Annotated in this window: 423 protein-coding genes, 6 tRNA genes, 6 pseudogenes and 1 riboswitch (1 of these 436 cut by a window edge); of the genes and pseudogenes, 238 read left to right on the forward strand and 197 right to left on the reverse strand. The window is 65.3% G+C overall.

The window, feature by feature from the left end:
* Positions 1-117: the 5' portion of a hypothetical protein gene (locus ACLB0R_RS10845; RefSeq protein ID WP_416643678.1), read on the reverse strand. 879 nt of this gene lie to the left of the window's left edge; only the first 117 of its 996 coding nucleotides appear in the window; the start codon lies at positions 115-117; the stop codon falls past the left edge of the window.
* Positions 118-454: 337 nt separating this feature from the next.
* Here ACLB0R_RS10845 and rpoB point away from each other — a divergent pair, with 337 nt between their 5' ends.
* The 4 genes from rpoB (at position 455) to ACLB0R_RS10865 (ending at position 12,082) form a co-directional block, all read left to right on the forward strand.
* The gene (gene rpoB / locus ACLB0R_RS10850; RefSeq protein WP_416643677.1) at positions 455-4,666 is read left to right on the forward strand and encodes a DNA-directed RNA polymerase subunit beta; all 4,212 of its coding nucleotides are present in this window, start codon (positions 455-457) and stop codon (positions 4,664-4,666) included.
* Positions 4,667-4,796: 130 nt separating this feature from the next.
* Positions 4,797-9,068 carry a DNA-directed RNA polymerase subunit beta' gene (gene rpoC / locus ACLB0R_RS10855; protein ID WP_416643676.1) on the forward strand — a complete coding sequence of 1,424 codons (4,272 nt, stop codon included), beginning with the start codon at positions 4,797-4,799 and terminating at the stop codon, positions 9,066-9,068.
* A 143-nt stretch (positions 9,069-9,211) separates the two neighbouring features.
* Complete coding sequence (locus ACLB0R_RS10860) at positions 9,212-9,460, forward strand: endonuclease domain-containing protein (protein WP_416643675.1); 249 nt, start codon at positions 9,212-9,214, stop codon at positions 9,458-9,460.
* 345 nt (positions 9,461-9,805) lie between these two features.
* On the forward strand, positions 9,806-12,082 hold the full coding sequence (locus tag ACLB0R_RS10865; RefSeq protein WP_416643920.1) for a TonB-dependent receptor: 2,277 nt from the start codon (positions 9,806-9,808) through the stop codon (positions 12,080-12,082).
* A 193-nt stretch (positions 12,083-12,275) separates the two neighbouring features.
* On the opposite strand, the gene ACLB0R_RS10870 is transcribed toward ACLB0R_RS10865, so the two are convergent.
* Positions 12,276-13,049, reverse strand: coding sequence for a class I SAM-dependent methyltransferase (locus ACLB0R_RS10870; protein WP_416643674.1), 774 nt, complete (start codon positions 13,047-13,049; stop codon positions 12,276-12,278).
* Between the two features lie 133 nt (positions 13,050-13,182).
* On the opposite strand from ACLB0R_RS10870, the gene ACLB0R_RS10875 reads away from it, so the two are divergent.
* Complete coding sequence (locus tag ACLB0R_RS10875) at positions 13,183-13,605, forward strand: hypothetical protein (RefSeq protein WP_416643673.1); 423 nt, start codon at positions 13,183-13,185, stop codon at positions 13,603-13,605.
* Between the two features lie 18 nt (positions 13,606-13,623).
* On the opposite strand, the gene ACLB0R_RS10880 is transcribed toward ACLB0R_RS10875, so the two are convergent.
* From ACLB0R_RS10880 to uvrB, 3 genes are read right to left on the reverse strand one after another with little or no spacing between them, the layout of a single operon-like run.
* Complete coding sequence (locus ACLB0R_RS10880) at positions 13,624-14,103, reverse strand: pentapeptide repeat-containing protein (RefSeq protein ID WP_416643672.1); 480 nt, start codon at positions 14,101-14,103, stop codon at positions 13,624-13,626.
* Entirely contained in the window at positions 14,088-15,023 is a 936-nt protein-coding gene (locus ACLB0R_RS10885; protein WP_416643671.1) for a hypothetical protein, read from the reverse strand. The genes ACLB0R_RS10880 and ACLB0R_RS10885 overlap by 16 nt, the downstream gene beginning before the upstream one ends.
* A 49-nt stretch (positions 15,024-15,072) precedes the next feature.
* Entirely contained in the window at positions 15,073-17,283 is a 2,211-nt protein-coding gene (uvrB, locus tag ACLB0R_RS10890; RefSeq protein ID WP_416643670.1) for an excinuclease ABC subunit UvrB, read from the reverse strand.
* Between the two features lie 133 nt (positions 17,284-17,416).
* Here uvrB and ACLB0R_RS10895 point away from each other — a divergent pair, with 133 nt between their 5' ends.
* Positions 17,417-18,016, forward strand: coding sequence for a DUF3617 domain-containing protein (locus ACLB0R_RS10895; protein WP_416643669.1), 600 nt, complete (start codon positions 17,417-17,419; stop codon positions 18,014-18,016).
* A gap of 7 nt (positions 18,017-18,023) precedes the next feature.
* On the opposite strand, the gene ACLB0R_RS10900 is transcribed toward ACLB0R_RS10895, so the two are convergent.
* Together ACLB0R_RS10900 and ACLB0R_RS10905 are read right to left on the reverse strand one after the other, a co-directional pair.
* Entirely contained in the window at positions 18,024-18,479 is a 456-nt protein-coding gene (locus ACLB0R_RS10900; RefSeq protein ID WP_416643668.1) for a hypothetical protein, read from the reverse strand.
* A 147-nt stretch (positions 18,480-18,626) separates the two neighbouring features.
* Entirely contained in the window at positions 18,627-19,802 is a 1,176-nt protein-coding gene (locus ACLB0R_RS10905; RefSeq protein ID WP_416643919.1) for an MBL fold metallo-hydrolase, read from the reverse strand.
* 113 nt (positions 19,803-19,915) lie between these two features.
* On the opposite strand from ACLB0R_RS10905, the gene ACLB0R_RS10910 reads away from it, so the two are divergent.
* From ACLB0R_RS10910 to ACLB0R_RS10920, 3 genes are read left to right on the forward strand one after another with little or no spacing between them, the layout of a single operon-like run.
* Positions 19,916-20,200 (forward strand): helix-turn-helix transcriptional regulator, encoded by a 285-nt coding sequence (locus ACLB0R_RS10910; protein ID WP_434953842.1) that lies wholly within the window; start codon positions 19,916-19,918, stop codon positions 20,198-20,200.
* Positions 20,197-20,679 carry a hypothetical protein gene (locus ACLB0R_RS10915; protein WP_416643666.1) on the forward strand — a complete coding sequence of 161 codons (483 nt, stop codon included), beginning with the start codon at positions 20,197-20,199 and terminating at the stop codon, positions 20,677-20,679. The genes ACLB0R_RS10910 and ACLB0R_RS10915 overlap by 4 nt, the downstream gene beginning before the upstream one ends.
* Positions 20,680-20,718: 39 nt before the next feature.
* Positions 20,719-21,873, forward strand: coding sequence for a serine hydrolase domain-containing protein (locus ACLB0R_RS10920; RefSeq protein ID WP_416643665.1), 1,155 nt, complete (start codon positions 20,719-20,721; stop codon positions 21,871-21,873).
* A 12-nt stretch (positions 21,874-21,885) separates the two neighbouring features.
* Here the strand turns inward: ACLB0R_RS10920 and ACLB0R_RS10925 are convergent, their stop codons facing one another.
* Positions 21,886-23,406: a fumarate hydratase gene (locus tag ACLB0R_RS10925; RefSeq protein ID WP_416643664.1), complete on the reverse strand. Its 1,521-nt coding sequence runs from the start codon at positions 23,404-23,406 to the stop codon at positions 21,886-21,888.
* 176 nt (positions 23,407-23,582) lie between these two features.
* Here ACLB0R_RS10925 and ACLB0R_RS10930 point away from each other — a divergent pair, with 176 nt between their 5' ends.
* The 7 genes from ACLB0R_RS10930 (at position 23,583) to ACLB0R_RS10960 (ending at position 31,286) form a co-directional block, all read left to right on the forward strand.
* The gene (locus ACLB0R_RS10930) at positions 23,583-26,198 is read left to right on the forward strand and encodes a putative bifunctional diguanylate cyclase/phosphodiesterase (protein ID WP_416643663.1); all 2,616 of its coding nucleotides are present in this window, start codon (positions 23,583-23,585) and stop codon (positions 26,196-26,198) included.
* A 453-nt stretch (positions 26,199-26,651) separates the two neighbouring features.
* A complete protein-coding gene (locus ACLB0R_RS10935) occupies positions 26,652-28,586 on the forward strand; it encodes a ribonucleoside-diphosphate reductase subunit alpha (protein ID WP_416643662.1) in 1,935 nt (644 codons plus the stop codon).
* A 186-nt stretch (positions 28,587-28,772) separates the two neighbouring features.
* Positions 28,773-29,396, forward strand: coding sequence for a class I SAM-dependent methyltransferase (locus ACLB0R_RS10940; protein WP_416643661.1), 624 nt, complete (start codon positions 28,773-28,775; stop codon positions 29,394-29,396).
* A 3-nt stretch (positions 29,397-29,399) separates the two neighbouring features.
* Positions 29,400-29,735, forward strand: coding sequence for a hypothetical protein (locus ACLB0R_RS10945; protein WP_434953843.1), 336 nt, complete (start codon positions 29,400-29,402; stop codon positions 29,733-29,735).
* Entirely contained in the window at positions 29,732-29,944 is a 213-nt protein-coding gene (locus tag ACLB0R_RS10950; RefSeq protein WP_416643659.1) for a hypothetical protein, read from the forward strand. Before ACLB0R_RS10945 ends, ACLB0R_RS10950 begins: the two co-directional genes overlap by 4 nt.
* Positions 29,941-30,213 carry a hypothetical protein gene (locus ACLB0R_RS10955; RefSeq protein WP_416643658.1) on the forward strand — a complete coding sequence of 91 codons (273 nt, stop codon included), beginning with the start codon at positions 29,941-29,943 and terminating at the stop codon, positions 30,211-30,213. The genes ACLB0R_RS10950 and ACLB0R_RS10955 overlap by 4 nt, the downstream gene beginning before the upstream one ends.
* 17 nt (positions 30,214-30,230) lie before the next feature.
* The gene (locus ACLB0R_RS10960; protein WP_416643657.1) at positions 30,231-31,286 is read left to right on the forward strand and encodes a ribonucleotide-diphosphate reductase subunit beta; all 1,056 of its coding nucleotides are present in this window, start codon (positions 30,231-30,233) and stop codon (positions 31,284-31,286) included.
* A 116-nt stretch (positions 31,287-31,402) separates the two neighbouring features.
* Here the strand turns inward: ACLB0R_RS10960 and ACLB0R_RS10965 are convergent, their stop codons facing one another.
* Positions 31,403-32,794: a hypothetical protein gene (locus ACLB0R_RS10965; protein ID WP_416643656.1), complete on the reverse strand. Its 1,392-nt coding sequence runs from the start codon at positions 32,792-32,794 to the stop codon at positions 31,403-31,405.
* A 249-nt stretch (positions 32,795-33,043) separates the two neighbouring features.
* Between ACLB0R_RS10965 and ACLB0R_RS10970 the strand changes: the two genes are divergently transcribed.
* Positions 33,044-33,727 (forward strand): hypothetical protein, encoded by a 684-nt coding sequence (locus ACLB0R_RS10970; RefSeq protein ID WP_416643655.1) that lies wholly within the window; start codon positions 33,044-33,046, stop codon positions 33,725-33,727.
* Positions 33,728-33,791: 64 nt separating this feature from the next.
* On the opposite strand, the gene ACLB0R_RS10975 is transcribed toward ACLB0R_RS10970, so the two are convergent.
* From ACLB0R_RS10975 to ACLB0R_RS11000, 6 genes are all read right to left on the reverse strand, one after another.
* Positions 33,792-34,163, reverse strand: a complete 372-nt coding sequence (locus ACLB0R_RS10975) for a hypothetical protein (protein WP_416643654.1) — start codon at positions 34,161-34,163, stop codon at positions 33,792-33,794.
* On the reverse strand, positions 34,156-34,830 hold the full coding sequence (gene nth / locus ACLB0R_RS10980) for an endonuclease III (RefSeq protein WP_416643653.1): 675 nt from the start codon (positions 34,828-34,830) through the stop codon (positions 34,156-34,158). The genes ACLB0R_RS10975 and nth overlap by 8 nt, the downstream gene beginning before the upstream one ends.
* A gap of 22 nt (positions 34,831-34,852) precedes the next feature.
* The gene (dapB, locus tag ACLB0R_RS10985) at positions 34,853-35,581 is read right to left on the reverse strand and encodes a 4-hydroxy-tetrahydrodipicolinate reductase (RefSeq protein WP_416643652.1); all 729 of its coding nucleotides are present in this window, start codon (positions 35,579-35,581) and stop codon (positions 34,853-34,855) included.
* A 67-nt stretch (positions 35,582-35,648) separates the two neighbouring features.
* Positions 35,649-36,437: a TIGR00266 family protein gene (locus ACLB0R_RS10990; protein WP_416643651.1), complete on the reverse strand. Its 789-nt coding sequence runs from the start codon at positions 36,435-36,437 to the stop codon at positions 35,649-35,651.
* 182 nt (positions 36,438-36,619) lie between these two features.
* On the reverse strand, positions 36,620-37,567 hold the full coding sequence (locus tag ACLB0R_RS10995; protein ID WP_416643650.1) for a right-handed parallel beta-helix repeat-containing protein: 948 nt from the start codon (positions 37,565-37,567) through the stop codon (positions 36,620-36,622).
* Positions 37,568-37,622: 55 nt separating this feature from the next.
* Positions 37,623-38,684 (reverse strand): phytanoyl-CoA dioxygenase family protein, encoded by a 1,062-nt coding sequence (locus ACLB0R_RS11000; protein WP_434953844.1) that lies wholly within the window; start codon positions 38,682-38,684, stop codon positions 37,623-37,625.
* On the opposite strand from ACLB0R_RS11000, the gene ACLB0R_RS11005 reads away from it, so the two are divergent.
* On the forward strand, positions 38,683-38,991 hold the full coding sequence (locus ACLB0R_RS11005; protein WP_416643648.1) for a hypothetical protein: 309 nt from the start codon (positions 38,683-38,685) through the stop codon (positions 38,989-38,991). The genes ACLB0R_RS11000 and ACLB0R_RS11005 overlap by 2 nt on opposite strands.
* A gap of 19 nt (positions 38,992-39,010) precedes the next feature.
* Here ACLB0R_RS11005 and metH read toward each other — a convergent pair whose 3' ends face one another.
* The 4 genes from metH to ACLB0R_RS11025 all read right to left on the reverse strand — a co-directional run bounded on the left by metH (position 39,011) and on the right by ACLB0R_RS11025 (position 44,685).
* Positions 39,011-41,614 (reverse strand): methionine synthase, encoded by a 2,604-nt coding sequence (gene metH, locus ACLB0R_RS11010; protein ID WP_416643647.1) that lies wholly within the window; start codon positions 41,612-41,614, stop codon positions 39,011-39,013.
* 98 nt (positions 41,615-41,712) lie between these two features.
* On the reverse strand, positions 41,713-42,759 hold the full coding sequence (locus ACLB0R_RS11015; RefSeq protein WP_416643646.1) for a homocysteine S-methyltransferase family protein: 1,047 nt from the start codon (positions 42,757-42,759) through the stop codon (positions 41,713-41,715).
* Positions 42,760-42,772: 13 nt separating this feature from the next.
* Positions 42,773-43,714, reverse strand: coding sequence for a methylenetetrahydrofolate reductase [NAD(P)H] (metF, locus tag ACLB0R_RS11020; RefSeq protein WP_416643645.1), 942 nt, complete (start codon positions 43,712-43,714; stop codon positions 42,773-42,775).
* Positions 43,711-44,685, reverse strand: a complete 975-nt coding sequence (locus ACLB0R_RS11025; protein ID WP_416643644.1) for an ArsR/SmtB family transcription factor — start codon at positions 44,683-44,685, stop codon at positions 43,711-43,713. Before ACLB0R_RS11025 ends, metF begins: the two co-directional genes overlap by 4 nt.
* A gap of 124 nt (positions 44,686-44,809) precedes the next feature.
* On the opposite strand from ACLB0R_RS11025, the gene ACLB0R_RS11030 reads away from it, so the two are divergent.
* The 4 genes from ACLB0R_RS11030 to ACLB0R_RS11045 all read left to right on the forward strand — a co-directional run bounded on the left by ACLB0R_RS11030 (position 44,810) and on the right by ACLB0R_RS11045 (position 46,700).
* Entirely contained in the window at positions 44,810-45,058 is a 249-nt protein-coding gene (locus ACLB0R_RS11030) for a hypothetical protein (RefSeq protein ID WP_416643643.1), read from the forward strand.
* A complete protein-coding gene (locus tag ACLB0R_RS11035; protein WP_416643642.1) occupies positions 45,055-45,279 on the forward strand; it encodes a hypothetical protein in 225 nt (74 codons plus the stop codon). The genes ACLB0R_RS11030 and ACLB0R_RS11035 overlap by 4 nt, the downstream gene beginning before the upstream one ends.
* Complete coding sequence (locus ACLB0R_RS11040) at positions 45,276-46,226, forward strand: aldo/keto reductase (protein WP_416643641.1); 951 nt, start codon at positions 45,276-45,278, stop codon at positions 46,224-46,226. The genes ACLB0R_RS11035 and ACLB0R_RS11040 overlap by 4 nt, the downstream gene beginning before the upstream one ends.
* Before the next feature lie 231 nt (positions 46,227-46,457).
* On the forward strand, positions 46,458-46,700 hold the full coding sequence (locus tag ACLB0R_RS11045; protein ID WP_416643640.1) for a hypothetical protein: 243 nt from the start codon (positions 46,458-46,460) through the stop codon (positions 46,698-46,700).
* Positions 46,701-47,151: 451 nt separating this feature from the next.
* Here the strand turns inward: ACLB0R_RS11045 and ACLB0R_RS11050 are convergent, their stop codons facing one another.
* Positions 47,152-48,747, reverse strand: a complete 1,596-nt coding sequence (locus ACLB0R_RS11050) for an isocitrate lyase (RefSeq protein ID WP_416643639.1) — start codon at positions 48,745-48,747, stop codon at positions 47,152-47,154.
* A gap of 235 nt (positions 48,748-48,982) precedes the next feature.
* On the opposite strand from ACLB0R_RS11050, the gene ACLB0R_RS11055 reads away from it, so the two are divergent.
* Positions 48,983-50,287, forward strand: a complete 1,305-nt coding sequence (locus tag ACLB0R_RS11055) for a methyl-accepting chemotaxis protein (protein ID WP_416643638.1) — start codon at positions 48,983-48,985, stop codon at positions 50,285-50,287.
* A gap of 6 nt (positions 50,288-50,293) precedes the next feature.
* On the opposite strand, the gene ACLB0R_RS11060 is transcribed toward ACLB0R_RS11055, so the two are convergent.
* The 4 genes from ACLB0R_RS11060 to ACLB0R_RS11075 all read right to left on the reverse strand — a co-directional run bounded on the left by ACLB0R_RS11060 (position 50,294) and on the right by ACLB0R_RS11075 (position 54,658).
* Positions 50,294-51,679 (reverse strand): helix-turn-helix domain-containing protein, encoded by a 1,386-nt coding sequence (locus ACLB0R_RS11060; RefSeq protein ID WP_416643637.1) that lies wholly within the window; start codon positions 51,677-51,679, stop codon positions 50,294-50,296.
* Between the two features lie 259 nt (positions 51,680-51,938).
* Positions 51,939-52,604, reverse strand: a complete 666-nt coding sequence (locus ACLB0R_RS11065; RefSeq protein WP_416643636.1) for a DUF4893 domain-containing protein — start codon at positions 52,602-52,604, stop codon at positions 51,939-51,941.
* 37 nt (positions 52,605-52,641) lie between these two features.
* Positions 52,642-53,427: a 3-hydroxybutyrate dehydrogenase gene (locus ACLB0R_RS11070; protein ID WP_416643635.1), complete on the reverse strand. Its 786-nt coding sequence runs from the start codon at positions 53,425-53,427 to the stop codon at positions 52,642-52,644.
* 31 nt (positions 53,428-53,458) lie between these two features.
* A complete protein-coding gene (locus ACLB0R_RS11075) occupies positions 53,459-54,658 on the reverse strand; it encodes a patatin-like phospholipase family protein (RefSeq protein ID WP_416643634.1) in 1,200 nt (399 codons plus the stop codon).
* Positions 54,659-54,790: 132 nt separating this feature from the next.
* On the opposite strand from ACLB0R_RS11075, the gene ypfJ reads away from it, so the two are divergent.
* Together ypfJ and ACLB0R_RS11085 are read left to right on the forward strand one after the other, a co-directional pair.
* The gene (gene ypfJ / locus ACLB0R_RS11080) at positions 54,791-55,711 is read left to right on the forward strand and encodes a KPN_02809 family neutral zinc metallopeptidase (protein ID WP_416643633.1); all 921 of its coding nucleotides are present in this window, start codon (positions 54,791-54,793) and stop codon (positions 55,709-55,711) included.
* Positions 55,708-56,349 carry a GNAT family N-acetyltransferase gene (locus ACLB0R_RS11085; protein WP_416643632.1) on the forward strand — a complete coding sequence of 214 codons (642 nt, stop codon included), beginning with the start codon at positions 55,708-55,710 and terminating at the stop codon, positions 56,347-56,349. The genes ypfJ and ACLB0R_RS11085 overlap by 4 nt, the downstream gene beginning before the upstream one ends.
* 92 nt (positions 56,350-56,441) lie before the next feature.
* On the opposite strand, the gene ACLB0R_RS11090 is transcribed toward ACLB0R_RS11085, so the two are convergent.
* The 4 genes from ACLB0R_RS11090 to ACLB0R_RS11105 all read right to left on the reverse strand — a co-directional run bounded on the left by ACLB0R_RS11090 (position 56,442) and on the right by ACLB0R_RS11105 (position 59,059).
* Positions 56,442-56,744, reverse strand: a complete 303-nt coding sequence (locus ACLB0R_RS11090) for a type II toxin-antitoxin system RelE/ParE family toxin (RefSeq protein ID WP_416643631.1) — start codon at positions 56,742-56,744, stop codon at positions 56,442-56,444.
* A complete protein-coding gene (locus ACLB0R_RS11095; RefSeq protein ID WP_416643630.1) occupies positions 56,741-56,989 on the reverse strand; it encodes a type II toxin-antitoxin system ParD family antitoxin in 249 nt (82 codons plus the stop codon). Before ACLB0R_RS11095 ends, ACLB0R_RS11090 begins: the two co-directional genes overlap by 4 nt.
* 63 nt (positions 56,990-57,052) lie before the next feature.
* Complete coding sequence (locus ACLB0R_RS11100; RefSeq protein WP_416643629.1) at positions 57,053-58,039, reverse strand: NADP-dependent oxidoreductase; 987 nt, start codon at positions 58,037-58,039, stop codon at positions 57,053-57,055.
* Positions 58,040-58,174: 135 nt separating this feature from the next.
* Positions 58,175-59,059: a DUF2171 domain-containing protein gene (locus ACLB0R_RS11105; protein ID WP_416643628.1), complete on the reverse strand. Its 885-nt coding sequence runs from the start codon at positions 59,057-59,059 to the stop codon at positions 58,175-58,177.
* Between the two features lie 233 nt (positions 59,060-59,292).
* Between ACLB0R_RS11105 and ACLB0R_RS11110 the strand changes: the two genes are divergently transcribed.
* Positions 59,293-59,368: transfer RNA gene (locus ACLB0R_RS11110), tRNA-Ala, on the forward strand.
* Positions 59,369-59,470: 102 nt separating this feature from the next.
* Here the strand turns inward: ACLB0R_RS11110 and ACLB0R_RS11115 are convergent.
* Positions 59,471-59,854 (reverse strand): histidine kinase, encoded by a 384-nt coding sequence (locus ACLB0R_RS11115; protein ID WP_416643627.1) that lies wholly within the window; start codon positions 59,852-59,854, stop codon positions 59,471-59,473.
* 196 nt (positions 59,855-60,050) lie between these two features.
* On the opposite strand from ACLB0R_RS11115, the gene ACLB0R_RS11120 reads away from it, so the two are divergent.
* Positions 60,051-61,826, forward strand: a complete 1,776-nt coding sequence (locus ACLB0R_RS11120) for a sensor domain-containing diguanylate cyclase (protein WP_416643626.1) — start codon at positions 60,051-60,053, stop codon at positions 61,824-61,826.
* A 45-nt stretch (positions 61,827-61,871) separates the two neighbouring features.
* Positions 61,872-62,639, forward strand: a complete 768-nt coding sequence (locus tag ACLB0R_RS11125; protein WP_416643625.1) for an NUDIX hydrolase — start codon at positions 61,872-61,874, stop codon at positions 62,637-62,639.
* A gap of 154 nt (positions 62,640-62,793) precedes the next feature.
* Here ACLB0R_RS11125 and ACLB0R_RS11130 read toward each other — a convergent pair whose 3' ends face one another.
* Positions 62,794-63,345: a hypothetical protein gene (locus tag ACLB0R_RS11130; protein ID WP_416643624.1), complete on the reverse strand. Its 552-nt coding sequence runs from the start codon at positions 63,343-63,345 to the stop codon at positions 62,794-62,796.
* Positions 63,346-63,759: 414 nt separating this feature from the next.
* Entirely contained in the window at positions 63,760-64,497 is a 738-nt protein-coding gene (locus ACLB0R_RS11135; protein ID WP_416643623.1) for a Bax inhibitor-1/YccA family protein, read from the reverse strand.
* A gap of 119 nt (positions 64,498-64,616) precedes the next feature.
* Here ACLB0R_RS11135 and thpR point away from each other — a divergent pair, with 119 nt between their 5' ends.
* Together thpR and ACLB0R_RS11145 are read left to right on the forward strand one after the other, a co-directional pair.
* Entirely contained in the window at positions 64,617-65,159 is a 543-nt protein-coding gene (gene thpR, locus ACLB0R_RS11140; RefSeq protein WP_416643622.1) for an RNA 2',3'-cyclic phosphodiesterase, read from the forward strand.
* An 84-nt stretch (positions 65,160-65,243) separates the two neighbouring features.
* Positions 65,244-66,803, forward strand: coding sequence for a spinster family MFS transporter (locus tag ACLB0R_RS11145; RefSeq protein WP_416643621.1), 1,560 nt, complete (start codon positions 65,244-65,246; stop codon positions 66,801-66,803).
* 122 nt (positions 66,804-66,925) lie between these two features.
* On the opposite strand, the gene ACLB0R_RS11150 is transcribed toward ACLB0R_RS11145, so the two are convergent.
* Entirely contained in the window at positions 66,926-67,480 is a 555-nt protein-coding gene (locus ACLB0R_RS11150; protein ID WP_416643620.1) for a superoxide dismutase family protein, read from the reverse strand.
* Between the two features lie 236 nt (positions 67,481-67,716).
* Here ACLB0R_RS11150 and acnA point away from each other — a divergent pair, with 236 nt between their 5' ends.
* The 4 genes from acnA to ACLB0R_RS11170 are packed head-to-tail and all read left to right on the forward strand — an operon-like array spanning position 67,717 to position 71,265.
* Positions 67,717-70,401 (forward strand): aconitate hydratase AcnA, encoded by a 2,685-nt coding sequence (acnA, locus tag ACLB0R_RS11155; protein WP_416643619.1) that lies wholly within the window; start codon positions 67,717-67,719, stop codon positions 70,399-70,401.
* Positions 70,398-70,754, forward strand: a complete 357-nt coding sequence (locus ACLB0R_RS11160) for a GFA family protein (RefSeq protein ID WP_416643618.1) — start codon at positions 70,398-70,400, stop codon at positions 70,752-70,754. The genes acnA and ACLB0R_RS11160 overlap by 4 nt, the downstream gene beginning before the upstream one ends.
* Positions 70,755-71,006: a CBU_0592 family membrane protein gene (locus ACLB0R_RS11165; RefSeq protein WP_416643617.1), complete on the forward strand. Its 252-nt coding sequence runs from the start codon at positions 70,755-70,757 to the stop codon at positions 71,004-71,006.
* A gap of 4 nt (positions 71,007-71,010) precedes the next feature.
* Positions 71,011-71,265 (forward strand): CBU_0592 family membrane protein, encoded by a 255-nt coding sequence (locus ACLB0R_RS11170; RefSeq protein WP_416643616.1) that lies wholly within the window; start codon positions 71,011-71,013, stop codon positions 71,263-71,265.
* A gap of 106 nt (positions 71,266-71,371) precedes the next feature.
* Here the strand turns inward: ACLB0R_RS11170 and ACLB0R_RS11175 are convergent, their stop codons facing one another.
* A complete protein-coding gene (locus tag ACLB0R_RS11175; RefSeq protein WP_416643615.1) occupies positions 71,372-72,772 on the reverse strand; it encodes an amino acid permease in 1,401 nt (466 codons plus the stop codon).
* A 157-nt stretch (positions 72,773-72,929) separates the two neighbouring features.
* Here ACLB0R_RS11175 and ACLB0R_RS11180 point away from each other — a divergent pair, with 157 nt between their 5' ends.
* Together ACLB0R_RS11180 and ACLB0R_RS11185 are read left to right on the forward strand one after the other, a co-directional pair.
* Positions 72,930-74,084, forward strand: a complete 1,155-nt coding sequence (locus ACLB0R_RS11180) for an isovaleryl-CoA dehydrogenase (protein WP_416643614.1) — start codon at positions 72,930-72,932, stop codon at positions 74,082-74,084.
* A gap of 22 nt (positions 74,085-74,106) precedes the next feature.
* A complete protein-coding gene (locus tag ACLB0R_RS11185) occupies positions 74,107-74,523 on the forward strand; it encodes an ester cyclase (protein ID WP_416643613.1) in 417 nt (138 codons plus the stop codon).
* Positions 74,524-74,622: 99 nt separating this feature from the next.
* Here ACLB0R_RS11185 and ACLB0R_RS11190 read toward each other — a convergent pair whose 3' ends face one another.
* Positions 74,623-75,033, reverse strand: coding sequence for a hypothetical protein (locus ACLB0R_RS11190; protein WP_416643612.1), 411 nt, complete (start codon positions 75,031-75,033; stop codon positions 74,623-74,625).
* A gap of 133 nt (positions 75,034-75,166) precedes the next feature.
* On the opposite strand from ACLB0R_RS11190, the gene ACLB0R_RS11195 reads away from it, so the two are divergent.
* The gene (locus tag ACLB0R_RS11195) at positions 75,167-76,057 is read left to right on the forward strand and encodes an alpha/beta fold hydrolase (protein ID WP_416643611.1); all 891 of its coding nucleotides are present in this window, start codon (positions 75,167-75,169) and stop codon (positions 76,055-76,057) included.
* 14 nt (positions 76,058-76,071) lie between these two features.
* Here ACLB0R_RS11195 and ACLB0R_RS11200 read toward each other — a convergent pair whose 3' ends face one another.
* Positions 76,072-78,120 (reverse strand): M13 family metallopeptidase, encoded by a 2,049-nt coding sequence (locus ACLB0R_RS11200; protein WP_416643610.1) that lies wholly within the window; start codon positions 78,118-78,120, stop codon positions 76,072-76,074.
* 121 nt (positions 78,121-78,241) lie between these two features.
* Between ACLB0R_RS11200 and ACLB0R_RS11205 the strand changes: the two genes are divergently transcribed.
* From ACLB0R_RS11205 to ACLB0R_RS11220, 4 genes are all read left to right on the forward strand, one after another.
* Entirely contained in the window at positions 78,242-79,846 is a 1,605-nt protein-coding gene (locus ACLB0R_RS11205; protein WP_416643609.1) for a carboxyl transferase domain-containing protein, read from the forward strand.
* A 19-nt stretch (positions 79,847-79,865) separates the two neighbouring features.
* Complete coding sequence (locus tag ACLB0R_RS11210) at positions 79,866-80,339, forward strand: nuclear transport factor 2 family protein (RefSeq protein ID WP_416643608.1); 474 nt, start codon at positions 79,866-79,868, stop codon at positions 80,337-80,339.
* Positions 80,340-80,439: 100 nt separating this feature from the next.
* Complete coding sequence (locus ACLB0R_RS11215) at positions 80,440-82,377, forward strand: acetyl/propionyl/methylcrotonyl-CoA carboxylase subunit alpha (protein WP_416643607.1); 1,938 nt, start codon at positions 80,440-80,442, stop codon at positions 82,375-82,377.
* Between the two features lie 138 nt (positions 82,378-82,515).
* Positions 82,516-82,965 (forward strand): MaoC family dehydratase, encoded by a 450-nt coding sequence (locus ACLB0R_RS11220; RefSeq protein ID WP_416643606.1) that lies wholly within the window; start codon positions 82,516-82,518, stop codon positions 82,963-82,965.
* A gap of 14 nt (positions 82,966-82,979) precedes the next feature.
* Here ACLB0R_RS11220 and ACLB0R_RS11225 read toward each other — a convergent pair whose 3' ends face one another.
* From ACLB0R_RS11225 to ACLB0R_RS11265, 9 genes are all read right to left on the reverse strand, one after another.
* Positions 82,980-83,126: a lmo0937 family membrane protein gene (locus tag ACLB0R_RS11225; protein WP_416643605.1), complete on the reverse strand. Its 147-nt coding sequence runs from the start codon at positions 83,124-83,126 to the stop codon at positions 82,980-82,982.
* Positions 83,127-83,238: 112 nt separating this feature from the next.
* A complete protein-coding gene (locus tag ACLB0R_RS11230) occupies positions 83,239-83,601 on the reverse strand; it encodes a HesB/IscA family protein (RefSeq protein WP_416643604.1) in 363 nt (120 codons plus the stop codon).
* On the reverse strand, positions 83,601-84,077 hold the full coding sequence (locus ACLB0R_RS11235; protein WP_416643603.1) for an SUF system Fe-S cluster assembly protein: 477 nt from the start codon (positions 84,075-84,077) through the stop codon (positions 83,601-83,603). Before ACLB0R_RS11235 ends, ACLB0R_RS11230 begins: the two co-directional genes overlap by 1 nt.
* Positions 84,078-84,082: 5 nt before the next feature.
* Positions 84,083-85,288: a cysteine desulfurase gene (locus ACLB0R_RS11240; protein ID WP_416643602.1), complete on the reverse strand. Its 1,206-nt coding sequence runs from the start codon at positions 85,286-85,288 to the stop codon at positions 84,083-84,085.
* Positions 85,289-85,416: 128 nt separating this feature from the next.
* Positions 85,417-86,166, reverse strand: coding sequence for a SufD family Fe-S cluster assembly protein (locus ACLB0R_RS11245; RefSeq protein ID WP_416643601.1), 750 nt, complete (start codon positions 86,164-86,166; stop codon positions 85,417-85,419).
* A 142-nt stretch (positions 86,167-86,308) separates the two neighbouring features.
* Positions 86,309-87,163, reverse strand: a complete 855-nt coding sequence (sufC, locus tag ACLB0R_RS11250; RefSeq protein WP_416643600.1) for a Fe-S cluster assembly ATPase SufC — start codon at positions 87,161-87,163, stop codon at positions 86,309-86,311.
* Positions 87,164-87,355: 192 nt separating this feature from the next.
* On the reverse strand, positions 87,356-88,852 hold the full coding sequence (sufB, locus tag ACLB0R_RS11255; protein WP_416643599.1) for a Fe-S cluster assembly protein SufB: 1,497 nt from the start codon (positions 88,850-88,852) through the stop codon (positions 87,356-87,358).
* Positions 88,853-88,855: 3 nt separating this feature from the next.
* Positions 88,856-89,353, reverse strand: coding sequence for an SUF system Fe-S cluster assembly regulator (locus ACLB0R_RS11260; protein WP_416643598.1), 498 nt, complete (start codon positions 89,351-89,353; stop codon positions 88,856-88,858).
* A 58-nt stretch (positions 89,354-89,411) separates the two neighbouring features.
* Complete coding sequence (locus tag ACLB0R_RS11265) at positions 89,412-89,933, reverse strand: glycine cleavage system protein R (RefSeq protein ID WP_416643597.1); 522 nt, start codon at positions 89,931-89,933, stop codon at positions 89,412-89,414.
* A gap of 56 nt (positions 89,934-89,989) precedes the next feature.
* Between ACLB0R_RS11265 and hemW the strand changes: the two genes are divergently transcribed.
* Entirely contained in the window at positions 89,990-91,141 is a 1,152-nt protein-coding gene (gene hemW, locus ACLB0R_RS11270) for a radical SAM family heme chaperone HemW (protein WP_416643596.1), read from the forward strand.
* A gap of 129 nt (positions 91,142-91,270) precedes the next feature.
* On the opposite strand, the gene ACLB0R_RS11275 is transcribed toward hemW, so the two are convergent.
* Positions 91,271-92,482 (reverse strand): penicillin-binding protein activator, encoded by a 1,212-nt coding sequence (locus tag ACLB0R_RS11275; protein WP_416643595.1) that lies wholly within the window; start codon positions 92,480-92,482, stop codon positions 91,271-91,273.
* An 11-nt stretch (positions 92,483-92,493) separates the two neighbouring features.
* On the opposite strand from ACLB0R_RS11275, the gene rsmI reads away from it, so the two are divergent.
* From rsmI to gshB, 3 genes are all read left to right on the forward strand, one after another.
* Complete coding sequence (gene rsmI / locus ACLB0R_RS11280; RefSeq protein WP_416643594.1) at positions 92,494-93,327, forward strand: 16S rRNA (cytidine(1402)-2'-O)-methyltransferase; 834 nt, start codon at positions 92,494-92,496, stop codon at positions 93,325-93,327.
* Positions 93,324-93,680 carry a YraN family protein gene (locus tag ACLB0R_RS11285; protein ID WP_416643593.1) on the forward strand — a complete coding sequence of 119 codons (357 nt, stop codon included), beginning with the start codon at positions 93,324-93,326 and terminating at the stop codon, positions 93,678-93,680. The genes rsmI and ACLB0R_RS11285 overlap by 4 nt, the downstream gene beginning before the upstream one ends.
* A gap of 145 nt (positions 93,681-93,825) precedes the next feature.
* Positions 93,826-94,773, forward strand: a complete 948-nt coding sequence (gene gshB / locus ACLB0R_RS11290; RefSeq protein WP_416643592.1) for a glutathione synthase — start codon at positions 93,826-93,828, stop codon at positions 94,771-94,773.
* Between the two features lie 52 nt (positions 94,774-94,825).
* Here gshB and ACLB0R_RS11295 read toward each other — a convergent pair whose 3' ends face one another.
* From ACLB0R_RS11295 to ACLB0R_RS11330, 8 genes are all read right to left on the reverse strand, one after another.
* A complete protein-coding gene (locus ACLB0R_RS11295; RefSeq protein WP_416643591.1) occupies positions 94,826-95,149 on the reverse strand; it encodes a hypothetical protein in 324 nt (107 codons plus the stop codon).
* A 53-nt stretch (positions 95,150-95,202) separates the two neighbouring features.
* The gene (locus tag ACLB0R_RS11300; protein WP_416643590.1) at positions 95,203-96,141 is read right to left on the reverse strand and encodes an MBL fold metallo-hydrolase; all 939 of its coding nucleotides are present in this window, start codon (positions 96,139-96,141) and stop codon (positions 95,203-95,205) included.
* Positions 96,142-96,323: 182 nt separating this feature from the next.
* The gene (locus tag ACLB0R_RS11305; protein WP_416643589.1) at positions 96,324-96,614 is read right to left on the reverse strand and encodes a hypothetical protein; all 291 of its coding nucleotides are present in this window, start codon (positions 96,612-96,614) and stop codon (positions 96,324-96,326) included.
* 188 nt (positions 96,615-96,802) lie between these two features.
* On the reverse strand, positions 96,803-97,690 hold the full coding sequence (locus ACLB0R_RS11310; RefSeq protein WP_416643588.1) for a tyrosine recombinase XerC: 888 nt from the start codon (positions 97,688-97,690) through the stop codon (positions 96,803-96,805).
* Positions 97,691-97,768: 78 nt separating this feature from the next.
* Positions 97,769-98,545: a hypothetical protein gene (locus ACLB0R_RS11315; RefSeq protein ID WP_416643587.1), complete on the reverse strand. Its 777-nt coding sequence runs from the start codon at positions 98,543-98,545 to the stop codon at positions 97,769-97,771.
* Between the two features lie 21 nt (positions 98,546-98,566).
* Complete coding sequence (locus ACLB0R_RS11320; RefSeq protein WP_416643586.1) at positions 98,567-99,301, reverse strand: hypothetical protein; 735 nt, start codon at positions 99,299-99,301, stop codon at positions 98,567-98,569.
* Between the two features lie 115 nt (positions 99,302-99,416).
* Positions 99,417-100,070 carry a fructose-6-phosphate aldolase gene (gene fsa, locus ACLB0R_RS11325; RefSeq protein WP_416643585.1) on the reverse strand — a complete coding sequence of 218 codons (654 nt, stop codon included), beginning with the start codon at positions 100,068-100,070 and terminating at the stop codon, positions 99,417-99,419.
* Positions 100,071-100,191: 121 nt separating this feature from the next.
* Positions 100,192-100,626 (reverse strand): hypothetical protein, encoded by a 435-nt coding sequence (locus ACLB0R_RS11330; RefSeq protein WP_416643584.1) that lies wholly within the window; start codon positions 100,624-100,626, stop codon positions 100,192-100,194.
* Positions 100,627-100,729: 103 nt separating this feature from the next.
* Between ACLB0R_RS11330 and ACLB0R_RS11335 the strand changes: the two genes are divergently transcribed.
* The 3 genes from ACLB0R_RS11335 to ACLB0R_RS11345 all read left to right on the forward strand — a co-directional run bounded on the left by ACLB0R_RS11335 (position 100,730) and on the right by ACLB0R_RS11345 (position 106,067).
* On the forward strand, positions 100,730-102,901 hold the full coding sequence (locus ACLB0R_RS11335) for a primosomal protein N' (RefSeq protein WP_416643583.1): 2,172 nt from the start codon (positions 100,730-100,732) through the stop codon (positions 102,899-102,901).
* Between the two features lie 31 nt (positions 102,902-102,932).
* Positions 102,933-104,438: a S1C family serine protease gene (locus ACLB0R_RS11340; protein ID WP_416643582.1), complete on the forward strand. Its 1,506-nt coding sequence runs from the start codon at positions 102,933-102,935 to the stop codon at positions 104,436-104,438.
* Positions 104,439-104,513: 75 nt separating this feature from the next.
* A complete protein-coding gene (locus ACLB0R_RS11345) occupies positions 104,514-106,067 on the forward strand; it encodes a hypothetical protein (protein WP_416643581.1) in 1,554 nt (517 codons plus the stop codon).
* Here the strand turns inward: ACLB0R_RS11345 and ACLB0R_RS11350 are convergent.
* The 3 genes from ACLB0R_RS11350 to ACLB0R_RS11360 all read right to left on the reverse strand — a co-directional run bounded on the left by ACLB0R_RS11350 (position 106,064) and on the right by ACLB0R_RS11360 (position 108,226).
* Positions 106,064-106,540 carry a DUF1203 domain-containing protein gene (locus ACLB0R_RS11350; RefSeq protein WP_416643580.1) on the reverse strand — a complete coding sequence of 159 codons (477 nt, stop codon included), beginning with the start codon at positions 106,538-106,540 and terminating at the stop codon, positions 106,064-106,066. The genes ACLB0R_RS11345 and ACLB0R_RS11350 overlap by 4 nt on opposite strands.
* Positions 106,537-107,577: a bifunctional DNA-binding transcriptional regulator/O6-methylguanine-DNA methyltransferase Ada gene (gene ada / locus ACLB0R_RS11355; RefSeq protein ID WP_416643579.1), complete on the reverse strand. Its 1,041-nt coding sequence runs from the start codon at positions 107,575-107,577 to the stop codon at positions 106,537-106,539. The genes ACLB0R_RS11350 and ada overlap by 4 nt, the downstream gene beginning before the upstream one ends.
* Before the next feature lie 64 nt (positions 107,578-107,641).
* Positions 107,642-108,226 carry a TetR/AcrR family transcriptional regulator gene (locus tag ACLB0R_RS11360; protein ID WP_416643578.1) on the reverse strand — a complete coding sequence of 195 codons (585 nt, stop codon included), beginning with the start codon at positions 108,224-108,226 and terminating at the stop codon, positions 107,642-107,644.
* A gap of 179 nt (positions 108,227-108,405) precedes the next feature.
* On the opposite strand from ACLB0R_RS11360, the gene ACLB0R_RS11365 reads away from it, so the two are divergent.
* The gene (locus ACLB0R_RS11365; protein ID WP_416643577.1) at positions 108,406-109,080 is read left to right on the forward strand and encodes a cupin domain-containing protein; all 675 of its coding nucleotides are present in this window, start codon (positions 108,406-108,408) and stop codon (positions 109,078-109,080) included.
* 64 nt (positions 109,081-109,144) lie between these two features.
* Here the strand turns inward: ACLB0R_RS11365 and ACLB0R_RS11370 are convergent, their stop codons facing one another.
* Positions 109,145-110,641, reverse strand: a complete 1,497-nt coding sequence (locus tag ACLB0R_RS11370) for a hypothetical protein (RefSeq protein WP_416643576.1) — start codon at positions 110,639-110,641, stop codon at positions 109,145-109,147.
* A 286-nt stretch (positions 110,642-110,927) separates the two neighbouring features.
* On the opposite strand from ACLB0R_RS11370, the gene ACLB0R_RS11375 reads away from it, so the two are divergent.
* The 7 genes from ACLB0R_RS11375 (at position 110,928) to ACLB0R_RS11405 (ending at position 119,522) form a co-directional block, all read left to right on the forward strand.
* Positions 110,928-111,482: a F0F1 ATP synthase subunit delta gene (locus ACLB0R_RS11375; RefSeq protein ID WP_416643575.1), complete on the forward strand. Its 555-nt coding sequence runs from the start codon at positions 110,928-110,930 to the stop codon at positions 111,480-111,482.
* 11 nt (positions 111,483-111,493) lie between these two features.
* Positions 111,494-113,023, forward strand: coding sequence for a F0F1 ATP synthase subunit alpha (gene atpA, locus ACLB0R_RS11380; protein ID WP_416643574.1), 1,530 nt, complete (start codon positions 111,494-111,496; stop codon positions 113,021-113,023).
* A 98-nt stretch (positions 113,024-113,121) separates the two neighbouring features.
* Positions 113,122-114,000 carry a F0F1 ATP synthase subunit gamma gene (locus ACLB0R_RS11385; protein WP_416643573.1) on the forward strand — a complete coding sequence of 293 codons (879 nt, stop codon included), beginning with the start codon at positions 113,122-113,124 and terminating at the stop codon, positions 113,998-114,000.
* A 292-nt stretch (positions 114,001-114,292) separates the two neighbouring features.
* On the forward strand, positions 114,293-115,828 hold the full coding sequence (atpD, locus tag ACLB0R_RS11390) for a F0F1 ATP synthase subunit beta (RefSeq protein ID WP_416643572.1): 1,536 nt from the start codon (positions 114,293-114,295) through the stop codon (positions 115,826-115,828).
* A 127-nt stretch (positions 115,829-115,955) separates the two neighbouring features.
* Complete coding sequence (locus ACLB0R_RS11395; protein ID WP_416643571.1) at positions 115,956-116,207, forward strand: ATP synthase F1 subunit epsilon; 252 nt, start codon at positions 115,956-115,958, stop codon at positions 116,205-116,207.
* Between the two features lie 125 nt (positions 116,208-116,332).
* Positions 116,333-117,910, forward strand: coding sequence for a CpaF family protein (locus ACLB0R_RS11400; RefSeq protein ID WP_416643570.1), 1,578 nt, complete (start codon positions 116,333-116,335; stop codon positions 117,908-117,910).
* The gene (locus tag ACLB0R_RS11405; protein WP_416643569.1) at positions 117,894-119,522 is read left to right on the forward strand and encodes a DUF6311 domain-containing protein; all 1,629 of its coding nucleotides are present in this window, start codon (positions 117,894-117,896) and stop codon (positions 119,520-119,522) included. Before ACLB0R_RS11400 ends, ACLB0R_RS11405 begins: the two co-directional genes overlap by 17 nt.
* A gap of 3 nt (positions 119,523-119,525) precedes the next feature.
* On the opposite strand, the gene phaR is transcribed toward ACLB0R_RS11405, so the two are convergent.
* On the reverse strand, positions 119,526-120,065 hold the full coding sequence (gene phaR, locus ACLB0R_RS11410) for a polyhydroxyalkanoate synthesis repressor PhaR (RefSeq protein ID WP_416643568.1): 540 nt from the start codon (positions 120,063-120,065) through the stop codon (positions 119,526-119,528).
* A 14-nt stretch (positions 120,066-120,079) separates the two neighbouring features.
* On the opposite strand from phaR, the gene ACLB0R_RS11415 reads away from it, so the two are divergent.
* From ACLB0R_RS11415 to ACLB0R_RS11425, 3 genes are all read left to right on the forward strand, one after another.
* The gene (locus ACLB0R_RS11415; RefSeq protein ID WP_416643567.1) at positions 120,080-121,156 is read left to right on the forward strand and encodes an alpha/beta fold hydrolase; all 1,077 of its coding nucleotides are present in this window, start codon (positions 120,080-120,082) and stop codon (positions 121,154-121,156) included.
* A gap of 53 nt (positions 121,157-121,209) precedes the next feature.
* Complete coding sequence (locus ACLB0R_RS11420; RefSeq protein WP_416643566.1) at positions 121,210-122,382, forward strand: acetyl-CoA C-acetyltransferase; 1,173 nt, start codon at positions 121,210-121,212, stop codon at positions 122,380-122,382.
* 194 nt (positions 122,383-122,576) lie between these two features.
* The gene (locus ACLB0R_RS11425; RefSeq protein WP_416643565.1) at positions 122,577-125,720 is read left to right on the forward strand and encodes a TonB-dependent receptor domain-containing protein; all 3,144 of its coding nucleotides are present in this window, start codon (positions 122,577-122,579) and stop codon (positions 125,718-125,720) included.
* Between the two features lie 73 nt (positions 125,721-125,793).
* On the opposite strand, the gene alr is transcribed toward ACLB0R_RS11425, so the two are convergent.
* From alr to ACLB0R_RS11480, 11 genes are all read right to left on the reverse strand, one after another.
* The gene (gene alr / locus ACLB0R_RS11430) at positions 125,794-126,837 is read right to left on the reverse strand and encodes an alanine racemase (protein WP_416643564.1); all 1,044 of its coding nucleotides are present in this window, start codon (positions 126,835-126,837) and stop codon (positions 125,794-125,796) included.
* 57 nt (positions 126,838-126,894) lie between these two features.
* On the reverse strand, positions 126,895-128,487 hold the full coding sequence (locus ACLB0R_RS11435) for an MFS transporter (RefSeq protein WP_416643563.1): 1,593 nt from the start codon (positions 128,485-128,487) through the stop codon (positions 126,895-126,897).
* 59 nt (positions 128,488-128,546) lie between these two features.
* Positions 128,547-129,431 (reverse strand): 3-hydroxyisobutyrate dehydrogenase, encoded by an 885-nt coding sequence (gene mmsB, locus ACLB0R_RS11440; protein ID WP_416643562.1) that lies wholly within the window; start codon positions 129,429-129,431, stop codon positions 128,547-128,549.
* 111 nt (positions 129,432-129,542) lie between these two features.
* Positions 129,543-130,319, reverse strand: coding sequence for an enoyl-CoA hydratase (locus ACLB0R_RS11445; RefSeq protein ID WP_416643561.1), 777 nt, complete (start codon positions 130,317-130,319; stop codon positions 129,543-129,545).
* 129 nt (positions 130,320-130,448) lie between these two features.
* Entirely contained in the window at positions 130,449-131,492 is a 1,044-nt protein-coding gene (locus ACLB0R_RS11450) for an enoyl-CoA hydratase/isomerase family protein (RefSeq protein WP_416643560.1), read from the reverse strand.
* Positions 131,489-132,631, reverse strand: a complete 1,143-nt coding sequence (locus ACLB0R_RS11455; protein WP_416643559.1) for an acyl-CoA dehydrogenase family protein — start codon at positions 132,629-132,631, stop codon at positions 131,489-131,491. The genes ACLB0R_RS11450 and ACLB0R_RS11455 overlap by 4 nt, the downstream gene beginning before the upstream one ends.
* Positions 132,632-132,684: 53 nt before the next feature.
* A complete protein-coding gene (locus ACLB0R_RS11460) occupies positions 132,685-133,701 on the reverse strand; it encodes a polysaccharide deacetylase family protein (RefSeq protein WP_416643558.1) in 1,017 nt (338 codons plus the stop codon).
* Between the two features lie 71 nt (positions 133,702-133,772).
* Positions 133,773-134,546, reverse strand: a complete 774-nt coding sequence (locus ACLB0R_RS11465) for an ABC transporter ATP-binding protein (RefSeq protein WP_416643557.1) — start codon at positions 134,544-134,546, stop codon at positions 133,773-133,775.
* On the reverse strand, positions 134,537-135,505 hold the full coding sequence (locus ACLB0R_RS11470) for a FecCD family ABC transporter permease (RefSeq protein WP_416643556.1): 969 nt from the start codon (positions 135,503-135,505) through the stop codon (positions 134,537-134,539). Before ACLB0R_RS11470 ends, ACLB0R_RS11465 begins: the two co-directional genes overlap by 10 nt.
* The gene (locus ACLB0R_RS11475) at positions 135,502-136,299 is read right to left on the reverse strand and encodes an ABC transporter substrate-binding protein (protein ID WP_416643555.1); all 798 of its coding nucleotides are present in this window, start codon (positions 136,297-136,299) and stop codon (positions 135,502-135,504) included. Before ACLB0R_RS11475 ends, ACLB0R_RS11470 begins: the two co-directional genes overlap by 4 nt.
* 4 nt (positions 136,300-136,303) lie before the next feature.
* A complete protein-coding gene (locus tag ACLB0R_RS11480; RefSeq protein WP_416643554.1) occupies positions 136,304-138,124 on the reverse strand; it encodes a TonB-dependent receptor plug domain-containing protein in 1,821 nt (606 codons plus the stop codon).
* Between the two features lie 150 nt (positions 138,125-138,274).
* Positions 138,275-138,483: riboswitch (cobalamin riboswitch) on the reverse strand.
* A gap of 204 nt (positions 138,484-138,687) precedes the next feature.
* Between ACLB0R_RS11480 and ACLB0R_RS11485 the strand changes: the two genes are divergently transcribed.
* From ACLB0R_RS11485 to ACLB0R_RS11495, 3 genes are read left to right on the forward strand one after another with little or no spacing between them, the layout of a single operon-like run.
* Positions 138,688-139,839, forward strand: coding sequence for an efflux RND transporter periplasmic adaptor subunit (locus ACLB0R_RS11485; protein WP_416643553.1), 1,152 nt, complete (start codon positions 138,688-138,690; stop codon positions 139,837-139,839).
* Between the two features lie 13 nt (positions 139,840-139,852).
* Positions 139,853-143,038 carry an efflux RND transporter permease subunit gene (locus ACLB0R_RS11490; protein ID WP_416643552.1) on the forward strand — a complete coding sequence of 1,062 codons (3,186 nt, stop codon included), beginning with the start codon at positions 139,853-139,855 and terminating at the stop codon, positions 143,036-143,038.
* Positions 143,035-144,471 (forward strand): efflux transporter outer membrane subunit, encoded by a 1,437-nt coding sequence (locus tag ACLB0R_RS11495; RefSeq protein WP_416643551.1) that lies wholly within the window; start codon positions 143,035-143,037, stop codon positions 144,469-144,471. Before ACLB0R_RS11490 ends, ACLB0R_RS11495 begins: the two co-directional genes overlap by 4 nt.
* Positions 144,472-144,487: 16 nt before the next feature.
* On the opposite strand, the gene ACLB0R_RS11500 is transcribed toward ACLB0R_RS11495, so the two are convergent.
* Together ACLB0R_RS11500 and ACLB0R_RS11505 are read right to left on the reverse strand one after the other, a co-directional pair.
* A tRNA-Gln gene (locus ACLB0R_RS11500) sits at positions 144,488-144,562 on the reverse strand.
* Between the two features lie 73 nt (positions 144,563-144,635).
* Complete coding sequence (locus ACLB0R_RS11505; RefSeq protein WP_434953845.1) at positions 144,636-145,757, reverse strand: branched-chain amino acid aminotransferase; 1,122 nt, start codon at positions 145,755-145,757, stop codon at positions 144,636-144,638.
* 73 nt (positions 145,758-145,830) lie between these two features.
* Between ACLB0R_RS11505 and ACLB0R_RS11510 the strand changes: the two genes are divergently transcribed.
* Positions 145,831-146,319 carry a MarR family winged helix-turn-helix transcriptional regulator gene (locus tag ACLB0R_RS11510; protein WP_416643550.1) on the forward strand — a complete coding sequence of 163 codons (489 nt, stop codon included), beginning with the start codon at positions 145,831-145,833 and terminating at the stop codon, positions 146,317-146,319.
* Between the two features lie 218 nt (positions 146,320-146,537).
* Here the strand turns inward: ACLB0R_RS11510 and proC are convergent, their stop codons facing one another.
* The 5 genes from proC to ACLB0R_RS11535 form a co-directional block, all read right to left on the reverse strand.
* A complete protein-coding gene (gene proC / locus ACLB0R_RS11515; RefSeq protein ID WP_416643549.1) occupies positions 146,538-147,338 on the reverse strand; it encodes a pyrroline-5-carboxylate reductase in 801 nt (266 codons plus the stop codon).
* A gap of 13 nt (positions 147,339-147,351) precedes the next feature.
* Positions 147,352-147,858 carry a YbjN domain-containing protein gene (locus ACLB0R_RS11520; RefSeq protein WP_416643548.1) on the reverse strand — a complete coding sequence of 169 codons (507 nt, stop codon included), beginning with the start codon at positions 147,856-147,858 and terminating at the stop codon, positions 147,352-147,354.
* A 138-nt stretch (positions 147,859-147,996) separates the two neighbouring features.
* Positions 147,997-148,284 (reverse strand): accessory factor UbiK family protein, encoded by a 288-nt coding sequence (locus ACLB0R_RS11525; RefSeq protein WP_416643547.1) that lies wholly within the window; start codon positions 148,282-148,284, stop codon positions 147,997-147,999.
* Between the two features lie 18 nt (positions 148,285-148,302).
* Positions 148,303-148,830, reverse strand: a complete 528-nt coding sequence (locus ACLB0R_RS11530) for a TspO/MBR family protein (RefSeq protein WP_416643546.1) — start codon at positions 148,828-148,830, stop codon at positions 148,303-148,305.
* Positions 148,831-148,948: 118 nt separating this feature from the next.
* Positions 148,949-149,704, reverse strand: coding sequence for a TlyA family RNA methyltransferase (locus ACLB0R_RS11535; protein ID WP_416643545.1), 756 nt, complete (start codon positions 149,702-149,704; stop codon positions 148,949-148,951).
* A gap of 154 nt (positions 149,705-149,858) precedes the next feature.
* Between ACLB0R_RS11535 and ACLB0R_RS11540 the strand changes: the two genes are divergently transcribed.
* A complete protein-coding gene (locus tag ACLB0R_RS11540) occupies positions 149,859-150,530 on the forward strand; it encodes an RBBP9/YdeN family alpha/beta hydrolase (RefSeq protein ID WP_416643544.1) in 672 nt (223 codons plus the stop codon).
* 22 nt (positions 150,531-150,552) lie between these two features.
* Here the strand turns inward: ACLB0R_RS11540 and ACLB0R_RS11545 are convergent, their stop codons facing one another.
* On the reverse strand, positions 150,553-151,014 hold the full coding sequence (locus ACLB0R_RS11545) for a Fur family transcriptional regulator (protein WP_416643543.1): 462 nt from the start codon (positions 151,012-151,014) through the stop codon (positions 150,553-150,555).
* Between the two features lie 52 nt (positions 151,015-151,066).
* Positions 151,067-151,471 carry a MerC domain-containing protein gene (locus ACLB0R_RS11550; RefSeq protein ID WP_416643542.1) on the reverse strand — a complete coding sequence of 135 codons (405 nt, stop codon included), beginning with the start codon at positions 151,469-151,471 and terminating at the stop codon, positions 151,067-151,069.
* A gap of 108 nt (positions 151,472-151,579) precedes the next feature.
* Between ACLB0R_RS11550 and ACLB0R_RS11555 the strand changes: the two genes are divergently transcribed.
* The 5 genes from ACLB0R_RS11555 to ACLB0R_RS11575 all read left to right on the forward strand — a co-directional run bounded on the left by ACLB0R_RS11555 (position 151,580) and on the right by ACLB0R_RS11575 (position 155,479).
* On the forward strand, positions 151,580-152,641 hold the full coding sequence (locus tag ACLB0R_RS11555) for a COX15/CtaA family protein (RefSeq protein ID WP_416643541.1): 1,062 nt from the start codon (positions 151,580-151,582) through the stop codon (positions 152,639-152,641).
* The gene (locus ACLB0R_RS11560; protein WP_416643540.1) at positions 152,593-153,441 is read left to right on the forward strand and encodes a hypothetical protein; all 849 of its coding nucleotides are present in this window, start codon (positions 152,593-152,595) and stop codon (positions 153,439-153,441) included. Before ACLB0R_RS11555 ends, ACLB0R_RS11560 begins: the two co-directional genes overlap by 49 nt.
* Before the next feature lie 147 nt (positions 153,442-153,588).
* The gene (rplM, locus tag ACLB0R_RS11565) at positions 153,589-154,068 is read left to right on the forward strand and encodes a 50S ribosomal protein L13 (RefSeq protein WP_416643539.1); all 480 of its coding nucleotides are present in this window, start codon (positions 153,589-153,591) and stop codon (positions 154,066-154,068) included.
* On the forward strand, positions 154,069-154,602 hold the full coding sequence (gene rpsI / locus ACLB0R_RS11570; RefSeq protein WP_416643538.1) for a 30S ribosomal protein S9: 534 nt from the start codon (positions 154,069-154,071) through the stop codon (positions 154,600-154,602). It abuts the gene before it with no gap.
* Positions 154,603-154,921: 319 nt separating this feature from the next.
* Positions 154,922-155,479, forward strand: coding sequence for a c-type cytochrome (locus tag ACLB0R_RS11575; RefSeq protein WP_416643537.1), 558 nt, complete (start codon positions 154,922-154,924; stop codon positions 155,477-155,479).
* A 188-nt stretch (positions 155,480-155,667) separates the two neighbouring features.
* Here ACLB0R_RS11575 and ACLB0R_RS11580 read toward each other — a convergent pair whose 3' ends face one another.
* The 7 genes from ACLB0R_RS11580 to ACLB0R_RS11610 form a co-directional block, all read right to left on the reverse strand.
* Complete coding sequence (locus tag ACLB0R_RS11580; protein WP_416643536.1) at positions 155,668-155,910, reverse strand: hypothetical protein; 243 nt, start codon at positions 155,908-155,910, stop codon at positions 155,668-155,670.
* A gap of 8 nt (positions 155,911-155,918) precedes the next feature.
* Positions 155,919-156,401 carry a TspO/MBR family protein gene (locus ACLB0R_RS11585; RefSeq protein WP_416643535.1) on the reverse strand — a complete coding sequence of 161 codons (483 nt, stop codon included), beginning with the start codon at positions 156,399-156,401 and terminating at the stop codon, positions 155,919-155,921.
* 40 nt (positions 156,402-156,441) lie between these two features.
* Positions 156,442-157,650, reverse strand: coding sequence for a geranylgeranyl diphosphate reductase (locus ACLB0R_RS11590; RefSeq protein WP_416643534.1), 1,209 nt, complete (start codon positions 157,648-157,650; stop codon positions 156,442-156,444).
* Complete coding sequence (locus ACLB0R_RS11595) at positions 157,647-158,996, reverse strand: BCD family MFS transporter (protein ID WP_416643533.1); 1,350 nt, start codon at positions 158,994-158,996, stop codon at positions 157,647-157,649. Before ACLB0R_RS11595 ends, ACLB0R_RS11590 begins: the two co-directional genes overlap by 4 nt.
* Positions 158,993-159,901, reverse strand: coding sequence for a chlorophyll synthase ChlG (chlG, locus tag ACLB0R_RS11600; protein WP_416643532.1), 909 nt, complete (start codon positions 159,899-159,901; stop codon positions 158,993-158,995). Before chlG ends, ACLB0R_RS11595 begins: the two co-directional genes overlap by 4 nt.
* An 89-nt stretch (positions 159,902-159,990) precedes the next feature.
* Entirely contained in the window at positions 159,991-161,418 is a 1,428-nt protein-coding gene (gene ppsR, locus ACLB0R_RS11605) for a transcriptional regulator PpsR (RefSeq protein WP_416643531.1), read from the reverse strand.
* A gap of 43 nt (positions 161,419-161,461) precedes the next feature.
* Positions 161,462-162,334, reverse strand: coding sequence for a cobalamin B12-binding domain-containing protein (locus ACLB0R_RS11610; RefSeq protein ID WP_416643530.1), 873 nt, complete (start codon positions 162,332-162,334; stop codon positions 161,462-161,464).
* Between the two features lie 235 nt (positions 162,335-162,569).
* Between ACLB0R_RS11610 and bchF the strand changes: the two genes are divergently transcribed.
* The 14 genes from bchF to hemA are packed head-to-tail and all read left to right on the forward strand — an operon-like array spanning position 162,570 to position 177,926.
* The gene (gene bchF / locus ACLB0R_RS11615) at positions 162,570-163,097 is read left to right on the forward strand and encodes a 2-vinyl bacteriochlorophyllide hydratase (RefSeq protein WP_416643529.1); all 528 of its coding nucleotides are present in this window, start codon (positions 162,570-162,572) and stop codon (positions 163,095-163,097) included.
* Positions 163,094-164,374 (forward strand): ferredoxin:protochlorophyllide reductase (ATP-dependent) subunit N, encoded by a 1,281-nt coding sequence (locus ACLB0R_RS11620; RefSeq protein ID WP_416643528.1) that lies wholly within the window; start codon positions 163,094-163,096, stop codon positions 164,372-164,374. Before bchF ends, ACLB0R_RS11620 begins: the two co-directional genes overlap by 4 nt.
* Before the next feature lie 4 nt (positions 164,375-164,378).
* Entirely contained in the window at positions 164,379-165,992 is a 1,614-nt protein-coding gene (gene bchB / locus ACLB0R_RS11625; protein ID WP_416643527.1) for a ferredoxin:protochlorophyllide reductase (ATP-dependent) subunit B, read from the forward strand.
* Positions 165,982-169,659 (forward strand): magnesium chelatase subunit H, encoded by a 3,678-nt coding sequence (locus ACLB0R_RS11630; protein WP_416643526.1) that lies wholly within the window; start codon positions 165,982-165,984, stop codon positions 169,657-169,659. Before bchB ends, ACLB0R_RS11630 begins: the two co-directional genes overlap by 11 nt.
* Positions 169,660-169,671: 12 nt before the next feature.
* A complete protein-coding gene (gene bchL / locus ACLB0R_RS11635; RefSeq protein ID WP_416643525.1) occupies positions 169,672-170,559 on the forward strand; it encodes a ferredoxin:protochlorophyllide reductase (ATP-dependent) iron-sulfur ATP-binding protein in 888 nt (295 codons plus the stop codon).
* Positions 170,559-171,245 carry a magnesium protoporphyrin IX methyltransferase gene (gene bchM / locus ACLB0R_RS11640; protein ID WP_416643524.1) on the forward strand — a complete coding sequence of 229 codons (687 nt, stop codon included), beginning with the start codon at positions 170,559-170,561 and terminating at the stop codon, positions 171,243-171,245. Before bchL ends, bchM begins: the two co-directional genes overlap by 1 nt.
* A complete protein-coding gene (locus ACLB0R_RS11645; RefSeq protein WP_416643523.1) occupies positions 171,242-172,657 on the forward strand; it encodes a BCD family MFS transporter in 1,416 nt (471 codons plus the stop codon). Before bchM ends, ACLB0R_RS11645 begins: the two co-directional genes overlap by 4 nt.
* A 12-nt stretch (positions 172,658-172,669) precedes the next feature.
* Complete coding sequence (gene puhA, locus ACLB0R_RS11650; RefSeq protein WP_416643522.1) at positions 172,670-173,443, forward strand: photosynthetic reaction center subunit H; 774 nt, start codon at positions 172,670-172,672, stop codon at positions 173,441-173,443.
* Positions 173,440-174,078, forward strand: a complete 639-nt coding sequence (puhB, locus tag ACLB0R_RS11655; protein WP_416643521.1) for a photosynthetic complex putative assembly protein PuhB — start codon at positions 173,440-173,442, stop codon at positions 174,076-174,078. Before puhA ends, puhB begins: the two co-directional genes overlap by 4 nt.
* Positions 174,075-174,563, forward strand: coding sequence for a photosynthetic complex assembly protein PuhC (gene puhC / locus ACLB0R_RS11660; protein ID WP_416643520.1), 489 nt, complete (start codon positions 174,075-174,077; stop codon positions 174,561-174,563). Before puhB ends, puhC begins: the two co-directional genes overlap by 4 nt.
* Positions 174,560-174,856 carry a hypothetical protein gene (locus ACLB0R_RS11665; RefSeq protein ID WP_416643519.1) on the forward strand — a complete coding sequence of 99 codons (297 nt, stop codon included), beginning with the start codon at positions 174,560-174,562 and terminating at the stop codon, positions 174,854-174,856. Before puhC ends, ACLB0R_RS11665 begins: the two co-directional genes overlap by 4 nt.
* Positions 174,853-175,929, forward strand: coding sequence for a magnesium-protoporphyrin IX monomethyl ester (oxidative) cyclase (gene acsF, locus ACLB0R_RS11670; RefSeq protein ID WP_416643518.1), 1,077 nt, complete (start codon positions 174,853-174,855; stop codon positions 175,927-175,929). The genes ACLB0R_RS11665 and acsF overlap by 4 nt, the downstream gene beginning before the upstream one ends.
* Entirely contained in the window at positions 175,926-176,702 is a 777-nt protein-coding gene (gene puhE / locus ACLB0R_RS11675) for a putative photosynthetic complex assembly protein PuhE (protein WP_416643517.1), read from the forward strand. Before acsF ends, puhE begins: the two co-directional genes overlap by 4 nt.
* Positions 176,703-176,705: 3 nt before the next feature.
* On the forward strand, positions 176,706-177,926 hold the full coding sequence (gene hemA / locus ACLB0R_RS11680) for a 5-aminolevulinate synthase (RefSeq protein WP_416643516.1): 1,221 nt from the start codon (positions 176,706-176,708) through the stop codon (positions 177,924-177,926).
* Between the two features lie 56 nt (positions 177,927-177,982).
* Here hemA and ACLB0R_RS11685 read toward each other — a convergent pair whose 3' ends face one another.
* The 11 genes from ACLB0R_RS11685 to ACLB0R_RS11735 all read right to left on the reverse strand — a co-directional run bounded on the left by ACLB0R_RS11685 (position 177,983) and on the right by ACLB0R_RS11735 (position 188,755).
* Positions 177,983-178,777 (reverse strand): hypothetical protein, encoded by a 795-nt coding sequence (locus tag ACLB0R_RS11685; protein WP_416643515.1) that lies wholly within the window; start codon positions 178,775-178,777, stop codon positions 177,983-177,985.
* 139 nt (positions 178,778-178,916) lie between these two features.
* A complete protein-coding gene (pufC, locus tag ACLB0R_RS11690) occupies positions 178,917-180,023 on the reverse strand; it encodes a photosynthetic reaction center cytochrome PufC (RefSeq protein WP_416643514.1) in 1,107 nt (368 codons plus the stop codon).
* The gene (gene pufM, locus ACLB0R_RS11695) at positions 180,020-180,994 is read right to left on the reverse strand and encodes a photosynthetic reaction center subunit M (RefSeq protein ID WP_416643513.1); all 975 of its coding nucleotides are present in this window, start codon (positions 180,992-180,994) and stop codon (positions 180,020-180,022) included. Before pufM ends, pufC begins: the two co-directional genes overlap by 4 nt.
* Before the next feature lie 14 nt (positions 180,995-181,008).
* Positions 181,009-181,836: a photosynthetic reaction center subunit L gene (gene pufL / locus ACLB0R_RS11700; RefSeq protein ID WP_416643512.1), complete on the reverse strand. Its 828-nt coding sequence runs from the start codon at positions 181,834-181,836 to the stop codon at positions 181,009-181,011.
* 158 nt (positions 181,837-181,994) lie between these two features.
* The gene (gene pufA, locus ACLB0R_RS11705) at positions 181,995-182,180 is read right to left on the reverse strand and encodes a light-harvesting antenna LH1, alpha subunit (protein WP_416643511.1); all 186 of its coding nucleotides are present in this window, start codon (positions 182,178-182,180) and stop codon (positions 181,995-181,997) included.
* 39 nt (positions 182,181-182,219) lie between these two features.
* Complete coding sequence (gene pufB, locus ACLB0R_RS11710) at positions 182,220-182,375, reverse strand: light-harvesting antenna LH1, beta subunit (RefSeq protein WP_416643510.1); 156 nt, start codon at positions 182,373-182,375, stop codon at positions 182,220-182,222.
* Between the two features lie 144 nt (positions 182,376-182,519).
* The gene (bchZ, locus tag ACLB0R_RS11715) at positions 182,520-183,965 is read right to left on the reverse strand and encodes a chlorophyllide a reductase subunit Z (protein WP_416643509.1); all 1,446 of its coding nucleotides are present in this window, start codon (positions 183,963-183,965) and stop codon (positions 182,520-182,522) included.
* Positions 183,966-184,092: 127 nt separating this feature from the next.
* Positions 184,093-185,631, reverse strand: coding sequence for a chlorophyllide a reductase subunit Y (gene bchY / locus ACLB0R_RS11720; RefSeq protein WP_416643508.1), 1,539 nt, complete (start codon positions 185,629-185,631; stop codon positions 184,093-184,095).
* 3 nt (positions 185,632-185,634) lie between these two features.
* A complete protein-coding gene (locus ACLB0R_RS11725) occupies positions 185,635-186,618 on the reverse strand; it encodes a chlorophyllide a reductase iron protein subunit X (RefSeq protein ID WP_416643507.1) in 984 nt (327 codons plus the stop codon).
* Positions 186,615-187,541 (reverse strand): chlorophyll synthesis pathway protein BchC, encoded by a 927-nt coding sequence (gene bchC, locus ACLB0R_RS11730; RefSeq protein ID WP_416643506.1) that lies wholly within the window; start codon positions 187,539-187,541, stop codon positions 186,615-186,617. The genes ACLB0R_RS11725 and bchC overlap by 4 nt, the downstream gene beginning before the upstream one ends.
* A gap of 110 nt (positions 187,542-187,651) precedes the next feature.
* Entirely contained in the window at positions 187,652-188,755 is a 1,104-nt protein-coding gene (locus ACLB0R_RS11735) for a methyltransferase (protein ID WP_416643505.1), read from the reverse strand.
* Between the two features lie 52 nt (positions 188,756-188,807).
* On the opposite strand from ACLB0R_RS11735, the gene crtD reads away from it, so the two are divergent.
* Positions 188,808-190,418, forward strand: a complete 1,611-nt coding sequence (gene crtD / locus ACLB0R_RS11740) for a 1-hydroxycarotenoid 3,4-desaturase CrtD (RefSeq protein WP_416643504.1) — start codon at positions 188,808-188,810, stop codon at positions 190,416-190,418.
* A 23-nt stretch (positions 190,419-190,441) separates the two neighbouring features.
* Positions 190,442-191,251, forward strand: coding sequence for a hydratase (locus ACLB0R_RS11745; RefSeq protein ID WP_416643503.1), 810 nt, complete (start codon positions 190,442-190,444; stop codon positions 191,249-191,251).
* Here the strand turns inward: ACLB0R_RS11745 and ACLB0R_RS11750 are convergent.
* The 4 genes from ACLB0R_RS11750 to bchI all read right to left on the reverse strand — a co-directional run bounded on the left by ACLB0R_RS11750 (position 191,198) and on the right by bchI (position 195,038).
* On the reverse strand, positions 191,198-191,377 hold the full coding sequence (locus ACLB0R_RS11750; RefSeq protein WP_416643502.1) for a hypothetical protein: 180 nt from the start codon (positions 191,375-191,377) through the stop codon (positions 191,198-191,200). The genes ACLB0R_RS11745 and ACLB0R_RS11750 overlap by 54 nt on opposite strands.
* Positions 191,378-191,461: 84 nt before the next feature.
* Positions 191,462-192,373: an alpha/beta fold hydrolase BchO gene (gene bchO / locus ACLB0R_RS11755; RefSeq protein WP_416643501.1), complete on the reverse strand. Its 912-nt coding sequence runs from the start codon at positions 192,371-192,373 to the stop codon at positions 191,462-191,464.
* Complete coding sequence (locus tag ACLB0R_RS11760; protein ID WP_416643500.1) at positions 192,367-194,034, reverse strand: magnesium chelatase subunit D; 1,668 nt, start codon at positions 194,032-194,034, stop codon at positions 192,367-192,369. Before ACLB0R_RS11760 ends, bchO begins: the two co-directional genes overlap by 7 nt.
* Complete coding sequence (gene bchI / locus ACLB0R_RS11765; protein WP_416643499.1) at positions 194,031-195,038, reverse strand: magnesium chelatase ATPase subunit I; 1,008 nt, start codon at positions 195,036-195,038, stop codon at positions 194,031-194,033. Before bchI ends, ACLB0R_RS11760 begins: the two co-directional genes overlap by 4 nt.
* Before the next feature lie 69 nt (positions 195,039-195,107).
* Here bchI and ACLB0R_RS11770 point away from each other — a divergent pair, with 69 nt between their 5' ends.
* Both ACLB0R_RS11770 and ACLB0R_RS11775 read left to right on the forward strand, forming a co-directional pair.
* Positions 195,108-195,572: a TspO/MBR family protein gene (locus ACLB0R_RS11770; RefSeq protein WP_434953846.1), complete on the forward strand. Its 465-nt coding sequence runs from the start codon at positions 195,108-195,110 to the stop codon at positions 195,570-195,572.
* Positions 195,573-195,658: 86 nt separating this feature from the next.
* Complete coding sequence (locus ACLB0R_RS11775; RefSeq protein ID WP_416643498.1) at positions 195,659-196,450, forward strand: DUF2189 domain-containing protein; 792 nt, start codon at positions 195,659-195,661, stop codon at positions 196,448-196,450.
* A gap of 4 nt (positions 196,451-196,454) precedes the next feature.
* Here the strand turns inward: ACLB0R_RS11775 and ACLB0R_RS11780 are convergent, their stop codons facing one another.
* From ACLB0R_RS11780 to ccmC, 6 genes are all read right to left on the reverse strand, one after another.
* Positions 196,455-197,084 carry a tetratricopeptide repeat protein gene (locus ACLB0R_RS11780; RefSeq protein ID WP_416643497.1) on the reverse strand — a complete coding sequence of 210 codons (630 nt, stop codon included), beginning with the start codon at positions 197,082-197,084 and terminating at the stop codon, positions 196,455-196,457.
* Positions 197,084-197,494 carry a cytochrome c-type biogenesis protein gene (locus tag ACLB0R_RS11785; protein WP_416643496.1) on the reverse strand — a complete coding sequence of 137 codons (411 nt, stop codon included), beginning with the start codon at positions 197,492-197,494 and terminating at the stop codon, positions 197,084-197,086. Before ACLB0R_RS11785 ends, ACLB0R_RS11780 begins: the two co-directional genes overlap by 1 nt.
* Complete coding sequence (locus ACLB0R_RS11790) at positions 197,491-198,018, reverse strand: redoxin family protein (protein WP_416643495.1); 528 nt, start codon at positions 198,016-198,018, stop codon at positions 197,491-197,493. The genes ACLB0R_RS11785 and ACLB0R_RS11790 overlap by 4 nt, the downstream gene beginning before the upstream one ends.
* On the reverse strand, positions 198,015-199,970 hold the full coding sequence (locus tag ACLB0R_RS11795) for a heme lyase CcmF/NrfE family subunit (protein ID WP_416643494.1): 1,956 nt from the start codon (positions 199,968-199,970) through the stop codon (positions 198,015-198,017). The genes ACLB0R_RS11790 and ACLB0R_RS11795 overlap by 4 nt, the downstream gene beginning before the upstream one ends.
* Positions 199,967-200,401, reverse strand: coding sequence for a cytochrome c maturation protein CcmE (gene ccmE, locus ACLB0R_RS11800; RefSeq protein WP_416643493.1), 435 nt, complete (start codon positions 200,399-200,401; stop codon positions 199,967-199,969). Before ccmE ends, ACLB0R_RS11795 begins: the two co-directional genes overlap by 4 nt.
* 106 nt (positions 200,402-200,507) lie before the next feature.
* The gene (gene ccmC / locus ACLB0R_RS11805; RefSeq protein WP_416643492.1) at positions 200,508-201,254 is read right to left on the reverse strand and encodes a heme ABC transporter permease CcmC; all 747 of its coding nucleotides are present in this window, start codon (positions 201,252-201,254) and stop codon (positions 200,508-200,510) included.
* A gap of 251 nt (positions 201,255-201,505) precedes the next feature.
* Here ccmC and ACLB0R_RS11810 point away from each other — a divergent pair, with 251 nt between their 5' ends.
* From ACLB0R_RS11810 to ACLB0R_RS11830, 5 genes are all read left to right on the forward strand, one after another.
* Positions 201,506-202,483, forward strand: coding sequence for a KpsF/GutQ family sugar-phosphate isomerase (locus ACLB0R_RS11810; RefSeq protein WP_416643491.1), 978 nt, complete (start codon positions 201,506-201,508; stop codon positions 202,481-202,483).
* Positions 202,480-203,301 carry a 3-deoxy-manno-octulosonate cytidylyltransferase gene (locus ACLB0R_RS11815; RefSeq protein ID WP_416643490.1) on the forward strand — a complete coding sequence of 274 codons (822 nt, stop codon included), beginning with the start codon at positions 202,480-202,482 and terminating at the stop codon, positions 203,299-203,301. Before ACLB0R_RS11810 ends, ACLB0R_RS11815 begins: the two co-directional genes overlap by 4 nt.
* Before the next feature lie 5 nt (positions 203,302-203,306).
* The gene (gene kdsA, locus ACLB0R_RS11820; protein WP_416643489.1) at positions 203,307-204,137 is read left to right on the forward strand and encodes a 3-deoxy-8-phosphooctulonate synthase; all 831 of its coding nucleotides are present in this window, start codon (positions 203,307-203,309) and stop codon (positions 204,135-204,137) included.
* 263 nt (positions 204,138-204,400) lie between these two features.
* Positions 204,401-205,618, forward strand: a complete 1,218-nt coding sequence (locus ACLB0R_RS11825; protein ID WP_416643488.1) for a capsular polysaccharide export protein, LipB/KpsS family — start codon at positions 204,401-204,403, stop codon at positions 205,616-205,618.
* A gap of 19 nt (positions 205,619-205,637) precedes the next feature.
* A complete protein-coding gene (locus tag ACLB0R_RS11830) occupies positions 205,638-206,873 on the forward strand; it encodes a capsule biosynthesis protein (protein ID WP_416643487.1) in 1,236 nt (411 codons plus the stop codon).
* A gap of 26 nt (positions 206,874-206,899) precedes the next feature.
* Here ACLB0R_RS11830 and ACLB0R_RS11835 read toward each other — a convergent pair whose 3' ends face one another.
* Positions 206,900-208,177 carry a metal-dependent hydrolase family protein gene (locus ACLB0R_RS11835; protein WP_416643486.1) on the reverse strand — a complete coding sequence of 426 codons (1,278 nt, stop codon included), beginning with the start codon at positions 208,175-208,177 and terminating at the stop codon, positions 206,900-206,902.
* A gap of 29 nt (positions 208,178-208,206) precedes the next feature.
* On the opposite strand from ACLB0R_RS11835, the gene ACLB0R_RS11840 reads away from it, so the two are divergent.
* Complete coding sequence (locus ACLB0R_RS11840; protein ID WP_416643485.1) at positions 208,207-210,432, forward strand: penicillin acylase family protein; 2,226 nt, start codon at positions 208,207-208,209, stop codon at positions 210,430-210,432.
* On the opposite strand, the gene ACLB0R_RS11845 is transcribed toward ACLB0R_RS11840, so the two are convergent.
* On the reverse strand, positions 210,396-211,553 hold the full coding sequence (locus ACLB0R_RS11845; protein WP_416643954.1) for a glycosyltransferase family 4 protein: 1,158 nt from the start codon (positions 211,551-211,553) through the stop codon (positions 210,396-210,398). The two genes, ACLB0R_RS11840 and ACLB0R_RS11845, sit on opposite strands and share 37 nt — an antisense overlap.
* A 29-nt stretch (positions 211,554-211,582) precedes the next feature.
* On the reverse strand, positions 211,583-212,203 hold the full coding sequence (locus ACLB0R_RS11850; RefSeq protein WP_416643484.1) for a fatty acid desaturase CarF family protein: 621 nt from the start codon (positions 212,201-212,203) through the stop codon (positions 211,583-211,585).
* A gap of 265 nt (positions 212,204-212,468) precedes the next feature.
* Here ACLB0R_RS11850 and ACLB0R_RS11855 point away from each other — a divergent pair, with 265 nt between their 5' ends.
* Both ACLB0R_RS11855 and ACLB0R_RS11860 read left to right on the forward strand, forming a co-directional pair.
* Positions 212,469-213,500 (forward strand): mannose-1-phosphate guanylyltransferase/mannose-6-phosphate isomerase, encoded by a 1,032-nt coding sequence (locus ACLB0R_RS11855; RefSeq protein WP_434953847.1) that lies wholly within the window; start codon positions 212,469-212,471, stop codon positions 213,498-213,500.
* Positions 213,501-213,874: 374 nt separating this feature from the next.
* On the forward strand, positions 213,875-214,615 hold the full coding sequence (locus tag ACLB0R_RS11860; RefSeq protein WP_416643482.1) for a class I SAM-dependent methyltransferase: 741 nt from the start codon (positions 213,875-213,877) through the stop codon (positions 214,613-214,615).
* A 47-nt stretch (positions 214,616-214,662) separates the two neighbouring features.
* On the opposite strand, the gene rfbA is transcribed toward ACLB0R_RS11860, so the two are convergent.
* Genes rfbA through ACLB0R_RS11885 form a run of 5 tightly spaced genes read right to left on the reverse strand, consistent with a single transcriptional unit; the run spans position 214,663 to position 219,268 of the window.
* Positions 214,663-215,541, reverse strand: coding sequence for a glucose-1-phosphate thymidylyltransferase RfbA (rfbA, locus tag ACLB0R_RS11865; protein ID WP_416643481.1), 879 nt, complete (start codon positions 215,539-215,541; stop codon positions 214,663-214,665).
* A gap of 20 nt (positions 215,542-215,561) precedes the next feature.
* Positions 215,562-216,449, reverse strand: coding sequence for a dTDP-4-dehydrorhamnose reductase (gene rfbD, locus ACLB0R_RS11870; RefSeq protein ID WP_416643480.1), 888 nt, complete (start codon positions 216,447-216,449; stop codon positions 215,562-215,564).
* Positions 216,446-217,522, reverse strand: a complete 1,077-nt coding sequence (gene rfbB / locus ACLB0R_RS11875; RefSeq protein WP_416643479.1) for a dTDP-glucose 4,6-dehydratase — start codon at positions 217,520-217,522, stop codon at positions 216,446-216,448. The genes rfbD and rfbB overlap by 4 nt, the downstream gene beginning before the upstream one ends.
* A 3-nt stretch (positions 217,523-217,525) precedes the next feature.
* A complete protein-coding gene (rfbC, locus tag ACLB0R_RS11880; protein ID WP_416643478.1) occupies positions 217,526-218,092 on the reverse strand; it encodes a dTDP-4-dehydrorhamnose 3,5-epimerase in 567 nt (188 codons plus the stop codon).
* Positions 218,093-218,137: 45 nt separating this feature from the next.
* The gene (locus ACLB0R_RS11885; protein WP_416643477.1) at positions 218,138-219,268 is read right to left on the reverse strand and encodes a polysaccharide biosynthesis/export family protein; all 1,131 of its coding nucleotides are present in this window, start codon (positions 219,266-219,268) and stop codon (positions 218,138-218,140) included.
* A gap of 175 nt (positions 219,269-219,443) precedes the next feature.
* Between ACLB0R_RS11885 and ACLB0R_RS11890 the strand changes: the two genes are divergently transcribed.
* The 4 genes and pseudogenes from ACLB0R_RS11890 to ACLB0R_RS11905 all read left to right on the forward strand — a co-directional run.
* Complete coding sequence (locus ACLB0R_RS11890) at positions 219,444-220,613, forward strand: capsule biosynthesis protein (protein ID WP_416643476.1); 1,170 nt, start codon at positions 219,444-219,446, stop codon at positions 220,611-220,613.
* Positions 220,610-221,407, forward strand: a complete 798-nt coding sequence (locus ACLB0R_RS11895; RefSeq protein WP_416643475.1) for an ABC transporter permease — start codon at positions 220,610-220,612, stop codon at positions 221,405-221,407. Before ACLB0R_RS11890 ends, ACLB0R_RS11895 begins: the two co-directional genes overlap by 4 nt.
* Positions 221,404-222,051 (forward strand): ABC transporter ATP-binding protein, encoded by a 648-nt coding sequence (locus ACLB0R_RS11900; RefSeq protein ID WP_416643474.1) that lies wholly within the window; start codon positions 221,404-221,406, stop codon positions 222,049-222,051. Before ACLB0R_RS11895 ends, ACLB0R_RS11900 begins: the two co-directional genes overlap by 4 nt.
* 232 nt (positions 222,052-222,283) lie before the next feature.
* Positions 222,284-222,920, forward strand: a pseudogene (locus ACLB0R_RS11905) (transposase); the annotation flags it as partial.
* Positions 222,921-222,966: 46 nt separating this feature from the next.
* On the opposite strand, the gene ACLB0R_RS11910 reads toward ACLB0R_RS11905, so the two are convergent.
* On the reverse strand, positions 222,967-223,728 hold the full coding sequence (locus ACLB0R_RS11910) for a sulfotransferase family protein (RefSeq protein WP_416643953.1): 762 nt from the start codon (positions 223,726-223,728) through the stop codon (positions 222,967-222,969).
* A gap of 235 nt (positions 223,729-223,963) precedes the next feature.
* Positions 223,964-224,131, reverse strand: a pseudogene (locus tag ACLB0R_RS11915) (IS3 family transposase); the annotation flags it as partial.
* Positions 224,132-224,436: 305 nt separating this feature from the next.
* Here ACLB0R_RS11915 and ACLB0R_RS11920 point away from each other — a divergent pair.
* The 8 genes from ACLB0R_RS11920 (at position 224,437) to ACLB0R_RS11955 (ending at position 235,940) form a co-directional block, all read left to right on the forward strand.
* Positions 224,437-226,116: a glycosyltransferase family 2 protein gene (locus ACLB0R_RS11920; RefSeq protein WP_416643473.1), complete on the forward strand. Its 1,680-nt coding sequence runs from the start codon at positions 224,437-224,439 to the stop codon at positions 226,114-226,116.
* 152 nt (positions 226,117-226,268) lie between these two features.
* Positions 226,269-227,912 (forward strand): AMP-binding protein, encoded by a 1,644-nt coding sequence (locus ACLB0R_RS11925; protein ID WP_416643472.1) that lies wholly within the window; start codon positions 226,269-226,271, stop codon positions 227,910-227,912.
* Positions 227,905-228,159 (forward strand): phosphopantetheine-binding protein, encoded by a 255-nt coding sequence (locus tag ACLB0R_RS11930; RefSeq protein ID WP_416643471.1) that lies wholly within the window; start codon positions 227,905-227,907, stop codon positions 228,157-228,159. The genes ACLB0R_RS11925 and ACLB0R_RS11930 overlap by 8 nt, the downstream gene beginning before the upstream one ends.
* Complete coding sequence (locus ACLB0R_RS11935) at positions 228,140-228,844, forward strand: hypothetical protein (protein ID WP_416643470.1); 705 nt, start codon at positions 228,140-228,142, stop codon at positions 228,842-228,844. The genes ACLB0R_RS11930 and ACLB0R_RS11935 overlap by 20 nt, the downstream gene beginning before the upstream one ends.
* Before the next feature lie 280 nt (positions 228,845-229,124).
* Positions 229,125-230,045, forward strand: coding sequence for an NAD-dependent epimerase/dehydratase family protein (locus ACLB0R_RS11940; protein WP_416643469.1), 921 nt, complete (start codon positions 229,125-229,127; stop codon positions 230,043-230,045).
* Between the two features lie 69 nt (positions 230,046-230,114).
* The gene (locus ACLB0R_RS11945) at positions 230,115-233,684 is read left to right on the forward strand and encodes a glycosyltransferase family 4 protein (protein ID WP_416643468.1); all 3,570 of its coding nucleotides are present in this window, start codon (positions 230,115-230,117) and stop codon (positions 233,682-233,684) included.
* A gap of 1 nt (position 233,685) precedes the next feature.
* A complete protein-coding gene (locus ACLB0R_RS11950; RefSeq protein WP_416643467.1) occupies positions 233,686-234,429 on the forward strand; it encodes a glycosyltransferase family 2 protein in 744 nt (247 codons plus the stop codon).
* A gap of 23 nt (positions 234,430-234,452) precedes the next feature.
* Positions 234,453-235,940: a TylF/MycF/NovP-related O-methyltransferase gene (locus ACLB0R_RS11955; RefSeq protein WP_416643466.1), complete on the forward strand. Its 1,488-nt coding sequence runs from the start codon at positions 234,453-234,455 to the stop codon at positions 235,938-235,940.
* A gap of 198 nt (positions 235,941-236,138) precedes the next feature.
* Here ACLB0R_RS11955 and ACLB0R_RS11960 read toward each other — a convergent pair.
* Positions 236,139-236,572 (reverse strand): annotated as a pseudogene (locus ACLB0R_RS11960) (integrase core domain-containing protein); the annotation flags it as partial.
* A gap of 108 nt (positions 236,573-236,680) precedes the next feature.
* Between ACLB0R_RS11960 and ACLB0R_RS11965 the strand changes: the two are divergent.
* The 4 genes and pseudogenes from ACLB0R_RS11965 (at position 236,681) to ACLB0R_RS11980 (ending at position 241,694) form a co-directional block, all read left to right on the forward strand.
* Complete coding sequence (locus tag ACLB0R_RS11965) at positions 236,681-238,243, forward strand: ISL3 family transposase (RefSeq protein WP_416642936.1); 1,563 nt, start codon at positions 236,681-236,683, stop codon at positions 238,241-238,243.
* 157 nt (positions 238,244-238,400) lie between these two features.
* The gene (locus ACLB0R_RS11970) at positions 238,401-239,963 is read left to right on the forward strand and encodes an ISL3 family transposase (protein ID WP_416642936.1); all 1,563 of its coding nucleotides are present in this window, start codon (positions 238,401-238,403) and stop codon (positions 239,961-239,963) included.
* Positions 239,964-240,061: 98 nt separating this feature from the next.
* Positions 240,062-240,244 (forward strand): annotated as a pseudogene (locus ACLB0R_RS11975) (IS21 family transposase); the annotation flags it as partial.
* A gap of 86 nt (positions 240,245-240,330) precedes the next feature.
* Positions 240,331-241,694, forward strand: a pseudogene (locus tag ACLB0R_RS11980) (IS3 family transposase).
* Here the strand turns inward: ACLB0R_RS11980 and ACLB0R_RS11985 are convergent.
* From ACLB0R_RS11985 to ACLB0R_RS12000, 4 genes are read right to left on the reverse strand one after another with little or no spacing between them, the layout of a single operon-like run.
* Positions 241,639-242,460, reverse strand: a complete 822-nt coding sequence (locus ACLB0R_RS11985) for a hypothetical protein (protein WP_416643465.1) — start codon at positions 242,458-242,460, stop codon at positions 241,639-241,641. The pseudogene ACLB0R_RS11980 and the gene ACLB0R_RS11985 overlap by 56 nt on opposite strands.
* Positions 242,461-242,486: 26 nt before the next feature.
* Positions 242,487-243,437 (reverse strand): phytanoyl-CoA dioxygenase family protein, encoded by a 951-nt coding sequence (locus ACLB0R_RS11990; RefSeq protein ID WP_416643464.1) that lies wholly within the window; start codon positions 243,435-243,437, stop codon positions 242,487-242,489.
* Positions 243,438-243,479: 42 nt separating this feature from the next.
* On the reverse strand, positions 243,480-244,277 hold the full coding sequence (locus tag ACLB0R_RS11995) for a DUF5672 family protein (protein ID WP_416643463.1): 798 nt from the start codon (positions 244,275-244,277) through the stop codon (positions 243,480-243,482).
* Positions 244,267-245,619, reverse strand: a complete 1,353-nt coding sequence (locus tag ACLB0R_RS12000; RefSeq protein WP_434953848.1) for a glycosyltransferase family 2 protein — start codon at positions 245,617-245,619, stop codon at positions 244,267-244,269. Before ACLB0R_RS12000 ends, ACLB0R_RS11995 begins: the two co-directional genes overlap by 11 nt.
* A 496-nt stretch (positions 245,620-246,115) precedes the next feature.
* Between ACLB0R_RS12000 and ACLB0R_RS12005 the strand changes: the two genes are divergently transcribed.
* Positions 246,116-246,189, forward strand: a tRNA-Gly gene (locus ACLB0R_RS12005).
* Positions 246,190-246,194: 5 nt separating this feature from the next.
* Positions 246,195-246,344: a helix-turn-helix domain-containing protein gene (locus tag ACLB0R_RS12010; protein WP_416643461.1), complete on the forward strand. Its 150-nt coding sequence runs from the start codon at positions 246,195-246,197 to the stop codon at positions 246,342-246,344.
* Between the two features lie 185 nt (positions 246,345-246,529).
* Here the strand turns inward: ACLB0R_RS12010 and ACLB0R_RS12015 are convergent, their stop codons facing one another.
* The gene (locus tag ACLB0R_RS12015) at positions 246,530-249,346 is read right to left on the reverse strand and encodes a bifunctional YncE family protein/alkaline phosphatase family protein (RefSeq protein ID WP_416643460.1); all 2,817 of its coding nucleotides are present in this window, start codon (positions 249,344-249,346) and stop codon (positions 246,530-246,532) included.
* 139 nt (positions 249,347-249,485) lie between these two features.
* On the opposite strand from ACLB0R_RS12015, the gene ACLB0R_RS12020 reads away from it, so the two are divergent.
* The 19 genes from ACLB0R_RS12020 (at position 249,486) to ACLB0R_RS12110 (ending at position 268,115) form a co-directional block, all read left to right on the forward strand.
* Positions 249,486-250,163, forward strand: coding sequence for a 3-oxoacyl-ACP synthase (locus ACLB0R_RS12020; protein WP_416643459.1), 678 nt, complete (start codon positions 249,486-249,488; stop codon positions 250,161-250,163).
* A complete protein-coding gene (locus ACLB0R_RS12025; RefSeq protein ID WP_416643458.1) occupies positions 250,160-251,203 on the forward strand; it encodes a 3-oxoacyl-ACP synthase III family protein in 1,044 nt (347 codons plus the stop codon). Before ACLB0R_RS12020 ends, ACLB0R_RS12025 begins: the two co-directional genes overlap by 4 nt.
* Positions 251,196-251,924: an ABC transporter ATP-binding protein gene (locus tag ACLB0R_RS12030; protein WP_434953849.1), complete on the forward strand. Its 729-nt coding sequence runs from the start codon at positions 251,196-251,198 to the stop codon at positions 251,922-251,924. Before ACLB0R_RS12025 ends, ACLB0R_RS12030 begins: the two co-directional genes overlap by 8 nt.
* Positions 251,924-253,027, forward strand: coding sequence for an ABC transporter permease (locus ACLB0R_RS12035; protein ID WP_416643456.1), 1,104 nt, complete (start codon positions 251,924-251,926; stop codon positions 253,025-253,027). Before ACLB0R_RS12030 ends, ACLB0R_RS12035 begins: the two co-directional genes overlap by 1 nt.
* A gap of 225 nt (positions 253,028-253,252) precedes the next feature.
* The gene (locus ACLB0R_RS12040; protein ID WP_416643455.1) at positions 253,253-253,651 is read left to right on the forward strand and encodes a thioredoxin family protein; all 399 of its coding nucleotides are present in this window, start codon (positions 253,253-253,255) and stop codon (positions 253,649-253,651) included.
* Position 253,652: 1 nt separating this feature from the next.
* Complete coding sequence (locus ACLB0R_RS12045; RefSeq protein ID WP_416643454.1) at positions 253,653-254,381, forward strand: cytochrome c biogenesis CcdA family protein; 729 nt, start codon at positions 253,653-253,655, stop codon at positions 254,379-254,381.
* A 64-nt stretch (positions 254,382-254,445) separates the two neighbouring features.
* Entirely contained in the window at positions 254,446-254,763 is a 318-nt protein-coding gene (locus ACLB0R_RS12050) for a TrbC/VirB2 family protein (protein WP_416643453.1), read from the forward strand.
* 31 nt (positions 254,764-254,794) lie between these two features.
* Positions 254,795-255,082, forward strand: a complete 288-nt coding sequence (locus tag ACLB0R_RS12055; RefSeq protein WP_416643452.1) for a type IV secretion system protein VirB3 — start codon at positions 254,795-254,797, stop codon at positions 255,080-255,082.
* Positions 255,061-257,454 carry a VirB4 family type IV secretion/conjugal transfer ATPase gene (locus ACLB0R_RS12060; RefSeq protein ID WP_416643451.1) on the forward strand — a complete coding sequence of 798 codons (2,394 nt, stop codon included), beginning with the start codon at positions 255,061-255,063 and terminating at the stop codon, positions 257,452-257,454. The genes ACLB0R_RS12055 and ACLB0R_RS12060 overlap by 22 nt, the downstream gene beginning before the upstream one ends.
* The gene (locus ACLB0R_RS12065) at positions 257,424-258,710 is read left to right on the forward strand and encodes a type IV secretion system protein (protein WP_416643450.1); all 1,287 of its coding nucleotides are present in this window, start codon (positions 257,424-257,426) and stop codon (positions 258,708-258,710) included. Before ACLB0R_RS12060 ends, ACLB0R_RS12065 begins: the two co-directional genes overlap by 31 nt.
* Entirely contained in the window at positions 258,707-259,561 is an 855-nt protein-coding gene (locus ACLB0R_RS12070; RefSeq protein ID WP_416643449.1) for a virB8 family protein, read from the forward strand. The genes ACLB0R_RS12065 and ACLB0R_RS12070 overlap by 4 nt, the downstream gene beginning before the upstream one ends.
* Positions 259,558-260,244 (forward strand): TrbG/VirB9 family P-type conjugative transfer protein, encoded by a 687-nt coding sequence (locus ACLB0R_RS12075; protein WP_416643448.1) that lies wholly within the window; start codon positions 259,558-259,560, stop codon positions 260,242-260,244. Before ACLB0R_RS12070 ends, ACLB0R_RS12075 begins: the two co-directional genes overlap by 4 nt.
* Positions 260,241-261,353 (forward strand): TrbI/VirB10 family protein, encoded by a 1,113-nt coding sequence (locus tag ACLB0R_RS12080; RefSeq protein ID WP_416643447.1) that lies wholly within the window; start codon positions 260,241-260,243, stop codon positions 261,351-261,353. The genes ACLB0R_RS12075 and ACLB0R_RS12080 overlap by 4 nt, the downstream gene beginning before the upstream one ends.
* A complete protein-coding gene (gene virB11, locus ACLB0R_RS12085; protein ID WP_416643446.1) occupies positions 261,353-262,366 on the forward strand; it encodes a P-type DNA transfer ATPase VirB11 in 1,014 nt (337 codons plus the stop codon). Before ACLB0R_RS12080 ends, virB11 begins: the two co-directional genes overlap by 1 nt.
* A 163-nt stretch (positions 262,367-262,529) precedes the next feature.
* The gene (locus tag ACLB0R_RS12090; protein ID WP_416643445.1) at positions 262,530-264,260 is read left to right on the forward strand and encodes a DUF1800 domain-containing protein; all 1,731 of its coding nucleotides are present in this window, start codon (positions 262,530-262,532) and stop codon (positions 264,258-264,260) included.
* Positions 264,261-264,274: 14 nt separating this feature from the next.
* A complete protein-coding gene (locus ACLB0R_RS12095; protein ID WP_416643444.1) occupies positions 264,275-265,672 on the forward strand; it encodes a DUF1501 domain-containing protein in 1,398 nt (465 codons plus the stop codon).
* A 44-nt stretch (positions 265,673-265,716) separates the two neighbouring features.
* Positions 265,717-266,199 (forward strand): phosphate-starvation-inducible protein PsiE, encoded by a 483-nt coding sequence (locus ACLB0R_RS12100; RefSeq protein ID WP_416643443.1) that lies wholly within the window; start codon positions 265,717-265,719, stop codon positions 266,197-266,199.
* Positions 266,200-266,528: 329 nt separating this feature from the next.
* Positions 266,529-267,740, forward strand: coding sequence for an MFS transporter (locus tag ACLB0R_RS12105; protein WP_416643442.1), 1,212 nt, complete (start codon positions 266,529-266,531; stop codon positions 267,738-267,740).
* Between the two features lie 63 nt (positions 267,741-267,803).
* Complete coding sequence (locus ACLB0R_RS12110; RefSeq protein WP_416643441.1) at positions 267,804-268,115, forward strand: hypothetical protein; 312 nt, start codon at positions 267,804-267,806, stop codon at positions 268,113-268,115.
* A gap of 38 nt (positions 268,116-268,153) precedes the next feature.
* Here ACLB0R_RS12110 and ACLB0R_RS12115 read toward each other — a convergent pair whose 3' ends face one another.
* Positions 268,154-268,909 (reverse strand): competence/damage-inducible protein A, encoded by a 756-nt coding sequence (locus ACLB0R_RS12115; RefSeq protein ID WP_416643440.1) that lies wholly within the window; start codon positions 268,907-268,909, stop codon positions 268,154-268,156.
* Between the two features lie 64 nt (positions 268,910-268,973).
* Between ACLB0R_RS12115 and map the strand changes: the two genes are divergently transcribed.
* From map to ACLB0R_RS12140, 5 genes are all read left to right on the forward strand, one after another.
* Positions 268,974-269,801: a type I methionyl aminopeptidase gene (map, locus tag ACLB0R_RS12120; RefSeq protein ID WP_416643439.1), complete on the forward strand. Its 828-nt coding sequence runs from the start codon at positions 268,974-268,976 to the stop codon at positions 269,799-269,801.
* 191 nt (positions 269,802-269,992) lie between these two features.
* Positions 269,993-270,331 carry a P-II family nitrogen regulator gene (locus ACLB0R_RS12125; RefSeq protein WP_416643438.1) on the forward strand — a complete coding sequence of 113 codons (339 nt, stop codon included), beginning with the start codon at positions 269,993-269,995 and terminating at the stop codon, positions 270,329-270,331.
* A gap of 96 nt (positions 270,332-270,427) precedes the next feature.
* Entirely contained in the window at positions 270,428-271,840 is a 1,413-nt protein-coding gene (gene glnA, locus ACLB0R_RS12130; RefSeq protein WP_416643437.1) for a type I glutamate--ammonia ligase, read from the forward strand.
* 192 nt (positions 271,841-272,032) lie between these two features.
* Entirely contained in the window at positions 272,033-272,806 is a 774-nt protein-coding gene (locus ACLB0R_RS12135) for an SPFH domain-containing protein (protein WP_416643436.1), read from the forward strand.
* Between the two features lie 30 nt (positions 272,807-272,836).
* The gene (locus ACLB0R_RS12140; RefSeq protein ID WP_416643435.1) at positions 272,837-273,400 is read left to right on the forward strand and encodes a DUF3429 domain-containing protein; all 564 of its coding nucleotides are present in this window, start codon (positions 272,837-272,839) and stop codon (positions 273,398-273,400) included.
* On the opposite strand, the gene ACLB0R_RS12145 is transcribed toward ACLB0R_RS12140, so the two are convergent.
* The 3 genes from ACLB0R_RS12145 to ACLB0R_RS12155 form a co-directional block, all read right to left on the reverse strand.
* Positions 273,397-277,491, reverse strand: coding sequence for a translocation/assembly module TamB domain-containing protein (locus ACLB0R_RS12145; protein ID WP_434953862.1), 4,095 nt, complete (start codon positions 277,489-277,491; stop codon positions 273,397-273,399). The two genes, ACLB0R_RS12140 and ACLB0R_RS12145, sit on opposite strands and share 4 nt — an antisense overlap.
* 59 nt (positions 277,492-277,550) lie before the next feature.
* Entirely contained in the window at positions 277,551-279,530 is a 1,980-nt protein-coding gene (locus ACLB0R_RS12150) for an autotransporter assembly complex protein TamA (protein ID WP_416643433.1), read from the reverse strand.
* Between the two features lie 95 nt (positions 279,531-279,625).
* On the reverse strand, positions 279,626-279,838 hold the full coding sequence (locus tag ACLB0R_RS12155) for a hypothetical protein (protein WP_416643432.1): 213 nt from the start codon (positions 279,836-279,838) through the stop codon (positions 279,626-279,628).
* 166 nt (positions 279,839-280,004) lie between these two features.
* On the opposite strand from ACLB0R_RS12155, the gene ACLB0R_RS12160 reads away from it, so the two are divergent.
* Positions 280,005-280,172, forward strand: coding sequence for a hypothetical protein (locus tag ACLB0R_RS12160; RefSeq protein WP_416643431.1), 168 nt, complete (start codon positions 280,005-280,007; stop codon positions 280,170-280,172).
* Here the strand turns inward: ACLB0R_RS12160 and ACLB0R_RS12165 are convergent.
* The 5 genes from ACLB0R_RS12165 to ACLB0R_RS12185 all read right to left on the reverse strand — a co-directional run bounded on the left by ACLB0R_RS12165 (position 280,169) and on the right by ACLB0R_RS12185 (position 283,928).
* Entirely contained in the window at positions 280,169-281,734 is a 1,566-nt protein-coding gene (locus ACLB0R_RS12165) for an FAD-dependent oxidoreductase (RefSeq protein WP_416643430.1), read from the reverse strand. The genes ACLB0R_RS12160 and ACLB0R_RS12165 overlap by 4 nt on opposite strands.
* A 19-nt stretch (positions 281,735-281,753) precedes the next feature.
* The gene (locus ACLB0R_RS12170; protein WP_416643429.1) at positions 281,754-282,527 is read right to left on the reverse strand and encodes an SDR family NAD(P)-dependent oxidoreductase; all 774 of its coding nucleotides are present in this window, start codon (positions 282,525-282,527) and stop codon (positions 281,754-281,756) included.
* 60 nt (positions 282,528-282,587) lie between these two features.
* Positions 282,588-283,370: a hypothetical protein gene (locus tag ACLB0R_RS12175; protein WP_416643428.1), complete on the reverse strand. Its 783-nt coding sequence runs from the start codon at positions 283,368-283,370 to the stop codon at positions 282,588-282,590.
* A gap of 54 nt (positions 283,371-283,424) precedes the next feature.
* Positions 283,425-283,500 (reverse strand) — tRNA-Ala (locus ACLB0R_RS12180).
* 98 nt (positions 283,501-283,598) lie between these two features.
* The gene (locus ACLB0R_RS12185; protein ID WP_416643427.1) at positions 283,599-283,928 is read right to left on the reverse strand and encodes a TIGR02300 family protein; all 330 of its coding nucleotides are present in this window, start codon (positions 283,926-283,928) and stop codon (positions 283,599-283,601) included.
* Positions 283,929-284,042: 114 nt separating this feature from the next.
* Between ACLB0R_RS12185 and aroA the strand changes: the two genes are divergently transcribed.
* The 8 genes from aroA (at position 284,043) to ACLB0R_RS12225 (ending at position 291,748) form a co-directional block, all read left to right on the forward strand.
* Positions 284,043-285,395 (forward strand): 3-phosphoshikimate 1-carboxyvinyltransferase, encoded by a 1,353-nt coding sequence (gene aroA / locus ACLB0R_RS12190; RefSeq protein ID WP_416643426.1) that lies wholly within the window; start codon positions 284,043-284,045, stop codon positions 285,393-285,395.
* A gap of 16 nt (positions 285,396-285,411) precedes the next feature.
* Positions 285,412-286,050, forward strand: a complete 639-nt coding sequence (gene cmk / locus ACLB0R_RS12195) for a (d)CMP kinase (protein ID WP_416643425.1) — start codon at positions 285,412-285,414, stop codon at positions 286,048-286,050.
* A 251-nt stretch (positions 286,051-286,301) separates the two neighbouring features.
* On the forward strand, positions 286,302-288,020 hold the full coding sequence (gene rpsA / locus ACLB0R_RS12200; RefSeq protein ID WP_416643424.1) for a 30S ribosomal protein S1: 1,719 nt from the start codon (positions 286,302-286,304) through the stop codon (positions 288,018-288,020).
* A 172-nt stretch (positions 288,021-288,192) separates the two neighbouring features.
* Complete coding sequence (gene ihfB / locus ACLB0R_RS12205) at positions 288,193-288,471, forward strand: integration host factor subunit beta (RefSeq protein WP_416643423.1); 279 nt, start codon at positions 288,193-288,195, stop codon at positions 288,469-288,471.
* 67 nt (positions 288,472-288,538) lie between these two features.
* A tRNA-Leu gene (locus ACLB0R_RS12210) sits at positions 288,539-288,625 on the forward strand.
* An 89-nt stretch (positions 288,626-288,714) separates the two neighbouring features.
* Positions 288,715-290,199: an ABC transporter substrate-binding protein gene (locus ACLB0R_RS12215; RefSeq protein ID WP_434953850.1), complete on the forward strand. Its 1,485-nt coding sequence runs from the start codon at positions 288,715-288,717 to the stop codon at positions 290,197-290,199.
* A 6-nt stretch (positions 290,200-290,205) separates the two neighbouring features.
* Positions 290,206-290,655, forward strand: a complete 450-nt coding sequence (locus tag ACLB0R_RS12220; RefSeq protein WP_416643421.1) for a DUF4112 domain-containing protein — start codon at positions 290,206-290,208, stop codon at positions 290,653-290,655.
* A gap of 91 nt (positions 290,656-290,746) precedes the next feature.
* Positions 290,747-291,748: a hypothetical protein gene (locus tag ACLB0R_RS12225; protein ID WP_416643420.1), complete on the forward strand. Its 1,002-nt coding sequence runs from the start codon at positions 290,747-290,749 to the stop codon at positions 291,746-291,748.
* A gap of 3 nt (positions 291,749-291,751) precedes the next feature.
* On the opposite strand, the gene ACLB0R_RS12230 is transcribed toward ACLB0R_RS12225, so the two are convergent.
* Positions 291,752-293,260, reverse strand: coding sequence for a YifB family Mg chelatase-like AAA ATPase (locus ACLB0R_RS12230; RefSeq protein WP_416643952.1), 1,509 nt, complete (start codon positions 293,258-293,260; stop codon positions 291,752-291,754).
* 385 nt (positions 293,261-293,645) lie between these two features.
* On the opposite strand from ACLB0R_RS12230, the gene rpmH reads away from it, so the two are divergent.
* Genes rpmH through ACLB0R_RS12260 form a run of 6 tightly spaced genes read left to right on the forward strand, consistent with a single transcriptional unit; the run spans position 293,646 to position 297,429 of the window.
* Positions 293,646-293,780, forward strand: coding sequence for a 50S ribosomal protein L34 (rpmH, locus tag ACLB0R_RS12235; protein ID WP_416643419.1), 135 nt, complete (start codon positions 293,646-293,648; stop codon positions 293,778-293,780).
* A gap of 5 nt (positions 293,781-293,785) precedes the next feature.
* Complete coding sequence (gene rnpA, locus ACLB0R_RS12240; RefSeq protein ID WP_434953863.1) at positions 293,786-294,103, forward strand: ribonuclease P protein component; 318 nt, start codon at positions 293,786-293,788, stop codon at positions 294,101-294,103.
* A complete protein-coding gene (gene yidD / locus ACLB0R_RS12245) occupies positions 294,100-294,312 on the forward strand; it encodes a membrane protein insertion efficiency factor YidD (protein ID WP_416643417.1) in 213 nt (70 codons plus the stop codon). The genes rnpA and yidD overlap by 4 nt, the downstream gene beginning before the upstream one ends.
* Before the next feature lie 24 nt (positions 294,313-294,336).
* The gene (yidC, locus tag ACLB0R_RS12250; protein WP_416643416.1) at positions 294,337-296,085 is read left to right on the forward strand and encodes a membrane protein insertase YidC; all 1,749 of its coding nucleotides are present in this window, start codon (positions 294,337-294,339) and stop codon (positions 296,083-296,085) included.
* Positions 296,082-296,720 carry a ribosome biogenesis GTP-binding protein YihA/YsxC gene (yihA, locus tag ACLB0R_RS12255; protein ID WP_416643415.1) on the forward strand — a complete coding sequence of 213 codons (639 nt, stop codon included), beginning with the start codon at positions 296,082-296,084 and terminating at the stop codon, positions 296,718-296,720. The genes yidC and yihA overlap by 4 nt, the downstream gene beginning before the upstream one ends.
* A gap of 43 nt (positions 296,721-296,763) precedes the next feature.
* Complete coding sequence (locus tag ACLB0R_RS12260; protein WP_416643414.1) at positions 296,764-297,429, forward strand: glutathione S-transferase family protein; 666 nt, start codon at positions 296,764-296,766, stop codon at positions 297,427-297,429.
* 20 nt (positions 297,430-297,449) lie between these two features.
* Here the strand turns inward: ACLB0R_RS12260 and ACLB0R_RS12265 are convergent, their stop codons facing one another.
* Positions 297,450-297,959, reverse strand: coding sequence for a hypothetical protein (locus ACLB0R_RS12265; RefSeq protein ID WP_416643413.1), 510 nt, complete (start codon positions 297,957-297,959; stop codon positions 297,450-297,452).
* 64 nt (positions 297,960-298,023) lie between these two features.
* Entirely contained in the window at positions 298,024-298,488 is a 465-nt protein-coding gene (locus ACLB0R_RS12270) for a cupin domain-containing protein (protein WP_416643412.1), read from the reverse strand.
* Positions 298,489-298,499: 11 nt separating this feature from the next.
* Here ACLB0R_RS12270 and dapE point away from each other — a divergent pair, with 11 nt between their 5' ends.
* Positions 298,500-299,651 (forward strand): succinyl-diaminopimelate desuccinylase, encoded by a 1,152-nt coding sequence (dapE, locus tag ACLB0R_RS12275; protein ID WP_416643411.1) that lies wholly within the window; start codon positions 298,500-298,502, stop codon positions 299,649-299,651.
* A gap of 131 nt (positions 299,652-299,782) precedes the next feature.
* On the opposite strand, the gene ACLB0R_RS12280 is transcribed toward dapE, so the two are convergent.
* The 4 genes from ACLB0R_RS12280 to ACLB0R_RS12295 all read right to left on the reverse strand — a co-directional run bounded on the left by ACLB0R_RS12280 (position 299,783) and on the right by ACLB0R_RS12295 (position 304,021).
* The gene (locus tag ACLB0R_RS12280; RefSeq protein WP_416643410.1) at positions 299,783-301,459 is read right to left on the reverse strand and encodes a putative bifunctional diguanylate cyclase/phosphodiesterase; all 1,677 of its coding nucleotides are present in this window, start codon (positions 301,457-301,459) and stop codon (positions 299,783-299,785) included.
* Between the two features lie 70 nt (positions 301,460-301,529).
* Positions 301,530-302,090, reverse strand: a complete 561-nt coding sequence (locus ACLB0R_RS12285) for a Smr/MutS family protein (RefSeq protein ID WP_416643409.1) — start codon at positions 302,088-302,090, stop codon at positions 301,530-301,532.
* On the reverse strand, positions 302,065-303,366 hold the full coding sequence (mltA, locus tag ACLB0R_RS12290) for a murein transglycosylase A (RefSeq protein WP_416643951.1): 1,302 nt from the start codon (positions 303,364-303,366) through the stop codon (positions 302,065-302,067). Before mltA ends, ACLB0R_RS12285 begins: the two co-directional genes overlap by 26 nt.
* Before the next feature lie 10 nt (positions 303,367-303,376).
* Positions 303,377-304,021 carry a Tim44/TimA family putative adaptor protein gene (locus tag ACLB0R_RS12295; protein WP_416643408.1) on the reverse strand — a complete coding sequence of 215 codons (645 nt, stop codon included), beginning with the start codon at positions 304,019-304,021 and terminating at the stop codon, positions 303,377-303,379.
* 177 nt (positions 304,022-304,198) lie between these two features.
* Between ACLB0R_RS12295 and secB the strand changes: the two genes are divergently transcribed.
* From secB to ACLB0R_RS12315, 4 genes are all read left to right on the forward strand, one after another.
* A complete protein-coding gene (secB, locus tag ACLB0R_RS12300; RefSeq protein WP_416643407.1) occupies positions 304,199-304,702 on the forward strand; it encodes a protein-export chaperone SecB in 504 nt (167 codons plus the stop codon).
* A gap of 42 nt (positions 304,703-304,744) precedes the next feature.
* Positions 304,745-306,322 carry a murein biosynthesis integral membrane protein MurJ gene (gene murJ, locus ACLB0R_RS12305; protein WP_416643406.1) on the forward strand — a complete coding sequence of 526 codons (1,578 nt, stop codon included), beginning with the start codon at positions 304,745-304,747 and terminating at the stop codon, positions 306,320-306,322.
* Positions 306,323-306,334: 12 nt separating this feature from the next.
* Positions 306,335-307,342, forward strand: coding sequence for a tryptophan--tRNA ligase (gene trpS / locus ACLB0R_RS12310; RefSeq protein WP_416643405.1), 1,008 nt, complete (start codon positions 306,335-306,337; stop codon positions 307,340-307,342).
* A gap of 103 nt (positions 307,343-307,445) precedes the next feature.
* Positions 307,446-308,069 carry a DUF4136 domain-containing protein gene (locus tag ACLB0R_RS12315; RefSeq protein WP_416643404.1) on the forward strand — a complete coding sequence of 208 codons (624 nt, stop codon included), beginning with the start codon at positions 307,446-307,448 and terminating at the stop codon, positions 308,067-308,069.
* A gap of 166 nt (positions 308,070-308,235) precedes the next feature.
* Here the strand turns inward: ACLB0R_RS12315 and dnaA are convergent, their stop codons facing one another.
* The 3 genes from dnaA to mutM all read right to left on the reverse strand — a co-directional run bounded on the left by dnaA (position 308,236) and on the right by mutM (position 311,252).
* Positions 308,236-309,627, reverse strand: a complete 1,392-nt coding sequence (gene dnaA / locus ACLB0R_RS12320; protein WP_416643403.1) for a chromosomal replication initiator protein DnaA — start codon at positions 309,625-309,627, stop codon at positions 308,236-308,238.
* A gap of 426 nt (positions 309,628-310,053) precedes the next feature.
* Complete coding sequence (rpsT, locus tag ACLB0R_RS12325; protein ID WP_416643402.1) at positions 310,054-310,317, reverse strand: 30S ribosomal protein S20; 264 nt, start codon at positions 310,315-310,317, stop codon at positions 310,054-310,056.
* A 122-nt stretch (positions 310,318-310,439) separates the two neighbouring features.
* Complete coding sequence (mutM, locus tag ACLB0R_RS12330) at positions 310,440-311,252, reverse strand: bifunctional DNA-formamidopyrimidine glycosylase/DNA-(apurinic or apyrimidinic site) lyase (protein WP_416643401.1); 813 nt, start codon at positions 311,250-311,252, stop codon at positions 310,440-310,442.
* A gap of 61 nt (positions 311,253-311,313) precedes the next feature.
* Here mutM and ACLB0R_RS12335 point away from each other — a divergent pair, with 61 nt between their 5' ends.
* From ACLB0R_RS12335 to ACLB0R_RS12375, 9 genes and pseudogenes are all read left to right on the forward strand, one after another.
* The gene (locus ACLB0R_RS12335) at positions 311,314-312,045 is read left to right on the forward strand and encodes a class I SAM-dependent methyltransferase (protein ID WP_416643400.1); all 732 of its coding nucleotides are present in this window, start codon (positions 311,314-311,316) and stop codon (positions 312,043-312,045) included.
* A 202-nt stretch (positions 312,046-312,247) separates the two neighbouring features.
* Positions 312,248-313,792: a 2-polyprenylphenol 6-hydroxylase gene (ubiB, locus tag ACLB0R_RS12340; RefSeq protein ID WP_416643399.1), complete on the forward strand. Its 1,545-nt coding sequence runs from the start codon at positions 312,248-312,250 to the stop codon at positions 313,790-313,792.
* Positions 313,789-314,925, forward strand: a complete 1,137-nt coding sequence (locus ACLB0R_RS12345; protein WP_416643398.1) for a hypothetical protein — start codon at positions 313,789-313,791, stop codon at positions 314,923-314,925. The genes ubiB and ACLB0R_RS12345 overlap by 4 nt, the downstream gene beginning before the upstream one ends.
* Positions 314,922-316,214 (forward strand): annotated as a pseudogene (locus ACLB0R_RS12350) (bifunctional phosphopantothenoylcysteine decarboxylase/phosphopantothenate synthase). Before ACLB0R_RS12345 ends, ACLB0R_RS12350 begins: the two are co-directional and overlap by 4 nt.
* A gap of 502 nt (positions 316,215-316,716) precedes the next feature.
* Complete coding sequence (locus ACLB0R_RS12355) at positions 316,717-319,065, forward strand: TonB-dependent receptor (protein ID WP_416643397.1); 2,349 nt, start codon at positions 316,717-316,719, stop codon at positions 319,063-319,065.
* A 180-nt stretch (positions 319,066-319,245) separates the two neighbouring features.
* Positions 319,246-319,722: a dUTP diphosphatase gene (gene dut, locus ACLB0R_RS12360; protein ID WP_416643396.1), complete on the forward strand. Its 477-nt coding sequence runs from the start codon at positions 319,246-319,248 to the stop codon at positions 319,720-319,722.
* Positions 319,719-320,126 (forward strand): hypothetical protein, encoded by a 408-nt coding sequence (locus ACLB0R_RS12365; RefSeq protein ID WP_416643395.1) that lies wholly within the window; start codon positions 319,719-319,721, stop codon positions 320,124-320,126. Before dut ends, ACLB0R_RS12365 begins: the two co-directional genes overlap by 4 nt.
* A 5-nt stretch (positions 320,127-320,131) precedes the next feature.
* Positions 320,132-320,887 carry a HesA/MoeB/ThiF family protein gene (locus ACLB0R_RS12370; protein ID WP_416643950.1) on the forward strand — a complete coding sequence of 252 codons (756 nt, stop codon included), beginning with the start codon at positions 320,132-320,134 and terminating at the stop codon, positions 320,885-320,887.
* The gene (locus ACLB0R_RS12375) at positions 320,884-321,240 is read left to right on the forward strand and encodes a DsrE family protein (protein ID WP_416643394.1); all 357 of its coding nucleotides are present in this window, start codon (positions 320,884-320,886) and stop codon (positions 321,238-321,240) included. Before ACLB0R_RS12370 ends, ACLB0R_RS12375 begins: the two co-directional genes overlap by 4 nt.
* On the opposite strand, the gene ACLB0R_RS12380 is transcribed toward ACLB0R_RS12375, so the two are convergent.
* Both ACLB0R_RS12380 and ACLB0R_RS12385 read right to left on the reverse strand, forming a co-directional pair.
* Positions 321,237-321,647, reverse strand: a complete 411-nt coding sequence (locus ACLB0R_RS12380) for a hypothetical protein (RefSeq protein ID WP_416643393.1) — start codon at positions 321,645-321,647, stop codon at positions 321,237-321,239. The two genes, ACLB0R_RS12375 and ACLB0R_RS12380, sit on opposite strands and share 4 nt — an antisense overlap.
* Positions 321,648-321,740: 93 nt before the next feature.
* Positions 321,741-322,892 (reverse strand): acyl-CoA dehydrogenase family protein, encoded by a 1,152-nt coding sequence (locus ACLB0R_RS12385; RefSeq protein ID WP_416643392.1) that lies wholly within the window; start codon positions 322,890-322,892, stop codon positions 321,741-321,743.
* A 138-nt stretch (positions 322,893-323,030) separates the two neighbouring features.
* On the opposite strand from ACLB0R_RS12385, the gene ACLB0R_RS12390 reads away from it, so the two are divergent.
* Positions 323,031-324,032, forward strand: a complete 1,002-nt coding sequence (locus tag ACLB0R_RS12390; protein WP_416643391.1) for a fumarylacetoacetate hydrolase family protein — start codon at positions 323,031-323,033, stop codon at positions 324,030-324,032.
* Between the two features lie 132 nt (positions 324,033-324,164).
* Here the strand turns inward: ACLB0R_RS12390 and ACLB0R_RS12395 are convergent, their stop codons facing one another.
* Positions 324,165-324,344 carry a hypothetical protein gene (locus tag ACLB0R_RS12395; protein WP_416643390.1) on the reverse strand — a complete coding sequence of 60 codons (180 nt, stop codon included), beginning with the start codon at positions 324,342-324,344 and terminating at the stop codon, positions 324,165-324,167.
* A gap of 141 nt (positions 324,345-324,485) precedes the next feature.
* Here ACLB0R_RS12395 and ACLB0R_RS12400 point away from each other — a divergent pair, with 141 nt between their 5' ends.
* The 5 genes from ACLB0R_RS12400 to ACLB0R_RS12420 all read left to right on the forward strand — a co-directional run bounded on the left by ACLB0R_RS12400 (position 324,486) and on the right by ACLB0R_RS12420 (position 329,664).
* A complete protein-coding gene (locus ACLB0R_RS12400; protein WP_416643389.1) occupies positions 324,486-325,391 on the forward strand; it encodes a haloalkane dehalogenase in 906 nt (301 codons plus the stop codon).
* A 105-nt stretch (positions 325,392-325,496) separates the two neighbouring features.
* Positions 325,497-326,786: a 3-methyl-2-oxobutanoate dehydrogenase (2-methylpropanoyl-transferring) subunit alpha gene (locus ACLB0R_RS12405; RefSeq protein WP_416643388.1), complete on the forward strand. Its 1,290-nt coding sequence runs from the start codon at positions 325,497-325,499 to the stop codon at positions 326,784-326,786.
* A 91-nt stretch (positions 326,787-326,877) separates the two neighbouring features.
* Entirely contained in the window at positions 326,878-327,939 is a 1,062-nt protein-coding gene (locus tag ACLB0R_RS12410; RefSeq protein WP_416643387.1) for an alpha-ketoacid dehydrogenase subunit beta, read from the forward strand.
* A 4-nt stretch (positions 327,940-327,943) separates the two neighbouring features.
* On the forward strand, positions 327,944-329,278 hold the full coding sequence (locus tag ACLB0R_RS12415) for a dihydrolipoamide acetyltransferase family protein (protein ID WP_416643386.1): 1,335 nt from the start codon (positions 327,944-327,946) through the stop codon (positions 329,276-329,278).
* Positions 329,279-329,283: 5 nt separating this feature from the next.
* On the forward strand, positions 329,284-329,664 hold the full coding sequence (locus ACLB0R_RS12420) for a hypothetical protein (RefSeq protein ID WP_416643385.1): 381 nt from the start codon (positions 329,284-329,286) through the stop codon (positions 329,662-329,664).
* A gap of 8 nt (positions 329,665-329,672) precedes the next feature.
* Here ACLB0R_RS12420 and ACLB0R_RS12425 read toward each other — a convergent pair whose 3' ends face one another.
* Complete coding sequence (locus tag ACLB0R_RS12425) at positions 329,673-331,319, reverse strand: amidohydrolase (RefSeq protein WP_416643384.1); 1,647 nt, start codon at positions 331,317-331,319, stop codon at positions 329,673-329,675.
* Between the two features lie 96 nt (positions 331,320-331,415).
* Between ACLB0R_RS12425 and ACLB0R_RS12430 the strand changes: the two genes are divergently transcribed.
* A complete protein-coding gene (locus ACLB0R_RS12430; protein WP_416643383.1) occupies positions 331,416-332,675 on the forward strand; it encodes a threonine ammonia-lyase in 1,260 nt (419 codons plus the stop codon).
* Between the two features lie 186 nt (positions 332,676-332,861).
* Complete coding sequence (locus ACLB0R_RS12435) at positions 332,862-333,644, forward strand: arginyltransferase (protein ID WP_416643382.1); 783 nt, start codon at positions 332,862-332,864, stop codon at positions 333,642-333,644.
* An 8-nt stretch (positions 333,645-333,652) separates the two neighbouring features.
* Here the strand turns inward: ACLB0R_RS12435 and ACLB0R_RS12440 are convergent, their stop codons facing one another.
* From ACLB0R_RS12440 to ACLB0R_RS12455, 4 genes are all read right to left on the reverse strand, one after another.
* Complete coding sequence (locus ACLB0R_RS12440) at positions 333,653-334,465, reverse strand: transglutaminase family protein (protein ID WP_416643381.1); 813 nt, start codon at positions 334,463-334,465, stop codon at positions 333,653-333,655.
* Positions 334,465-335,400, reverse strand: coding sequence for an alpha-E domain-containing protein (locus ACLB0R_RS12445; protein ID WP_416643380.1), 936 nt, complete (start codon positions 335,398-335,400; stop codon positions 334,465-334,467). Before ACLB0R_RS12445 ends, ACLB0R_RS12440 begins: the two co-directional genes overlap by 1 nt.
* Positions 335,401-335,557: 157 nt before the next feature.
* Positions 335,558-336,997 carry a circularly permuted type 2 ATP-grasp protein gene (locus ACLB0R_RS12450; protein ID WP_416643379.1) on the reverse strand — a complete coding sequence of 480 codons (1,440 nt, stop codon included), beginning with the start codon at positions 336,995-336,997 and terminating at the stop codon, positions 335,558-335,560.
* A 70-nt stretch (positions 336,998-337,067) separates the two neighbouring features.
* Positions 337,068-339,116 (reverse strand): protein-disulfide reductase DsbD family protein, encoded by a 2,049-nt coding sequence (locus tag ACLB0R_RS12455; protein WP_416643378.1) that lies wholly within the window; start codon positions 339,114-339,116, stop codon positions 337,068-337,070.
* Positions 339,117-339,187: 71 nt separating this feature from the next.
* Here ACLB0R_RS12455 and ACLB0R_RS12460 point away from each other — a divergent pair, with 71 nt between their 5' ends.
* Positions 339,188-340,861 (forward strand): alkaline phosphatase family protein, encoded by a 1,674-nt coding sequence (locus tag ACLB0R_RS12460; protein WP_416643377.1) that lies wholly within the window; start codon positions 339,188-339,190, stop codon positions 340,859-340,861.
* Between the two features lie 144 nt (positions 340,862-341,005).
* Here the strand turns inward: ACLB0R_RS12460 and ACLB0R_RS12465 are convergent, their stop codons facing one another.
* Positions 341,006-342,505: a CoA-acylating methylmalonate-semialdehyde dehydrogenase gene (locus ACLB0R_RS12465; RefSeq protein ID WP_416643376.1), complete on the reverse strand. Its 1,500-nt coding sequence runs from the start codon at positions 342,503-342,505 to the stop codon at positions 341,006-341,008.
* A gap of 273 nt (positions 342,506-342,778) precedes the next feature.
* Here ACLB0R_RS12465 and ACLB0R_RS12470 point away from each other — a divergent pair, with 273 nt between their 5' ends.
* From ACLB0R_RS12470 to ACLB0R_RS12490, 5 genes are read left to right on the forward strand one after another with little or no spacing between them, the layout of a single operon-like run.
* Complete coding sequence (locus tag ACLB0R_RS12470; protein ID WP_416643375.1) at positions 342,779-343,660, forward strand: glycosyltransferase; 882 nt, start codon at positions 342,779-342,781, stop codon at positions 343,658-343,660.
* Positions 343,632-344,438 (forward strand): ChbG/HpnK family deacetylase, encoded by an 807-nt coding sequence (locus tag ACLB0R_RS12475; protein WP_416643374.1) that lies wholly within the window; start codon positions 343,632-343,634, stop codon positions 344,436-344,438. The genes ACLB0R_RS12470 and ACLB0R_RS12475 overlap by 29 nt, the downstream gene beginning before the upstream one ends.
* 24 nt (positions 344,439-344,462) lie before the next feature.
* Complete coding sequence (locus ACLB0R_RS12480; RefSeq protein ID WP_416643373.1) at positions 344,463-344,984, forward strand: RNA polymerase sigma factor; 522 nt, start codon at positions 344,463-344,465, stop codon at positions 344,982-344,984.
* On the forward strand, positions 344,971-345,909 hold the full coding sequence (locus tag ACLB0R_RS12485; protein WP_416643372.1) for a FecR family protein: 939 nt from the start codon (positions 344,971-344,973) through the stop codon (positions 345,907-345,909). Before ACLB0R_RS12480 ends, ACLB0R_RS12485 begins: the two co-directional genes overlap by 14 nt.
* A gap of 16 nt (positions 345,910-345,925) precedes the next feature.
* Positions 345,926-348,205: a TonB-dependent receptor gene (locus ACLB0R_RS12490; RefSeq protein WP_434953851.1), complete on the forward strand. Its 2,280-nt coding sequence runs from the start codon at positions 345,926-345,928 to the stop codon at positions 348,203-348,205.
* On the opposite strand, the gene ACLB0R_RS12495 is transcribed toward ACLB0R_RS12490, so the two are convergent.
* From ACLB0R_RS12495 to coxB, 10 genes are all read right to left on the reverse strand, one after another.
* Positions 348,195-349,067, reverse strand: coding sequence for a class I SAM-dependent methyltransferase (locus ACLB0R_RS12495; protein WP_416643370.1), 873 nt, complete (start codon positions 349,065-349,067; stop codon positions 348,195-348,197). The two genes, ACLB0R_RS12490 and ACLB0R_RS12495, sit on opposite strands and share 11 nt — an antisense overlap.
* The gene (gene thrC, locus ACLB0R_RS12500; RefSeq protein WP_416643369.1) at positions 349,064-350,464 is read right to left on the reverse strand and encodes a threonine synthase; all 1,401 of its coding nucleotides are present in this window, start codon (positions 350,462-350,464) and stop codon (positions 349,064-349,066) included. Before thrC ends, ACLB0R_RS12495 begins: the two co-directional genes overlap by 4 nt.
* Positions 350,465-350,509: 45 nt before the next feature.
* Positions 350,510-351,118, reverse strand: coding sequence for an SURF1 family protein (locus ACLB0R_RS12505; RefSeq protein ID WP_416643368.1), 609 nt, complete (start codon positions 351,116-351,118; stop codon positions 350,510-350,512).
* The gene (locus ACLB0R_RS12510; RefSeq protein WP_416643367.1) at positions 351,115-351,522 is read right to left on the reverse strand and encodes a DUF983 domain-containing protein; all 408 of its coding nucleotides are present in this window, start codon (positions 351,520-351,522) and stop codon (positions 351,115-351,117) included. Before ACLB0R_RS12510 ends, ACLB0R_RS12505 begins: the two co-directional genes overlap by 4 nt.
* A complete protein-coding gene (locus ACLB0R_RS12515; RefSeq protein WP_416643366.1) occupies positions 351,512-352,375 on the reverse strand; it encodes a cytochrome c oxidase subunit 3 in 864 nt (287 codons plus the stop codon). The genes ACLB0R_RS12510 and ACLB0R_RS12515 overlap by 11 nt, the downstream gene beginning before the upstream one ends.
* A 34-nt stretch (positions 352,376-352,409) precedes the next feature.
* Positions 352,410-352,943, reverse strand: coding sequence for a cytochrome c oxidase assembly protein (locus ACLB0R_RS12520; RefSeq protein ID WP_416643365.1), 534 nt, complete (start codon positions 352,941-352,943; stop codon positions 352,410-352,412).
* A complete protein-coding gene (locus ACLB0R_RS12525; RefSeq protein ID WP_416643364.1) occupies positions 352,940-353,077 on the reverse strand; it encodes a hypothetical protein in 138 nt (45 codons plus the stop codon). Before ACLB0R_RS12525 ends, ACLB0R_RS12520 begins: the two co-directional genes overlap by 4 nt.
* Entirely contained in the window at positions 353,077-353,982 is a 906-nt protein-coding gene (locus tag ACLB0R_RS12530; protein WP_416643363.1) for a heme o synthase, read from the reverse strand. The genes ACLB0R_RS12525 and ACLB0R_RS12530 overlap by 1 nt, the downstream gene beginning before the upstream one ends.
* 127 nt (positions 353,983-354,109) lie before the next feature.
* Positions 354,110-355,774, reverse strand: coding sequence for a cytochrome c oxidase subunit I (gene ctaD / locus ACLB0R_RS12535; RefSeq protein ID WP_416643362.1), 1,665 nt, complete (start codon positions 355,772-355,774; stop codon positions 354,110-354,112).
* A 5-nt stretch (positions 355,775-355,779) separates the two neighbouring features.
* Positions 355,780-356,916, reverse strand: a complete 1,137-nt coding sequence (gene coxB, locus ACLB0R_RS12540) for a cytochrome c oxidase subunit II (protein WP_416643361.1) — start codon at positions 356,914-356,916, stop codon at positions 355,780-355,782.
* Between the two features lie 243 nt (positions 356,917-357,159).
* Between coxB and pyrE the strand changes: the two genes are divergently transcribed.
* The 9 genes from pyrE (at position 357,160) to ACLB0R_RS12585 (ending at position 364,532) form a co-directional block, all read left to right on the forward strand.
* Complete coding sequence (gene pyrE, locus ACLB0R_RS12545) at positions 357,160-357,744, forward strand: orotate phosphoribosyltransferase (RefSeq protein ID WP_416643949.1); 585 nt, start codon at positions 357,160-357,162, stop codon at positions 357,742-357,744.
* Positions 357,741-358,469, forward strand: a complete 729-nt coding sequence (locus ACLB0R_RS12550) for a pyridoxine 5'-phosphate synthase (protein ID WP_416643360.1) — start codon at positions 357,741-357,743, stop codon at positions 358,467-358,469. Before pyrE ends, ACLB0R_RS12550 begins: the two co-directional genes overlap by 4 nt.
* A gap of 205 nt (positions 358,470-358,674) precedes the next feature.
* Positions 358,675-359,109: a holo-ACP synthase gene (gene acpS / locus ACLB0R_RS12555; protein WP_416643359.1), complete on the forward strand. Its 435-nt coding sequence runs from the start codon at positions 358,675-358,677 to the stop codon at positions 359,107-359,109.
* Complete coding sequence (gene lepB / locus ACLB0R_RS12560) at positions 359,099-359,992, forward strand: signal peptidase I (protein WP_416643358.1); 894 nt, start codon at positions 359,099-359,101, stop codon at positions 359,990-359,992. The genes acpS and lepB overlap by 11 nt, the downstream gene beginning before the upstream one ends.
* Complete coding sequence (locus ACLB0R_RS12565; RefSeq protein WP_416643357.1) at positions 359,989-361,083, forward strand: AI-2E family transporter; 1,095 nt, start codon at positions 359,989-359,991, stop codon at positions 361,081-361,083. The genes lepB and ACLB0R_RS12565 overlap by 4 nt, the downstream gene beginning before the upstream one ends.
* The gene (gene maiA / locus ACLB0R_RS12570) at positions 361,070-361,690 is read left to right on the forward strand and encodes a maleylacetoacetate isomerase (RefSeq protein ID WP_416643948.1); all 621 of its coding nucleotides are present in this window, start codon (positions 361,070-361,072) and stop codon (positions 361,688-361,690) included. The genes ACLB0R_RS12565 and maiA overlap by 14 nt, the downstream gene beginning before the upstream one ends.
* 178 nt (positions 361,691-361,868) lie before the next feature.
* Positions 361,869-362,804, forward strand: a complete 936-nt coding sequence (locus ACLB0R_RS12575) for a hypothetical protein (RefSeq protein WP_416643356.1) — start codon at positions 361,869-361,871, stop codon at positions 362,802-362,804.
* Positions 362,801-363,322: a DUF2141 domain-containing protein gene (locus ACLB0R_RS12580; protein ID WP_416643355.1), complete on the forward strand. Its 522-nt coding sequence runs from the start codon at positions 362,801-362,803 to the stop codon at positions 363,320-363,322. Before ACLB0R_RS12575 ends, ACLB0R_RS12580 begins: the two co-directional genes overlap by 4 nt.
* A 28-nt stretch (positions 363,323-363,350) precedes the next feature.
* Positions 363,351-364,532 carry a glycosyltransferase gene (locus tag ACLB0R_RS12585; RefSeq protein ID WP_416643354.1) on the forward strand — a complete coding sequence of 394 codons (1,182 nt, stop codon included), beginning with the start codon at positions 363,351-363,353 and terminating at the stop codon, positions 364,530-364,532.
* A gap of 1 nt (position 364,533) precedes the next feature.
* On the opposite strand, the gene ACLB0R_RS12590 is transcribed toward ACLB0R_RS12585, so the two are convergent.
* Positions 364,534-365,952, reverse strand: coding sequence for a hypothetical protein (locus ACLB0R_RS12590; RefSeq protein WP_416643353.1), 1,419 nt, complete (start codon positions 365,950-365,952; stop codon positions 364,534-364,536).
* 8 nt (positions 365,953-365,960) lie between these two features.
* Positions 365,961-366,698, reverse strand: a complete 738-nt coding sequence (gene ubiG, locus ACLB0R_RS12595; protein WP_416643352.1) for a bifunctional 2-polyprenyl-6-hydroxyphenol methylase/3-demethylubiquinol 3-O-methyltransferase UbiG — start codon at positions 366,696-366,698, stop codon at positions 365,961-365,963.
* Positions 366,699-366,753: 55 nt separating this feature from the next.
* On the opposite strand from ubiG, the gene ACLB0R_RS12600 reads away from it, so the two are divergent.
* From ACLB0R_RS12600 to ftsH, 9 genes are all read left to right on the forward strand, one after another.
* Positions 366,754-368,013 carry an aspartate kinase gene (locus ACLB0R_RS12600; protein ID WP_416643351.1) on the forward strand — a complete coding sequence of 420 codons (1,260 nt, stop codon included), beginning with the start codon at positions 366,754-366,756 and terminating at the stop codon, positions 368,011-368,013.
* Positions 368,014-368,042: 29 nt separating this feature from the next.
* Positions 368,043-369,041 (forward strand): NAD(P)H-dependent flavin oxidoreductase, encoded by a 999-nt coding sequence (locus tag ACLB0R_RS12605; RefSeq protein ID WP_416643947.1) that lies wholly within the window; start codon positions 368,043-368,045, stop codon positions 369,039-369,041.
* Between the two features lie 90 nt (positions 369,042-369,131).
* The gene (locus ACLB0R_RS12610; RefSeq protein ID WP_416643350.1) at positions 369,132-369,785 is read left to right on the forward strand and encodes a hypothetical protein; all 654 of its coding nucleotides are present in this window, start codon (positions 369,132-369,134) and stop codon (positions 369,783-369,785) included.
* Between the two features lie 135 nt (positions 369,786-369,920).
* Complete coding sequence (locus tag ACLB0R_RS12615) at positions 369,921-370,457, forward strand: hypothetical protein (RefSeq protein WP_416643349.1); 537 nt, start codon at positions 369,921-369,923, stop codon at positions 370,455-370,457.
* Between the two features lie 52 nt (positions 370,458-370,509).
* On the forward strand, positions 370,510-372,783 hold the full coding sequence (gene ptsP, locus ACLB0R_RS12620) for a phosphoenolpyruvate--protein phosphotransferase (protein ID WP_416643348.1): 2,274 nt from the start codon (positions 370,510-370,512) through the stop codon (positions 372,781-372,783).
* An 83-nt stretch (positions 372,784-372,866) separates the two neighbouring features.
* Entirely contained in the window at positions 372,867-373,847 is a 981-nt protein-coding gene (locus tag ACLB0R_RS12625; protein WP_434953852.1) for a helix-turn-helix domain-containing protein, read from the forward strand.
* Between the two features lie 59 nt (positions 373,848-373,906).
* The gene (locus ACLB0R_RS12630) at positions 373,907-374,869 is read left to right on the forward strand and encodes a tetratricopeptide repeat protein (RefSeq protein WP_416643346.1); all 963 of its coding nucleotides are present in this window, start codon (positions 373,907-373,909) and stop codon (positions 374,867-374,869) included.
* 10 nt (positions 374,870-374,879) lie between these two features.
* Positions 374,880-375,875, forward strand: coding sequence for a tRNA lysidine(34) synthetase TilS (gene tilS, locus ACLB0R_RS12635; RefSeq protein ID WP_416643345.1), 996 nt, complete (start codon positions 374,880-374,882; stop codon positions 375,873-375,875).
* 79 nt (positions 375,876-375,954) lie between these two features.
* A complete protein-coding gene (ftsH, locus tag ACLB0R_RS12640; RefSeq protein ID WP_416643344.1) occupies positions 375,955-377,916 on the forward strand; it encodes an ATP-dependent zinc metalloprotease FtsH in 1,962 nt (653 codons plus the stop codon).
* An 11-nt stretch (positions 377,917-377,927) separates the two neighbouring features.
* Here ftsH and ACLB0R_RS12645 read toward each other — a convergent pair whose 3' ends face one another.
* The gene (locus ACLB0R_RS12645; protein WP_416643343.1) at positions 377,928-379,016 is read right to left on the reverse strand and encodes a DUF3667 domain-containing protein; all 1,089 of its coding nucleotides are present in this window, start codon (positions 379,014-379,016) and stop codon (positions 377,928-377,930) included.
* Between the two features lie 116 nt (positions 379,017-379,132).
* Here ACLB0R_RS12645 and ACLB0R_RS12650 point away from each other — a divergent pair, with 116 nt between their 5' ends.
* From ACLB0R_RS12650 to ACLB0R_RS12720, 15 genes are all read left to right on the forward strand, one after another.
* Positions 379,133-380,365: a glutamate-5-semialdehyde dehydrogenase gene (locus ACLB0R_RS12650; protein ID WP_416643946.1), complete on the forward strand. Its 1,233-nt coding sequence runs from the start codon at positions 379,133-379,135 to the stop codon at positions 380,363-380,365.
* A gap of 31 nt (positions 380,366-380,396) precedes the next feature.
* Entirely contained in the window at positions 380,397-380,651 is a 255-nt protein-coding gene (locus tag ACLB0R_RS12655) for a CopG family ribbon-helix-helix protein (protein ID WP_416643342.1), read from the forward strand.
* Complete coding sequence (locus ACLB0R_RS12660) at positions 380,648-380,935, forward strand: type II toxin-antitoxin system RelE/ParE family toxin (RefSeq protein ID WP_416643341.1); 288 nt, start codon at positions 380,648-380,650, stop codon at positions 380,933-380,935. The genes ACLB0R_RS12655 and ACLB0R_RS12660 overlap by 4 nt, the downstream gene beginning before the upstream one ends.
* Complete coding sequence (locus ACLB0R_RS12665) at positions 380,932-381,561, forward strand: nicotinate-nucleotide adenylyltransferase (protein ID WP_416643340.1); 630 nt, start codon at positions 380,932-380,934, stop codon at positions 381,559-381,561. The genes ACLB0R_RS12660 and ACLB0R_RS12665 overlap by 4 nt, the downstream gene beginning before the upstream one ends.
* Positions 381,530-381,967 (forward strand): ribosome silencing factor, encoded by a 438-nt coding sequence (gene rsfS / locus ACLB0R_RS12670; RefSeq protein WP_416643339.1) that lies wholly within the window; start codon positions 381,530-381,532, stop codon positions 381,965-381,967. Before ACLB0R_RS12665 ends, rsfS begins: the two co-directional genes overlap by 32 nt.
* A 14-nt stretch (positions 381,968-381,981) precedes the next feature.
* Complete coding sequence (locus ACLB0R_RS12675; protein WP_416643338.1) at positions 381,982-382,404, forward strand: 23S rRNA (pseudouridine(1915)-N(3))-methyltransferase RlmH; 423 nt, start codon at positions 381,982-381,984, stop codon at positions 382,402-382,404.
* Between the two features lie 5 nt (positions 382,405-382,409).
* Entirely contained in the window at positions 382,410-383,615 is a 1,206-nt protein-coding gene (locus ACLB0R_RS12680; protein ID WP_416643337.1) for a murein hydrolase activator EnvC family protein, read from the forward strand.
* 71 nt (positions 383,616-383,686) lie between these two features.
* The gene (locus ACLB0R_RS12685) at positions 383,687-385,084 is read left to right on the forward strand and encodes a S41 family peptidase (protein ID WP_416643336.1); all 1,398 of its coding nucleotides are present in this window, start codon (positions 383,687-383,689) and stop codon (positions 385,082-385,084) included.
* A gap of 151 nt (positions 385,085-385,235) precedes the next feature.
* The gene (locus ACLB0R_RS12690) at positions 385,236-385,727 is read left to right on the forward strand and encodes a disulfide bond formation protein B (protein ID WP_416643335.1); all 492 of its coding nucleotides are present in this window, start codon (positions 385,236-385,238) and stop codon (positions 385,725-385,727) included.
* Entirely contained in the window at positions 385,724-386,260 is a 537-nt protein-coding gene (locus ACLB0R_RS12695) for a demethoxyubiquinone hydroxylase family protein (protein ID WP_416643334.1), read from the forward strand. Before ACLB0R_RS12690 ends, ACLB0R_RS12695 begins: the two co-directional genes overlap by 4 nt.
* 108 nt (positions 386,261-386,368) lie before the next feature.
* The gene (locus ACLB0R_RS12700) at positions 386,369-386,863 is read left to right on the forward strand and encodes a hypothetical protein (RefSeq protein WP_416643333.1); all 495 of its coding nucleotides are present in this window, start codon (positions 386,369-386,371) and stop codon (positions 386,861-386,863) included.
* Between the two features lie 20 nt (positions 386,864-386,883).
* The gene (locus ACLB0R_RS12705; RefSeq protein ID WP_416643332.1) at positions 386,884-387,393 is read left to right on the forward strand and encodes a DUF2306 domain-containing protein; all 510 of its coding nucleotides are present in this window, start codon (positions 386,884-386,886) and stop codon (positions 387,391-387,393) included.
* 30 nt (positions 387,394-387,423) lie between these two features.
* The gene (locus ACLB0R_RS12710; protein ID WP_416643331.1) at positions 387,424-388,671 is read left to right on the forward strand and encodes a putative DNA modification/repair radical SAM protein; all 1,248 of its coding nucleotides are present in this window, start codon (positions 387,424-387,426) and stop codon (positions 388,669-388,671) included.
* A gap of 43 nt (positions 388,672-388,714) precedes the next feature.
* Positions 388,715-390,109: a UdgX family uracil-DNA binding protein gene (locus ACLB0R_RS12715; RefSeq protein WP_416643330.1), complete on the forward strand. Its 1,395-nt coding sequence runs from the start codon at positions 388,715-388,717 to the stop codon at positions 390,107-390,109.
* Between the two features lie 43 nt (positions 390,110-390,152).
* A complete protein-coding gene (locus tag ACLB0R_RS12720; protein ID WP_416643329.1) occupies positions 390,153-390,785 on the forward strand; it encodes a DedA family protein in 633 nt (210 codons plus the stop codon).
* Here ACLB0R_RS12720 and ACLB0R_RS12725 read toward each other — a convergent pair.
* The 5 genes from ACLB0R_RS12725 to ACLB0R_RS12745 form a co-directional block, all read right to left on the reverse strand.
* The gene (locus ACLB0R_RS12725) at positions 390,760-391,470 is read right to left on the reverse strand and encodes a DJ-1/PfpI family protein (protein WP_416643328.1); all 711 of its coding nucleotides are present in this window, start codon (positions 391,468-391,470) and stop codon (positions 390,760-390,762) included. The genes ACLB0R_RS12720 and ACLB0R_RS12725 overlap by 26 nt on opposite strands.
* Before the next feature lie 100 nt (positions 391,471-391,570).
* Positions 391,571-394,978 carry a chromosome segregation protein SMC gene (gene smc, locus ACLB0R_RS12730; protein WP_416643327.1) on the reverse strand — a complete coding sequence of 1,136 codons (3,408 nt, stop codon included), beginning with the start codon at positions 394,976-394,978 and terminating at the stop codon, positions 391,571-391,573.
* Positions 394,979-395,004: 26 nt separating this feature from the next.
* Positions 395,005-395,769 carry a thioredoxin domain-containing protein gene (locus ACLB0R_RS12735; protein ID WP_416643326.1) on the reverse strand — a complete coding sequence of 255 codons (765 nt, stop codon included), beginning with the start codon at positions 395,767-395,769 and terminating at the stop codon, positions 395,005-395,007.
* Positions 395,770-395,800: 31 nt separating this feature from the next.
* Positions 395,801-396,508: a thioredoxin domain-containing protein gene (locus ACLB0R_RS12740; protein ID WP_416643325.1), complete on the reverse strand. Its 708-nt coding sequence runs from the start codon at positions 396,506-396,508 to the stop codon at positions 395,801-395,803.
* Positions 396,505-397,068 carry a DUF721 domain-containing protein gene (locus ACLB0R_RS12745; protein WP_416643324.1) on the reverse strand — a complete coding sequence of 188 codons (564 nt, stop codon included), beginning with the start codon at positions 397,066-397,068 and terminating at the stop codon, positions 396,505-396,507. Before ACLB0R_RS12745 ends, ACLB0R_RS12740 begins: the two co-directional genes overlap by 4 nt.
* A 74-nt stretch (positions 397,069-397,142) precedes the next feature.
* Here ACLB0R_RS12745 and mutY point away from each other — a divergent pair, with 74 nt between their 5' ends.
* Genes mutY through nudC form a run of 3 tightly spaced genes read left to right on the forward strand, consistent with a single transcriptional unit; the run spans position 397,143 to position 400,416 of the window.
* Positions 397,143-398,186, forward strand: a complete 1,044-nt coding sequence (gene mutY, locus ACLB0R_RS12750) for an A/G-specific adenine glycosylase (RefSeq protein WP_416643945.1) — start codon at positions 397,143-397,145, stop codon at positions 398,184-398,186.
* Between the two features lie 2 nt (positions 398,187-398,188).
* Positions 398,189-399,538 carry a serine hydrolase domain-containing protein gene (locus ACLB0R_RS12755; RefSeq protein WP_416643944.1) on the forward strand — a complete coding sequence of 450 codons (1,350 nt, stop codon included), beginning with the start codon at positions 398,189-398,191 and terminating at the stop codon, positions 399,536-399,538.
* 8 nt (positions 399,539-399,546) lie between these two features.
* Complete coding sequence (gene nudC, locus ACLB0R_RS12760) at positions 399,547-400,416, forward strand: NAD(+) diphosphatase (RefSeq protein ID WP_416643323.1); 870 nt, start codon at positions 399,547-399,549, stop codon at positions 400,414-400,416.
* A gap of 1 nt (position 400,417) precedes the next feature.
* Here nudC and ACLB0R_RS12765 read toward each other — a convergent pair whose 3' ends face one another.
* On the reverse strand, positions 400,418-401,308 hold the full coding sequence (locus ACLB0R_RS12765; RefSeq protein ID WP_416643322.1) for a prephenate dehydratase: 891 nt from the start codon (positions 401,306-401,308) through the stop codon (positions 400,418-400,420).
* A gap of 112 nt (positions 401,309-401,420) precedes the next feature.
* On the opposite strand from ACLB0R_RS12765, the gene ACLB0R_RS12770 reads away from it, so the two are divergent.
* Positions 401,421-402,059 carry a c-type cytochrome gene (locus ACLB0R_RS12770; protein ID WP_416643321.1) on the forward strand — a complete coding sequence of 213 codons (639 nt, stop codon included), beginning with the start codon at positions 401,421-401,423 and terminating at the stop codon, positions 402,057-402,059.
* Positions 402,060-402,071: 12 nt separating this feature from the next.
* Here ACLB0R_RS12770 and ACLB0R_RS12775 read toward each other — a convergent pair whose 3' ends face one another.
* Both ACLB0R_RS12775 and ACLB0R_RS12780 read right to left on the reverse strand, forming a co-directional pair.
* A complete protein-coding gene (locus ACLB0R_RS12775; protein WP_416643320.1) occupies positions 402,072-402,968 on the reverse strand; it encodes an LOG family protein in 897 nt (298 codons plus the stop codon).
* A 9-nt stretch (positions 402,969-402,977) separates the two neighbouring features.
* On the reverse strand, positions 402,978-403,652 hold the full coding sequence (locus ACLB0R_RS12780) for an extensin family protein (RefSeq protein WP_416643319.1): 675 nt from the start codon (positions 403,650-403,652) through the stop codon (positions 402,978-402,980).
* Positions 403,653-403,817: 165 nt separating this feature from the next.
* On the opposite strand from ACLB0R_RS12780, the gene ACLB0R_RS12785 reads away from it, so the two are divergent.
* The 4 genes from ACLB0R_RS12785 (at position 403,818) to ACLB0R_RS12800 (ending at position 409,288) form a co-directional block, all read left to right on the forward strand.
* Positions 403,818-404,978 carry a phosphoserine transaminase gene (locus ACLB0R_RS12785; RefSeq protein WP_416643318.1) on the forward strand — a complete coding sequence of 387 codons (1,161 nt, stop codon included), beginning with the start codon at positions 403,818-403,820 and terminating at the stop codon, positions 404,976-404,978.
* A 107-nt stretch (positions 404,979-405,085) separates the two neighbouring features.
* A complete protein-coding gene (serA, locus tag ACLB0R_RS12790) occupies positions 405,086-406,663 on the forward strand; it encodes a phosphoglycerate dehydrogenase (RefSeq protein WP_416643317.1) in 1,578 nt (525 codons plus the stop codon).
* Positions 406,664-406,681: 18 nt separating this feature from the next.
* Complete coding sequence (locus ACLB0R_RS12795; protein ID WP_416643316.1) at positions 406,682-407,788, forward strand: ATP phosphoribosyltransferase regulatory subunit; 1,107 nt, start codon at positions 406,682-406,684, stop codon at positions 407,786-407,788.
* 210 nt (positions 407,789-407,998) lie between these two features.
* Positions 407,999-409,288, forward strand: coding sequence for an adenylosuccinate synthase (locus ACLB0R_RS12800; protein WP_416643315.1), 1,290 nt, complete (start codon positions 407,999-408,001; stop codon positions 409,286-409,288).
* 769 nt (positions 409,289-410,057) lie between these two features.
* Here the strand turns inward: ACLB0R_RS12800 and aroC are convergent.
* The 7 genes from aroC to ACLB0R_RS12835 form a co-directional block, all read right to left on the reverse strand.
* Positions 410,058-411,125: a chorismate synthase gene (gene aroC, locus ACLB0R_RS12805; protein ID WP_416643314.1), complete on the reverse strand. Its 1,068-nt coding sequence runs from the start codon at positions 411,123-411,125 to the stop codon at positions 410,058-410,060.
* Positions 411,122-411,652 carry a GNAT family N-acetyltransferase gene (locus ACLB0R_RS12810; RefSeq protein WP_416643313.1) on the reverse strand — a complete coding sequence of 177 codons (531 nt, stop codon included), beginning with the start codon at positions 411,650-411,652 and terminating at the stop codon, positions 411,122-411,124. Before ACLB0R_RS12810 ends, aroC begins: the two co-directional genes overlap by 4 nt.
* Entirely contained in the window at positions 411,649-412,452 is an 804-nt protein-coding gene (gene fabI / locus ACLB0R_RS12815; RefSeq protein ID WP_416643312.1) for an enoyl-ACP reductase FabI, read from the reverse strand. Before fabI ends, ACLB0R_RS12810 begins: the two co-directional genes overlap by 4 nt.
* A 14-nt stretch (positions 412,453-412,466) precedes the next feature.
* Positions 412,467-413,411, reverse strand: coding sequence for a YihY/virulence factor BrkB family protein (locus ACLB0R_RS12820; protein WP_416643311.1), 945 nt, complete (start codon positions 413,409-413,411; stop codon positions 412,467-412,469).
* A 10-nt stretch (positions 413,412-413,421) separates the two neighbouring features.
* Positions 413,422-414,357 carry a DnaJ C-terminal domain-containing protein gene (locus ACLB0R_RS12825; protein ID WP_416643310.1) on the reverse strand — a complete coding sequence of 312 codons (936 nt, stop codon included), beginning with the start codon at positions 414,355-414,357 and terminating at the stop codon, positions 413,422-413,424.
* A gap of 193 nt (positions 414,358-414,550) precedes the next feature.
* Positions 414,551-415,444, reverse strand: a complete 894-nt coding sequence (locus tag ACLB0R_RS12830; protein ID WP_416643309.1) for a transglutaminase family protein — start codon at positions 415,442-415,444, stop codon at positions 414,551-414,553.
* 1 nt (position 415,445) lies between these two features.
* Complete coding sequence (locus ACLB0R_RS12835; protein WP_416643308.1) at positions 415,446-417,929, reverse strand: circularly permuted type 2 ATP-grasp protein; 2,484 nt, start codon at positions 417,927-417,929, stop codon at positions 415,446-415,448.
* Positions 417,930-418,088: 159 nt separating this feature from the next.
* Here ACLB0R_RS12835 and pdxH point away from each other — a divergent pair, with 159 nt between their 5' ends.
* The 6 genes from pdxH (at position 418,089) to ACLB0R_RS12865 (ending at position 422,867) form a co-directional block, all read left to right on the forward strand.
* Positions 418,089-418,700 carry a pyridoxamine 5'-phosphate oxidase gene (gene pdxH, locus ACLB0R_RS12840; protein ID WP_416643307.1) on the forward strand — a complete coding sequence of 204 codons (612 nt, stop codon included), beginning with the start codon at positions 418,089-418,091 and terminating at the stop codon, positions 418,698-418,700.
* A complete protein-coding gene (locus ACLB0R_RS12845) occupies positions 418,697-419,677 on the forward strand; it encodes a cation diffusion facilitator family transporter (RefSeq protein ID WP_416643306.1) in 981 nt (326 codons plus the stop codon). The genes pdxH and ACLB0R_RS12845 overlap by 4 nt, the downstream gene beginning before the upstream one ends.
* Positions 419,674-420,480 carry a PhzF family phenazine biosynthesis protein gene (locus tag ACLB0R_RS12850; protein ID WP_416643305.1) on the forward strand — a complete coding sequence of 269 codons (807 nt, stop codon included), beginning with the start codon at positions 419,674-419,676 and terminating at the stop codon, positions 420,478-420,480. Before ACLB0R_RS12845 ends, ACLB0R_RS12850 begins: the two co-directional genes overlap by 4 nt.
* A 223-nt stretch (positions 420,481-420,703) precedes the next feature.
* Positions 420,704-421,237, forward strand: a complete 534-nt coding sequence (locus ACLB0R_RS12855; RefSeq protein ID WP_416643304.1) for a CarD family transcriptional regulator — start codon at positions 420,704-420,706, stop codon at positions 421,235-421,237.
* Positions 421,238-421,378: 141 nt separating this feature from the next.
* Complete coding sequence (locus tag ACLB0R_RS12860; RefSeq protein WP_416643303.1) at positions 421,379-422,095, forward strand: head GIN domain-containing protein; 717 nt, start codon at positions 421,379-421,381, stop codon at positions 422,093-422,095.
* A gap of 46 nt (positions 422,096-422,141) precedes the next feature.
* Entirely contained in the window at positions 422,142-422,867 is a 726-nt protein-coding gene (locus tag ACLB0R_RS12865) for a head GIN domain-containing protein (RefSeq protein ID WP_416643302.1), read from the forward strand.
* On the opposite strand, the gene ACLB0R_RS12870 is transcribed toward ACLB0R_RS12865, so the two are convergent.
* Positions 422,864-423,271, reverse strand: coding sequence for a DUF1489 family protein (locus ACLB0R_RS12870; protein ID WP_416643301.1), 408 nt, complete (start codon positions 423,269-423,271; stop codon positions 422,864-422,866). The two genes, ACLB0R_RS12865 and ACLB0R_RS12870, sit on opposite strands and share 4 nt — an antisense overlap.
* A gap of 4 nt (positions 423,272-423,275) precedes the next feature.
* The gene (mgtE, locus tag ACLB0R_RS12875) at positions 423,276-424,703 is read right to left on the reverse strand and encodes a magnesium transporter (protein ID WP_416643300.1); all 1,428 of its coding nucleotides are present in this window, start codon (positions 424,701-424,703) and stop codon (positions 423,276-423,278) included.
* 181 nt (positions 424,704-424,884) lie between these two features.
* On the opposite strand from mgtE, the gene ACLB0R_RS12880 reads away from it, so the two are divergent.
* Positions 424,885-425,340, forward strand: a complete 456-nt coding sequence (locus ACLB0R_RS12880; protein WP_416643299.1) for a peptidylprolyl isomerase — start codon at positions 424,885-424,887, stop codon at positions 425,338-425,340.
* Positions 425,341-425,540: 200 nt separating this feature from the next.
* Here the strand turns inward: ACLB0R_RS12880 and ACLB0R_RS12885 are convergent, their stop codons facing one another.
* Complete coding sequence (locus tag ACLB0R_RS12885; protein WP_416643298.1) at positions 425,541-426,434, reverse strand: LysR family transcriptional regulator; 894 nt, start codon at positions 426,432-426,434, stop codon at positions 425,541-425,543.
* Positions 426,435-426,781: 347 nt separating this feature from the next.
* On the opposite strand from ACLB0R_RS12885, the gene ACLB0R_RS12890 reads away from it, so the two are divergent.
* Positions 426,782-429,064, forward strand: coding sequence for a CDC48 family AAA ATPase (locus ACLB0R_RS12890; protein WP_416643297.1), 2,283 nt, complete (start codon positions 426,782-426,784; stop codon positions 429,062-429,064).
* Here ACLB0R_RS12890 and ACLB0R_RS12895 read toward each other — a convergent pair.
* The 3 genes from ACLB0R_RS12895 to ACLB0R_RS12905 all read right to left on the reverse strand — a co-directional run bounded on the left by ACLB0R_RS12895 (position 429,021) and on the right by ACLB0R_RS12905 (position 431,877).
* Entirely contained in the window at positions 429,021-430,280 is a 1,260-nt protein-coding gene (locus tag ACLB0R_RS12895; protein WP_416643943.1) for an MFS transporter, read from the reverse strand. The genes ACLB0R_RS12890 and ACLB0R_RS12895 overlap by 44 nt on opposite strands.
* Before the next feature lie 62 nt (positions 430,281-430,342).
* Entirely contained in the window at positions 430,343-430,666 is a 324-nt protein-coding gene (locus ACLB0R_RS12900; RefSeq protein WP_416643296.1) for an antibiotic biosynthesis monooxygenase family protein, read from the reverse strand.
* Positions 430,667-430,695: 29 nt separating this feature from the next.
* The gene (locus ACLB0R_RS12905; RefSeq protein WP_416643295.1) at positions 430,696-431,877 is read right to left on the reverse strand and encodes a phospholipase D-like domain-containing protein; all 1,182 of its coding nucleotides are present in this window, start codon (positions 431,875-431,877) and stop codon (positions 430,696-430,698) included.
* Between the two features lie 119 nt (positions 431,878-431,996).
* Here ACLB0R_RS12905 and rpoZ point away from each other — a divergent pair, with 119 nt between their 5' ends.
* Positions 431,997-432,341: a DNA-directed RNA polymerase subunit omega gene (gene rpoZ, locus ACLB0R_RS12910; RefSeq protein WP_416643294.1), complete on the forward strand. Its 345-nt coding sequence runs from the start codon at positions 431,997-431,999 to the stop codon at positions 432,339-432,341.
* 210 nt (positions 432,342-432,551) lie between these two features.
* Here rpoZ and ACLB0R_RS12915 read toward each other — a convergent pair whose 3' ends face one another.
* Both ACLB0R_RS12915 and ACLB0R_RS12920 read right to left on the reverse strand, forming a co-directional pair.
* The gene (locus ACLB0R_RS12915; protein ID WP_416643293.1) at positions 432,552-433,208 is read right to left on the reverse strand and encodes an RlmE family RNA methyltransferase; all 657 of its coding nucleotides are present in this window, start codon (positions 433,206-433,208) and stop codon (positions 432,552-432,554) included.
* Positions 433,205-434,248 carry a Ppx/GppA phosphatase family protein gene (locus tag ACLB0R_RS12920; protein ID WP_416643292.1) on the reverse strand — a complete coding sequence of 348 codons (1,044 nt, stop codon included), beginning with the start codon at positions 434,246-434,248 and terminating at the stop codon, positions 433,205-433,207. Before ACLB0R_RS12920 ends, ACLB0R_RS12915 begins: the two co-directional genes overlap by 4 nt.
* Positions 434,249-434,429: 181 nt before the next feature.
* On the opposite strand from ACLB0R_RS12920, the gene ACLB0R_RS12925 reads away from it, so the two are divergent.
* Both ACLB0R_RS12925 and ACLB0R_RS12930 read left to right on the forward strand, forming a co-directional pair.
* Positions 434,430-434,503: transfer RNA gene (locus ACLB0R_RS12925), tRNA-Gln, on the forward strand.
* A 196-nt stretch (positions 434,504-434,699) separates the two neighbouring features.
* Positions 434,700-436,415: an arylsulfatase gene (locus tag ACLB0R_RS12930; protein WP_434953853.1), complete on the forward strand. Its 1,716-nt coding sequence runs from the start codon at positions 434,700-434,702 to the stop codon at positions 436,413-436,415.
* Here ACLB0R_RS12930 and ACLB0R_RS12935 read toward each other — a convergent pair.
* From ACLB0R_RS12935 to ACLB0R_RS12960, 6 genes are all read right to left on the reverse strand, one after another.
* The gene (locus ACLB0R_RS12935; protein ID WP_416643289.1) at positions 436,366-437,199 is read right to left on the reverse strand and encodes a sterol desaturase family protein; all 834 of its coding nucleotides are present in this window, start codon (positions 437,197-437,199) and stop codon (positions 436,366-436,368) included. The genes ACLB0R_RS12930 and ACLB0R_RS12935 overlap by 50 nt on opposite strands.
* Positions 437,196-437,846 carry a 2-hydroxychromene-2-carboxylate isomerase gene (locus tag ACLB0R_RS12940; RefSeq protein ID WP_416643288.1) on the reverse strand — a complete coding sequence of 217 codons (651 nt, stop codon included), beginning with the start codon at positions 437,844-437,846 and terminating at the stop codon, positions 437,196-437,198. The genes ACLB0R_RS12935 and ACLB0R_RS12940 overlap by 4 nt, the downstream gene beginning before the upstream one ends.
* On the reverse strand, positions 437,843-438,274 hold the full coding sequence (locus ACLB0R_RS12945) for a DUF1330 domain-containing protein (protein ID WP_416643287.1): 432 nt from the start codon (positions 438,272-438,274) through the stop codon (positions 437,843-437,845). Before ACLB0R_RS12945 ends, ACLB0R_RS12940 begins: the two co-directional genes overlap by 4 nt.
* 58 nt (positions 438,275-438,332) lie before the next feature.
* The gene (locus tag ACLB0R_RS12950; protein ID WP_416643286.1) at positions 438,333-439,133 is read right to left on the reverse strand and encodes a formylglycine-generating enzyme family protein; all 801 of its coding nucleotides are present in this window, start codon (positions 439,131-439,133) and stop codon (positions 438,333-438,335) included.
* A 98-nt stretch (positions 439,134-439,231) separates the two neighbouring features.
* Positions 439,232-439,864: a glutathione S-transferase family protein gene (locus ACLB0R_RS12955; protein WP_416643285.1), complete on the reverse strand. Its 633-nt coding sequence runs from the start codon at positions 439,862-439,864 to the stop codon at positions 439,232-439,234.
* Positions 439,865-439,887: 23 nt separating this feature from the next.
* Positions 439,888-440,520, reverse strand: a complete 633-nt coding sequence (locus ACLB0R_RS12960) for a TetR/AcrR family transcriptional regulator (RefSeq protein ID WP_416643284.1) — start codon at positions 440,518-440,520, stop codon at positions 439,888-439,890.
* A gap of 137 nt (positions 440,521-440,657) precedes the next feature.
* Here ACLB0R_RS12960 and ACLB0R_RS12965 point away from each other — a divergent pair, with 137 nt between their 5' ends.
* Positions 440,658-442,286 (forward strand): sulfatase-like hydrolase/transferase, encoded by a 1,629-nt coding sequence (locus ACLB0R_RS12965; protein WP_416643283.1) that lies wholly within the window; start codon positions 440,658-440,660, stop codon positions 442,284-442,286.
* Positions 442,287-442,512: 226 nt separating this feature from the next.
* Here ACLB0R_RS12965 and ACLB0R_RS12970 read toward each other — a convergent pair whose 3' ends face one another.
* Genes ACLB0R_RS12970 through ACLB0R_RS12980 form a run of 3 tightly spaced genes read right to left on the reverse strand, consistent with a single transcriptional unit; the run spans position 442,513 to position 446,744 of the window.
* Positions 442,513-442,758: a hypothetical protein gene (locus tag ACLB0R_RS12970; RefSeq protein WP_434953854.1), complete on the reverse strand. Its 246-nt coding sequence runs from the start codon at positions 442,756-442,758 to the stop codon at positions 442,513-442,515.
* A complete protein-coding gene (locus tag ACLB0R_RS12975) occupies positions 442,758-445,172 on the reverse strand; it encodes a YbcC family protein (protein WP_416643281.1) in 2,415 nt (804 codons plus the stop codon). The genes ACLB0R_RS12970 and ACLB0R_RS12975 overlap by 1 nt, the downstream gene beginning before the upstream one ends.
* A gap of 3 nt (positions 445,173-445,175) precedes the next feature.
* Entirely contained in the window at positions 445,176-446,744 is a 1,569-nt protein-coding gene (locus ACLB0R_RS12980) for a proton-conducting transporter transmembrane domain-containing protein (RefSeq protein WP_434953855.1), read from the reverse strand.
* Between the two features lie 103 nt (positions 446,745-446,847).
* Here ACLB0R_RS12980 and ACLB0R_RS12985 point away from each other — a divergent pair, with 103 nt between their 5' ends.
* Complete coding sequence (locus tag ACLB0R_RS12985) at positions 446,848-447,798, forward strand: LysR family transcriptional regulator (protein WP_434953856.1); 951 nt, start codon at positions 446,848-446,850, stop codon at positions 447,796-447,798.
* Between the two features lie 342 nt (positions 447,799-448,140).
* On the opposite strand, the gene ACLB0R_RS12990 is transcribed toward ACLB0R_RS12985, so the two are convergent.
* Positions 448,141-449,202 (reverse strand): DUF4238 domain-containing protein, encoded by a 1,062-nt coding sequence (locus tag ACLB0R_RS12990; protein ID WP_416643279.1) that lies wholly within the window; start codon positions 449,200-449,202, stop codon positions 448,141-448,143.
* A 31-nt stretch (positions 449,203-449,233) separates the two neighbouring features.
* Positions 449,234-449,740, reverse strand: a complete 507-nt coding sequence (locus ACLB0R_RS12995) for a TlpA family protein disulfide reductase (RefSeq protein WP_434953857.1) — start codon at positions 449,738-449,740, stop codon at positions 449,234-449,236.
* Positions 449,741-449,873: 133 nt separating this feature from the next.
* Here ACLB0R_RS12995 and argH point away from each other — a divergent pair, with 133 nt between their 5' ends.
* Genes argH through ACLB0R_RS13015 form a run of 4 tightly spaced genes read left to right on the forward strand, consistent with a single transcriptional unit; the run spans position 449,874 to position 453,533 of the window.
* Positions 449,874-451,253 (forward strand): argininosuccinate lyase, encoded by a 1,380-nt coding sequence (gene argH / locus ACLB0R_RS13000; RefSeq protein ID WP_416643942.1) that lies wholly within the window; start codon positions 449,874-449,876, stop codon positions 451,251-451,253.
* Positions 451,250-451,489: a hypothetical protein gene (locus tag ACLB0R_RS13005; protein WP_416643277.1), complete on the forward strand. Its 240-nt coding sequence runs from the start codon at positions 451,250-451,252 to the stop codon at positions 451,487-451,489. Before argH ends, ACLB0R_RS13005 begins: the two co-directional genes overlap by 4 nt.
* A 17-nt stretch (positions 451,490-451,506) precedes the next feature.
* Positions 451,507-452,769 carry a diaminopimelate decarboxylase gene (gene lysA, locus ACLB0R_RS13010; RefSeq protein ID WP_416643276.1) on the forward strand — a complete coding sequence of 421 codons (1,263 nt, stop codon included), beginning with the start codon at positions 451,507-451,509 and terminating at the stop codon, positions 452,767-452,769.
* Positions 452,754-453,533, forward strand: coding sequence for a precorrin-2 dehydrogenase/sirohydrochlorin ferrochelatase family protein (locus tag ACLB0R_RS13015; protein ID WP_416643275.1), 780 nt, complete (start codon positions 452,754-452,756; stop codon positions 453,531-453,533). The genes lysA and ACLB0R_RS13015 overlap by 16 nt, the downstream gene beginning before the upstream one ends.
* Positions 453,534-453,796 lie beyond the last annotated feature (263 nt).

Raw genomic sequence — 453,796 nt, forward strand, 5'->3', positions numbered from 1 at the left:
GGTAGCTGCCGGCGTAGATTGTTGACTATCCTGCGCAATTGCAGGGGCGGCGGCGCTCGCCAGCAACGCGGCAATCGCGCTGACAGCGAACGGGCGGAGAGGGTTGCTCTGGGTCATGGTGTCTCATCAAGACCGGGACTCGGGCGCCGGTTCCGCAAATCCCGACGAACCGAGCCGGCGCGACGATGAAGCGACAAATCGGCCTCCATCACGTTTGACAGCATCCAACACGCTTCCTATATGGCGCATTCCACCACAGCTTCCGGGCAAGGGCGTGCCGCAGCACAGCGCGTCGAGACGTATGGGAAGATGCTGGTTCAGCGACGCTGCGAGCTGCGATTCACCGGCACAACCGGCGAATGCGCGGCTTTTCACGTCGGTGATGCGTGCGCAGGCGCGGTTCCGCCGGGCCTGAGATGGCAACGCTGATTTCTTGACGAGGCAAGCACACTCCATGGCAACCAAAGCGATCGACGACGGCGCTGGCAAGCAGCGCCTGGGCGACAAAGGCGCTACCAAGCAGCGCCTGAGCGAAGGCGGCACCGCCAAGCGGCGCATCCGCAAGGTGTTCGGCAACATCCACGAAGTGGTGCAGATGCCGAACCTGATCGAGGTTCAGCGCGAAAGCTACGAACAGTTCCTCCGCTCCGATCCGTCGATCGGCTATGTCTCCGGCCTGGAGAAGACGCTGCGCAGCGTGTTCCCGATCCGCGATTTCGCCGGCACTGCCGAGCTCGACTTCGTCAATTACGAGCTGGAACCGCCGAAGTTCGACGTCGATGAGTGCCGTCAGCGCGGCATCACTTATGCAGCGCCGATGCGCGTCACGTTGCGCCTGATCGTGTTCGAGGTGGATCCGGATACGGAAACCCGCTCGGTGCTCGATATCAAGGAGCAGGACGTTTACATGGGCGACATGCCGCTGATGACGGAGAACGGCACGTTCTTCATCAACGGCACCGAGCGCGTGATCGTCAGCCAAATGCACCGCTCGCCGGGCGTGCTGTTCGATCATGACCGCGGCAAGACGCACGCGAGCGGCAAGTATCTCTTCGCCGCGCGCGTAATCCCGTATCGCGGCTCGTGGCTCGATTTCGAGTTCGACGCTAAGGACATTGTCAACGTCCGCATCGACCGCAAGCGCAAGCTGCCGGTCACCAGCCTGCTCTATGCGCTGGGGCTTAACAGCGAGGATATCCTCAATTATTTCTACAACCGCGTCACTTATGTGCGCGGCCAGGGCGGTTGGCAGATTCCCTTCGCGGCGGAAAGCTGGCGCGGCGTGAAGCCGGCGTTCGACATTGTCGACGCCAAGTCGGGCGAAGTGATTTTCCCCGCCGGCCAGAAGATTTCCCCGCGCGCCGCCAACAAGGCAGCGAAGGACGGTCTCGAAACCCTGCTGATCCCGACCGAGGAGATCTTCGGCCGCTATTCGGCCTATGACCTCATCAACGAGGCGACGGGCGAAATCTATATCGAGGCGGGCGACGAAGTGTCGGCCGAGAATCTCGAAAAGCTCGACAAGGCGGGTATCGACCGTATCGAGTTGCTCGATATCGATCACGTCACTACCGGCCCCTGGATCCGCAACACGCTCAAGGTCGACAAGGCCGAGGAGCGCGAGCAGGCGCTGTCCGACATCTACCGGGTCATGCGCCCCGGCGAACCGCCGACGCTGGAAACGGCGGAATCGCTGTTCGGCGGGCTGTTCTTCGATCCTGACCGTTACGATCTGTCGGCGGTGGGTCGCGTCAAGCTCAACATGCGCCTCGACCTCGATGCCGAGGACACCGTCACGACGCTGCGCACCGAGGACATCCTCGCCGTCGTCAAGACGCTGGTCAATCTGAAGGACGGCAAGGGCGAGATCGACGATATCGACAATCTCGGCAATCGCCGCGTGCGTTCGGTCGGCGAGCTGCTCGAAAACCAGTATCGCGTCGGGCTGTTGCGCATGGAGCGCGCGGTCAAAGAGCGCATGAGCTCGGTCGATGTCTCGACCGTCATGCCCAACGACCTGATCAACGCCAAGCCGGCAGTGGCGGCGGTGCGTGAATTCTTCGGCTCGTCGCAGCTGTCGCAATTCATGGACCAGACCAACCCGCTGTCGGAAGTGACCAACAAGCGCCGCATCACCGCGCTCGGGCCGGGCGGTCTGACGCGCGAACGCGCGGGCTTTGAGGTGCGCGACGTTCACCCGACGCATTATGGCCGCATCTGCCCGATCGAGACGCCGGAAGGTCCGAACATCGGTCTGATCAACAGTCTCGCCTCGTTCAGCCGCGTGAATAAGTACGGCTTCATCGAGACGCCGTACCGCAAGGTCGTCGACGGCAAGGTGACCGACGAGGTCGTCTACCTTTCGGCGATGGAAGAGCAGAAGCACACGATCGCGCAGGCGAACGCCGAGCTGAACCCCGACCGCAGCTTTGCCGAAGAACTGATCTCGGCGCGCGAAGCGGGCGAATTCCTGATGGCGCCGCGCGACCACATCACGCTGATGGACGTGAGCCCCAAGCAGCTCGTGTCGGTCGCGGCCTCGCTCATTCCGTTCCTCGAGAATGACGACGCCAACCGCGCGCTCATGGGATCGAACATGCAGCGCCAGGCGGTGCCGCTGATCCGTGCCGAGGCGCCGTTCGTCGGCACCGGCATGGAAGAGACAGTGGCGCGCGATTCGGGCGCGGCGATCGGGGCAAAGCGCACCGGTATCGTCGACCAGGTCGATGCGACGCGTATCGTCATCCGCGCGACCGATGAGGTCGAGCCGGGCAAGTCGGGCGTCGACATCTACACGCTGATGAAGTTCCAGCGCTCCAACCAGTCGACCTGCATCAACCAGCGTCCGCTGGTAAAGGTCGGCGATATCGTCCACAAGGGCGACATCATCGCCGATGGTCCGTCGACCGAGATGGGCGAGCTGGCGCTGGGCCGCAACGCGCTCGTCGCGTTCATGCCGTGGAACGGCTATAACTATGAGGACTCGATCCTCATCAGCGAGCGCATCGTCAAGGACGACGTCTTCACCTCGATCCATATCGAGGAATTCGAAGTCATGGCCCGCGACACCAAGCTCGGGCCGGAAGACATTACGCGTGACATCCCCAATGTCGGCGAGGAAGCGCTGCGCAACCTCGACGAGGCGGGCATCGTCTATATCGGCGCCGAAGTGGAGCCGGGCGACATTCTGGCCGGCAAGATCACCCCCAAGGGTGAATCGCCGATGACGCCGGAAGAAAAGCTGCTCCGCGCGATCTTCGGTGAAAAGGCCAGCGACGTGCGCGACACCTCGCTCCGCCTGCCGCCGGGCGTGTCGGGGACCGTTGTCGACGTCCGCGTCTTCAATCGCCACGGCATCGACAAGGACGAGCGCGCGATGGCGATCGAGCGCGAGGAAATCGAGCGGCTGAAGAAGGACTCGGACGACGAGCGCTCGATCCTCAACCGTGCGACGTGGAGCCGCTTGCGCGAAATGCTGCTCGGCCAGACCGCGACCGGTGCGCCCAAGGGCATCAAGAAGGGCAGCGTTATCGACGCCGACCTGCTTGACTCGGTCGACCGGCATGAATGGTGGAAGTTCGCCGTCGCCGACGACAAGGTCCAGAGCGATCTGGAAGCGGTCAAGGCGCAATATGACGACGCCGCCAAGCTCATCACCGACAAGTTCCACGATCGCCGCGCGAAGCTGGAACAGGGTGACGAGCTGCCGCCGGGCGTGCTCAAGATGGTCAAGGTGTTCGTCGCGGTGAAGCGCAAGCTGCAGCCGGGCGACAAGATGGCCGGCCGCCACGGCAACAAGGGCGTCATCAGCCGCATTTTGCCGGCCGAAGACATGCCTTTCCTGGAAGACGGCACGCCCGTGGACCTGGTGCTCAACCCGCTCGGCGTGCCGAGCCGCATGAATGTCGGCCAGATTTTCGAGACGCATTTGGGCTGGGCGGCGCGTGGGCTGGGCCAGCAGATCGGCGAAGCGCTCGAAGCATGGCGCGAAGCCAATCCTGACGCCAAGCCGGGCGCGATGCCCGATGCGGTCAAGGAGCGGCTCAAGTCGGTCTATGGCGAGCAATATGTCGCCGAAATCGACGCGCGCAGCGCCGAAGAGGTGGTCGAGCTCGCGCAGAATCTGAAGGCAGGCGTGCCGATGGCGACGCCGGTGTTCGACGGCGCGCGTGAGGCCGACGTTTCGGCGATGCTCAGCCTGGCGGGCTATGACACGTCGGGCCAGTCGACGCTCTATGACGGCCGCACCGGCGAGGCGTTCGACCGCAAGGTGACCGTGGGCATCATCTATATGCTCAAGCTTCACCACTTGGTCGACGACAAGATCCACGCACGATCGATCGGGCCGTACAGCCTCGTCACCCAGCAGCCGCTGGGCGGCAAGGCGCAGTTCGGCGGGCAACGCTTCGGCGAAATGGAAGTGTGGGCGCTCCAGGCTTATGGCGCCGCCTACACGCTCCAGGAAATGCTGACGGTGAAGTCCGACGACGTGGTCGGCCGCACCAAGGTCTATGAAGCGATCGTCAAGGGTGACGACACCTTCGAGGCCGGCATCCCTGAGAGCTTCAACGTGCTCGTCAAGGAAATGCGCTCGCTGGGCCTCAACGTCGAACTCAAGAACGAGCTCGACGAGAATGGCGAGCCGCTGGCCGAGGCGGCGGAGTAACAACCTGAAACCCCTCCCCTTCAGGGGAGGGGATAGGGGTGGGGCAGTGCCCCAGGGCAATTCCGGTGGGGCTTGTGGACAGGCCCCACCCCAACCCCTCCCCTGAAGGGGAGGGGCTAAGGAGTTCAGAATGAACGAACTGACCAATTTCGCGAACCCGGTGGCCAAGCCGGAGACTTTCGACACCATCCAGATCGGCATCGCCTCGCCCGACCGCATCCGCAGCTGGTCGTTCGGCGAGATCAAGAAGCCCGAGACGATCAATTATCGCACGTTCAAGCCCGAGCGTGACGGCCTGTTCTGCGCGCGCATCTTCGGTCCGATCAAGGATTACGAGTGCTTGTGCGGCAAGTATAAGCGCATGAAATACAAGGGCATCGTCTGCGAAAAGTGCGGCGTCGAGGTCACCGTCTCGAAGGTCCGCCGCGAGCGGATGGGCCATATCGAGCTCGCCGCCCCGGTCGCGCACATCTGGTTCCTGAAGTCGCTGCCGTCGCGCATCGGCCTGCTGCTCGACATGCAGCTGAAGCAGCTCGAGCGCGTGCTCTATTTCGAGAGCTATGTCGTGATCGAGCCGGGCCTGACCACGCTCGACCGCTATCAGCTGTTGACCGAAGACGAGCTGCTCGACGCGCAGGACCAGTTTGGCGAGGACGCCTTCTCCGCTGGCATCGGCGCGGAAGCAGTCCGCATTATGCTCGAAAGCCTCGATCTTGAGGGCGAGAAGCAGGCGCTGCTCGATGAGCTCGCCGTCACCAAGTCCGAACTCAAGCCCAAGAAAATCATCAAGCGGCTCAAGGTCGTCGAGAGCTTCCTGGAATCGGGTAATCGGCCCGAATGGATGATCCTGGAAGTCGTGCCGGTCATCCCGCCCGAGCTGCGCCCGCTGGTGCCGCTCGACGGCGGCCGCTTCGCGACCTCGGACCTGAACGACCTCTACCGCCGCGTCATCAATCGCAACAACCGCTTGAAGCGGCTGATGGAGCTGCGCGCGCCGGACATCATCGTCCGCAACGAAAAGCGCATGCTGCAGGAAGCGGTCGACGCGCTGTTCGATAACGGCCGTCGTGGCCGCACCATCACCGGCGCCAACAAGCGGCCGCTCAAGTCGCTGTCCGACATGCTCAAGGGCAAGCAGGGCCGCTTCCGCCAGAATCTGCTCGGCAAGCGCGTCGACTATTCGGGCCGTTCGGTGATCGTGACCGGGCCGGAACTCAAGCTGCACCAGTGCGGCCTGCCCAAGAAGATGGCGCTCGAGCTGTTCAAGCCGTTCATCTACGCTCGCCTCGACGCCAAGGGTCTCTCGATGACCCTCAAGCAGGCGAAGAAGTGGGTCGAAAAGGAGCGCAAGGAAGTCTGGGACATCCTCGACGAGGTGATCCGCGAGCACCCCGTGCTGCTCAACCGCGCGCCGACGCTGCACCGCTTGGGCATCCAGGCGTTCGAGCCGGTGCTGATCGAGGGCAAGGCGATCCAGCTCCACCCGCTCGTCTGCTCGGCGTTCAACGCCGATTTCGACGGCGACCAGATGGCCGTCCACGTGCCGCTTTCGCTGGAAGCCCAGCTCGAAGCGCGCGTGCTGATGATGTCGACCAACAACATCCTGTCCCCCGCCAACGGCAAGCCGATCATCGTGCCCTCGCAAGACATGGTGCTGGGCCTTTACTATTTGACGATGGAAAAGACCGGCGAGCCGGGCGAAGGCATGCTGCTGGCCGACCTGCAGGAAGTGCACCAGGCGCTCAACGCCGGCGCGGTTACGCTGCACAGCAAGGTCATCAGCCGCGTGCCGCAGACCGACGAGGCGGGCAAGACCTACCTCAAGCGCTATGAGACCACCCCCGGTCGCATGCTGCTCGGCGAGTGCCTGCCCAAGAGCCACAAGGTGCCGTTCGACATCGTCAATCGCCTGCTGACCAAGAAGGACGTCGGCGACGTGATCGACGAGGTCTATCGCCACACCGGCCAGAAGGAGACGGTGCTGTTCGCCGACGCGATCATGAGCCTCGGCTTCCGCCACGCCTTCAAGGCAGGCATCTCGTTCGGCAAAGACGACATGATCATCCCGGACGCCAAGGTGCGGCTGGTCGACGAGACTCGCGCGCTGGTGAAGGATTATGAGCAGCAGTACCAGGACGGCCTGATCACCCAGCAGGAAAAGTACAACAAGGTGATCGACGCCTGGTCGCGTTGCGGTGACCAGGTCGCCGCGGCCATGATGGACGAGATCAAGGCGGTGAAGCGCGGCCCCGATGGCCGTGAGCTGCCGGCGAACTCGATCTACATGATGGCGCACTCGGGCGCCCGCGGGTCGCAGGCGCAGATCAAGCAGCTCGCCGGCATGCGCGGCCTGATGGCCAAGCCGTCGGGCGAAATCATCGAGACGCCGATCATCTCGAACTTCAAGGAAGGCCTGACCGTTCTCGAGTATTTCAACTCGACGCACGGCGCCCGCAAGGGCTTGGCCGACACCGCGCTCAAGACGGCGAACTCGGGGTATCTCACCCGCCGTCTGGTCGATGTCAGCCAGGATTGCGTGGTTGTGGAAGAGGATTGCGGCACCGAACGCGCGCTGGAAATGCGGGCGATCGTGCAGGGCGGCTCGACCATCGCGTCGCTTGCCGAGCGTATTCTGGGCCGCACCACGGCCGAGGATATCGTCGATCCCAAGACCAACGCGGTCGCCATCCCGACGGGCACGCTGCTCGACGAGCCGATGGTCGCGCAGATCGAGGCGATCGGCGTGCAGGCGGTGAAAATCCGTTCGCCGCTGGTCTGCGAAACCAAGATCGGCGTCTGCGCGAAATGCTATGGTCGTGATCTGGCGCGCGGCACGCCGGTCAATATCGGTGAAGCGGTGGGTGTTATCGCCGCTCAGTCGATCGGTGAGCCGGGCACCCAGCTGACGATGCGGACCTTCCACATCGGCGGCGCGGCGCAGCTCAACGAGCAGTCGAACCTCGAAGCCTCGGTCGACGGCACGGTCGAATATCGCGACCTGCGCGTCATCGCCGATCAGCGCGGCCGCCGCGTCGTGCTGAGCCGGTCGAGCGAACTCGCGATCATCGACGCCGATGGCCGCGAGCGCGCGGTCCATCGCCTGCCCTATGGTGCGTACGTCATGTTCGATGACGGCGCCAACGTAGCCAAGGGCGACCGGATTGCCGAGTGGGATCCGTTCACCATGCCGGTGATCACCGAGAACCCGGGTGTCGTGAAGTATCAGGACTTGCTCGACGGCAAGACGCTGACCGAGCAGGTCGACGAAGCGACGGGCATCACCCAGCGCGTCGTGACCGAATATCGCGCGGCATCCAAGTCGAAGGAGGATCTGCGTCCGCGCCTGACCCTGCTCGACGCGGCGTCGGGCGAAGCCGGCCGCTACATGCTCGCGCCGGGCGCGACGCTGTCGGTGGAAGACGGCGCGCAGGTTCATGCCGGCGACGTGCTGGCGCGTGTCAGCCGCGAGGCGGCCAAGACTCGCGACATCACCGGCGGTCTGCCGCGCGTTGCCGAGCTGTTCGAAGCGCGCAAGCCCAAGGAAAACGCGATCATCGCCAAGGTCTCGGGCCGGGTCGTCTTCGGCAAGGACTATAAGGCCAAGCGCAAGATCGGCATCCAGCCCGAGGATGGCGGCGAGGTCGTCGAGTATCTGGTGCCCAAGTCGAAGGTCATCGACGTGCAGGAAGGCGATTACGTCAAGCGCGGCGACAATCTGATCGGCGGCTCACCCGACCCGCACGATATTCTCGAAGTGCTCGGCATCGAGCCCTTGGCGGAATATCTCGTCTCGGAAATCCAGGAAGTCTATCGACTCCAGGGCGTGAAGATCAACGACAAGCACATCGAGGTGATCGTTCGCCAGATGCTGCAAAAGGTCGAGATCACCGATGGCGGCGACACCACGCTGCTGGCGGGCGAGCAGATCGATCGCGAGGAGATGGACGACGTGAACGCCAAGCTCGCTCCCGGCCAGGCGCCCGCCCAGGGCAAGCCGGTGCTGCTCGGCATCACCAAGGCGTCGCTCCAGACGCGCTCGTTTATCTCGGCGGCATCGTTCCAGGAAACGACGCGCGTGCTGACCGAGGCGGCGGTCCAGGGCAAGAGCGATACGCTCATCGGCCTCAAGGAAAACGTCATCGTCGGCCGGCTGATCCCGGCGGGCACGGGCGCGGGCATGAACCGCATCCGCGTCGCCGCCACCAGCCGCGATGCCGCGCTCCGCGTCCAGCAGCGCCGCCTGCAGGAAGCGCTGATCGCGCCCAACTCGGCCGCCGAAGAGCATGCCGCCGAGCTGGCGCGTGACGTGCGCGACGACACCGGCAACGACGCGCTCGCCGAAGTGGTCCAGTCCGGCCACGGCACCGACGCCGATGCGGGTGATTACCTGATCAAGGAGTGATCGCAGCGTCGCTTGCGGCGCCGAAATGGGAAAACTGAAACCGCCGTCCGGCATGCCGGGCGGCGGTTTTTTTGTCCAAATATCCTCCCCCGGAGGGGGAGGGGGACCATTGCGCCGCAATGGTGGAGGGGTAGCCTGCCGCCATGCTCCACGGCCCGAAACGAACCCAAGCCCGCGCCGCCGGCCTGCGCGGGTCGATGACGTTGCCGGAAGTCCTGTTGTGGCGCGAATTGCGCAAGCGACCGTTGGGGATGAAGTTCCGGCGTCAACACCCGGCCGGACCTTACATTCTCGATTTCTTCTGCGCCGCCCGTAAATTGGCCGTCGAAATTGATGGAGAAGCGCATAGTCGCGGCAATCAGCCAGAACACGATCAACAACGCGATGCTTAGCTGGCTGGTCAAGGCATAACCGTCTGCCGCGTTCCTGCCGTTGCGGTTCTAAACGAGCTTGGCACGGTGGTCGATCATATCATCTCGATCGCTCGTGGCGCGCTACCCCTCCACCAGCCTGCGGCTGGTCCCCCTCCCCCTCCGGGGGAGGATTGACGTAGGTCTTCAGTGGCGGTCCCGTTGCAGCAAAGCCACACCCCCAGCTCCTCTCGCACGTGCACCCCGAGCGCCGTCTTTCAGAACTGTGACAATCCGGTTACTGATCCGCCTCGCGAACTACCGGGTTACACGGAGTCGCGCGCAGGAGGGGTGCCTGACCATTTTCCCTCGGGGGGTTTTTTGACCATGCGATCGATCGGTTCCCGCGCGGCTTTGCTGCATCTGCTTGTCGGCACATCCGTCGCCACTTTGGCGCTCACTTCAACCGCCGCGCGCGCCGAAGACGCGCCCGCCGCACCGGCCGAGGCTACTCAGGCAGCGCCGGCTCCGGCCGATACCGGCCTGCAGGACATCACCGTCACCGCGACGCGCCGCAGCGAATTGTCCAAGGACGTGCCGCTCGCCGTCACCACCATCGGCGGCGAGAAGCTCGATGTGCTCAACTCGTCGGGCCTCGACATCCGCTTCCTGTCATCGCGCACGCCGTCGCTGCAGATCGAATCGTCGTTCGGCCGCACTTTCCCGCGCTTCTACATCCGCGGCCTCGGCAATACCGATTTTGACATCAACGCCGCGCAGCCGGTGTCGGTCGTTTATGACGATGTCGCGCTGGAGAACTCGCTGCTCAAGTCGTTCCCGGTCTTCGATCTGCAGAATGTCGAAGTGCTGCGCGGGCCGCAGGGCACGCTGTTCGGCCGCAACACGCCCGCCGGCGTCATCAAGATCGATAGCGCCAAGCCCAGCGACACGTTCGGCGGCTATGGCAGCGTCTCGTGGGCGACGTACAACACCGTCAATGCCGAGGCCGCCGTGGGAGGTCCGATCGGCGGCGGCTTCACCTTCCGCGCCTCGGGCCTGCTCCAGCATCGCGACAATTGGGTGACCAACACCTCGACCACCGGCGTCGCCAACAAGAAGCTGGAAGGCTATACAGATTATGCCGGCCGCTTGCAGATCGGCTACACCTCGGGCGATTTCGACGCCCTGCTGAATGTGCATGGCCGTGGCCTGGAAGGCACCCCGCGCGTGTTCCGCGCCGGCCTGTTCCAGCAAGGCAGCAACAATTTCTCGCCCGGCTTCGATCCCAAGAAGGTCGCGATAGATGGCTATACCAGCCAGTCGCTGTCGCAATGGGGCGCGGACCTCAAGCTCAGCTATCATATTGCCGGCGCTGGCACGCTCTATTCGATTACCGGCTATGAGAAGGCAGCGGTTGAATCGACCGGCGATATCGATGGCGGCAATCGTTACGTCTTCCCCGCGCTCGGCCTGAACAACGCGCTGTTCCCCTCGAACACCGGCGGCCGCAGCCGCCCGACCGAGTTCAGCCAGGAAATCCGCTTCCAGAGCGACGAATTCGGCGCGTTCCGCGTGCAGGGCGGCGGCTATTATTTCCTGCAGAAGCTGCATTACGACGAATTCGACTATAAATTCCCGGCGACGGGCAATCGCGCCGCCGATCTCGATGCCGACATCAACCATGCCGACACCAACGAGAATTACGGCATTTACGCCTCGGTCGAATACAAGCCGGTCAAGGACCTGACACTGCGCGCTGGCGGCCGCTATTCGCACGATCGCCGCGATGATCTCGTCTCCGGCTTCTCGCCCTTCCTGTTCGGCAATGCCCTGCCGATCCGCACCAAGGCGAGCGACGGCTATGCGACCTGGGATGTGAGCGCGACTTATGCAGTCAGCCCGCTGGTCAATCTCTATGCCCGCGCCGCGACGGGCTATCAGGGCCCGGCGATCCAGGACCGCGTGACCTTCGGCTCCAAGCCGACCGCCGCCAGGAAGCAGACGACGATCTCGGCTGAGGGCGGCATCAAGGGCAGCAACGCCGACAAGACGCTGCGCTTCGCGATCGACGGCTATTATTACGACACCAAGGATCTGCAGATCACTGCGGTCGGCGGGGCCTCCAACTCGGCGCGTCTGCTCAACGCGGCGCATGCCGTCGGCTATGGCATCGAGATCGAGGCGGAAGCGCGGCCGGTGCCACCGCTCACGCTGACCGCGTCGGGGAGCTGGAACCACACCGAAATCCGCGACCCCAATATCGGCGTCTCCCCGTGCGGCGCGGCGTGCACCGTTACCAACCCCGTCGTCGGCGGCCTGGCGGTGATCAACGGCAACCCGCTGCCGCAAGCGCCCGAGTTTGTCGGCAACGTGACGGCGCGCTACGGCGTGCCGGTCGGCAATGGCGAGGCCTATATCTTCACCGACTGGGCTTATCGCAGCGAGATCAACTACTTCCTCTACGCCGCGAAGGAGTTCCGCGGTCGCTCGGAGCTGCAGGGCGGCCTCAAGATCGGCTATACGATCGGCAAGGTCGATGTCGCGGCATTCGCGCGCAACATCACCAACCAGATCCGCTCGATCAGCGCGATCGACTTCAACAACCTGACCGGCATGATCAACGAGCCGCGGATTATTGGCGGTGAGATCAAGGTTAAGTTTTGAGACCCCAATTCCTCTCCCGTTTACGGGAGAGGATAGCGCAGCTTGCCAGCTTGCTGGCTAGCGGAGCTTGGTGAGGGCGGCCACTGCGGCCAACATCGGATTTAACCCCTCACCCAGCTTCGACTAAACCTTTATTATGCAAAAACTAAGTCTGCGCAACCCTCTCCCTCAAGGGGAGATGGGTTATCAAGACTTACCCCCTCGGCTTCCGGAACCGGAACACGAACCGATCCGTCTTCCCGCGCACCGTCGGATCGAACACCAGCTTGGTGTGATCGTCGGTCGTGTTGCGCAGCAGGTCGCTCGATCCGTCGAGCACGAAGCCTGCCGCCTTGAAATCGGCCTTCACCGTCTCGGGGTCGATGCGGTGATATTTCTCCACCGTCGCGCGGGTATCGCCCGGTGCCGCGACATGGTCGATGACCGCCACCGTGCCGCCCGGCTTCACCGCGGCATAAAGCGTCTTCAAAAAGCTCGCGGGCTCGATCCGCTTAATGCCGTATTTGGTACTTTCCCAATAAAGGTCGTGATAATCGAGGTGGATCATCACGAAATCATACGCGCCTGCCGGCGCCTTGAACGCCTCGAACGGGTGGATGGTGTAGCTGACATTGTGCTCCTGCTTCATCAGCGCCGCCCAATCGGCGGTTGCCTTGGCATCGCCTTTGACGAATTGCTCGGGGTTATACGCCGTCACATGCCCGCGCGGGCCGACCGCGCGCGCGATGATCTGGGTATAATAGCCATTGCCGGCCATGATATCGGCGGCCTTGTCGCCGGTCTTGAGGCCCTCGAACGCCAGCACTTGCTCTGGCTTGCGCCCCTCATCGAGCTTGGTCGCCTCGTCGGACCGGCCCGGCGCGCTGACAGCGGCGTGGAAATCGGGGGCCGGCGCGGGCTTCGCGGTGAGCACCATCGGCGCCGCCAACGCCAGCGCGGCACTGCCCAGAAAAACTGCTCGCCTCATCATCGCTCTCCCTACCCAAGTGTCTATAGTGACTAATACAGCGACCCGGCCGCGCGGGCAATCACAATGTCGCGGGGCCTAGGCGCAGGGGTGGCAGAGGGTGTATCGTTGCGGCGATAAACAGGAGGGGAGAATGACCATGGTTCGTTCGATGCTGTTGCTCGCCATCGCCGTGCCGGTTGCCGCGCTGGCGCAGACTCAACCGGTTACGCCGCCCGCCCCGGCAGCGCCGCCGGCCCCGGCCGCAACGCCCGCGCCGAGCACCCCGCTCGACTCGCTGCTGCTCAGCGCCAAGCCGCTCGCCGCCGACGACAAGGCCGCGCCCGAACGCCTGCAGAGCGCCACCACCGCCAATTGCGCGACCCAGATCGCGGTCGAGCACGGCGCCAAATACACGATCGACCTGAAGAAAATGCAGGCCATGGCGGTCAACACCAACCTGATGATCTCCGGCGGCGGCAAATCGGTGCAGATGGTGTTCGACGGCAAGGACGGCGCGAAACAGGCCGCGAGCGCCGAGAAGTTGATTAGTGACTTGAATGATAAATGTGGGTGAGGGGGGGCTCGGCGGGCGTTAACGCTCGGGCGGATCATTGACATGCCGCGCGCCCAGATCGCGCAGCCGCTGTTGCGCAGCGGCAAGTTCGTGGGGCGGGGCGTAATCCTGATGGTCAAGCAGCACGGTGCGGTCGTCAAACATCGCCCCCTTCAGATTAGCGCCATCGAGATGCGCCCCGGTCAGGTCAGCGCCCTCGAGATGCGCCCCGGTTAGGTCAGCGCGCTCGAGATGCGCCCTTGTTAGGTCAGCGCGCTCGAGATGCGCCCCGGTTAGGTCAGCGCCCTCAAGATGCCCCCAATACAGGTTGGCGCCTTCGAGATGCGCCCGAAACAGGTTGGCGCCTTCGAGATGCGCCCGAAACAGGTTGGCGTCCTCAAGATGCGCCCAATACAGTTCGGCGCCCTCGAGATGCGCCTCGTTCAGGAAGGCTCCCTCGAGATGAGCCCGGAACAGGTTGGCTCTCTCAAGGTGCGACTCAATCAGGTAAGCGCGCACCAAGAGGCAACCCGAAAGATCAACATCGGCAAGCAGCGCCTTGCCGAAGTCACGCCATCAAAACAGGTCGCTACGCACCAGCCCTTCCGGACCGCCCGGCGCGGCTGAAAAATCGCACGCGCCTCCTCCCTCACCACCGCGCGGACCGTCCGCGTCACCGGGCCCGGCTGACACGCACCAATCGCCTCTCGAATTTGCTGGATGTTCCGCTCCGCGCGCTCGCCTCGCGATTCCCCCTCCTGCTCAGGAAAGCCACCACGCTCGACCCATTCAACGATCGCCGCCTCGCCGGTCGCCTCGGAACTCGCTTGCAACCGCGCGCGCATGAATTCCCAAGCAGGGCGGCGGAAGCTGTCGCCATATTCGCCTTTCAGGAACGGCCGCAATTGGTGGATCGCGGCGATCTGCAGCGTTTCGCGTGCCTTGGCGGGCAGCTTCTCATCGAGCGCGCCGGCGGCGCGCATCTGAATTTCCTGAAATTCTTTTAGGTTGATGTCCTTGCGCTGGTTGGCGAGCGTTTGGTTGGCGTGGATGTCGCGAAAAAGCCAGAAGACGAACGCGACCGGCGCCCCGACCAGCACCAGCGCGCCCTGCCAGGAAAGATCATCGCCGTCGCCCTTCGCCAACGTCGACAAGGCGTCGCGCAGATGACCGACCGGCACGCCAAGGTCGACCAGCACCCATACGGTAAGCGCAAAGACGAGGAGGACGATGATCGGGCGCGGCAGATGCGCCGCGAGCTCAAGCGGCTGCAGCGACTTCACCCATTGCCGCAGCCGCAGCCAGCGGACGCGCACCGCGATCCGCGCCTTGAACCGCCACTTGTTGCGCGGGCCCAGGAAATCATCGCGCCACCACTCGTGAACGCGCGAACCAATATGCCGTAGCCAAAACCAGTTATCCTCTAAGCGCCATCTCACCCGCTCTAAAAACTCCATCGCTCCCGCCCTCTTGCCCCCTTAGCCGCCGCTACCGCCCCCGCCGCGAGCTCCCTGCCATCCCCGCGCGCATCTTCTGGCTCTTCCCATAGCGCGTCTTGCGCGTGCCCGGTTTGCCCTCGTTGCTCCGCCCCATCACCGGCGCGCGGCGGTCGTCCTCGGGCAGGCCCAATTCCTGCGCTTCCAGCGACCGTATCTCATCGCGCAACCGCCCGGCTTCCTCGAATTCCAGGTCGGCGGCCGCCGCGCGCATCTTCTTCTCCAGGTCCTCGATGTACGCGCGCAGATTATGGCCGACCATGTGCTGCGGCTTGTCGTCGCCGATTTCGACCGTCACTTGATCCTTGGACGCAACATGCGCGATGATGTCGCCGATCTGGCGCTTGATCGTGGTCGGCGTGATGCCGTGCGCGGCGTTATAGGCTTCCTGCTTCTCGCGCCGCCGGTTGGTCTCGTTGATCGCGCGTTCCATGCTGCCCGTCATGCGGTCGGCATAGAGGATCACCCGGCCCTCCACGTTGCGCGCGGCGCGGCCGATGGTCTGGATCAGCGAAGTTTCCGAGCGCAGAAAGCCTTCCTTGTCGGCGTCCAAAATCGCCACCAGCCCGCATTCGGGAATATCGAGCCCCTCGCGCAGCAGGTTGATGCCGACGAGCACGTCATACACGCCCAGCCGCAAGTCGCGGATCAGTTCGATGCGCTCCAGCGTCTCGACGTCGGAGTGCATGTAGCGGACCTTGATCCCCGCCTCGTGCATATACTCGGTCAGATCCTCGGCCATCCGCTTGGTCAGCGTCGTTACCAGCGTGCGATAGCCCTTGGCGGCGACCGCCTTGCACTCCTGGATCAGGTCCTGCACCTGCTCCTCGACCGGGCGGATTTCGACCGGCGGGTCGATCAGGCCCGTCGGGCGGATCACCTGCTCGACGAACACGCCGGCCGCCTGCTCCATTTCCCACGGGCCCGGCGTCGCGGACACGCTGACCGTCTGCGGCCGCATGACATCCCATTCGTTGAAGCGCAGCGGCCGGTTGTCGATGCAGCTCGGCAAGCGGAAGCCGAACTCGGCGAGCGTGATCTTGCGCCGGTGGTCGCCGCGCGCCATGCCGCCGATCTGCGGCACCGTCTGGTGGCTTTCGTCGACGAACAGCAGCGCGTTTTCGGGGAGATACTCGAACAGCGTCGGCGGCGGCTCGCCGGGCAAGCGGCCAGTGAGGAAGCGGCTGTAATTCTCGATGCCCGCGCAACTGCCCGTCGCCGCGATCATCTCCAGGTCGAAATTGGTGCGCTGCTCCAGCCGCTGCGCTTCGAGCAATTTGCCTTCCGCCTGCAATTCCTTCAGCCGTTCGGCGAGCTCGAACTTGATCGCCTCCATCGCCTGCTTCAACGTCGGGCCGGGCGTCACATAGTGCGAATTGGCATAGACGCGGACATAATCGAGGCTGGCGACTTTCTTGCCGGTGAGCGGATCGAACTCGACAATCTCCTCGATCTCGTCGCCGAAGAACGACACGCGCCAGGCGGTATCCTCATAATGCGAGGGGAAGATTTCGAGATTGTCGCCCTTCACGCGGAAATTGCCGCGCGCAAACGCCGCGTCGTTGCGCTTGTACTGGAGCGCGACCAGCTTGCGCACGATCTCGCGCTGATCGACCACCTGGCGCTTCTTCAGGTCGAAGATCATGGCGCTGTAGGTTTCGACCGAGCCGATGCCGTAGAGGCAGCTGACCGACGCGACGATGATCACGTCGTCACGCTCGAGCAGCGCGCGCGTGGCGGAGTGGCGCATCCGATCGATCGCCTCGTTCACGCTCGACTCCTTCTCAATATAGGTGTCGGTGCGCGGCACATAGGCTTCGGGCTGGTAATAATCGTAATAGCTGACGAAATATTCGACCGCATTCTCCGGGAAGAAGCTCTTGAACTCGCCATACAATTGCGCGGCGAGGATCTTGTTGGGCGCGAGCACCAGGGCGGGGCGCTGCAGTGCCTCGATCACCTTGGCCATGGTGAAGGTCTTGCCCGATCCGGTGACGCCAAGCAGCACCTGGTCGCGCTCGCCGGCAAGCGCGGCCTGCGTCAGCTCGGCAATCGCGGTCGGCTGGTCGCCCGAGGGCTGATAGTCGGACACGAGCTTGAACGCGCGGCCCCCTTCGGCCTTGGGCGGGCGCTCAGGCCGATGCGGAACAAAGGTGTCGCCCGTCTCCGGCTCGTCGAGCGTGGTGCGAATCTGGATGGCCATGTTGGAACATATGGGGGACGAGTGGGGTGGGGGCAATGCTGACCACCCGACCAAAGTCGCATCCATCCAAGACGCCATTCCCTTCCCCATCCAAACATGGGATTATCGAATTGAAGGAAATAGGAGGGTTAGGATGCAAAAGGCCATCTGGGCACTCGCCGCCACCGCAATCACACTCACCGCGTGCGGCAATTCCACCAAGGAAAGCGCGGCTGTCACCGGCACCGTCTCGCTGCACAATGCCAGCCAGGCGCAAGTCGCCGAGCAGGTGAGCGCCGCCAACGGCGCCGGCGCGCTGATGGATCCGGGTCGCTGGGAAGGCAGCGTCAAGTTCCTCGACATGCAGGTGGCGGGTATGGACAAGCTGCCGCCCGCCATTGCCGCGCATATCAAGGCGCAGATGGGCCAGGGCACCGCCTTCGCCAGCTGCTTAACGCCCGAAGACGCCGCCGACGCCAAGCGCGCCTTTGCCGAGCATCAGCAGGGCGATTGCACTTATGACCATTTCACCATGGCGGACGGCACGATCGACGCGGCGATGACTTGCCATGTCGGCACCGCGCTCCAGAAGATGACGCTGACCGGCAGCTATTCGCGCACCGATTATCGCATCGTCAGCCAGGCATCGGGTGGCGCCGACGGTCCGGCGGGCCCGATGTCGATGAAGATGGAAATGGCCGCGCACCGCGTTGGCGCGTGCACCGGGACAGAGGATAAGCCTGGCGGCAAATGAGGCGCGCCTAACGCGCCCGGTAATAGGCCACGCGCCACATCACCACGCCGATCAGCGCGGCGGCGAGGGCGAGGATCAGGCTGGTCGCCGCCGCACTTGCCCAGCGGACGAGCGTGGTGGCGGCATCGCTGACCGGCGCGTCGACAAGATCGAAGCCATGCGTCTGCGCGGCGAGGAACACGACGAAGCCGATCACGCCGCCAGTGAGCGCGGCATGGCGCGCGCCGCGCCGGCCCGCCAGGTGCAGCACCAGCCACACCGGCGCCGCCACCGCGGTGATCGCCATCGCCGAGAGCAGCCAGCCGACGAGCAACGTCGCCACGATCGTCACCGGATCGGGCAGGCCGCCCGCTGAAACCAGCGCGACCGCCAGCAGCCCGCACAGAAACCCGCCGACGACGATCGACGCGCCGGCGCGATCGACCGATGTCTGGTAGCGGTGCAACAACAGCCTTTCGGGCATGCCACTCTTTCTTACGCCTGGGGCCGATCGAGCGGCTTGCGCGTCGCGGCCGCCTGAGATCAGTCCATTTCGGCCAAGTCTAGCGCGGCGGCGGGCCGCGCCAAGGGGTCATTGCCACGGTTCATCGCACCGTGGCGGGACAATCTGCTACTGGAGCGCCCGCACCGCCGGCGTGTCGAGGCAGCGGAGCAGCGCGTCGCGCGGCATCACAGGCTTCGGCGCGGGCGGCGCATAAGGCGCAATCTCGCGCGGCACGCCGATCGGCACGGTGTCGAACGTGCCGCCCTGGCCGGTGCACGCCATCGCCGCGGCGAGCAGCTTGGGCGGCGTGTCATACGCCTCGCGGCTCAAGTGGAACGTCCCCCAATGCACGCCGATGCCGCGCGCCGCGCCGAGCCGGCGGAACACCTCGACCGCGTCGACCGGGCCGATATGCGCCCCGCTTTCCATCTGGCCGGGCTCGAAGCGGAACGCACCGATCGGGATCAGCGCCAGGCGCACCGGGCCATAAGCCGCTGCTTCGACCGGCCAGTGCAGATCGCCCGCGCCGGTATCACCCGCAAAGAAAAGATTGCCGCCGGGGAGCGTGACAACGAAGCTCGACCACAGCGCCCGGTCGCGATCGGTGAACCAGCGGCTGCCCCAATGGTGGCTGCGCGACACGATCACGTCGATGCCCGGCCGCACATTCACCCGCCCGCCCCAGTCGCGCGCCGCCGCCTTCACGCCCGCCGCGCCGATCACCCGATCATTGCCCAGGCTGGTGACGATGACCGGATGGTCGCGCGCCCACAGCTTCTTCAGCGTGCCCAGGTCCATGTGATCATAATGGTCGTGGCTGACGAGGACGATGTCGATCTTGGGCAATTTGTCGAACGCAATGCCCGGCGCCGCCACCCGCGCCGGGCCGATGTCGAACGGCCCGCTGCGCTGCGCCCAGACGGGATCGGTCAGGATGTTGAGGCCCTGCGTCTGCACCAGCACCGTCGCATGCCCCACCCAGGTCGCGACCATGCGGCTTCCGTCGACGCGCGCCGGCGGATCGATTGGGTGGATCGCGACATGGTCGGGCCACGGCCCGCCGAGCTGACGGCCGGTCAGGTAATGGGTGATGAACTGCGCGCGCGACTGGCGGCCGGCGGGTGGCAGGACCAGCGGATCGCCATCAGGGTTGTAGAAGCGGTGCCCGTCGAAATGGCTGGTGACGGGGCCGCGATAATAGATCGCGTCCAGGAAATGCGGGACGATCGCCAACGCCAGCGCGGCGATGATCACCAGCCAGAGGAGCCCGGCGCCGAGCCGGGCCAGGATCGTCCTTGCCATGTCGGGCAAGTGGCATTGCCGGCGAATGCCTGCAAGCCCGAAGCTGCTCCCACGAACCCTCTCCCCTTGCGGGGCCGGAGCAACAACCCACTTGACATTTCCGTCGAATCGTCGTGTATACACAACAGATCGAAAAGACGGATGACGCTTCAACGATGATCTACAACCGCATTGCCCTGTTTCGCGCCGATCGTGGCTTGTCGCGCCGCGATCTCGCCGATGCGGTCGGCGTCAACCCGCAGACGATCGGCTATCTCGAGCGCGGCGATTATTCGCCCAGCCTTGAGCTCGCCATGAAGATCGCCGCGCATTTCGGCGTCGCGATCGAGGTGCTGTTTTCCTTTGACCCCTTTGAATCGGTGGCGGCTGCGCTCAGCCGCCAGGGAGACCAACGATGATCCAGTATGAAATGCCCGGCGTGAAGACGCCGCTCTATCGCGTCCGCGTGCGGCGGCTGGCGGGTTTCGCGCTCGCCGCTTACCCGATCGGTTTCGCGCTGTTCCTGGCCGGCGGCGAAGCCAGGCCCCCTGCCCCGCTCACCATCGCCGGCGCGATCACGATGTTCGTCGCGTTCTTCGCAGCGCTGCTCGTCATCCCGACCGGCGTCCAGCGCATCGCTGCCGGCGTCGAGCAGGGTCTCGACGAATTCCAGCTGGCGGCGCGGCTGAAAGCGCAATCGAGCGCCTATCGCTGGTTCTCCGGCTGGGTGTTCGTGATGGCCGCCTATGCCAATGTCGCCGCCGCGTTCGGCTGGACGATGTCGACGCAAAGCGCCGCCTTCTCCGCCATCCTGTTCTGGATCCTCACTTACTCGACCGTGCTCCCCGCTTGGTTCCTCGCCCGCGCGCTGCCGGACGCCGCGGAAGACGACGATTAAGCGCTTGCGCCCGAACGCTTAACGCAGAACAACCCGGTGATGTTCGCTTTGCTGATGGCGCTTGCGGCGCCGCTCGCCTCGCCCCCGGAGCCTGCTGCCGCGCGCGTTGCGTTCGACCGGCACCATATCGTCAGTCGGCAAGCGCGCGGGCTGGCGGACCGCGCCACGACGCGGCGAGTGACGGTTGCCGATCCGGTGCGCGTCGCGTCGGTTTCCAAGCTGGCGGTGGCGCTGGGTGTGATGCGGCTGGTCGATCAGCACCGGCTCGATCTTGATCGCGACGTTTCCGCTTATCTCGGCTGGAGGCTTGCCAACCCGGCCTTCCCCGATCGGCCGATCACCTTGCGCACTCTGTTGTCGCATACCGCCGGCGTGCGCGACGGCGTCGATTATGCGCTCGCGCTCGACGATGATCTGCCCACGGTGATGGCCCGCCACGCCGCCTGGGACACCGGACACGCGCCGGGCGCCTATTTCACTTATGCCAATCTCAATTTCCCCGTCATCGCGGCCGTGATGGAAGGCGCTACCGGCGAGCGGTTCGACCGGCTGATGGCCCGGCTGGTGTTCGCGCCGCTCCACCTCAACGCCTGTTTCAACTGGACGACCTGCCGCGACAGCACCCTCCGCCACGCCGTCGTGCTGTATCGCGCCGATGGATCAGTGGCGCGCGACGATCTCCACGGCCAGCGCCCGCCTTGCCCCGGCACCCCGGCGCATGGCGGCAGCTGCGACCTCAGCCGCTATCGCCTGGCGCGCAATGGCGCGTTCTTCTCGCCGCAAGGGGGTGTGCGGATCGGCATGACCGATCTCGCCAGGCTCGGCGCGGTGCTCGACGGGCAGCGGCCCGATTTCCTGTCGCGCGACGCGCTCAGCGCGATGACGACGCCGGTCTGGCGCTTCGACGGCAGCAATGGCGATAGCGAGCACGGCTTTTACTGCGCCTACGGGTTAGGGGTCACGATCCTCGCGCTGCCCGGCCGCCCCGCGCCATGCCGCGACGATCCGTTCGGCGACGGCCGCGTGCGCATCGGCCATGCCGGCGAGGCTTATGGCCTGCGCTCGGGCTTGTGGGTCGATCCGGCGACCGGCAAGGGCCTCGCTTATTTCGTCTCCGCCGTGCCCGACAACGCCGCGAAGGGCACCCGCTCTGCCTTCACCGCCGCCGAGGAAGCCGCGATCGACGGGCGCTGAGCCCAGCGCGGATCACGCCCCAACGAGCAGCCCTTCCTTGGCGATCTTCTCGCGCCACACCAACGGCGCCAATTGGTGGACATTGTTGCCTTCCGCATCCACCGCGACCGTGACCGGGAAGTCCTTCACCTCGAATTCGTAGATCGCTTCCATGCCCAGGTCCTCGAAGCCGACGACCTTGCTCCCCTTGATCGCGCGCGCCACCAGATACGCCGCCCCGCCGACCGCCATCAGATAGGCGCTCTTCGCTTCCTTGATCGCCTCGGTCGCCGCCGGGCCGCGCTCGGCCTTGCCGACACAGGCGAGCAGGCCCTGGTCGAGCATCATCCGCATGAACTTGTCCATCCGCGTCGCAGTCGTGGGGCCGGCGGGGCCGACGACTTCCTCACCGACCGGATCGACCGGGCCGACATAATAGATCACGCGGCCCTTGAAGCTGACCGGCAGCTCCTCGCCGCGGTCGAGCATGTCCTTGATCCGCTTGTGCGCGGCGTCGCGGCCGGTCAGCATCTTGCCGTTCAACAGCAGCCGATCGCCTTGCTGCCAGCTCTGCACGATCTCCGGCGTCAGCGTGTCGAGGTCGACGCGCTTCGCCGCTGCGTCGGGCTGCCAGTCGACCTTGGGCCACTCGTCGAGCTTGGGCGCTTCGAGATAGGCCGGGCCGGAACCGTCGAGCACGAAATGCGCGTGGCGGGTGGCGGCGCAATTGGGGATCATCGCGACGGGCTTGGACGCGGCATGCGTCGGCCAATCGAGGATTTTCACGTCGAGGATCGTCGAGAGACCCCCCAACCCCTGCGCGCCAATGCCAAGCGCGTTGACCTTGTCGTACAGCTCGATGCGCAGCGCCTCGATGTCGTTTTTCGGACCCCTCGCGCGCAACTGGCTCATGTCGATCGCGCCCATCAGGCTCTGCTTGGCGAGCAGCATCGCCTTTTCCGCGGTGCCGCCAATGCCGATGCCCAGCATCCCCGGCGGGCACCAGCCCGCGCCCATTTGCGGGACCATATCGAGCACCCAGTCGACGATCGAATCGCTGGGGTTCATCATCTTGAACTTGCTCTTGTTTTCGCTGCCCCCGCCTTTGGCCGCGACATCGATCGACACCGTCGTGCCTGGCACCATCTCGACATGGAGCACGCTCGGCGTGTTGTCCCGGGTATTGCGGCGGGTGAAGGCGGGATCGGCGAGGATCGAGGCGCGCAGCTTGTTCTCGGGGTTGAGATAGGCGCGCCGCACGCCTTCATCGACGACTTCCTGCAGCGAGCGCGCCGACTCCAGCCGGCACTCCTGCCCCCATTTGACGATCACCGTGACGATGCCGGTATCCTGGCAGATCGGCCGATGCCCCTCCGCGCACATTCGGCTGTTGGTCAGGATCTGCGCGATCGCATCCTTGGCGGCCGGGCTTTGCTCGGCCTCATAAGCCGCGCCGAGCGCGCGGATATAATCCATCGGATGGTAATAGCTGATGAATTGCAAAGCGTCGGCAATGCTTTCGATCAGATCGGCTTCGCGGATGGTCGTCGTCATCATGGGGTCCGTGGCTTCAGGGGAGCAGGCCCCATCCCTTAGCGCGGCGGCGATGCCGCGCAATCCCGGCGACCACCGTGTCGAAAAACTTGCCCAAGCTAACCAATCAGCAACCCCAGGCGCGATATTCCGCCACCATGTCGTCCCCCGAGCCCGTTCCACTGTCACTCCCGGATATGAAACTGGGTTTCTGGGAAGCGCTGGGGCTGACCGCGCCGGACGTCCGGCACGACTGGGTCGATCGCCGCGGCCAGGTGCGCCAGGTCGCCGCCACCGTCATCGCGACATTGCTCGTCCAGATCGCCGCATCGGTCGTGCTGTCCTGCGCTGCGATCCTGTCCGAATCGCTGCCGACGATCCTGTGGGTCGCTTCCGCCGCCGCCGCGGCGCTGGTCGGTGCAGGTCTGTTGGCGATCGTGCTGCTGGTGCCGCCGATGCGGCGCTGGCCGCCGCACCAGCATGTGCGGCTGATCACGGTGCTCGGCGCGCTGCAGGCCGCGGGGCTGAGCGGCATGCTGTGGGCCGCGACGCAGCTCGCGCCCGGCACACAGCAGCTCGCCGGTTTCATTGCCGCGCTCGCCGCCATGGCCGCGACCGGCATGTCGATCCACCCGATCCGCGCCGCGCTGATCGCTTTTGCTGCGGTAGTCGTCGCGTCGGTCTTCATGTTCGCCGGCATCAATGTCGCGTCGCTGATCGCGTTCGGCTGCTGGGTCTGCCTCGTCATCTCGGCCCGCCGGCTGGTGATGCTCGATTGCGAGGCGGCGCTGCGCCAGGCCCGCATCGCTGATGACGGCCGCCTCGCCGCGCAGCTCGTCCGCGAGTTCGAAAGCCACGGCACCGGCTGGTTCTGGCAGACCGATAAGGACGGCAATATCAGCTATTTGTCCTCCAAGGTCGCCGAGGTGCTGACGGTCGACGGCCAGAGCCCGATGGGTCAATCGCTCACCAGCCTGTTCCGCATGGACAATGCGACCGCCGGCACCGAGCGAACGCTCAGCTTTCACTTGTCCTCGCGCACCGCGTTCAGCGACTATTCGGTGCGCGCCGCCGCGCCGCGCCTGCACGATCGCTGGTGGTCGATTTCCGGCCGGCCAGTCACCGACGCGCTGGGCCGGTTTCAGGGCTTTGTCGGCAGCGGCAGCGACTTGACCGAAAAGCGCCGGGCGGACGCGGAAATCACGCGCCTCGCGCTGTTCGACTCGCTCACCGGCCTGGCCAATCGCCAGCGCATGCGGCTGTCGCTCGACCAGAGCCTCAACCAGCCGGGGGGCATGCGTCGCCCGACCGCGCTGTTCCTGCTCGATCTCGATCGCTTCAAGGTCGTCAACGACACGATGGGCCACCAGATGGGCGACGCGCTGCTCAAGCAAGTCGCGCAGCGGCTGCTGCGCAGCGTCGGCGACAATGGTCTGGTCGGGCGCCTGGGCGGCGACGAGTTCGAGATCATCCTGCCCGGCGAGAACAGCGCGGATCGCTTGTCGGAGCTGGCGCGCACGATCATCGCCGCCTTGTCGCAAGCCTATCTGCTCGACGGCACCTCGGTAACGATCGGCTGTTCGATCGGCATCGCGATTGCGCCCAATGATGGCGACGATTCGGAAACGCTCGTCCGCAATGCCGACCTGGCGCTTTATGCCGCCAAGGCCGATGGGCGCGGCGTCCACCGCTTCTATCGGGCCGAGCTGCTCCATGGCGCGCAGTCGCGCAAACAGCTCGAGGACGATCTGCGCGAGGCTTTGGTCGGCCAGCAATTCCACCTCGTCTATCAGCCGGTGGTGTGCACCCGCGACGAGACGATCGTCGGCTATGAAGCGCTGCTGCGCTGGGAGCATCCGGTGCGCGGCGCGATCAGCCCCGCCGAGTTCGTCCCCATCGCCGAGGATTGCGGGCTGATCGAAGCGATCGGCGAATGGGTGCTGCGCACTGCCTGCCTCGATGCGGCAAGCTGGCCGGGCAATGTGCGCGTCGGCGTCAACGTGTCGCCCATTCAGTTCGCCAATCCCGGCCTGCCGGCGCTGGTGACGAGCGCGCTCGCCAAGGCCGGCATCGCCGCCAATCGGCTCGAGCTCGAGATTACCGAGGGCGTTTTCCTCGAAGGCGGCAACCAGACCGACCAGATGTTCCGCGCGCTGAAAGGGCTGGGCATCCGGCTCGCGCTCGACGATTTCGGCACCGGCTATTCGTCGCTCGGCTATCTCAAGTCGGCGCCGTTCGACAAGATCAAGATCGACCAGAGCTTCGTGCGCGGCGCGGCGATCGGCGGCAATCGCAACGCGCCCATCATCCGCGCGATCGTGACGCTTGCCGACACGCTCGGCATGGAGACAACCGCCGAGGGCGCCGAAGCGCAGGACGAGATCGAGCTGATCCGCGAGCTTGGCTGCAGCCACATCCAGGGCTTCGTCTATGGCCGGCCGATTCGCTCGGTCGATGTCGTTCGCCAGCTTGTCGAGCAGCAGGGCCGCGCTACCGCCTCGGGCTTCCGCGTCAGCCGGGGCCCGCGCGCCGCGACGATCCGCTGGGCGATGATCGATGTCGGCGGCGTCCAGGGCGAAGTGCGCATCCGCAACCTGTCGAGCCAGGGCGCGATGATCGACGGCATCGAATTTGGCGGCCCAGCCGAAGGCACGCCGATCAGCATCGAGCTGATCGAGGGCGAAATGGTCCCCGCGCGCGTCCGCTGGGCCAGCGACGGCCGAGCCGGCATCGAATTCTTCGAAGCCTTCAACATCGAGCGCCTCGCCCAGCCCGGGGCGAGCATGCAGCCGCATTTGCGCAAGGCGGGGTGAGGTCGAGACACCCTCTATTCCTCCCCCAAACCATCCCCACGCTTTCCCCGACGAAAAATTTTCGTTTCCGCTCCGTTCTCTTGCGTTTCGCGAACGCGGGCTCAAACCATGCGTCGCGTTCGATGAGCCGTTCTTGCGGTGCCACGAAGCGAGTCAAATGAGCGACGAATTGAGTCGCCGATTTGTCATTTACGGGCTTGCGCGGCGCCGCGATTAAGCACAATCTGTGGTGGTTGAGTTCGGGGGCGAGCCCAAGAAGTGGTAGGGTGCACGGCGCGGCGGTGTTGCGGCGATCCCTTGTCCGCGCCTGGAAAACGGCGGATGGACACTTTTTGTTCTCCCCTTCGGACTCCAAAGATTGTAGGATGGGAGTTCGCTCCCGAATCGGATTGGGCAGGACCGCGGCGGCAACATCGCTCGCTCAAGCGGACCCGGTGGCAGGGGTAAGAGTAGATGGATTTTAGAGAGGGTCAGGAAGCCGGCATGAACGATCTGACGACCGCCGAGGCGGTGATCGAAGCCGCGACGACGCGCGTTGCCGCGACGGTGAAGAAAGCGAAAGCCAAGGCCAGCGAAGCCGCGCCCGCGCCGCGCGCGCCCTATCCGGTCGAGGTCGATCATTCGCGCGACGCGCGGCTCACCGATTTCGGCAAGGAAACGCTCAACGATCGCTATCTGCTGCCGGGCGAAACCTATCAGGATTTGTTCGTCCGCGTGGCCTCGGCTTATGCCGATGATGCCGCGCACGCCCAGCGGCTCTACGACTATATCTCCAAGCTGTGGTTCATGCCCGCCACCCCCGTGCTGTCGAACGGCGGCACCGGGCGCGGCCTGCCGATCAGCTGCTATTTGAATTCCGTCCCCGACAGCCTGGAAGGCATTGTCGACACCTGGAACGAGAATGTGTGGCTGGCGGCGCGCGGCGGCGGCATCGGCACTTATTGGGGCGGGGTGCGCGGCATCGGCGAGCCGGTGGGCCTGAATGGCAAGACCAGCGGCATCATTCCGTTCGTGCGCGTGATGGACTCGCTCACGCTGGCGATCAGCCAGGGCTCGCTGCGGCGCGGCTCGGCGGCCTGCTATCTCGACATCAGCCACCCGGAAATCGAGGAATTCCTCGAAATCCGCAAACCCTCGGGCGACTTCAACCGCAAGGCGCTCAATCTCCACCACGGCGTGCTCATCCCCGACGCGTTCATGGAAGCGGTGCGCGACGGCGCCGAGTGGGAGCTAAAATCGCCCAAGGACGGCAGCGTGCGCGGCAAGGTCGATGCGCGCAGCCTGTTCCAGAAGCTCGTCGAAACGCGCCTCGCGACCGGCGAGCCGTACATTGTGTTCTCGGATCATGTGAACAACGCGATGCCGCGCCACCATCGCGAGCTGGGGCTGAAGGTCTCGACTTCCAACCTGTGCTCGGAAATCACGCTGCCGACTGGCAAGGACCATCTCGGCAATGATCGCACCGCGGTGTGCTGCCTCTCCTCGCTCAACCTCGAAACCTGGGACGAGTGGAAGGACGACAAGCTCTTCATCGAGGATGTGATGCGCTTCCTCGACAATGTGCTGCAGGATTATATCGATCGCGCCGAGCCCGGCATGGCGCGCGCGGCCTATTCCGCCGCGCGCGAGCGCTCGGTGGGCCTGGGCGTGATGGGCTATCACAGCTTCCTGCAAGCGCGCGGCCTGCCGTTTGAAGGGGCGATGGCCAAGCAGTGGAATCTGCGCATCTTCAAGCACATCAAGGCACAAGTTGACGAAGCGTCGATGCATCTCGCCACCGAGCGCGGCCCCTGCCCCGACGCCGCCGATCAGGGCGTGATGGAGCGTTTCAGCTGCAAGATGGCGATCGCGCCGACCGCGTCGATCAGCATCATCTGTGGCGGCACCAGCGCGTGCATCGAGCCGATCCCGGCGAATATCTATACGCACAAGACGCTGTCGGGCAGCTTCGTCGTCAAGAACCCCTATCTCGAAAAGCTGCTCAACGAGAAAGCCAAGAACACCGACGCGGTGTGGAACTCGATCCTCGAGAAAGGCGGCTCGGTCCAGCACTTGGACTTCCTCAGCCAGGAAGAAAAGGACTGCTACAAGACCAGCTTCGAGATCGATCAGCGCTGGCTGCTCGAACTCGCCGCCGATCGCACGCCGTACATCGACCAGTCGCAGTCGCTGAACCTGTTCATCCCGGCCGATGTCGAGAAATGGGACTTGCTGATGCTCCACTTCCGCGCATGGGAGCTGGGCATCAAGTCGCTCTATTATCTCCGCTCGATGTCAGTGCAGCGCGCCGGCTTTGCGGGCGGGGTAGAAGCGGACAACACGATCGAAAAGCCCAAATTCGAGCTGGGCGCGAGCACGGATTATGACGAGTGCTTGGCCTGTCAGTAAGCGGACGGCCTGGATTTGCGCGAGCAAATCCAGGACTCGTCACGGCGACGGGTTCCCACGAAAGTATTACTTTCGTGGGGTGCCCGAGCAGCGGATCGGCATCGCCGATCCGTCTGACGGCGTGGCGGACCCTGACGCTCGCCACCTTATTCCCCCTCGCCGCCTGCGCCGCGCAAGGGAAGCCGCATGTCGAAGACTGACGACTATGGCTGGACAGACCTGGCCCCGCACTCGTCGTCCTATCTCAACCCGGCCATCGCCCGGCTGGTGGGCACGGCGCGGCGCGAGATCCTCGATGCCGGCTGCGGCAATGGCGAGCTGGCGGGGTATCTCGCCAACGCCGGTCATGCCGTGACCGGCGTCGATGGCGATGCCAACGCGATTGCGCTCGCCCGGGGCAAATTCCCCGGCGTCCGGTTCGAGGTCGACTTGTTCGACAACGATCCCCGGAACCTCAAGGCAACTGCCGACGGGCAGTTCGATATCGTCGTCAGCACCGAAGTGGTCGAGCATCTCTACGATCCGCGCGAGCTGGCGCGCTATGCCTTCGCGGCGTTGCGGCCGGGCGGGGTGCTGCTGATGAGCACGCCGTACCACGGCTATGTGAAGAACCTGATGCTCTCGGTGTTCAACCGCTGGGATCGGCACCTTGATCCGCACTGGCATGGCGGCCACATCAAATTCTGGAGCCGCGCCACGCTGGCGCGGCTGCTGCGCGAGGCCGGCTTTTCGGTGGAAGCTTTTGCCGGCGTTGGCCGCGTGCCCTATCTTTGGAAAAGCATGATCCTGACGGCAAGGCGGCCCGGCTGACCCATGGCGCGATATCCCATGCCATCGACATTCTCGGGCGCGCGGCCCTGGCGCGGGGCGGCGATGCTGGCCGGCGCCTTGGCGCTCGCCGCCTGCGCCGCGCACCAATCGGCGGCGGCCGTCGCCCCCGGCGCGCCGGGCTTCTGGCTGGGCGTGTGGCATGGCTTCATCTTCCCGGTCGCCTGGGTGATCTCGCTGTTCGTGCCCGATGTGTCGATCTACGCGGTGCCCAATAATGGCGGCTGGTATGATTTCGGCTATTTCGTGGGCGTGATGTTCCTGGGCGTCGGCTCGCACCGCACGCGCAAGGTCTATGTCGAGCGGCGGGTGCGCGGATGACCGAGCTCGTCGCCTTCTTCACCCCGCCCGCCATCATGGCGACCGTCGCCGCCGTGCTGGCGATCGCGGCGATCTGGGTGCTCACCCGCCGCGTGACGAGCGAGGCCGGTGCCTATGGCCGCCGCATCGCCGGCACGATGCTCGGCGCCGGCGCGGTGATCCTGGGCGGCTTCGCCTGGGCGATGCAGAGCTGGGGGGCGGGGCGGTGACGGACGGACGGCTGTTTCTCGCGATCGCCGCAGTGATCTGTATCGGCGTATTTTTGAACGGGCTTCGGTTTTATCGGATGAACCGCAATCCATGGAGCGGGAAATCGATCATGGGCATCCCTGTAGAGGGGGGTGATTTGTCTCGAGCCCGCGTGCGCAGGCTTGGGCTCGGGCAAATGATCGCTGCACCGCTCATGCTAATCTTATTTATTGCGCTTTGCTTCGGCCTGTTGGGACCGGTGCAGGGCATCCAAACAATCAAGTTGTAACGCGAAAGGCTGCACCCATGTCCCTTCTCTCCGCCCGCAAGACCTACAAGCCCTTCGAATATCCCTGGGCCTATGATTTCTGGAAGCGCCAGCAGCAGATCCACTGGATGCCCGAGGAAGTGCCGCTGGGCGAGGATTGCCGCGATTGGGCGCAGAAGCTCTCCGATCATGAGCGCAACCTGCTCACCCAGATTTTCCGCTTCTTCACCCAAGCCGATGTCGAGGTGCAGGATTGCTACCACGACAAGTACGGCCGCGTGTTCAAGCCCACCGAAATCAAGATGATGCTCGCCGCGTTCAGCAACATGGAGACGGTGCACATCGCCGCCTATAGCCACTTGCTCGACACCATCGGCATGCCCGAGAGCGAATACGGCATGTTCCTGGAATATCAGGAAATGCGTGACAAGCATGATTATCTGCAGCGCTTCGGAGTCGATAGTGACGAGGATATCGCCAAGACGCTCGCCATGTTCGGCGGCTTTACCGAGGGGCTGCAGCTCTTCGCCAGCTTCGCGATGCTGATGAACTTCCCGCGCTTCAACAAGATGAAGGGCATGGGCCAGATCGTGTCGTGGAGCGTGCGCGACGAAAGCCTGCACTGCGAAGGCATTGTCCGCCTGTTCCACGAATTCGTGAAGGAGCGCGATTGCCTGACCAAGGCGGTGCGCGACGACATCATGGATATGTGCCAGACGACGGTGCGGCTGGAAGACGCGTTCATCGATCTCGCGTTCGAGGCCGGCCCGGTCACGGGCATGACGCCCAAGGAAATCAAGAAATACATCCGCTACATCGCCGACTGGCGGCTGGGGCAATTAGGCATGAAGCCCATCTACCTCATCGACGAACACCCCCTGCCCTGGCTCGCCCCGCTGCTGAACGGCGTGGAGCACGCCAATTTCTTCGAACAGCGCGCGACGGAATATTCCAAGGGCGCGACGCGGGGCAATTGGAACGACGTATGGGACTCGTTCGACAAGCGGCAAAAGGCGAAGGTCGCCAAGCCGGCGAACGAGGATCTGGGCGACGGCGAGGATATGTTTGCCAAGGCAGGGATTGCGGCGGAGTAGGCGCGCCGCGCAGCGGATTAGCGGGAGCTAATCCGCGCGCCCCAGCGGCGCGCCCGGCCGGCGGCGCTACAGCGCCGACCGACGACGCGGGATTTACTCCCGCGTCGCTTTTCCATTCAATTGATGAGTTCCCGCGCTTGTTCTTTGAACAGCGCTTTTTCAAATTCGCCCACTGCGAATTCGTGGGAGGCTTGGTTTTTGGCTAGCTTCTGTGGATCAAAACGAGCCATATCCAAAACTAAGCGATATGCGCTCGCAATATCCTTCAAATTACGATCGAGAAATTCTGTCGGATCTTCGGCCCAAGCCACGCGCCCGTCAACGATTTTCATGATCCCCTTCAAACCGTACACCAATGGCATAATCAGCCCATCTGGATACCGGTGTTTGACCGGAATACCCGTGAAATGCGTGTAAGGCTGAGTGGCCACGTAATCGTTTTTGTTGTTCGCTGTCTTTCTCTTCAACGGATCAAACATCTTTACGATGCTGTTTCCACCGAACCGTCCTCCGACTGCGTTATAAGCCGCTGGAAATTCGGCATAGATTTTGTCATAGAGAGCGGGAATACCTGCCAAAACGTCAAAAGCACTAATCACTGCAACATTATGGAGTTCACGACGAGCCCCATCGGTGGGGTTGGTTACATCGTCGCGTTCCATAAGACGTTCGAATTGCTTCGAACACTCTCCTTTGTTCCTGTAGATATTCTGCGGTGCGACAGATATAGAACCGGGCAACAAGCCGGCTTCTTGGAGACGATTTAGCGGGATCCAAGCGAGCGCTATGACGTCACGGGCCTTAATCGGGCGCGTATCGTCACTCTCCCATTCGTTCGTCTTCCATTCGATCCGATCCGCAACTTTCTTTGGGAGACGATTTTTTATTTCAAGATAAAGACCCTTTTGATGACTCTTGGTTTCTTGAGTGAGCTGTGCATTATTGTTTCTTGCAGCACATATTTCAAGCAAACTGGCCTCGAATGTTATTAGAGAATCATAGTCTTCAGGGTCCGTGGGAACGAGAAGTTCAACAGGAACCAGAAAATCAAGATCGTTCTTTATTTCTTCAACTGCGGACCGATTCCTCTCCCAAGCGTCACGAAGATCTTCCCAGAGTTTGATTTGTTTAATCTCGGATTCTGTAGCCACATAACTTAGAATGTGAATGCCGATGGCCAGCATGTTATGGCCACCATCAAGAATCCCTTCTGCCGAGGGATCACCAAATTCCAACTCGTAACGATTACGCTCTAGGGACGAATACGCTGACGCTCCAAGCAAGACACCCTTGGACTTAAAGTGAAACAGCTTAGGCGTCTCGGTCAGCGTCTCTAAGATGTCGGCAGTTACCGACCCAACCTTCGCAGATCGGGGATTGGCCTCAAGATCGAGGCCGTCGAAAAGTGGGAACAAGTTTCGTGCTGGAACGAAGCCGATGATCCGCTTGATTGGGCCATCCGTCTGCTCGTTCACGATCGCAAAGCGAATAATAATTTTAGGTGTCATGGCCAGTTCCTCAAAAGAGGGACTGGTCCCGGCCAGTGTCGACCACATTTCGCGCCGACAAACGCCATCCGGCGTCGATTTCTAACCAGAACCAAATCCGCGGTTCTTTGCGCTTCCGTCCGGAAGCACAATTATGGTTCCAGAGATTGCAACCCAAGTCAAGGTTCCTGCTAACTGCCCGAACCCTGTCCTACACCGCCCACCAAGCATACCCTCCCCGCTCCTGCACTCAGCCGAAGGAGCACTGCCATGGCCCGTCGTCGCCGCGAAGCGCCCGAGATGTCGAACGAGGAGTTCGACGCGTGGACCGCCGCCACCAACAACATCGATGCCAGCCGCACCGCTGCCGATGAGGAAGGCGGGCCGCGCTTGTCGCTCGTCCGCATCGTCGATCGCGCCGCGCCCGAGCCGACCGACTTGCTGCCGACCGATATGCTGCCCTCCGTACCCACCCCCGCAGCCGAACCGCTCGACGGCGTTGCGCTGCCCGATAGTCGCAAGCGGCTGAAGGGGTGGAGCGTGCAGCGCCAGCGGCTGTTCCTCGATGTGCTGGCGGAAACCGGCTCGGTCCATCTCGCCGCGACCGAAGCGCGGCTGTCCGCGCGCAGTGCCTATCGGCTGCGCGCGCGATCGCCCGCCTTCGCTGCCGCGTGGGACACCGCCGAGCAGCTCGCGGTTGGTCGCCTCTCCGCGCTGGCGTTCGATCGCGCGATCAACGGCCGCACCGAGCAGATTTGGGAAAGCGGCGAGCTCGTCGTCGAAAAGCGCTTGCCGAGCGACAAGCTGCTGATGTGGCTGCTTGCCCGGCTCGATCCCCGCCGCTTCGCCGCCCCCTGGGAAATGCGCAACGATCTGGCGGCCGATCCGCAGACCACCGCCCGCACCGCGTTCAGCACACAGCTCGAAAAGCTGACCGATGTCACCGCGGATTAGGGGGCCCCATGGTCAGTGCGAACATTAGGGAACATTCGCGTGATTATTAGGGTTCATCAGTTGCTTAGCGATGCGCCTTCACCAGCGTCACCGGCTGGAATTCGCCCAGGCCGCAGCTCGCGCCGCCGACATCGGGCGGCGAGTGGATGACGGTGATGATGTCGGTCGAGCACAGCTCGCTCTGGCTGGTCGCGTAGCCGAAGCGCTCCTCAAACCCCAGCTCGGGGCAGGAATTGGGCAGCGTGTTGCGATAGACTTTGCCGCCGCTCATCACGAAATCGATCACCTGGTCGCTGCGCACGCGCGACTCGCGGATCTGGTAGAGCGGCACGCAGCTGACCGGCTTGCCGGCGGGCGTGGCTTCGGGGATTTGCGGCGCATCCGCCGCGGCAAGCGTGAGCGGGGCGAGCGGCAGCAGGGCAAGCATCTTACGCATGGGCGGTTGCTCCTTTCGCTTTGGGCGCGCGCGGCGCCGGCGTCTTGGGCTTATAGGCGCACAAATCGGCGACCGGGCAACGCCAGCATTCCGGCGTGCGCGCCTTGCAGATGTATCGGCCGAGCAAGATTAACCAGTGATGAGCGTGGACGCGGAACGGCGCGGGCGTTGCCTTGTCGAGCTTCTTTTCCACCGCGAGCGGCGTCTTGCCGCGCGCGAGGCCGGTGCGGTTGCCGACGCGGAAGATGTGCGTGTCGACCGCAAAGGTCTCCGCGCCAAACGCGACATTCAAAACGACATTGGCCGTTTTTCGGCCCACGCCGGGTAATTTTTCAAGGGGGTCGCGCTCGGCCGGCACCGCGCCGCCATGCTGCTCGACCAGGATCTGCGACAGCGCGATCACGTTCTTGGCCTTGGCATTGAAAAGCCCGATTGTCTTGATGTGCTGCTTCAGCCCATCCTCGCCGAGCGCGAGCATCTCGGCGGGCGTTTTGACCGTCTCGAACAGCCGCCGCGTCGCCTTGTTGACGCCGGCATCGGTCGCCTGCGCGGAGAGCACGACCGCGACGAGCAGCTGATAGACATTGCCATAAGCGAGCTCGGTCTCGGGATGCGGATTGTCCGCCGCCAGCCGCGCGTAGAAGTCGATGACCTGTGCCTTGTTCATCGTCTGGCGTTTATCGCGCGGGTCAGATGCCGAGCACCTGGTTCATCTGGTAGCGACCAGCGGGCTTGCCGGCGAGCCACAATGCGGCGGTGATGGCACCGTGCGCAAATATGGCGCGGTCCTCGGCGCGGTGGGTGAATTCCAGCCGCTCGCCATTGCCCGCGAAGATCACGCTGTGGTCGCCCGCGACCGTGCCGCCGCGCAGTGAGGCGATGCCGATCGTCCCGCTCGCCCGATCCCCCGACAAGCCGGCGCGGCCGATGACGCCCAGCTCGCCCAGGCTCGCGCCGCGCCCCGCCGCCGCGGCCTCGCCGAGCATCAACCCCGTGCCCGACGGCGCATCGACCTTGGCGCGGTGATGCATCTCGACGATCTCGATGTCCCAATCGGCGGGCAGCCGCTCGGCCGCCTCGCGGACCAGCTGGAGCAGCAATGTCACGCCGAGCGAGGTGTTGCCGGTCTGCAGCACCGCGATGTCGCGCGCCGCCGCGTCGACCAGCGCCAGATCAGCAGCGCCGAGCCCGGTCGTGCCGATCAGGATCGGCGTGCCCGCCGCTTGCGCTGCCACCAGATTGCCGGCGAGCGCGCCGGGCACGGTGAAGTCGACCAGCACATCGGCTGCCTTGGCGAGCGGCGCCGGATCGCCGCCGGCATCGATCCCGCCCGCGAGCGTCGCGCCATAATCCTCGATCAGCGCGGCGATCGCGCGACCCATCCGCCCCGCGCTGCCCAATATGCCGATTGCGGTCATCTCGCTGGATTCGCCTCTGCTTCACCCCGCGCGTTCCATGGCAGAGCGCGGGCGAAGCGAACAGGGCTTAACTGTCGCTGGCGCCCAAAATGCTGCCCAGAATGCCGCCGATCGCCGCGCCCGCCGCACCGCCACCGGCAAGCCCGCCGATGCTGCCGCCAAGCCCCGCGCCGCGCACCTCACGATCGCCCGGCAGATGCCGCGCAATCTCTTCGGCGAGGTTGAGGATCGGCATCGATTGCAGCCAGATCTTGCCCGGCCCGGTCAGCGTCGCGAGGAACAATCCCTCGCCACCGAACAGCACGTTGCGGAAGCCGCGCAGCATCTGGATGCTGGTCTGCACGGTCGGTTCCTGAATGCCGATATGGCCAGCATGGACGAGCAGCCGCTCGCCGGGGAGCAACGTCTTCTCGACCACCTCGCCCGACAGATCGAGGAACACCGTGCCCGGCCCGGTCACCTTCTGCAGGATGAAACCCTCGCCCGCGAACAGCCCGGCGCCGAAGCGCTGCTGGAACGCGATCTCCAGCTGCACCGACATCTCCGCGCACAGGAAGGTCTCCTTGCGGCAGATCAGCGATTGCTGCGGCAACAGCTTGACCGCGATGATCTGGCCCGGGAAACGCGGTGCGAAGGCGACATGCCCGGCTTGCTCGGCAGTGAATTCGGTGACGAACAGGCTGCCGCCTGAAAGCGCCCGCGCCAGCCCGGCCAGGATGCCGCCGCCAGTGTGGGTGTCCATGCGGATGCTGTCGGTCATCCACGCCATCTGGTGCGTCTGGCTGTAGAGCCGCTCGCCCGGATCAAGGTCGATCGAGACGGTCTGCATCGTCGTGCCGGAAATTTCGTAGCGCATGGCAGGCATTCCCTAATTGGTTCGCTGGTGCCTTATACCGCTAATACGCAGTGCTGTCGCGGGAAAGTTATGCGCGGCAATGCAATCGTCACCCCGGGCTTGACCCGGGGTCCCGCTTCTCCAACCGGCTGGTAATAGCGGGACCCCGGCTCAAGGCCGGGGTGACGAAGATATATGGCCTCTCAGCGCTGCTCGAACGCCCGAACGCCCGGGCCCAGCTGATTGGCGCCGATTAGCAACCGCTCGCGGCTTACATCGGCGACCAAAGCCGGGTTCTTGCTCTGGCCTGGCGCGAGGCTGGCAGCGTTGCCTTCAACTCGCAATCCGGCCGAGCGGTATTTGCGCTGCTCGGCGGCGACCGCGATGAATGCGGTCCAGTTTTCCTTGTCCGGCCCTTGCACGAACGTGTTGGCCGCGATCACCCCCGTGGCACCCTCGGGCAAGTCGATCGCGTAATTGGTCTTGTGGCCGGCCGAATCGTCGAAGCTGTTGTCGGTGATCACCACCTGCGGCACGCGCAGCTTGACATAATGGCCGCCGCGCCCTCGCTCGAACCGCGACTTGGTGACGCGCACGATGCCGGTCGAGGCGAGGTAGATCGAATGCGCGCAATCGACCGACTCGTCGCACTGGCCAAGGCCCGAAAAGGTCGAGTGATCGATGGTGATCGTGGTCGGCTGGTCGGTCGCGCCGAGAATACCTTCCTGGCTGTCGAGGAACATCGAGTTGGTAACGGTCAAGTCGCCGATCTCGATGCGAATGCCCGCGCCATTGCCGTCATGCACGCGCATGTTGCGGAAGACGATGCCGTCGACCGTCGACCCCGCACCGCGCAACACCAGCGCTGCCTTGTCTTCGCACGTCGCCCCGTCGAAGATCACCGAGCCCGGCTGCACCGCACGGAAGGTGATGTGCCCCGCCTGCTGGATACCGCACTGGTGATAAGTCCCCGGCGCGATCAGGATCGTCGCGTCATGGCCGCGGATCGACATCAGCGCATCCTGCAGCCGGGCAAAGCTCTGCCCGGTTTCGCGCACGGTGAACGGCGCGCCCGTCGCCTGAGCCGCCGCCGGCGCGGCCATCGCCAGCAGCAACAGCGCGAACAGATTTCGCTTGGGGCCTATGTCCATAACCGGTGACATGCGCCGAAGCGTGCGGGTTGTGAAGGCAAATAGGTGGTAAACGCTACCGCCAGATCGGTTGAACCTCCTGATCGGGCGAATACATCGTCAGATATTGCACGAGCCGCGGCCGCGCCGATCGATTGGGGCTGGCGCCGTGCGGCAAATCCTGCCGCCAGATGATCAAGTCACCGGCTTTGCCGGGCACCCGTACCGCCTGCGCCGACAAGTCGATTGCGCGCGGATCGGCATCGCCCAGATCATGCAGCCATTGCTCGATGCGGTGGTGGAAACCCGGCACGAGCTGGAACGCGCCCTGATCGGCGGTGGTGTCGGTCAGATAGAGCACGCCTTGCGTCGAAAACGGGATCGGCGTCGCCAGGCTGACATCCCAATGCAGTGGCGATCCCCGAAACGGCCGGCCTGTGGCGAGCGGCGGATTGAAGCCCAGCCGGTCGATCGTCGTCCACAGATCCGCCGTGCCCCATAGCTGCGCAAATGCCTCGTGGACGCGCGGCGATCGGCGCGCCACCTCGAGCAGCGGATGCTGGAAGCGCGGGATCATGATGCCCTCCAGCGCGTCATCGCCCCAGCTGGCCGGGTCATCGGGCGAGCCACCCACGGCATCCCACACCAGCCCCGCCACAGCTGCGGCGGCATCGGCGTCGATCGCGGCCCTGAGGATGACGAAGCCCTGTTCGTCCCACTGCGCCAGATTCTCCGCCGAAAGGACCGGCAGCGCGGCATCGATCGCCGCCAGCATCGCCGCTGCTTCGGGCGGCAGCGGATCGCCGCGATACCAATGATGGTAGCGCGCCAGCCTCACCGGGTCGGGGGCGCCCGCCGTCGCTACGATCCAGGCGCGGAAATCGGCGAAGCTCGGCCGCTCGTCGAGCAGCTGCCGAATCGTCTGGACATTGCCGAGGCCGAGCATGTCGAGCAGCACGCGCTCCGCCATGGGCCGCGCATCGGGCGCGGCGTCGCCATGGACATAGCGGCGCCACAGCGCTTCAAGCCCCGCCACCTCCGGTAGCAGCGTATCGCCCTTGCCAGCACATGCGATTTCACCGACCGTTACGCTTGCCGCACGACTCGACGCGGTTGATAAGGTGGAGGAATTCTGCATGACTTCCGGTAATCCAAACTTCCCGATCAGCACCGCAGTGGTCAACTGGTTTGATAAATCGGGTGGCCTGCACATCCGCGTCTATTCGTCGGACGGCTACACCGTAACCGAAAGGTGCAGCGACGCGGGCGGCCCCGGCTGGCAGACCGGCCAGTTCAACCAGCCCGGCGTCAACGTGTCGGCCACAGTCTGGACCGCATCCGACGGCGCGCATATCCGGGTCTATTGCACCATCAACGATGTAACGACCGAGTGGTGCAGCGACCCCGGCACCGGCTGGACCAAGGGCAGCTACACGACTCGCTGATGCGGCGGCGCGGCGCGGGTCAGTCGAGATTGGGCCGCAGCCACCGCCGCGCCGTCTCAAGATCGACGCCGCGCCGCGCCGCATAGTCAGCCACCTGATCCTCGCCGATCCGCGCGACGCCGAAATAGCTCGCTTGCGGGTGGCCGAAGTAAAAGCCGCTGACCGCGGCCGTCGGCAGCATCGCGAAGCTTTCGGTCAGCGAAATGCCGGTCGCCTTGTGCGCGTCGAGCAGCTTGAACAGGATCGGCTTCAGGCTGTGATCGGGGCAAGCGGGATAGCCCGGCGCGGGGCGGATGCCGCGATATTGTTCCTTGATCAGTGCTTCATGATCGAGCTGCTCGCCCTCGGCATAACCCCAGAGCGAGGTGCGGACATAACGGTGCAGCCGCTCGGCAAAGGCCTCGGCCAGGCGGTCCGCAAGCGCCTTCAGCAGGATATCTGAATAGTCGTCGATCGCTGCCTTGAAGCGCGCGAGATGCGGCTCGATGCCGTGGATGCTGACCGCGAAGCCGCCGATCCAGTCGCCATCGGGGCTGATGAAATCAGCGAGGCACATGCTCGCCCGCCCTTCTCGCTTGGCGATTTGCTGGCGGAGGAACGGCAGGCGGACATTCTCCTCGCTATCGAGGTGGAGGATCACGTCGTCGCCTTCCCGCGCGCACGGCCACAGCCCGCAGACGCCGCGCGCGGTGAGCCATTTTTCCTCGATGACGCGGTCGAGCATCTTTTGCGCGTCGGCGTACAGGCTGGTCGCGCTTTCGCCGACCACCGGATCGGTCAGGATCGCGGGATAATTGCCGTGGAGTTCCCAGGCGCGGAAGAACGGCGTCCAGTCGATATAGTCGCGCAGATCGCGCAAGTCCCAATCGGGAAAGCGGTGGACACCGGGCAGGATCGGGCGCGGCGGCTTCAGCGCGAAGTCGGTGTCGAAGGCATTGGCGCGCGCGTCTTCGAGGGAGAGCAGTTCATTCTGTCCCTTGCCCTCGCGCGCCAGCCGCACGGCTTCGTAATCGGCGGCGGTCTTCTGGACGAAATCGTCGCGAATGGTATCGCTGACCAGCGTTGACGCGACGCCAACCGCCCGGCTGGCGTCGAGGACATGGACGACCGGACCCTTATAAGCCGGCGCGATCTTGAGCGCGGTGTGGACCTTGCTCGTCGTCGCCCCGCCGATCAGCAGCGGCATCGTCATCCCGGCGCGCTGCATTTCCTCCGCGACCGTTACCATCTCGTCGAGGCTCGGGGTGATGAGGCCCGACAAGCCGATCATGTCGGCATCATTGTCGTTGGCGGATTTGAGGATGTCGGACCACGGCACCATCACGCCGAGATCGACGACCTCGAAGCCGTTGCACTGGAGGACGACACCGACGATGTTCTTGCCGATATCATGCACGTCGCCCTTGACCGTCGCCATGATAATTTTGCCCTTGCCGCGCGCGCCGGGCTCCTTGGCGGCTTCGATATACGGCAGCAGATGCGCGACCGCCTTTTTCATCACCCGCGCCGATTTCACCACCTGTGGCAGGAACATCTTGCCAGATCCGAACAGGTCGCCGACCACGTTCATGCCGTCCATTAGCGGGCCTTCGATCACTTCGATCGGGCGGGCGTGGTGCTGCCGGGCTTCTTCAGTATCCTCGACGACATATTGGTCGATGCCTTTGACCAGCGCGTGCTCGAGCCGCTTGTTGACGCTCCACCCGCGCCACTCCGCCGCCTGCTTCTCGGCTACCGCATCGGTGCCGCGATAGCGCTCGGCGAGCGCGACCAGCCGCTCGCCGGCATCTGGATCGCGGTTGAGGATGACATCTTCGCAGGCGGTGCGCAGTTCAGGATCGATCGTGTCGTACACGTCGAGCTGGCCGGCATTGACGATTGCCATGTCGAGCCCGGCAGGGATGGCGTGGTAGAGGAACACCGAGTGCATCGCCCGGCGCACCGGCTCGTTGCCGCGAAAGCTGAATGACAGGTTGGAGAGCCCTCCCGAGATATGGACGTGCGGGCAGCGGGCCTTGATCTCGCGGCACGCCTCGATGAAGTCGACCGCGTAATTATTATGCTCCTCGATCCCCGTCGCGACGGCGAAAATGTTGGGATCGAAGATGATGTCTTCGGGCGGAAAGCCGATGCCGGTGAGCAGCTTGTAGGCGCGCTCGCAGATTTCGACTTTACGCGCCTGGGTATCGGCCTGCCCCACCTCGTCAAACGCCATGACGACCACAGCGGCGCCATAAGCCAAGCATTTGCGGGCCTGCGCGAGGAACGGCGCTTCGCCTTCCTTCATGCTGATCGAATTGACGATCGGCTTGCCGCTCACGCACTTCAGCCCCGCCTCGATCACCGACCATTTCGACGAGTCGATCATGAAAGGCACGCGGGCAATGTCAGGCTCGGCGGCGATCAGTTTGAGGAACGTGACCATCGCCGCCTCGGCGTCGAGCAGCCCCTCATCCATGTTGATGTCGATCACCTGCGCGCCGTTCTCGACCTGCTGGCGTGCGACTTCGACCGCCTTGGCATAGTCGCCGGCCATGATCAGCTTCTTGAACGCCGCCGAGCCGGTGACGTTGGTGCGCTCGCCGATGTTGACGAATTGGGCGGTTGAGATGGGCGTGGTCATTCAATCCTCGTCATCCCAGCGAAGGCTGGGATCGCAAGCCGCGAGGGCTCGCCAGTAAACAAAACGACCCCAGCTTCCGCTGGGGTGACGGTCCTATTTCATGCCGCCATCGTCATCGGCTCCAGCCCCGCAAGCCGCGTCCGCACCTCCGGTGTCGGCAGCGCGCGCGGCGGCAGGCCGGCGACCGCTTCGGCAATCGCGCGGATATGATCCGGCGTCGAGCCGCAGCAGCCGCCAAGCACATTGACCTGGCCGTGGTCGGCCCAATCATTGACCAGCGCGGCCGTCGTCGCGGGAAGCTCGTCATAAGCGCCCAGTTCGTTGGGCAGGCCGGCATTGGGATAGACCATGATCAGCGCGTCGGCGATGGCGGCGAGGGATTTGACATGCGGGCGCAGCTGTTCCGCCCCGAACGAGCAATTGAGCCCGATCGTCAGCGGCCTGGCATGCCGCACCGCGTGCCAGAAAGCCTCGACGGTATGGCCCGACAGATTGCGGCCGGAGAGGTCGGTCAGCGTCATCGACAGCATGATCGGCAAGTCGCGGCCCAGCGCCTCACCCGCCTCGATCGCGGCCATCACGCCGGCTTTGGCATTGAGCGTGTCGAACACCGTTTCGATCAGGATGAAATCCGCCCCACCCTCGACCAGCGCGTCGATCTGCTCGCGATACACGTGCTTCAGCTCGTCGAAATCGATCTCGCGAAAGCCGGGATCGTTGACGTCGGGCGAGAGCGACAGCGTCTTGTTGGTCGGCCCCAGCGCGCCGGCGACAAAGCGCGGGCGTCCATCCCTGGCCTCGAACTCGTCCGCCACCCGCCGCGCCAGCTTCGCGCTTTCGACATTGATGTCGCGCACCAGATGCTCGGCGCCATAATCGGCCTGGCTGATGCGATTGGCAGAGAAAGTGTTGGTCTCGGCGATGTCGGCGCCCGCTTCGAAATAGGCGCGGTGAATCGCTTCGGGCACGTCGGGCCGAGTGAGCGCCAGGATGTCGTTATTGCCCTTCTGGTCGCGCGCCAGGCCGAGGTCACCGGCATAGTCCGCCGCCGCCAGCTTGCACCGCTGGATTTCGGTGCCGAAGGCGCCATCGGTGATCAGGATGCGCTTGGCGGCTTCGGCCAGGAATTGCTCGCGTTTGGTCATATCAGGTCCTTCGTCACGCTGCCGCCTGCTCGACCGACGCTACCGCGCGGTGGCCGAGCAAATGGCAGATCGCAAACGCCAGCTCGGCGCGGTTGAGCGTGTAAAAATGGAAATGCCGCACGCCGCCCGCATAAAGGCGGCGGCACAGCTCGGCCGCGATCGTCGCCGCGACGAGCTGGCGCGCGGCGGGGTGATCGTCGAGGCCCTCGAACAGCGTGCCCATCCATGCCGGCACCGCCGTGCCGCACATCGACGACATGCGCTGCACGCTCGCAAAATTCATGACGGGCATGATGCCGGGCACGATTTCAGCATCGATTCCCGCTGCCGCCGCCGCATCGCGGAAGCGGAAGAAGGTCTCCGCCTCGTGGAAAAACTGCGTGATCGCGCGCGTCGCGCCATTGTCGAGCTTGCGCTTCAGATTGTCGAGATCGGCAGCGGTACTCGGCGAATCGGGGTGACTTTCGGGATAGGCGGCGACCGATATCTCGAACGCGTGGCGCCGCTTGAGCCCCGCCACCAGATCGGCAGCGTTCTCATAACCGCCCGGATGGGTCTGATATTTCTCCCCCGCGCGCGGCGGGTCACCGCGCAGCGCGACGATATGGCGCACGCCGGCCTCCCAATAGGCATCGGCAATCGCATCGATCTCGTCGCGCGTCGCTTCGACGCAGGTCAAATGCGCGGCCGCGGGGATGCCGGTCTCGCGCTGAATACGCGCGACGGTCGCGTGGGTGCGCTCGCGCGTCGAGCCACCGGCGCCATAAGTCACCGAGACGAAACGCGGCTGCATTGGGGCGAGCGTGGTGATCGCCTCCCATAATTGCTCGTCCATCTTCGCGCTCTTGGGCGGGAAGAACTCGAAGCTCACCGCTGCGTCACCCGCCAGATCGGCGAACAACGGCGCATCGAGCGCGCGGCGCGCTTCCTCAAGCTCGGCGACCGACTTTATCATGCTGCCTTTACCTCTTTCAGCGGCGCGCCGAGCTTGCGCCCCAGCCATAATTTCACGGTGAGTTCCCCACCCTCCAGCGTTTCGATCCGCGCCATGGCGAGCCCCGCCGCATCGAACCAGCCGGCAATCTGTTCGTCGGAAAAGCCGAGCCGGGCGTGCGCGTCTCGCGTACGCAATTCCTCGCGGTCATGCGACGCGAAGTCGGCGATCAGCAATCGCCCGCCGGCGCTCAGCACGCGCGCCGCCTCCAGGATCGCCGCACCTGGTTGCTGCGCAAAGTGAAGCACATGGTGGATGATCGCGAGGTCCGCCGTGCCGTCGCCGAGCGGCAGTGCGTAAAGATCGGCCTGGCGCAACTCGGCATGGTTCAAGCCGCGCTCGGCGAGCTTGGCGCGCGCCAGCCGCAACATTTCCGAACTGCGATCGATGCCCAGCGCCTGCTCCGCCGCGCCGCCGAACAGCTCGAGCATCCGTCCGGTGCCGGTGCCGATATCGATCAGCTGATGGACACGCGGGCCCTGCGCATTGTCCAGCGCGAGCACCGCGCCGATCGCCGCTTCGACATCGGAATCGGCGACGTGGAGCGAACGGATCGCGTCCCATTGCGCGGCGTTGGTCTCGAACCACGCGTTGGCGGCCGCCGCACGGTCGGCGCGGACGGCGGCAAGCCGCGCGGCGTCCGCAACGGCCCAATGGTCTGCCTCGTCCCCCCGCCAGGCATCGAGCGCGGCGAGCACCGGCGCAACGCGATCGGGCTTGCCGAGCGCCACGAACACCCAGCTGCCTTCCTTGCGGCGCTCGGCAAGCCCGGCGTCAGACAGGATCTTGACGTGGCGCGAGACGCGCGGCTGGCTCTGCCCCAGCACTTGCGCCAGCTCGCCGATCGACAACTCCATCGACTGGAGCAGCGCCATGATGCGCAGCCGCGTCGCGTCGGCAAGCGCACGGAAGATGTCGAGAGCAGGCGTCATCGTGAATCAAGATATAAAGATATCTTTATATCAGTCAACGCGCGTCATCGCTTGCCGCTCGTTCGCTGGGTTTCTAGACTGAGCCTAAGCCTCCCGCCCAACCGGTTAGTCGAAGGAGCCCCCTATGTCCGCCGCCCGCCCTGCCCTTGCGCTCATCGCTTTGCTCGCACTTGGGGCCTGTGGGTCGACGGCACGCAACGAGGCTGGCGAAGCGGGCTCGACCGTCGCGGCCGATCCCAACGCGACGATGGCAGAGGCGGTGCGCGACGTCGACGCCGCCGGCGACAAGGCGCTGGGCGGCAACGAAGCCGATGTCGGCAATGCCTCCGCCGCGATCGGCAATGCCGATAGCGCCAGCGAAGATCAGGAATGATCGCGCGTTCGGCCGCCTTGGTCGCGATGGTCGCGGCGGCGGGTGTGCTGGACGGCTGCGGCCGGGGAACCGATGCGACCGGCGCGTCGTATAGCGAAGCACGTCAACTCGACGACTCCGCCAAATCGCTCGATGCCGCACAGGGTAATGCCGTGGCCGCCAACGCTAGCTCCGACGAAGCAGCCGATGCCAACGCCGACCAGGGAGATACCGCGCAATGACCACGCTTCGCCGGCTCGGCAGCACCGATCTGATGACGCCGCCGCTGGTGCTCGGCGGCAATGTGTTCGGCTGGACCGCCGACGCGGGCGAAAGCCACCGCATTCTGGACGCGTTCGTCGCCGGCGGCGGCACGATGATCGACACGGCCGACGTCTATTCGGCGTGGGTGCCTGGCCACAAAGGTGGCGAATCGGAAACCGCGATCGGTGACTGGCTGCGCGCCTCGGGCAAGCGCGGCCAGGTGCTGATCGCGACCAAAGTCGGCATGCTGCCCGGTGAAGGCGGCGAGAAGCTGGCACCCGCGCGGATCGCAGCAGCATGCGAAGCGTCGCTCAAGCGGCTCGGCGTCGAGACGATCGACCTCTATTTCGCGCATCAGGATGATGAGGCGACGCCGCAGGAAGCGGTGCTCGAAGCGTTCGGCAAGCTGATCGCCGGGGGCAAGGTGCGGGTGATCGGCGCGTCCAATTTCCATGCGGGGCGGCTGAAATCGGCGCTCGATCTCGCGCGGTCGCACGGCCTGCCGCATTATCACGCGCTCCAGCCCGAATATAATCTGGTGAGCCGTCACAAATTTGAGGGCGAGCTGCAGGATTTGTGCGTCGAGCATAATATCGGCGTCGTGCCTTATTATGGCCTCGCCTCGGGGTTTCTCACCGGCAAATATCGCAGTGAGGCGGATCTTGGCAAAAGCGTGCGCGGTGGCCGCATGCCGGCGTTGCTGACGGGCAAGGGAGCGGCGATGCTCGCCGCGATGGACGCGATTGCCGAGGAAACGGGCGCGACACTGGCACAGATCGCACTTGCCTGGCTTGCCGCGCAAGCCGGAGTCACCGCGCCCATCGCTAGCGCGACATCGGTCGCGCAGCTGGAGGAATTGCTTGGCGCAATCACGTTGACGCTGAGCAAAGATCAACTCGACCGACTGACCGTTGCCGGCGTCTGACCCACGCCAACCCCGCTGAAATGAATCGATTTTGCCGCGCCGCCCAACCCCGCCACGCCTTTCTGCAGGCTGAATCGAGCCCCTTTATGGGCCGAATTGCGACGATACGTGCATTTTTTCCTATTCAATGCGTGGGGATTGCTATTAAAGGGGCCTCGGACTCCACGTCGGGCGAAGCCGACGACGGCAGGGGTCGCCGTGATTAATGCTTAAAGCCACTGGGAGAATACCATGAAGAAGATCATCACCGCTTCGCTCGTCGCCGCCGCCGTTGTCGGCCTGTCGGCTTGCAAGCCGACCACGACCACCAACGACTCGACGAACACGACCGACACGATGACCACCACCAACACGACCGACGCGATGGCGACTGGCAACGACGCGATGATGTCGACCAACACCACCACGACGACGACGAACACGACCGACGCGATGGCGACGGGCAACGACGCGATGGCGTCGAACGCTCACTAAGAGCTTGGGCGAGCCCGCCGACGCTTGGCGCGGCGGGCCTTCGCTATCGGTAAAGAGCCGCGCGGCGCACTATGCACCGCGCGGTTTTTTATTGGCAGGTGCCCCGGTCGTTGCACCGCCGGTCGATAGTCCGGCTCGCCACGCCCCAAGCAACGCTTGTTATCCCAGTGATTGGCTAGGGATTATGGTCGAGGGAATCGCCGCTTACCTCCCAGGAGCGCGATGTTACCCCTAAAGGCCCGGCCAGCCCGCCGGGCCTTTCTTTAAGCGGCATCAGGGGAGACGGTCGTAACCCCGGCCTTGAGCTGGGGTCTCGTTTTTTCGGCCGGTGGATGGTGGCGGGACCCCAGGGGTAACTGCAAGAGGTGTTGATCGCGGCCGCCGCGGCAAAGCCGCGTCGGTCGGATGGGCGTGATCGCGGTCGCGGATTAGCCTGCGCTAATCCGCTGCATCACGCCGCGAACTGGTTCATCGTGTTGTGGGCGCCGCCAGCCTTCAGCGCTGCCTCGCCCGCGAAATATTCCTTGTGGTCGTCGCCAATGTCGCTCCCCGACATATTCTGGTGCTTCACGCACGCGATGCCCTGGCGGATTTCCTGGCGCTGGACGTTCTTGACATAGCCCAGCATCCCCGCCGCTCCAAAATATTCGCGCGCCAGATTGTCGGTCGAGAGCGCCGCGGTGTGATAAGTCGGCAGCGTGATCAGGTGGTGGAAAATCCCCGCCCGCGCCGAGGCGTCTTTCTGGAAGGTGCGGATGCGCTCATCGGCCTCCGCCGCCAGCTCGGTCTCGTCATAATCGGCGCTCATCAGCTTGGCGCGATCATAAGCCGAAACGTCCTTGCCGGCTGCCGCCCAGGCATCGAATACCTGCTGGCGGAAATTGAGCGTCCAGTTGAAGCTCGGGCTATTATTGTAGACGAGCTTGGCGTTGGGGATCACTTCGCGGATGCGATCGACCATGCCGGCGATCTGGCCGATATGCGGCTTTTCGGTTTCGATCCACAGCAAGTCCGCACCGTTCTGCAGGCTGGTGATGCAATCAAGCACGCAGCGATCCTCGCCGGTGCCCGGGCGGAACTGAAACAGGTTGGAAGGCAGCCGCTTGGGTCGCATTAGCTGGCCGTCGCGGGTGATGACGACATCGCCCGCCGCCAGATCGCGCGCTTCAACCGGCTCGCAATCGAGGAAGCTGTTATACTGGTCGCCCAGATCGCCCGGCGTCTTGGAGAAAGCGATCTGCTTGGTCAGCCCCGCGCCGAGCGAATCGGTGCGTGCCACGATGATGCCCTCATCAACGCCCAGCTCGAGGAACGCGTACCGCACCGCGCGGATTTTCTGGAGGAAGTCCTCGTGCGGCACCGTCACCTTGCCGTCCTGGTGGCCGCACTGCTTTTCGTCCGACACCTGGTTCTCGATCTGGATCGCGCAGGCCCCCGCCTCGATCATCTTCTTGGCGAGCAGATAGGTCGCCTCGGCATTGCCGAAGCCCGCATCGATATCGGCGATGATCGGCACGACATGCGTCTCGAAATTGTCGATCGCGTTGGTGAGGCGCTGCTCCTCGACCTGATTGCCCGCCTCGCGCGCCTTGTCGAGCTCGCGGAACAAGCCGCCCAGTTCACGCGCATCGGCCTGGCGGAGGAACGTGTACAGCTCCTCGATCAGCGCCGGCACGCTGGTCTTTTCGTGCATCGACTGGTCGGGCAGCGGGCCGAATTCGCTGCGCAGCGCCGCGATCATCCAGCCCGAGAGGTATAGGTAGCGCCCCTTGGTCGTGCCGAAATGCTTCTTGATCGCGATCAGCTTCTGCTGCCCGATAAAGCCGTGCCAGCAGCCGAGCGACTGGGTGTAATTGGCGGGATCAGCATCATAAGCAGCGATGTCACGGCGCATGATCGCGGCAGTGTAGCGGGCAATATCGAGCCCGGTCTGGAAGCGGTTCTGCAGCCGCATCCGCGCCACCGCCTCGGCGTCGATCGCCTTCCAGCTTGCGCCCTGCGCGCCGATCAGTTGCGCCGCATTAGCGATGGTAGTCTGGTACGACATGGCAATGCTCCGTGTGTCAAGTGTTGCGGCCATGTACACAAATTGACACGTGCCAAGGCCACCTTTCCTGGTGCGACAAGGTTGCACTGTAAAATCTGGGCCGCTTATCGTGTCTTCTTGTCGCTTTTTGACACGTCTGCCTTGGCGGTCAACTCATAGAAAGAAAAGCTCAAATTCACGGCTTTGTCACAATGGGTTAGAGGTGCGTTTACCATTGTCGCGCTAGCGAAACGTCATGCCAGCCGCGCTCGCGCCCCCCGCTGAACATCCCGCCGCGATCGATGCGCGAGCAAGCTTGATGGCAGCGGTCGAGAGCATCGCCCCGCTCGCCGACACCGCCTCGCTGCTGGATGCAATCCGGCGCTTTGGCGATCAACGCCAGCTCCGTGTGCTGCCGGTCACCGATCCCCTGCTGCGGCCAGTCGGTGCGCTGTTCGAACCCGAACTGCGCCCGATTCTCACCAATCCCTATGGTCTCGCGCTGATCCAAAACCCCTATAGCGGCTATGACCTGAAGCGCTTCATGAAGCCCTGCGCGGCGGTTGCGGTGGAAGATGGTTGGGGCGCGGTGCTCGATCGCTTCCGCCACGCCGACGCCGCCGAAGGCCTGATCGTTACGCGCGACGGGCGCTATTGCGGCTTCCTCTCCAGCCAGCGCGTGGTCGAGCGCCTCGCCGAGCATGAGCGCACGCGGGCCGATCAGCTGAAATCGACCGTCTTCCGCTTCGAGCAGGATGTCGAAAAACTTGCCGACGATTTTCGCCGTTTGTCAGCTGATATGCGCGATTCATCGAGTGCGACGCGGCGGCGCGCCGGCACGATGAAGGACAATGCCGTCCATGTCGCGGGCGCCGCGAGCCAAGTGAAGGGCAGCGTCGGCGATATCGCCGATCGCAGCGCCGGCCTTGCGAGCGCGATCGACGCGCTTCACGACGAAACGATGGCGACGCGCCGCGCGGCGGGTGACATCGTTGTCATGGTCCGCACTGCCGCCGACCAGACGCAGCAATTGCGCGACGCGACTGCCTCGATCGATGCGATGGTCAACAGCATCAATGCGATCGTGAAGCAGGTCGGCACGCTCGCGATGAACGCCGCGATCGAAGCCGCTCGCGCCGGCGAGGCAGGCAATGGCTTTTCGGTCGTCGCGCGCGAAGTGCGCGGGCTGGCCGGCAAGGCACGCGCCGCCGCTGACCTGATCGCCTCGAACAGTCACCTCATCCAGCGCGCGGTCGCCGACACGACCAGCAGCTTTGCCGGCATCGACGATGCCATGGCGAGCATCGATCAGGTCATCGCGGCGGTCGATTCGACCGTTGCCGCGCAGACCGCGCTGACGCGCGCCGTTGCCACCTCGGCCGGTGAAGCGGTCGTCGTCGTGCAGGACATCCACCAGCGCATGGCCGAGATGAGCGAAGGCAGCCAGGCAGCGACGCGCGGCTCGGCCGAACTCGAAGCGCGCGCGCAAAGCCTGCTCGATCAGGCAGGCAAGCTCGAATCGCGCGTCCACGCTTTCACCCGCGAGCTGCAGGCGGCCTGATCGGCGTCAGTCGCCGCCGAAAGTGAACGCGCTCAACCCGCGCTGTCGATCATCGAGCACCAGCGCGCGTCCATTGGGTGGCAGCGAGCGCTGCGGGCAGGTCGCGCGGAAACAAGCACGGCAGCCGAGCCCAATCGGCGTCGCCTCCCCCGCCAGATCGACACCTCGCGCCACCACCAGCGACCCCGCCAAGCCCGCTGCGACACCCAGCCCGACGGCGAACTCCGCCGGCACCGCGCCATAGCGCCGCCCCTGGGGATGCACCGTTCGCGACACAGTCAGCCAGCGCGTCCCGTCTTCCAGCTCGACCAGCTCGACTACCAGCTCGCCGGGGCGATCGAAGGCATGATGGACGCGCCAAAGCGGACAGCGCGCGTCGGTCTCGGCCAATGGCGCGCCGCTCGCGCCCGAAAAGCGCTTCGACGTATTACCCGCCCGGTCGATCCGCACCAGGAAGAATGGCAGCCCGCGCGCACCGACGCGCTGCAGCGTCGTCAGCCGATGCGCGACTTGCTCGAACCCCGCGCCGAAGCGGCGTTGGAGCAGCTCGATATCATAGCCGGTCGCCTCGCAAGCGCGCAGGAAGCGAGCATAGGGCATCATCACCGCAGCGGCGAAATAGCTGGCGAGGTGGCGGCGGAACAAGCGCTCGGCAGCGCGATCGGCAAAGCCGGCGCCGCGTGCCAACGCTTCGATCTCGGCGCGCGCCTCGATCTGCGCAAGCTGGAACGCGACGGCAAAGGTGCGCGACGCCGGATCGAGCGTCTCCGAAAGCTGCAATTGCCGCGCATGGAGATCGAGCCGGCGGAGCAGATCGGGCATGACATCGACCGGAATGATGCGGATCGTCAGCTGGTGCTTGACTCGCAGCCGCTCGGCGATTGCCCCATAAAGGTCGCCCGCGCCCAGCCGCAATTCGTCGGCCAGCGCCTCGGCCTGCGCATCAAGGTCGGCATAATGGCCACGCCAGCGCTCGGTCTCGCGCCGAACCTCGCTGATCGGATCGCTTGGCGGCGCTGCGGAGTCTCCGCCCGCCCCCATCCGGTCATAAGCGCGCGCGAATGCCTCGGCGCCGCCCGGCGCGCCCGCCAGCCACTCGGCGATCTCGTTGCGATCGATTTCGAGGTCGGCGAAAATCGGATCGGCCAGCCGCCGGCGCAGCGCGACTTCGCCGCCGCCCGGTTCGCTCGCCGCCAGCGCGCGCGGATCGAAATCATAGCTTTCGGCCAGCCGCACCAGCAACGCCGCCGATAGAGGCCGCTGGTTCTTCTCGATCAGATTGAGGTAGCTCGGCGAGATGGCCAGCGTCTCGGCCATTGCCGATTGCGTCAGCCCGGCCTGGCGACGCAACCGCCGCACCGCATGGCCCGCAAAGAGTTTGCGCTCCGCCATTCCCGCCTCTCAATCTCCCTGTGTCAATAATTGACTATCTCACAAGACTTCGCGCTGGTCGACTGACAAAATCACCACGGGGTGCCAATCGCGGGACTCTCGTTACCGGGCAATCGGGCCTAGCGGTCGCGCTACACAGCATCCCGACGCAACCACGTCGGGCGGGTCACCGGGCAACACCGGGTCCTGAAGATTTCCTGGGGAGGAAAGGATGCCCGTCGGCCACCGCATGCCGGCGGGCATTTCCTTTATCGCGTAGTTAGGGCGTGCGCGGCACCAGCTCGATGACGTCGATCTTGGACTCGAACACCGGGCTCGGCAGCACCAGCCGCCAGCGTTGCGGCGCGATCCGCTGGACGAAGCCGATCATGTCGCGCTTCGCGTCGCGGCCATAATCGATCATCCGCGTTTCGTCGCCGACCATCAACGTGCCAAGGAAGATCGCGCGGCTGACGCTGTCATGGAAAATCACGCCGGCCGGCCGTTCCTCGCCGACCATCTTGTAAAAGCTCGACACCGCGCCATTGGCCTCGACGCGGCATTCGACTGGCGGATAAGCCGTGAAATCGGCCATCGCGGTGCCATTGGCGCCGAGCTTGAAAACGCGGCAGCGATAGGAGCCGGCGGGCGGCACCGCGCCCTCGATGGCTTGGTCGGGATCGAACAGCACGCCTTCCGCGTCGATCGCCGCGCCATTGCCGGCCTTGCGCGCGGCGTCGATCCCGTCGACCCAGGCGGTGCGCCATTCACGCAAGCGCTCGCGGTCCGAATCGGTCGCCATCTGCCGCCAATTGGCGACGGCAACGGTCTGGCCCGGCACCGGGCGGGGATTGCGGGCGTGACACCCGCCAAGCGCCACCGCCAGCAGCAGCGCCGCGATGGCGCCGCCCCTCCCCGCAACCCGATGCAATCCGATCGTCGTCATCCGCCGATGCTAGCGAGGCTTTGGCGCCAAGGCAAAATCACGCCGCCGTCCAGCCGCCATCGATCGACAGATTGGCGCCGGTGATCGACTTGGCCTCGTCGCGGCACAAATAGAGCGCCAGCGCGGCGACTTGTTCGGGGGTCACGAATTCCTTGGTCGGCTGCGCGTCCAAGAGCACGTCGTTGATCACCTGCTCGCGCGTCAGCCCGCGCGCCTTCATCGTATCGGGAATCTGGTTTTCGACGAGCGGCGTCCAGACATAGCCGGGACTGATGGCGTTGACCGTAATGCCCGACGTCGCGACTTCGAGCGCGACCGTCTTGGTCAAACCGACCAACCCGTGCTTGGCCATGACGTAAGCCGATTTGCCGGGGCTCGCGACCAGCGAATGGGCCGAGGCGGTCGAGATGATCCGCCCCCATTTCTTCTCCTTCATGTACGGCACGGCCGCGCGCATCATGTACCAGGCCGAGGTAAGGTTGATCTTGATGATCGCCTCAAACTTGTCGGCAGGGAAATCCTGGATCATGTCGACATGCTGGATGCCGGCATTGTTGACGATGATGTCGGGCCCGCCCAGCTCGTCATGGCAGCGCTTGACCAGCGCGGCGATGGCGTCGGGGTTGGTCATGTCGGCGGCGTCGTAGAGCGCCTTGGCGCCGCTCGTCGCTTCCAGCTTGGCGCGCTCTTCCTCGATCGCGGCGGCGTCGCCAAAGCCGTTGATGATGACGCTCGCTCCCTCGGCGGCGAAGGCCTTGGCATATTCCAAGCCGATGCCCGAGGTCGAACCGGTGACGATCGCGCTTTTGCCTTTGAGGAACATGGGCGGCACTCCTTATTGGGGAAAAGGTAACTTAGCAGGGCTGGTGCGGCGCAGAACGCTTCAGCCCGGCTTGTGGGCACAGATCGAACGCGGCGGTCGCGCCGGTCAGGATATTTTCGGTGACGAGCTGCGCATTCGACATCGCCTGATCGATCGCGGCGAGGCCGGCCTGCCAATGCTCGTGCATCGTCCGCGCCGAAAACTCGAAATCGCGCGAGCCGCCTTCCCAGGCATTGGCGCGATAGATCAGCTGGACGAGATTGATCGGCAGCTCGCGCGCGATCTCGGCGAGCGCTTTCACGTCGGGATCATCGGCCATTTCCGGCGGCAGCTTGGCGAGCACCTTGGCGATTGCTTCGCGTTCCATCCGCTGCTTGATGACTTCGTCGGAAATCGCGCGCGTGCGGCTCGAGAAGCGGATTTCCTTCTCGCGTGCCATCACGTCCATGATCGTGCGCGGGAGCTCGGCAGCGGCGGAGAAGAGATCGACCTGGAACACCAGGATCTGCCCGGTCTGGTTGTCGATGACATGGCCGAGCGGGGTATTGGAAACGAGCCCGCCGTCCCACCACAGCTTGCCGTCAATCTCGACGGGCGGCAGCCCCGGCGGCAGCGCGCCCGAGGCCATGATGTGGCGGACGTCGATCGTGTCGGTGGTGGTGTCGAAGAACCGGAAATTGCCGCTCTCGATATCGACCGCGCCGACCGAGAGGCGCATCGGGCCGTGGTTTACGCGATCCCAATCGATCAGCTCGTTGAGCGTTTCGACCAGCGGCGTCGAATCGTAAAAGCTCAGCGCCGCGGGCGTCGACGCCTGAGCGAAGGTCGGCGGCACCGGGCGCGGCGTGAAGAAGCCGGGCACGCCCGTCGTCAGCACCATCCCCGCCGACCATTCGTGGAGGAATTCGCGGATGTAATCGTTGGGGAAGATCGGAAAGCTCGGCAGCGCGCTCGTCACCTTGTCCCAGAACGCTTTCAGCCGCTCCATCCAGCGTTCGGGCGGGTTGCCGGCGATGATCGCGGCGTTGACCGCGCCGATCGAAATGCCCGCGACCCAGTCGATCTCGATGCCGGCATCGGCCAGCCCCTGGATCACGCCCGCCTGATAGCTGCCAAGCGCGCCGCCGCCCTGGAGGACCAGCGCGACCTGATCGGGCAGCGGCATGCGCTTGGACTGCCGGCGCGGCGCGCGGCGGGGTTTTGCTGCACTGCGGGACTCGTCATCGGCCATGCGCGCGCCATGCTCTTTCCGTGGCTTAGGATCAACGACGGTTTGATGACACGCCGCCCCGCAAGCTCCCTCTTGCAACCCACGGCATCGGCGCCCATTCAATCAACCATCGGTCTAGATATGGAAGCCGCGATGCGCCTCGACGATTTCGACCCCAATATCGATGTCGAAGACCAGCGCGGCGAGAATTTCGGCGGTGGCTTCGGCGGGGGCGGTGGCGGCGGGTTGATCCTCGGCCTGCTGCCCTTCGTGTTCAGCCGCTTCGGCTGCGGTGGGGTCGCGGTGCTGCTGATCGTGCTCGCGGTGTTCGGTGGCAGCCTGCCGATGCTCGGCGGCGGCCAGCGCCTCTCGCCGCAAGTCGCTGGTGAAGGCTCCAGCGCGCTCGGCCAGCCGGGCGAAACCGTCCAGCAGAAATGCCTCGCCAATGCCGCCAGCCATGCCGCGTGCAACGCTTTCAGCTCGACCGACAAGACGTGGAAAGCCTATTTCGCGCAGAATGGCCAGCGCTTCACCGCGCCCAAGCTCGTCTTCTACAGCCGCGAAGGGCGCTCGGGCTGCGGCACCGCACAATCGGCGATGGGCCCTTTCTATTGCCCGGTCGATCGCGGCGTCTACCTCGACACCAGCTTCTTCGACGAACTTGCCAACCGCTTCGGCGCCAAGGGCGATTTCGCGCAGGATTATGTGATCGCCCATGAATTCGGTCACCACATCCAGAATCTGCTCGGCATCTCGGACCAAGTGACGCGCCAGCAGCAACGCGCGGGAGAGGTGCAGGGCAATGCGCTCTCGGTACGGCTCGAGCTGCAGGCCGATTGCTTCGCGGGGGTGTGGGCCGGCCTCAACCGCGACCGGATGCAGCCGGGTGACCTCGAATCGGGCATGACCGCTGCGCATGCCATCGGCGACGACACGCTCCAGCAGGAAACGCAGGGCCGCATCGTGCCCGACAGCTTCACTCACGGCACCTCGGCGCAGCGGATGAAGTGGCTGAAACGCGGCATCGACACCGCCGATCCCAATCAATGCGATACGTTTTCGGGGGAGATTTGAGCGCGCTGCTTGTCCCGTCCGAACTCGTCGAAACCTTTGCGCGCGGGTGGGCACAGAGCCGAGGGCTGGCACCACCTGTCATCGCCGGCGACGCCTATCGCATCGAGACCGGCAAACCGACCGAGCTGCGCCGCTTCATCTTTCCGCGTCCGCCGCTCGGGATTACCGCAATCGCGCGCGAGATTACTCAACCTTTCGTCGTGCTCAAGGCCGCAATCGAGCCGGCCGATATGGCCGCCAAGCTACCCGATGGCTGGCATGTCGAACGCACCGGGACGACAATGACCTGCGCTCAACTGGCGGAGTTCGACCCCGTCCTTCCATCCGCTTTCACCGTCGATATTTGCTGGACCAGCGAGGTTTGCCTCGCGCGGGTGCTCGATCCCGAGGGCGCAGAAGCAGCGCGGGGACGGATGACGCCGGTCGATGGCTGGGCGCTCCATGACACGATCGAAGTCGCACCGACACGCCGCCGCCAGGGGCTCGGCACCGCGATTATGCTGCTGCTGGCGTCCCAGGCGCGCCAGCGCGGCGTCGCGCGCGGCCTGCTCAACGCCACCGATGTCGGGCGCGCGCTCTATCAGCGCCTGGGCTGGGCAGCGCGCGCGCCGTGGACAACAGCGCAGATCAAACCCTGACGAGCATCTCGGGGTTATTATGGCTTAGGAAGCGGGTCGATACTACCAATCCCAATCAATGCGATACGTTTTCGGGGGATATTTGAGCGGATTTAGTCGGTGAAATAGCCCTCCACGTCGCGGCTCGCGTGGAGGATGTTGACGATCTCTACCGCATCATCCTCGCGGTAACGGAAGAAAATGACGTAGCCATCGCATGGTGTGCTGCGCAGACCGTCAGCAAGATCGGGGCGTGCCGTTCCCAACGTGCCGGGGAGCTCGGCGAGACGCAGACAGCGGTGACGGAGCCGCGATACGAAGGCCAATGCCATTGATCGTCCGCTGGCGCGGGCGATGTATCCCTGGATATCGGCTAAATCCCTTCGGGCTCTCGGGCGGTATGTGAGCCGCCTCATTTAATAGCTTCTAGAGGCAGACTTTCAGCTTCCGCCTGCAGAAAAGCGGCGACTTCTTCGTCGGAATATTCGCCCCCCTCGGCCAGCGACGCCTGGATCGTTTCGCGCAATGATGCGAGTTTTGCCTCGCGCTCCTCGACCAGACGCAGCCCCTCGCGCACTACTTCGCTTGCGGAGCCATAGCGACCGGCCTTGACGGCCTGCTCGATAAAGCCTTCCCAGCGTTCGCCGATCGATACGTTCATGACAGCCTCCGTTTCAGAAGGCTGTCATGTACTCCAATAGCAATTTATGCGCAATTTATGTTATTATACGCGGACGAGCATCTTGCCCGTATTGCCGCCGCTGAACAGGCCGAGGAACGCATCAGGCGTGCGCGCCAGGCCTTCCAGCACCGTTTCCTCGCGCTTCAATTTGCCCGCTTGCGCCCAGCCGGCCATGTCGCGATAGAATTCGGGCGCGCGGGCCATGTAATCGCTGACGATGAAGCCCTGAATGCGCAGCCGCGCGCCGATGATGCGCGCGGCATAGCGCAACTGGGTCGGCGCGCCGGTGTTGTACATCTCGATCATCCCGCAGATCGCGAAGCGCGCGCGTTCCTTGGCGGTCGCCAACGCCGCGTCGAGATGGTCGCCGCCGACATTGTCGAAATAAACGTCGATGCCGCCGGGTGCCACGTCCATCAGCTGCTTGATCACCGGGCCGGCCTTGTAATCGATCACAGCATCGGCGCCCAAGCCTTTGACCCAGGCGCATTTGTCCGCGCCACCCGCCGCGCCGATCACCTTCATGCCCTTGGCCTTGGCGATCTGGACAACGGTCGAGCCGACCGCGCCGGCTGCCGCCGAGACGAAGACGACATCGCCTTCCTTGGCGCTCGCGACCTCGAGCAGGCCGAAATAGGCGGTCATGCCGGGCATGCCCATCTGGCCGAGATACGCCTCGGGCGGCACGCCGAGCTCGGGCAGCTTCTGGACGGCGCTCGCGGGTAGCACGGCCTCGTCGCGCCAGCCCGCCATGTGCAGCACCAGATCGCCGGCTTTCAGGCCATCGGCGCTGCTCTCGACCACTTCCCCGATCGCGCCGCCCTGCAGCGGCTCGCCGATCGCAAAGGGCGGCACATAGCTTTTTACGTCATTCATGCGACCGCGCATGTACGGATCGACCGACAGCCAGCGATTGGCGAGCCGCACCATGCCGGGCTCGAGCGCGGGCAGCTCGATGCCGACCAGCTCGAAATTGTCGAGCGTCGGCGTGCCTTGCGGGCGCGATTTCAGAGTCCAGGCCTGGGCCATGCGGGCGATCCTTTCCATGATTGTTTCACGATCGGCCTATGGCGCGGCACGGCGCTTGGCAATCACGAAAAAGGGGCACGAAAAGGGCCGGCACCCGGTGCGGATGCCGGCCCGATCGGACGTCGTCAGGATCGATCAGTAGCCGCCGAAGCGATTACCTGTCGTCGCCACGCTGCGGTCCTGGTGGCCCGAAGAGCCACCGCCGAACAGCGCGCCGCGCTCCTCGTCGCGCCACAGGCGCTGTGCTTCCTCCGCCGTCTTGGTGAGCGTCACCTTGTCATCGACCGACCCAATCCAGCCGACCGGGATCGAGTGATGATGGCCGCCGGCATCGGGATCGCTCTTGGTCAGGATGATGCGATCACCGCGCACTTTGTCGACCGTGCCGACATGCTCGCCATCCGAGCCGACGACATCCATATGCTCGCGCACCTGGGTGAGCGATTGCCGCTGCCGGCCACGCTCGCCACGCCAGCTGTCGAACTGCTGATTGAAGCTCTGCTGCCGCTCGTGGCGATAGTCGTGATAATCGCGGTCGAGCGCCTCGATCTGGCGCTGGCGCCAGCCATGATATTCGGGGTCGTGCTGCTCGTCATAGCGCTGGTCGAGCCGGCGGCGGCGTTCGGCTTCCTCGTCGCCGAACCACGAGCGGACCTCGTCGCCGGCGCGATTGAAAAAACCGCGATCCTGATAATCATAATCGCCGTGGTCGTTACGGCCGCCATTGCCATATTGGCTGCGGCCGCTACCGCTGGAGCCATATCCCGATCGGCCATAGCCGTAACCCGACTGGTCGGCGCCACGATACCCACCGCCATAACCGCGCTCGCCATAGGGACCGAACCGATCGCCGCGATAGCCACGATGGCTGCGCCCATCATCATCGCGGTCTTCGTCGCCGCTCATGCCGGCGGCGCGATACTCGCGCGCGCTTGACCGGTCCTGATAACGGCCACGATCGCCATCATGGCTGCCGTCGTCGCGCCAATCATTGCCTGTGTAATAGCGTTGGTAACTCATCGCTGATCTCCTTGCCGACCGCGGGCATGATCGCTCGCCATGCCCTGCAGAATGACTCAAGAAATGAGCGCTTTGACGGTTCCAACGGATGCGATGAACCGCCCCTCGCCCGGTCGCGAAGCCGGCCCGGACGGTCGGTGGCGTATCGATTTATTGTGGCCGAGCGCGGTTGCATCGACGGGCAACTGCCGCTAAGGGCCATCGCTCCCCGGCGGTGCCGGGGCATGGCGTGTGGGGCCGTAGCTCAGATGGGAGAGCGCTGCAATCGCACTGCAGAGGTCGGGGGTTCGATTCCCCCTGGCTCCACCACCCCGCCTCCTCCGATCGAAAATCTACCGATGGCGTCGAGATGCCGATGGCCGCGCCGCCATGCGGCCGAGGCGAGCAACTCGCCCCGGCCTGCCCAACCCATTACCAGCGCCACCCGTATGAGCCGTGCGCTTCACGGTCGATCCACTGGCCGATCCCGTTGTAGCGCTGCGCGATCTGGTAGACCGAGCGGCGATCGCCCTCGGCGCATTCATGGCGCTGCTGGTCTTCCAGCCGATCGATCGCGCTGTGAATGCGATACGCGTCGTTCCGATTGATCTCGCCCTCGCTGACTTCGTGCTGCAGCCGGGCTTCCAGCGCGTGCGCGCGCTGGCCCGAGCACACCGCCCGGAAGGCGCCGCCATAATCATCGGCGTCGCGATAATTCTGGTACTGATACTGCCCATAGCCCCAGCTCTGGGCACTCGCTGACGTGGCGATCAACCCGCTTGCCGCCAGCAGCAACATGCTCGTCATCTTACGCATAGCTTTACTCCTCAACTCGCAGGACCAGCCTGCGATGACGAGATTTACGCGAATCACATGCCTGGGCCCTGAACGGGCGGTTGTGGCGGGTTCATCGACAACGCCGGCCTCGCGCCTCGCGTCATTGGTTGGCGCGCTTGAACAATGATTTAACCCCTGCGCGCTAGACCCGCTCCATGCCGAGGACCTTCCGCGCGTGAGCACAGCTGCGACTTCTCCAGCCCGCCTGATCGGCTTTGCGCTCGTCTATTTCGTGCTGGCGGCGGTGCCGATCGCCACCACGCGCTTCGATGGCGGCATTGCGCATATCTGGATCGCAAGCGCGCTGCTCACCGCGCAGCTGATGCGCAGCGACACGCGCGATTGGGGGCGAATCGCGATTGCCTGCGCGCTGAGCGGCATGGTCGCCACCTCGCTCTTCGGCCTGGGACCAGCGGCCTCGCTGCCGCTCGCGATGGCGAATATCGCCGACACGCTGATCGGCGCCGCTATCCTGCGGCGCCTCGGCAAGCGCGAGGACTATCTCGCGTCGCTGGGCAATGTCGCGCTGTTCGTGGGGGCGGCGGCCATTATGGGCCCGCTGATTTCGGCGTTGATCGCGGCAGCCGTGGCCGCCTGGGTCACCGGCATGCCGTATTGGGCGCTGTGCCGCGACTGGTTCGCCGCGCATATGCTGGGCATGCTGGTGTTCGCGCCGCCCTTCTCAATGTTCCTGCGCCAGGAATTCGGCAGCTGGGCAAGAGCGCTCACTGGCTGGCGACGGGTGGAAGCCGCAGGGCTGTTCGCCGCGATGGCCGGCGTGACGGCGCTTGCCTTTGCACAGGACCACATTCCGCTGCTTTTTCTGCCGATGCTGCCTTTGCTGATCATCACCTTCCGGCTGGAGCGGGTCGGCGCGGCGATCGGCGTGATGATTCTTGTTACTATTGGCGGCGCGCTGAGTGCGCTCGGCCATGGCCCCGTGCATTATTTCGCCGCGACGCCCAGCCAGCGCAGCGTTTTCCTCGAATTCTATTTCGCGATCTCGGTGCTGACCGTCCTCCCCGCGGCCGCCGAACTCCGCCAGCGCAAGGAAATCTTCCGCCGGCTGCTCGAGAGCGAGCGCCGCTTCAAGCTGATCACCGAAAGCGCGAGCGACATCGTGCTCGAGCTCGATCCCCAGGGCGTGGTCAGCTACGTCTCGCCATCGGTTACCGAGATTACCGGCTTCACGCCCGAGCAGCTGATCGGCCGCCGCCCGCAGGAATTGCTGAGCGGGCCCGATGCGCGCACATTCCTTGGCGCGCACCGCTCGGTGCACAAGCAACCCGGCGTCACCGCGACGATCGAATATCGCTCGCGCATCGCCGACGGCTCGATCCGCTGGTTCGAGGCGAAGACACGCGGCATTGTCGACGAGCAGGGCGTGGTGATCGGCTCGGTGAGTGCGATCCGCGATATCTCCGATCGCAAGACAATGGAAATGCACCTGGCGCACGCGGCGACGACCGACGGGCTGACCGGCCTCGGCAATCGCCGCGCCTTCGATGCGCTGCTCGACCGGCGCTTGACCGATTGTGCCGCCGGGCTCGGCGGTGGCTGTATCGCCATCTTCGACATCGATTTCTTCAAGCGCGTCAACGATCAGCATGGCCACGCTGCGGGCGACCGCGTGCTCGAGAGCTTCGCCGCCATCGCGCTCGGCGCGGTCCGCCCCGACGATTTCGTCGCGCGGCTGGGCGGCGAGGAATTCGGCCTTATCCTGCCCGGCGTCACCATGGCGCAGGCCGAGCAGATCTGCGACCGGTTGCGCCATACCGTCGCCCGATCGCCGATGCGCGCCGCGCCCGGCGCGACGATCTCGATCACTGTCAGCGCCGGCCTTGCCGCGCTCGGGCCCCATCTGACGCGCGACGCGGTGATGCGCGCGGCGGACAAGGCGCTCTACGCCGCCAAGACCGGCGGCCGCGACCGCCTCGCCATCGCCGCCTGAACCGCGCCGTTGCGCCCGCCGCGCGCGCGCCTAAGCTGGCGGGCGATGGACGATTACTATCCCGATCCGATTCCCGCCGCGACGTTGGTAGTTTTCCGCGAGGCGACGCCTGCGCCCGAGTTGCTGATCGTCGAGCGCGCGCGGGCGATGGCCTTTGCCGGCGGCGCGCTGGTGTTCCCCGGCGGGCGGATCGATCCGGGCGACCGCGCGCTGGCGCTGGAACTGGCGGATGACGGTAGCGACATCGACGACCTCGCCGCGCGCATCGCCGCGATCCGCGAGACGATCGAGGAAGCGGGACTGCCGGTTGGGCTCTCCGCGATGCCCGATGCCGAGACGCTGACGGCAGTGCGTTCCGGGCTGCATGAGGGCGCGGCGCTCGGCGCGCTACTCGACGCGCATGGCCTCGCGCTCGACCTCGCCGCGCTGGTCCCCTTCGCGCGCTGGTGCCCGCGCCACCGCGACATGCGGATTTTCGACACGCGCTTCTACCTCGCCCGCCTGCCCGATGGTGCGCCCGAGCCGCAAGTCGACGCGACCGAGAATACCCGCGTCTTCTGGCAAAGCGCGCAAGCGGTGCTCGACGACGCTGACCGTGGTGCGGCGCGGATCATCTTCCCGACGCGCCGCAATCTGGAACGGCTCGCGCAATTCGACAACTTCGCCGATGCCGCCGCGCATGCCGCGCGCTACCCGGTAACGACGATCACCCCCTGGACCGAAAGGCGCGATGGCGCGGATCACCTGTGTATTCCGGATGGTCTGGGCTATCCGGTGACGTCCGAGCCCCTCGGTGGGGCAGATCGGGCGTAGGATCAGATGAGAGTGGTGGGTATATCCTCCCCCGCCAGGGGGAGGTGTCACGCGGCAAGCGTGACGAAGGGGGAGGAATTAACAGCCTATGTTGGGCGTCCTCCCCCTCCGCCGCCTTCGGCGCCACCTCCCCCTGGCGGGGGAGGATTTGACTTCAATTCGGCAGCGCCGCCGTATCCACTTTCTCCACCCAATCCGGATAGAAGCTCGGCGCGCGCGTCGACCAGCCTGAGGCCGTTGCCGCCGCTTCACTGATCGTTTGCAGCAGGGTCCGCCGCAGCTCCGGGTGGAGGTGTGGCAGTGCTGCCGCCGCGCAGAACGCACCGGGCAGCCATGGCCGTACCTGCGCGCCCAGCAAGCGCTCGTATAGGAACCGATAGGCGGAGAAACTCGTCAATCTCCCCTGCCCCAGGTCGAACGCGCTGACCGCGACGAGCGAGCCCATGAACGGCTCGACCGAATCAAGGCCGCTGTCTTCCGGCACCATCGCGCGAATATCGGGCAGGCGATCATAGACGCGCGATTGCGCGCGGATGCTGGCGGCTTCAACCACGTCGCGCGACCAGCGCTTCATTGCATCGTCGCGGTCCAGCCCGATATCGAGCGAGCGCCGCACATAACGCTGCGTCCCCGCGGCGAAGCCCGCAAATTCCTTCATCTCGGCCAGTGCCATTGCACCTGCCGCCGGTCTCATCTGTGCACCCATCGCGTCACCATGCCTTCAACACTCTAGTTGCTGGGCGGCAGCATGCGCCAAGATGGTTAACAGCCCCCTTAACGATCCGTCGTCCCGCGTTCAGCATGACGCCACAGAAAATGCGGCGATGCAACAAAGCTTGCGACGAATTGATGACGAAGACTTTTTCGAGCGGAACGATGCGGTGTTTGGGTAACAATGCTGCAGTCCTACCAATCCTCCCCCGTCGGGGGAGGTGGCATGCGCAGCATGACGGAGGGGGAATAAGCCGAGCGCCAAATTGCGGAGCCCGCTTGCGTCGCTGCGCGACACCTCCCCCGATGGGGGAGGATTTAGGAGCGCACCCGCCTTCTCCCAAAAACAAAAGGCCCGGCGAGTCTCCCCGCCGGGCCTTGCATCAAGCGGGCTGCTCGCCCGACCCGACTAGTTGCGGTTGCCGCCGAACAGCCGGAGGATGAACAGGAACATATTGATGAAGTCGAGATAGAGGTTGAGCGCCGCCATGACCGCGACACGGCCTTCATAAGGCGTGCCGGCAACCGCTGCGTACAGGCTCTTCGTCTTCTGCGTGTCGTATGCGGTCAGGCCGGCGAAGATGCCGAGCCCGGCCAAGCTGATCACCAGCGCCAGCGGCCCCGAATGCAGGAACACGTTGAGCAACGACGCGACGATCAGGCCAATCAGCCCCATCAGCAGGAAGGTACCCATCGCCGACAAATCGCGCTTGGTGGTGTAGCCCCACAGGCTAAGCCCGGCAAAACCCGCCGCCGCGGTGAAGAACGCCTGCGCGATCGCGACTTCGCTATAAACGAGGAAGATCGTCGACAGCGACAAGCCCATCGCCACCGCGAAGCCCCAGAACATCAGCTGGAGCGTGCCCTGCGACATCCGCGCCTGGCCAAAGCTCATCGCGAACACAAAGCCCAACGGTGCGAAGGTGATGATCCACTTGAGCAGCCCGCCGCCGAGAAACACCTGCGCCGCCGCACCCGACAGCGCGAAGCCCAGCGCAACGATGCCGCTCAGCAGCACTGCCGAGGTCATGTAGTTATAGACCGAAAGCATGTAGGACCGCAGCCCCGCATCATACGCAGCACCGCGTACGCCGGCCGAAGCCGCGAAGGCCGCGCCGTTCGGCTGGGGGTCAGACCAGTTAGCCATCTTGAAAAATCTCCATATTACCGGCCACACGCCGGTTGGGCCGAATATCGGCTTTTCCGGTGCCCAATTCAAGTAAAACAGCTTGTCTGAACATAAGCTGGCACGCATGGGTTAATGCCATGCACCGGCTGTTCATCGGCTTGCGTCCGCCGCCCGAGATCCGCGCGCTGCTGCTGGCCGCAATGGGCGGCATTGGCGGGGCGCGCTGGCAGGATGACGAGCAGCTGCATTTGACGGTGCGCTTCATCGGCGAAGTGGATGGGCGTGCCGCGGATGATGTCGTCGCCGCGCTCGGCCAGGTTCGTTCGTTGCCGATCGCGGTTGCGCTCAACGGCGTCGGCCGGTTCGAGCGGCAGGGGCGTACCGATACGATCTGGGCGGGGGTTGCCCCGCACGATGCGCTGGCCGCGCTCCACCGCAAGGTCGACCACGCGCTCGTCCATATCGGCCTGGCACCGGAAGGCCGCGCTTACCTGCCCCACATCACGCTCGCTCGTCTGCCTCGCGCGCTCGGCGCCGAGGTTGAAGTCGACGCCTTCATGGCGCGCCACGCCGGGCTTTCCAGCCCGCGCTTCACGTTCGACCACCTCGTCCTGTTCGAAAGCGAATTGACGCGCGACGGTGCGCGCTACCACGCGGTCGATCGCTGGCGGCTCGGCTAGCGGCTTGCGCGCGCCGCCAACCTTGCGCGCTTGCGCGCGCCGCCAACCTTGCCATAACCGCCCGAAAACCGTGCAGGAGAGCGCATGACCGTCGAGACCCACAGCGCCCCTGCGCGCGCGCCTGCTTATGCCTGGTACGTGCTGGCGATCCTGTTCGTCGTCTACATGCTGAATTTCATCGACCGGCAGATCATCTCGATCCTGGCCGAGGACATCAAGCGCGACCTGCACCTGCGCGATGAGGATCTGGGCTTTCTCTACGGCACCGCGTTCGGCGTCTTCTACTCGCTGTTCGGCATTCCTTTGGGCCGGCTGGCGGACAACTGGCACCGCGTCCGGCTGATGACGATCGGGCTCGCGCTCTGGTCGGCAATGACCGCGCTGTCGGGGCTGGCGCGCAACGGCGGGATGCTGGCGGGCGCGCGGATCGGCGTCGGCGTCGGCGAGGCGACCGCGAGCCCCGGGGCCTATTCGCTGATCTCGGACTGGTTCCCGCGCCGCCTGCGCGCGACCGCGCTCGCCATTTATTCGGCCGGGCTTTACGTCGGCGGCGGGCTGTCGCTCGGCATTGGCGGGGTAATCGTCAAGCGCTGGAACGCCGCCTATCCCCATGGCGGGCCTTGGGGGCTGGCGGGGTGGCAAGCCGCGTTCCTCGCGGTCGGCCTGCCGGGCCTGCTGATGGCGCTGGTCGTCGCGACCTTGCGCGAGCCGGCGCGTGGCCGATCCGAGGGGTTGCCGCCGCCGCCTGCGCATCCGGCGCCGTTTCGCGCGTTTCTGAGCGAACTCACGACGATCGTGCCGCCGTTCACGCTGATCGGCGCGGCGCAGGGCGGGGTGCGGGCGTTGCTCAACAATATCGTCGGCCTCGCCATCATCACCGCGATCGTTATCGGGCTGCACGCGCTCGGCGAGCCGCTGCCGCAATGGATCGCGATCGGCTTCGGTTGTTATGCCGTGTTTTCCTGGGCCAGCGCGCTCAAGCGCCGCGATCGGCCGACCTTTGCGCTGATCATCGCCAATCCGGCATTCATCGCGACGGTGATCGCTTATGGTCTCAACACGCTGGTCGCTTATGCCATCGCTTTCTGGGCATCGCCTTATGCGATCCGCGTCCTACATGAGACACCAGCAAATGCGGGCGTCGCGCTGGGCGGCTTTGGCGCGCTGTCGGGCTTTATCGGCGTGACCGCTGGCGGCATCATTGCCGATCGGCTGCGCCAGCGCTTTGCGGCGGGGCGACTCATGGTGGTGTTGTTCGGCGGGCTGGTGCCGCCGGTCGCGGTCGCCATCGCCTTTACTGCCACCAATTTCACCGTGTTCGTGGGAGCAATCTTCGCCGCGCAAGTGCTGGCGAGCGGTGCCCTCGGCGCCGCGGCGGCGACGACACAGGACCTGGTGCTACCCCGGATGCGCGGCACCGCGACCGCGACCTTCTTCATCGGCACGACGCTGCTCGGCCTGGCGATGGGCCCCTATATCGCCGGCCGCGTTTCGACGCTGTCAGGCAGCCTGTCGATCGGCGTGCTGTCAACGCTGGCGGTGATGCCGATCGGCCTGGCCGCCGCGATCATCGCGTATCGGCTGGTGCCCGCAGCTGAGGCCAACCGCATCGCTCGCGCAAAAGCGGCGGGAGAGCAGGGCTAGCGTCTTAAACTGTCACCCCGGGCTCGACCCGGGGTCCCGCTTCTTCAATCCTTTGGGTTAAGCGGGACCCCGGCTCAAGGCCGGGGTGACGAAAGAGATAATGAGCGCAGGAATACCCCCACTCACATCCTCGCCTTCGCCATCACAACGCCGCACGCGATCCGCGCGCCGCTGTTGCCCGAGGGATCGGTCTTCAGATCGTCGGCCTTGTCGTGGACCACGACCGCGCTGCCATCGGCATCCATCAACCCGTCGAGCGTTGCGCCCTCGATAATCGTCGAGAGCGTCCCCGACCCGTCCTCACCGATGACGAGATTGGGCAGATCGCCCTGGTGCGGCCCCATCGGGTTGAGCTTGCCATGCTGGTGCATGCTCGGGTTCCAGTGGCCGCCGGCGGTGGTGAAGCCGGGCGCCTCGCATTTGCCGACGGCGTGGATGTGGATGCCGTGCTCGCCCGGCGCGAGACCATAGGCCTTGATCGTCAAGCGCAGGCCGGCATGCGTCGGATGGATCAGCACCGCGCCGACCTGCTTGCCGTCGGCGGTCGCGAGCACCGCTTGCGCGTCATGCCCAACGGCATGGGTCGGCGTCATCATGTCCTGGGCGAGCGCGGCGCCGACCGGCAGCGCGCCGGCGATCAAGGCAGCCGTCATCATTCTGGTCGCGAACCTCGTCATGCCGAATCCTTCCTCGATCGCCTGATTTGCAGGCTCTTTTACCCGGCCCTGCCGCGCGCCGCTAGCGATTGCGGTGCCCCGGCCCGCCGCTTGGGTATCGCTGCATCCGCCAAGCCCTTTCCCTGCCCACCACTGCTTGCTAAGGCGCCCCGCGACGCTCGCACTCGCGGGCACCGGCGCGCGGACCAACTGGCGTCCGTCCTCCCCCACGCCGGCCAGATAGGGAAGGACCGCACATGACCGCCATCGGACAGGACACGCTCGGCACGCGCGACACGCTGGATGTCGCCGGCAAGAGCTACAGCTATTTCAGCCTGGCCAAGGCGGCGGCGAAACTCGGCGACGTTTCCCGCCTGCCCTTCTCGATGAAAGTGCTGCTCGAAAACCTGCTGCGCTTCGAAGACGGCAAGACCGTGCATGTCGAGGACATTCAGGCGCTGGTCGACTGGCAGCAGAACCCGACCGCGCCGGAACGCGAGATCCAGTATCGCCCGGCGCGCGTGCTGATGCAGGATTTCACCGGCGTGCCCTGCGTCGTCGACCTCGCCGCGATGCGCGATGCGATCGCCAAGCTTGGCGGCGATACCGGCAAGATCAATCCGCTCGTCCCCGTCCACCTCGTCATCGATCACTCGGTGATGGTCGACGAATTCGGCACGCCCAAGGCATTCGAGGACAATGTCGAGCTGGAATATCAGCGCAACAACGAGCGCTATGAATTCCTGAAATGGGGATCGAAGGCGCTCAACAATTTCAAGGTCGTGCCGCCCGGCACCGGCATCTGTCACCAAGTCAATCTCGAGCATATCGCGCAAGCCGTGTGGACATCGACCGCGCCCGACGGCAGCAGCGTCGCTTATCCCGACACATGCGTCGGCACCGACAGCCACACGACGATGGTCAACGGCCTGGGCGTGCTCGGCTGGGGCGTCGGCGGCATCGAGGCGGAAGCAGCGATGCTCGGCCAGCCGGTCTCAATGCTGATCCCCGAAGTCGTCGGCTTCAAGCTGACCGGCCATCTCGCCGAAGGCATCACCGCCACCGACCTGGTGCTGACCGTGACGCAAATGCTGCGCGCCAAGGGCGTGGTCGGCCGCTTCGTCGAATTTTACGGCCCCGGCCTCGATGCGCTTAGCCTCGCCGACCGCGCAACCATCGCCAACATGGCGCCCGAATATGGCGCGACCTGCGGCTTTTTCGGCATCGACGGCAAGACGCTCGATTATATGCGGTTGACCGGCCGCCCCGACGATCAGGTTGCTTTGGTCGAGGCTTATGCCAAGGCGCAGGGCCTGTGGCGGCATGCCGACATGATCGACCCCGTCTTCACCGACACGCTGGAGCTCGACATGGCCAGTGTCGTGCCTTCGCTTGCCGGCCCCAAGCGCCCGCAGGACAAGGTGGTGCTGACCAATGTCGACGACGTGTTCAACGCCGACCTTGAAACGGTTTATAAGCATGCGAGCGCCAAGCGCGTCGCGGTCGCGGGCAAGGACCATGATATCGGCGACGGCGACGTCGTCATCGCCGCGATCACCAGCTGCACCAATACCTCCAACCCCTCGGTCCTGGTCGCCGCCGGCCTCGTCGCGCGCAAGGCGGCCGCGCTCGGCCTCAAGCCGAAGCCCTGGGTCAAGACCAGCCTGGCGCCGGGATCGCAGGTCGTCACCGATTATCTCAATAAGTCGGGCCTGCAGGCCGATCTCGACGCGGTTGGCTTCAACCTGGTCGGTTATGGCTGCACGACGTGCATCGGCAATTCGGGGCCGCTCGCCGCGCCGATTTCGGCCGCGATCAACGATAACGATATCGTCGCTGCCTCGGTGCTTTCGGGCAACCGCAACTTCGAAGGCCGCGTCTCGCCCGACGTGCGCGCCAATTTCCTCGCCAGCCCGCCGCTCGTCGTCGCTTATGCGCTGAAGGGCACGGTCACCACCGATTTCGTCGCCACCCCGATCGGCCAGGGCAAGGACGGGCAGGACGTGTACCTGAAGGACATCTGGCCCTCGAACGACGAAATCCGCGCGGTGATCGACGCCAATATCGACAGCGAGATGTTCCGCAGCCGTTACGCCCATGTCTTCTCGGGCGACGCGCGCTGGCAGGCGATCGATGTGACGGGCTCGGATACCTATACCTGGCGTGCCGGCAGCACCTACATCGCCAACCCGCCTTACTTTGAAGGCATGTCGATGACGCCGGCGCCGGTGACCGACATTATCGACGCGCGGCCGCTGGCGCTGTTCGCCGACTCGATCACCACCGATCACATCTCGCCTGCCGGCTCCATCAAGGCTGATAGCCCGGCGGGCAAATATCTGATGGAGCATCAGGTTAGCAAAGCCGACTTCAACAGCTATGGCGCGCGGCGCGGGCACCATGAAGTGATGATGCGCGGCACCTTCGCCAATATCCGTATCAAGAACGAGATGACGCCGGGCATCGAGGGCGGCGTCACCAAATATGTGCCGACCGGCGAGGTGATGCCGATCTATGACGCGGCGATGCACTATAAGATGGATGGCACCCCGCTCGTCGTCATCGGCGGCAAGGAATATGGCACGGGCTCGTCGCGCGACTGGGCGGCCAAGGGCACCAATCTGCTCGGCGTCCGCGCGGTGATCGTCGAGAGCTTTGAGCGCATTCACCGCTCCAACCTGGTCGGCATGGGCGTGCTGCCGCTGCAATTCGCGGAAGGCACCAACCGCAAGACGCTGGGGCTGGACGGCACCGAGACCTTCACGATCCGCAACGTGGCCGAGTTGAAGCCGCGCCAGACGGTGGAGGTCGAGCTGACCCGCGCCGACGGCACGACCAGCATTTTCCAGACGCTTTGCCGCATCGATACGATCAATGAGCTGGAGTATTTCCTCAACGGCGGCATCCTGCACTATGTGCTGAGGAACCTGGCGTCGGCGTGAGTGGATCGATCGAGGGGCACTGCCATTGCGGCACGGTGCGGGTGACGATCCCCGCCGCGCCGGATTATATCAACGATTGCAATTGCTCGCTGTGCCTGACGCGGGGCGCGATCTGGGGCTATTTTCCGCCGGCCAAGGTCAGCATCACCGGCGAGACGGATCGCTACATCCGCGCCGACCTGCGCGACGCCACGCTTGCCACCCATTGGTGCGCGCAGTGCGGCACGACAACGCACTGGGCGGCGTTCGATCCCGATTATGACCGGATGGGCGTCAACATGCGCCTGTTCGATCCCACCGATTATGCCGGCGTCGAAATCCGCGCGATCGACGGCAAAAGCTGGGACGGCTGAATGGACAACCTGATCGAAGGCATCGGCTGGGCGGCGGCGATTACTATTCTCGCCTCATATCTGCTCGTCTCGACCGGGCGGCTCGATGGGCAATCGGCGGCCTTTCAGTGGATGAACGTCGGCGGCGCGGCGGGGTTTATCATCAACAGCGGATGGCATGACGCGCTGCCGTCAGCGGTGCTCAACATCGCCTGGGCGGCGATCGGGCTGTGGACCTTGTGGCGGTTGCGTCGCAAAGCCAGGGCCGCTTAGCGACATGGCGCTGACCGAGATCAGCGGCTGGATTGGCACGCTGCTGCTGCTTACCGCTTATGGCTTGACCTCGTCGGGCCGGGTGAGTGCGCAATCGGCGACCTATCACCTGATCAATGTCGCCGGGGCGGTGGCCGTGGCCGTCAACGTGATCGCTCACAAAGCCTGGTCGATTTCCGCGCTTGAATTGTGCTGGGCGGTGATCGGCTTGGTAAGCCTCGCGCGGATCGCCGCATCAAGGAGCCGTGCCGGGCCCTGACGGCCGCCGCACTCCCCGCTTCCCCGGCGAAGGCCGGGGCCCAGGATCAGCGCGTTGGCAACTGGGCCCCGGCCTTCGCCGGGGAAGCGGGGTGCTGAGGTACAGCCTAAATGACCGCCCGCGCGCGCCCATAGAGGAAATACACGACCAGCCCGACCCCGTTCCAGACGAAGAACGACACCTGCGTCACGCTCTGCAGACTGGTGAACAGATAGATGCAGCCGATGATCGCGAGCGGCGCCACCAGCCCGGCGGCCGGCGTGCGGAACGGTCGCCGCGCGCCGGGATCGCGCCGCCGCAGCACCAGCACGCACGCCGCCACCGCGACGAACGCGCACAGCGTGCCCGCATTCGCCAGGCTTGCGATGACATCGAGCGGGACCAGCCCGGCGATGACGCTGACGAACACCGCCGTCACCGCCGTAATCCGCGCCGGCGTACCCCGCGCGCTGATCCGCGCCAGCGCGGGCGGCAAAAAGCCGTCGCGCGCCATCACCAGGAAGATGCGGCTCTGGCCGTAGAGAAAGCCCAAAATCACCGTCGGCAGCGCGATCGCGGCGGCCGCTGCAACCATCGTCGCCACGCCCGGCTGGCCCAGCGAGCGCAGAATGAGTGCCAGCGGCTCGGCGCTTTTGCCGAACACGTCGAAATGCACCGCACCGACCGCAGCCGCCGCGACGATCATGTAGATGGCGGTGCACGCGACCATCGAGCCGACGATGCCGATCGCCAGATCGCGGTCCGGGTTCTTGGCTTCCTCCGCCGCAGTCGAAATCGCGTCGAAGCCGTAAAAGGCGAAGAAGATGATCGCGGCGGCGCCCATCACCCCCAACTTCACGCCGCCCTCGCCCGCCGTCGAGCCATAGCCGTAAGGCGCGAAAGGGTGGAGGTTGGCGGCATCGAAGTGCGGCAGCGCGACCGCGACGAACAGCGCCAGCGTCGCGATCTTCAACAGGACGAGCGCCGAGTTGATCCGCGCGCTTTCCTTCGTCCCCAACGATAGCAACGCCGCCACCACCGCGATGATGAACACCGCCGGCAGATTGACGACGCCACCCAAAGCCGGGCCATTGGCAAGCGCCGCCGGCACTTCGACTCCCAACCCCTTCAAAAACCCAACCGCATAGCCCGACCAACCGACCGCAACCGTCGACACCACCAGCGAATATTCGAGGATCAGGCTCCACCCGACTACCCAGGCGATGACCTCGCCGAGCGCGGCATAGCTATAGGTATAGGCGCTGCCTGAGGCCGGGATCATCGTCGCCATTTCGGCATAGCAGAGCGCCGCGGCCGCGCAGATGACGCCCGCCACCGCGAAGCTGAGCAGCACCGCCGGCCCCGCCCGATCCGCACCGACGCCGATCAGCGTCAGGATGCCGGTGCCGACGATCGCGCCTACCCCCATCGCGACGAGATGCGGCCAACTGAGCGTCCGCGCCAGCCGCTGGTCGGCGGGGCGGTCGTCACCGGTAGCGATGGTTTTGGTTCTGAACAGGCTGGACATTGGCACTCCCAATTGCCTCGGCTAGGGGCTTCTTATTGTCGTCACCCCGGACTTGTTCCGGGGTCCACCGAGCCGCACGAGAATGCGTTGCCTAGGGCGCGGTGGACCCCGGAACAAGTCCGGGATGACGGTGGGATGATTTGGAGAGGTTGCACCGATGGACCTGACCCTCGATTTCGCGCTCGGCGAGACCGCCGACATGATCCGCGAGACGACGCAGCGCTTCGCGACCGCCGAAATCGCGCCGCTCGCCGCGAAGATCGATGCCGAGGACTGGTTCCCGCGCGATCTGTGGCCGGCGATGGGCGAGCTCGGCCTGCACGGCATCACCGTGCCGGAGGAAGATGGCGGACTCGGCCTCGGCTATCTCGAGCATGTCATCGCCTGCGAGGAAATCGGCCGCGCCTCGGCCTCGGTGGGCTTGAGCTATGGCGCGCATTCCAACCTGTGCATCAACCAGATCGCGCGCTGGGGCTCGCCGGAGCAGAAGGCGAAATACCTGCCAAAGCTCATTTCGGGCGAGCATGTCGGCAGCCTGGCGATGTCGGAAAGCGGTGCGGGATCGGACGTCGTCTCGATGAAGCTGCGCGCCGAGCGGGTGCAGGGCGGCTACGTCCTCAACGGCACCAAATTCTGGATCACCAACGCGGCGTATGCCGACACGCTGGTCGTCTATGCCAAGACCGGGGAGGGATCGGGCGGGATCACCACGTTCTTCATCGAAAAAGGCATGCCCGGTTTCTCGATCGGCCAGAAGATCGACAAGATGGGCATGCGCGGCTCGCCGACCGCCGAGCTGGTGTTCAACGATTGCGAAGTGCCCGATGAGAATGTGATGGGCCCGCTGAACGGCGGCGTCGGGGTGTTGATGAGCGGCCTTGATTATGAACGCGTCGTGCTCTCGGGCATTCAGCTCGGCATCATGCAGGCCTGCCTCGATGTGGTGTTGCCCTATGTCCGCGAGCGCAAGCAGTTCGGCAAGGCGATCGGCACGTTCCAGCTGATGCAGGCCAAGATCGCCGACATGTACGTCGCGCTCAATAGCGCGCGGGCGTACGTCTATGCCGTCGCGCGCGCCTGCGATGCGGGCAAGACGACGCGGTTCGATGCGGCAGGCGCCATCCTGCTCGCCAGCGAAAGCGCGTTCAAGGTCGCGGGCGAAGCGGTCCAGGCGCTGGGCGGCGCGGGCTATACCAAGGACTGGCCGGTCGAGCGCTTCCTGCGCGATGCCAAGCTGCTCGACATTGGTGCTGGCACCAACGAAATCCGGCGCATGCTGATCGGCCGCGAGTTGATTGGCGCGGCGAGCTAAAGCGGACACGGGGAGGCAAGCGATGAACGATCCCACCGTTGAGGAAACGCCGGAAGCCAGAATGGCAGTGTTCCGGCGACTGGTAGAGCTCTACGCGCGTGCCGATGTGGACGCGCTCGAAGAGCTTATCGCCCCGGACTATGTCGGCCACACATCAGCGGGACCGCGCGACTGGCCGGCGTTCCGCCAGAGCATCCTGAACTTCCACCAGATCTTCGATTACGCGCCGGACTCATTCGTTGTCGAAGACCAGTTCGCCAGCGGCGATAAGGTGGCGACGCGGATGACGGCCCATGTCCGCAACCGCGAGACCGGCGAGGCGATGACGATGATCGGTATCAACCTTGCGGTGATCCAAAGCGGCAAAATCCGCGAGGAATGGAACACCTGGGAAATGGTGCAATCGCCTGAGTCGCTGTCGATGCAAGGGGCTTCGTGATCGCCCAATTGCGGATAGTGATCAGCGGTGAGCCGGTGGTCGCGGCGTAAGCCAACCCCAAATCCTCCCCCGCCAGGGGGAGGATAGGCTAGCGTCCGCTCACCGCTGGCTGCTGAAGCCGACGTCGGTGGTGGAACGTTCGATGGCTGCGTCGAACTCGGCCAACAGCTTCTTGGCGCTGCCCGGGCCACCGGCGAGCCGGTCGACTTCGGCGAGCCACGCGATCTGGTCCTTGGTCGCCTTGTAATCGAGGTCGGCCATTCCGCCGGTCATCGGGAAGATATATTCGCGGTCCCACGGCCCCGTCTGGAAGCGGATGACCACCGGCGAAAAGCCGATCTTGCGCGCGGCGGGATCGAAATATTTCGACTCGATCTCGTCGACACGGTCGATGGTGCCCGCCTTGAACTTGATCAGTTCGACCTGAACCGCCTTGCCGTCCTGCTTCTCCTGCGCCGCCGCCGGCGCGGCGATCAGCAGACAGCCCAGTGCGATAAAGCCAAGTTTCATCATTCCCTCCCGTTGTTGCGAGGCCGAAACCATAACAGCGGGTCACAAGCGAGTCATGCCCCGATCCGGCACGCGCGGCGCCATTGCCACGGCCGCATCAGCAATTAGGCTGGCGGCTTGAACGGAGGGACGAATGCCGATCGCAAAGGCCAATGGCGTCGAGCTTTACTATGAATCGCACGGCCCGAATGACGCACCGGTCATCCTGCTCATCATGGGGCTGGCGACCCAGATGATCGCGTGGCCGGATGAGATGATCACAGGCCTGGTCGCGCGCGGCTTTCGTGTCATTGCCTTCGACAATCGCGATATCGGCTTGTCGCAGCGGATCGACACCGCGCCCGCACCGAATCCGCTGATCGTGATGGCGGCGATGCGCCTCGGGCTAAAGCCGCCGGTCGGCTATGGGCTGCGCGACATGGCGGCTGACGCGACCGGCCTGCTCGATGCGCTGGGCATCGATGCGGCACATATCGTCGGTGTCTCCATGGGCGGGATGATCGCGCAGAACATGGCGGCGCTGCATCCGGGGCGGGTGCGCAGCCTCACCTCGATCATGTCCTCCAGCGGCGCCCCCGGCTTGCCCGGCCCGTCGCCGGAACTGCGCGCCAAGCTGCTGCGCCGCCGCCCGGCCAATCCGCCGCGCGACCGTGCCATCGCCGAAGGGGCCGAGCTCCTCAAGATGATTGCCTATCCCGATCCGGCGCGACCGGCAGACGCCTATCACGACCTCGCCGCGCGCTCGTTCGATCGCGCCTGGCATCCGCGCGGCGCGCGTCGGCAGCTGCTCGCGATCATCGCCGACGGCAATCGCGCCGCCCGCCTTGCCAAGATCAAGGCGCCCACGCTCGTCATCCACGGCGCCGCCGACCCGCTGGTGCCGATGGCCAACAGCGAGGATATTGCCGGTCGCATCACCGGCGCGCGGCTGGAAATCATCGAGGCGATGGCGCACGATCTGCCGCCCTCGCAAGTGCCGCGGCTTGTCGAGCTGATCGCCAAACACGCCGCAGCGGCGCGCTAGCAGCGCTCAGTCGATCACCACACTTTCACGCGCTTGTCGGGCGCGAGATAGAGCTTCTGGCCGGGCGCGACCTTGAACGCCGGATACCAGGCATCCAGGTTGCGCACCGTCTGCGCGCGCCAGCGGCCGGGCGAATGGCCGTCGACCGCGAGCTGCTGGCGGATCGCCTTGTCGCGGGTCTTCTCGCGCCAGCTTTGCGCGAAAGCGAGGAAGAAGCGCTGGTCGCCGGTCAGGCCTTTGATCACCGGTGCCGGCTTGCCGTGCAGCGAGGCGTGATAGGCTTCGTACGCCGCCGTCAGCCCGGCAACGTCGGCGATATTCTCGCCGAGCGTCTGCGCGCCGTTGATGTGGACGCCCGGCAGCGGCTCATAAGCGTCATATTGCTTGACGAGCGCCTGGCCCTGCGCGGTGAAGTGGGCAAAATCCTCCGGCGTCCACCAGTTGCGCAGCCGCCCCTCGGCGTCGAACTCGGCCCCGGTATTGTCGAAGCTGTGGCTGATCTCGTGCCCGATCACCGCGCCGATTGAGCCATAATTCGCCGCCGCATCGGCCTTGGGGTCGTAGAACGGCGCTTCGAGGATCGCAGCGGGGAAGTTGAGCGCGTTCTGCAGCGGCAGGTTGACTGCATTCACCGTCTGCGGCGTCATCCACCATTCGCCTTTGTCGGGCGCCTGATGAAGCTTGGCGAGCTGCCAGTGATATTCGTGGAGCTTGGCCCGCTCGATATTGCCGACCGGATCGTCGGCCTTGATTTCGAGGTCCTTATAGTCGCGCCAGACATCGGGATAGCCGACGCTGACTCGCATCGTGGTGATCTTGCGGCGCGCTTCGGCCTTGGTCGCCGGTGCCATCCAGGTTAGCGCGGCGACGCGGTGGTCGAAGGCGGCGAGGATGTTCTTGACCATCACCTGGATGTCGGCGCGCGACGAGGCCGGGAAATAGCGCTGGGTGTAGATGCGGCCGACCGCATCGCCGAGCGCGTTGTTGACCGAGGCGATGGCGCGCTTGTCACGCGGGCGGGGCTGGCTGACGCCGCTCAGCGTCTTGCTGTAGAAATCGAACTCGGCATCGTCGAACGCCTTGGGCAGCACCGAGGCGACATCGTTGATGTGGTGAAAAGCGAGCCAGTCCTGCCACGTCTCCAGCGGCTCGCTGGCGACGAGCGCGGCAAGCTTGGTGGTCGCGTCAGGCATCCACACGATGATCGTCGACTGATCGGTCAGCCCTGCCGCACCAAAATAGGCATCCCAGTCGAGGCCCGGCGCCTTGGCGGCGAAATCGGCGCGGCCCCAGGGGTTGTTCGCCTTGTGCACATCCTCGGCGGCAACACGATCGGCGTGCGCGGCGGCGATCTTGGTTTCGAGCGCGATCACCCGGTCGGCGCGCGCAGCCGGATCGCTCATCCCGGCAAGCGTGAACATCTTGGTCACGAACGCGCGATAGGCAGCGCGCGTCTGCACCATGTCGGCGGCGTTGGATAGATAATAGTCCCGATCGGGCATGCCGAGCCCGCCTTGCAGCAGATAAGGCACGGCCTTGCCCGGCGAATCGAGGCCCTGGGTCACGAACAGGCCGAACAGATGCTCGGTGAAGAAATTGGTCGAGTTGAGCGGATCGACATCGGCGCGCAGATCGGCGCCGAGCTGGCAGGACAGCTCGCGCTTGTCCTTGATAGCGGCAATCGCGGCGAGCTCGGGCTGGAGCGGCGTGAGGCCGCGCGCCTCGATGCCGGCGGTATCCAGATAGGCCTTGTAATAATCCGCGATCCGGCGCGCATCGGGTGACGTTGCCGGCGCCTTCACCGCATCGGCAATGATCGCGGCGTTGCGTGCTTCCGCCTTGTTGAACACGCTGAGAAATACACCCGTGGAGGCGCGATCGGCGGGAATCTCGGTCTTCGCGCGCCACGCGCCATTGGCATATTGGTCGAAATCGTCGCCCGGCGCCGTCGCATGGTCGATGCCCGTCGTGTCGACGCCACCATTGCGCGGCGCGGCCGGTGCGGCACCCGCAACCAGCGCGCTGGCGGCCAGCAGCAGCGAAAGGGATGCGCGCTTCGACATTCGGGTCTCTCCTCAACCGGTGTGTTGCGCGGTGACTACACCGCGGCACGGCCGAACGCCACCTCCCTTTCCAACGGCTTCGCGCGCCGCTAGTCACGAATGAAACCACAAGGATGCCTGCATGAGCGCGCCCGTGCTCGACACCAAGATCATACCCGACAGCGAGACGTTCCAGGCCAATGCCGCGCACAACCGCGCGCTGGCGGAAGGGTTGCGCGCTGGCGTCGCCAAGGCGGCGCTTGGCGGCAACGAAAAGGCCCGCGAACGCCACACCGCGCGCGGCAAGTTGCTCCCCCGCGAGCGCGTGGAGCGGCTGCTCGACCCGGGTTCGCCTTTCCTCGAAATCGGCCAGCTCGCCGCCAACGGCGTGTATGAGGACGATATACCCGGCGCCGGCATCATCGCGGGCATCGGCCGCGTCTCGGGGCGGCAAGTGATGATCGCGTGCAACGATGCGACGGTGAAGGGCGGCACCTACTACCCGCTGACTGTGAAGAAGCACGTGCGCGCCCAGGAAATTGCCGAGGCCAACCGGCTGCCGTGCATCTATCTGGTCGACTCAGGCGGAGCCAACCTGCCGCACCAGGCCGAGGTCTTCCCCGACCGCGACCATTTCGGCCGCATCTTCTTCAACCAGGCGAATATGAGCGCCAAGGGCATTCCGCAGATCGCCTGCGTGATGGGCAGTTGCACGGCGGGCGGCGCCTACGTCCCCGCAATGAGCGACGAGACAGTGATCGTCCGCAATCAGGGCACCATCTTCCTCGCCGGGCCGCCGCTGGTGAAAGCCGCAACCGGCGAGGAAATCAGCGCCGAGGATTTGGGCGGCGGCGACCTCCACGCGCGCAAATCGGGCGTGGTCGATCACCTCGCCGAAAATGACGAGCATGCGCTGACGATCGTGCGCGATATCGTCAGTCACCTCGGCAATCCCGTAGCAGCCGGGGCCTTCGCGACGCGGGACCCGCGCCCGCCCAAATACGACGCCGCCGAGCTCTACGGCATCATCCCGACCGACGTCCGCGCGCCCTATGACGTCCACGAGATCATCGCTCGCCTCGTCGACGGCAGCGAGTTCCACGAATTCAAGGCGCTGTACGGGTCGTCGCTGGTCTGCGGCTTCGCGCATATCTGGGGCATGCCGGTCGCGATCCTGGCGAATAACGGCGTGTTGTTCAGCGAAAGCGCGGTCAAGGGCGCCCATTTCATCGAGCTTGCCTGCCAGCGCCGCGTGCCTTTGCTGTTCCTCCAGAACATCTCGGGCTTCATGGTCGGCGGCAAGTACGAGGCGGAAGGCATTGCCAAGCACGGTGCCAAGCTCGTCACCGCCGTCGCCACCGCCAGCGTCCCCAAGATCACCGTCTTGATCGGCGGCAGCTTCGGCGCCGGCAATTACGGCATGTGCGGCAGAGCCTATGCCCCGCGCTTCCTTTGGAGCTGGCCCAATGCGCGCATCAGCGTGATGGGCGGCGAACAGGCGGCGAGCGTGCTCGCGACGGTACATCGTGACGCCAACAAGTGGAGCCCGCAAGAAGCCGAAGCCTTCAAGGCGCCGATCCGCCAGAAATACGAAGACGAAGGCAACCCCTGGTACGCGACGGCGCGGCTGTGGGACGACGGCATCATCGATCCGGTGCAAACGCGCGACGTGCTGGGGCTGAGCCTCGCCGCCTGCCTCAACGCCCCAATCCCGGAGAGCCCCCGCTTCGGGGTGTTCCGGATGTAGCTTGCTTCAGGAGAATCCTATGCCCATCCTCCTCCCTCTCCTTCTCCAGATCACCCCCGTCCAGCCGCTCCCCAAGGGCACTGGCCTCCCCCCGCCCGTGACCGAGGAGGAAGGCGTGCTCACCGCTGTCAATCGCGTCTTCGCGGGGATTGCCGCGCGCGATGCCAAGGCGATCGGGGATGCGCTGCGGCCCGATGCGACCGCCACCATCGCCGCAGAAAAGCCCGATGGCACGCGCGCGATCACGCACCTCTCCCGCGATGCCCTGCTCAGCCGCTTCACCCCTGGCCCCGAGCGCTTCGAAGAACGCCTCACCGACCCTGCCATCGAGATCGATGGCGACATCGCTTATGTCTGGGGCCGTTACGACTTTTTCATCGACGGCAAGCGCCACCATTGCGGCTATGACCATTTCGACATGGTCCGCGAGAACGGCAGCTGGAAAGTCCAGAACATCACCTGGTCGAGCCGGACGACGGGGTGTGAGGGATGACGCAGGTCCGTCGCCCCAGTGCAAGCTGGGGCCGCTCTCCGTTACCGGCTCGGCCTACCGCCAGCGACCCCAGCTTGCGCTGGGGTGACGGAGATTGGCGATGATCGAGTCCCTCCTCATCGCCAATCGCGGCGAGATTGCGTGCCGGATCATCCGCACCTGCCGCAAGCTCGGCATCCGCACGGTCGCGGTCTATTCGGATGCCGACGCGAACGCGCTGCACGTCCGCCAGGCGGATGAGGCGGTGCATATCGGCCCCTCGCCAGCGCGCGAGAGCTATCTGCGCGGGGACCGGATCATCGAGGCGGCCAAGGCGACAGGCGCGCAAGCCATCCACCCCGGCTATGGCTTCCTGTCGGAGAACGCCGAATTTGCGCAGGCCGTAATGGACGCCGGGCTCATCTGGGTCGGCGCCACGCCGCACTCGATCCGCGCGATGGGGCTGAAAGACGCAGCCAAGAAGCTGATGCAGGAAGCGGGCGTCGCGACCACGCCGGGCTATCTGGGGGAGGATCAGTCGCCCGAACGCCTCCATGCCGAGGCCGATGCGATCGGCTATCCCGTCCTCATCAAGGCGGTCGCGGGCGGCGGTGGCAAAGGCATGCGGCGGGTGGAGGCCTCGGCCGAGTTCATCGACGCCCTCGCTAGCTGCAAGCGCGAGGCGGCGTCGAGCTTCGGCGACGACCGCGTGCTTATCGAGAAATACATCCTCTCGCCTCGCCACATCGAAGTGCAAGTGTTCGGCGACGCGCATGGCAACGTCGTCCACCTGTTCGAGCGCGACTGCTCGCTCCAGCGCCGCCACCAGAAAGTGATCGAGGAAGCCCCCGCGCCAGGCATGTCCGAGGAAACCCGCGAGGAATTATGCGCCGCGGCGGTCCGCGCGGCCAAGGCGGTCGATTATGTCGGCGCGGGCACGATCGAGTTCATCGCCGACGCTAGCGAGGGCCTGCGCGCCGACCGCATCTGGTTCATGGAAATGAACACGCGGCTTCAGGTCGAGCACCCGGTGACCGAGGAAATCACCGGCGTCGATCTGGTCGAATGGCAGCTGCGCGTGGCGAGCGGGGAGGCACTGCCCAAGCGGCAGAACGAGCTCAGCATCAATGGCTGGGCAATCGAGGCGCGGTTGTATGCGGAAGATGTGGCCGCGGGCTTCCTGCCCTCGACGGGGCCGCTCAAATATTTCAACCTGTACAATCTGACACGAGAACGGCGAACCCGCATCGAAACCGGGGTTCAACAGGGCGACAACATCTCTCCTTTTTACGATCCGATGATCGCCAAGTTGATCACGCATGCCGCCACCCGTGCCGAGGCAATTCAGAATCTGTCCGACATGTGCGAACACGTTAAGTGTTGGCCGGTCCGATGCAATGCCCAGTTCCTGGCAAATCTGCTCGGAGAACCGGCATTCGTCGACGGCGTCGGTGATACCGGCTTGATCGCTCGCGAACTGGACGATCTGATCCCGGAGACTCAGCCGTCCGAACTTGCGCTGCAGTCAGTTGCGTCGGTCGTGGTCGATCGGGCTATGGGCGGAAGTTCGACGACAACCCGGGAAACTTACATTCAGCGGCCGCCGTCTGCATGGAGTTGGCTGCTCGGCTTCCGCCTTAATGCGCCCGGCCGACCAACCGTCGTCAGGCTCAATGACGGCCGCCATGACTATAATGTGGATTTCGACGAAATCGCGCCGGACGACAGCCTTTACGTGACGGTGGAAGACGAGGGTTATCTGGTCTCCGAGGCCGGCGTTACTTTCGTGCTCACCGAGGCGCGTTACTCGGGCAGTTCAGCAACCGGACTTGGCGACGGCGCCCTCCTCGCCCCCATGCCCGGCCGCGTCACCGCGGTCGAAGTCGCTGCCGGCGACACTGTCACCAAGGGCCAGCGGCTCGTGACACTCGAGGCGATGAAGATGGAGCATGCGCTGACCGCGCCGTTTGACGGGGTGGTGGCAGAGCTCAACGCGGAGCCCGGCGCGCAGGTGCAGGTCGATGTGCTGCTGGTGCGGGTGGAGGCGAAGGAGGCGTAAATCCTCCCCTGCAAGGGGAGGTGGCGCGCCGAAGGCGTGACAAAAGGGTATCGCCCCCTCGGTAACGCCATACCCCTCCACCATCGGTACGCGGTGGTCCCCCTCCTCTTGCAGGGGAGGAACTAGAAGGAAAAAATAATGCCCGGAAAATTCTACGACCAATGGCAGATCGGGGAAACCATCGAGCACCCCATCCGCCGCACGGTGACCGAGACCGACAATCTCCTCTGGTCGACGATGACGCACAACCCGCAGCCGCTCCACCTCGATGCCGAGGCCGCGCGCGCATCGGAGTTCGGCCAGATCCTCGTCAACGGCACCTTCACCTTCAGCCTGATGGTCGGGCTGACGGTCGCCGAGACGACGATGGGTACGCTGGTCGCGAACCTCGGCTATGACAAGCTCGTCATGCCCAAACCCGTCTTCATCGGCGACACGCTGCGGGCGACGAGCGAAGTGACCGAATTGCGCGCGAGCAAATCGCGGCCCGACGCGGGTCTCGTCACGTGGCGCCACCGGATGTGGAACCAGCGTGACGAGATCGTGTGCGAATGCCTGCGCACCGCGCTGTTGCAGCGGGCAGGCTAAATCAAAGACTTAAGTTAAACCGGGCGACGGCCCTGAATAATGCGGATGAGCACGACGATCACCGCAATCACCAGCAAGATGTGGATCAAGCCGCCGGCGATGTGGAACGAAAATCCCAGCAGCCAGAGCAGAATAAGGACGACGATGATTGTCTCAAGCATGGTGATGCGCTCCTGTTCAGGGCCGTTACCGGCATCCAGTATCGTCAGAACGCGCGCGATATGATCCCGGTTCCCACCGGATCGCCAATTTTGGTTTAGGTCTTTTGCCGCCTTAGACGGTGAAGCTTTCCCCGCAGCCACAGCTCCCCTTGGCATTGGGATTGTTGAACAGGAAGCCGGCGGCAAAATCGTCTTCCACCCAGTCCATCGTGCTGCCGACGAGGTAGAGGATTGAGCCGCCATCCACGTAAAGCGTGCCGCCCGGGGTCTCGATCTTCTCGTCAAAGGCGTTGGCAGCCGTCACATAATCGACCGAATAAGCCAGCCCCGAGCAGCCGCGACGCGGTGTCGACAGCTTGACGCCGACCGCACCCTCGGGCGCCTGCGCCATTAGCGCGGCAATCCGCGCCTGGGCAGACGGTGTCAGGTTGAGCGCGGCGGGGCGCTGGCGGGTTTTCGTCGCAATATCAGCCATCACAGCATCCCCAGTTCCAGCCGGGCCTCGTCGGACATCTTGCCGGGATCCCAAGGCGGGTCCCAGACGAGATTGACATCGACCGAACCCACGCCCGGAACCGCGCCGACGCGGAGTTCGACCTCGGCCGGCATGGTTTCGGCGACCGGGCAGTGCGGCGTCGTCAGCGTCATCGTGATCGCGGCATGGCCGTCATCCGTCACCTCGACGCCGTAGATCAGCCCCAGCTCGTAGATATTCACCGGGATTTCGGGATCGAAGATCTCCTTCAGCGCGGCGACAATCGCCTCATAAGTCTCACCGCCCGGCTCGCCCGATGCGACACCAGCGGGCTTTTGCGCCAGAAAACCTTCGAGATAATCCCGCTTGCGCGCCAGCGTTTCGGCGGGCGTCTCCACCGCATCCTCGACCCGCGCCCGGGGCGGGCTGTCGACCGAGCTCACTTCCTCGACCACGATCTTGCGTTCCTCATCCATGCCCGTCACCCGAAAATCCGCGTTACCCTTTCGATGCCCTTCACCAGCGCGGCGATGTCGTCGGCATGGCTGTAGACCCCGAAGCTTGCCCGCGCCGTTGCCGGCACGCCCAGCGCGTCCATCAGTGGTTGCGCGCAATGGTGGCCGGCGCGGATCGCCACGCCGTCCTCGTCCAATATGGTGCCGATGTCGTGGGGATGCACCCCCTCGATCGCAAAGCTGACGATGCCGGCGGAATCCTCGGGCCCGAACAATGTCACCGAATTGATCCGTGCCAGCGCCTCGCGCGCCTCGCGCACCAGCGCCGCTTCGTGGCGCTCGATGCGCCCCACCCCGATCGCCGACACATAATCGATTGCCGCCGCCAGCCCGACGACGCCGACGATATGCGGCGTCCCCGCTTCGAACCGGCCGGGCGGCGGCGCATAGGTCGTCCTGGCGAACGTCACGCGATCGATCATCGATCCGCCGCCCTGATAAGGCGGCATCGCCTCGAGCAATTCGCCCCGCGCCCACAGCACGCCAATGCCGGTCGGGCCATAAAGCTTGTGGCCTGAGAAGACATAGAAATCGCAGCCCAGTGCCTGCACGTCGACGCTCATGCGCGGCACCGCCTGACAGCCATCGAGCAGGAGCTTGGCGCCGACCGAATGCGCGATATCCGCCGCGCGGCGCGCGTCGAGCACCGAGCCGAGGACGTTCGAGACATGGGCAAGCGCGACCAGCTTGTGCGCCGGGGTGATCATCGCGGCCATCGCGTCGAGATCGATGCGGTGATCGGCAGTCAGCGGGATCACGTCGATACGGGCGCCGACTTTCTCCGCGGCCAGCTGCCAGGGCACGATGTTGCTGTGGTGCTCAAGGGTCGAGAGCAGGATGCGATCGCCCGGCTTCAGTTGCTCACGCGCCCAGCATTGCGCGACCAGGTTGATCCCCTCGGTCGCGCCGCGCACAAAGACGATCTCGTTGTCGCTCGCCGCATTGATGAAGCGCGCGACCGTCCGCCGCGCCGCTTCATAGGCGAGCGTCATGTCGGCCGAGCGCTTGTATACGCCGCGATGCACGGTCGCATAATCGGGGCCGTACGCGCGCGCGATCGCCTCAATCACCGCCTGGGGTTTTTGCGAGGTCGCGGCAGTATCAAGATAATGCCAGCGCGAGCCGTCGGGGTTGAGGAGGCCGGGGAAATCGGCCCTAAAATCCTCCTCCATCGGGGGAGGGGGACCATCCGCAGGATGATGGAGGGGGCTGGCCGCAAGCGCATTGGCCGCCAACGCGCCCCCTCCACCGGCTCCGCCGGTCCCCCTCCCCCCTTGGGGGAGGATTTCCAGTCCCTCGCTCACAACATCCGCTCCAATGCCGCCATTGCTGCCGCATCCACCTGCTCGCGCACCGCCTCATCGGCGATCCCATCGAACACGCCCGAGATGAACGCGCGCAGCAGCATCCCCTTGGCGTCTGCAGGCGCGATGCCGCGGCTCTCCAAGTAAAACAGCGCATTGGTATCCAGCTCGCCGATCGCCGCGCCGTGGGCGCATTTCACGTCATCGGCGTAGATTTCGAGCTCGGGCTTGGCATTAGCGGTCGCGGTGCGGGCAAGCAGCATCGCCTTGACCGACTGCGCCGCATCCGTCTTCTGCGCATGCCGCGCCACCGCGACCTTGCCGAGATAGGAACCGGTCGCCCGCCCGCCGAGCACCGAGCGCACGACCTGATTGCTGGAGGCACCCGGCGCGACATGGCGCATCGTGGTAACGATCTCCAGCGTCTGCTCGCCCCCACCGAGCATTGCCCCGCCCAGCTCGAAATGCGCGCCCTCGGCCAGCGTCACGTCGATCGACACCCGCCCCAGCGCACCGCCGACATTGAGCACATGGAAATCGGCCCGCGCGCCCTGGCCCAGCTCGACCTCGATCTCGTGGATGGCAACTGCATCGGGCGCTGCATCCTGCACGATTACCCGGGCGACGCTCTCCCCCGCCGGCACCACGATTCGCTCGGGCGCCGGCAGCGGCCAGACGCGCGCGACTGCCGCCAGATCCGAATAGCGCCACGCCTCGTCTTGGCGGGTGGGGAAAGCACGGGTCATTAAATCCTCCCCTGCAAGGGGAGGGGGACCATTTGCGCCAGCAAATGGTGGAGGGGTATGGCGCCATTGAGAGGGGGATACCCCTCCGTCAGGCCTTCGGCCTGCCACCTCTCCTGCAAGGGGAGGATCTGAGCATTACGGCTCACACCGCCACCCCCGCGCCAATGCCGGCATAGCCCTCGCGCTCCAGCTCTAGCGCCAGTTCCGGCCCGCCGCTCTTCACGATCCGCCCGTCGGCCAGCACATGCACGACGTCGGGCTGCACATAATCGAGCAGCCGCTGGTAGTGCGTGATCAGCAGCACGGCCTTGTCGGGCGCGCGCATGATGCGGTTGATGCCCTCGCCCACGGCCTTCAGCGCGTCGATGTCGAGGCCGCTGTCGGTCTCGTCGAGGATCGCGAGGCGGGGGCTCACGATTCCCATCTGCACCATCTCGTTGCGCTTCTTCTCGCCGCCCGAGAAGCCGACATTGACCGCACGCTTCAGCATCTCGGCATCCATGCCGAGTGCTGCGGCCTCCGCGCGGGCGAGCTTCAGGAATTCCGCGCCCGACAGCGGCGCCTCGCCCCGCCCCCGCCGCTGCGCGTTGAGCGCCTCGCGCAGGAACTGGACGTTGGAGACGCCGGGGATTTCGACGGGGTACTGGAAGCCGAGGAACAGGCCAGCGGCGGCACGCTCGTGGGGGGCGAGGGCAAGGAGGTCGATCCATTCCTCGTCGCCCCGCACTTGATGCGGGGCCTGGCTAACTTCCTCCAACGTCGGCGAGGAAGAAGAGCCTTGGCCCGTGTCAAGCACGGGCCGACGAGGGGCAAAGCTGACGGAACCTTCTGTCACCTCATAGCCCGGCCGCCCGCCGAGCACATAGCCCAGTGTCGACTTGCCCGCCCCGTTCGGCCCCATGATCGCATGCACCTCGCCAGCGTTCACGGTGAGCGAGAGGCCCTTGAGGATCGGCTTGCCGTCGATTTCGGCGTGGAGGTTTTCAATATTTAACAAGGACATTCTCTTCATCAAAACATAGGCGGAGCAAAAAATTGAGCTTCGGGTCGTCGCACTTGAAGAACCTCATAAACGGACCGCCCGGTTTCAGTGGACCGCGGTCAGACCAAATTGGCGTAGCAAAGCCCCACCGTGTAATTTGGCTCTCTACGCCAACAACTTGCTCCCTTGGGAAAGCCCAAAAAACGGTCACCCCACGCTCCCCTCAAGCGAAATCCCCAGCAGCTTCTGCGCTTCCACCGCGAATTCCATCGGCAGCTGTTGCAGCACTTCCTTCGCGAAACCATTCACGATCAGCGCTACCGCTTCCTCCTGCCCCAGCCCGCGCTGCATCGCGTAGAACAGCTGGTCGTCGGAAATCTTCGACGTCGTCGCCTCGTGCTCGATCTGCGCGCTGGGGTTCTTCACCTCGATATAGGGCACGGTGTGCGCGCCGCATTCGTCGCCCAAGAGCAGGCTGTCGCACTGGGTGAAGTTGCGCACGCCCTCCGCGCTCGCCGCGACGCGGACCAGCCCGCGATAGGTGTTGTCCGAGTGCCCAGCGCTGATCCCCTTCGACACGATCGTCGAGCGCGAGCCCTTCCCCAGATGGATCATCTTGGTACCGGTATCGGCCTGCTGGCGATTGTTGGTCACCGCGACCGAATAGAATTCGCCGACCGAATTCTCCCCTGCCAGCACGCAGCTCGGGTATTTCCAGGTGATCGCGCTGCCGGTTTCGACCTGCGTCCAGCTGACCTTGCTGCGCGCGCCCTGGCATAGCGCCCGCTTGGTCACGAAATTATAGATGCCGCCCAGACCGTTCTCATCGCCGGGATACCAGTTCTGCACGGTCGAATATTTGATCTCGGCATCGTCGAGCGCGATCAGCTCCACCACGGCGGCGTGCAGCTGGTTCTCGTCGCGCATCGGCGCCGTGCAGCCTTCGAGGTAGCTGACGTACGCGCCCTTGTCGGCGACGATCAGCGTGCGTTCGAACTGGCCGGTATTTTCGGCATTGATGCGGAAATAGGTGGAGAGCTCCATCGGGCAGCGCACGCCTTCCGGGATGTACACAAACGTCCCATCGCTGAAGACCGCGCAGTTGAGCGCCGCGAAGTAATTGTCGTGCAACGGCACGACCTTGCCCAGCCATTTGCGGACGAGATCGGGATATTCCTTGATCGCCTCGCTGATGCTGCGGAAGATGACGCCGGCGGCTTCCAACTCCTTGCGGAAGGTGGTCGCGACCGACACGCTATCGAACACCGCATCCACCGCGACGCGGCGCTGCGGCAGGCCGCCCTCGGCGCTTTCGCCGGGCTCGCTCGCCACGCCCGCGAGCAATTTCTGCTCGGCGATCGGAATGCCGAGCTTTTCATAGACGCGCAGGATTTCGGGATCGACCTCGTCAAGGCTACCCAGTTTGGGCTTAGCCTTGGGTTCGGCGTAATAATAGGCGTCCTGATAATCGATCGGCGGGATGTTGAGCTTGGCCCAATCGGGCGTCGGCATCGTCAGCCAGTGGCGATACGCCTTCAGCCGCCAGTCGAGCATCCATTCGGGCTCGCCCTTCTTGGCGCTGATGAAGCGCACCGTGTCTTCGGACAGGCCCTTGGGCGCGAATTCCTGCTCGATGTCCGAGCTGAAACCCCATTCATATTTCTTGTTGGCGGCGGCGATCGCTTCGGCGTTGCGGGTGGCCATGATTTACGCTTCCATACCTACCGCCGTGTTCCCGCGAACGCGGGAACCCAGGGTTCCGGCCGACACCGCTTGTGGCTCTGGGCTCCCGCCTTCGCGGGAGCACAGGCTAGCCAAACTCACCCCCCGCAACGCGCCCTTCACGGCGCCGTTGACGACATTCCAGTGCGGCTTCACCCGGCAGCTCTCCTCGATGCAGCAATCATGGCGGCCGCCATCGTCGACGCACGCCGTCATCGCGATCGGGCCTTCGATCGCTTCGATGATATCGGCCAGGCTGATCGCGGCGGCGGGCCGCGCGAGGCGTAAGCCGCCGCCAGTGCCGCGCGTGCTCTCGATCAGCCCCGCGCCCGACAAGCGGCTCACCAGCTTCTGCACCGTCGGCAGCGGAATGCCCGTCTCATCGGCGAGCAATGTCGCGTTCAGCCGGCCCGAAACGCCACAATGGCGCGCGGCGGCGGTCATCATCACGACCGCATAATCGGCTTGGGCAGTCAGGCGCATCGCATCCAATCGGATTGATTCGTTCCGATTGGGCATGTGGGCGCTTATCCGGGCGGCGTCAACCGCCGGGCGACAAGGTGATGTCGGCCATGATCTCGCCTGAGATTGCTTCGAGCGCGGTCGACACGGCGTCCGGATCGACGCCATCGGGCACCAGCAGTTCGGCGCGGGCGCGAAACAGCAATTCGCCCGACCATGAGCCCGGTTCCGCCGCCGTTTCGAGCGACTCGATATTGACGCCGAGCCCGGCGAGCACGCTCGTCACTTCACGGACGATGCCCGGCCGGTCGGCACCGACCAGCTCGAGCGACAGATGATGGCCCGCCGGCGGATGATGCGGCGCGGTGGGGGCCAGCGTAACCGCCAAGGTCGCCGGGTCGATCGCCGCCAGCGCCGCCTCCAGCCGCGCGACATCGCCCTCGCCGATTTCGACCAGCACCGCGCCGACATATTTGCCGCCCAACCGCCCGAGCTGGCTTTCCAGCCAATTGCCGCCCGCCTCCGTCACCGCATCGGCGAGCGCCGCGGTAAGCCCCGGGCGATCGGTGCCCAGCGCGGTCAGGATCATCGTCGTCGGCATCGCTCTCTCCCCGTTTCTGGCGGCTGACAGTTGCACAGTCGCGCGCGCCGCGCCAAGTGGCGCGGGTGCCCGATCCGATTGCCCTGTATGTCCATTGGCCGTTCTGCGTCTCCAAATGCCCCTATTGCGACTTCAACAGCCATGTCCGCGCGAGCGTCGATCAGGCGGTGTGGCGCACAGCGCTGCTGGCCGACATGGCGCATGAGGCAGCGCTAACCCCAGGGCGCCCGATCGGTTCGATCTTCTTCGGCGGCGGCACGCCCTCGCTGATGCCGCCCAAAACGGTGGCGGCGGTGATCGACGCGGCAGCCCGGCTGTGGGGCTTGCCCAGCGGCACCGAAATCACACTGGAGGCGAACCCGTCCTCGGTCGAGGCAGCGCGTTTCGCCGATCTGGCGGCCGCCGGGGTCAATCGTGTCTCGCTTGGGCTGCAGGCGCTCGATGATGAGGCGCTCAAGTTTCTCGGCCGCGCGCATGACGTGGTGGAGGGATTGGCGGCGCTGGAGGTGGCACAGCGGCATTTCGGGCGGGTCAGTTTCGACCTGATCTATGCGCGGCCCGGCCAGTCACTCGGGGCGTGGGAAGCCGAGCTCGCCCGCGCGCTCAGCCTCGGCACCGAGCATCTGTCGCTCTATCAGCTCACCATCGAGCCCGGCACCCGCTTTGCCACCGAAGCAGCGGCAGGCCGGCTGTCCCTGCCCGACGAGGACCTCGCCGCCGACCTGTTCCACGCGACCCGGACGACAACGGCGGCGGCGGGGCTCCCGGCTTACGAGATTTCCAACCACGCCCGCCCCGGCGCCGAGAGCCGCCACAATCTCACTTATTGGCGGATGGGCGATTATGTCGGCATCGGCCCAGGCGCGCATGGCCGGCGAGGTGGGGTGGCAACGGTACGGCATAGGAAGCCCGAGAACTGGCTGGCGGCGGTGGCTTCGAAGCAGCACGGCATCGCCGAGCAGGAAGCACTGCTCCTTGCCCAACGGCTGACCGAGGCGCTGGTGATGGGGCTAAGGACGCGCGAGGGCGTGTCCCTCACTCGCCTCGCCGCGCTCGGCGACGTGCCGGTCGATCAAGCGATCGACGTTGGCGCAGCGCAGCGCCTTGCCGCGCAGGGAATGGTGACACTGTCAGGCGACCGGCTGGCGGTGACCGATGCCGGCATGCTCGTGCTCAACGCGATTTTGGCCGAGGTGGCAGTAGGTTAAATCGTCCCCCGCCCGGGGAGGTGGCAGGCGTAGCCTGACGGTGGGGGAGGCAACCCAGCGTTCGATCGGCAGGCCACCCCCTCCGTCGCCTTCGGCGCCACCTCCCCCGATGGGGGAGGATTGGCAGCACTACCGCCCAAACCCGCTCGGCGCCGGCGACACCACCGTCGCCCCGCCGGCATGCACTTCCTGCACTTCCAGCGCGCGCTCGGCGACGCCGTCCCGGTTGAAGCGGAACGCGCCGTCGATGCCGGCAAAGCCGCCCGGATCGCGCAACCGGCTTTCGGGGAACGGCTCGCCCACCGGCCAGTCGCGCATGATCCGCACGGTCAGCAACACCGCGTCATAACCCAGGCTCGACAGCCGGTAGGGCGGCTTGCCGAAGCGCGCCCGGTATTTGACCGCATATTGCCGGTAGAGCCCGTTCGACACGCTCGCGAACCACGCGCCGTCAAGCGCGGCGACGCCGGTCACGCCATTATCGGCGTTCCATAGCTCGGTGCCGAGAATCTCCGCCTTGGCCGATCCGCCCTTGCGCAGCAGCGGCACGCTCGCCGCTGCCGCCGCGCTCGACCCCGCGATCAGGATCGCCTGATAGGGCCCGTTCTTGTTGAGCCGAGCGACGGCCGCGCCGAGCCCGCCCGGCGCGCGATCGTACGTCTGCAGCGACAGCACTTTGCCCCCCGCCTGCTCCACCGCGCGCAGGAACGCGGTCGAGGCACGCTCGCCATAAAGCTCGTTGGGCACCAGACCGGCGAAATCGGTCATGCCCTTGGAGCGCGCGAAATCGACGACGCGGGTGATCGACTGAGTCGGCGAATAACCGAGCAGATACGTTCCGCTGCCGCCAACGCTGGCGTCGTTGGAGAAAGTGATCAGCGGCACGCCCGCCTCGCGCGCAATTGGCGCCACCGCGCGCACATCCTCGGCAAGCAGCGGCCCCAGGATGAGCTTGTTGCCATCGGCCAGCGCTCGGCGCGCGGCGACGGCAGCGCCCTGCGCCGTATCATAACTCGTAATGCGCAAGCGATCGCTGCGGCTGTCGAGCACCGCCATCTGCGTCGCATTGGCGATGCTCTGGCCGACGCCGGCATTGGCGCCCGACAAGGGCACGAGCAACGCGACACGCTGGCGCGCAACATCCTGCGGAATGCCCGGGGTGACCACCGGCTGGCTCGGCTGCGTCGGCCTTGTCGGCTGCGGTCGCTCGACCGGGCCTTGCGGGCCACGCGGCACCACCGTCGAGCATGCCGACAGCGCCATCGCCAGCAGGCCGGCCACCAGCCGCTTCCCCCATCCGCCGCGCACATTTCGTTGCGACGATGCCGTTCCCTCTGCCATGACACTCCCCAATGAACGCGGACCTTTTGCCCGGCCTCTACATCGTCGCCACCCCGATCGGCAATCTCGGTGATCTCTCGCCGCGCGCCGCCATGGTGCTTTCACGCGCCGATGTGATCGCAGCAGAAGACACGCGTGTGACGGCGACGCTGCTTCGCCACATCGATTGCAAGCGGCCGATGGTGCCCTATCACGACCATAATGCCGACCAGATGCGCCCGAAGCTGATCGCGCGGCTGGCGCGCGAGGTGGTGGCGCTGGTCAGCGATGCCGGCACGCCGCTGATTTCCGACCCCGGCTATAAATTGGTGCGCGAGGCACGCGCGGCGGGGCACAATGTCGTCACCATCCCCGGCCCCTGCGCCGCCATCGCCGCGCTGACGCTCGCCGGCCTGCCGACCGATCGCTTCCTGTTCATGGGCTTTCTCCCCGCCAAGGCCGGCGCGAAGGCGAGCGCGATTGCCGAGATGGCGGGGGTGCGTGCGACATTGGTGTTCTACGAATCGGGGCCACGCCTGGGCGCGACGCTGGCGGCACTGGCGGTGGGGTTGGGCGACCGTGAGGCGGCGGTGACGCGCGAGATCACCAAGCGGTTCGAAGAGGCCGTGACGGGCACGTTGTCGTCGCTCGCCGCGCGCTATGCGGAGGCGCCGCCCAAGGGCGAGATCGTCATCGTCGTCGCGCCGCCGGGCGATCCCGAACGCGCCAGCGAAGACGATGCCGACGCCGCGCTCGCCGACGCGCTGACGCGCTTGTCGACCGGGCAAGCGGCGAGCGAAGTCGCCAAGAAGCTCGGCCTCGACCGCAAAGCGCTCTACGCGCGGGCGCTGGAGATGAAGGGATGACCGAGGCGCGCCAGGCCGCCGAGGCACGCGGTCGGCGCGGCGAGCGGGTGGCGGCATGGTGGCTGCGGCTGAAGGGCTGGCGCATCCTCGACAAGCGCGTGCGGACGCCTGCGGGCGAAGTCGATCTCGTCGCACGGCGCGGCAATCTGATCGCGTTCGTCGAGGTGAAAACCCGCGCCACCGCCGCCGAGCTCGATCTCGCCATCGACGAGCGCCGCCTGGCCCGCGTCGCCGCCGCCGCCGAAATCCTGATGCCGCGCTACGCGACGGCCGGCGAGGACATCCGCATCGACGTCATCCTCATCGCCCCCGGCGCGCGGCCCCGGCACATCGAGAATGCGTGGGTCGGGTGACAGCCGCTGCGGCTGGCCCTACATCAACCCTCTCGTCGCCCCAGCGAAAGCTGGGGCCGCTTGGTGGATGAGCGACCCGAGCTGCCAGCGACCCCAGCTCTCGCTGGGGTGACGGAAAATAGGCCGAGATGAAGAAAGCAGCCGCATGACCCTGACCGTCGCCGTCCAAATGGACCCGCTCCACTCGATCAACATCGCCGGCGATTCGACCTTCGCGCTGATGCTTTCCGCCCAGGCGCGCGGCCACCGGCTGTTCCATTATCTGGCCGAAGACCTGAATTATTCGGACGGCCGCGTCTGGGCCAAGGCGCATCCGGTGACGGTCCAGCGCGTGACGGGCGACCATTACCGCTTCGGCGACCCGGTCAGCCTCGATCTTGGCAGCCAAGCCGATGTGGTGCTAATGCGGCAGGATCCGCCGTTCGACCTCGGCTATATCACAGCCACCCACCTGCTCGAACGCATCATGGACCAGACGCTGATCGTCAACGATCCGGTCAGCGTCCGCAACGCGCCCGAGAAAGTCTTCGTGCTCGATTATGCGCGCTTCATGCCGCCGACGCTGGTAACGCGCTCGCTCGACGAAGCCCGCGCGTTCCTGGCCCAGCATGGCGAGATCGTCATCAAACCGCTCCACGGCAATGGCGGCAAGGCGATCTTCAAGGTCGGAAGCGACGGCACGAACCTGTCCGCACTGATCGAGGTGTTCAACACCGCGTACCGCGAGCCGCACATGGTGCAGGCGTTCCTGCCCGACGTGGCCAAGGGCGACAAGCGCATCGTGCTCGTCGATGGCGAGGTGGCGGGCGCGATCAACCGCTTGCCGGGCGCCGGCGAAATCCGCAGCAACCTGGCGGTCGGCGGATCGGCGGTGGCGACAACGCTGACGGCGGAAGAACAGGAAATCTGCGCGGTGCTCGGCCCGGAACTCAAGGCCCGCGGCCTGATCTTCGTCGGCATCGACGTGATCGGCGGCAAATGGCTGACCGAAATCAACGTGACCAGCCCGACGGGGATCGTCGCGATCGACAAGTTCGATGGGACGGATGTAGCGGGGATGATCTGGGAAGCGATTGAAGATAGGCTAACTTAGATAAATATAGCCTCAAGTGTTTCTCTTATCGATTATAAATTAGTAAAATACATTATGGATCGATATTAATATCGATCGATGAATCATTTTCGATTAATCTCCACAATTCTCCGTTTTTTGTGGAACCTCGAGCACCTATCTGGATCAAATATTCTTTAATGTCATTATCTCTTAGCCCTGTTACTCGCGAAAGTGTTTGAATGTTTTGCCATGTATCGTTTGGCTTACTCAAAATCTTGCGAAGAAGATCACAAACGGCTTTATCGTAATCTGGAAATTCGGAACGTCTTTCTAGCAAAGCCGTTAACCAAGTAGTCGCAACTGAGCCAGCAGTACCGATAGCTGCTCCCAGCACAACCCATCCTCCATCCGACATAAAACCCCTCCTCTTTCTCAGTTCAACGGATGTATGGACTGGTCAGGGCATCCCTACTCCCCCACCGGCACCGGCCGGCGTTTCTTCCCCGCTAGCTCATCATCCATGAACCCCAGCTCCTTGGGCGCAAAATAGCCGAACGCTTCCCAATCCCCGTGCTTCTGCTTGAACTCAGGGAGCGCCGCCGTCACCAGCGCTGCGCCTGACAAGCCCGCCTTGCGCTCCTTCGCCACCAGCGCTCGCAAGTCGCGGAGATAGCCGGCGAAATCCTTCACATCCGCCGCGGTCGCGACATCGCCATGGCCGGGGACGAAGCTCGTCACGCCTGCATCCGTCGCCATCGCGTCCGCCGTCGCGATCCACTCAGCGACATTGCCGTCGATGATGTTGGGCGAGACATGCCGCCACAGCAGGTCTCCCGCGAACAGCACATGCGCATCGGGCACGCGCACCGCCAGATCGCCGCCGGTATGGCCGAGTACCGGCTGCACCTCGACCTTGCGCTGGCCGAGCCAGATCGTCAGCGGCGCGTCGGTCGTCACATCGGGCAGCGCCAGCGCGGCGATCCGCGCCTGCAACGCCGGCGTCACCCGCTCGCCGAACAGGTGCGCATTCTCGGTCCGCACCCAGCCGCGCTCGTTCTTGTGCGCGACGATGATCGCGCCTGCCTCGCGCAGCACCGCATCGCCGCCGGTGTGATCGATATGGTAATGCGTGTTGACGACATAGCGGATCGGCAGCGGCGTCAGCCGGTGGATTTCGCCGATCAGCGCCTTGGTCGCCGCTTCGTTGTAAAAGCTGTCGACGACCAGCACGCCGTCATCGCCGATCACGAAGCCGGCGTTGGAGCCTGCCTCGCCCTTGGGCCCGTCGATCGCGGCATAGACGCCGGGGCCGATCGCCTTTAGCGCGAAGGGCAACGCCGGCGCCTGTTGCGCGGCGAGCGGCCAGGCGCCCAACGCAATCGCGAGGGCCGCGATTGCCCCACTCATCAAAGCTTTGGCCGACATAGCGCTCCCCAACAATCTCACAGTTGGAGGAGATTAGCCCAAAGCGGCCTCCTTGCCAAAGCGCCAGAGCACGCCGGCGCAAACCGCACCACATAACCGAGGGGCCGCACCAGCCCGACGCCAGCGCGGCCCCTGCAGCTACCAGGAATGGGAGCTTCCCGATGTTATTTCTTGGCGGCGTCCTTGGCTTCCTTGCCGGCTTCCTTCGCCTTGTCGCCGGCCTTCTCCGCCAGCTCGCCTGCATTCTTGGCGTCGGCGCCGGCCGCTTCCATCGCGTTCTGGTCGTTGGTCGCCATCGCGTCCTGCATCGCCGAATTGGCGGCGTCGGCCTGCTCGGCGGCGTTGTCGGCCATCATCGCGGCGTTCGACGCATCCTGCGCGGCATCGGTCTTGCTCGGCGACGAGCAGGCAGCAAGCGACACCAGCGCCAGCCCAATGGCAGCGTATTTCAACATCGTCAGATCTCCTTGGAAAGCGGGTTGGTCGGGACGCGCCGGCGGCACGTCAGGCAATCTCGTGGGCATGGCGGCGCGAGCCTTGCGCGGTCTCACCATCATTTCACCCCTGTTGTCGCCTGATGAAGCCAAACCGCCGGCGCTGCCTCAGGTTCCAACGACTCGTCGCAAAATACGGGCGAGCGCGGTCAGGCGCGGGGATGGGCGTTGCGATAGACGTCGAGCAGGTGCGCGGCATCGACTTGGGTGTAAATCTGGGTCGAGCTCAAGCTCGCATGGCCGAGCAGTTCCTGCAGGCTGCGCAAATCGGCGCCGCGCCCGAGCAGATGCGTCGCGAAGCTGTGGCGCAGCGCGTGCGGCGTCGTCCGCTCGCCCAGCCCGAGCCGGGCGCGCGCCTTGCGCACCGAGCGACGGATGATCGCCGGATCGAGCGCCCCGCCCTTCGCGCCCCGGAACAGCGGCTTGTCGCGCGCCACGCCCCAGGGTGTCAGCCGCGCATAATCCTCTATCGCCTCGCGCACGGGGGGGAGCAGCGGCACGATCCGCGTCTTGTCGCGCTTGCCCGTCACGCTGATCGTTTCGCCGAGTGGCAGGATCGCGCCGGTCAAGCCCACCGCCTCCCCGATGCGTAAGCCCGCGCCATAGAGCAGCAGGAGAACGGCGAGATCGCGCGCGGCGATCCAGGGCTCGGCGGCATCCTCCGCGACATCCTCGGCCAGCGCGACGGCTTCGTCGGGCGAGACCGGGCGCGGCACGCCTTTCTTGACGCGCGGGCCCCGCATTGCCGGGCCGGCGCTATCGCCGCCAGTCGCGAATTTCAGGAAGGCGCGCACTGCTGACAGCTCGCGCGCGGCAGAGGCATTGCCCAGCCCCTCGCCCCGCCGCTGCGCCAGATACGCCCGCAAATCGGCAGTCGACACCCGCGCCAGCGCGCCCGCGTCGACTGCCCCGCCCCAATGGCTTTGCAGGAAAGCAACCAGCCGCTCCGCGCTCGCCTGATAGGCCCGCACCGTATGCACCGACCGCCGCCGGTCGCGGCGCAGATGATCGGCAAAGGCCTGGGGGAGCGGGGGCATGGGAAGAGGTTAGGCGAGGCGCGGGCGCAAGGCGAGGTGCATCCGCTTGGGGCGCGCCAATGCGGGCGATCCCGTTTGCTAGTCGTCCGCTTCGAGCCGCCGATAGCCTTCATCGGTCGGCAGATCGATCGGCCAACACATGCTGAACTCGTTCATCGGCACGACGACCGGCGACTTCACATGCGCCACGCCAAGCTCGTTGAACAAGGCATGCGACGACTGATTGATCCGAATCCGAATGCCCTCATCATCGTAGCGCGCTCTGATCAAGGCGAGCCGCGCCGCATCGATCAGCCCCTGCGACGGGTGGGTGACGCCCTGCAACGCCTGCAGCTGCGACCACTGGGTGGGCTCATCCGCCTGCACCGCCTGCAGCGCGGCGATCTGGGAGTAGATGAAGCTCATCAGCCCCTGCTCCTTTTTCGGAAGCAAGGCGACACGGCCGCTCTGGGACGCCGCTTGCCAACGGCCGATCTGATTATCCCATGATGCGGGTTTGCCGATCCACTTCGGCGCGACGTAAGCGGGCGTGCCCGCCGCGGCGATCGTGCGGTCGAGCGCCTCCAAACGCCGCGCGATACACGGCTCCTCGCGCGTGCGGTTGTTGAGAATGGCGAAATCGGTCGCCAACTCATTCTCGATCTGCTCACGCGCCTCACCTGCGACGATGCGCTCGTGAATCTTCTCGATGATCTGCTCGCCAATCAGCGCGATGCAGATGCCGATGACGATCACCGCAATCTCCGACGCAAATTCGCGCCAGCTATGCACCGGCTTGGGCTTGTGGATGTCCATTTCGGGCTCCGGCTGAGGGTCGGCCGTTGGGTCAGGCGGGTCGGCGGGCAAGTCGGTCATCGTCAGTCTCCGCTCGCCCGATCAGGGCTCGTCATAGACGAGATGCGCCGGGCGCCCCTCAATCACGAGCTTCAGCGCTTTGTCGCGCGGGGTGTGGAGCGGGATACACACCGACTCCTGCTTGAACGACTCCAGCTTCTCCGGTGCAAGGTGCAAGTCTTTCGCGATCTGCAAAGCCGACGTCACGATCACTTCCATCTGCCACCGCGCCATGCGTGCATGTTCGAGCGCGCTGCGCAGGCGTTGGTCATAGCCGGGCGAGGGCGTCGGCAGCAGATCGAGCGTCCTCAGCTCATTCCACGCATTCTTCTCGTCCTTCTCGCTTGCGGTATATTCGGCGAACAGCGTGTATAGATTGGAATAGCCGGCCTGTTCATCGGTCGGCATCAGGCTGATCCCGCCCGATTGCAGCGCCGTCTTGTAGCGGCCATCGGAAGTGAACCAGATCAGCGGATGGCCGATCCAGATCGGCCCCTTGATGGCTTGGCCGGCGCTCACTTGCGCGATCAGCCCGGCGATCTCATCAAGCCGCTTGCTCACGCATGGCTCGGTCTCGGCGCGGCGCACCATGTAGCCCAGATTCCGCGCGATTTCGGCACGGGCATTCTCGCGCGCTTCTACGACATGGCGATGATCCCGCCACGCCTCAACCACCTGCTCGAGCGTCAGCGCGATGAGAATGCCGATGACGACAACGCCGATTTCGGACGCCAATTCGCGCCAGCTGTGGACAGGTTTGGGCTTGTGAATGTCCATCGACGGCTCCGTTATGGGGACGGCCGCCGGGTCAAGCGCTTGTGGCGCGTCGTCTGTCTGCGGTTCCCCCATTACGCTTCGGCAATGAGCGAAATATCAGTGCTCGCGCAAGTCCCTACCCGATCGTCTGCCCCGTCTTCGCCCAGTCGGCAAGGAAGCCCTCGATGCCCTTGTCGGTCAGCGGGTGCTTGACGAGCTGGCGGATCACCGCGGGCGGCGCGGTCATCACGTCGGCACCGATCCGCGCGGCTTCCAGCACATGGACCGGGTGGCGCACGCTGGCGACCAGGATTTCGGTGTCGAAACCGTAATTATCGTAGATCAGGCGGATATCGCTGATCAGCGCCATGCCGTCAAAGCCGATATCATCGTGCCGGCCCACAAAAGGCGAGATGAACGTCGCACCTGCCTTGGCGGCGAGCAGCGCCTGATTGGCCGAGAAGCAGAGCGTGACGTTGACCATCGTGCCGTCATCGGTCAGCGCCTTGCAGGTCTTGAGGCCATCGATGGTGAGCGGCACCTTGACCGCGATATTATCGGCGAGTTTGCGGACGATTTCCGCCTCGCGCATCATCCCCTCATGGTCGAGCGCGACGACTTCGGCCGAGACGGGGCCACTGACGATGCCGGCGATTTCCTTGACGACTTCGAGGAAGTTGCGGCCCGATTTGGCGATTAGCGAGGGGTTGGTGGTCACACCATCGAGCAGGCCGGTCGCAGCGAGATCGCGGATGTCGGCGGTGTCGGCAGTGTCGGCGAAGAATTTCATGTGGAGGCCCCGGTTGAGTGAGTCGTTGCTGGGGAGCCTTACCGCCCTTTGTTGCCGGCGCCAGTGCGGCGAACGGAAATGACGATCCTATCGATCCTCCCAACCGGGGGGAGGATCGGAATTATTTCGGCGCGATCATCACGCCGATGCTGGGCGCCTTAATGCCCGACAAGCGCAGCTGATAATGGCCGGGCACCAGGGCGAACGCCACGATCTTGCGGATGCCGCTGCACGCCGGGCCGTGATCATGGCCGGTCGAGGTCTGCGTCTTGTCATTGCGATTGACGTCGATCCATGCGGCGTCACTCAGCGCGACCGCATAGGTGCCGGCGCGCGGCACGTCGATCTCGACTGCTGCCGCCTTGCCGCCGCGCGCGCGTTCTTCGGCGGTTTCGCCTGCCACCGCGAGCGCACCCGAAACGTCGAAGCGCGCGCCAATGCCCGGCCGATTGCCCGGCGTCGCCCAGCCGGCGAAACCGGCCGGTGGCGGCGCGACGGTTGGGCATGCCGCCGGGGCCGGATCGGCGAGCAATAAGAGCGGCAAGAGCAAGGGCATTGGGGTCTCCACAGCAGCTTGAGCGATATTCCCGCTCGCATACAGCATCCCCGCCGCCACGCCCACCCTTCCTTGCGCGCCCGCAATGCCCATAAAGGGTGCCATGTCGTCCCGCGTTCGCGTCGTCATCCTCAATTCGGCGGTCGGCCCGTTCGATTATCGCGTGCCGCACGGCATGGCGGTCGAGCCGGGGGCGATCGTGATCGCCCCACTTGGGCCGCGCCAGCTGCTCGGCGTCGCGTGGGAAGAGGAGCGGATGCCCTCGCCCGGCGAGGTCGGCGACAACCGCCTGCGCAACCTGCTGGGCGTGATGGATGCGCCACCGATCCGCGCGCCGCTCCGCCGGCTGATCGAGTGGACAGCGAACTATTACCTCGCCCCGCCTGCCGCCGTCGCGCGGATGGCGCTGCCGTCAAGTTCGGCGTTGGAAGGCGCGCGGACGGTGACCGAATATCGCCCAACCGGCGAGGTGCCCGCGCGCCTCACCCCGCAGCGCGCGCAGGCGCTGGAGCGGCTCGCCGATCGTCAGGGCATCATCCGCGAGCTGGCGCTGGCGGCCAGCGTGTCCGACGCGGTCATTCGCGGGCTGGTCAAGGCCGGCGCGATCGAGGCCGTCGAGGTAGCGCTCGACAGCCCCTTCCCGGTGCCCGACCCGGCACATGCCGAGCCACAGCTTTCGCCCGACCAACGGGCTGCGGCCAACGCGCTGGTCACCGCCGTCGATGCGCATCGCTTTGAACCGTTCCTGCTCGATGGCGTCACTGGCTCCGGCAAGACCGAAGTCTATTTCGAGGCGATCGCCGCCGCCATCCGCGCCGGCCGCCAGTCGCTCGTCCTGCTCCCCGAAATCGCGCTGACCGAGCCGTTCCTCAAGCGCTTTGCCGATCGCTTCGGCTGCGCGCCGGTCGCCTGGCATTCCGACCTGCGCCAGTCGCAGCGCCGCCGCGCGTGGCGCGCCATTGCCAGCGGCGAGGCGCTGGTGACGGTCGGCGCGCGATCGGCGCTGTTCCTGCCTTATGCCAATCTCGGCCTGATCGTGGTCGACGAGGCGCATGAGACGAGCTTCAAGCAGGAAGAAGGCGTCCATTACCACGCCCGCGACGTGGCGGTGATGCGCGGGCTATTCGAGGAGGCGCCGGTGGTGCTGGCCTCGGCAACGCCAGCGATCGAAACGCGCCAGCAAGTCGCGCTGGGCCGTTACACCGAGCTCAAGCTGCCCGGCCGCTATGGCGCCGCCGAGCTGCCCGAGATCGAAGCGATCGACCTGATCGCCGAGCCCCCCGAGCGCGGCCGTTGGATCGCGCCGCGCCTGGTGAAGGCGATCGACGCGACGCTCGAACGCGGCGAGCAGGCGCTGCTCTTCCTCAACCGGCGCGGTTATGCCCCGCTCACGCTGTGCCGCTCGTGCGGACATCGCTTCCAATGCCCCAATTGCACCGCCTGGATGGTCGAACACCGTCTGATTCAACGGCTTGCCTGCCATCATTGCGGCCACGTCGAAAAAGTACCCGACACATGCCCGGAATGCGGCAACGAGGACTCGCTCGTCGCGTGCGGCCCCGGCGTCGAGCGCATTGCCGATGAAGTCGCCGCGCTGTGGCCCGAGGCGAAGCGCGCCGTGGTGACTAGCGACACAATCTGGTCGCCCGCCACGGCTGCCGAATTCGTCCACCGGATGGAAGCCGGCAATATCGATATCGTGATCGGCACCCAGCTCGTCACCAAAGGCTATCATTTCCCCAATCTTACGCTGGTGGGCGTGATCGATGCCGATCTGGGGCTCGACGGCGGCGATCTGCGCGCGGCGGAGCGTACCTTTCAACAAATCAGCCAGGTCGCTGGCCGCGCCGGCCGCGCTACCAAGAAGGGGCATGTCTTCATCCAGACCCACCGGCCGGATGCGCAGGTGATGCAGGCGCTGGTCCAAGGCGACGCCGATGCCTTTTACGCCGCCGAAACCGAAGCGCGCCGCTTCGCCGACGCCCCACCGTTCGGCCGCTATGCCGCGATCGTGGTGTCGTCGGAGGACAAGGCCGCCGCGCAAGACAGTGCCCGCGTCATCAAGCATGCAGCGCCCGAGGTCGACGGCATGGCGGTCTATGGCCCCGCCCCTGCCCCGCTCGCCATGCTGCGCGGCCGCCACCGCTTCCGCCTGCTCGTCCACGCCCGCCGCAGCTTTGACGTGCAGGACGCGATCCGCGACTGGCTCGGCAGCGTCGAGTGGCCCGCCAAAGTGCGCGTGACGGTGGATGTCGATCCCTATAATTTCCTTTGACCGCCGCCGCGCTGCTGAGGCTAATGGCGGCATGCGCCGGCTACTGCTGATCCTTGCTCTGATTCTGATCGGATCGATCGCCACGCCGACGCGCGCCGACGACATCTCGGCCGCCGGACGCGGCGTCGTCCGCGTCGTGACGATCGCGACGGCAGCGGGCGAAGTGGTCGGGTTCGGCCATGGCAGCGGCTTTGCGGTTGGGCCGAACCGCATCGTTACCAATGCGCATGTCGTCGAGCTTGCCGCGCGCTATCCAGCGAATGTGGTCATCGGCGTCGTGCCCTCGGAAGGCGACAAGAGCTATCAGGGCAAGCTGATCGCTTATGACGCCCAGCGCGATCTCGCGCTGATCGAATTCAAGGGCACCAGCCTGCCGCCGCTGACGCTTTACGGCGGGCCCGTTACCGATGGCGAGCAGGTGATTTCGCTCGGCTATCCCGGCAATGTCGATCTCGCGACGGCGCAATCGGCAGCCGACTATATCAGGCCGCTCTCGCCAGTCCGCACGCAAGGCGGCTTTGCCGGGAATCGGATGCTGACCGGCGTGCGCGTGTTCCTCCACACCGCCAGCATCGCGCGCGGCAATTCGGGCGGGCCGCTGCTCGATCGCTGCGGGCGCGTGATCGGCGTCAATTCCGCGCTGACCAAAGCGGAAGAAGGCGATTCGACCTTCGGCTTCGCCATCGCCGATGCCGAGCTGCTCGCCTTCCTGGCCACCGCCAAGCAGCCGATCTCGCAAGTGACGTTGCCCTGTACCAGTATCGACGAGCGCTTACGCCAGGATCGCGAGGCTGCTGCCGCCGCTGCCGATGCGCAAGTCGCCGCCGCGCAAGTCGCCGACAGCAAAGCGACGCTGGCGCGCGAGCAAGCGATGGACGCCGCCCGCGCCAAGCTCGAGCGGCATATCGAAAACATCATCGCCATCGCCGCTGTGCTGCTCGTGCTGGCAGCGCTCGCGGTGGGCGGCGCGGGGATGCTCGAGATGCGCGAGCAGCGGCGCGAGGCGATCTGGGCGCTGTCAGCTGGCGGCGTGCTGTTCGTGGCGAGTGCACTCGTGTTTCTCACGCGGCCCGCCGGCGCGGTCGTGCTGCCGGAAGCGCCCGTGGCGAGCGCGACGACGACCGATCAGGGCTATGGCCGTTACGCCTGCCGCATCCAGCCCAAGCGTAGCCGCATCAATCTGACGACGCCGCAGGACGTCTCGCTCGATTTTGGTCGCGACGGCTGCATCAATGGCCGCACCCAATATGCCGAGAATGGCAAGAAATGGGAGCGCATCCTGGTCCCCAGCGACGAGCAGACGGTGCGCGTGCTCGAATTCGACAGCGCTGCCAAAACCTATACCGACAGTCGCTATTACCTGACCGCGCCGCAAATGGCCGAAGCGCGCAAGCTGCGCGGCGGCGTCGAACAAAAGGCCTGCACCCCTAACGAAGCCGACCGCCAGAAGCTCCGCAGCCAGCAAAGCGCGATCCGCGACGCGCTCCCCGCCCAGCCCGACGAATGGCTGGTCTATCAATGTTCTGCGGGACGGTGACACGCCTACAGCCACCGGTTGACGATCGTTTGACAGCAGCTTTAATCTGAGGCGTTTTCGCGGGGGTTAGACAAGATGTTGAAGCGACTTTTGCTTGGGTTGGCGTTAGCAGTAACACCGGCCGTCTGCCAGGCAGAGTGGCACGAAGCCACGACCCCACACTTCATCATTTATGCTCAGGAAGGTGACAAGGCCCTTCAACACCGGGCCGAGCGTCTTGAGGCGTTTCATTCGTTGATGTTGAAAGCCTTCAATATCACGACGGAGCCGATCCCTTATCGTGTGCGGATCTATGTCGTTCCATCGACCGGTTATCTGCAGCAGATGATGCCTCACCCCAATTCCGAGGTCGCAGGTTTTTACGAGCCGATCGCCTCGGGTCCGGTTGTTTTCACGCCCGAGAACGCCGACTCGGGATCAGGCGTGTTCAATTCCCAAGTCGTGCTATTTCACGAATATTCCCACCATTTCATGCTGCAGAATTTTCCGGTCGCCTATCCCGCGTGGTATGTTGAGGGGCGTGCGGAAACCTTTGCGACGGCCTCGTTCGAAAAGCCCGGCTTCATCACTTACGGTAAGCCGGCAAATTATCGGTTGGGCGAAATCTACAATCTAGATCAGCCTGCCAGCGACATCATCACAAAGCACACTGGTGAGGGGAAACGCGTCGAGTTTTCTTACGGCCTGAACTGGCTGCTCACCCACTATCTGTTGTTTTCGCCAGAGCGAAAGGGCCAGCTGAGCGCGTATTTGGCGGCCATCAATCAAGGCAAGACGCTGGAAGAGGCGGCAAAAGCTTTTGGTGATTTGCGAAAGCTCGATCAGGATTTCGCCCGCTACAAGGAGGCCGGTAATTTTCCTTATGTTGCGGTGCCGATCGACAAGGCGAACAGCGAGGGCATAACCATTCGGACGCTGTCGCCCGATGAAGACGCGATGCTGCCGCTAGAGATGGAATACACCAAAAGCGACGAATTGCGGCAGGGCGATGCGGCGGTTTTTGGCCCCTACGCCAAGGCATTCGCCGAAAAGGTCGAACAGGCGGCAGCGCCATATCCGCAAAGCAAAGCCGCATTGTTCCTGATCGCGCTGTCGGAGAAGGATGCCGACCATCTCGACGTCGCGCTGCAGGCGGCGGACAGGCTAATCGCCATCGCACCGGATTTCCCTCGCGGCCACGTCGTGAAGGGCCAGATCTTGCTCGCCAAGGCCGAAAAGGCATCGGGTGCCGACAAGACGGCGCTCGCCGCCGCCGGGCGCAAGGAATTTGTCGCGGCCAACAAGCTGAATGCGGATGATCCGCTGCCGCTCATCGGCTTTTATATGTCCTACGGTGCCGGCGGCGTGGGGTCGCCCGATATTGCGATCCAGGGATTGGTGCATGCCGTGGCCATTGTCCCGCAGGACGGTGACACGCGCATGATGCTTGCACGGGCTTACATTGTTCGTGGCGACAAGCAGAATGCGATCGCAACGTTGAAGCCAATGACGGCAAACACGCACGGGGGCCGTTCGGCCCAGATGGCCACCAAGATGATCGCCCGGCTTGAGGGGCGCGAAGAGGGTGATCCGTTAAAGGTCGAAATTCCGAAGGACCCGAAGACGCCCGCGCCACCCAAAAAGACCTAATCGCCGCCCCGGTCGATCCGCGCTGCAAAGCAGCCGCGCTTGGCGTTGTGGGCATGGAGATACGCGGTCTCGGGGCTGGCGAATAGCCGGTCGATCAGCGCGGGCAGGTCATGGCCCTCGACCAGATCGGCGTCGGTCATATTGCCTGCCGCGTCGTAGGCGCGCACCGACAATGTCCGGATCGCCAGTTGATCGGGCACTGCGTCGACATAGCGTGCCGCCTGCGCAGCCCCTTCCTTGACGAAGATCGCGTGGCGCTGCCGATAGGGCGTGTCGACCGGCAGGTGCTCGTGATTGAGGAGGAGCACGGTGTCACCCACCGCCACGTCTTCCAGCGTCACCCGACACGGAAATCCGGGATTTTCTGTTACCGTCATCCTCTCGATCCCGCGCGCGGCAAGCGCAGCATCGGCTAGCCCGAACAGGCTCTCGAACGGCGCGGGATCAAGCCCATTGATCACGAAACGCGTCACGCCACACCTTCCCGCTTCCTGAGTTCGATCTTGCGATCGACGCCATAGGCATAGCCGCCCATCGTGCCGTCGCTGCGTTGCGCGCGGTGGCAAGGGATGACGATCGCGACAGGATTGGCGCCGCACGCGGTGCCCGCCGCGCGCACCGCGCCCGGATTGCCGACGGCGGCGGCGAGCTCGGCATAGCTCCGCGTTTCGCCCGCCGGAATGTGGCGGAGCGCTTGCCACACCGCTTCCTGAAAAGCGGTGCCGCGCACGTCGAGCGGCAGATCCTGGTTGCGATCGGGGCTTTCGACGCTCGCGACGACGCGCTGGGCAAGGTCGGCAAGCGCGGCACCGCCCGAGACTATCTCGGCCGCCGGGAAGCGCGCTCTGAGCGCGGCTTCATCCTCGTCGAACGACACGCGGCAAAGTCCTTTGTCGGTGGCTGCGATCAGCAACGGGCCCAGGCTGGTGGGCGCGAGTGTCCAGCGGATCGTTACGCCCGCGCCACCGCGCCGCCATGCGCTCGGCGTCATGCCCAGCCGCCTCCCGGCGCTTTCGTAGAAGCGGCTCGGCGTGGAATAGCCGGCCTCATAAATCGCGTCGGTCACTCGATCCTCCGTTGCCAAGGCCCGCACCGCAGCTCCCGCCTTCAACCCACGTGCATAGGCCGCCGGTGTCACCCCGGTCGCGCGCTTGAACAGTCGGTGGAAATGGTGCGGCGCATAACCGACCGCCGCAGCAACCGCATCGAGCGACAGCGTCTCGTCGGCGGCGCCGATCAGCTCGATCGCCTTGGCGACCGCGACACGGTCTCGCGCGACTTCATCGGGTTTGCAGCGCAGGCAGGCACGAAACCCTGCCGCGCGCGCCGCCTCGCCATCGGGATAGAAAACGACATGCTCGCGCTTGGGGTGGCGTGCCGGGCAACTCGGCCGGCAATAAATACCGGTCGTCCTGACGGCACCGACAAAGCGCCCGTCGGAATGCCGGTCGCGCGCAATAAAGGCCGCCCAGGCGGCGTCGGGGTCGATGGTGTGGGTCACGTTGTCCATGGGCCGGCTATAGGCTGGGCTGGGAAGGCTGCCATCCCAGCCTTTGCTTTCAAAATCGCACCCGTCATATGCTCGGTTTGCCCGCCCCTGCCGCCGCGACCAATTGCGCCTCGAACACCGCGGCGACCTGGCGCCGCGCGGCCGGATCGCTGATTGCGCGTGCCAGGGTGACGCCACCCAGCATCACTGCCAGCATGGCCCAGCCGCGATCGTCAGCGTCTTGCTCTGCAAGCCCGGCGGCAAGGTGGCGATGGACTTCGCCAAGCTCGCGCTCGAAGCTCTGCGCCACCGCCGCATCGACCCGCACGGCGTCTGGCGCGAATCCCGGTAGCGCGCAGAGATTATCGACCAGATCAAGCTTGGCTTCGCTGAAATAGAAGCGCGCGAACACCGCCGGCCACGCGGCGCCATGCTCGGCGCGACACCGCTTGATCCCCTCGACCAGATCGGTGAGCCCTGACGCGACGATCTCCCGATATGCCGCCGATTTCGAAGCGAAGTGGCCGTAGAAAGCGCCGTTGGTGACACCCGCGGCTTTCACCAGCCCGTCAACGCCGACGCCATCATAGCCATGCGCGCGGAATTGCCCGGCGGCGGCGCGCATGATGCGCTCACGCGTCTGCTGCTTATGGTCGGTCGAGTAACGCATTCTGCCATTCCGATCGATAAAATCGACGACCCTCTTGCATTAAGAGTAATCGCTCTCCATTAAAGAGAGTGATCGCTATATATGAATTCCAGCGGCGGTCGACAAGGCAATCGGCCCCATGCCCGACCGAGACTTGGTCGGGCATCGGTCGAGTGCGCCCAGATGAAAGGACACTTTCCATGCGTATTCTTCTACCCGTGATCTCAACCGCCATTGCGGCACTTGCCCTCTCGGCAAGCGCCGCCGCCGCACCGGCCCCCAGCCAATTATTGCTCGACGTCGATTTCGCGCCGCGCGACGTTGCGCAGGTCGAGGTGGGCGATTTCCATTTCCGTCCCGGCCAGCTCGCCCCGGTCCATACCCATGCCGCGCCGGCGATCGGCTATGTCTCGAAAGGCACGATCTATTATCAGGTCGAAGGCATGCCCGCGCAGATACTGAAGGCGGGTGACGCGTTCTACGAGCCGGTCGGGCCGCGCATCCTGCACTTCGACAATGCGTCGAAAACCCAGGAAGCCGTGTTCACCGACTTCAATCTCGAGCAGGCGGGCGAGCCCTTCATCGTGTTCGATCATCCGCCGAGCGAGAAGATCGACCGCCGCACTTTCCCCACCGCCGCCCTCCGCGTGAGTGGCGTGCAGCATGCCCGCGCCGAAGCCATCCGGCTGCCTGCGGGGCACAGTCTCGCCGCGACTGGCAATGCGATGGTCGGCTATGTCGCCAGCGGATCGGTCCGCATCGGCGGCAGGATCGTCCAAAAGGGGCAGACGCTGTCGTTGGCGGCTGGTCAGCCAAGCAGGATCGTCGCCGGCAGCAAAGGCGCAACGGTGATCGCTTTTACAATCAACAACTGAAGCCCCGCGCTCAATGGCGCATCGGATCGACGTCCACCGCCGAGACGATGCGCCATTCGAGCTCTCAAAATGAGCTGGGCAAAATGTTGAACGTCCGAATACCGCCAAAGCGGTCAATGGCTGCTTTGACATCGGGGCGCTGCGCCAGCTTGTCTTCGCCTAAGTGCATCGGATCTTTAGCAAGCGCGGCCGGTGGTGAAGCATATGTGCTCAACGTGCTGAGCGCGGTAACCGGGCCGGCATCGGCGTGCAACCAACGGATCGCAACCGCGGCCGCAGCATCTTGCTCCCCCCTACATAAATGCAGTTCTACAGCGCCATTAGGGGCATCTTTTTCATGCGAATCGACATAAGCAAGATCCTCGGCCGCACCAACTTTGTCCCCGACAAGGAAGCGCGCGCATCCGCGAACGGTGCGCATCTGCATGTCGCCATAACGGTTGCCCTGCCTTTTCGGATCGTCAAAGGCCTTCAATGTTTCAAGGGCATCCGCCGGGTGATTGAGCGCCACCTGCATGTCGGCCTGGTTGATAACCTGACTGACGTTCAGCGAGCCTCCTTCGTCGAGCGCTGCGCCACGGCGATACGCATCGACCATCATGGTGTAATCGCCGAGGCCGGCCAATCCGGCCCCCAGGCCATCCCACCACCAATTTGCGCGGTCCTGGTCGACAAACTTGTCGCCGCGTTCTAGCCGCGCCTTATACGGCTGCATCAATTGAACCGCTTCCTGAAATCGGCCGAGCAGGCGCAAAACCTGAGCGGCTTCGATCGCCGGGTTCAGCCGATCTGGATTTGCGACCATGGCTTGACGCGCGATATCGAGACAATGCAGCGCCGCTGCCCGAACATCCGGATCAGCCGCATAGAGTGGCCGCGTGGCAGGGGCCAAACTGGCATAAGCGATTGAGAAGGGTGCAACCAGCGACCCAAGTTGGGCCCTTGCGGCTTTCATATCGCCTCTAGTCGCGAGAATTTCAGCATAATCACGGTGAAAAGGGTCGAGTGGTGCAACCTCGCCGACAGGCGCGAAATTCCCGTCTAATAAAGCGCGGTCAAGTTTTTCGCGCGACGATTCAAGCTTTGAGGTTTTTAAGTCCCTACTCAGCTGATAAATCCATCCCGGCTGCAAGTTTTGGAAAAGTATCGGACGCTGCTGCATTATTTTTATCAGCGACGTAACGGCGTCGTCATACGTAGCTCTTTGTAGTTCAAGACCGAACTTCAACAGCCATACCTGGTTTATCGCAGCATCATATTTTGAGGCCCGGCTCACATACCGGTATGCAGCATCGAGGTTCCCTTCGTAGATCGCGCAAAGTGCTACAATGAGGCCAGTGCGCGATTTAACATCGTCTTGCGCGGACGATTCATCGATCCGCTTCGCGATGGCTTCATTAACATCGAGATCGGCAGAGCACGTCTTGGCGCTCACTTGCTTGCCCAGATCCTCGATCGCCGCGACATCAGCCGGGTCTGCCGCCAAATGAACTTGGCTTGGAGCGGAAGCCGCGCCGCCTGTGTTCAACCATAAAGCCGCCGCAAAGAGAAGTTCGCGCATATCTTTCCCACCGCCTCGACATTGCCTAGCAGCATCACGGTATGTCTTGATGCCTCTGTAATCTAGCGAATTTTGGAACTTCGGGGCCTCATTCGCCGGCTGTGTCAGCCGTTGAACAGTCAAAAAAACTACTCGCTTGCATCGCTGCCGATCTAACGAATCGGGGCCCGCTTGCATCCCTGGCGCACCGATGCTAACCGCCCGCCAACCCATCGCCGGGCGCTGCCGCGCCCCGTTCGCGCATGGGGCCACTACTCCTTTGAGTGACAAGAGGGATTCGGATCGCGTGGAGACATCCGGCGGCATTCAGGCGAGCTTACCGGGGCGTTATGCGACCGCGCTGTTCGATCTGGCGCGTGAAGCAAAGGCGATCGACACGGTCGAATCGAACCTCGCCGCCGTCCGCGCCGCGCTTGACAGCTCGGCCGACCTGACCCGCGTCACCAACAGCCCGCTGGTTAGCCGCATCGACGCCAAGAAAATCGTCGCCGCGACCGCGCAGGCGCTCAAGCTCGATACGCTGACCACCAATTTCCTCGGCGTGCTCGCCGAAAACCGCCGCCTCGCTGCGCTCCCGCAAGTCATCCGCGCGTTTCGTGAGCTTGCCGCCGCGCATCGCGGCGAGACGAACGCCGAAGTCACCTCGGCCCATCCGCTCGATGCAGCGCAGGTCGATGCGCTCAAGCAGGCGCTCCGCGCCCGCATCGGCCGCGATGTTGCCGTTGACCTCTCGGTCGATCCTTCGCTGCTCGGCGGCCTTGTCGTCCGCATCGGCAGCCAGATGATCGACAGCTCGATCAAAACCCGTCTCAATTCCCTCGCGCACGCAATGAAGGGCTGAAAGCTAGAATCATGGATATCCGCGCCGCAGAAATCTCCAAGGTCATCAAGGACCAGATCGCCAATTTCGGCACCGAGGCCGAAGTCTCCGAAACCGGCCAGGTGCTGTCGGTCGGTGACGGCATCGCGCGCATCTACGGCCTCGACAATGTCCAGGCCGGCGAAATGGTCGAGTTCGCCAATGGCGTGCAGGGCATGGCGCTCAACCTTGAGGCCGACAATGTCGGCGTCGTGATCTTCGGCTCGGATGCCGAGATCAAGGAAGGCGATACCGTCAAGCGCACCCAGACGATCGTCGACGTGCCGGTCGGCAAGGGCCTGCTCGGCCGCGTCGTTGATGGCCTTGGCAACCCGATCGACGGCAAGGGCCCGATCGCCGCGACCGAGCGGCGCCGCGTCGAAGTCAAGGCCCCGGGCATCATCCCGCGCAAGTCGGTGCACGAGCCGGTGCAGACCGGCCTGAAGGCGCTAGACGCGCTCGTCCCCGTCGGTCGCGGCCAGCGCGAGCTGATCATCGGCGATCGCCAGACCGGCAAGACCGCGGTCGCGATCGACACCTTCATCAACCAGCGCGAGGCGAACAAGGGCGACGACGAGTCGAAGAAGCTCTATTGCATCTATGTCGCGGTCGGCCAGAAGCGCTCGACGGTCGCGCAGATCGTTCGCATGCTCGAGGAAAATGGCGCGATGGAATATTCCATCGTCGTCGCCGCGACCGCGTCGGAACCCGCGCCGCTGCAGTTCCTCGCGCCCTATACCGGCTGCGCGATGGGTGAATATTTCCGCGACAACGGCATGCACGCCGTGATCGTTTACGACGATTTGTCGAAGCAGGCGGTCGCGTATCGCCAGATGTCGCTGCTGCTGCGCCGCCCGCCGGGCCGCGAAGCTTATCCCGGCGACGTGTTCTATCTGCACTCGCGCTTGCTCGAGCGCGCGGCGAAGATGAACGACGCCAATGGCAATGGCTCGCTGACCGCGCTGCCGATCATCGAGACGCAGGCCGGCGACGTGTCGGCCTACATCCCGACCAACGTGATTTCGATCACCGACGGCCAGATCTTCCTCGAAACCGATCTGTTCTTCGCCGGCATCCGCCCGGCGATCAACGTCGGGCTCTCGGTGTCGCGCGTGGGATCATCGGCGCAGACCAAGGCGATGAAGAAGGTCGCCGGCTCGATCAAGCTTGAGCTGGCGCAGTATCGCGAAATGGCGGCGTTCGCGCAGTTCGGCTCGGACCTCGACGCCTCGACCCAGCGCCTGCTCAACCGCGGCGCGCGGCTCACCGAGCTGCTCAAGCAAGCGCAATTCGCGCCGATGCCGTTCGAGGAGCAGGTAGTCTCGATCTTTGCAGGCACCAACGGTTTTATCGACGCCGTGCCGGTGCCGGCAGTGACGCGCTATGAGGCGGAAATGCTGGGCTATATCCGCAGCCACCACGCCGATCTGCTCGCCGATATCCGTGATAAGCGCGACTTCACCGACGACACCAAGGCGAAGCTGAAGGATGCGCTGGCCGATTTCGGCAAGGTGTTTGCTTGATTGAGCGTCACCCCAGCGCACGCTGGGGTCGCAGGCCGCGAGCGAACGGCCTGTTGCACGAGGTCCCAGCTTTCGCTGGGACGACGAGGTAGGAACGAATGGCGAGCCTAAAGGCCCTCAAACTGCGCATCGGCTCAGTGAAGTCGACGCAGAAGATCACCAAGGCGATGAAGACCGTCGCCGCCGCCAAGCTGCGCCGCGCGACGGAAGCGGCGGTGGCCGCGCGTCCCTATACCGAGCGGCTGGAAGGCGTGATGGCGCGGCTGGCGGCGAAAGTGACGATCAGCGCGTCGAGCCCCAAGCTGCTCGTCGGCACCGGCAAGGACCAGGTCCATCTGCTCGTCGTCGCGACTGCCGATCGGGGTTTGGCCGGCGGCTTTAACACCAACATCGTCCGCTTGGCTCGCCGCACCGCCGATGAGTTGATCGCGCAGGGCAAGCAGGTCCGCTTTTATGTCGTCGGCCGCAAGGCGCGGGTGCTGAGCCGTTTCTACCCCGGTCTGATCCACGCCGACCGCGACATGAGCGGCACCAAGAGCCCGACCTTCGCGGCCGCGCAGGACATCGCCGCTGACCTCGTCGCGCGCTTTGAGGCGGGCGAGTTCGATATCGCGCACCTGTTCTATTCGACCTTCCGCTCGGCATTGGTGCAGGAGCCGTCGGTCCAGCAGATCATCCCCGTGCCGCTCCACGCCGCGCCTGCCGCTGATGCCGGCGCGGGTTCCGCGATGGAATATGAGCCCGACGAGGAAGCGATCCTGGAAGCGCTGTTGCCGCGCAACATCGCGATCCAGCTTTACCGCGCCTTGCTCGAAAACAACGCCGGCTTCTTCGGCGCGCAGATGACCGCGATGGACAATGCGACGCGCAATGCCGGCGATATGATCAAGCGGCTGAGCATTCAGTATAACCGCGCCCGCCAGGCCGCGATCACGACCGAACTCGTTGAGATTATCTCGGGTGCGGAGGCTCTATAAAGTTTTTGAGATTTGGGTTGTGCTGTTGGCGTTGAATGCGTGCAGCCAGTCCAAAACAAAAGAAGATACAGCGAAACAGACAATTAAAATTTGCTCGGAGAAATCTCGCAATACTGATCCTAGCACAATGACTACGCCATATGATGACTGCGTTGCTCGACGGGCTAATTTGGCTCCTGAAAATGAGCGGAGTCGGGTTTGTCGTCTGGCAGAGGCTGGAAGGATCAGCGGCGGTATATGCGTTATCGATACTGAGTAGTTCGAAGAAGATTAGAAAGACAAGGAAAGCACGATGGCAACCGAAGCCCCAACCGCAGCAAAGCCCGCCCGCAAGCCGCGCGCGACCAAGCCCAAGGCGGATGCGCCCACCCCGGCGGCAGCCGTTTCCGGCAGCAACAATGTCGGCCGTATCAGCCAGGTGATCGGCGCCGTCGTCGACGTGGCGTTCCCGCAGGGCAATCTGCCCGCCATTTTGTCGGCGCTCGAGACCGACAATAACGGCAACCGGCTGGTGCTCGAAGTCGCGCAGCATCTGGGCGAGAACAGCGTGCGCACGATCGCGATGGACTCGACCGAGGGGCTCACTCGCGGCCAGACCGTGACCGACACCGGCAGCCAGATCCAGGTCCCAGTCGGCCCGGCCACGCTCGGCCGCATCTTGAACGTCGTCGGCGAGCCGATCGACGAGCGCGGGCCGGTCGGCACGGACCTCAAGGCGCCGATCCACGCCAAGGCGCCCGACTTTATCGACCAGTCGACCGAAGCTGCGATCCTCGTCACCGGCATCAAGGTCATCGATCTGCTCGCGCCTTATGCCAAGGGCGGCAAGATCGGCCTGTTCGGCGGCGCCGGCGTCGGCAAGACCGTGCTGATCCAGGAACTGATCAACAACATCGCCAAGGGCCATGGCGGCACCAGCGTGTTCGCGGGCGTCGGCGAGCGCACCCGCGAGGGCAACGACCTGTACCACGAATTCCTCGACGCGGGCGTTATCGCCAAGGACAAGGACGGCAACGCGATCTCCGAAGGATCGAAGGTTGCGCTCGTTTACGGCCAGATGAACGAGCCGCCGGGCGCGCGTGCCCGCGTCGCGCTCTCCGGCCTGACGATTGCCGAATATTTCCGTGATGTCGAAGGCCAGGACGTGCTGTTCTTCGTCGACAACATCTTCCGCTTTACCCAGGCCGGGTCGGAAGTGTCGGCGCTGCTCGGCCGCATTCCCTCGGCAGTGGGCTATCAGCCGACGCTGTCGACCGACATGGGCGCGCTGCAGGAGCGCATCACCTCGACTAACAAGGGCTCGATCACTTCGGTGCAGGCGATCTACGTCCCCGCCGACGACTTGACCGACCCGGCGCCGGCCACCTCGTTCGCGCACTTGGACGCGACAACCGTGCTCAGCCGCGCGATTTCGGAACTCGGCATTTACCCCGCCGTCGACCCGCTCGATTCGACCAGCCGGGTGCTCGAACCGCGCGTGGTTGGCCAGGAGCATTACGAAACGGCGCGTGCCGTTCAGGCGACGCTGCAGAAGTACAAGTCGCTGCAGGACATCATCGCCATTCTCGGCATGGACGAGCTTTCCGAAGAAGATAAGCTGACCGTCGCGCGCGCGCGCAAAATCCAGCGCTTCCTGTCGCAGCCGTTCCACGTCGCCGAGGTGTTCACCGGCATCCCCGGCAAGTTCGTGCAGCTGGAAGACACGATCAAGTCGTTCAAGGCCGTCGTGAACGGCGACTATGATCACCTGCCGGAGAGCGCCTTCTACATGGTCGGCGGCATCGACGAAGCCGTCGCCAAGGCCGAAAAGCTGGCGCAGGAAGCGTAAGGCCAAGCTCTAGCCCTCTCCCCTTCAGGGGAGAGGGTTGGGAGAGGGGCAGTGGTACGGCCATCCCTCTCCAACTCCCCCTCTCCCCGACCCTCTCCCCTGAAGGGGAGAGGGAGAAGGTAAGAAAATGCTGCACTTTGAACTCGTCACGCCGGAAAAGCTGGTCCGCTCGGAAGAAGTCTATCAAGTCGTCGTCCCCGGCACTGAGGGCGATTTCGGCGTGCTGCACGGTCACGCGCCTTTCATGTCGACGATCCGCGACGGCGCGCTCCATATCTACAAGACCGACAAGGCCGAGCCCGAAATCCTGCCCATTAAGGGCGGCTTTGCCGAGGTTAATGCCACCGGCCTCACCATTCTGGCGGAACAAGTCGGCTGACGCGCCAAAACGCTGGCGTAATGACTTTCTGCGCAATGGCTTGTTGCGTGAACAGGCGTAGTTAGGAAATTGTCAAAGCTTGTGGGCTAGTTCCCCTCGATACAGTTCGAGGAGGACCAGCTTCGATGAGCGCGTTTGGGCGCCGTAATGGACCGAGCCCGTCAGCACCGGCGCGCCCCGCCTTCGGCATTGCCCGCCCCATGCAAGGCGGCGGCCCGGCGCGTCCGGTAGCCGAGAGCGACGGTGGCGATCAATTCCCGCCGATCAGCCCGACCGCGCTTGGCGTCGAGCTGCCGCGCGACGTTGACGGTCAGCCGAGTGCCGATCTGCCCCCGGTGCCGATGACCGGCACCATGCCTGGCGCGGCGATGGACGCGCTGGCGCGGCTCGCCGAACGCCAGGCGACGTCGGGCGATGCCGGCCAATCGCGCATGGAGGGCTTTGAAAGCTCGATCCACAAGATCAAGGAGCAGGTGCTGCCGCGCCTGCTCGAACGCGTCGATCCCGAAGCCGCCGCCACGCTCAACAAGGACGAGCTGGCCGAGGAATTCCGCCCGATCATCGGCGAAGTGCTCGCCGAGCTGAAGCTGACGCTCAATCGCCGCGAGCAATTCGCGCTGGAAAAAGTGCTCGTCGACGAATTGCTCGGCCTTGGGCCGCTCGAGGAGTTGCTCAACGATCCCGAAATCTCCGACATCATGGTCAATGGCCCCGAGCAGACCTATGTCGAGCGCAAGGGCAAGCTCGAGCTCGCCAATATCCAGTTCCGCGACGAGGAACATCTGTTCCAGATCGCGCAGCGCATCTGCAACTCGGTCGGCCGCCGTGTCGACCAGACCACGCCGCTCGCCGACGCCCGCCTGAAGGACGGCAGCCGCGTCAACGTGATCGTGCCGCCGCTAAGCTTGCGCGGCACCGCGATCTCGATCCGTAAATTCTCGGCCAAGCCGATCACACTCGACATGATGGCGGGCTTCGGTTCGATGTCGACCAAGATGGCGACCGCGCTGAAAATCGCCGGTGCCTGCCGGTTCAACGTGGTCATCTCGGGCGGTACCGGCTCGGGCAAGACGACGATGCTCAACGCCTTGTCGAAGATGATCGACCCTGGCGAGCGCGTGCTGACCATCGAAGACGCTGCCGAACTTCGCCTGCAGCAGCCGCATTGGCTGCCGCTCGAAACCCGGCCGGCGAACCTTGAAGGTCAGGGTGAAATCACCATCCGCGATCTGGTCAAGAACGCGCTGCGTATGCGGCCGGATCGCATCATCCTGGGCGAAATTCGTGGGTCCGAGTGCTTCGATCTGCTCGCCGCGATGAATACCGGCCATGACGGATCCATGGCCACGCTCCACTCCAACTCCCCGCGCGAAGCGCTGGCGCGTATGGAGAACATGGTGATGATGTCGGACATCAAGGTGCCGAAGGAGGCGATCAGCCGCCAGATCGCGGATTCGGTTGACCTCATCATCCAGGTCAAGCGCCTGCGCGACGGCAGCCGCCGCGTCACCAACATCACCGAGGTGATCGGCATGGAAGGCGCGGTGATCGTGACGCAGGAGCTGTTCAAGTTCGAATATCTCGACGAGAGCGCCGACGGCAAGATCGTCGGCGAATATCGCGCCATGGGCCTGCGCCCCTACACGCTGGAAAAAGCGCGCCAGTTCGGCTTCGACCAGGCGTATCTTGAAGCCTGTCTTTGATCTGAAAGCGGCGGCGCCGCTGGGCCGGCGGCAGGGAGTGACAGCGCGTCTGATTACGCCGCTGCTCCTGCTGGTTCTGCCGCTCGCCTTCTTCCTGTCGCTGTTCAGCTGGCAGGTGCTCGATATCGGCAATGCCGGCTGGCTGCTGCGCGGCACCGACAATGGCGAGAACGCGCTGGGCGCGCATGCCTATTGGCACGATCCGACGACCGGCGCCTCGCTCAGAAATTCCCTGCTCAATGCGCCCGATGGCGAGCCGGTGCTGTTTACCGACAGCAACCCATTGCTGACCTTGCTCGCCAAGCCGTTCGCCGCCTGGCTGCCCGCCGACGCGCAATTGGTCGGGCCGTTCATCCTGGCGACTCTGATCCTGCAGGCGTTCTTTGCCTGGCTATTGCTGCGCCGGCATGCGCCTGGGCCGATCGCGCTTTGGGCAGGCGTTGCGTTGCTCGCTTTTCCACCGACGCTCGCCAATCGCTTCATGCACGCCAATCTGATGGCGCATTGGACGATCCTGGCAGCGCTGTGGTTGTTCCTCGATCCCGTGCGCCGCGCAAAACTGCGCTGGTGGGCGCCGCTGATCGCCATCACCGCCATGATCCACAGCTATTTGCTGGTGATGGTCGGGGCGATCTGGGCGTCGGCAATGCTAGCGAGCTTTGTCGAGGCGCGCGGGCGCGATCGTGTGGCGCTGATCGGCCATGGCGTCACCATTCTGGCGATCGTCGCCCTATTGGCGCGCTGGATGGGGGTCGAAGGGCAAAGGTCGACCGGCAGCCTTGGTCGGTTTGCCATGCCGATCGATGCGTTGTGGAACCCGGGCATTGCCGGCTTCTCCAGGCTGATGCCGACAAGTGCCGGTCATACCTGGTTCGAGGGCTTTCAATATCTCGGCGCGGGTGGATTGGTGCTGATGATTGCCGCCGTCGCGATCGCATGGCGCCGCCCGATGGCGGGCGAAGAACGGACCGTCCTTACCCGCCTGCGCTGGCTCGCACCGGCGCTGATCGTGCTGGCGACCGTCGCCTTGCTGCGGCAACCCCTGCCCGCCGCGCTGACTGCCCTGCTCGATCCGGTTCGCGCCTCAGGTCGGCTGTTCTGGCCGATGGCCTATACGCTGGTGCTGCTCGCGCTGCTCGCGGTTTATCGCTTGTCCGCCGAGCGCGCCGGCATGCTGCTCATCAGCCTGATCGCGCTGCAGGTGTTCGACCTCGGCGGCATGGCCGCGACGATCCGGCAGCAAAGCGCCGACGCCGCCAATCACCGCCTCTACGAGCACACACCCGATCCGCGTTGGGACCAGCTTATCGCGCAATCCAACTCGATCGCGTTCATGTCGGGCGATGTCGGCTTCGATCTGCAACTCTACCAGGAAGTGACGTGGCGCGCGATCAAGGCGGGCCGCCCGGTCAACACCGCTTATGCTGCGCGCGCCGGAACGGCGACAATCCAGCGGCTGCAGGCGGAGGCCGAGGCACTCGAGCAGGGCAGGCTGGTGCCCGGTCGGCTGTACATCCTGATCAATCAGACCAAACTGCCAGCCGCCGTTGCCACCACAGCCGGCGCGCGCATCCTGCATATCGACGGCCGCACGGTCATCGCGCCGCGCTGACGCTCAGCCGAGCTTGTCGATCTTCGCCTGAAGCGACTGGAGCTCGGCCTTCAGCGCCGCAATCTCGGCGTCCTTACTGCTCGCGCTCGCAGCACCCGCACCGCCCGGCTTGAACGCTGACGTCGCCGCTTCGAACATCGCCATGTTGCGCTTGGCAATCTCGGCAAAAGGCGAGTGCGCAAAGGCGCCTTCGACTGCCGATTTGAACTGCGCCTGGTTGCGTCGAAGCCCCTCCATCGCCGCTTCGAGATAGCCCGGCACCATCGCCTGCATCGAATCGCCGTACATCGCGATCAGCTGACGGAGGAAATTGACCGGCAGCATCGTCTGGCCGCGGCTTTCCTCTTCCATGATGATCTGGGTGAGGACATTGTGGGTGATGTCCTCATCGGTCTTGGCGTCGACGACCTTGAACTCGCGGCCCTCGCGCGTCATCGCCGCGAGATGGTCGAGCGTGATGTACGACGACGTCTCGGTGTTATAGAGACGCCGATTGGCGTATTTCTTGATGATGACGGTATCGCCGGCGCCGGACTTTTTCATGGAATTCCCCACGAGTGAGTAACCGGGCTGTAACACCCTTTCATGCCGCGCCGCAACACGGGCCGCGCCCCTTGCCGCTGTTTCTGCAGCTATTGCGCGAACAGACTGCAGCATCGCGCGAACGGGAAGCCGCCGCGCTGGCCGGATTGGCGGCGTATCAAGCGGCACTGCGCGGCAAGCCGCGCAAGCTGGCGGGCGTTCGATACCGGCAGGGCCGCGCGCGGTTGCGCCGCTATAGTCGAGCGAGCGATGCACGCGCGGTGATCGTCGTGCCGTCGCTGATTAACCCGCCGACGATCCTCGATCTCGCGCCGCATCAATCGCTGATGCGCTGGCTGGCCGCGCAGGGCTTCAACGCCTTTCTGATCGATTGGGGCACGCCCGATGCTGCAGCGCGGGACATCGATTTGACGCAGCATGTCGAGCGGCTGCTGCTGCCGTTGGTGCGCCGTTTTGCCCAGCCGCCGGTGCTGATCGGCTATTGCCTGGGCGGCACCTTGGCGGCGGGCGTGGCGGCGGTGGCGTCGGTCGCCGGGCTCGCCATGATCGCGGCGCCGTGGCACTTCACCGGCTTTGGTGCGCGCGCCAAGGCGGACATCGCCGCGCTGTGGTCGACCTCGAAGCCAATGTGTGAGGCGATGGGTCTGGTGCCGATGGAAGTCCTGCAATCGGGCTTCTGGCGGCTCGATCCAAGGCGGACGATCTCGAAATATGAGACATTTGCCGGGCTCGATCCCGCCAGCGCCGCGGCGCGCGATTTTGTCGCGCTTGAGGATTGGGCGAACGCCGGCGCCCCTCTGCCCTTCACCGCTGGCCGGCAGCTGTTCGAAGAGTTCGTCGGTGCCGATCTTCCCGGCACGGGGAGCTGGCGAATCAAAGACCAATTGGTCAACCCGCGCGCTCTCGATTGCCCGACGATCGATTTCGTCTCAATGTCGGATCGGATCGTCCCCGCCGCGAGCGCCAGCGGCATCGCCAACCGGCGCGAGCTCTCCGCAGGGCATGTCGGCATGATCGTCGGCGGCAAGGCGCGCGCGCAATTATGGGAGCCGCTTGCCGACTGGATTAGCGCCATCACCGGGACTAGATAAGCGCGGAACCGCGCTGCCCGATTCCCCAGGGCCGCCCAAGGAGCCCGAGCCCCATGACCGATATCGTCATCACCGCCGCCAAGCGCACGCCGGTCGGCAGCTTCATGGGCGCCTTTGCCGCGACCCCGGCGCACGAGCTCGGCCGCATTGCGATCGAGGCAGCGATGGCGGATGCCGGCATCACCGGCGACGATGTCGACGAGGTCATTCTCGGCCAGGTGCTCACTGCGGCGCAGGGCCAGAACCCAGCGCGCCAAGCCTCGATGCACGCCGGCGTGCCAAAGGAAAAGCCCGCCTGGGGCGTCAATCAGGTCTGCGGATCGGGCCTGCGCGCCGTTGCACTCGCCTATCAGGCGATCCAGAGCGGCGATGCCACGGTGATCGTGGCGGGCGGGCAGGAATCGATGTCGCTAAGCCCCCATGCGCAGACGCTGCGCCCCGGTACGAAAATGGGCGACTTGAGCCTGGTCGACACGATGATCAAGGACGGCCTGACCGACGTGTTCAACGGCTATCACATGGGGATCACCGCAGAAAACCTGGCTGAGCAGTACCAGATCACGCGCGGCGAGCAGGACGCATTCTCGGTGCGCTCGCAGAATCTGGCGGAAGCGGCGCGCAGCTCGGGCCGCTTCAAGGACGAGATCGCCCCGGTCACGATCAAGACGCGCAAGGGGGACACCGTGGTCGCCGACGACGAATATATCCGCGCTGGCGCCACGCTCGACAGCGTGTCAGGCTTGAAGCCCGCGTTCAAGAAGGATGGCACCGTGACGGCCGCCAACGCCTCGGGCCTGAACGACGGCGCCGCCGCGCTGGTCATCATGAGCCGCGAGGAAGCCGAGCGGCGCGGCGCGCCGATCCTGGCGCGGATTGCGAGCTGGGCGTCGGTCGGCGTCGACCCGTCGATCATGGGCATCGGCCCGGTGCCGGCGAGCCGCAAAGCGCTGGAGAAAGCCGGCTGGACGCTGGCCGACCTCGACCTCATCGAAGCCAACGAGGCGTTCGCCGCACAGGCGCTCGCGGTCGGCAAGGAACTTGGCTGGGATGCCGACAAGGTCAACGTCAATGGCGGCGCCATCGCGATCGGCCATCCCATCGGTGCGTCAGGCGCGCGGATCCTGACCAGCCTGATCCACGAAATGGGCAAACGCGATGCCAAAAAAGGCCTGGCGACATTGTGCATCGGTGGCGGCATGGGCATCGCAATGTGCGTGGAGCGCTAGATCGCCCAGGAGCTTACGCTGTTATCACGAACCCGAGCGCTCTAGCGGGGCGTAGCAAATTAGCCACAGCGCCAGCTTATTGATACAAATTTAAGACAATTTGCGCCCTTTGGACGCACTGGCCGCTTGCATTCGAATGCGAAAGACGCTCTCCTCCTTAATGAACGTAATGTTCATGAACCAGGGGGTTTGCAATGAAGCTTTATCGTTTCCTAGGCGCGACCGCGCTCGCAGGCACGTTCCTCGTCAACCCGGCGATAGTCTTGGCGCAAAAGGCGGATAAGCCCGCTGCGACGACCGCTCCAGCGGCGAGCGACGACGACGACAAGAACGTGATCGTCGTGACCGGGTCGCGCATCGGCCGCAGCGCACTCGATTCGCCGGCGCCAATCACGATTCGCAGCGCCGACGATCTGCTCGATCGCGGCCAGATTAACCTTGGCGACGCGTTGAACGACCTGCCGCAGCTCCGCGCGACCTTCAGCCAGGCCAACTCGACGCGCTTCATCGGCACCTCGGGCCTCAGCATTCTCGATCTGCGCGGTCTCGGCACCGCGCGCACCCTGGTGCTGGTCAACGGCCGTCGCCACGTCACGTCGGTTCCCGGCAGCTACTCGGTGGACGTGAACACGATCCCCGCCGATCTGCTCGACGGCGTGGAAGTCGTGACCGGCGGTAACTCGGCCGTTTACGGTTCGGACGCTATTGCCGGCGTCGTCAACTTCAAGCTGAAGACCGACTTTGAAGGTCTTAAGATCCAGGGTCAGGGCGGTGCATCGCAGCGCGGTGACCGCGGCTCATACTTCGCGTCCGGCGTTTATGGCCGCAACTTCAACGAAGGCCGCGGTAACATCGCGATTGCGGGCGAGTTTTCCCGCCTCAACCCGCTGTTCTTCATCGACCGCCCGGATCAGACCGGCGCGTATAACGGTCGTTCGCAGTTCAATTTGTCTCAGAATCCCGCGTTGGAACCGCCGGGCGGCAACGGTATTCCCGATCTTCAGTTTTTTACTAATGTGCGCAATGGCACGATTTTCGATGGTGGCGGTCTGAACGCCATCTGTAATGCGACCGTTGCCACTGACATTACGCGATGCCGCCAGTCGCCCAACGCTGCGACGACGACCCTCCGCGGTCAGCGCTATGCCTTCAATAGTGCCGGTCAGTTAGTACTGAGCAATCCTTCGCTCGATTTTCGTGACATTACGGGCGGCGGCAGCAGCAATACCGTTGGTGGCCTTGGCTCGACCCTGCGCAACACTGGCCAGTTGAATCCGCTCAACCAGCGCTATTCGTTCAACCTTGTGGGCCATTATGACTTCTCGGATTTGCTCGGCGTCTTCGTGGAAGGCAAATACGTTAAATACAAGGTGAACCAAGAAGGCCAGCCAAGCTTTTCAACGGGCTTTGGCGCCTTGACCAACAACGTCAGTTGCAGCAATGGCTTCCTGCAGGCAAGCGCTCTGGCGACGTTGCAGTCCATCGGTTACTGCGCGACCCCGACCGGCGTGTTCCCCATCAACCGCTTTAACGTAGATTTCGGCGGACGCGGTGAATTGCAGAACCGCGAACTGTATCGCATCGTTGGCGGCTTCAAGGGCACGTTTAACGATAACTGGAAGTATGAGCTGGCTTTCAACTATGGCCACTATTCAAGCTTCCTGCGGTCGCTCAACAACCTGCGCCTTTTCGACCTGAACGGCAATCCTGACGGTTACTTGCTGGCGGCAAATGCCGTTACGGCACCTGTTGGTTACACCGGCAGCAACTTCGTGCTTGGCCCAAGCGGCAACAAGGTGATCTGTAACGTCAACGCCGGGGTCGGCGGCAATGTCCGCCCGGATTGCGTGCCGATCAATTTGTTTGGTGTCGGCGCGCCGTCGCAAGCGGCACTGAACTTCGTCAACACGACCGCGACACGCGTTCAGCGTGCCAGCGAATTCGACGCCACGTTCAACCTCACTGGCGATCTGGGCAAATATTTCACGCTGCCCGGCGGCCCGGTCAAGTTCAACGTCGGCGCCGAATATCGTGCGGAAACTGCGTTTGCGCAGTACGATCCATTGACCAAGTCCGGCGGAACGTTCTTGAACGCCATTGCCGATTTCACGCCGCCGGCACAGAAGACGGTTGAAGGCTTTGGCGAAATTGAGTTGCCGATCCTGAAGGATGTGCCGTTCGCGAAGGAATTCACGCTTTCCGCCGCAACCCGTTACTCAAGCTATAACAGCAAGACGGGCGGCGTGTGGTCGTACAACATCGGCGGTGTTTGGGCGCCCATTCGCGATCTGCGCTTCCGTGGCAGCTACGCAGTCGCGGTTCGCGCACCGACGCAGAGCGACCTTTATCTCTCTCCGTCGCAGAACTTCGCATTCGTTACCGACCCATGCGACGTTCTTGCGATCAATACCGGCGGGCCTAATCGCATCGCGAATTGCCAAGCCGCTGGTATTCCTAATCTTGCGACGTTCGCCAACACTCCATTCCGCCAGCAGTCGCAAGGTTTCCTCAACGCCGGCAACCCGAATTTGCTGGCTGAAACCGGCAAGAGCTTCACGGTCGGCTTCGTTGCCGAACCGAAGGGGCTGCGCGGCCTGTCGCTGACCGTCGATTATTACAACATTGAGGTCACGAACCTCATTGCGTCGCTCGGTCTGCAGACGATCCTCAATCTCTGCTACGACTCGCCGAGCCTGAACAATCAGTATTGCGCACTGCTGCAGCCCCGCGATCCAACAACGGGCTTCTTCCCGAACGGCAACGTCGGTACCGCTGCTGGCGTCAACTTTGCGAAGCAGCGCACGTCGGGTATCGATGCCGAGCTGAATTACACCAAGCGGTGGGACAGCGGCTGGAAACTGAACGCGAACGTGTTGTTCACTTACCTGTTCGAGCGGACCAACTTTACCAACCCCGCCAACCCGGCTTTTGGTACGGCACAGTTGGGCAACACCGGTGACCCGCAAACCGAGGGCTCGCTGTCGCTGACCGTACAGTCTCCGCACGGCCTAAGCCTTCGTTATCAACTCCAGTATATCGGCGTGCAGGCGACGACGAGCGTTGCGTTTGAGAATACGCACACGTTCCAGGGACGCGCACCGACGTACCCCAATATTGCGAGCGTTACGAGCTATCCGCAGTACACCTACTCGAATATCCGCCTGTCGCAGGATATCGATAATAAGAAGTTCCAGTTCTACGTGGGCGTCGACAACCTGTTCAATCTGTACCCGCCCTACGGCACTCTGGGTACTGGCTCGGGTGACGCAATCTACCAGAACTATGGGCGTTACTTCTATTCTGGCTTCAAGATCAACTTGGGCCCGAACCTGCGCTAAAACGCAGCCACTAGAAAAAATTGAGGCGCCTCGCATTGCGGGGCGCCTCTTTTTTTGCCTTCACATATCCGGGTTAGAAACGCCCACCCAGCCCCGTGAGCAATTCATATTGCGACATACCGCTTGCCGCTGCTGCTCGCGGCAAGGCGTAGTCGAGCGCGACCCAATCGCCCTCGGCAACGTCCACGCCCGTGACATCGACCGCCGTCAAATCCATCGAGACGCGACCAAGCACGGGCAACGCGACATCACCGGCAAAAGCGCGGCCGTGGTTGGAAAATCCGCGAAAATAGCCATCGGCATAGCCGATATGCAGGATCGCGACTTCTACGTTGCTCGCCGCGACATAGGTTGCACCATAGCCGATACTCTCACCGGGGCGCACAGTGCGGCGCTGGATCACGCGGGCTTCGGGCGTTGCGACCATTCGCATATGCGCCAGTTCCGCGCACGGGACACCGCCGTACAGCGCAAGCCCCGGCCGGGTGAGATCGAATGCATAATCGGGCCCGAGCGCAATGCCGGCGGAATTGGCGAGGCTCAGCCGGCCCGCGCCCGTCTGACCTTTAAGCGCCGCGAAGGCATCGCGCTGGCGGCCATTCATCGGCACATCCTCGTCAGCGCAGGCGAGATGGCTCATCAGGATATCGATGGTCAGCCCCCGCAATGCCCCATCCGCGATATCCTCAGGCGCGATGCCGAGCCGGTTCATCCCGGTATCGACCATCACATGGCATTCGCCGCCGCCGGCGTCACGCCATCGCGCGATCTGATCGAGGCTGTTGAGCACCGGGCGCACCAGCCCCGCTTTTGAAAGCTCAAGCGCCGCCGGCATATCCTCATCGAACACGCCGTGCAGCACCGACAGATCGAGGCCCAGCGGCGCCAGCTCGATCGCTTCCGCCCAGGTGGCGACGAAGAAATCGCGGCAACCAGCTTCGGCGAGCGTCTGCGCAACGCGCTTGGCGCCAAGGCCATAACCATTGGCCTTCACGGCCGCGCCACACGCCGCCGGCGCGCTCATTCGGGCCAGTTCGCGCCAGTTGGCAGCGAGCGCATCGGCATCGAAGCGCAAGCGGAGTGGGCTTGGCGGCGCTTGGGGTAAAGAGCTTGTCATCGCTGCCCGGTTAGCGGCGCCAAGCGACCGACGCCAGCCATCAGCCGCGCGAGCGCGTCACCGAAACGCCCGGTCGCTGCTCCGCAAAGCGACCAATGTCACCACCAGCGCCATGGCGACCACGCCCCAGGTATACCACAGCCCGGCATAGGGATTGCCCGTCTTCACAATGATGAACTGGCTGATGAACGGCAAAAAACCGCCGAAATAGCCGGTGCCGAGATGATAGGGGATCGACATTGAGCTGTAGCGGATGCGCGGCGGGAAGATTTCGGCAAGCAGCGCCGCGACCGGGCCATAAGTCACCCCCGACAGGGCTGACAGCGCCATGATCGCCAGCACGATGATGACCATCTGGCGCGGGCTCGGATGGACCTTGGCGAGCGAATAGCCATTGGCGGCGAGCATCTTGTCGAGCGCTTCGGGCCGGCTGTCGCTCGCCGTCAAGCCGCCGATCGTCACGACCGTCGCCGGTTCGTGCACCGTGGTGTAGGCAACGCCCTTCTTCGAGAAATAATCGAGCAGCTGCGCGCATTTGTCGGGCTGCGTCTTGGCGAACACATCGTAGCGGCAATCGGGCCCCGACACGATCACCGGTGCGCGCGCCGAAGCGCGAGCCAGCGCCGGATTGGCGGCATTGCCGATCGTCAGGAAGATCGGGAACAGCAGGATGAGGGTGATCGCATAGCCGAGCACGATCGGCGTCTTGCGGCCGACCTTGTCGGACAGCCAGCCGAACAGCACGAACCAGAACAGCCCCGCCCCCGCACCGATGCCGACCAATATCTGCGCGGTCGTCTCGTCCACGCGCATCGTTGCCTGCAGGAACGAGAGCACGCTGAACATGGCAGTATACCAGATCACCGTCAGCCCGGCGGCGATGCCGAACAGCGCGACGAACAACCGGCGCAGGTTACCCGGGTAAGTGAAGCTTTCGATAAAGGGATTGGCGGCGGTATGGCCCGCCTCTTTCATCTGCTGGAATACCGGGCTCTCAGCAAGCATCAGCCGCATCCACAGCGACACCGCGAGCAGCAGCAGCGAGAAGATGAAGGGCAGCCGCCAGCCCCATGCGTCCCAGACCTCCGGCGCGATCACTTGTTTGGTGCCGAGCACGACGATCAGCGACAGGATGAAACCGCCAGCGACACTTGCCTGGATAAAGCTGGTGTAGAGGCCGCTCTTCCCCGGCGGCGAATGCTCGGCGACGTAGATCGCCGCGCCACCATATTCGCCGCCCAGCGCCAGCCCCTGCAGGATGCGGAGCAGAATGATGATCATCGGCGCCGCAAGCCCGATTGAACCCGCCGACGGCACCAGGCCAACGCCTGCGGTTGCAATACCCATCAGGGTGATGGTGACCAGGAAGGTATATTTCCGCCCCAGCCGATCGCCAAGATAGCCGAACAACACTGCGCCCAGCGGCCGGAACCCGAAGCCCACAGCAAAGCCGGCCCAGGCAAGCAGCGTCTGCACCATCTCGTTATTGGTCGGGAAAAAGGTGCGGCCGATAATGCCGCTTGCCGCCAGCGTGCCGTAGATGAAGAAATCATACCATTCGAAGATCGTGCCGAGCGACGAGGCAGCGATGACGAGCGGAATGCCCCGCTCGCGCTTTGCGCTGCCGCCTTCAACCACTGCCGTCGCCATCTCGCTCCCCTTCCGTCTTTTCGGGCAGGATGGACGGAAATGGCGGCGGCGGCAACCGCTCAGCCGGCGCCGTTGAGCAGCCGGATGATGCCCGAGAAATCGAGCCCGCCCTGCCCGGCATCGGCAAAGCGCTGGTAAAGCTCGGCGGCGCGTGCGCCCATCGGAGTCTGGGCATGCGCGCCTTCGGCTGCCGCCATCGCGAGCTTCAGGTCCTTGAGCATCAAGGCGACGGCGAAACCACCCTGATAATCGCGGTCGGCGGGTGTTTCCGGGCCGACGCCGGGCACCGGGCAATAGCTCGTCATCGACCAGCTTTGGCCTGACGAGACCGAGCTGATGTCGTAAAATTTCTGCGCGTCCAGCCCCAGCTTTTCGGCGAGCAGAAACGCCTCGCAGGTCGCGACCATCGTCGCGCCGAGCAGCATGTTGTTGCAGATCTTGGCGGCTTGCCCCGCGCCATTGCCGCCGGCATGGATCACCGCCTTGCCCATCGCCGCGAGGATCGGTTCGGCGCGCGCGAAGCCGTCGTCGCTGCCGCCGACCATGAAGGTTAGCGTGCCGCCCGCCGCCGCCGCGATGCCGCCCGACACTGGCGCGTCGACCGCGACGAGCCCCCTGGCGGCGGCGGCCTCCGCCACGCGCTTGGCGGTGGCGACGTCGATCGTCGAGCTATCGATCAGCAACATGCCGGGTGTGGCTATGGGGAAGACGGCGTCGGCGTAGACGCTTTCGACGTGGTGGCCAGCGGGGAGCATGGTGACGACGACCTCCGCCCCCTCGACCGCCGCCGCCGCACTCTCGACAGGCAAGCAACCCGCCGCTTTTGCCTTGTCGAGCGCGTCGACCGACAAATCGAACGCGCGCACATCATGCCCGGCCTTAGCGAGGTTCGCGGCCATGCCACCGCCCATATTGCCGAGGCCGATGAAAGCGATTGCGGTCATTTTCCGTCTCCCAAGCGTCTATCCGTCATCCCAGCGAAAGCCGGGATCGCGTGCATCGACGCGTCTGTAGGATGGCGAGCGACCCCAGCTTTCGCTGGGGTAACGAGCGGGTCACCGCCCCGTCCACTTGCCAGGCCGCTTCTCGACGAACGCCGCCATGCCTTCCTTCTGGTCCGCCGTACCGAACAGCCCGTGGAACAGCCGCCGCTCGAACAGGATCCCCTGGGCCAGCCCCGTTTCGAACGCGGCGTTGACCATTTCCTTGTTGGCGATGGTAGCGAGGGGCGGCATCGCGGCAATGGCCGCGGCTGTTTTCAGCGCCTCAGCAATCAGATCGGCGGCCGGAACCACGCGCGCGACGAGGCCCGAGCGCTCGGCCTCAGCGGCGTCCATCATCCGCCCCGTCAGACACATTTCCATCGCCTTGGCCTTGCCGATCGCACGCGTCAGCCGCTGCGATCCGCCCATGCCAGGCGAAACGCCCAGCTTGATTTCGGGCTGGCCGAACTTGGCGGTGTCGGCAGCGATGATGAAATCGGCCATCATCGCGACCTCGCAACCGCCGCCCAACGCATAACCCGCGACCGCCGCGATCCAAGGCTTGCGCGTCGCCGTCACCCGCTCCCAGCCAGCAAAGAAATTGCTGCCGAACATCTCGGCGAAGCCCTGATCCGACATTTCCTTGATGTCGGCGCCGGCCGCGAACGCCTTTTCGGATCCGGTCAGCACCAGGCAGCGTTGGCCGGGATCGGCATCATAGGCGGCGAAGGCATCGATCAGCTCGGCGAGCACTTGCGAATTGAGCGCGTTGAGTGCCTGCGGGCGGTTAAGCGTTACGAGCGTGACCGCGTCGTGATGCTTGACGAGGATGGTTTGGTAGTCGGTCATGGCAGTCTCTCCGCAATCCCCAAATTCGTCATCCCGACCTCCCTCCCGTCATCCCAGCGAACGCTGGGATCGCGAGCCAAATCGCGCTCCCTCTGCCGCCAGCGGCCCCAGCTTTCGCTGGGGCGACGGCTAGGCCGGCGTCCACGCCTCCGCTTCGGGCAAGGGCGCAAAAATCTCATCGATCAATGCATCGGACACGCCTTCCGCTGTCGCGGGGTTCCACTTCGGCGCATTATCCTTGTCGATGATCACCGCGCGGACGCCCTCGATAAAGTCGTGCCGCATCACGACGCGCGCACCGACGGCATATTCCTGGCGCATTTCGGCAGCGAAATCGGGCATCGCCGCGCCTTCCCTCAGTAGGCGGAGCGAGACCTTCATCGTCTGCGGCGATTTGGTCGCCAGCGTCGCCAGCGTCTGCCGCGCCCAATCGCTGCTATCGGCTTCGAGCGCCGCCAGCACGGCTTCGAGTTTGTCGTACGCGAACAGGCGATCGATCGCTTCCCGGTGCGCCAGCAGCTTGGCCTCGGGAACCGACGCGGCCAGCTCGGCTAGGATCTGCTCGATGCTCGCCGGGTTAGCGGTAATCCGCGTTTTCGCTTCGTCCAACGCCGCACTCGGCAGATAACGAGTCGCCAAACCCAGCGCGTGGCATTCGGCACCGTCAGCGCGATAGCCGGTCAGCGCCAGATACTGCCCCACCCGTCCCGGCAATCGTGACAGATACCAGCCGCCGCCGACATCCGGGAACAAGCCGATCCCCGTCTCGGGCATGGCCAACCGCGTGTTCTCGGTCGCTACCCGATAGCGCGCGGGCTGGCTGATCCCGACGCCGCCGCCCATCGTAATGCCGTCCATGAACGCCACGACCGGCTTGGGATAAGTGAACAGCCGGTGGTTCATCCGATATTCGGTGTGGAAGAAGGCGCGCGCCTCAACCCCGTCCTTCGCGCCGCTCTCGGCCAGCATGCGGATGTCGCCGCCGGCACAAAAGCCGCGGCCTTCCGCGTGATCGATCAAGACGACCTCAACAGCGGAGTCATGCTCCCACGCTGCCAGCGCCTCGAGGATTGCCGCGCACATGCTGGTGTTAAGCGCGTGAATCGCTTGCGGCCGATTGAGCCGGATGCGCCCGGCGCGACCGTCGATGAACGTCAGGACCTCGCTGGTCACTGCCGCGTCAGCTCACGGCCGACGATCATCCGCATCACCTGGTTGGTGCCTTCCAGGATCGAATGGACGCGCAGGTCGCGCCAGAAGCGCTCGATCGGATAGTCGCGCAAATAGCCATAGCCGCCATGCAGTTGCAGCGCCCGGTCGACGATCGACGAGCCGCTGTCGGTCGCTAGCCGCTTCGCCATTGCCGAGAAGCGCGACTTGTCGGGGGCGTTGGCGGTCACCTTGGCAGCGGCGATGTAGAGCAACGCGCGCGCTGCCTCGAGGTCAGTCGCCATATCGGCCAGCATGAACTGGGTGTTCTGGAAGTCCGCGACCGGCTGGCCGAATTGCTGACGTTCTTTCGTGTATTTCACCGCTTCGTCGAGGCAGCGCTGCGCGCCGCCGAGCGAGCAGGCCCCGATATTTAGCCGCCCGCCGTCGAGCCCCGCCATCGCGAAGCGGAAACCATCGCCTTCCGCGCCGACGCGGTTGGCCACGGGCACCCGGCAATCCTCGAAAATCACCTGCGCGGTCGGGCTGGCGTTCCAGCCCAACTTGCGCTCAGGCGCACCGAACGACAGGCCGGGCGTGCCCTTCTCGACGACAATGCACGAGATGCCTTTCGACTTCTCCTCGCCCGTACGCACCATGCAGACATAGATGTCGTTATAGCCCGCGCCCGAGATGAACTGCTTGGTGCCGTTCAGCACATAATGATCGCCGTCGAGCCGCGCGCTCGTCTTGAGCGCGGCGGCGTCGGAGCCCGATCCCGGCTCGGTCAGGCAATAGCTCGCGATCTTGTCCATGCTGACAAGATCGGAGAGAAAGCGCGCCTTGACCTCGTCACCGCCGAAGCGATCGATCATCCACGCCGCCATATTGTGGATCGAAATGAACGCGGAGGTGGCCGGGCAGCCATAAGCCATCGCTTCCATGATCAGCGCCGCTTCCAGCCGGCCAAGGCCGATGCCGCCCGATTCCTCGGATACATAGATGGCGCCGAAGCCGAGCTCGCCCACCGCCTTCCAGACATCAACGGGGTAATGGCTCTTCTCATCCCATTCGCCGGCGAACGGCGTGATGCGATCGGCGGTGAATCTGCGCGCGAGTTCCTGAATTTCGCGCTGCTCGTCGGTCAGATCGAATTGGGTCATGGCCAGCGCGCTCTATCGCGGCGCGCGACCGAATCCTAGGGGGCGATGACGGCTTAGCCCGGGTTTGCCGCAGTAGCTGGCGCGGCCGCCACAGCAGGACGCAGCACCCGCTCGGCGAACAGGCGATTGCCGATGCGCGGCTCGGTCCGGTCATAGCTGAGCGGGCCGCCGACATGCTTCTCCCAGCCGAGCGCCTCGGTCAGCGTCCCGTTGGACGGCACGGCGAGTGGCTGGCGATAAACCGGATCGGCATAAGCGGTATCGGCGTCGACAATCTGCCAGCCATCCTTGCGCAGCGCCGCCACCAGCGGGCCGACATAGCGCGCGGCGAGATCGGTTTCGTGAAGTAGCAGCATGTGTGCGGGCGAACGGCCAATCGCCTTGCGCATCACCGCGTCTGAAAAATCCGCCGCTTGCACCATCGTCTCGACATAGAGATCGCGCAGCGCCGCATCGTCGAGCGGCTTGCCGGCTTTGTGCGTGTCTGCGGCAAGGCGCTCGATATTCCAGTCCGAACCGTCGACCGTCACCGCCGCGACCAGCAGCCCGCGCGCCTGCAGCCCGGCAAGCAGCGCGCGGTGCTTGTCCATGTCGTGGCCGCCCTGATCGAGCCCGGGGAAGCGGAACCAGGGCCGATAGCCTCGGCGGCCTTTCAGCCACGCTTCCGCCTTGTCGACATCGGTCAGGAAAGCGTCCGCCGACAATCGTGACGCGTCACGGTGCGAAAAGCTGTGATCGGCGATGACATGGCCGGCGGCGACATAAGCCATTACGCGCGCATCGCCGCCGGTGCGCGGGCCGATGCGGCTGGGATTGACGAAGAACGCCGCCTGGCCGACGCCGGCATCGCGCAACGCCCCGATCAGGATGCCGGTGCGCTGGATCGGGTCATAGAAAGCACCTGGCCCGCGCGGCACGTCGTCAAACGACAGCGCGATGCGCTTGGCATCGATGGGCGGGGCGATGGGGCTCGGCGGCGCTGGGCGGATGTCCGGCATCAGCGCGACCGGCACCGCCAACGCACCGAGCAATAGCGCGACGTGCAGCATTTGGCGGATCGGCCCGATCACTCTTTCCTGTTCCCCACCCGATTCGCCGCCATGGCGCTGCCGTGCCGATCTGCCACGGGATTGGGGCAGTGTCAGCGGGTTGCGCGCGGCACCGCGACCGGAATTGCCCCGTTATGGGTGGCGATCAGCTCGAAGCCGATGCCATAGGCTGCCTCAAGCGGCGCTGGCGCGATCACCTCGGCGGGTAATCCATGCGCGAGCACGCGCCCGTCGCGAAGCAGCACGACATGGTCGGCGACACGCATCGCATGATGCAAGTCATGAAGGATCAACACCACGCCGACGCCGGTTGCCGCGAGCGCCCGCAAGCGCTCGATCAGATCGATTTGATGCGCCGGATCGAGGCTGGCGAGCGGCTCATCGGCGATCAGCCAGCGCGGCTCGCCGGCCAGCACGCGCGCCAGCAGCACACGCGCGCGCTCGCCGCCGGACAGCGTGTTGACCGGTCGATCGGCAAGCCCGGCTGTGTCGGTTGCCGCCATAGCTTGCTCGATCGCGGCGCGGTCAGGTGCGGCAGGCGCCGCGAAGCGATCGCGCCACGGCAACCGCCCGAGCGTGACCAACTCAGCGACGGTCAGCGGCCAGCTGACCTCGGCACGCTGCGGCAGATAACCAATGCGCCGCGCGCGTTCTGCTGCAGGTATGGCGGCTAGATCGTCATCGTCGACGCTGATCCTGCCTTGATAACCGATCAGCCCGGCCGCAGCGCGCGCCAGCGTCGTCTTGCCCGCGCCGTTCGGCCCCAGCACGACGCTGACTGCACCCGCACCGAACCGTGCGCTCACCCCGTCGAGCACCGGCCGCTTCCCAAGCGCGACGCTGACCCGGTCGAGGATCAGCCCCACGTCCGCCCGCCATCGCGCAGCAGCAGCGCCAGGAAGAACGGCGCGCCGAGCATGGCCATCGCAACGCCGAGCCGAACTTCGCCCGCGCCGGGTACCAGCCGACATAGCGTATCGGCCGCCAGCACCAGCGCCGCGCCGCCGAGCATGCTCGGCAGCAGCAGCGCGCCGGGCCGCGACCCGAACACGGGGCGCAGCAGATGCGGCACGATCAGCCCGACAAAGCCGACCACCCCCGTCGCCGCGACGCCCGCACCGACCGTCAGCCCGGTGCCGAGCACAACCAGCCAGCGCAGCCGGTGCATGCCGATGCCGAGCGAGCGCGCGACATCCTCGCCCAGGCTCAACGCATCGAGCGCGCGGCTGGTTAGTAATAACAGCGCCATGCCGATGACGAGGAACGGCGCCGCCATCGCGACATCATCAGGGCCGCGATCGGTCAGCGCGCCCATCAGCCAATCGATCGCCTCGGCGACGGCATAGGGATTGGGCGCGATCGAGATCACGAACGTGGTGAGCGCGCCGCCCAGGCTGGCAATTACCGTGCCCGCGAGCACGAAACCGACGAGGCTGCCCGATCGCGCCGCCAACAGCGCCAGCAGCGCCATCGCCCCGCCCGCGCCGAGCATCGCGGCGGCGAACATCACTGCCGGGCCGCCGAGCCCGAGCACGATTGCCGCCACCGCGCCGAGCGCCGCCATTGACGACACACCGAGCACCGCCGGATCAGCAAGCGGATTGCGCAGATAGCCCTGCAGTACTGCCCCGGAAAGGCCAAGCGCGCCGCCCATCAACGTGCCGAGGATCGCGCGCGGCAAGCGCAGCTCAAGGATGATCGGCCAGCGCGGATCGCTCGACCCCCAGGCCGATAACGGTACCCACGCCTTGCCGAGCATCAACGATGCGGCGAACAGCAGGGCGACAAGCAACATCATCGCCGTGAGCTTGGACGCGCGGTTCATGGCGCGCCGGCCCGGATCGCGCGCAGCCGCGCCATCGCTGCGATGATCGTCGGGCCGCCGCAATTGATCAGCCGCCGGGGAAAAGTCGCGAACCGCGTGCGCCCGCCGAGCAGACGCGCCCGCACCATCGCCCCGCGCTCGCTGGGGTCGGGCGCCAGGATCAGCGCCGGCGGCTTGGCGAGCAGCGTCTCGCTGCTGACCGTGCCGCTGTGAGTCAGGCCATAGTCGCCGGCCGCATCGCGCAAGCCCGCGCGCGCCAGCAGCTCATCGAGCAAAGTGCCCGGGCCCGTCGCGAAATCGCCACCGAGGAACAGCAGCGTCCCGGGAGTCGGCCCCGATGTCGGCGACCGACCAAGTGCCGCATCAATCCGTGCCACTATCTGCTGCCCAGCGCGCGGCGCCCCGACCGCCTGGGCCAGGGCGATCACTTGCGCACGGCTTTCGGCGACCGTCGCCGGGGCGCCGAACTCGATAACGCGCAAGCCCGCCCGCCGATAGGCCGCGCGGCTGACCGCCGGCGTCAGCGTATCGGCTACGACAAGATCGGGGTGGAGCGCGATCACTTCCTCCGCCGTGCCCCCCGTCGCACGAAAGCGCCGTGCAACGTCAGCGGGGATCGAACTGCTGCCGGGATCGAGGGAATAATGGCTGATCGCGGCGATCCGATCCGGCGGCACCAGCTGCACCAGCATCGCATCGGCGCACGGGTTGGTCGACACGATCCCGCCGCTAGCACTGGGTGCTGCCGAGCATCCGCTCAGCAACAGCGCCAGCAGCGGGATCGCGCGCAGCACTAGGCTACAGCTTGGCGCGCACGCCGACATAAGCGGCGCGCGGATAGGTGCCGTAGCCGGCCACCGTCTGGTAGCGCGCATCGCCGACATTCTCGATGCGGCCATAGACCGCGAAATGCTTCCCGATCGGCAACTCGGCGCGCAGGTCGACCAGATCATAAGCGTTCAGCCGCCTGAAATTGCCGGCATCATCGAAGCTGTCGCCGACGTGACGATACGTCCCGCCGAACGACAGCCCAAACGGCAACTTGTAATCCGCCGACAGGTTGAACAACTGGCGCGGCCGGCGCGCGAGCTGATGACCGAAATTGGCGCCGGCCGATCGGTTGATCGCATCGATAAAGCTGTAATTGGCGTTGATCGTCAGCGCGTCGACCGGCCGCAGCTCGAGCTCAGCCTCGATGCCCTGCGTCCGCGTGCGATCGATATTGCTATAGGCGAAAGTGGCGAGGTCGAAATCAATCTGGTTGGTAGTGTCGCGATGGAACCACGTTAGCGCCGCCCGCAGCCGACCGTCGAAAGCGCGCTGTTCCAGGCCGATATCATAGCTCTGCGCGGTCTCGGGCTTGAGCGCGGGATCCCCGAAAAAGCTGTAAAGCTGGTAGAGCGTCGGCGCCTTGAAGCCCTCGCCATAGCTGGCGCGGATCAGGGTCGTATGGGTGACGCGCCACGCCGCGTCGGCGCCGAAGGTGACATGGCCGCCAAAGCTGCGATGCGCGTCGTAACGCACCCCGCCGGTCAGCGTCAGCGCCGCAACCGGCTTGACGATCGCTTCGCCATAGCCGCTGGTGATGCCGGTCGAGGCTGGCGAGAAGCCGTCGGTGAAGCGGCTGTCCTCATGCTCGGCGCCGAACACGAGGCGAACATGCCTCAGATCGAGATCGCCCTGATAGCTGTAACGCTCGCTGCGGCCGCGTGCGAGAAACTCCAGCGTCGGCGTCGCGGTGGGATCGAAATTGTCCCGATGAATGTCCGCGATGGTGAAGTCGACGCGGTTCTTGAGCCGCCCGTCAAACGCCGAAGCGTGCAGACCGGCATAACCGTAGATTTCACGCGAGGTCGAATATTCGGGCGTGTCGGCAAGCGTGTAGGTCGGCGGCGGAAAGCCATCGAGATCGACATGGCTACGCGCATAATAGAGCCGGAAATCGGCACCGACGGAATCGCTGAGCGCGACCTCCACGCGGCCCACCGCACCCGCCTGGTTGAACCCGTCGCGCTCGCGGCCAATGGCGGCGGCGGAAATGCCGTCGGTCCGGTCATAACCGCCGGCAAGCGACGCGCGCACCGGCCCGGCGCCAGCTGATACGGCGCCATTGGCGTAGACCGTGCCAGCATAGCCGCCCTCGATCTGGCCGTGCGCCGAAAGCTGGTCGGTTGCCGGCGCGGTCACCACGTTCACTACGCCGCCAATCGCCTGGCTGCCCCACGGCACCGAGTCCGGCCCGCGCAGCAACTCGACGCGCTGGACGCTGCCGGCCAGCAACGTACCGAAATCGAAACCGCCGCCCGGGGACGACGGATCGTTGACCCGCACGCCGTCAATCAGCACCAACGTCTGCTCGGCCTCCGCGCCGCGAATACGCACGCCGGTGAAAGTGCCGGTGCCGCCATTGCGACTGACCGTGACGCCGGGCGTGGTGGCGAGCAGATCGGAAAGCGATACGGTCTGGCGCTGCTCGATGGTGGCGCGATCAATGCGGGTTATTGCCTGGCCAATATCGTCAACAGGCTGATCGGCGCCCGTTGCGGTAACTACGATTTCGGGCCTGATCCGCTCGTCTAGAATCATGACATCGTCGGTGGGGTTCGCGGCTTCGGGCACAGCTTGGCCAGCCAACAAAAGGAGAGGTAGAAAAACAGTCATCAGACGTACCCTTCAGCAAGGCCGCCCGACCATCGTGCCGAGCGACCCGGTTACGTCGCTCGCTCGGGGGTTTCTCCCCCCGTCCGCCCGGTGCACCCCGCCCGCGCGATGGATCGACTGTGGAAGGCAGGTCTCCTGGCTCCCGGCTCAAGCGCCGGCGCCCCGCCTTCCCAGTCCCTCGAAAGAGTCCAGTGGCATCATCGGGCGCCGACATCGCCGGCTACAGTTGCGGGGGCAGCGTCGGTCTGGGGCGTCGCCGCCCGCACCGCACTTCCCTTTTGATCCCCTTTCGGGGAACCCTCCACACCATCAGGCATTAGGCACGCAACGATCGAAGTGCAACGTTTCTAACACTACCGACCAAAGGCCTAAGCCAAGGCATTGAGACATTTCTGATACAATTTTCTACTGGATTGGGAAGCGATCCTGTCCCATCGGGGCAACGCACGCTGCCGTGCTGCGTCCATCAACCCCCGCCCCGCCACGCCTGCGGGGCGCTGCCAGGAAATGAGACGACGACCGTGACTTCGCGACTGTCTGCCGCCACCTCGCTGATTGCCCTTGCCATCGTCGCGGGCTGTTCGGGTGGCAAGCAGAAGCAGGATCAGGGCCCGCCCGAGGTCGGCTATGTGACGGTGCAGCCGACCAGCGCCGAGCTGACGACCGAGCTTGGCGGGCGAACCGCAGCCTTTCAGGACGCGCAGGTGCGGCCGCAAGTCAACGGCATCATCCGCAAGCGCTTTTTCACCGAAGGCGCGATGGTTCACCAGGGACAAACGCTCTACCAGATCGACCCGAGCCTTTATCGCGCGGCTGCCGATCAGGCCGCCGCCAACCTCGCCAGCGCAACCGCCAATGCCGAAGCTGCACGCGCCAAGGCGGAGCGCTACAAGCCGCTCGCCGATATCGAGGCGGTCGCCAAGCAGGATTACACCGACGCCCAGGCGCTTGCCCGGCAGACCGCAGCTGCCGTCGCGCAGAACCGCGCGGCGCTTGCGTCGGCACGGATCAACCTGCGCTACACCACTGTGCCGGCGCCGATCACCGGCCGCATTGGCCGATCGCTGTTCACCGAAGGCGCGCTGGTCAGCGCGAACCAGGCCGATCCGCTCGCGACAATCCAGCGGCTCGATCCGATCTATGTCGACATCCAGGAATCGAGCGCCGATCTGCTCGCGCTGCGCCGCGCGCTCGCGACCGGCGGCGTCGTGCCGGCAACGACGACGGTGCATCTGAAGCTCGAGGATGGCAGTGACTATCCGCTGACCGGCACAGTCGAGTTCGCCGAAGTCGTGGTCAACGAAGCGACGGGCACGGTCACGCTGCGCGCGCGCTTCCCCAATCCGCAGGGACTGTTGTTGCCCGGCATGTTCGTGCGCGCGGTATTCGCCCAAGCGATCACCAACCGCGCTTTCCTGGTGCCGCAGCAAGCGCTGAGCCGCGACGCCAAGGGCGTTGCGACGGTGCTCGTGCTCGGCCCCAACAACAAGCTCATCCAGCGTACCGTCACCGCCGACCGGACGCAGGGCGCGTTCTGGATCGTAACGCAAGGCTTGAATGCCGGCGACAAGGTCGTGACCGAAGGCTTGCTCCGCGTCCATGCCGGCATGGCGGTCAAGCCGGTGCCGGCCGGCTCGCCAGTGCGCGTCGGCGCGCGCCAGCACAAGTCATAGGCAATCGACGCCGATGCTATCGCGTATCTTCATCGATCGGCCGATCTTCGCCTGGGTGATCGCGATCATCATCATGCTGCTCGGCGCCGGCGCGATCCTGTCGCTGCCGGTCGAGCAATATCCCGATGTGGCACCGCCGCAGGTCAATATCCGCGCCACCTATCCCGGCGCGTCGGCGCTGACGCTCGAAAACAGCGTGACCCAGATCATCGAGCAGCAGCTGACCGGCATTGACGGCCTGCTGTATTTCAGCGCGAGTTCCTCTTCGCGCGGTGCGGTGTCGATCTCGGCGACGTTCCAGAAAGGCACCAATCCCGACATCGCGCAGGTGCAGGTGCAGAACAAGGTGCAGCAAGCGCTGAGCCGCTTGCCGCAGCAAGTGCAGCAACAGGGCCTGACCGTCACCAAGTCGAACCCCGACTTTCTGATGATCTTCGCGATCTACGACGAGTCCGATCGCATGACCAATCAGGACGTGTCGGACTATCTCGTCTCCAATCTGCAGGATCCGATCGCGCGGTTGCCCGGCGTCGGCGACACCAATGTGTTTGGCGCGCAATATGCGATGCGCATCTGGCTCAATCCGTCGAAACTGCAAAGCTACGGCCTCAATGCGGGAGACGTCGTCACCGCGGTGACGGCGCAGAATACCGAGGTTGCGGCGGGTGAAATCGGCGGCCAGCCCGTGCCCGAGACGCAAATGCTGAACGCCACGGTGACGGCGCAATCGCGGCTCTCCACGCCCGAGCAGTTCCGCAACATTGTGGTCAAGACAGCGACCGACGGCTCGGTCGTTCGGCTGGCCGATGTCGCGCGGGTCGAGCTGGGCTCCGAAAATTACGGCATCCGCAGCCGCGTCAACGGCCATCCCGGCGCGGGCTTCGCGGTCAGCCTCGCGCCCGGCAGCGACGCGCTCAAGACCGCTGATCTCGTCAAGGCCAAGGTCGCCGAGCTCTCGCGCAATATGCCGCCGGGCTTCAAGGTCGCCTATCCGCTCGATTCGACGCTGTTCATCAAATTGTCGGTCGAAGAAGTGGTGTGGACGCTGATCGAGGCGATCATTCTGGTCGTGCTCGTCATGTTCCTGTTCCTGCAGAACTGGCGCGCGACGCTGATCCCGACGATCGCGGTGCCGGTGGTGCTGCTCGGCACCTTCGCGGTCTTTGCGGCGCTGGGCTTTTCGATCAACACGCTCACCCTGTTCGGGCTCGTGCTGGCGATCGGCCTGCTCGTCGACGATGCGATCGTCGTCGTCGAGAATGTCGAGCGCCTGATGCGTGAAAATCCGGACATGAGCGCCCGCGACGCCACCATTCAATCAATGAACGAGATCAGTATCGCGCTCATCGCCATCGCGCTGGTGCTGTCGGCGGTGTTTCTGCCGATGGCGTTTTTCGGCGGCTCGACCGGCGTCATCTATCGCCAGTTCTCGATCACCATCGTCTCGGCAATGGTGCTGTCGGTCGTCGTCGCGCTGATCCTGAGCCCGGCGCTGACCGCGACGCTGCTCAAACATCATCAGCCCAGTAAGCAGCGCGGGCCAATCGCCGAGCGGCTCGACCGGTTCGGCAAGGCCTTCAACGAACGGTTCGACCGGCTGGTGGAGGGCTATGTCACGCGTGTGGAACGGGTGGTTGATCGCAAGCGGCTGTTCCTGTTGATCTATGCCGGCATCGCGGTGCTGCTCGCGTTGCTGTTCGTGCGGCTGCCGACCGGCTTTCTGCCGATCGAGGACCAGGGCTATGCCCAAGTGCAGTTCACCCTGCCGCCGGGCGCGACGCTGGGGCGCAGCCTCGGAGTCCAGCAACAGATCGAGAAATATTTCCTCAACCAGGAAGGCAAGAATGTCAGTGCCTTGCTGACCGTCACCGGCTCAGGCGGCGGCGGCTCGGCGGGCGGGCAGAATCAGGGTCGCGGCTTCGTCGCCTTTACCGACTGGGCCGATCGCCACGGCAGCGACAACGGCGCCGAGGCAATCACGCGGCGCGCGACCAAAGCGCTTTCCGCCATTCGCGACGCACGGATCAACGTCGTTCAGCCCGGCGCGATCCGCGGTCTCGGTCAATCGAACGGCTTCACCATGGAGCTGCTCAACTCGGGCGGCTTGTCGCGCGCCGATTTCGTTGCGGCCAAGGACAAATTGCTGGCGGAAGCGCTTGCCGATCCGGCGCTGGCGCAAGTCCGCCTGACCGAGCTCGACGACCAGCCGACGCTGCAAGTGAATATCGATCAGCAAAAGGCGCAGGTGCTCGGGCTCAACATCAACGACGTCAACAACACGTTGTCGACGGCCTGGGGCGGCCGCTACGTCAACGATTTCGTCGATCGCGGGCGGGTGAAGCGGGTGTACGTGCAGGGCGACGCGCCGTATCGCGCAGCGCCCGAGGACCTGTCGCAATGGTATGTGCGCGGCGCGAGCGGCCAGATGGTGCCCTTCTCCGCCTTTGCATCGGAAGGCTGGTCGTCGGCGGCGCCGAGCTTGTCGCGCTTCACCGGCATCCCGTCGTTCGAGTTCTCGGGCCAGGCCGCGCCCGGCCGGAGCTCGGGTGACGCGATGAACCGCATTGCCCAACTCGCCAGCCATTATCCCGGTACCAGCGTCGCGTGGAGCGGCCTGTCCTATCAAGAGCGGCTGTCGACCGGGCAGGCGCCGATCCTCTACGGCCTGTCGTTGCTCGTCGTCTTCCTGTGCCTGGCGGCGCTCTACGAAAGCTGGACGATCCCGGTGGCGGTGCTGCTCGTCATTCCGCTCGGGCTGATCGGCGCGATCCTGTTCGTCACGCTGCGCGGCCTGCAGAACGACGTCTATCTCCAGATCGGCCTGCTGACGACAATGGGGCTCGCCGCCAAGAACGCCATTTTGATGATCGAATTCGCCGAGCAAGCGGAAAAGCAGGGCAAGCGCGTCATCACGGCCGCTTTGGAAGCCGCCCGCATCCGCTTGCGGCCGATCCTGATGACGAGCCTTGCCTTCATGGCCGGCGTGTTCCCGCTCGCGATTGCCTCGGGCGCGGGCGCCAACAGCCGCATCGCGATCGGCACGGCGGTGATCGGCGGCATGCTGAGCGCGACGGTGCTCGCGGTGTTCTACATTCCGCTGTTCTTCGTCATCGTCCGGCGGACGACGCGCGATGCCTTCAAGCGCCTGCACCATGAGCCGCCCGCGCCACCCGCGCCCGAACCGGAGCCTGCGGCATGAAGCGCTTGATCCTCCTTGCCGGGCTTGCTGCGGGTGGCTGCTCGATGGTGCCGCACCTCGATCGGCCCAAACCGCCGGTGCCCGAGAGCTGGCCGGTGGGCGACGCCTATCTCAAGGCGAATGAGGCGACGCTGCCGCATGTCGATTATCGCGACATCTTCCGCGATCCACGCCTCCAGCAAGTGATTGCCGCCGCGCTCGCCAATAACCGCGATCTGCGCGTGGCGGCAGCGAATATCGAGGCCGCACGCGCGCAATTCCACATCGATCGCGCCGCCGAGCTGCCGCGCATTTCCGAAACGGCGAGCGTGACCGAATCGGATGCCGGCACGGGCCGCACCAACGCCAATGGCAGCAAGGTAACGGGCGGCGCGCGGACCAACTACGCGCTCAACACCAACCTGTCGGCGTTCGAGATCGATCTGTTCGGCCGCGTCCGCGCGCTCGCCGAAGCCTCGCAGGATCGCTATTTCGCCACCGAAGCTGGCGCGCGCGCGACGCGGCTCTCGCTGGTCGCGTCGGTCGCGACGGCGTGGCTCAATTATGCCGCCGACGAGACACTGCTCGCGATCTCGCGCGACACAGCTGCCAATGCCGAGCGGCGGCTGAAGCTGGTCAAGGCACGGCTCGACGGCGGCATCGCGCCGCGCTCCGACTATACCGCTGCCGAGACGATTCTGGCGACCGCGCAGGCCGATGTCGCCAACCAGACGACGCTCGCCGCGCAGGACATGAACGCGCTGCAATTGCTCGTCGGCGCGCCGGTCGATGCCGCGCTGCTGCCCGCCTCGATAGACGATGCCGACAAGAGCATCGCCGAGCTGCCCGCCGGGCTCAGCTCCGATATCCTGCTGCGCCGCCCCGATGTCGTGCAGGCCGAATATCAGATGCGCGCCGCCAATGCGCAGCTCGGCGCGGCCAAGGCAGCGCTGTTCCCGACCATTTCGCTGACCGCAGCCGGCGGTCTTGCCAGCAACGCGCTCACGCGGCTCTTCACCGGTGGCGCGTTCAACTATTCGGTGACGCCGCAGGTCAGCTATAACCTGTTCTCGGGCGGCGCCGGGCGCGCGGGCGTGCGCGAGGCGAGCGCCAATCGCGACGCGGCGGTCGCGACCTATGAGAAAGCGATCCAGTCCGCATTCCGCGATGTTGCCGATGCGCTCGCGCGGCGCGGCACGATTGATGATCAGCTCGCGGCGAACCTGAACCTCGCCGAGGCTGCGCGCGACAGCTTCCGGTTGACCGACGCCCGCTACAAGGGCGGCATCGACCCGATCCTGACCAGCCTAGACGCGCAGCGCACGCTCTACACCGCCGAGCGCACGCTGATCGCCACGCGGCTCGCCAAGGCCAGCAACCTCGTCACGCTCTACCGCGTGCTGGGCGGCGATGCGCAGCTCGACGCGAACCCCAAGGGTCCGGCCGACCGCTAGCGGCTGATCTGCTGCTTGGCTGGGGCGGATGGATTCGAACCATCGCATGCCGGTACCAAAAACCGGTGCCTTACCGCTTGGCTACGCCCCAGCAGAGGGAGGCCCCTTAGGCTGCACGAGCGGCCGTGAAAAGGGGGATTTGTGCAGGTTGCTATGCGCTTCGTTCAGTCGACATAGCTGATCCAGCCATGCTCGTCGGGCGCGTGGCCGAACTGGATGTCGACCAGCGCCTTGCGCAGCCGCGCCGTCGTCTGGCCCATGCCGCCGCTGCCGATCGTAAAGCTGCCATCGTCCATCGACATGCTGGCGATCGGCGCGACGACGGCGGCGGTGCCGCAAGCGAAAGCTTCAACCAGCCGACCGCTTTCGGCATCGGCGCGCGCCTGATCGATCGCATAAGGTTCCTCGCGCACCGCAAGCCCGTGCGCGCGCGCCAGCTTGATGATCGTGTCGCGCGTGATGCCGGGCAGGATCGTGCCGGTGAGCGGCGGGGTGAGCAGCGAACCGTCATCGAACACGAAGAAGATGTTCATGCCGCCTAGTTCCTCGATCCAGCGGCGCTCGACCGCATCGAGGAAGAGCACCTGGTCGAAGCCGCGCTTGGTCGCGTCACCCAGCGCGATCAGGCTGGCGGCATAATTGCCGCCACACTTGGCCGCCCCCGTGCCGCCGGGCGCTGCGCGGGTATAGTCCTTCGATACCCAGAGCGAGACGCCCCTGGTCTCGCCCTTGAAATAGTCGCCGACCGCCGAGGCGATCACGCCGAAGATATAATCGGTCGAGGGTTTCACCCCCAGAAACACCTCGGTCGCGATCTGGAAGGGGCGGAGGTAAATGGTCCCGCCCGGCACGCTCGGCATCCAGTCGCGGTCGATCGCGACGATGCGACGCACCGCTTCCAGGAAGATCGGCGGCAGCACCGGCGCCATCGCCATCCGCCCCGCCGAGGCGACGAGGCGCGCGGCATTGGCGTCGGCGCGGAACAGCGCGATACGCCCGTCGGGATGGCGATAGGCCTTCAGCCCTTCGAAAATCTCCTGCGCGTAATGCAGCACCGCTGCTGACGGATCGAGCGCGAAGGTGCCGCGCGGGCCGATCTGCGCGTCATACCAGCCCTTGCCCTCGCTGTAGCGGACCACTGCCATATGATCGGTGAACACCTTGCCGAAGCCGGGATCAGCGATGCGCGCGGCGCGCTCGGCCGGCGTCACCGGGTTGGGGTGCGGGAGAGTCGTGAAGTCGATCATCGGGCTGGCGTCGCTTGGCGATAACATGGTCGCGGTCATGGCGGTGAAGTCCTGAAAAAGCGAGTGCCAAAAATCGTTGATCGCTCCTATGGAAGGCGGCAAGAAGGTCAAGATGCCTGCCCAATCCCCTCTCGCCTCGCCGCTGTTTCTCCGCGAATCCGAAGTGCGGCGCGGCATGGAGCTGCTCTATTTCGGCTATAGCCAGCTGACGCGATCAGCCGACGAGATGCTGGCGCAGCAGGGCCTGGGCCGCGCGCACCACCGCGCGCTCTATTTCATCGCACGCCAGCCCGACCTTACCGTGACGCAGTTGCTGAGCCTGTTGTCGATCACCAAGCAATCGCTGGGCCGCGTGCTCAACGAGCTTGGCGAGCGCGGGCTGATCGAGACGCGCCAGGGCGAGCGCGACCGGCGCCAGCGGCTGCTCCGCTTATCCGACGACGGCCGGGCGCTCGAATCGGCGCTATTCGATCAGGTCCGCGGCCAGTTGGCCGAAGCGTATAAAAGCGCGGGGCAAAATGCCGTCGGCGGCTTCTGGGCGGTGCTCGAAGCGCTGATCCCCGAGGATGAGCGGGCGCGAGTGTTCGCGCTGCGGCAGTAGCGGACGGGCCAAAAATGGCGGGATTCCGGACGATTTTTTAAGTCATTCTAAGAACAAGATTTTTCCGCGAATGTTCCCGAATGTTCCCACTCATGCGCTGGTTTCCAACTGCGGATTTTGACCCTGCAAAACAGCAGGGCTGACGAAGCGGCATCGACGATGGCAAAGAGCGCGGCGTCAGCTTAAGCAGCAATCCGGCAGTAGGACAGGCCCCAGGGTTAGCGCGCCGCTTCGGCCAGCTCCCGGCTGCGCCGCGCCGCAGCGGCAATGGTATCGGCGAACAAGCGGTTGAGCACGCCGTCGCTATCGAGCACGTCGAGCCCGGCCTGCGTCGTGCCACCTTTGCTCGCGACGCGATTGGCGAGCGCGCGCGGCGCCTCGCCGGTCGCCGCTGCCAGCGCGGCCGATCCCTCGACCGTCGCGACCGCCAGCCGCAGCGCCTGATCCGCCGGCAAACCGACGCGCGTGCCGGCCGCCGCCATCGCCTCGACGATGCGCAGCACAAACCCGGGACCTGATCCGGCCAGCGCGGTCACCGCGTGAAACTGGCTTTCCTCGGCGAGCCACTCGACCGTGCCGAGCGGCTTTGCGAGCGCTTCGACGCCGGCGCGCTGGCTGTCATCAAGGCTGTCGCTCCACAGGGTGACGACGCCATGGCCGATCAACACCGGCAGATTGGGCATCGCGCGGACGACGTGGGTCACCCCCAATCGAGCGCGCAACGTCGCTGCCTCGACGCCGGCGAGGATCGACAGCAACAGCGGTGGCGCGCCTTGCCAGGCCGCCAGATCGGCGACGACGGCATCGAGCTGTTGCGGCTTCACCGCCAGCACCGCGAGCGCCGGGGCGGGCTCATGGGGCGCAGCCGACACATGGCGCACCCCCTCCGGCACATCGGCATCGCCCGCCGGATCAATTACCGTCACGCGCGTCGCCGGAATGCCGGCGGCAAGCCAGCGGCGCAGCATCGCGCCGCCCATCGTGCCGCAGCCGATCAGCCAGATGTCGCTGGCGCTCACGCCCTGCCTCCAGTCACGCTTCGCCCTGAGTCTCGATCAGCGCCGCCGCCATCGCTTCCTTGGGGCTCTTGCCGCCCCACATGACGAACTGGAAAACGGGGTAGAAACGCTCGCACTCGTCGATCGCGGTCTCGACGATCAGCTCGGCAGTGGCGAGCGACATGGTCGCGCCTTCCTCGCCCTCGATCATCGCGGCGTGGCGATAGAGCAGGATGCCGGTCGTCGACCACAGCTCGAAATGGCCGATCCAGAGTTGCTCGTTGACCAGCCCGATCGCTTCGTAAATCGCCGTGCGGCGTTCCTCGGTGACGCGAATGTCAGGAAAAGCGAGGAACTGCAGCACGCTGTCTTCATCGCGCCACAGCGCGCGCAGCTCATATTGCGTCCAGCTGCCCTTTACCTTGGCGACGACTTCCTCGTCCTGGCGCTCATGATCCCAGCCATGCGCGGCGAAATAGCTTTCGAGCATGTCGATCGGCGCGGCGTCGTCGCGCTCGTCATCATGTTCGCTCAATTTCATCTCGTCATCCCAGATGACCCGCCAAACCGGGCCGCCGCTGCCATGCGTGGCGCCCGGGCGACGCCGCCGCAAGCGCGTTTTAGCGCGATTTCGGTCTGATGTGGCCGAAAATTGTGGAAAAGACCGGGCGTGTCGGCGCTACTTTTTGGTCTTGCGCGGCGCCGGCTCGGCTGTCGCCGACGCGGCCAGCGCCGCTTCAAGTGCTGCGACCCGCGCCTTGAGCGCGTCCCCCTCGTCGCGCGCGGCGGCTGCCATCGCCTTCACTGCATCGAACTCGTCGCGGCTGACGAAATCGAGCCCGCCGATCCATTCCTTGGTACGCTCGCGCGCGGCGGCTTCCGCTTCGCGGCCCATGCCCGCCAGCGTGCCGGCAGCGCCGTTGATGAACTTGGCGAGGTCGTCGAAGAAGCGGTTCTCGGTCTGCATAACGGGCTTTCGAATGGCTCAGCGTGAAGCGATCATCTGGGAACTGACCGATGACGGCACAAGAGTAGCGGCGTTGGGATTGAGCCGGTTGATCTCAGCGGTGAGATAACCCGCAAAGCCGATCCAGGCGAGATACGGCACCATCAGCAGCGCCGCGACGATCCGCACGCGGAAGAACAGGCCCGTCGTCACCAGCGCGAGCACGCCCATCGCGCCGATCGTCACCAGCGACCACACCACCTGATGCGCGCCGAAGAACAGCGGCGTCCAGATGAGGTTGGGTACCAGTTGCACCGCGAACAGGATGAGCGCAGGCGTGCGCAGGCGTGACCCTTGCGCGTTGATCACCTGTGCGAGCGCAAGGCCCATCAGCGCGTAAAGGACCGTCCAGGCGACCGGGAACACCCAATCGGGCGGCAGGTGAGCGGGCTTGACCAGCGCTTGATACCAGGCGTTGTCCGCCCCCACCGGCACGCTGCGCGCCGAGGTGAAGCCGAGCAGCAGCATGAACGGCACCGTCACCACCGCCCAGCGGAAGAACGCCATGCGCAATTGTTGCCTGGATGCGATTTCGCGAACCAACGATTCTACCCCCCGGTAGTATCCGAAACGGACATAACTCTGCCCGTGCCGACCAACCCAGGCTTAGTCAAGGCAGGCTTAGTCATGGATCGTGACGATTCGATGAGTGCCGCGATGCGGCGAGCAGGAATTCGACATTGCCTTCAGGGCCGGTGATCGGGCTGGTGGCGATGCCCTCGACGTGCCAGCCCTGCGCCGCAAACCACGCCGCCGCCGTCGCGCAGACACGATCATGCACCGCGCCATCGCGCACCACGCCGCCCTTGCCGATCTCGTGCCGCCCCGCCTCGAATTGCGGTTTGACGAGGACCAGCACGCGCGCATCCGGGGTCGCGAACTGCAGCGGCACGGCGAGCACCTTGGCAAGGCTGATGAAGCTCGCATCGCAGACGATGAGGTCGACCGGCTCGGGGATATGCGCCGGCGTCAGCGTCCGCGCGCTGGTCTGCTCGTGGACGATCACGCGCGCGTCCTGCCGCAGCTTCCAGGCGAGCTGGTTGGTGCCGCTGTCGACCGCATAGACGCGCGCCGCGCCGCGGCTGAGCAGTACATCGGTAAAGCCCCCCGTCGACGAGCCGACATCGATCGCGATCGCGCTCGTCACGTCCCAGCCGAAATGATCGAGCCCGTGCGCAAGCTTGATGCCGCCGCGCGATACCCAGGGGTGATCGCGCCCGCGCACGTCGATTTGCGCGTCCTCGGCGACGCTTTGCCCTGCTTTATCGATCTTGCGCTCGCCAACGAACACCAGCCCTGCCATGATCAGCGCCCGTGCGCGTGCCCGGCTCTCCGCGAGCCCGCGTTCGACGAGCAATTGATCGATCCGCTGCTTGGCCATCGGCTCCTAAATGACCGTCCTTTCGGATTGCCGCAACCGCGCGGCGGCTCGGCGCAGCGCCTATTGCCTACTAGATTACTAGGAATAACATCGCGACTCACAAGGGGCTGTTCGGCAGCTGCACATAAGCGGCGCCGTAACCGATGGAGACGGTATGAGCAGCTACGCGAATTTGAACGACGATACGCCGGTGGTGCTCACGGTTCCCGGCCTGGGCGGCTCGGGGCCATCGCATTGGCAGACGCTGTGGGAAGAAGCGCGGCTCGATACCAAGCGGGTCGAACTCGGCATGTGGCACACGCCGCATCGCAATGCCTGGGTGACCAAGCTCGACCAGCAAATCCGCCAGTCGCGCGCGCCGGTGATCCTGGCGGCGCACAGCCTGGGCTGCCTGGCAGTGGCATGGTGGGCGGAGCTGACCAACCAGCCTTATGGCTGGCCGGTGGCCGGCGCGCTGCTCGTCGCGCCGCCCGATGTCGACCGGCCCGATGCGCGGCCGGAACTCAAATCCTTCGGCCCGGCGCCCAAGACGCCGCTGCCCTTCCCCTCAATCCTGGTCGCGAGCAGCGACGATCCGTGGATTTCGATCGATCGCGCGCATGATCTGGCGGTCGATTGGGGCTCCCATTTCGTCGATGCCGGGCCGCAGGGACATCTGAACGCCGCGAGCGGCATCGGCTGGTGGCAGGAAGGGCAGGAGTTGCTCGAGCGCGTGCTCGTGGCAGGCGGCGCGGGCCGGCGCCGCGCGCTACCGCCGAGCGAAGCGCGGTCGATCCTGGCGATCAACGCGACGGACGCCGCGCAGACTTATTATCTCGGAAACTGATCGACGGTCAGAGGCGGCGCGGTCAATCGCAATCGGCGCATTTGCCGCGCACTTCGATCACCGGACGTTCGGGCGCGAACCCCGCCGCGCGCGCCGCCGAGCGGACGCTTTCGGCAACCGTGTCATTGTCGAGATGGACGGTCTGGCCGCACGTGTCGCAGACCAGGAAGATGCAGTCGTGCAGGCAATCGGGGTGCGCGTTGGCGACATAGGCATTGCTGCTTTCCACCCGCCGCGCGAGATTGGCGCCGACGAACACGTCGAGAATGCGATAGACGCTGTTGGCGGCAACGCGGCGCCCCTCCGCCTTCGACACCGCCTCGGCAATGTCGTAAGCTGAGGCGGGCTTGTCGAACCCGGCCAGCGCGCGGAAAATCTGCGCGCGCATCGCGGTCCACTGCTCGCCCGATCGCTCGAGCGTCGCCTTCGCCGCCAGCGCCAGATCCGCGCCGGCATGTTCATGATGAGTGTGATGCGCCGCCATGGCGCGGATTTAGGCGCGATGGGGCAGCGCGACAAGCGCTAAGCAACGGCGCCTAGGCCGCGGCGCGACGGTTCAGATCATGCCCCAGCGCCAGAATGGCGACACCGATCAGCGTGAACAGCGTTTCGTTGCCGCCGTCATGCGGCAGCGTCGCTGCCCCCGCCATCGTGCCGAGCCCGAAGGCACCGACCGCGACCGGCATTAGGAAGCCATGCCGCATCGCGCCGTGGATCAGCGCGACCGAGCCGAGCACGACCGCAATGGTCAAGCCCACTTCATGAATGATCGGGTTGAGCAGCAAGCCGCCCGCCGATGCCGCCAGCGCGACGAGCACCGCGCTCGCCAGGCAATGCACCGCGCACAGCCCCGACAAGCCGATCGCCAGCCGATCAAGCCCCAGGTCGCGCAGCCAGCGCGGCGTCCAATCGGGCAGCGTGAGAGTCGCATGATGGTGCATCGCGGCGCCTATGTGGCACGGCGTGCGTCAAGTTACAACATATCATAAGCTATCTACGCCCAATGACCGAATTGGCGCCGGCGCGCCAGTGCGCTATGGGCGCGCGCCATGTTGATGCAACTCGACTCTCAGGCCGACACCCCGGATCGCACCCGCCCCCGCCAGCTCGCTCTCTGGCTGTTGGTCGTCGCGGCGATGATCGTGGCGATCGTCGTGGTCGGTGGCATCACGCGGCTGACCGAGTCGGGCTTGTCGATCACGCAATGGCAGCCGATCAGCGGCGTCATCCCGCCGCTTACCGACGCGCAATGGCAAGCCGAATTCGCGCGCTACCGCGAGATTCCGCAATATCACGCGATCCATGCCAACATCACGCTCAGCGGCTTCAAATACATCTTCTTCTGGGAATATCTGCACCGGCTGCTCGGGCGGCTGATCGGATCGGTGTTCGCGCTGCCGCTGATCTGGTTCGCAGTGCGGCGGCAGATTCCGGCGGGCTATGGCTGGCGGCTGGTAGCGCTGCTCGCGCTGGGCGGGCTGCAAGGCACGTTCGGCTGGCTGATGGTGCGATCAGGCTTGAGCATCCGCACCGAAGTCGCGCCTTTGTGGCTGGCGACGCACTTGATGACTGCGCTGTTCACGCTGGCAGGCGTGGTGTGGACCGCGCTCGACCTGCTCGCGCTCGACCGTGACCGGCGGGCGCGGCCGGCGCGGTTGCGGCCGATTGCCATCATCGCCGGCGCGGCATTGGCGATCCAGCTCTTCTACGGCGCGCTGATGGCAGGCTTGCGCGCCGGCCACGCCGCCAGCGACTGGCCGCTGATGAATGGCCGTTTCTTCCCGACAGAAGTGATCGGCACGCGCCCCTTGGGCAGCTTGCTGGTCGACGATCCGTGGCTGGTCCATTTCATCCATCGCTGGTGGGCCTGGGTCGCGGTGGCGGCACTGCTCGTCCTCGCGGGGGCTGCCCGCAAGGCAGGCGATCGCCGTGCGTCGATCGCTGTCCACACCGCGTTCGGCGTGCAGATCCTGCTCGGCATCGCGACTGTGATGAGCGGCGTCGATATCACGCTCGCCGCGCTGCACCAGCTGACCGGCGCGTTGCTGGTTGTCGCGACCGCATGGGCAGCGCATTCGATCGGGCGGTCGGCGGCTATCGCCAGGGGATGACGCCGCTCGCCGCGATCGTCTTTGCCGGCGTACCCGTCGCTGCCGCCACCGGCATCGCGCCGCCGGTCGACCAGCCGATCCGCTTCACGATCGAGGAAGTGCGGACCGAGAATGGCGTCACGCACCGCTTCTTCGCGCATCGCGTCGTCACCTTTCATGTAACGCCCGACGGTTTTGAGGCCGACATGGTGACGACCGCCGCCTCGGCCGACCCACCGGACCTCGCCGCCACGTTGTTTCTGGCGACGATGGGGCCGATCGGGCAGCAGCCCATCCGGTTTCGACTGGACAGGCTTGGGCATGTGACGGCGATCGCTGATCAGGCACCTTTATGGGCAACGATCACCGGCGCGATCGCCCACGCCGCACAGACGCATGGCGCGGGCACGGCGGGGGTGCAGAACGGCGCCGCCATCGCGGGGGCGCTCGCGGCCATGCCGGCGCCGGCCGTGACCAAATTGCTGTCGATCTCGGCCGAAAACCTTGTGGTGGATCGGGCCGGCATCGCCGTGCTCGGCTCCCGAGCGCTGACCGTGCCGACGTCGATGCCCGGTGGCGGGCATATGGCGCTGAGCGGTGTCGAGACCGTCACGATCAGCGGCGACCGCGCGACGCTTGCCGCCACGGCCGCAGGCGATGCCCAGGAGCCGAGCGCCAAGCACATCGATTACGGCCTGACCCGGGTTGTCGATCGGAGCACCGGATTGCTCGTCAGCCTTACCGAAAAACGGGACATTACCGTTCGCGCCAATGGTGCAACCTCAACGACGACGGCACAGCTCACCATCACCCGCGAATAGCCGGTACTATTATACCCGTTGTGAAACGGGCGGAAATGCTTGACTTGCGCGGCGCCGTGCGTAGAGAGGCGCTCGCTTCGGCTCGCTCGCGGGCCGGCCCGGTCGCCCCTGATGGCGGCCGTTTTCTTTCGAAGTGAGGTCTGGGCCATGAAGGCGCTGATGAAGACCACCAAGTCGGTAAAGCCGGCCGAGGTGGAGAAGAAATGGCATATCGTCGATGCCGATGGGCTGGTCGTCGGCCGCGCCGCGGTCGTGATCGCCAATGTGCTGCGCGGCAAGCACAAGACGAGCTTTACTCCGCATGTCGATTGCGGTGACAATGTCATCGTCATCAACGCCGACAAGATCCGCTTCACCGGCCGCAAGGCCGCGCAGAAGGTCTATTACAAGCACACCGGTTATGCTGGCGGCATCAAGGGCATCACCGCTGCCAAGGTGCTGGAAGGCCGCTTCCCCGAGCGCGTGCTGGAAAAGGCCGTCGAGCGCATGATCCCGCGCGGGCCGCTGGGCCGCCAGCAGATGCGCAACCTGCGCATCTATGCCGGCGCCGAGCATCCGCACGCCGCGCAGAACCCCGAAACTCTCGATATCGCTGGCATGAGCCGCAAGAACAAGGTGGGCGCCTAAATGTCCGATACCCGTCAGTCGCTGGCCGATCTCGGCCAGATCGCCGCCGGCGCGCCTGCGCCTGTCGTTAGCGCGGCCGCAACCGAAGGCGCGCCTGCGCCGACCTATGTCGAACCCACCCCGCTGCGCGAGCAGCAGATCGACAAGCAGGGCCGTGCCTATGCGACCGGCCGCCGCAAGGACGCGGTCGCGCGCGTCTGGCTGAAGCCCGGCACCGGCAAGATCACGATCAACGGTCGCGATCAGGAAATCTATTTCGCGCGTCCGACGCTGCGCCTCGTCATCAACCAGCCGTTCGGCGTCGCCGAGCGCGAGGGTCAGTATGACGTGGTCTGCACCGTCAAGGGCGGCGGGCTTTCGGGCCAGGCCGGCGCGGTCAAGCACGGCATCGCCCAGGCGCTGACGCGTTATGAGCCGGTGCTGCGCACGCCGGTCAAGCATGCCGGCTTCCTCACCCGCGACAGCCGCGCGGTCGAGCGCAAGAAGTACGGCAAGGCCAAGGCCCGCCGCAGCTTCCAGTTCTCGAAGCGTTAACGCGTTAAGCGAGCCTGGAATAGCAGAAGCTATTCCAGGACTCGCAGCGACGGCCGGCGGGAGGGCAGAGCCCTTCCGTCCGACCCCCGCCTTCGCGGGGGCAGGCTCATGGATTTACTCCATGACGTCCGTCGTTCCCAAAGTTTCGTCACGCGAGGGGCGGTCCGGCAACGGGCTGCCCTTTTCGCATGCGGCGGCGGCGGCGCATTTGCGATTTTGCCGGACCCCAAAACCCGTGTACCCCCCGCCTTTGGGGCACGTTGACGACTCGAACGCGGGCGGGCAATGGGCCACTATTGGATCTGAACAGGAGCAGGAAATGTCCTCAGCCAGAATGTCGCGTCTCGGAACCATTGGCCTCGGCGTCGCCGTATCGGCGCTCGCGCTCGCCGCGTGCTCGAAAGAGCCGTCGACCACCGCCAGCAGCAGCGGCAGCCCCAGCGAAATGTCGACCCCGGCCGCGAATGACGCGGCCGCATCGACCGGCGGCAACACCGGTGCAGCCGCCCCGGCAGCGGCCGCCGCGCCCGCAGCGGACAACACCGACACCCTCGACGGCACCAAATATGCCTCGTTCACCGGCGACGCGAAGGCCGGCGAGCAGGTGTTCGTTGCGTGCAAGACCTGCCACGCGATCGACAAGAGCATGATCGGCCCGATGCTGAAGGGCGTTGTCGGCCGCAAGGCGGGCACTGTTGCCGGCTACACCTATTCGGCCGCCAACAAGGGCAGCGGCATCACCTGGACGCCCGAGAAGCTATTCCAGTATCTCGAAGCGCCGCAGCGCGTCGTCCCCGGCACCAAGATGACCTATCCGGGCCTGAAGGAAGCGCAGAAGCGCGCCGACGTGATCGCGTATCTGAAGACCCAGGCGTAAGTCCTTTCAGGACAGCCTGAGGCGAAGATTGGCGGCGGGAGGCTGGTGCTTCCCGCCGCTTTTTATTCGTCATCCCCGCGTAGGCGGGGATCCATTGGCGCGTGCGCTGCCATCGCTGCTTGACCTATCCCGAATGGATTCCCGCCTGCGCGGGAATGACGATTGCGATGAAATCGGGATAACTAATCTCATCGCCGAGCCAAATCGGCGAGGTGCAGCGGCAGCGAGAGGATCAGCGGTAGCGCGATCCATGGCCAGGCCGCGCCAACCAGCGCAGCCCGCACAGCCAGCAGCATCAGCGCCCCCGGCCCGAGCCGCAGGACAACGGCGGTAAGCGTCCAGCCGCCGCGCGTCACCAGCCACAAAGCTTCGGCCAGCATCACCGCCAGCACGATATCGGCCGCGTGGCCGCTCGCGAACAGCCATGCCATCAGCGCCGTCAGCCGAAGGGGTGGTTCAAGTGGACGATCTGCAGGTTGAGATAACCTGCGAAGGTCACCCACAGCAGATACGGCGTCAACAGCGCCGAGGCGAGCATCGAGCGCCGCCAGCTGTAGACGATCAGCGCGCCGACCGAGAGCCATAGCAATGCCACGTCCGCCAATGCCCAATCGGGCCGGTGCAGGCGGAAGAACAGGATGCTCCACAATATGTTGAGAAAGCCGTTGGTCGCGAACAGGCCGATGAACGTGTCGCCTTCGCGCGCCTGGGGCATGGCGCGCCAGCCGGTCACGGCGGCGATCGCGGTGATCGCGAAGATCAGCGTCCAGACGATGCCGTAAGCGCCATCGGGCGGCGCCCAGTGCGGCTTCGCCAGCGAGTCGTACCATGGATCGATCGTCGTCATCGTCGCGCCGACCAACGCCACGGCCGTCGCGGCGAGCGCGGCGATGAACATCGGAAATAGCCAGGCGCGCTTCATCCCGGTCGGCCAACCCTCACCCCGCCACCGGCAGCGCGCATCAGGCGGCGAACCCCAGCAGGTGGCCCATATCCTTCACGAAAACGCGGACATGCGCCATCGGTTTTCGGCGGACGAGGCGCTTGTTCATATAGGCTTCCCAAGTGAGCGCCTGTACATCCTTGTCGGCGCACATCTTGACGAACGCCTCGCGCCGCTTGTCGCTCGAATACCAGAAATATTGCAGCATCCGGAGCACCCAGAAAGTGCGGCCATGCTCGCGCATGAAGGTGCGGCGCGCGGTCTTGAGCTCGGCGGCGTTGCCGGTGGCGAGGAAGCGATCGGTGGCCTTCGCCGCCTCGCGCCCGCACGCCATCGCATAGTAAATGCCCTCGCCCGAAGCCGGCGCGACAACGCCCGCCGCGTCACCGCAGACGAGCACGTCGCGACCATTGTCCCAGCGCTTGAGCGGGGTGAGCGGGATCGGCGCGCCCTCGACGCGGACCGTTTCGCATTGGTCGAGCCCGGTGGTCGCGCGCAGCCGGGCGACCGCCTTGCGCAGTTCGAAGCCCTTGTTGGCGCTGCCGACGCCGATGCTGGTATGCGCGCCGTGCGGGAACACCCAGGCGTAGAAATCGGGCGAGAGATCACCCTGATAGATCACATCGCAGCGATGCCCGGCGAACCCGGCTTGCGCCGCGACCGCGCCTTCGGGCGAGGCGACGACTTCGTGATAGGCGAACACGCATTTGACGCGATCGCCGCCCGGAATCGCATCGCGCGCCACGCCCGATCGCGCGCCGTCGGCGCCGATCACGGCGCGGGTGCGGACGCGATATTCATGCCCACCGCGCCCTTCGCGAAAGACGACCAGCGCGGTGCCGTCGGCATCGCGATCGATCCGCTCGAACGTGCCGACGCGGCGTTCCGCCCCTTTGGTCGACGCGCGCGCGCGCAGCCACTCGTCGAACACATCGCGATCGACCATGCCGACGAACCCGCCCGGCGTGCTCGCCGACACCGGCATATCGACGGCGCGGCCAGAGGGCGCGACCATCCGCGCCGCCGTCGCCTTGGCGACCAGCAGCGACTCCGGAATGGCGAAATCGCGGATCAGCCGTGGCGGGATCGCGCCGCCGCACGGCTTGATCCGCCCGGCGCGATCGAGCAGCAGCACGCGCCGCCCCGCCGCCGCGAGATCGGTCGCCGCCGTCGCGCCCGATGGCCCGCCGCCGACCACGACGACATCGAAATCCTGCTCTTGCGTCATAGTGCAAACTCCCGATCCGTCTTGTGCGTCGATGCTCGCCGGGGCGCCGACCAGCCGCTCAATCTCAACGCCAACCCGGCCGCGACAAGGAACAGCAGCGCCTCGCTCGCGAACACCAGGATGAAGGCGCGGCTGGTATCGCCCATTGCCCAGCGCCCGATATCGACGCCGACCGCGCCAACCAGCCCGCCGGCGCCAAACGCGATCGCCTGCGCCGCGCCCCACACGCCCATCCGCATGCCTTCGCGACGCGGCCCAGCGGCGCCCGCCAGCCCCATCATCGCGCCGATCGCGGCAACCGCGAACACCCCATTGGCAAAGCCCAACGCAAAGATATTGCCGGCAAGCGGCCAGCCCGGCCCGACGCGCGCCGCCATTGCCAGCCCGGTCAGCGCGAGCGCCGATCCGATACAGCCGCCGAAAATCCAGCGCCGCATCGCCGCCGCGCTGCCGCCGCCAAAAGCGCTGCCACCGACGCCGGCGAGCACCATGCCGCTCAGCACGCCCATATGCTGCACGCTCGACAGGCCGGTCGACTGGCCCGGCGTATAGCCGAAGCGCAGGCCGGCGAACGGCTCGAGGATCAAGTCCTGCATCGAATAAGCGAACATCGAGAGGAAAACGAACAGGGTGAAGCGACCGGCATCGGGATCGCGCAGCATCTCGCGCACCGCATCGCCGAAGCTGGCCCCGTTGTCCTGGGCCGCGATCGGATCGGTGAAGCTCAGCCCCGGCCGCTCGACGCGCCACACCGCCAGGCAGGAGAGCACGAAGGCGCCCGCGACGATGCCGCCGACGATCAGCGCCAGGCGCGGCAGCGAGAAGGGATCGACCAGCTTGCTGGCGATGCCGGCCGTCACGACAATGCCCATCACCATCATGATCCAGGTGATCGATGCCGCTGCCGCGCGCCGCGCAGGGGCAACCTGTGTCGCCAGTAGCGCCAGCAGAGACGTGCCCGCCGCGCCGACGCCCGCGCCGATCAGCGCATAGGCCAGGATCGACAGCAGCACGCCCGCGACCGGCGCGGCGCGGATGATCGCCAGCGCCTCGACCGCGAGCAGCGCGCCCAGCGCCAGCACGCCCATCCCCGCGACGATCCACGGCGTGCGTCGCCGCCCCTTGTCCGAGCCATGGCCCCAGACTGGGCGCGACAGCTGCACCGCATAATGCCAGGCGACGAGGCCAGCGGGGAGCGCGGCGGGCAGCGCATATTCGACGACCATGATGCGGTTGAGCACCGACGTTGCCAGCATCACCACCGCGCCGATCGCGCTTTGCACCAGCCCCAGCCGGACGATGCTCGGCCAGCCGAGCGGCCTGGGGGCAGGCGCGGGCGCGATCATCCCTGCCCGCTCCAGCCGAGCGCGACCGCGCTCACCATCATGCCCAGCACCGACAGCGAGGTGCCGGTCGCGTTGTACCAGGGCGCATATTGGCACGGATCGCGGAGCAGGCGGCGCATCAGCACGAGCTGCGTGGCGAGCAGCGCAACGATGATCGCCGCCGACACCGGATGTCCCCAGGCGACCAGCAGGCCGATCACCACCAGCTGCGGCACCGCCATCGTCACGCAAGCGATAATGGCCGCGAGGCGAACGCCGAGCATGGCCGGCAGCGAGCGGATGCCCATTGCCTTGTCGCCCTCGATCGCCTTGAAATCGTTGAGCGTCATGATGCCGTGCGCGCCGAAGCTGTAGAGCGCGAGCACCGCCAGATTGCGTGCCGAGGGCCAGCCGCCGAGCATCAGCGCCGCGCCGGTGAACCAGGTCAGCCCTTCATAGGTGATCGCGACCGCGCCGGGGCCCCATAGCCCGCTCATCTTCAGGCGGATCGGCGGCGCGCTGTAAGCCCAGGCGAAGGCGAGCGCGAGCAACGTTGCCCAGCCGACGATCGCGCCCATCGCCATGCCGAAGCCCAGCGACAGCGCCGATCCGGCCAGCGCGATCCACAGCCCCCAATGCCCGGCGATCCGGCCCGACGGGATGGGCCGATCCGGCTCGTTGATCGCATCGACATGGCGATCGAACCAGTCGTTGATTGCCTGGCTGGTGCCGCACACCATCGGCCCGACCAGCACCGCGCCCGCCAGAACCAGCGCCCACCGATCAGCGCGCGCGGTGCCGGACGCCACCACGCCGCAGAGAAACGCCCAGATCGGCGGGAACCATGTAATCGGCTTGAGCAGCTCCAGCACGTCGCGCGGCGCCGGGGGCGCAACCGTCATCGCGGGAGTCGCAGGACGTGCCATTTGTGTAAACTAGACTGGACACCAGAGGGCGTCAAAGAGATTCGGCGATCCTTGGAAAGCCCCTCCCGTTCAGGAAGGGCTAGAGGGTTCTACCCCTCGCCGCCAATCAGATTCCCCAGTCCGTGCCGGTGCATCTTGGAATAGAGGCTCTGCCGGCTCAGCCCCAGGATTTCGGCCGCCGACGCGCGATTGTCCGAGGTGAAGGCAAGCGCCGCCTCGATGCACAGCCGCTCGATCAGGTCCGTCGATTCGCGGACGATGTCCTTCAACGACATTCGCCCAACGAGCTCGGTCAATTGCTCGACCGATCGCGGCATGTCGCGCTGCGCCGGCACGGGTGAACGCAGCCGCCGCCCGACATTGCGGATCGCAAAGCCATAGCAATCGCCCTCGGCGCTCGGCGCGATCACCGCAGAAACCTCGATTTCCTCCTGACCGCCCGCCGCGCCGCGCAGAATGGCGGACACGTTGCGGACGATGCCATGCTCGCGCAGCTGGCCGAGCATCAGGTCCAGATCAATCCCCGGCCGGCCCAACCAATTGCTGAGCGAATCGCCGCGCAGCCGCTCGATCGAGGGCAGTTCGGCGAGATCGGCAAAGGCGCGATTGGCGGTCAGGATGTTGAGATCGCGGTCGGCGAGCACGAAGGCATCGGGCATCCGCTCGATCACGTCGCTGAGCGCTGCGTCATGGACGTGACGCGGATCGGGCACATCGGGCTCGAGGATGCGGACGAGCAGCAGCGCCTCGCGCGCCTGGCGGAACAGCCGCGCCGACAGCCGGACATTGGCGTCGCCATTGGCGAGCTTGATCGCAACCGGCGCGACATCATCGGCGGCTTGTGCGGCGCCGAGATGCGCGACCAATGTCTCGCGATCCCCCGGCGCGGCGATCACGCTTGCCGGCTGGTCGATCAACGCGCCGGCTTTCACCGCCAGCACGCGATGCGCGGCGGGATTGGCTTCGCGGATGCGGCGGCTGACGCCATCGACGATCATCACCGGCTCGGCGGCGAGATCGAACAGCATGCGATAGCGCGCCTCGGCCTGGCGCATCTTGAGATAATCGCGCTCAAGCGATTGCTGCGCTTGCAACAACCGCTGCTGGAGCGCCGCCATGCTGCGCAAATCGCGGCCGATCACCACGATGCGCCCGTCCTCGCCGAGCGGCACCGCCAGATAGCGCACCGGAATGTCGCCACTGTCAGTCGGATGATTGAGCTGGCGCCAGCGCCCGGCTTCGCCCGCCACTGCATCGGCCAGGATTTCGGCGACCTTGGGCCGGCTGTCGACACCGACCGTATCGACCCATGACCGGCCGATCCAGTCGGCAATGCCCGCCCGCGCCAGATCCTCGCTGGTCACCGCAACGTCGCGGATGACGCCGTCGCGATCGAGCACGAAGGCGAGATCACCCGCCGATCCGAGCAGCGCAGCCGTGGCTGATGCCGACAACGCCCCCATGCTGGCGGGATCGCCAAAGGCAATGGCCTGGAAAGGGGCGTGATGCTTATTCATCGGCGATCCGCCGTACCGGAAGTCGGATCGGTCATGTCACCGCTCAACCGCGCGCGCGCGGCGCAAGCGCGGCATCGACCAGCCGTGCCGCCAACTCCGCTGCTTGCCCGGCATCGAGCGCGGCACCATCGGCGCCGGCCGCTAATGCCCGCGCATTGTCGCCGCCGATGGCATGGCCACCGACCAGAATAATCAACCGTGGATTGATGGACACGCTGCGCAGGGCCCGGATGACCGAAGGAAGCGGCGCCATATGGCAGTCCCCACTGACGGTCAATCCAACCAGATCATAGTGGTCGGACGCGAGACAACGGCTGATATCCGACACGCCGACATCGCTCAGCCGGTCGGCATGCCAGCCGCGCCCGGCAAAAACCTCGGCAATCAACACCGTACCCAAACCATGGTGATCGCCCGGCATCGTGGCGAACAAGGCGCGTCGACCTTCGGTGCCGTCGGTCGTCTCGCGCAACCGGCGCGCGCCGAGCTCGTGGACCAGCTCCTGCAGGCGCCACACGCCCATCGTCACTTCGATGAAATCGCAGCGATCCTCTTCCCACAGCGTGCCGAGCCGGCGCGCGATCGGCGCGATCAGGTCAATCAGCAGTGTCTCCGTGGATACGCCACGCGCGAGCAACCGCTCGATCCGCTCGCTCAACTGCTCGGCTTCGAGCGCCAGGACCAGCGGCAATATGTCCTCGATGTCGCCAGTCGAGATGCGCGGGTTCTGCGCGGCGAGGTCGATCACGGCGGCCGAGGGCCGGCTCAGCGCGACCATGCGCGGGATTACTTCGCCGCTGATCAGCGCGGCAAGCTCGGCGGGGGAACGCTCATCGCCCGTCGCGCGATCGACTCGACGCGTGGCACCGCGAGGCGGTGCGCCCCGGCTTCGAGCAAAATCGAAAAACGACGCCATGCCCCGCTCTCCTCAGCACAGGCTGCCCCGGGAGAACCGTCGTCGAGATAGGGTAGCTCACCCACCGGAGCCCTCCGCCCCGTCGACTCGGTCCCGTTCTGGATAGAGCGGTCTGACCGGAACGGAGCTTATTGCGACCGAGTCCCGTTGTAAAGTTTTCTATACGTCAATTTAAGTTGACACTTGCCGCGACCGAGTCCTACTCTTCTGCTTGGAAGGATGGCCTGCGGAAACGATGCGCGATAAGCGAACTTCCACAGCGAAAGGCCGGACCCCTGGGGGATTGGCACTTTACACGCCCGAGGAGCGTGCGCGCCGCGACGCGACTCGGTGGACGCTGGTGCAGGGTATCCTCGCGCCCATCCAATTCGTTGTTTTCCTGGTCAGTCTGGCGCTGGTGCTGCGTTATCTCACGACCAGCGAAGGCGCGATGGCCGCAACGGCGTCGGTCGTCGTCAAGACGTTGGTCCTCTACACCATCATGGTCACCGGCGCCGTTTGGGAAAAAGTGGTGTTCGGCCAGTGGCTGTTCGCCCGCGCCTTCTTCTGGGAAGACGTGTTCTCGATGCTCGTGCTGGCGCTGCACAGCGCGTATCTCGCGGCGCTGATCGGCGACTGGGGCAGCCCGCAAGCGCGGATGGGCATCGCGCTCGCCGCTTATGCTGCGTACCTGATCAACGCGACTCAATTCGTGCTCAAGCTGCGCGCCGCCCGATTGCAGGCGCCGGTGGCGAGCCCGCCCTTGTCCGCGGTGGCGGCATGACGCCCCCGCTCTCACTCGCCCCCGCCACCGGCGCCGATTGCCAGCCGGTGCTGCGCGAGCGCGGCCAGCGCGAAGTATTCTGCGGCCTCACCGGCATCATCTGGCTGCATCGCAAGGTGCAGGACGCGTTCTTCCTCGTCGTCGGGTCGCGCACCTGCGCGCATCTGCTGCAATCGGCCGCCGGCGTGATGGTGTTCGCCGAGCCGCGCTTCGGCACCGCGATCATCGACGACAAGGATCTGGCAGGGCTCGCCGACGCCAATGAAGAGCTTGATCGCGTCGTCGATCAGCTGCTCCGCCGTCGTCCCGATATCCGCATGCTGTTCCTGGTCGGCTCGTGCCCGAGCGAAGTGATCAAGCTCGATCTGTCGCGCGCCGCGCAACGCTTGTCCGCCAAGCACAACCCGCAAGTCCGCGTTGTCAATTATTCGGGCAGCGGCATCGAAACGACCTTCACCGAGGGCGAAGATGCGTGCCTGGCGGCACTGGTGCCCCAGCTGCCCGTTGCCACCACGGATGCGCCCGAGCTGATGATCGTCGGCGCACTGCCTGACATTGTCGAGGATCAGTTCCTCCGCTTGTTCGCCGAACTCGGCATCGCCAAGGTGCGGATGTTGCCGCCGCGCCGCTCGAGCGATTTGCCGCCGGTCGGAGCGAACACTCGCTTTCTGCTGGCCCAGCCTTTCCTCGGCGAGACCGCGCGGATGCTGGAGGATCGCGGCGCGGTGCGGCTCGACGCGCTGTTCCCGTTCGGCGCGGAAGGCACGACCGATTGGCTCCATGCCGCCGCCCGCGCGTTCGGCATCGACGAGATGCATTTCCGCGCGGTGATCGCGCCGGGCCGCGAGCGCGCCAAGCGCGCGATCGAGCACAGCCGCGAACGACTGGCGGGCAAGAGCATCTTCTTCCTGCCCGACTCGCAGCTGGAAATCCCGCTCGCCCGCTTCCTCGCGACCGAGCTCGGGATGACGCCGATCGAAGTCGGCACCCCCTATCTCCACCGCAAGCATCTGGCGGGCGAACTTGCCCGATTGCCGGCAACGACGCTGATCAGCGAAGGCCAGGACGTCGACCGCCAGCTCGATCGCGTCCGGGCGTCGAAGCCCGACCTCACCGTTTGCGGCCTCGGCCTCGCCAACCCGCTGGAAGCCGAAGGGCTGACGACGAAGTGGGCGATCGAGCTGGTCTTTTCGCCGATCCACGGTTTCGACCAGGCCGGCGATCTCGCCGAACTCTTCGCGCGGCCGTTGCGGCGCCGCGACGTGCTGAGGGTGTAGCGCGATGCAGCTCACCGTCTGGACTTATGAGGGACCACCCCATGTCGGCGCGATGCGGATCGCCACCGCGATGGAAGGCGTTCACTATATTCTCCACGCGCCGCAGGGCGACACTTATGCTGATCTGCTGTTCACGATGATCGAGCGGCGCGGCAAGCGGCCGCCGGTTACCTACACGACGTTCCAGGCGCGTGACTTGGGCAAGGATACCGCCGAGCTGTTCCAGTCGGCCGCGCGCGATGCCATTGCGCGGTTCCAGCCGCAGGCGCTGCTGGTGGGCGCGTCGTGCACCGCCGAGCTGATCCAGGACGATCCCTCGGGCCTGATCGACGCGATGAACCTCAGCATTCCGGCGATCCCGCTCGAGCTGCCAAGCTATAGCCGCAAGGAAAATTGGGGCGCGGCGGAGACGTTTTACCAGGTCGTGCGGAAGCTGGCCGACACGTCGGTGCGTCCCGCTGACATCGCTGGCCGTCGCCCGCGCGCCAACCTGCTCGGGCCGACCGCGCTCGGCTTCCGGCACCGCGACGATGTCGTCGAGATCACACGATTGCTCGATCAGATCGGCGTCGACGTGAATGTCGTTGCTCCGCTCGGCGCCTCGCCGGACGATATCCGCCGCTTGGGGCAAGCCGATTTCAACATTCTGCTTTATCCCGAAATCGGCGACACCGCCGTGCGCTGGCTGGAAAAGCAGTTCGGCCAGAAAACGGTGCGCACCGCGCCGATCGGCCATGGCGCGACGGTCGATTTCATCCGCGAGGTCGCCGAGGTTGCCGGCATCGACGCCAGCCATGTACTGAGCAATTCGCGGCTGCCGTGGTGGAGCCGCTCGGTCGATTCTACGTACCTCACCGCCAAGCGCGTCTTCATTTTCGGCGACGCGACGCACGCGATCGCCGCGGCCCGGGTGGCGCGTGACGAGCTCGGCTTCGAGGTCGTCGGCCTCGGCTGCTACAATCGCGAATTCGCCCGCGACCTGCGCGAGGCGGCCAAGCTCTACGGCGTCGAACCGCTGATTACCGACGATTATCTGGCGGTCGAGGACGCCATCGAGCGGCTGCAGCCCGAACTGGTGCTCGGCACGCAGATGGAGCGCCACATCGCCAAGCGCCACCGCATTCCCTGCGCGGTCATCTCGGCGCCGGTCCATGTCCAGGATTTCCCGGCGCGCTACTCGCCGCAAATGGGCTTCGAGGGCGCGAACGTGCTGTTCGACACCTGGGTCCACCCGCTGGTGATGGGGCTGGAGGAACATCTGCTGACGATGTTCCGCGACGATTTCGAGTTCAGCGATGCCGCCGGCGCGAGCCATTTGGGGCATGGCACGGCGCACCCTGCTCCAGACTCCAACCGTCACCCCGGACTCGTTCCGGGGTCCACCGCGCCATTGGAAACCGCGGTGCTAGTGGAGGCGTGGACCCCGGAACAAGTCCGGGGTGACGTAGAGGTAATAGCGCAGGGCTGGACCCAAGACGCCGAGCGCGAGCTTGCCAAAATCCCGTTCTTCGTCCGCGGCAAGGCGCGGCGGAATACCGAGAAATATGCGACCGAGCGCGGCATTGCGCCGATCACGCTCGACACGCTCTATGACGCCAAGGCGCATTATGCGCGGTAGCACGCGCCCCGCCCCTGCCGGCACTCCGGTGCGCGTCGTCGTCGTTACGCTCGACAACCATTTGTCGGGCGCGTTCCAGCGTGCGCAGGCGGTGTTCGACCGGGCGCATCCCGGCGTCACCATCGGCTTCCACGCTGCGGCGGATTGGGAGGAAAAGCCCGAAACGCTCGCCGCTGCCAAGGCTGACATCGCCCAGGGCGACATCATCCTGTGCACGATGCTGTTCCTTGAGGATCACATCCGCGCGGTGATACCGGACCTCGTCGCCCGCCGCGAGGCGTGCGACGCGATGGTCGGCCTCATGTCCGCCGGCGACATCGTCAAGCTCACCCGCATGGGCGATTACCGGATGGACAAGCCGGCATCGGGCCCCATCGCGCTGCTCAAGAAACTGCGCGGATCGGGCAAGCCCGGCGCAAGCTCCGGCGCGGGGCAAATGAAGATGCTGCGCCGCCTGCCCAAGATATTGCGCTTCATCCCCGGCACCGCGCAGGATGTACGCGCCTATTTCCTGACGCTGCAATATTGGCTGGCGGGCAGCGACGACAATGTCGTAGACATGATCCGCGCGCTGATCGACCGTTATGCCGATGGCGAGCGGCGCGGCTTGCGCGGCGCGATGAAGGCAGCGGCGCCGCGCGATTACCCCGAAGTCGGCGTCTATCACCCCGCCATCCCCGGCCGCATCGGCAAGCTGGCGTCGGATGTGCCGCAGCGGCGCGGCGCCAAGGGCACGGTCGGCCTCCTCATGCTACGCAGCTATGTGCTCGCCAAGGATGCTGCGCATTATGATGGCGTCATCGCCGCGATGGAGGCGAAGGGCCTCAACGTCATCCCCGCTTTCGCCGGCGGGCTCGACGGGCGCCCGGCGATCGACGCGCTGTTCCTGCGCAACGGCAAGCCGGTGGTCGATGCGGTCATCAACCTGACCGGGTTCAGCCTGGTCGGCGGGCCTGCCTATAACGACGCGGCACTGGCAGAGGATATCCTGGCGCGGATCGACCGGCCGTACATCGCCGCGCACCCGGTCGAATTTCAGACACTGCAAAGCTGGGGCGCCAACCCGCAGGGCCTGTTGCCGCTCGAATCGACGATGATGGTGGCGATCCCCGAGCTTGACGGCGCGACCAACCCGATGGTGTTCGGCGGCCGCTCGGACGGGTCGGACGCGCCGTGCACCGGGTGTGCGCGCGGCTGCACCTTCCCGCCCTCGACCACGGTGCGCGCGATGCAGAGCTGCCCCGAGCGCGCCGAAATGCTCGCGGCGAAAGTGCTCAAGCTGGTCGAGCTGCGCCAGGCGCGCATGGCCGAGCGGCGCATCGGCATCGTGCTGTTCAACTTCCCGCCCAATGCCGGCGCGGCGGGGACGGCGCAGTTTTTGAGCGTGTTCGAGTCGCTGTACGCGACGCTCAAGCGGCTCTCGGCGGAAGGCTATCAGGTCGAGCTGCCCGACAGCGTCGACGCGCTGCGCACTCGCATTCTCGAGGGCAATGCCGCCCGCTTCGGCGCCGAAGCCAATGTCCATGCCCGCGTCAGCGCCGACAGCATCGTCGCGCGCGACCCGCATCTGGCCGAAATCGAAGCAAACTGGGGCCCCGCCCCCGGCAAGTTGCAGGCTGATGGCAGCGGCGTGCGCATCCTGGGCGAGCGCTTCGGCAATGTGTTCGTCGGCATCCAGCCCGCGCTCGGCATCGAGGGCGACCCGATGCGGCTGCTGTTCGAGGGCCGCTTTGCTCCGACGCACGCGTTCAGCAGCTTCTATCGCTGGCTGCGCGAGGATTTCGGCGCGCATGCCGTCCTCCATTTCGGCACGCATGGCAGCCTGGAATTCATGCCCGGCAAGCAGGCAGGGCTCACCGCGCAATGCTGGCCCGACCGGCTGATCGGCGCTGTGCCCAACATCTATCTCTACGCCGCCAACAACCCGTCGGAAGGCGTGCTTGCCAAGCGGCGGTCGGGCGCGACCTTGGTCAGCTATCTGACCCCGGCGCTCGCCAATGCCGGGCTATACAAGGGGCTGGCGGACCTGAAAGCCTCGATCGACCGCTGGCGCAGCGCCGATCCGGCCAGCGACGAAGCAGCAACGCTTGGCGAGATCATCGCCGAGCAGGCCGCAGCGATCGACCTTGACGGGCATGACGTCCCCGCGCTCGCCGCCCGCCTCTACGAAATCGAGCGTGAGTTGATCCCGCATGGCCTGCACGTCGCCGGCAAGGCCGCGACTCGCGAGGAGCGGATTGACATGCTCGCCGCGACCGCCACGGCCAAGGGCGAGGCACTGTCGATCGACACCGTGACCGCGCTGGTCGATGGCCATCTTCGCGCCGATACCGATCTGCTTCGCGAACTCGCCGCGCTCGACTCCGCGCTCGCCCGCAACGAAGAGCTGGACGGCCTCGTCCATGCGCTCGGCGGCGGCTATATCCGCCCGGTCAGCGGCGGCGACATCCTGCGCAGCCCCGATGTGCTGCCGACCGGGCGCAACATCCACGGCTTCGACCCCTTCCGCATCCCGAGCGCCTATGCGGTGCGCGACGGCGCAGAGCAGGCCGCGCGGCTGATCGAGCGCGGCGTCGCCGATAGCGGCCGCGTCCCCGAAACCGTCGCGATGGTGCTGTGGGGCACCGACAATCTGAAGAGCGAAGGCGCGCAGATCGCGCAGGCGCTGGCGCTGATGGGCGCGCGGCCGCGGTTCGACAGCTATGGCCGGCTGGCCGGTGCCGAACTGATCGCGCTCGACGACCTCGCCCATCCGCGCATCGACGTGATCGCCACGCTGTCGGGCGTGTTCCGCGACTTGCTGCCGCTCCAGACCCGCATGCTCGCCGAAGCTGCGCTGCTCGCCTCGACCGCTGACGAGCCGGTCGAGCGCAACTTCATCCGCAAGCACACGCTGGCGCATCAGGGCGCGCACGGCTGTGACGTCGAGACCGCCGCCCTGCGCGTCTTCTCCAACGCCGAGGGCGCGTATGGCGCCAACGTCAATCTGATGATCGATGGCGGCGCCTGGACCGACCCCAATGAACTGGCCGATTGCTTCGAGCGGCAAAAGGGCTTTGCCTATGGCGTGAAGGGCACGCCGGTGCGCCAGGCCGCGATTCTGGCGAGCGCGCTCAAGACGGTCGATTGCGCCTACCAGAATCTCGAATCGGTCGAACTCGGCATCACCACGATCGACCAATATGTCGACACGCTGGGCGGCATCAGCCGCGCGGTCACCCGCGCCAAGGGCGAAGCGGCGCCGGTCTATATCGGCGACCAGACGCAAGGCGCGGGCAAGGTGCGCAGCTTGCAGGAGCAAGTCGCGCTCGAAACCCGCACCCGCATGCTCAACCCGGCCTGGACCGAAGCGCTGCTTCGCCACGGTTACGAAGGCGTCCGCCAGATCGAGGGTCATCTCACCACGACGATGGGCTGGTCGGCGACGACGGGCGAAGTCGATGCCTGGGTCTATCAGCGGATCGGCGAGACGTACGTGCTCGACGCCGCCATGCGCGAGCGGCTCGCCGCGCTCAACCCCAAGGCAGCGGCGCGCGTCGCCAACCGGCTGATCGAAGCATCCGATCGCAATTACTGGACTCCCGACGCGGCGACGCTCGCCGCACTCCATGCCGCCAGCGATGAACTCGAGGATCGTCTCGAGGGTGTCGTTGCGGTGGCGGCATAAAGGAACGATATCATGGCGTTAGACGACCCCAAGAACCGCGCGGATGGCGAAGGCTCGCTTCAGGTCGCGCTCGACCCCAAGGACATGATCGGCAGCGCCAAGGTGTTCGCCATCTATGGCAAGGGCGGCATCGGCAAGTCGACCACCTCGTCCAACTTGTCGGCCGCGCTGTCGCTGCTCGGCAAGCGCGTGCTGCAGATCGGCTGCGACCCCAAGCATGATTCGACCTTCACGCTGACCAAGAAGCTGATGCCGACGGTGATCGACGTGCTGGAAACGGTCGATTTCCACCACGAGGAATTGCGGCCCGAGGATTATATGTTTGAGGGCTTTAACGGCGTGATGTGCGTGGAAGCTGGTGGGCCGCCGGCGGGCACGGGCTGCGGCGGCTATGTCGTCGGCCAGACGGTCAAGCTGTTGAAGCAGCACCATCTGCTCGAAGAAACCGACGTGGTGATCTTCGACGTGCTGGGCGACGTGGTGTGCGGCGGTTTCGCCGCGCCGCTGCAGCATGCCGAGCGCGCGGTGGTCGTCGCATCGAACGATTTCGACAGCATTTTTGCGATGAACCGCATCGTCGCCGCGATCAAAGCCAAGTCGAAGAATTACGAAGTGCGGATGGCCGGGGTGATCGCCAATCGCAGCGTCGCGACCGACGAGATCGACCGCTTCAACGACGCGACGGGTCTCAAGCGCCTCGCCCATTTCCCCGACTTGGACGCGATCCGCCGCAGCCGCCTGAAGAAGTGCACACTGTTCGAGATGGAGCAGACGCCCGAAGTCGCCGCCGTGTGCGACGAATATAAGCGGCTCGCCGCGCAGCTTTGGGCCGGCACCGACGCACTCGACGCCAACCCTATGAAAGACCGCGATATTTTCGAGTTTCTGGGGTTCGAGTGATGGCGAGCAGCACCTATTCCCTCTATCGGTCGCGGCTGCAGACCTATTTCGACCAGACGGCGAGCGCCACCTGGGCGCAGCTGACGTCGGACGCGCCGGTGAGCGGCATCCGCGCGACGGTGCGCGCCGGGCGCGACCGGATGCGCGCGACATTGCTCGACTGGCTGCCCGCCGATCTGCGCGGGCAACGCCTGCTCGATGCCGGCTGCGGCACCGGCGCACTGGCGGTCGAAGCCGCGCAGCGCGGCGCCGAAGTAGTGGCAATCGATGTTGCCGGTAGCCTGGTATCGATCGCGCAGCAGCGCGCGCCGGCGGGTCTTAAGATCGACTGGCGCGTCGGCGATATGCTCGACCCGGCGCTTGGCGAGTTCGACCATGTCGTCGCGATGGATTCGCTGATCCATTACCCCGCGTTCGAGATCGTCGAGATACTGCGCACCCTGGCCGAGCGCACGCACGGCTCGATGGTTTTCACCTTCGCGCCGCGCACGCCTGCTCTGACGCTGATGCACACCGTCGGCAAGCTGTTCCCCAAGGCCGATCGCGCACCCGCGATCGAGCCGGTCGACGAGCGCCTGCTGCGCACGCTCCTCGCCAACGCACTGCCCGGGATGCGGGTGGCGGCTGGTCAACGCATCATCAGCGGCTTCTACACCAGCCACGGCTTCAAGATGGTGCGGGCATGAGCGGTCGCGCCACCCAATTCTGGCTGCGCATCGGTACGCGCTTCCTGCCGTTCGCCGATGCCGCGACCAAGGAATTGCCGCTCGGCCGGCTGCTGCGCCTCTCGCTGTTCCAGGTTTCGGTCGGTATGGCGGCGGTGCTGCTGACCGGCACGCTCAACCGGGTGATGATCGTCGAGCTGGGCGTGCCCGCCTCGCTGGTTGCGATCATGGTGTCGCTGCCACTCGTCTTCGCGCCGTTGCGCGCGCTGATCGGCTTCAAGTCCGATCATCACCAAAGCTATCTCGGGTGGAAGCGCGTCCCCTATATCTGGTTCGGCACGCTGATGCAGTTTGGCGGCTTTGCCCTGCTCCCCTTCGCGATGCTGGTGATGACCGGCGGCGGCCACGGCCCCGCGATCATCGGCGAGATCGGCGCGGCGATCGGCTTCCTGCTCGTCGGCGCCGGGATGCACACGACCCAGACCGCGGGCCTCGCGCTCGCGACCGACCTCTCGCCCCCGGACAAGCGCCCGCGTGTCGTCGCGCTGCTTTATGTGATGCTGCTCATCGGCATGATGGCATCTGCGCTCATCATCGGCCGGCTGCTCGTCCATTTCACCCCGACGCGGCTGGTCGAGGTGGTGCAAGGCGCCGGCGCGCTGACGATGGTGCTCAACATCATCGCGCTGTGGAAGCAGGAAGCGCGCAACCGCGACGCGACGCGCCACCAGGAGATCAAGCCCAGCTTCAAGCAAGCCTGGGCGATCTTTGCAGCGCAGCCGCGCGTGATGCGGCTGCTGGTCTCGGTCGGCATCGGCGCGGCGGCGTTCAGCATGCAGGATGTGTTGCTCGAGCCTTTTGGCGGACAGATTCTGGGCTTGTCGGTCGGCGCCACCACCTCGCTCACCGCGCTTTGGTCCGTCGGCATGCTGACCGGCTTCGCCGTCGCCGCGCGCGAGCTTGGCCGCGCCGCCGATCCGCACCGGCTGGCGGGTTATGGCGCGGTGATCGGCATCGCTGCTTTCCTATGCGTCATCTTCTCGGCCCCGCTCCATGCGGTGGCGCTGCTCGCGATCGGCGCGACATTGATCGGGCTGGGCGGCGGCCTGTTCTCGGTCGGTACGCTGACCGCGGCAATGGCGGCATCCGAGGAAAGCTATAACGGCCTGGCGCTTGGCGCCTGGGGCGCGGTGCAAGCGACCTGCGCGGGCGCGGCGATTGCGCTCGGCGCCTTTGCCCGCGACGCGGTGTCCGCCGTCGCGCAAGACCTGGGCCCGGTGCTCGCCAATCCGGCGACGGGCTATGCCATGGTCTACAGCTTCGAGATTTTCCTGCTGCTCGCCACGATTATCGCGCTCGGTCCGCTGGTTCGCGGCCGGGCGAGCGATGCCGCCAGTAACGTACCGTTTGGATTAAGTGAATTTCCTGCCTGAAGGGGATACGTCATGCACCTGCAAATCACCCCGCATATCGACGTTGCGCTGATCGCGCTCAACGCGTTCTTCCTGTTTTTCCTGGGGTTAGTCATTTACCTTCGCCGCGAAGACCGCCGCGAAGGCTATCCGCTCGAGGATGAGCTGACCGGGCGGCTGGAAAGCGCCGGCGGCCCGATCCTGACCGCGTCGCCCAAGACCTTCCGCCTGTCGTTCGATCGCGGCTCGGTGACCGCGCCGACCAAGGGCCGCGAGCCCGTCGAAGTCGCCGGCGCACGCCGCACCGATCGCTTCCACGGCGCCTCGATCGAGCCGACCGGCAACCCGCTGGTCGACGGTGTCGGCCCCGCCGCCTGGGCCGATCGCGCCAAGCGGCCCGACATCGATTGGGAAGGCCGCCCGCGCATCGTGCCGATCAGCACCGATGACGGCTTCTTCATCGCCAAGGGCGATGCCGATCCGCGCGGCTTTGCCGTGGTGGGTGCCGATGGCAAGGTCGCCGGCAAGGTGGTCGATCTCTGGGTTGACCGCGCCGACCGGCTGATCCGCTATCTCGATGTCGAGCTGTCGGTCGGCAAGCGCGTGCTGGCGCCGATGGCGATGGCAACGATTCAGGGCGAATATCACCGCGTCTCGCTCGATGCGATCACCGCGGCGCAATTCGCCGATGTGCCCGCGATTGCCGGGCCCGACACGATCACGTTCTACGAGGAAGAGCGGATCGTCGCCTATTTCGGCGGCGGCTATCTTTACGCGACGCCCGATCGCGCCGAGCCGCTGCTGTGATCACCGAGTACGAAGCCGAGCCGATCCCCGGCCTGCCGGGTCTGCCGCCCAAGGGCGAGCATATCCTGTGGCAGGGATCGCCCGACTGGCGGGTGCTGGCGCGCACCGCGTTCCACGCCCGGATGGTCGGCGGCTATTTCGCGGTGCTCACCGGACTGGCGGCGATCATGGCGATCCGGTCGGGGAACGTCACCGGGCTCGCCATCACCGCCTGCCTGGGCGTGGTGGTGACGGCGCTGCTGACCGGCCTGGCCTGGTGGGCGTCGCGCGGCACCATCTATACGCTCACCAACCGGCGGATCGTACTGCGCTTCGGCATGGCGCTGCCCAAATGCGTCAATCTGCCGCTGGCGCTCGTCCAGTCGATCGACCTGCATGCGCATCATGACGGCAGCGGCGATGTGTCGATCGCGATCAGCGGGCGGCAGGCGATCGGCTATATGATGCTGTGGCCGCACGCCCGCCCGTGGCGCCTCGCGACGCCCGAGCCGATGCTGCGCGCGGTGCCAGACGCGGCGAAGATCGCCGATCGGCTGGCGCAGGCCTGCCGCGCGGTGGCGCCGGAAGGTACGACAATGGCCGTCTCGGCAGCCCCCGCCCGTCTCACTCCTCAACCACAGGCAGCTCTCGCATGACCGCGCTTCACCGCCCGCACGACCCCACTGTCCCCCCCGGCGCACTGATCGCCGCGGGCGTGCTGGTGGTGAGCGTCATCGCGACCGCCGGCTTCATGCGGCTTGCTCAGGTGCCTGCCGCCGCGACGCCGGCGCTGGTCCGCGCTGCTGACCATGCCGTGCCGGTGACGACCCGCGTGCTGAGCTTCGCCGATCGCGCCGATGGCGGCGTCGCCATCACCGATGTGACCTCGGGCCGGCTGGTGCGGGCGATCGAGCCCGGCGAGCAGCAGGGCTTCATCCGCGGCGTGATGCGCGGCATGGCGCGCGACCGCAAGCTGCGCGGCATCGGCGCGGCACAGCCCTTCACACTGACGCTGTGGCAGGACGGCCAGCTCTCGCTGATCGACCGCACCACCGGTCGCGCGCTCGAGCTGGGCGGGTTCGGCGAGACCAATCGCCAGGCGTTCCTCGCGCTGCTCACCACGCCGGAAGCCACGAAATGATCGGTCTCGGCCGCACCTCGTTCGACACGCCCTGCCGCATCGCGGTCGAGCATAGCGACGAGTTTCTGTGCGCGCATGTCGAGCTGGCCGGCGACGTGCCGATCCACCCCGGCGACCGCGTGCTGGTGCATGGCGAAGCGATCAGCGTCGGCTTTGGCGAAAGCGCGGTGTTCGATCGCACCGCCACCGTCACCCGCGCCAGCGCGATCGAGCGGCTATGGACCAAATTCGCCGGCCATTTCGAGATGACCGAGCTTTACGAAGTCAGCTTTTCCGGCGGGAGCCTAAGATGAACGCGATTACCCCGATCAATGCCGCGCCAGACGCCAAGCCCGATGTCATAGCGATTGCCTGCCAGAATACGGTGCTCACCCCGCGCTTCTACACCACCGATTTCGCGGCGATGGACCGCATCGACGTTTCCGCCGTCCGTGCCGAATGGGACCAGCTGATTGCCGAGATGCAGGCCGACCCCAACAAGCGCCATTTCAAGCGCGACGGCAGCTTTGACGGCGTGATCGAGAGCCTGCCCGACGATCTGCGCCCCGAATTCGTCGACTTCCTGGTGAGCTCGCTGACCGCCGAGTTTTCCGGCTGCATCCTCTACGCCGAAATCCAGCGCCGCGCGAAGAACCCCGACGTCAAGATGCTGTTCAAGCTGATGAGCCGCGACGAGAGCCGCCACGCCGGCTTCATCAACGATACGCTGAAGGACGCCGGCATCGGCATCGACTTGGGCTTCCTGACCAAGACCAAGAAATACACCTATTTCCGGCCGAAATTCATCTTCTACGCGACGTACCTGTCGGAGAAGATCGGGTATGCGCGCTACATCACCATTTATCGCCACCTGGCGCGCCACCCGGAGCTGCGCTTCCACCCGATTTTCAACTGGTTCGAGCAATGGTGCAACGACGAGTTCCGCCATGGCGAGGCGTTCGCGCTGCTGATGCGCGCCGACCCCAAGCTGCTCTCCGGCCACAACAAGCTGTGGATTCGCTTCTTCCTCTGCGCGGTCTATGCGACGATGTATATCCGCGACCATGATCGCCCCGCCTTCCACAAGGCGCTCGGCATCGACCCCAGCGATTATGACCGCCGCGTTTTCCAGATCTGCTCGGAGATTACCCGCCAGGTGTTCCCCGTGGTGCTCGACACCGAGAACCCGGCCTTCCTCGCGGGCCTGGAGCGGATGCGCAAAGTCTCGGCCAGGCTCGATGCCGCCAAGGCGCAAGGCGGTGTTCTCGGCACGCTGAAGCGCGCGGCGCTGCTGCCGGTGGCGGCGGTGAATTTCGCGCGGCTGTTCTTCGTGCCCGTCGAGCGCAATGCGCTGCCCGTCGCCACCCGGCTGGCCGCCGCCTGGTGACGTTTCCGCCGCTCCTGTTCGCGATCATCGCCTGGTTCGTTGGCACCGCTGCGGTGGTGTGGCTCGACAGCCGCCCGCGCCGGACCTTTGGGTTGAGCTTCGCGCTCGCCGGCATCGCCGCACTGGCAGCGACGGTGTCGGTGCGCTGGCTGGCGGCCGGCAGCGACTGGACCAGCGCTTATGCCGGCTTTGCCGCCGCGATCGTGATCTGGGGCTGGCACGAAATGGGCTTTCTGATGGGCTTCGTCGCGGGACCGAGCAAAGCGCCCTGCCCCGCTGGCCTGACCGGTTGGGCGCGCTTCAAGGCGGCGACCGCGACGGTGATCCACCACGAAATCGCCCTCGCCCTGCACCTCGCGCTGCTCGTAGCACTCAGCTGGGGGCTGCCGAACCAGGCCGCACCGCTCACCTTTGGGCTGCTGTTCGTCCTGCGCTTGTCCGCCAAGTTCAACCTCTATCTCGGCATGCCGAATTTGAGCGACGAAGTGTTTCCCGAGCATCTCGCTTATCTCAAAAGCTATTTCCGCAAGGCAGCCATGAACCCGCTGTTTCCGTGGTCGATCGCGCTGGGCGTAACGGTCACGCTGATCGCCTGGCGCTTTGCCGAAGCCGCACCGGCCAACAGCGCCGCCGCCGCGACCGGCGCGCTCATCGCCGGCCTCGCCGCGCTCGGCGTGGTCGAGCATTTGTTCCTCGTGTTGCCGATGAAAGACGCCAAGCTGTTCCGCTGGGCCAGCGCCAAACCAACCGATAAAATCACCGTGGGGAGTTAAGGGATGGATTACGAGACATTTTTCCAGGGCGAGCTCGATGCGATCAAGGCGGATGGCCGCTACCGCATCTTTGCCGAGCTGGAACGCAAGGCCGGTGCCTTTCCCCACGCCAATCACTATACCGATGATGGCGTCGGCCATGTGACGGTGTGGTGCTCGAACGATTATCTCGGCATGGGCCAGCACCCCAAGGTGATGACGGCGATGCACGAAACGCTCGACAAATGCGGCGCCGGTGCCGGTGGCACGCGCAACATTTCGGGCACCACCCACGCGCATGTCGAGCTGGAGCGCGAACTCGCTGATCTGCACGGCAAGGAAGCCGCCTTACTGTTCACCAGCGGCTATGTCTCGAACTGGGCGGCGCTGTCGACGCTGGCAGCGAAGCTGCCCAATTGCGTGGTGCTGTCAGACGCGCTCAACCACGCCTCGATGATCGAGGGCATTCGCCACAGCCGCGCCGAATGCCGCCGCTTCAAGCATAACGACCCCGCCGATCTCGATCGGTTGCTGAGCGAGGTCGAGCCCGGCCGCGCCAAGCTGGTCGCGTTCGAGAGCGTCTATTCGATGGACGGTGATATTGCCCCCATCGCCGAGATCCTCGACGTCTGTGAGAAGCACGGCGCGCTGAGCTATATCGACGAAGTCCACGCTGTCGGCCTCTACGGCCCGCGCGGCGGCGGCGTCGCCGAGCGCGAAGGGCTGATGGACCGCATCGACGTGATCGAGGGCACGCTGGGCAAGGCCTATGGCGTGATGGGTGGTTACATCACCGGCTCGGCCGCGCTCATCGATTTCGTGCGCAGCTTTGCCAGCGGCTTCATCTTCACGACCGCGCTGCCCCCGGCGCTCGCCGCCGGCGCGGCCGCCAGCATTCGGCATCTGAAAGAGAGCAATGCCGAGCGCGAGGCGCATCAGGAGCGCGTCGCTACCGTCCGCCGTCGCTTGCACGCGATCGGCATCCCGACGCTGGAAAACCCCAGTCACATCATCCCGGTGATGGTCGGCGACGCCAAGAAGTGCAAACGCATCAGCGACTGGCTGCTCGAGAACCACGGCATTTACGTCCAGCCGATCAACTACCCGACCGTGCCCGTCGGCACCGAGCGGCTGCGGCTGACGCCATCGCCCGTTCATAGCGATGACGACATCAACCGGCTGGTCCACGCGCTGTCCGAAATCTGGTCGCAGTGCGAGCTGGCCCGCCGGGCGATGGCGGCCTGACCTTCCTTCCTCCGGCCGTATTTCTTGGGCCCCGGCAGCGATGCCGGGGCCTTTTTTCAGCCCGTCCAGCCCCAGGCGGCAACGAGGCGGCCGGCGGCGACATGCCACCAAGGTGCGAAATTGAGCCATACCGCGCTCGCCTCGCCCGCCGCGATCAGTGCGCCACCGCCGAGGAGCGCCGGGTGGATGCGGCCATGATGCCAGCGGTCCCACGCCATCATTAGGATGACCAGCGTAACGTTGCCCCAGAAGAAGCTGAACCACCATCCCAGCGGCGCCGCTGGCCGATCGACGCTGAACAGGCTCCACATCCGCGCGGTGCCTGGGTCCATGATGCTGACCGCGAGCAGGATCATCAGCCGCTTGTGCGCCGCGAGATCGCGCCGCATCTCGATCGCCAGCCAGAGCAGGATCGAGAAGACCGCCAGCTCCTGAAATTCCAGGCCGAGGAACTCGGGAGAGTAAGAGCTTTGCGAAACCGATCGCGCCATGTCGACCATCGCAGCAACGAAACCGAGCACCACGATCGCGACCGACAGGCCAACCAGCCACCAGCCCAACTGCTTGTGCAACGCGGGCTTGCGGACCTCGACCAAAGCGATCTGCGCCGTCACCAGCGCAAGCCAGACGAAATAGACGATGCCGTGGATGTGGAGGATCCAAGGCGGCGGTGTCGGTTTCTCGGCGAAGTAGCGGCTGAGATCGGGCAGGAAGCCTGCCAGCATCCCCGCCCAGATTAACGCGATCCACAAGACATAGATGTTGCGATCGCGCGCGGGCGCAAAGGCAGGGCCACGTGGGGTCGCCAGGAAACCGATGCCCGCCCCATGCCGCCGTGCTGTGCTTGCCATGCCGCTTCCCCCTGCCCCTTAGCCAAAAGTCATTCCGCAGCAGGAACCACGAGTTAATTGGCGGTCACCCGGCTTTCTCCAACGAAAACGCCTCGCTCGGCTAGGAGCGAGGCGCATCGTTGTTCAGTCAAGTGGCCGATTATTTGGCGGTTTTCGTGCCCCCCGCGCCGGCTGCCGGAGCCGCAGCGGGTGCCGGAGCTCCTGCCGGCGTCGGCCCGCGCAGATCGGGATAATCGCCCAGCATGCTCACCCCGCCCAATGGCTTGTTGAGCCCCTGGTGGCACGTCGCGCAATTCGCCTTGTACACGTCGCCCAACGGACCCTTGCGGTTCATATTGTCAGGGAAGACGTGCTGCAGCGACGCGATATAGGTCTGGTCGATATCGCGCACCATGCGGATGCCGTACCAGGCGGTCACGCGCTGCGGCCGGCTGTTAGACCAGCTGCTGAACGAGTCAGTGTTGTGGCAGAAGGTGCAGTTGACGTTGAGCGCCGATGACATGTGCATCATCAGCCCATAAGTCTTCTCCGCTTCCTTCAACGACGGACCGGGCTTTTCATACAGGCCCGACGCGTTGGTGTTCTGGACGCGGATGTTCTTGTCGGTCGTCAGGAACGTGCTGAACGGATCATTCGGCAGCGACGCGTAGCTCACCGCCGGTGACGGCGCATTCTGGCCCTGCTTGTCGCCCAGCAGCCCGTGCGCCGGGTGGCCCGGATCAGCGGCTGACCAGACATATTTGGGCACCGCATTGCCGCGGTGGCAGGTGTAGCAGGTCACGCCGACATTCTGGACGTGGCCTTGCCATTTCGAGTTGATCGCCAGCGTCATCTGCAGCATGCGCCGCGCGACGACCTTGGTGTATTTCTCGTCCGACGCCATGTTGGCGGGGTTGTGACAATAGTTGCAGCCGACCTTGGTGGGGTCGGGTCCGTCCTGCGGTGCCACCCATTGGCTGATCGAAGCCATGATGTAGTTGAACCGCTCGGCGCTGACATTAGTCAGCACCTTAACGTTCTGGTACGTCTGGCCTGCCGTCGGCCCGCCAGCGGCCGGCAGCGGATAGGGCGGCTGCGGCACGGGTTGGCTGGTCAGCCGCGCGACCGCAGTCACCTGATCACCGCCAGTGCCGCGATAGCCGGTTTGCTCGACCTTTTTCTTGCCGAGTTCGCAGCCTGAGAGCATCAGCCCCAGGCTGGCCGCCGCGACGATGGCGACGGCGTTCTTCCCCCAACGGTCGATCATTTCGGTGCTCCCGGCAGAGTGGCGGGGTCGACGACGCCCGTCGACGGATAGGCCGGCGCATAGCCATGCTGCTGCGCCCAGAGGTACCAGTTATCGACAACGGTGCCGGTCAGCAGGATGCCGATGCCACCCGTCAGCGTCGTCAGCACGGCGAACCACCACGCCCAGCGATGGATCGATTCCATCGTCGCGTTGAAGCCCATCGTCCAGCGCCAGAACAGCGCCGCGCGTTCAGATGCCGTGCCACGATCGGTAATCTGCTCGATTTCACGCTCGCCGCCATACCGACCAACGGCCAGGATGGTGGCGCCGTGCATCGCGAAGAGGAGCGTCGACCCGTAGAGGAACGCGATCGAAAGCGCGTGGAACGGGTTGTAGAACAAATTGCCGTAGCGGATCGAGAACGCCGCCGTCCAATCGAGGTGCGGGAAGATGCCGAAGGGCACGCTTTCCGACCAGCTGCCCATCAGCACGGGGCGGATGAAGCCGATCGACAGCATCAGGAAGATGGCGCTGGCAAAAGCCCAGGCGACATGCGTCCCCATGCCGAGCGCGCGCGCCCTGACATAAGTGCGTGCCCACCAGAGCAGCACCGACGCGGTCATGCAGAAGCCGGCGATCTGCCACCAGCCGCCTTCGGCCAGCGGCACGAACAGCTGCAGGCCATATTTGGGCGCCGGCGGCTCGAGCGCGAGCCAGAACAGCTGGCGGACGAACTGGATGGGGTTCCACCCCACGCTCGCCAGCATGTTGAGACCGGTGATCTCGAAGGCGAGGAAGAAGAACAGGATCGACGCGATGCCGAGCCCGCCCAGATAGATGGGCCCGATCTGCGCATTGCCGATCTTGCCGGCGAGGTAGCTGTAGCCCGCGACGCCGGAGCGATCGAAGCTGCCGGGCGGAAGCGGTGGGCCAAGTTCGGCATGGCCCCTCAGCTGCGCCTGGGTGAAGATGTTCTGATAGCGTGCCATCGTGTCAAACTCCCTCAGTGCGCCCAGATCGGCAGATTGAGCCACCAGGTCCACCATTCCGGCCAACCGCGCGTCCACACCGGCCCCGAGATCACGATGCACACCGCGCTCCAGAAGGCGGCATTGAGCGCGAGCAGCAGCCCGAGCCGGTGAATGCCGAGCGTGCCGATCGAATAGCCGATCGTATCGCGGAAAAACGTGTCCTCATATTCGGGCGATTTCACTTCGCCGCCGTTGGGCGGGTTGACCGCTGACAGGATGAGGCCACCGTGCAGCGCCAGCGCCAGCGTCGTGGTGAAGAAGAAGCTCACCGCGATCATGTGCGCCGGGTTGTAGTGGAAGTGGAGATATTGGTAGCCGGTGTTCGACACCCAATCGAGATGGCTGAAGATCCCGTAGGGGAAGCCGAAATGCCACGCGCCGAGCAGCACCGGCCGGACGACGACCAGCGTGACATACGCGAGGATCGCAAAGCCGAACGCGATGGGGACATGGTAGCCCATGCCAAGCTTGCGGCAGATTTCCACCTCCCGCAGCGCCCAGGACACGAATGCCCCGATCGCGCAGATGGTGATGATCTGCCAGAAGCCGCCCTCTCTCAGCGGCGCCAGCCCCAGACCATATTTCAGGTCAGGCGGCGCGATCGAGATCAGCCACGGGTCCCAGGTGGGCCCTTGCGACGCGGCGTAGAAAATGAGGAGCGTGCCGAGCAGCGCGCACAGCGCGGTCGTGACGCCGAAGAAGCCCACATAAAAGGGGCCGACCCAGAAATCGAAGAGGTCGCCGCCGATCAGCGTCCCACCCCGGACCCGATATTTTCGCTCGAAGCTTAAGAGCGCCATGGCTGTCTCTCCGTGCTTTCCGTGTCATTCTGCTGAGGGCGGCATGCCCATAGCAGCAACGAAATCATGCGCCTGAGCCGGGGCGGGTCGTTACCGAGCCCGCCCCAAACTCAAACTAGTGCCGCGCTTGTCTCAGACGCGGCGGTCGACGTGCCTGGTTAGGACGCCGAAGGCGCGGCCGGCGCCGAAACGGCTGCCGTCGCGGTCTTGTGACCGCCATCCAGCCAGTTGTACCGATCAGTGCTGAGCAGGATGAAATGGATCAGCAGCGCAAGTACAAACAGGAAAATGGCAAGCGCGACCAGCGTGCGACGCGGATCGAAAATCAACCAAAGTCTCCACATGGCGTGGGCTCCTTTACTATTGTTGGAATAACAGGCCGATTATTGGCCGAGCCACGGCTTCCACGCCCAGACCAGCCCATGGGCGATCAGCGCGATCACCGTGAAGCTGATAAAGCTGGTCGTGAACAGCTTGTGGAATTCTTTGGCTTCGTCGGGCGTAAGGTACGTGCCCGGACCCAGTCTTTCATCACTCATATCAAGGTTCCTTCGTCTTGATCGACCCGACGAGATCCGGCGCGCGGCACGCGTCCCCCGGGGGCATCCAGGCGGCACCATCGCCGCAAGGATCGGTTGTCGCAGCCGCCACGGGAGCGGTGCGGAATAGGGCGCGAGCGCGGATCATCCGCCCCTCGCTTCAGTTAACGCGAGCGCCAGGCGCTCGGGTGTCACGGTATCTTCACCGGCGCGGCGCGCGGCGCGCTCGGCGGCGTCGCGGATGCGCTTGGCGACCGAAATGCGCACCAGCACCGGCTCGCGCTCGATCGCGCGATCGAGCTCGGCCTTGGCGGCGTCGTCCCAGCCGATGTCGCGCTCGCTACGCGCCGGTGTCGGCTCGACCCGGTCAAGCTGGCCGGCCAGCGGCAGGATGTGGAACAGCGCGTCGAACAGCGCATTGCACACTTCCTGGATCAGGTAGGTCGCACCCGCATAGCCCATGAACGGCGTGCCGGTGTGGCGACGGATCACAGCACCAGGGAAGCTCGCCGGGATATAGACCCCGCGCCCGCCGGCCTCAGCCAGATACATGCGCTCGTTATAGCTGCCGAACAGGATGAGCGGCGGGTTGTCGCGGATCATGTCGCGCACGCTCGCATTGTCGGGCTTGACGCCCGCCGAGCGGTTGACCGCGAAATGGCATGGCAGCCCCATATCCTCTTCGAGGAAATGCCTGATCCCTCTCGCGTAGGTTTCGGTGGCGACGATGCCAAAGCTCGCGGTGCCGAAGAAATCCTGCGTCACCGACCGCCACAAATCCCAGAGCGGCTTGATCGTGGTGTGCTTCTCGCGCTCGATGAACGGCTCGGGGTCGAGGCCCGTCAGTTCGCCCAGCGTGCGCAGGAACAGCGTGGTCGATTCAAGCCCGATCGGCGCCTGCAGATAGGGCCGCTCCAGCGCTTCGCACAGCCCGCGGCCGAACTCACGGTACATGCAGACATTCACATGCGCGTTGGTGAGCTTCTTCACATCGGCGAGATGGCTACCCATCGGGAAGACCATGTTGATCTCGGCGCCAATGCCTTCGACCAGGCGCCGGATTTCGGCGAGGTCGGACGGCATGTTGAAGGTGCCATAGATCGGGCCGATGATGTTGACGCGGGGCTTCTCGCCCGGCTTCACTTCCTTAGCCGCCGGAATCTTCTTGGTGCCGAATTGCGTCCACAGCCAGGCGAGCGCGCGGTCGGCGGATTGCCACTGATCCTCGTCGATCGTGCGCGGCAGGAAGCGCTGGATATTGGTACCTTCGGGCGTGACGCCGCCGCCGATCATCTCGGCAATCGACCCCGTCACGACCACGGCGGGCAGGTCGGGGTCGAGCGTCGCCCAGGCGCGCTTCATCGCGCCTTCGGTGCCGTCGCGGCCGAGTTCCTGCTCGGAGAGGCCGGTGACGACGATCGGCAGCTCGTGCGGCGGTAGCGCATCGGTGTAATGCAGCACCGAGGTGACGGGCAGATTTTCGCAGCCCACCGGGCCATCGATGATGACCTGCAGGCCCTTGATCGCGGTGAACGCATAAACTGCGCCCCAATAGCCACCGGCGCGATCATGATCGAGGATGAGAGTCATAGCTGCTCCTCCCCAACACCTGCCGTCGCCCCAGCGAAAGCTGGGGCCTTTGGCCGATGCAGCGCCCGGTTTGGCACGAGACCCCAGCTTTCGCTGGGGTGACGGTTGGAGGTGAGGGCGATCAGCGTCATGAGCCCACCGCCTCTGCCGCTTTGGCGGCAGCGATGCGTTGCGCGGCGTATTTCGCCTTGAAGTCGGGGCGGTCGACCGGCGTTTCGGTCCACACGCCCGCGGTCGCGCCATCGCCGACGCCGTCGAAAAAGCTGCGCATCCGGTCGAACCGGTCCTTGTTGGCGAGCGCGGCGTTGACCACCATCGCCAGGCTGCCAGCGCCAGCCGGGCCCATCAGCGGGCGCGCCGAGATGAGGTTGGTGAAGTATAGCGCCGGGATCGCGCGCGCCTTGGCGTGCTGGACCACCGGCGTGGTGCCGATAGCCAGATCGGGCCCATATTCCCCGATTGCGGCGATATCCTGCTCCAGGCTGGCGCGATATTGCACGCGGCAGCCGTGCGCTTCCAGCCAGTCGCGATCGGGATCGGACCAGACGGTGCGCGGGCAGGCAGTGCCGACATAGGGAACGTCCGCGCCACTTTCGATCAGCAACCGGGCGACGAGCAGCTCCGAGCCTTCATAGCCCGAAACAGTGATCCGCCCCTTGATCGGCCGCGCAGCAAGCGCACCGGCGATCGCGGGAAGAAACCGATCCTTTGCCGCATCGACCTTGGCCCGCGCGATCCCGCAGGCCTGGCCGATCGCGTCGAGCCACGCGGCGGTGCCATCGCGTCCGACCGGCGCCGAGCCGACGACCGTGCGGCCTGCCGCCTCGAACTCGCGAATGCTGGCGGTGTAGAAGGGGTGGATTGCCGCCACCGCCGCGCAATCGAGCGCCGAATAAAGCTCGCGCCATTCGCGCGTGGGGACGACCGGGCCGGCCGCGAGGCCCAGCGGCTCCAGCATCAAGCCGATGCCGGGTGGGTCGGCCGGGAACATCTCGCCCAGGAGAGTCACGGTAGGGCGTTGATCGGGGTTATTGGCCGATCGATTGCTTGGCTCGGCGACAGGGCCGGCCATGGCTTCCTTGCGCGCATAGCTGAGCATCGCGCCCGCCAGCACATCCTTTGCCTCGGCATGCGTCGGCACGCCGAAACCGGGCACATCGATGCCGATGATCCGCACGCCGTTGATCGCGTCCGGCAGCAATTGCAGCGGCACGCCCGACGCGGTCGGTACGCAGAGATTGGTGACGACGATCGTGTCGTAGAGCGCCGGATCGGCGAGCCCTTCGACCGCTTCCTTGATGTCCTCGAACAGCTTGCCGGTGACGAGCGTTTCTGAACTGAACGGCACATAGCCGACGCTGCGACGCGCGCCGTAGAAATGGCTGGTGAAGGTCAAGCCGTAAACGCAGCAGGCAGAACCCGACAGCACCGTCGCCGTGCGGCGCATCCGCAAGCCAACGCGCAAGCTACCGAACGCCGGGCACATGGATTGCGGCTGGTCGTGCGGGCCCTTGGGATAGTCGGCGGCATAGCGATCGAGCAGCTCGGCCTTGCCCGCTTGCGCGGCGGCTTCGCGCAATGTGTCCGCCGACGAACAACCGCCTTCGCTCGCCGATACTAGGTCGATCCGGTCGCGATCGCGGGGAGGAAAGGCGCCGCCGTCCACGCGCTATACCCTGTCGTAAACCACTTCGAGGCTCGGCCTCGGGGCGAATGCTTTGCCGTGCATGTCAGCCTGCGTTGCGGGCTTCAGCGTGAAATCGGCACCGGTCACGTCAGCGCTGAACAGCGCGAGCAGCCCATCCTGGTCGAGCGGCGCGGGCCGCAGCGGCGGCGCTTCCTGCACGTTGAGCGCGAGCTCTTCGAACAGCGAACCCCATTGGCTGTCAGGCTTGCCGATGATCTGGTAATTGGCCGATTTACGGCGGATATCCTCGTTGGCGGGGATCGCGGTCAGCACCGGGATGCCGACGGCGCGGGCAAAGGCATTGGCTTCGCCGGTGCCGTCATCCTTGTTGAGGATCATGCCGGCGACGCCGACATTGCCGCCCATCTTGCGGAAATATTCGACCGCCTTGCAGACATTATTCGCGACGTAAAGCGATTGCAGGTCGTTCGACGCGACGACGATGACCTTCTGGCACATGTCGCGCGCGATCGGCAGGCCGAAGCCGCCGCACACCACGTCGCCCAGGAAATCGAGCAGGACGTAATCGAAACCCCAATCGTGGAAGCCCAATTTCTCGAGCGTCTCGAAGCCGTGAATGATGCCGCGCCCGCCACAGCCGCGGCCGACCTCAGGCCCGCCCAGCTCCATCGCGAACACGCCGTCGCGCTGGAAGCAGACATCCTCGATCTTCACTTCCTCGCCGGCCAGTTTCTTGGCCGAGGAGGTCTCGATGATTGTGGGGGTTGAGCGGCCACCGAACAGCAGGCTGGTCGTGTCCGATTTGGGATCGCAGCCAATCAGCAGCACGCGCTTGCCCTGCTGCGCCATCATGTAGGAGAGATTGGCAAGCGCGAACGACTTGCCCGATCCGCCCTTGCCGTAGATCGCGATGATCTGCGTTTCCTTGGTCACCGGGCCGGTGGGCACGGGATCGGGCTCTTGTGCGGCTTCCTCGCGCAGCGGGCCCGAGTCCAACATGCTCATATTTCTCTCCAATCGAGAACCATCTTGCGGCAATCGCCGTCTTCAAATGCTGCCGGATAGGCGTCGACCGCTTCGCTCGCCGGGCGGACATGGCTGATCAGGCCCGCCAGGCTGAGCGCGCCGTCCTCGATCAGCGCGCGGGTGCGCGTCAGGTCGTCGGCGGTGAATTCGGCCGAGATGCGCAACCGCGCCTCGCGCATGAAGGCGGGCGGGAAACGGAAAGCGATGTGGGTGTAGAAGCCGGCCAGCACGATCTCGCCTTGCTTGGCGAGGTGGCCGACCAGCGTGTCGATGATGTCGGTCGCGCCGCTGGCGTCGACCACGGTGCGATAGTCGCGGCGATCGTCAGCCTCGGGCGCGATCACGCTATAACCTTCACCGTCATGGCGCGCCGTGTTGGTTTCCCACACCGTCGGCGCGGGAGCGCCGCGCGCGATCGTCATCCGGGCGATCAAGCGACCGAGAATGCCGTGGCCAATGATGAGTTCGGGTGCCTCGCCGCCGATGACAGCGTGATGCGCGGTCGCGGCGAGCGCCATCAGGATGCCGTCGCGACCGAGCGACTCGGCGACCGGCAGTGCGCGATGGCCGGGCAGCACGACTCGGCGAGCAGTGCCGCCAAACAGCGCGCGGGCGCCTTCATAGCAATTGGCGCCGGGCACGAAGACCCATTCGCCGATCCGGGATTGCGCGTCGCGGCCGGCATCGATGACGCGACCGACCGACTCATAGCCAGGCACCAGCGGATAACCCATGCCGGGAAAAGCGGGCATCTGGCCGCTCCACAGCAGCTTCTCGGTGCCGGCGCTGACGCCGCTCCATTCGATTTCAACCAGCAGGTCGGCGGCCCCCAAAGCAGCAAGCGCCAGCGGGCGGAGATCGATCCGTCGCGGTGCGTCTAAAATGACCGCCAGCGTGTCCAAGCTGCGCTCCCCTGCAAAGGCCCGTTCGCCGGGTCTTTCGTGCAGCTGTCACATTATCTTTACGATAGGGTATGTCAATCTAAATTGACGGTTGGTGTCAAAGCGGCTTGTCAGCGCTCGGCCAGCATGACTGACACGGTCAGCGGAATCGAGGTGCGCACCCGGCGGCTGCGGCGGAAGCCGGCTTCAGCCAGCATGGCGCCGATTTCGGCGGAACTGCGTGGGCGGCCCGACCCCATCGCCCATAGATAGAGGCCGAAATAGGCGTCGCCGGCGGGCTCCGAGCCCGGCGTTTCGGCCATCGGCTCGGCGATCAACAGCCGCCCACCCGGGGGCAATGCTGCGTGAATGTTGCGCAGCAATTGCCGCGCCGGATCGTCGTCATGATCGTGCAGCACGCGGATCAGCGTAACAAGATCATGGCCCTGCGGCAGCGACTCGGTGAGGAAATTGCCGCCGGTGATCGCGACTCGGTCGCCAAGCCCGGCCGCCCCCAGCGCATCCGCCGCGCGCGCGCCGACTGCCGGCAGGTCGAACAAAGTGAAGTGAAGTCGGGGGGCCACGCTTGCCACCGCGCGGATGAAGCGCCCCTCGCCCCCGCCGACATCCATCATCCGCTGGTGCTGCGCGAATCGATAAGCGTGGGTGACATGATCGGCGATCAGCGCCTGCGAGGCGGCCATCAGCCGCGAATAGGGCGCGACCTGGTCACCATCACCATCCCCCGCATGCTCGGCATAGCGCCAATAGCCCGACAGCCGCCCGCCGCCGCGCGCGCGCAATTGCGACAGGGGATCGGCGAGATCGGCATAGAGCAACGCATGATGCGCGACCATTTCGGCAATGCCCGGATTGCCCAGTAGCGCGGCACCATCTGCGCCCAGCGCCCAACGCTCGCCAAGCCTTTCGACCAGCCCGAGCGCGCGGGCGGCGCGCAGCAGCCGGTCGGTACCCTCCTCCGGGACGTCGATCGCCGCCGCAGCATCAGCGGTGGTCAACGGCCGCTCGGCGAGCCTGGCCAGCAGCCCGCTTTCCAACGCCGCGGCCAGCGTCTGCGAATAAGTGAACCCCGCGACCAGATCGAACAACGCCCGCGCCCGCCGCCGCGCGACTGGCCGGGTGAACCACAGCCGCGCCGCGGTCCGCTGGAACGCGGGATCGGCAAGAAGGCGGTTGCGCCAGCCGATCCATTTCTCGCGCCATTGCCCCGCCATGAACGACCGTTTCCCATCTTGGACAAAAGCAACTGTCCAGATGGTTTGACAGATGTTAGGCTGGCGTCAATCGCTGGATCAGAACAGCAAGGAGCATCGGGGCGAGGTGCCACAGGGTGAGGCGATCATCATCGGCGCCGGGATCGGCGGCCTGACGAGCGCGATGCTGCTCGCGGCGCGCGGCGTGGCCGTTACGGTGTGCGAAGCGCAGGCGGCACCGGGCGGCAAGCTGCGCGAAGTGATGGCCGGCGGCCACGCAATTGATGGCGGCCCGACGGTGTTCACGATGCGCGACGTTTTCGAGGAACTCTTCTTCGCCGCCGGCGCCTCGCTCGACGAGGAAGTGCCGATGCGTCACGCCGAGGTGCTCGCGCGCCACGCCTGGGGGGCCGACCGGCTCGATCTGTTCGCCGATATCGATCGCAGCGCTGATGCGGTGCGCGACCTCGCCGGCGCGCGCGAGGCCGAGGGCTTTCGCCGCTTCATGGCCGAGGCGGGGCATATCCACCGCACGCTCGACCGCCCGTTCCTGCGCGCGGCCAAGACCAACCCGATCGGCCTCACCTGGCGGATGGGGCTGCGCGGCTTTGCTGACCTCAACTCGATCCGCCCTTACCAGACGCTGTGGGCGGCGCTGGGCGACCATTTCCGCGACCCGCGCCTGAAGCAGTTGTTCGGCCGCTATGCGACTTATGCCGGCTCCTCGCCGTTCCGCTGCCCGGCGACGCTGATGCTGATCGCGCATGTCGAGGCAAGCGGGGTGTGGCTGGTCGATGGCGGCATGCACAAGCTGGCACAGGGGCTGGAGCGAGTCGCCAAGCGCCATGGCGCGCGCTTTCGGTACGAGGCGCCGGTCAGCGAAATCCTGGTCGAGCACGGTCGCGCGGCTGGCGTGCTGCTGGCGAGCGGCGAGCGCATCGCTGCCGAGCGGATCATCTGCAATGGCGATCCCGCCGCTTTGGCCGCCGGCCGCTTCGGCCCCGCCGTGCGCCGGGCTACCAGCGGTACGCGGCCGCGCGACCGATCGCTGAGCGCGCTGGTGTGGACCGCGCCCGTCACCGCGACCGGCTTCCCGCTCGTCCGCCACAATGTCTTTTTCTCGCAAGACTATCCCGCCGAATTCGCCGCGCTCGATGCCGGCCGCGTGCCCGACGATCCGACCATCTACCTTTGCGCGCAGGACCGCGACGATGCGGGCGCGCGCGCAACTGACGGCACCGAGCGCGTGCAGATCATCATGAATGCCCCCGCCCGCGGTGATCAGGCCGCGCCAACCCCTGCGGAGTTAAGCCAATGGACCGACCGGATGCACGCCACGCTCGCTCGATCGGGGCTGTCGCTCGATCTGGCGCCGGGTTCGGTGCTGACCACACCGGCGGGCTTCGCCACCCTGTTCCCACAGACGGGTGGAGCCCTTTATGGACGGGCCTCGCACGGGTGGGCGGCCTCCTTCCGCCGCCCGGGCGCCCGGACGCGGATCCCTGGGCTCTACTTGGCGGGCGGGGGGACGCACCCGGGGGCGGGTGTGCCGATGGCGGCGCTGTCGGGCCGGCTCGCCGCCTTGGCGCTGCTCCACGACCGCGCTTCGACGTCCGTGTCGATCCGCAGGGCTATGCCTGGTGGTATATCGACGCCTTCAGCGATGACCGACGCCATGGGCTGACGATTATCGCGTTCATCGGCAGCGTGTTTTCGCCTTATTACAAATTCTCGGGCCGGCACGCGCCCGACAATCATTGCGCGATCAACATCGCGATGACCGGCCCGCGCGCCGGCGCCTGGGCGATGACCGAGCGAGGGCGGCGCCATGTCGATCGCGGGGCGGATCATTTCGCCGTCGGCCCCAGCGCGCTGCAATGGGACGGCGCCTGCCTGACCATCGATATCGACGAGATTTCGGCGCCCATTCCGGCGCGCGTCCGCGGGCGGGTGCGGGTATGGCCGATGATGACCGGCGGCACTGCCTTCACGCTCGACCCCGCCGGCCGCCACCGCTGGCACCCCGTCGCCCCGCGCGCGCGGATCGAGGTGGCGATGTCGCATCCCGGCGTCAGTTGGAAAGGCGATGGCTATTTCGACAGCAATTTCGGCGACGAGCCGCTGGAGGCAGGGTTCATCGACTGGCATTGGTCGCGCGCGCATTTACGCGACGATGTTGCGGTGCTGTATGAAGGCGAGCGCGCCGATGGCGAACGGTTTAACCTGGCGCTGTGCATGGACCGGCAAGGCGAATGGCGCGATGCCGAGCCGCCGCCGATGGCACGCTTGCCACGATCGGGCTGGCTGGTCGACCGCCGCACGCGCGCCGACGCCGGCCACACCCCACGCGTGCTGAAGACCTGGATCGACGCGCCTTTCTATGCGCGATCGGCCATCGCGACACGGCTCTTCGGCGAGGACGTCCACGCCGTGCACGAAAGCCTGTCGCTCCGGCGGTTCAACTCAGTCGTCGTCCAGACGATGCTGCCCTACCGCATGCCCCGCATCTTCTGGTGAGCCGGCGCGATCGGCCTTATCCTTCGCGATCGATCGGGTGACCGACCAGTACTGCCAGCCGCCAAAGCCGAGCGCGACGATCGCGGAAAAGGTCAGTTCGATCAGGCCATAATATTTGTGGGGCATCTTCCGTTGCCTTCCTCATCCGCCACCCCGGCCCTGAGCCGGCGTCCCGCTTTAGCCCGAGGGTCGAGGAAGCGGGACCCCGGGTCAAGCCCGGGGTGACGAGACCTCAGACCGCTGCCCGGCGGTCTGCACCGCTTCCAAAATCCGTTCCGCGACCAGTGCCGGCGCTTCTTCATGCGCGAGATGGCCAAGATCAGGCAACATCTCGACCCGCGCATCGGGCAAGCGCTCGGCGATGTGCCGCACGCCGTCGGCCGGCACCGCTGCATCGGCTGCGCCGTGGATTAGCGTGACAGGCAGCGCGAGGCGCGGCAGGTCGGCATAGAGCGCGTCCAAATCCCACTCCGCCATCATCGTGATCGCGCCAGCACAATGCCCGGCACGGCGGAACAGCCGCGCATAGCAATCGACGCCGACCGCATCGATCCGCGAGCCGGTCGATCGGGTCAGGAAGCGCTCAACCTCGCCCGGCGTCGCGGCGATCCGCGCGAAGATGTGCGGCGCGAACGGGTTGACGAAGAGCAGCTTGGCGAGCGTCGGGAAAATCCGCGCGGCGAGGCCCGGAAACGGCATCAACGCCGGGTTGAGGCCGATCAGCGCGCGAGGGCTCGCGGCACCGTCGAGCACCATCCGCGCAGCGATGGCCGCGCCCGCCGAATGGCCGATGATAATCTCGGGCGGTAGGCCCAGCGTGGCCGTCAGCGCCGCGAGCGCCTGCGCCATCGCCGGCATCGCGAGACCACCGGCGGGCCGCCCCGTCGTAAAGCCATGCCCCGGCAGATCGGGCGCGATGACGGTGAAATGCTCAGCGAGCAGCGGTGCCACGTCGCGCCAGCTATGTGTCGCCGCCCCCGTGCCGTGGATCAGCAGCAGCGGCGGACCACTGCCCATCACCTGAACATGAAACCGCACCCGGCCGGCATCGACGAAACGGCTAGCGTCGCGATGGGGCCAATCGCGACCATCGGTCGCCCAATCGGGCCGGTCGCTCAGCATGGCAGCGAGGCCTTGACGGCGGCGTGCATGCGGGCGGCGTCGGCGCGCGGCAGGGGCAGATAGCGCGCGCCCATCGCGGCGGCGATCCGCTCGCCTTCGGGCCGCGGGCTCGGCGAGATATCGATAAACGCACCTTTCAGCCCCGCCGCCGCGATCGCGCGGGCGGCGGCGAGCGCATCATCATTGGCGGCGGTGCGATTGGGCGTGCCGTCGGCGGCGATATTGGCGCGGCCATCGGTGAGGACGACGAGGAACGGCGTGCGCCCCCGCTTGCGCGCATCGAGCGCGAGTTCAGCGGAGGCGCGCAACCCCGCGGCGAGCGGTGTGCCACCCCCGCCCGCCATATCGGCCAGCGAGCGCTTGGCGCGGACCAGCGAGCGCGTAGGAGGTAGCAGCAACGCCGCCTCGGTGCCGCGAAAGGCGATGAGCGCGACTTGCGCACGCTTCACATAGGCTTCGGCGAGCAGCAGCTCGACCGCGCCCTTGGCCTCAGCGAGCCGGGTGAGCGCCGCCGAGCCCGACGCATCGACCGCGAAGATCGTCGTCGCCTCGGCGCGGTTCTCGAAGCGGCGAATGCGCAGGTCGTCGCGCCGCACGCGCACCCGCTTGTCGCCCGGCGCGGCGCCGCGCAGGCGCTGCCAGGGTGCGGCAGCGCGCAGCGTGTCGATCAGGCTGAGGCGCAAGCCGCCGCGCGGCACGCCAGCGACGCTACCGACCGGGCGCCCGCGCGTCGGCGCGCGTCGGCGCTCGCCTTTGCCGCGCCCACGCGGCGCCGGTGCGCGACGGGCGCCGCCCCGCGCGAGATCGGCGAGCAAACCCTTGGGCAAGCTCGCGAGCGCGGCGGCAAGGACGAGATCATCGAGTTGCGGCGGCTCGGCGGTGCTGTTGGCGTCATCCTCTGGCGCGCTGTCAGGCGGTGGGGGCGGCGCTTGCTCGGGCGCTTCCGGCGCGTTGTCTGTCGGCGGCATGCAGGTCGCGCGGGGCCCCAGCACCAGCCGTGCAGCCAAAGCGACATCGGCTTCCTCGACCGTGGCACGCCCTGCCCCGGCCGCCGACGAACGCGCCGCGCGCAGCGCCAGCACCGGCGCCCGCATCGAGGCAATGCCGAGCATCGCCGACGTCGCCGCCAGCGCCTCGAGAACATCGGGTACCGCCGCCACCGCGCGCGGCGCGACCGGATCGGCAAGCATCGCTTCGACCGGCCGCACCCCGGCAAGATCGACATGTAACGCCAGCCGCTCGGCCAAGGCCGGCGCGACTTGATCATCATCGTCGACACTATCGTCGAACGCCAGAACGACGAAACGCGATGCCGGGTCGTCCCCATCCAGCGCCGCCGCCAGCCGCGCGGCGACGCCGTCGCTCAACCGCTCTGCCATCGGCACCACGAGCAGCCCACCCGCCACCGCCGCGAGCAGGCCCGGCTGATGCACCGGCGCGCCGCTTGCCAAGGTCGCAGCGAGATCGAGCCCGCCCGACAAGCGCTCGTCATCGATCGAGACCGGCAGGCGCCGCAGCGGCGCGCCGGCGGGGAGCGCGGCCATCACCGTCGCGATCAGCGCATCGGCCATCAGCGCGCCGCCGCGCACCAGCATTCCGCCGAGCGCCGGCGCCGCCGCGAGCAGCCGCGCCGCCGCCAGCGCATCGCTCGCCTCGGTCACGCGAAACGCTCAGCCAGCACGCGCTCGATCCGCGCGGTCGAGCCGGTATCGTCGAGCACGTTCTTGCGCAGCCGGTGCCGCAGCGCCATCGGCGCGACGCGGCGGAGGTGATCGCGCGTCGCCTCGCGCGCGCCGTCCAGCGCCGCCAGCGCACGGGCCGCGCGCATCAGCGTCAATTCTCCGCGCAACCCATCCGCACCGACAGCGATGCACAGCTCGGATGCTTCGGCGAGAACGGCCTCGGGCACCGCCACCTCGGGCAGCAGCGCGCGCCCTTGCGCGATCCGCTTCAGCGTCTTGCGCTCGGCCGGCTTCCACTTGGCGGCGAATTCGGCCGGGTGCTGCTCGAACGCATCGCAGCGCTTGAGGATTTCGACGCGGCTCTTCACGTCCTGCGGCGTCCGCACCTCGACCGAGAGGCCAAAGCGATCGAGCAATTGCGGGCGCAATTCGCCTTCTTCCGGGTTGCCGCTGCCGATCAGCACGAAGCGCGCATTGTGGCGGATCGACAGCCCCTCGCGCTCGACGACATTCTCGCCCGATGCCGCGACATCGAGCAGCAGATCGACGATGTGATCTTCGAGCAGGTTGATCTCGTCGATATAGAGAAAGCCGCGATGCGCCTTGGCGAGCAGCCCCGGCTCGAACGCCTTTTCGCCCGCGCCCAGCGCCCGCTCCAGATCGAGCGCGCCGACGACGCGATCCTCGGTCGCGCCCAATGGCAGATCGACGAACGGCACCGCCATCGTCGCCGCACCCGGGCGGTGAAGCTCGGGCGCGGGGCAGGTTTCGCCCGTCTCCGGGTTGCAATTATAGCGGCAGCCCTTGGTCGCCGGCATCGGCGGCAGCAGCTGCGCCAGCGCTCGCGCGGCGGTCGACTTGCCGGTGCCGCGATCGCCGAACACCATCACGCCGCCGATGCGCGCATCGACCGCCGCGATCAATAAAGCCAGTTTCATCTCGTCTTGCGCGACGATTGCGGAGTAAGGAAATGCTATGCCCACCCGGCAACGCTAACACGGGTTGGACGTTGATCAAACTGAACAGGTGGTGCCGACGTGATTTCTCCCCCCGTGATTGCCGCGATAGCCTGGGCCGTGATTCTGGGCGTCGGCGGTGGGCTGATGACGCCGATCGGCGACTGGTACAGGAACCTGCGCAAGCCGCCCTGGCAGCCGCCGGATTGGGCATTCGGCCCTGCCTGGACGATCATTCTGGGCCTCGCCGCCTGGGCCGGGGTGATTGCCTGGCACGCCGCGCGCGACCCTGATGACCAGCGCGCGATCATCATCGTCTTTCTGGTGAACGCGGTGTTCCATTTCAGCTGGAGCCCGCTGTTCTTCCGCCTGCGCCGGCCCGATTGGGCGCTGATCGAGGTCGTGTTCCTGTGGACGTCGATCGCGGCGATGATCGCGGCGCTGGCGCCCATCTCGCCAACCGCCGCGCTGCTGATCGTGCCCTATATCCTGTGGGTGAGCTTTGCCGCCGTGCTCAACCGCGCGATCGTCGCGCTCAACCGACCATTCGCAGCGCGCTAATAGTTGGGCCGACGGCGAAAAGGGTATAGGATCGGAGTTTCGACGAAGAAGGAAATAGTCGCCGAATAATCGAGAGGATCACCGCCATGTCCGCACTTGACGCTGCCCACCCGTCGCTCGCCACCCCGGTTGTCGAGGTGCGCCGCATCGGCGCTGCGGATGTTAGCTGGGCGCTGGCCGAGGGGTGGCGCGACTTCCGGGCGAAACGCGGTGATTTGATTTTCGCCGGCCTGCTTTATCCCGTCATCTGCCTGGTCGCGATCGTGACGACGGTGAACGATCCGCTGCTGCCGCTGTTCTTTCCGCTGGTCGCCGGCGTGTCGATCGCCGGGCCGGCCGTCGCCAGCGGCTTCTACGAACTCGCGCGGCGGCGGGAGGATGGCGAGGATGCCAGCTGGTGGCATTTCCTCGATCCGCTGAAAGGCCGCAGCCGCTTGCCGCTGATGCTGCTGACGATGATGCTGGGCGCGCTATTCATCGGCTGGCTGCTCGCCGCCTATCTTCTCTACACCGCCGCCTTTGCCGGCACGGCGCCCGTCCATATCAGCGACGCGCTGCCGCGCCTGTTCGGCACGCGCGAGGGCTGGACATTGATCGTGACCGGCAATCTGGTCGGGCTCGGCTTCGCGGTGGCTACGCTGGTGACGAGCTGGATCGCTTTCCCGATGGTGATCGACAAGCCGGTCGATGCGCTGACGGCAGTCGAAACCTCGGTGCGAGCCGCACGGATGAACGCCGGCACGCTGGTCGGCTGGGGTTTGCGGATCGCGCTGTTGCTGGCGATCGGCACGATCCCGTTGGGGATCGGGCTGGCGGTGGTGCTGCCGTGGTTGGGCTATTCGACCTGGCACCTCTACACGCGGGTGGTGGCGCGCTGAGCGCCTAGCGCCCGATCGGCATCTGCAGGAACTGGCCGAGCAGCTTCACCCGCTCCTCCAGCTTCTCGCGATAGGGCGCATCGGCCGGCGCGAGCTTGAGCGCGATCTGCCATTGCGCCAGCGCCGCTTGCCCCTGCCCCGCGCCGATCAGCGCGAGCCCCAGGAAATAATGCGGGCCGGGGTGCGTCGGCGCGAGCGCGAACGCGCGGTTGAACGCATAGGTCGCCGCCGGCGACGCCGTGCCGCCGTCAGCCGCCGCCAACGCCCGGCCGAGCGCCGTCCACAGCGCGATATTGTCGGGGTGCGCCTGCACGCCGCCGAGCACCGCGCGCGCCGCCGTGCGCGGCTCGCCAGCGCGGAGCAGCGCATCCGCCGCGCCGAGATAAGCGGTGCCGTTGTGATAAGCGCCGAACATCTGATCGCGCATTTCGGCTTCATCGGGCTCGATCGCGGGTGCAGAGGCCGCGGGTGTCGCCGCGTGCTCGGCCAGATCAGGGCTGCCCTGCACGGCATAGCCCGTCGCCGCGAGCATCAGCGCCGCGCCGACACTGGTCCAGGCGACGCGCGGCACGCCGAGCGCCCATAGCGCAGCCGCCGCCGCCACGCCCAGCAAGCCAAGCATCACCCAGCCCATCAGCCCCGCGCCTTGCGCTTGAAGCTGCCGCGCGCCAGCCACAGCCCCAGCCCGAGCAACGCGAGTGGCGCCAGCCACAGCCCGATCGTCGCCGCCGACCAGGGCGGATCATAGGTCACGTAATCGCCATAGCGGTCGACCAGCCATTGCCGGATCGCCTCCGGCTTTTCCCCCGCCGCGATGCGCTTGCGCACCATCGCGCGCATGTCGGCAGCCATCTCGGCATCCGAATCGGCGATCGACTGGCCCTGGCACACGACGCAGCGCAGCGACAGCATCAGCGCCTTGGCCTGCGCTTCCTGGTGCGGATCGCTGAGCTGGGTATTGGCGAGCGGCGCCGGCGGCAGGTTCGAATCGGCAAGTGCCGGCCCCGCCGCGACCAGCGCGAGCACGATCAGCGCGCGCCTCATGCCCCTGCCTTTACCTTGGCGGCGATCTCATCGATATCTTCATCGCGGATCGCGCCGATATGCTGGAGCAAGATGTGCCCCTGCCCATCGATCACGAACGTCTCCGGCACGCCTGACGAACCGAGCGCGAGCTGCACCGAGCTGTCGGGATCATTGCCGATCGCCGCATAAGGGTCGCCATAGCGCGCCAGGAAAGCGCGGATATCGTCGGGCCGGTCGCGAATCGCCGCGGCGTCGATCTCGACCCCCATCGCGCGCAGCCGGGCAAGCTGCGGCGCCTCGGCCGCGCACGGGATGCACCAGCTGGCGAAGACGTTGAGCAAGCGCGGTTTGCCTTGCCTGAACGTGGCGCTTGCCAGGCCCGGCTTGCCCGGCAGCATCGGCGGCAGGGTAAAGGCGGGGAGCGATTTGCCCACCATGGCCGATCGCACGTCGCGGCTGGCGGGCTTGTAGAGCCCCTGCGCGATCACGATCAGCAGCGCCGCGAACGCGGCGAGCGGTAGCCAGATGACCAGCCGCCTCATGCGAAGGCTTCCTCGGCGAGGCGCGCGCGGCGCACCACCCGCCAGTCGCGCAGCACCCGGCCGATCAGCGCGAGCGCGCCGCCCAGCGCGATCAGCCCGCCGCCTGCCCAGATCAGCGTGACGAACGGCTTCCACCACAGCCGCAATTGCCAGCGGCCATCCGGCGCGCGCTCGCCGAGCACAGTATAGAGCTGTCCGTCGAGCCGTGTCGCGATCGCCGATTCGCTCGTCACCGTCTGCGGGTTGGCGAAGAAGCGCGATTGCGGCTGGAGCGGGAAGGGATCGCCCTCCGCCGTGCCATCGCTGCCGATGCGCCGCGCGACGAGCGTTGCCTGCAAGGCCGACCAGTTGGGGCCGATCACCGGCGCGATGCCGGTCAGGGTGACTTCATAGGGCCCGACGCGCTTGGGCTCGTTGACCGCCGCCGCAACGAGAGTCTCCTTGGTGAAGGCGGTTTCCGATGCCATCCCCGCGACGCTGACCGCGACGCCGAGATGCGCGATGACCATCCCCCAGGTAACGAGCGGGGTGCGGCGCAGATCGCGTCTCCACAGCGGTGCGACACTTGCCACGGCAAGGCCGCCCGCCAGCGCCATGCCGAGCATCGGCATCAGCCCCATATCGGGCGCCGCGACGGCAAGCGCCGCCAACCCCAGCGCGGCAACGGCAACCGGCACGGTGATGCGTTGCGCCAACGGGTTGAGCCCATCGCGCCGCCACCGCAGCAACGGTCCTGCCGCCATGAACGCAAACAGCGCCAGCGCGATTGGCCCGGTCGTCTTGTTGAAAAACGGCGGCCCGACCGAGAGCTGCACCCCCATCGCGGCGGCAACGATCGGGTAAAGCGTGCCGATCAGCACCACACCGAGAATGACCGACAGCAGCAAATTGTTGGCAACGAGCGCGCCTTCGCGGCTCACCAGCTCAAACGTTGATCCCTGCCGGATCGTGCCGACGCGCAGGCCGAACAGCGTCATTGCCCCGCCAATATAGATCACCAGCAGCGCCAGGATGAACGTGCCGCGCCGCGGATCGACGGCGAAGGCGTGAACGCTCGTCAGAATCCCCGATCGCACCAGGAAGGTGCCGATCATCGACATCGAGAAAGCGACCACTGCCAGCATGATCGTCCATGCCCGCAAGCCGTCGCGCGCTGCGAGCACATTGACCGAATGGAGCAACGCCGTCGCGGCCAGCCACGGCATCAGCGAGGCATTCTCGACCGGGTCCCAGAACCACCAGCCGCCCCAGCCGAGGATGTAGTAGGACCAATAGCTGCCGGCGGTGATGCCGATCGTCAGAAAAATCCAGGCGCCCAACACCCAGGGCCGCATCGCGCGCGCGAACGCCGGGCCGACATCGCGCGTCACCATCGCGCCCACCGCGAACGAAAACGCGACCGAGATGCCGACATAGCCGACGTAAAGCGTCGGCGGATGGAAAGCGAGGCCGGGGTCCTGCAGCAGCGGGTTGAGGCCGTTGCCGTCGGGCGGCGCTGGCGTCAGCCTTGCAAAGGGATTGGAGGAAAACAGCAGAAACGCATAGAATCCCAGCGCAATCGCCGCTTGCGCACCCAGCGTTGCCACCAACGTGCGCGCCGCCAGCCGATGCTCGAGCACCGCCACCGCCGCCCCCGCCAGCCCCAGGATCGTCACCCAGAGCAGCATCGAGCCTTCGTGGTTCCCCCAGGTGCCGGCGATCTTGTAGATCAACGGCTTGGCCGAATGGCTGTTCTCTGCGACGAGCAGCACCGACATGTCGGAGCGCACGAAAAGCGTGATCAGCAGCAGCAGGGAAAGCGCGGTCAGCACACCCTGCACGATCGCGATGGCGCGCACCGCGCGCAGCATGTCGCCCTCACCGCGCGCGACGCCCACCCCGGCCAGCACCAGTTGCAGCGCGGCAAGCGCGGCGGCGAACCACAGCGCGGCAAGACCAGCTTCGGCGATCATTGCTGCAGTGTTTTCGTCTCGTGCATTTTGCCGGCGACCTGCGGCGGCATATATTTTTCGTCGTGCTTGGCGAGCAGGTTCGTCGCGACGAAGCTGCCGTCGGGCTGGAATTCACCCTCCGCCACCACGCCCGATTTCTCGCGGAACAAGTCCGGCGTTACGCCGCGAAAGCTGACCGGTACCGTCGCCTGCCCGTCGGTCACCAGAAACCGGATCGATACGCCATCGGGCTGGTGCTGGATCGAATTGGCCGCGACCATCCCGCCCAACCGCACCGCATGGCCGAGCGGCAAGCCATCCTTCTTCACATCGCCCGGCGCATAGAAAAACGCCGCCTGATCCTTGAGCGCGGAGAGCGCCAGCCCGCTCGCGCCGACCACCGCCGCCACCGCGAGCAGCCCGAGCGTCAAGCGTTGATGCTTGGCCTTCACGGCAACCGCCTTTCCGCCGCGCGCATTTCGAACCAGCTCGCAATCGCCAGCGCCGCTGCAGCGACCAGAGTGATGGCGTAAGCCGCGGTCACGAACGGCCAGGGGTTCATACCGCTCCTCCAAAATCGCCATCGGTCGCGCGCCGCCGCAGCCGCGCTTCGGCCTTGGCGCTGGCGAGCATCGCCCGCATCCGCATCAGCACGATGCCGGCGAACAACAGCGTGAACCCACCGAGCGTGTACCAGAGCGGCCACAGGATCGCGGGGTCGATCGTCGATTTGGTGAGGCCAATGCTCTGGCCCTGGTGCAGCGTGTTCCACCACACCACCGAATAGCGGATGATCGGCAACAGCACCGATCCGGCGATGCCGTAGATCGCCGGAATGCGCCCATCACCGCCCCGCTCGGCATCGGCGCGCGCCAGTGCCATATAGCCGAGATAAACGAAGAACAGCAGCAGCATCGAGGTCAGCCGCCCGTCCCATTCCCACCAGGTACCCCAGGTCGGCCGCCCCCAGATCGAGCCTGTCGCTAGGCACAGGGCCGCGAACACCGCCCCGGGCAACGCAATCGCCCGCGCCGCGACCGCCGCCAGCGGGTGCCGCCAGACGAGATAAGTGAAGCTCGACACCGCAATGCCGCTCCACCCCGCCATGCCCAGCCACGCGGTCGGCACATGGATATACAGGATGCGGACCGTTTCGCCCTGCAGATAGTCAGCCGGCGTCTGCGTCAGCCCAGCCCAGGCGCCGATCGCGATCAGCAAAACCCCACTCCACAGCAAGGCTGGCGTTAGGGGTCGAGCGATTTTCAGGAACCGCGCAGGGTTCGCCAAGGCATGAATCGTCGGCACAGCGCGAATGTGATAGGATGGAATGATAGCGGAATCCACCTTTCTGCAGCGCCGCTTGGTCGCAACCCGGCTTTCCTACGCCGCACGCAAGGTAGAGAGCGCTAGGCGGCGGCAAGCCCTGTGGCTTTCGCGCAACAAAATTAGTCTTACGGCAGATACTTAGCGCCGAAGGGTTTCGTCGATCCGACTCGTTCTTTAAGGAACGGGTTAATCCGCCAGGGGCGAGGCGGACGTTTGAGATGGGGAAGTCAGTGGCGAGCAAGCTTGAGTATCCGGCGCCTTCCCTTACGGCTGTCGGCGCTGCTGTCATCGCGCAAGAAGCGGATGGGCTGGTCGCGCTCGCCAAAAGCCTGGACGATCGTTTTCGCGGCGCGGTTGAGGCGATCGCCGCTTGTCGCGGCCGAGTCGTGGTAACCGGGCTTGGTAAGTCGGGGCATGTCGGCCGCAAAATTTCATCGACGCTTGCTTCCACCGGGTCTCCCTCCTTCTTCCTGCACGCAGCCGAAGCCGGCCATGGCGATCTCGGCATGTTGTCGCCATCGGACGTGCTGCTCGTGCTCAGCAATTCGGGCGAAACCGCGGAGATCAAGCCGATCGTTGCGCGGGCGCTGCAGATTGGTGTGTCGGTGATCGCGATCGCATCGCGGCCAAGGTCGTACCTTGTCCGCTCGGCGACGTTTCCGCTGATGCTGCCTGACGTTGAAGAGGCCTGTCCCCACGGCACCGCGCCAACATCGTCCACCACGATGATGATGGCGCTGGGCGACGCGCTGGCGGTCGCGGCGATGGAAGCACGCGGCACGACGATCGAGGACATCGCGCGTTTTCACCCCTCGGGCACGATCGGCAGCCGGCTTGCGCCGGTCGAGTCCTTGCTGCCTTTCCGGGGACGCCTGCCGCGCGTCGCCCCCGACGCACCGATGAGCGAGGCCGTCTTCGAGATGACGTCCGCCGGGCGCGGCGCGGTCTGCGTGGTCGATGGCGACGGCCTGCTGGCTGGTATCATCACCGATGGCGACGTGCGCCGATCGATCGATCGCATCGCTGACGCGCGGTGCATCGACGTCATGACGCGCGATCCGCTAACCGTGCGCGAGGGGATGACCCGGCAGGAAGCCTATCACATCATGCACGACAACCGTGTGAACGTGCTTGTGGTGGTCAGTCGCGACGACGCCCGCCGCCCGCTCGGCATCGTCCATATTCACGACATCGAACTGATCGCGTGACCGCAGAGGCAAGCGGTACCGGCGCGACGATCATCATCCCGGCGCGCTACCAATCGTCGCGCTATCCCGGCAAGCCTCTTGCGGCGATCAAGGGCGCAGCTGGTGCGTCTAAGCCGCTGATCCAGCGCAGCTATGAGGCGGCCTCCTCCGTTGCCGGCGCCAATCGCGTGATCGTCGCGACCGACGATGCGCGAATCGCCGACGTGGTACGATCATTCGGCGGCCAAGTCGTCATGACGCCGGAAAGCTGCGCCAACGGCACCGAGCGCGTCGCAGCGGCCATCGCCGACCTGCCGGGCGACAGCGACATCATCGTCAATTTTCAGGGCGATGCGCTGCTGACGCCGCCTGACCTCGTCGCCAGCCTGATCAAACACATGGCCGCCAACACCGACTGCGCCGTCGCAACGGCCGCGGTGCGGTGCTCGCCAACCGCTTATCGCTATCTGATCGAAGATCAGGCTGCGGGCCGCGTCGGCGGCACTACGGTCGTGACCGATGCTCGGGGCAATGCGCTCTATTTCTCCAAGCGCGTCCTGCCGCATCTGCCGCCGGGCCACCCTGCCGAAGCCGATCCGCCGGTGCTGCTCCATGTCGGGCTCTATGCTTATCGCCGCACCGCGCTTGCCGCTTATATCGCTGCAGGCGAGACCGCGCTTGAACGGCTGGAGGGGCTGGAGCAATTGCGTTTCCTGGTGCATGGCGTGCGCGTGGCCGTCGTCGTGAGCGATCCGCCCGCCTGGGACTTGATCGAGCTCAATAACCCGAGCGATCTGCCGGCGATCGAGGCGATATTGGCGACCCGCGGGATTGAATGACGAATATGAAGATTAACGGCCAAGCAATTGGCAAAGGCGAGAAACTGTTCGTTATCGCCGGCCCGTGCGTGATCGAGTCCGAAGCTTTGGTGCTCTCGGTCGCCGAACGGCTGCGCGCGATTGCCGATCGGCTGGGGCTGTTCGTCATCTTCAAGTCGAGCTTCGACAAGGCGAACCGCTCGTCGGGCGCGTCGTTTCGTGGGCCGGGCCTGGACGAAGGCCTTGCGATCCTCGACAAGGTGCGTGCGGCGACCGGGCTACCGGTTCTGACCGACATCCATACGCCTGAGCAGGCGCGCGCTGCCGCGCAAGCCGTTGATGTTTTGCAGACGCCGGCCTTTCTTGCCCGCCAAACCGATCTGATCGAAGCCGCCGCCGCCACCGGCAAGCCGGTCAATTTCAAGAAAGCGCAATTCATGGCGCCGGGGGACATGGCGACGTTGGTCGCCAAGGCACGCGCCGCCGCGACCCGCGCCGGCGTGGCGATCGACAATTTCATCGTTACCGAGCGCGGCAGCAGCTTTGGCTATCACAATTTGGTCGTCGACATGCGCGGGCTGGCGACGATGGCCGAGACCGGCTGCCCGGTCTGCTTCGACGCGACACACGCGGTGCAGCTGCCCGGCGGCATGGGCGATCGATCGGGCGGTGAGCGGCGCTTCGTGCCCGTGCTCGCCCGCGCGGCGGTCGCGGCCGGGGCCCATGGCGTGTTTATCGAGACGCATCCCGACCCCGACAAGGCGCTTTCGGACGGGCCGAACAGCTGGCCGCTCGACCAGCTCGAGACACTGCTCGCCGAACTGCAGGCGCTCCACGCGCATCCTTCCGCCTTCTGATGGCGGACCCGCCCCGGCCCGTGTTGCGCGTGCCGCCATTTCCGGGGGCGCGACCGCAGCTGCTTGCCGTGCCGATGCCGGATCACCAGCCGAGCGCGGGCGAAGCGGATAAATGTGCAGCGCTGCTGCGCACCTTGCGCGTCGGTGGCGATTTTTGGAACGCTTCCAGTCCCTGGGACCGTTTCGACGGCCAGGCAGAGTGGACCGCCGATGCCGATGACGAAAGCGCGTTGCTCGCGCGTATCGCGGGCCTTCATGTCAGCGTGACCGGCGACGGCCGGTTCAGTGACTGTGCGAGTTCGGCTGCCCTCCCGGTCGAGGAACTTGTCTCCCGTCACCTGCTCACCGGGATCGCCTATTGCTGCCCCTTCACGGGCGCGCCGAGCAGCGGCGAAGCGGCGATCCAGCAGCTGGGCGAGTGGCGCGCGCTGATCGAGCGCAATCGTCGGCTGGGCGCGGTGATCGGCATTGCCGGCTGGAAGCGGACCACGGTGACACCGCTGCTCTGGGACGGCGCCGATGGGCCGCGTTACGCGCGCCGGGTGCCCGCCAAGTCCAATCGCCTGGTTGGCATTTGGAAATCGCGCGCGCCCAAATCGGCGCTTGCCGCGCTCGCCGCGAACGGCCAACCAACCGCCGAAATCGAAGATGGCTTCATCCGCTCGACCGGCCTCGGCGCCGATTGCGTGCCGCCCTTGTCGATTATCGTCGATGAACGCGGCATCTATTTCGACCCCGCTGGACCGAGCGACTTGGAAGACATCCTGCGCGACGCGGCGTTCGATGGCGCCTTGCTCGAGCGGGCAGAGTCCCTGCGCCAAGCGATCGTCAAAGGCGGCATCAGCAAATATGCCGCCTCGACGAGAACCCTTCCCCGCCCCGCCGGGCCTCGCCGCACCGTGCTCGTGCCGGGGCAGGTCGAGGACGACCGGTCGGTACTGAACGGCGGCGGCGAGGTTCGCTCCAACCTCGACCTGCTGCGCCGCGCCCGCGCCGAAGAGCCCGATGCCTACCTCATCTTCAAGCCCCACCCCGATGTCGAGGCCGGTCATCGCGCCGGCCACGTCCCGGTGCGCGCGGCGTTGAGCTTGGCGGACGACATTGTTCGCGATACGCCGATGAGTGCCTTGCTCGACATGGTGGACGCGGTCCATGTACTCACGTCGCTCGCCGGCTTCGAGGCACTGATGCGCGGCAAGGAAGTGATCACCCACGGCACGCCCTTCTACGCGGGTTGGGGACTGACCAGCGATCGTGCGCCGATTCCACCACGACGCGGACAAATTCGGTCCATAACGGAACTAATAGCCGGAACGTTAGTCTTATATCCGCGTTATCTTGACTTCGTCACACGATTGCCATGCGGACCTGAAATAGCGATTCGTCGGATAAGCGAAGGGTTGGGAGAGAACCATTCGTTACTGGTGCAGGCTCGACGGGTACAGGGGCGCGTGACCAAAGCACTGAAGAGGCTCGCATAGAGCTTAAAAAGGGGTGAGAATGAAGCTGGAACCCGCGCTGCAGCGCCGGTATCTATTCCTGCAAGGCCCCCCGGGACCCTTGTTTCGGGAAATCGGCCGGCGCTTGGCCGACAATGGTCACGCGGTATTTCGCCTCAATCTCAACGGCGGCGACGAGCATGACTGGCCAGATGGCTCGGTCAATTATCGGGGCACCGTGCGGCGTTGGCCGCAATTCGTCCATGACTATATGGAACAGAACGGCATCACCGACCTGATTCTCTATGGCGATTGCCGACCAATGCACATGGTCGCGCACGGCATGGCCAAGCTGCGCGGCGTGGCGATCCATGTTCTCGAAGAAGGCTATATCCGCCCGGACTGGATGACTTGGGAGCCCGATGGCGTGAACGGCCATTCGACGCTGCCCAAAGACCCGCATTGGTATCTCAACGAAGCGCGCAACTTGCCACCGCTGCCGGACTTGCCACCGGTGACGGCAAGCTTCAAACGCCGCGCGCACGATTCCTATTGGCATTATCACCGTATCGTCACCGCGCGCTGGAAGTTTCCCTTTTACCGCACGCATCGGCCCAACTGGATCATTGGTGAGGGGATTGGCTGGTCGGTCCGCTATCTGCGCTCCTGGCGGCATCGTCGCCTGAGCGACGAGGCGATGCAGCGGCTGGAGGGCAAGCGCTATTTCCTGATGCCGCTGCAGCTTTCCGCCGATTACCAGATCCGCATTCACTCGCCTTTCGCCTCGATGCACGAGGCCGCCGAGATCGTGCTCGGCAGCTTTGCGCGCCATGCCCCCAAAGACGCGATGCTGCTGGTCAAGGATCACCCGCTTTATTGCGGCATCCGCGACTGGGGGACGCATCTGATGGGCATTGCCCGCCGCCTCGGCATCGCCGACCGCCTCGTCCATGTCTATTATGGTGACTTGCAGACGATGATCGATGGATCGGCCGGCATGGTCTGCGTCAACAGCACCGCCGCGACGCTCGCGCTCGCCAGTGGTAAACCTGTAAAGACGCTCGGCGAAGCGGTTTATGACATGCCCGGTATCACCGACCAGCAGCGGCTCGATAGTTTCTGGAATCGGCCGCAAGCGCCGGACAGCCGCGTCTACGACGCTTTCTGCCGCGTCCTCCATGCTCGCTGCCTGGTGCGCGGCGGCCTTGCCAGCGAAAGCGCCGTCAAGCTGCTGATCGAGGGCTTGATGGCGAAGCTGGAAAACCAAACGGTCGCAACGCTGCGCGCGGTGGGCTGACCCCTCGGCTGCAAAGGCTTTAGCGGCTAGCGGGACGCGACCACGGCGCCACCTTTCATAACCAGTTCGACATGTCGCACCGCATCGATCGACTGGGTCGGGTCGCCAGAAACCGCGATCAGATCGGCCAGCAATCCCGGCTTTAGCGAACCAACCCGATCGGCGAGCTTCAGCACGCGAGCGTTGCCGGCCGTCGCCGCGATAAGGACTTGCGCCGGCGTCATCCCGTCGGCCGCCATCAACACCATCTCGCGCGCATTGTCGCCATGCGGGAAGACCCCGACATCGCCGCCCATGCAGATGCTCACCCCGGCCTTCAAAGCGAGTTTCAGGCTCTCGCGACTCTGACGGACGCCGGCCGGCGCGGGCTCGTCGCCGGTCCAGCCGCGATAGCGCGACGTCGCATCGACCGCGGCGAGCGTCGGGCACAAAGCGATATGCTTGGCGGCCATGGCAGCGAAGACTTCGGCCGTGCCGCCATAACCATGCTCGATCGTGTCGACACCAGCCTCGACCGCGCGACGCATGCCCTCGGTGGTCGAGGCATGGACCGCAACCGGACGACCGGCATCATGCGCGGCGGCAACGGCGGTACGCATTTCGTCGAGGCTTAGTGTCGGCCGGCTATCCTCGCCGGGGCGCCAGCGATAATCGGCGTAGAGCTTGATCCAGTCCGCGCCGGCGGCAATCTGCCGGCGAACCGCCGCGACGATATTGTCGGTGCCAGAAACCTCCTCGGCCCCTTGCGGCACCTCGACACCGGGCTCGAACCCTTTCGGGCCATAAGCGCCCTTGGCGACGATTGCCCGGGTCGCGACCGCGAGCCGCGGGCCGATGACAATCCCCTGGTCGATTGCCTGACGCAGGCCGACATCGGCATAGCCCGCGCCTTCAGTGCCGAGGTCGCGTTCGCTGGTGAATCCGGCAAGCAATGTTGCGCGCGCCTGCACAACTGCCCGCGCGGTGCGCAGCGCCAGCGGCTCGTGCAGCACCTGATCATCCCAGCTTGCCTCGTTATAGGGGTGGAGGAACAAGTGGCTGTGCCCCTCGATCATGCCCGGCATCAGCGTATCGCCCGCGAGCAGGATGACGCGTGTGCCGGCAAGGGCGGTAAGATCGGGTCCCACCGCTTCGATCCGCTCGCCGCGCACCAGCACTTGCCAGCCGGCATGAACCTTGCCGTCGACGCCGTCGAACACGGCATCGGGCTTCAACAGAATGGCGCTTTGATCCTTGGGCTCGGCATTCCCCAACAGCAGCGCGGCCCCCATTGCCAACGCTTGCCGCAACCAACGCTTGGTCATCTCGCCCTTCCCGCTCTAAGCTCGCTGCCATGGATACCCGTCTTCGCGCGCTTCGCAATCCGCTGATCCTGCTCTCGCTTGCGGCAACGGCCGCGGCGCCCGCCCCTGACGCCGTGCGCTGGCGCGAGGAGGCGGCCCGCGTCACCATCATCCGCGACGACTGGGGCGTGCCGCACATCCATGGCCACAGCGATGCCGACGCCGTGTTCGGCATGATCTACGCGCAGGCCGAAGATGACTTTCCCAGGATCGAAACCAATTATCTGACCGCGCTTGGCCGCACCGCCGAGGCCGATGGCGAAGGCGCGATCTGGGCGGACTTGCGCCAGCGGCTGTTTGTCGATCCGGAGCAATTAAAGGCCGATTATGCCGCCAGCCCCGCCTGGCTGCGCGCGCTGATGGATGCCTGGGCCGACGGTCTCAACTATTATCTCGCCGCGCACCCCGAAACCAAGCCGCGCGTGCTGACCCATTTCGAGCCGTGGATGGCGCTGAGCTTCACCGAAGGCAGCATCGGCGGCGATATCGAGCGGATTTCGCTGGGCGATCTGGCCAGCTTCTACGGCAAGCCGACAGCGCGGACGCCCGAGGAATTGGGCATGATCCCGCGCGAGCCCTCAGGCTCGAACGGCATCGCGATCGCGCCCCGGCTGACCAAGGACGGCCATGCCCTGTTGCTGATCAACCCGCACACCAGCTTTTACTTCCGCTCCGAAGCGCAAGTGACGAGCGATGAGGGCCTGAACGCTTACGGCGCGAGCACCTGGGGCCAGTTTTTCGTCTATCAGGGCTTCAACGCCCATGCCGGGTGGATGCACACATCCTCCACCGTCGACAATGTCGACGAGTTTGCTGAGAAGGTAACGCTGACCCGGACCGGGCCACCGCGCTACTCCTATGGCAAGGAGCTGCGACCGCTCATCGAGAAGCAGGTGACTCTGAGCTATCGCCAGCCCGATGGCACGCTAGCGAAACGGACCTTCAAGACCTATGCGACGCACCACGGCCCCATCACGCGCTCTGAAAACGGCCGCTGGATTGCCACCGCGCTGATGTGGCGGCCCATCCCCGCACTCGAGCAAAGCTATCTCCGCACCAAGACCACCAATCTCGCCGACTACCTCGCCATCGCCGATCGCAAGGCCAATTCGTCCAACGACACGCTGTTCGCCGACGACAAGGGCGAGATCGCATTTCTGATGCCGCAATTCATGCCGGTCCGCGACAATCGCTTCGACTATACCCGGCCTGTCGACGGCAGCGATCCCGCGACCGACTGGCATGGCCTGCACAGCCTGGCGAGCTTGCCCAGCGTCGCCAATCCACACATCGGCTGGGTGCACAACACCAATGACTGGCCGTGGAGCAGCGCCGGGCCGGACAGTCCCAAAGCCGCCGATTATCCCCGCTACATGGATCAGATCGGCCCCAATGCGCGCGGCGAACATGCCGATCTGTTGCTGACGGGGAAGAGCGGGTGGACAGCGGAGGGCCTGCGAGCGGCGGCCTTCGATTCCTATCTGCCAGCGTTCGCGCATCTGGTGCCGGGCCTGGTCGCGGCGTGGCACGCGCTGCCCGCCGATGACCCCCAGCACGCCGCGCTTGCCGAGCCGATCGCGGCGCTGGAGCAGTGGGATTACCGCTGGAGCGGCGACTCAGTCGCCACCAGCCTGGCCGTGCTATGGGGCGATCAGCTGTGGCGGGAGGTGGGCAGCTTCGCCCAGGCCGAACGGATCAACGTGCCCGATTATATTGCCACCCGCGTCTCCCCCGAGGCCAAGTTGAAAGCGCTCACCGCCACTGTCGAACAGCTCAATCGCGATTTCGGCAGCTGGCGGACGCCCTGGGGGCAGATAAACCGTTATCAGCGGATCGACGACGCGATCACGCCGCATTTCAGCGATGCGCAGCCGTCCAAGCCCGTCCCCTTCACCTCGGCGCAATGGGGCAGCCTCGCTTCGTTCGGCGCCAAACGCTGGCCGGGCACGGCGCGCTATTACGGCACTAGCGGCAACAGCTTCGTCGCGGTGGTCGAGTTCGGCCCGCGCGTGAAAGCAATGGCGGTGATGGCGGGCGGGCAGAGCGGCAACGCCGCCTCACGCCACTTCGCCGATCAGATCGATCGCTATGCGGCCGGCGCGCTCCGCCCGATCTATTTCTATCCTGACGAGCTCAAAGGCCATATCGAGCGGCGCTATCGGCCCGGCGAAATCGCCGCTCAGCCCCCGACCCAGGCTTCCAGCCGAGCGAAATGATCGTCCCACGAAGGCGGCGCATAGCCGACCAAGTGCGCGCACCGCGCCGCGCGCTCCGGACTGTCCAGGGGCACATAACGCGCCATCAGGTCTGCCCAGGCGGCCGGATCATGCGGCGATAAATAAGCGGGCAGCTCGCCGGCCGTTTCGCGGAAGACCGGCAGGTCGCTGGCGATCACTGGCGTCCCCAAGGCCAGTGCCTCGGCAACCGGCAATCCCTGGCCCTCGACGAAACTCGGGAACAGCAAGGCGCGCGCGTGTGTAAGCCAGGCCAGCAACTCGTCATCACCGCATTGGCCGCGCTCGATGATGAACGGGCGCAGCCTGGCGTCGTTGTCGAGCACCGCGAAAACATCTTCCGCTGCCCAGCCGCGCGCGCCAATCAACACCAGTTTCGGTGCGGCCGGCCCCATTCGCTTGACCAGCAGCCTGAGTGCTTCAAGCACCAGAGCGTAGTTCTTCCGCCCTTCGATCGTGCCGATCATCAGGAAATAGGGCTGCGCGATCGGCGGCTCGGATGATCGCAGCGGCCTCACCGACAGCCCCAGCTGGGCCACCAGCACCGGCGGCAGCGGCAAATGCTCCGCGCTTGCAAACTCTGCCAGCGCAACAGCGCTATCGGCGCTGTTGGTCGTAATGCCGCGCGCCAGCTTCAGCGCGGCATGGATGCGCGACGCATGCCGCTCGCCCTCGCCCGCGCGGCAATATTGCGGGTGCGTGATCGGGATCAGGTCGTGAATATAATAAACCGCGCGCGCGCCGCTTGACCGTACCCAGCGTGCATGCCCGGGCAGGTCGAGCCCGGTATGGCCGACATTCAAATAGATCGCGCCGTGATAGCCGCCCGCCGGTGCGCGCGACGCAAATGCCTGGAGCAATGGCGGCATCACCCGGCGCGCAAAATCGGCCTGGTGCTCGATCAGCGCATCGAACAACCGCATCGATCGCTCCCGATCGAGCACGCGAGTAAAGCCGCCGCGCTGCACCACCGCCAGCGCACGGCTGCGATAGTGTTGCGCATAAGCCAGGCACGCGCGATCGACGCCAGTCGGGTGCTGGCCGCGCCAGCGCCGCCACACCATGCGGCTGACATCGAGAAGAAGGCGGGTATCGGGGTACATCGGGATCAACGAGCACGGGCTTAGCCGCGTTAACGCGTCGGCTCCAGTCCGGCATCGGTCAGCACGCCCCGCCGATAGAGTAGCGCGAAGATCGGGTTGAGCAACGGATTGCTCCAACCGTTATTGGTCGCGAAATCGCGCTTCAGACTGTCATGGTGCTTCTGGTGCGCGGCGGGTGTCATCAGCAGCCCAACGCGCCGCATCGCCCGGATGATCCAAGGATTGGCGGCGCGATGCAGCGTGCCGTGAAAATACTGCGCGAAGGTGCCGCCGACAATCAGGCTGATCCCGCAAACGACCAGCCACCCCGGCGGCGGCGCGATGAAACACCAAAGGTTCAGCAACAGCGACGCGGGCAATGTGCCGGCCGCGACCGACGAGCCGATCAGCACCTTCATCGATCGCCGCCCCAGCGCATCGGGCCGGGGATGATGGTTCTTGAAATCATAGACCAGCCGCTGGAACGGCCCGACCCGCGCCATGACATCGCGCCGCAAACCTTCATAAGCCGCGCTCGACCGGTCGCCGGGATAGAAATAGAGCTGATTGAACCCCACCCCTGGACGGGCCGGCCAATAATCCATCGTCATGTGGATGACGCCCGACGCGAGGTCGGCCAGATACCACCCCACCAGCGCAGCAGGGATCATAAGCCAGTCGGCATGCTGAACGGCAAAGCCCGCGTTCAAAGCAAGCGATAAGCCGAAAAGAGCAAAAAGCAACTGCATGGAACTCGATTAACGCCAATTTGATGGCAGTGGTGTTACCTGCTTTTCGCGGCGCCGCCTAGGGAGTCGCATTCGACCGGCAGGGTACGGAACCGATCACCACCAAGTCGCTTGCCGCATTGCCGCCTTGCCTTCATAAGTCTCTCGGCAAACTCGAGTTGGTTTTCACGCTATGCCCGCCTCTCTCATGCCCGTCATCCTATCCGGCGGCGCCGGTACGCGGCTATGGCCGATGTCAACCCCTGAGCGGCCCAAACAGTTCTTCGCGTTGGGGCACGATACCCACAGCCTGCTCCAACAAGCCGCGCTTCGTGGTCGGGACTTGCCCGAAGCTGGGCCCGCAATGGTGGTGGCCAGCGACCGCCACGCTGATCTCGTCACGATGCAGCTGGCGGACGTAAACTGCGCAATCGACGCGCTGATCCTTGAGCCCGTCGGTCGCAACACCGCGCCTGCCATTGCCGTTGCAGCGCTCACAGCCCGTGCCCCCGATACGCTGTTGCTGGTCATGCCGAGCGACCAGGTCATCACCGACGTAGGCGCGTTCGGGGCCGCCGTCGCCAAGGCCCGCCCCTTGGCCGAGCAAGGCTGGCTGATCACCTTCGGCATCGAGCCCAGCCGCCCCGAAACGGGCTATGGCTATATCAGACTAGGAGAGCCCTTGGCCGATGGCGTTCACCGTGTGGACCGCTTTGTCGAAAAGCCCGACCGCGATCGCGCCAAAGCCATGCTCGCGAGCGGCGACCATGGCTGGAACGCCGGCATTTTCCTGTTCCGCGCTGACGCCATGCTTGCGGCCTTGGCCGAGCATGCCCCCGATGTCCTTGCCGCAGCCCGCGCCGCCTGCGATTTGGGCAGTCGCAATGGCGAGCGACTGCTCCTCAACCCCGACGCTTTCGCCCAGGCGCCATCGATCTCGATCGACTATGCCGTGATGGAACGATCCAATCGAGTGGCCGTCGTTCCGGTCTCGATGGGCTGGACCGATCTGGGCAGCTGGGATGCGATCCACGACTTCGGCCCCGCCAGCGCAGAGGCCAACGTGCACCACGGCGATATCATCGCCCTGGATACCAAGAATTGCCTGATCCGCGCCGATGGCCTTCGCGTGGCGGCGGTGGGCGTCGAGGACCTGATCATCGTTGCCAGCGGCGACACCGTGCTGATCCTGCCCCGGGGACAGTCGCAGGACGTGAAGCGAGTGATGGACGCGCTTTGAGGGGAGCCGACAGAACGGCAGCAACCGTCCGAGGCGCCAGATTTGCAACGTAAACAGCTCGGTTTCGCGGCTAACCGCGGGATGATGAAACGGATCGACGACATGATCGGTTTTCGATAGCCGCTGTAAGGCAGCTATCTCTCTGGACAGCCTCGCCGAGCCAACCTCGTCGCGATCGAAGCCACGTAACACCGAATGGTGACGGCTTGTCGTTGCGCGCGGCTTATAAAGCGCTTGCCAGCAGCAGGCCTGTGGAGACGCTCGGCCAGCGGTTTGCGACAAGTCCGGAGCAGGCTTCTCTTTCAGACATAAATCGCTAATTTGCTGAATGCGTGTTGAAGCCTGCCAGAGCCGGTGGGCGCAGGGGTATCTTTATGTTTTATACTTGGCGTCTCTCGATCACGGGGCGCACTATCAGCCATTCCATTCGGGATTACCAACGGTTCACCAGGAAAAAGTTGCGGCAACTCCCCCATGATCGCCGCCTTGCATTGGCGCAAGCCGTGGGAGCAGCATCGATGGAAGATTTCTACACTCAGGGCGATGGACATGTTGCCGTCCTGCGGCATCACGGCTTGGCCAACGATATGACTGTCTATGACTTGGGATGTGGTTGCGGGCGCACTGCGCAGGCGCTTCAGCGATCAGGCTGGCGAGGGACCTATATCGGTGCCGACGTGGTGCCCGCACTCATCGAAGAGCTTGCCCGCCGATGTCCGGACTACACAGCCACGCTCAATTACACCCCGACCATTGCAGCGGCCAATTCATCCGTCGATTTTGTGTTCCACTGGTCCGTCTTCACGCACCTGTATCCCGCCGAAGCTTATCTTTACATCGAAGATGCCTTCCGGGCGCTAAAGCCGGGCGGGAAGATGGTGTTCTCGTTTCTTGAGCTAGAGGACCCTGCCCATGACCGGATCTGGAACTCGAACCTCAAGCGGCTCAGGAACGGGAAATCAGCTGAACAGCTGGACAGTTTCATGCATCGTGACTGGATCAGACGCTTTGCCCGTGATGCCGGTTTTGGCGAGCCACAATTTACCGATGGATCGGACGGCAGCCATCACCCCGAATTCTGGCAGGCACTCGTCGTTATGACAAAACCAAGCTGAAGCAACCGCCGAAACGGTCAACTTGGTCCGTTGCGCTGCAGGCAAATTCAGCGCTCCGGACGTTCTTCCAATATGCTCCGCAAATATCGGCCATAATCGGACTTGCCGAGGCGCGCGGCAGCCGCTTCAAATTCGGTGGCTTGAATATATCCCTGTCGGAACGCGACTTCCTCGGGTGCGGCAATCTTGAACCCCTGCCTTTTTTCGAGAACCCGCACATACTCGGCAGCGTCGAGCAGGCTGTCGGGCGTACCGGTATCGAGCCAAGCATAGCCACGTCCCATAACCTCTACATGCAGGTCGCCACGCTCGAGATAGATGCGATTGACGTCAGTGATCTCCAGTTCGCCGCGGACCGACGGCTTTAAGTTTGCGGCAATGTCGACGACCTGTTCGTCATAGAAATACAGCCCCGTCACCGCCCAGTTGGACTTGGGCTGTGCGGGCTTCTCCTCGATCGAAATCCCGCGCATGTTTTCATCAAAACTGACCACGCCGTACCGTTCAGGATCATGTACGTGATACGCAAAGACGCTCGCCCCCCGGGTCCGGGATAAAGCGCGGCCCATGAGCTCGGGCAAGCCGTGGCCGTGGAAGATATTGTCCCCCAGAATCAGCGCAGATTGCTGACCAGCGACGAAATCGGCACCAATGATGTAGGCCTGTGCCAAACCATCCGGGCTCGGTTGCTCGGCGTAGTCGATCGACATGCCCCATGCGGCACCATCGCCAAGCAGCGACTGAAACGCGGGAAGATCGCGGGGTGTGGAAATGATCAGTACTTCGCGGATGCCCGCAAGCATCAATGTGCAAAGCGGATAATAGATCATCGGTTTGTCGTAGACCGGCATGAGCTGCTTCGAGAGCGATAGCGTCATCGGGAAGAGGCGTGTTCCACTACCGCCAGCCAGTATGATGCCCTTCACGTTTGCTGTTCCTTTTAAAATCAATGCGCAGTCAGGATGAGCCGATCAATCACTTCCGCCAACGATGTTTGCCACGCCGGCAACGCGACGCCATGCGCGGCTGCAAGCCGGGCACAGTTCAGCCGTGAATTCGCGGGGCGCCTTGCCAATGTGGGATAGGCGGCGGTGTCGATCCGCCGCACTGCTGCAGACGGGCCGCCGCGCGCCGCCGATGTAGCGAAGACAGTCTCAGCAAAATCGGCCCAGCTTGCTTCGCCCGAAGCGGTCATGTGAAAAATGCCGCGGAGTCTCGAGCTGCTGTCAGACAACAGATTAGTGGCAACCTTCAATATTCCATCGGCGATTGCCAAGGCACTCGTGGGATTTCCCACCTGATCGGCAACCACTGATACTTCATCGCGATCACCAGCCAGGCGCAGCATCGTTTTAACGAAATTGGCGCCGAAGGGACTATATACCCAGGCCACCCGCAGGATCGCGCTGTTGCCATGCGCGCCGAGCACTGCGCGCTCGCCAGCCAGCTTTGAAAGACCATAAACGCCCGTGGGGCCGGCAGGATCGCTTTCGATATAAGGTCGGTCCAACGTGCCATCGAAAACATAGTCGGTCGACAGATGAACGAGGGGCACGCCAAGTTCTGCCGCTGCATCCGCCACAAGCCCAGCGCCGACCCCGTTAACTCGCTGCGCCAGATCAGCTTCCTGTTCGGCCTTGTCCACGGCCGTATAGGCGGCCGCAGAGACGATCACGTCGGGCCTGGGGGATTGAAGTGCGTTGAGAATCGTTGATTCGTCCGTCAGGTCGAGCTCAGGGCGGCCGACCGCGACCACTTGGTGCCCCTGCCCATTGCCTCGCTCGACCAGGCTTGTGACAACCTGGCCGGACACCCCAGTGACCGCGATTCTCATAGCTTGGTCGGTTCGCTTTCCTTGGCGGCCTGCTCCAGCCCGAGACGCTGACCATCATACCGATCGCGTAGCGGACGCCACCACCATTCATTGTCGAGATACCAGCGGACGGTCTTTTCGATGCCGCTGTCGAAATTTTCCTGTGCATGCCAGCCAAGCGTGTTTTCCAGCTTGGTCGCATCAATCGCATAGCGCGCATCATGCCCTGGACGATCAGTCACGAATTCAATGAGGTCTGCGTGGGCGAAATCGGTTGGCCGAAGCTTGTCCAGCACTTGGCAGATACGCCGGACCACCTCGATATTCTGCCGCTCGTTGCGACCGCCGACATTGTAGGTTTCGCCCGGCTCGCCTCTTTCGATAATGATATCGAGGGCGCGGGCGTGATCATCGACATAGAGCCAGTCACGAACATTGTCGCCCTTGCCATAGACAGGCAGCTTGCGGCGTTCGAGCGCATTCAGGATGGTGAGCGGGATAAGCTTTTCGGGAAAATGGTAGGGCCCATAGTTATTCGAGCAATTTGAAACGACGACCGGCAACCCGTAGGTTCGCTGCCAGGCCTTGGCCAGATGATCCGATGCGGCCTTTGATGCCGAATAGGGTGAACTGGGATCATAAGGCGTGGTTTCTTCGAACAGGCCGTCCTTACCCAGCGATCCGTAAACCTCGTCGGTCGACACATGAAGGAACCGGAATGACTGTTTCGCATCCCCTGTCAGGGCGTTCCAATAAACACGCGCGGCCTCCAGCAGCGTGAACGTACCGACGATGTTGGTTTGAATAAAATCTGCAGCGCCCGTGATCGACCGATCAACATGACTTTCGGCGGCCAGATGCATGATGCGGTCGGGACGAAATGCCTCGATGGCGGCGTTCATCGCCCCACGATCGGTGATATTGGCATGCAGAAAGCGATGATTAGCCGCGCCTTCTACGCTTTTAAGCGAAGCAAGACACCCAGCATAGGTCAGCGCATCGATGGTTAGAACCTCATAGCCCCTTTCCAGGACCAGATAGCGAACCAGTGCTGAACCAATGAAGCCAGCGCCGCCGGTGACAATCACACGCATGTATCAATCGCTCCAGGAGAAATAGGGCGGAAGCTCGGACAACAGGGGCAAGGAGCGGTCTTTCGCGGACAGGGTGTCAGCATCCGCAATGTCAGGCCATACGATGCCTATCGCCGGATCATTCCACGCCACCCCCTTGTCGCATTCAACGCTATAGAAACTGTCGGTGACTTTGTAGTAGATAACGGTATCGGGCAGAAGCGAGCAAAAGCCATGCGCAAAGCCGGGTGGGACCCATAGTTGCTTGCCATTGCCCGGAGTCAGCGTTTCGCCGATCCACTGCCCGAAAGTTGGCGACCCCACCCGGATATCCACCGCGACGTCGAAAAGCGCCCCCGAGGTACACCGGACTAGCTTGCCCTGCGCCTCTGGCCGACACTGGAAGTGAAGGCCGCGAATCGTACCAGCCTTAGCGTTGAGCGATTCATTGTCCTGGACGAAACGATAATTCCCTACTTTATCCTGAAATAGGTCCAATCTGAACGTTTCGGCGAAATAACCGCGTTGATCACCTATGCGCTGGGGCGTAACGAGTAGGATGCCTCTAATATCGTAACTCTGGATTTCCAAGATATTCCTCAACGATTTCAAACTCGTTCGTAGAGTATCCGAAAATTATTTCAGTACAGTGGCAGCACTAGTCACTGTAACGATCGGCGAAAATAGCGAGCTGATCAACTGTATCATTTTGCTAGGCTGGTTCGCCGCTGCATTGCCGAAGTACAATACATCCTTATCCTGCATCAAAAACTTCTGAGCCAGAAAAAATGCGCTGCTATGGAGCATATTGATGTGATAGACGCGCGGGATTTCTTTGCCGTCAGCAGTGTGAACATACCTGAAAAGAAAAATCGCTGCAGGATCACCTACGTTCGGATTTGCACCGCCAGCGGTAGCGATCGCCTCTGCGAGCGACACCGATGATCGACGAAACGATTCCTGCTCAACGCGACCAGACGCCCCAAGAACGCTGTATGTGCGGGGGTCATCCACCAGCATTAGCCGGTCGCCTGGGCGAATCCGAACGTCGAGCGCAGGATTCTCTACAATATCGTTTACTCGGATGTCCGCCGTGACATCACCACGAACAACGCGAACCATCAGGTCCTTAGAACTCCCCCGATAGCCACCAGCAAGCGCGATCACGTCGGACAGGCTTTCCCGGTTGGTTTGCAGTACCAGCCGACCCGGCCGCGCGACTTCACCACCAATGATGATCGAGTTAGTGATAGCTTGGTTCAGCGTCACCAGCACCTGGGGGTTCTGCGAAAGGCGTTGCATCGACTTGCGTATCGCCGTCTGGATTTCGCCGGTCGTCCGACCCGAAGCGTGCACTTTGCCGACATAGGGGATCACGATGTCGCCCGCGTCATCAACCCGCGTGGGTGGCAATCGCTGGACCTGGACGCCAGGTGTTGTCAACTGCCCCTGCTGGCCAGCCGACTGGCCGGTCGCAAACAATGCGACGCCCGCTTCGTATATACTGATGTCGAGAACGTCGCCTGGACCCACCATGTCTGTCGGCGTCGGGGTAAATTGCGGCAGCACGCTGGCTGGCAGCGCAACGCCAGGCAATGCCGGAATGTCGGCCAGCTGTCCGACATCCACGATTTCAATCGGAGCACCCTGGATCGGCGCGGTCGCAGATTTTCTGATCTGACCGCCGGTCGGACCGCTGGAAGGCAACGTCGCGCAGCCGGCCAAGCCCGCCAGCAAAACCAGTGATAAACATTTTCGAAGGAGCATTGATTGTGTATCTCTTAGCGGCAACCGCGTGCTGGGAGGCCCCTTAGCATCGCGATCGGATAATGAACAATAGTCGCCGGATAAATCCTGCGGCGAGGTAGCTTGGTCTTGCGCATCGCGCCTTGGTCGCCTAGCGCCAAGGCAGCACCGCCAACTGAGGACGCTGTAATAATTTATGAATGCGAACCCACCCTTTCCCATCGAGGCGCAGGTGCGGCTCGCAGAGTCAGTGCTGGTCGCATGGGCCCGAAAGCGCCGCTGGTTCCTTATTTTAGTCGTCTTGCCAACCGTCGTAGCCGCCGTCTATTATGGTCTGATCGCGTCGGATATTTATATTTCCGAATCCCGGTTTGTGATCAAAAGTCCGGACCAAAAGCGATCGCAGGTTTCGACGCTTGCCAACTTGGTCCAGACCACTGGCCTGTCGGGGGGGCAGGAGCAGACCAACGAAGTATTGACCTATGTTCGGTCGCGCGACGCGCTTCGGGCGTTGGAGGCCACTGGCGGTGTGCGTCAGAAGTTCGCCCGGCCGAACGTCGATTTCCTCTCACGTTTTCCGCTGCCGTTTGGCGATGCTTCTTTTGAAAGCCTCTACAAATATTACGGCAAAATGGTCGACGCTCGTCTTGATACGGAAGGTGGCACGGCGATTATCCAGGTGAAGGCGTTCACCCCGCGCGATGCCTACGAGATTAACCACCAATTGCTGTTGCTGAGCGAAGCGCTGGTGAACAAACTAAATGACCGTGTGCAAAGCAAGGGAATCACCGAAGCGCAGCGCCAGGTGGAGCTGGCCACGCAGCGAGCACGTGCCGCCCGGGTTCAAATCGCGCAATATCGCAACTCGGCCGAACTTATCGATCCGAGCAAGCAAGCAACCGGCGTGCTTGAGATTGCCAACTCGCTGACGGCCGAACGTGCAGCGTTGAAGGCGCAGTTAGACCTAATGCAGCGTGTCGCGCCTCGCAATCCGTCAATCCCCGCGCTGCGCAACAGGATCAACGCAATCTCGGTCCAGATCGATGCGCAGGATAGCCGTGTGGTCGGCACCGGTAGCGGCATTGCATCGAAGCTGGGCGGGTATGAGAACCTGCTGGTCGAGCAGGAATTTGCCACTCAGAGCCTGAATGCGGCGAACGCCGCACTTGTCCAGGCGCGCGCCGAGGCGCAGCGCCAACAATTCTATCTCGAACGCGTGGTTGACCCGAACATCCCCGACGGTCCCCTGCTGCCGCGGCGCTTCATGACGGTGCTGATCGTCTTCGGTGCCGCGCTGTGTTTTTACTTCATTGCTTGGATGTTCACGGTTGGTGTCCTCGAGCACGCGCCGGAAGAACGATCGTGACGACAGTCTCGTTACGTAAGCTGCGCAACAGCTGGACGGTGCAAGCGCGCGTGATCCACGCCCTAATGGTCCGCGAACTGGTCACGCGGTTCGGTCGTGAGAATATCGGATTTCTTTGGGTGATGGTCGAGCCGCTGCTTTTTGCCGGGCTCGTAGGCATCGTCTGGTATTTTTCCCGTGGCCCGACGGAGCATGGATTAAGCGTCGTTGGTTTCGTGGCCACCGGCTATATTCCCATCACCCTGTTTCGCCATGGGGTGTCGCGCAGTGTAGCGGTCTTTACCGTTAATCAGAGTTTACTCTATCACCGGCAAGTAAAAGTCATTGATTTCATTATATCCCGCTTCATTATTGAAGTACTTGGAAGCATGATGGCGTATTTGTTTATGGCGATTGTCTTAGTTATTATTGGCGATCTCCCCGTACCATCAGACATGGGCCTTTTTCTCTGCGGGTGGTTTCTATACTCTTATTTTGTCTTGGCCGTATGTCTTATTATATCACCTTTATCTGAGATGTCGGAAGTGCTAGAGAAGTTGATACCTGTTGTTACTTATATTATGATTCCTTTCTCCGGATTGTTCTATCTAGTTGATTGGGTTGCCCCTGGGGCTCGCGCTTTTTTCCTCTACTCCCCTTTCGTGAACGGAATGGAAATGATGCGTAAGGGGATTTGGGGTGAGCAAATCACTGCTTATTACGACATCTGGAATCCACTCGTCTGCGCAACCGTAGGTACATTGATAGGATTAATGCTGTGCCGCCATGTCCGACGTGGTTTGGCCATCGAATGATTATTTGCCGGGATATTACAAAGATTTACTCCCATGGCGCCAGCCAAAAGCACGTACTTAAGGGAGTTAATTTAACGATTCATCAAGGCGACCGAGTTGGCCTTCTTGGCCGCAACGGAGCAGGGAAAAGCACGCTAATCAAGATCATTGGTGGGGTAGAATTCCCGACCTCTGGCAACGTCGAGCGGACCATGACGGTGTCGTGGCCGCTCGGCTTTTTCGGCGGTTTTCACGGAAGTCTGACCGGCTATGATAATGCTCGCTTCGTCGCCCGAATTTACAATCGCGATTTTGCCGTAATGAAGGACTTCATCAAAGAGTTTACCGAGCTTGGTCGACAGCTCAGTATGCCCGTCAAGACCTATTCGTCGGGCATGCGAGCCCGGCTAGCTTTTGCATTGTCGTTGGCAGTCGAGTTCGACTGCTACCTGATCGACGAAGTGCTGCTCGTTGGTGACGCAAATTTCCAGCAAAAGTGCAACGATGAGATGTTCGGCAAGCGACATGATCGGTCGATGATCGTAGCCTCGCATAGCACAGCTGCTATACTCGAGAAGTGCAACAAAGCCGTTCTGCTCGATGGTGGTTTCGCAACAGTCTATGATGATGTGGAGGAGGCCGTAGCACACTACGCACGACTGTAGGTGTTTCATCCCTGGTTGCGAGATACCGAGCCTTAGAGATACGCGGCGTTATGCGCTGCTATGTCGCTATCTATCTCGATCGCTTCCGAGGGCGAGACTCACCACAGTCGGTACCAGAGCATGATGTGGGTGACGGGAGAGTGGGTGTGTCCCCCGTCAGCACCAATGGCACAGATTTGAGGTTGCGATTTAAGGAGGGTTGGGGCTTCGTCGTAGTGACGAAGGAACGAAGATGAAGGCCCAACATTCCTTGCAAAAGTCGCCGGCCAAGGCCCCTGCGGAAGCGGTGGTAAAAGACATTCGTCGCCAGACTCGTCGGCATTTCTCTGCCGAGGACAAGATCCGTATCGTGCTCGACGGCCTGCGCGGCGAAGATAGCATTGCCGAGCTGTGCCGCAAGGAAGGCATTGCCCAGAGCCTGTATTACACCTGGTCCAAGGAGTTCATGGAGGCCGGGAAGCGCCGCCTGGCCGGTGACACTGCCCGTGCCGCAACCACCGGCGAAGTGCAGGACCTGCGCCGTGAAGCCCGTGCCCTGAAGGAATGCGTGGCCGACCTGACACTCGAAAATCGCTTGCTCAAAAAAGCATGATCGCGGATGGGGAGGACGACGCATGAGGTATCCAGCATCCGAAAAGCTCGAGATCATCCGGATCGTCGAGCAATCGCACTTGCCCACCAAGCGCACGCTGGACCAGCTCGGCATTGCCCGCCGGACCTTTTACCGCTGGTATGACCGCTACCTCGACGGCGGCCCCGAGGCGCTGGCAGACCGGCCATCAGCACCAAGCCGCGTGTGGAACCGTATCCCCGATGCGATCCACGATCAGATCATCGAACTGGCTTTGGAACAGTCCGAGCTGTCACCATTATATTTGCATCGGATACCCCTTCAAATGCCGAACGTCAGCATGATCAAATAGGCAAGCTCCTGTCGTAGCCGAATAATCTGAAATCATTATCATACCTTAATAAAACCTTCTCAATCAATTCACAATCAAAGTATTCCAATAAACGATTATCCGCTCCTGTATGATGAGGATCGTGCCTTTTCCAATAAGATTCGAAGTCTATAGACAGATGATCGAACACTAATCTTGCGTCATGTTCAAGTTGCTCGAACCTTCCAATAAAGTCATAGTTGATCGAGTCGAGAAAGATTACCTGACTTTGAAGCGCCCAATGAACATCTAGCATCGAGTCGGGCATAGCACAAATCGCATCAATAAATTCGGAAAATGAAATTTCCACTGAGAGGTCGTGGCCAGATCGTCCAGACATTCGCAAGATCTGCGCTTTCTGTGGCTGATTCCGTCGAATTTTGTCCAAAAATCCAGAAAGCACCCGAGTGAAAGGATTCCTGACAAAAGCAAACTTAAATATATTAGGATCATTCATGGTTCGAGCGAAATCACCAGTTTGTAGTGGGCCGATAAGAGGTGAATACTGTCGATTATGGATAAACTCATCATCAGAATATTCTAGCTCTGGCCATGATAACTCAGCGCGCTGTAGCGTTGATTTCACTGTCGAGCATGCAACCTTCGGCGTCTCGCAAAATAGATAACGGTACTTGGGCGAAATATGAATAGAGTGAGATAACACTTCTACATCAAAAAACTGATAGAGCTGGCTATCGGCGGAAATCAGGTTCGCCCAAGGATTTTGGAGTACCATCGACAATCACGCCCGTCCTAAATTAGAGGCATCACCAGACGCCTTCATAGACTGAATTCACGCCAAACTGTCGAGCCACAAAACCCCGAATGGCCCTCCCCATTTGACACCTGGACCGAATGACGTTGCCGCAGCCAAAACACCTCACCTTGGCCATAAATTTCTCGCCCACATGGGATGGAGGCCGTGGTCGGCGAAAGCAGTGCTGCGGATCTAACGTTGTCCGTCGTCAGAACCTTCGGCACAGCTCGGCAATGCTATCTTCGCCGCGCAGGCCGTCGAGCACGATACGGATCTTGTCCTCGGCAGAGAAATGCCGACGAGTCTGGCGACGAATGTCTTTTACCACCGCTTCCGCAGGGGCCTTGGCCGGCGACTTTTGCAAGGAATGTTGGGCCTTCATCTTCGTTCCTTCGTCACTACGACGAAGCCCCAACCCTCCTTAAATCGCAACCTCAAATCTGTGCCATTGGTGCTGACGGGGGACAATGTCTATGGTATACGAGCAACTCGTTTCCGAAGGATGCTTAAGATGATTGGTGTTCCTCTATGTTCGATAACGGATTAATGCCAGTGCCGAGAGCACTGTAGATGATGTCAGAATTTGTGTCTTAATCTTCGTTCAAGAAATGCTACCGGATGAAGTCGCCGCACACCCCTTGTCTTGCAATCGGTGCCATGTGCACTGAGGAGCTACCCAAAGGAGGCATGGCCAGCAGCCGTGCAAGGAACTGGAGGCTGTTCAAGCGCGTGCTGCTAGAGCGGCCTGACGAGGCCCTGGCGGTCGCATGGTTGCGTCTCACTAACCGTCGTGAAAGGGCCGCGAGGCGTTTGCGTGACGCTGCCCTCATCGTGTTGGAGCCCTACGCGGCCTGGATCGATCTAGTTGAGGTGTTGCACCGCACGCGGCAGGCAAGACCGACACGCAGGGTATCTATCTGCGTCGTGCGCCTGTCACAGGGATCGACAGAGGCGGTCGAGGCCCAAGACTGGATTGTTGATTGGGCAGGCGCACGACCCGGGTCAGCGCCCGAAGCCTTCTGTTGCCTGCGTGATGCGATCATTGCCTGCACCTCTGACCTGGTCGTTCCGGTGGGGCGGGAGACGGTTCTGGCAGACAAAGCGCTCGAGGAGTTCGCGGCATGCTTCGTGAGCGCACCCGAATTTCCGGCGTATTTTGGAGATCACGATCGGGTCGATGCATTCGGACGGCGACGAGATCCCTATTTCAAGCCAAGATGGAACGCGGAGCTCGCTTTGGCCCAGGACTACGTCTCGCAGGTTTGCGCTATCCGGACCAGTCTTGTGAAGGTGGCCGTAACTGCGTTTAGCGCCCGGGCACCGTCGGTGCACGCTCTTTTGCTGCACGTCGCCTCGAAGGCGTCAGAAGCTCCCATGCACGTACCGAGGATCCTGGCCCACCTTCCCCCGGGTATTGACGAAGCTAGGGAGCAGCAGGAACGTCTTGCGCATGTTCGCGACTTCATTGCTGGAACAGGCGCAACAGTAGCAAGAGACCGCTTCGGGATTTTGCGAGTTTCATGGCCACTACCTGATGTTTTGCCAACCGTCAGCATAATTATTCCAACACGTGATCAGGTGGCGTTAGTGTCGCGCTGTGTCGAGCTCATCCTGGCGGACACAGACTATCCTGAATTCGAAATCCTGATTGTAGACAATGGCAGTTGTGAGCCCCGTACGCGGGCCTGGTTTAACATCATAACGCGGGACCGCCGCGTGAGAGTCTTACGGTTTGAAGGTCCCTTCAACTTCTCCGCTATAAACAATTTTGCCGCAAGGGAAGCGTGTGGAAGCTACCTGTGCCTTCTCAACAACGACACTGAAATTCGGAACGGCTCCTGGTTGACGGAGTTGATGCGTTACGCCGTCAGGCCGGGCATAGGCGCTGTGGGCAGCAAGCTGCTCTATGCCGATCACTCGATCCAGCATGCCGGGGTCTGCGTCGGGCTCGGCAATGCCGCGGGGCACGTCCACCGGGCTCTCGATGACAGCAAGCCGGGCTACTTCGCGCTAGCGCATTCCGCTCATTTCGTCAGCGCGGTGACCGCAGCTTGCTTGGTCGTGGCTCGCGACAAATACGAAGCAGTGGGCGGTCTCGATGAGACGGCATTCCGGGTTGCCTATAACGACGTCGATTTCTGCTTAAAGCTCCAGCGTCATGGCTGGCGCAACGTCTATGCACCGCAGTCGGTCCTTCTCCACCTGGAAAGCAAATCGCGCGGAAGCGATTTCTCCCCCGAGCACAGGGCGCGCTATCTGCGCGAGTTGGCTGAATTGCAGGCGCGTTGGGCAACCGAATCCTATATGGACCCCGTCCACCATCCCGCGCTGGACCGTGCGAGCGAGGAGTACCGGATCGCCGTTTAAGCTTTATCGAACGCCGGACGCGGCAGGCGTCGTTAGGGCCCGCCTGCCACAACAGGGCGCTAATTTTTTCTCTTGCAACCGCTCGGCCAATGTCGGAGGGCAATCACAGCAGGCCGTGATGTCTGATTTCTTACTACTTCGGGGGTACCGCCTTGCCCGATTCGCAGGCAAATATTGCCGCCGCGTTCCTGCGCAACGCCCATTTGCGTGGCGACGAAACTTTTCTAAAAATTAGAAATGCACGTGGTTCGGTGGTGTACAGCTACCGGCAAATCGCCAGCTTGGCCATGGTTGCGAACGCGCACTTCCGCAAGTGCGACCTCGCGCGCGGGTCGGTAATTGCCATAATACTGCGCCACTCTGTGGAGCTGTATAGCTCGTTTTTGGGTGCCCTGATGGCTGGTCTAGTGCCGACGATCATGCCTTTCCCTACCCCCAAGCAGGACAAGGCCGCATACTGGACCTCGCACGCCGAGTTGTTCCGCCTGAGTGGGATCTCGGCTATCTACACCTATGAAGAGAATATTACGGATATCGACAGATGGCTCGGTACGACCGTGACACGCGTGTTCACGGCCGCCGATGTCGATCCGGGGCAATCGAGTGACGAAATCAGTAGCAACCATCTGGCTGTCCTGCAGCACAGTTCCGGCACAACGGCCTTGAAGAAGGGAGTAATGCTGACGCATGAGGCAATCTTCAACCAGGTCGAAAATTACGCGAAGGCGCTTAGTCTTGAACCGGGCAACCGGATTGCGAGCTGGCTGCCCCTTTATCACGATATGGGCTTTATCGCCTGTTTTCTGATGCCGATGATCGTTGGCTGTCCGGTTGTGCACATCGACCCCTTCGTTTGGAGTGCGAAGCCAACCATACTACTGGACGAAATCGATGCGTTCGGCGGAGAGTATGTCTGGATGCCCAATTTTGCCTTCAATCACATCGCCAATCTCGCACGAGCTGGCGAATGGAGCCTCGGGACTGTCAAGGCGATAATAAACTGCTCCGAGCCCTGTAAGCCGGCGACTTTCGAGAAATTTCGCAGAATTCCACAATTTCGTAACTTGTCCGATCATGCCCTTCAGGTTTGCTATGCGATGGCCGAGAATGTGTTTGCCGTCACCCAGACTGATCTTGCCGAGCAACCGCGCGTCATCCGCGTCCGAAGCGAATCCTTGCGCCAGGGACGAACCGTAGAATTAGCTACGGGGGACGATGCGATTGAAGTGTTGTCCTGCGGCATGCCGATTTCCGGGACGACCGTGGCGGTCATCGATTCGCAGGGTGTGCCGCAACACGCAGATTGGATGCTTGGCGAAATCGCCCTTACGGGCAAGAGCATGTACGCAGGCTACTACAAGCGCGACGAGATCACCGCGCAGCGCTTGATCGACGGCTGGCACCACACGGGCGATATCGGATTCTTCGTCCGGGGCGAACTTTTCGTTACCGGCCGGGTTGACGATCTTTTGGTCATCCGCGGCAAGAATTTCTACGCCCACGAGATCGAGGAGGCTGTCAACGAACTCGACTTAGTCCTTCCGGGCCGGGCCGTTGCCATCGCGGCTTTCGACACCGCCAGTGGTGATGCCGCACTCGTCATCCTCGCCGAGGGTGCAGACCTTTCGCTCGAAGCGACCATTGCTCGTGCAGTCCGGAACATGGTGATCGATCGGTTCGGGATCAGCTTGGCTGATTTCCGTTTGCTTCCGCCTCAAACACTGCGGAAGACTACCAGCGGGAAATTGAGCCGAAAGGACAATCTCAAATTGTATAAGGAGCTTGAGCGTGAGTGACGCCGACGCGCTGCGGCTGTCGGTTTACCGATGCATAGCGGAAACTTTCAATATTTCGCCTGAGAGCTTGCGTGATGATATGTCGGCTACCGACATTCAGGGTTGGGATTCGATTTCCACCTCCTACCTCCTCCTCAACCTGGAGGAAGCACTTGAACGCGAGTTGGACATCGAGAAGATTTTGGAAACCCGGAATATTGGCGATATGATAAGGGTTATCGAGCAAGATGGACGACACCCAGGTTAATCACATGGTTTCGGCTATAGCACACCCGGACCACAGTGCTCATGCTCCAACGCCCAAGATGAATGTAGGCTTATTTGAACCACTTGGTTCCAATTGCGAGTTCGGCTTCGTGCTGCGGGATCTCGGGGACGTCCGGCCGTCGGTCTTTCGCTGGACCTCCATCGCGATCGAAAGCTTGTCCGATCTGCTCGAAAGTGATTTTCAGGATTGCTTCGAATTGTCGAACGTTCGGCCCCACACGGCTGACATGGTCATGGCGTCACGATTCGAATGGGCATTTCATTCGGCGCTCAAGTCAGACGGGTGCGGGAACTTTTCTCTTCCAGAAAAGAAGCTCACACGCTTGTTTCAGATCGAGCGTAAGAGGGTCTATCACGAGATAGATGCGTTTCGCACACGATTGCGCGACGGGAATTTGGTCTGTGTGTTCAGCGCCGACGGCGTAACGGATGACCAAATCTGCCGGCTGCGAAGCGGACTTGATGGCATCGCTGGAAACCAGACCAATCGGCTCCTTGTGGTCGGCGGACAGCGAACGGACAAAGACGAACTAGGAACCTCAAAAGAAATAGCGCCACGAGTGTTTCGAGGGACCGTTTTGAGTCTAGCGAATTACGCAACTGCTAACGAGTATGACGTCGATAACTGGCACGCAGTCCTTGAAAATTTTGCCGAACGAGGGTAACCCACTCACGTATGTTTCGTTCCCGGGATCCGGCTTCCCATTCGGTGGAATCCAACTATTGCCTCAACAGAAGCGTGATGCTGTGCTTCTTAGTCTTGCTTTTGTGTGCTTACATCTGAAGTGAGAAGGGCCAGATGATCGCAGTGCCTATCCGGTTGTCGAAGGATGGGTGCGGTGGCGTCACTTGTCTTGGGTCGAGTCTCTTCGCCTCGGGCCTCTCGCAAGGTTTGGGGCGGTTCCCAGAGAAGTCGCGGGCATTAGCTAAATGGATGGTGGTCGCATGATTATCCTTTATGGGGGGGGGGGCTTTCTGGGCAGCCATGTTAGGATGCGGCTGGCCGCACGGTCGGATGAGAAAGTTGTTTTGGTTGCCCGGTGTGAGCCGGCGCTTCCTTTAACTGAGCGCGAAGTGTTCATTTCGGCGGCCAATTTTGGCGAAGAGGCTGGTCTTGCCCCGCTACGCGAGGCTCATTCGATCATCTATCTGGCCGCGACCTCAACTGTCGCGACCTTTGTAGACCGTCCCTGGTCGGAACTGGACGAAAACGTCGCGCCCCTGATGCGGCTCGCGAAAAGGCTCGTCCGCGAGAACGCGCAATGCCGGCTGATCTTCACCTCTTCGGGTGGGACCATTTATGGGCGCGCTCACGGCGTGGGCCCTATCGCCGAAGACCAGCCCTGCCGACCGATTTCAGCCTATGGGCTCGGTAAATTGATGGCAGAACAAGCCTTGCAGTTTTTCGCCCGAACTGAAGGGCTGGACTTCAGAATCTTGCGTGTATCCAATCCGGTCGGGCGCTTTGCCCGATCGACAACGCAGGGGCTTGTGAGCGTGGCTATGAATGCGATCATCTCGGGCCGGCCCATTACCCTTTTCGGTGATGGCTCGAATGTGCGTGATCTTGTCGATGCCGATGATGTCGCCGATGCGCTGATCATGTCTTGCTTCGACACCGACTGGCACGGCGCCACATGGAACATCGGCTCGGGTGCAGGCATCAGCAATCGGGAAGTGCTCGAGCTCGTCGGAAGGATAACTGGCAAGCCGGTACCGCTTGAACTTGCTCCCGCTCGCCCGCAAGATGTGCCCGCTATCGTACTCGATTGCCGGAAAGCCAGCAGGGAGCTTGGCTGGCATCCTTCCCGGGCGCTTGATCAGACTGTTGCCGAATTGTGGGCGTCGCGTGCCGGTATCGTCTAGCACTGCGGCTCCCTCTTACGGGCACAGGACCTCGACGTTAGCTGTATATTGTATAGAAGGATGGGGGCAATGAGAGCTTGGCTGAAAAAGATCGATCCAATGCTGGTCGGGCTCGGCCTCAAGAGGCCCGCCGTGCCGCTGACGGCTGAAGAGCGGACGTTTTTAGAGGCGATTTTCGTGCCCCAGCACTATGCGCGCATGACCGGGCTTTCGGGTTACGATAACACTGAATTGCTCAACCATTTCATGCGCTTTGGGCTTCGCCTCAATCTGTCGCCGACCCCACTTTTCGACCGCCAGACCTTCCTCGAACAAGCGGGACCATCTCAGTCAGCCGACCTGCCGGATGTGATCCGCTGGTTCCGCGCTCAACGAGATATTGTACCGATCCGCCATTTCAACCCCGAAGTCTATCGCGGCCTGTATCCGGATGTCGCCGAACCTGAATGCAGCCCATATGAACACTTTCTCTTGCACGGCGTTCGCGAGGGACGACAACCGAACGGACTCTTTGACGCAAAGTGGTACGACGCGGTCGTTGACCGTAGGCAAGGCGAAATTGGGTTGCCACCTTATATCCACTTTCTGTTGTACGGGGTCCAACGCGGCATATCGCCGAGCGCGGGCCTGCTGAGCGTTTTCCGCCGGACCTCGACGGCGGCGGCGGATCCTGCGGAAACCTATGCCCGGGCTGAAAGGGCAGTGCGTCCATGGATTGCTCGCCTCGGCGCTGAACGGGCCCGCACGGTGCTCTTTCTCTTCAACCCGGACACATATGATGGCAATGGAGAATGCCCGGCGGATTCCGGTGGCCTCCAAAGGCTCGAACATTTCCTGGATAGAGGACTTGTTGCTGGCATCGACCCGGGGCCGCTGTTTGACGGCGCATTGTACGCTAAGCGGGTCAATATCGCTGACACGGACCAAATTAATCCCTTGCTACACTTTCTTGAGTACGGGATGAAGAACAGGGTCGTACCGACTTCGTTGTTCGACGATGCAATCTATGCCGACGCTTGGCCCGATATGCGCGGCCCCGAGATCTGGGGCTTCCTGCATTTTATCGAGCACGGCATTTTTGAAGGACGTCGAATCGATGGGTCCGAGCGGACGGGGGCCTGGTCACTGCCGCCCGACTCGGCAGGCGGACAGTTCCACAACTGGGAGCTGTTCTGGCGGGAGGCCGGCTTTACCAAGGATGACGACTTGGCCAGCGGGCCGGTCGTTTCATCGCGGCAAGATAGTGCTGGGGGGTGGGCCGCAGGCGGTCGCGAGGAGGATCTCCCGCTCGTGCGGGCCCTCTTCGTGCCCCGATATTATGCTACCGTTGCCGGGCTAGACCCGTCCGCTCCGACGGAAAGCCTACTCGACCATTTCTTGCAGTATGGTCTCGACCAGGACCTGCCTCCAGGGCCGCTGTTTGATCCCGCACTTGCCCGCGCGCTTACCGGCGAAACCAGTGGGCCCGCACTGCTAGCTTGGCTCAGGAAGCGCCGGCCGAACTGGCGGGCGCCGACCGAATTCTTCGACAAAACCTTCTACCAATCCTATTATCGTGACTTCGCAGGCGTGGATTTTGACCTTTTCGAGCATTTCGTGCTTCACGGCCTTGGCGAAAATCGCATGCCAACATTCGCCTTCGATCCGGCATGGTATATGCAGTCATACAAACGATTCGAGGCCGAGAGCGGCTATCCCGCGTATCTGCATTACCTGCTGTTTGGTGCGGCCCGAGGGCTGGCTCCATCACGGCTGTTGATGGCAACGTTCGACGTTGAAGGTGATGGCAGTTCGCCGGGACTCGACAATTACTTGGCCATCTGCCGCGCGGGAGCCTCATGGGTGGCTCAGCTGGATGCTGACAAGATGCTCGCCATGATGGCCATGTTTTCGCCCTACACATACGACGGTGAGGGTGCCCTTCCCGAGACCGCCTCAGGCACCAAGAGATTGGTGGATTTTCTTGACCGGGGTATCCGGAAGGGCCTCGCGCCGAGCCCGCTGTTCGAACCTGAGCTCTACGAGAAGAATGTCTTCGGTGCAGACGATCCCCCGTTGCTCCACTACCTGCGCAGGGGGTGGCCAAAGAAGCAGGTGGCAACACGTCTATTTTCCGAAGAAGCATATCAAGCGGCGCACGCCGACATTCGTTCCCACGGTATATGGGGCTTCCGCCACTTTCTCTTACACGGTGTCTATGAAGGGCGCAAAGTGGACGAGTGCGCGCGGTTGACGTTGTTCCCCAAGGTTGACGACCTTGCAGGTCGTGAATTGAACAATCTACGCATCTTCTGGGCTTCAACCGGGGTTCCGAGTGAAAAGATCGGCTTGCCGAGCGGTGTGGGTCGAACGCAGCAGCGGCTAAACGAGATTGTGGCATCTCCAGTGTTGACGGAGATCGTCCGTCGGGCCGTCGCCCTCGATCCTGTGATTGGAAATTTCCGAAAGGGCGACGCGTACCACGCTCCACCGTTCCATGATCGCGCCTATCCTGCGATCTTGAAGCTCCAGGACCGGATACCCGGCAAGCACTATGGCACTATTATAACGGTGCCCTGGCTCAGGGTCGGCGGTGCCGACCTAGTGGCCTGCCAGCTGGCCGAGGCGGTGCGCTTTGCCCGGCCGGACGAGAATGTTCTGATCCTGCGGGTCGACAGGCCCAACTTTGATCGCCCGGACTGGGTCCCGTCTGGTGTCGATGTCGCCTATATTTCCGACATCTTGTCGGAGGTCCCCGAAGATGTAGCAGAGCGCCTGATTTTCACCCTGATGAAAATACTCGAGCCCAAACGCTTGATCAACGTCAACAGCAACCGTGTTTGGCGTACGCTCGAGCGCTTCGGTCGCCGTTTACGTCCCCACGTGAATCTTTATTCGTATCTCTTCTGTTGGGATCAGACACCTGACGGGATTAGGGTCGGATACCCGTCGATGTTCTACGCCTCAACGGCGCCAAACCTGACCGGGCTATTTACCGACACGATCTACCTGCGCGACGAATTGGCCCGCATGTACCGGCCTTCACAGGAAATCGGTCAGCGCACCTACGCTCTGTTCACGCCTGCGCGCAGCATCCCGCCAAGGCTTCCGCTCGCCAAGGTCAGCACTGAATCGCTAGCGAGCAGACGTCCCAGAGTTCTGTGGGCAGGACGTCTTGACCGGCAAAAGCGTTTCGACCTCGTCCAGCATATAGCTTGGCAGATGCCTCATGTAGACTTCCTATGCTGGGGTGACGCGGTGCTTGATTTCCCTCCCGACATGACTCAATCGCCATCCAATCTGTTACTGCAGCCGAGTTTTTCCAGTTACGATGAACTCCCGCTCGATAGTGCTGACCTGTGGCTGTTCACGTCGGCTTGGGAAGGCATGCCGACGATCTTGATCGAAATCGCGATCCGAGGGGTATGCGTTGTTGCTTCTGCCGTTGGCGGTGTACCGGAACTGATCGATGACACAACCGGTTACCCCGTGGTCGACGCGGACAGCACAGAGACATATGTTCGTATCATATCACAGGCTCTCGACGATCCCAAGCAACGAGTTCAACGCGCTCGGAGACTTCAGAACCGCGCAAAAGACCGCTATTCCCAAACTCGCTATGTGCGGGATCTTGACATGATCTTTGGCAAGGAGGCCTGACTTGACGAAAGTTTCGGCAATTATCACTGCGCATAACGAAGGCTTGCTCGCTGGCCCGTCAATCGCAAGCTTCTGTGAGGCACGCAGCCACGCCGAAGCCAACCACATCGAGGTCGAACCGATTTTCATTCTCGACCGTGCCGACAAACTGACCGAGGCAGTCATTCGCGAGGCTGAGGTTCCAGGCGTTGCGATCTACGATACCGATTTTGGAGACATATCCACCGCGCGCAATTTCGCGGCCAGCAAGGCAACGGGCGATTTTGTCAGTTACCTTGATGCCGACGACTTCTGGAGCTATAATTGGATTACTGAGGCTGCGCGTTTTTGCCTTGCGAGAAGCAAGAAAGTTGTTGCCCACTCAGAAATAAACATCTTGTTTGGCGGCGGTCAGAATGTGTGGATTCACGCAGATTCGGAGGCCGAAGATTTCGATCCTTCGTATCTAACGGTCGGAAACTACTGGGATGCAATGATATTTACTTGGCGTGACATTTATCTTGATTACCCAGTTCGGAAGAATGATTTGAAGTCGGGGTTCGGTTATGAGGACTGGCAGTGGAATTGTGTCACATTACTTGCGGGCATCCCCCATAAGCCCGTTCCATATACTGTTCATTTTAAGCGCAGGCGCGGAGGATCATTGCTCGCCCGTAGCGCCGACAGCGACGTGGTGCCAGCGCATACTGGCATCTACGCGCTGTCTCGGAAGCTATGGTCTGAAAAGTCTGGACGTTCGGCCTAGTTTAACGTTGGCAAAATTCACTCATGGATATCGCTGATCTAGATCCTGAGGACCGGCCGTTCGGGCCGATCTGGGACGCTTGTCGCCCTTACACAATGACGTCGCTAGAACGCGGCCTCGCATTGTTCCGGGCGATCCGCAACATTCATCAGAATTTCCTTGCCGGTGATTTTGTCGAATGTGGCGTCTGGAAGGGGGGGTCGTCGATGATCGCCATGATGACCCTGCAACACTTCGGCATCGCAAACCGGCGGTTCTGGCTGTTCGATACCTACGCCGGAATGACAGAGCCCAGCGAGTTCGACGTAGACCGTGACGGCGCAACGGCTGAATATTTAATGACCACTTCGGCCGAACGTCGCGAAACGGAACCGGTCTGGGCCTTCGCGTCGCTCGAAGAGGTCAAATCAAATGTCGCGCGGACCGGCTATGATCCGGCGCTTGTGCAGTACGTCGTCGGAGATGTGCGTGAGACTATTTATAGCATCGAAATCGGTGAGATCGCCCTTCTTCGGCTTGATACCGACTTTTACGACAGCACGCTGGTAGAGCTTGAGGTTCTATTCCCGAAGCTGGTTGAAAACGGTGTTCTTCTGATAGATGACTTCGGTCATTGGTATGGCGCGCGTAAGGCTGTCGACACTTATTTCGACAAATATTTCCTGTCTGGCCAGACCAAGCCCCTGTTACAATACATCGATTATACGGGAAGAATTGCCATAAAACCTTCGGTCAAATTCAATGAAAATCCGGTCGAACGATACGATTATACGCCGCCGGGCTTGCGGGCGGCGAATCTTCTGGGCAGCTTTCCTGAACTAATTGCGCGTGATGTCGGGGTAATCGATTGGATCTACCTGCGTCGGCAGGTACCGCACGTGTGGCGTAGCGATGTCCGTGCGCGGCGCCAACCGAATACGGGTGCGATTTCAGTCGAAGAAGCGGAACTGCTTTTCAACAATGCGCTCGCGTTCAACGGCCTGCGGGGCGTCGAGGTTGGCTGCCACTATGCTTGGTCGACTGCGCACCTCGTCAAGGCCGGGCTAATCCTTGATGTTATCGATCCAGCGCTGGGTGATGATCACCACTTTTCTGCTGTAAGGGACAGTCTGAAGCAGGTGAACGGCCCCGGCTCGTTCGCGCTATGGCCCGGTTACTCACCGGGCGTGCTCGCGGCGGTACACGCCACGACTAGTGTGCCATACGCATTCGCATTCATCGACGGTTACCACGAGGGCCCATCACCGATGAACGATGCGAAGGCGGCGGCGCAGTTCATGGCCGCGGACAGCTGTGTAATGTTCCACGACCTGACCAGCCCCTATGTCGCCGCCGGTCTTGCGATGTTGGCTAATGCGGGATGGAGCACGGGTATCTACAATACGATGCAGATAATGGGCATTGCTTGGCGGGGTAAGTTCGAGCCGGTGGCCCATGTGGGCGATCCCAACGTACCATTGCCAAAGCTGTCGCACTTGTCGCGTTTCGATCTGCTGACCCGTTTGGCCTAATTTCAGCGGGAAGTCGGCATCATTCGGTCCGGCTTCATCCGACGGGCTAGCCTGCGTTCCGTGGGCCTTGAAGTGTCGGTAGCGCGCAATGCTGATGACATGCTCCCCGTTTCTCATCCAGCGGTAACGAGAGTCCTGGGTCGATTTGATCCGACACCATTCTCTGGACCACCCCGGGTTAGAGTTTCCCGGCCAGGGTCACGGTGACGGGCTGGGTGCGTCACCGGGATTCATCAGCGTGATCGAGGGCTTGTTGCCGATGGCACCGTGCGGCCGATCCTCGTTGTAGTATCTGCGCCACTCCTCCAACTTTTCGCGGGCATCTGCAAGCGTCAGGAACCAGTGGGTATTCAGGCACTCCGCTCGGAACCGTCCGTTGAACGCTTCAATGTAGGCGTTGTCCGTCGGTTCGCCGGGCCGGGAGAAATCCAGCGTCACGCCGTTGGTGTAGGCCCATAGGTCCAGGTCCCGGCTGATGAACTCGGAGCCCTGGTCGACCCGGATTGTCCTTGGATAGCCGACGACGGCGCAGGTCATCTCAAGGGTCTGAACGACGTCCTCACCGCGGTAGCTGAAGCGGGGATCGAGCACCGGAAAGAACCGGGAAACGTGTCGATCACCGTTAGCACGCGGTGTGTTTCGGCGTGGAATAAGGGCTCTGACTCATATTCCGTGCAGAATTGACAGGACAGGGCGCGGACTGTTGGATTCCTGCTGATGGTTAGTGGGGAGGAATGTCAGTGGTCGCAAAGGCATGGGACAGCAGCCTGTCGTTACCGGGACTAATCGTTGAAGGCAGGGCCATCGTCGAGGGCATGGTGCGGATGTCCGGTCGACTGGCCGCATCGCAAGGGATCTGCCCGGATTGCGGCACGCCGTCGGGATCGCGCCACAGCACGTACGATCGCACGCTGACAGATTTGCCGATCAGCGGTGCCAGAGTTGAGCTCCGGCTCAAGGTGCGGCGCTTGCGGTGCAACCATGCGCCATGCCCGCGCACGACCTTCAGTGAACCGTTGCCACCAGCGTTCGCCCGCCGATATGGCCGGCGGGTCGGGCGTTGCGAGGCACTGCTGCATGCGGTGGCGGTCGCGCTGGGCGGCAGACCGGGCGCGCGGATGATGGCGCGTCTGGCGGTGCCGTGGTCGCGCGACACGATGTTGCGTGTTCTGCGTCATGGCGATCCGATGGCCGAACCTGCGCCACCCCCGCGGGTCATCGGCATCGATGACTTCGCCTGGCGGCGCGGGCACACCTACGGCACGATCATCGTCGATCTGGAGCGCCGCCAGGTCATCGACCTGCTGCCCGACCGGCAACGCGAGACCGTCGTGGCGTGGCTGCAGGAGAACCCGCAAGTTGCGACCATTTGCCGGGATCGTGGCGCAGGCTATGTCGCCGCGGCAACCGAGGCGGCACCACAGGCGCAACAGGTCGCCGACCGCTGGCATCTCTTCGAAAACGCATCGGCAGCCTTTTTGGCAGCAGTGCGCATGGAAATGCCTGGCTTGCGCCGGATCTTGGCGCCATCCGGGCCGGTCGATCCCGCAACCCTGACCCGTGCCGAACGCCTGCAGTGGGACGGCGCGCAGATCCGTGAGGCACTCAACCGGCAGATCCTGGATCTGGCCAGCCAAGGCACGCCGATCAGGGTCATGGCGCACACCACCGGCGTGTCGCGCCAGACCATCCGCAAAATCCTGCGTGGCCAGCGTCACGATACCTTTCGTAGCCGGGAGAGTTCGCTTGATGCCTGGTCGCTCATACTCGAGGCAGAATGGAGCGCCGGATGCAGGGTGGGCGCAGAGCTGTGGCGGCGACTGAAGGCATCGGGCTTTGCCGGTTCGCTGCGCGTGGTCAGCGAATGGGCCACCCGCCGGCGGCGCGACGAAAAACTCGGCCACGCCGTCGGCGCCGCAATGAGCGCACGCACCATTGCCCGTAGCATGACGACCGAACGCGGCACCGGATCGGCCCAGACGGCGATGATCAACGCTGTGGTCGAGCGGGCCGTGCCCGCGCTGGTCGTGGCACGTGACGTTCTCGACCGTTTCCACGCGATGATGCGCTCGAAGGACGAGGCCCGCCTCGATCCGTGGATCGCCAAGGCCGCCAGCACCAAGCTCGCTGCCTTCGCAGCAGGCGTGGAGGCCGACAAGGATGCCGTGGCCGCTGCCATTTCCAGCCCTTGGTCCAGCGGACAGGTCGAAGGGAACGTCAACCGCCTCAAGTTGATAAAACGGCAAATGTACGGGCGCGCGAAGATCGACCTGCTCAAGGCCAGAGTTATGGCGCCAGCATGACCAGAATTGCACGGAATATGAGTCAGAGCCGAATAAGGACCCCGTTGGCGGGGTGATCGGCGTCTAAAAGGGGCTCTGACTCATATTCCGTGCAGAATTGACAGGACAGGGCGCGGACTGTTGGATTCCTGCTGATGGTTAGTGGGGAGGAATGTCAGTGGTCGCAAAGGCATGGGACAGCAGCCTGTCGTTACCGGGACTAATCGTTGAAGGCAGGGCCATCGTCGAGGGCATGGTGCGGATGTCCGGTCGACTGGCCGCATCGCAAGGGATCTGCCCGGATTGCGGCACGCCGTCGGGATCGCGCCACAGCACGTACGATCGCACGCTGACAGATTTGCCGATCAGCGGTGCCAGAGTTGAGCTCCGGCTCAAGGTGCGGCGCTTGCGGTGCAACCATGCGCCATGCCCGCGCACGACCTTCAGTGAACCGTTGCCACCAGCGTTCGCCCGCCGATATGGCCGGCGGGTCGGGCGTTGCGAGGCACTGCTGCATGCGGTGGCGGTCGCGCTGGGCGGCAGACCGGGCGCGCGGATGATGGCGCGTCTGGCGGTGCCGTGGTCGCGCGACACGATGTTGCGTGTTCTGCGTCATGGCGATCCGATGGCCGAACCTGCGCCACCCCCGCGGGTCATCGGCATCGATGACTTCGCCTGGCGGCGCGGGCACACCTACGGCACGATCATCGTCGATCTGGAGCGCCGCCAGGTCATCGACCTGCTGCCCGACCGGCAACGCGAGACCGTCGTGGCGTGGCTGCAGGAGAACCCGCAAGTTGCGACCATTTGCCGGGATCGTGGCGCAGGCTATGTCGCCGCGGCAACCGAGGCGGCACCACAGGCGCAACAGGTCGCCGACCGCTGGCATCTCTTCGAAAACGCATCGGCAGCCTTTTTGGCAGCAGTGCGCATGGAAATGCCTGGCTTGCGCCGGATCTTGGCGCCATCCGGGCCGGTCGATCCCGCAACCCTGACCCGTGCCGAACGCCTGCAGTGGGACGGCGCGCAGATCCGTGAGGCACTCAACCGGCAGATCCTGGATCTGGCCAGCCAAGGCACGCCGATCAGGGTCATGGCGCACACCACCGGCGTGTCGCGCCAGACCATCCGCAAAATCCTGCGTGGCCAGCGTCACGATACCTTTCGTAGCCGGGAGAGTTCGCTTGATGCCTGGTCGCTCATACTCGAGGCAGAATGGAGCGCCGGATGCAGGGTGGGCGCAGAGCTGTGGCGGCGACTGAAGGCATCGGGCTTTGCCGGTTCGCTGCGCGTGGTCAGCGAATGGGCCACCCGCCGGCGGCGCGACGAAAAACTCGGCCACGCCGTCGGCGCCGCAATGAGCGCACGCACCATTGCCCGTAGCATGACGACCGAACGCGGCACCGGATCGGCCCAGACGGCGATGATCAACGCTGTGGTCGAGCGGGCCGTGCCCGCGCTGGTCGTGGCACGTGACGTTCTCGACCGTTTCCACGCGATGATGCGCTCGAAGGACGAGGCCCGCCTCGATCCGTGGATCGCCAAGGCCGCCAGCACCAAGCTCGCTGCCTTCGCAGCAGGCGTGGAGGCCGACAAGGATGCCGTGGCCGCTGCCATTTCCAGCCCTTGGTCCAGCGGACAGGTCGAAGGGAACGTCAACCGCCTCAAGTTGATAAAACGGCAAATGTACGGGCGCGCGAAGATCGACCTGCTCAAGGCCAGAGTTATGGCGCCAGCATGACCAGAATTGCACGGAATATGAGTCAGAGCCTAAAAGGGACCCCGGCGACGAGGGGTTCACAATGGCCTTCATGGAAGACATGGGGGGCCTGATCGAGGATGCTGGTCGTGGAGACAGTCGCGAAGATCCGCCGCGCGTATTTCGTTCAGAAGAATCCGATCAAGGCGATCTGCCGGGAGCTTGGGCTTTCACGCAAAGTTGTCCGGAAGGTGATCCGGTCGAACGAGACGGAGTTCCATTACAACCGGGAGAGTTGGTCGGAGCCGAAGATCGCGCCGTGGCTGTCCCCCGTCAGCACCAATGGCACAGATTTGAGGTTGCGATTTAAGGAGGGTTGGGGCTTCGTCGTAGTGACGAAGGAACGAAGATGAAGGCCCAACATTCCTTGCAAAAGTCGCCGGCCAAGGCCCCTGCGGAAGCGGTGGTAAAAGACATTCGTCGCCAGACTCGTCGGCATTTCTCTGCCGAGGACAAGATCCGTATCGTGCTCGACGGCCTGCGCGGCGAAGATAGCATTGCCGAGCTGTGCCGCAAGGAAGGCATTGCCCAGAGCCTGTATTACACCTGGTCCAAGGAGTTCATGGAGGCCGGGAAGCGCCGCCTGGCCGGTGACACTGCCCGTGCCGCAACCACCGGCGAAGTGCAGGACCTGCGCCGTGAAGCCCGTGCCCTGAAGGAATGCGTGGCCGACCTGACACTCGAAAATCGCTTGCTCAAAAAAGCATGATCGCGGATGGGGAGGACGACGCATGAGGTATCCAGCATCCGAAAAGCTCGAGATCATCCGGATCGTCGAGCAATCGCACTTGCCCACCAAGCGCACGCTGGACCAGCTCGGCATTGCCCGCCGGACCTTTTACCGCTGGTATGACCGCTACCTCGACGGCGGCCCCGAGGCGCTGGCAGACCGGCCATCAGCACCAAGCCGCGTGTGGAACCGTATCCCCGATGCGATCCACGATCAGATCATCGAACTGGCTTTGGAACAGTCCGAGCTGTCACCCCGGGAACTGGCGGTGCGCTTTACCGACGAACGGCGCTATTATGTATCGGAAGCAACGGTTTACCGCCTCTTGAAGGCCCACGACCTGATCGCCAGCCCCGCGTTCGTCGTGGTGAAGGCTGCCGACGCCTTCCACACCAAGACCACCCGGCCCAACGAGATGTGGCAGACCGACTTTACCTACTTCAAGATCATCGGCTGGGGCTGGATGTATCTGTCGACCGTGCTCGGCGACTTCAGCCGCTACATCATCGCGTGGAAGCTCTGCACCAACATGCGGGCCGAGGATGTGACCGACACGCTCGACATGGCGTTGCAGGCCTCAGGCTGTGATCAGGCCCGCGTCCTGCACAAGCCCAGGCTGCTCAGCGATAACGGACCAAGTTAACATCGCCGAAGAACTGGCGGAATACATCGAGGCCAACGCGATGAGCCATGTGCGCAGTGCGCCGTGTCACCCCCAAACACAAGGCAAGATCGAGCGCTGGCATCAGACGCTCAAGAACCGCATCCTATTGGAAAACTACTTCCTGCCCGGCGACCTCGAAACTCAGATCGAGGCCTTCGTCGAACACTATAATCACCGCCGATACCACGAAAGCCTCAGCAACGTGACGCCTGCCGACGCCTACTTCGGCAGGGCACAAGCCATCCTCCAACAGCGCGAAAGGATCAAGCAACAAACCATCGAACATCGCCGCTTGCAACACCGCAAGCTCGCCGCATAACATCAACCGACAGACGAGGACTGCACTCCGCTAATTTACGCCGCGAGTTGTGCAGAATGTTCTGACGACGGACAATCATCAGCAACCCTGCGCCGAATAGTGCGGGGTAAATCTGAAACGCGTGGCCCCAAGCGCCGAAGTCATATCCGGCGTTTTCCCGCACGATTACCCCGGAAGCCACGGCGAGTTCGTCGTCGAGAAATTCCAGCGGTCGATCGGAGACGGCGACCAGCAATACGGAACAGCCGGAACGGACGAGATGCTCCATGTAGGGCAGGACGTGCGGCTTAAGCCTGCCGGCCGGCGCATGCGCGACGAGAACGGCAGCGTCGCCGCCAGAAGGGAAAGACATTTCCTTTACGATGACGTGGCGCGCTTCGCCCGATGCCGTAGCCGAATATCCAGCGCCCGACCCTTTGCACAATCTGCCCTCAGCGCGACCATGAAGGACATAATGAACGATCGGATTCATTCCCGATGACACTACATCGGGGTAGGTTGTCAGATAAAAGTGAGTATCAAAGTTCGGACCGGGATTTCGACCTTCTTCGTGCCCATGCCGCATATAATGATAAAATGCGGTATCGCCGGCAGCTGGAACATCCGGATATATTCGCTCATACCAATCCGCGTTGAAGATTCCCGCCTTCTTGTTTTCCTCAGTCATAATTACGCTTTTCAGGCGCTCAATGCGCCTTCTGGTTTTTCTGCGCTCTTGACCCCCGGAGCCAAATATGAATCGCTCAATGTGATTGTAGACGCTCACTTGAGAATATCCCGAATATCTATGCTTTAACGCTGGTTATTAATCAGTGACGAAACCAATCGAGCCCCTAACCAACGTCTTGACATTTTACCGTAATCAGTCACGTCTTCTCCCAAATATCGACTACGACGCACACGGCCATCCACAATAGATATTGGCTTACGTAAATGTAGCCTGCCTAGAACCTCATCTGACATGGCAGGTGTGTAATAAATACAACCTTCAAAATAATAATGAGTGACCTGAGACCAGCGCGTTAAGGCGGGATTGCTTTGATGACAACCGCCGTGCAGCAGGTTTGCGCTCCAAATGAGCGCCTGGCCTTTGCGAGCGAGAAAGACCTCTTCCTGCGAGCCGTACGCCTCCCGCATCGCTCGCCACGCCGGCTCATACGGGTCCTGTGCCGAACGCGGATTGGTTCCAAATCCTCTGCGCCCAACCATCGCGTTTGTCAGGATAGGCCAGCGGTGTGAGCCTGGATAGTAGAATAGCGGGCCCGCATCCCGACTAATGTCTTCCATTGCGAGCCAGACGCCACACATGAAACGCTCAGGCAGACTGGAGAAATGGACCGAGTCTGAATGGCCTTCCTGCTGGGTTCCAACAGGGAAGTTGAGCGTTTGGAACGGAAAAGGTGCGCGGCCGTACAGCTTGCCCAGCAAATCGAGCACGATCTGGTTTGCGGCGATTGCGCGGACATCCTCGTCAAATGTCCAAGCATCCTGGATCCGGCGATCCCCCAGTGACTTATCGGCCGTAGGATCGCTTAAATCGATACCAAACCGAGGCGCCAGACGGTGCTGAATGCGGGCAACGCGGCCATCCAAATCCGGATCTGGAAAGTCGAAAACTGCATAACCCAGCTCGTGCAGATCATGCGCGATCCGACGCTCGTCATCCGTCAGGTCCAACTCGGCGATCAGCCTGTTGAACAACGGGGATTCGACCAGCGGGATACCAGGAAAGAGATTGTCCAAGCGCGTTCGGCTCCCGATTTCGTTGACGTCAATCAACCCTAGCTATCGTCGGATGCGATAGAAATACTGGTCTTTAAGCAGGCGCATCGCACGTTGCCAACCGCCCTGCCCGCGTCGGACTTGATCCAAAATAGCGCGAAAATCGTGGCGAGTCGTTCCACGATCATCGAGATTGCGATAAATTTCCCAAAACACGTCTATCCCCAGCACCGCCGGCATCCGCCAAGCGCCGTGGTAACCAAAACTCGTGGACAAGTCGCCAGCACGCTCGGTGGAGAACAGGTCAGCGACGGTGCGGGAGGCAAATCGCATCCCGCTATTCTCGAGCCAGGGGCGATTGACGCGACCGATCGCAATGTCCTCCGGATGGCAGTGCTTGAAGCCGGGGTCGCGGCACAGTTTCATCAACCGAAGACTGCGCAGCGAGAAGCCGCCATTTCCGACATCGTGCCCATCGGCGAACTGCGGCCAACTCGCGCCGATATAATCATACTCAAGAAACTCTGAACGCCACCGCGTCGCATCCAGCACGTGTCCATCCCATTGGGTAACCAAACAATGCGTCGTCTCGATCTGGTCTACCAGCTCTTCCAACAAGAAGCGGGAATAGGCGCTGGACGTGCCAATCCGGCCGACCGGCACCACAGAAATAGCCAAGCCATCCAACTGGACAGGGGCGTCGGTAAAGAGCTTACACGCGGCAAAATCCACCTGCTCCATACTGGCTTGCAACGATCGGATGGTCGCCTCGACATTGACCGAGCTTGCCGCACATAGCGTTACTTGCGGAAGCGACAGCCGCCGCGAAACGATTCCGCTGCCCACCACGTCAAATCGCAACCATGAACTGCTCGCTCTGTCGGCTCAGTTCGGGATGGTGATAAGGATCGACGACCCGATCGGTCCCGCACAGGAGCTTGAGCGATGCAAGCTCGCGGGCAAACCGGGCAGCGCCGGCGGGATCTCGATCGAATCCGCGGGATGCCGATTCATGATGAACAAGCGTGGCCCGCGGTTCATAGAGCGATTGCCAACCCCACCCATTGAGCCGGATACACAGATCGACATCGTTGAACGCAACCGGGAAATCTGTCTGATTCAACCCGCCGACTGCCAAGAATTTTTCACGCTCCACCACCATGCAGGCGCCTGTCACTGCCGTCACGAATTGCGGCAAGTTGTGGCGATGAAAATAACCCGCATCTTGCGGCCGCAAAAATCGATGCGCATGCGCCGCTGCATCGGCAATACCGATGACGACCCCGGCATGCTGGATCCGGCCATCAGGATAAAGCAGCCGCGCGCCAACCGCGCCCACCTCTGGCCGGAGCGCCTGTATGGCAAGCGTCGTGAGCCAGCCCGGCTCGATCGCTTCGACGTCATTGTTCAGCAGACAGAGCAGGCGCCCCTGTGCCTCCTCCGCAGCCCTGTTGTTAATAGCGGAATAATTGAAGGCGCCGCCATGTCTCAACACCCGGCAGGACCCCGTGAGCGAAGCTAGGTAATCCAACGTCTCCGGGTCGTCGCTGTCATTGTCGACGACGATAATCTCGAGTGCCGGATAGCCCGACGCGAAGACGCCTTCAATGCACGCACGCAAAAGGCCGACGCGATTACGCGTGGGGATAACTACCGACAGCGTCGGCAGCATCGCGCCTGTGGTCAGCGGCGGCAGTGGCAGGCGCGGCATCGGCCGAAAGCGGCGATGATGCAACATTTGTGGAAGGTGTAACGGCACGCCGCTCGATATCATGCCGATAATCAGGCGTGTTTTCCAATCACTACATTCAGCAACGGCTTCAAGGTCCGATCTGTTTGCATGAACCGCACAAGCTCCAGAAACATAATCGAAATGTGCGAAAAGTTCGGCATTCCAATTAGGTTTGAAATGCGGCGCATATCGTTGGCGGCCGTTGTCCAGATCGTCATCGGCATAGATGATGCGAGCATCAGCGCTGCTAATCGCACGACGATAGGCTGCTATTGCGCCTTCACTGATCGTATCACCTGGTTCGATCAGCAGCAGCCATGGGCGACCGCTCCAGTCGATCATGCGGGCAACCTCGGTCAGCGACGGCGTCTCAGCGGAGCCGACCTCATACAGCGTCGCGCCCTGTGCCAATACCGAATGACGCGTTGCGGCGACCAATTCTGCAGCAGTGCCGGGGGGCGCGTTGACCAAGACAATGATAGGCGTCTGGCTATCCGATGGCGCGCTAGCGGGGACCCTAGCCGAGGATCGGCGGTGCCAGAGGCGATAAGCGTTTCGCGACCTGCCAAGCAGCGCTGCAAACAACGCCCTTGATCGAACTCGCTTGCCGAGGATCCGCCACTTCAACGCGACTAAGTAGGCGGACGGATTGTGTAGCAGTGCGTCGATATGAACTGAGGCGACCAATAAAGCCTCGACGGTTATCGCCCGCCAATAGCGCGATCCTTGCTCCTGTTTCACGGTAAATCGGCTATCATTTTTCAGAACGATAACAACACAAATCAAGCAACGATCACAGGGAGGGCTTCGCAACGTGATGTACAAAATCCTTTGGAAGCGGGAAAGCGGATACTGCCAAACGCTGCACGGTTCGTCGCTCGAATCGACGACTTGGCGGGACATCTGGCGACGGCACGCAGCGGCCATTGACGCGCAGGGTCTCCCTATGCGACCAGCACCGTGGAACGCGGGTGTAGCTCAATGGCAGAGCAGAAGCTTCCCAAGCTTACGACGAGGGTTCGATTCCCTTCACCCGCTCCAAGGCGATGAGCCGCAAGCTGTTGACCGAAAGCGGGCTCAGCATTGCCGAGCTGGCGCTGATCCCCGGCTTTGCCAACCAGTCGCACTTCACCGCCGCGTTCAGCAAGGCGATGGACATGCCGCCAGCGCGCTATCGCCAGACATCGACGGCTTAGGGCTGGAGGTGAGGGGTTGGCGGTTCGGGATGCCGCCAGCTCAACCTCCTCCCCCGCCAGGGGGAGGGGGACCAGCGAAGCTGGTGGAGGGGGAGGACGCCGTTGGGTCGCCCGTGCGTCCTCCCCCTCCGTCGCTGGCGCGACACCTCCCCCAGGCGGGGGAGGATGTTGACGCTAACCGCCCATCACGAGCAACTATTGGCCTGCGCCAGCAGCCCGGCTCGATTGCCGCGCAGATCAGCACCGTCGCGCGCCACCGGCTCCGGCCCCTGACCCAGCCCCTGCCACAGCGCGCGGTTGAACGCGGCGGTGTCCAGCTTGTCCTCGGTGCTGAAATCCTGGCCCTTCATCGCCGCCGCCCACCAGCCTGAGCTGCGCAGCGGGCACGACGACAGCGTCGCGGTCTTCGGCGCGAAGCGATCGGCCGGGATCGGCAACTGCGTTGTCTTCAGCACGTCCGCCGCGGTCGCGCGGAACGCCCAACCGCTTTGCGCGGGGTCGAACAAATCGGCCATCGGCACCGCCAGGCCATCGTTGAGCCCCAGCGGCTTCAGCCCGAGCACCGCCTCGATCGTGCGCAGCACGTTGATCGTGGTGTAGCGCGTCGACACCAACGCGCCGTGGCGGACATAAGGCCCGACGACAAAGGCGATGCTGCGCCGCGCATCGACATGGTCGGCGCCATTCTGGGCATCGTCCTCGATCACGAAGACGAGCGTCGAGCCTGCGACCTTGCTGGCCGCGATCCGCTCGATCACCAGGCCGAGCGAATAGTCGTTATCGGCCATTTCGGTCTCGACCGTGTTCACCCCGTCAATCGCCTGCTCGAAGTCGCCGAAGTGATCGTGGCTCAAGCGGAGCAGAGTCAGTGCGGGCACCGTGCCGGCCGCGTCCGCCGCGTCAAACTCCCGCTGCCATTCGAGCACGCGCCAGTAATCGGCAAGCTTCTGGTCGAAGCCGCGGAAATAGGGGTCGCTGCGGCTGGCGAGCAGCTTGTCGCCGGGCGTGTAGATGCGGACATGGTCCTTGAACGGCTCGCGCACCACCGGCACCGCGCCGGGCTTGCCGACATCATAGACCGAGGCATCGGCAAAGCCGTAATTGCGCACGCTGAGCCCTGCGCGGATCGCCGCATCCCACAAAAAGCCCTGGTTGGGCTTGTCATCATCGTCAGGGTCGGGCGCCGTCAGCAGCGCCGGCCCCGGCAGCAAATCGGGATCGGTCGACAGCGCCGGGTTGGTCGCGTGGCGTTCGGCCGGAGTCTGCTGGGTATAAACGAACCGATCGGCTTCTTCCGCTTCATAGCCCAGCCCGCGCTGCGCATAATTCACCGGCGCGGTCTTCTCGAGCAAATCGGTCACGCGCGCCGCGGTCGACCAAGTCCAGCCGGTCGAGGACTGCTCGCCCGAATCGTAGAAATTGTCGAGCGTGACGAACTGCTCGGCGAGGCGGTGGTGGTTGGGCGACAGCGACCGGCCGAGGATCGCCAGATGCGGATCGCCATTGCCCTGCGCCAGATCACCGAGCACCTGATCATAGGTCCGGTTTTCCTTGATGATGAAGACGACGTGGCGGATTTTGGCGCGGATCGCGGCCATTTGGGCATTCGCCGCCGCGCGCTCGGCATCGGCATGCAAGCCGATATTGTTTGCGACCTGCACGCTCAGCTTGGAAAGCCCGGCAGTGCCGGGCAGCGGGAAGCTGAGCAGCCCCGCTTTTTCGAGCTGGAAGATATATTGGTTGGCCGCGCCGCACGCATTAGGCTGGCCACGATAGATCGCCAGCCGGGGCGCGCAGCCCTGCGGATTGGCGCCGGGGGGCGATTTGCGGTTGACGACGAAGAGTCGCTTGCCGGTCGCATCGGTCGCAACCGCGCTCGGATACCAGCCGGTCGGAATCACCGCTGACACGGTGGCGCCACCGGCAGACGGCGCGACGAGCGCGACCGCATTGATGCCGCCCAGCGTAACGAGCAGCCTTTTGTCGGGCAGTTGCGCCAGGCCATTGGGATTGAGCCCCTTGCCGAGCTTCGTATGCTCGCCAAGCGCCTCAGGCAGCGTCAGCCGCGGCTCGGCGGCGAGGCGTCCCGCGCTGGTGTCGATGATCGCCAGGCGATCGGCATTGTCCTCGGTGGCGAACAGGCGATGCGCGGCGGCATCGGCCAACAGCGCGGTCGGCTCGCCAATGGTCGCGATGCGCGCGGCGACGCCGATCTTGTCCACGCCCACCGAAAGCGCGACCACTTGCCGGTCGCGCGGCGCCGATACCCAGGCGCGGGTCGCGCTGGTCCACAGGATCGACAGCGGGTTCTCGCCGCCCGCGACGCCCGACTTGGCGGGGTCGATCTTGCCGGGCCGCAGGTCCTGCTCGACGATCACCGTGCCCTTGGCGAGATCGATCAGGCTGACCGAGTCGTTGTAATAATTGGCGACCAGCGCGCGCGTGCTATCGGGGCTCACCGCGACGCCCGCTGCCTGCGGTGCAACCTCCGCCCCCAGCCCCGCCTTGTGGCCAAGCTTGACGACCGCGCTTTCGGCGAAGCCGCTCGCGCCGCGTGCATAGACATGGACGCTGTCGTCGACCCCGCCGCCGACGATGAAGCCGCTGCCATCGGGCTTCCAGGCGATGCCGCTATAGCTGTTGGGCAAGGTCAGCGACTGGACGAGGTGGCCGCCCGTCGCATCGATCGCGTAGCGGAAGATATATTGCCCCGATTGCGCGAACACGAGCTTGCCGTCAGGGCCGTTGAAGCGGTTGAAGCCGCTGGTCAGCACCAGCATCTCGTGCTTGTCGGGGCTGACCGCGATCGCTGCCGCGCCATCGGCGACATAGTTGGGAAACGGTCCGGTATGCGCGACCAGCGGCTCGAATTTGGCGCCCGGCGCGGCGAGTGGCGTAATCACCTGGCCCGTGGGCAACGCATCCTGCGCGATGATCGGGGTAGCTGCGCCCGCTGAAACCAAAACTGCGGCACCGGCAAGAAATCGACGCAAGCTGGCCATGTTTTTCCCCTCAATTGCCGCCATTTTCGCGGTCCCTACGTCGACAATATGGCAGTTACGCGCACCAGCAAAGGCCTTGGCGCGACCCCGCCCCCTGCCAAATCGTAACGCGGACGGGCAATGGCACGAATAGACAGTCATGAACGCGCCCCGCCCCTTCTGCTTCCGCCTCGCCCCGGCGACCCTGGCGCCCGTCGCCATCGCCGTGCCGCGCCTGGGCGATGCGCAAGCCGAGGCGCTGGCGGTGCTGGTGCCGCTGCTCGGCTGTGGCGAGGAAGCCGCCGCGCTCGCCTTTGACGGGCTGGCCGACGCCGCCGACGACGATCTCGCCGCCCCCGCCCTCGCGCTGATTGCCGACGAGGAGCGGGTCCACGAACAGCTGCTATCCGCGCTTGCCGCCGCGCTGCCGCCGACCGACCGCCAGCCGCAACTGATGCGAGCGGCGCGACGCTTTCACATCGATCTTGGCCGGGGCAGCGGCGCGGAGCATCTCGCGCGGATCGCCGGCATCGATGCCGCGGTCTGCACGATCCTCAGCCGCATGCTCCGCCCCGACGCCGCGATCGGTGCCGACCCGGTGACGCGCGCGCTGTTCGGCCGCATCCACCGCGACGAAGCGCGCCATGTCCGCGTCTCCCGCACGCTAGCGCGGTCGCTCGGCAGTGCGCGCGCCAATGCCGATGTCGCCGCCGGTGCGCGAGAAGCGTTGGCCGGGGTGCTTGGCCTCGCCGGCGCAGCATTCGACACGCTCGGCGTCGACCCTGATGCGCTGCTCCGCGATATTGGTCGCCTGCCTGACGGGTTGTTCGCGGCATGAGCGCGCCGTGGACCAGCACCCGGACGCTCGCGGTGCTCGGCACCGGCGCGGCATTGCCCGGCGAGGCGATCTCGACCGAAGCGCTCGTCGATCGGATTACCACGCGCTTCGGCTTCCGCCAGGCGCGCACCGCGCTGGCGGTTGCCCAGCGCATGGGAATTAAGCAGCGCCACATCTCCCGCGCGTTCGATGCCGCGCGTGAGACAGCGCTGTCCGGTCAGAGCAACCCCGCGCTTGCCGCCGACGCCGTGCGTGCGGCGCTTGCAGCAGCGGGGCTATCGATCGGCGATGTCGGCTATCTGATCGGCCACACGACGACGCCGCACCGGCTGCTGCCGGGCAATATCGCCGACGTCGCTGACCTGCTTGGCTATGGCGGCCCGCACATCGAGCTGCGCCAGGCGTGCACCGGCTTTGCCAATGCGCTGATGGTCGCGACCGGGCTGATCGCCACTGCGCCCGGCCGACCGGTGGTGATCGTCGGCTCCGAAACCGGATCGCTGTTCTTTGACCCCAGCGCGCTCGGCCAGGACCCCGGCCAGATCGTCAACCTCGTGCAGATGGGCGACGGCGCCGGCGCGATCGTGCTGGCGGGCACAACGGCAGCGCGACGGGGCGGCACGATCGACAGCGCATGGTTCGGCTCGATCGGGCTCGACCGCGCGCCCGGCATCAGCCTGGAGCAGGGCGCGCGCCACTTCGACCATGATTACGCACCGATCCGCGCAACTGGGCACCGATTGTTCGAGGCTGGCACCGAAACCGCCGCCGCGCTCGGTCACGACATCAACGGCGCCGACTGGATCATCCCGCATCAGGTCAGCGGCCGCATCGGCGAGCAGGTGGCAGCGCATCTCGGCTTCCCCGCCGCCCGCGCGTTCGTCAATGCCGATCAGCTCGGCAATACCGGATCTGCGGCGATCTGGCTGGCGCTGCACGCGCTGCGGGAGACCACGATCCGCACCGGCGAGCGTGCGCTGGTGCTGGGCGCGGAAGCATCGAAGCACATGTTCGGGGGGCTCGCCTATGTCCATGGCTGATCCGCTCGTCGCGGTCAGTGGCCTCGCCAAAAGCTATGCCGGCCGCGCCGTGGTCGCCGGCGTGACAATGACGGTCAATGCCGGCGAAATCGTCGGGCTGGTCGGCGCCAATGGCGGCGGCAAGACAACAACGCTCAGGATGATCGCCGGCCTGCTCCGCGCCGATGCCGGCAGCGGCACCGTGCTTGGCCAGCCAATCGGCACGGCGGATACGCAGCAACGCCGCCAGATCGGCTATATGGGCCAGAAGATCGCGCTTTACCCCGACCTGACCGTGATCGAGACCTTGCGCTTCCACGCCGCCGTCCACGGCCTCGCCCGTCCGGGCCAGGCGATCGACGGCGCGCTTGATCGCTACGGCATCGGCCGCGTCGCGCGACAACGCTGCGGCACGCTGTCAGGCGGCTGGGCGCGGCGGGTGCAATTCGCCGCGACCGCGCTCGCCGAGCCGCGCTTGCTGCTGCTCGACGAACCCACCGCCGGGCTCGACGTCGCGACGCGCCGCGACATCTGGCGCTGGATGGAGGAGTTCGCGCGCGCTGGCCATGGCGTCGTCATCAGCACGCACGACCTGAGCGAAGCCGAGCATTGCCCGTCGATCCTGCTCTATCACGGCGGCACCGCCCGCGCGCAGGCAACCCCCCGCGCGATTGCCGAGGCGGAAGGCGCGGTGTCGCTGGAAGCGGCCGTGCTCAGCATCGCCGATCGGGCAGCGGCGTGATGGGCGCGGGGCGTCGGATTGCGGCGGTCGCGTGGATCGAGCTTGTCCGCCTGACGCGCACGCGCATCGCGTTGACGCTGCTCCTCCTGGTGCCGGCGATGCAGGTGCTGCTGTTCGGCTATGCGATCCGCCCGGCCGCCGCGACGCTGACGGTGGCCATCGCGGCAGAGGCGCCCGCCGACGCGCGCACGCTGATCGATGCGCTCGGCAAAAGGGGTGATATCGTGCTGGTCGGCGGCGCGCGGCGCTCGGGCGAGGCGGAAGCAGCGGTCCGCCGGGGCGAGGCGCTGATCGGTGTCGAGCTGTACGAACAACCCTCCTTCGCCAACCCGACCGCGCATCCACGGGCGGCACGAATCGTGATCGACGCGAGCAACGCCACCCTGGTCGCCGCCGCCGTGCCGACGATCGAGAGCGCGTATTGGCAATCGCTCGCGCAACGCAACGATGTCGCCGATACCGGCCCCGGCTACAAGATTGAGCGGTTCTACAACGCCGATGCCCGCGCCGACTGGACTTTCCTCCCCGCGCTGATTGGGGTGACGGTGATGATCGCGATGATCATGCTCGGCACGCTCAGCCTGGCGCGCGAGCGCGAGGGCGGGACGTGGGAAGCACTGCTCGCCCTCCCCATCGCACCCGCCGAAGCACTGGCGGGCAAGCTGTTGCCTTATGTCGTCATCGGCACGCTGCAAGGCGCGCTGGTGTTGACGGCAGGCGTGTGGCTGTTCGACTTGCCGGCGCGCGGCGCCGTCGGCGCGCTCATCGCGCTGCTGCCGCTGTTCGCCGCCGCGCATCTGGTGCTCGGCTATGCGATTTCCGCCCGCGCCGCGACGCAGCTGGCCGCCCTGCAGGGCGCGGTGGCGTTTTATCTGCCGGCGATGCTGCTCTCGGGCTTCCTCTACCCGTTCGAGACGCTACCTGGCTGGGCGCAGGCGCTGGGCGACATTTTTCCGCTTACCCATTTCATTCAGGCGGCGCGGGGGGTGCTGCTGAAGGGCGATGATGCGCTGACCGTGTTTAGCCATGCGGGCCCGATCGCGCTGTTTTTGGCGGGAGCGCTGGCGCTGGCATTGGCGGCGCAAGCCAAGCGGCTGGACTGATGAATTCCTCTCCCGCCTGCGGGAGTTCGAGGTAAACAGTGCCCCGCACTGTTTAGGTCATGCCGGGGGCATGACCGACCCCGAACTCCCCTGCAAGCAGGAGCGAGGGGATTGAACCAAGATCGTTTGGACCGACCCTGTAACCTCTCCCCCTCCCCCCACGAATACCCAGCCATCGGACGCGTGACGCAATCGGGCGGCACCGCCGCACCGCAGGAGTTTGCCATGTCGCTCATCCGTTTCCTCGCCCCCGCCCTCGCCGTCACGACGATCGCCGCCGCCACCCCGGCGTCGGCCGCGGAAGTCCAGAAGTTCGATCGCGCCGCCTTCACCGCCGCCAAGGCCGCCGGCAAGCCGGTGCTCGTCGATGTGAAGGCGTGGTGGTGCCCGGTGTGCGGCTCGCAGAACCGCACGATCAAGGCCGCCGTCACCGGCAATCCGGCCTATGACAAGCTCGTCATTTTCGAGATCAATTACGACACCCAAAAGGCCGAGTGGCAAGCGCTCGGCGTCCACAAGCAAGGCACGCTGATCGGCTACAAGGGCAACAGCGAAGTCGGCCGCGTCGAGTTCAAGACCGACAAGGCCGTGATCAACGGCCTGCTCCAGACCGTGGCGAAATAACATGGCCGGCGAGACACTGAGTCCCGCGCTGGCCTTTGCGGCAGGCGCGCTCACCATTCTTTCCCCGTGCGTGCTGCCGCTGGTGCCGATCGTGCTGGGAAGTGCGGCGCAACGCCATCGGCTCGGGCCGCTGGCGCTGGCGACGGGCTTGGTCGTCTCGTTCACCGGGGTCGGTTTCGCGCTGGCGACAGTCGGCGCGGCGAGCGGCTTCGATGGCGACTGGGTCCGCGATTTCGGCGCCGCGCTGCTGCTCGCCGCCGGCATCGCCCTTCTCATTCCCAAGCTGCAATATTGGCTGCAATCGGTCGCCGCGCCGCTCGCCGCCTGGGCATCGAAGCGGCAGGACGGGCTGGAGCGATTCGGCCTGGCCGGCCAGTTCGGCATCGGCGTGCTGCTTGGCCTCGTGTGGAGCCCGTGCGTCGGCCCGACGCTCGGCGCCGCAACGGTGCTGGCGGCGCAAGGCAAGAATCTGGGCGCGGTTGCGCTGACGATGGCCGCGTTCGGTCTTGGCATCGCGACGGTGCTGATGGTGCTGGCGACCGCGACTCGGTCGCTGCTCCAGCGCTGGCGCGGGCGGCTGATGTCGGCCGGCTCGGGCGGCAAGCGCGTGCTCGGCACCCTGCTCGCGCTGGTCGGCGTGCTGATCATCACCGGCGGCGACCATTATGTCGAAGGCGTGCTCGTCAGCATCACGCCGGATTGGCTCGCGGACCTGACAACCTCGATCTGACAAAGGATTAACCTACATAAAGGCGTTGCGTGGGTTCAAAGGCCCGCATAGGCTGACAATCACCATGCAGCAGCGCCAAATTTCCCGCCCCATCGCTGCCGTCGCGCTTGTCGCGGCGGCAGTGCCCGTTCACGCTCAGGCCGTTGGCTATGATCCGGCTGGATCCGGCCCGATCATCGGCGCGATCCACTGGATCCAGGGGACGCTGCTCGGCACCGTCGCCACGGTGGCGGCCGTCATCGCGGTGGCGGTGGTCGGCTTCATGATGCTCACCGGCCGGATCAATTGGCGCTATGGCGTAACCGTTATCATCGGCTGCTTCGTGCTGTTCGGCGCGGCGAGCATCGTCGCCGGCATTCAGGCAGCGGCAACCGGGGGCTGATCGCCGGGATTAAAGGGAGCAGGCGCCGATCATGGAGAATCAGCTGTCACGCGATACGCTGTTCGTGGCGCTGACCCGTCCCGTCATGTTCGCCGGCGTGACCTATACGTTTTTCGTCATCAATTTCATCGTCTCGACCGAATTCTTCCTGATTTTCCGCTCGATCTGGGCGGTCGTATTCGCGCTTGTCGTCCACATCGCCGGTGTGCTTGGCTGCCTGCGCGAGCCGCGCATCTTCGACCTGTGGCTCACGCGCATCAGCACCTGCCCGCGGGTGCGCAATTATCGATACTGGCGATGCAACTCTTACCGCGCGTGACGACGCCCGCCGAGCTGTTCGAGCGCGAGAAGCCGGCCGGCAGCCGGCTGCCTTATGCGTACCATGTCGACGACACGATCGTTGCGCTGCGCGATGGCCGGCTGATGCTGGCGATCGGGCTCGGCGGCTTGCTGTTCGAAACCGCCGATACCGCCGACCTCAATTACCGCAAGGACATGCGCGACGCGATGCTGCGCGCGATCGCCTCGTCGCGGTTCGCGCTCTACCACCACATCATCCGCCGCCGCGTCCACCCGACCAGCGAGGGCACGTTCGCCGACGAGTTCAGCGGCCGCCTAGATGCTGCCTGGCAAGCCAAGCTCGCCGCGCGCGAGCTTTATGCGAACGAGCTGTTCCTCACCGTGATGCGCCGCCCGGCGCGCGGCGGCGCGGGCTTTGCCGACGCGATATCGCGCGCGCTCGGCCGCAATTTCAGTCGCGAGCAGCGCGAGGCCGAGCAGGCCGCCGAAGTGCGCGCGCTGGCGGCGGCGGGCGACCAGCTGATCGGTGCGCTGGCTGCCTATCAGCCGCGCGTGCTCAGCATCTACGAGACTGCCGACGGGCTGTTTTCGGAGCCGCTCGAATTCCTATCCGCGCTCTACAACGCCGATCTCAGGCCAGTGCGCGCCCCCAATGGCGATATTGGCGAATATCTGCCCTACAGGCGCGTCAGCTTCGGCGCCGACACGATCGAGCTTGGCGCGGTGCCCGGCATGGCGCCGAGCCTCGCCGCCATGGTGTCGGTCAAGGATTATCCGGCGCAGACCAGCCCCGGCATGCTCGACGACCTGCTGCGCGTGCCGAGCGAGATGGTGGTGACGCAGAGCTTCGCCTTTGTCGATCGCGCGCCGGGCCTCGCCCGCATGAACCACGCGCTGCGCCGCATGCGCGCGTCGGACGACGAGGCCTTCAGCCTGCGCGCCGAACTTGCCCAGGCCAAGGATGCGGTCGCCGCCGGCCGCGCGGCGTTCGGCGAGCATCACCTGACCATCATGGTGCGCGGCGCGACGCAGGCGGAAGTCGATGGCGGCGTCGCCGAGGTACAAGCATCACTGACCGATCTCGGCATGATCGCGGTGCGCGAGGATCTGGGGCTGGAACCGGCGTTCTGGGCACAATTCCCCGGCAATTTCCAGCATATCGCGCGCCGCGCTTTGGTCGGCTCGGCCAATTTCGCCAGCCTCGCCTCCAGCCATAATTTCGCGATGGGGCAGGCCGAGGGGAATTTCTGGGGCAGCGCGGTCACCTGCCTCGAGACGACTGCCGCCGGGCCTTATTATTTCAACTTCCACCAGGGCGATCTCGGCAATTTCACCGTCATCGGGCCATCGGGGTCGGGCAAGACGGTGCTCGTCAATTTCCTGCTGGCGCAGGCCCGCCGCTTTGCCCCGCGCATTATCTTCTTCGACAAGGATCGCGGCGCAGAGCTCTTCATCCGCGCGATCGGCGGCCATTATGACGTGCTGCGCCCCGGCATCCCGAGCGGCCTCAACCCGCTGCAGATGGAGGACACCGCCGAGAACCGCCGCTTCCTCAGCGAATGGATCGCGCGGCTGGCCCGCGTGCAGGACGACGCCGCGCTGACGCCTGCCGAAGCGCGCCTGATCAAGGATGCGGTCGACGCCAATTTCGTCGCGCCCCTGCCCTATCGCCGCTTGCGCAGCTTCGTCGAACTGCTGCGCGGTGATGCCCGCCCGCGCGCGCAGGACCTTTATGCGCGGCTCCGTCCCTGGTGGGGCGAGGGCGAGCATGCCTGGCTGTTCGACAATGAACGCGATGCGCTCGACTTGACCAGCGACACCGTCGGCTTCGACATGACGCGGCTGCTCGACGATCCCGTGCTGCGCACGCCGGCGATGATGTACCTCTTCCAGCGCGTCGACGAGCGGATCGACGGCACCCCCTCGATCATCGTCGTCGATGAAGGCTGGAAAGCGCTGGACGACGATGTCTTCGTCCAGCGCATCCGCGATTGGGAAAAAACCATCCGTAAACGCAACGGCATCGTCGGCTTCGTCACGCAAAATGCCGAGGACGCGCTGGCCAGCCGCATTTCGGGCGCGATCATCGAGCAATCGGCGACGCAGATCTTCACTGCCAATCCCAAGGCCAAGGCCGAGGATTATATCGAGGGCTTCGGCCTGACGCCGCATGAGTATGAGCTGGTCCGCACGCTGCCCGACAATGCCCACAGCGTGCTGATCAAGCATGGTCGCGACAGCGTCGTCGCGCGGCTCAACCTGTCGGGCGAGCGCGACCTGCTGACCATCTTGTCGGGCCGCGAGCGCACAGTGCGGCTGCTCGACGATATCCGCGCACGCACCGGCGATGATCCCGCGGCGTGGCTGCCCGAATTGCTGAAGGTGGCGTGATGGCGGCCTGCGCGCCCTTCGATCCCGCCGCGCCCTACACCGCCTCGGTGCTGGCATGGGTCGATTGCCAGGCCGATGGGCTGAGCGAAGGCGGCTTCCACGCTTTGGGGCCGGGCAGCGCGTTCGGCCTGGCGCTGACGGGGATGCTGACGATCTTCGTCGCGCTGATCGGCTATCGCCTGCTGCTCGGCGAGCGCTTCGACGCGCGCGACGGGGTGATGTCGGCGTTGCGCATCGGCCTGGTGCTGACCTTCGCAACGCAATGGGTCGCTTATCGCGCGGTCGTCTATGATACCGCGACGCAGGGCCCCGGCCAGATTGCGTCCGCCCTGCTCACCCCTGATAATGGCGCGGCATTCGGCGTTGGCGATCTTGCCGATCGCGTCGACGGCGTGTCGGCGGCCTTCGCCGACTTGCTGACACCGCCGCGCACCCCGGTCTCGACCCCGAGCCCCGCAGCAACGCCAACGCCCGGCGAGCCCACGCCGCTCGCGCAGCAGCAGCCGACGGCTCACGATCTGCCGGTCGAGGCACGCCAGCCGATCGCCTCGGCGGCGGGGTTGCTCGTCACCAGTACGCTCGCCGGGCTGGTGTCGGTGCGGATGGTGATCGCGCTGCTGCTCGCGCTCGGCCCCGGCTTCATTGCGGCGTTGCTGTTCGATCAGACGACCGGGCTGTTCACTGGCTGGGTGCGGGTGCTGGCCGGCGCGATCATCGGCGGCGCGGCGGCGCCGGTGGTGATCGCGATGGAGCTTTCCATCCTGGTGCCGCAAGTGCTGGCGCTGCGCGACCTCGTCGATGCGAGCGCGCCGGTCGGCGCCTTGCCGATCGAAATCCTGGCGACGACCAGCTTGTTCGCCCTCGTGATGCTCGCGGCTTTGCTCGCGGCGGCGCGGGTGGGGTTGGGCTTCCGCTTCGAATGGTCGCGGCTGAGCGATCTCGGCCGGGCGATGTCGGCGCGGATGGCATCATCGGCCAGCATCGCTCCGCCGGCGCTCGCCTTTGCCGGCGACAACACCGCCAGCAACGACCGCAGCCGGCCGCAACGCATTGCCGATGCGATGATCGCGATGGACCGCCGCGATCGCGAAACCGCCGCCACGCCCGGCATCGCCATCATCGATCGCCCGGCTGCAACGACGCAGCGCCTGGCTGACGAAGTCGCATCGCCGCTCGCGCAACCGCTCGGCCAGACCGGCCGCCGGCAAGCGCCGCGCGCCTCGCGCGCCGGGGCCAGAAGGGACGCCACAGGATGAACAAGCCGACCACGCCCAAGATCGATCGCCCCGCCTACCACAGCCGCATGGCGACCTGGGCCGAGGACGTGCAGGCCGCCGAGGCGCGCTCGCGCCGCACCGCGTGGATCGTCGCTGGCATCGCGACGACCATTGCGGCGCTGGAAGCGCTGGCGATCATCAGCCTGGCGCCGCTCAAGACCGTGGTGCCTTATACCGTGCTGGTCGATCGCACGACGGGCTTCACCCAGACGCTCGACGGCACGCATCCGCAGCTGATCAAGCCGCAATCGGCGCTGGTCCAGTCGATGCTCGCGCAATATGTAATCGCGCACGAGACGTTCGACCTCACCACAACGGCCGAACAGTATAAGAAAGTCTCGCTCTGGTCGGCCGGCGATGCCCGCACAGCCTATCTGTCGCTGATGCCGACGAGCAATCCGCAAAGCCCGCTCAACCTTTATCCCCGCACCGCGCTGGTCGCGACGACGATCGAGAGCGTGTCGATCACCGGCCCGCAAAGCGCGTCGGTGCGCTTCATTACCGATCGGCGCGATACGCCGTCGTCAGCAGCGGTGCGAAATTACTGGTCGGCGGAGCTGCGCTATCGCTTCACTGGCGAGCCGATGGATGTCGAAGACCGGCTTGAGAACCCACTCGGCTTCCAGGTCGTCTATTATCGCCGCGACCAGGAAGCGCCGCCAGCGGCGGCAGTATCCGGCCCGGCGGTCCCGCCCTCGACCGTCATCGGCGCAACGCCGGGCGCGGGTCAAGTCACGACGGTAACACCCCCCGGCGCACCGCTCGGCAGCACCCTCATCGGCCCGCGTCCGCAGCCGACGCCGGTGTCGCGCCCATTGGGCACGCCATGATGCACCGGCTCGCGATCGCCCTTGCCCTGTTGCTGCCTGCCTCGGCGCTCGCCGAAGTCGTGCCGCAACCCGGCGCGCGCGATCCGCGCATCCAGACGGTGATGTACGATCCGCAGGAAGTCGTTGCGCTGCACATCACGCCGGATATCGCAACGACGCTGTTCTTCTCGTCCGACGAGCGGATCGAGACGGTGACCTTGGGCGATCCCGGCAGCTGGTCGGTCCAGGTCGACCATCGCGCCGATACGCTGGTGGTGAAGCCGTCGGGCGGCGCCACCACCAACATGACGGTCATCACCGACCAGCATGTCTATAATTTCGCGCTTTACAGCACCAGCGGGCGCTATGGCGTCGCGCCTTATCTCGTCCGCTTCACCTATCCTGCGCCGGTCAGCGAGACCGCCACAGCGACCAAAACCCCCGGCCGCTATCGCCTGCGCGGCGCCCAAAACCTCTGGCCAAGCGCGATCAGCGATGACGGCACCGCAACCTCGATCCAATGGGCCGCCAGCCACGACCTCCCCGCTGTCTATAGCGAAGACGGCAAGCACAGCATGAGCCTGGTCAACGGTCTGATGCGCGACGGCACCTATGTGATTGACAGCGTCCATGACCGGCTGGTGTTCGTGCTCGGCCATGACCGTGCGACCGCGACGCGGCTGGGCGAGGGCAAGAAGAAATGAGCCTGGCGCCGACATCTTCGCCTGATCCGCGCGGCGCGCTGCCGGAGCGCGATCCGCGCCCGACCGTGGCCGTACCCCGCGATGCAGTGCCGCTGCCGGCTTTGATTGCACTCGGGGTGATCCTGACGCTTGGCTTGTTCCTATACCTGAACGGGCAGCGATTGGCGCAGTTGAAGGGCACCGGAGACGACGCGACCAGCAAAGCGGCCCGCGCGCCCACCCCGCCGCCACCGCTGATCGTGCCGCCGCCGCCCGAGCCGGTGATCATCACGCGCGAGGTGCCCGTGCCAGCGCCAAGCCCGAAACCCGCTCCCGTTGCGCCTGTCTACGTAGCGCGGCCGGTACCCGCTGCCCCGCCGCCGCCGGCCTTCGCACCGGTTTCGACGCCCAAGCCCGTGGCTGAAGGGACATCTCGACCGTCATTGGTCGTCGATCTCACCAGTGGTCAGGGTGCGGCGGTCAATGGCACTGGTGGGGCGGCGCCCGCCAACGCGAATGCCGCGGCCGGCGCCGACGCGGACGAAGCGGTGCGCGCGACGATCATCAAAGGGCGCGCCTCGATCATCCCGCAAGGCGCGATCATCGACGCAGTGCTGGAAACGCCGCTCAACTCCGACCGGCCGGGCTTGGCGCGCGCAATCGTCTCGCATGACGCGCGGGGTTTTGACGGAACCCGGGTGCTCATCCCGCGCGGCAGCCGGCTGATCGGCGAATTTCGCGCCTCGAACGCCCCCGGCTTGAGCCGCGTTCTCGTCACCTGGACGCGATTGATCCGCCCCGATGGCGTCGCCATCCGAATCGGCTCGCCGGCGACCGATACGCTGGGCGGCGCGGGCATCGCCGGCTCGGTCAACACCCATTTCTTTGAGCGCTTCGCCAGCGCCGCGTTGCAATCGGCCTTGGCAATCGGCGTCAATGTCGCGTCGCAAGTGCCGAATAATGGCAATAGTTCGATTTATCTCGGGTTGCCGGCGCAAGCGTCACAGCTCGGCCAGCAACTCATTCCCAACGTCAACCGCCCGCCGACGGTCAAGGTGCGCGAAGGCGCGCCGGTCGCGATCCTCGTCGCCCACGACCTGGATTTCGCGGGCACGCCGCCGCTGAAATAATGGCGCGCGCCAAACCTGCCGCCGCCAACATGAGCGAAGGCGCGCTTTCCTATCTCGACGTCTATCTCGCGCCGCTGCTGCCAATCCTGGCGCGTGCCGACGTGACCGACATCCTGATCAACCGGCCCGGCGAAATCTGGGTCGAGACGCTCGGCGGAGCGATGGAACGCATCGCCGATCACGCGATCGACGAGCAACGGCTCCGCCATCTCGCGCGCCAGATCGCCAGCCTCAATCACCAGGGGATCAGCCGCGAGCACCCGTTGCTCGCCGCGACGTTGCCTGATGGCGCGCGCGTGCAAGTCGTGGCGCCCCCGGCGACGCGGGGGCATATGGCGATCGCGATCCGCAAGCATGTGATGCCCGATTTGCGGCTCGGCGATTATGTGAGCGGCGGCGCTTTTGCGGAGACGCGCGTCAATATCGGCGCCGCGCCGCAATCCGCGCTTGCGCTTCCCGCCAGCGACAGCCCCGGCGCGGTCGCGAGTTTCCTCGCCGATCTGGTTCGCGAGCGGCGCAATGTGCTCATCTCGGGCGGCACCGCAACCGGCAAGACGACGTTCCTGAATGCACTGATCAAGGAAATCCCGGCGCAGGAGCGGCTGGTCCTGATCGAGGACACCGCCGAGCTCAGCATCGCCCACGACAATGTCGCTGCGCTGATCGCGACCAAAGGCGAACAGGGCGAAGCACTGGTGACGGCGGAGGATCTGCTCCAGGCCGCGCTGCGGATGCGGCCCGATCGCATCATCCTGGGCGAGCTGCGCGGGCGCGAGGCCTATACCTTCCTGCGCGCGGTCAACACCGGCCATCCGGGCTCGCTGTCGACGATCCACGCCGACAGCCCCGAAGGCGCGCTCGAACAGCTCGCGCTCATCGTGCTGCAATCGGGCACTCAGCTCCGCCGCGACGACATCCTCGATTATGCCCGCCAAGTGATCGACGTGATCGTCCAGCTCGAGCGGCGCGATGGCGAGCGCCGCATTGCCCGCGTGATGCTGACGCGCGGCTAAGCGGGCCTTTCCCGCGCCAGCGCGAGGAAGAGCGGCGAAGGGTTACGGCCAACTCGGCCGTTAAATTGGAGCGAAGGTAGAATTAAGCGTAGCGTTTCATCTGTCCGTCACTTGCCGCGGGCATGCTGACGTGACAGGTTTGTCGACCGGGGAGGGTAAGGGCATGGCGAGCGTGACTGCCGATGTGGAGGATGCGCCCACTGTAATGGTCGACGCCGACCCTGCCGCCAGGCCCCTTCCGCCAGCGGCGACGCTGCTCGCGGGCGCGAGCATGCTGACGCTGGCCGCCTGCGGCGGTGACGGCGGTGGATCGGGCGGCATTACAGCCGGTGGCGGCACCCCGACGCCCACCCCCACGCCGACCCCGGTCGCGCTTACCCAAACCCAATCCTCGCGTTTCCTGTCGCAAGCGGCGATCGGCTACAGCAAGACCGACATCACCAGCATTGCCGGGTCCACCTCCTTCGACGGCTGGATCACCAGCCAGTTCGCGATCGCGCGGCCTCAGAAATTCTGGGATTTCCTGATCGCCGGCGGCTACGACGCTGCCACCAACGTCAACACGACCAACGGCTATGAGCCGATGATCTGGTCGCAGCTGATGGGCAGCACCGACATCCTGCGCCAACGCGTCGGCCTGGCGTTGCTCAACCAGTGGGTCGTCAGCATCGACGGCTTTGCGAGCAGCTGGCGCGCCTTTGTGATGGCGGCATATCTCGACATTCTGTGGGACAATGCGTTCGGTAATTATCGCGACATCATGGAAGGCGTTTCAACCAGCGTCGCGATGGGGCTATACCTCACTTTCCTCGGCAGCATCAAGGCGAACCCGGCGACCGGCGCCATTCCCGATGAGAATTACGCGCGCGAGCTGATGCAGTTGTTCACGATCGGGCTCTACCAGCTCAATCAGGACGGCACACAGGTGCTGTCGGGCGGCAACCCAGTGCCGACCTACGCGCAGGATGACGTATCGCAAGGCGCGCGGGTGTGGACAGGCTACACCTATGCCAACACCGACAACACCACGCCGGCGCGGATGCGGCTGCCGATGATGATCAACGCCGCCAATCACGAAACTGGCGCGACGAGCTTCATCGGGATCAGCATCCCCGCCGGCAGCGATGGCGCCACAGCGCGCAAAATCGCGCTCGACGGGTTGTTCAACCACGCCAATCTGCCGCCGTTCGTGTCGAAACAGCTGATCCAGCACATGACCACGAGCAACCCCTCGCCCGCTTATGTCAGCCGGGTCGCGGCGGCGTTCATCAACAATGGCAGCGGCGTGCGCGGCGACATGAAAGCGGTGATCCGCGCGATCCTGACTGATGCCGAGGCGCGCGACGACACCCAGGTTAGCAGCACAAGCTCTGGCAAGCTGCGCGAGCCGGTCGTGCGACTGGTGCAATGGGCGAAGGCGTACAACGTCACCTCGCCAACCAACCAATGGCCGTTCGGCAATGTCTCGTCGATCGCCAATCGCATCGGCGAGAGCCCCGGCCATGCGCCGAGCGTGTTCAACTGGTTCCGCCCGGGCTACACGCCACCGGGCACGACCATTTCGTCGGGCGGGCTGGTCGCGCCCGAATTCCAGGTGACCAACGAACCGTCGGTCATCGCTTACGTCAATTACATGCAGCAAGTCATCGCCAACGGTGCCGGCGAGGCGAAGGCCGATTACTCGTCATTGACCGTGCTCGCGACCGACAGCCAGGCGCTGTTGAACGAGCTCAATCTGGTGCTCGCTGCCAACCAGATCAGTGCCGCGACGATCGCGCAGATGAAAGCGGCGCTCGACACCATTTCGATCGCGACCAGCGCCGGCATCAATAACCGCATCTATGCGGCGATCGTGCTGGTGATGGCATCGCCCGAATATCTCGTGTTGCGCTGAAGGGGAGACGGAACATGAGCAACGACGTTTCACGCCGCGCCTTCTTAAAGCGCGCTTCCGCCCTCTCGCTGGCGGGATCGGCGACCCCGTTCGTGATGAATCTGGCGGCGATCGGCGAGGCAGCGGCCGCGACCGCCAGCGATTACAAAGCGCTGGTCTGCGTGTTCCTCTATGGTGGAAACGACTACGCCAACACCTTGGCGCCGTATGACAACAGCCGATACGCAGTGTACGCCGCGCAGCGGACCGGGCTGAACTATACCCAGGCGCAGCTTGCCGCGACGGTGCTCAACCCCTCGGTCGCGCTGCCCGGCGGCGCGCAATATGCGCTGGCGCCTGAACTCGCCAAGCTGCTGCCGATCTTCAACGCCGGCAAGATGGCGGTGATGCTCAACCTGGGCACGCTCGTCCAACCGACGACCAAGGCGCAATATCAGGCGAAAAGCGTGCTGCTGCCGCCCAAGCTGCTCAGCCACAACGACCAGCAAAGCTATTGGCAAGCCTCCTCACCCGAAGGCGCAGCGTCAGGCTGGGGCGGGCGGATCGGCGATTTGCTGCAATCGGGCAATGGCACGTCGACGCTGACCTGCATCAACGCGGCGGGCAATGCGGTTTTTCTGACCGGCAAGGCCGCGGTACAATATGCGGTGACGCCATCGGGCCCGATCGCGCTCAATGCGCGCAACAGCCTGCAAGGCTCGACCCAGGCAGCGAGCGTGTTGACCTCGCTTATCAACGGCTCGCTGACCGGCAATCATCAGTTCGAAAGCGCGCTGGGCACGGTCGGCGGCCGCGCGCTCAACCTCTACACCCAGGTTTCCACCGCACTGGCCGGCGCCCAGGCGACGACGACGCCCTTCCCTGCCGCCGCAGACACCCAAAGCTCGCTCGGCGCGCAATTGCAGCTTGTCGCCAAGATGATTTCGGTCAGCCAGCAGCTCGGCGCCAAGCGGCAAGTGTTCTTCGTTTCGACCAGCCGGTTCGACACGCATGACGGGCTCGATACATTGCACCCGGTGCTGCTCACCAACCTCGCCGATGCGTTACGCGCTTTCTACGACACCACGGTCGAGCTCGGCGTTGCCAACCAGGTGACGACCTTTACCGGATCGGACTTCGGCCGCGCGCTCACCTCGAACAATGACGGCACCGATCATGGCTGGGGCAGCATGCATTTCGTGCTCGGCGGCGCAGTGAAGGGCGGACGCTATTACGGCGTCAACCCGACGCTCGCCAATAACGGCCCCGACGATATCGGCCAGGGCCGCCTGATCCCGACCATGTCGGTCGACCAATATGGCGCGACGCTGGCGAGCTGGTTTGGGGTTGCAGCGTCCGACTTGCCGACGGTGCTGCCCAACATCAACAACTTCGCGGGCTCGACATTGGGGACCAATGTGGGGTTTGTCTGACCGCTAAGGGGCGACGCTCCCGTCGGGACGTGCTACGATGGGCCATGGCTGACCCATCACCGACCGCGACCCCAGGCCCCGTCGGCGGCGAAAACGTCCCCCTGGGCGACGCTGCGTTCAAGCCTCAAGTCAGCCACGCCGAAGGCGCGATCGCGACAACGGCGTTTCACCTGATCGAGCGGCTGCTGCTCGCGCTTGTTGCGCTGATGACGTTGGGCGGCGCGGTGGCGGAGATCATCGATATCTACAACACGCGCTCGATCACGCTCGCCGACATCCTGCTGATGTTCCTCTACACCGAAGTGATCGGCATGGTCGGGGTGTTCTACACCGGCAAAGGCGCGACCTTCATCTACCCGATCTTCATCGCGATTACCGCGCTGGCGCGATTGATCGTGCTGCAGAGCAAGAACATGGCCCCGGAAAATATCGTGTTCGAAGCCAGCGCCATCCTGCTGCTCGCCATCGCCGCTGCCGTGATCACGCGGACCAGCCTGCCCGCCGACGAAAGTAGCGCAGCGCAGTAGACCCGGTTGACATCGGGTTGGCTCGCGATCGCTCATGGCGAGCGTAGCGACGTAATCCCGGCCGCCGCTGTCCTACCGGTGACTGTCGGATTATCCTGGCGGCGCGCTCGGTCCAATCGTCGGTGCCACTCGGTCAGGCCAAATGCTGCGCCGGTTGGCCTGACCGCAAAAGCCCCATGGTCAGTGGGAACATTAGGGAACATTCGCGCGAAACGACATTGTTTTAAGTGACTTACTACCAAGGGATCGGATGACCCCATCTCCCCGTCATCGCCCCGTGCGCAGTTGCTGCTGGCCGGGCGCCCACCGATCTGCGGAGAACTGCAGACATGATCGCTTCCAAGCACCGCGTGCCCTTCATCCTCGCGACGATTTTCATCGATGCGATGGGGTTCGGCCTCGTCATGCCGGTGCTCCCACAGCTGTTGATGCATATCGGCGGGCTCGATCTGTCGCACGCGATCAATGTCGGCTCGTGGATGGGGCTGTGCATGGCGCTGGCGACGTTCTTCGCCGCGCCCGTGATCGGCAATTTGAGCGACCGGTTCGGCCGACGGCCGATGCTGCTCGCGGCGCTGGGCCTGCTGGCGATCGATTATCTGGTGATGGCAGCGGCGAGCAGCCTGGCGCTGTTGTTCGTCAGCCGCACGCTGTCGGGCGGGTTCGGCGGCAGTTACGGCGCGGCTCAAGCGGCGCTGGCCGATTCGACCAAGCCCGAGGATCGCGCCCGCACCTTCGGCTATGTCAGCGCGGCGTTCGGCGTCGGCTTCGTGGTCGGGCCGGCGATTGGCGGTCTGCTGGGATCACTGGGCGATCGCGCCCCGTTCATCGCGGCGGCAGCGCTGGCCGGCACCAATTTCGTCTATGGCCTGACCGTTTTCCCCGAAACCCTGCCGCCCGAACGCTGCCGCGCCTTCGCCTGGTCGCGCGCCAACCCGCTCGGTGCGCTGAAAGCGGCGCGTGCAGTAACGGGGATGACCGCGGCGGCGGGCGTGCTGGTGCTGTGGCAGATCGCCAGCCTCGTCTATCCGCTCACCTGGAGCTTTTACACCATCGCCGCGTTCGGCTGGTCGAGCCAGATGATCGGGGCGAGCCTGGCGATCGTCGGCTGCGTCATCGCGGCGAGCCAGACCTTGCTGACCGGCCCGATGGTTAAGCGCTTTGGCGAGCGCGACGCAGCAACGATCGGCCTGATCGCGGCAACCGCGGCGTTCCTGGTCTATGCCTTCGCGCGCACGACATGGATGGCGTTTGTGCCGATGCTGGGCATCGCGATCCAGAGCCTCGTCCAGCCGAGCCTGATGGCGATGCTCTCGCGCCGCGCCACGCCCGAGACGCAAGGCGAAGTGCAGGGCATCGCCGCAATGGCGATGGGCGTCGGCTCGGTCGCCGCGCCGCTGATCCTGACGCAACCCCTCGCCTGGTTCACCGCGAGCGACGCGCCCGTCTATTTCCCCGGCGCGGCGTTCATCGTGGCGGCAACCTTCGCGCTCCTGGCGCTGGTGCGACTGCGGGGGCTGCCGAGGGTAGTGCCGGGGTAATGGGATTCAGAGTGATAGAGGTTATCTCTCGGGCAAGCGCCGAAAAGATGGAGCGACAACGGCATGCCTAAACGAACCGCTGTTCTCAGTTCAGTCGTCACGCTGATTGTCGGCTTCTGGATGGGTTGGATGTTCGGTCACGGTAGAATCGTTACCCCGCCGGAAGTGGACCCGATCGCTGCCGCAAGGGCTTACGCCGTCACCCATTATCCGCGTCAATTCGGCACCGCCGGCACCGAACTGACCTACACTGCCGAGGACAGCAGAGATTCGTGGATTGTCGAAGTCGCCCCACAAGGGCAGATCGGCGGAGGGATACGCCTGATTGTCAGACGTAAAGACGGGTATGTGGAGCTGGTCGGAAAAACTCAGTGACGCGAAAGCGCGATTTAGAGGCGAGCACCTCCGGCGACCTAAATCCCGCCCTCAACCACCGTCCGCCCCGCCGCCTCCAGCCGCGCGGTGATATCCGCAACGCAGGCATCGACCAGCGCCTGCTCGGTTGCGCGGACCACGAAGTTCGCGCCCACCCGGCCTTCGCGGAAGAAGGGATAGCTGCCGATCGCGACGCCTTCATGCGCGCGCTCGGCTTCGCGGAGCAGGTCGGCGACTTCGCTCTCGGCGACCCAGCAGCCGATGGTGCGCGAGAGCACGGGCTGGCCGCCTTCCAGCGTCCCCGTCAGCGCGTCCAGCATCCCGGCGGTGATGTGCGGTACACCTGCCATGATGAAGATGTTGCCGATGCGGATACCCGGCGCGCCCGACAAGCGGTTCTCGATCAGCTCGGCGCCCTCGGGCACCCGCGCCATCCGCATCCGCGCCTCGGTCAGCCCGCCGCGCGTTTCATAATAGCGCTCCAGCACCGCCAGCGCCTTGGGGTGATGGACGACGCCGACGCCGAGCGCCACCGCAATCGCATCGACGGTAATGTCGTCATGCGTCGGGCCGATGCCGCCGGTGGTGAACAGATAATCATTACGCGCGCGTAGGATATTCACCGCCTCGACGATCGCCTCAGTCCGGTCGGCCACCACGCGCACTTCGGCCAGGCGAATGCCCTGGACGTTCAGCCACACCGCGATCTGCGCGACATTCTTGTCCTGGGTGCGCCCCGACAGGATTTCATCGCCGATCACCACCAGCGCTGCGGTCCAGATACGCGTCGTCATGGCCTGCGCCTTAGCCGCTCCGCCCCCTCTCGCAAAGCCCGGCAATGGTCGCTATGTTGGCGCAATGACCAGCTACGTCGAAGTGACCAATGCCGACACGCCGATAGCGCGGACCGGCGCGATCAAGCTCCATGGGGCAGACGGCTTTGCCGGCATGCGCGCGGCGGGGCAGCTCGCGGCAGAAACGCTCGACATGCTGGTGCCGCATGTCGTGCCGGGCGTGACGACGGCGGCGCTCGACGATCTGGTCCGCGACTTCATCCTGGCGCGCGGCGCGGTGCCCGCGACGATCGGCTATCGCGGCTATGAGCATAGCTGCTGCATCTCGATCAACCATGTCGTCTGCCATGGCATCCCCGGCGACAAGGCGCTGAAGGACGGCGACATCGTCAATATCGACGTGACGCCGCTGCTCAACGGCTGGCACGGCGATTCGAGCCGCATGTTCCTGGTCGGCGACGTGCCGATCAAGGCGAAGCGGCTCGTCGAGGTTACCTATGAGGCGATGATGCTGGGCATCGAGCAGGCCCGGCCCGGCAACACGATGGGCGATGTCGCCCACGCCATCCAGAGCTTTGCCGAGCGCCATCGCTATGGCGTGGTACGCGATTTCTGCGGCCATGGCGTCGGCCGCCTGTTCCATGACGCGCCCGAAGTCGTCCATGTCGGTCGCCCCGGCACGGGCCCCGAACTGCGCCCCGGCATGTTCTTCACCATCGAGCCGATGATCAATATCGGCCGCGCGGACGTGAAAGTGCTCGATGATGGCTGGACGGCAGTGACTCGCGACCGGTCGCTCTCCGCGCAGTTCGAGCATTCGGTGGGGATTACCGAGACAGGCTGTGAGATTTTCACCAAGAGCCCCAAGGGCCTTGATCGCCCGCCTTACTAAGCGCGCGCTACTGCTGCAAAATTAGGCAACAATGTCGATCATGCGCAGGCGCTGGGCATAACCTGCCCGCCGAGGAGCGCGCGGTTTCGCCGTCTTCCGCCCCTCGCCTGTCTGGCATGCTTGTTGTAAGGTCTCGCGACAAGCAGCGGCCCGGCCGGAACACCGGCATGCCAGGGTGAGGACCAGCACAGGTGAAAAAGATCGAAGCCATCATCAAGCCGTTCAAGCTCGATGAAGTGAAGGAAGCGCTGCACGAAGTCGGCGTCAGCGGCATTACCGTCACCGAAGCCAAGGGCTTTGGCCGGCAGAAGGGCCATACCGAGCTATACCGCGGTGCGGAATATGTCGTCGATTTCCTGCCCAAGGTGAAGCTGGAAGTCGTGGTGGAAGACGCGATGGCGACGCGCGTTGTCGAGGCCATTGCCGCCGCCGCGCAGACCGGCCGCATCGGCGATGGCAAGATTTTCGTCATCCCGGTCGAGACTGCGCTGCGCATCCGCACTGGCGAGCGCGACGAAAACGCAATTTGACGCAGCGCAGCATTGTGGTGAACAATGCGGTGCTGAGAGCAACATGATTCTCCGGGAAGCCGGAGCGGGGACACAAATAGAAAGGGCACGAGTTCCATGGCCAATACCGCCGCTGACGTCTTGAAGCAGATCAAGGACGAGGAAATCGAATGGGTCGATCTGCGCTTCACCGATCCCAAGGGGAAGTGGCAGCACCTCACCATGGTCTCCAAGGTGATTGGCGAGGATGAGCTGACCGATGGCCTGATGTTCGACGGCTCGTCGATCGCCGGCTGGAAGGCGATCAACGAAAGCGACATGATCCTGAAGCCCGATTTGGACTCGGTCTATGTCGACCCCTTCTCGGCGACGCCGATGCTGATCATCTTCTGCGACATCGTCGAGCCTTTGACCGGCGAGCTTTACGCCCGCGACCCGCGCGCCACCGCCAAGCGCGCCGAGGCGTATCTGAAGGCAACCGGCGTGGGCGACACCGTCTATGTCGGGCCAGAAGCCGAGTTCTTCATGTTCGACGATGTGCAGTTCGAGACGAGCTACGCGACGTCCTTCTACAAGATCGACGATATCGAGCTGCCGACCAACACCGGCAAACCCTATGAGGGCGGCAACCTCGCCCACCGCCCGCGCGCCAAGGGCGGCTATTTCCCGGTCGCCCCGGTCGACAGCGCCACGGACATTCGCGGCGAGATGGTCTCGACGATGATGGAAATGGGGCTGCCCTGCGACAAGCACCATCACGAAGTCGCCGCCGCGCAGCATGAGCTCGGCCTGACCTTCGGCACGCTGGTGCAGACCGCCGACCGCATGCAGATCTACAAGTACGTCGTGCATCAGGTCGCCCAAGCCTATGGCAAGACCGCGACCTTCATGCCCAAGCCGATCAAGGAAGATAACGGCTCGGGCATGCACACCCATATGTCGATCTGGCAGAACGGCAATCCGCTGTTCGCCGGCAATGGCTATGCGGGGCTGAGCGACCTGTGCCTCTATTATATCGGCGGCGTCATCAAGCACGCCAAGGCGCTGAACGCGTTCACCAACCCGACCACCAACAGCTATAAGCGGCTGGTGCCGGGCTATGAAGCGCCGGTGCTGCTGGCGTACTCGAGCCGCAACCGCTCGGCGTCGTGCCGCATTCCTTATGGCGCGGGCAGCAAGGCCAAGCGCGTCGAGTTCCGCTTCCCCGATGCGCTCGCCAACCCCTATCTCGCTTATGCAGCGCTGCTGATGGCGGGCCTGGACGGCATCCAGAACCGCATCCATCCGGGCGATCCGATGGACAAGAACCTCTATGACCTGCCGCCCGCCGAGCTGGAGCAAGTGCCGACCGTGTGCGGCAGCTTGCGCGAGGCGCTCGACAGCCTGGAGGCAGACTATGAGTTCCTCCTGAAAGGCGATGTGTTCAGCAAGGACCAGATCGACGCCTATATCGAACTGAAGCGCGAGGACGTCGCCCGGTTCGAAATGACGCCGAGCCCGGTCGAGTATGACATGTATTACAGCTCGTAAGACGCTGTTCAGTCAGCGAAAAGGGCGTCCGGTCATGAACCGGGCGCCTTTTTCGTCTCAACCGAACCATGCCCGGCGGCCAACCACAATTGCGTCGATTGCATCTGCGTCCGTACCTCGAACGGCGTATATCGTTGCGCTGCGGCAATCGTCGCAGGCAGCGCCGGCAGCGGCGCGTTTCTCGAGGGTAATATGGTTGGCTTTTTCTACCTGATCGTCGTCGTCGCTATCGGGGCGGCGGTGGTGCTGGCACTCGGCTCGTTCGGTATCAACCAGGAATATGAGCGCGGCGTGGTCTTTCGCCTCGGCCGCCTGAGCGGCGTCAAAGGGCCCGGCCTGTTCTGGTTGGTGCCGCTGATCGACCGGGCGCGGCGCATCGACATCCGCACCATCACGCAGGAGCTCGCCTCGCAGGAAACCGTGACGCGCGACGGCGTCGCGGTCCGCGTCAACGCGGTCATCTGGTTTCGCGCGCATGATGCGGCGCGCGTGGTGACGACCGTGCTCGACTGGCAAGCCGCCATCGTCCAGTCCGCCGAGACCGCCATCCGTGACGCGATCGGCCAATCGGTGCTCGACCAGATCCTCAATGATCGCACCGCGATCAACATGCGCCTGCTCGAGCTGCTGCAGGCACGCTGCGAGGGCTGGGGCATCGCGGTGGACGGCGTCGAGATCAAGGACCTCGACATTCCCGCGCAGATGCAGCGCGCGATCGCCAAGGAAGCCGAAGCCATTCGCGAGAAGCGCGCCCGCATCATCAAGGCGGAAGGTGAGCAGGAAGCGGCACGGACGCTGGCGGAAGCAGCCGCCGCGATCGCCAACGTCCCCGGCGCGCTGGAGCTGCGCCGCCTGCAAACCCTGGCCGAAATCGGCGTCGAGCATAATTCGACGATCGTCGCGATGTTCCCGACCGAATTGCTGGAGGCGGCGAAGCGGCTTGGCGTAACGTCCGTTGGGAAATGATGGCTGGGCAGCACTAGGCGAATTGGGGCAATGGCGCGTCTGCTGGTCGGCGCTCTGTCAGTGGTTGCCGACCGCTGCCAGCCCAGCCCTTCGCAGGCATTGAGTGGCGCGTTGCTGCCCCTTATCGACGCGACGATGGTTGATCCGATTGCTCCAACCGCGCGCGCGCCGCGCCTCGCGCTGGCGCTTGGCCTTGCCGGGTTGCTGCCGGCACTCGCCGCGCTGGTCCTGACGCGCGACCCCGAGTGGCGCTTTTCCGCGCTGTCGCTCGGCTTTGCCTATGTCGCGCTGATCCTGAGCTTTCTGGGCGGGCTGTGGTGGGGCCTCGCCGCGCGGGCGGAGCGCGCGCCCGGCTGGCTGTGGGTTGCTGCCGTCAGCCCCAGCCTTGTCGCGCTCACCGGCTTCTGGCCCTGGGCATTCGGTGATCCCTGGCCGGGGCCGTCCTTCATCTGGCTTGGCGCGGCGCTGATTGCGGCGCTTGGCGTGGACGTCGCGCTGGTTCGGCAAGCGTTGGCACCGCGCTGGTGGCTCAGCCTGCGCTTGCCGCTGTCGCTGGGTCTTGGCCTGATCTCGATTGCGCTGGGCCTCGCCTAATAGTCCTTCGATACCTTGACGTTGGCGCTGGTGCGGCCGAGCGTCGACACCGTCGAGAGCAGCGACAGCCAGCGCGTCACCTGAAACTCGACTTGCGTCGCCGAATAACCCTGCCCGTCGGTGATGATCTCGGCATAGAGCCGGCGCGTCACATATTTGCCCGCTGCGAAGGCGGTGGCGCGCTTGATTGTGGGGTCCGCCGGCAGGATGCGCAGCCGGTCCAGCCCGACGGCGCGGCGCACCGCGTTGATCGGGTTCAGGCCATTGCCGCCATTCTGCAGCGCCGACACCGCGGCAGCGAGTTGCAGCGCTTCGGGTGCCGACAAATTGGTGATCGAGGTGCCGAACAGCAGCCGCGAGAGCAGCTCATCCTCGGGCAGCGCAGGCACGCTGGTGAAGCTGATGAGCGGCTTGGTCGCCTGGCCCGTCACGCGGATCGAGGCGCTGAGGTTGGTCGCATCGCCATTGGCCTGGATGTCGAGCGTCGGGTCGACCGGCTGCTCGCCGCCGAAGCGGATCGCGCCGCGCTCCAGCGCGAATTCGCGGCCAGCGAATTCGTAATTGCCACGCACCAGATCGGCACGACCGGTGATGATCGGATCGGTCGGCTCGCCCTGGATTCGTAGAGTCGCCGACCATTCGCTCGACAAGCCGAGGCCCGTCACCGTCAGCCCGCGATCGGCGTGCGCGGCGATGTCGAGGCGCCACGGCTTGACCGGCACGTCATCGTCCACGTCATCATTGGGCAAATTGATCTCGCGGATGTTGAGGCGGGGAATGGCGGTTGCGGCGGCGGCCTGACCCAGCCGATAGCGCCCCTTGTCGAGCGTCACGGTGCCGGCGATCGTGCCGCCCGAGCCATCCGACTTGATCGTCAACGGCCCGGTGACCGTGGCGGCGATATCGTCGCGGTTGATCGCCAGCGCGTTCGCCCCTTGGAGGCTCAAATCGATGCCGAAGCCATTGACCGCCGCGAAATCGAAGGTGCCGGTGCCGGTGACGCGCCCGCCTTTGCCGGCATCGGCGGCGAAGCTGGAGATCGCGAGCTTCGATCCTGAGAAAGCGCCCGCCGCCTGCACATTGGTGAGCACCGTGCCGGTGACGGGGCTTTCGATCCGTGCGCCATTGGCCCGGAGCGCACCGCGAATGCGCGGATCGTTGACGCTGCCGCTGATATCCGCCCCGATCGCGACCGGGCCGGACAAGTCGATCGTCTCGAGCCCAGTCAACCGCCACAGCGTATCGGCGGGTCCGTTGTAGCGGATCTGCGCGAACAGCCCGGCATGACCCAATCGCGTGGCAATATCACCCGAGCCCAGCGGCGCGAGCCGGGCCTGGGCGCGGCCGATCGTCTTGCCATCGCTCGCCATCACCGCACGCAGCACCGCCGCGTCGGGCGCGAGCACGCCGGCCAGCCCGACATCGATCGGCTTCGAAACCTGGACGAGGCCCGACCGGCTGAGGCCGCGCACGGTGAGGTTGACCTTGCCCACCGGCGCCGCGCCTTGCCGGTCGGCATAGCTGACCTTGCCCGAGGCGACACCGGCCAGCCCCAGATTGGGGTAAGCAATGTCGAGCAGCGACAGCGGCAGACGCGTAACGACGGCATCGACCGAGCCGCCATTGCCGCCGAACGTCCCCGATATGTCCGCCTCGCCATCGGCGAACAGGATGCGCGCCGGCGTCAGCCGCCATTCGTTGCCGTCACGCGTGAAGACCGCCGCTTCGGGCAAGCGGATGGTGCGCTGGTCGATCGTGCCGTTGGCGACAAGCGCGTAGCGATCGGGCGCGACATCGATCACGCTGTTGATGTCGAACGCGCGGCCGCGCTGGCCGCTCAATTTGGCGACAATCTGGCCCCGCCCGTCCTTCAGGCGCACCGACCCGGTCGCGCGCGACAACGCCAGCGAGCCGCGCCGCAAGCCACCGATGCGGAAATCGCCCGTCACGCTCGCGCCCCCCGGATCGAGCAGCGCGACCGCATCGAGTTTGCCGCTGCGCAGCCGGACGCCGTTATCGAATTGCGCGCGATCGGCGACGAGATGCGCCTCGATCCGCTGGATATCGCCCGTCGGGGACAAGGCCAGCGTGCCGTTGATGCCGCCGCGCACCAGCGTGACGGTGCCGTCCAGCCCGTTGTCGAGCAACCGCAGCGTGCCGCTCGCATGCACGCCGCCGGCATCAAGCGAGGAAATAATCAGCGAGCCAGTGCCGCCTTTGGGGAGTAGCAATTGGCCGTTGCCGGTAAATGCCCCGAGCAGCGAGCCGCCGCTCGCAGTGAGGGTATAGCCCGCCGCCGTCGGCACCAGTTCGGCCTTCACGTCGCGCAGGCCGAGCGCTTCGTTCGGGTGATCGAAGCTGAGCTTGAGATGCGGCCGCTCGATCGGGCCGTCGAGCGCAAGGGTGAAGGGCCCGTAGCGCGCCTGCGTCCCCCGCCCGGCAAAGACGAAGCGGCCATCGCGCTGGCGATAGCCATTGCCGGTGAGGCGGATATCGCGCGCGGTCAGCACCAGATTGACGAAGTGGAGCGTGCCGTCATTGTCGCGCTCCAGCCCGGTGACGAGCTTGGGCAAACCGCCGGCAAGGGTGCGGAACAGCGCATTGTCGAGGCGGACGACTTGCGCGGTGCCCTTGCCGACCAGCTTGACGCCGCCCGGCCGCGGCTCGAGATGGAGCGTCGAGGCGACGTCGACGATGCCCAGCCCGGGGACAAGGTAGCGCGCCAGCGTGCCGGTCAGGCCGACCTGATACTGCCCGGATTTCAGATCGAGCGTGATATCGACCGTGCCGTTCAATTTGTCCGACCGGAATTTGAGCGCCTTGGCGGCAATCTGGCTTGCGTCCGCGCGGAACGCGCCAGTGACCGACAGATTGCGCAGAATGCCGCCGGCGACATCGCCGACGCCGGTAACGCGCGCGACTTGGAGCGCGATCGGCACGATGACGGGCAGGCGCGACAAATGGCCGCGTCCGTCTGCGCGCGCCTGATCGAAACCGGTCGGCCCGAACGCGACATGGTCCGCCGCCAGCCGATAATCGAACAGCGCGGTATCGAACGCGCCGTCGAGCAACAGGCGCAATTCGATCGCGCGGCCAGTCATGTCGGGCACCAGCGCCTTGGGATCGAGCAGCCGTGCCGTCAGCCGTACGTTGCGGTAGAGCGCCTGGGCAAGATCGACCCCGCCCGACACCTCGACCGCGAGCGCAGGGGAGCGTAGTGATAGCGATCCGTCGATCTGGCGATTGGCAAAGGTCGCGGCCCCGTTCACCTGCACACGCGGCGATCCCAGCCGGGCGAGCTTGCTCGTGGTGACCGCCGCCGGGGTCAGCGCGCCGCTGAGCGAGTAGCGGCCGGCCTGATTGGCGAGCGCCAGGTCGACCGCCGTCGCACCGGCGACCTGCATTAGCGCCCGCCCGCGCCAATCTTGCCAGCGCCCTTTGCCGTCCACGTCGATCGCCAACGGTTTGGCGAGCCCGGCCATCCGCGCCAGCACGCCGGTGGCGGCGCTCTGCGCGTGGAGATCGATGTCGAGGCGGTCGCGGTCAGGCTCGGCATCGAGTAGCAAGCGCAGCCGGTCGCTGCCCTCGACCCGTGCCGCCAGATCGACAAGCGCGCGGCCATGGCGAACGTCGGCGCGACCCTGCAGCATCCCAGTCCGCGCGACGCCCGTTATCGCTGGCGCTACGATCAACCGGTCGACGCGCAGCAGCCCGACATGAATGTCGAAGCCGGGCAGGATCGGCCCGGTGCGCCCCGTCGGGCGAAGTTGCGGCAGCTTCTCCAGCCGCGCGACCGGCACGATGAGCGACTGGATATCGAGCCGGTTGCCCAGCCACGCCCAGGGCGCCCAGTCCAGCTCGGCAACCGGCGCCGCCAGTACCACCCCCTTGGGGTCGCTGATCCGCACATCGACCAAGGTCGCGCGGCCGAAGATCGAGCCTTTGATCCGCCCGATCGAGTAACGCAGGCCATTGGCGGGCCGCAGCGCGGCGATGCGATCGACGAGGAAGCGATGGCCGATATCGCTGTCAATCGCCACGACTCCCGCGCCGATCAACGCCAGCAGCCCGACCACGCCCCAGCCGACCATGCGCCACCAGCGGGGTCGCCTCCTCACCACCTCGGGCGCCTGTGTCACGTCCGCCTCGCTCAAAATGCCTGCCCCAGCGACACGTACACGGCGACGCGCGGGTCGCCCTTTTGCGGATTGAGCGGCGTGCCGACATCGATGCGGATCGGGCCGAAATTGGTGTAGTACCGCACGCCCAGCCCCGCGCCATATTGCAGGCCGGTAAATTTGGGCAGCGCGCTGGTGTAGATGTTCCCGGCATCGAAGAACGGCACCAGCCCGAAATTGCCGAACGCGCGGATGCGGCCCTCGATCGAGAATTCGGTCAGGCTGCGGCCGCCGATCGGATCGTTATTGGGGTCGCGCGGGCCGATATCCTGATAGCCATAGCCGCGCACCGAGGCGCCACCGCCGGCATAATAACGGCGCGACGGCGCCACCGCATCACGCGGCGCACCGGCGATCGTCCCGAGCCGCACGCGGCCGGCAAGCACGAACTTGTCGGTGATCGACTTGTAGACGCTGCCGTCAAGCTGGACGCGGGCATAGCCGAACACCTTGCCCTCCAGCGATAATTCGGGCGACAGGCGCAAGCCCAAGCGGAAGCCCTTGGTCGGGTTGAGCAGATCGTCCGACCCGTCGTAAACCAGCGACGTCGGCAGCGCGGCGATGAAGAAGGTGCGCCGTCGCGGCGCACCGGTCGATAGGATCACGTCCCGCTCGTCCGATCCGGTCAGTTCGGCGCCGACCGACCAGGTCCAGTCCTTCTGGAAGAAGATGTTGGTCTGGCGCTCCAAGCTGCCCGACAGCGTAGCGCTCGTTGCCTGATAGGAAGTGCGGCGGACGTTCGAGGCGATCAGCTGCCCGGTCAGCACGCGGTCACGGCCTTCGAAATTGTTGCGGCGGAAAATCACCCCGCCCGATTGCTCCTGCGTGCCGAGCACGCCTTGAAAGGTCAGCGCGCCTTCGGGCGGGAAGAAGTTGCGATGCGTCCAGTCGACCTCGGCGCGCACACCTTCGCCAGTGCCATAGCCGAGCTGCCCGGCAATGGTGTGCGGCGGCGCCGGCTCCATCTTGATCGCGAGGTCGACCGCATCCGGCGCGGCACCCGGCACCGGCTTGATCTCGAGCGTCGAGACGAGGCCCGTCTGGATAATCGCGCGACGCAAATCCTCCACCTTCGTCGTGTCATAGGCGTCGCCGGGGTGGAAGCGCGCGATCTGCTGGATATGGTGCGCGTCGAAGATGCGGTTCGGCGGCGTGGTGATCTGGCCGAAATTGCGCGCGGTGCCCGGCTTCACACTCAGATCGAGGGTGGCTGTCTGCGTCGCGTGGTCGACGACGATCGCGCTCTGACCGATATTGCCGAACGCGAAGCCCTGATGGCCGAGCTCGGCGCGCAACGCTTCCTCGCCCGCCGCGATCTTGTCGGCATCGACGGCGGAGCCATCGCCGACGCCGAAGCTGCGTTCGAGCGCGCCTGCCTTGTCGCCTGCCGCTGTCACGCCATTCAATCGCACCGCCGCGAACCGATAGAGGCGCCCCGGCTCGGCCGTGAGCACCACTTCCGGTCGCCCGTCCTTCACTTCGACCGTCGTCGTCACGCGCGCGTCGTAATAACCCTGGCCTTCGAGCAGCGTGGTCAGCAGCAGCGCATCCTCGCGCGCGCGGCGCTGGATCTGCGCGGCATTGGCGGTGCCCTTCTGGTTCGCGCGCAGGCTGGAGAGCTGCTCGAAACGCTGGCGGAACAGCCCTTCATCGATCGCCTCGACGCCGTCGATCCGGTAGGTGTAATGCGACAGCTCGGCGATCGCGGTCTTGCCAGTATCGACCGCCGCGGTCGCGTCGGTCTTGGACAGATCGGGCCAGGCGACACCGAGATCGGGCATGGGCGCGAGCGGCGCATCGGGATCGAGCATCGGCGCGTCGGGATCGGGCTTCGCCGGCGCCTGGCTGGTGGGGGCCGCCGGCGCGAGAGGCGCTGCAGGCGGCGGTGCTGCTGCCCACAGCCACCCTGCGACCGCACAGGCCAGCGCACCGTGGGACGCAATAACCAACATGGCGAGGGCTTAGCGGCGGGCGGACCCCAGCGACAAGTACTTGTGTGACATTCGCTTACATTTCGCCGCGCCCAGCGGGCAGCCTGGCCGCTGAGTCAATGCACCGTGCCGACCGGCCGATCGAGGCTCATCACCAGGATCAGCCGCTCGATCTGCCGCCAGCGGCAGAAATGGATGTGATTGCCGACATCGCGGCTGCGGTCGGCGCGGGCCGCCGCTTCAAACCCAGCATCGTCGCCATAGAGCGCGATCAGGTCGACTGCGTCGGCCAGCACCCGGTGGTCGGCGACATAGGGCATCACCGTCATGCGTTCATCTCCCCGCATTGTTCCCGCCAGCGGCAAGCGCCGGCCTCGCGTCGCGGCGGCTGATACGCCCAAAAGCACGGCGTTTCCTTACGCGCGTTGGTAAACGCGGCGGTTGCCGTGTTTGCGGGGCTGGCGCGACCGGTCCGGGCGTGGCACACGCGCCGCCATGGCAAGCAAATCAGGTGGCCGCGCCGGCGGCGTGTTGATTGCGCTCGGCGCGATGATCGGGCCGGTGATAGGCCTTTACGCCGGCCAGCCCTCGATCGGCCTGCTCGCCGGCGTCGGCATCGGTGCGGCGCTCGCCCTCATCATCTGGCTGACCGACCGCGGCTAACCGCGCAGGCGGTCCTTCAAATGATCGGCGACGCGCAGCGCATTGGCGACGATCGTCAGCGTCGGGTTGACCGCTGAGGACGAGACGAAAAAGCTGCTGTCGACCGCGTAGAGATTGTCGACCTCATGCGCCTTGCACCACGGGTCGAGCACGGAGGTCGCCGGATCGCTACCGAAGCGCAGCGTGCCGCATTGGTGCGCGGTGCCGTAGAGCGGCAGCAGCGAATCGACCGAGAAATGGTGCCCCATCAGTACATGATGCGCGGTCACGAAGCCGTTGATCCCGGCGCGCAATTTCTGCACCAGCCGGTTGTGCGCCGACAAGTCGCCGAACGTATAGCTCAGGTGAATCTGGCCATCGGCGCCGACAGTCACGCGATTGTCCGCGCTCGGCAGATCTTCGGACATGGCGAGGAAACTCACCATCCGCCCCGCCACCGCATTGGCGATGAAGTCGGGCACAATGCTCGGCGGCAGCCAATCCGACACCTGCCCCTCGATCGTCGCACCCGACATATATTCGAGCATCTGAATCTGCCCCATCGGATAGGGGTAGCTGCCGTCGGGCTCGCCGAAATAAAAATCGTTGACGCACAGCGTCTTGGGGAAGTCCGACTGGAAATGATCGGCGGCGAGCGCGATCACGGCCGATGTCGCGTGGAACATATAATTGCGCCCGACCTGATCCGAGCCATTGGCGAGGCCTGCTGGGTGCTGCGGGCTCGCCGATTGCAGCCAGATCGCCGCTGAATTGGCCGCGCCGGCAGCAGTAACGATCAGGTCGCCAGTGATCCGGTCCTCGCCCGTCAACCCTGTGGTGATGACGGCGGTGGCGGTCTTGCCGGTCGCGTCGGTCTCGATGCGCAGCACTTTGCGCCCCGTCGCCAGCGTCACATTGGGATAAGCGACGGCCTTGTTGAGCACCGCCGAGCGCGCATCGACCTTGCCGAGCACGCGACAGGGATAGCCGCCACAGGTGCGGCAGCGGATGCACGGCTCGGTCGCGGGTGCCGCGTCGTTACGGCGGATGCCGAGCGGCAGCGGCGACGGGTGCCAGCCGATCGCCGAAAAATGCGCCGCCAGCTCGACGACGCCGGGGTCGTGTGCGATCGCGGGGTAAGGGAAAGGCGGATCGTCGGGCTGGTCATTGGGATCGACGCCGCGCGTGCCATGCACTTCCCACAGCTGCTCGGCTTGCTGATACCAGGGCGCCATGTCGGCGTAGCTGACCGGCCAGGCGGGCGAGACGCCGCCCGCATGCGTCACCTCCTCGAAGTCGCGCTTCTTCATCCGCATCAGCGCGGCGCCGTAGAAGCTGGTATTGCCGCCGGCCCAATAATGGGTGTTGGGGATGAAGGGCTTGCCGTCCTTGTCGATCCACTGCTCGCGCGTGCGGTATTTGCGGTCGATGAACACGGCTTTCGACGACCAGTTATCCGCCTCGACCGGCAGGATCGCGCCGCGCTCCAGGATCAGGATCGATTTGCCGGTGTCGGCCAGCGCATAAGCCAGCGTCGCCCCGCCCGCGCCCGAGCCGATGATGATCACGTCGTAATGCGCCATGCCTGCCCCTGTCCCCCCGCTACGTCATTGACCGCCCGGCGATCCGCACCAGCGCATCGGGCGCAATCTTCATCACCAGCGCTGCCAGGCGATTATGCCAGCCGGGGATGACGATCAGCTTGCCGCGCGCATTGCCCGCCAGCGCCGCGCGCGCGACATCCTGCGGCGTCGAGACAAACATCGTGCCGCCCGCGCCCTCAATGCCATTGGCCTCGCGAAACTCGCTGGTGGTCGAGCCGGGCAACACCGAGGTGCACACAACGCCCTGCCCGCGCACCTCGGCATCGAGCGACAGCATGAATTTATGCGCGAATGCCTTCGCTGCTGGATACAGCGTGTGGCCGCGCCCGCCCTGCGACAGCGCGAGGATCGAGGAGACGGTGATAATCCGCCCGCTACCCCGCGCCAGCATCGCCGGGAGCAAGGCGTGAGTCAGCTCGACGACGGCGGTGACCAGAGTGGCGAGGCAATCGCGCTGCGTCGGCCAATCGGTCGCCGCGAATTGATCAGCGATGGTGTAGCCGGCATTGTTGACGAGCAGGTCGACCGGCCGCCCGCCCAACGCTGCGATGATGCTCGGCACCGCCTCGGCCCGCGATAAATCAACGGCGACGTGATCCGCGCGGATGCCATGATCGCCGCTCAGCCGCTCGGCCAGTGCCCGCAATCGCGCTTCGCGGCGCGCGACCAGCATCACATCATGACCAGATCGCGCAAGCTCTTCCGCAAACGCCTCGCCGATCCCCGCCGACGCGCCGGTGATGATGGCAAGACGCGGGGGAGACAAAGCCATGGCGCTGTTATCCACCAGCAACGGGGCCGCGCCAAGCCTTTGCGTTACCGCGCTTCGATCCTAATGCGCCGCCACCCGGTGCCGCGCGAACAAACCGTTGATCGGCACGCCGATGATCGCCTTGATGACAAGCCGATCGGGATTGGCGCCAAAGCCGCGTCCGACCCCCAGATTCAGGTCCCATTTGCCGAGGCCGATATCGGCGGTCGCATACACCGCCTGCTCGCTGCTGCCGAAATGGCCAAGATTCTTGAGCTCGCCGACGCCGTTATAGCCCTCGAACCCCAATGCAACGCGCTTCGAGATCGAATAGCTCACCTTGCTCGCCAGCTCGAGCGTCGCCGGCGCGGGCTGGGGCCCTGAAACGACAAAATCAAAATTGGTGTTGAGCGCGAGCAACCATTTCCCCGTCCGCGCGCCGAGCATGCCTTTCACCTCGGCATTCCAGGGATTGATGTCGAGCCGGCGATCGACATGGCCGATCTCGAAATTAACGCCGTACCAAAGATCGGCATTGCCGTGCGGGTGCGCGATATATTTGAGCCGCGCCTTTACCCCGCCGAAATTGAAATGCCCGTCGCGATCGATTGTCGAGAGCGGCAAATACAGCCCGGCTTCGAGATGGCGCGTAAGGCCATAGGAAAATTCGGGGGTGATGCGCAGGCGCTTGAGGCTGTCCTCCGCGCCGGGATAATCGCCGCGCGTGCTCTCGCCGGTCGCGACATAGTTGATGTGGGTATCGAGACCGACCTCGCCGGGCTCATCCAGATCGTCGATATAGACCTGGATTTCCTCGGGCGCAGCGTGCGCTACCGCCGGGACAAGCCCAGCCGACAGTGCCAACACACCCGCCAAAATGCGCGGCGTTGCCAAGCTAACGATACGGAATTTCAGAGATGGTGGAGCCGAGGGGGATCGAACCCCTGACCTCTGCAATGCCATTGCAGCGCTCTCCCAGCTGAGCTACGGCCCCATGCCTGCGCCAGGCCTGGGGGCCCGGCGTTGCGGCGCATAAACGAACGGGCGGCACTTTGGCAAGCGCCGCCTGCCGCCCGCGCGACGATCAACCGATCAGCGTTCCTCGTCGTCGCTCGGCGCTTCGACGCCGAGATCGTCGTCACCGCCCAGATCGACTTCGTCGTCGGGCGAGACTTCGCCGTCATCATCGGCGACGATGTCCAGATCCTCATCCTCGCCGCCGGCAAGATCGGTGTCGCCCTTTTCGGGCTGCAGCGCCTTGGGCGCATCGAACGCCATTGGCTGCTTGGACTTCAGGATCGGCTCCGGCTCCCAAGCGGTGCCGCAGTTGATGCAGGTCACGGGCTCGTCATTGCCCAGATCGTAAAAGCGCGTGGCGCATTTCGGGCACGTGCGTTTCGTGCCCCATTCCGGCTTCACCATAGGCTGTGCTAGGCCCTTTCAAACGTCTCGAAGTGGAGGATTGCCTGGCGGCAAGGCCACGCAAAGTGGGGGGCGCCTTGCCATAGCGCAAGCGCGCTGTCAAAGCCGCGCCGAATGAGCAGCGCTGCCCCCCTCCCCCAGCCGCGTAGCATCGGCGCGCGCGGGCCGTTGCGCGGCGCAATCACCGTGCCCGGCGACAAGTCGATCAGCCACCGCGCGCTGATGCTGTCGGCACTCGCGGTCGGCACCAGCCGGATCGAGGGGCTGCTGGAGGGCGAGGACGTGCTGGCGACAGCGGCGGCGATGCGGGCGATGGGCGCGCATGTCGAGCGCAGCGACGATGGCAGCTGGACGGTCGATGGCGTCGGCGTCGGCGGGCTGCTCCAGCCGGCGGGCGCGCTCGACATGGGCAATTCTGGGACGTCGACACGGTTGCTGATGGGGCTGGTCGCGAGCCACCCGATTACCGCGACGTTCACAGGGGACGCCTCGCTGTCGCGGCGACCGATGGCGCGCGTGATCGAGCCCCTGGCGCGGATGGGCGCCGACATCACCGCAAGCCCCCGTGACCGCCTGCCGCTGATGGTGCGCGGCCTATGCCCGGCGGTGCCGATCGACTACACCCTGCCCGTTGCCTCGGCGCAGGTGAAGTCGGCAGTGCTGCTCGCCGGGCTCAACACCCCCGGCATCACCCGCGTGATCGAACCTATTGCAACCCGCGACCACAGCGAGCGGATGCTGGCGGGTTTCGGCGCGAACCTTACCGTCGAACCAAGCCCCACCGGCTGTATCATCAGCCTGACCGGCGAGGCGGAACTCTTGCCGCAGAACATCGTTGTCCCAGGTGATCCGTCGTCGGCGGCTTTCTTCATCGTTGCCGCGACGATCGTTGAGGGATCGTCGATCACCATCGGCAATGTGGGGCTCAACCCGACGCGCGCCGGGCTGATCGCTGTGCTGCGGATGATGGGGGCGAAAATCGTCGAGGAAAATCCACGCATCGTCGGGGGCGAGCCGGTCGCGGATTTGCAGGTCCGCCACGCGCCCCTCACCGGCATCGAGGTGCCGCCCGACCTCGCGCCGAGCATGATCGACGAATATCCCGCGCTGTTCGTCGCCGCTGCCTTCGCGCAGGGCCGCACGGTCGCGCGCGGCGCGCATGAGCTTCGCGTGAAGGAATCGGACCGCATCGCGACGATGGCGGCGGCGCTTGGCGCGTGCGGCGTGCCAGTAGAGGAATTCGAGGACGGGCTCGCCATCACCGGCAGCGGCGGCGAGGCGATTGCCGGTGGCGCAACGATCGCCACCCGGCTCGACCACCGCATCGCGATGAGCATGGCGGTCGCCGGCCTTGCCGCGCGCCAGCCAATCACGCTCGATGATGCCGCGCCGATCGCGACCAGCTTCCCGGCGTTTTTCGACATGCTGGACACGCTTGCCGTCGCTGGCGATGGACGCACTGGTTGAGGGTGCCGGGGGCGTCATGATCATCGCCGTCGACGGACCGGCAGCATCGGGCAAGGGCACCATCGCGCGGGCACTGGCAGCGCATTACGGCTTGCCGCACCTCGATACCGGCCTGCTGTATCGCGCCGTCGCGTTCAACGTGCGGCGCATGGGGCTCGATCCGGCCAATCCCGACAATGCGCTGGCGGCGTGTCACTTCGACGATGCGCTTATGGCGGCGTCCGAGCTGCGCAGCGACGAGATTGGTTCGACCGCCTCGATCGTCTCCGCGCATCCCGGCGTGCGCGCCGCCCTGCTCGACCGCCAGCGCGCCTTCGCGGCGCAACCCGGCGGTGCCGTGCTCGACGGGCGCGACATCGGCACGGTGATCGCGCCCGAAGCCGACGCCAAGCTGTTCGTTAAAGCGACGCCGACGATCCGCGCCCAGCGCCGCCATGCCGAGCTGCGCGCCCGGGGTGTGACGACCACGCTCGACCGCGTCCTCGCCGACATCCGCGCCCGCGACGAGCGTGACAGCCACCGCAGCGCCGCCCCCCTGGTAATGGCGGCGGACGCGATGCTGCTCGACACCAGCTTCCTGTCGATCGAAGCAGCGGTGGCCAAATCGATCAGCCTGGTCGATGAACGCCGTCGTCGCCGGCTGGCGAAGGGCTAGGCGCGACACCGGTCTGGCTTGCTTTTTGGCGGGTTTGCGCCTATGTGCCACACCGTTCGACGGGCAGGTGCTCGTGGAGGATGGCGCAGGGGCATGCCCTTGGCGCCTTTTTCGCTTTGGTGAAACGCCCTCCATGGATCGGTCCGGCGGATGCTGCACGCGGCATTCGGCTCGTGTGGCGGTTCGGCCGAAAGACCGCCGGAGACAACCGGCTGGCCGGAAAAATCGATTGAATAGGACTGCGCACCTTTATGGCCACCACGGCTAATCCCACTCGCGACGATTTCGCGAAAATGCTTGAAGATACGCTTGGCGATGCCGATGGCTTTGAAGGCCGCGTCGTCAAGGGCACCGTCACCGCGATCGAGAATGACATGGCCGTCATCGACGTCGGCCTGAAGAGCGAAGGCCGCGTGCCGCTTCGCGAATTCGCCGCGCCGGGCCAGAAGGCCGAGCTGTCGGTCGGTGACGAAGTCGAAGTCTTTGTCGACCGCGTCGAGAACGTCCATGGCGAAGCGATGCTGTCGCGCGACCGTGCGCGCCGCGAAGCCGCGTGGGACACGCTGGAAACCGAATTCGCCAAGTCGGCGCGCGTCGAAGGCGTCATCTTCGGCCGCGTCAAGGGTGGCTTCACCGTCGATCTGAATGGCGCCGTTGCCTTCCTGCCCGGCAGCCAGGTCGATATCCGCCCGGTCCGCGACGTGACGCCGCTGATGGACATTCCGCAGCCATTCCAGATCCTGAAGATGGACCGCAAGCGCGGCAACATCGTCGTCTCGCGCCGCGCCATCCTCGAGGAAACCCGCGCCGAGCAGCGGTCGGGTCTGATCCTGTCGCTCAGCGAAGGCCAGATCATCGACGGCGTCGTCAAGAACATCACCGATTATGGTGCGTTCGTTGACCTGGGCGGCATCGACGGGCTGCTTCACGTGACCGATTTGAGCTACAAGCGGGTCAACCACCCGTCCGAAGTGCTCAACATCGGCGACACGGTGCGCGTCCAGATCATCCGTATCAACAAGGACACGCAGCGCATCAGCCTTGGCATGAAGCAGCTCGAGAGCGATCCCTGGGATGGCGCGATGGCGAAGTATCCAGTCGGCGCCAAGCTGTCGGGCCGCGTCACCAACATCACCGAATATGGCGCCTTCGTCGAGCTCGAGCCGGGCATCGAGGGCCTCGTCCATGTCAGCGAAATGAGCTGGACCAAGAAGAACGTCCACCCTGGCAAGATCGTCTCGACCAGCCAGGAAGTCGATGTCGTCGTGCTCGAAGTCGATGCCGACAAGCGCCGCATTTCGCTGGGCCTGAAGCAGGCGCAGCAGAATCCGTGGGAAGCCTTTGCCGAGGCGCACCCGGTCGGCTCGACCGTCGAGGGCGAAGTCAAGAACGCGACCGAGTTCGGCCTGTTCATCGGGCTCGACAATGATGTCGACGGCATGGTCCACATGTCGGACATCGCCTGGGGCATTTCGGGCGAGGACGCGCTGGCGCTCCATCGCAAGGGCGAGATGGTCAAGGCGATTGTGCTCGACATCGATGCCGAGAAGGAGCGCATCTCGCTCGGCATGAAGCAGCTCGAGCGCGGCGGTGTCGCCACGCCGGGCGCGGCCACCTCGGGTGATCGCCTCAACAAGAACCAGATCGTCACCGTCACCGTGCTCGAAGTCCGTGATGCGGGCCTTGAAGTGCAGGTCGGCGACGATGGTGCCACCGGCTTCATCAAGCGCACCGACCTTGGCCGCGACCGCGACGAGCAGCGCCCCGAGCGCTTCCAGGTCGGCCAGAAGATGGACGCGATGGTGACGGGCTTCGATCGGTCGAAGAAGCCGACCTTCTCGATCAAGGCGATGCAGATCTCCGAAGAGAAGCAAGCGGTTGCACAATATGGCTCGTCCGACTCGGGCGCATCGCTCGGCGACATCCTCGGCGAAGCGCTGAAAGCGCGCGCGGCCGACGCCAAGAAATAAGCTATACTACTTAGCGGGGGTGGTTTCTCGGCCGGGAAACCACCCCAAGCTACTCAATTTGCCTAGTTCTGTTCAAGAAAGGTTGCCGTCGACAGCCGGTCGGCATTATCCTCCATTTTGGGGTGAACGCTCTCGCCCGCGGAGACGAGGGCGAGAGCGTTGGGAGGAAACAATGATACGTTCAGAACTTATCGAGCGACTGGCTGCCGAAAATCCCGATCTTTCGGCACGCGACATCGAGACCATTGTCGGCACCTTTTTTGACGAGATAGCACAGCGCCTGGCCGACAATGGCCGCGTCGAGCTGCGCGGCTTTGGCGCGTTTTCGACGCGGGGGCGTGATGCGCGCACCGGCCGCAATCCGCGCACGGGCGACGTCGTTGCGGTAAACGCCAAGCGCGTGCCCTATTTCAAGCCCGGCAAGGAAATGCGGGCGCGCCTGAACGTCTGAGCCGCGGTTTTGCGGCACCGGCACGCTTGACGGGCGCCGCTTCATCGGCTTGCTGCGCACCGTGCATGCGGACGTGGCGAAACTGGCAGACGCAGCAGACTTAAAATCTGCTTTCCCCCGGGAAGTGCGGGTTCAAGCCCCGCCGTCCGCACCATTTGGCTTGATCAGGCGCGGTTGCGGGGTGGCCGGGCGACGGCTTCGGTGGCAGCATCGCGGCATGATCGCCGACCGCCGCACCACTGCATGAAGGCGCTGATGCCCCTGGCACGCGCGGGTGCTGGCTGCGTGGCCCTGCTCTTGCTGGCGCTGACCGCCGGGTGCAATCGCCGCAGCGATACGGGCCCGTTGACGGTCAGCGCGATCGGCCGCCCGCCGGCTCTCGTCGATGCGGCGCGAGGCGATGGCCGCGAGCCCGATCGCTTGCTGCGTGACGCCGTTGCGCAAGGCCTTGTCCGGTTCGACGCCGGCGGCGGCATCGAGCCCGGCCTTGCCGAGCGCTGGACCGTGATCGACGGCGGCATGACCTATATCTTCCGCTTGGGCGAAGCCGAGTGGGGCGATGGCGCCAAGGTGACCGCCGCCGATGTCGTCCGCATCCTGAAGCGCCAGCTCGGCCCGGGCTCGGCCAATCCGCTCGCGCCGTATCTCACGGCGATCAGCGACGTGGTCGAGATGACGCCCGAAGTCATCGAGGTCCGGCTGAAGCGCCCGCGCCCCGATCTGCTCAAGCTGTTCGCTCAGCCCGAACTCGACATTTTCCGCTTGCGTCCACCGGCGGGGAGCGGACCGTTCCGCTTGATCGGCCAAACGACGCAAGCGGTGCGGCTGCGCCTCGCCTTCGATCCGGCGCGCGTCGACAGTGACGAGGTTGCCGCTCCCGGCCCCGACTCGACGGTCACGCTCGTCGGCGAGCGTGCGTCGCGGGCGGTGACCCGCTTTGTCGAGCATCGCTCGGATCTGGTGCTCGGCGGTGGGTTTGCCGATTGGCCGCTGGTGCCGCTGGCCGGTGTGGCGCCGGCAAATCTCCGCCTCGATCCGGCAGCGGGGCTGTTCGGCCTCGCCATCCGCCATCGCACCGGCTTCCTTGGCGATCCCGCCAACCGCGCGGCGCTCGCCCAAGTCATCGACCGCAACGCGATCGTCGCGGCGTTCGCGCCGGGCTGGGCAGCGACCGAACAGCTTTTGCCCGATCAGCTCGATTCGAGCGCCGCGCCCGCGCTTGCGCCCTGGCAAAGCACTGCCGCTGCCGATCGTTACAGCGCCGCGCGCAGCGCCGTCGCTCGCTGGCAACGCGCCCATCCCGGCCCGGTCGTGCTATCGCTGGCGCTCCCCGACGGCCCCGGCGCCACCATCCTTTACGGCTTTGTCGGCGCCGCTTTCCGCTCGATCGGCATCGAGACGCGACGCACCGACTTGGCAGCCGATGCCGATCTTCGCCTCGTCGATGCGGTTGCGCCATATGACAGCGCACGCTGGTACCTCGCCACCGCTTGCGCGCCGTGCAGCGACGATGCGGAGACGGCGTTAATTGCCGCCCGCGATGCACCGAACCTCGACGAGCGCGGGCGTAAGATTGCCGAGGCCGACGCCGCGATCGCTGCCGACACACCGTTCATCGTCATCGCCCGGCCGCTGCGCTGGTCGCTGGTGGCGGTGCGGTTGCGGGCATGGCAACCCAACAGCCGCGCGTGGCATCCATTGAACCATCTGCGCGTTGACCCCAGCTAGGACACCATGGCCAAGACCGAGAACCGCCGCCTCGATGCCGAACAGCTGCGCCGCATAACCGCCGCGTTGCCGATCGGGCGTGACCCGCAGTCGGTGCGACAGCGCGTCGAGGCGATGGAGCATCTGCTCGAAGGGTTGGTAAAGATTCCTGGCTTCAAGCGCAGGATCGGCCTCGACGTGATCCTCGATTTCGTGCCGATTGCGGGCGATACCATCGCCGCCGCGCTCGGCGCCTGGATGGTGTGGGAAGCGCGCAATATCGGCATGTCGAAGATGCAAATGGCGCGGATGATGGGCAATGTCGGTTTCGATTTTCTGCTCGGGCTCATCCCCTGGGTGGGTGCGGTGCCCGACTTTTTCTTCCGGTCGAACACGATGAACCTCAAGATGATCAAACGCCACCTTGATCGTCATCATCCCTCGACAGTTGTCGTCGACACCAAGGCCCACAGATAGAGGCCTGAATTTTTTCGGTTATTCACGACTTGGCGGCTGACGTCTTGCTACGCTAATACTATGGCCCCCGTAAGGAGGCCAGCGTCGCGGCGTGAACCAACCGCTCATCCTGACCGGCTCGACGCCCAACACGGCCTTAACCGCCGAGGATGGCCCCACGCGTCTCATCGGCCGCATCGTCGCCGAGGTACAGCTTGCAGTGATGACGGCGGCGCTCGACCTCGTCGAGACCGAGAACGACCGGTCGATCGACCTTGACCGTGCGGTTGTGCTCTTCGTCATCCTGCGCGCCGGCTATGCACGGCAACCGGGGCTGACGGCAGGCGACGATGCCGCGACGATCAGCATCAACGCGATGGCCTCGTCGCTCAATCGGCCCTTCGAGACGGTGCGACGCCACGTCAACGCGCTGATCGCCGCGGGCATCTGCTGCAAATGCCGCCGCGGCGTGTGCATCAGCAGCGACTTCGCCGGCAGCGCGGTTCTCGAGCGGACGATCGGCCGCGTTCACGACGCCATGGTGCTGCTCATCGTCTATGTACGGCGCCACGGCATCGCACTGCCGCCCCAACGGCCGGATATCGCGTACGACAAGGACGCGACGATCGCCGCCGCGCTCGATCTGCTGCTCGCCGCGTTCGAATATGTGACGCCTTATTATAGCGACTGGATGGAAATGCGCGTGCTGAACGCAATCATCGCCGCCAATGCGCGGCGCGTGACGTTCGATCCGGGGCTGGCGCAGATGTACGCGCGGCGCGACACCATACCGCCTGATCGGCTGCGCGTGCCGGTCAGCGTCGCGGAGGTCGCGCGAGTAATGCGCATCCCTTATTCGACCACGCAACGCTATGTGAACCGCGCGATTGCCGAGGGACGGTTGAGGCGCGTGACGGGTGGCGTGCTAGCGACGCAGGAATTGCTCGCCCAGCCTGCCGTCCAAGTCGCCGGCCCAGCCGCCATGGCCAAGGCGATGCGCGCCTTCGGGCGGTTAGTTCCCGGCGGCTTCCCCTTTGACGACCCGGCAAGCTGCTATCTCGTTGGCCCGCCCGACCTGCTCGATTTCGGCACCGGCATGCCGGCGATGATCTGACGATCAGGCGCGGGGCGGCTGGCGCCGGTAGCTGAGCGCCTCGGCGATGTGGAGGCGGCCAATCTGCTCGGCACCGGCTAAGTCCGCGATGGTGCGCGCGACGCGCAGCACCCGGGTATAGCCGCGCGCGGTGAGCCGCATCGCGGCGGCGGCTTGCGAGAGCAGGGCTTGACCAGCATCGTCGGGGGTCGCGGCTGCATCGAGGACGGGCCCTTCCGCTTCGGCATTGGTGCGGATGCCGGCATTGGCATAGCGTTCGGTCTGGATGGCGCGCGCCGCCGCGACGCGTGCCGCCACGGCAGCCGACCCTTCGCTCGGCGCGGGCAGCACCAGATCAGCCGCGCTCACCGCCTGAACCTCGACGTGGAGATCGATGCGATCGAGCAGCGGCCCTGATACCTTGGCCTGATAATCCGCAGCACAACGCGGTGCGCGGGCGCAGGCGAGCGCCGCATCCCCCAGATGGCCACACCGGCACGGATTCATCGCGGCAATCAGCTGAACCCGCGCCGGAAAAGTTACGTGCGCATTGGCGCGGGCAACGCTGACCGTGCCGGTCTCCAACGGTTGCCGCAGCGAGTCGAGCACCGCACGCTGGAACTCGGGCAGCTCGTCGAGGAACAGCACGCCGAGATGGGCCAGGCTCACTTCGCCCGGCTTCACCCGCAAGCCGCCGCCGACCAACGCTGCCATCGACGCCGAATGGTGCGGCGCGCGATAGGGCCGCACTCGCGTCATCCGCCCGCCCGCCAGCGTGCCCGCGACCGACGCGACCATCGACACTTCGAGCGCTTCGGCGGCCGATAGCGGCGGCAAGATGCCCGGCAGGCACGATGCCATCAGCGATTTGCCCGAGCCTGGCGGCCCGACCATCACCAGATTATGCCCGCCCGCCGCCGCAATCTCGAGCGCGCGCTTGGCGGTCTCCTGACCCTTCACTTGTGCGAGGTCCGGGCCGAAGCCCGCATCCTCCGCCTCGCCGGGCTGCGGCGCCGAGAGCAGCTGCAATCCCTTCAAATGGTTGAGCAGGCCAAGCAAGTCAGGCGCAGCGACGATGTCGACATCACCCGCCCACGCCGCCTCCGCACCTTGTGCCACCGGGCAGATCAAGCCCTTGTCGGTCGCCGAGGCGTGCAACGCGGCAAGCAGCACGCCGGGCGATGGCGCCACCCGCGCATCGAGCCCGAGCTCGCCCACCACGACATAGCCTGCCAGCGTCTCGGCATCCGCCACCCCCATCGCGGCGAGCAGCGCCAGCGCGATCGGCAGATCGTAATGCGAGCCTTCCTTGGGCAGATCAGCGGGCGAGAGATTGACGGTGATCCGCTTGGGCGGCAGCGCCAGCCCCATCGCGGCGATTGCCCCCCGCACCCGCTCACGGCTTTCGGCGACGGCCTTGTCCGCCAGCCCGACGATGGTGAACGCCGGCAGGCCCGGCGCCAGCTGCACCTGCACTTCGACGCCGCGCGCCTCCAGCCCCAGATACGCGCATGTCGAGACGATCGCGACCATCATGCCCCCCGGCCAATTGCCTGTTCATAGACGGAAAATCCGCGCCGCGAAGCCCCAATGCAACACTCCTCTCCCCTTGCGGGAGAGGATAGCGCAGCTTGCCGACTTGTCGGCTAGCGGAGCTTGGAGAGGGGGATGCCCACTGTCGAGGGTGCTTGCTTCACCCCTCTCCAACTGCGACTAGGCAGCAAGCTGCCAAGTCTTCGTATCCTCTCCCGCAAGGGGAGAGGATTTGGCCCCCTCCCGAACTGTCTTGTAATAGCAAGACACTCACCCCAATTCCACGCAGTGATATTGACTCACTCGCCATCTTTGACTAACGCGCACGCTTATTCGGCCGCCGATTGGGGCGGCTTTTTCCATTCTGACGATCAGGGAATGAGTGATGAAGCGGACTTTTCAGCCGAGCAATCTGGTGCGGGCGCGTCGCCACGGCTTCCGCTCGCGGATGGCGACGGTGGGCGGTCGCAACGTGCTCCGTGCCCGCCGCGCGCGTGGCCGCAAAAAGCTGTCGGCCTGACCACGCTGACTCGCCGCCGCGATTTCCTCGCGGCGAATGCGGGCAAGCGGGCGCCGATGCCGGGCTTCGTGCTGCTCGTGCGCCCGCGTGACGATGGCGATGCCGGCATGCGTGTCGGCTACACAGTCAGCACGAAAGTCGGCAACGCGGTCGTGCGCAACCGCATGAAGCGGCGCCTGCGCGAGTTGGCGCGCGCGCTCCTCCCCCAGCACGGCATGCCTGGCGCCGACCACGTCCTTATCGGCCGCGTCGGCGGCAACGACATCGCTTTTGCCGATCTCCGCGCGCAGCTGGCCAAGGCGCTCGGGCGGATCGCCAAGTGATCGCCCGCCTCCTCATCCTCCTCGCGCGCGGCTGGCAATTGGGACCGTCGCTCATCCTGCCGCCAAGTTGTCGCTACCAGCCCAGCTGTTCGGGCTATGCAATCACGGCGCTTCGCCGCTATGGCGCTCTCAAAGGGGGCTGGCTTGCCGCGCGTCGCATCGCGCGCTGCCATCCCTGGGGGGGATCAGGCTATGATCCTGTTCCGTGACGTTCTTATTGGGATTCTCGCCTGGTGAATGAAGACAATCGTAATCTGGTAATCTTTGGCGTGCTTGCGGCGCTGATCCTGATCGGCTGGCCGATCCTGTCCGCGCGCTTCTTCCCAGTGCCCCAGCGCCCTGCCGTCACCGCCAAGGTAAACACGCCCGCGCCCGGCGCGACACCCGGTGCCGCGCCCGCCGCCGATGGCGCGGTCACGGTGCGCGATCTGGCGACCGTGCTGAAGGACAGCCCGCGCCTCGCGGTACGCACGCCGGCCGTGCAGGGCTCGATCAACCTGAAGGGTGCGCGGCTCGACGACCTCGTCCTGCTTCGCCACCGCGAGACGGTCGAGAAGGATGCGCCGCCGGTGCGCCTGCTGGCGCCCTCCGGCACCGCGCTCGCTTATTTCGGCACCTTTGGCTGGACCGTCACCGGCGCCACCGCGCCCGACAAGAGCAGCGTGTGGACTGCCGACGCCTCAGTGCTCACCCCCGCGCGCCCGGTCACGCTCAGCTGGACCAGCCCCGAAGGCGTGCGCTTCGCGATCAAGATCGCGGTCGACAAGGACTATATGTTCACGGTCGAGCAAAGCGTTGCCAATGCCGGCGCCAAGCCGATCGTCGCGCGGCCCTATGGCCTTGTTTCACGCACCGGCCTGCCCAAGGAGCTCGACACCTGGACCAACCATGTCGGCCCGGTCGGCGTGTTCGGCAACGGGGCGAATTACGACATTGGCTATCCCAATCTGGCGGGTAAAGACCCAAGCTTCTTCGCGCGCACCTTCGGCACCAGCGCCAAGGCCGGCGAGAATTATTTCGATGCGCATGGCGGCTGGCTCGGCTTTGCCGACCATTATTGGCTGGCCGCGCTAATCCCCGACCAGAATGCGCGAGTCCATTCGGGCTTTCGCGGCGCGCCGGGCGATGTCTATCAGGCCGATTTCGCCAGTGCGCCCGCCAGCATCGCGCCCGGCCACCAGGTCACGCAGACCAGCCGCTTCTTTGCCGGCGCCAAGGAAGTGCGGCTGATCGACCAATATGAGAACACGCTCGGCATCGCCAATTTCGACAAGGCGATCGATTGGGGCTGGTTCCGCATCATCGAGAAGCCGATTTTCTATTATCTCGATTTCCTCTTCCGCCTCGTCGGCAATTTCGGCGTCGCGATCATCCTGCTGACCTTCACGATCCGCGGCTTCCTGTTCCCGATCGCGCAGCGCCAGTTCGCCTCGATGGCCAAGATGCGTGCCGTCCAGCCCAAAATGAAAGCGATTCAGGAGCGCTACAAGGACGATAAACCGCGCCAGCAGCAGGAAATCATGCAACTGTACCGCACGGAGGGCGTCAACCCGCTCGCCGGCTGCCTGCCGACCTTCCTGCAAATTCCCATCCTGTTCGGCCTTTACAAGGTGCTGCTGCTCTCGATCGACATGCGCCACCAGCCGTTCGTGCTGTGGATCAAGGACCTGGCCGCGCCCGACCCGCTGACGCCGTTGAACCTGTTCGGCCTGCTACCCTTCCACCCGCCGGCAGCAATCGCAATCGGCATCGTACCGATCCTGCTCGGCATCTCGATGTATTTCCAGTTCAAGCTCAACCCGCAGCCGATGGACGAAGCGCAGCAGCAGGTGTTCAAGATCATGCCGTGGATGCTAATGTTCATGATGGCACCGTTCGCGGTTGGCTTGCAGATTTACTGGATCACCTCCAACCTGCTCACCATCGGTCAGCAGCGGCTGCTCTACTCGCGCCATCCGGACATGCTGGCGCCGAAGAAATGAGCGAGGGGCAAGAGGAAGCGATCGAGGCGGCGCGCAAGCTGTTCGCCGGCCCGGTGAGTTTTCTGCTCTCGGCGCCGTCGCTCAAATTCCTGCCCGATGCGATCGCGCCCGAAATTGCCTTTGCCGGGCGGTCGAATGTCGGCAAATCGTCGTTGCTCAACGCGCTGGTCGGCCGAAACGCGCTCGCACGCACGTCGAACACGCCGGGCCGCACGCAGGAGCTCAATTTCTTCGATGTCGGCACCCCGCCGGTGCTGCGCCTCGTCGATATGCCCGGCTATGGCTTTGCCAAAGCGCCCAAGGATGTCGTCAAGCAATGGCGCTTCCTGGTGAATGATTATCTGCGCGGCCGCCAGGCGCTGAAGCGCGCGCTGGTGCTGATCGACGCGCGCCACGGCATCAAGGAAGTCGATACCGACATTCTCGACATGCTCGATGCCGCCGCGGTCAGCTATCGCCTGGTGCTGACCAAGGCCGACAAGATCAAGCCGACCGAGCTTGCCGAGGTCGCATCGCGAACCGCGGATGCTGCGCGCAAGCGCCCCGCCGCGCATCCCGAAATCCTAAGCACCTCGAGTGACACCGGCCAGGGCATTGCCGAACTGCGTGCCGCCGTGCTCTCTGCGATCGGCTAAAACGGCTCGCCAAACCCAGCCCGGCCCGGCTATGCCGCGCTCCATGAAGCTCATCATCGGCAACAAGGCCTATTCATCCTGGTCGCTGCGCGGCTGGCTCGCGTGCAAGCAATCGGGGCTGCCGTTTGAGGAAGTCGTTGTCCCGCTGTACAACGAAGATTGGGACAAGCGCCGGGAGGGCGATGAATTCGCGCCCTCATCGGGCAAGGTGCCGATCCTGTGGGACGAGGACGTCGTCGTCTGGGACTCGATGGCGATCATCGCCTATCTCGACGAGCTTTCCGGCGGCGACAAATTCTGGCCCGAGGATCGCGCTGCCCGCGCGATGGCGCGATCGATGGCGGCAGAAATGCACTCGGGCTTCGCCGCGCTGCGCCGAGAATGCGGCATGAACATCCGCCGCCGCTTTCCGCCCAGCGCCAAGTCACCCGAAGTCATTGCCGATCTGTCGCGCATCTACGAGCTCTGGGCGCAAGCCCGCGCGCGCTTTGCCGGCGATGGCGACTTCCTATTCGGCGATTTTGGTGCGGCCGATATCATGTACGCGCCGGTCTGCACGCGGATCGTCACTCATTCGCTGCCGCTGCCGCGCTTTGCCGGCGCGTATCTCGAAGCGATGTATGCCCATCCCTTCCTGCAGGACTGGATCGCCGGCGCCGGCGAGGAGGACTGGGTGATCCAGAAATTTGAAAGCGCGACTAGCGCCTGATCACGCCACCCGACCGCACCTCAATCGATAGTCGGCCTCACCGTTACCGTCGTTAGTGGCGCGGCACTCCGGCCCAAAAACGCGGTTATCGGCGCCACCAACGCCGAGTAAATAGCGCGGTAATCGTCGTTCCCGCTCATCGTTGAGGTCGCGACGAACCATAGCAATTTGCGTGGGCCGGATGACGTCGGCGCCTTGTCGACCGCTTCGAGGGTAAGCCATGAGCGGTAGCTCTTGCGATCAAGGGTTTTGGCGCCGCGATCAACCTCTGCACTATAGAAGCCGACCGTAACCCACGCATCTGGCCGCTCGCCCTTTTCAGCCGGCGTCCAACCCTTTGCGCGCAGTGCCGCATCGATCGGCGCACGCGAGTTGGGCAAAAGCTTGGTTGCGTCCGTTGCGAGCAACACATAGTGGCGCGGGGCCGCGCTGCTCGCCCCTACCGAACTGACCTCCACGCGAAATGGCCCGTTTACGGGTGCGGTCAACAGCGCCGCAGCAACAAGAAGGTTGAACATATCGACCTCCAAATATCGTGGTAGAGCAATGTCTTGACACAGATTTGCAGCAACTGCAACACGATCAGATGCTAGCTTAACGCTGCCTCTCCGTCGGGTAGGGTGTCCCGTCCTTGCGGAAATAGCTCTCGCCATCGAACGTCATATCGATGTCCGAATAGCCGCCCGTGCCTTTCATGTTGCCGGCGCCGATCGCGATGAAGCTGCAATCGACCACGGACCGGTTCTGCAGGTGATGGCCATTCCCGGCGCCCATCGGGAACGCCAGGCAGTCGCCCGCGCGCACGACCGTCTCGCCGGAATCGTCGACCAGCACAGCCTCGCCGCTCAACATCACAACGAACTCATCCTCCTCGTCATGCCAGTGCCGCTGCGACGACCACGCACCGGGCTTCAGCACGACATGCCCGACCCCCATTGCGGTAAGACCGGCGACGGCCGCGAGGTGCCGGACCCAGCGCCCGGCGACCGCCTCGTTGAACGGCGACGGATAGTCGCTCGTATTGGCCTGAGGGATTGTATCGAGGTTCAGCTTGGGCAAGGGTCCCTCCTATGGATGCCGTCACCACCCTGCCCGATGTCGTTGCGCTCACCAAGGCGCTGATCGCCGCCGAAAGCATCACGCCGGCGCGAGGACCGGTGTTCGAAGTGCTGGAGGCGGCGTTGGTGCCGCTCGGCTTCGCTGTCGAGCGGTTCGTGGTGGGTGAAGCGCCCGATGGCCCGGTCGAGAATCTGCTGGCGGTGCGCGGCGCGGGCGGGCGGCATTTCGCCTTTGCCGGCCATCTCGACGTGGTGCCCCCGGGTGAAGGCTGGGCAAGCGACGCCTTCGAGCCGGAAGAGCGCGGCGGGCTGCTGTACGGGCGCGGCGCGGTCGACATGAAAGGCGCGATCGCCGCATTCGTCGCGGCGGCGGCGAGGGTGCCGCGCAATGCCGGCACGATCAGCCTGATCATCACCGGCGACGAGGAAGGCCCAGCCATTTACGGCACGCGCGCGCTGATTGAGCGGATGGCTGCCCGCGGATTGAAGCCAGACCTGTGCCTGGTCGGCGAGCCGACCTCTGTCAGCCGGCTGGGCGACACGATCAAGATCGGCCGGCGCGGCTCGGTCAATGTCTGGATCGAGGTGCCAGGGCGGCAGGGCCATGTCGCCTATCCGCAGCTCGCCGACAACCCGATCCCGAAGCTGGTCGCCGCGCTCGCCGAAATCGATGCGATCGTGCTCGATCAGGGTAGTGACTGGTTCCAGCCCTCCAACATCGAAGTCACTGACATCACCGTCGGCAATCCGGCGACCAACGTCATCCCAGCCAAGGCGACCGCGCGGCTCAGCATCCGTTTCAACGACCTGCAACGCGGCGACGATCTCGCGGCGCGGATCGAGAGCATCGTCAAGCGCCATGCGCCCGACGCGACGGTCGTCGCGCGCGTGTCGGGCGAAGCCTTCCTCACCGAGCCCGGCGCTTTCTCGGCGCTCATTTCCGAGGCGATCGAAGCGCATCAGGGCATCGCGCCCGAGCTCTCGACCACCGGCGGCACGTCAGACGCGCGCTTCCTGTCGAAGCTATGCCCGACGGTGGAGTTCGGCTTGCCCAACGGCACGATGCACAAGCTCGACGAGGCGGTCGCGATCGACGACCTGCATCGCCTGGTCGACATCTACGCCGACATCGCGCGCCGCGCGTTGACCACAACGGCCCCTTAAATCCTCCCCCGCCAGGGGGAGGTGGCGCCAAAGGCGACGGAGGGGGAGGAATTCTGCCGGCGGTTGCCCTGACCTCCCCCTCCGACAGGCTGCGCCTGCCACCTCCCCCTGGCGGGGGAGGATCGAAATAATCAGCCGACCAGCGCCTGACGCCCCTCGCCTTGCGACCAGGCGATGAACTGGCCCTCGTCCATCGGCTGAGCGATGGCATAGCCCTGCATCACATCGCAGCCGATGATGCGCAGCACTTCGGCCTGCGCTTCGGTCTCGATGCCCTCGGCCACCGCTTCGCAGCCAAGCCCATGGATCAGGCCGATGACGGCGTGAACAATCGCGCGGGCCTGCGCCCGCGTCGCGATATGCTCGATCAGGCTGCGGTCGAGCTTCACCCGGTCGACCGGCAAATCGCGCAGCCGCGCGAGATTGGAGTAGCCGGTGCCGAAATCGTCGATCGCGATGGTCGCGCCATCGGCGCGGAGTTCAGATATCGCCTCGATCACATCGTCGCTGCAATGCATCGCCAGCGTCTCGGTGATTTCGAGTTCGAGCAGTTCGGCGGGCGCATTGGCGGCGCGCATCGCTTCGCGCAGGCGGCGGAAGAAATCGGCATGGTCGAGCTGGCGCGGACTGATGTTGATCGCCATCCGTTGCGCCACGCCCATCCGGCCCCAGCGCGCGATCGTTTCGGCAACGGTCGCGATCACCCAATCGCCGATTTCGACAATCATGCCGGTCTCCTCGGCGCGCTTGATAAAGGTACCGGGCAGCTTGATTTCGCCATTGGGATGGCGCCAGCGCAACAACGCCTCGGCGGCGACGATGCGGCCTTCCTTCATGCTCACTTGCGGCTGGAAGACGAGCGCGAACTGGTTGCGCGCAATCGCATCGCGGAGATCGGCTTCGAGCTGGACGCGATCGGCGATTTGCGCGGCGAGCACATCGTTGAAATGCTCGGCGCGGCCGCGCCCCATCGCCTTGGCGTGATACATGGCCGCGTCCGCCGCACGCATCAAGTCGGTCAGCGTCGTGCCATGCTCGGGCCGGCGGGCAATGCCGATCGAGGCGCCGATCTCGACCTCGTTGCCGTTGAGATCAAAGGTTTCGCCGAGCGCGAACAAGATGCCGCGACCGACGCGCGCCGCCACTTGCGGATCGCCGAGCGTGGGAAAATACATGGTAAATTCATCGCCCGCCAAGCGGCCGATCAGCGGCGGCGGCGTTTCGAGCTCCAGCGTCACCCGGTCGGCGACCGCGCGCAGGCGATTGGCGACCATGCCGAGCAGCATGTCGCCGACCGCATGGCCCATCGTGTCGTTGACCGATTTGAAGCGATCGAGATCGATAAAGAACAACGTCGCGCCGGCACCCGACGGCAAGTCGCTCAGCATCCGTTCGCAGCTGCGGCGGAAATGCGTGCGGTTGGGGAGGCCTGTCACCGGATCGTAGAGCGCGAGCCGCTGCACGCTATCGAGATTGGCGCTGATCTGCTGGAACAACGCTTCCATCGCGCGCGACAGTTGCGGCACATTGTCGCCGATTTCCCGAGGGATATCGCTATCGAGATCACCTTGCGCGGCACTGGCAAGGCGCGCGATCGCGGCGTCGATCGCGGCGGCCGTTGTCGCGATCGATCGCTCCGCCGCGCCCCAGCACATCACCGCGCAGATAATCGCCGGAATCAGCGCGCGGGCGACGCCATTGCCGTCGATCCGGCCATTGGAAGTCGCCACAAGCGCAAGGATGAAGGCAAAAGCGCCAGCGGCCATCGCGAAGGCGATGGCGCGGCTCTTTAACGTCGCTCCTTCCATTGCCGGTATGGCCCCTCGCGCTCAGGGATGCGGTCGATCCCGATTGGCCAGGGATAATGCTCGGAACAGGTTAATATTTTCGTTCTTCACGCCTACGTCGAAGAACGATGTAGAGCGCGCCGCTGCCGCCGTGGCGGGGGTGCGCGCCTCTGACCGCGGCGATGCTGCCGGCGTGGCGTGAGGCGGCAAGCCAATCCCCCACCGCGGCCCTTATTCGCCCGCGCGCATGCGGCCGCTCGCTCTCGGCGCGCGGCGGCTTGCCGGTCACCAGCAGCACGACGCGATCACCGCGTGCGATGGCGCGGCCGAGATGCTCGTCGAGCGCGCGATAGGCGCTGTCGAGCGTGTGGCCGTGAAGATCGATGCTGCTGTCGGGGTCGATCCGCCCCGTCGCCAGCCGCCGGTCCCAGCCGCCGTCGAGCGTCGTGCCGACGCGCGGGGGCGGTGATGGAGCGGGCGCCGGTGCTGGGGCGGCGCGGGTGGCAACTAAAGGCTTAACCTTGACCGGCGTCGCCGCTGCGGCCGCAACCGGCTCGACGCGCGGCAGATGCGTCGGATCGAGCGGATTGACCGTGGCCACCACTCGCCGCCACAGCGACTGCTCGTCAGGGGATAATCGACGCGCCGCCATCGCCCTGCTGCGTCGTCGGTCGCGCCGGGGCCTGCGCGCGCAACCGCGCCAGCGTGCCGGTGGGCAGCAGCACATAGCCGGTGCCATGCGCCGACATGCCGCCGGCAATCCGCGTCGCCTCGGCGCCCGCGCCCCAGAAGGTATCGACGCGGTTGGCGCCCTTGATCGCGCCGCCGGTATCCTGTGCGATCCACAGCCGGCTTGCCTCGGGCCGATCAGTGATGAGCAGGATCGGCGCGCCGAGCGGCACGAATTTCGGATCGACCGCCGCGCTCACCCCGCCGGTCACTGGAACGCCGAGGGCGCCTTGCGCCGGGCCGGATATCAGCCGGAAGAACACATAGCTCTTATTCTCGCGCATCAGCGCGCGGCCCTCGTCCGGGTGATCGTGGAGCCAGGCGGAAATGCCCTGCATCGATGCCTGGCCGGGGCCAAGCAGCCCGCGCTGGCGCATCAGCGCGCCAATGCCGGTGTAGTCACGCCCATTCTGGCTGTCATAACCGAGCCGGAGCACCTCGCCATCGGGAGTGCGCAACAGGCCCGATCCCTGGATCTGAAGGAAAAACACCTCGACCGGATCGGCCGCCCAGGCGAGAATCGGCGCGGTCTGCTCGATCGCGCCCGTCTCGATCGCGGTGCGGTCGGGATAGGGCACAAGGTTTGTCGCTTCGACCCGCCCCCGGATGTGCTTGCCTTTCAACGTGTCCGAAAACTGGCCGAGATCGACATCGATCAAGTCGCGCGGCCGGCCATAGATCGGCACGGGATAATCCGCCGACGGCGTGCGCGATCCGCGAATTTCGGGGACATAATAACCAGTCGCGAAGGCGCGACCGTCGCCGACCTGCGCGGCTTCGAAATAGCGGCGGAAAAAGCCCAACGCATCGCGCTCGCCCGCTTGCGCGGCGGCACACACCGGTTGCCAATCCTCGGGCCGGGTAAGCCCCGACCCATCGGTGCGGCGGAGCAGCGACGGGCAGCTCAGCCGGAATGCGGCGAGCGCGCGCTCAGCCTGATCGCGATCGATCGCCAAGCCGTCGATCGCCGGGCCGGGTGCGACGCCGGCGGCAAGGGCATTGTCGGTCGCGGCGACGGACGATGGAGTAGGTGTCGCGCTGGGCGTCGGCGCGGGCCGTGGCGCCGGAGTCGGGCGCGGCGCGGGTGTCGGGCGGTGGCGCGGCGGCGGCGGCGCCTTCGATGGTGGTACGACATGGCCGCACGCGGACAACCCCGCCAGCAGCAGGATCGTCGCGAGCCGGCGGCGCGTCACCCCCATTTTCAGCACATCAGGCTTCGTCGGTCTCGACGAGCTTCCAATTGGCGTCGCCGCCGCGCACTTGCTTGGCGAAAGTCCACAAATCGTGGGTGACGACCGCGTCGGTCAACGAGCCGGCAATCACATTGCCCTCGGCATCGCGCGTCACGGCGGCGATGTCGGCATCGAAGCGCACCGTGATCCGCGCCTCGCGCCCGACGAGCGCGGCGTGCGTGATCAGCGCGCGTTCGATCGACACCAGTCGGTTGTCGAGCACATGCCCGGCTTCGCTGCGCGCTTCGATCGCGGCGACGAACGCTTCGCTCACCTCGTCGCTGGTCAGCGCGGCAAGATCCTCGACATCGGCCGACCAGAACGCTTCTAAGATGATCTTGTATGCGCTTTTCGCGCCGAGCAGGAACTGCGTCACGTCGAAGCTGCTGTCCGCCGCGCCGATCGCGCGCAGGCCAATTTCGGCACCGCCTTCCATGAGGCGGATCGCGGCATCGCGCGGCTCGGCAGGCGTTTCGGTCGCGCGCGGCAGCACGATCGGCAGCGCTCGCTCTTCGGCAGGGCGCGGCATCGGCTGCTCATGACCGGTCCGCCGGCCCAACACGGTATAGAGCCTGAGGGCCAGAAACCCCGCGATCATGCCCAGAAGAACGACGTAAACCACCTTGCCTCCACTTCGCGCGTGCTGGCGATAACATAGGCGCACGCCCTCGCCTATTCAAATGAGTCGGTCCCGGCGCGGGGTGACATTGAACTCGCTCTAACCGGCTGCTAGGCGCCTTTCCCATCCCCGGCGCGGCAGGACCGCGCCCGATCACGACGAAACGAGGATTATTGGACAATGGACGAACAGGATATTGCCGGTCTTGGCGCCGATGCGCTGGGCAATGGCGCCGACAATCAGCCGGTGATCGGCATGATCTCGCAATATGTGAAGGACCTGTCGTTCGAGAACCCCGCTGCTCCTGCCATTTATCAGGAGCAGGGCACGCCCAACATCGATGTGCAGTTCAACATCGGATCGAGCCAGGTTGGCGACGACCTGCATGAGGTCGTGCTGAAAATGGACGTGAAGTCCACCGTCGGCAGCACGGTCGCCTTCGTCGTTGACCTCACTTATGCGGGATTGTTCGGCATCCGCAACTTGCCAAACGAGACCGTGCAGGCGTTCATGCTCGGCGAGGCGCCGCGCCTGCTCTTCCCGTTCGCGCGCCGTGTGCTCGCCGATGCGGTGCGCGATGGCGGCTTCGCGCCGCTGCTGCTCGATCCCATCGATTTCAACACGCTCTACACCCAGCAGGTGCAGCAGCAGTTGGCCGGAACCGAAGCAGCAGGCAACGCCTGACGCCAGCGGCGGCGCCGGGCGAGCGGCCATAATGGACCTGGCATGAATCTGGGGCGCGCGCTCGGCTCGGTCGGCGGCCTGACGCTGGCGAGCCGCGTACTGGGGCTGGTGCGCGATGCGCTGTTCGCACGCTATATCGGCGCGAGCTTCGCGTCGGATGCGTTCCTGATCGCGTTCCGCCTGCCCAATATGTTCCGCGCGCTGTTTGCCGAAGGCGCGTTTTCGGCCGCCTTTATCCCGATGTTCAACAAAAAGGCCGCCGAAGCCGATGGCGATCTCCGTCCAGCGCTCGATTTCGCCGAGGACGCGCAATCGGTACTGCTGCCGGTGCTGATCGTGATGACCGCCATCATGGAGCTGGCCGCGTGGCCGGTCACCTATGCGCTGTCGCTCGGGTTTAACGGGATCAGCCAGGATCAATTCGCCTTCGCGGTGAGGTTGTCGCGGCTGACCTTTCCTTATCTGCTCCTTATCTCGCTCGTGTCGCTGTTGGGCGGCATCCTCAACTCGATTCACAAATTCTGGGTCAATGCTGCCGCGCCCATTCTGCTCAACCTGACGCTGATCCTCGCGCTGCTGCTGTTCCACGCCAATGATCCGCTGCTGACCGCGCAGAACCAGGCAATCGCGGTGACGGTATCGGGTGTGCTGCAGCTTGGCTGGCTGTGGTGGGCGTGCCGACGCAACGGCGTGGCGCTGCGGCTGCGGCTCCCGCGCTTGTCGCCCGATGTGCGGCGGCTGCTCGCGCTGATCTGGCCGGCGGCGGCGGGTGCCGGGGCGCTGCAGATCAATCTGCTCGTTTCAACCGCGCTTGCAGCGAGCCTGCTGCCGCATGGATCGGTCACTTATATCTACCTTGCGGACCGGGTGAACCAATTGCCGCTCGGGCTGATCGGCATTGGCCTGGGCACGGTGCTGCTGCCGACCGTATCGCGCCTGCTCGGCGCGGGCGACGAAGCCGGCGCGATGAACACCCAGAACCGGGGGCTTGAGCTCGCGCTGTTCTTTACGCTCCCCGCAACGGTTGCGCTTATCGTGTGCGGTACGCCGATCGTCGCGGCGCTGTTCCAGCACGGCAAGTTCACGCCCGACGACAGCGCCGCCACGGCCCAAGCGCTGGCGGCATTTTCGGTGGGGTTACCGAGCTACATCCTCGTGAAAGTGCTCACGCCCGGCTTTTATGCGCGCCAGGATACCAAGACTCCGGTGCGCTTCGCGACGCTCTCCTTCGGCGTCAATCTGCTGCTCAACCTCGCGTTCATCCTGCCGCTTCGTCATATGGGCCCGCCGCTCGCGACGGCCTTGTCGAGCAGTATCAACGTCTGGCTGCTCTATTCGACGCTGCGCAAACGCGGCCAGTTCGAGCCCGACCAGCGCTTGCGCCGCCGCACGGTCCGGCTGGCGGGTGCGGCGCTGCTGATGGGCGTGACGCTCTATTTCCTCAACGACCAGTTCACGCCCTACACCACCGGCATCGCGTGGCAGCGCTGGGCAGCGATGGCCGTGCTGGTCGCGACCGGCGGCCTCGTCTATGCGATCGCGTGCCTGGGCTTGCGCGCCTATCTGCCGTCGGACCTGATGGCAGCTTTGGGCCGGCGCGGGCGAGCGCGGCAAGGCTAAGAAAGGGGATCAATGCGCGTCGTTTCCGGCATTCAACCGACCGGCAATCTCCACCTCGGCAATTATCTCGGCGCGATCAAGCAATGGGTCGCGATGCAGGATGATGTCGCGGCGCGGGGCGGTGAGTGCCTGTTCTTCCTGGCCGATCTCCACGCGCTTACCCAGCCTGTGGTGCCGTCGCAGCTCGCCGCCAGCACGATCGAAATGGCGGCGACACTGATCGCCGCCGGCATCGATCCTGCCAAGTCGATCCTGTTCAACCAGGCGCGGGTGCCCGCGCATGCCGAGCTTAGCTGGATCCTGAGCGGCACCGCGCGGATGGGCTGGCTCAACCGGATGACGCAGTGGAAGGACAAGGCCGGCAAGAACCGCGAGGGCGCCAGCGTCGGCCTGTTCACCTATCCAGTACTGCAGGCTGCGGATGTGCTGATCTATCAAGCCAGCCATGTACCGGTGGGGGAGGACCAGAAGCAGCATCTCGAGCTTGCCCGCGACATCGCCGCCAAGTTCAACACCGATTTCGACGTCGAGCTGTTCCCGCTGCCCGAGCCGCTGATCTCGGCCGCCGCGCCGCGCATCATGAGCTTGCGCGACGGCGGCGCGAAAATGTCGAAGTCCGATCCATCGGACATGAGCCGCATCAACCTGACCGATGATGACGACCTGATCGCCCAGAAGGTCAGGAAAGCAAAAACCGACGCGGAGCCGCTGCCCGACACGATGGCGGCGCTCGCCGAGCGGGCCGAGGCGCGCAATCTGGTGACCATCTATGCCGCGCTTGCCGGCACAGGGCCCGATGCCGTCCTCGCGCAATTCGCCGGCCAGGGCTTTGGCGCGTTCAAGCCCGCGCTTGCCGACTTGACGGTCGCGACGCTGGCGCCGATCCGCGCCCGCCTAAACGACTTGCTCGGCGATCGCGCGGCCGTGGCGCAAGCGCTGGTCGATGGCGCCGCCCGGGCAGAAGCACTGGCTCGGCCGACGCTGCTCGCCGCGCAAAAGGCGGTGGGGTTGCAAGTCTAGGCGTGGCGAACGGATCGACTTGGTTCAACCACCGTTCATCGTTAGTCGGTCATCGCTAAGTTGGTGAACTTCAGTGTGTCTCGTTGGTGAAAGGTCGCCCAAAATGCGTCGTCTCGTTCTTGTTGCTACTGCCGCCGCTGCCCTGTCGCTGACGAGCTGCGCCGACTCGTTCAGCGCGAAGGTGTCGCGCTTCCAGGCGCTCCCCGCGCCCGCCGGCCAGACCTTCGCGGTCGAACCCGGCGACCCGCGGCTGCGCGGCGGCCTTGAATTCAACCAATATGCCAATCTGGTGGCCGCGCGGCTGACCGAAAAAGGCTATCATGAGGCCGCCCCCGGCACCCGCCCCGACCTGATCGTCAGCATGAGCTACTCGGTCGATCATGGCCGCGAGAAAGTTGAGAGCTGGCCGCGCCCCTATCCTTATGGCCCTTATGGCCGGTTCTACGGTGGCTTCGGCTACCGGCCCTATTATTTCGGCTTCTACGATCCGTTCGGCTTCGACCGTTATGACGATGTCCGCAGCTACACCGTCTACACCAGCGAGCTCGACCTTCAGATCAAAAGCGCCGCGGATGGGCACAATCTCTTCGAAGGCACCGCCAAGGCGGTATCGACCGACGACGAACTGCCGCATCTCGTGCCCAACCTGGTCGCAGCGATGTTCACCGGTTTCCCCGGCAATTCGGGCGAGACGGTGAAGATCACCATCCCGCCGCAGAAGCACTGACGGACCGAATTCGGCGCATCATCATTGATCGTCATGCCGGGCTTGTCCCGGCATCCACGGTGCGGCACGAGACGCGCTTCAGAAATGAGGCAATCGCTCGCAGCAAGGTGGACCCCGGCACAAGGCCGGGGTGACGGGCTGTTGATGCGGGCCGCGTCCTGGTGGATCAGGCTTTCAGGTCGCGCTGCAGCACGCGAACGGCGCCATCGATCTCGGGATCGGTGCCACGCAGTTCCTCGATGCGCTTTACTGCGTGGATCACCGTCGAGTGATCGCGCCCGCCGAACTTACGGCCAATCTCGGGTAGTGAGCGCGTCGTCAGTCGCTTGGCGAGGTACATCGCGATCTGGCGCGGCCGGGCGACCGCGCGCGCGCGGCGCGCCGAGATGAGGTCGATCGGCTTGATGTCAAAATAGGCCGACACCGCGCGCTGGATCTCGTCGATCGTCACGCGCTTCTGGCTGCCACGCAACGTGTCACCCAACGTCGTCGTCGCGAACGCCAGGTCAATAGCTTCCCCGGTCAGCTCGGCATAGGCGACCAGCCGGTTGAGCGCGCCTTCCAGCTCGCGGATGCTGGCGGTGATCCGCGCTGCCATCAGATCGAGCACATCGGAGGGCACCGACACGTCAGGCATGTCGGTGAGCTTCCGATCGAGCACCGCGCGGCGCAGGGTCAGATCGGCGGCTTTGATATCGGCGACTAGCCCCGAGCCCAGCCGTGCAACGATGCGCGGCTCGACGCCGTCGAGCGCCTGTGGGCAGCGATCGGCGCTGACCACCAGCCGCTTGCCCGCCGCCATCACCTCGTTGATTGTGTGGAAGAATTCTTCCTGCGTCGAATCCTTGCCAGCGATGAACTGGAGATCGTCGATCATCAGCAGATCTGCCGAGCGCAGCCGTGCCTTGAAGGCATGGGTGTCGCGCGCGCGGAGCGCGGTCACGAATTCGAACATGAACCGCTCGGCCGACATGTAGATCGCGGTCGCTTGCGGGTTGGCGGCGAGATGCGCCGCGCCGATCGCGTGCATCAAATGCGTCTTGCCCATGCCGGTGCTGCTGTGGAGGAACAACGGGCTGAAGCGCGGCGCGCCCGGCTCGGCCAGTGCACGCGCCGCGTTGAAAGCGACTCGGTTGGACGCATCGACGACGAATCGGTCGAAGCTGAACCGCGGATCGAACGCCGGGCGTGGCGTGGCAGTATCGGGGCGCGCGGTGACGGGCGACGCCGCCGGCAGCACCGCTTCGGGCGTCAGTGTCGCGAGCACGGGGCCGGCGGCAACCGTGTCGATCGACACCTGGCGGACATCGGGCAGCAGCGCGCGGAATTCCTGCAGCAGCCGCTCGGCGTAATTATTGCGGACCCAGTTGGTCATGAACGCGGTCGGCAGCGTCAGGCGAATCACCTGGTCATCGCTGGCATCGTCGTCAAAGGTCAGCGGCTTGAGCCACTGGTCGAACAATCGGGCACCGGCGGATTCGCGAAGATGCGCGCGCACACGGACCCATGCCCGCTGGCGTTCGCTGGTGATTTGCGTCTTTTCCGCCCCAGTCCTCACCCAATTCCCTCCCAAAACGTCTTGGGCAACCGCCCCTTTTCGTAACCGACAAATCTCCCCCCAGCCGGAATCGCATCCGCCTGATGATGAAATTCAATTTAAAAGCCGCAGCAGTGATTCCGCCGCGCTGGAGAACCATTATGAGCCAGCTATCGAGTCGATCAAGACCCCTGCATGTAAAGATTCTGAAATAAAGGTCATTGACAGCGATTTTGCCGAGAAATCCGCCATCTCGATCTTAGTGTTTTGATTTTATGGAATAATAAATTCGTCACTAAACTGAAACAACCGCGAATCGGCGGAAAAGCTGGAGTTTGCGATAGCCGGTATGCTGCCTTCCGGCAGCTGCATCAGGCGGGGTAACGCAGACGTGAAAAAGCCCGCCGAGGCGACCCGGCGGGCTGTATAAACGCCGTTACAGCGCGATCAGGCGAGCGCGGCGACCGCCTTGGTGAGGCGCGAGAATTTCCGCGACGCGGTGTTCTTGTGGACGACGCCCTTGGCGACGCCACGCGCGAGCTCGGGCTGAACCGCCGCCAGCGCTTCCGCCGCCGCCGTCTTATCGCCCGCCGCAATCGCCGCTTCCACCTTCTTCACATAGGTGCGGATGCGCCCGACGCGGTTACCGTTGATGATCGCGCGACGGTCGTTCCGCCGAATACGCTTTTTCGCCTGTGGCGTGTTCGCCATGCCGTCCTCGAAACCTTTGCTGATGGTGTCCGGGCGGGCCGCAAAGCTGCTGCCAATCCGGGAAAGCGCAGGCCCATACTTGGCAAAGCGCGATCGGTCAACCGGTTGGATGGCGCCGCTGATCAGCGCTGGCAGCGCGTGCACCAGAAGGTCGATCGGCCCGAATCGACCTGGCGCAGCACGATTGCCCCGCACGCGCATGCCTCGCCCTCACGACCATAGACGCGCCATTGCTTGGCGAAATAGCCGAGTTCGCCATTGGGCCGGGCATAATCGCGCAAGGTCGAGCCGCCTGCCTCGATCGCGGCTGCCAGCACCGCGCGAATCGCTTCGATCAGGCGCTTCAGGCGCCGCCGGCTGATCTCGCCTGCCGGCGCGCCCGGCGCGATACCGGCGAGGTGCAGCGCCTCGCACACATAGATGTTGCCGAGCCCCGCCACGACTCGCTGATCGAGCAGCATCGCCTTGATCGGCGCGATCCGCCCCTCGAGCGCCGCCGACAAATGGGCCGCGGTCAGATCGTCGCCCAAGGGCTCCGGCCCCATCGCGGCAAAGGGCGGGTAGGCATTGAGCAAAGCCCGATCGACCAGCGCGACAAAGCCGAAGCGGCGCGGATCGTTGAGCGCCAGCCGCCGCCCGGCATCGGTTTCCAGAATCAGATGATCATGCTTGCCGATCTCGTCGGGATCGACTCGCCACCGCCCCGACATACCGAGATGGAAGATCATCGTGTCGTCGCGATCGGTGTGGATCAGGCCATATTTGGCGCGGCGGCCAAGCGCGGTCACCCTCGCCCCGGTCAGCCGCTGCACCAGATCGACCGGGAAGGGCACGCGCAGATCGGCGCGCCGCGTCTCGACCTGCGCCAGGCGCTGGCCTTCGAGCAGCGGGGCCAGCCCACGTACGGTGGTTTCGACTTCGGGAAGCTCGGGCATTATCGCGCGAGAGCTAGGATGGGTTTGCTCCCGCCACAAGGCCCGGCTAGGGACACGTCCCATGACCGACACCGTCTCTTTCGGCTACACCGACGTTGCGCCCGAGGAAAAAACCGCGCGGGTGCGCGACGTGTTCGCCAGCGTCGCTTCCTCGTATGACCTCATGAACGACGCGATGTCGGGCGGCGCGCATCGCTTGTGGAAAGACGTTTTCGTCCGCCGGGTGAAACCGCGCAGCGGTGAGGCGATCCTCGACATGGCCGGCGGCACTGGCGACATCGCCTTCCGCCTCGCCAAGTCCGGCGCGTCGATCACGGTCGCCGACATCAATCCGGCAATGCTCGAGGTCGGCATGGAGCGTGCCGCCAAGCGCGGTATCGACGGGCTGGTCTGGACCGAGGCGAACGCCGAAACGCTGCACTTCCCCGATCGTTTCTTCGACGCTTATACGATCGCGTTCGGCATCCGGAACGTGACCGACATCCCGGCCGCGCTGCGCGAAGCGCATCGCGTGCTGCGGCGCGGCGGGCGCTTCTTCTGCCTCGAATTCTCGACCACGTTGTGGCCGGGCTTTGCCGACGTATACGATGTCTATTCGCACCGACTGGTGCCGCAAATCGGCAAATGGATCGCGCGCGACGAGGACAGTTACCGCTACCTGATCGAATCGATCCGCCGCTTCCCCGACATGCCCACCTTCGAAGGCATGATCCGCGATGCCGGCTTCGTGAACACCAAGGTCGAGCCGATGCTGGGCGGGCTGGTCGCGATCCACAGCGGCTGGAAGATCTGATGGCGGTTAGTGAGTGGCGCACACGAAGCCACGAAGTCACTGCGAAGGGTGTGTTCACGCGGAGGCGCGGAGGGCGCGGAGATGAGGGACGCGCGGCAGCGCGAATCACTTGCCGATTGGCCGATAATGAGAGGCCGCCTTCGCGGCCCGGACCAACATCTCTGCGCACTCCGCGCCTCCGCGTGAACCAAATCTTGCCTGCATGACCGCCCCCGCCGTCCACCTCTGGCGCCTGTTGAAATGGGGCCGCACGCTCGCCCGGCATGGCGCGCTGGCGGGGATCGAGCGCGATCCCAACACGCCGCGCGCCGTCCGGCGGCTGGCGCGCATCGCCCGCTTCGGCGCGCGCGTGCCCAAGGTGCCGGCTTATGCCGACGCGCTGGAAGCGATCGGCCCGCCAGCGATCAAGCTGGGCCAGACGCTTGCAACACGGCCCGATATTATCGGCGAGGACGCTGCGCATGATCTGCTGCGCCTGCAGGACCGCTTGCCGCCGGTGCCCTTTGCGCAAGTGCTGCCGCGCATGGAGCGCAGCTTCGACCGACCGGCGAGCGACCTGTTCGAGTCGATCGATCCCGAGCCGGTCGGCACTGCATCGATCGCGCAAGTTCATAAGGCGATCACCACCGAGGGCCGGCAAGTCGCGGTCAAGGTGCTGCGCCCCGGCGTCGAGGACGAATTCGCCCGCGCCATCGACACCTATGAATGGGCCGCCGCGCAGCTCGAGCGGATGGGCGGCGAATTCGCCCGCCTGCAGCCCCGCCTCGTCATCGAGACATTCCGCCGCTGGACCGCACGCGAGCTCGACCTGCGGCGCGAAGCCGCCTCCGCCTCCGAGCTGGCCGAGGGGATGATCGCCGAGCCCGATTTCGTCGTGCCGACGATCGACTGGCAGCGCACCACCGGCAAGGTGCTGACGCTCGAATGGATCGACGGCATCAAGATCGGCAATCGCGAGGCGCTGGTCGCGGCGGGCTATGATACCGGCCGGCTCGCGCAGACCCTCGTCCGCGCGTTCCTGCGCCAGGCGATCGCGGAAGGGTTTTTCCACGCCGATCTGCATCAAGGCAATCTCTTCGCGCTGCCCGGCAATCGGATCGCCGCGATCGATTTCGGTATCATGGGCCGGATCGACCGGCGCGCACGCGTCTGGCTGGCCGAGATTCTCTACGGCCTGATCACCGGCAATTACCGCCGCGTCGCCGAAATCCATTTCGAGGCAGGCTATGTGCCGCCGCACCACAATGTCGCCGAGTTCGCGACCGCGTTGCGCGCCGTCGGCGAGCCGATGCGCGGCATGGCTGTGAAGGACGTGTCGGTCGGCGACATGCTCGACGGGCTGTTCAACATCACCCGCGATTTCGACATGAAGACGCAGCCGCATCTGCTGCTGCTCCAGAAGACGATGGTCATGGTCGAAGGCGTCGCAACGCTGCTCGATCCGCAAATCAACATGTGGGAAACCGCCGCGCCGTTCGTCGCCGAATGGATCAGGACCGAACTCGGGCCGGAGGCTTACGTCGCCGACAATCTGGTGCGCGACATCAAAACCGTGGCGCGGCTGCCCCAGCTGATCCGCAATATCGAGCGGCATTTCCCCACCCCCGGCGGCGCGCCACCCGCGCCGCCGTTGCGGGAGATACCGCCGCTGCGCATCGGCAATGGCTGGCGCTATCTGGGCGTCGCGATCGTCGCGGCGGCAGTGGGCGCGCTGATTCATGCGCTAATCCTGGGGATGGCGGGGTGAGCTCGCGCGCCGCCGCCGGCCCGCTTTGGCTCGCGGCGCCGAGCCGCTTTGCGCGACTGCCGAGCCGCAAGGCACGCTGGTGGGCAGCCGGCTTCGTGATCCTGCTGCTCGCCTCGCTCACCGCCGCGATTGCGCCAGGGCCGCCACCGGCAAGCCACGACCCCGCCTCTGCCTCGACCGACCGCGCCGATGTGCTGCTTTACCAGCATGTGGCAGCTGGCGTGCGCGGCGGCGGCAACTACTACGCGGTCGCGGCCGAAGCGCAGCGGCGCGAGGGCTATCCGGTCCGCCCCTTCGTCACGATGCGGCTGCCGACCTTGGCGCTGATCCAGGCGTGGCTGCCTGCACCGCTCGTATTCGGGCTGCTCTGGGGGCTGGCAGCGGGGACGCTTTATGCCTGGTATCTGCGGCTTAGTGCGGCGCTCACCCGCCCCGCGCCGCGCCTCATCGGGCTGGGGCTGGTCGTGCTCGGCGGCATGATCTGCCTGTGGCCCGACCTGATCGCCTTCCATGAGATCTGGGCCGGGCTGCTCGTCGCCCTGTCGCTCGCGCTGTGGCGCCCCGGCGACTGGATCGCGGCGGTCGGCGTCGCGGCCTGCGCCATGCTGATCCGCGAGACCGCCGCACTTTATGCCATCACCATGGCCGGCATGGCCTGGGCATCGGGTGATCGGCGAGAGGCGCGCGGCTGGGCAGCGGCGCTCGCAATCCTGGCGATCGCGGTCGCGGCGCACATCTATGGCTGGCATCAGGTCGTCCGCCCCGACGATCCCGACGGCCCCGGCTGGAGCGCGCTGTTGGGCTTCGGCTTTTTCGTCAAGACAATCACCATCCTCACCGGCCTCATCGTCTTCCCGCCCTTGCTCGGCGCCGCGCTTGTCGCCTTCGCGCTGATCGGCTGGGCGAGCTGGCGCGACCCCCTTGCGGTGCGGGTGCTGGCGGTGACCGCCGCCTATGCCGTCATCATCAGCCTGTTCTGCCGCACCGATACCTATTATTGGGGCCTGATGGTCGCCCCCGTCACGCTGATCGGTCTGGTCTTTGCGCCCGATGGCCTGCGCGATTTGTGGGCAAGCGCCACCGACAAGCGCCGGGTGATCGTGACGCGCACCGCGCTCGGCGACGGCCCGTGAAGCGCATCCTGCTCATCGTCGGCGGCGGCATCGCGGCGTACAAGGCGTGCGAGCTGATCCGGCTGTGCCGCAAGGCCGATATCGGCGTGCGCTGCGTCCTCACCGCCGGCGGCGCGCAGTTCGTGACGCCGATGACGCTCGCCGCGCTCAGCGAGCAGCCCGTCCACACCAGCCTGTGGGACCTGAAGGACGAGGCCGAGATGGGCCATATCCAGCTGAGCCGCGAGGCCGATCTCTTGGTCGTTGCCCCCGCCACCGCCGATCTGATGGCCAAGATGGCCGCCGGCATCGCCGATGACCTGGCGACCACCCTGCTGCTCGCAACCGACAAGCCCGTGCTCGCCGCGCCGGCGATGAACGTGCGGATGTGGCAGCACCCGGCGACCCGTCGCAACGTCGCCACGCTGCGCGGCGACGGCGTCACCGTGCTCGAGCCCGATGAAGGCCCGATGGCGTGCGGCGAATTCGGCCCCGGCCGCTTGCCCGAGCCGGCGGCGATCCTGGCCGCGATCGAGGCGGCGCTTGGCGCATGAGCATCGCCCTTACCCTCACCCTTCCCATCGCTGGCGCGATAGGCCCCTTCCCTCTCCCGACGGGAGAGGGAGGGAGGCGCGCAGCGCCGGAAGGGTGAGGGCATCATGCCCCTGCCAGCATTGCTAACCGGCCGCCACATCATCGTCACCGCCGGGCCGACGCACGAGCCGATCGATCCGGTGCGGTATCTCGCCAACCGATCCTCGGGCAAGCAGGGCTTCGCGATCGCCGCCGCGCTGGCGACACGCGGCGCGCGGGTGACGCTGATCGCCGGGCCGGCGGCGCTGGCAACCCCGCCCGGGGTCTCCCGCATCGATGTCGAGACCGCGCTCGAGATGGCCGCCGCGGTCGATGCCGCGCTGCCCGCCGATGCCGCCGTGATGGTCGCCGCCGTCGCCGATTGGCGGGTCGCGCCCGCCGCGCAGAAGCTGAAGAAAGGCGCCGCCGGGCCGCCGACGCTCACCCTGATCGAGAATCCCGACATCCTCGCAGGCCTCGCCGCCCGGCCCGATCGCCCGCGCCTCGTCATCGGTTTCGCGGCGGAAACCGAACGCGTTGTCGAGCACGCCATCGCCAAGCGGCAGCGCAAAGGCGCGGACTGGATCGTCGCCAATGACGTGTCGGGGGACGTGATGGGCGGCGAGGCGAACAGCGTGCATCTGGTCACCGCCGCCGGCGTGGAAAGCTGGGAGCGCTTGCCCAAACACGCCGTCGCCGGCCGCCTTGCCGATCGCATCGCCGCGGCGCTGGGATAGGCCGCTCGCCGCCGGCCGCGCGCCGCGAATGTTCCCGAATGTTCCCGAATGTTCGCACTGACCATGGGGGGTGGCGAAGATCGGACGATCGGCGCCCCCGGCCCCGCCGCGCTGCCGTCCACGCTCGCCCGCCCCGAGTCGCGCGCCGCCCGGCCCGCCCGAAGTTGACAAAGTTTACACTACGTCCCCCCTTTGTTGCCCTCCTCTGGTAGTGACCGCCGCGGCGAAGAGTGTTGGAGCGAGGCAGAACGCGCGCCATCGGCAGAGGGTGACATGGACCGCCATTGTAGGACAGCGGGGGCGGTATGTAGGCCGGGGGCGATTGGCAGCTAAGCTTCTTGGGAAGGCTAAGCCCAGCACACCCCAGAAGCTTAGCTGCTAGCCCCCGCCTGTCACTTGGACGCCATAATCAACGGCCAAAGGGCGGCGTCATCGGGGGTGGTCGTCAGGGCCGCCACAATCCAAGGGGAAATTCGCGGTCATGACATATCCGAAGCTGGCCATGCTCCTGCTAGCAAGCGCGGCACCTTTCGTCACGGCAACGGCTGCTCACGCGCAAGCCGCAGCGGCCCCGACCGTCGATACGCCCGCCAGCGATGCGGCTAGCGATGAGACCAATGCAATCGTGGTGACCGCTCAGCGCCGCGTCGAAAATACGCTGAAAGTGCCGGTCGCCGTTTCGGTGGTGCGGCCGGAAGACTTGAAGGATTTCCAGGCTTCGGGTGCCGATACCTTGCTGTCCCTGTCGGGCCGCGTGCCCAGCCTGTACGTTGAGTCGACCACGGGTCGCATCTTCCCGCGCTTCTACATTCGCGGGCTCGGCAATATCGACTTTTACCTTGGCGCGTCGCAGCCCGTCTCGATCATCCAGGACGATGTGGTCGAGGAGCATGTCGTACTGAAGTCGAACCCCGCGTTCGACATCGCTCAGGTCGAGGTGCTGAAGGGCCCGCAAGGCTCGCTGTTCGGTCGCAACACCACCGCTGGCATCGTCAAGTTCGACACTGCCCAGCCCAGCGCGACGTGGGCCGGCCAGGGATCGGTGAGCTATGCGCGCTACAACAGCGTCAATGCCGATGTCGGCGTCGGCGGCCCGTTGACCAAGGACGGCACGCTCAGCTTCCGCCTGTCGGGGCTGTACCAGCATCGCGACAATTGGATCAGCAACACCTATACCGGCCCGTCCGACGACGGCACGGTGCCCGGCCGCAACGTGATGGGCCGTTTCACCGAGCGCGACGTGCGTCTCCAGCTGCTCGCCAAGCCCAACGACGCCCTCAGCCTGCGTCTGTCGGGCCATTATCGCGATTATAGCGGCACCGCGTCGATCTTCTATCGCGGCTCGATCATCCCCGGCACCAGCGCGGTCCCCGCAACGTTCGATCGATCGGTCGTTGCCTATGATGAAGCGAACAACAACCCCCAGGCGTACAAGACCTATGGCGCCTCGCTAAAGGCCGATTATGATCTCGGCATCGCCACGCTGACCTCGATCACCGCGTGGGAACATGCCTCGGGCTATAGCCGCGGCGATACCGATGGCGGCGCGGCGGCGAATTTCGGCGGGGTTGCGCCCAATATCTGCGCGGCGGGCTGCGGACAATCGCAGGGGCGGCTGCGCGGACTCAACCAATGGTCCGAGGAAGTCCGTCTGGCGAGCCCGAACACCGGGGCGTTCAAATGGCAGATCGGCGGCATTTACTTCGATTCACGGGACAATACCGAGTTCGACCAGCGGTCGTTCTTCCTGACCAGCAATGTGCTGGGCACAAACCCCAACCCCAATAACTTCGTGTTGCTCCACAACATCAACACCAGCTGGGCAGCGTTCGGCCAGGCAAGCTATGACTTGACCGACCGGCTGACGCTTACCGGCGGCGTGCGCGTGACCAACGACACCAAGAGCACCAATCTGCTGCTCCACCCCAATTTCGCGACGCTGACGGTGCCGGCGACGGCGCCTAACTCATCTTATGCATGCGGCAATGCTACCTATTGCCGCTTGTCTGACACCCAGCCGAGCTGGGATGTGAGCCTGCTTTACCGGCTCAATCATGGGGTTAGCCTGTATGCGCGCTATGCCCGTGGCTTCCGCGGGCCGACCGTACAAGGGCGTTCGGCGGTGTTCGCCTCGGCTTATTCCACCGCAACGTCGGAAAAGAACACAAGCTATGAAGCCGGCATCAAAACCTCGCTGCTCGACGACCGGCTGCATTTCAACGTTGCGGGCTTTTACTACAACGTCGACAATATCCAGCTGAATGGCAACGACAGCAACGGCAATGGCGTGCTGTTTAACGGTAACAAGGGCAAAGGCTATGGCGTTGAAGCCGAGCTGGAGGCACGGCCGGTCCAAAATTTCCACATCAACATGGGCATCAGCCTGCTTCATACCGAAATCAATGCGCCAAATGTGTATGCCCAGGTCGGCGCAGCGGGCGGGGTGCCGTCAGAAACCGTGCTCAACCCCACCATCCGGATCGGCAACAATTACTACGCGCTGATTGACGGTAATCCATTCCCCAATGCGCCCAACTACAACATCAATCTCAGCGCACGTTATGATCTGCCCCTCGGCGGCAACAGCAAGCTGTTTGTGGCGGGCGATTTCAACATGCAAGGCAAGACCGATCTGGTCCTCTATCGCTCGGTCGAATATGTTGCCGACGGCAATTATGAGCTGGGCGGCAAGGTTGGCTATGCGTTTGGCCGCTACGAGATTGCGGCCTTCGCCCGCAATCTCACCGACCGTAAGAATTTGATTGGTGCGATCGATACGTCCAACTATCGCGCCGGCATCTACAACGACCCGCGCGTCTTTGGCGTGATCATCAGCGGATCGTTCCACTGAACTAACAGCGCGACTGCGAGCGTATCGGCCCGCAGTCGCGCTATATTCCGAGCGAAGCGCGTGCCGCTGTCTCCGTTAGCCAGCGCAATCATCGATCCAGCGCTCTTCCGCTGCCGGTGAGGACGTTACCTTCCATCCCCACCCTTGCCCCTCACCCCCACAGCCTTTACCCCTCACCCCATGCTCACCCTTGCTCCTACTCTCGAGCTCAAGGTGCTCGATCCGCGCCTGCACGACTGGGGCTTGCCGCGTTACCAGACCGAGCTTTCCGCCGGGATCGACCTTCATGCCTGCCTCGATGAACCGCTGACACTGCAGCCGCAGGCGCCCGCTGTGCTGATCCCCTCGGGCATCGCGGTGCTGATGAACGACCCCCATATGGTCGCGTTCCTGCTCGCGCGATCGGGGTTGGGGCACAAGAAGGGCCTGGTGCTGGGGCAAGCGGTCGGCACGATCGATGCTGATTATGCCAACCAGATTTTCATCTCGGCCTGGCTGCGCAATCCGCCGGGGAGCGAGCCGCTGACCATTCAGCCCGGCGAGCGCATCGCGCAGCTTGTCTTCCTGCCGATCCTGCGGCCGAGCTTCGAACTGGTCGAGGAATTCGGCGCGACGACCGGGCGCGGGCTGGGCGGCTTCGGGTCGACGGGGGTATGATCGGCCTGCTCCTGCCGCTGCTCGCCGCGAGCGCCGAGCCGGGTGACGCACTGCCGCCGCTGCCCGAATGGCCGGCGATGGCGCCGCTGCGCTACCTCCACGATCCCGAGATCACGCCCGCCATGGCGCAATTCGCCGCCGAGGAGATCAAGGCCGGCCGCTGCACCCTTGCCACCTCAGCGGAGGCGCCCGCCGATCCGCGCCGCAGCCTGACCGTCGATGTCGCGGTGCTGGTCGGCGCCGACGGCATGGTCCGCGCAACCGTGCCGCACGCGATCAATTGCCCGACGGTCGAGCAATATGCCGCGGGCCTTGTCTCCAGCTTCACGCGCGACAATCTGGTGCCGCATGGGCCCGGCGAAACATGGTATCGCACCAGCGTGACCTTCCGATGGATGCCGTGACGCGCGTGACGCTGAGCGATGCGGAGCTCGATCGCTACGCGCGCCACATCGTGCTCAAGGAAATTGGCGGCGCGGGGCAATTGGCGCTCCGCCGCGCGCAGGTGGCGATTATCGGCGCGGGCGGCATCGGCTCGCCGGTCATCCAGTATCTGGCGGCAGCGGGGATTGGCGGGCTGACGATCATCGACGATGACCGCGTCGACTTGTCGAACCTGCAGCGCCAGACGCTTTATGGCATGGCTGACGTCGGCACGGCGAAGGTGGCGGCGGCGGCAGCAGCAGCGGCGCGGATCAACCCGGGTGTTGCGGTGACGGTGGCGGAAGAGCGCATCACTACCGAGAACGCCGCGCGGCTGATCGACGGTGCTGACGTGGTGATCGACGGCTGCGACAATTTCGCGACGCGGCTTGCCGTTGCCGATGCGGCGCTGGCGGCGCGGGTGTCGCTGGTGTCGGCCGCCGTCGGTCAGTTCGATGCGCAGCTCGGCGTGTTCCGCGGCTGGCACGCCGAGCTGCCCTGCTATCGCTGCCTGGTCGGCGCCGACCCCGAACGCGCCGAGGCAAGCTGCGCCGAGCACGGCGTACTCGGGCCGATGACCGGGGTGATCGGCAGCCTGGCGGCGCTGGAAGCGATCCGCGCGATCGTGCCGTTCGGCACCGATCCCGCCGGCCAGTTGCTGATGATCGACGCGCTCGATTTCCGCTTCCGCACCATCGCCTTGCCCAAGGACCCCGGCTGCCCCGGCTGCGGACGGGGATGACGGGCCTCACCATCGTCCTCGTCGCGACCGACGATGCGCGCGTGCGTGCCGCGCTGACGCTGGCCTGCGCGCAGGCGGCGCTGGGCGGGCGGGTGCGGCTGTTCGCGCAGGATGCGGCGGTGGTGGCGCTTGGCGCTCAGCCGCGCGACGACGATGCGCCGGCGACTCCCGAGCGCCCCGATCGCCGGCAATTGCTCGCGCTCGCCCGGCAATCAGGCGTTGCGCTCATCGCCTGCCAGACCGGGCTTGCGGAGACTGGCCTTGCGATCGACGCACTGGCCGAGGGGACCGAAGGCGGCGGACTGGTCGGCCTGCTCGCCACGCTGGGCGAGGACCGGCTGGTCGTCGTTTAGGCGGCAGCGCTGACGACGCGGGCGAGCGCGGCTTTGTCGCGACCGCCGGTTGCCCATTCATAGGCATCGCGGCGATTGGTGAACATCGCCGCATTGGGCATCACGCACAGGCGCGCAATCTGCAGCTCGACGAGCGGCGTCGCACCGAAATAGGCGACGCGGTTGGCGCGCAGATGCGCTCGTCCGGGATTGCGCGACAGGGCCAGCAGCGCGTCGATCGCCTCGGGCGGCGCCACCTTGGCGTCGGTCAGCTCGTAGAGCCGGCCGTGCCAGCGACCACGATCGCCAAAGCCCGCGACGGCGTCATCGGCTTCGGCGGCAATCTGCATCAGCTGCTGGGTGTCGAGAAATCCGGAAACGCGCGCATAAATGACCAGATTAAGCTGATCGACGATAATCTGAGCCATGCCAACCTCCACACTGGCGGCCGGCATAGCGCGATCAATGTAAAAAACGGCTGAAAACCGCGCGCGATTCCTACTTAGTTCGCCGCACGATGCTCACAGCGAACGCCCGATCAGCTCCTTCATGATCTCGTTGGTGCCGCCGTAAATCCGGCTGACGCGCGCGGCGCGCCACATCCGCGCGATGGGATATTCGTTCATATAGCCGGCACCGCCGTGCAGCTGCAGGCACTTGTCCATCACTTCCCATTGCAGCTCGGTGTGCCACAGCTTGGCCGCCGCACCCTCGGTCGGAGTCAGCTCGCCCGCCAGATGGCGTTTGATCGCCCAATCGAGATGCGCCCAGCCGACTTGCAGCTTGGCCTTCAGGTCGGCGAGCACAAACTTCGTGTTCTGGAAATCGAACACCATGCCGGCGAACGCCTTGCGCGTCTTGGTGAACTCGACCGTCTCGTCGAACGCTTTCTGCGCGCTCGCCTGGGTGCCGACCGCAATCGACAAGCGTTCCTGCGGCAACTGGCTCATCAGATAGATGAAGCCCTTGCCTTCCTCGCCCAGGCAATTGGTCATCGGCACGCGGACGTCCTCGAAGAACAGCTCGCTGGTGTCGGCGGCGTCCTGGCCGATCTTGTCGAGCTTGCGCCCGCGCTTGAAGCCTTCGCGATCCGCCTCGACCAGGATGATCGACATGCCCTTATAGGCCGGCTTGGCATCGGGATCGGTCTTGGCGACGACCAGCACCAGATCGGCATTCTGGCCATTGGTGATGTAGGTCTTGCTGCCGTTGACGATATAGTGATTGCCGTCTTTCTTGGCGCTGGTGCGGATCGCCTGCAGGTCGCTGCCGGTGCCCGGCTCGGTCATCGCGATGGCGGTGATCGTCTCACCCGAAACGAGGCGCGGCAGCCACTGCTTCTTCTGCTCTTCGCTGCCATAAGCGACAATGTAATCGCAGACAATGTCCGACTGGAGCGAGAAGCCGGCGGGCACGCCGAGATAGCTCATCTCCTCGTCGACAATCGCGTTATAGCCGAAATCGAGGCCCAGCCCGCCATATTCCTCCGGCACGGTCGGGCACAGCAGGCCAACCTCGCCTGCCTGGCGCCAGAATTCCTTGGGGACCAGCCGGTCGCGCTCCCAATCATTGACGTGCGGCACGCCTTCCTTGAGCAGGAAGCTGCGGACCGTCTGACGGAACGCCTCGTGATCCTCATTATAGGCAAAGCGGCCGGCGACGGTATCGAGCATGGGGTGAGTCCTCTCTGTGCATTTTGCGCAGGAGCCTGCTTCCCCTTTACGCAAACGTCAACTCCCTGTCGTGCCGATCGCGTCTTTCGCGCGCCGAACGGATGTGGTTAGACGGTGGCCAAAGGAAGGGATGCCCGCATGAAATTAGCCAGCCTGAAGCAAGGCCGCGATGGCCGGCTCGTTGTCGTGTCGAGCGACCTCAACTGGTATGCCGAGGCGGGGCATATCGCGCCCACGCTGCAGGCCGCGCTGGACGATTGGGACCATATCGAGCCGAGCTTGCGCAATCTGGCGACCGATCTCGATCACGAAGTCATCCCGCGCGAGCGCTTCCACGAGCATGATGCGGCAGCACCCTTGCCGCGCGCCTATCAATGGGCGGATGGTTCGGCCTATGTGAACCACGTCGCGCTGGTGCGGCAGGCGCGCGGGGCGGAAATGCCCGAGAGCTTCTGGCACGATCCGCTGATGTATCAGGGCGGATCGGACGGGTTTCTGGGCCCGCGCGACGCCATCCCGCTTGCTGATGAGGCCTGGGGTTGCGACCTTGAGGCCGAAGTGGTGGTGGTGTCGGGCGATGTGCCACTGGGGGCGAGCCGGGAGGCGGCGCTGGCGGCGGTGCGGCTGATCGGCCTGACCAACGATGTGTCCTTGCGCAACCTCATCCCCGCCGAGCTCGCCAAGGGCTTCGGCTTTTTCCAGTCCAAGCCCGCCAGCGCCTTCTCGCCCGTGTTCGTGACGCCGGACTCGCTCGGCGAGTGGTGGCGAGATGGCAAGCTGCACCGCAAGCTGATGATCGACCTGAACGGCCAGCCCTTCGGCCGCGTCGATGCCGGCGTCGACATGACCTTCGATTTCGGCACGCTCATCGCGCATGCCGCCAAGACGCGCGCGCTGGGCGCTGGCACGATCATCGGCTCGGGCACGGTCAGCAATCGCGATGCCGATGGCGGCCCGGGCAAGCCGATCAGCGAGGGCGGGGTGGGCTATGCCTGCATCGCCGAAGTGCGCACGGTGGAGACGATCCGCGCGGGCGCGGCCAAGACCCCGTTCCTGAAAGCGGGCGACACGGTGCGCATCTGGGCGGAAGACGACCGCCACCACAGCATCTTCGGGGCGATCGAACAGACGGTTGGATAAAGAGCGGCTTAGTGCACCACCGTCATCCCCGCGCAGGCGGGGATCTATTGGCGCTGAGCGAGGCAAGTCTCACCAGTGCCAGCCATAATGGATTCCCGCCTTCGCGGGAATGACATGGTCGGGAGGATCGCCTTAGCGCCGCGCGACTCGCTTGCCGGTCACCCCGGCGATCAGCGCGAACATCGCAAAGGCCGCGATGCCGGGCAGGATGGCGAGCGCCGCGCCCGCCAGCATCGCTGCGCCGACCAAAGCTTCGACCGGCGCAAGCGCGTGCGGGCGGGACTTGGCACGAATAATCGTCATGGCCGGCATGGGCGTCTCCTGATGATCCGACTATGCGCTCCCAACGCTTAATTCATCGTAACGATCCGCCGGCGGCCTTGCCGTGTAGAATAGCCCATGGCATTATAATGACACATCGAATGCCATAAGATATCGACAGGAGACATCGGGATGATCACTGCGCTGCGCACGCCGGAGGAACGCTTTGCCAACCTCCCCGATTTCGATTTCCCCGTCGCTTATGTCGACGATCTGCCCGGCTATGAAGGATTGCGGATTGCGCGGGTCGACGCCGGCCCGGTGGATGCCGACCGCGTGTTCCTTTGCCTCCATGGCGAGCCGAGCTGGAGCTTCCTCTATCGCAAGATGATCCCGGTATTCCTGGAGAGCGGCGCGCGCGTAGTAGCGCCCGATCTGCTCGGCTTCGGTCGGTCGGACAAGCCGGCCCAGCAAAGCGATTACAGCTTCACCTTTCATCGCAACTATCTGATCGCACTCGTCGAGCGGCTCGACCTGAAGCACGTCACCCTGGTGGTGCAGGACTGGGGCGGGCTGCTCGGCCTGACCTTGCCGCTGGCGCCGGGTTTTGACGAGCGGATCGAGCGGCTGATCGTGATGAACACCGGCATCGGCACCGGCGCGTCGCCTGGCCCCGGCTTCATGGCGTGGAAGAATTACGCGCTGTCGACGCCCGACCTGCCGATCGGCGCGCTGATTGCGCGCGGGACGCCGCACCTAACCCCGGCGGAAATCGCTGCTTATGACGCGCCTTATCCTGATGCGAGCTACAAGGCCGGCGCGCAGGTATTCCCCGCGCTGGTGCCGGTCGAGCCCGACATGGAAGGCGCCGATATCGGTCGCGAAGCCGCGAAATTCTGGTCCGAGCGCTGGCCGGGCAAGACCTTCATGGCGATCGGCGCCGCCGACCCTGTGCTCGGCCCACCGGCGATGGAGCGGCTGCAAAAGCTGATCCGCGGCTGCCCCGAGCCGATGGTCATCCCCGATGGCGGCCATTTCGTGCAGGAATGGGGCGAGCCGATCGCCCGCGCGGCGATCGCGGCCTTTGGGGGGAAATAGGGCGACCGCGGACCACGCCGACTCGCATTTGCCGTTGAAATTTTATAACAAGGGCGAATAAGAAGATTAGTCAGCAATGCTGACCTGATTCGGACTGGAGAGAGCATGGCCGGCGAGCATCCGCGCGCCAATCTGAAGCCGTTGTCGCTGCACGTGCCCGAGCCGCGCTTCCGGCCCGGCGATGCGGTCGATTTCGGCGATGTCGATGTGCCGCCCGCCGGCAGCGCGCCGCGCCCCGACACCGCCGCCGATCCGCGCAGCTTCAGCGACCTTGCCTATACGCTGGTCCGCGTGCTCGATGATGACGGCCGCGCGGTCGGCCCGTGGGACCCCAAGCTCTCGGCCGAGACGCTGCGCCGTATGCTGCGCAACATGGCGCTGACGCGCGCGTTCGACGAGCGCATGTTCCGCGCCCAGCGCCAGGGCAAGACCAGCTTCTACATGAAGTCCCTGGGCGAGGAAGCGGTCGCCGTCGCCGCCGCTTTCGCGCTGGCCGAAGACGATATGTGCTTCCCCAGCTATCGCCAGCAGGGTCTGCTCATCACGCGCGGCTGCCCGCTCGTCGACATGATGAACCAGATTTATTCGAACGCGGGCGACAAGCTGCAGGGCAAGCAGCTGCCGATCATGTATTCGGAAAAGCGCTTCGGCTTCTTCTCGATCAGCGGCAATTTGACGACGCAATATCCGCAAGCGGTCGGCTGGGCGATGGCGTCGGCATCGAAGGGCGATACGCGCATCGCCGCGACCTGGTGCGGCGAGGGATCGACGGCGGAAGGCGATTTCCACTCGGCGCTGACCTTCGCGACGGTTTATCGCGCGCCGGTGATCTTCAACGTCGTCAACAACCAATGGGCGATTTCGAGCTTTTCGGGCTTCGCCGGCGCCGAAGCGACGACCTTCGCGGCGCGCGCGCTCGGCTATGGCATTGCGGGCTTACGCGTCGATGGGAATGACGCACTCGCTGTCTATGCCGCGACTGCCTGGGCCGCCGAACGCGCGCGCACCAATCAGGGCCCGACGCTGATCGAGCATTTCACTTATCGCGCCGAGGGGCATTCGACCTCGGACGACCCCAGCCAATATCGCTCCGCCGGCGAGCCGACTGCCTGGCCGCTCGGCGATCCCGTCCAGCGGCTGAGAGCGCATCTGATCGCGATCGGCGAGTGGGACGAGGAGCGCCACGCCGCGCAGGACCTGGAGCTCGCTGAAATGGTCAAGGCCGCGCAGAAGGAAGCCGAGAAGAACGGCATCCTCGGCCACGGCCTCCACCAGCCGCTCGACAGCCTGTTCGACGGGGTGTTCGAGGAAATGCCCTGGCATTTGCGGGAACAACAAGCGCAGATGATCGCCGAGGAAGAAACGAGCGGACGGCCATGGGCGCGGAAGCAGTGATGCGCAGCATCGCTGTCCCGGCGAAGGCCGGGATCCAGCATCGTTGCGGTTGTATCTGGGCCCCGGCCTTCGCCGGGGAAGCGGGAATTTTATGACGCACCTTGTGGAACAATCGCCGGTCGATACCGACGCCCCCACCACCCCCCGCCTCAACATGATCCAGGCGATCAACTCGGCGCTCGACGTGATGATGGCGCGCGATCCCGATGTCGTTGTGATGGGCGAGGATGTCGGTTACTTCGGCGGCGTGTTCCGCGCGACCGCCGGCTTGCAGAAGAAATTCGGCAAGACGCGCGTGTTCGATACGCCGATCACCGAATGCGGCATCATCGGCGTTGCGGTGGGGATGGGGGCGTATGGCTTGCGCCCGGTGCCCGAAATCCAGTTCGCCGATTATATCTACCCCGCGCTCGACCAATTGGTGAGCGAAGCGGCGCGGCTGCGCTATCGCTCGGGCGGGGAGTTCACCGCGCCGATCACGGTGCGATCGCCGTTCGGCGGCGGCATTTTCGGCGGGCAGACGCACTCGCAGTCGCCCGAGGGCATTTTCACCCACATCTCGGGCGTGAAGACCGTCATTCCGTCGACCCCCTATGACGCCAAGGGGCTCCTCATCGCCGCAATCGAGGATAACGACCCGGTTATCTTCTTCGAGCCCAAGCGCATCTATAACGGCCCGTTCGACGGCCATTGGGACCGCCCTTCGAAGAACTGGTCGCAGCATCCTGACGCCGAAGTGCCCGAGGGCTATTACACCGTCCCACTCGGCAAGGCGCGAGTGGTGCGCCAAGGCGAGGCGGTGACGATCCTGGCGTACGGCACGATGGTGCATGTCTGCGCGAGCGTGGTCGCGGATGCCGGCGTCGATGCCGAGATCATCGACCTGCGCACATTGGTGCCGCTCGACATCGAGACGATCGAGGCATCGGTCAAGAAGACCGGCCGCTGCCTGATCGTGCATGAAGCGACGCGCACCTCGGGCTTCGGCGCGGAGCTGTCGGCACTGGTGCAGGAGCGCTGCTTCTACCATTTGGAAGCGCCGATCGAGCGCGTCACCGGCTTCGACACGCCCTATCCGCACAGCCTGGAATGGGCCTATTTCCCGGGGCCGGTCCGCATCGGCATGGCGCTCAAGAAAATACTGAAGGACTGACCTGATGGCCCGCTTCACCTTCCGTCTCCCCGACATCGGCGAAGGCATTTCGGAGGCCGAGATCGTCGAATGGCATGTGAAAATCGGCGATCGGGTCGAGGAAGACCAGCAAATCGCCGACATGATGACCGACAAGGCGACGGTCGAGATGGAGTCGCCGGTGGCCGGGGTGGTCGTCGAGCTGGCGGGCGCGGTGGGCGACATGGTGCCGATCGGATCGGCGCTGGTGGTGATCGAGACTGAGGGGGATCTGGCGGCTGAGGTGGAGGCTGAGCCCGGCGCTAAGGCGATCGCTGTAGTTGAAGAGGCGGCGGCCGAGATCCTCCCCGTTCACGGGGAGGGGGACCAGCCGCAGGCTGGTGGAGGGGCGGGGCCGGAAAGCGACGCGCCGCCGATCACCGATGCACCTTCTTCTGCGACCCCCCTCCACCATCCGGCTGCGCCGGACGGTCCCCCTCCCCATGCTGGGGAGGAGCCCAAAATCCTCGCCTCCCCCACCGTCCGTGCCCGGGCGCGCGACCTGGGCATCGACTTGGCCCAGGTGAAAGTCGCCGAGGGCGAGCGCGTTCGCCATTCGGACCTGGACGCTTACCTCCGCTATCAATCCGGCCAGGGCTATCACGCCCCGCACGCCAGCCGCGCGCGTGACGACGAGGCGATCAAGGTCATCGGCATGCGCCGCCGCATCGCCGAGAATATGCAGGCGGCCAAGCGCCACATCCCGCATTTCACGTATGTCGACGAGATCGACGTGACCGAGCTGGAGCGCGTCCGCGCCGACCTGAACGGCGCGCGGGGGCAGCGCCCCAAGCTGACGATGCTGCCCTTCCTGATCGTGGCAATCTGCCGCACCCTGCCCGACTTCCCGATGCTCAACGCGCGCTATGATGACGAGGCCGGCGTGGTGACGCGCCACGGCCGCGTCCATCTCGGCATGGCGACGCAGACCGATGCCGGGCTGATGGTGCCGGTGATCCGCGACGCGCAGGACAAGAATTTCTGGCAGCTGGCGAGTGAGATCCAACGACTGGCGGATGCGGCGCGCAGCGGCAAGGCGAAATCGGAAGAACTGTCCGGCTCGACCATCACCGTCACGTCGCTCGGCCCCCTGGGCGGCATCGCGACGACGCCGGTCATCAACCGGCCCGAAGTCGCGATCATCGGCCCCAACAAGATCGTCGAGCGGCCCATCTTCCAGGGCGACGACATCGTCCGCGCCAAGCTGATGAACCTCTCGATCAGCTGCGACCACCGCGTCGTCGATGGCTGGGACGCGGCGAGCTATGTCCAGGCGGTGAAGAAGCTGCTGGAAACGCCGGTGCTGTTGTTCGCGGATTGAGCAACATGCTCCAATTGATCATTGGTTTGCTGATGACTCATACGGTCGTCGTGGGACCGCCCAAACTGATCAACGAGTGCAAATGGGTGCGCGGGCGTTTCGATGTCTGGAACGGGTCAGGTGTTAGACGCATCTGGATAATCGGCACCCATCGATTGATCGCGTTGCGTGATGACGACGATAACACGCCGAGCGAAATTCAGAAGTTTGTCTATTCTGGTCCGCATCCGAAAAATGAAGGGGGATTGCGCGGCGACTTTCACGTCTGCGCGCTAGAGCCCAGCCTGCCCCGCCACATGCAACATGTTCGATTGATCGCTACCCGAAATCTATCATTCATGGGTAAGCCATTCCCACCGGTGGAAGGACACGTGACGCCCCCCTGACAAGGGAGCTATTTCCGCACCCAAACCTGCTCGCCGCCCACCCAAGTCTCCAGCACCTGCGTCTTGCGCAAATCCTCGGGCGTCACTTGCGTGGGATCGCGGTCGACGATGATGAAGTCGGCGCGTTGGCCGACCGCGAGGCGGCCGAACTTGTCCTCGGCAAAGCCCGCATAAGCCGCGCCCTGGGTGTAGGCGTACCACGCCTGGAAGAAATCGAGCTTTTCCTGCGGTTGCCAGCCGCCCGCGGGCTCGCCGTCCGGTCCTTGGCGGGTGAAGCCTGCGGCCCAGCCCATGAAGGGATTGGGGCTTTCGACCGGATAATCGGTGCCGAACGCCAAGTGCGCGCCGTTCTTGAGCATCGACGCCCAGGCATAGCTGCCCGCCAGCCGCGCCTGCCCCAGCCGCGCTTCCGCCATCTGCCGGTCGCTCGTTTCATGCACCGGCTGCATCGAGGCGATGATGCCGTGCTGGCCGAAACGCGACAGATCAGCGGGATCGACGATCTGGGCGTGCTCGATCCGCCAGCGCCGGTCGCCGGTATAGGTGTCGGTCATCGATTCGATCGCGCTCAGCACTTGCGCATTGGCCTTGTCGCCGATCGCGTGGACGGCGACCTGGAGATGGTCGAGCGCGGCGCGGCTCATCAGGTTGCGGATCACGTCGTCCGACATGAAGCCCTGCCCCGACTGCCCGGGCGCATCGCTATAGGGCGCTTTCAGCCACGCGCCGCGCGAGCCCAAGGCACCATCGGCATAGAGCTTCACGCCCGACAGCCGGAGATGATCGGCGTAGAGCCACGGCGTCGGCCCGGTGCCGCCGATGCGCACCGCGGTCTCCACCCCCAGCCCATAGCTGATGATGCGCACGCGCAGCTGGCCGATATCGCCCATCCGCCGATAGAGCATCCAGTCGTCCAGGCTGGTGCCCATGTCGCTGGTCGCGGTGACGCCGTAGGAAAGCAGAATCTCTTGCGCTTTCAGGAACGCGGCGTTGCGGTCGCGCTGGTTGGGCTCGGGCACCGCCTTGGTGATGAGCGCGCGCGCCGCATCGACGAAGATGCCCGATGGCGCGGCTGCGGCGCCGCGGATGATCTGGCCGCCCGCCGGTGCTGCCGTCTTGGCGGTGACGCCCGCCAGCCGCATCGCCGCGCTGTTCGCCCAGCCGGCATGGCTGTCGACCCGCGCCAGCCACACCGGGCGATCGGGCACCACCGCATCGAGTTCGGCAGCGGTGGGGAAGCGGCCGAGGTGCCATTGCTCCTGGTTCCAGCCGCCACCGGTGATCCATTTGCGGTCGGGATTGGCGGCGGCATAGGCCTTGATCATCGCCAGCGCTTCATCGAGCGACTTGGCGCCCGAGAGGTCCAGCTCATAAGCGCGGATGCCGAGTTCCATGACATGGCCGTGCCCATCGACGAAACCGGGCAGCACGACCTTGCCTTTCATGTCGGTGCGCCAATCGAGCCGGTCGGGCCGCTTCTCGCCATCCTTCAGCAGGCGTGTGACGACGCCGTCCTTGGTCATCAATATGCCGGTGAAGCGCACTTGCCGACCCTGCTCGTCGAGGGTGACGCCGTTGACATTGTCGATCAGCGCATCGGCCAGCGCGGGCATGGGAAGCAGAAGCGCGAGCGCGGCGATCAACGAACGGAACATGGTTGAGCCCCCAAGGAACGGCAAAGCGGTGCTTTTGACGAGCGTGGCATAAGCGCTGTTTCCCGCAGGCGCCAGATGGTCTAGGCGGCTTGACCCATGGCTAGTGAACCGCTTTCCGCCGCCCGCCCTGCCGACGATCTGCCGGTGTCGATCGACGATGTCCGCGCCGCGCATGCCCGCATCGCCGGCGCCGTGGTGCGGACGCCGACGCTCATCTCGCGCACCCTGTCGCAGCTGACCGGCGCGACGGTGTATCTGAAGTTCGAGAATCTGCAGTTTACCGCCGCCTATAAGGAGCGCGGCGCGCTCAACACGTTGCTCCAGCTCAACCCGCAGACGGCCGGTGTCATCGCTGCGTCCGCCGGCAATCACGCGCAGGGGCTGGCTTATCACGCCCAGCGGCTCGGCATTCCGGCGACGATCGTGATGCCGACCAACACGCCGATCGTGAAGGTAACGCAGACCGAAGGCCATGGCGCGACGGTGGTGCTGCATGGCGATACGTTCGACGCGGCCTATGCCCATGCCCGCGAGCTGGAAGCCGAGCGCGACCTGACCTTCGTCCACCCGTTCGACGATCCGCGCGTCATCGCCGGGCAGGGCACGACGGCGATCGAGATGCTCGAGGATGTGCCGGCGATCGACACCTTCGTGACGCCGATCGGCGGTGGCGGGCTCATCTCGGGCATGGCGACCGTGGCGCGCGCGTATGAAGCGGAGACGGGGCACCATATCGAGGTAATCGGCGTCGAGGCCGAGCTCTTCCCCTCGATGTACAACCGCATCAACCACACCGACATGCCATGCGCGGGCGACACGCTTGCCGAGGGCATCGCGGTCAAGGAGCCGGGGGCGATCACCAGCGCGATGGTCCGCGCGCTGGTCGACGAGATCCTGCTGGTCAGCGAGCGCAGCCTGGAGGAAGCAGTCAGCCTGCTGCTCCAGATCGAGAAGACGGTGGTCGAGGGCGCCGGTGCGGCGGGCCTGGCCGCGCTGATCCAGCACCCGGAGCGTTTTGCCGGTCGCACCGTCGGCATCGTGCTGTGCGGCGGCAATATCGACACGCGGTTGCTGGCGAATGTGCTGCTGCGCGATCTGGCGCGCTCCGGCCGGCTGGCGCGGCTGCGCATTCGCTTGCAGGATCAGCCCGGCGCGCTGTTCAACGTTGCGCGGATTTTCGAGCAGCAGCGCGTCAACATCATCGAGGTCTATCACCAGCGCGTGTTCACCTCGCTGCCGGCCAAGGGCCTGATCACCGACATCGAGTGCGAGACGCGCGACAAGGCGCATCTCGACCGGCTAATCGCCGCGCTTCGCGATGCGCAATATGAGGTCGGGCTGGTCGAGCTGGCGTGAACGGTCGCGCGCCCCGCGCCATTTCGGCACAACCGCCGCCTCGATCAATCAAGCTGGGTAGGCGAGCGGCGGTGATTAACCCTCTTTCTTGGTAAACACGCTTTTCATCATTCGCGCCGTCTGCATAAATACCCTGGTGACGCGAGCGCAGGACTCGCGCCGGGGCTGAAGGGTGGAGCAAGGCCGGTGACCGCACCATTTCGCTTTCCGCGCTTTTTCGTCACCAGCCCTGCGCCTTGCCCCTATCTGCCGGGGCAGACCGAGCGGAAGGTCTTTACCGAACTGTCCGGCGCGCACGCGGGCGAGTTGAACGATGCGCTGGGCCGCATCGGTTTCCGCCGCAGCCAGTCGGTCGCCTATCGGCCGAGCTGCGCGGGCTGTTCGGCGTGCGTGTCGGTCCGCGTTGTCGCCAGCGGCTTCGCGCCCAACGCCACCCAGCGCAAAGTCATGCGGCGCCATGCCGATCTCGAGGTCACTGCCTGCCGGCCTTGGGCAACGCAGGAGCAGTTCGATCTGCTCCGCCGCTACCTCGCCTCGCGGCATCCCGGCGGCGGCATGGCGGGCATGGACGAGAACGATTATGCCGACATGGTCGAGCAGAGCCCGGTGCGCAGCTACATTATCGAATATCGCGAGCCGGCGACCGATGGCGGCCGCGGCCGGCTCGTCGGCGCGTGCCTGACCGACCAGCAGGCCGACGGCTTGTCGATGATCTACAGCTTCTTCGATGCCGATCATCCCACGCGCCCGGGCCTCGGCAACTACATCATCATGGATCACATCCAGCGCGCGCGGCAGGCGGCGCTGCCCTATGTCTATCTCGGCTATTGGGTGAAGGGCTCGCCACGGATGGCGTACAAGACGCGCTATCGGCCGATCGAAGTGCTCGGGCCGAAGGGCTGGTCGCTGCTTGATGACGATGCCGTCCTACCGACGCGTTTTCCGGCGCTGGAGGCTGAGCTGGTCTGAGCCCGGCGTTAGTCTTCGCGCACCGCGTCGACGGTAACGCCGACTTCCAGCCGTTCCGCACCATCGCCGAGCCGCGATCCCGCGACGGGCGCTGCGCCCGCCGCGTCGAGGCCGATCGCGACGCGGACATATTCCTCGGCGGCGCACAGCCCCAAGCCGGGATCGAAGCCGACCCAGCCGAGCCCCTCCACCCACGCTTCCGCCCAGCCATGCGGCGTCGGCTGCGTCTCGCCGCGCGCCGCGATCAGGCTGTAGCCCGACACATAGCGCGCGGGCTGGCCGAGCGCATGGGCGGCGGCAATGAACAAATGGGCAAGGTCGCGCGCGGTCGCGTGCCCGGTATCGAACGTCGCGCGCGCGGTGCGGCCGGCAACGGGGCGACCGCCATCGAGCGGAAAGCGATCATGGATCGCGCGGTTGAGCGCGTGCAGCCGATCCAGCGCGGCATGGCCCACAGCCGCCTGATGCGCGAAGGCGGCGATGTCGGCATCACCCTCGGTCAGCGGCGTCGTGCGCGTGTAGAGCAGCGGCGGAAACGGCTCGACCGCCCCCGATACGATGCCGGAGCCGGGCACGGTCAGCACTTCGCCGGTCACCGCAATTTCGATGTGATCGAGCGGGCCTTCGGCATAAAGCATCGTCGCGACATTGCCGAAGCCGTCGCGCGCCGGGCGCAACCGCGCATCGCAGCCGACGAGAATGCGCCAGTCGGCAATCGTCTGCTGGTCGGTGTCGGCAGGGGTCAACCGCAACAGCTGGACGACGCGCGCCTGCGGCTCGGTGAAGCGATAGACGGTGCGATGATCGACGGCCAAGCGCATCAGATAAACCTGAACTGCCGGCCGATGGCGTGGCTCAGCTCGTCATTATCGGCGATGAAGCGTTGGAGGAATTCGTGCAGCCCGGTGGCGATCACGTCCTTCGATTTGATTCGGTGCATGCGGGAGAGGCGCGCGCGCACCAGCCGATCCGCCTCGCCCTGAAAGCCCGATTGGCGGGCGAGCACGTTCATGATCTCGACGGTTTCCTCCGCCGCGCCGGCCAGCGAGCGCGGCATTTCCGGCCGGCACAACAGCAGGTCGATGACGTTCGCCGGCGTGAGCCCGTCGCTGTAGAGCCAGCGATAGGCGGTCACGGCGGAAACGGTCTGCAGGATCGTCGTCCACTGATCACGATCGATGACGCCGCCGACAACTTCGCCTTCGGGCAGCAGCAAATGGTATTTCACATCGAGCAGGCGCGCGGTGTTGTCGGCGCGCTCGATCGACTGGCCCAGGCGGATGAAGCCATTCGCCTGGTTGCGCAACATGCGATGGATCGCGCCTTCAAAGCCGCGCGTCTCGGCCTTCACCCCTTCGACCAGGTTGAGCGTGGCGACGGTGCCGCCGGGTCGGGCGCGATTGTCGAACAGCAGCCAGGCGCGGTTGATCGACGTCCATGCCTCGCGAGTGAGCGCGGTGCGCACCGCGCGGGCGTTGTTGCGCGCCATGTCGAGGCAATGGACGATCGAGCCGATATTCTCCGCATCGAGCGTCAGGAAGCGCGCGACATGGCTTTGCGTCATCGCGTTGCCGGTCGCAGCGAAGCTCTGCTCGGTCTCGGTCACCGCCAGCGCGCTCGCCCAGGCCGCTTCGCCCGCCGGCCGCGCCGACAGCGCATCGAGCCGCACCGTCGCCTCGACCAGCCGCGCGACGAAATCGGCGCGCTCGACATAGCGACCGAGCCAGTAGAGGCACGAGGCGGTGCGGGAAAGCATGCGCCCTAGATCCTCCCCTGCAAGGGGAGGGGGACCGCAGCGCGTAGCGCTGTGGTGGAGGGGTATTGGGCCGAGCGCAGGGATTTATACCCCTCCACCATTCGCTTTGCGAATGGTCCCCCTCCCCTTGCAGGGGAGGATTTGTGGGTTGCCGCTCTCACGCCCCGTCTCCGTCGTCGAGCAGGACGAAACTGTCCTTGGTGCCGCCGCCCTGGCTGGAATTCACCACCAGCGAGCCTTGCTTCAGCGCCACCCGCGTCAGCCCGCCCGGCACGACCTGTACCCCATCCTTGCCGGTCAGCACGAACGGGCGGAAATCGACGTGGCGCGGGGCGACGCCGGCCTCGGTCAGCGTCGGCACCGTCGACAAGGCGAGCGTCGGCTGGGCGATGTAGCGATGCGGCTCGGCGATCAGCGCGGCGCGGAACGCTTCGATCTCGGCCTTGCTCGCGGTCGGGCCGACCAGCATGCCATAGCCGCCCGAGCCATCCACTAGCTTCACGACCAGATCGGGCAAGTGATCGAGGACGTATTGCAGCGCTTGAACCTCGCGGCACCGCCACGTCTCGACATTGGGCAGCAGCGCCTCGCCACCCGAATAATAGCGGACGATGTCGGGCATATAGCTGTAGATCGCCTTGTCATCGGCAATGCCGTTGCCCGGCGCGTTGATCAGCGCGACATTGCCCGCCGCATAAGCCGCGATCAGCCCCGGCACGCCGAGCATCGAATCGGGGCGGAAGACGAGCGGATCGATGAAATCATCATCGATGCGGCGATAAATCACATCCACGCGCACCAGCCCGGCGATGGTACGCATCCAGACGATATCGTCATCGACCATCAGATCGGCCGCCTCGACCAGCTCGATGCCCATCGAATCGGCGAGGAAGCTGTGCTCGTAATAGGCCGAGTTGTAATGGCCCGGCGTCAGCACCACGCAGACCGGGTTGGGCGCGGCCGACGCGGGCGCGACCGAGCGCATCGTCTGGAGCAGCTTGTCGGGATAGCTGTCGACCGCCGCCACCCGCAGCGAGCGGAATAGCTCGGGGCACAGCCGGATCATCGCCTCGCGATTTTCGAGCATGTAGGAGACGCCCGAGGGGGTGCGCGCATTGTCTTCGAGCACGAAGAACTCGCCCGGCCCGGTGCGGACCAGATCGATGCCGCAAATATGCGCCCACACCCCGTGCGGCGGGCGCATCCCAGCGATTTCGGGCCGGAATTGCGGATTGCCGAAGATGAGATCAGGCGGGAGGATGCCGTCGCGCAGGATTTTGCGGTCGCCATAAATATCGTCGAGAAAGGCGTTGATCGCCTGCACGCGCTGGACAAGCCCGGCCGACAATTGATCCCATTCGCGCTTCAGGAACACGCGCGGGACGATGTCGAACGGGATGATCCGTTCCGACGCGCGTTCGTCGCCATAGACCGCGAAGGTAATGCCAAGCTGGCGGAAGGTTGCTTCGGCGGATTGCTGCCGGCGCCTCAAATCGGCTTCGGCCGTCTCGCCGAGCCAGGCGCCGAGCGCGGCTAGTTCGGGCCTGACGGCATCGCCCGCGCCTCTGATCTCATCGAATGCGCGGGTCAGCGCCATCGGGCCGTCACACCTCCGTCATCGCAACGCCATGCTGCCTACGATTGTTGCAACGCACAAGGGGGGCGGCCTATCCTCCCGCCAGTTGCGCGAGCATCGAGGGTGTCAGCAACTGCGGCAGCACCTGCGGTTCGGACGCGCCGGGCGCGTAATAAAGGTAGAGCGGCACGCCGGCGCGGTTATGCGCCTGGATGAAGCGGCCGAGCGCGGGATCGCCGCTCGTCCAGTCGCCGACCAGCACAACGACATGGTGGCGCGCAAAGGCCTGGCGCGCCTGATCGGTATCGATCGCGACGCGCTCATTGACTTTGCAGGTCAGGCACCAATCGGCGGTGAAATACGCGAAGACGGGCTGGCCCTTGGCGCGCGCGGCGGCGAGTGCGGCTTCGCTAAAGGGCTGGTCGGCGCCGGCGGTCGCGGTTGTGGCCGCTGCGGTTTTGGCGACAGGCTCGATCGCAGCGGCCGTCGCGGCGGTGACCGCGATCAGCCCCAAGACGCCGAGCCACGATGCGCTGAGCCCCTGCCGCTGCCGGCGACCAATGAAGAGCAGCACCGCGGCCAGCATCACGATGCCGATCAGCCCGATCGCCATGCCATTGACGCCCGCCTCGCCGCCCAGCACCCAGGCGAGCCACACGCCGGTCAGCGCCATCGGGATCGCGAGGATCAGCCGGAACGTCTCCATCCACGCGCCGGGCTTGGGCAGCGCGCGGCGAAGAGCGGGCACGAACCCGATCGCCAGGAACGGCAATGCGAGCCCCAGCCCCAACCCGGCGAACACCGCCAGCGCCGCGCCCCAGGGTAGCACCAACGCCGCGCCCAGCGCCGCCGCCATGAACGGCCCGGTGCATGGCGTCGCGATGATCGCGGCGAGAGCGCCGGTTGCAAACGCGCTCGTCGCGCCGCTCGCGCGATCGACGAAGCTCGGCGTCGGGATTTCGAACAAGCCGGCGAGGTTGAGCGCCAGCGCCGCCACGAGCAGCAACAGCACCGCGATGGTGCGCGGGTCCTGCAACTGGAACGCCCAGCCGACTGCCGCGCCGCCGGCGCGCAAGCCCAATATCGCCGCGCCCAGCCCGACAATGACCACGAGCACCCCAGTGGTATAAGCGAGCGCTTCCAACCGCGCCGCGCCGGGGCTGACCGATCCTTTGGCGAGGCTGAGTGCCTTGAGGCTCAGGATCGGGAAGACGCAGGGCATGATGTTGAGGATGAGGCCCCCCAGGATCGCGCCACCCAGCGCGACCAGCGTTGCGCTGATCCAGTCGCCGCTCGGCGCGCTTTCGTTTGCCGCCGGCGCCACCGCGCCCGGTGCCGCGCTGACGCTCAGGCCCGCGCCATCACCGATGCGCAGCACGCCCTCGATCGCGCCCTTGGGGTGATGCGCGCCGGTCTCGATCACCAGCCGGTCACCGTCGCGCGCCACCTTTTGCGGCGCGGCATAATCGAGCGCGCCGGTGGTGAGCGGGAAGAAGTAGGCGTCCTTCAACGGCGCCGCCGCAGGATAAGGGATGCCGAGCCGCACCGCCTTGCCGTCGAGCTGGTATGCCGCCGCGACGCCGAGCGGCTTGGGCAGCGCCTGGCGCCACGCATCGAACTGCGAGCGCGAGGCGGGGCTGATCGCGCCATCCCCCACAATCAGATCGAGCGACAGATCGGCATTTTCGGGCACGCAGATTTCGCTGGTGCAGACGAGATATTTGCTGGCGAGCTTGATCGGCAGCTTGGTCCCCGCCGCCAAACCGGCCGGCACATGCAGCTGGACGAGCAGCGTATGGTGCCGCTCGAACACATAGTTCATCAGCCCGGAAATGAGCAGTGTCGTTGGCACCGGATAACGCGGCGCGTCGGCGGTGACGCCTGCCGGCAAGTCCCAAGTGAACTTCGCCGGAAAGCCGGCATCGCCGGGGTTCTGCCAATAGCCGTGCCAGCCGGGCTGCGGCGTCACGTCATACGCGATCGTCACGTCCTGCCCCGCCGCCGGCGTCATCGTCTCGGCGACCAGCCGCACCGCCAGATGCGGGCCGGGCGAATAGGGATCGGGCGCCTGCGCAGCCGCCGGGCGCGCGATTGCCAAAGCGGCCAGCATCGTCAACAGAATGAAACGTAGCGCGGGCATGGGGCTGGCTTGTCTTGTCCTTAGGGGCCCGTCAATACCGCTCTGGCAACCAAAATCCGCCGCCAAGGAGAATGACCGTGAAGCTCTATGGTGCCTTATTCGCCGCGACGCTGGCGCTGGTTACGCCGGTGGCGCTCGCCGGGCAGAACGCGCTGGCGCCGGCTGCCCCCGCGCCCGCCGCCAGCAAGGCACCGGCCAAGCTGATCGTGGTGATTTCGGTCGATCAATTCTCCGCCGATCTGTTCGCCGAATATCGCCGCCACTTCACCGGCGGCTTCGCGCGGTTGCAGCAAGGCGCGGTGTTTCCGTCGGGCTATCAGAGCCATGCCGCGACCGAGACCTGCCCGGGCCACTCGACGATCCTGACCGGCTTCCGCCCCGCGCATACCGGCATCATCGCCAACAACTGGGTCGATCTCAACACCGCGCGCCAGGACAAGACGGTCTACTGCGCCGAAGACGAAAGCGTGCCGGGCTCCAACTCGGTGACGTACACGGTCAGCGACAAGCACCTGCTCGTGCCGACGCTGGGCGAGCGGATGAAAGCCGCCAACCCCGCCAGCCGCGTCGTCTCCGTCTCGGGCAAGGATCGCGCGGCGGTGATGATGGGCGGCCACCATGTCGATGAGCTGTGGTGGTGGGACGGTAAGCATTTCACCACCTATGCCGGGCGCACCGAGCCCGCCGTCGTTACGCGGGCAAATCAGGCCGTCGCAGCGGAAGTCGCGACCGCGCAAGGCCCGCTCGACCTGCCCGATTTCTGCGCCGCGCATGATGTCGCGGTCGATCTCGGCAGCGGCAAGTCTGTGGGCACGGGCCGCTTCGCGCGCGCCGCTGGCGACGCCAAGGCATTCCGCGCCTCGCCCGAAATCGACGGCGCCGCCTTCGCGCTCGCCGCGGGGCTGATCCAAGACATGAAGCTCGGCAAGGGCGAGGCGACCGACATCATCGATATCGGCGCCTCGGCGACCGATTATGTCGGCCACACCTATGGCACCGAAGGCGCCGAGATGTGCCTGCAGCTCGCCGAGCTCGACAAGTCGATGGGCGATTTCTTCACCGTGCTCGACCGGCTGGGCCTCGATTATGAAGTGGTGCTGACCGCCGACCATGGCGGCCACGACATTCCGGAACGCCATCGCCAGCGTGGGCTAAGCGACGCGGCGCGGATCGACCCCGGCTTCACCACCAAATCGGTGAGCGATGCGGTCGCCGCCAAGCTGCACCTGACCGGACAGCTGCTTTATGGCGACTCTGGGTCGGGCGACATCTGGATCGATCCCAAGCTGCCGCCCAAGACGCGCGAGGCGGTGTTGAAGGAGGCGCTGGCCATCTATCGCGCCAACCCGCAGGTCGCTTTCGCCTTCAGCCGCGCCGAGATCGACGCCGCGCCGTGGCCCACCTTGCCGCCGCCTTTATGGCTGCCCGTCCAGCGCGCCAAGGCCAGCTATTATGCGCCGCGATCGGGCGACATCGTTGTCGCGCTTAAGCCCAACATCACGCCGATCGCTGATCCGACCAAGGGCTATGTCGCGACGCATGGCAGCTTCTGGGATTATGACCGGCGCGTGCCGATCCTGTTCTGGCGCAAGGGCATGGCGGGTTTCGAGGAACCGCTGGCGATCGAGACCGTCGACATCATGCCGACGCTGGCAGCGTCAATCGGCCTGCCGGTTGCGGCGCCGCTGCTGGATGGGAAATGCCGGGATATCGGGCTTTCGACCGGGACGTGCGGGGGGCGCTAACAAGACCAGCACTACCGTCACCCCGGCCTTGAGCCGGGGTCCCGCTGCCTAACTGCCGCAAAAAGAAGCTGGACCCCGGGTCAAGCCCGGGGTGACGACCAAGTTGTCAGTGGGTTTGCGTGGCTTCGCCTAAACAGGCAGCCCTCACCCCATCGTCGGGATAACGAACGCGTTCCCCTGATCGGGCGCGCCATCGGGCCAGCGTTGGGTGATTGTCTTGATCTTCGTCCAGAAGCGGACGCCTTCGGGGCCGTGCTGGTTGATGTCGCCGAACGCGCTGCGCTTCCAACCGCCAAAGGTGTGGTAGGCGACCGGCACCGGGATCGGCACGTTAATGCCGACCATACCGACCTGCACGCGCGACGCGAACTCGCGCGCGGCATGGCCGTTGCGGGTGAAGATGGCGACGCCGTTACCGTATTGATGCTCGCTCGGCAGGCGCAGCGCGGTTTCGAAATCGGGCGCGCGGACGATCTGGAGGACGGGCCCGAAAATCTCTTCCTTATAGCTCTGCATCTTGGGGCTAACATGGTCGAACAGCGACGGGCCGACATAAAAGCCGCCTTCATGCCCCTGCAGCGTGAAGCGACGGCCATCGACCACAAGCTCGGCGCCTTCATCGACGCCGGTCTGGATCCAATGCTCGATCTTGGCCTTGTGCGCGGCGGTGACGACGGGGCCATAATGCGCGTCGGGATCGGTCGAGACCCCGATGCGCAGCGCGCCGATCGCCGGCAACAGCTTCTCGCGCAGTGCCTCCGCCGTCTTGTCGCCGACCGGCACCACCACCGGCAGCGCCATGCAGCGCTCGCCCGCCGAGCCGAACGCGGCACCGGCGAGATCGTTGACCACCTGGTCGAGATCGGCATCGGGCATGACGATGCCGTGGTTCTTGGCGCCGCCCATCGCCTGGACGCGCTTGCCCGCATCGACACCGCGCCGATAGACATAATGCGCGATATCCGACGAGCCGACAAAGCTGACCGCGCTGATCGCGGGATGATCGAGGATCGCATCGACCATTTCCTTGTCGCCATGGACGACCTGGAGGATGCCTTCCGGCGCGCCTGCCTCACGCATCAGTTCGGCGAGCCGCACCGGCACCGACGGGTCGCGCTCGGACGGCTTCAGGATGAAGGCATTGCCGCAGGCGATCGCGACGCCGAACATCCACATCGGGATCATCGCCGGGAAGTTGAACGGGGTGATGCCCGCGCCAATGCCGAGCGGCTGGCGCATCGAATAGACGTCGATCCCCGGCCCCGCGCCCTGCGTATACTCACCCTTCAGCGCGTGCGGAATGCCGCAGGCATATTCGATCACGTCGAGCCCGCGCTGCACATCGCCCTTGGCGTCGGCGATCACCTTGCCATGCTCGGACGAGAGCAGGTGCGCCAGCTCGTCGATATTCGCCTCGACCAGCCGCTTGAACTCGAACATTACGCGCGCGCGGCGCTGCGGGTTGGTCGCCGCCCAACCGGGTTGCGCCGCGAGCGCGGCGCGGACGGCGCGATCGAGATCGGCGGTATTGCCCAGCACCACTTCGGCCTGCACCGCGCCCGAATTGGGATCGAACACCGACCCGCGCCGCGTGCCGCCGCCGGCGCCGCTTTCGCCGCCGATGAAATGATCGATCAGTCGCATGGCATCCTCTTTCGTTACCGCATCGGGCGCTGGGGTCGCCCGGATCATGCGCTCGCTAAACGCAGATTTCGGCGCGCGTATCAACCTTGGCCGACGCGGAAGACGGCGCGCGGCGTCGTCGATCGCCCGCAGACCCAACTCGGTTAATAATTTTTAAAATTTTTTCGCTCGCCCCGTGCGGATCGCCCGCTCCGGTGCCGTCTTCCTCATGACAGGGCAGCGGGCCCTGTAAGGTCGCACGCGGCAATGCCGCACTTGTCCGGGGGGACAATAGTGTATCAGTATTTCGATCAATTCCATGTATTTGACCGCACACTGCCCGGCGTTGCGGCGCTCGAATGGTCGGTGATCATCCCGTTCCACAACGAAGCCGACTGGATCGCCGGCACCATCGCCAGCCTCGCCGATCAATCGGTGCCGTTCGAGCTGATCCTGGTCGATAATGGCAGCACCGATGGCAGCGGCGCGATTGCGCGCGACGCCGCCGCCAAGCTCGGCGTGCCGCATCGGCTGATCGTCGAAATGCGGCGCGGCAAGGTGGCCGCACTCGCCGCCGGGCTGCGCCAGGTGGCGACGCGCTGGGTCGCGACGTGCGACGCCGATACTTTCTATCCGCGCGATTATCTCGCCACGGCGGGCGCGCTGCTGGCACGCAACGGCTGCGTCGCGACGAGCGCCTATTTCCTGGGCGAAGGCGATTGCGCCGAGGCCAAGGCCCGCGCTTATCGTCGCCTCGACTTGTCGACCCGGGTGCTCGGGCGGCAATGCCACACCGGTGGCGCGGGCCAATGCTTCGACACCGCGGTGCTGCGTCAGGCCGGCGGTTTCGACCCGACGCGCTGGAACCTGGTGCTCGAGGATCACGAGATCGTCCATCGGGTATTGCGCCATGGCCGCATGGGCCATGCCGAAGGTCTCTGGTGCCTGCCCGCGCCGCGCGAACGCAAGCGCCGCTCGACGCGGTGGACGCTGATCGAGCGCATCGCTTACCACGCCACCGCCAGCTGGCACGGCGAATGGTTCTTCCAGCGCTTCCTCGCGCCCCGGCTGCAGCGCCGCGCGCTCGGCAGCGAAGCGCTGCGCGTGTGCGGCGCCGCGCCCGACTCCATCCGAAAGGATTTCGGCGATGCGCCGGCTTATTCTGTGTTCGGATGACTTCGCTTTCTCGCGCGGGGTGAGCGAGACGATCGTCGAGCTGGCGCTCGACGGGCGGCTCAACGCGATCAGTTGCATGGCGGTGATGCCCGGCTGGGACGCCGATAGCGAGCTGCTGCGCCTGCTCGGGCCGGGCGTGCAACTGGGCCTTCATTTGACGCTGACCGGCGAGAAGCCGCTGACCGATCTCAGCGCGCTGGTCGATGCCGATGGTCGCTTGCCCGGCATCAACCGGCTGCAGCGGCTCGCTCGGCTGGGGAAAGTGCCGCTCGATGCGGTGGCCGGCGAAGTCGCCGCGCAATTCGATCGGTTCGAAGCCGCGCTGGGCCGCGTGCCCGATTTCGTCGATGGTCACCAGCATGCGCATCTGCTGCCGGGCATTCGCGCTCGCGTGCTGGCAGAAACCGCGCGGCGTGCCCCCAAGGCCTGGCTGCGCGATTGCACGGATAGTCCGCAGGGTATCGCCGCCCGCCCCTATCGCTGGAAAGCCGTCGGCAGCGCGCTCCATTCAGCCGGCCTCGCCAAGGCCGCCGCGCGCCACGGCCTCAGCCTCAATGCGGGCTTTGCCGGTCATTACAGCTTCAGCGGCGATTATGCCCGGCTGTTCCCGGCCTTCCTGCGCGCGCCCGGCAAGACGCATCTGGTGATGTGCCATCCCGGCGCCGGCAAGGTCGCCGGCGATGAAATTGCAGCTGCCCGCATCGTCGAAGCGAAGGCCTTGAAGAGATTGGCCGTTAGGGACATGGCTGCTGACCATGGACTGGTGTTTTCGGCATGATGATTCTTGCCTGCCTTTTTGCCAATGCCGACGCCCGGCGTGACTGCCGGGCTGCAGGGGACGTTTCTGGCGGAACGGCCCCGGCTGCTGCGCCTGTTGCGCGCGCGGCTGGGCGGCGAGGAGGATGCCGAGGAAGCGCTGCAGGATTTGTGGCTGCGGCTGGAAAGCGCGCGACCGGGGCCAGTGGCGGAGCCGGTCGCTTATCTGTTCCGCATGGCCAACAATCTGGCGACCGACCGGCGGCGATCGGGGCTGCGGCGCGGCGCCTTGGAGACGGCGTGGCACGAGGTGTTGCCGCAGGGCCACGAGCACCCGGACGCGGAACGTGCGGCAATCGCGCGCGACTGGCTGACGCATGTAGAGGCCACGATCGCCGCCATGCCCGAACGGATGCGCGAGGCCTATCGGCTGTTCCGGCTGGAAGGATTGGCGCAGCGCGACATTGCGCGACGCATGTCGATCAGCGTCAGCGCGGTCGAAAAACTTTTGCAACGGGCTTATGCCAGACTCGAGCGACTGGAGGATGAGTCCGATGTCGACGACTGACGCCACGATGCGCGACGCGATCAGCTGGTACGTTCGCCAGAACGACCTCGATGCGGCTGGCTGGTCGGCCTTCACCGACTGGCTGGAGCGCGACCCGGCGCATGCGCAAGCTTATGATCGGCTGTGCCTGGACGATGCGACCACCGCGCCGATCGCGCCGGAAATGCGGCGAGCCGACACCGTCGCGCGTCCCGTTTGGGGACGGCGCCGGCGCTGGGGCGTGATGGGTGGTGGCTTGGCGGCGGCGGCCGCGCTGGCGCTGACGATCGGCCTGCCGCGCCCGGCGACCCCGCCGACGCTCTATGCCGCGGGCGGTGCGCCGCGCACGCTGGCGCTTGCCGGCGGATTGAACATCGATCTCGCGCCGGGCAGCCGGCTGAGCATGGCGAGCGATGATGGCCGCACGGCAACGCTTGCCGCGGGCACCGCGCTGTTCAAGGTCCGCCACGATCCCGCGCATCCCTTTGAAGTGCGCGTTGGCGACCATGTTATCCGCGACGTTGGCACAGTGTTCCAGATCAGCGTTACCCGCGCCGGCCTCGACGTGACGGTGAGCGAAGGTGAAGTGCAGGTCGACCCTGACGGCAATGGCTGGCGCGTCACTGCCGGGCGCCGCCTGACCATCGACCAGAAGCATGCCGAAGCACGGTTCGAACCGGCGAGCGCGGCGGAGCTGGGCGCCTGGCGGCTTGGCCATCTCGACCTTGTCGGTGTGCCGTTCGGCAGCGCGGTGGCAGCGCTGGGCCATGCCGACGGCGTCGACGCGCATATTACCCCGGACTTGTCGAGCAGGCGCTTCACGGGCAACGTGAAACTGACTGGGGACGCGGCGCGGGACATGGCCCGATTCGCTGAATTGACGGGGACGGTCGCGAAACCTGATGGCGATGGCTGGGTCATCGCGCCAGAAGAGGGCGCTCGCTAGCGGCTTTGCCATTGGGTTGGCGGCGCTGCCCTCCGTTGCGCGCGCGGGCGGCCAAACCGAAGTCCATATTCCGGCCGGCCCCCTCGATCGGGCGATCAGCACGCTCTCACGCGAGCTCGGCGTCGATATCGTCAGCACCGAGCCGGGATTGAGCCAGCGTCGCGTGGCGGCGCTCGACGGGCGATTGTCGGCGGCCAAAGCGCTGGCCAAATTGCTTGCCGGCTCCGGATATCGCGCGCGGCGCGCCGGGAGCGGCTATCGGATCGTCGCGGCGCCTAAGGCGCTCGCGATGGACCCACCCCGGCCCCGACCGGCGACCGATGGGCCCGACATCGTTGTCACCGCGAGCAAGCAGCGGATCGACTTGCGCTCCTATCCCGCCACCGCGCATGTCGTCGATTTGGCGAGCACGCTCCGCTACCAGACCAGCGAGCCCGACAGCGACACGCTCGCTCAGGCCATCCCGGTGATTGAGCAGACCGCGCTGGGGCCGGGCCGCAACAAGCTGTTCGTGCGCGGCATTGCCGACAGCAGCTTCACCGGCGCAACGCAATCGACCGTCAGCCTCTATTTCGGCGATGTCCCGCTCACTTATTCGGGCGCCGACCCTGATCTGAAGCTGGTCGACGTCGCTCGCGTCGAAGTGCTCGAAGGGCCGCAAGGCACGCTTTACGGGTCCGGCGCGATCGGGGGCATCATTCGCATTACGCCCAACGCCCCCGACCTGACCCGCGTATCGGCCCGCATTGGCGCCGGCGTCAGCGACACGATCGGCGGCTCCCCCGGTTATGATGGCGATGCGACGGTCAACCTGCCGGTCGTCCGCGATCTCGTTGCCACGCGGGTGACGGCGTATCGCGAGCGGGAAGGCGGCTTCATCGATGACCGCCAGCGCAAGATCAACGATGTCAACACCACCACGACCACCGGTGCCCGTTTTGAAGTGCGCGCCACGCCGGGCACGGGATGGGAAGTGACCGGCGGCGGCGTCTGGCAGCAGATCAACACTGATGATCTCGGTTACGTTCAGCTCAACACGCCGCCGTTCACGCGCCGATCGCGCCTGGCCCAGCCCTTTGCCGGCCGTTTCCTGCAAGGCCATGCCACGCTGGTGCGCCGCTGGTCGGATGGGCTGGAGCTGACATCGGCCTTTGGCTGGGCCAGCACGCGACAATCCGAAACCTTTGATGCCTCGTCGATCGCCACCGCCGGCACAATCTATCTCAACGAGATCGACAGCCGGCTGCTAACGCTCGAATCGCGCCTATCACACAAGATTGCGCATGGCAGCTGGGTCGTCGGCGCCGTGCTGCTGCGCAATGTGAGTGAGCAGAACCGCGCGCTCGCCAGCCCCACAACCTCCACGGAAATTGTCGGCGTCACCAACGTTGCGCAGAGCGCGTCGGTCTTCGGCGAATATACGCGCAACCTGACGCCGCATCTTTCGGCAACATTGGGCGTGCGCGGCACGATCGGGCGCAACGAAGCGACACCGAGCGTCCGCCAGCCGGGCAGCGCCTTTTTCGGCGGCCAACGCACCGAGCGCTTCGACCCGACGCTGGCGATCAGCTATCGACTGAATAGCGAGACGTTGATCTATGGCCGGGCGCAAACCGGGTACCGTACCGGCGGTCTCGCGGTGGCGCGGGGCGCGGGGCGCATCGCCGAGTTCCAGCCCGACTCGATCGTGATGGGCGAAATCGGCATCCGCTATCATCATGTCGGCGCGCACCCGTTCAATTTCTCCAGCGCGATCGCCTATTCCCGGTGGGACAACATCCAGGCCGATTTGTTCAGCTTGCGCGGCCAGCCCTTCACCACGACGCTCGGCAACGCAACGATCGCGAGCGGGGAAATCAGCGCAAGTTGGGAGCCTATTGCGGGGCTCCGTGCCGAAACCGCGATCCTTATCACCGACAATTATGTCAGCGGCCCCATCGCCAACACGTCCGTCAAAAATAACCGGCGACTGGCGCAAGTACCGCCGGTTTCGGGGGATGCGGCGCTGAGTTATCGCTGGGCCAAGACCGAAGTCGCGGTGACCACGCATTATGTCGGCCGCGCCGTGCTCGGCACCGGCGACACGCTCGATATCTCGCAAGACCCCTATGTTTTGCTCGGCGCCCGGCTCAAGCACGAGATCGGGCGTGCGGCGATTACCCTGAGCGGCGACAATCTGCTCAACAGCCACGCCAACCGCTTTGCCTTGGGCAATCCGTTGATGCTGGCGGCGCGCAACCAGTTCACGCCCTTGCGACCGCTGACCATCCGCTTGGGCGCCGAGATCAGCTTCTAGACCAGCGCGCCCAGATGGCGGTGGGGAGCAGCAGCCCGCGTGCTTCCTCGCGCACCACGAGTTCCCCCGCCTCGACCGTGCCGCCGAGATCGCCCAGCGCCTGGCGCAGCAATTCCTCGATCGCCAGCGCCGACAGCCGGACGGCATAAACGGTGAGGAACAGGAAGCGCGACTCGCCATCGAGCAACCGCCGGCAATCGGCGATCAGCGCGGGCAGGTGCTCTTCGAGCTTCCACACCTCCCCCTCAGGCCCTCGCCCATATTTGGGTGGATCGAGCAAAATGCCGTCGTAGCGCCGGCCGCGCCGGACCTCGCGGGCGACGAATTTGGCGCAATCGTCGACGATCCAGCGGATGGGCGCATCGGCCAACCCCGAAAGCTGCGCATTGCCGCGCGCCGCCTCAACCGACTTCTTCGAGGCATCGACATGCACCATCCGCGCGCCTTTTGCGGCAAGGGCGAGCGTGCCGACGCCGGTATAGCCGAACAGGTTGAGGCAATCGGGGGCGGTTGCGCCGGCGATCTGGCCGCGCATCCATGACCAGACCGGCGCCATGTCCGGGAAAAAGCCGAGATGGCGGAACGGCGTGGTCTGCGCGGTGAAGCGCACGTCATCCCAGGCGAGCGGCCAGCCATCGCGCGGCACTGGGCGATCGAACACCCAGCGGCCGCCGCCTTCCTCGTCGGAGCCGGGGACAAACTCGCCATCAGCTGCCCATGCCGCGCTGGCGGGTGCCCAGAGCGCCTGCGCTTCCGGGCGAATGAAGCGATATTGGCCGTAGCGCTCCAGCTTGCGACCATGGCCGCTGTCGATCAGGCCGTAATCGGCCCAGGGCTTACCGATCAGCGTCTGCAACGTCACGGCCGGGGCGTCGCCCGCTCGGCGATATAGCCCGTGACCGCCGCCAGCGTCGCCGGCAGCGTCGCATAGCGCTCCTCGCGCTCGAACAGATCGCCCATCCGCGCGGGCAAGGTCGGCCGCACGCCCGTCGACCGCTCGACCGCGTCGGGGAATTTGGCCGGGTGGGCGGTGGCGAGCGTGACCACCGGCACATCGCTCGGCAGTCCGGCGCGCCGCGCCGCCGCAAGCCCGATCGCGCTGTGGGGATCGACGATCTGACCACACGCCTCATGCGCCCAGCGCATCGCTAGCGTCATGTCGTCCAGGTCGACGCGATCGCCCGAGAACAGCGCCGCCGCGCCGTCGCGCTGGGCGTTGGTGAGCCGCATCGCCCGCGTCGCCTCGAACCCCGCCATCTGCGCCGCCAGCGCCGCGCCGTCGCGGCCATTGAGATCGAACAGCAGCCGCTCGAAATTGCTCGACACCTGGATGTCCATCGACGGGCTGGGGGTCGCGACGACCTGCCGGCTCGAATAATCGCCATCGGCCAGCGCGCGCGCCAGGATGTCGTTGACGTTGGTCGCAACGATCAACCGCGCGACCGGCAGGCCCATTTGCGCGGCGACATAGCCCGCAAACACGTCGCCGAAATTGCCGGTCGGCACGCTGAATGCGACCGCGCGCTCGGGCGCACCCAGCCGTACGGCAGCATAGAAATAATAGACCACCTGCGCCATCAGCCGCGCCCAGTTGATCGAATTGACCGCGCCGAGCCGATAGCGGCCAGCAAAATCGGCATCGCCGAACATCGCCTTCACCAGCGCCTGCGCGTCGTCAAAGCTGCCCTCGATCGCGATATTGTGGATGTTGGGCGCGAGCACCGTCGTCATTTGGCGGCGCTGCACGTCGGACACGCGGCCCTTGGGGTGGAGCATGAACACGTCGATGCCCGCACGCCCGGCCAGCGCATCGATCGCGGCCGATCCGGTGTCGCCGCTCGTCGCGCCGATGATGGTGAGCGGCTCGGCGCTCCCCGTCAGGAATCGCTCGAACAACAGCCCCAGCAGCTGCAGCGCGACATCCTTGAACGCGAGCGTCGGGCCGTGGAACAGTTCGAGCAGCCAGTGCTGTTGGTCGAGCTGCACCAGCGGCGTCACCGCTGCGTGCGCGAAGCGACCATAAGCGGTCGTGCACAAAGCGGTCAGCTCGTCGCGCGTCAGCGCATCGCCCACGAACGGCGCCATCACGCGCACCGCCGTTTCGACATAGGAACGGCCGCGCAATTTGGCGATCTCGTCCGCCGTCAGGCGCGGCCAGGCGCTCGGCACATACAAGCCGCCGTCGCTTGCCAGTCCGGCGAGCGTCACCCCTTTGAAATCGAGCCGGGGTGCTGCGCCCCGCGTGCTGACATAGTCCATTGGGGCCGAGCGCTTAGCCGTCACTGCTGCGCTGCACAAGCAAGCTCACCCCGCCCGCGCCCGCCGCCGCAGCGCGAGCGCATAGATGACCACGGCGAGGCCGGCGAAGATGAACCACTGCACCGCATAAGCGAGGTGGTTGTTGGGGATGGAGGCGGGGCTCGGCTTCGGGCTCGGCTCGAGACCGGCGGGCGCGGTATCGGCGACGATCATCAGCGGCGCCGGTGCCGCGCGGCTGAACGCAGCCTCGATCAGGCTGGCATGGCTGGGCGCGGCGATGATCGTGCCGCTCACCTTGCCGCCGCGCCATGCCGGGCGGAAATTGGGGTCATGCGTGGTGCCAAGCTCGGCGGCAAAGCCCGGGCCTTCGGCGCCGGTGCGGCATTGCGCGATCAGCCGCCAGCCATGTGCACCCGCGCCCTCTACGGTCCAGGCAGTCGGGTTGAGGCAAAAGGCGCCGGCGCGGCGATAGAGCAGCTTGTCGTCAGTCGAACCCACCGGAAACGCCATCGGCGGCAGCTGCTGGTTTGCCGCATATTGCGCGAGCAGCCGCTCCTTCCACACGCGCCGGTCGAGCTGCCAGAAACCGAGCGCGACCATCGCCGCCACGGCCAGCGCGACGATCGCCGTCGGCAGAATCGGCAGGCGGTTCATGGCCCGCGCGGCGCGATCCGCCCCTCATGCGCGGCCTGGCGGTATTCCACCGCGATCAGCGCAGCCTTGGCGATCCTGAGCGAGCCGATCACCGCGGCGAGCGTCACCGGCAGCCAGACCACGGCGTGAACCCAGAGTGGCGGATGGACGGTCAGTTCCAGCGTAATCGCCGCGGCGACGATGACGGTGCCCAGGATCAGCGTCAGAAACGCCGCCGGCCCATCGCCGACGTTGAAGCTGCTGAAGTCGAGGCCGCAATGGCTGCACCGGGCGGCAAAGCGCGTCATCCCGGCAAACAGCGTGGGCGATCCGCAGCGCGGGCAGCGGCCGCCAAGCGAGAGGCGCACAAGCGGCAGCGCCGGGCCGGAGCCGTCGGCGCTGCCGGTCAGCGGATCATCCGCCATGAACCGGCGCGCCGGCGCCGCCCCAGACGTAAACCGATACGAACAGGAACAGCCACACCACGTCGACGAAGTGCCAGTACCACGCTGCCGCTTCGAAGCCGAAATGCTGGCGCGGCGTGAAGTGACCGGCATAAACGCGCGCCTGGCACACGATCAGGAAGATCGTGCCGATCAGCACGTGGAAGCCGTGGAAGCCCGTCGCCATGAAGAACGACGCGCCGTAATTCAGGCCCGCAAAGTGGAAGGGCGCTTCCGAATATTCATAGGCCTGGATCGACGAGAAGATCGCGCCCAGCGCAATCGTGATCCACAGGCCCGTCTTCAGCCCCTGCCGGTCATTGTGGAGCAGCGAATGGTGCGCCCAGGTGACCGTGGTGCCCGACAGGAGGAGTATCAGCGTGTTGAGCAGCGGGAAGCCGAAGGGATTGATGACTTCCAGCCCCTTGGGCGGCCAGGTGCCGGCGACGCGGGTGACCGTCTGGGTGATGCGGTGGACATCGCCGCCGACAATCTCGACCGGCTGGGGAAATACCGAGAAATCGAAGAACGCCCAGAACCAGCCGACGAAGAACATCACTTCGGACGCGATGAACAGGATCATGCCGTAGCGCAGGTGGAGCTGCACGACCGGGGTGTGATCGCCATGATGCGCCTCACGGATCACGTCGGACCACCAGAGGAACATCGTCAGCAGCACACCGCCAAGGCCCGCCAGAAAGACGAGGCCGCCGGGTGCCGCATTGTGCAGCCACATGATGCCGCCCGACGCCATGACGAGCGCCGCGGTCGCGCCCATCAGCGGCCACAAGCTGGGGTTCAAAATATGGAAATCGTGGTTCTTGGCGCCTGCCATATGCCCTGCCCTTTTGGTCTCGTCCCGATCCGCTCTAGCTTGCCGCTTTGGGCGAATCCACCGGGTAAAATGTGTAGCTCAACGTGATCGTCTGCACGTCTTTTTCGTCGGGATCGTTGAGCATCTTGGGGTCGACGAAAAAGATGACCGGCATGCGCGCGGTCTCGTGCGGCTTCAGCGTCTGCTGAGTGAAGCAGAAGCACTGGATCTTGGTGAAATAGAGCCCCGCCTGCGCCGGCGTGACGTTGAACGTCGCCGACCCGGTGATGGGATGGTCGCTGTTGTTGGTCGCGGTGAAGAAAGCGAGGTTGCGCGCGCCCACCTGCACCTGCATCTGGCGCTGCTCGGGCGCGAAGGCCCAGGGCATATGCGGCGCGACATTGGTGTCGAACTGGACATTGACCAGCCGCCCGACGCCGCCCGGCGCCTGTTGTGCGCGCTGAGTCGTACCGTTGAGGCCGGTGGCCTGGCAGAACATGCGGTAGAGCGGCACGCTGGCCCAGCCGAGCCCGGTCATGCACAGAGCGACGACCCCGGCGATGGCAGCGGTGCGCAGGCGGCGGTTCATGGCGCGCCTGCCTTGATCCGCGCGATCGACACCGCGAACACGAGGACCACGAACGCGGCGAGCGCCACCGCCATCACGATCGCGCGGCTGCGCTGGCGGGCGCGGATCAGATCATCCTGGTCGGGCTGCGGCATCAGGCGATCCACCGATCGACGACGAGCGCCGCGAATAGCAGGAGCACATAGAAGATCGAATAGACGAACAGCGCGCGCTCAGCCTTCATCTCGGCAGGCGTCGGCGCGGCGGCGGTAACGACCCAAAGGTTGAGCGCGATGAACCCGGCCGATAACAGCGCAGCGACGGCGCCGTACAGCGCATGCGCCTCGCCCAACGCCCAGGGCGCCAGCGCGACCGCGCTCATCAGCACGGTATAAATGAGCATCTGCCGCCGCGTCGTCCGCTCGCCCGCCACCACCGGCAGCATCGGCACGCCGCCCTTGGCATAATCGTCACGAATTAGGAGCGCGAGCGCCCAGCTATGCGGCGGCGTCCACAGGAAAATGAGCGCGAACATGAGGAGCGGCAGCGTCGCGACGTGCCCGGTCGCCGCGACCCAGCCGATCAGCGGCGGGAACGCGCCCGCCGCGCCGCCGATGACGATGTTCTGCGGCGTCGCGCGCTTGAGGCCGACGGTATAGACCAGCACATAAAACAGGATCGATCCCGCCAACAGCGCCGCCGCCAGCCAATTGGCGGCAAAGCCCATCAGCAGCACGCTGAACACGCCGAGCCCGACGCCGAACCCGAGCGCGCTTTCGCGGTCCATGCGCTGCGCCGGTAGCGGACGGCCCGCCGTGCGCGCCATCAGCGCGTCGATATCGGCCTCATACCATTGGTTGAGCGCGCCCGCCGCGCCGGCGCCAAGCGCAATCGCCAGCACGATCGCCACCGCAATCGCCGGCGCGACCGTCACCGGCGCCGCGAGCAGGCCACAAAGGCCGGTCAGCACCACCGATCGCATGACGCGCGGCTTGGTCAGCGCGAGGAAATCGCGCCAATCGGCCGGCAGGGCAGCAGTGGACAGGGTCGTCGTGTTCATCAGCTACTTTCCCCCTCCCGCGTGCGGGAGGGGTCGGGGGTGGGTGCCCGGTGTATCACGGGCGGTATCCGCAGGGGTGGAGCGCCGGCCCACCCCTAACCCCTCTCGCTAGCGAGAGGGGAATGGATCAGTCGATGACCGGCAGCGTCTCGAACTGGTGGTAAGGCGGCGGGCTCGACAGCGTCCATTCGAGCGTCGTCGCGCCTTCACCCCAGGGATTATCGGGCGCCTTCGGTCCCGCGATCAGCGACCAGATGATGTTGACGAAGAACAACGCCATGCTGGCGGCCATGATGAAATAGCCGTCGGTCGCGATGTGGTTCCAGTACGCATAGGCCGGGGTGTAGTCCGGAATGCGGCGCGGCATGCCTTCCAGGCCCAGAAAGTGCATCGGGAAGAACAGGATATTCACGCCGACGAAGAACACCCAGAAATGCAGCTGGCCGAGCACTTCGTTGTACATCCGGCCCGACATTTTCGGGAACCAGTAATAGAAGCCGGCGAACAGGCTGAACACTGCGCCGAGCGACAGCACATAGTGGAAGTGCGCGACGACGTAGTAGGTGTCCTGCATGTAATCGTCGATACCGCCATTGGCGAGCACGACGCCGGTCACGCCGCCGACGGTGAACATGAAGATGAACCCGATCGCCCACAGCATCGGCGTCTTGAAGCTGATCGATCCGCCCCACATTGTCGCGATCCAGCTGAAGATCTTGATGCCGGTCGGCACCGCGATCACCATGGTGGCGGCGGTGAAATAGAGCTTCACGTTCACGCTGAGGCCGGTGGTGAACATGTGGTGCGCCCACACGATGAAGCCGACCACGCCGATCGCGACCATGGCATAGGCCATGCCGAGATAGCCGAACACCGGCTTCTTCGAGAAGGTCGAAACGATCTGGCTGACCATGCCGAAGCCCGGCAGGATCATGATGTAGACTTCCGGGTGGCCGAAGAACCAGAACAGGTGCTGGTAGAGCACCGGATCGCCACCGCCGGCTGGATCGAAGAAGGTGGTGTGGAAATTGCGATCGGTCAGCAGCATCGTGATCGCTGCCGCGAGCACCGGCAGCGCGAGCAGCAGCAGGAACGCCGTGACCAGCACCGACCAGACGAACAGGGGCATCTTGTGCAGTGTCATGCCCGGCGCGCGCATGTTGAAGATGGTCGTGATGAAGTTGATCGCGCCGAGGATCGATGAGGCACCGGCCAGGTGAAGCGACAGAATCGCCATGTCGACCGAGGGCCCCGGCTCGCCATAAGTGGAAAGCGGCGCATAGACCGTCCAGCCGGTGCCGGCGCCGCCGAAGAAGGGCGAAGCAAGCAGCAGCGTGAAGCTCGGGATCAGCAGCCAGAAGCTGATGTTGTTCATGCGCGGGAACGCCATGTCCGGCGCGCCGATCATGATCGGCACGAACCAGTTGCCGAACCCACCGATCATCGCCGGCATGACCATGAAGAACACCATGATCAGGCCGTGCGCGGTGATGAACACGTTCCACAGGTGCAGCGAATGGTCGAGACCCGCCTCGCCGCCCGGCAGATATTGCGCCCAGACGTTGAGATACTGGATGCCCGGCTCGGCCAGTTCGAGCCGCATCAGGCCCGAGATCGCGCCGCCGATGATGCCCGCGAAAATCGCGAAGATCAGGTAGAGCGTACCGATATCCTTGTGGTTGGTCGACATGAACCAACGCGCGAAGAAGCCCGGCTTGTGATCGGCGCCATGATCATGGCTGTGATCGCCATGCGCCTGGAAGGCCGAGGGAGTGATGGCGGTATCAGTCATGACGCTTACTTCGCTGGAGCGGCGGTGGCCGCGTTGGAATCTTCGGCCGCGCCGGGCGTGGTCACGCCCTTGGCATCGGCAGCGGGAGAGGGGACCGGCGCGCCGGGAGCGGGCGCCATCGCAGCAGGCGTGCCTGGCGGCGGCGCGGGCGACGCGACCACGGGCTTGGCGCCCTTCACCGAGCCGCCCTTGGCGACGACCCATTTGTCGAACGTCGCCTTGTCGACCGCGACGACGGTGATCGGCATGAAGCCATGGCGCGCGCCGCAAAGCTCAGAGCATTGCCCGAAATAGACGCCGGGACGGTCAATCGTGAAGCTGGTCTCATTGAGGCGGCCGGGGATCGCGTCGAGCTTGATCCAGAACGCCGGCATCGCCCAGCTGTGGATGACGTCCGCCGAGGTGGTGATCAACCGCACCGGCACGCCGACCGGCAGCACGACGCGGTTATCGGTCGCGAGCAACGGCGGGCCATCGGCATCGGTACGGAAGCGATCGCCGGCGGCCTGCGCACCCTTTTCCTTGAGCATGTTAGCGGTGATCTCGATGCCGCCATTATCCGGGTACTCGTAAGTCCAGTACCATTGGTTGCCGATCGCCTTCAGCGTGATGGCATTGGCCGGCGCGGGCTTGAACTGCGCCTGGAGCAGGCCGATCGACGGGATCGCGATGCCCACCAGGATGACCACCGGCGCCAGCGTCCAGATGATCTCGATCGCGGTGTTGTGCGATGTCTTCGACGCTGTCGGGCTGGCGCGGCGATTATAGCGCACGATCACCCAGAGCAGCAGGATGAGCACGAACACCGAGATGACCGTAATCACCGGCACGAGCAGATCGTCATGCATGCTGTGGGCGCGCTGGCCGACCGCCGTCACCTGCGGTTGCAGGCCGATATATTTGTCGACCGGCTGGCCAATGCCCTTTTCGGGCAAGACCATCGGGCCGCCATCGAGCGCGAGCATGGGATCGTTGGGGTTGGCGGCGGGTTTCGCAGCATCGGCCGGTTTGGCAGCGCCGGCGGCGGAAGCCGGCGCGGCACTTTGCTGCGGTGCGGCGACCGGCGCTGCTTGAGCCGGCGCTTGCGCGGCGGCCGGGCCGGCAGTGGCAAGCAGCGCGCCGGCGGCGAGACTAAAGACCATCAACCCTGTCTTGCGCATCGTTCTTCACATCACCCTGTGCGCGGCCGCGCCTTTCAGCGGCGCTGACCGGGGCGGGAATACGCCCCTTGTCCGGGTGCCTATACGCATCGTGCCCGGCTGTCTCAAGCATAAGAAGTGCATTTTTTGCACTCCTTTTTGCACTGCGGCGGGCGCGCCTCCGTTGCGCGCGCGCCGATGCGATCCTAATCAGGCGGCGAAATGAGCGATGGAGACGATGCGCGCATGACCGATGACGAGGTGCTGGCCGAATTTCGCGCCGCGGATGCGCTGCTGGAGGGGCACTTCATCCTGTCCTCGGGGCTGCGCAGCCCCCGTTATCTGCAGTGCGCGCGCGTCTTGATGAACCCGGCGCGCGGTGCGCGCCTGGCGAGTGCGCTCGCCGCGAAGCTGCCGGCGGATGTCCGCGCCGCGATCGAGGCCGTCGTCTCGCCGGCGATGGGCGGGGTGATTGCCGGGCATGAGATAGGCCGCGCGCTCGGCGTCGACGCGATGTTCCTGGAGCGACCGACCGGCACGTTCGAACTGCGGCGCGGTTTTCGGCTGGCGCCCGGCACGCGGGTGCTGATGATGGAGGATGTCGTCACCACTGGCCTCTCGTCGCGTGAAGCCATCGCAGCGATCGTGGAGGCGGGCGGCGAGGTGATTGCGGCGGCGGCGTTGGTCGATCGATCGGGCGGCACGGCCGATCTGGGCGTGCCTTTCTATCCGCTGATCCGCATCGACGTACCGACTTACCAGCCGGACGCCTTGCCCGCCGAACTCACGGCAATCCCCGCGATCAAGCCGGGGAGTCGCGCGGCGGCATGACCAACGGCCTACGCCTCGGCGTCAACATCGATCATGTCGCGACCGTGCGTAATGCGCGCGGCGCGGGCTATCCCGACCCGGTGCGCGCAGCGCTGGTCGCGGCGGACGCGGGCGCCGACGGCATCACCGCGCATCTGCGTGAAGACAGGCGCCACATCACCGACGAGGATATCGCGCGCCTCTCCGCCGAGCTGACCATCCCGCTCAACCTGGAAATGGCGGCAACCGAGGAAATGCTGGCGATCGCGCTGCGCCACCGCCCGCATGCCGCGTGCATCGTGCCCGAAAAGCGGGAGGAGCGGACGACCGAAGGCGGGTTGGATGCGGCCGGGCAGTTTGCCCATCTTCAGCCGATGGTCGCCGAGTTGGCCGATGCCGGCATACGAGTCTCGCTGTTCATCGAGCCCGATGCTCGCCAGATCGACGCCGCGATCCGGCTGGGCGTGCCGGTGATCGAGCTGCACACCGGCCGCTATGCCGAACTGTCGGGCACGGCGCAGGCCGATGAGCTGCGCCGCTTGGCCGACGCGGCTGCCCTCGCCGCCAAGAACGGGCTCGAAGTGCACGCCGGCCATGGCTTGACGGTCGATAACGTCGCGCCGGTCGCGGCGATCCCGCAGCTCAAGGAACTCAATATCGGCCATTCGATCATCGCGGATGCGATCTTCCTGGGGCTGGGCGACGCGGTGCGGGCGATGCGCGCGGCGATGGACGTGGCGCGGTGACAGACAACCTTAAAATCCTCCCCTGCAAGGAGTTGGGGGTCGGATCGTCCCCCGGACGATCCTTGGCCATGCGGGGCATGGCCAACCCCAAACTGGGGACCGCGCGCGCAGCGCGTGGTGGAGGGGTAGCGCGGCATCGAGAGGGTGATACCCCTCCGTCAGCGCTACGCGCTGCCACGTCCCCTTCTATGGGAGGATTTAAAGGGTGATCCTCGCCATCGGCTCCGACCTCTGCAATATCGAGCGCATTCAGGCCTCGCTGGATCGTTTCGGGACACGTTTCGAGAACCGTGTCTTCACCGATGTCGAGCGTGCCAAGGCGGCGCGGCGTCCGTTCACCAAGGCCGGCACGCTCGCCAAGCGGTTCGCCGCCAAGGAAGCCTTTTCGAAAGCGGTCGGCACCGGCTTCAAGGCGGGCGTGTTCATGAAGGACATCGGCGTCGTCAACGCCCGCTCCGGCGCGCCGACGCTGGCGCTGACCGGCGGGGCCAAGGCAAGGCTTGACGCGATCACGCCCAAAGGCCACGTCGCGGTCGTTCACCTGACGCTCACCGACGATCATCCATGGGCGCAGGCATTTGTAGTGATCGAGGCGCTGCCAGCCGCCGCGCCGGAGCAGGACGATGACAATGGCAAGTAACGATCTCGTGCTCGATGCCGATCCCGGCACGCGCGACGGCCCCGCCGGCGAAGGCACTGATTGGTGGGCGGAGCTGCGCGGCATATTGTGGCTGATTCTGGCGGTGCTCGGCTTCCACAGCCTGGTCGCCAAGCCCTTCTACATCCCGTCCGAATCGATGCTGCCGGGCTTGCTGGTCGGTGATCATTTGATCGTGACCAAATATCCTTATGGCTATTCCTATATCTCGCCGACTTTTCACGTCCTGCCCTTCTTCCATGGCCGGCTGCTGGGGCGGCTGCCGGAGCGCGGCGATATCGTGGTGGCGGTGCCGCCCAAGTCTGACGAGGATTATATCAAGCGCGTGATCGGCTTGCCCGGCGATCGGCTGGAAGTGCGCGACGGCGTCGTCATCCTGAACGGCAAGCCGGTGAAGCGCGGCCCGCTCCATTATGTCGACATCGCCAATTATGGCGGCGACGCGCAGGCCGAAGGTGGCCTTACCTGCGATGCCAGCCAATATCCTGCGGGCTCCTTTTATCGCGATGCCAAGGGCGTGCCGCATTGCCGCCTGCCGATCGTGACCGAAACGCTGCCCAATGGGCGGACGTACGACACGGTCGAGCTTGGGCCGAGCGAGGGAGACAATTACGGCCCCTACACCGTGCCGGCAGGCCATGTGTTCCTGATGGGCGACAATCGCGACCGCAGCGCCGACAGCCGCTTCCCGCTCGAAGCGCGCGGCTTGGGCGGCGCGGTGCCGTGGGAGAATCTGGGCGGCCGCGCCGAGTTCGTCACCCACAGCTTCACCGGCAAGGCGAGTTATAACCCGTTCACCTGGTGGGGCGCGCTGCGCAGCGGCCGCGCCGGCACGTCGCTCAGGCCGGCCAAAGCCGCGCAATGAGTCAAGCCGATGCTGGCGACGGTGAGGCTGACGTCGTCCAGGGCGCCGGCCCCAGCGAGCTGCGCGATCCCTTCATCCGCCAGGAGTTGAAGCGCGCGGGCGTGTGGCTGGGTCTCGCCTCGGCCATCGCGCTCGTCGTGCTGCTCGTCCAGCCTTTGCTGATCATCTTCGGCGGGCTGGTGTTCGCGGCGATGCTCGACGGCGGCGTCCGGCTGATCGGCAAGGTACTGCCGATCGGGCGGAGCTGGCGACTGATGATCGTCGTGCTGCTGGCGATCAGCTTCATTGCCGGCACGGTCTATCTCGCCGGCGTCCAGATCACCGCGCAGTTTGCGCAATTGCAAGTGACATTGGTCAACCAGGCGACGCGGCTCATCGGCTGGGCATCGGCGCACGGCATCATGCCCGGCAGCGCCGACATCAAAGACATGGCGCAGCAGGCGCTCGGCTCGTTCGGCAAGGTGACCGCGTTTCTGGGGTCGGCGGTCGGCGCGGTGGCAAGCGTGCTGATGGTGCTGGTGATCGGGCTGTTCGTCGCGATCGAGCCGCGGCTCTATGATCGCGGCCTGCAATGGCTGGTGCCGCAGGACATGCGCGGCGAATTCGCGATCACCATCGACCGGATGGCGCACACGATGCGGCGACTGCTCGCCGGGCGCCTGATCGGCATGCTGGTGGAAGGCATCCTGATCTGGGGAATGTTGTGGGTCGGCGGCGTACCGATGGCGCTGCTCCTCGGCATTCTGGCGGGCATGCTCGCCTTCATTCCCAATATCGGCGCGATCGTGACCGGCGTGCTGATGGTGGCGGTAGGGTTCAGCGCCGGGCTGAACACGGGCTATTGGGCGATCGCGACCTATTTCGTCGTCCAGAATTTTGACGGCTATGTCGTCATCCCGATGGTCGCCAAGCGCACCGTCGATATGCCGCCGGCGCTGACGCTCTCGTCGCAAATCCTGGCATCGACACTGTTTGGGGTGTTCGGCCTCGCGCTCGCCGATCCGATGGTCGCGATGATCAAGGTCGCGCTGGAGCGCGAGTCGGAGCTTGCCGAGCGCGCGGAAGGGGGCGCGGGTGCTGCGGCTGCATGATTATTGGCGCTCCTCGGCAAGCTACCGCGTCCGCATCGCGCTGGCGCTGAAGGGCGTCGATTACGAGACAGTGCCGGTCAATCTTGTCGCGGGCGAGCAGCGCGGCGAGGCGAATCTGGCCGTCAACCCCCAGGGGCTGGTGCCAACGCTGGAAGTCGACGGAATCGCGCTGACGCAGAGCCTGGCGATCATCGATTATCTCGACCACCTCTATCCCGATCCGCCACTGCTCCCGACCGACCCGGTTGAGCGCAGCCGGCAAATCGCGATGGCGTTGGTCGTCGCTGCCGACATCCACCCGATCGACAATCCGCGCGTGCTCAACCGGCTGACCGCGCAGTTCGGTGCCGATCAGCCGGCGCGCGATGCCTGGTACGCGCATTGGATCGTGCTCGGCTTTGAAGCGCTGGAAGCAATGGCTGCGCCCGCGCCGTTTCTGGGTGGTGCGACGCCGAGCATCGCCGATATCTGCTTCGTCCCCCAGATGTACAATGCGCGCCGCTTCAATATCCCGCTCAACGGCTATCCCAAGCTTGTCGCCGCCGATGCCGCCGCCAGCGCGCACCCCGCCTTTATCGCCGCGCACCCGGACAAGGCCCGCCGTTAACGGCAAGAGTGCTGCCCTAATTGCGCCACAGCATCGGTGCACCGCGCCGCCGCGACCGATGCGAGCGATTGCGGCCCGTGCCGCTCACCGCTATGGCGCGACCACTTTGCGTTGAGGGGCGGGGGCCACTGCGCAAGGGATCCGCCCGGCTTGTGCCGGGTGACGATTAGGAGTTTGAGTGTCCACGCAACCGATTAACCCGGCGATCGGGCAATCGCCCGGCACCCCCGCCGACATTGCCGGGCTCGAGCCGCTGACCGCGATCAGGAGTCGCTGGCCGACGATTTTCGGCGCGCTCATCACGGTCGCCATGATCATCGGCGTGCTGCGCGCGCTGTTCGGCAAGGGGCTGGCCGGGCTGGCACACGCCGTGCCGACGAGCCCGATGTTCTACCTGTGCTTCGCGCTGCTCTACATGACGCTGCCGATTGGCGATTATGTCATTTTCCGCCGATTGTGGCGGATTCCGTTGTCGGGCCTCGTCGCGCTGATCAAGAAGCGCGTCGCCAATGAAGTCGTGCTCGGCTATTCGGGCGAGGCGTATTTCTACGCCTGGGCGCGGCAGCGCTCGCAGATGGTGGCGGCGCCCTTCGGCGCGGTGAAGGACGTCAGCATCCTCTCCGCCATGGCCGGCAATGCGCTGACGCTGACGATGGTCGCGCTGGCGCTGCCGGTCGGCCATGGCTTGCTCAGGCCAAGCGAATTCAACACCTTGGCCGGGTCGATCTTGGTGGTGATCGGCATGTCGCTGCCGTTCCTCATTTTTTCCAAGCGCGTCTTTTCGCTGCCGCGCCCGCTCTTGTGGTGGATCTTCCTGATCCACATCTTGCGCGCGGTCGCGAGTTCGGTGCTGCTCGCGCTGACCTGGCATTTCGGCATGCCCGAAGTGTCGATCGGCATGTGGCTGCTGTTGTCGGCGGGGCGACAATTAGCGTCAAGATTGCCGCTGGTGCCGAACAAAGACCTTCTTTTTGCCAATTTTGCCATCCTTCTGATCGGGCAGGGAGAAGCGCTCGCAAATCTGATGGCGGTAACGGCCGCCTTAACGATTCTGGTGCATGTGGTGATGGTTGCGGTGTTCGGGGTCGCCGACCTGATAAGGAAGCAAGTATGAAGGCGTTTGTTCTCGGTTTTTCGGCAGCACTGCTCGCGGCGATGGCAACGCCCGTGTCGGCGGGTGCGATCGGCAGCGATGCCGCGGCGTGTGAAGCGGGCGGGCCCGCCATCCTGGCCGACATTTCCGGCCTGAAGGATCGTACCGGCCGGCTGAAGCTCGAGCTCTATCCCGCGACCGAAGCCGATTTCCTGAAGGACGATCGCGACTTGATTGCGCAGGGCAAATTCTTCCGCCGCGTCTGGGCGGAGATGCCCAAGTCGGGCCCGGTCGAAATCTGCATCAAAGTGCCCAAGCCCGGCACTTACGCGCTGTTCTTCACGCATGATCGCGACGGCAAGAACAAGTTCAACTTCTGGACCGACGGCGCCGGCTTGCCGAGCAACCACCGCATCGGCATGTCGCGCCCCAAATTGGCCGCCGGCGTTATCGAAGTGGGCAATGGCGTAACCGTGACGCATATCCACGCCCAATATCTGCGCAGCCTCTTGGGCGGCTTCGGCCCGCTCAAGGCCTGAGCCGCAGGCGCCCGGGGGCAGCGCGGTCGTGCGGATCGTCGACATCAACGAATATTATTCGCCGACCGGCGGCGGCGTGCGCACTTATCTCGATCGCAAGATGTCGATCCTGGCCGAGCATGGCCATGAGCTGATCGTGATCGCGCCGGGGCCGGCGGACAGCGTCGACACTCGTCCCGATGGCGGCCGGGTGATCTATGTGAAGTCGCCGCCGCTGATCGTCGATCGTAATTACTGGCTGTTCTGGCGCGGCGAGCCGGTGACGCAGCTGCTCGACGAACTGAAGCCCGACGTCGTCGAAACCTCGTCGCCCTGGCGGCCGGCCTGGATTCTCGACGGGTGGCAAGGCGATGCGCTGAAGATCTTCTTCATGCACAACGACAATGTCGGCGCCTATCCGATGCGCTGGTTCGAGGGGCTGGCGAGCCCGCCGGCGATCGAACGCGCGTTCGGCTGGTATAGCCGCTACATGAACCGCTTTCTGGCTGGCTATGACGCGGTCGTCACCAATGGCCCGGCGCTCTACAAGCGCCATCAGCGGCGCGGCGTGCGCGTCGACAAATCGATGCCGCTGGGCATTGAGCGTGGTTATTTCTCGCCCGACCTTCGCGACGAGCGGCTGCGCGCCTCGCTACTGGAACAGTGCGGCTTGCCGGCGGATGCACATCTGCTGCTCGGGCTCGGCCGCCATCACCCGGAAAAACGCTGGCGGATGATCATCGATGCGGTCGAACGCGCCGGCGCACGGCTGCCCGTCGGCATGATCCTGCTCGGCACCGGCATCGACAGCAAGCGCATCGAAAAGCGCATCGCCGGCAGCCCGCATATCCGCATGTTCCGCCCGGTCTATGATCGGCAGCGGCTGGCGCGGATCATGGCGAGCTGTGACGCGCTGATCCACGGCTCCGAAGGCGAGCCGTTCGGGCTGGTCGCATCGGAAGCGATGGCCGCCGGCCTGCCGCTGATCGCGCCTGACGAGGGCGGCGTGGCCGAAGTCGCCGATCCACGATCCTCCGAGCTTTATCGCGCCAAGGATGCCGAAGCCGCCGCCGACGCCGTCTGCCGGCTGTTCGCGCGCGATCCCAAGCTGCTCCGCCGCGCCGCCGTGGTCGCGGCCGGCAAGGTGCGCACCGACGAGGCGCACGCGCTCGAGCTTGTCGCTTATTACCAGTCGCTGATCGACGCGCGGCGGCTGTCGCGCGCGGCCTGAGCTAGCTGATCCGCTTGTAGACGGTCACCAGCGACCGGCCTTCGGGCAATCGAGCGACGGCTTGATAATCGCGCGCCGTCGCTGCCAGCAATTGCGCGCGGCGCTGGGGCAGCTCGCCGCGGAAGGGCCCCGAGTCGACGATCACTGCTGGCTGCGATGCCAGAATGCGAGCGATCTCGCCGCGCTGATCGATCGCGACCGTCTCGGTATTGCGGGTGAGGAACGCGGGGAAAGTGTAGCGCGTCGCCGCGCAGCGGCCGCTCGCCGGATAGAGCATCGAATCGCCGGCATAGACGTAAAGGCAGCCCGGTCCGCGACCGACGGCCGCGACGACCCGGTCGAACTGATCAGGCGTGCCGCGCTCCCAGCGTTTCTTGAGCAGGATCGCCTGCCCACCGATCGCCGCGACCACGAGCGCCACGACCGGCCAGCGCCAGCCGCGCCGGCTTTCGGAGAACAGACCAGCCGCCGCAATGCTCGCGGGCAGCATGGTCGGCAGGCCATAATGCTCGAACCAGGTGCCGAAGATCAGCAGCCCGGCAATCGCGCTGGCGAGCCAGCCGGCGAGCATCAGGCGCGGCCGCCGGGCGAGATGCGGCGATCGTCGCAGCGCGATGACGGCCATCGACACCAGCGGCGACAATAGCAGGATGAGGATGCCGAGATTGCCCGCGCTTTCCGCCAAGGGCGGCGGATTGCGCATCGAGATCGCGACGATCGTGGCGAACCACCAGGGCGCGAAATGGCCGGATGCCGCGAAGCTCGCCGCAACGAGCGCCGTGGGCAACAACGCCACGCCAATCATCGCGGTGGCGAGCACCGCAACGCGCGGCAAGCTGTCGCCCTGTTGTCGCCGGCGCCACAACGACCACAGGCCGAAAAACGCGCCTTCGAAGACCACACTTGGCTTGACCTGCAACGCCAGTCCGAACAGCGCCATCGCCGCGACGGTGCGGACGGTGGTGAGCGGCGGCTCGCCCTCGCCTTCCAGCACCAGCCACGCCGCCGCGGCCGTTAGCAGGTTGAAGAAGACCGGCGACTGGCCGCCCTGCCCTTCCGCCAGCACGATCCAGACGAGGTACAGCACGCCAGCCGCCAGCCCTCTGCCTGGCACGCCGGCCCGGCGCGCGATCGAGCAAGCGATCAGCGCCGTCGCCCAGGCCGACGCCAGCGCCATCAACTGATACGCCCATACCCCGGCGCGCAACGGCAGATGCGCCGCCGGCAGATAGATCAGGAACAGCCCGATTGGCTTGCGGTCATAGAAATCGACATAAGGGACCTGCCCCGCCGCCCAGCCGCGTGCCGCCGCGTAATAGAATTGCTCGTCGACGTGCAGGACCGGGTTGCCGAGCGCGAGCCAGCGCGATGCGAAGGCGACTGCAAGCAGCAGCAATGGCGTCCGAAACGATTGCGGCATCGGCCCGGTCAGGCGCGCGTCGCGGTGACGAAATAGTCGAGGGCCGTATCGTCGCCCAGCTGGAAGCCCCGGGCCGGATTGAACCGCAAGCCCCGGACGTCGCGAACCTGCAGGCCGGCCTCGACCAGCAGCGCGGTCAGCTCATCAGGCGTCAGGAACTTGTCCCAATCATGCGTCCCTCGGGGGATTTGGCCGGTGCCCTCGGCAATCGTGATGAGCGCGAGCCGGCTTAGCCGAGTGCGGTTGGGGGTTGAGAGGATCAGCAGGCCATCGGGTGCCAGCGCGGCCGCCAAACCCGCGACGAAGACCGCCGGATCGGTAACATGCTCGATCACTTCCATGCTCGTCACGAGATCGAAGGTCGCACCCGCCACATCCTCGATGCCGCCATGGCGGTACTCGATCGCCAGCCCCGATTGCGCCGCATGGGTGCGCGCGACCGCGACATTCTCCGCCGCCGCGTCAATCCCGGTCACCGCCGCGCCCAGCCGGGCGAGCGGCTCGCAGAGCAGTCCGGCGCCGCAGCCGACATCGAGCGCGGTCTTGCCCGCGAGCGGCGTGAAGCTCCCGGCATCGCCGCCCCAATGCGCGTCGACCTGCTCGCGGATATAGCCGAGCCGCGCCGGGTTGAGCCGGTGCAGCATCGCCGACGAGCCCTTGGGGTCCCACCAATCGGCCGCCAGCGCGCTGAAATGCGCCGCTTCCGCGGGGTCGATCGTCGTTGCCGGTGCGCTTGCCTTTGCCATGGCCGCCACTTATCAGGCACCCCCGCTCAACCCAAGGGGGAAGTAACCGGCCGGCATGGCGCGCATCGTGATGAAATTCGGCGGCACGTCGATGGCGGGGATTGAGCGCATCCGCAGCGTCGCGGCGCGGGTCAAGCGCGAAGTGGCGGCGGGCAACCAGATCGCCGTCGTCGTCTCGGCGATGGCGGGCGAGACCGACCGGCTCGTCAATTTCTGCCGCGAAGCCTCCTCGCTCTACGATCCGCGCGAATATGACGTGGTGGTGGCGTCCGGCGAACAAGTCACCTCGGGCCTGCTTGCCATCGCGCTTCAGGAGATTGGCGTGCCGGCGCGCAGCTGGCTCGGCTGGCAAGTCGCGATCCGCACGGACGATGCCTTTGCCAAGGCGCGGATCGAGGCGATCGATACCGACGGCATTGTTGCTGCGATGGCGGAAGGCCAAGTCGCGGTCATCCCCGGTTTTCAGGGCGTCTCGACCGATGGTCGCATCGCGACGCTTGGCCGGGGCGGATCGGACACGTCTGCCGTCGCGGTCGCCGCGGCATTGAAGGCCGATCGCTGCGACATCTACACCGATGTCGATGGCGTCTACACCACCGATCCGCGCATCGTGCCGCGCGCGCGCAAGCTCCGCCAGGTGACGTATGAGGAAATGCTCGAGCTCGCCAGCGTCGGCGCCAAAGTGCTGCAGACGCGATCGGTGGGCTTGGCGATGAAGGAACAAGTCCGCGTCCAGGTGCTGTCGTCGTTCACCGACGCGCACGCGCCGATGGCCGACACGCTGCCCGGCACGATGATTGTCGGCGAAGAGGAGATTGACGAGATGGAACGCCAGCTCATCACCGGCATCGCGCATGACAAGAACGAAGCGAAGATCACACTCACCAGCGTGCCCGACAAGCCCGGCGCGGTGGCGAGCATCTTCGAGCCGTTGGCGGCGGCCAACATCAACGTCGACATGATCATCCAGAACATCGCGCATTCGACCGGCTCGACCGACGTGACCTTCACGGTGCCGGCCGCCGACCTCGCTCGTTCGATCGAGGCACTGAACGGCGCGCAAGGCAAGATCGGCTTCGAGCGGCTGGTGCATGACACGCGCGTCGCCAAGATCACCGTCGTCGGGGTCGGCATGCGCAGCCATGCGGGCGTTGCGAGCACGATGTTCACGACGCTCGGCGCGCGCGGCATCAACATCCAGGCGATTTCAACGAGCGAGATCAAGGTCAGCGTGCTGATCCACGAGGACGAGACCGAGCTGGCGGTGCGCGTGCTGCACACGGCCTATGGGCTGGACGCGGAGGAAGCGGCGTGAGCGAGGGCGAACAGCGCCTCCGCGACCGCATGGCACGCGGCGCCTCCTTCCTCGGCAGCGGAACCGCCATCATCTGCGGTGCGATGTCGTGGGTGTCGGAGCGCCATCTGGTCGCCGCGGTCTCCAACGCCGGTGGCTTCGGGCTGATCGCGTGCGGGGCGATGACGCCCGCCCTGCTCGATGCCGAGATCGCGGCGACGCGGGCGCTGACAGACCGGCCGTTCGGCGTGAACCTCATCACCATGCACCCCGACCTCATTGAGCTGATCGAGATTTGTGGGCGCCATAACGTCAGCCACGTCGTTCTCGCCGGTGGCTTGCCGCCGGCAGGCGCGCTCGACGCGATCAAGGCGACCGGCGCCAAGGCGATCTGCTTCGCGCCCGCGCTCGTCATGGCGAAAAAGCTGATCCGCTCGGGCGTCGATGCGCTGATCATTGAAGGCATGGAGGCCGGCGGCCATATCGGCCCCGTGGCGACCAGCGTGCTCGCGCAGGAAATCCTGCCCGAGGTCGCCGAGCAACTGCCGGTGTTCGTCGCCGGCGGCATCGGCCGGGGCGATGCGATTGCTGCCTATCTCGACATGGGCGCCGCCGGAGTCCAGCTCGGCACGCGCTTTGCCTGTGCTGTCGAAAGCATTGCCCACCCCAATTTCAAGCGCGCCTTCTTTCGCGCGGCTGCGCGCGACGCGATTGCCAGCGTCCAGATCGACCCGCGCTTGCCCGTCATCCCCGTCCGCGCGTTGAAGAATGCCGGCTCAGAAGCCTTCATCGCCAAGCAGCGCGAAGTCGCGCAAGCACTCGACGAGGGCCGCGTCGACATGGGTGCCGCGCAGCTGGAGATCGAGCATTATTGGGCGGGCGCGCTGCGCCGCGCGGTGATCGACGGTGATGTCGACAATGGCTCGCTGATGGCGGGCCAGTCGGTCGGCATGGTGACTAAGGGAGAGCCCGTCGCCGACATCATTGCCGAGCTGATGGGGCAAGCGGCGGCGGCCTATGACCGACAATCGACCCTAATGCCGGCTTAGCCAGACCACGCAACCATCGATTCAACGGAATTGAGCGACCCTCACCCCTGCCACACGACCGCACTGGCGCGGGGGAAAAGGGGGGCTGGTATGCGTTATATTGCTCAATTCGTATCGCTTTCGTTACTGATCGCCGCACCTGTCGCCGCGCAGGACCGCGATGACGGTCCGCCGCAACCACCGGCAGGCTCGGCACCAACGCTGGTGCTGCCGCCGGTTGGCGAGGACGGCACGTTCGACACCCCCAATCATCATCTCAACCCAGCTGAGGAAGTGTGGCATTTGCGCGCTGCGCTCAACGTCGCCGCGCTCGATTGCCGGGGGGCAGGCGAAGATGCGATCGTCGACGGCTACAACCATCTGCTGACGCAGCACGCGGCCGGGCTGGCCGCCGCTGCATCGCGCATGGATGCGAGCTACCACGCCCGCTACGGCATCCGCTGGGAAGTCGCGCGCGAGCATGACATGACCAAGACCTATAATTTCTTCGCGCTGCCGCCGGTTCGGGCCGAATTCTGCGCGATCGCAGCTTCGGTGCTGACCGAGCTCGCCACGGTCGACGATCGCGACTTGCCCGAATTCGCCGATGCGCGGCTGCGCGTGCTCGAAGCGCCGTTCCAGAATTTCTACGCGCGCTATGCGGCTTATCGTGTGGCGCTCAACAGCTGGCGCAACGGCCGGCAGACAGTGGCCCTTGCGGCGGCCAGTCCGGCGCCTTCCGCACCGGGAGACGATGGCCGCTGATCGATAAACGCGCAGATCGTTTCGATTTAGCAACTTTATTACCGTAAAATTGCGCCGGATCATCGCCAAACGATGGTCTGGCGCTGTGCATCTGTCACAATGCGCGCGACGATTTGATGGCGGGGAAGCGGGGGCATGGCGAAGCGGGGGAAGATAGCGGTCATCGTGGTCGCAGCGCTGGTTTCGGCCTGCACCAGCCATCGGCGCCAAATCGCCGTCGTCGCCGAGCCGCCGCCGGTCGCGACGCCCTCGACCGTCGCCGTGCCCCCTGCAGACGCCGCGATGATCTGGCATTTGCGGATCGCGCTCAACGTCGCCGCGCTCATCTGCCGCGGCCATGGGTCGAACGAGCTGGTATCGGGCTATAACGCAATGCTGACCAGCCGCCGGGTGCAGCTGGATGCAGCACAAGCGGTGCTGGCGGCGCGCTATGGCGGGGCGACCAGCAGCGCGTACGATAGCGCGATGACTCGGCTCTACAATTTCTACGCGCTGCCAACCGCGACCGCCGCGTTCTGCCCGGTGGCGATGCGCGTGCAGCATGACGTGCCCGATGTGGCGGACGCGCACCTCGCCGAATTCGCGGTCCAGGCGCTGGCCGATCTCAATGCGCCCTTCACGCCCGAGGGGCTGGCAGCGACGGCACCCGTCCGCCAACACGTGACGCGCTGAATCGGCGATTGCGCCGGTGGCGGCGCTGGCCGCAATCTGTTAGCGCGGATACATGCCGATGTCCGCCGCTGCCTCTGCCCGAGAAATCCTGGTCCGGCTGCACGAGCTGATGGCATCGCGCACGTCGCCGCAGGCCAAGCTCAACCGTGTCGTCCAGATCATCGGCGAGGCGCTCGATAGCGAAGTCTGCTCGATCTATCTGTTGCGCGACGGCCTGCTGGAGCTGTTCGCGACGCGCGGGCTGGCCGAAGACGCGGTCCATGTGACCAAGCTCGCGCCTGGCGAGGGGCTAGTCGGGACGATTGCCGAGGATGTCGAGATGCTCAATCTCGACGAAGCAGCCGCGCACCCCAATTTCGCGTACAAGCCCGAAACTGGCGAGGATAAATTCCACAGCTTTGCTGGCGTGCCGATCATCCGGCGCGAGCGTGCGGTGGGTGTGCTTTGCGTCCAGCATGCCGATCCGCGCCGCTATGACGATGTCGAGATCGAGGCGCTGCAGACGGTGGCAATGGTGCTTTCCGAACTCATCGCCAATGCCGACCTGATCGACGATGCCGGTGGCACCCAGATTCGACCGCAATCGACCGCGGCCGCGCACCTGACCGGGCTCAAGCTGGTCGAGGGCATGGCGCAGGGCGTCGCGGTTTATCACCAGCCGCGCATCACCATCGAGCACACCGTCGCCGAGGACACCGAGGCCGAGCGCCACCGCGTCTATGCCGCGTTCGACAAGATGCGCGAGCAGATTGAGCGGATGGCGGCGCAAGCCGAATTCGGCGTCGGCGGCGAGCATGACGAAGTGCTCGAAACCTATAAGATGTTCGCCTATGACGAAGGTTGGTCGCGGCGCATTAACGAAGCGATCGATAGCGGCTTGACCGCCGAAGCCGCGATCGAGCGCGTCCAGCAGCGCACGCGGATGCGGATGCGGCAGATCGACGATCCCCTGCTTGCCGACCGCATGCACGACCTGGAGGACCTCTCCAACCGGCTGCTGCGCATCGTCTCCGGGCAGATGGGCACGGCCGCGCAAATGGGGCTGCGGCAGGATTCGATCCTGATCGCGCGCAATCTGGGGCCGGCCGAGCTGCTCGAATATGATCGCCGCCGGCTGAAGGGCGTTGTGCTGGAGGAAGGCTCGCTGACCGCGCACGTCACCATCGTCGCGCGCGCGATGGGGGTGCCGGTGCTCGGCCGGGTCAAGGATGTGCGCCGCCAGATCGCCGAGGGCGACTTGCTGCTGCTCGACGTGACCGACGGCACCGCCATGGTCCGCCCGACATCGGTGATGGAGGAAGCGTTCGAGGCGAAGCTGATGCTCCGCCAGAAGCGCCGCGCGTCCTTCGCCGCGCTGCGCGACTTGCCGCCGGAAACCAAGGACGGCCACCGGCTGACGCTGATGGTCAATGCCGGCCTGCGCGACGATGTGGCAGCGCTCGACTTGACCGGCGCGGACGGCATCGGCCTGTTCCGCACCGAGTTCCAGTTCCTGGTCTCGGCCACCCTGCCGCAGCGCGAGCGGCAGCAGCGCCTCTACAAGGACGTGCTGGAGGCAGCGGGCGAGCGGCCGGTCATTTTCCGCACCGTCGATATCGGCGGCGACAAGGCACTCCCCTATCTGAAGGACGATGTCGCCGACGAGGAGAACCCGGCGATGGGCTGGCGCGCACTGCGCCTCGCGCTGGAGCGCAACGGCTTGATGAAAGCGCAGGCGCGCGCGCTGCTCGAGGCCGCCGCCGGGCGGACGCTCAACGTGATGTTCCCGATGGTCTCCGAGCCATGGGAATTCGACGAGGCGCGCACGCTGTTCGAGGCGCAGCGCGCCTGGCTGGCAGCGCGCAACCGCAAGCTGCCGACGCATATCCGCTATGGTGCGATGCTCGAAGTGCCGGCGCTCGCCGAAACGCTCGATTTGTTGCTGCCGAGACTCGACTTCCTGTCGATCGGCACCAACGACCTGACGCAGTTCCTGTTCGCCGCCGATCGCGCCAATCCCAAGCTCGCCGAGCGCTATGATTGGCTGAGCCCGTCGATCCTGCGCTTCCTGGCCCGCGTCGTTGCGCCGACCCGGGCGGCGGGCGTCGATCTTGGCGTCTGTGGCGAAATGGGCGGCCGGCCCTTGGAAGCCATGGCGCTGATCGGCCTCGGCATCGATCGGCTGTCGATCACGCCGGCGGCGGTCGGGCCGATCAAGGCGATGATCCGCTCGCTCGATCGTGATAAGCTGCGCGCCGATATGGGCACGCTGCTCGCCAAGCCGCCGCGCGACCTGCGCGGGGCACTGGCAGGCTGGGCACAAGAAAATCATGTCGAACTGGCCTGACAGAAGGACTAAATGGTCGCGCACGCGTTGACAGCGACAAGCGCTGCTTGCCACATCGGCGCGAGCCCGACCCAGCGGAGACGATGATGACCGATCCCGACAGCGCCGAAGAAGCGACGCTGTTCCCCAAGACCGCCGGCGACAAGCTGCGCGAGGCGCGGCTCGCCCAGACGTTGTCGCTTGACGATGTCGCCGGCCGCACGCGCGTGCCGATGCGCCACCTGGAAGCGATCGAGCAATCCAATTTCGCCGGCTTGCCCTCACCCACTTATGCGATCGGCTTCGCCAAGGCCTATGCGCGGACCGTCGGGCTCGACGAAGTCGCGATCGGGCGCGAAGTGCGCCAGGAAGTCAGCAACAGCCCGCGCGCGCCCGAATATGAGCCCTATGACATCAGCGATCCGTCGCGGATGCCTCCGCGCGGGCTGGCGATCATCCTGGCCGTTGTGGCCGGGCTGATCGTCGTCGCGGTCGCAATTGCCTATAGCACCGGCTGGTTCCATGTCGGCAGCAGCAGCGAGCCGGCGGCTGAAAGCCCGGCGCCTGCGCCCGCCCCGGCGCCTGCACCTTCCCCCGTCGTCGCGCCTACGCCGGCCAATACCGGCCAGGTGGCACTGACCGCGACCGATGTTGTCTGGCTCCGCGTCTATGACGCGACCGGCAAGACGCTGTTCCAGGGCGAGATGAAGCCGGGCGACCATTTCGACGTGCCGGCCGATGCCAACAAGCCGATGATCAATGTCGGTCGGCCGGACAAGCTCTCGGTCACCGTCAACGGCTCGAACGTGCCACCGCTTGGCACGGGCAAGGTCGCGATCAAGGATGTCGATATATCGGCCGCTGCCCTGCTGGCGCGCGCGACGCCTGCCGCCACGCTGACGCCGACAGCGACGGCGCCGATCGAGGCCAAGCCCGCCAGAAATAGCGATCGCAAGCGCAGCAACGACGTGCCGCCGGCTTTCCGCGACACGCCAACACCCGATCCGACTGCCGAGCCCGCGCCTGCCAATGGCGCGGCGGCGAGCGGAGGGACTGGACCTGGCGGCGATTTGCTGCTGCACTAGCGGTTGAATGATCATTAGTCGGCCGGCGCGGGGGTGACCGGTCGGGGTGGGGACTCGAAATGCGCAAGAAGATCATGTTGTTGACCGCCACCGGCCTCGCGGTGTTGGCGGGTGTGCCGGCGACGCCCGTCGTCGCGCGCGACGAACCGACGCTCGACGCCCGCGTCGACAAGCTCGAACACGAGATGCGCGCGGTGCAGCGCAAGGTGTTTCCGGGCGGCGACGGCAAATATTTCCCGCCCGAAATCACGCCGCCGGACCAGCCGCAACAGGCCGCACCCGGCACGCCGGCGACGCAGCCGGTGGTGGACCTGGAAGGCCGCGTCAACGCGCTCGAATCCCAGGTCGCCAATCTGACTGGCCAGGTCGAGACCGCGACGCACCGCCTGCAGCAGCTCGACGATGCCTTTGCCGCTTATAAGCGGACGACCGACGCGCGGCTGAAGGCGCTGGAAGATGGCGTGGCGACGCCGGGGGCGGTCAGTGCGACGCCGCCGCCCGTCGCCACGACACCCGGCGAGCCGAGCCGCCCAGCACCGCGCCCCACGCCGACGCCGACACCCGCGCCGGCCAAGACCGATGCGGCGCGGGCCGCCGCCATCGCTGCGATCCAGAAGCCTGTCACGACCGATCCCGCCGACGACATCTACGTCTACGGCTTCCGGCTGTGGAACGCGAAATTCTACCCTGAGGCAGAGGCGCAGTTCAAAACGCTGGTCAGCAAATATCCGCAGCACCGCCGCGCCAGCTGGGCGCAGAATCTGCTCGGCCGATCCTATCTCGACGAGGGGCGCTACAAGGACGCGGCACAGGCATTTTACGACAATTATAAGCAATATCCGCAAGGCGAGCGGACGCCCGACAGCGTCTATTATCTCGCGACCGCGCTTAGGAAGCTCAACCGCCCGACGGCGGACGTCTGCAAGGCGTACAGCGTGCTGACCGATGCCTATGGCACCAAGATCACCGCCGCGATGACGGCCGACGTCGCCAAACAGCGCGCCGATTTGAAGTGCCCGTGAGCTAGCCCGCGTGGCGACCGCGCCCGACCCCGGGCTTGTCGCCCGCTTCGCCGCTGATCTTGCCGCCGCGCTGGGGCGGGACGTCGCGCCTGATGAGCAGGTGGCGCTTGCCGTGTCGGGCGGGCCCGACAGCATGGCGATGCTTTTTTTGGCCCATGCAGCATTGCCGGGCCAGGTGATGGCGGCAACGGTCGATCATCAACTCCGCGCGGGCAGTGGCGATGAAGCAGCAATGGTCGCGCGCTATTGCGACGAACTCGACGTGCGGCATGCGACGCTGACGCCGGACGCTCCAATTGCCGGCGCCAGTCTGCAGGCCCGGGCGCGGGAAGCGCGCTATGCGGCACTCGAACATTGGGCCGCCAAAAGCAGCGCGAAAATCCTCCTGACCGCGCACCACGCCGATGATCAAGCCGAAACCTTCCTGATGCGCGCCGCGCGGGGATCGGGGTTGGCGGGACTTGCCGGGATCAGATCGCAACAGGCGATGGGTCGCATCCTCGTGGTCCGACCGCTGCTCGGCTGGCGGCGCAGCGAACTCCGCACGCTTGCTACCAGCCTCGCGCTGCCCTTTGTCGACGATCCGTCAAATGTCGATTCGCGCCACGACCGCGCGCGCTTCCGCGCCTTGCTCGCGACGACACCCGAACTCGATATCACCGGTCTCGCCGCGAGTGCCGCCTACGCCGCAGAAGCCGACGCGACGCTCGGCGAGATGACCGATCTGCTGATGGAGGAGCGTCGCCAGCCATCAGAGGACGGCACGTTGGCCGCCGATATCGGTACCCTTCCCCGCGAGTTGCAGCGCCGCCTCACCCGCGCCGCGATCAGTGCGGTTCGACTGATCTGCGGCATCACCCGGCCAGACTTTTCGCCCGCGACCAACATCGAACCCCTGCTCGATGCGCTCGCCGCCGGAACAGCCGCTACACAGGCCGGTATTCTCGTTACCCCCAAAGGCACAATCTGGCGCTTTGCCGAAGCACCGCCGCGTCGATCAGCGTGATCGGGAATATCTGTCGCTTGTTCCATTGCCATTAATCCTCAGGCGCCTATCTTGGGTTGTTGGAAAGGTACGCGCGACGATGAACGACAATGACAAGCAGCAGGGCCCTGACAATGGCGGCAACAACCCCTGGATGAAGCACCTGATGGTGTGGGTTGGCGTGCTCGTCGCGCTCGCGCTGTTCGTCACGCTGATCCAGGGCACGGCGCAAACCGGTGCGCAGAGCAGCATGATCCCCTATTCCGCTTTCCTCGGCAAAGTGAAGGAAGGCACGGTCAAGGAAGTCAGCATTGCCGGTGATACGATCACCGGCAAGACGACGAGCGGTGACACCTTCCGCACCTACAAGCTGCTCGACCCGCAGCTGACTGACCGGCTGCTCGAAAAAGGCGTGATCATCAACGCCAAGCCCGAGGATGGCCCGTCGATCTGGCAGGTCATCTTGGTGCAATCGCTGCCGTTCCTACTGTTCCTGGGCATCGCCTTCTTCGTGCTGCGCCAGATGCAGAAGAATTCGGGATCGGGCGCGATGGGCTTCGGCAAATCGCGCGCGCGCATGCTGACTCAGAAGGAAGGCCGCGTGACCTTCGATGACGTCGCCGGCATCGATGAAGCGCGCGAAGAGCTGCAGGAAATCGTCGAATTCCTGAAAGACCCGACCAAATTTGCCCGTCTTGGCGGCAAGATCCCCAAGGGCGCGCTGCTCGTCGGCTCGCCCGGCACCGGCAAGACGCTGCTTGCTCGCGCGATCGCAGGTGAGGCCGGCGTGCCGTTCTTCACCATTTCGGGCTCGGATTTCGTCGAGATGTTCGTCGGCGTTGGCGCCAGCCGCGTACGCGACATGTTCGAGCAGGCTAAGAAATCGGCGCCCTGCATCGTGTTCATCGACGAAATCGACGCGGTCGGCCGCCATCGCGGCGCGGGCCTGGGCAATGGCAATGACGAGCGCGAGCAGACGCTCAACCAGCTGCTCGTCGAGATGGACGGCTTCGAGGCGAATGAAGGCATCATCATCATCGCCGCGACCAACCGGCCCGATGTGCTCGACCCCGCGCTGCTCCGCCCCGGCCGCTTTGACCGCCAGGTGACGGTGCCGCGCCCCGATATCGAGGGCCGCGTCAAGATTCTTGGCGTCCACATGAAGAAGGTGCCGCTGGCACCCGACGTCGACCCGCGCGTCATCGCGCGCGGCACGCCGGGCTTTTCGGGCGCTGATCTCGCCAATCTCGTCAACGAAGCGGCGCTGCTGGCGGCGCGGCGCGGCAAGCGACTGGTTGCGGCCGCCGAATTCGACGACGCGCGCGACAAGGTGATGATGGGCGCCGAGCGCCGCTCGATGGTCATGACCGACGACGAGAAGCGGATGACGGCCTATCACGAAGCCGGTCACGCGCTCGTCTTTGCGCACGAGCCGACCGCCGATCCCATTCACAAGGCGACGATCATCCCACGCGGCTTTGCGCTGGGCATGGTTCAGCCGCTGCCCGAACGCGACACCTACAGCTACCACCGCGACAAGATGCACGCCGATATCGCGGTGGCGTTCGGCGGCCGCGTCGCCGAGGAAATGGTGTTCGGCTATGACAAGGTGAGCTCGGGCGCGTCGAACGACATCATGCAGGCAACCCGCCTCGCTCGCGCGATGGTGACCAAATGGGGCCTGTCCGACAAGCTCGGGCCGCTCGATTTCAGCGAAAGCGATGACAGCTTCACCGGCTATGGCATGGCGCGCGCCAAGCCGATGTCGGACGAAACCGCGCGGCTGATCGACAGCGAAGTCAAGCGCTTCGTCGAGCAGGGCTTGGAACGCGCGCGCCACATTCTGAGCGAGCATGAAGACCAGTTGCACCTCATTGCCGGCGCGCTGCTGGAATTCGAGACGCTGACCGGTGACGAGATCAAGCGGCTGATCGCGGGCGACAAGATCGATCGCGATAATGGCGGCGCCACGCCGGCGGCGGTGCCGGTGGCGGGCAGCTCGATCCCCAAGACGCGGCGGCCACCAAACCCGTTCGGCACCCCGAGCCCCGCCGGCGCCTGAGTCGGCGGGCTTCAAGCCGCGAGGCTGAGCACCAGCAGGAAGAAGAGAACCGCGACCACCAGTGTCGAGGCTAGCAGCGCGATCGTCCGCCACGCCGCGCTCCAGCGGCCGATGCGGTAAGCGCCGCGCAGTTGCAGATACATGTGGATGGGTGGTCCGACCATCAGCGTCAGCACGATCGGCCCCTCGGGAAAGCCGATCGACCGTAACAGGCTGAGCCCGACCACGCCGAGCGTCATCGCCGAAAGCGAATAGATCGCGAAAATCGCGTGGTCATAAGGCCCGACATCGCGCCGGAACGCGAACAGCAGCCAGATGAACGGCACCGATATCGGCACGAGCATCCAGCTGAATTTGTACGCGCTGGACTGCAGGCGATACAAAAACAGTTCGGGACTCGCCAACGCTGCCTTGACGCGCGCATCGAGTGCAGCGCTGCCGGTGTGGACCTGAATATTCTTCCCGGTCTTGACGACGGTCGGGACCTTCCCCGCGTTCACTTCCTTGACCGCCTGGAGGCCATCGATCAGCTGCTGCGCGTCCTCGATGCGCTTGTCGAGCGCGGCGGTATCACCCTTCCGGGCAAGGATTTGCGCCCGCTGCGCCTGCAACCCCGGCAGCGCCGCGCGGGCCTTTGCCAGCTCGGCATCGAGCTCGGCAGGCGTCAATTCCTTGCCGTTTTGCGTCGCATGCGCGAGTTGGCTGAACGGGCCACCGACGGTTTCGAACGTCGCGACCATCAGGAACACCGAGAAGAGGAATAGCGCCAGCGGCGACACGAAGCGCGCGCGCTCGCCGGCGATATAGCGGCGCGTCAGCTCGCCGGGGCGGGTGAACAGCATCGGCAATGTCCGCCAGATCTTGCCATCGAAGTGGAAGACGCCGTGGAGCACATCGTGGCCGATGGACGCGATCGTCTTGTGGAGGTGGCCCGGCTGGCCGCAGGCATGGCAATATTCCCCGGCCAATGCCGTGCCGCAATTGAGGCAAAGCGCCCCGGGCTCGGCGCCGTGCGCACGCTCACCAGCCTGCGGCTCGATCGCGCGACCGATGATGCCGCCCGTGGCAAGATCGCCCGCTGCCGCCAAATCCCCCGTCATCGCGCTCCCCCAATTCGTCCTGCGAGGCATGATTGTTCCCGCCCCGGCGTTTGGCAAGGCCGGGGCGCCATGCTAGCCGGTTTGATGTGAGCGAAACCACCAATCCTGGTCTGGACATGGCCCGCATGACCGCCGCCGCGCGCGATGCGGCGACGGCGCTTGGTCGGCTGTCTTCGGACGCCAAAGCAATTGCGCTGCGAGCAGCTGCCGACGCGATCCGCGACGATGCGGCATCGATCCTCGCGGCCAATGCCGATGATATGCGCGCCGCGAGCGCCGCCGGCTTGTCGGCAGCGTTGCTCGACCGGCTGGAGCTGACGCCGGCGCGGCTAGAAACGATGGCGGCCGGGGTAGCGGCGGTTGCCCAGCTGCCCGACCCGGTCGGCCAGGTCATCGACGAGACGCGCCCGCCCAATGGTCTGGTCCTGCGCCGCGTGCGCGTGCCGATCGGGGTGATCGGGATCATTTTTGAAAGCCGCCCCAACGTCACGGCCGACGCTGCGGCGCTGTGCCTGGGCGCCGGCAATGCCTGCATCCTGCGGGGCGGATCCGAAGCGATCCGCAGCAACCGCGCCATCCACGCCGCGATGGTGCGGGGGCTAACGGGCGCTGGCGTTCCAGCGGACGCCTTGCAGCTTGTCGGCTCGACCGACCGCGCGCTGGTCGGGGCGATGCTCGCAGCGGCGGGCGGCATCGACCTGATCGTGCCGCGTGGCGGCAGGAGCCTGGTTGCGCGCGTCCACGCCGAGGCGCGCGTTCCGGTGCTCGCGCATCTCGACGGCATCAACCACATCTATGTCGATGCGAGTGCCGATCCGGCGATGGCGAAGGCCATCGTGATCGACGCCAAACTGCGTCGCACCGCCGTCTGCGGCGCGATGGAGACGTTGCTGATCGACCGCGCCTGGCCGCATGCAGCTGAACTAATCGATGCGTTGCGCGATGCGGGGTGCGAGGTGCGTGGCGATAATGCCGCGCGCGCGTTGGTGCCCGCAATCACGCCCACGACGCCGGACGACTGGGACACCGAATATGTCGACGCGATCGCCTCGGTCGCGATCGTGGATGGGATCGCCGGCGCACTGGCCCATATCGCCCGCCACGGCTCACACCACACCGATGCGATCATTGCCGCCGATCAGGCCGTTGCCAACCGCTTCCTGGCTGAAGTCGACAGTGCGATCGTGCTGTGGAACGCCTCCACCCAATTCGCCGATGGCGGCGAATTTGGCCTAGGCGCCGAAATCGGCATCGCCACCGGCCGCCTCCACGCGCGCGGCCCGGTCGCGCTCGAAGGGCTGACGACGTATAAATGGGTCGGGTATGGGACCGGTCAGGTTCGCGGTTGATACATGTGATTCAGATGTATACAAACGGGCAATGGACAAGACCGCAGTAGTAACCACGCGCATCGACAGCGCTTTGGTCGCACGGCTCGACAGCCTGGGACGTGATCTCGATCGCAGTCGCGCGTGGCTGGTCGCTTTGGCCATTGAGCGGCTTGTCGCGGAGGAATCGGCACTGATCGACGCAATCCGCGCCGGCGAGGCGGACTTCGCTGCTGGCCGCACTCTTTCACAGACTGAGGTGGAGCAGCGATTCGGCATCGACCGGAGCAAGCGCCAGGCTGCATGAGCCAAGTCGACTGGGCGCAATCCGCCGTCGACGATATCGACGCCATTCGCCGCTATCTCGCGCAGATCGATGCGCAATTGGCTGACGACCTGATCGCGCGGATCGTCTTGTCCACCGACATACTGCTCGACCACCCGGCGGCTGGCGCGGCGATCGGCTATAAGCGGTGGCGACGGTGGCGAGTCCGCCGGACACCCTATCTGCTAATCTACGAGCCGGTCGCCGGTGGATTGCGTATCGTCCGCATCCGCCACGAGCGCGAAGACTGGCTGGTCGAACCGTGAACCGCATCGGTATCCTGGGCGGATCGTTCAACCCGGCGCATCGCGGCCATCGCGCGATCAGCCTGTGGGCGTTGCGGGCACTCGACCTGGACGAAGTGTGGTGGCTCGTCTCGCCCGGCAATCCGCTGAAAGAGGCGGCGCGCGACATGGCGCCGTTCAACGCGCGCTTTGCCTCCGCCGTTAAAATGGCGCGCCACGCCCCGATCCGGGTCAGCGCGCTGGAGCAGAAACTCGGCACGCGCTACACGGTCGACACCATCGAGGCGATCACGCGGCTGTTCCCGAAGAAACAGTTCGTCTGGCTGATGGGGGCCGATAATCTCGCCCAGTTCCACCAATGGCGCGGCTGGCGGCGGATTGCGGCAGAGGTTCCGATTGCGGTCGTCGCGCGGCCGGGTTATGATGCGCTTGCTCACGCGGCTCCCGCGATGGGCTGGCTGCGGCGGTTCGTCCACCCCGCGCGCCAGGCAAAGAATTGGACGGAGTGGAGACTGCCGGCGCTCGTGCTGTTGCGCTTTCGCCCCGACCAACATTCGGCGACCGCCCTGCGCAAGGTTGATCCTGCCTGGCAGCGCCGTTTCCCGCAGTCTTCCGATGCCGACAAGCGCCGCTGGCGCACCCCCTAGCAAACCAGGAGCACCCTTGGCCGCAACTCCCCATGTCCAGCGCGTCCCCGACCCCCAAGGCGTCGAGGCGCTGCATCAGCTCGTCCTGTCGTCGCTCGACGACGATCAGGCGGTGGAAACCGTATCGATCCCGCTCGCCGGCAAAAGCTCGATCGCCGATCATATGGTGATCGCGAGCGGCCGCTCGACGCGCCAGGTCGCCTCGATGGCGCAGAAATTGTCCGAGAAGATCAAGTCGACCGTCGGCCGGGCGCCAAGGATTGAGGGGCTGCCGACCGCCGACTGGGTGCTGATCGACGCCGGCGACGTGATCGTCCACTTGTTCCGGCCGGAAGTGCGCAGCTTCTACAATCTCGAACGCATGTGGGCGTTCGGCGACACGCCGGCGGAAGCCGCGCGCGCCTGACCTGATCGCGCCCTGTGCTGCTGCATATCGTGGCGCGCGGGCGCATCGGGCGCGGGCCGGAAGCCGAGCTGGTCGATCGCTATGTGAAGCGGATCGGCTGGCCCGTGCGCGTGACGGAACTGCCCGATGCCGGCGGGCGGATGCCGGCGGTGGAGGGCGCGACGCGTACGGTTGTGCTCGATGAGACGGGCGAAACCCTCTCGTCGCGACAGTTTGCCGATCGATTGGAGCGCTGGCGCGACGACGGCGTGCGAGAAGCGCGCTTCCTGTTGGGTGCGGCTGACGGCTTTGGCGAGGCCGAGCGTGCCGGAGCCGATCTGGTGCTCTCCTTCGGCCGGCTCACCTGGCCGCACCTGATGGCGCGCGCGATGCTGGCCGAACAATTGTGGCGCGCCACGAGCATCCTTGCCAACCACCCCTATCATCGCGAAGGGTGAGCGGCATGATGGCATGGCGGCGGATCGGCGGCGCGGGGGGCGCTCTGGCGGCGATGCTGGCGCTGCTTGCCTGGCATGGTGCAGCCGCCGCCCCTGCCCTCTCCAGCGACCAGCAACGCCTGCTCGCCGCGCGCGCGCAATCGGTGGCTGCCCAGCAACGCGCCAAAGCACTCGAGAGCCAAGCCGCCGCCGAGCAGGACGAAGCTCGAAAGGCGCGCGCCGAGGAAGCCGCGGTCGCCGCGCGCATCCAGACGGCGGAAGCCGATACCGCTGCCGCGCAGGCGCGCATCGCCATCGTCAACCGGCTGATCGCCCAGCAGCGCGCGGACCTTGCAACCAGGCAAGGCCCGGTGGTGCGGCTGATGGCGGCGCTGCAGGCACTGGCGCGGCGACCGGTGCTGCTCAGCGTCGCGCAGCCGGGCTCGGTCAACGACATGGTGCATGTCCGCGCGGTGCTCGGCACCGTAATGCCGGTCGTCCAGGCCCGCACCGCCGATGTGCGCGCCGAACTCGCCCGCACGCGAGCGTTGCAGCATGATGCGGCGCTCGCCGTCGCCAGCTTTTCGGAAAGCCGGGGGCGGCTCGAAACCGAGCGGCTCGCGCTTGTGCGACTGGAGGCTGAGCATCGGCTGAAATCGCGCAGCCTGGGCCGCGATGCGCTCTTTGAATCGGACCGCGCCATTGCGCTCGGCGAACAGGCGCGCGATCTGGTCGATCTGATGAGCCAGGCAAGCAACGCCGCGACGATCCGCGCCGAGCTGGAGGCGCTGCCCGGCCCCCTCCCGCGCCCGCTCAAGCCGGGCGAGGCGCCCTCGCCTGTTGACACGATCGGCTGGTCGCATACCGCGCCGCCCTATCGCCTCCCCGTTGCCGGCAAGCTGGTGACCGGGCTGGGCGAGCTTTCCGATGCCGGCGTTCGCTCGCGCGGGTTGACGATCGAAACCGAAACCGGCGCACAAGTGGTCGCCCCCGCCGCCGGGCGCGTCGTCTTCGCCAAGCCGTTTCGCGATTATGGCACCGTCGTCATCATCGATCATGGCGGCGCCTGGACCTCTCTGATCGCGCGGCTCGCCGATACCAATGTCACGGTCGGCGAGACGGTCCAGCAGGGGAGCCCGATCGGCCATGCCGCCACCGGCGACCATCCACGCGTGACGATGGAACTGCGCCGCCGCGACCGCGCGGTCGATATGACACGGCTGATCGGCTGACAGGCTTTGCCGAGCGCCAAGAATGCCGCTATCGTGCGTCCATTGTTGTAGTTTGATTGGACCCGTACCCCATGGCCCGTGCCTTGTTGCAGGCTTCCGCGATTGCGCTGTCGCTTGCCGCCATTCCGCTGGCGACCAGCGCGATGGCCGAAGTCGATACCGGCAGCTATCGCGATCTCGACCAGTTCATCGACGTGTTCAACCTGGTGAAGGCCAATTATGTCGACCCCGTCGACAACAAGACGCTGATCCATGGCGCGATCGACGGCATGCTCGCCGCGCTCGATCCGCACAGCTCGTATGAGGACGGTGCCGATTACGACAATCTGCGCATCCAGACCGAGGGCAATTATGGCGGCGTCGGCTTGTCGGTGACGCCGCAGGACGGGGTGCTGAAGGTCATCGCCCCGCAGGAAGACACGCCGGGCTGGCGCGCGGGCATCAAGTCGGGCGATTACATAACCCAGATCGACGGCAAGGAGCTGTTCAGCGTGCCGTTCGAGGATGCGGTCGGCGCGCTGCGCGGTACGCCGGGCTCGAAAGTCGGCGTCACCATCGTGCGGCCGGGCCGCGACAAGCCGATCACGCTGACACTCACCCGCGAAAAGATCGTCATCGCACCGGTCAAATGGTTGACCGAGGGGGAAATCGGCATCGTCGATATCAACACTTTCTCGGATCAGACGGGGGATTACGTCCGCAAGGCAGTCGCCGGCATCAAGGCCAAGCTCGGGCATGACCCGATGGGCTATGTCGTCGACCTGCGCGACAATGGCGGCGGCTTGCTTGCCGAGGCGATTTCGGTCTCCGACACCTTCCTCGACCATGGCGAGATCGTCTCGCAGCGTGGCCGCGGCAAGACCGACATTCAGCGCTATTTCGCGACGCCGGGCGATGCGACCGGCGGCAAGCCGATCGTCGTACTGACCAATGCCGGCACCGCGTCGGCCTCCGAAATCGTTGCCGGCGCCTTGCAGGACCATCACCGCGCGCTCATCATCGGCACGCGCAGCTTCGGCAAGGGATCGGTCCAGTCGCTGCTGCCGCTGGGGCCGCACACCGAAGTGCGGCTGACCACCGCGCGTTACTACACGCCATCGGGCCGATCGGTGCAGGAAGGCGGCATCGACCCCGATGTCGCGGTGCCGCAGCTTTCCGACCCCGATTACAAGTCGCGCCCCGTTTTCCGCGAGAATGATCTGCGCAAGCACCTGATCAACCAGGCCAAGGTCGATGATTCAGTGCTCGAGGAAGACACGACGCCCGACAAGCGCCTCAACGACAGCGCCGATACGCTGAAGAAGCGCGGCATCGACGATTACCAGCTCTATTATGCGCTGAAGACGATCGCGCGATTGGGCGGCCCGACGCAGGTGGCGCTGATCGACAAGCTCGGGGTGCACAAGCCGGTACCGCAATTGCCGCCGGAAAAGCCCGATGCGGGCGATGCGGCGCCGAAGAGCAATTGAGGACAAGGCGCCGCATGCTTCCGGTTCCGTCATCCCCGCGCAGGCGGGAATCCATTCTGGTGAATGCTCGAGTAATGAACCTAATCCAGCCGCAATGGATCCCCGCCTTCGCGGGGACGACGGTGATGGGTCGTCGGCGGAGCCGCGATCAATGACCGATCGGGATTTTCGCACCGCGCGGCTGATTGCGCTCGCGCTGCCCGCCGCGCTGATGGCCGGCGCGCTCGGCTCGCAATTCATCGGCCATCTCGTGCCGTGCGAAATGTGCCACTGGCAGCGCTGGCCGCATTACACCGGGATCGTGCTGGCGGTGCTGGCGTTCGTGGTGCCGGGGCGTGGTGCGCAACGCGTGCTGGTTGCGCTCGCCGCGCTCGCCATCCTGACCAGCGGCGCGATCGGCGTGTTCCATGCCGGTGTCGAATATCATTGGTGGCGCGGCATCACGCCCTGCGCGACGACGCTGACCGACACGGGCGGCTCGGCGGCGGATGTGCTCGCCAAGATCATGGCGGCGCCGGTGGTGCGCTGCGACGCGCCGCAATGGACGCTGTTCGGCATCTCGCTCGCCGGCTTCAATGCCCTCTTTTCGATCGCCGGCGCCGCAACCATCTTGGCGCTGATGGCACGAAAGGCACGGGCATGAGCGGCTGGAAACCCGGCGATCGGCGCGAGGGCCGCGACGCGATGATCCGCGTCGACCAAGCCGGCGAATATGGCGCGACGCGCATCTATGCCGGCCAGCTTGCGGTGATGGGTGATCGCGGCCCGGCGGCGCGCGCGATCGCGGCGATGGCCAATCAGGAAACCCGGCACCGCGCGTTTTTCGACCGGCTGATGGCCGAGCGCGCCGTTCGCCCGACGCTTCTCCAGCCCTTCTGGAATGTCGCGGGTTTTGCGCTCGGCGCGGTAACCGCAGCGATGGGTCCGAAAGCCGCGATGGCCTGCACCGCGGCGGTCGAAACCGAGATCGACCGGCATTATTCGGCACAACTTGATGCGCTCGGCAACAGCGATCCGGAACTTTCCGCTGCCATCGCCGATTTTCAGGCCGATGAGCTCGAACACCGCGATACCGCGCTCGCCAGCGGCGCGGAGGATGCGGTGGCCTATCCCGTGTTGAGCGGGCTCATCCGGCTTGGTTGCCGCATCGCGATTGCCACCGCGACGCGGATATGACATTTTTTGGCACGGGGCACGGACACGCGAGGCAGGGCGCTGCAGGAGAGTAAGTCAATGTCGAAATCGCTCCTTCGCTTGAGTGTCGCCTTATACGCAGGGTTGGCCATGCCGGCGCTCGCGCAGCAGACGCCGACGCCGCCACCCCCGACCATCACGAACCCGCCGACGATCGCCAACCCGCCGACCATTGTGAGCACCAAGGCGCCGGGCGCGCCCACCATCGCCACCATGCCGGCGACTGCCGACACCGGCCATCACGAGGCGCCGGTCAACGGCATTCTCTACATCTATGGCAATGAGCGCTGCCCGACCGATACGAACGGCAATGAAATCGTCGTGTGCGTGCGCCGCAGCGCTGACGAGCGCTTCCGCTTGCCCAAGGATCTGCGCCAGGGCACGATCAAGCCCGAATATCAGGCATGGGCGCAGCGCCAGCAGGGCACGCTCGCGGCGGGCGCCGGCGGCATCGGCTCATGCTCGACGGTGGGCGTCGGTGGCGCGACGGGCTGTCAGCTGGAGCAGCTCCGCGCCGCGAAGGCTGACCGTCAGGCGCAGAAGGCCGAGGAAAAAGCCGCGCAGGACTACGCACACCCCAATTAACGGGCGCTCGGGGGAAGAGGATGGCAACAGCAGCCGGTCATGCGAAGCGGGCCAAGCCGCTCGACGCGGATGTGTTCGAGCGCGTGCTGGCGATCGCGGCGATCATCCTGCTGGCCTTTGTTTTTGCCGCGCTGGCGCGCGGGTTCGCTTATTGGGACAGGATACCGGCTACCGTCTGGGGCCATCTCGCGACGATCATCGTTGCCCTCGCCTTGACCCCGGTGATGCTGCTGCGCAAGCGCGGCGACTGGCTCCACCGCCGGCTCGGCACAATCTGGGTGATCGCGATGATCGCGACCGCGCTCGACAGCCTGCTCGTGCGCAACGCCAACCATGGCGCCTTCAGCATCATCCATCTGCTGTCACTCTGGGTGTTGGTCCAGGTGCCGATCATCTGGTGGTCGGCACGGCACCATAATGTGCGCCAGCATCGCCGGTCGGTGCGCGGCATGGTGACGGGCGCGCTACTGATCGCCGGCTTTTTCACTTTTCCGTTCAATCGCATGCTCGGCCAGTTCCTCTTCGGTTGACGTCGCCGCTCGAGAACATATAACGAACGCATGGCCCAGTTTGATGTGCGTCAAAAGTTGGAAATCCTGGCCGATGCGGCGAAATATGATGCGTCCTGCGCATCATCCGGCGCACCGAGGCGCACCTCGCGCGACGGCAAAGGGATCGGCTCGACAGGGCCCGGCATGGGGATTTGCCATGCCTATGCGCCCGATGGTCGCTGCATCAGCCTGCTCAAGATATTGCTGACCAACAGCTGCATTTTCGACTGCCATTATTGCATTAACCGGAAGAGCTCGAACGTGCGGCGCGCGCGCTTTACCGCGCAGGAAGTCGTCGAACTGACGCTCGCTTTCTACAAACGCAATTACGTCGAGGGGTTGTTCCTCTCCTCGGGCATCATCAAGTCGTCCGATTATACGATGGAGCAGATTGTCGAGGTCGCGCGGTCGTTGCGCCAGAACCATGGCTTTCGCGGTTATGTCCACCTCAAGACGATCCCCGATGCCGATCCTGATCTGGTGCGCCAGGCGGGGCTGTATGCCGATCGCGTGTCGATCAATGTCGAGCTGCCGACCATCGCCGGCCTGGCGCGGCTGGCGCCCGACAAATCGGCGCCGCGCATCGAAGGCGCGATGGCGGGGATGAAGAACGCGATCATCGACACGGCGGACGCGAAGAAGCGCTACAAATCAGCGCCGCGCTTCGCCCCGGCCGGACAGTCGACGCAGATGATCGTCGGCGCCGATGCCGCGACCGATGGCGACATCATCGCGCGCGCATCTGGGCTTTACGGCCAGTTCGGGCTCCGGCGCGTCTATTATTCGGCCTTCAGCCCGATCCCCGATGCCTCGAGCGTGCTGCCCCTCCAGCGCCCGCCCTTGATGCGCGAGCACCGGCTCTATCAGTCGGACTGGCTGATGCGCTTTTACGACTATCGGCCCGACGAGGTGGTCGCCGCCGCCGACCCCGCGACGGGGATGCTGCCGCTCGACATCGACCCCAAGCTCGCTTGGGCGCTCAAATTCCGCGAGCGCTTCCCTGCCGACATCAACCGCGCCCCGCGCGAGCTGCTGCTGCGCGTGCCCGGACTGGGGACCAAGGCGGTCGCCGCCGTCCTGGCGGCACGGCGCTGGCGGCGGCTGCGCCTCGACGACGTCGCGCGGCTGACCCAGTCGATTGCCAAGGTGCGCCCGTTTATCGTCACCGACGACTGGCGCCCGACCGGGATGATCGACCGGCTCGACCTGAAATCGGTCGCAGCGCCCAAGGCCAAGCAGCTGGAGTTGTTTGGATAAGCCCGACTGTTCCAAACGACGGATCGGTGCGTTACCTGATCGCATGACCCGGACAGCCCATCTCGCCACACCCGATGACTTTGACGGCTGGCGCGATGCAGCCCGCGCGTTGGCGATCCAGAGCGTGCCGCCCGATCAAGTGATCTGGCAAGTCGGCGACACCCCCGGCGATCTGTTCGCCGGCGAAGCAGTCGCGCACGATGTGCCGCCGCCCGCCGCGACCCTCCGCGTGCCGCGCGCGTTCATCGACCTCGCGCGCAACGCGATCCTCCACACCGAGCCCGAGCGCTTCGCTTTGCTTTACACGCTGCTCATGCGACTTCAGGACCAACCGCGGCTGACCGACGACCATGCCGATCCGCTCGTTCGTCGGCTTGAATTGCTCGCCAAGGAAGTGCGCCGCGACATCCACAAGATGCGCGCGTTCCTCCGCTTCCGCGAGCTGCCTTCGCCACAAGGCCCGCGCTTCGTTGCCTGGTTCGAGCCCGCGCATCACATCGTCCGCGCGAATGCCGCGTTTTTCCTCAACCGCTTCGCCTCGCTGCGCTGGTCGATCCTGACGCCCGAATTGTCGCTGCATTGGGACGGGGAGGCACTGCAGGAGGGCCCGCCCGCGACCCGCGCCGACGCGCCCGAAGGCGACCCGGTCGAGGACGTCTGGAAGGCCTATTACGCCAGCATCTTCAACCCGGCGCGGGTGAAGGTGGGCGCGATGCTGAAGGAAATGCCGCGCAAATATTGGCACAACATGCCCGAAACCGCGTTGGTGCCTGGCCTGATCGCGACCGCGCAGGCGCGGGAGAGCGGCATGATCGAGGCAGCACGGATGGCGACGGGCGGCAATGCCGAGGGCGCCTGGGCAGCGCTGCGCGACGAGGCGGCGGCCTGCACCCGCTGCCCGCTCTACAAGCCCGCGACGCAGACGGTGTTCGGCGAAGGGCCGATCGACGCCGCGCTGATGCTGGTCGGCGAACAGCCGGGCGATCAGGAGGATCTGGCGGGGCGGCCGTTCGTTGGGCCGGCGGGGCAAGTGCTCGACCGCGCGCTGGGCGACGCGGGGATCGACCGGGCGCGGCTCTACATCACCAACGCGGTCAAGCACTTCAAATTCGTGCCGCGCGGGCCACGGCGCATCCACGACAAGCCCGATGTCCCCGAAATCGACGCCTGCCGCTGGTGGGTCGAGCAGGAGCGGATGATCCTGCGCCCCCGCCTGACCGTGGCATTGGGCGCCACCGCGGCACGATCGCTGTTCGGCCGAACGATCACCATCAGTCGGGAACGCGGACGGCTGATCGACCTCCCCGACAATAGCGGCGCCGGCTGGATCACCGTCCACCCGAGTTTCCTGCTCCGCATCGACGACAAGGCGCGCGCCGACGAGGAATATGCCCGCTTCGTCAGCGACCTGAAAGGCGCAGCGACCGCCATCGCCTGAAATCGCTTTCCCTCGCACGGATTTTCCCGCATGCGCCGCCGCCATGGTTGAAAAGATTTTAGGGCATCTTGCCGCGTTCGTCATCGCGGTGATTCAGGCAGGCGGGTACCCGGGCATCACGCTGCTGATGGTGCTGGTGTCGACCGGCATTCCGATCCCATCCGAAATCATCATGCCGTTTGCCGGTTATCTGGTGTCGAAGGGCACACTCACGCTGCCGGGGGTGGTGATTGCGGCGGTGATCGGCGAGAATATCGGCGCCCGCATCGGCTATGAGCTGGGCGCGCGCGGCGGGCGGCCGCTGTTGGTGCGCTATGGCCGCTTCGTGCTGCTCGACGCGCATCACCGCGACTTGGCAGAGAAATTCTTCGCGCGCTGGGGCAGCACGGCGGCGCTGGTCGGGCGGCTGCTGCCGGTGGTCCGCGCCTTCGTCTCGATCCCGGCCGGGCTGGGGCGGATGAACCTTGTCAAGTTCCACCTCTACACCTCGATCGGCTCGCTCATCTGGTGCGGCGGCCTCGCTTATCTCGGCGTGGTGCTGGGCGACAAATGGGACAGCGACCCGCGCCTGAAGGCGGCGTTCCACTCGGCCGATCTGGTGATCGGCGCGGTGCTGGTGCTCGCCGTCGCCGGTGTGGTGTGGCTAAAGCTCAGGGGTGGCCGGGCTCGGCACTGAGCCGCGCCGCTGCCGCCAGCGTCCTCGCTTCACGATCGCCGGCCTGACCTTTCGCCAAGCTCGCGTACCGCGCCAGCGTTTCCGGGTCGGCGCGTTCTGGCGAACCGCTATCGAATGGCGGCTGGGGGTCGTATTCGAGGCTAAGCTGGACGAAGCGGGCATGCGCCTCGCCACGGATGGCAGCCGTCAGCGCAAGGGCAAAATCGATCCCTGCGGTTACCCCACCGCCAGTGACGCGATTGCGATCGAAAACCGTCCGCGCCTTGACGGGTATGGCACCAAAGGCCGCCAACAGATGATGCGTGGCCCAATGGCAAGTCGCCCGATAGCCATCAAGCAAGCCCGCCGCGCCCAGCACGAGGGAACCGGTGCACACGCTGGTAATCCATTCCGCTTCGGCAGCTGCCTGGCGGACCCACGCCATGGTTTCCGCGTCGTCCATGGCGTCGTTGGTGCCGAAACCACCGGGCACGCACAGGATGTCAGCACGGCGGGCCGTCGCGAAAGTGGCCGTCGGCAGCAACGAAAAGCCGGCGTCGGTCGGCACCGGATCCATGGTCTTGGCGACGAGATCGATTGTCGCGTTTCCCAAACGAGAGAGCACTTGTGCCGGGCCAGTAAGGTCCAGTTGAGTTACCCTGGGAAACAGCAGGAAAGCAACGTGGATCGGGGGTAGCTCGCTCATCGCGCTGCTCCGTTTAGTGCCTGAAGCAGTGCGATTCGCTCCTCGCGCCCAGGCTGGGTAATCCCAATTGCCGGCTCCAGCATCGACAGATTGAAGCGCCTCATTCGGCTGCCAGCAGCTCCTCCGCCCCGCCCAAATCAACCGAGACGAGCCGACTGACCCCCTGCTCGACCATCGTCACGCCGAACAATCGGTGCATGCGGCTCATCGTCACGGCATTGTGAGTGACGATCAGATAGCGCGTCTGCGTCTCGCGCGTCATCGCGTCGAGCAGGTCGCAGAAACGTTCGATATTGGCATCGTCGAGCGGCGCATCGACCTCATCGAGCACGCAGATCGGCGCCGGGTTGGTGAGGAACAGGCCGAAAATCAGCGCGACCGCGGTCAGCGCCTGCTCGCCGCCCGACAGCAGGGTGAGCGATTGCAGCTTCTTGCCTGGCGGCTGCGCCATGATCTCCAGCCCCGCCTCGAGCGGGTCGTCCGAGTCGACCAGCGCGAGGTGCGCCTGGCCGCCGTTGAACAGCGTCGTGAACAACCGGCGGAAATGCGCATCGACTGCCTCGAACGCGGCGAGCAGACGCTGGCGGCCTTCGCGATTGAGGTTACCGATCGAGCCGCGCAGGCGATTGACCGCGAGACCCAATTCCTCGCGCTCGGCGGCATTGGCGGTGAACTCGGCTTCGAGCGCCGCCAGCTCGGACTCGGCGACGAGATTGACCGGGCCGATCCGCTCGCGTTCCAGCCTCAACCGGTCGTGGCGGGCCGATTCCTCGGCGGGCGCGGCGACGCTCGCGGGATCGAAGCCGATCCGCTCGGGCAGCACCGGCGCGGGGCATTCGAAGCGCTCGCCCGAGACGCGGCCCATCTCGATGCGGCGGGCTTCCTGTGCTTCGGCCCGTGCCACGGCGCCGGCGCGCGCCTCCCGCGCCTCGGCGAGCGTTTCGGTCGCATCGCGGGCGGCGGTATCGATCGTGCGCAGCGCAGTCTCCGCCTCGCGCTCGGCGTTGGCGGCCGCCTCAGCCTCGGTGCGCGCGGCGGCATGTGCGGCCTCGACCTCCGCTATCCGCGCGTCGAGTCCCGCCGGCCGGGCTGCGACAACCGCGCTTTCCTCGCGCAAGGCCTCCTCGCGCTTGGCCATTTCACCGATGCGGCGCGCAGCTTCCCCGGCGCGCGCGCGCCAGTTGCGCGCATCGGCCTGACCCGACGCCAGCCGCGCCTGGTCGCTCGCCAAATCGCGTTCGAGCGACGCGCAATCGGCGCGGGCTTGCGCGGCGGCGGCGCGACGGACTTCGGCTTCGCGCTGCAGCAGGCCCACCCGCTCGCGCATCGCGCTGCCGTCGGGGAGGGCGGCATGGGCCGCATCGGCGCGCGCGGCATCGCGGCTCGCCTCGTCGAGATCGGCGGCAGCGCGGCGGCTGCGTTGCGCGACATCGCCGCGTTGTGCTTCTAGGCGCTCGATGGTGGCGGCCGCGCGATCCTCGGCGCGCAAGGCCTCTCGCGCCTCGGTCTCGGCAGAGTCGATCACCCGGCGCGCATCGGTAGCGGCGGTGCGCGCGGTCGCGATGATCTGCGCGATGCGATCAAGCTCAGCGTCGGCGCTCTGCACTGCCTGCAGCGCGGCAGGCCGTGCCGCATCGAGCGCGCGCAGGCGATTGACTCGCGCCAGCCGCTCCGCCGCCGCCGCGCCTGCCGATTTGGCGACGAAACCGTCCCAGCGCCGCAGCACGCCGCCGAGCGTTACCAGCCGCTGCCCGACCGCGAGCGGCTGGCCATCGTCGGTTTCCGTCACGAACACCTGCGCCAGCCGCCGCGCCAGCGCGGAGGGCGCCTCGACATGCGCGGCAAGCGCAGCAAGGCCCTCGGGCGGCGCGGGATCGCCTGCGAGCGAATCGGCGCCTTGCCAGTAAAGCTCCGCCGCATTGTCGAGACCGGCCTCGAGATCGTCACCCAGAGCGGCGGCCAGCGCGCGCTCATAGCCAGGCGCGACGGTCAGCCGGTCGAGCAACCGATCCTTGCCCTCGCGCCGGGTCGCTTTGGCGAGCGCAACGCTCTCACTGTCGATTGCGGCGAGCTCGGCATGCGCCACCGCGCGCGCCTGCTGGGCGTGATCGCGGCTCGCTTGCGCGGCGCGCTCCTCGGCATCGGCGACGGCCAGCGCCGCGCGCGCGCGCTCCAGCTGGCCGGCGGCGCGCTCGCGGCGTTGGGCGGCAGCAGCGCGCTCAGCGGCCAGCGGCGCGATATCGGCGAGCGCGGCAGCCTCGGCAGCGATCCTCGCCTGATCGCGCTGGCACCGATCGAAACGCGCGCGCGCCGCTGCCTGCGCCGCTTCCGCCACCCGCGCTTCCGCTGCCTCGCTCGCTTGCGCCGCGAGCGCCTGGGCCAGCGCGACTTCGGCATCACGAGCATGCCGCTCCGCCTCAGCAAGCGTCGTTTCGAGTTCGGGGCGGCGGCGCGCGGCATCGGCGATGCGTGCCTCGATCAGCCGCGCTTCTTCCGCCAACGCGGCGAGCGCGCCGGCAGCATCATTCGCCAACGCGCCTTCGCGCTCACGATCACCATCAAGCCGGGCCAGCGCGTCGGCGAGTTCGGTAGCGCGACGATCGACACCGGCGCGCTCGGTGCGCAGCGTATCCAGCTGATGCGCGAGCGTCGCGACACGATCACGCGCCGCCTGCCCCTGCGCCCGCACGCTCGCCAACGCTTCCATCGCCGCCTGATGATGCGCCGCCGTGGCGCGCTGCGCCTCGGCGGCGGCGGCGACTCGGGTTTCCGCCTCGGCCGCCTCGGAACGCGCCGCATCCGCCGCAGCCGCCGCCTCGCGCCACCGCGTGAACACCATCCGTGCCTCGGCTACGCGAATCTGATCAGAAAGCTGGCGGTAGCGCTCGGCCTGGCGCGCCTGGCGCTTCAGCGCAGCCGCACGGTTCTGCTGATCGGCGATCACTTCGTCGAGCCGCGCCAGATTGGCCTCCGTCGCGCGGAGTTTCTGCTCAGCATCCTTGCGGCGGACATGAAGCCCGGCGATGCCCGCGGCTTCCTCGAGCATCTGGCGCCGCTCGGCGGGCTTGGCAGCGATTACCGCGCCGATCCGCCCCTGGCTGACCAATGCGGGCGAATGCGCGCCGGTCGCGGCATCGGCGAAGATCAGCGCGACATCCTTGGCACGGACGTCGCGGCCATTGACGCGATAGGCCGATCCCGCGCCGCGCTCGATGCGGCGGACGACCTCGGTCTCCTCGTCGTCCCCCGCCCCCTCGATCAGCATCGAGACTTCGGCGAAGTCGCGCTGCGGCCGGTGCGCGGTGCCGGCAAAGATCACATCGTCCATGCCGGCGCCGCGCATCGATTTGGCGCTGTTCTCGCCCATCGTCCACCTGAGCGCTTCGAGCAGATTGGACTTGCCGCAGCCATTGGGGCCGACAATACCGGTCAGCCCCGGCTCGATCCGCAGGTCTGTTGCGTCGACGAAGCTCTTGAACCCCGATAGCCGCAGCCGCTTGATCTGCACGCGCCGGCGCCCCCGCCCTCAAGTCCTCAGGCGCCCGCGTTCTTCAACGCCGGCTCCAGCTTTTCCCAGGTGTCGACCGAGTCGAGCTTGGCGCCGTTGAGGATGAAAGTCGGCGTGCTCGAGACCTGGAATTGCGTGTTAGCAGTCTGCAGATTCTTGGCGAGCGTTTCGAGCGCGGCCTTATCGCCCAGGCACGCCCGCGCCTTCGCTTCCGGCACGCCGCGCTGCTTGACGAAATCGAGATAGCCGAGCTTTTCGGCCAACGTCGTCGCGACTTCGTTCGGCGACTTGGTCTGCAGCGCGGCCTGATCAGCCGGCGTGATCTTGGTCTGGATATCGCCGATCAGCTTGTCCTGATTGGCCATCATCTGATCGAGCATCGGGAAAAATTGCGCCGGCTCGACGCACTGGCCGAGCAGGATCGGGCCGATGTCGAGCGCGTCATGGACCGGATAATCGCGGAACTCATACGATACCTTGCCGCTCGCAATGTATTTGCTCTTGAGCGCCGGCAAGCCCTCGGCATCGAAATGCGCGCAATGCGGGCAGGTGCGCGCCCCATATTCGATCAGCTTCAGCGGCGCATCGGGATTGCCCATGACAAAGCCACCCTCGGCCGTCTTGCGCACGACATCGGTCCAATTCTGCCCGGCCGGCGCCGGCTTGGCGGCCACCGATCCCGGTGCAGCCGTAGGCGCCTGGCCGTTACCGGTCTGGCCACTCTTGCCGCCGCAGCTCGCGAGCAGCGCCATCGATGCCACGCCCAAGGCCAGTGCGAAACGCTTCACCATCGTCTTGTTCCTCCGGAAGTGTCCGTAAAAGTCATTTGGCGCCCTTGGCGCGCAGGACTGGCTCCATCCCCGACCATTCGATCGGCGGCACGCGGGTGCCGTTCACGAAAAAAGTCGGTGTCCCCTTGATCAGTTTCGATCCGGCGGCGGCGACCTGCACGGTCTGCTGCAGCCTTTTGGGGTCGCTGAGGCAATGGTCGATCTCGGCATCGCTCATGCCCAGCGCCTGAAACTGATTGGCGATCCCGCCCAGCTTGACCAGCGTTTTGAGCTGCTCGGGCACCGGATCGAGCGCGAAACGCGGCGCGTCCTTTTCCAGATAGCGATAGGCGATGCCGAGCCAATCGTCCTGATGCGCAAAAATCGTTTCGGCGGCATCGGCATAGCGACGCGGGCCGATGCATTTGAGCAGCAGCGTGACAGCCAGGTCTGCCTGATCGCGCACGGCTGGGCGATATTCGATCAGCACCGAGCCCGATTTGATCATCTGCCCGCGCAACACCGGCGCGGAGTCGCGCGAGAAGGCCGCGCAATGCGAGCAGGTGAAGCTCAGATACTCGGTTACCTTCACCGGCGCGCGCGGGTTGCCGATCACATAGGTGCCGATGGGCGAAACCTGCACCAGGCTGTTCCAATCGCCTGCGACCGGTGGGGCAGCGGGCACTGGTGCGGCCACGTGCTTGGCCGGGGGTGTGGCTGCGGTGAGCGCCAAGGCCAGCACCGTTACGAAACGCTTCATGCCGGATCGCTCTCCGCTGCCGATGCAACTACAGGCGCGCCGCGCGAAGTGGCGACGCCCGCTGCCAACGCCTCAAGCACCGCGCGAAATTCCGGATCAGCGATGGCGCGCAGGCTGTCGCCGATTTCAGCCGACACCGGCTTGAGCGACGGCGGCGCAGCGCGCGTTGGTGCCGGTGCCGCGAGCGCGCCTTGCCGGAACGCGAGCTTCGCGATCGCTGGATAGCCGAAGAACCGGTTGATCCGCTCGATCAGTTCGGGCGCTACATGCTGCATCATCGGCCCGTGCGCGCCGCGCACGACGAGCGTCAGCGTGCCTTCCTCGCGCTTGCCACGCGGGAAGCGAATCGATTCGGGGCTGGACACCTCGGCGAAGCGCGGGCCGACGATCTCCGCCCAGCGGCTGACGATCGACTGCTGGACAAAGCCGAAGCGCCGAAACGCCGCGCCGCCGATATCAGGCAACAGATCGGCCACCGCGCGCGCCGGCCCGCCGCGACGAATATCGGGCTGGGGCGCGGACCTGGGAGGGGTAGGCAGCCGAGTGCCGCTCTTGCTCATCCTGTCCCCATGCCATAGCGACACGGCCTTCGCCAAGGACCATCCGCGTGCCTCGCTCTGCCCCGTCGCATTCCATGCTTGCCAAGCCCGCTGAGATCGCGCCGACATTGCTCGCCTGGTACGATGCGCATGCCCGCGATCTGCCGTGGCGCGTCAAAAACGGCGCGACCGCAGACCCCTATCGCGTCTGGCTTTCTGAGATCATGCTCCAGCAGACGACGGTCGCGACCGTGCGCACGCGCTATGCGGCGTTTCTGGAGCGCTGGCCGACGGTCGCCGATCTCGCCGCTGCCGACGATGCCGAGCTGATGTCGGCCTGGGCAGGACTCGGCTATTATGCTCGCGCCCGCAACCTGCTTGCCTGCGCCCGTGCGGTGGTGGCCGATCATGGCGGGCATTTTCCGTCAAGCGAAGCAGTGCTGCGAGCCTTGCCGGGGATCGGCGACTATACCGCCGCGGCCATTGCCGCGATCGCTTTCGGTAAGCGCGCCGTGGTGGTCGACGGCAATGTCGCGCGAGTCGTCGCGCGGCTGTTCGCGCTCGCCGAGCCGCTGCCCGGCGCGCGCAACGTGCTCCACCAGCTCACCGACGCCATCACCCCCGCCGCGCGTGCAGGCGATTTCGCGCAAGCGATGATGGACCTGGGCGCAATGGTTTGCACGCCGCGCCGGCCGACCTGCGCGCTGTGTCCGTTGCGACCCCAATGCTCCGCCGCCGATCAGGGGACGCCGGAAGCCTATCCGGTCAAAGCTGCCAAGGTCGCCAAGCCCCAACGCTATGGCACCGCCTTCTGGATCGAGCGTGACGAGAAAGTACTGCTCGTGCGCCGCCCGGCCAAGGGATTGCTCGGCGGTATGCGCGCGCTGCCGACCGGTGCCTGGAGCGACGAGCCGCCTGGGCTCGCCGGCGCTCCTGACGGCATTGCGCATTGGCGGCTGGGCAAGGCGCGCGTCGACCATGTCTTCACGCATTTTCGGCTGCAACTCGCGCTTGCGATTGGCGAGGCGCCCCGGCATGCACCTGACCCGACAGGCGAGTGGTGGCCAATCGCCGATATCGAGTCGGCCGGATTGCCGACCGTGTTCGCCAAGGTAGCAAGGCTGAGGAGGGACGCATGAAGATGGCAGCGGGGAAGATCGCGACAATAGGAACCGCAACGGCACTGCTGCTCGCCGGGACCGCCATCGCGCGCCAGGCGTCGCCGGTGCCGCCCCGGCCTGCCGCGCCGCCGCCAACGGCGATCCCCGCGCCCGCTGCGCCGGTCGTCCCCGCGCTCGCCCGCACCCGCGCCCTCATCGATAGCTATGCCGCGACCAAAAAGGCCCCCGGCATCGTGGCGGCGATCGGCAAGGGTGATGGCGTCAGCTACCTTTCGGCCGGCGCGCTGGCTTATGATCCGGGTGCCCCCGGTGCCGATGCCGATTCGCTATGGCGCGTCTACTCGATGACCAAGCCGCTGACCGCGATGGCAGCGATGATCCTGATCGAGGAAGGCAAGCTCAAGCTCGACGAGCCGATCTCGGACTTCTTCCCCGGCTTTGCACACATGCAAGTGCTGGTCGATCCCGCCAAGGACTTGACCGCGCGGCCCGCCAAGACGCCGATCACGGTGCGCGAGCTGATGACGCACACCGCTGGCCTTGGGTACACCATCGTCACCAAGGGGCCGCTGCTCGACGCGTATAACAAGGCGGGCATCGTCCCGTTCACCGCTGACGCCAAGTCGGAAGCGCAGGCACGGCTGGTTCGCCCCAAGACGCTGAGCGAATTCGCCGAGCGCGTGTCCACGCTACCGCTGATCGCCGAGCCCGGCACCAAATGGAGCTATTCGATCGGCCTCGACGTGCTGGGCGCGGTGATCGAGAAAGCGAGCGGCATGGCGTTCGATCGCTTCCTCCAGACGCGGCTATTCGATCCGCTACAAATGCGCTCGACTTATTTCACCGTGCCGACGAGCGAGGCGAAGCGGCTGGCGTCGGGCTATATCTTCCTGGGCGACACGCCCTATCCGATCGATCCCGGCGCGACCTCGGTTTATCTGCAGCCGCCGAGCTTCCCCTATGGCGGCGCTGGTCTCGTCATGTCGGCGCGCGATTATGATCGCTTCCTCCACATGCTGCAGAATGGCGGTACGCTTGACGGCGTGCGGGTGATGAAGCCGGAAACGGTCGCGCTCGCCATGTCCGATCTGCTGCCGGCGGGCGTCATCTATCCCGGCGCGGTTGCCAATACCGGCGGCGCACAAGGTAGCGATCAAGGCTTCGGCGCGGGCGGCTCGGTGTATCTGCGCGACATTCCCGGCGGCCCGAGCAAGGGCACTTATGGGTGGGGCGGCGCAGCCGGCACGATCGCCTGGGTCGATCCGGTCAAGAAGATCCGTGGCACCGTGATGGTCAATTATCTGCCCGGCGACAAATGGCCGCTGCGCAAGGACGCGACTGCCGCGGTCTACGCCGATCTCGGCCAGTAAGCGCAGGCATGCTCGCGCCCGGCTTTACCGGCAGTACGCTCGACCGCGCGGACCATCTCCGCCATGACGCCGAGGCGCTGGCGGCGGTGACCGGCGATTGGCGCGCGCGGCTGCTCAAGCTGGATGCGGCGCTCAACCCGGCGATTTCGGACGATGGCCGGCTCGAATGGACGAGTCTCGCCGATGCCCCCGATAATGCCGAGCTGATCCTGCTTGGGCTGGATAACGGTAAGCCGCATTTCGCCGCGCTGACACCGGGGATGCGCGCCGGGCAAGGCCGGCCGCTCGCCCTGTTCGCGATGATGGACCGGCTGCAGCCCGGCGAGGCCGCGACTTATGCTGCGGCGCGCAGCGTGGTCGACTGGCACATTCGTCACGGTTTCTGCGCCAATTGCGGGGCCGCGACCGCCCTGTTCCGCGCCGGGTGGGGGCGGCATTGCGATGCCTGCGGCACCGAACATTTCCCCCGCGTCGACCCGGTCGTGATCATGATTGCCGAGCATGACGGTCGAGCGTTGCTCGGCCGCCAGCCGGCCTGGCCGGCGGGTCGCTATTCGGCGCTTGCGGGCTTTCTTGAGCCCGGCGAGTCGATCGAGGAAGCGGTCGCGCGCGAATTGTTCGAGGAAGCCGGCGTGCGCGTGCGCGACGTGCGCTATGTCGCGAGCCAGCCCTGGCCCTTCCCCAGCTCGCTGATGATTGCGTGCGCGGGCCAGGCGGAGGACGACAGGATCACGCTCGACACGCACGAGCTGGAAGATGCGATCTGGGTGGAGCGCGACGTCGTCCGCGCCGTGCTGGCGGGCGAGGTGGGACCGTTTCAGCCACCGCCGCCTTTCGCCATTGCCCACACGCTGCTCAGCGCCTGGGCTGAAGGCTGAGCTATTCGCGCACCCGCGCTTGGGGGTACGTGCCAAGCAGCCGCAGCCATTTCGAGTGGAAGCCCAGTTCCTCCAGCGCGCGGTCGATCGGCGGATCGCCGGGCCGGCCGACGATATCGGCATAGAATTCCGTCGCCGAGAAACTGCCGCCCTTCTGATAGCTCTCCAGCTTGGTCATGTTGACGCCGTTGGTCGCGAAGCCGCCCAGCGCCTTGTAGAGCGCGGCGGGCACGTTCTTCACCTCGAAGATCAGCGTCGTCATGAACGGGCCCGCACCCGTCACCGGCCTGCCGCCGCGGGCGAGCACGACGAAGCGCGTCGTGTTGTGCTCGGCATCCGCGATGTTGGACGCAAGGATATCGAGCCCGTAAATCGCCGCAGCACCCGGCGGCGCCAGTGCGGCAAGCGCAGGATCACCGCGCTCGACAACGAGCGCCGCCGCGCCAGCCGTGTCAGGATAGCTTTCGGGCTGGATGTCGCGCTCGCGCAGCCAATGTCGGCACTGGCCAAGCGCCTGCGGATGGCTGACCGCTTGCCGCACCTCGCCAAGCGCGCCCGCCCCCATCAGCGCATAGCGGATCGGCAGGAAATGCTCGCCAGTGATGACGAGGCCAGATTCAGGCAGCAGAAAGTGAATATCCGCAACCCGGCCGTGCAGCGAATTCTCGATTGGGATGATCGCGCAATCAGCCAGGCCATCGCGCACCGCATCGATCGCGTCGGCGAAATCGAAGCATGGCAAGGGCAGGCAATCGGGAAACGCTTCCAGCGCGGCGATGTGCGAATTGGCCCCCGGCGCCCCCTGGAAAGCGACCGCGCGCGCCGGATCGGCAGCAGCGGCTTCCATCATGCGCGCAACGATGGCGCGCGCGGGCGCGGGGTATTTGTCCATGGTGGGGAGCGCGCTTAACTGCCAGCGCCGGTGCGGGCAAGCGCGGCTTGCGATGCTGCACCGCCGAAGATAAAGGGAGCGCGATTTCTCACCTACAGGGCCTTTTCGCACCATGGACAATCGCACGAACACCATCGCTGGCTGGGTATTGGCCGCCGCCGCCGCGGCGCTGGCGCTCTACCTGTTCAGCACGCTGGCGATGAAGAGCGAGAAGCCGGTGAAGGAAGGCTATGCAGTTGTTGCGGCGGATGATTCCGCCGGCGGCCCGGCTGTGCCCGAAGTGCCATTCGCAACGATGATGGCGCAGTCCGACGTCAGCAAGGGCGAGCAGGTCTTCCAGAAGTGCAAATCGTGCCACACCGCCAACCAGGGCGGCGCCAACGGCATCGGCCCCAATCTCTACGGGATTGTCGGCGATGCGATCGGCGAAGGCCGTGGCGGCTTTGCCTTCTCCGATTCGCTCAAGACCAAGGGCGCGGGCCAGAAGTGGACGTTCGATCTGCTGAACGTGTGGCTGACCAACCCCAAGAAGTTTGCCGATGGCACCAAGATGAGCTTTGCCGGCCTGGAGAAGGAAGACGAGCGCGCCAATGTGATCGCCTATCTGAACGCGCAGGGCTCCAACCTGCCGATGCCCAAGCCGGCACCGGCGGCTCCGGGTGATGGCGCTACCGGCAATGCGACCGCACCTGCCAATGCGAGCGAGCCGGCCAACGCCACGGCGCCGGCTGCGCCTGCCGTAGCTAAATAATCGGGTCGTAGCTCAGGGGAAGAGCGCGCCGCCCCCGGGCGCGACAGTCTCGTCGCCGCCGTAGAAGCGCCGCACCACGCGCCAGCCTTCTTCGGCGGTCTCGACGAAGGTGAAGATCGACAAGTCGCGCTCGGCGATCACGCCTTCCTCGACCAAAGCTTCCCAATTGACCACGCGCTCCCAGAACTCGCGACCGTAGAGCAGCACCGGGATCGGCGCGATCTTGCCCGTCTGGATCAGCGTCAGCAGCTCGAACAGCTCGTCGAAAGTGCCATAGCCGCCGGGAAACGCCGCGAGCGCGCGGGCGTGGAGCAGGAAGTGCATCTTGCGCAGCGCGAAATAGTGGAACTGCATCGACAGGCGCGGCGTGACATAGGGATTGGGCGCCTGCTCATGCGGCAGCACGATGTTGAGCGCGACCGATTCGGCGCCAACGTCGGCGGCGCCGCGATTGGCCGCTTCCATGATCGACGGCCCGCCGCCCGAGCACACCACAAACTGGCGCTTGCCATGCTCGTCGCACGGATGGCTGCTGACGAGGCGAGCAAGCTCGCGCGCGACCTCATAATAGCGCGACTTGGCGACGAGCCGCTCGGCGATGCGGCGGCTTTTCTCGTCGGTCGCACGATCGAGCAGCGCCTGCGCGTTGGCGGGCTCGGGAATGCGCGCCGAGCCGTAAAAGACAAAGGTTGAGCCGATATTCGCTTCCTGAAAGATCAGCTCGGGCTTGAGCAATTCCAGTTGGAAACGCACCGGCCGGAGATCCTCGCGCAACAGGAAGTCCATGTCCTGAAAGGCGAGGCGATAAGCGGCATCTTCGGTCTGCGGCGTCGCGGTGACGGTGCGCGCGGTTTCGGCTTCCTGGCGGGCACGCGCGAAAACGCGTTCGGGGACTTTGGGCTCGGTCATGGCCCTGCCCTAGCGGCAGAATCCGGCGTGGTCATCCTCCAGATGGAAATGGTTGCGATGCGCAGCATTGTAATCGGGGCTCAGCACGGTGCCAAAGCGCTTGCATGCAGAGGCATGGACGACGCGCAGAAACTCGCGGACGGCGGGATCGGGCCCGTTCCAGTCGGCGAGCACCGTCACCCGGCGCCCATCGGCAAGGATGAAGCCGCCGATATCGACGGCATTGGCGATGGCATGGCCCGACAGCCGCGTCGTCGCGGTGCCGATCGTGGCGCGACAGGCATAAGTGCCGAAACTCTCGACCCGCACCAGATCGCTGCCGAGCATCTGCCGCGCCGCCGGTGCGACACCGTTGCGCACCCAGCCCGCAAACGCCCGCGCCAACCCGCAGCGCATCCCCCTCAAGCCCGTCACCGGCACGCCGACGTCAACAAGCTGCACCGCGCCCACCATCGTGCAGCCGCCGCCGAAATCCTGATCAGCGAGCGGCGAATAGGCGACCCCAAGCCGATCGAGATCAGCGAAACAGGCGCGCGTTTCGGCGCTTGCCGGCGCTTGCCACTGGCTGGGGCGATCAAGCGGTAGATTGGGGCGCGGCGGCGTGCGATCTGCCCGCTGGCCGAGACAACCGGTCAGCGCCAACAACAGCAACGTGGCGATGCCCCAACGCATGACCGCAGTCATGAATCGATTGTCGCCGGGGCGCCAGTAGCTTGCGTCAGGGCGAGTCGCCGGGGCGGCGGAAACCGTACCCACAAGCCCGATTGACAGGCCCCGCCAAATCTATACGGCGGTCGACGGGCCACGCGGTCCCAACGCCGCGCGTGCTCTCTGCAAGGAGAGACTGACATGACTGCACCTGCCGCGCTTGACGCCACCCTTGCGTCCGCACCCCCAAAACCCGCCACCAAACCCGCTCGCCCGTTTTTCTCGTCGGGCCCGTGCGCCAAGCCGCCCGGCTGGGACGCTGCCAGGCTCGCGACGCAATCGCTCGGCCGCTCGCACCGCTCCAAGATCGGCAAGGCGCGGCTGCAATATGCGCTCGACCAGATGCGCGAGCTCCTGGCGCTGCCTGACACGCACCGGATCGGCATCGTGCCGGGGTCGGACACCGGCGCGTTCGAAATGGCGATGTGGACGATGCTCGGCGCGCGCGGTGTGACGACGCTGGCGTGGGAAAGCTTCGGCGAAGGCTGGGTGACCGACGCGGTCAAGCAGTTGAAGCTCGACCCGACCGTGATCCGCGCCGATTATGGCCAGCTGCCCGACCTGGACGCGGTCGATTGGTCGACCGACGTGTTGTTCACTTGGAACGGCACCACCAGTGGCGTCCGCGTGCCCGATGGCGACTGGATCGCCGCCGACCGCGAAGGACTGAGCTTTGCCGACGCGACCAGCGCGGTGTTCGCTTATGATTTGCCATGGGACAAGATCGACGTCGCGACCTTCAGCTGGCAGAAAGTGCTGGGCGGCGAAGGCGGGCACGGCGTGCTGATCCTCGGCCCGCGCGCGGTCGAGCGGCTGGAGAGCTATACGCCGGCCTGGCCGCTGCCCAAGGTGTTCCGGCTCGTCTCCAAGGGCGCGCTCAGCGAAGGCGTATTCAAGGGCGAGACGATCAACACGCCCTCCATGCTCGCTGTCGAGGATGCGATCTTCGCGCTCGAATGGGCGAAGGGGCTGGGCGGCTTGGAAGGCCTGATCGCGCGCAGCGACGCCAATGCCGCCGCGCTCGACCGGATCGTGGCGGAACGTGATTGGCTCGGTCACCTCGCTACCGATCCCGCCAGCCGCTCCAAGACCAGCGTCTGCCTGACGGTCGAAGGCGCCGACGAGGGCTTCATCAAGAAGCTGGCCCGCCTGCTCGAAGCGGAAGGCGCAGCGTTCGACATCGCTGGCTATCGCGACGCCCCGCCGGGCCTGCGCATCTGGTGTGGCGCGACGGTCGACACCGCCGATATCGAGGCGCTCGGGCCCTGGCTCGATTGGGCCTACGCGGTGGCCAAACAGTAATTCGTCACCCCGGCCCTGAGCCGGGGTCCAGCTTCTTCTTCGTCGCCGCGTTAAGCGGGACCCCGGATCAAGTCCGGGGTGACGGTAAACTTCAAGGATACTGACCCATGCCCAAAGTCCTCATTTCCGACAAAATGGACCCCAACGCTGCCGCCATTTTCCGCGCGCGCGGTGTCGAGGTCGACGAGATCACCGGCAAGACCAAGGACGAGCTGATCGCAATCATCGGCCAATATGACGGCCTCGCCATCCGTTCCGCGACCAAAGTGACCAAAGAAGTGCTCGACGCCGCGACCAATCTGCGGGTCATCGGCCGAGCCGGCATCGGCGTCGATAATGTCGACATCCCCTATGCCAGCGGCAAGGGCGTGGTCGTCATGAATACCCCGTTCGGCAATTCGATCACCACCGCCGAGCACGCCATTGCGCTCATGTTCGCGCTCGCCCGCCAGCTGCCCGAGGCCGATGCCTCGACCCAGGCCGGCAAGTGGGAGAAGAACCGCTTCATGGGCGTCGAGCTCTACGCCAAGACGCTGGGGCTGATCGGCGCGGGCAATATCGGCTCGATCGTCGCCGATCGCGCGCTGGGCCTGAAGATGAAGGTGATCGCCTATGATCCCTTCCTGACTCCCGAGCGCGCGATCGAGATGGGGGTGGAAAAAGTAACGCTCGACGATTTGCTGGCGCGTGCCGATTTCATCACGCTCCACACGCCGCTTACTGACCAGACGCGCAACATCCTCGGCCGCGACAATCTCGCCAAGACGAAGAAGGGCGTGCGCATCATCAATTGCGCTCGCGGCGGGCTGATCGACGAGGCGGCGCTGAAGGAATTGCTCGATAGCGGTCACATCGCCGGCGCCGCGCTCGACGTGTTCCAGACCGAGCCTGCGCATGAATCGCCGCTGTTCGGCACGCCGGGCTTCATCTCGACGCCGCACTTGGGCGCCTCGACCACCGAAGCGCAAGTCAATGTCGCGCTCCAGGTCGCCGAGCAGATGGCCGATTATCTGGTGACCGGCGGTATCACCAACGCGCTCAACGTGCCCAGCCTCAGCGCCGAGGAAGCGCCGAAGCTCAAGCCCTATATGGGGCTGGCGGAAAAGCTCGGCTCTCTCGTCGGCCAACTCGCCCATGACGCGCTCACCTCGGTCGCGATCGAGACCGAAGGCGCCGCCGCCGAACTCAACCAGAAGCCGATCACCAGCGCGGTGCTCGCCGGGCTGATGCGGGTCCATTCGGACACGGTCAACATGGTCAACGCACCGTTCCTGGCTAAGGAGCGCGGGCTCGACGTGCGCGAAGTGCGGCATGATCGCGAGGGCGATTACCACACACTCGTCCGCGTGACGGTGAAGACGCAAGCCGGCGACCGATCCGTCGCCGGCACGCTGTTCGGCGATCAGGCGCCGCGCTTGGTCGAGCTGTTCGGCATCAAGGTGGAGGCCGACTTGGTTGGTCATATGCTCTATGTCGTTAACGAAGACGCGCCGGGCTTTATCGGCCGGCTCGGCAGCTTGCTGGGCGAGGCCGGCGTCAACATCGCGACCTTCCACCTCGGGCGCCGACAAGCAGGCGGCGAAGCGATCCTGCTGCTCTCGGTCGACGACGCCGTGACGCCCGAGATGATCGCCCGGGTCCGCGCGCTCGCGGGGGTGAAAACGGCGATGGCGCTCAAGTTTTGAGGTGGCTAAGGGGCGGTCATGACTTCCTCCCTGCTGCCTGAGGGTTTTCATGACCGCCTGCCGCCCGCTGGCGACGCGGCGGCGCGGCTGGAGGCACGGGTGCTCGAGACGGCGTTCGGCTATGGTTATGAGCGCGTCGACCCGCCGCTGATCGAGTTCATCGACGGGCTGGCGGCGCGGTTGAAGGCATCGCGCACGATTGATGCGGTGCGCTATGTCGATCCCGTCTCGCAGCGCACGCTGGCGATCCGGCCGGACATCACCGCGCAGGTCGGCCGGATTGCCGCGACGCGGATGGCGCATCACCCGCGCCCGGTGCGGCTGAGCTATGCCGGCCCGGTGGTGAAGCTGCGTGCCTCCGAGCTCGCGCCGGAGCGCGAGCAGCGGCAATTGGGGTGCGAGCTGATCGGCCTCGACAGCGTGGCGGCGGCGCGCGAAGTAGTGACGGTTGCTGTCGAGGCGCTTGCAGCTGCCGGCGTTTGTGATCTCTCGATCGACTTCACCCTGCCCGATCTCGTCGACACGCTGGCGGCCGGGCCATTGGCGGTGGCCGCCGACCACGTCGATGCACTCAAAGACCGCCTCGATGCCAAGGATGCCGGCGGCGTCGCCGCGATCGACCGGCGGTATTTGGCGCTGATCGAAGCCGCCGGGCCGTTCAAAGCCTCGCATGATCGGCTCTGCCAGTTCGATGTTGGCGGCGCGCTCACCAGCCGGCTCGACGGCCTGTGGCAAATCGCTGAAGGGCTAAGCGGCCGCGCCTCGCTCACCCTCGACCCCACTGAACGGCACGGTTTCGAATATCAGTCATGGATCGGCTTTTCGATCTTCGCCGGCGGCTTGCGGCGTGAAATCGGGCGCGGCGGCAGCTATACCATTTTGCGCGAGGATGGCGGCGAGGAAGTCGCGATCGGCTTTTCGCTTTATGCCGATGCGATTGTCGATGCGGGCATCGCGCCGGCCGAGCGACGGCGGCTGTTCGTGCCGCTGGGGAGCGACCCCGCGCTCGCGGCCGCCCGGCGTGCCGAGGGTTGGGTGACCGTCGCCGCGCTCGACGCCGAGGACAGTGCCAGCGCGCAGCTTTGCACCCATGTCCTGGTGGGCGGCGAGGTTAAGCCCATCTAATCCGTCATCCCGGCGAAGGCTGGAATCGTCATGACTGCTATTATGGCCAGCGATCCCAGCTTTCGCTGGGATGACGTTAAGGGCCAGGCTTTCACTGGTTGACCCTCTCCCCACTCCCCGCTACCCGACCCGCCGAACGTTACCCACCCCACGTGCCGAGTCCTGTCGAAGGCCGCGCGGGTCCCTTCCGGCAGGGGGAAACGTGTATCCATGGCCAATGTAGCAGTGATCGGCGCCCAATGGGGCGATGAGGGCAAGGGCAAGATCGTCGATTGGCTCGCCGAGCGGGCGGATATGGTGGTGCGCTTCCAGGGCGGGCATAATGCCGGGCACACGCTGGTCATCGGCAACACCGTCTATAAGCTGTCGCTGCTGCCATCGGGAATCGTGCGGGGCACGCCGAGCGTGATCGGCAATGGCGTGGTGCTCGATCCCTGGGCGCTGAAGGCCGAGGTCGAGAAGCTGGCGGCACAGGGCGTAGCGATCAGCCCCGAGACGTTGCGCATCGCCGACAATTGCCCGCTGATCCTGCCATTTCACCGCGATCTCGACGCGCTGCGCGAGGATGCGAGCGGGGCGGGCAAGATCGGCACGACGCGGCGCGGCATTGGCCCCGCTTACGAAGACAAGGTTGGCCGCCGCGCGATCCGGGTGTGCGATCTGGCGCATCTCGACGACCTCGGCCCGCAGCTCGACCGGCTGACCGCGCATCACGATGCGCTGCGCGCCGGCTTTGGCCAGCCGCCGATCGATCGCGCGGCGCTGCTTGCCGAGTTGCGCGATATCGCCGATTTCGTGCTGCAATTCGCCCGCCCGGTGTGGCGCGACCTGAACGAAGCGCGCGCGCGCGGGCGGCGCATTCTGTTCGAAGGCGCGCAGGGCGTGCTGCTCGATATCGACCACGGCACTTACCCGTTCGTCACTTCGTCGAACACTGTGGCGGGTACGGCAGCGAGCGGATCGGGGCTGGGCCCGTCAGGCGTCGGCTTCGTGCTCGGGATCGCTAAGGCCTACACCACCCGCGTCGGCTCCGGCCCCTTCCCGACCGAGCTTGACGACGCGATAGGCGAGCGGATCGGCGAGCGCGGCCATGAATTCGGCACCGTTACGGGGCGCAAGCGGCGCTGCGGCTGGTTCGATGCGGTGCTGGTGCGGCAATCGGCGGCCGTCGGTGGCATCACCGGCATCGCGCTCACCAAGATCGACGTGCTCGACGGGTTCGACACGGTGCGGATTTGCACCGGCTATCGACTGCGTGGGCAAGTGATCGATTATTTTCCGGCCCATGCCGCCGATCAGGCGGCGGTCGAGCCGGTTTACGAGGACTTGCCTGGCTGGACCGAATCGACCGCCGGCGCGCGCAGCTGGGCCGATCTGCCGGCCCCTGCGATCAAATATATCAAGCGGATTGAGGAACTGATCCGCTGCCCGGTGGCCCTGGTCTCAACCAGCCCGGAGCGCGAAGACACCATCCTGGTCCGCGATCCGTTTGCAGATTGAATTATGTAAATTTAGAATTATTTGTTTTTACATATTCGAATACGGTCAAATATTTATTATCTACCTATCGCGCCAAAAGACACATAATAAAGAAGCAATCCGAAATGCTCCTTTTGATATTTTAACTTTCAAGTCTTTAGGAAACTACTTGACGCTGTTTGCGGCGAGAGTTTCCGAATATTTATATAATTTACGCTTATTGTCTTCATGTGTGTTCACACAATAGACTTAAATTCGACCCTCCAAGCCCTGATTTCCATCAAATACTCCTAGATTATAACGCTCAACCTTTCGACCGTTACCAAACCATTGATCATATTATAATATCTGACAATAATAGAACGCGAAAATGATAGTTTCACTGTGCATTGGTTTCGTTTGGCGACGCCTGGTCGTATAAGTACCCAAGACAGTTTATTTTATAGGCTGTGTTGGTAGCTTACAAGCGAGGTAGTTATGGAGTTACCGGACGAATTTAGCCATATAATCCCTATTGTGATTTTGTGCGGATGGGTCACATCGTCCGTTATCATGGCATTTGCAGCACCAATTCGTGCTTATTATTACGGTAAAGCTGAATTGCTGAGAGCTCAAAGAATTGACTTTACCCCGTTCAACAACGATAATCTTGTTTGACGCGCTGTTAATATCACAAAGCTTCGCTTACAGGAGAGAGTAACGCCGGGCGCTCGAAAGTCACAAAAATAGCGCTTTCGACATTGAGTTCGAGAATGCAAATTGATGTTGTGCCTAGCTATTCTACTTGATTTCAGCCCACCTGGCCGCGATGGCGCAATTTGTGATCGGCCAGCACGATCGCGACCATCGCCTCGACCACCGGCGCGCCGCGGATGCCGACGCACGGATCGTGCCGCCCCTTGGTGACGATGTCGGTCGCCTCGCCGTCGCGGGTGATCGTCTCAACGGGGGTCAGGATCGAGCTGGTCGGCTTGAACGCGACGCGCAGCGCGATCGGCTGGCCGGTCGAAATGCCCCCGGCGATTCCGCCGGCGTGGTTGGCGAGGAAGATCGGACCGTCATTGCCCGGGCGCATCCGGTCGGCATTTTCCTCGCCCGACAGAGCGGCGGCGGCAAAGCCGTCGCCAATCTCGACGCCCTTGACCGCGTTGATGCCCATGCAAGCGGCGGCCAGATCGGCATCGAGCTTGGCGTAGATCGGCGCCCCCCAGCCAGCGGGCACCCCCGTCGCGCTGCACGCGATCACCGCGCCGAGCGACGAGCCGGCCTTGCGCGCCGCATCGATCTTGGCTTCCCAGCGTCCTGCGGCGGCGGCATCGGGGCAAAAGAACGGGTTGCGATCGATTTCGGCAGCGTCGAAATTAGCAGGGTCGATCGCATCCCCACCGACCGCCTCGACCCACGCGGTGATCGTCACTTCGGGAATCACCAGACGCGCCACCGCGCCCGCCGCCACCCGCATCGCCGTTTCCCGCGCCGACGATCGCCCGCCGCCGCGATAATCGCGAAAGCCGTATTTGGCATCATATGCGTAATCGGCATGGCCCGGGCGATAGGCCTGGGCGACGTCGGAATAATCCTTTGATCGCTGGTCGACATTGTCGATCATCAGACTGATCGGCGTGCCTGTCGTCCGCCCCTCGAACACGCCGGAGAGGATGCGGACCGCGTCCGGCTCCTGCCGCTGCGTCGTGAAGCGGGACTGGCCGGGGCGACGCTTGTCGAGATAGGGCTGGATATCAGCCTCTGAGAGCGCGATTCCCGGCGGGCAGCCATCGACCACCGCACCGATCGCCGGCCCGTGGCTCTCGCCCCAGGTCGTTACGCGGAACAAATGGCCGAAGCTGTTGTGGCTCATGCTCCCACCCGTCCAAACGCCGGCGCATGGTGCGCCACCCCCGCATCGGGCACGCTCAGCGTATCGCACAGCCAAAGCGCCATGAACGCATCGCCGGCATAAGGCGAGGCAAAAGGTCGAGCGAGCTGAGCCGAATAGCCGAAACGCTCATAATAATCTGCGTCGCCGAGAACGAAAGCGAGGCGCGCTGGCGTTTCGGCCAACACGGCGTGCGCATGGTCGACCAGCGCCGAGCCGATGCCGTGCCTTTGGTGAGCCGGCGACACCGACAACGGCGCCAGCGCTAGCGCCTCGATCGGTACACCATCAGCAACGACGTCCATCCGGCTGAACAAGATGTGGCCGATAATTTCGCCATCTGCTTCTGCAACCAGCTCGAGCACGGCATGGCCATCGTCATGGAGTGCGCCAACCAGATCGGCCTCGCCATTATGGCCGTAAGGCGTCGCGGCGAATGCCCGCGCGACCAGCTTGCTGATCGATGCCTGATCCTCTGCTCGCGCCAACCGGATGGCGGCAGCGCTCATGCCAGCGTAATATCCGGCGCGTCTTCGGCTTTCATGCCGATGACGTGGTAGCCGGCATCGACATGGTGCGTCTCACCCGTCACGCCTGCGGACAGGTCGGACAGCAGATACACCCCTGCACCGCCGACATCCTCGATCGTCACATTGCGCTTCAGCGGTGAGTTATACTCGTTCCACTTCAGGATCAGGCGGAAATCACCGATGCCGCTGGCCGCCAGCGTTTTGATCGGCCCGGCGGAAATGGCATTCACGCGGATATTGTCGCGGCCCAGGTCCATCGCGAGATACTGGACGCTCGTCTCCAGCGCTGACTTGGCCACGCCCATCACATTGTAATGCGGCACCACCTTCTCGGCGCCATAATAGCTCAAGGTCAGCAGCGAGCCGCCATCGGGCATCAGCTCGCGCGCGCGCTTGGCAACGGCGGTGAAGCTGTAGACCGAGATGTTCATCGTATGGAGGAAATTGTCGAGGCTGGTGTCATAATAGCGGCCGCGCAGCTCGTTCTTGTCGGAAAAGCCGATTGCGTGAACGACGAAATCGAGCTTGCCCCAGCGCGTCCGCAAACTATCGAACAGCGCGTCGAGCGAGGCCATGTCCGCCACGTCGCAATCGAACAAATTCTGCGAGCCCAGGCTCTCAGCGAGCGGCCGCACGCGCTTTTCGATCGCCTCGCCCTGATAGGAAAAGGCCAATTCGGCACCGTGCTCGGCGAGCTTTTTGGCGATGCCCCAGGCCAGCGACCGATCATTGGCGAGGCCCATGATGAGCCCGCGCTTTCCCGCCATCAATTCCGTCACGCTGCCGTTCCCCATTAATTCAGCTCTGCGCCGTTGGCGCTCTCTACTCCCGGTCGGTCGGCTTCCGCCAGTGCCGCGTTGATATGCGCACCGACAACGATGCCAAGCCCGATTAAAAAGAAGTAGATGAGCGCAATCATCACGCCGGCCAGGCTGCCATAAGTCAGGTCGTAATGCGTCAGGCTGGTGATCACTGCCGGCAGATAAGCCGTGACGGTCTGCCACCAGAGCGCGGTAAAGGCGGCGCCGGGCCATTTCGCGCAGCCGGGCCCACGATAGCGCTTGGGCGTCAGCGACACGAACAGGCCGTACAGCGCGACGAAGACGATCACCAATTGTACCAACTGAGTGAGGTGGATGATCGTGGTGGCGCTTCGCGCGAACGGCATGACGTCGGTGATGAACTGCCCTGCAGCAGCCAGCGACACCTGCAGGCTGAACGCGATCATCACCAATAGCAGCGATCCCAGAATGAGCGCAATCGAGCCCAGCCGATAATGCCAGAAGGGCCGCTGCGATTTCACGCCATAAGCGCGCCGCACGATGTCACGGATCGTCTCGACATAGCTCGCCGTCGTCCACAGCCCGACCAGCGCGCCGAACCAGAGCAGCGACCCCGATCGCGCCGCCAGCACATCGGTTATCGGGGTCTGCAGTAATGTTGCGACGCTCGGCGGCACGGCGGCGAGGAAATCGTTGACCGCGCTCAATCCGGCATCGGTCCGCCCGATCAGCCGCGCAATCGCGGCCGCCACGATGAAGAACGGAAACAACGTCAGCAGCGAGAGATAAGCCAGGTTGCCGGCATGGACGAACCCATCACTGACCACGCCGACCACTACCCGCCGCATGAATTCATGCGCGAAGCTACCCGGTGCCATGAACGCGAGCCGCCGGTCGAGGCGGGGGGTGTCGACCCGCCGACGTGCTTCCGGCGATACGGGGGAATAATCCTGCACCTAAGCTCGCTTACATGCCCAGCTTGTCGCGCGGGCGCCACTTGTCGCGGTTGGGCCAGTTCTGGACGAACTCGACGAGCGCGTCGTCATCGACCGGCAAATCGACCAACAGCGTGACGAGCTGATCACCGCGACCGCCGACTTTCTTGTGGAAGCCCTTGCCTTTCAGGCGCAGCACCTTGCCCGAATTGGCGCCCTTGGGCACCGTCAGCATGACCGCGCTTTCAACGGTCGGCACGCGCACCTGGCTGCCAAGCACGGCTTCAGCGAGCGTGATCGGCAGATCGAGGCGGACATCGTCGCCGTCGCGGGTGAAATAGCGATGCGCGCCGATGCTGAGCGTCACGATCGCATCGCCAGGCCCGCCGGGGCCGGGCTCGCCCTTGCCCGCCAGCCGGATCTGGGTGCCGTCCTCAAAGCCGGCGGGCAGCTTCAATTCGATATCCTTGCCATCCGCCAGCGTCACGCGTTGCGGCTTGAGCGCCGCCGCTTCGGTGAACGGCACGGTCAGCGTGTACGCGACATTGGCGCCCTTGGGCGGCGGCTGGCGGCCGAACCCGCTCGCAAAACCGCCCCCGCCCCCGCCCCGACGGCCGCCGAACAGCCCCTCGAACAAGTCGCCGAGATCAGGCCCGCCACCCCCGCCAAAGTCGAAATCCGCGGTGCCGGGTCGAAACGTGCCGCTGTCGCCAGCCTGCCGTCCAAAGCCGAACGGCATCGTCGGGTTGCCGTCGCCGTCAATCTCACCGCGATCGAAGCGGGCACGCTTGTCCTTGTCGGACAGGAAGTCATAGGCCTGCGTCACTTGCGAAAAGCGCTCGGCGGCCTTGGGATTGTTCTTGTTGGTATCGGGGTGCAGCTCCTTGGCGAGCTTGCGATACGCCTTTTTGATGTCGGCTTCGCTCGCGCTGCGGGCCACGCCCAGTGTCGTGTAGGGATCGGCCATTCGAACCTCTGAAAACTCCTTGGGCTCTATGTGGGGGATTGCGCCGAAGAGCGCAAACGCTGCCTGTCTTGAATCCTCCCCCATCAGGGGGAGGTGGCGCCGAAGGCGTCGGAGGGGGTGGACACCCAACCGAGCGCGGGATTCCACCCCCTCCGTCATGCTACGCATGCCACCTCCCCCTGGCGGGGGAGGATCATGTGGCGCTAACCTCCTCAACTGGCATGACATCCACCGCGACGTCCAACTTCTGCATCCCCGAGCCCAGCACGATGCCGTCGATCGGCGCGATTTCGGCATAATCGCGGCCGACCGCCATGACGATATGGTCGCCCGCCATCCAGATGCCGTTGGTCGGATCGACGCCGATCCAGCCGCGCGCTTCGCCGCACCAGATCAGCACCCAGGCATGCGTCGCATCTGCGCCCATCAGCTTTTCCTGCCCCGGCGGCGGAATGGTGCGGATATAGCCCGAGGCATAAGCGGCGGGCAGCCCGGCGGCGCGCAAGCCGGTGATCATGATCTGCGCGAAATCCTGGCAGACGCCGCCACGCTTCATGAACGCCTCATGCGGCGGGGTGTCGACCAGCGTGGCGGTGGGGTCGAAAGCAAATTCGGTCTGGATGCGCCGGGCAAGCGCGATGCCGGCTTCGGTCACCGATCGATCGGGCGCCAATTCCGCCGCGCACCAGGCCGCGATATCGGCATCGAGCGGAATCAGCGGTGAGGGGTAGAGATAGCCCGCCGGCCCCAGCGGCGACAGATCGCGGCTGGCGCGCGCGGCGGCGGCAACCTCGGCGATCGTCGGGTCGTCGGGCGCCGGCACCGGCACCAGCCGGTCGACCATGACGCGCGACACGCTCTCGATCGCGAGTTCGACGACGGGGTCCTCGATGATCAGCCGCGCGACATTAGCCAGGCCGTGGCTGGCGCGGACCGGCATCGTCCGGCCCGAGGGCGCGATCGTCAGCCGGTGGCTTTCCAGCGTCTGCCCCGGCCAGTCGATCGGCTTCAGCCGCAGATTGCAGCGCGCGAACTCGACCGGGTTGCCATAGTGAAAACGCGTCAGATGGCGGATGTCGTACTGCATATCAGGCCAGCGTCAGACCGCTGGCGCGCAGCGGCGCGGCGCCATGGAGAAAATAGCGGCGCGAAATCTGCTCGCTCAGCGCCTGCAGCCGGAGCTCGATCTCGCGCAGCTTGGCGTCGGTCAGCATTTGCGCGGTCGTCGTGGTAATCAACGCGGCAAGTCCCGCCGCTTCGGCCTGTTGCGGCTCGGCCATGCCGTCATCGTCGAGCACCGGCAGTGCGCGGAGATGCTCGACGATCCGCTCCGCCTGGAACGCGACCGAGCGCGGATTGCCCGGGTCGAGCGCGACGAGATCGACCACCGCAAGCCGCGCGATGCCGGTGAGGTAGCGCTGGCGATAGCTGATCTGGCTGTCGCACAAGTCGAGCAGGGTCGAAAGATCGTCCGACGTTGCCTCCGCCATACCGAACGCGCGCACCGCCCGGGCGATCGCGCTCGCGCGTTCGAGGCGCCGGCCCATGTCAAGGAATCGCCAGGCAGCGGTGCGGCTCATATGCTCGGCGGTCAGGCCAGCGAGCGCGGCATAACGGCGCTGGAGCGACCCCGCGCGATCAAGGATGCCGCCCGTCGTCGGGAACGGCGCGTCGAGCAGTCGCATCATGTCGCCCGACAACCGGTCGCGCGATCCCGCGCCGATCGCCCGCGCGATGCGGTTGATGGCGCGGACGCTGAACCAGCCGTCGGCCTCGCCCTCCATCGCCGCGCGGGCAAAAGCGATGAGGTCGCTTCGCTTGAGCGACGGCGGATGCGGCGCCGCGCCCGCGTTGGTGACGATGCCGATCAGCCGCCCCAGCGTTTCCGGCCCCAGCGCAGCGCCGGCATCCATGTCGATCGAATTGCCGAGCATCAGCCGCAGCACGCCGAGCAGCGCCTCGCCGCGCTCGAGGTAGCGGCCGAGCCAGAAGAAATTGTCGGCGACGCGGCTCGGCAGGGTGCCGGGGTTGCGGCGGATATGCGTCGAGCCGGGGTCGACGAGCATCGAGGTGCTGGCAACCGGCGTCGCACCATGCACCGCGACGTCCGCCGACCAGCTGCCTTCGCCCATCACCGTCGCGCGGACATCGGCATGCTCGCCGATGCGGGCGAAACCGCCGGGCATTACCGTCCATGCACCTTTCGCATCGCGCGCCGCGAACACGCGCAGCGTGAAGGGCCGCGCAATCAATCGGTCTTCGGTCACCACCGGCATGGTTGAGAGGTGGACGATCTCCTGTCCGACATAATCCTGCGGCCGCCGCGCCATGTCAGCCAGCAACCGCGCCCGCGCCTCGCCAGTGATGTCAGCGCCGGGCAAGGCGCGGTCGGTGCCGAGACCGAGCGGCGCGGCGTTGAAGGCGGGGCCGATGAGCAGATGATCGAGGTTGCGCTGCACCCCCTCGCATTCCGCCGGCTGGCCGCACCACCATGTCGCGATGTTGGGGATTTTGAGCGGCGCGCCGGTGAGCCGGGTCGAGAGGCGCGGCATGAACGCGCTGAACGCCGGCGCCTCCAGCACCGCTGCACCGGGCGAATTGGCGATGACGACATTGCCCGCCGCCCAGGCATCGACCAGGCCGGGTACGCCGATCGTCGAGTGCACATCGAACGCCAGCGGATCGAGCAGGCTGGGATCAACCCGCCGCCACAGCGCATCGACGCGCTTCAGCCCCGCAATGGTGCGAACGTAGAGCCGGTCCTCGATCACCGCGAGATCGCCGCCCTCGACGAGCAGCAGCCCGAGATAGCGCGCGAGATGGGCTTGCTCGGCATAGCTCTGATTGTAGCGACCGGGAGTGAGCAGCCCCATGCGCGGCTCGCTGCGGGTGCACGCCGCCGCAAGTCCCTCGCGAAACGCGGCGAAGAACGGCGCCTGACGCTGGATGTTGAGGCGCGCTTGCAGGCCACCCACCGTGCGCGACATCGCCAGCCGGTTTTCGAGCGCATAGCCCGCACCCGCCGGCGCGCGTAGATGATCGCCGAGCACGCGCCACTCGCCATCAGGCCCGCGCGCCAGATCGATCGCGATGAAATTGAGGTGGTGACCGCCCGGCGGGGACTGCCCGACGAGCGCGCGCAGATAATAGGGACTGCCGTTGACCAGCGCCGCGGGCAGATGCCCCGAGCTCACCAGCCGGCCCGGCCCGTAGAGATCGGCAACCACCGCCTCCATCAGCTCGGCACGCTGGACGACGCCCTCGGCAAGCCCCATCCATTCGTGCTCGCCGATCAGCAGCGGCACCGGCGAGACCGGCCAGGGCCGCTCCTCCTGTTCGCCGATGATGCGAAAACCCGTGCCGATATCCTCGGCCTGGCGCTGCACCCGCTCGCGCGCATGGCCAAGTTCATCACCAAACGCGCCCGCCAGTTCCTCGAGCAGCTTGGACCAGCACGCCTCGCCCGATTTCATCACGTCGCCGAGCGGCGCCGCGCGGCAATACTCCGCCAGCCATCGCGCTGCCATCGTCGCGGGATCGAGCAGCGAGTGTTGCTGCGTCGCACTGGCCATCAGCGTGGCCCGGCGTGGAAAGACCGATCGATCACCTGAGCCCCTTGCTGCCTTGCGGTATACGTCACCATAATCGCTGCTGCTGTGCAATAACGACTATCCGGCGCGGGGTACGAAGAAGGGGTGACGCCGCCCGCGAGCGCCGGTAAAGCGCGCGCCATGGCCGATCCCACCCCTGCTGACGCGTTGTTTGAAGCGACCGACCCCATCGCGCTGTTCGAGGCGTGGTTCGCCGAAGCGCAAGCCCACGAACTAAACGATCCGAACGCCATGGCGCTGGCGACGGCGGACGCCGAGGGCCGGCTGGGCTTAAGGATGGTGCTGCTCAAAGGCCATGGGCCGGACGGGTTCATTTTTTACACCAACCAGGAGAGCCGCAAGGCCGGCGACTTAACCGCCAATCCCCGGGCAGCCTTGTTGTTCCACTGGAAGTCGCTGCGCCGCCAGGTGCGCGTCGAAGGGCCCGTATCGACAGTGAGCGATGCGGAAGCCGATGCGTATTTCGCGACCCGCAGCCGTAATTCGCAGCTCGGCGCCTGGGCGTCTGACCAGTCGCGGCCGCTACCCGACCGCGCGACCTTCGAAGCTCGCTTTGCCGCGATGCAGGCGCGCTTCGAGGGGGCCGACGTGCCGCGCCCGCCACACTGGTCAGGCTATCGCGTCGCGCCCGAGCGGATCGAATTCTGGCTCGATCGCGATTTCCGCCTGCACGATCGCCGCGTCTTCACGCGCTCTGCCACTGGCTGGGACACGGGGCTGCTTTACCCATGAGCGGCGCTCACAATCATCACGACGCGCGCGCTGCCCATGCCGAGTCGATGGGCCAGCTGACGCGCGGCGCCGCCATGGCGAGCGTCGCCACCGCCAGCGTGCTGATGTTCATCAAAGGCTATGCCGCCTGGTACACCGGTTCGATCGCGATGCTGGGCTCGCTTGCTGATACCGGCCTTGACCTTGTCGCGTCGCTGATGACGTTGTTCGGCGTCTATCTGGCCGCGCAGCCGGCGGACGAAACGCATCGCTTCGGCCATGGCAAGGCAGAGGCGCTGGTCGCGCTGTTCCAGGTCGCGGTCATCGCAGCCTCGGCGCTGGCGATCGGGGTGCGCGCGGTCGACCGGCTGATGCACCATAGCGCCACGGTCGATGCTGAGCTCGGCATTGGCGCTTCGTTCATCGCCGTGCTGATGACCGGTGCACTCGTCACTTATCAGCGCAGCGTGGTGAAGCGCACCGGATCGGTCGCGATCAGCACCGATCATCTCCACTACCAGTCGGACCTGCTGCTCAACATCGCCGTGATCGTCGCGCTGGCGCTGGAGGCGTATCTCGATGTGCGCGGCGCTGATGCGCTGTTCGGCATCGGCATTGCGCTATGGCTGCTCTGGGGTGCGCTGCGCTCCTCGACCGAGGCGATCGACCAGTTGATGGACCGCGAGTGGCCAGACGAAAAGCGCCGACGGTTCGTCGAGATCGCCAGCGAGTTTCCCGAACTGAAGAGCCTGCACGACTTGCGCACGCGCAGCAGCGGATCGATGGATTTCGTGCAGTTCCATATCGAGGTCGACGGTCGCATGACGATCGCCGAAGCGCATGACATTACCGAAGCCGTCGAACAGCGGCTGGCCGAGGCCTTTCCGGGCACCGAAATCCTGATCCATATCGATCCGGAAGGCCAGGTCGATCAGCCGGGCAACGCCCTGGTCGAGGAAGACCTGATCGCCAAGCTGAAGGAAGAAGAGCCGAAATGACGCGCCTGCCCGTCGCCCAAATCGATGCCTTTGCCGACCGGCCGTTCACGGGCAATCCGGCAGCGGTGATGCCGCTCAGCGACTGGCTCGATGACGCTGTGTTGCAGGCGATCGCCGAGGAGAACAACCTCGCCGAGACCGCGTTCTTCATCCCCGACGCGAGCGGCGCGGCGGATTTCGAATTGCGCTGGTTCACGCCCGCAGTCGAAGTCGCGCTGTGCGGCCATGCGACCTTGGCGAGCGGTCATTTCATCCTGACGTCGGACCCGGATCGCGAGGCGGTGACCTTCCGCACGCGCAAGGCCGGCATCCTCCGCGTCGAGCGGGCGGCCGGTGGCCAATATCACATGGCACTCCCCGCTTATCCAGCGGCGCCGAAGCCGCTGCCGGCAATCATCGCCGGGCTCGGCGTCGATCCGGCGAAGGTGCAGGCGACTTTGTGGCACCCCAATCACTATGGCTTGGTCGTGCTGGAAAGCGCCGCCGACATCCACGCGCTTGCCCCCGATTTCCGCAAGCTTGCGGCTGAGGGCGACGTGCTCACCATCGCCACCGCGCCAGGCGAAGACACCGACGTGATCAGCCGTGTCTTCGCACCGGGAGCTGGCATCGACGAGGACCCGGTCACGGGCTCTGCTCATTCGGTGTTGACTCCCTATTGGGCAGATCGGCTGGGCCGCGCGCATTTCACGGCGTATCAGGCCAGCAAGCGCGGTGGCCATGTCGGCTGCCGGCTCGACGGCGACCGGGCGATCCTGACCGGCAGCTGCGTGACGACAATGGAAGGCGTGCTCCTGATTTAGCATCACAGCCGCGACCGATTTGGGTAACCACGCTGCGCCTTCCAACAATCGATGCTGGTAATTTTATTACGACTATGTTAAATAGGCTCCCACGGGTGCTAGGTGAAGGCCCCGCCACGGAGATTTGGAACCGCGTATTTCCCCGGCTGTCGCATCGCTCCGGCTCGGTCGTGGCGGCGACATGACGACGGGGATCCCCTAGACTACGGAAAGGCTGAACAGAATGGCTGCCAAGGCGCTGTCCTTCGTTGTCGGTGATTATGTCGTATATCCCAAGCATGGCGTTGGCCGGGTGATCGAACTGCAGAAGCAGGAAATCGCCGGCATGCAGCTGGAGCTTTACGTGCTCCGCTTCGAGAAAGAGAAAATGACGCTGCGGGTGCCGACCAACAAGGCGGAAAGCGTCGGCATGCGCAAGCTGTCCAGTGACAAGACGCTGAAGGAAGCGCTCGATACGCTGAAGGGCAAGCCCAAGGTCAAGCGCACCATGTGGTCGCGCCGCGCGCAGGAATATGAAGCGAAGATCAACTCAGGCGACCTCGTCTCGATCGCCGAGGTAGTCCGTGATCTGTTCCGCGCCGAGGACCAGCCCGAGCAGAGCTATTCGGAGCGGCAGATTTTCGAAGCGGCAACCAGCCGCCTCGCGCGCGAGCTCGCCGCGATGGAAGAAACCGACGAGCGCAAGGCGCAGGAGAAGATCCTCGACATCCTGCGCGCTGCGGCCGCGATCTACAACAAGGACAAGGTGCCGGCCTGACGGGCATTCGTCTGCCAGGCCGCTGACCTCAAAACCGGGCGGTCCCATGTTGGGGCCGCCCTTTTTTCTGTCGCGCTCATCCTCTTGCGAGGAGTCTCTTGGTGTGTTATGTAATCAATACACATGGGAGGTTTTTTTTTGATGCGTGGAATAATCATTCTGGCGGCGCTGCCACTAGCAGCGTGCTCGGTCGCCTTGGGCGATTCGGGCGTGAAGGGCACCGGCAGCGGCACCGCGCGCGATTTCGCCGTCAGTGACTTCAATCAAGTCGCGCTGACCGGATCAGACAATGTGCGTGTCCGCGTCGGTCCGCAATTCGCCGTCCACGCCGAGGGACCTGCCGAGGTGCTCGACCGCCTCCGCATCGAGCGCGATGGCGATACGCTCAGCATCGGGCGCAAATCGACGATGGGCTTCGAATGGTCGACCCGCGATGCGACGATCACCGTCACCATGCCGGCGATCCATGGCGCCTCGGTCACCGGATCAGGCGACATGGCGGTCGAGCGCGTCACGGGCGACAGCTTCAAGGGCTCGGCGACCGGATCGGGCAACCTAAACGTCGCCGCGCTCGACGTGAAGCATGGCGAATTCTCGATCACCGGATCGGGGGACATTGACGCCAAGGGCAAGGCCGCGCAGCTGGCAATGTCGGTCACCGGCTCAGGCAGCTTGCGCTTGAAGGGCGTCGAGGCTCAAGGAGCCAATGTGTCGGTGATGGGATCAGGCGATGCGACTGCGACAGTCAACGGCGCCGCCTCGGTGAATGTCATGGGATCGGGCGATGTCGACCTTGGCCCCAACGCGCATTGTTCGACCAGCAAGCTCGGCTCGGGTGACGTGACCTGCGGGCATTGATCTGGCCGGTCTTGCGCCGCCAAGCGAAAGCGGCGATGCCTTAGGAATGATCCGCACCGGCATCGCCATCGCACTTATCGGCTCGCTTGTGCTGCTTGGCGGCAGTGCCACCGCTCAGTCGCGCCCCAGCCACGTCTACCCGTTGACCAGCTTTGAGCGGGTGCGGGTCGAGGGGCCGTTCGAGGTAAAGCTCACCGCCGGCGCCTCCCCTGCAGGCAAGGCGGAAGGCGATCCGCGCGCGCTCGACAGCGTGGTCCTGCGTCTCGACGGCACGACGCTGACCGTGCGCCGCGCGCCGACCGAGAATGGCGCGGTTGATCGGTCGCAAGGTCGGCCGCTGTTGATCACGCTCGCCACGCCGGTGCTGCGCGGCGCCAACGTTACCGGCGGCGGCCGGCTGACGATTACCGGCGCCAAGGGCCAGCGGATCGACTTTGCGGTCACCGGCTCCGGCACGCTCCAGGCAAGCGCGCTTAACGCCGATGAGCTCAACGCCACGATCATCGGCGCCGGTACGATGACGCTCGCCGGCCACGCCCAGCGCGCTCGGCTTGACGCGAACGGTGTCGGCAATGTCGAGGCGAGCGGGCTGGATGTCGGCGACTTGACCGTGCGGCTCGATGGGCCGGGCGATATACGCGCGGCAGCGAAGTTCAGCGCCAGCGTTACCAATACAGGCCTCGGCAGCGTTGAAATCACTGGGAACGCACCTTGCACGATCAGCGCACCCGGCGGCGGCGCGGTGACGTGCGGCGGCGGCAACAAGCGCTAGAGAAGCGCCAGCGCCGCCAACTCGCCGATCAGTTCGGGCGGCAGGGCGGCCATATCCGCTGAGCCCTCCGCGCCCAGATCGAGCGGCGCATCCTTTGCCTCGAGATAGCGCCAACCCTGATGCGCGCGGCGCGGCACCGGCTGCAGGCGTATTGCCTCGGGCCGGATGAGAATCGCGGTTCGCCCGCCTTCGGCTTCGCCAAAGCCCAGGATCGGCGACCGCGCGACAAGCTGGTGCTTGATAATCCAGTAGAGCGACCCTTGGCCGGCGATCTCCTCATGCCGCTTGGGCAGATAGCGCGTCGTCAACGCGACAGGCCCCGCCGCCGCGCGTGCCGCCAGCCGCTCGGCCAGATGCTCCACGCTCGCCGCGCCGAACGCAACTTTGGTCAGATGCAGCGCCATGGCGTCAACTGTGCAGCTGGAACAGCGCCGCCAGCCCGAGAAAGAAGAAGAAGCCGAACGTGTCGGTCATCGTCGTCACGAACACGGTCGAGGTTACCGCGGGATCGATCTTCAGCCGTTCAAGCCCGAGCGGGATCAACACCCCCGACAAGCCGGCATTCAGGCTGTTGAGGATCATCGCCAGCAGCAGCACGAAACTCAGCCACCAGTCATGATAAACCAGCTGACAGCCGATCGCCATCAACACGCCGAGGCCCAAGCCATTGGCGCTGGCGATCCACCATTCGCGCGCGATCATTCGCCAGGTATTGGAACTGGTCAGCTGGTTGGTCGCGAGCGCGCGCACCGTCACCGCCATTGTCTGCGTCGCCGCATTGCCGCCCATGCCGGTCACGATCGGCATCAGCACGGCGAGCGTCACCAGCCGCGAGATCGTGTCCTGGAACGCCGCCACCACTGCCGACGCCAGGATCGCGGTGCCCAGATTGACGAACAGCCACCACATCCGGGTGCGTATTGTGAGCACGATCGGCTCGTTGATGTCGCCATCGCCCGCGCCCGACATCCGCAAGATGTCTTCGCTGGCTTCCTGCTGGATGATGTGGACGATGTCGTCGACCGTGATCATACCGACCAGCCGACCGCTGCCATCGACCACGGCGGCCGAGATCAGCGCATATTTCTGGAAGCGCAGCGCGACTTCCTCCTGGTCCATATCGACCGGGATCAGCGTCTGCTCGCGCGCCATGACATCGCCCATCGCGACCGAGCGCGGCGTCCGCATGATCCAGGAAAGCTGGCAGGTGCCGATCGGCTTGTGCGCAGGATCGACGACGAAGATTTCCCAGAAATCGGTGGTGAGATCGTCGTTGGAGCGCAGGTAGGTGAGCACGTCGCCAACGGTCCAATGCTCGGGCACTGCGATCAGCTCGCGCTGCATCAGGCGGCCAGCGGACTCCTCCGGGTAGGAAAGCGCTTCCTCGATCGCGGCGCGATCGTCGGGCTCCATCGCGCGCAGAACTTCGCGCTGGTCCTCAACGTCCATGTCCTCGAGGATCGCGACGGCATCGTCGGTATCGAGTTCGGACGCGATATCGGCGACTTCATGCGGCTCGAGCGCGTCAATCAGGTCGTCGCGGACATAATCGTTGAGCTCGGCGAACACATCGGCGTCGACGAGGTCGCGGATCGCGGCGGCGAGCGCGGCGCGATCATCCTGCGGCGCGAGTTCGAACAGGTCGGCGATGTCGGCAGGGTGGAGCGGCTCGACCAGAGCGCGCGCCGCTTCATTATCACCCGCCTCGACCGCATCGAGCACGGCGCGCACGAATTCGGGCTTCAGCCGGTCGTCTTCGTCGAGTTGAGGTTCGACCGCGATCGGTTCGTCATGACTGGTGTCGGCGGCAACAGCGGTCAGATCGGTTTCGCTCATCTCGATCTCCCTGGCTGGCGGCATCACCGCATGAAAGGCCGGTCTCCGGCGCCCCTTGAGCGAGGCGTGGCTTCAGCCTCTAGGGGGGCATATCCGGCGCGGCAAGCGCCGAGATTGCCTGAGCGCGGTACAGCGGCTAGGGCGCGACCATTCTCCCCTCACCCGACCATAAGGATTTGCCATGGCCGACCAATTTTCGACCCTGACCCTCACGCTTGAAAGCGGCGACGTGACGATCCAGCTTCGCCCCGATCTTGCCCCCGGCCATGTCGAGCGGATCGGCACCCTGGCGAACGAGGGCTTTTATGATGGCGTCGTCTTCCACCGCGTCATCCCCGGCTTCATGGCGCAGGGCGGCGACCCGACGGGTACCGGCACCGGCGGCAGCGACAAGCCCGACCTCAAGGCCGAATTCAGCCGCGAGCCGCATGTCCGCGGCGTGTGTTCGATGGCGCGCACCAACAACCCCAACAGCGCCAACAGCCAGTTCTTCATCGTGTTCGACGACGCGACCTTCCTCGATGGCCAGTACACCGTGTGGGGTGTGGTGACCGACGGCATGGAGCATATCGACGCGCTGCCCAAGGGCGAGCCGCCGCGCAATCCCGGCAAAATCCTGAAGGCGCGGGCCGCCTGAGCGGCGCTAACACTCAATCCTCCCCCGCCAGGGGGAGGTGGCAGGCAAAGCCTGACGGAGGGGAGGTCATCCACCTCAGCGTAGAAAAGTCCTCCCCCTCCGTCGCCTTCAGCGACACCTTCCCCTAGCAAGGGAGGATTTGGGGTAGAAAGCTGGGGCTATCATCCGTCGACCTACCCCAGCTTTCGCTGGGGTGACGATTACGATTTCCCCACCCCCAACGTTTCCACCAGCCAGTCGTGGAACAACCGCACCGGGCGCTGGGACAGCGCTCGGGGGCGGCACACGAACCAATAGCTGTAGGGGCTCTCCACCTCGATATCGCTGAACAGCCGCACGAGCCGGTCGTCATGCGCGTCTTCGAAATGGCTTTCATGCATGAACGCGACACCAAGGCCTTGCCCGACCGCTTCGAGCATCAGCGCGCCCGAATCGAAATGGTCGATCGCCGCGGGTTCGAGTTCGGCGAACCCCGCCGCGATCTGCCATGACGTAAATGTGTCCGGCATATCGCGGTGGACGATGGCGGTGAGCGACGAGAGCTGATCAGGCTTGGTGATCGCGTTACGCCCTTCGGCCATACCGCGGTGACCGATCACATAGACGCGGTTGCGATCGAGCCGCCGCGCATAAAGCGCCGGATCGATCTCGCGGGCCAGCACGATCGCGGCATCGAGCCCATCGCCCAGTCGCATGATCGCCTGCCCCGCCGTATCGATATCGAGATGCAGCTCGGGGTATCGCGCGCGCAACTCGGCGAGATGCGGGAACAGCTTTTGCGAGGCGTAGAGCGGCAGCACGCCGAGCCGCAGCCGCAACACCTCAATGCCGCTGGTCATCGCCTCGATCGCGTCGGAGAGCGTATCGAGCGCCGGCGAAATCTGCGCCATCAGCCGCTCGCCATCGGCATTGAGCCGCATCGACTGGTGGCCACGATCGAACAGCGGCCGGTCGACGAAGCGCTCCAACGCCTGAATGCGCCGGCTGAGCGCCGGTGCCGATAAGGACAATTCCTGCGACGCGGCTTTGACCGATCCCGTCCGCGCTACTTGCACGAACGCTTCGATCGCGGTTAGCGGCGGCAATCTCCGCATGGCTTTCAGTCACCCCTCCCCCCGCACCCGCCTGGCAATCCCGGCTGTTGTGCGGTGCATCACTCTCGCGCCCGGCCATGGCCTCGGTCGGAACGCCGACTCCATAGTCTAAAGGCGGTACGCGTGCGTCAAGCGCAATTAGGCTTAGCCTTTTCGCACTTGCACAAAAACGTGCTGCGCTGCACATAGAGCGTGCCTTTCAGGCATCCTCTCCTAAAACTTCCAAGGCCGGTCGGGCTTCCGACCGGCCCTTTTTTTGTCCCGCGATGGTGCTCAGGCGACTCGTAACTTCGGTCGCCCGCGCCTATTTGCCGCCTTCGTCGTTATTGCCGGACGAAGGAAAGCCGATGGCCGACAGCGAAATCGAAGGGCGCAAGTTGCAAGTGGCCAATGCCCGGCCCGAGGATTCGGGGCGCGGCGTTGCGCATGTGCCGCGCGCGCTGATGTCGGCGTTAGGGCTCGTCGAAGGCGACGTGATCGAGATCGTCGGCAAGCGCGCCACGCCGGCACGCGCGGTGATGCCCTATGCCGATGACGAGGGGCTCGAGATAATCCGCATCGACGGCCTGCAGCGCGCCAATGCCGGCGCCGGATCGGGCGAGTTCGTCGAAGTGCGCAAGGCCGACTCGAAACCGGCGACGCGTGTCGTCTTCGCGCCCGCCCAGCAGAATCTGCGGCTACAGGGCTCGACCGCCGCGCTCCAGCGCACTTTCTTCGGCCGGCCACTGACCCAGGGCGATATCGTCGCGACCGCCGGCCAGCAGCGCGTCGACAACATGCCGCCGCAGCTCCGCCAGATGCTCAACGCGCCGGCCTATGCCCTCCAGGAAATCCGCCTCGCGGTGATCGCGACCGCGCCCAAGGGCATCGTTCACATCGACGAGAATACCGAAGTCGAGCTGCGCGCCGAATATGAAGAGCCGCGCGAGGCGCGCCGCGCTGACGTGACCTATGACGATATCGGCGGCATGGCGCCGACGATAGACCAGTTGCGCGAAATGGTCGAGTTGCCGCTCCGCTATCCCGAACTGTTCCAGCGGCTGGGCGTCGATCCGCCCAAGGGCGTGCTCCTCCATGGGCCGCCGGGCACCGGCAAGACGCGCCTTGCCCGCGCGGTCGCCAACGAATCGGACGCGCAGTTCTTCCTGATCAACGGGCCCGAGATCATGGGCTCGGCCTATGGCGAATCGGAAAAGCGGCTGCGCGAGGTGTTCGAGGAAGCCGCCAAGGCTGCGCCATCGATCGTCTTCATCGACGAGATCGATTCGATCGCTCCCAAGCGCGACCGGGCGCAAGGCGAGGCGGAGAAGCGTCTCGTCGCGCAATTGCTGACACTGATGGACGGCATCGAGCCGCGCGCCAATCTGGTCGTCATCGCCGCGACCAATCGCCCTGACGCGATCGACGAGGCGCTCCGCAGGCCCGGCCGATTCGATCGCGAGATCGTTGTCGGCGTGCCTGACGAGCGTGGGCGGCGGGAAATCCTGGGCATCCATACGCGCGGCATGCCGCTCGCCGACAATGTCGACCTGGGTGAGCTGGCGCGTACCACCTATGGCTTTGTCGGCGCCGACATCGCCGCGCTGACGCGTGAGGCAGCGATCGAAGCCGTCCGTCGGATCATGCCGCGCCTCAATCTTGAGGAAGGCACGATCCCGCAGGAGGTGCTTGACACGCTGTCGGTGACGCGCGAGGATTTCGTCGGCGCGCTGAAGCGCGTGCAGCCATCGGCGATGCGCGAAGTGATGGTGCAGGCGCCCAACGTCCGCTGGGAAGACGTCGGCGGCCAGGACGAGGCGCGCGAGCGGCTACGCGAAGGCATCGAATTGCCGTTGAAGGACCCCGATGCGTTTCGCCGCTTTGGCATCCGCCCTGCCAAGGGCTTTCTGCTCTATGGCCCGCCCGGCACGGGCAAGACGCTGATCGCCAAGGCCGTCGCGCGCGAGGCGCAGGCCAATTTCATCGCGACCAAATCGTCCGACCTGCTCAGCAAATGGTATGGCGAAAGCGAACAGCAGATCGCCCGGCTGTTCTCGCGCGCGCGGCAAGTGGCGCCCTGCGTGATCTTCATCGACGAGCTGGACAGTCTGGTGCCTGCGCGCGGCGGCGGGCTTGGCGAGCCGCAAGTCACCGAGCGTGTCGTCAACACCATCCTCGCCGAGATGGACGGGCTGGAGGAATTGCAGTCGGTCGTCGTCATCGGCGCGACTAACCGGCCCAATCTGATCGACCCCGCGCTGCTGCGCCCAGGCCGCTTCGACGAGCTTGTCTATGTCGCGGTTCCCGACGAGGCGGGGCGCGAGCGCATCCTGGCGATCCAGACCGCCAAGATGCCGCTGGCCGCCGATGTCGACCTTAGAGACCTCGCCAGCCGCACCGAGCGGTTCAGCGGCGCGGACCTGGAAGATCTGGTGCGGCGCGCTGGCCTCAACGCATTGCGCAATGGCGCGACGTTGGTCGCCATGGCGCATTTCGAGGCGGGGCTGCAGGACGCGCGCGCCTCGGTCACGCCCGAGATGGAAGCCGAATATGAGCAGATGGCGGCGCGGCTGAAGCAGCAGGCCGCCTCGCTGCAGCCGATCGGCTTCACGCTGCCGGTTCCGCCTCCACGCCAGGTGCCGATAGAGTGAACCAGGCATAGCCAAGCATCAGCGCCAGCGCGGTCGCCGCCGTCAGATAGGGCAGCGGCCGCGCGAGCTGATAGAGGCCAACGCCGATCGACGGGCCGAGGATGAACGATGCGCCGTTGATGCTCGTCACCTTGCCTGCCACCGATCCCTGCGCTCGCGCACCCACCGCCAGCGACGCCCCGGCAGTAAAGCCCGGGCGGGTGAAGCCGAAGCCAAGCGACGCCAGCGCGTAACCCAGCGCGATCCCATAGAGCGACCCCGCCACCCCGGTCGCCGCCGTGCCGATCGCCGAAATCACCAGCCCCGCGAGCACCAATCGGCGCGGATCGAGGTTGAGCAGCGGGATCAACCCCCATTGCGCCAGCAGCGCCGCGCCCGCCCCCATGATCAGCACCAGCCCGGTCGGCGGTAGCGCCGCCGCCGGCGAGAGATGCAGCCGGTCGATCACCAGAAAGCCGATCGCCTGCCCGGTCATTGCCTGGGCATGGCCCATCACCAGCCCGGCGATCATCCAGGCGCGGACGCGCGCGTCGAGATAGCCGACCTGCTCATGCCCGTGCGCGGTCGCCGCGGTCACGCTCGCGCCCGAGGGCTGGTTGCCGATCGAGGGGTAGGCGCTGGCGGCGCCGCGCGCTTCATGCCCCATTGCGCCATCATTGGGGATGTAGCGATAGACCGCAGCCATCACGACGAGGCCGAAGGTCGCGCCGACAAAGGCGGGGCCGGCAAGCCCGATCCGCACCGGGCCAAGGTCAGGCAGCACCAGATAGGGCGCCAGCGCCGGGCCGATGATCGTGCCGAGCCCGGTCGCCGAGGCAAGCAGCGTTAGTGCACGCGTGCGCTCGTGCCGCGTCGTCTTGCCGGCGACGAGCGCTTGCACCGCCGGCGGCGCCGCCGCGCCGAAGCTGCCATAGATCAGCCGGCCGACGATGAAAGCCAGGAACGCCGCCGTCCCTGAAATCAAGCCGTTAATCCCTGCCGCCAGCACCACGCCGCACAGAATGAGCGAGCCCGAAAAGCCGGCAAGGCCCAACAGGATCATCGCCTTGCGCCCCTGCCGATCGGATCGGCGCGCCCAGATTGGCGCGGCAATCACCCAGAGCAATGCCGAAACCGAGAACGCCGCCGCGACCTGCCAATCGGGCACGCCCAGCGATCTACCGAGCGCAGGCAGCACCGATTGCAGCGCGGTGTTGCCGGCGGCAACGGTGAGCATGACGGTGAACAGCAGCGCAAAATCGCCGGTAATCGCGATCGGCGGGCTCGGCCGGCGTGCGCTCAAGAACGGCTCCAGCGATAGGAACGGTCGATCTCGCCCACCGCGACTTCGTAGCGGCTATACCATTGGTCACGCCCGGCATCGCGAATCGCTTTGTGTTCGGGATGGTCGCGCCACGCCTTGGCGGCGGCCTCGTCCGCCCAGAAGCTGACGGTGATGCCAAAGCCGTCGGGCCCGCGCGCATTCTCCATGCCGCGATAACCTGGTTGTGCGGCAGCGAGCGCTTCCATCGCGTCAGCCGCGGCGCCATAGCCCGCCTCGCCTTGCGCGGTCCTCACCGACATGAAGATTACCGCGACGTCGCCTGTACGTCCGCCTTGCATGACGCGGTCCGATAGGCGCACTTGCCGCACTAATCCAGCCGGGGATTGCGCCCAAAGTTGAGGCCGCGCGTCACGTTGTAATCGAGCACCGTCATTACGAAAAAGGCCGCCGCCTGTTTCAAGCGCGTCCACCAGCCGGTGCGGGCGTTGTACGTCGCCAGGTCAATCCGCTCGGAATCGGCGACTTCGCCATCGACATAGCCGCGCACCATCGCGGCAAACGCCGCATCCTCGATCCGCAGCATCATCTCAAGGTTCAGGAACAGGCTGCGAATGTCATAATTGGCCGAGCCGACATAGACCATGTCGTCGATCACGAAGAGCTTGGTGTGGAGCTTGGTCGGCTGATATTCATAGACTTGCACGCCGCGCCGCAACAGCCCGGCATAAGTGAAGCGCGATGCCCAGATCGCTGCGCCGTGATCATTCTTCGACGCCAGCACCACGCGCACCGGCCCGCGCCGAGTGACGCGCTCCAGCCGACGGATCATCGCGGGGCTGGGCGCGAAGTAAGCGGTGATGAGGTCGACGCGATGCGCCGCGCGCAAATCCTGCCGCACCGCGCGTGCCCAGGGCGACAGCCGCCGCATCGGCCCGCCGAACACCCAGCGCACCGCACCATCGGGCTGGCTCCAGCGCCCAAGCGTGCGGCGCAGCGACCTGAGCGGCGGGTATGGCTGGCGGGTCCATTTGGCGAGCGCATCGAAATAGCCGGTGAGGTGCGCGGCCGCCGGCCCGGCGACGACCATGCCGAGATCGCGCCACGCCTGCTCGGCCGGCGTGCCGAAATAGCTGTCCTGCACATTGAAGCCGCCGATAATCGCGGTTGCGCCATCGCTTTCGCCGTCCGCCAACACCAGCTTCTGGTGATTGCGCAAAAGATAGCGCCGGCCCCAGCGCGGCAAGAAGCGGATCACCTCGATGCCCGCCGCCGCCATCGCGTCGAAAAAATGGTGCTGCGCGGCGACTTCGCTGCCCAGGCCGTCGACGAGCAGCGTGACGGTCACGCCGCGCCCCGCTGCGCGGATCAGCGCCGCGCGCACCGCTTCGCCGGCATGGTCATCGACATAAATGTAATAGATGATGCGAAGCGTCCGCTGCGCCTGATCGATCAGCGCGATGACCGCGTCGAGCCGCTCCGGCCCGGTCGTTAGCAAAGCCAATCGGTTACCGCCGACCACCATGTCGGAAGGGGGAAGCGCCGCATCCATCAGCGCGCCGCCATGCCGTGCCGCCGACGCCCTCGCAAGCGGCGTTTTCCTTGACTCTCGGGCCCCGCCTCCATAAGTGCGCGTGCTTTCCAATTGATCTGTTCGTGAAGGATGCGTCCATGGCGCGCGTTACCGTTGAGGATTGCGTCGACAAGGTTCCCAACCGCTTCGACCTCGTGCTGCTTGCCGCGCAGCGTGCCCGCCAGATTTCGGGCGGCGCCGAGCTGACGATCGATCGCGACCGCGACAAAAATCCCGTCGTGGCGCTGCGCGAAATCGCCGACGAGACGGTGCTGCCGCAGCATCTGGAAGAGTCGCTCGTCGGCTCGCTCCAGCGCGTCCAGATCGACGACGATGATGAAGTCGATGAGATGGGCAGCCTGTCGGCCTCGGCCGAAGCGCTGCGCCTCACCGCCGCCGCGCCGCCGCGCAACCAGAATCTGGGCGGGGATTATGATGGCTGAGGCCTGCGATTAGCTGAGCTAATCGCAGTTAAGCCGAGGCCCGGCCGGCGGGGCAACGCCCCGACCGACGGCGTGGCTCCGCCACGCCGCTGCCATCGCCAGAAATCCAAGTAACTGCCCCGCCGCGGCAAAGCCGCGTCGTCGGACGCGCTTTGCGCGCCGGCCGGGCAAGAAATTGCGCTGCGCGCATCGGCGCGGGCGTAGCCGCGCCTATTTCTTCCCCTGCGCCACGACAAACCACTCGACGCTACCCTTGCGGCTCGCCGGCGGCTTGGCGTGCTTCACGCTCGTAAAATTCTGCTTCATCTCGGCAACCAGCGCCGAATCCGCCCCGCCCGCAAAGACCTTGGCGACGAAGGCGCCCCCCGGCGCCAGCGTGTCGACCGCAAAGGCCAGCGCCGCTTCGACCAGCGCCATCGTACGCAGTGCATCGGTCTGGGCATGGCCGACAGTGTTGGCCGCCATGTCCGACAGAATGAGATCAGGCGCGCCGCCCAGCGCCTCGATCAGCCGGCCGGGCGCAGCATCATCCATGAAATCCATCTGGAAGAAGGTGACGCCGTCGATCGGATCGACCGGCAGCAGATCGATACCGACGATCGCGGCGCGCGGTGCAAGCCGCCGGGCAACCTGGCTCCACCCGCCCGGCGCGAGCCCGAGATCGACGATCCGCGTCGCGCGCGCGAGCAGGCCGAAGCGCTCATCGAGTTCGATCAGCTTGTACGCGGCACGGCTGCGATAGCCCTCGGCCTTGGCGCGGCGGACATAGGGGTCGTTCAGCTGCCGCTCGAGCCAGCGCGTCGATTGCGCCGAGCGATTGCGCGCGGTGCGGACGCGCTGCCGCCCCCCGCCTGTCCCCCGCGTCACTTGCCGGCGCCGCTGATCAAGCGCCGCAAAATGCCCTCACGAATGCCGCGATCGGCAACGCCGACGCGCACCGCCGGCCACAAATCCATGATCGTCTCGAGGATCGCGCAGCCGGCGACGACCAGATCGGCACGCTCATTGCCGATGCACGGCACCAGCGCGCGATCGGCGATCGACTTGCCGGCAAGGTCGGCGCAAATGCCGCGCATCGCATCCGCCGGGACGATCAGGCCATCGACCGCCTGGCGGTCATAGCGTTCGAGCCCCAGATGCACGCTCGCCAGTGTTGTGATCGTCCCCGACGTGCCGAGCAGGCGGGGATTGGCGAGGCTCTTGGGCAAGCGCAGCGCGAACGGCGCGAAGCTTTGCGACACGATCTCGCGCATCCGGAGATACGCCTGGCCGCGCTCGCGATCAGTGGCGGTGGGGCCGATATGCTCGGTCAGCGACACCACACCCCAGGGCGCGCTGTGCCAGTCGAGCACTGTCGGCACCGTAGCGCGGGTATCGACCAGCACCAGCTCGGTCGAGCCGCCGCCAATATCGAACACCAGCGCCGGGTCGTCGCCCGGCTCGATCAAGATGTGGCAGCCGAGCACCGCCAGCCGCGCTTCTTCCTCGGCCGAAATCACGTCGAGCGCGATGCCGGTTTCGCGATAGGCACGCTCGATCAGGATATGGCCGTTGCTCGCGCGGCGGCATGCCTCGGTCGCGACTGAACGGGCCAGCGCGACGTCGCGACGGCGCAGCTTGTCCGCGCAGATTTTGAGCGCCTCGATCGTCCGGTCGATTGCGGCCTCGGAAAGCTGGCCGGTCGTCGCCAGCCCCTCGCCAAGCCGAACGATCCGCGAAAAGGCATCGACGACGGCAAAGCCGTTAGCCTGGGGCCGCGCGATCAGCAGCCGGCAATTGTTCGTGCCAAGGTCGAGCGCCGCGAAATGGCGCGGCTCATGGTGGCGGCCTTTCCGGCTCGCCTCGGGGGCCGCACGCGCCGGGCGATGGCCCGGCTGCCACGGCATATCAGCGGTCTGGTCCCGCATGCCGCACTCTCACACTCGTTCTTTTGTTCTTCCGGCGCCAATGCTTTAGCGATTGCCAGGCAAAGGTTCGGTGGCTGATACCAAGGTAGCGCGGCAAGGCGGCGCGGGCAACCCATTGGCGGAAAAGCACAGGCGCGGCGTTGACAATCCCGCCGCCCCCCGCCTATCAGCCGCCGCGCGCTGCCCCGTCGTCTAAAGGTAAGACTACGGACTCTGACTCCGTCAATTGAGGTTCGAATCCTCACGGGGCATCCACCGCCTAATCTGGCATTGATAATGCCGATAGACCGCCGCATGATCCCCGCTGGAGGGGCATATGCGGCGACGTATAGCGGCGGTTCGATCCGATCGCGGTAATCAACCGGGCAGCGGGCGGCGATGGCTGGTTGGCGCCACGATCGCTGTCATAGCGGCCTCGATCGGTAGCGCCACGCCCGCGCCGCCCGCGCCTGTGACCGCCGAGCCCACCACGCCCCGCCCCAACATCGTCCTGATCGTGATGGACGATTGGGGCTTTACCGACATCGGCGCATTCGGGGGCGAAATCCGGACGCCCAATATCGATGCGCTGGCACGTGCCGGCGTGCGCTTCGCCGACTTCCACGTCGCCGGATCGTGCGCGCCGACCCGCGCGATGCTGCAGACCGGCGTGTCCAATCACCGCGCGGGCCTGGGCGACATGCCCGAAACGATCCCGCCCGAGCATCTCGGCAAGCCCGGTTACGACACGGTGATGAACGACCGCGTCGCGACCATCGCGCAGCGGCTCCACACCGCCGATTACCGCACCTATTTCTCCGGCAAATGGCATCTCGGCAAGACGCCCGACAAGCTGCCGGGCGCGCGCGGTTATGATCACGCGACGGTGATGCCCGATGCCGGCGCCGATAATTTCGAGCAAAAGCCAATCTACGGCCTGCACGATCGCGTCGATTGGAGCGAAGACGGCAAGCCGCTGACGCTGCCGGCCGATTATTATTCCTCGACCTTCATCGTCGACAAGGCGATCGGTTATATCGATGCGGGGCGCGGCAGCGGCCGGCCGTTCCTCGCCTCGGTCAATTTCATGGCCAATCACATTCCGGTGCAGGCGCCCGACGCTTATCTGGCGCGCTATGCCGGGCATTATCGCGAGGGTTGGCAGGAGCTGCGTGCGGCACGGGCGGCGCGGGCAGCGGCGCTCGGCATTGTGCCCGCCGTCGGCACAATGGCGACGCTGTCGACCACGCGCGACTGGCAAGGCCTGACGCGCGAGGAGCGCGACGCGCAAGCGCGCTATATGCAGGCTTATGGCGCGATGGCCGAAGCCGCCGACCATGAGATCGGCCGGCTGATCAATCATCTGAAGGCGACCGGCGACTATACCAACACCGTCTTCGTCCTCCTTTCCGACAACGGCCCCGAGCCGACCGACCCGCGCAACCGCTGGATCAACCGGTTGCTGCTCGATCGCTATTACGACTTCGACCCCGCCCATGCCGGCCAGCGCGGCACGATGACATATATCGGCCCGAGCTGGGCAAGCGCGCTGGCGGCGCCGCTCTCGGGCTATAAGTTCACCGCGGGCGAAGGTGGGCTGCGGGTGCCGCTGATCATTGCCTGGCCGGGCAATCCGGCGATCAAGGCCGGCACGATCGCGCACCGCTTCGCGCATGTGACGGATGTCGCGCCGACATTGCTCGATCTGGCGCAAGTGCCCAACGCGCCGCTCGCCGCCGAGCCGATCACCGGCGTGAGCCTGAAACCGATGCTGACCGGCCAAGCCGATGCCGCCCATACGCCCGACGCCCCGCTCGGCTATGAGCTCACCGGCAATGCCGCGCTGTTCAAAGGCGATTACAAGCTGGTCAAGAACCTGCCGCCAACCGGCGACAGCCGCTGGCACCTTTATGACATCGTCCGCGATCCGGGCGAAACGCGTGATCTGGGCAACATCCTTCCCGACCAAATGCGCGCGATGATCGCCGATTATCAGGCCTATGCGCGGCGCGATCAGGTGCTGCCGATGCCGCCGGGCTACACCGCCGCCGCGCAGATCAACGAGAATGCCTTCCGCGAGACTGGCCTGCCGCTGCTCGAGCGCGCCGGCGCGGTGCTGGTGGGCGTGATTGCCCTGCTTATCGCGCTGGTTTGGGCGTGGCGACGGCGGCGGGCGGTGCGCTCCTAACCAGCGGCCAGAGGAGCTGCTCGGTAGCACCGACGTCGTTCATCCCTTCGACCCCGATGGCCCCCGGATAGCGCCGGGTGATCTTGGCGGTGCCGAACAGCACATCCCAGAAGAACAGCAGATTGCCGAAATTGCCCTTATAATTGGTCACGCCATCGGCCTTGTGCTTGCCGTGATGCGCCCAATGCGTCGCGGGCGTCGAAATCGTCCGCTCGACCAGCCACATCAGCGGTGACAGTGCCCGGACGCGATAGAGGGGCGCATCCCAGGGCAGATGCGAATGCGCGGCGATGATGACGAGCATCTTCACCACCGCATAGCCGGCATAAACCCAGCCGAGCCCAAGATAGATCAGCACGCCCGACAGCCACAGGCTCGGCATCAGCGCATAATAGAACAGGTTGTTGCGATAAACGATGCGCACCGACATGTAGGCGGCATTGTGGTGCGGGCGGTGCAGGCTGTAGAGCCACGGCACGCTGTGCGACAGCCGGTGCCACCAATATTGCATCATGTCGTCAGCGACGAGAAAGAGCGCAACCTGAGCCACGATCGGCAGCTGCGCCCACGCCCCCGCCATCCCCGGCATCAGCCAGCCGCACAATGCTGCCGAGGTCAGCAGGATGGCCGGCTGGGTGAGGCCGAACAGCGTGATCGTGCTCACCAGTTCGACGAACGCATCGGCGCGCGTCTGGCCGGGGCGTCGGATGAAGCCGCCGCCCAATGCCTCGGCGATCGCGAAGCCCAGATAAATGCCGACGATCAGGAGATATTCGGGCTTCATCTTTTGGCGAGTCCCCGCTGCTTCATCCGCCAGACGAGCTGGTCGAAACGATCCTGGCCGAAAAACGGCTCGCCGTCGAACACCATCAGCGGCACGCCATAATGACCGCCGATACGTTGCGCGTCCTGATTGGCCTTGATCGCGGCATCGAGGCGGTCGCCTTCGGCTGCGACTTTCGCATCGAGTGCGGCGAGATCGAGCCCAGCACGCGCAGCGGCCTGCGCCAGATGATCGCCCTTGTGCCAATGATCGACCGTACCCGACCAGATCGTCTTCGACACTTCGGCAATGAACGCCAACCCCTTCCCTGCTTCCGCCGCCACTACGCCGAGTTGGGTCAGGCGGAAGATGTAAGGCTGCTCCTCAGGATAGGTCCGCGTCGCCGGGTCCATCACCACCGGATCGGGCACCGGCCAGCGGATCGGCACGCCGAGATACTCGCCGCAGCGGAACACGTCGCGCATGAAATAGCTGAACCAGAGCGGGTCGGCGTTCGAGAAGAACCCGGCCTGGCGCACTGCAATCGGGTAAACCGGGCGGACGTTGCAGCGCACGTCATACTCGGCCTCAAGCGCGACGAGCCGCGGCGTCACCAGATAGCTGTAGGGCGAGCGGAACGACCAATAGAGATCATAGCTCAACGTCACGCGAACTGGCCTTTGGTCTTGATGTTGAGCTGGCCGAGCAGCCCTGCCTCGCGATGGACTGCAATCGCCTGGTAGCTCGGCGCCATCACCATCTCACGCATCGCGGCGAGCGAAGGATATTGGGCGAGCGCGACCATGTCCCACAATGTGCCCACCTCGCCGATCATCAGCCCGGTGATCGGCCCGGCATAGCCCGGCTTGGCACCCACCCGCGCCAGCTCCGCCTGCACCGCCATGCCATAGCGCAAATAGGCGTCGCGCCCGGACAGCTCGGGATCGCGGCCATCGGCATAGACCGCGCGCTCGCGGAACTTGAGCAGATTGATCATCACAAACGGCCCGTCTTCCGCCGCCCCGAGAAACGCCGCCAGCTGATCGGCCGAGAGGGTGACGGCATTGGTAACGGTGAACGGTTCGCTGGTCTGCATCATATCCTCATGCTATTGGCGCTTCCTGTGCCAGTTTCTCGCATAGCCGACAAGCTCGCTAGCCGGGCGGCGGGCGGTGATTGTCGACCAGGCGGACACCGATATGATCGGTGCCCAGCCCCAGCTCCTGAAACTGCCGCGCCGCGGGCCGATAGCGCGCGCAATAATTGGCCGCGCAGAGGTACGATCCGCCTTTGATGACGTGGCGCGGATCGCCATCGCCGGCTAAATCGCGCGTCCATTCCCAGACATTGCCGATCATGTCGTACAGGCCATAGCCGTTGGGCGGGAAGCAGCCGACCGGGGCGGGGCCGGGATAGCCATCGGTCGCCAGATCACGGCCGGGAAAGACGCCCTGATAGTAGTTGGCGGTGGGCTTTCCGCCCTTGTCCACAGGCTCCTCGGGCAGCGAGCGCGCCCCGCCGAGCGCGGCATATTCCCACTGCGCTTCGCTCGGCAGCTCCTTGTGCGCCCAGCGCGCATAGGCGACCGCGTCTTCATAAGCGATCTGGACGACTGGCTCGCGATCACGGCCCGCGATGCTTGTGCCCGGGCCGTGCGGGCGCCGCCATTGCGCGCCGACGCGCCAGCGCCACCAGCGCGGATCATCGACGGTCGGCACGGTGAACACCGCCGATCCGGGCTGCTTCATGTCGGCCGGCGCGTCGGGCAGAGCGAGCGGCGCGCGCTCGGCCATGGTGCGATAGCCGGTCGCCTTCACGAACGCGGCGAACTCGGCATTGGTCAGCTCATGCTCGTCGATCCAGAAGCCGGGGAGCGACACCAGGCGCGGCGGCCCTTCCTCGGGGTAATGCGGATCGGCGCCCATCATGAAGGTGCCCGCGGGCACCCAGCGCATCTGCGAGCCCGCTAATCCCTGGCACGCGCCCGCTGGCGCTTTCTCCGCAGCCGAGCAGGCCGCGAGCAGTAGCGCCGCGGCGCCGGCGAGCGCTCCTCTCAAAGCGAGAAGCTGGGCCGCTCGGCCATGTGTGCGCGCCATTTGCCGATATGCGCGAACTCCTCGGCCGCCTTCAGCCGGACGACGCGAGCGAAATCGGTGACGATCACGGCGCTGATGTCCGCCAGGCTGAACCGATCGGTTGCGACGAAAGCACGATCCGCTAGATGCGCATCGAGCATCTCGAAGAAATGCCCCAGCCGCGCCAGCCCGCGCTCGGCAAGTTCCGGGATTTGCTCGTAATCGACGGCGCCGGTGAGCGCGCGACCCTTCATCGCGGGTGCTGAATTACGCATCGCTTCCGCCACCGCGTAAAAGCCTTCCTGCTCGATCCGCGCGTTCCAGCTGGCGATCTCGGCCTTCTCAATCGGCGTCACGCCCAGCAGCGGCGGCTCCGGATAGGCCGCTTCGGCCCAGGCGGCGATGCCGGCATTGTCGGTGAGCACCGTGCCGTCATCGAGCCGCAACGCCGGCACGGTGCAGCGCGGGTTGATCGCGCGGAACGCCTCGCCCAATTGCTCTTGCTGCGCCAAGTCGACGATCACGGTCTCGTGCGGAATGCCCTTTTCGGCGAGCAGCACGCGGGCGCGGCGCGGGCTGGGGGCGCGGGGAAAATCATAGAGTGTGATCACCTCACCAGTTCCCCTCGCCCTGTTCAGCCTTCCGGGATCGCCGCCAGCACCGCGTCGACCGTCGCCAGAAACACCGCCCGCGCCACCGCGACCTCGAGCTCCATATCGTGGCGCAGCGACCGCCAGCTTTGGAAGTTGAGCGCGCAATAGACCATATTTGCCCGCACCGGATCAGCCAGAATCTCGGGCGGCAGCACCATATCGATCGTTTCGCGCTCCAGCCGCAGCATCCGCCGATAATCGCGCATCAGGAAGCTCGACTGGAAGCGCTTGAGGCTCGCCGAGATGCGGAAGGGCAAGATCGCCTCGAACAGCTCGGTGCGCCGCTCGGCCATCTCGCGGATGCGCCCGCGCCATTCGGGCGCGACAAAAGGCTTGAGCAGGATCGGCAGCACCCGTGCCTCGATCGCTTCGGAAAGCTCGCGGTAGAGCGCTTCCATATCGTCGAAATGGCGGAACACGGTGCGCAGGCCCACGCCCGCCGTCTCCGCAACGCGCGCCGCGCTCGGCTGGACATCGCCCTGGCCGACCAGCTCGAGCATGGCAGCGACGATGCGGGCGCGGCTCGACTGGCTGCGGGCGTGGCGGCCATCGCCGGCTGGCGCGGCGGCGCCGGCCGGGCGGGTAAGCAGGTTGGTGCGGGACGAACTTGGCATGGCCGATGCTATAGGCAGCGATCGCTACAGCGTCCAGCATCAGGACCGGCTCGCCTTGCGTTTTCGACACGCCCCGTGCAGATTGTTGACGAGGGTAGGATGGGAGAAAGCCTGTGGCGCGGTGGCTTGGATGGCTGGTGGCGCTGGGCGCCATCGCGGCGGCGGCAGCGGCGGGGCTGTTCTGGTTCGGCAAGGGCCTTCCCGGGCTGATGAGCGAGCTTCGCCACCCGATCGCCGCGTATCACCCTGTCAGCTGGGCTCAAGGCCCCGCCACCGCGCCCACCGGCCAGCGCCCGCCCAACATCGTCCTCATCCTCGCCGACGACCTGGGCTATAACGACATCTCGCTGAACGGCGGCGGCATCGCAGGCGGGCTGGTCAAGACCCCCAACATCGACTCAATCGCGCATGACGGCGTCAGCTTCGCCACCGCTTACGCCGCCAACGCGACCTGCTCGCCGTCGCGCGCCGCACTGATGACCGGGCGCTACCCGACGCGCTTCGGGTTCGAGTTCACCGCTGTCCCGGGCTCGTTCGCCTGGGCGGTGAGCCATGGCGAACGGCATTCGCCGGTGCCGGTGATCTATCACGGCGAGCTCAATAATAACCTGATCGACTATCCCGAAATGGGCGTGCCGCGGACCGAGATCACCATCGCGCAGTTGCTCAAGGGCCAGGGCTACCACACCATCCATCTCGGCAAATGGCATCTGGGCGAGGCGGACGATCTGGCGCCGCACGCGCGCGGCTTTGACGAGTCGTTGGGCTTCCGCGCCGGCGGCAGCAAGTATCTGCATCAGCGCGACCCGAACGTGGTCAACGCCAAGCTGCCCTGGGACCCGATCGACGGCTATCTCTGGCCCAACCTGCCTTATGCGGTGCAGTTCAATAACGGTCAGCGCTTCGAGCCCAACGAGCACATGACCGATTACCTGACCGACAATGCGATCGCCGCGATCCACGCCAATCGCAACCGACCGTTCTTCATGTACCTGGCGTACAACGCGCCGCACACGCCGCTCCAGGCGACCAAGGCCGATTATGACGCGCTGCCGATGATCGGCGACCACAAGACGCGCGTCTATGCCGCGATGATCCGCCAACTCGACCGGCGCGTGGGCGATGTGCTGGCAGAGCTGAAGCGCGAAGGCCTCGACCAGAACACGCTCGTCATCTTCACCAGCGACAATGGGGGCGCCTGGTATGACGGCATTCCCGACCTCAACAAGCCGTTCCGCGGGTGGAAAGCGACCTTCTTCGAAGGCGGCATCCGCGTGCCGCTGATGATGCGCTGGCCGGGACACATCCAGCCTGGCACGACGTCCACCACGCGCGCGATTCATATGGACTTGTTCGCGACGATGGCGGCGGTGGCGGGCGCGCCCTTGCCCAGGGACCGGATCGTCGACGGCGTCGATGTGTTGGCGGGCATCCTGCCCGGCCGCGCGCCGAGCGCGCGGAGCGGGCCGCTCTTCTGGCGCTCCGGCGACTATCGCGCGGTGCGCGACGGCGACTGGAAGCTGCAGGTCGATGGCCGGCGGCAGAAGGTGTGGCTCTACAACCTCGCCACCGACCCGACCGAACAGCACGAGCTTTCCGCCGCCGAACCGGCCCAAGTCGCGCGCCTCAAGGCCGAGCTGGACGCGCAGAACAAGGGCATGGCCAAGCCGCTCTGGCCCGGGCTGATCGAAGCGCCGGTGCGCATCGACGTGCCGCTCAATGCGCCGTGGAAAGCCGGGCAGGATTATGTGTACTGGACGAATTGAGGGGGACGGCCCCTAAAAATATTCTCAAAGTCACGCCCTAAAGGGGGTTTGTGCGCATGGCGCTGCTGTTGGGCGAATGTTCCCTAATGTTCGCACTGACCATGGGTTTCGCCCTCGATCCACGATCGACGATATGGCGCAGCGACCGAGCCGAAGCGGGGTAGCAAGCGAGCTAGCCGTAGGACAGCGCGAAGCGGCGACGTCCCATGGGCGACTTGCCTGCGGATCAATCGTCGCTAGGCATAGACGAGGTCACCGCGTTGGTCGCCTCGGCAATCGCGAATGGCACCAGCAGATGCCGAAGCAGCTCAGCGTCGTTCGCGGCCTCGACGGGGTCGCGCGCCATCGCGCCGCGCAACGCCTGCTTCAGCCAGTCCGACATGCCCTCATGCGACAGCACCCAGGCGATCCGCGCATTGACGCGGGCCAAGGCGACTTCCGGCTCGTCGCGCACCGGGAGCGTGAACGGCATCATGCCGCGCGTGCCGCCGCTGCCGGCGATTGCCACGCTCCATTACCGACATAACGAGCCGCAAAGCGCCCGGCGTCGTCCAGCGCCACCAGGTGCAGCCAGTGATTGTCGAACAGCGCACGCACGCCCGGATGAGCGGCGAGCACATCGCCGATCGCGCCGCTCGGCGCCGCGATACAGACCGTCAGCCGCTGCGGCGAATGGCGGAGCGCCTCGCCATCGTGCACCGATTGCCACGGCAGGCCGGCGCGCAGCAGCCCGCCATTGCCCTCGACCACGCCCAGCCCGCCAATCACATTGTGGAGCAGCTTGTTGCCTGCCCCGAACAGCTCCGGCGCGACGCTCGAGCCATAATATTGCAGGCTGATCCAGCTGGCGACGACGACCGGCGCGGTCAGGATCAGCTCGAGCACCGCGAAGCCCTGGTCGGCGCGCCAATCATAATCATGCAGGAAAACGCGGCCGCCAAGATCACGCCCCTGGGTCAGCGCGCGGGGCGCCGCGATAAAGGCTTCGCAGCCCGCCAGCCCCCATTCGGGCCGCGTCTCCGACCAATCCCGTCCGCGCCGCGCCGGCGACCGACCGGCAACAGCGCCGGGCAAGGTCAACGCCCGCTCGCCCCGCGCCAGCGCACCCGCCTTGGCGAAAGCTGCCTCGATCCGCGCCAGCTGCGGTGTCATCCGGGCGGTATCGGCCACGTCATCGACATAGAAGCGGACTCGATCGCTGGTCGTATCGTGCAACCCGGCGACGAAGCGCGTGGTGTGCGGAATCGCGATGCCGCGCGGCGCCAGCGCAGCGCGGACGTCAGCTGCGTTGAGCAACGCCGCGAGCAGCCGCGCGTTCACGTCGCCTGCATGGCCACCACAGGCGCCGCACTGCAGCGCGCTGGCATGCGGGTTGTTCGCCACTTGTGCGCCATGGCCGATCAGCAGCACCAGCGGCGCGAAGTCGGTGGTGAGCGACATGCCCCGCAAGGCACGCTCGGCGGCATCGGTACGCTCGCCGATCGACAATGACGGTTGCAGCACGGGCATCGGATCATCGCGCTCGGCATGGCCACCGAGCCGCAACGCATCCTTGCCGAGCTTGCCGACATAGCCGAGGCCCGCTGCCTCCACGAACGCAAAGGACGAGACTGCCGCGAGCTTGAACCGGCCCCAGGCGCGGACCAGCCGAGCGCGGATGCGCGCATCGCCATCGGCCTTGCCGCCCCACCCCGCTGCCTGGCTGGTAACTCCCGGCGCCAGCAGCACCGGCAACCGCGCCTCGACCACATCCGAGCCAAAGCCGCGATGCGCCGTGCCGATGCCGAAAAAGCCGGCGAACCCCAACGTGCGGATCGCCGGGTCGGCCGTTTCCAGCGCCCGGCGATAGCGCTCGGACCGGACATCGATGCAGAACACCGCCTGCGCGACCGGCGCTTGCGCCTCGGGCTGGGTGATGGGCGCGGCCAGCGTTGCTGCGAGCCGGCGCTGCGCGGCAAGATCAGCGGCAAGGTGCAAGATCGCATCGATCTGGTCGTCAATGCCGGGCGCTTGCGGTGCTGCATAAGCAACGACCGCCGCCGACCACGGATCGCTCAAGGCAGGGCCATAATGAAGCACGAGCGCGGCGTCCCATATTTGGCGCACTGCCAGCAAGCCAAGCGCCGTCGCATCCGTGCCGCCCTCGAGCTCGGCTTGCCACAGCCGATACCGCGCCCAGTGCGACCAGCCGCCCATGGTCATGAGCAAGCGGTGATAATAGCGGTCCGCCGCCTCCAGCGGCAGCGCGATCAACTCCGCCGCCATCCCCAGCGCGTCGGCGGCATTGGCGGGCATGGCGTTCACGAACGCCGCAAAGCCCGGCAGACCCAGCAATTCGGGCGTCAAATCGTGGCGGGCGTGATCGCGCCAGGCTGCAAAGGCATCACCGCCGGCTGCCGCCCACAAGGCCTGCCCCTGCGCCTGACCATGATCGGCATAAGCGGCCGCCCATGATCCGATGCGATCGGCAATGATCGCGGGCCAATCGATGCCTGACACGCTCGCCGCCAGATCAGCGATGGTCGGCAAGGCGATGGCAGGCTCCGGCTCGGCAGCGAGCGCGGCGACCAACTGCGCAGCCGTTAAATCCTGGTGCGGCGCCGGCGCGAGCCCGAGCGCGGCGTCGAGATCGGCAAGCGTCAGCTCGCCTTGGTCGAACAGCGCGCGGAACCACGCGCGCGGCATCGCGATCCGGCACCCGGCAACGTCGCGGAGCAGCGCAGCGGTGTCGGCAAAGCTCCGGTCCGCCTGTCCCAGAAAAGGGTTGACCGCGACAGTGTGGTCAAGCGGCCAGGCCGGCGGGATTTGCGCAATCGCGGCCAAGGCTGCCTCGGCAAAGCGAGCGACATTCGGCTGATTGCCGGGCTTGATAGGTTGGATAAGCATGGGTCAGACCCTTTCGATGCGCCAGCCGCCGATCGCCCGATCGACCAGCGTGTTGACATACAAACCATTGGCGAGGTGGACGCGCAGGCCCTGCGCGGCGGGGTGATCGCCCCAGAGCGGCAGCATGGCCTGAGCCAGCGCGATGCCACCGAAGCTCAGCACCACCGCGGCCATCAGCACCCATTCGAGCGGGCCGGCAGCAGGCGTTGGTGGTAGCGTGCCGGCCGTGACCCAGGCCGTCGCGCCGTGGAGCGCGAAATAGGCCGTGGCGGTCAATATCGCGGCGATCGTCGTGCGCTCCATCAGGGCGCGCGGTGCAGCGGCGCTTAGCCCCTGAGCGATCAGATAAGCGACGCCGAAGATCAGCACCGCGCCGAGCACGATCGCCTGAGGCGGCTTGTGCCACAGCCCGAAGGCGAGGCCGACCGCGAGATAGATGATCATCGCCGACAGGAAGGACAGGCCAATGGCGCGCATATCGGGCACCGCGACCGGCCCGGGCCGGCGCGCCGCCGCGATCCGCTCTACCGCGTCGCCGGCAGCCAGGAACGTATGCGCCTTGTAATGCGAATGCGCGACGACATGGAGCAAAGCGAGGCCGAACAATCCCAAGCCGCATTGCATCGTCATGAAGCCCATCTGTGCGACGGTGGACCAGGCGAGCGATGTCTTCGCTGCCGGTTGGGTTACCATCACCAGGCTGCCGAACAGCGCGGTGAAGCCGCCGATCATCACCAGCATCGCCATTGCGGCGGGCGCGGCGGGCAGGATGTCGGCCAGCCTGATGAGCAGGAAACCGCCGGCATTGATGACGCCGGCGTGAAGCAAGGCCGAGACCGGCGTCGGCGTCTCCATCATCTCGGTCAGCCAGCCATGCGTCGGGAATTGCGCCGATTTGAGGAGCGCGGCGATCGCGATCAGCCAGGCGGCAGCGATTGCGGTGCCAGGCGTCGCGCCGGTTGCGCTCGCTGCCCGCGCCGCAGCCGCGATGGCGGCGATGTCGCCCGTGCCATAAGCCGCGACGAGCAAGAGCGCGGCGGCGATCAGCGCCCCGTCGCCCAGGCGGGCGAACAGGAATTTCTTGCGCGCCGCACGCCGGGCGCCGGCGCGATCGGGATAGAAGAGCAGCAACCCGTGCAGCGCCGCGCTGGTGCCGATCCAGGCGAGCACCAGCTGGGTGAGCGTGCCCGCGCTGACCAGCAGCAGCACACAGGCCAGCGTCGCTGCGAGCCGCGCCATGAACGGCCCTTGCCGCGCTTCGCCATCGAGATAGGTGCGGGCGTAGCGCGTCACCACCCAGCCGATAAAGCTGACCAACAGCAGCATCGCCGCGCTGACGATATCGAGCCGGACCGCGAGCCCAAGGCCCGACCGATCGCCGATCAACGCCGCGGTGCTGGCGCCGTGACCACCGAGCATGATCGCCGCGCCGATGGCGATGAGCAGCGCGAGCATTGCCGCCGCTTCGCAGACCGCCAGGCTGAGCCGAGGCCGCTGGCCGCGCCCGAGCGCCGCGACGATCGACGCGATGCCGAGCAGGGCGGGACCGGCAAATACGAACAGCGGTGTCATCATCGTCCTCCAGCGCCCGTGCGGCGCCGGCGGAGAGCTAGGGGAATGGCGAATTCAATTAAAATTCATTGTTTGCCGATTATCGTTCTATAAAGACGAACGGATGGAGCTCAACTACAACCACCTCCGCTATTTCTGGGCAGTCGCGCTGGACGGCAATCTCACCCGCACCGCGGCGCGGCTCAACGTCTCGCAATCGGCGCTTTCGGTGCAGATTCGCAAGCTCGAGGACCGGCTCGGCCACCCGCTGTTCGAGCGGCGCGGCCGGCAATTGCACCTGACCGAGGCGGGCCGCATCGCCTTCGATCACGCCCAGTCGATCTTCGCCGCCGGCGACGAACTGGTCGGCACGCTCAAGACCACGGGCCGGACGCGCCAAGCCGTGCGCGTCGGCGCGCTCGCGACCTTGTCGCGCAATTTCCAGCTCGACTTCCTTCGTCCGCTGGTCGGGCGGGACGATGTCGACATCGTCCTGCGCTCGGCCGGCAGCGGCGAGCTGATGCGCGCGCTGGAAGCGCTCCAGCTCGACATCGTGCTCAGCAACCAGCCCCCCGCCGCCGACGCGCTCACGCCGTTCATCGCGCACAAGCTCGCCGAGCAGACGGTGAGCCTGATCGGGCCGGCGCATCTCGGCGCCGCCAAGCCCGGGCTCAGCCAGCTGCTCGCCGACAATCCGCTGATCCTGCCGAGCAGCGGCAATGGCGTGCGCATCGGCTTCGATGCGCTGGCGAACACGCTCGGCATCCGCCCGCAGATCGTCGCCGAGGTCGACGACATGGCGATGATGCGCCTCCTGGCGCGCGAAGGGGCGGGCATTGCCGTGCTGCCCTCGATCGTGGTGAAGGACGAGCTTGCCGATGGCAGGCTGGTCGAGCTGGCTCGCCTGCCCGACATCAGCGAATCCTTCTACGCCATCACGATCGAGCGCCGCTTCCCCAATCCGGTGGTCGCCCAGCTGATCAGCACGCACACCCCCCGAAATATTTCGAGCACAGCGCAGAAAACGGGGGTTCGTGCGAGTTTGCGAGCGCGGGGCGATGACGGGATGGGCTGATCGACCGCTGTTTGAGGGGGCGGCGGTGATTCTTTGATAAGCCTCTGGAATAACGTGGCAGAGGGGGAGTGCGCATGGCGTGGTGTTGGGCGAATGTTCCGAATGTTCGCACTGACCATGGGCATTTTGTCCGGCGCACCCACCGGCGACGAGAAGGTGGCGATGCGGCGATGGGAAAGAGCTTGGATGAGGGTAGCAGGCGGGGTGGGTGTAGGACAGGTCGCCCCAATCCATCGTCACCCCGGCCTTGTGCCGGGGTCCACCGTGCTGCGCGCTATGCCGCTAGCGGCGGCAACCCCAACACAACCGCAAGATCACGCCTAGCCAGATTAACAAGCGGTGCTACGTCTTCGGAATTGCCAACCCGTCTGCAACAACACCGTCCACAATTCCGTCGATATGCGGCTCGATCAATGACCGCAGGCTCCCTCGGAGCTCCTCCAGGTCTTGAGTCCGATGGCGCGCCACGAAGAAGTCCCACGAGCAGCCGGCCATGATTGAATTTAGTCCATCGGGGATTTGTACAGAACCATCCCCCATACCGACAAGAAGTCGATCATATGCGATGGGCATTATGACGGTGGATAAGTGCTCTCTATCGATAATCATCAGCGGAAGGCAATCGCCATTCGAAGCAAGACCGATCGCAACGCAATCCGGTAATATCAGAGGCAGTCGAGGATAGATTACATGCCAAGTTAGTTCAGCATAGGCTTCTAGTCTTGTAGCCGGAGCGAGATCGTCAATTAGTACCTTTCGCTGTGCGTTAGCAGCGGTTTCGGACAGTATGTCTACCATCGCTGCCACGGCCTTGGATAATGGTCTGATACTTTGGTTGTGCATAGTATCAAAGTCGGCTTTGGCAGCATCAAATGCCCAGCGTTCGAAGGTAGCGCGGTCCATTCCGAGCATATTAATTTGCGGTTGGTACGTATCGAACGCTACCTTTAATTGCTCAGCAAACAGGCCTTGAGGGTGATCGCCAGCAAGGCCAATCAGTGCGCTTGCCGAAGTTCCGTCCTCAAGTTGGGCCGACAATTGATCGACCATCCTGCCACTCGCCGAGCTGACGGCTTTGCGAAAGTGGTCGTTGCGGACTACCAAGTGGGTGACGAAAGCTGCCGCCTCTTGTGGATCGACGCAATCACCGTCGTTAAGCGCCCTTAGTCTCGCCAGTAACATCGCGAGCGGCGATTCATGTTTGGTAATTCGATCGTCGAGTGTTTCGTCGCCCTCTACCGCGAGTTCGGAATAGAAATGGTGCTCAGCAGCGATGCCGTCCGTAGCGGATGTAAAAATACCGTGGTCGTGCGTATATGCGACGACGTACGTCGACTTACCGCGCTTGACCCCGAAGCCCCTCAGTAAGCTCTGAGGAATGAAGTGTTGTTTCCGACCGGACATTTGCAAACTATAGGGGAACGAGCCCCAACAGTCATCTCGCCGATTGATTGACCTCCCCCAGCAGCCCCGCCGCTTCTTTCCCCGTCCAGTCCATGCCCCCCGTCACGCGCCACACTTCCTTGCCCGTCGCGTCGTACAAAATCGTCGTCGGCAGGTTCGCCTTGTAGGCGATGCTGAGGCTGGCTTGCGCGTCGATATAGGGTTTGATCGTCTTGAAGCCGTGCTGCTCGAAGAACGGCAGCACCTTGGCCTGGCCGTCTAGATCCTGGCTCACCGTCAGCACTACGAGCTTGCCCGCTTGCGCTGCCGCCAGCGTGTCGAGCGTCGGCATTTCGGCGACGCAGGGCGCGCACCATGTCGCCCACAGGTTGACCAGCACCGGCTTGCCCTTGAAGCTGGCGATCGTCACTTGCTTGTCTTGCGGGTCGGCGAACCCGATGGCGGGCGCCGCCTCGCCCTTGTGGCTGCGATCGACCACCGACTTGGCGGGCGCAGCGGCGGGCGCGGATGATGGCGTCGCGGGCATTTCGTCGGGCATGGCTTGCGCGGCGGCGCCTGTGTTGGCTTGCTCCGGCGCGGCCTTATGCCTATCGCAACCCGCGATCAGGGCACAGCCGAGGATGAGGGCGATCAGCGAGCGCGACGACATGAGCGGGGGAACCTCCAATGCGATGTGGGGCGGGCGTTTTGCCGAAGGCCCCGCCGCCGTGATGCGCGAGATAAATGCCTCCATCCCCTTCGACAAGCGATTGTGGCGGCAGGACGTGGCGGGATCGCAAGCGCATGTCGCGATGCTGGGGGCAGCAGGCATCGTCTCGGCCGAGGATGCGGCGGCGATTTCGGCGGGGCTGGAGGCAGTGGCCGCGGATTATGCGGCGGGCGGGGTGGCCGAGGATTTGGCCCTCGAAGACATTCATATGCAGACCGAGGCGCGGCTGGCCGAGAAGATCGGGCCGGTGGCGGGGCGGTTGCACACCGCGCGATCGAGAAACGATCAGGTCGCGACCGATTTCCGGTTGTGGGTGCGCGATGCGATCGATGAAGTCGATGCCGCACTGGGCAGCTTTCAGGATGCGCTGATCGCGCGCGCCGACGAACATGCCGACAGCGTGATGCCGGGCTTCACCCATTTGCAGAGCGCGCAGCCGGTGACGTTGGGCCATCATCTGATGGCGTATCACGAAATGATCGCGCGCGACCGCAGCCGCTTTGCCGATGCGCGGGCGCGGCTGAACCTGTGTCCGCTGGGGAGCGCGGCGCTGGCGGGGACGGGCTTTCCGATCGATCGCGCGATGACCGCCAAGGCGCTGGGGTTCGACGCACCGACGCGCAACTCGCTCGATGCTGTGAGCGACCGCGACTTCGCGCTCGATTATCTGATGAGCGCGACGCAATGCGCGCTCCACCTGTCGCGGCTGGCCGAGGAATTCATCCTGTGGGCGTCGCAGCCGTTCGGTTTTGTGTCCTTGAGCGACCAATGGTCGACGGGCAGCTCGATCATGCCGCAGAAGCGCAATCCCGATGCGGCGGAACTGGTGCGCGGCCATTCGGGCCGGATCGCCGGGTGCATGGTCGCGCTCACCATGACGATGAAGGGCCTGCCGCTGGCGTACTCAAAGGACATGCAGGACGACAAGCCGCCGGTGTTCGAAGCGCATGACCTGCTCGGCCTGTCGATCGCGGCGATGACGGGCATGGTGGCGAGCGCGACCTTCCGCACCGACCGGATGCGCGCGGCGGCGGAAGCGGGGTTCGCCACCGCGACCGACCTCGCCGACTGGCTGGTGCGCGAGGGCGGCATCCCGTTCCGCGAGGCGCATCACATCACTGGCCGCGCGGTGAAGCGCGCCGAAGAACTGGGCGTCGCGCTCGACCGGGTACCGCTCGCCGACTTGCAGGCGATCGACGCGCGGATTGACGAACGCGTCTATGGCGTGCTCAGCGTTGATGCGTCGGTCGCGAGCCGGACGAGTCTCGGCGGTACCGCGCCGGTGCGGGTGCGCGAGGCGATTGCGGCGGCGCGGCGCGCGCGTGAGGGAGAAGGCCAGTGAAGCGATCGGTCATCCTCATTCTGCCGCTGGCGCTGGCGGCGTGCGGCGCACAGCGCGCCTTGCAGCCGGGCAAAGGCGCGGAGCTCCCCGTTGCGCCGATCGGCGCGACCGAGCGGCCCGATGCGAACAAGCTGGTCCACCCGGCGCCCGACGCGCGACCGGTGCGCAGCGACGAAGTGCTGACCGGATCGCAGGAACGCCGCACCGACGATTTCGACCTGCCGCCGCCCAACTGATCGCCGCGCGGCTCTCGATGGACCATTTCACCTACAAGAACGGCGTGCTCCATGCCGAGGATGTGCCGCTGAGCCGCATCGCCGACGAAGTGGGCACGCCGGTCTATGTCTATTCGCGCGCGACGTTCGACCGGCATGCGCGCGTGTTTCGCGAGGGGCTGGCGGGGATCGAGCGGCTGCATCTGGCTTATGCGATCAAGGCCAATCCCAACCTTGCCGTGCTGCGCGTGATTGCGGACGCCGGCTATGGCGCCGATGTCGTCTCGGGCGGCGAGCTGGCGCGCGCGCTGGCGGCGGGCATCCCGGCGCGCGACGTGGTGTTTTCGGGCGTCGGCAAGACCCGCGCGGAGCTGACGCGCGGGCTGGCGGTCGGCATCGGCCAGTTCAATCTGGAGCTGGAGGAAGAAGGCCAGGTGCTGGCGGCGCTGGCAGCGGCGGGCGGCACGACGGCGGATGCGGTGCTGCGCGTCAACCCCGATGTCGATGCGGGCACGCACGCCAAGATTTCGACCGGCAAGAAGGAGAATAAGTTCGGCGTCGCGATCAGCGAGGCGCCGGCGATTTTCGATCGGCTGGCGGGGCTGCCGGGGCTCAATCTGCGCGGGGTGGCGATCCATATCGGCAGTCAGCTCGGCGATCTCGCTCCGCTCGAAGCGGCCTATACCCGCGTCGGTCAGCTGGTCGCCGAGCTGCGCGGGCACGGCCATGCGATCGACCGCGTCGACCTCGGCGGCGGTCTCGGCGTGCCCTACAAGGCCGGCGACGCGATGCCCTCCCCCGCCCAATTCGGCGCGATGGTGCGGCGCGTGACGGCGGGCTGGGATGTCGAGCTGATGTTCGAGCCCGGCCGGGTGATCGCGGGCAATGCCGGGGTGCTGCTCACCCGCGTCATCTGGGTCAAGCCCGGCGTCACCCATCCCTATGTCATCGTCGACGCGGCGATGAACGATCTGGCGCGGCCGGCGCTGTATGACGCCTGGCACGATTTCGCCGCGGTCGCCCCCAATGGCCAGCGGATGATCGCCAATATCGCCGGGCCGGTGTGCGAGACGGGCGACACCTTTGCGTTGGCGCGCGATATCGACGCGGTTGCCTCGGGCGATCTCGCCGTGTTCCGCACCGCCGGCGCTTATGGCGCGACGATGGCGTCGACCTATAACAGCCGGCCTTTGGTGCCCGAAGTGATGGTCGATGGCGATCGCTATGCCATCGTCGCCGACCGGATCAGCGCCGAGACGATCATCGCTGCCGAGCGCGTGCCCGAATGGCTGAAGGCATAGGCCTGCACAGCCTGCCGCTGTTCATGCGGCTGGCGGAGCGGCCGGTGATCCTGCTCGGCGATGGCGAAGCGGCAGCGGCCAAGCGGCGCTTGCTGGAGCGGGCGGGCGCGGTGATTGTCGGCGAGGACGCCGAGGCGCGGCTCGCGATCGTCGCGATCGAGGACGAGGGCGAGGCGCTGGCGGCGATCGAGCGGCTGCGCGCGCGCCGGGTGCTGGTGAACGCGGTCGACCGGCCCGATCATTGCGACTTCACGCTGCCCGCGATCATCGACCGATCGCCGGTGATTGTCGCGATCGGCACCGGCGGCGCATCGGCGGGACTGGCGGCGGCGCTGCGCCAGCGGTTGGAGGCGCTACTGCCGGCGGGGCTGGGCAAGCTGGCGAACGACCTGAACGCGGCGCGAGCAAGACTGCGCGATCGCTGGCCTGACGGCGGTGACCGGCGGCGCGCGCTCGCAGACGCCATGGCACCGGCGGGCGCACTCGACCCGCTGGGCAGCGCGCCCGATGTCCAATCGTGGCTCGCGAGCGGCGGCAAAAGCGCCATCAACGCGGTTCACCGCGTCATCCTGACATCAAGCGACCCGGACGACCTGACGCTTCGCCAGGCGCGCCTACTGGCGCAGGCCGACCGCGTCTATCACGCGGAGGACGTACCGCGGGCCATTCTGGACCGGGCACGCGCCGACGCGGCGCGCCTGCCGCTGGCGGGGGACGTGCCGGAGGCGTTGCCCGGCGTGACGTGCGTTGTCGAGATGGGGTGATTTGTTCACGCGGAGGCGCGGAGGGCGCGGAGAAGCTGAATCGACTTAGCGCATTTCTCGATTGAATTGACTCATTCCCAGGCCCGTTCGTGCTGAGCTTGTCGAAGCACCGTCCTTTTTCTTTTTGCGCATCGCCCACGCCCCTAAGAACTGCCCTTCGACAAGCTCAGGGCGAACGCCGAGCGAGCCAACCGGTGAGGAAAATCCTCTAGCGCTGCGCGCTTTTCAAAAAGCTCCGCGCCCTCCGCGCCTCCGCGTGAACC

Source organism: Sphingomonas sp. GlSt437 (genome assembly GCF_048015635.2).
GTDB lineage: Bacteria > Pseudomonadota > Alphaproteobacteria > Sphingomonadales > Sphingomonadaceae > Sphingomonas.

Excerpts from the sequence above, each read along its gene's own strand:
- rpoB (WP_416643677.1), top strand. The coding sequence starts at position 455 with ATGGCAACCAAAGCGATCGACGACGGCGCTGGCAAGCAGCGCCTGGGC.
- rpoC (WP_416643676.1), top strand. The coding sequence starts at position 4,797 with ATGAACGAACTGACCAATTTCGCGAACCCGGTGGCCAAGCCGGAGACT.
- ACLB0R_RS10860 (WP_416643675.1), top strand. The coding sequence starts at position 9,212 with ATGCTCCACGGCCCGAAACGAACCCAAGCCCGCGCCGCCGGCCTGCGC.
- ACLB0R_RS10865 (WP_416643920.1), top strand. The coding sequence starts at position 9,806 with ATGCGATCGATCGGTTCCCGCGCGGCTTTGCTGCATCTGCTTGTCGGC.
- ACLB0R_RS10870 (WP_416643674.1), bottom strand. The coding sequence starts at position 13,049 with ATGAGGCGAGCAGTTTTTCTGGGCAGTGCCGCGCTGGCGTTGGCGGCG.
- ACLB0R_RS10875 (WP_416643673.1), top strand. The coding sequence starts at position 13,183 with ATGACCATGGTTCGTTCGATGCTGTTGCTCGCCATCGCCGTGCCGGTT.
- uvrB (WP_416643670.1), bottom strand. The coding sequence starts at position 17,283 with ATGGCCATCCAGATTCGCACCACGCTCGACGAGCCGGAGACGGGCGAC.
- ACLB0R_RS10895 (WP_416643669.1), top strand. The coding sequence starts at position 17,417 with ATGCAAAAGGCCATCTGGGCACTCGCCGCCACCGCAATCACACTCACC.
- ACLB0R_RS10900 (WP_416643668.1), bottom strand. The coding sequence starts at position 18,479 with ATGCCCGAAAGGCTGTTGTTGCACCGCTACCAGACATCGGTCGATCGC.
- ACLB0R_RS10905 (WP_416643919.1), bottom strand. The coding sequence starts at position 19,802 with ATGGCAAGGACGATCCTGGCCCGGCTCGGCGCCGGGCTCCTCTGGCTG.
- ACLB0R_RS10915 (WP_416643666.1), top strand. The coding sequence starts at position 20,197 with ATGATCCAGTATGAAATGCCCGGCGTGAAGACGCCGCTCTATCGCGTC.
- ACLB0R_RS10920 (WP_416643665.1), top strand. The coding sequence starts at position 20,719 with ATGTTCGCTTTGCTGATGGCGCTTGCGGCGCCGCTCGCCTCGCCCCCG.
- ACLB0R_RS10925 (WP_416643664.1), bottom strand. The coding sequence starts at position 23,406 with ATGACGACGACCATCCGCGAAGCCGATCTGATCGAAAGCATTGCCGAC.
- ACLB0R_RS10930 (WP_416643663.1), top strand. The coding sequence starts at position 23,583 with ATGAAACTGGGTTTCTGGGAAGCGCTGGGGCTGACCGCGCCGGACGTC.
- ACLB0R_RS10935 (WP_416643662.1), top strand. The coding sequence starts at position 26,652 with ATGGATTTTAGAGAGGGTCAGGAAGCCGGCATGAACGATCTGACGACC.
- ACLB0R_RS10940 (WP_416643661.1), top strand. The coding sequence starts at position 28,773 with ATGTCGAAGACTGACGACTATGGCTGGACAGACCTGGCCCCGCACTCG.
- ACLB0R_RS10945 (WP_434953843.1), top strand. The coding sequence starts at position 29,400 with ATGGCGCGATATCCCATGCCATCGACATTCTCGGGCGCGCGGCCCTGG.
- ACLB0R_RS10950 (WP_416643659.1), top strand. The coding sequence starts at position 29,732 with ATGACCGAGCTCGTCGCCTTCTTCACCCCGCCCGCCATCATGGCGACC.
- ACLB0R_RS10960 (WP_416643657.1), top strand. The coding sequence starts at position 30,231 with ATGTCCCTTCTCTCCGCCCGCAAGACCTACAAGCCCTTCGAATATCCC.
- ACLB0R_RS10965 (WP_416643656.1), bottom strand. The coding sequence starts at position 32,794 with ATGACACCTAAAATTATTATTCGCTTTGCGATCGTGAACGAGCAGACG.
- ACLB0R_RS10970 (WP_416643655.1), top strand. The coding sequence starts at position 33,044 with ATGGCCCGTCGTCGCCGCGAAGCGCCCGAGATGTCGAACGAGGAGTTC.
- ACLB0R_RS10975 (WP_416643654.1), bottom strand. The coding sequence starts at position 34,163 with ATGCGTAAGATGCTTGCCCTGCTGCCGCTCGCCCCGCTCACGCTTGCC.
- nth (WP_416643653.1), bottom strand. The coding sequence starts at position 34,830 with ATGAACAAGGCACAGGTCATCGACTTCTACGCGCGGCTGGCGGCGGAC.
- dapB (WP_416643652.1), bottom strand. The coding sequence starts at position 35,581 with ATGACCGCAATCGGCATATTGGGCAGCGCGGGGCGGATGGGTCGCGCG.
- ACLB0R_RS10990 (WP_416643651.1), bottom strand. The coding sequence starts at position 36,437 with ATGCGCTACGAAATTTCCGGCACGACGATGCAGACCGTCTCGATCGAC.
- ACLB0R_RS10995 (WP_416643650.1), bottom strand. The coding sequence starts at position 37,567 with ATGGACATAGGCCCCAAGCGAAATCTGTTCGCGCTGTTGCTGCTGGCG.
- ACLB0R_RS11005 (WP_416643648.1), top strand. The coding sequence starts at position 38,683 with ATGACTTCCGGTAATCCAAACTTCCCGATCAGCACCGCAGTGGTCAAC.
- ACLB0R_RS11000 (WP_434953844.1), bottom strand. The coding sequence starts at position 38,684 with ATGCAGAATTCCTCCACCTTATCAACCGCGTCGAGTCGTGCGGCAAGC.
- metH (WP_416643647.1), bottom strand. The coding sequence starts at position 41,614 with ATGACCACGCCCATCTCAACCGCCCAATTCGTCAACATCGGCGAGCGC.
- ACLB0R_RS11015 (WP_416643646.1), bottom strand. The coding sequence starts at position 42,759 with ATGACCAAACGCGAGCAATTCCTGGCCGAAGCCGCCAAGCGCATCCTG.
- metF (WP_416643645.1), bottom strand. The coding sequence starts at position 43,714 with ATGATAAAGTCGGTCGCCGAGCTTGAGGAAGCGCGCCGCGCGCTCGAT.
- ACLB0R_RS11025 (WP_416643644.1), bottom strand. The coding sequence starts at position 44,685 with ATGACGCCTGCTCTCGACATCTTCCGTGCGCTTGCCGACGCGACGCGG.
- ACLB0R_RS11030 (WP_416643643.1), top strand. The coding sequence starts at position 44,810 with ATGTCCGCCGCCCGCCCTGCCCTTGCGCTCATCGCTTTGCTCGCACTT.
- ACLB0R_RS11035 (WP_416643642.1), top strand. The coding sequence starts at position 45,055 with ATGATCGCGCGTTCGGCCGCCTTGGTCGCGATGGTCGCGGCGGCGGGT.
- ACLB0R_RS11040 (WP_416643641.1), top strand. The coding sequence starts at position 45,276 with ATGACCACGCTTCGCCGGCTCGGCAGCACCGATCTGATGACGCCGCCG.
- ACLB0R_RS11045 (WP_416643640.1), top strand. The coding sequence starts at position 46,458 with ATGAAGAAGATCATCACCGCTTCGCTCGTCGCCGCCGCCGTTGTCGGC.
- ACLB0R_RS11050 (WP_416643639.1), bottom strand. The coding sequence starts at position 48,747 with ATGTCGTACCAGACTACCATCGCTAATGCGGCGCAACTGATCGGCGCG.
- ACLB0R_RS11055 (WP_416643638.1), top strand. The coding sequence starts at position 48,983 with ATGCCAGCCGCGCTCGCGCCCCCCGCTGAACATCCCGCCGCGATCGAT.
- ACLB0R_RS11060 (WP_416643637.1), bottom strand. The coding sequence starts at position 51,679 with ATGGCGGAGCGCAAACTCTTTGCGGGCCATGCGGTGCGGCGGTTGCGT.
- ACLB0R_RS11065 (WP_416643636.1), bottom strand. The coding sequence starts at position 52,604 with ATGACGACGATCGGATTGCATCGGGTTGCGGGGAGGGGCGGCGCCATC.
- ACLB0R_RS11070 (WP_416643635.1), bottom strand. The coding sequence starts at position 53,427 with ATGTTCCTCAAAGGCAAAAGCGCGATCGTCACCGGTTCGACCTCGGGC.
- ACLB0R_RS11075 (WP_416643634.1), bottom strand. The coding sequence starts at position 54,658 with ATGGCCGATGACGAGTCCCGCAGTGCAGCAAAACCCCGCCGCGCGCCG.
- ypfJ (WP_416643633.1), top strand. The coding sequence starts at position 54,791 with ATGCGCCTCGACGATTTCGACCCCAATATCGATGTCGAAGACCAGCGC.
- ACLB0R_RS11090 (WP_416643631.1), bottom strand. The coding sequence starts at position 56,744 with ATGAGGCGGCTCACATACCGCCCGAGAGCCCGAAGGGATTTAGCCGAT.
- ACLB0R_RS11095 (WP_416643630.1), bottom strand. The coding sequence starts at position 56,989 with ATGAACGTATCGATCGGCGAACGCTGGGAAGGCTTTATCGAGCAGGCC.
- ACLB0R_RS11100 (WP_416643629.1), bottom strand. The coding sequence starts at position 58,039 with ATGGCCCAGGCCTGGACTCTGAAATCGCGCCCGCAAGGCACGCCGACG.
- ACLB0R_RS11105 (WP_416643628.1), bottom strand. The coding sequence starts at position 59,059 with ATGAGTTACCAACGCTATTACACAGGCAATGATTGGCGCGACGACGGC.
- ACLB0R_RS11115 (WP_416643627.1), bottom strand. The coding sequence starts at position 59,854 with ATGCGTAAGATGACGAGCATGTTGCTGCTGGCGGCAAGCGGGTTGATC.
- ACLB0R_RS11125 (WP_416643625.1), top strand. The coding sequence starts at position 61,872 with ATGGACGATTACTATCCCGATCCGATTCCCGCCGCGACGTTGGTAGTT.
- ACLB0R_RS11130 (WP_416643624.1), bottom strand. The coding sequence starts at position 63,345 with ATGGGTGCACAGATGAGACCGGCGGCAGGTGCAATGGCACTGGCCGAG.
- ACLB0R_RS11135 (WP_416643623.1), bottom strand. The coding sequence starts at position 64,497 with ATGGCTAACTGGTCTGACCCCCAGCCGAACGGCGCGGCCTTCGCGGCT.
- thpR (WP_416643622.1), top strand. The coding sequence starts at position 64,617 with ATGCACCGGCTGTTCATCGGCTTGCGTCCGCCGCCCGAGATCCGCGCG.
- ACLB0R_RS11145 (WP_416643621.1), top strand. The coding sequence starts at position 65,244 with ATGACCGTCGAGACCCACAGCGCCCCTGCGCGCGCGCCTGCTTATGCC.
- ACLB0R_RS11150 (WP_416643620.1), bottom strand. The coding sequence starts at position 67,480 with ATGACGAGGTTCGCGACCAGAATGATGACGGCTGCCTTGATCGCCGGC.
- acnA (WP_416643619.1), top strand. The coding sequence starts at position 67,717 with ATGACCGCCATCGGACAGGACACGCTCGGCACGCGCGACACGCTGGAT.
- ACLB0R_RS11165 (WP_416643617.1), top strand. The coding sequence starts at position 70,755 with ATGGACAACCTGATCGAAGGCATCGGCTGGGCGGCGGCGATTACTATT.
- ACLB0R_RS11170 (WP_416643616.1), top strand. The coding sequence starts at position 71,011 with ATGGCGCTGACCGAGATCAGCGGCTGGATTGGCACGCTGCTGCTGCTT.
- ACLB0R_RS11175 (WP_416643615.1), bottom strand. The coding sequence starts at position 72,772 with ATGTCCAGCCTGTTCAGAACCAAAACCATCGCTACCGGTGACGACCGC.
- ACLB0R_RS11180 (WP_416643614.1), top strand. The coding sequence starts at position 72,930 with ATGGACCTGACCCTCGATTTCGCGCTCGGCGAGACCGCCGACATGATC.
- ACLB0R_RS11185 (WP_416643613.1), top strand. The coding sequence starts at position 74,107 with ATGAACGATCCCACCGTTGAGGAAACGCCGGAAGCCAGAATGGCAGTG.
- ACLB0R_RS11190 (WP_416643612.1), bottom strand. The coding sequence starts at position 75,033 with ATGAAACTTGGCTTTATCGCACTGGGCTGTCTGCTGATCGCCGCGCCG.
- ACLB0R_RS11195 (WP_416643611.1), top strand. The coding sequence starts at position 75,167 with ATGCCGATCGCAAAGGCCAATGGCGTCGAGCTTTACTATGAATCGCAC.
- ACLB0R_RS11200 (WP_416643610.1), bottom strand. The coding sequence starts at position 78,120 with ATGTCGAAGCGCGCATCCCTTTCGCTGCTGCTGGCCGCCAGCGCGCTG.
- ACLB0R_RS11205 (WP_416643609.1), top strand. The coding sequence starts at position 78,242 with ATGAGCGCGCCCGTGCTCGACACCAAGATCATACCCGACAGCGAGACG.
- ACLB0R_RS11210 (WP_416643608.1), top strand. The coding sequence starts at position 79,866 with ATGCCCATCCTCCTCCCTCTCCTTCTCCAGATCACCCCCGTCCAGCCG.
- ACLB0R_RS11215 (WP_416643607.1), top strand. The coding sequence starts at position 80,440 with ATGATCGAGTCCCTCCTCATCGCCAATCGCGGCGAGATTGCGTGCCGG.
- ACLB0R_RS11220 (WP_416643606.1), top strand. The coding sequence starts at position 82,516 with ATGCCCGGAAAATTCTACGACCAATGGCAGATCGGGGAAACCATCGAG.
- ACLB0R_RS11225 (WP_416643605.1), bottom strand. The coding sequence starts at position 83,126 with ATGCTTGAGACAATCATCGTCGTCCTTATTCTGCTCTGGCTGCTGGGA.
- ACLB0R_RS11230 (WP_416643604.1), bottom strand. The coding sequence starts at position 83,601 with ATGGCTGATATTGCGACGAAAACCCGCCAGCGCCCCGCCGCGCTCAAC.
- ACLB0R_RS11235 (WP_416643603.1), bottom strand. The coding sequence starts at position 84,077 with ATGGATGAGGAACGCAAGATCGTGGTCGAGGAAGTGAGCTCGGTCGAC.
- ACLB0R_RS11240 (WP_416643602.1), bottom strand. The coding sequence starts at position 85,288 with ATGGAGGAGGATTTTAGGGCCGATTTCCCCGGCCTCCTCAACCCCGAC.
- ACLB0R_RS11245 (WP_416643601.1), bottom strand. The coding sequence starts at position 86,166 with ATGACCCGTGCTTTCCCCACCCGCCAAGACGAGGCGTGGCGCTATTCG.
- sufB (WP_416643599.1), bottom strand. The coding sequence starts at position 88,852 with ATGGCCACCCGCAACGCCGAAGCGATCGCCGCCGCCAACAAGAAATAT.
- ACLB0R_RS11260 (WP_416643598.1), bottom strand. The coding sequence starts at position 89,353 with ATGCGCCTGACTGCCCAAGCCGATTATGCGGTCGTGATGATGACCGCC.
- ACLB0R_RS11265 (WP_416643597.1), bottom strand. The coding sequence starts at position 89,933 with ATGCCGACGACGATGATCCTGACCGCGCTGGGCACCGATCGCCCGGGG.
- ACLB0R_RS11275 (WP_416643595.1), bottom strand. The coding sequence starts at position 92,482 with ATGGCAGAGGGAACGGCATCGTCGCAACGAAATGTGCGCGGCGGATGG.
- rsmI (WP_416643594.1), top strand. The coding sequence starts at position 92,494 with ATGAACGCGGACCTTTTGCCCGGCCTCTACATCGTCGCCACCCCGATC.
- ACLB0R_RS11285 (WP_416643593.1), top strand. The coding sequence starts at position 93,324 with ATGACCGAGGCGCGCCAGGCCGCCGAGGCACGCGGTCGGCGCGGCGAG.
- gshB (WP_416643592.1), top strand. The coding sequence starts at position 93,826 with ATGACCCTGACCGTCGCCGTCCAAATGGACCCGCTCCACTCGATCAAC.
- ACLB0R_RS11295 (WP_416643591.1), bottom strand. The coding sequence starts at position 95,149 with ATGTCGGATGGAGGATGGGTTGTGCTGGGAGCAGCTATCGGTACTGCT.
- ACLB0R_RS11300 (WP_416643590.1), bottom strand. The coding sequence starts at position 96,141 with ATGAGTGGGGCAATCGCGGCCCTCGCGATTGCGTTGGGCGCCTGGCCG.
- ACLB0R_RS11305 (WP_416643589.1), bottom strand. The coding sequence starts at position 96,614 with ATGTTGAAATACGCTGCCATTGGGCTGGCGCTGGTGTCGCTTGCTGCC.
- ACLB0R_RS11310 (WP_416643588.1), bottom strand. The coding sequence starts at position 97,690 with ATGCCCCCGCTCCCCCAGGCCTTTGCCGATCATCTGCGCCGCGACCGG.
- ACLB0R_RS11315 (WP_416643587.1), bottom strand. The coding sequence starts at position 98,545 with ATGACCGACTTGCCCGCCGACCCGCCTGACCCAACGGCCGACCCTCAG.
- ACLB0R_RS11320 (WP_416643586.1), bottom strand. The coding sequence starts at position 99,301 with ATGGACATTCACAAGCCCAAACCTGTCCACAGCTGGCGCGAATTGGCG.
- fsa (WP_416643585.1), bottom strand. The coding sequence starts at position 100,070 with ATGAAATTCTTCGCCGACACTGCCGACACCGCCGACATCCGCGATCTC.
- ACLB0R_RS11330 (WP_416643584.1), bottom strand. The coding sequence starts at position 100,626 with ATGCCCTTGCTCTTGCCGCTCTTATTGCTCGCCGATCCGGCCCCGGCG.
- ACLB0R_RS11335 (WP_416643583.1), top strand. The coding sequence starts at position 100,730 with ATGTCGTCCCGCGTTCGCGTCGTCATCCTCAATTCGGCGGTCGGCCCG.
- ACLB0R_RS11340 (WP_416643582.1), top strand. The coding sequence starts at position 102,933 with ATGCGCCGGCTACTGCTGATCCTTGCTCTGATTCTGATCGGATCGATC.
- ACLB0R_RS11345 (WP_416643581.1), top strand. The coding sequence starts at position 104,514 with ATGTTGAAGCGACTTTTGCTTGGGTTGGCGTTAGCAGTAACACCGGCC.
- ada (WP_416643579.1), bottom strand. The coding sequence starts at position 107,577 with ATGGACAACGTGACCCACACCATCGACCCCGACGCCGCCTGGGCGGCC.
- ACLB0R_RS11360 (WP_416643578.1), bottom strand. The coding sequence starts at position 108,226 with ATGCGTTACTCGACCGACCATAAGCAGCAGACGCGTGAGCGCATCATG.
- ACLB0R_RS11365 (WP_416643577.1), top strand. The coding sequence starts at position 108,406 with ATGCGTATTCTTCTACCCGTGATCTCAACCGCCATTGCGGCACTTGCC.
- ACLB0R_RS11370 (WP_416643576.1), bottom strand. The coding sequence starts at position 110,641 with ATGCGCGAACTTCTCTTTGCGGCGGCTTTATGGTTGAACACAGGCGGC.
- atpA (WP_416643574.1), top strand. The coding sequence starts at position 111,494 with ATGGATATCCGCGCCGCAGAAATCTCCAAGGTCATCAAGGACCAGATC.
- ACLB0R_RS11385 (WP_416643573.1), top strand. The coding sequence starts at position 113,122 with ATGGCGAGCCTAAAGGCCCTCAAACTGCGCATCGGCTCAGTGAAGTCG.
- atpD (WP_416643572.1), top strand. The coding sequence starts at position 114,293 with ATGGCAACCGAAGCCCCAACCGCAGCAAAGCCCGCCCGCAAGCCGCGC.
- ACLB0R_RS11395 (WP_416643571.1), top strand. The coding sequence starts at position 115,956 with ATGCTGCACTTTGAACTCGTCACGCCGGAAAAGCTGGTCCGCTCGGAA.
- ACLB0R_RS11400 (WP_416643570.1), top strand. The coding sequence starts at position 116,333 with ATGAGCGCGTTTGGGCGCCGTAATGGACCGAGCCCGTCAGCACCGGCG.
- phaR (WP_416643568.1), bottom strand. The coding sequence starts at position 120,065 with ATGAAAAAGTCCGGCGCCGGCGATACCGTCATCATCAAGAAATACGCC.
- ACLB0R_RS11420 (WP_416643566.1), top strand. The coding sequence starts at position 121,210 with ATGACCGATATCGTCATCACCGCCGCCAAGCGCACGCCGGTCGGCAGC.
- ACLB0R_RS11425 (WP_416643565.1), top strand. The coding sequence starts at position 122,577 with ATGAAGCTTTATCGTTTCCTAGGCGCGACCGCGCTCGCAGGCACGTTC.
- alr (WP_416643564.1), bottom strand. The coding sequence starts at position 126,837 with ATGACAAGCTCTTTACCCCAAGCGCCGCCAAGCCCACTCCGCTTGCGC.
- ACLB0R_RS11435 (WP_416643563.1), bottom strand. The coding sequence starts at position 128,487 with ATGGCGACGGCAGTGGTTGAAGGCGGCAGCGCAAAGCGCGAGCGGGGC.
- mmsB (WP_416643562.1), bottom strand. The coding sequence starts at position 129,431 with ATGACCGCAATCGCTTTCATCGGCCTCGGCAATATGGGCGGTGGCATG.
- ACLB0R_RS11445 (WP_416643561.1), bottom strand. The coding sequence starts at position 130,319 with ATGACCGACTACCAAACCATCCTCGTCAAGCATCACGACGCGGTCACG.
- ACLB0R_RS11455 (WP_416643559.1), bottom strand. The coding sequence starts at position 132,631 with ATGACCCAATTCGATCTGACCGACGAGCAGCGCGAAATTCAGGAACTC.
- ACLB0R_RS11470 (WP_416643556.1), bottom strand. The coding sequence starts at position 135,505 with ATGAACCGCGCGTCCAAGCTCACGGCGATGATGTTGCTTGTCGCCCTG.
- ACLB0R_RS11490 (WP_416643552.1), top strand. The coding sequence starts at position 139,853 with ATGCTATCGCGTATCTTCATCGATCGGCCGATCTTCGCCTGGGTGATC.
- ACLB0R_RS11495 (WP_416643551.1), top strand. The coding sequence starts at position 143,035 with ATGAAGCGCTTGATCCTCCTTGCCGGGCTTGCTGCGGGTGGCTGCTCG.
- ACLB0R_RS11505 (WP_434953845.1), bottom strand. The coding sequence starts at position 145,757 with ATGACCGCGACCATGTTATCGCCAAGCGACGCCAGCCCGATGATCGAC.
- ACLB0R_RS11510 (WP_416643550.1), top strand. The coding sequence starts at position 145,831 with ATGCCTGCCCAATCCCCTCTCGCCTCGCCGCTGTTTCTCCGCGAATCC.
- ACLB0R_RS11520 (WP_416643548.1), bottom strand. The coding sequence starts at position 147,858 with ATGAAATTGAGCGAACATGATGACGAGCGCGACGACGCCGCGCCGATC.
- ACLB0R_RS11525 (WP_416643547.1), bottom strand. The coding sequence starts at position 148,284 with ATGCAGACCGAGAACCGCTTCTTCGACGACCTCGCCAAGTTCATCAAC.
- ACLB0R_RS11530 (WP_416643546.1), bottom strand. The coding sequence starts at position 148,830 with ATGGCGTTCTTCCGCTGGGCGGTGGTGACGGTGCCGTTCATGCTGCTG.
- ACLB0R_RS11535 (WP_416643545.1), bottom strand. The coding sequence starts at position 149,704 with ATGGCCAAGCAGCGGATCGATCAATTGCTCGTCGAACGCGGGCTCGCG.
- ACLB0R_RS11540 (WP_416643544.1), top strand. The coding sequence starts at position 149,859 with ATGAGCAGCTACGCGAATTTGAACGACGATACGCCGGTGGTGCTCACG.
- ACLB0R_RS11545 (WP_416643543.1), bottom strand. The coding sequence starts at position 151,014 with ATGGCGGCGCATCACACTCATCATGAACATGCCGGCGCGGATCTGGCG.
- ACLB0R_RS11550 (WP_416643542.1), bottom strand. The coding sequence starts at position 151,471 with ATGCACCATCATGCGACTCTCACGCTGCCCGATTGGACGCCGCGCTGG.
- ACLB0R_RS11555 (WP_416643541.1), top strand. The coding sequence starts at position 151,580 with ATGTTGATGCAACTCGACTCTCAGGCCGACACCCCGGATCGCACCCGC.
- ACLB0R_RS11560 (WP_416643540.1), top strand. The coding sequence starts at position 152,593 with ATGGGCAGCGCATTCGATCGGGCGGTCGGCGGCTATCGCCAGGGGATG.
- rplM (WP_416643539.1), top strand. The coding sequence starts at position 153,589 with ATGAAGGCGCTGATGAAGACCACCAAGTCGGTAAAGCCGGCCGAGGTG.
- rpsI (WP_416643538.1), top strand. The coding sequence starts at position 154,069 with ATGTCCGATACCCGTCAGTCGCTGGCCGATCTCGGCCAGATCGCCGCC.
- ACLB0R_RS11575 (WP_416643537.1), top strand. The coding sequence starts at position 154,922 with ATGTCCTCAGCCAGAATGTCGCGTCTCGGAACCATTGGCCTCGGCGTC.
- ACLB0R_RS11580 (WP_416643536.1), bottom strand. The coding sequence starts at position 155,910 with ATGGCATGGCTGTTCGCGAGCGGCCACGCGGCCGATATCGTGCTGGCG.
- ACLB0R_RS11585 (WP_416643535.1), bottom strand. The coding sequence starts at position 156,401 with ATGAAGCGCGCCTGGCTATTTCCGATGTTCATCGCCGCGCTCGCCGCG.
- ACLB0R_RS11590 (WP_416643534.1), bottom strand. The coding sequence starts at position 157,650 with ATGACGCAAGAGCAGGATTTCGATGTCGTCGTGGTCGGCGGCGGGCCA.
- ACLB0R_RS11595 (WP_416643533.1), bottom strand. The coding sequence starts at position 158,996 with ATGATCGCGCCCGCGCCTGCCCCCAGGCCGCTCGGCTGGCCGAGCATC.
- chlG (WP_416643532.1), bottom strand. The coding sequence starts at position 159,901 with ATGGCACGTCCTGCGACTCCCGCGATGACGGTTGCGCCCCCGGCGCCG.
- ppsR (WP_416643531.1), bottom strand. The coding sequence starts at position 161,418 with ATGAATAAGCATCACGCCCCTTTCCAGGCCATTGCCTTTGGCGATCCC.
- ACLB0R_RS11610 (WP_416643530.1), bottom strand. The coding sequence starts at position 162,334 with ATGGCGTCGTTTTTCGATTTTGCTCGAAGCCGGGGCGCACCGCCTCGC.
- bchF (WP_416643529.1), top strand. The coding sequence starts at position 162,570 with ATGCGCGATAAGCGAACTTCCACAGCGAAAGGCCGGACCCCTGGGGGA.
- ACLB0R_RS11620 (WP_416643528.1), top strand. The coding sequence starts at position 163,094 with ATGACGCCCCCGCTCTCACTCGCCCCCGCCACCGGCGCCGATTGCCAG.
- bchB (WP_416643527.1), top strand. The coding sequence starts at position 164,379 with ATGCAGCTCACCGTCTGGACTTATGAGGGACCACCCCATGTCGGCGCG.
- ACLB0R_RS11630 (WP_416643526.1), top strand. The coding sequence starts at position 165,982 with ATGCGCGGTAGCACGCGCCCCGCCCCTGCCGGCACTCCGGTGCGCGTC.
- bchL (WP_416643525.1), top strand. The coding sequence starts at position 169,672 with ATGGCGTTAGACGACCCCAAGAACCGCGCGGATGGCGAAGGCTCGCTT.
- bchM (WP_416643524.1), top strand. The coding sequence starts at position 170,559 with ATGGCGAGCAGCACCTATTCCCTCTATCGGTCGCGGCTGCAGACCTAT.
- ACLB0R_RS11645 (WP_416643523.1), top strand. The coding sequence starts at position 171,242 with ATGAGCGGTCGCGCCACCCAATTCTGGCTGCGCATCGGTACGCGCTTC.
- puhA (WP_416643522.1), top strand. The coding sequence starts at position 172,670 with ATGCACCTGCAAATCACCCCGCATATCGACGTTGCGCTGATCGCGCTC.
- puhC (WP_416643520.1), top strand. The coding sequence starts at position 174,075 with ATGACCGCGCTTCACCGCCCGCACGACCCCACTGTCCCCCCCGGCGCA.
- ACLB0R_RS11665 (WP_416643519.1), top strand. The coding sequence starts at position 174,560 with ATGATCGGTCTCGGCCGCACCTCGTTCGACACGCCCTGCCGCATCGCG.
- acsF (WP_416643518.1), top strand. The coding sequence starts at position 174,853 with ATGAACGCGATTACCCCGATCAATGCCGCGCCAGACGCCAAGCCCGAT.
- hemA (WP_416643516.1), top strand. The coding sequence starts at position 176,706 with ATGGATTACGAGACATTTTTCCAGGGCGAGCTCGATGCGATCAAGGCG.
- ACLB0R_RS11685 (WP_416643515.1), bottom strand. The coding sequence starts at position 178,777 with ATGGCAAGCACAGCACGGCGGCATGGGGCGGGCATCGGTTTCCTGGCG.
- pufC (WP_416643514.1), bottom strand. The coding sequence starts at position 180,023 with ATGATCGACCGTTGGGGGAAGAACGCCGTCGCCATCGTCGCGGCGGCC.
- pufM (WP_416643513.1), bottom strand. The coding sequence starts at position 180,994 with ATGGCACGCTATCAGAACATCTTCACCCAGGCGCAGCTGAGGGGCCAT.
- pufL (WP_416643512.1), bottom strand. The coding sequence starts at position 181,836 with ATGGCGCTCTTAAGCTTCGAGCGAAAATATCGGGTCCGGGGTGGGACG.
- pufA (WP_416643511.1), bottom strand. The coding sequence starts at position 182,180 with ATGTGGAGACTTTGGTTGATTTTCGATCCGCGTCGCACGCTGGTCGCG.
- pufB (WP_416643510.1), bottom strand. The coding sequence starts at position 182,375 with ATGAGTGATGAAAGACTGGGTCCGGGCACGTACCTTACGCCCGACGAA.
- bchZ (WP_416643509.1), bottom strand. The coding sequence starts at position 183,965 with ATGACTCTCATCCTCGATCATGATCGCGCCGGTGGCTATTGGGGCGCA.
- ACLB0R_RS11725 (WP_416643507.1), bottom strand. The coding sequence starts at position 186,618 with ATGAGCATGTTGGACTCGGGCCCGCTGCGCGAGGAAGCCGCACAAGAG.
- ACLB0R_RS11735 (WP_416643505.1), bottom strand. The coding sequence starts at position 188,755 with ATGGCGGGGCAATGGCGCGAGAAATGGATCGGCTGGCGCAACCGCCTT.
- crtD (WP_416643504.1), top strand. The coding sequence starts at position 188,808 with ATGTTAGGCTGGCGTCAATCGCTGGATCAGAACAGCAAGGAGCATCGG.
- ACLB0R_RS11750 (WP_416643502.1), bottom strand. The coding sequence starts at position 191,377 with ATGCCCCACAAATATTATGGCCTGATCGAACTGACCTTTTCCGCGATC.
- bchO (WP_416643501.1), bottom strand. The coding sequence starts at position 192,373 with ATGCTGAGCGACCGGCCCGATTGGGCGACCGATGGTCGCGATTGGCCC.
- ACLB0R_RS11775 (WP_416643498.1), top strand. The coding sequence starts at position 195,659 with ATGTCCGCACTTGACGCTGCCCACCCGTCGCTCGCCACCCCGGTTGTC.
- ACLB0R_RS11780 (WP_416643497.1), bottom strand. The coding sequence starts at position 197,084 with ATGGGCTGGGTGATGCTTGGCTTGCTGGGCGTGGCGGCGGCGGCTGCG.
- ACLB0R_RS11785 (WP_416643496.1), bottom strand. The coding sequence starts at position 197,494 with ATGAGGCGCGCGCTGATCGTGCTCGCGCTGGTCGCGGCGGGGCCGGCA.
- ACLB0R_RS11790 (WP_416643495.1), bottom strand. The coding sequence starts at position 198,018 with ATGAGGCGGCTGGTCATCTGGCTACCGCTCGCCGCGTTCGCGGCGCTG.
- ACLB0R_RS11795 (WP_416643494.1), bottom strand. The coding sequence starts at position 199,970 with ATGATCGCCGAAGCTGGTCTTGCCGCGCTGTGGTTCGCCGCCGCGCTT.
- kdsA (WP_416643489.1), top strand. The coding sequence starts at position 203,307 with ATGAAGATTAACGGCCAAGCAATTGGCAAAGGCGAGAAACTGTTCGTT.
- ACLB0R_RS11830 (WP_416643487.1), top strand. The coding sequence starts at position 205,638 with ATGAAGCTGGAACCCGCGCTGCAGCGCCGGTATCTATTCCTGCAAGGC.
- ACLB0R_RS11835 (WP_416643486.1), bottom strand. The coding sequence starts at position 208,177 with ATGACCAAGCGTTGGTTGCGGCAAGCGTTGGCAATGGGGGCCGCGCTG.
- ACLB0R_RS11840 (WP_416643485.1), top strand. The coding sequence starts at position 208,207 with ATGGATACCCGTCTTCGCGCGCTTCGCAATCCGCTGATCCTGCTCTCG.
- ACLB0R_RS11845 (WP_416643954.1), bottom strand. The coding sequence starts at position 211,553 with ATGTACCCCGATACCCGCCTTCTTCTCGATGTCAGCCGCATGGTGTGG.
- ACLB0R_RS11850 (WP_416643484.1), bottom strand. The coding sequence starts at position 212,203 with ATGATCCCTGCTGCGCTGGTGGGGTGGTATCTGGCCGACCTCGCGTCG.
- ACLB0R_RS11855 (WP_434953847.1), top strand. The coding sequence starts at position 212,469 with ATGCCCGTCATCCTATCCGGCGGCGCCGGTACGCGGCTATGGCCGATG.
- ACLB0R_RS11860 (WP_416643482.1), top strand. The coding sequence starts at position 213,875 with ATGTTTTATACTTGGCGTCTCTCGATCACGGGGCGCACTATCAGCCAT.
- rfbD (WP_416643480.1), bottom strand. The coding sequence starts at position 216,449 with ATGAGAATCGCGGTCACTGGGGTGTCCGGCCAGGTTGTCACAAGCCTG.
- rfbB (WP_416643479.1), bottom strand. The coding sequence starts at position 217,522 with ATGCGTGTGATTGTCACCGGCGGCGCTGGCTTCATTGGTTCAGCACTG.
- ACLB0R_RS11885 (WP_416643477.1), bottom strand. The coding sequence starts at position 219,268 with ATGCTCCTTCGAAAATGTTTATCACTGGTTTTGCTGGCGGGCTTGGCC.
- ACLB0R_RS11890 (WP_416643476.1), top strand. The coding sequence starts at position 219,444 with ATGAATGCGAACCCACCCTTTCCCATCGAGGCGCAGGTGCGGCTCGCA.
- ACLB0R_RS11900 (WP_416643474.1), top strand. The coding sequence starts at position 221,404 with ATGATTATTTGCCGGGATATTACAAAGATTTACTCCCATGGCGCCAGC.
- ACLB0R_RS11910 (WP_416643953.1), bottom strand. The coding sequence starts at position 223,728 with ATGGTACTCCAAAATCCTTGGGCGAACCTGATTTCCGCCGATAGCCAG.
- ACLB0R_RS11920 (WP_416643473.1), top strand. The coding sequence starts at position 224,437 with ATGGCCAGCAGCCGTGCAAGGAACTGGAGGCTGTTCAAGCGCGTGCTG.
- ACLB0R_RS11935 (WP_416643470.1), top strand. The coding sequence starts at position 228,140 with ATGGACGACACCCAGGTTAATCACATGGTTTCGGCTATAGCACACCCG.
- ACLB0R_RS11940 (WP_416643469.1), top strand. The coding sequence starts at position 229,125 with ATGATTATCCTTTATGGGGGGGGGGGCTTTCTGGGCAGCCATGTTAGG.
- ACLB0R_RS11945 (WP_416643468.1), top strand. The coding sequence starts at position 230,115 with ATGAGAGCTTGGCTGAAAAAGATCGATCCAATGCTGGTCGGGCTCGGC.
- ACLB0R_RS11955 (WP_416643466.1), top strand. The coding sequence starts at position 234,453 with ATGGATATCGCTGATCTAGATCCTGAGGACCGGCCGTTCGGGCCGATC.
- ACLB0R_RS12010 (WP_416643461.1), top strand. The coding sequence starts at position 246,195 with ATGAGCCGCAAGCTGTTGACCGAAAGCGGGCTCAGCATTGCCGAGCTG.
- ACLB0R_RS12015 (WP_416643460.1), bottom strand. The coding sequence starts at position 249,346 with ATGGCCAGCTTGCGTCGATTTCTTGCCGGTGCCGCAGTTTTGGTTTCA.
- ACLB0R_RS12020 (WP_416643459.1), top strand. The coding sequence starts at position 249,486 with ATGAACGCGCCCCGCCCCTTCTGCTTCCGCCTCGCCCCGGCGACCCTG.
- ACLB0R_RS12025 (WP_416643458.1), top strand. The coding sequence starts at position 250,160 with ATGAGCGCGCCGTGGACCAGCACCCGGACGCTCGCGGTGCTCGGCACC.
- ACLB0R_RS12030 (WP_434953849.1), top strand. The coding sequence starts at position 251,196 with ATGGCTGATCCGCTCGTCGCGGTCAGTGGCCTCGCCAAAAGCTATGCC.
- ACLB0R_RS12035 (WP_416643456.1), top strand. The coding sequence starts at position 251,924 with ATGGGCGCGGGGCGTCGGATTGCGGCGGTCGCGTGGATCGAGCTTGTC.
- ACLB0R_RS12040 (WP_416643455.1), top strand. The coding sequence starts at position 253,253 with ATGTCGCTCATCCGTTTCCTCGCCCCCGCCCTCGCCGTCACGACGATC.
- ACLB0R_RS12045 (WP_416643454.1), top strand. The coding sequence starts at position 253,653 with ATGGCCGGCGAGACACTGAGTCCCGCGCTGGCCTTTGCGGCAGGCGCG.
- ACLB0R_RS12050 (WP_416643453.1), top strand. The coding sequence starts at position 254,446 with ATGCAGCAGCGCCAAATTTCCCGCCCCATCGCTGCCGTCGCGCTTGTC.
- ACLB0R_RS12055 (WP_416643452.1), top strand. The coding sequence starts at position 254,795 with ATGGAGAATCAGCTGTCACGCGATACGCTGTTCGTGGCGCTGACCCGT.
- ACLB0R_RS12060 (WP_416643451.1), top strand. The coding sequence starts at position 255,061 with ATGCAACTCTTACCGCGCGTGACGACGCCCGCCGAGCTGTTCGAGCGC.
- ACLB0R_RS12070 (WP_416643449.1), top strand. The coding sequence starts at position 258,707 with ATGAACAAGCCGACCACGCCCAAGATCGATCGCCCCGCCTACCACAGC.
- ACLB0R_RS12075 (WP_416643448.1), top strand. The coding sequence starts at position 259,558 with ATGATGCACCGGCTCGCGATCGCCCTTGCCCTGTTGCTGCCTGCCTCG.
- ACLB0R_RS12080 (WP_416643447.1), top strand. The coding sequence starts at position 260,241 with ATGAGCCTGGCGCCGACATCTTCGCCTGATCCGCGCGGCGCGCTGCCG.
- virB11 (WP_416643446.1), top strand. The coding sequence starts at position 261,353 with ATGGCGCGCGCCAAACCTGCCGCCGCCAACATGAGCGAAGGCGCGCTT.
- ACLB0R_RS12090 (WP_416643445.1), top strand. The coding sequence starts at position 262,530 with ATGGCGAGCGTGACTGCCGATGTGGAGGATGCGCCCACTGTAATGGTC.
- ACLB0R_RS12095 (WP_416643444.1), top strand. The coding sequence starts at position 264,275 with ATGAGCAACGACGTTTCACGCCGCGCCTTCTTAAAGCGCGCTTCCGCC.
- ACLB0R_RS12100 (WP_416643443.1), top strand. The coding sequence starts at position 265,717 with ATGGCTGACCCATCACCGACCGCGACCCCAGGCCCCGTCGGCGGCGAA.
- ACLB0R_RS12105 (WP_416643442.1), top strand. The coding sequence starts at position 266,529 with ATGATCGCTTCCAAGCACCGCGTGCCCTTCATCCTCGCGACGATTTTC.
- ACLB0R_RS12110 (WP_416643441.1), top strand. The coding sequence starts at position 267,804 with ATGCCTAAACGAACCGCTGTTCTCAGTTCAGTCGTCACGCTGATTGTC.
- ACLB0R_RS12115 (WP_416643440.1), bottom strand. The coding sequence starts at position 268,909 with ATGACGACGCGTATCTGGACCGCAGCGCTGGTGGTGATCGGCGATGAA.
- map (WP_416643439.1), top strand. The coding sequence starts at position 268,974 with ATGACCAGCTACGTCGAAGTGACCAATGCCGACACGCCGATAGCGCGG.
- glnA (WP_416643437.1), top strand. The coding sequence starts at position 270,428 with ATGGCCAATACCGCCGCTGACGTCTTGAAGCAGATCAAGGACGAGGAA.
- ACLB0R_RS12135 (WP_416643436.1), top strand. The coding sequence starts at position 272,033 with ATGGTTGGCTTTTTCTACCTGATCGTCGTCGTCGCTATCGGGGCGGCG.
- ACLB0R_RS12140 (WP_416643435.1), top strand. The coding sequence starts at position 272,837 with ATGGCGCGTCTGCTGGTCGGCGCTCTGTCAGTGGTTGCCGACCGCTGC.
- ACLB0R_RS12145 (WP_434953862.1), bottom strand. The coding sequence starts at position 277,491 with ATGGTCGGCTGGGGCGTGGTCGGGCTGCTGGCGTTGATCGGCGCGGGA.
- ACLB0R_RS12150 (WP_416643433.1), bottom strand. The coding sequence starts at position 279,530 with ATGTTGGTTATTGCGTCCCACGGTGCGCTGGCCTGTGCGGTCGCAGGG.
- ACLB0R_RS12155 (WP_416643432.1), bottom strand. The coding sequence starts at position 279,838 with ATGACGGTGATGCCCTATGTCGCCGACCACCGGGTGCTGGCCGACGCA.
- ACLB0R_RS12160 (WP_416643431.1), top strand. The coding sequence starts at position 280,005 with ATGGCAAGCAAATCAGGTGGCCGCGCCGGCGGCGTGTTGATTGCGCTC.
- ACLB0R_RS12165 (WP_416643430.1), bottom strand. The coding sequence starts at position 281,734 with ATGGCGCATTACGACGTGATCATCATCGGCTCGGGCGCGGGCGGGGCG.
- ACLB0R_RS12170 (WP_416643429.1), bottom strand. The coding sequence starts at position 282,527 with ATGGCTTTGTCTCCCCCGCGTCTTGCCATCATCACCGGCGCGTCGGCG.
- ACLB0R_RS12185 (WP_416643427.1), bottom strand. The coding sequence starts at position 283,928 with ATGGTGAAGCCGGAATGGGGCACGAAACGCACGTGCCCGAAATGCGCC.
- aroA (WP_416643426.1), top strand. The coding sequence starts at position 284,043 with ATGAGCAGCGCTGCCCCCCTCCCCCAGCCGCGTAGCATCGGCGCGCGC.
- cmk (WP_416643425.1), top strand. The coding sequence starts at position 285,412 with ATGATCATCGCCGTCGACGGACCGGCAGCATCGGGCAAGGGCACCATC.
- rpsA (WP_416643424.1), top strand. The coding sequence starts at position 286,302 with ATGGCCACCACGGCTAATCCCACTCGCGACGATTTCGCGAAAATGCTT.
- ihfB (WP_416643423.1), top strand. The coding sequence starts at position 288,193 with ATGATACGTTCAGAACTTATCGAGCGACTGGCTGCCGAAAATCCCGAT.
- ACLB0R_RS12215 (WP_434953850.1), top strand. The coding sequence starts at position 288,715 with ATGAAGGCGCTGATGCCCCTGGCACGCGCGGGTGCTGGCTGCGTGGCC.
- ACLB0R_RS12220 (WP_416643421.1), top strand. The coding sequence starts at position 290,206 with ATGGCCAAGACCGAGAACCGCCGCCTCGATGCCGAACAGCTGCGCCGC.
- ACLB0R_RS12230 (WP_416643952.1), bottom strand. The coding sequence starts at position 293,260 with ATGGTCGCGATCGTCTCGACATGCGCGTATCTGGGGCTGGAGGCGCGC.
- rpmH (WP_416643419.1), top strand. The coding sequence starts at position 293,646 with ATGAAGCGGACTTTTCAGCCGAGCAATCTGGTGCGGGCGCGTCGCCAC.
- yihA (WP_416643415.1), top strand. The coding sequence starts at position 296,082 with ATGAGCGAGGGGCAAGAGGAAGCGATCGAGGCGGCGCGCAAGCTGTTC.
- ACLB0R_RS12260 (WP_416643414.1), top strand. The coding sequence starts at position 296,764 with ATGAAGCTCATCATCGGCAACAAGGCCTATTCATCCTGGTCGCTGCGC.
- dapE (WP_416643411.1), top strand. The coding sequence starts at position 298,500 with ATGGATGCCGTCACCACCCTGCCCGATGTCGTTGCGCTCACCAAGGCG.
- ACLB0R_RS12280 (WP_416643410.1), bottom strand. The coding sequence starts at position 301,459 with ATGGAAGGAGCGACGTTAAAGAGCCGCGCCATCGCCTTCGCGATGGCC.
- ACLB0R_RS12285 (WP_416643409.1), bottom strand. The coding sequence starts at position 302,090 with ATGGCGGCGCGTCGATTATCCCCTGACGAGCAGTCGCTGTGGCGGCGA.
- mltA (WP_416643951.1), bottom strand. The coding sequence starts at position 303,366 with ATGGGGGTGACGCGCCGCCGGCTCGCGACGATCCTGCTGCTGGCGGGG.
- secB (WP_416643407.1), top strand. The coding sequence starts at position 304,199 with ATGGACGAACAGGATATTGCCGGTCTTGGCGCCGATGCGCTGGGCAAT.
- murJ (WP_416643406.1), top strand. The coding sequence starts at position 304,745 with ATGAATCTGGGGCGCGCGCTCGGCTCGGTCGGCGGCCTGACGCTGGCG.
- trpS (WP_416643405.1), top strand. The coding sequence starts at position 306,335 with ATGCGCGTCGTTTCCGGCATTCAACCGACCGGCAATCTCCACCTCGGC.
- ACLB0R_RS12315 (WP_416643404.1), top strand. The coding sequence starts at position 307,446 with ATGCGTCGTCTCGTTCTTGTTGCTACTGCCGCCGCTGCCCTGTCGCTG.
- rpsT (WP_416643402.1), bottom strand. The coding sequence starts at position 310,317 with ATGGCGAACACGCCACAGGCGAAAAAGCGTATTCGGCGGAACGACCGT.
- mutM (WP_416643401.1), bottom strand. The coding sequence starts at position 311,252 with ATGCCCGAGCTTCCCGAAGTCGAAACCACCGTACGTGGGCTGGCCCCG.
- ACLB0R_RS12335 (WP_416643400.1), top strand. The coding sequence starts at position 311,314 with ATGACCGACACCGTCTCTTTCGGCTACACCGACGTTGCGCCCGAGGAA.
- ubiB (WP_416643399.1), top strand. The coding sequence starts at position 312,248 with ATGACCGCCCCCGCCGTCCACCTCTGGCGCCTGTTGAAATGGGGCCGC.
- ACLB0R_RS12355 (WP_416643397.1), top strand. The coding sequence starts at position 316,717 with ATGCTCCTGCTAGCAAGCGCGGCACCTTTCGTCACGGCAACGGCTGCT.
- dut (WP_416643396.1), top strand. The coding sequence starts at position 319,246 with ATGCTCACCCTTGCTCCTACTCTCGAGCTCAAGGTGCTCGATCCGCGC.
- ACLB0R_RS12365 (WP_416643395.1), top strand. The coding sequence starts at position 319,719 with ATGATCGGCCTGCTCCTGCCGCTGCTCGCCGCGAGCGCCGAGCCGGGT.
- ACLB0R_RS12375 (WP_416643394.1), top strand. The coding sequence starts at position 320,884 with ATGACGGGCCTCACCATCGTCCTCGTCGCGACCGACGATGCGCGCGTG.
- ACLB0R_RS12380 (WP_416643393.1), bottom strand. The coding sequence starts at position 321,647 with ATGGCTCAGATTATCGTCGATCAGCTTAATCTGGTCATTTATGCGCGC.
- ACLB0R_RS12385 (WP_416643392.1), bottom strand. The coding sequence starts at position 322,892 with ATGCTCGATACCGTCGCCGGCCGCTTTGCCTATAATGAGGATCACGAG.
- ACLB0R_RS12390 (WP_416643391.1), top strand. The coding sequence starts at position 323,031 with ATGAAATTAGCCAGCCTGAAGCAAGGCCGCGATGGCCGGCTCGTTGTC.
- ACLB0R_RS12395 (WP_416643390.1), bottom strand. The coding sequence starts at position 324,344 with ATGCCGGCCATGACGATTATTCGTGCCAAGTCCCGCCCGCACGCGCTT.
- ACLB0R_RS12400 (WP_416643389.1), top strand. The coding sequence starts at position 324,486 with ATGATCACTGCGCTGCGCACGCCGGAGGAACGCTTTGCCAACCTCCCC.
- ACLB0R_RS12405 (WP_416643388.1), top strand. The coding sequence starts at position 325,497 with ATGGCCGGCGAGCATCCGCGCGCCAATCTGAAGCCGTTGTCGCTGCAC.
- ACLB0R_RS12410 (WP_416643387.1), top strand. The coding sequence starts at position 326,878 with ATGACGCACCTTGTGGAACAATCGCCGGTCGATACCGACGCCCCCACC.
- ACLB0R_RS12415 (WP_416643386.1), top strand. The coding sequence starts at position 327,944 with ATGGCCCGCTTCACCTTCCGTCTCCCCGACATCGGCGAAGGCATTTCG.
- ACLB0R_RS12420 (WP_416643385.1), top strand. The coding sequence starts at position 329,284 with ATGCTCCAATTGATCATTGGTTTGCTGATGACTCATACGGTCGTCGTG.
- ACLB0R_RS12425 (WP_416643384.1), bottom strand. The coding sequence starts at position 331,319 with ATGTTCCGTTCGTTGATCGCCGCGCTCGCGCTTCTGCTTCCCATGCCC.
- ACLB0R_RS12430 (WP_416643383.1), top strand. The coding sequence starts at position 331,416 with ATGGCTAGTGAACCGCTTTCCGCCGCCCGCCCTGCCGACGATCTGCCG.
- ACLB0R_RS12440 (WP_416643381.1), bottom strand. The coding sequence starts at position 334,465 with ATGCGCTTGGCCGTCGATCATCGCACCGTCTATCGCTTCACCGAGCCG.
- ACLB0R_RS12445 (WP_416643380.1), bottom strand. The coding sequence starts at position 335,400 with ATGCTTTCCCGCACCGCCTCGTGCCTCTACTGGCTCGGTCGCTATGTC.
- ACLB0R_RS12450 (WP_416643379.1), bottom strand. The coding sequence starts at position 336,997 with ATGGCGCTGACCCGCGCATTCGATGAGATCAGAGGCGCGGGCGATGCC.
- ACLB0R_RS12455 (WP_416643378.1), bottom strand. The coding sequence starts at position 339,116 with ATGCCCGCGCTACGTTTCATTCTGTTGACGATGCTGGCCGCTTTGGCA.
- ACLB0R_RS12460 (WP_416643377.1), top strand. The coding sequence starts at position 339,188 with ATGACCGTGAAGCTCTATGGTGCCTTATTCGCCGCGACGCTGGCGCTG.
- ACLB0R_RS12465 (WP_416643376.1), bottom strand. The coding sequence starts at position 342,505 with ATGCGACTGATCGATCATTTCATCGGCGGCGAAAGCGGCGCCGGCGGC.
- ACLB0R_RS12475 (WP_416643374.1), top strand. The coding sequence starts at position 343,632 with ATGCGCCGGCTTATTCTGTGTTCGGATGACTTCGCTTTCTCGCGCGGG.
- ACLB0R_RS12480 (WP_416643373.1), top strand. The coding sequence starts at position 344,463 with ATGCCGACGCCCGGCGTGACTGCCGGGCTGCAGGGGACGTTTCTGGCG.
- ACLB0R_RS12485 (WP_416643372.1), top strand. The coding sequence starts at position 344,971 with ATGTCGACGACTGACGCCACGATGCGCGACGCGATCAGCTGGTACGTT.
- thrC (WP_416643369.1), bottom strand. The coding sequence starts at position 350,464 with ATGGACTATGTCAGCACGCGGGGCGCAGCACCCCGGCTCGATTTCAAA.
- ACLB0R_RS12505 (WP_416643368.1), bottom strand. The coding sequence starts at position 351,118 with ATGAACCGCCTGCCGATTCTGCCGACGGCGATCGTCGCGCTGGCCGTG.
- ACLB0R_RS12510 (WP_416643367.1), bottom strand. The coding sequence starts at position 351,522 with ATGGCGGATGATCCGCTGACCGGCAGCGCCGACGGCTCCGGCCCGGCG.
- ACLB0R_RS12515 (WP_416643366.1), bottom strand. The coding sequence starts at position 352,375 with ATGGCAGGCGCCAAGAACCACGATTTCCATATTTTGAACCCCAGCTTG.
- ACLB0R_RS12520 (WP_416643365.1), bottom strand. The coding sequence starts at position 352,943 with ATGAACCGCCGCCTGCGCACCGCTGCCATCGCCGGGGTCGTCGCTCTG.
- ACLB0R_RS12525 (WP_416643364.1), bottom strand. The coding sequence starts at position 353,077 with ATGCCGCAGCCCGACCAGGATGATCTGATCCGCGCCCGCCAGCGCAGC.
- ACLB0R_RS12530 (WP_416643363.1), bottom strand. The coding sequence starts at position 353,982 with ATGAACACGACGACCCTGTCCACTGCTGCCCTGCCGGCCGATTGGCGC.
- ctaD (WP_416643362.1), bottom strand. The coding sequence starts at position 355,774 with ATGACTGATACCGCCATCACTCCCTCGGCCTTCCAGGCGCATGGCGAT.
- coxB (WP_416643361.1), bottom strand. The coding sequence starts at position 356,916 with ATGGTCTTTAGTCTCGCCGCCGGCGCGCTGCTTGCCACTGCCGGCCCG.
- pyrE (WP_416643949.1), top strand. The coding sequence starts at position 357,160 with ATGACCGATGACGAGGTGCTGGCCGAATTTCGCGCCGCGGATGCGCTG.
- ACLB0R_RS12550 (WP_416643360.1), top strand. The coding sequence starts at position 357,741 with ATGACCAACGGCCTACGCCTCGGCGTCAACATCGATCATGTCGCGACC.
- lepB (WP_416643358.1), top strand. The coding sequence starts at position 359,099 with ATGGCAAGTAACGATCTCGTGCTCGATGCCGATCCCGGCACGCGCGAC.
- ACLB0R_RS12565 (WP_416643357.1), top strand. The coding sequence starts at position 359,989 with ATGAGTCAAGCCGATGCTGGCGACGGTGAGGCTGACGTCGTCCAGGGC.
- ACLB0R_RS12580 (WP_416643355.1), top strand. The coding sequence starts at position 362,801 with ATGAAGGCGTTTGTTCTCGGTTTTTCGGCAGCACTGCTCGCGGCGATG.
- ACLB0R_RS12590 (WP_416643353.1), bottom strand. The coding sequence starts at position 365,952 with ATGCCGCAATCGTTTCGGACGCCATTGCTGCTGCTTGCAGTCGCCTTC.
- ubiG (WP_416643352.1), bottom strand. The coding sequence starts at position 366,698 with ATGGCAAAGGCAAGCGCACCGGCAACGACGATCGACCCCGCGGAAGCG.
- ACLB0R_RS12600 (WP_416643351.1), top strand. The coding sequence starts at position 366,754 with ATGGCGCGCATCGTGATGAAATTCGGCGGCACGTCGATGGCGGGGATT.
- ACLB0R_RS12605 (WP_416643947.1), top strand. The coding sequence starts at position 368,043 with ATGGCACGCGGCGCCTCCTTCCTCGGCAGCGGAACCGCCATCATCTGC.
- ACLB0R_RS12610 (WP_416643350.1), top strand. The coding sequence starts at position 369,132 with ATGCGTTATATTGCTCAATTCGTATCGCTTTCGTTACTGATCGCCGCA.
- ACLB0R_RS12615 (WP_416643349.1), top strand. The coding sequence starts at position 369,921 with ATGGCGAAGCGGGGGAAGATAGCGGTCATCGTGGTCGCAGCGCTGGTT.
- ptsP (WP_416643348.1), top strand. The coding sequence starts at position 370,510 with ATGCCGATGTCCGCCGCTGCCTCTGCCCGAGAAATCCTGGTCCGGCTG.
- ACLB0R_RS12625 (WP_434953852.1), top strand. The coding sequence starts at position 372,867 with ATGATGACCGATCCCGACAGCGCCGAAGAAGCGACGCTGTTCCCCAAG.
- ACLB0R_RS12630 (WP_416643346.1), top strand. The coding sequence starts at position 373,907 with ATGCGCAAGAAGATCATGTTGTTGACCGCCACCGGCCTCGCGGTGTTG.
- ftsH (WP_416643344.1), top strand. The coding sequence starts at position 375,955 with ATGAACGACAATGACAAGCAGCAGGGCCCTGACAATGGCGGCAACAAC.
- ACLB0R_RS12645 (WP_416643343.1), bottom strand. The coding sequence starts at position 379,016 with ATGACGGGGGATTTGGCGGCAGCGGGCGATCTTGCCACGGGCGGCATC.
- ACLB0R_RS12650 (WP_416643946.1), top strand. The coding sequence starts at position 379,133 with ATGGCCCGCATGACCGCCGCCGCGCGCGATGCGGCGACGGCGCTTGGT.
- ACLB0R_RS12655 (WP_416643342.1), top strand. The coding sequence starts at position 380,397 with ATGGACAAGACCGCAGTAGTAACCACGCGCATCGACAGCGCTTTGGTC.
- ACLB0R_RS12660 (WP_416643341.1), top strand. The coding sequence starts at position 380,648 with ATGAGCCAAGTCGACTGGGCGCAATCCGCCGTCGACGATATCGACGCC.
- rsfS (WP_416643339.1), top strand. The coding sequence starts at position 381,530 with ATGCCGACAAGCGCCGCTGGCGCACCCCCTAGCAAACCAGGAGCACCC.
- ACLB0R_RS12680 (WP_416643337.1), top strand. The coding sequence starts at position 382,410 with ATGATGGCATGGCGGCGGATCGGCGGCGCGGGGGGCGCTCTGGCGGCG.
- ACLB0R_RS12685 (WP_416643336.1), top strand. The coding sequence starts at position 383,687 with ATGGCCCGTGCCTTGTTGCAGGCTTCCGCGATTGCGCTGTCGCTTGCC.
- ACLB0R_RS12690 (WP_416643335.1), top strand. The coding sequence starts at position 385,236 with ATGACCGATCGGGATTTTCGCACCGCGCGGCTGATTGCGCTCGCGCTG.
- ACLB0R_RS12695 (WP_416643334.1), top strand. The coding sequence starts at position 385,724 with ATGAGCGGCTGGAAACCCGGCGATCGGCGCGAGGGCCGCGACGCGATG.
- ACLB0R_RS12700 (WP_416643333.1), top strand. The coding sequence starts at position 386,369 with ATGCCGGCGCTCGCGCAGCAGACGCCGACGCCGCCACCCCCGACCATC.
- ACLB0R_RS12705 (WP_416643332.1), top strand. The coding sequence starts at position 386,884 with ATGGCAACAGCAGCCGGTCATGCGAAGCGGGCCAAGCCGCTCGACGCG.
- ACLB0R_RS12710 (WP_416643331.1), top strand. The coding sequence starts at position 387,424 with ATGGCCCAGTTTGATGTGCGTCAAAAGTTGGAAATCCTGGCCGATGCG.
- ACLB0R_RS12715 (WP_416643330.1), top strand. The coding sequence starts at position 388,715 with ATGACCCGGACAGCCCATCTCGCCACACCCGATGACTTTGACGGCTGG.
- ACLB0R_RS12720 (WP_416643329.1), top strand. The coding sequence starts at position 390,153 with ATGGTTGAAAAGATTTTAGGGCATCTTGCCGCGTTCGTCATCGCGGTG.
- ACLB0R_RS12725 (WP_416643328.1), bottom strand. The coding sequence starts at position 391,470 with ATGAGCGAGCTACCCCCGATCCACGTTGCTTTCCTGCTGTTTCCCAGG.
- ACLB0R_RS12735 (WP_416643326.1), bottom strand. The coding sequence starts at position 395,769 with ATGGTGAAGCGTTTCGCACTGGCCTTGGGCGTGGCATCGATGGCGCTG.
- ACLB0R_RS12740 (WP_416643325.1), bottom strand. The coding sequence starts at position 396,508 with ATGAAGCGTTTCGTAACGGTGCTGGCCTTGGCGCTCACCGCAGCCACA.
- ACLB0R_RS12745 (WP_416643324.1), bottom strand. The coding sequence starts at position 397,068 with ATGAGCAAGAGCGGCACTCGGCTGCCTACCCCTCCCAGGTCCGCGCCC.
- mutY (WP_416643945.1), top strand. The coding sequence starts at position 397,143 with ATGCTTGCCAAGCCCGCTGAGATCGCGCCGACATTGCTCGCCTGGTAC.
- ACLB0R_RS12755 (WP_416643944.1), top strand. The coding sequence starts at position 398,189 with ATGGCAGCGGGGAAGATCGCGACAATAGGAACCGCAACGGCACTGCTG.
- nudC (WP_416643323.1), top strand. The coding sequence starts at position 399,547 with ATGCTCGCGCCCGGCTTTACCGGCAGTACGCTCGACCGCGCGGACCAT.
- ACLB0R_RS12765 (WP_416643322.1), bottom strand. The coding sequence starts at position 401,308 with ATGGACAAATACCCCGCGCCCGCGCGCGCCATCGTTGCGCGCATGATG.
- ACLB0R_RS12770 (WP_416643321.1), top strand. The coding sequence starts at position 401,421 with ATGGACAATCGCACGAACACCATCGCTGGCTGGGTATTGGCCGCCGCC.
- ACLB0R_RS12775 (WP_416643320.1), bottom strand. The coding sequence starts at position 402,968 with ATGACCGAGCCCAAAGTCCCCGAACGCGTTTTCGCGCGTGCCCGCCAG.
- ACLB0R_RS12780 (WP_416643319.1), bottom strand. The coding sequence starts at position 403,652 with ATGACTGCGGTCATGCGTTGGGGCATCGCCACGTTGCTGTTGTTGGCG.
- ACLB0R_RS12785 (WP_416643318.1), top strand. The coding sequence starts at position 403,818 with ATGACTGCACCTGCCGCGCTTGACGCCACCCTTGCGTCCGCACCCCCA.
- serA (WP_416643317.1), top strand. The coding sequence starts at position 405,086 with ATGCCCAAAGTCCTCATTTCCGACAAAATGGACCCCAACGCTGCCGCC.
- ACLB0R_RS12795 (WP_416643316.1), top strand. The coding sequence starts at position 406,682 with ATGACTTCCTCCCTGCTGCCTGAGGGTTTTCATGACCGCCTGCCGCCC.
- ACLB0R_RS12800 (WP_416643315.1), top strand. The coding sequence starts at position 407,999 with ATGGCCAATGTAGCAGTGATCGGCGCCCAATGGGGCGATGAGGGCAAG.
- aroC (WP_416643314.1), bottom strand. The coding sequence starts at position 411,125 with ATGAGCCACAACAGCTTCGGCCATTTGTTCCGCGTAACGACCTGGGGC.
- ACLB0R_RS12810 (WP_416643313.1), bottom strand. The coding sequence starts at position 411,652 with ATGAGCGCTGCCGCCATCCGGTTGGCGCGAGCAGAGGATCAGGCATCG.
- ACLB0R_RS12825 (WP_416643310.1), bottom strand. The coding sequence starts at position 414,357 with ATGGCCGATCCCTACACGACACTGGGCGTGGCCCGCAGCGCGAGCGAA.
- ACLB0R_RS12830 (WP_416643309.1), bottom strand. The coding sequence starts at position 415,444 with ATGCAGTACGACATCCGCCATCTGACGCGTTTTCACTATGGCAACCCG.
- ACLB0R_RS12835 (WP_416643308.1), bottom strand. The coding sequence starts at position 417,929 with ATGGCCAGTGCGACGCAGCAACACTCGCTGCTCGATCCCGCGACGATG.
- pdxH (WP_416643307.1), top strand. The coding sequence starts at position 418,089 with ATGGCCGATCCCACCCCTGCTGACGCGTTGTTTGAAGCGACCGACCCC.
- ACLB0R_RS12845 (WP_416643306.1), top strand. The coding sequence starts at position 418,697 with ATGAGCGGCGCTCACAATCATCACGACGCGCGCGCTGCCCATGCCGAG.
- ACLB0R_RS12850 (WP_416643305.1), top strand. The coding sequence starts at position 419,674 with ATGACGCGCCTGCCCGTCGCCCAAATCGATGCCTTTGCCGACCGGCCG.
- ACLB0R_RS12855 (WP_416643304.1), top strand. The coding sequence starts at position 420,704 with ATGGCTGCCAAGGCGCTGTCCTTCGTTGTCGGTGATTATGTCGTATAT.
- ACLB0R_RS12860 (WP_416643303.1), top strand. The coding sequence starts at position 421,379 with ATGCGTGGAATAATCATTCTGGCGGCGCTGCCACTAGCAGCGTGCTCG.
- ACLB0R_RS12865 (WP_416643302.1), top strand. The coding sequence starts at position 422,142 with ATGATCCGCACCGGCATCGCCATCGCACTTATCGGCTCGCTTGTGCTG.
- ACLB0R_RS12870 (WP_416643301.1), bottom strand. The coding sequence starts at position 423,271 with ATGGCGCTGCATCTGACCAAAGTTGCGTTCGGCGCGGCGAGCGTGGAG.
- mgtE (WP_416643300.1), bottom strand. The coding sequence starts at position 424,703 with ATGAGCGAAACCGATCTGACCGCTGTTGCCGCCGACACCAGTCATGAC.
- ACLB0R_RS12880 (WP_416643299.1), top strand. The coding sequence starts at position 424,885 with ATGGCCGACCAATTTTCGACCCTGACCCTCACGCTTGAAAGCGGCGAC.
- ACLB0R_RS12885 (WP_416643298.1), bottom strand. The coding sequence starts at position 426,434 with ATGCGGAGATTGCCGCCGCTAACCGCGATCGAAGCGTTCGTGCAAGTA.
- ACLB0R_RS12890 (WP_416643297.1), top strand. The coding sequence starts at position 426,782 with ATGGCCGACAGCGAAATCGAAGGGCGCAAGTTGCAAGTGGCCAATGCC.
- ACLB0R_RS12895 (WP_416643943.1), bottom strand. The coding sequence starts at position 430,280 with ATGCTCACCGTTGCCGCCGGCAACACCGCGCTGCAATCGGTGCTGCCT.
- ACLB0R_RS12900 (WP_416643296.1), bottom strand. The coding sequence starts at position 430,666 with ATGCAAGGCGGACGTACAGGCGACGTCGCGGTAATCTTCATGTCGGTG.
- ACLB0R_RS12905 (WP_416643295.1), bottom strand. The coding sequence starts at position 431,877 with ATGGATGCGGCGCTTCCCCCTTCCGACATGGTGGTCGGCGGTAACCGA.
- rpoZ (WP_416643294.1), top strand. The coding sequence starts at position 431,997 with ATGGCGCGCGTTACCGTTGAGGATTGCGTCGACAAGGTTCCCAACCGC.
- ACLB0R_RS12920 (WP_416643292.1), bottom strand. The coding sequence starts at position 434,248 with ATGCGGGACCAGACCGCTGATATGCCGTGGCAGCCGGGCCATCGCCCG.
- ACLB0R_RS12935 (WP_416643289.1), bottom strand. The coding sequence starts at position 437,199 with ATGAAGCCCGAATATCTCCTGATCGTCGGCATTTATCTGGGCTTCGCG.
- ACLB0R_RS12945 (WP_416643287.1), bottom strand. The coding sequence starts at position 438,274 with ATGCAGACCAGCGAACCGTTCACCGTTACCAATGCCGTCACCCTCTCG.
- ACLB0R_RS12950 (WP_416643286.1), bottom strand. The coding sequence starts at position 439,133 with ATGCGCTGGGTGCCCGCGGGCACCTTCATGATGGGCGCCGATCCGCAT.
- ACLB0R_RS12960 (WP_416643284.1), bottom strand. The coding sequence starts at position 440,520 with ATGCCAAGTTCGTCCCGCACCAACCTGCTTACCCGCCCGGCCGGCGCC.
- ACLB0R_RS12970 (WP_434953854.1), bottom strand. The coding sequence starts at position 442,758 with ATGCCGTTCACGCTCCCGGTGCGCGACGAGCCGGAAGTCGCCTTGGCC.
- ACLB0R_RS12975 (WP_416643281.1), bottom strand. The coding sequence starts at position 445,172 with ATGCTTATCCAACCTATCAAGCCCGGCAATCAGCCGAATGTCGCTCGC.
- ACLB0R_RS12980 (WP_434953855.1), bottom strand. The coding sequence starts at position 446,744 with ATGACACCGCTGTTCGTATTTGCCGGTCCCGCCCTGCTCGGCATCGCG.
- ACLB0R_RS12985 (WP_434953856.1), top strand. The coding sequence starts at position 446,848 with ATGGAGCTCAACTACAACCACCTCCGCTATTTCTGGGCAGTCGCGCTG.
- ACLB0R_RS12990 (WP_416643279.1), bottom strand. The coding sequence starts at position 449,202 with ATGTCCGGTCGGAAACAACACTTCATTCCTCAGAGCTTACTGAGGGGC.
- ACLB0R_RS12995 (WP_434953857.1), bottom strand. The coding sequence starts at position 449,740 with ATGCCCGACGAAATGCCCGCGACGCCATCATCCGCGCCCGCCGCTGCG.
- argH (WP_416643942.1), top strand. The coding sequence starts at position 449,874 with ATGTGGGGCGGGCGTTTTGCCGAAGGCCCCGCCGCCGTGATGCGCGAG.
- lysA (WP_416643276.1), top strand. The coding sequence starts at position 451,507 with ATGGACCATTTCACCTACAAGAACGGCGTGCTCCATGCCGAGGATGTG.
- ACLB0R_RS13015 (WP_416643275.1), top strand. The coding sequence starts at position 452,754 with ATGGCTGAAGGCATAGGCCTGCACAGCCTGCCGCTGTTCATGCGGCTG.